The 419569-nt window shown below is 49.5% G+C and carries 361 protein-coding genes, 1 tRNA gene, 2 other RNA genes and 1 pseudogene (1 of these 365 cut by a window edge); 215 read left to right on the forward strand and 150 right to left on the reverse strand.

What is annotated here, in order from left to right; all coding sequences use genetic code 11:
- The 9 genes from H6F72_RS02080 to H6F72_RS02120 form a co-directional block, all read left to right on the forward strand.
- Positions 1-1702, forward strand: the 3' portion of a protein-coding gene (locus tag H6F72_RS02080; protein ID WP_190431364.1) for an ATP-dependent Clp protease ATP-binding subunit. The gene continues 767 nt to the left of window position 1, outside the view; only the last 1702 of its 2469 coding nucleotides appear in the window; its start codon lies off the left edge, out of view; its stop codon occupies positions 1700-1702.
- 92 nt (positions 1703-1794) lie between these two features.
- Positions 1795-2616, forward strand: coding sequence for an NAD-dependent epimerase/dehydratase family protein (locus tag H6F72_RS02085; protein WP_190431365.1), 822 nt, complete (start codon positions 1795-1797; stop codon positions 2614-2616).
- 105 nt (positions 2617-2721) lie between these two features.
- Complete coding sequence (gene groL, locus H6F72_RS02090; protein WP_190431366.1) at positions 2722-4407, forward strand: chaperonin GroEL; 1686 nt, start codon at positions 2722-2724, stop codon at positions 4405-4407.
- Between the two features lie 221 nt (positions 4408-4628).
- Positions 4629-5840, forward strand: coding sequence for a magnesium/cobalt transporter CorA (gene corA, locus H6F72_RS02095; RefSeq protein ID WP_190431367.1), 1212 nt, complete (start codon positions 4629-4631; stop codon positions 5838-5840).
- Positions 5841-5843: 3 nt separating this feature from the next.
- Positions 5844-6491 carry a hypothetical protein gene (locus H6F72_RS02100; protein WP_190431368.1) on the forward strand — a complete coding sequence of 216 codons (648 nt, stop codon included), beginning with the start codon at positions 5844-5846 and terminating at the stop codon, positions 6489-6491.
- 61 nt (positions 6492-6552) lie between these two features.
- Positions 6553-7010: RNase P RNA component class A (gene rnpB / locus H6F72_RS02105), an RNA gene on the forward strand.
- A 334-nt stretch (positions 7011-7344) separates the two neighbouring features.
- Positions 7345-7935, forward strand: a complete 591-nt coding sequence (locus tag H6F72_RS02110) for a hypothetical protein (protein WP_190431369.1) — start codon at positions 7345-7347, stop codon at positions 7933-7935.
- Positions 7936-8020: 85 nt separating this feature from the next.
- On the forward strand, positions 8021-8755 hold the full coding sequence (rnc, locus tag H6F72_RS02115; protein ID WP_190431974.1) for a ribonuclease III: 735 nt from the start codon (positions 8021-8023) through the stop codon (positions 8753-8755).
- Positions 8756-8791: 36 nt separating this feature from the next.
- Positions 8792-9862: a Gfo/Idh/MocA family protein gene (locus H6F72_RS02120; protein WP_190431370.1), complete on the forward strand. Its 1071-nt coding sequence runs from the start codon at positions 8792-8794 to the stop codon at positions 9860-9862.
- Here the strand turns inward: H6F72_RS02120 and H6F72_RS02125 are convergent.
- The 4 genes from H6F72_RS02125 to H6F72_RS02140 form a co-directional block, all read right to left on the reverse strand.
- Complete coding sequence (locus H6F72_RS02125; RefSeq protein WP_190431371.1) at positions 9831-12023, reverse strand: sensor histidine kinase; 2193 nt, start codon at positions 12021-12023, stop codon at positions 9831-9833. The genes H6F72_RS02120 and H6F72_RS02125 overlap by 32 nt on opposite strands.
- Positions 12024-12335: 312 nt before the next feature.
- Positions 12336-13520, reverse strand: coding sequence for an FAD-binding oxidoreductase (locus H6F72_RS02130; RefSeq protein ID WP_190431372.1), 1185 nt, complete (start codon positions 13518-13520; stop codon positions 12336-12338).
- The gene (locus H6F72_RS02135) at positions 13517-14914 is read right to left on the reverse strand and encodes an AtzE family amidohydrolase (RefSeq protein WP_190431373.1); all 1398 of its coding nucleotides are present in this window, start codon (positions 14912-14914) and stop codon (positions 13517-13519) included. Before H6F72_RS02135 ends, H6F72_RS02130 begins: the two co-directional genes overlap by 4 nt.
- Positions 14911-15099, reverse strand: a complete 189-nt coding sequence (locus H6F72_RS02140; RefSeq protein ID WP_190431374.1) for a DUF4089 domain-containing protein — start codon at positions 15097-15099, stop codon at positions 14911-14913. Before H6F72_RS02140 ends, H6F72_RS02135 begins: the two co-directional genes overlap by 4 nt.
- Before the next feature lie 477 nt (positions 15100-15576).
- Between H6F72_RS02140 and H6F72_RS02145 the strand changes: the two genes are divergently transcribed.
- Positions 15577-15834, forward strand: coding sequence for a hypothetical protein (locus H6F72_RS02145; RefSeq protein ID WP_190431375.1), 258 nt, complete (start codon positions 15577-15579; stop codon positions 15832-15834).
- Positions 15835-15927: 93 nt separating this feature from the next.
- Here the strand turns inward: H6F72_RS02145 and H6F72_RS02150 are convergent, their stop codons facing one another.
- The 9 genes from H6F72_RS02150 to H6F72_RS02190 all read right to left on the reverse strand — a co-directional run bounded on the left by H6F72_RS02150 (position 15928) and on the right by H6F72_RS02190 (position 29092).
- Complete coding sequence (locus tag H6F72_RS02150; RefSeq protein ID WP_190431377.1) at positions 15928-18558, reverse strand: GAF domain-containing protein; 2631 nt, start codon at positions 18556-18558, stop codon at positions 15928-15930.
- Between the two features lie 485 nt (positions 18559-19043).
- Entirely contained in the window at positions 19044-20177 is a 1134-nt protein-coding gene (locus H6F72_RS02155) for a glycosyltransferase family 1 protein (RefSeq protein WP_190431379.1), read from the reverse strand.
- A gap of 84 nt (positions 20178-20261) precedes the next feature.
- A complete protein-coding gene (locus H6F72_RS02160) occupies positions 20262-21413 on the reverse strand; it encodes an NAD-dependent epimerase/dehydratase family protein (RefSeq protein WP_190431381.1) in 1152 nt (383 codons plus the stop codon).
- A 183-nt stretch (positions 21414-21596) separates the two neighbouring features.
- Positions 21597-22187 (reverse strand): chromophore lyase CpcT/CpeT, encoded by a 591-nt coding sequence (locus tag H6F72_RS02165; protein WP_190431384.1) that lies wholly within the window; start codon positions 22185-22187, stop codon positions 21597-21599.
- 160 nt (positions 22188-22347) lie between these two features.
- A complete protein-coding gene (locus tag H6F72_RS02170; RefSeq protein ID WP_190431386.1) occupies positions 22348-23922 on the reverse strand; it encodes an alkaline phosphatase in 1575 nt (524 codons plus the stop codon).
- A 183-nt stretch (positions 23923-24105) separates the two neighbouring features.
- Positions 24106-25314 (reverse strand): esterase-like activity of phytase family protein, encoded by a 1209-nt coding sequence (locus H6F72_RS02175; protein ID WP_199298820.1) that lies wholly within the window; start codon positions 25312-25314, stop codon positions 24106-24108.
- A gap of 112 nt (positions 25315-25426) precedes the next feature.
- The gene (locus tag H6F72_RS02180; RefSeq protein WP_190431390.1) at positions 25427-26059 is read right to left on the reverse strand and encodes a heme-copper oxidase subunit III; all 633 of its coding nucleotides are present in this window, start codon (positions 26057-26059) and stop codon (positions 25427-25429) included.
- 49 nt (positions 26060-26108) lie between these two features.
- Positions 26109-27875 (reverse strand): cytochrome c oxidase subunit I, encoded by a 1767-nt coding sequence (gene ctaD / locus H6F72_RS02185; RefSeq protein ID WP_190431392.1) that lies wholly within the window; start codon positions 27873-27875, stop codon positions 26109-26111.
- Positions 27876-27964: 89 nt separating this feature from the next.
- The gene (locus H6F72_RS02190) at positions 27965-29092 is read right to left on the reverse strand and encodes a cytochrome c oxidase subunit II (RefSeq protein ID WP_190431394.1); all 1128 of its coding nucleotides are present in this window, start codon (positions 29090-29092) and stop codon (positions 27965-27967) included.
- A 500-nt stretch (positions 29093-29592) separates the two neighbouring features.
- On the opposite strand from H6F72_RS02190, the gene H6F72_RS02195 reads away from it, so the two are divergent.
- From H6F72_RS02195 to H6F72_RS02215, 5 genes are all read left to right on the forward strand, one after another.
- Positions 29593-30567 (forward strand): heme A synthase, encoded by a 975-nt coding sequence (locus H6F72_RS02195; RefSeq protein WP_190431396.1) that lies wholly within the window; start codon positions 29593-29595, stop codon positions 30565-30567.
- Positions 30568-30677: 110 nt separating this feature from the next.
- Positions 30678-31673 carry a heme o synthase gene (locus H6F72_RS02200; protein WP_190431398.1) on the forward strand — a complete coding sequence of 332 codons (996 nt, stop codon included), beginning with the start codon at positions 30678-30680 and terminating at the stop codon, positions 31671-31673.
- Positions 31674-31731: 58 nt separating this feature from the next.
- Positions 31732-32751 carry an ABC transporter ATP-binding protein gene (locus tag H6F72_RS02205; RefSeq protein ID WP_190431400.1) on the forward strand — a complete coding sequence of 340 codons (1020 nt, stop codon included), beginning with the start codon at positions 31732-31734 and terminating at the stop codon, positions 32749-32751.
- A 40-nt stretch (positions 32752-32791) separates the two neighbouring features.
- The gene (locus H6F72_RS02210) at positions 32792-33709 is read left to right on the forward strand and encodes an ABC transporter permease (RefSeq protein WP_190431402.1); all 918 of its coding nucleotides are present in this window, start codon (positions 32792-32794) and stop codon (positions 33707-33709) included.
- Positions 33710-33890: 181 nt separating this feature from the next.
- The gene (locus H6F72_RS02215; protein WP_190431404.1) at positions 33891-34316 is read left to right on the forward strand and encodes a hypothetical protein; all 426 of its coding nucleotides are present in this window, start codon (positions 33891-33893) and stop codon (positions 34314-34316) included.
- 41 nt (positions 34317-34357) lie between these two features.
- Here the strand turns inward: H6F72_RS02215 and H6F72_RS02220 are convergent, their stop codons facing one another.
- A complete protein-coding gene (locus tag H6F72_RS02220; RefSeq protein ID WP_190431406.1) occupies positions 34358-36670 on the reverse strand; it encodes a bifunctional serine/threonine-protein kinase/ABC transporter substrate-binding protein in 2313 nt (770 codons plus the stop codon).
- A 138-nt stretch (positions 36671-36808) separates the two neighbouring features.
- A complete protein-coding gene (gene hisD, locus H6F72_RS02225; RefSeq protein WP_190431408.1) occupies positions 36809-38125 on the reverse strand; it encodes a histidinol dehydrogenase in 1317 nt (438 codons plus the stop codon).
- A gap of 183 nt (positions 38126-38308) precedes the next feature.
- Between hisD and rpsT the strand changes: the two genes are divergently transcribed.
- From rpsT to H6F72_RS02250, 5 genes are all read left to right on the forward strand, one after another.
- Positions 38309-38614, forward strand: coding sequence for a 30S ribosomal protein S20 (rpsT, locus tag H6F72_RS02230; RefSeq protein WP_190431411.1), 306 nt, complete (start codon positions 38309-38311; stop codon positions 38612-38614).
- A gap of 194 nt (positions 38615-38808) precedes the next feature.
- The gene (locus H6F72_RS02235) at positions 38809-39627 is read left to right on the forward strand and encodes a TatD family hydrolase (RefSeq protein ID WP_190431414.1); all 819 of its coding nucleotides are present in this window, start codon (positions 38809-38811) and stop codon (positions 39625-39627) included.
- 399 nt (positions 39628-40026) lie between these two features.
- Entirely contained in the window at positions 40027-43326 is a 3300-nt protein-coding gene (gene rpoB / locus H6F72_RS02240; RefSeq protein WP_190431415.1) for a DNA-directed RNA polymerase subunit beta, read from the forward strand.
- A gap of 125 nt (positions 43327-43451) precedes the next feature.
- On the forward strand, positions 43452-45326 hold the full coding sequence (locus H6F72_RS02245) for a DNA-directed RNA polymerase subunit gamma (protein WP_190431416.1): 1875 nt from the start codon (positions 43452-43454) through the stop codon (positions 45324-45326).
- Between the two features lie 125 nt (positions 45327-45451).
- Positions 45452-49444 carry a DNA-directed RNA polymerase subunit beta' gene (locus H6F72_RS02250; protein ID WP_190431419.1) on the forward strand — a complete coding sequence of 1331 codons (3993 nt, stop codon included), beginning with the start codon at positions 45452-45454 and terminating at the stop codon, positions 49442-49444.
- Between the two features lie 103 nt (positions 49445-49547).
- Here H6F72_RS02250 and H6F72_RS02255 read toward each other — a convergent pair whose 3' ends face one another.
- Complete coding sequence (locus H6F72_RS02255; RefSeq protein WP_190431421.1) at positions 49548-51290, reverse strand: cellulase family glycosylhydrolase; 1743 nt, start codon at positions 51288-51290, stop codon at positions 49548-49550.
- Positions 51291-51922: 632 nt separating this feature from the next.
- Here H6F72_RS02255 and H6F72_RS02260 point away from each other — a divergent pair.
- A complete protein-coding gene (locus H6F72_RS02260) occupies positions 51923-52750 on the forward strand; it encodes a hypothetical protein (RefSeq protein ID WP_190431423.1) in 828 nt (275 codons plus the stop codon).
- A 95-nt stretch (positions 52751-52845) separates the two neighbouring features.
- Here the strand turns inward: H6F72_RS02260 and H6F72_RS02265 are convergent, their stop codons facing one another.
- Complete coding sequence (locus tag H6F72_RS02265) at positions 52846-53634, reverse strand: hypothetical protein (protein ID WP_190431425.1); 789 nt, start codon at positions 53632-53634, stop codon at positions 52846-52848.
- A 439-nt stretch (positions 53635-54073) separates the two neighbouring features.
- Here H6F72_RS02265 and H6F72_RS02270 point away from each other — a divergent pair, with 439 nt between their 5' ends.
- The 7 genes from H6F72_RS02270 to H6F72_RS02300 all read left to right on the forward strand — a co-directional run bounded on the left by H6F72_RS02270 (position 54074) and on the right by H6F72_RS02300 (position 66936).
- Entirely contained in the window at positions 54074-56887 is a 2814-nt protein-coding gene (locus H6F72_RS02270) for a carbohydrate porin (RefSeq protein WP_190431427.1), read from the forward strand.
- A complete protein-coding gene (locus H6F72_RS02275) occupies positions 56884-59223 on the forward strand; it encodes a tetratricopeptide repeat protein (protein WP_190431429.1) in 2340 nt (779 codons plus the stop codon). The genes H6F72_RS02270 and H6F72_RS02275 overlap by 4 nt, the downstream gene beginning before the upstream one ends.
- A gap of 7 nt (positions 59224-59230) precedes the next feature.
- Complete coding sequence (locus tag H6F72_RS02280) at positions 59231-60610, forward strand: glycosyl hydrolase family 8 (RefSeq protein ID WP_242016732.1); 1380 nt, start codon at positions 59231-59233, stop codon at positions 60608-60610.
- 27 nt (positions 60611-60637) lie between these two features.
- Positions 60638-63211 carry a cellulose biosynthesis cyclic di-GMP-binding regulatory protein BcsB gene (locus H6F72_RS02285; protein ID WP_190431431.1) on the forward strand — a complete coding sequence of 858 codons (2574 nt, stop codon included), beginning with the start codon at positions 60638-60640 and terminating at the stop codon, positions 63209-63211.
- Positions 63212-65803, forward strand: a complete 2592-nt coding sequence (bcsA, locus tag H6F72_RS02290; protein ID WP_190431433.1) for a UDP-forming cellulose synthase catalytic subunit — start codon at positions 63212-63214, stop codon at positions 65801-65803.
- A gap of 170 nt (positions 65804-65973) precedes the next feature.
- Complete coding sequence (locus tag H6F72_RS02295) at positions 65974-66486, forward strand: hypothetical protein (RefSeq protein WP_190431436.1); 513 nt, start codon at positions 65974-65976, stop codon at positions 66484-66486.
- Between the two features lie 54 nt (positions 66487-66540).
- On the forward strand, positions 66541-66936 hold the full coding sequence (locus H6F72_RS02300) for a metal-sensitive transcriptional regulator (protein ID WP_242016733.1): 396 nt from the start codon (positions 66541-66543) through the stop codon (positions 66934-66936).
- Here the strand turns inward: H6F72_RS02300 and H6F72_RS02305 are convergent.
- Together H6F72_RS02305 and H6F72_RS02310 are read right to left on the reverse strand one after the other, a co-directional pair.
- Positions 66904-67731 (reverse strand): glycoside hydrolase family protein, encoded by an 828-nt coding sequence (locus H6F72_RS02305; protein WP_348252007.1) that lies wholly within the window; start codon positions 67729-67731, stop codon positions 66904-66906. The genes H6F72_RS02300 and H6F72_RS02305 overlap by 33 nt on opposite strands.
- Complete coding sequence (locus H6F72_RS02310) at positions 67732-68391, reverse strand: SDR family oxidoreductase (RefSeq protein WP_190431438.1); 660 nt, start codon at positions 68389-68391, stop codon at positions 67732-67734.
- Between the two features lie 591 nt (positions 68392-68982).
- Here H6F72_RS02310 and H6F72_RS02315 point away from each other — a divergent pair.
- Positions 68983-69711, forward strand: coding sequence for a DUF1997 domain-containing protein (locus H6F72_RS02315; protein WP_190431440.1), 729 nt, complete (start codon positions 68983-68985; stop codon positions 69709-69711).
- 103 nt (positions 69712-69814) lie between these two features.
- On the opposite strand, the gene H6F72_RS02320 is transcribed toward H6F72_RS02315, so the two are convergent.
- Positions 69815-70285, reverse strand: coding sequence for a DUF4079 domain-containing protein (locus tag H6F72_RS02320; protein WP_190431441.1), 471 nt, complete (start codon positions 70283-70285; stop codon positions 69815-69817).
- Between the two features lie 188 nt (positions 70286-70473).
- On the opposite strand from H6F72_RS02320, the gene H6F72_RS02325 reads away from it, so the two are divergent.
- The gene (locus tag H6F72_RS02325) at positions 70474-71949 is read left to right on the forward strand and encodes an ankyrin repeat domain-containing protein (RefSeq protein WP_190431443.1); all 1476 of its coding nucleotides are present in this window, start codon (positions 70474-70476) and stop codon (positions 71947-71949) included.
- 67 nt (positions 71950-72016) lie between these two features.
- Here H6F72_RS02325 and purH read toward each other — a convergent pair whose 3' ends face one another.
- Positions 72017-73579, reverse strand: a complete 1563-nt coding sequence (purH, locus tag H6F72_RS02330; protein WP_190431445.1) for a bifunctional phosphoribosylaminoimidazolecarboxamide formyltransferase/IMP cyclohydrolase — start codon at positions 73577-73579, stop codon at positions 72017-72019.
- Between the two features lie 135 nt (positions 73580-73714).
- Here purH and H6F72_RS02335 point away from each other — a divergent pair, with 135 nt between their 5' ends.
- The 41 genes from H6F72_RS02335 (at position 73715) to H6F72_RS02535 (ending at position 102829) form a co-directional block, all read left to right on the forward strand.
- Positions 73715-74380 (forward strand): alpha/beta hydrolase, encoded by a 666-nt coding sequence (locus H6F72_RS02335; protein WP_190431447.1) that lies wholly within the window; start codon positions 73715-73717, stop codon positions 74378-74380.
- A 90-nt stretch (positions 74381-74470) separates the two neighbouring features.
- Positions 74471-74683 (forward strand): DUF2555 domain-containing protein, encoded by a 213-nt coding sequence (locus H6F72_RS02340; protein ID WP_190431449.1) that lies wholly within the window; start codon positions 74471-74473, stop codon positions 74681-74683.
- 99 nt (positions 74684-74782) lie between these two features.
- Complete coding sequence (coaBC, locus tag H6F72_RS02345) at positions 74783-76012, forward strand: bifunctional phosphopantothenoylcysteine decarboxylase/phosphopantothenate--cysteine ligase CoaBC (protein WP_190431451.1); 1230 nt, start codon at positions 74783-74785, stop codon at positions 76010-76012.
- A 108-nt stretch (positions 76013-76120) separates the two neighbouring features.
- Positions 76121-77041, forward strand: coding sequence for a putative selenate ABC transporter substrate-binding protein (locus H6F72_RS02350; RefSeq protein WP_190431453.1), 921 nt, complete (start codon positions 76121-76123; stop codon positions 77039-77041).
- Positions 77038-77799: a phosphonate ABC transporter ATP-binding protein gene (locus H6F72_RS02355; RefSeq protein WP_190431456.1), complete on the forward strand. Its 762-nt coding sequence runs from the start codon at positions 77038-77040 to the stop codon at positions 77797-77799. The genes H6F72_RS02350 and H6F72_RS02355 overlap by 4 nt, the downstream gene beginning before the upstream one ends.
- Entirely contained in the window at positions 77765-79591 is a 1827-nt protein-coding gene (locus tag H6F72_RS02360; RefSeq protein WP_242016734.1) for an ABC transporter permease, read from the forward strand. The genes H6F72_RS02355 and H6F72_RS02360 overlap by 35 nt, the downstream gene beginning before the upstream one ends.
- A gap of 563 nt (positions 79592-80154) precedes the next feature.
- Positions 80155-80796: a 50S ribosomal protein L3 gene (gene rplC, locus H6F72_RS02365; RefSeq protein ID WP_190431458.1), complete on the forward strand. Its 642-nt coding sequence runs from the start codon at positions 80155-80157 to the stop codon at positions 80794-80796.
- An 84-nt stretch (positions 80797-80880) separates the two neighbouring features.
- The gene (gene rplD, locus H6F72_RS02370) at positions 80881-81513 is read left to right on the forward strand and encodes a 50S ribosomal protein L4 (RefSeq protein ID WP_190431460.1); all 633 of its coding nucleotides are present in this window, start codon (positions 80881-80883) and stop codon (positions 81511-81513) included.
- Positions 81506-81808, forward strand: coding sequence for a 50S ribosomal protein L23 (locus tag H6F72_RS02375; RefSeq protein WP_190431462.1), 303 nt, complete (start codon positions 81506-81508; stop codon positions 81806-81808). Before rplD ends, H6F72_RS02375 begins: the two co-directional genes overlap by 8 nt.
- Positions 81809-81903: 95 nt before the next feature.
- Entirely contained in the window at positions 81904-82767 is an 864-nt protein-coding gene (gene rplB / locus H6F72_RS02380) for a 50S ribosomal protein L2 (RefSeq protein ID WP_190431464.1), read from the forward strand.
- 90 nt (positions 82768-82857) lie between these two features.
- On the forward strand, positions 82858-83136 hold the full coding sequence (rpsS, locus tag H6F72_RS02385; protein WP_190431466.1) for a 30S ribosomal protein S19: 279 nt from the start codon (positions 82858-82860) through the stop codon (positions 83134-83136).
- Positions 83137-83234: 98 nt separating this feature from the next.
- On the forward strand, positions 83235-83591 hold the full coding sequence (gene rplV, locus H6F72_RS02390; protein WP_190431468.1) for a 50S ribosomal protein L22: 357 nt from the start codon (positions 83235-83237) through the stop codon (positions 83589-83591).
- Positions 83592-83663: 72 nt separating this feature from the next.
- Positions 83664-84395 (forward strand): 30S ribosomal protein S3, encoded by a 732-nt coding sequence (rpsC, locus tag H6F72_RS02395; protein WP_190431470.1) that lies wholly within the window; start codon positions 83664-83666, stop codon positions 84393-84395.
- Positions 84396-84471: 76 nt separating this feature from the next.
- Positions 84472-84921 (forward strand): 50S ribosomal protein L16, encoded by a 450-nt coding sequence (gene rplP, locus H6F72_RS02400; RefSeq protein ID WP_190431472.1) that lies wholly within the window; start codon positions 84472-84474, stop codon positions 84919-84921.
- A 3-nt stretch (positions 84922-84924) separates the two neighbouring features.
- Positions 84925-85161 carry a 50S ribosomal protein L29 gene (gene rpmC / locus H6F72_RS02405; RefSeq protein WP_190431474.1) on the forward strand — a complete coding sequence of 79 codons (237 nt, stop codon included), beginning with the start codon at positions 84925-84927 and terminating at the stop codon, positions 85159-85161.
- A 6-nt stretch (positions 85162-85167) separates the two neighbouring features.
- Positions 85168-85419: a 30S ribosomal protein S17 gene (gene rpsQ / locus H6F72_RS02410; RefSeq protein WP_190431477.1), complete on the forward strand. Its 252-nt coding sequence runs from the start codon at positions 85168-85170 to the stop codon at positions 85417-85419.
- Positions 85420-85436: 17 nt separating this feature from the next.
- Positions 85437-85802: a 50S ribosomal protein L14 gene (gene rplN, locus H6F72_RS02415; protein ID WP_190431479.1), complete on the forward strand. Its 366-nt coding sequence runs from the start codon at positions 85437-85439 to the stop codon at positions 85800-85802.
- Positions 85802-86155 carry a 50S ribosomal protein L24 gene (gene rplX, locus H6F72_RS02420; protein ID WP_199296068.1) on the forward strand — a complete coding sequence of 118 codons (354 nt, stop codon included), beginning with the start codon at positions 85802-85804 and terminating at the stop codon, positions 86153-86155. The genes rplN and rplX overlap by 1 nt, the downstream gene beginning before the upstream one ends.
- 77 nt (positions 86156-86232) lie before the next feature.
- A complete protein-coding gene (gene rplE / locus H6F72_RS02425) occupies positions 86233-86775 on the forward strand; it encodes a 50S ribosomal protein L5 (protein WP_190431481.1) in 543 nt (180 codons plus the stop codon).
- Between the two features lie 31 nt (positions 86776-86806).
- Entirely contained in the window at positions 86807-87208 is a 402-nt protein-coding gene (gene rpsH, locus H6F72_RS02430) for a 30S ribosomal protein S8 (protein WP_190431483.1), read from the forward strand.
- 83 nt (positions 87209-87291) lie between these two features.
- On the forward strand, positions 87292-87831 hold the full coding sequence (rplF, locus tag H6F72_RS02435; RefSeq protein WP_190431485.1) for a 50S ribosomal protein L6: 540 nt from the start codon (positions 87292-87294) through the stop codon (positions 87829-87831).
- Positions 87832-87833: 2 nt separating this feature from the next.
- Positions 87834-88196: a 50S ribosomal protein L18 gene (gene rplR, locus H6F72_RS02440; RefSeq protein WP_190431487.1), complete on the forward strand. Its 363-nt coding sequence runs from the start codon at positions 87834-87836 to the stop codon at positions 88194-88196.
- Between the two features lie 111 nt (positions 88197-88307).
- Positions 88308-88829, forward strand: coding sequence for a 30S ribosomal protein S5 (gene rpsE, locus H6F72_RS02445; protein ID WP_190431489.1), 522 nt, complete (start codon positions 88308-88310; stop codon positions 88827-88829).
- An 81-nt stretch (positions 88830-88910) separates the two neighbouring features.
- The gene (rplO, locus tag H6F72_RS02450) at positions 88911-89363 is read left to right on the forward strand and encodes a 50S ribosomal protein L15 (RefSeq protein WP_190431491.1); all 453 of its coding nucleotides are present in this window, start codon (positions 88911-88913) and stop codon (positions 89361-89363) included.
- An 80-nt stretch (positions 89364-89443) separates the two neighbouring features.
- On the forward strand, positions 89444-90748 hold the full coding sequence (secY, locus tag H6F72_RS02455) for a preprotein translocase subunit SecY (RefSeq protein WP_190431493.1): 1305 nt from the start codon (positions 89444-89446) through the stop codon (positions 90746-90748).
- Positions 90748-91302, forward strand: a complete 555-nt coding sequence (locus H6F72_RS02460) for an adenylate kinase (protein WP_190431495.1) — start codon at positions 90748-90750, stop codon at positions 91300-91302. The genes secY and H6F72_RS02460 overlap by 1 nt, the downstream gene beginning before the upstream one ends.
- Positions 91303-91539: 237 nt before the next feature.
- Entirely contained in the window at positions 91540-91767 is a 228-nt protein-coding gene (gene infA, locus H6F72_RS02465) for a translation initiation factor IF-1 (RefSeq protein ID WP_009767978.1), read from the forward strand.
- 100 nt (positions 91768-91867) lie between these two features.
- Positions 91868-91981 carry a 50S ribosomal protein L36 gene (rpmJ, locus tag H6F72_RS02470; RefSeq protein WP_071782548.1) on the forward strand — a complete coding sequence of 38 codons (114 nt, stop codon included), beginning with the start codon at positions 91868-91870 and terminating at the stop codon, positions 91979-91981.
- 79 nt (positions 91982-92060) lie between these two features.
- A complete protein-coding gene (gene rpsM / locus H6F72_RS02475; protein WP_190431496.1) occupies positions 92061-92444 on the forward strand; it encodes a 30S ribosomal protein S13 in 384 nt (127 codons plus the stop codon).
- 84 nt (positions 92445-92528) lie between these two features.
- Complete coding sequence (gene rpsK, locus H6F72_RS02480; RefSeq protein WP_190431499.1) at positions 92529-92924, forward strand: 30S ribosomal protein S11; 396 nt, start codon at positions 92529-92531, stop codon at positions 92922-92924.
- 141 nt (positions 92925-93065) lie between these two features.
- Positions 93066-94013 (forward strand): DNA-directed RNA polymerase subunit alpha, encoded by a 948-nt coding sequence (locus H6F72_RS02485; RefSeq protein ID WP_313930014.1) that lies wholly within the window; start codon positions 93066-93068, stop codon positions 94011-94013.
- A gap of 113 nt (positions 94014-94126) precedes the next feature.
- A complete protein-coding gene (gene rplQ, locus H6F72_RS02490) occupies positions 94127-94477 on the forward strand; it encodes a 50S ribosomal protein L17 (RefSeq protein ID WP_190431501.1) in 351 nt (116 codons plus the stop codon).
- A 20-nt stretch (positions 94478-94497) separates the two neighbouring features.
- Positions 94498-95394, forward strand: coding sequence for a tRNA pseudouridine(38-40) synthase TruA (truA, locus tag H6F72_RS02495; protein ID WP_190431503.1), 897 nt, complete (start codon positions 94498-94500; stop codon positions 95392-95394).
- Positions 95395-95450: 56 nt separating this feature from the next.
- Positions 95451-95906: a 50S ribosomal protein L13 gene (gene rplM / locus H6F72_RS02500; protein ID WP_190431505.1), complete on the forward strand. Its 456-nt coding sequence runs from the start codon at positions 95451-95453 to the stop codon at positions 95904-95906.
- The gene (gene rpsI, locus H6F72_RS02505) at positions 95906-96319 is read left to right on the forward strand and encodes a 30S ribosomal protein S9 (protein ID WP_190431507.1); all 414 of its coding nucleotides are present in this window, start codon (positions 95906-95908) and stop codon (positions 96317-96319) included. The genes rplM and rpsI overlap by 1 nt, the downstream gene beginning before the upstream one ends.
- A gap of 118 nt (positions 96320-96437) precedes the next feature.
- Complete coding sequence (rpmE, locus tag H6F72_RS02510; protein ID WP_190431509.1) at positions 96438-96686, forward strand: 50S ribosomal protein L31; 249 nt, start codon at positions 96438-96440, stop codon at positions 96684-96686.
- A gap of 93 nt (positions 96687-96779) precedes the next feature.
- Positions 96780-97883 carry a peptide chain release factor 1 gene (prfA, locus tag H6F72_RS02515; protein ID WP_190431511.1) on the forward strand — a complete coding sequence of 368 codons (1104 nt, stop codon included), beginning with the start codon at positions 96780-96782 and terminating at the stop codon, positions 97881-97883.
- A gap of 286 nt (positions 97884-98169) precedes the next feature.
- A complete protein-coding gene (locus H6F72_RS02520; RefSeq protein WP_190431513.1) occupies positions 98170-99888 on the forward strand; it encodes an ABC-F family ATP-binding cassette domain-containing protein in 1719 nt (572 codons plus the stop codon).
- 98 nt (positions 99889-99986) lie between these two features.
- Positions 99987-101585 carry a 2,3-bisphosphoglycerate-independent phosphoglycerate mutase gene (gene gpmI / locus H6F72_RS02525; RefSeq protein WP_190431986.1) on the forward strand — a complete coding sequence of 533 codons (1599 nt, stop codon included), beginning with the start codon at positions 99987-99989 and terminating at the stop codon, positions 101583-101585.
- Between the two features lie 42 nt (positions 101586-101627).
- Entirely contained in the window at positions 101628-101861 is a 234-nt protein-coding gene (gene secG / locus H6F72_RS02530; RefSeq protein WP_190431516.1) for a preprotein translocase subunit SecG, read from the forward strand.
- Between the two features lie 83 nt (positions 101862-101944).
- Entirely contained in the window at positions 101945-102829 is an 885-nt protein-coding gene (locus tag H6F72_RS02535; protein ID WP_199298821.1) for a peptidase, read from the forward strand.
- Positions 102830-102856: 27 nt separating this feature from the next.
- Here H6F72_RS02535 and H6F72_RS02540 read toward each other — a convergent pair whose 3' ends face one another.
- The 5 genes from H6F72_RS02540 to H6F72_RS02560 form a co-directional block, all read right to left on the reverse strand.
- On the reverse strand, positions 102857-104017 hold the full coding sequence (locus tag H6F72_RS02540; RefSeq protein ID WP_190431518.1) for a glycosyltransferase family 4 protein: 1161 nt from the start codon (positions 104015-104017) through the stop codon (positions 102857-102859).
- Between the two features lie 16 nt (positions 104018-104033).
- Positions 104034-105749, reverse strand: coding sequence for an MFS transporter (locus tag H6F72_RS02545; RefSeq protein WP_190431520.1), 1716 nt, complete (start codon positions 105747-105749; stop codon positions 104034-104036).
- Between the two features lie 11 nt (positions 105750-105760).
- Complete coding sequence (recO, locus tag H6F72_RS02550; protein WP_190431522.1) at positions 105761-106810, reverse strand: DNA repair protein RecO; 1050 nt, start codon at positions 106808-106810, stop codon at positions 105761-105763.
- A gap of 56 nt (positions 106811-106866) precedes the next feature.
- Entirely contained in the window at positions 106867-107571 is a 705-nt protein-coding gene (deoC, locus tag H6F72_RS02555) for a deoxyribose-phosphate aldolase (RefSeq protein WP_190431524.1), read from the reverse strand.
- 176 nt (positions 107572-107747) lie between these two features.
- Positions 107748-108788, reverse strand: coding sequence for a metal ABC transporter substrate-binding protein (locus H6F72_RS02560; protein ID WP_190431526.1), 1041 nt, complete (start codon positions 108786-108788; stop codon positions 107748-107750).
- Positions 108789-108888: 100 nt separating this feature from the next.
- Here H6F72_RS02560 and H6F72_RS02565 point away from each other — a divergent pair, with 100 nt between their 5' ends.
- The gene (locus H6F72_RS02565) at positions 108889-109698 is read left to right on the forward strand and encodes a metal ABC transporter ATP-binding protein (protein ID WP_370527426.1); all 810 of its coding nucleotides are present in this window, start codon (positions 108889-108891) and stop codon (positions 109696-109698) included.
- Complete coding sequence (locus tag H6F72_RS02570) at positions 109698-110594, forward strand: metal ABC transporter permease (RefSeq protein ID WP_190431528.1); 897 nt, start codon at positions 109698-109700, stop codon at positions 110592-110594. Before H6F72_RS02565 ends, H6F72_RS02570 begins: the two co-directional genes overlap by 1 nt.
- A 203-nt stretch (positions 110595-110797) precedes the next feature.
- Here the strand turns inward: H6F72_RS02570 and hpf are convergent, their stop codons facing one another.
- Positions 110798-111457, reverse strand: coding sequence for a ribosome hibernation-promoting factor, HPF/YfiA family (gene hpf / locus H6F72_RS02575; protein WP_190431530.1), 660 nt, complete (start codon positions 111455-111457; stop codon positions 110798-110800).
- 159 nt (positions 111458-111616) lie between these two features.
- Between hpf and lipB the strand changes: the two genes are divergently transcribed.
- The 3 genes from lipB to H6F72_RS02590 all read left to right on the forward strand — a co-directional run bounded on the left by lipB (position 111617) and on the right by H6F72_RS02590 (position 114186).
- Positions 111617-112357: a lipoyl(octanoyl) transferase LipB gene (gene lipB, locus H6F72_RS02580; protein ID WP_190431533.1), complete on the forward strand. Its 741-nt coding sequence runs from the start codon at positions 111617-111619 to the stop codon at positions 112355-112357.
- A 42-nt stretch (positions 112358-112399) separates the two neighbouring features.
- Positions 112400-113305: a lysophospholipid acyltransferase family protein gene (locus tag H6F72_RS02585; RefSeq protein WP_242016736.1), complete on the forward strand. Its 906-nt coding sequence runs from the start codon at positions 112400-112402 to the stop codon at positions 113303-113305.
- Positions 113306-113748: 443 nt separating this feature from the next.
- Positions 113749-114186 (forward strand): hypothetical protein, encoded by a 438-nt coding sequence (locus H6F72_RS02590; RefSeq protein WP_190432060.1) that lies wholly within the window; start codon positions 113749-113751, stop codon positions 114184-114186.
- A 78-nt stretch (positions 114187-114264) separates the two neighbouring features.
- Here H6F72_RS02590 and H6F72_RS02595 read toward each other — a convergent pair whose 3' ends face one another.
- Both H6F72_RS02595 and H6F72_RS02600 read right to left on the reverse strand, forming a co-directional pair.
- Complete coding sequence (locus H6F72_RS02595) at positions 114265-114774, reverse strand: single-stranded DNA-binding protein (RefSeq protein WP_190431536.1); 510 nt, start codon at positions 114772-114774, stop codon at positions 114265-114267.
- Between the two features lie 320 nt (positions 114775-115094).
- Positions 115095-117647 carry a mannose-1-phosphate guanyltransferase gene (locus H6F72_RS02600; protein WP_190431538.1) on the reverse strand — a complete coding sequence of 851 codons (2553 nt, stop codon included), beginning with the start codon at positions 117645-117647 and terminating at the stop codon, positions 115095-115097.
- A gap of 475 nt (positions 117648-118122) precedes the next feature.
- Here H6F72_RS02600 and H6F72_RS02605 point away from each other — a divergent pair, with 475 nt between their 5' ends.
- The 3 genes from H6F72_RS02605 to H6F72_RS02615 are packed head-to-tail and all read left to right on the forward strand — an operon-like array spanning position 118123 to position 120001.
- Positions 118123-118302: a hypothetical protein gene (locus H6F72_RS02605; RefSeq protein WP_190431540.1), complete on the forward strand. Its 180-nt coding sequence runs from the start codon at positions 118123-118125 to the stop codon at positions 118300-118302.
- Positions 118303-118353: 51 nt separating this feature from the next.
- Positions 118354-119103, forward strand: coding sequence for a class I SAM-dependent methyltransferase (locus tag H6F72_RS02610; protein ID WP_190431543.1), 750 nt, complete (start codon positions 118354-118356; stop codon positions 119101-119103).
- Between the two features lie 49 nt (positions 119104-119152).
- Positions 119153-120001, forward strand: a complete 849-nt coding sequence (locus tag H6F72_RS02615; protein WP_190431545.1) for a cobalt-precorrin-6A reductase — start codon at positions 119153-119155, stop codon at positions 119999-120001.
- A 152-nt stretch (positions 120002-120153) separates the two neighbouring features.
- On the opposite strand, the gene H6F72_RS02620 is transcribed toward H6F72_RS02615, so the two are convergent.
- Together H6F72_RS02620 and pheT are read right to left on the reverse strand one after the other, a co-directional pair.
- The gene (locus H6F72_RS02620; protein ID WP_190431547.1) at positions 120154-120423 is read right to left on the reverse strand and encodes a YciI family protein; all 270 of its coding nucleotides are present in this window, start codon (positions 120421-120423) and stop codon (positions 120154-120156) included.
- 6 nt (positions 120424-120429) lie between these two features.
- Positions 120430-122862 (reverse strand): phenylalanine--tRNA ligase subunit beta, encoded by a 2433-nt coding sequence (pheT, locus tag H6F72_RS02625; RefSeq protein WP_190431549.1) that lies wholly within the window; start codon positions 122860-122862, stop codon positions 120430-120432.
- A 503-nt stretch (positions 122863-123365) separates the two neighbouring features.
- Here pheT and H6F72_RS02630 point away from each other — a divergent pair.
- A complete protein-coding gene (locus H6F72_RS02630; RefSeq protein ID WP_190431552.1) occupies positions 123366-124973 on the forward strand; it encodes a serine/threonine-protein kinase in 1608 nt (535 codons plus the stop codon).
- 24 nt (positions 124974-124997) lie between these two features.
- Positions 124998-125558, forward strand: a complete 561-nt coding sequence (locus H6F72_RS02635) for a glutathione S-transferase family protein (protein ID WP_190431554.1) — start codon at positions 124998-125000, stop codon at positions 125556-125558.
- Between the two features lie 140 nt (positions 125559-125698).
- Here H6F72_RS02635 and H6F72_RS02640 read toward each other — a convergent pair whose 3' ends face one another.
- Together H6F72_RS02640 and tgt are read right to left on the reverse strand one after the other, a co-directional pair.
- Positions 125699-125836 carry a photosystem II reaction center protein K gene (locus H6F72_RS02640; protein ID WP_015172773.1) on the reverse strand — a complete coding sequence of 46 codons (138 nt, stop codon included), beginning with the start codon at positions 125834-125836 and terminating at the stop codon, positions 125699-125701.
- Positions 125837-125935: 99 nt separating this feature from the next.
- Positions 125936-127066 (reverse strand): tRNA guanosine(34) transglycosylase Tgt, encoded by a 1131-nt coding sequence (tgt, locus tag H6F72_RS02645; RefSeq protein ID WP_190431556.1) that lies wholly within the window; start codon positions 127064-127066, stop codon positions 125936-125938.
- 246 nt (positions 127067-127312) lie between these two features.
- Here tgt and H6F72_RS02650 point away from each other — a divergent pair, with 246 nt between their 5' ends.
- Positions 127313-128194 (forward strand): tetratricopeptide repeat protein, encoded by an 882-nt coding sequence (locus H6F72_RS02650; RefSeq protein ID WP_190431558.1) that lies wholly within the window; start codon positions 127313-127315, stop codon positions 128192-128194.
- Positions 128195-128493: 299 nt separating this feature from the next.
- On the opposite strand, the gene H6F72_RS02655 is transcribed toward H6F72_RS02650, so the two are convergent.
- Positions 128494-128892 carry a response regulator gene (locus H6F72_RS02655; RefSeq protein WP_190431559.1) on the reverse strand — a complete coding sequence of 133 codons (399 nt, stop codon included), beginning with the start codon at positions 128890-128892 and terminating at the stop codon, positions 128494-128496.
- Between the two features lie 186 nt (positions 128893-129078).
- Between H6F72_RS02655 and gyrA the strand changes: the two genes are divergently transcribed.
- From gyrA to H6F72_RS02675, 4 genes are all read left to right on the forward strand, one after another.
- The gene (gene gyrA / locus H6F72_RS02660) at positions 129079-131601 is read left to right on the forward strand and encodes a DNA gyrase subunit A (RefSeq protein WP_190431560.1); all 2523 of its coding nucleotides are present in this window, start codon (positions 129079-129081) and stop codon (positions 131599-131601) included.
- 317 nt (positions 131602-131918) lie between these two features.
- Positions 131919-133061, forward strand: coding sequence for an ABC transporter ATP-binding protein (locus H6F72_RS02665; protein ID WP_199298856.1), 1143 nt, complete (start codon positions 131919-131921; stop codon positions 133059-133061).
- A 181-nt stretch (positions 133062-133242) separates the two neighbouring features.
- On the forward strand, positions 133243-133422 hold the full coding sequence (locus H6F72_RS02670) for a chlorophyll a/b-binding protein (RefSeq protein WP_190431562.1): 180 nt from the start codon (positions 133243-133245) through the stop codon (positions 133420-133422).
- 192 nt (positions 133423-133614) lie between these two features.
- A complete protein-coding gene (locus H6F72_RS02675; protein ID WP_370527427.1) occupies positions 133615-133797 on the forward strand; it encodes a chlorophyll a/b-binding protein in 183 nt (60 codons plus the stop codon).
- A 161-nt stretch (positions 133798-133958) separates the two neighbouring features.
- Here the strand turns inward: H6F72_RS02675 and rpoD are convergent, their stop codons facing one another.
- The 4 genes from rpoD to H6F72_RS02695 all read right to left on the reverse strand — a co-directional run bounded on the left by rpoD (position 133959) and on the right by H6F72_RS02695 (position 137828).
- The gene (gene rpoD / locus H6F72_RS02680; protein WP_190431563.1) at positions 133959-135101 is read right to left on the reverse strand and encodes an RNA polymerase sigma factor RpoD; all 1143 of its coding nucleotides are present in this window, start codon (positions 135099-135101) and stop codon (positions 133959-133961) included.
- Positions 135102-136078: 977 nt separating this feature from the next.
- A complete protein-coding gene (locus H6F72_RS02685; protein ID WP_190431564.1) occupies positions 136079-136426 on the reverse strand; it encodes a hypothetical protein in 348 nt (115 codons plus the stop codon).
- A gap of 258 nt (positions 136427-136684) precedes the next feature.
- Entirely contained in the window at positions 136685-137383 is a 699-nt protein-coding gene (locus tag H6F72_RS02690) for a polysaccharide deacetylase family protein (protein WP_190431565.1), read from the reverse strand.
- Between the two features lie 49 nt (positions 137384-137432).
- A complete protein-coding gene (locus H6F72_RS02695; protein WP_190431567.1) occupies positions 137433-137828 on the reverse strand; it encodes a two-component system response regulator in 396 nt (131 codons plus the stop codon).
- A 725-nt stretch (positions 137829-138553) separates the two neighbouring features.
- Between H6F72_RS02695 and H6F72_RS02700 the strand changes: the two genes are divergently transcribed.
- Positions 138554-139078, forward strand: coding sequence for a hypothetical protein (locus tag H6F72_RS02700; protein ID WP_199298822.1), 525 nt, complete (start codon positions 138554-138556; stop codon positions 139076-139078).
- Between the two features lie 95 nt (positions 139079-139173).
- Here the strand turns inward: H6F72_RS02700 and H6F72_RS02705 are convergent, their stop codons facing one another.
- Entirely contained in the window at positions 139174-140220 is a 1047-nt protein-coding gene (locus H6F72_RS02705; RefSeq protein WP_190431569.1) for a hypothetical protein, read from the reverse strand.
- Positions 140221-140398: 178 nt separating this feature from the next.
- Positions 140399-141121, reverse strand: coding sequence for an FAD-dependent thymidylate synthase (thyX, locus tag H6F72_RS02710; protein WP_190431571.1), 723 nt, complete (start codon positions 141119-141121; stop codon positions 140399-140401).
- Positions 141122-141298: 177 nt separating this feature from the next.
- On the opposite strand from thyX, the gene H6F72_RS02715 reads away from it, so the two are divergent.
- Positions 141299-141778 carry a CRR6 family NdhI maturation factor gene (locus tag H6F72_RS02715; protein WP_190431573.1) on the forward strand — a complete coding sequence of 160 codons (480 nt, stop codon included), beginning with the start codon at positions 141299-141301 and terminating at the stop codon, positions 141776-141778.
- On the opposite strand, the gene H6F72_RS02720 is transcribed toward H6F72_RS02715, so the two are convergent.
- Together H6F72_RS02720 and H6F72_RS02725 are read right to left on the reverse strand one after the other, a co-directional pair.
- On the reverse strand, positions 141759-142400 hold the full coding sequence (locus H6F72_RS02720) for an HAD-IIIA family hydrolase (protein ID WP_190431576.1): 642 nt from the start codon (positions 142398-142400) through the stop codon (positions 141759-141761). The two genes, H6F72_RS02715 and H6F72_RS02720, sit on opposite strands and share 20 nt — an antisense overlap.
- Positions 142401-142407: 7 nt before the next feature.
- Complete coding sequence (locus H6F72_RS02725) at positions 142408-143382, reverse strand: glycosyltransferase family 9 protein (RefSeq protein WP_190431578.1); 975 nt, start codon at positions 143380-143382, stop codon at positions 142408-142410.
- An 86-nt stretch (positions 143383-143468) separates the two neighbouring features.
- Here H6F72_RS02725 and ispD point away from each other — a divergent pair, with 86 nt between their 5' ends.
- The 3 genes from ispD (at position 143469) to H6F72_RS02740 (ending at position 145555) form a co-directional block, all read left to right on the forward strand.
- Positions 143469-144170, forward strand: coding sequence for a 2-C-methyl-D-erythritol 4-phosphate cytidylyltransferase (ispD, locus tag H6F72_RS02730; RefSeq protein ID WP_190431580.1), 702 nt, complete (start codon positions 143469-143471; stop codon positions 144168-144170).
- Positions 144171-144243: 73 nt separating this feature from the next.
- Positions 144244-144990 carry an SDR family NAD(P)-dependent oxidoreductase gene (locus H6F72_RS02735; RefSeq protein ID WP_190431581.1) on the forward strand — a complete coding sequence of 249 codons (747 nt, stop codon included), beginning with the start codon at positions 144244-144246 and terminating at the stop codon, positions 144988-144990.
- A 229-nt stretch (positions 144991-145219) separates the two neighbouring features.
- The gene (locus H6F72_RS02740; protein ID WP_190431583.1) at positions 145220-145555 is read left to right on the forward strand and encodes a hypothetical protein; all 336 of its coding nucleotides are present in this window, start codon (positions 145220-145222) and stop codon (positions 145553-145555) included.
- Between the two features lie 12 nt (positions 145556-145567).
- On the opposite strand, the gene H6F72_RS02745 is transcribed toward H6F72_RS02740, so the two are convergent.
- Positions 145568-147541 (reverse strand): alpha/beta hydrolase, encoded by a 1974-nt coding sequence (locus H6F72_RS02745; protein ID WP_190431585.1) that lies wholly within the window; start codon positions 147539-147541, stop codon positions 145568-145570.
- A gap of 129 nt (positions 147542-147670) precedes the next feature.
- A complete protein-coding gene (locus H6F72_RS02750; protein ID WP_190431586.1) occupies positions 147671-148789 on the reverse strand; it encodes a two-component regulator propeller domain-containing protein in 1119 nt (372 codons plus the stop codon).
- Between the two features lie 852 nt (positions 148790-149641).
- Here H6F72_RS02750 and H6F72_RS02755 point away from each other — a divergent pair.
- From H6F72_RS02755 to H6F72_RS02785, 7 genes are all read left to right on the forward strand, one after another.
- Positions 149642-151072: a form I ribulose bisphosphate carboxylase large subunit gene (locus tag H6F72_RS02755; protein ID WP_190431588.1), complete on the forward strand. Its 1431-nt coding sequence runs from the start codon at positions 149642-149644 to the stop codon at positions 151070-151072.
- Positions 151073-151156: 84 nt separating this feature from the next.
- Positions 151157-151567 carry a chaperonin family protein RbcX gene (locus H6F72_RS02760; protein WP_190431590.1) on the forward strand — a complete coding sequence of 137 codons (411 nt, stop codon included), beginning with the start codon at positions 151157-151159 and terminating at the stop codon, positions 151565-151567.
- 46 nt (positions 151568-151613) lie between these two features.
- Positions 151614-151949, forward strand: a complete 336-nt coding sequence (locus tag H6F72_RS02765) for a ribulose bisphosphate carboxylase small subunit (protein ID WP_190431591.1) — start codon at positions 151614-151616, stop codon at positions 151947-151949.
- 215 nt (positions 151950-152164) lie between these two features.
- Positions 152165-153490 (forward strand): ribulose bisphosphate carboxylase small subunit, encoded by a 1326-nt coding sequence (locus H6F72_RS02770; RefSeq protein ID WP_190431593.1) that lies wholly within the window; start codon positions 152165-152167, stop codon positions 153488-153490.
- A gap of 54 nt (positions 153491-153544) precedes the next feature.
- An RNA gene (ffs, locus tag H6F72_RS02775) (signal recognition particle sRNA small type) lies at positions 153545-153641 on the forward strand.
- A 253-nt stretch (positions 153642-153894) separates the two neighbouring features.
- Positions 153895-154263 carry a phasin family protein gene (locus H6F72_RS02780; protein WP_190431595.1) on the forward strand — a complete coding sequence of 123 codons (369 nt, stop codon included), beginning with the start codon at positions 153895-153897 and terminating at the stop codon, positions 154261-154263.
- A 180-nt stretch (positions 154264-154443) separates the two neighbouring features.
- Positions 154444-154851 (forward strand): hypothetical protein, encoded by a 408-nt coding sequence (locus tag H6F72_RS02785; protein WP_190431598.1) that lies wholly within the window; start codon positions 154444-154446, stop codon positions 154849-154851.
- Between the two features lie 27 nt (positions 154852-154878).
- On the opposite strand, the gene thiD is transcribed toward H6F72_RS02785, so the two are convergent.
- The 4 genes from thiD to H6F72_RS02805 all read right to left on the reverse strand — a co-directional run bounded on the left by thiD (position 154879) and on the right by H6F72_RS02805 (position 158899).
- The gene (thiD, locus tag H6F72_RS02790) at positions 154879-155697 is read right to left on the reverse strand and encodes a bifunctional hydroxymethylpyrimidine kinase/phosphomethylpyrimidine kinase (RefSeq protein ID WP_190431600.1); all 819 of its coding nucleotides are present in this window, start codon (positions 155695-155697) and stop codon (positions 154879-154881) included.
- Positions 155698-155765: 68 nt separating this feature from the next.
- On the reverse strand, positions 155766-156884 hold the full coding sequence (gene ftsZ / locus H6F72_RS02795) for a cell division protein FtsZ (RefSeq protein WP_242016763.1): 1119 nt from the start codon (positions 156882-156884) through the stop codon (positions 155766-155768).
- Between the two features lie 366 nt (positions 156885-157250).
- Positions 157251-158120, reverse strand: coding sequence for a cell division protein FtsQ/DivIB (locus H6F72_RS02800; RefSeq protein WP_190431603.1), 870 nt, complete (start codon positions 158118-158120; stop codon positions 157251-157253).
- Between the two features lie 359 nt (positions 158121-158479).
- Positions 158480-158899, reverse strand: coding sequence for a hypothetical protein (locus tag H6F72_RS02805; RefSeq protein WP_190431605.1), 420 nt, complete (start codon positions 158897-158899; stop codon positions 158480-158482).
- Positions 158900-159017: 118 nt separating this feature from the next.
- Between H6F72_RS02805 and H6F72_RS02810 the strand changes: the two genes are divergently transcribed.
- Both H6F72_RS02810 and H6F72_RS02815 read left to right on the forward strand, forming a co-directional pair.
- Positions 159018-160799, forward strand: coding sequence for a S8 family peptidase (locus tag H6F72_RS02810; protein WP_190431607.1), 1782 nt, complete (start codon positions 159018-159020; stop codon positions 160797-160799).
- Positions 160796-161020, forward strand: a complete 225-nt coding sequence (locus tag H6F72_RS02815) for a hypothetical protein (protein ID WP_190431609.1) — start codon at positions 160796-160798, stop codon at positions 161018-161020. Before H6F72_RS02810 ends, H6F72_RS02815 begins: the two co-directional genes overlap by 4 nt.
- Here H6F72_RS02815 and H6F72_RS02820 read toward each other — a convergent pair.
- Together H6F72_RS02820 and H6F72_RS02825 are read right to left on the reverse strand one after the other, a co-directional pair.
- The gene (locus tag H6F72_RS02820) at positions 161017-161343 is read right to left on the reverse strand and encodes a thioredoxin family protein (RefSeq protein ID WP_190431610.1); all 327 of its coding nucleotides are present in this window, start codon (positions 161341-161343) and stop codon (positions 161017-161019) included. The two genes, H6F72_RS02815 and H6F72_RS02820, sit on opposite strands and share 4 nt — an antisense overlap.
- A gap of 98 nt (positions 161344-161441) precedes the next feature.
- On the reverse strand, positions 161442-162146 hold the full coding sequence (locus tag H6F72_RS02825) for a hypothetical protein (RefSeq protein WP_190431612.1): 705 nt from the start codon (positions 162144-162146) through the stop codon (positions 161442-161444).
- A gap of 470 nt (positions 162147-162616) precedes the next feature.
- Between H6F72_RS02825 and H6F72_RS02830 the strand changes: the two genes are divergently transcribed.
- The gene (locus H6F72_RS02830) at positions 162617-165721 is read left to right on the forward strand and encodes a CHAT domain-containing protein (RefSeq protein WP_190431613.1); all 3105 of its coding nucleotides are present in this window, start codon (positions 162617-162619) and stop codon (positions 165719-165721) included.
- Between the two features lie 55 nt (positions 165722-165776).
- Here the strand turns inward: H6F72_RS02830 and H6F72_RS02835 are convergent, their stop codons facing one another.
- The 3 genes from H6F72_RS02835 to miaB all read right to left on the reverse strand — a co-directional run bounded on the left by H6F72_RS02835 (position 165777) and on the right by miaB (position 169146).
- The gene (locus H6F72_RS02835) at positions 165777-166448 is read right to left on the reverse strand and encodes a hypothetical protein (protein ID WP_190431615.1); all 672 of its coding nucleotides are present in this window, start codon (positions 166446-166448) and stop codon (positions 165777-165779) included.
- 123 nt (positions 166449-166571) lie between these two features.
- The gene (locus tag H6F72_RS02840; RefSeq protein ID WP_190431617.1) at positions 166572-167639 is read right to left on the reverse strand and encodes a D-alanine--D-alanine ligase family protein; all 1068 of its coding nucleotides are present in this window, start codon (positions 167637-167639) and stop codon (positions 166572-166574) included.
- 148 nt (positions 167640-167787) lie between these two features.
- On the reverse strand, positions 167788-169146 hold the full coding sequence (gene miaB, locus H6F72_RS02845; RefSeq protein WP_190431619.1) for a tRNA (N6-isopentenyl adenosine(37)-C2)-methylthiotransferase MiaB: 1359 nt from the start codon (positions 169144-169146) through the stop codon (positions 167788-167790).
- Between the two features lie 584 nt (positions 169147-169730).
- Between miaB and H6F72_RS02850 the strand changes: the two genes are divergently transcribed.
- A complete protein-coding gene (locus tag H6F72_RS02850; protein WP_206755413.1) occupies positions 169731-171230 on the forward strand; it encodes a glycosyltransferase family 39 protein in 1500 nt (499 codons plus the stop codon).
- A 6-nt stretch (positions 171231-171236) separates the two neighbouring features.
- Here the strand turns inward: H6F72_RS02850 and H6F72_RS02855 are convergent, their stop codons facing one another.
- Positions 171237-173429, reverse strand: a complete 2193-nt coding sequence (locus tag H6F72_RS02855; RefSeq protein WP_190431622.1) for an NACHT domain-containing NTPase — start codon at positions 173427-173429, stop codon at positions 171237-171239.
- Positions 173430-173592: 163 nt separating this feature from the next.
- Here H6F72_RS02855 and H6F72_RS02860 point away from each other — a divergent pair, with 163 nt between their 5' ends.
- Positions 173593-174510: a mechanosensitive ion channel family protein gene (locus tag H6F72_RS02860; protein ID WP_190431625.1), complete on the forward strand. Its 918-nt coding sequence runs from the start codon at positions 173593-173595 to the stop codon at positions 174508-174510.
- 12 nt (positions 174511-174522) lie between these two features.
- On the opposite strand, the gene H6F72_RS02865 is transcribed toward H6F72_RS02860, so the two are convergent.
- On the reverse strand, positions 174523-176052 hold the full coding sequence (locus tag H6F72_RS02865) for an ABC transporter permease subunit (RefSeq protein ID WP_190431627.1): 1530 nt from the start codon (positions 176050-176052) through the stop codon (positions 174523-174525).
- 157 nt (positions 176053-176209) lie between these two features.
- Here H6F72_RS02865 and H6F72_RS02870 point away from each other — a divergent pair, with 157 nt between their 5' ends.
- Positions 176210-176968 carry an amino acid ABC transporter ATP-binding protein gene (locus tag H6F72_RS02870; protein ID WP_190431629.1) on the forward strand — a complete coding sequence of 253 codons (759 nt, stop codon included), beginning with the start codon at positions 176210-176212 and terminating at the stop codon, positions 176966-176968.
- A 176-nt stretch (positions 176969-177144) separates the two neighbouring features.
- Here H6F72_RS02870 and H6F72_RS02875 read toward each other — a convergent pair whose 3' ends face one another.
- The 4 genes from H6F72_RS02875 to H6F72_RS02890 form a co-directional block, all read right to left on the reverse strand.
- On the reverse strand, positions 177145-178353 hold the full coding sequence (locus H6F72_RS02875) for a 4-hydroxy-3-methylbut-2-enyl diphosphate reductase (RefSeq protein ID WP_190431631.1): 1209 nt from the start codon (positions 178351-178353) through the stop codon (positions 177145-177147).
- Between the two features lie 153 nt (positions 178354-178506).
- On the reverse strand, positions 178507-179349 hold the full coding sequence (locus tag H6F72_RS31010) for a GDSL-type esterase/lipase family protein (protein ID WP_190431632.1): 843 nt from the start codon (positions 179347-179349) through the stop codon (positions 178507-178509).
- 69 nt (positions 179350-179418) lie between these two features.
- Positions 179419-180822 carry an ammonium transporter gene (locus tag H6F72_RS02885; protein ID WP_370527428.1) on the reverse strand — a complete coding sequence of 468 codons (1404 nt, stop codon included), beginning with the start codon at positions 180820-180822 and terminating at the stop codon, positions 179419-179421.
- A 313-nt stretch (positions 180823-181135) separates the two neighbouring features.
- Positions 181136-182692 carry an ammonium transporter gene (locus H6F72_RS02890; RefSeq protein ID WP_190431634.1) on the reverse strand — a complete coding sequence of 519 codons (1557 nt, stop codon included), beginning with the start codon at positions 182690-182692 and terminating at the stop codon, positions 181136-181138.
- 541 nt (positions 182693-183233) lie between these two features.
- On the opposite strand from H6F72_RS02890, the gene H6F72_RS02895 reads away from it, so the two are divergent.
- The 3 genes from H6F72_RS02895 to H6F72_RS02905 all read left to right on the forward strand — a co-directional run bounded on the left by H6F72_RS02895 (position 183234) and on the right by H6F72_RS02905 (position 188419).
- Positions 183234-183701, forward strand: a complete 468-nt coding sequence (locus H6F72_RS02895; protein ID WP_190431636.1) for a MarR family winged helix-turn-helix transcriptional regulator — start codon at positions 183234-183236, stop codon at positions 183699-183701.
- 260 nt (positions 183702-183961) lie between these two features.
- Positions 183962-185242, forward strand: a complete 1281-nt coding sequence (locus tag H6F72_RS02900; RefSeq protein ID WP_190431639.1) for an MFS transporter — start codon at positions 183962-183964, stop codon at positions 185240-185242.
- A 1047-nt stretch (positions 185243-186289) separates the two neighbouring features.
- On the forward strand, positions 186290-188419 hold the full coding sequence (locus H6F72_RS02905) for a hypothetical protein (protein ID WP_190431640.1): 2130 nt from the start codon (positions 186290-186292) through the stop codon (positions 188417-188419).
- Positions 188420-188589: 170 nt separating this feature from the next.
- Here the strand turns inward: H6F72_RS02905 and pgeF are convergent, their stop codons facing one another.
- Positions 188590-189396 carry a peptidoglycan editing factor PgeF gene (gene pgeF, locus H6F72_RS02910; protein WP_190431642.1) on the reverse strand — a complete coding sequence of 269 codons (807 nt, stop codon included), beginning with the start codon at positions 189394-189396 and terminating at the stop codon, positions 188590-188592.
- A 90-nt stretch (positions 189397-189486) separates the two neighbouring features.
- On the opposite strand from pgeF, the gene H6F72_RS02915 reads away from it, so the two are divergent.
- Positions 189487-190314 carry a biotin--[acetyl-CoA-carboxylase] ligase gene (locus tag H6F72_RS02915; RefSeq protein WP_190431643.1) on the forward strand — a complete coding sequence of 276 codons (828 nt, stop codon included), beginning with the start codon at positions 189487-189489 and terminating at the stop codon, positions 190312-190314.
- A gap of 137 nt (positions 190315-190451) precedes the next feature.
- A complete protein-coding gene (locus H6F72_RS30940; protein WP_304940943.1) occupies positions 190452-191750 on the forward strand; it encodes a M23 family metallopeptidase in 1299 nt (432 codons plus the stop codon).
- Positions 191751-191843: 93 nt separating this feature from the next.
- Here the strand turns inward: H6F72_RS30940 and ribE are convergent, their stop codons facing one another.
- Complete coding sequence (gene ribE, locus H6F72_RS02925; RefSeq protein ID WP_190432016.1) at positions 191844-192572, reverse strand: riboflavin synthase; 729 nt, start codon at positions 192570-192572, stop codon at positions 191844-191846.
- A 407-nt stretch (positions 192573-192979) separates the two neighbouring features.
- Between ribE and H6F72_RS02930 the strand changes: the two genes are divergently transcribed.
- The 3 genes from H6F72_RS02930 (at position 192980) to H6F72_RS02940 (ending at position 195377) form a co-directional block, all read left to right on the forward strand.
- Positions 192980-193480: a bifunctional nuclease family protein gene (locus tag H6F72_RS02930; RefSeq protein WP_190431645.1), complete on the forward strand. Its 501-nt coding sequence runs from the start codon at positions 192980-192982 to the stop codon at positions 193478-193480.
- Between the two features lie 16 nt (positions 193481-193496).
- Entirely contained in the window at positions 193497-194624 is a 1128-nt protein-coding gene (locus tag H6F72_RS02935) for an aldo/keto reductase (RefSeq protein ID WP_190431646.1), read from the forward strand.
- A 90-nt stretch (positions 194625-194714) separates the two neighbouring features.
- Positions 194715-195377, forward strand: coding sequence for a hypothetical protein (locus tag H6F72_RS02940; protein ID WP_190431648.1), 663 nt, complete (start codon positions 194715-194717; stop codon positions 195375-195377).
- Here H6F72_RS02940 and H6F72_RS02945 read toward each other — a convergent pair.
- Genes H6F72_RS02945 through H6F72_RS31020 form a run of 3 tightly spaced genes read right to left on the reverse strand, consistent with a single transcriptional unit; the run spans position 195366 to position 197247 of the window.
- The gene (locus H6F72_RS02945) at positions 195366-196571 is read right to left on the reverse strand and encodes an extracellular solute-binding protein (protein WP_190431651.1); all 1206 of its coding nucleotides are present in this window, start codon (positions 196569-196571) and stop codon (positions 195366-195368) included. The genes H6F72_RS02940 and H6F72_RS02945 overlap by 12 nt on opposite strands.
- A gap of 16 nt (positions 196572-196587) precedes the next feature.
- Complete coding sequence (locus H6F72_RS31015; RefSeq protein ID WP_348252021.1) at positions 196588-196845, reverse strand: phycobiliprotein lyase; 258 nt, start codon at positions 196843-196845, stop codon at positions 196588-196590.
- Between the two features lie 15 nt (positions 196846-196860).
- Complete coding sequence (locus tag H6F72_RS31020) at positions 196861-197247, reverse strand: phycobiliprotein lyase (RefSeq protein WP_348252009.1); 387 nt, start codon at positions 197245-197247, stop codon at positions 196861-196863.
- A gap of 626 nt (positions 197248-197873) precedes the next feature.
- On the opposite strand from H6F72_RS31020, the gene H6F72_RS02955 reads away from it, so the two are divergent.
- Positions 197874-198251 (forward strand): hypothetical protein, encoded by a 378-nt coding sequence (locus tag H6F72_RS02955; RefSeq protein ID WP_190431653.1) that lies wholly within the window; start codon positions 197874-197876, stop codon positions 198249-198251.
- A 45-nt stretch (positions 198252-198296) separates the two neighbouring features.
- On the opposite strand, the gene cobT is transcribed toward H6F72_RS02955, so the two are convergent.
- The 3 genes from cobT to H6F72_RS02970 all read right to left on the reverse strand — a co-directional run bounded on the left by cobT (position 198297) and on the right by H6F72_RS02970 (position 201025).
- Positions 198297-199442 carry a nicotinate mononucleotide-dependent phosphoribosyltransferase CobT gene (gene cobT, locus H6F72_RS02960; RefSeq protein WP_370527429.1) on the reverse strand — a complete coding sequence of 382 codons (1146 nt, stop codon included), beginning with the start codon at positions 199440-199442 and terminating at the stop codon, positions 198297-198299.
- A complete protein-coding gene (locus tag H6F72_RS02965; RefSeq protein ID WP_190431655.1) occupies positions 199442-200209 on the reverse strand; it encodes a DUF2232 domain-containing protein in 768 nt (255 codons plus the stop codon). The genes cobT and H6F72_RS02965 overlap by 1 nt, the downstream gene beginning before the upstream one ends.
- A 111-nt stretch (positions 200210-200320) precedes the next feature.
- Complete coding sequence (locus H6F72_RS02970; RefSeq protein WP_190431657.1) at positions 200321-201025, reverse strand: Crp/Fnr family transcriptional regulator; 705 nt, start codon at positions 201023-201025, stop codon at positions 200321-200323.
- Between the two features lie 939 nt (positions 201026-201964).
- Here H6F72_RS02970 and H6F72_RS02975 point away from each other — a divergent pair.
- The 8 genes from H6F72_RS02975 (at position 201965) to H6F72_RS03010 (ending at position 211137) form a co-directional block, all read left to right on the forward strand.
- A complete protein-coding gene (locus tag H6F72_RS02975; protein WP_190431659.1) occupies positions 201965-205033 on the forward strand; it encodes a hypothetical protein in 3069 nt (1022 codons plus the stop codon).
- 53 nt (positions 205034-205086) lie between these two features.
- On the forward strand, positions 205087-207204 hold the full coding sequence (locus tag H6F72_RS02980) for a hypothetical protein (protein ID WP_190431661.1): 2118 nt from the start codon (positions 205087-205089) through the stop codon (positions 207202-207204).
- 436 nt (positions 207205-207640) lie between these two features.
- Positions 207641-208324, forward strand: a complete 684-nt coding sequence (locus H6F72_RS02985) for a sugar transferase (RefSeq protein WP_190431663.1) — start codon at positions 207641-207643, stop codon at positions 208322-208324.
- A 147-nt stretch (positions 208325-208471) separates the two neighbouring features.
- Positions 208472-209002 (forward strand): CDP-diacylglycerol--glycerol-3-phosphate 3-phosphatidyltransferase, encoded by a 531-nt coding sequence (gene pgsA / locus H6F72_RS02990; protein ID WP_190431665.1) that lies wholly within the window; start codon positions 208472-208474, stop codon positions 209000-209002.
- Between the two features lie 86 nt (positions 209003-209088).
- Entirely contained in the window at positions 209089-209286 is a 198-nt protein-coding gene (gene rpmI / locus H6F72_RS02995) for a 50S ribosomal protein L35 (RefSeq protein WP_190431667.1), read from the forward strand.
- 22 nt (positions 209287-209308) lie between these two features.
- On the forward strand, positions 209309-209668 hold the full coding sequence (gene rplT / locus H6F72_RS03000; protein WP_190431669.1) for a 50S ribosomal protein L20: 360 nt from the start codon (positions 209309-209311) through the stop codon (positions 209666-209668).
- Between the two features lie 29 nt (positions 209669-209697).
- Positions 209698-210537, forward strand: a complete 840-nt coding sequence (locus tag H6F72_RS03005; protein WP_370527430.1) for a transporter substrate-binding domain-containing protein — start codon at positions 209698-209700, stop codon at positions 210535-210537.
- Positions 210538-210591: 54 nt separating this feature from the next.
- On the forward strand, positions 210592-211137 hold the full coding sequence (locus H6F72_RS03010; protein WP_190431671.1) for a tetratricopeptide repeat protein: 546 nt from the start codon (positions 210592-210594) through the stop codon (positions 211135-211137).
- A 105-nt stretch (positions 211138-211242) separates the two neighbouring features.
- Here the strand turns inward: H6F72_RS03010 and H6F72_RS03015 are convergent, their stop codons facing one another.
- The 3 genes from H6F72_RS03015 to H6F72_RS03025 form a co-directional block, all read right to left on the reverse strand.
- On the reverse strand, positions 211243-213117 hold the full coding sequence (locus H6F72_RS03015) for an iron uptake porin (RefSeq protein WP_190431673.1): 1875 nt from the start codon (positions 213115-213117) through the stop codon (positions 211243-211245).
- A 456-nt stretch (positions 213118-213573) separates the two neighbouring features.
- Complete coding sequence (locus tag H6F72_RS03020; RefSeq protein ID WP_190431675.1) at positions 213574-215310, reverse strand: pentapeptide repeat-containing protein; 1737 nt, start codon at positions 215308-215310, stop codon at positions 213574-213576.
- Between the two features lie 68 nt (positions 215311-215378).
- The gene (locus H6F72_RS03025) at positions 215379-216890 is read right to left on the reverse strand and encodes an Ig-like domain-containing protein (protein ID WP_190431677.1); all 1512 of its coding nucleotides are present in this window, start codon (positions 216888-216890) and stop codon (positions 215379-215381) included.
- Positions 216891-216942: 52 nt separating this feature from the next.
- Here H6F72_RS03025 and H6F72_RS03030 point away from each other — a divergent pair, with 52 nt between their 5' ends.
- A complete protein-coding gene (locus H6F72_RS03030) occupies positions 216943-217527 on the forward strand; it encodes a 2OG-Fe(II) oxygenase (RefSeq protein ID WP_190431678.1) in 585 nt (194 codons plus the stop codon).
- 34 nt (positions 217528-217561) lie between these two features.
- On the opposite strand, the gene H6F72_RS03035 is transcribed toward H6F72_RS03030, so the two are convergent.
- Both H6F72_RS03035 and H6F72_RS03040 read right to left on the reverse strand, forming a co-directional pair.
- The gene (locus H6F72_RS03035) at positions 217562-218368 is read right to left on the reverse strand and encodes a TIGR03943 family protein (RefSeq protein ID WP_190431680.1); all 807 of its coding nucleotides are present in this window, start codon (positions 218366-218368) and stop codon (positions 217562-217564) included.
- Positions 218358-219389 carry a permease gene (locus H6F72_RS03040; RefSeq protein ID WP_190431682.1) on the reverse strand — a complete coding sequence of 344 codons (1032 nt, stop codon included), beginning with the start codon at positions 219387-219389 and terminating at the stop codon, positions 218358-218360. The genes H6F72_RS03035 and H6F72_RS03040 overlap by 11 nt, the downstream gene beginning before the upstream one ends.
- Positions 219390-220030: 641 nt before the next feature.
- Between H6F72_RS03040 and H6F72_RS03045 the strand changes: the two genes are divergently transcribed.
- Positions 220031-220582, forward strand: a complete 552-nt coding sequence (locus H6F72_RS03045) for a hypothetical protein (protein WP_190431684.1) — start codon at positions 220031-220033, stop codon at positions 220580-220582.
- Positions 220583-220599: 17 nt separating this feature from the next.
- Here the strand turns inward: H6F72_RS03045 and H6F72_RS03050 are convergent, their stop codons facing one another.
- On the reverse strand, positions 220600-222657 hold the full coding sequence (locus tag H6F72_RS03050; protein WP_190431686.1) for a GAF domain-containing protein: 2058 nt from the start codon (positions 222655-222657) through the stop codon (positions 220600-220602).
- 606 nt (positions 222658-223263) lie between these two features.
- Between H6F72_RS03050 and H6F72_RS03055 the strand changes: the two genes are divergently transcribed.
- The 3 genes from H6F72_RS03055 (at position 223264) to rdgB (ending at position 227194) form a co-directional block, all read left to right on the forward strand.
- A complete protein-coding gene (locus H6F72_RS03055) occupies positions 223264-225012 on the forward strand; it encodes a diguanylate cyclase (protein ID WP_190431687.1) in 1749 nt (582 codons plus the stop codon).
- An 80-nt stretch (positions 225013-225092) separates the two neighbouring features.
- Positions 225093-226547, forward strand: coding sequence for a phosphoglucomutase/phosphomannomutase family protein (locus H6F72_RS03060; RefSeq protein ID WP_190431688.1), 1455 nt, complete (start codon positions 225093-225095; stop codon positions 226545-226547).
- A 68-nt stretch (positions 226548-226615) separates the two neighbouring features.
- A complete protein-coding gene (rdgB, locus tag H6F72_RS03065; RefSeq protein ID WP_190431689.1) occupies positions 226616-227194 on the forward strand; it encodes an RdgB/HAM1 family non-canonical purine NTP pyrophosphatase in 579 nt (192 codons plus the stop codon).
- Positions 227195-227303: 109 nt separating this feature from the next.
- Here the strand turns inward: rdgB and H6F72_RS03070 are convergent, their stop codons facing one another.
- Both H6F72_RS03070 and H6F72_RS03075 read right to left on the reverse strand, forming a co-directional pair.
- Entirely contained in the window at positions 227304-227642 is a 339-nt protein-coding gene (locus H6F72_RS03070; protein ID WP_190431690.1) for a P-II family nitrogen regulator, read from the reverse strand.
- A gap of 245 nt (positions 227643-227887) precedes the next feature.
- On the reverse strand, positions 227888-228472 hold the full coding sequence (locus H6F72_RS03075; protein ID WP_190431691.1) for a hypothetical protein: 585 nt from the start codon (positions 228470-228472) through the stop codon (positions 227888-227890).
- Between the two features lie 178 nt (positions 228473-228650).
- On the opposite strand from H6F72_RS03075, the gene queF reads away from it, so the two are divergent.
- Positions 228651-229091, forward strand: coding sequence for a preQ(1) synthase (queF, locus tag H6F72_RS03080; protein WP_190431692.1), 441 nt, complete (start codon positions 228651-228653; stop codon positions 229089-229091).
- A gap of 64 nt (positions 229092-229155) precedes the next feature.
- Here the strand turns inward: queF and H6F72_RS03085 are convergent, their stop codons facing one another.
- The 8 genes from H6F72_RS03085 to H6F72_RS03115 form a co-directional block, all read right to left on the reverse strand.
- Complete coding sequence (locus tag H6F72_RS03085) at positions 229156-230571, reverse strand: cytochrome c biogenesis protein (RefSeq protein ID WP_190431693.1); 1416 nt, start codon at positions 230569-230571, stop codon at positions 229156-229158.
- 2 nt (positions 230572-230573) lie between these two features.
- Positions 230574-231317, reverse strand: coding sequence for a cytochrome c biogenesis protein CcdA (locus H6F72_RS03090; RefSeq protein WP_190431695.1), 744 nt, complete (start codon positions 231315-231317; stop codon positions 230574-230576).
- Between the two features lie 110 nt (positions 231318-231427).
- A complete protein-coding gene (locus H6F72_RS03095) occupies positions 231428-232600 on the reverse strand; it encodes an FtsW/RodA/SpoVE family cell cycle protein (protein ID WP_190431696.1) in 1173 nt (390 codons plus the stop codon).
- 152 nt (positions 232601-232752) lie between these two features.
- Positions 232753-232956 (reverse strand): phycobilisome linker polypeptide, encoded by a 204-nt coding sequence (locus H6F72_RS03100; RefSeq protein ID WP_190431698.1) that lies wholly within the window; start codon positions 232954-232956, stop codon positions 232753-232755.
- Between the two features lie 191 nt (positions 232957-233147).
- Complete coding sequence (locus H6F72_RS30690; RefSeq protein WP_255524960.1) at positions 233148-233279, reverse strand: hypothetical protein; 132 nt, start codon at positions 233277-233279, stop codon at positions 233148-233150.
- 149 nt (positions 233280-233428) lie between these two features.
- Complete coding sequence (apcB, locus tag H6F72_RS03105; RefSeq protein WP_190431699.1) at positions 233429-233914, reverse strand: allophycocyanin subunit beta; 486 nt, start codon at positions 233912-233914, stop codon at positions 233429-233431.
- Between the two features lie 66 nt (positions 233915-233980).
- Positions 233981-234466: an allophycocyanin subunit alpha gene (apcA, locus tag H6F72_RS03110; protein WP_190431701.1), complete on the reverse strand. Its 486-nt coding sequence runs from the start codon at positions 234464-234466 to the stop codon at positions 233981-233983.
- A 420-nt stretch (positions 234467-234886) separates the two neighbouring features.
- Positions 234887-238282: a phycobilisome rod-core linker polypeptide gene (locus H6F72_RS03115; protein WP_190431704.1), complete on the reverse strand. Its 3396-nt coding sequence runs from the start codon at positions 238280-238282 to the stop codon at positions 234887-234889.
- A 641-nt stretch (positions 238283-238923) separates the two neighbouring features.
- On the opposite strand from H6F72_RS03115, the gene H6F72_RS03120 reads away from it, so the two are divergent.
- The 9 genes from H6F72_RS03120 to H6F72_RS03160 all read left to right on the forward strand — a co-directional run bounded on the left by H6F72_RS03120 (position 238924) and on the right by H6F72_RS03160 (position 246428).
- The gene (locus tag H6F72_RS03120; RefSeq protein WP_190431706.1) at positions 238924-240138 is read left to right on the forward strand and encodes a bifunctional 2-polyprenyl-6-hydroxyphenol methylase/3-demethylubiquinol 3-O-methyltransferase UbiG; all 1215 of its coding nucleotides are present in this window, start codon (positions 238924-238926) and stop codon (positions 240136-240138) included.
- A gap of 164 nt (positions 240139-240302) precedes the next feature.
- On the forward strand, positions 240303-240746 hold the full coding sequence (locus tag H6F72_RS03125) for an ATP synthase subunit I (RefSeq protein WP_348252011.1): 444 nt from the start codon (positions 240303-240305) through the stop codon (positions 240744-240746).
- Between the two features lie 56 nt (positions 240747-240802).
- Complete coding sequence (atpB, locus tag H6F72_RS03130; protein WP_190432021.1) at positions 240803-241564, forward strand: F0F1 ATP synthase subunit A; 762 nt, start codon at positions 240803-240805, stop codon at positions 241562-241564.
- A 168-nt stretch (positions 241565-241732) separates the two neighbouring features.
- Complete coding sequence (atpE, locus tag H6F72_RS03135; protein ID WP_010994186.1) at positions 241733-241978, forward strand: ATP synthase F0 subunit C; 246 nt, start codon at positions 241733-241735, stop codon at positions 241976-241978.
- A gap of 119 nt (positions 241979-242097) precedes the next feature.
- Positions 242098-242580, forward strand: coding sequence for a F0F1 ATP synthase subunit B' (locus H6F72_RS03140; protein WP_190431710.1), 483 nt, complete (start codon positions 242098-242100; stop codon positions 242578-242580).
- 116 nt (positions 242581-242696) lie between these two features.
- Positions 242697-243260, forward strand: coding sequence for a F0F1 ATP synthase subunit B (locus H6F72_RS03145; RefSeq protein WP_190431712.1), 564 nt, complete (start codon positions 242697-242699; stop codon positions 243258-243260).
- The gene (gene atpH, locus H6F72_RS03150) at positions 243257-243814 is read left to right on the forward strand and encodes an ATP synthase F1 subunit delta (protein WP_190431714.1); all 558 of its coding nucleotides are present in this window, start codon (positions 243257-243259) and stop codon (positions 243812-243814) included. The genes H6F72_RS03145 and atpH overlap by 4 nt, the downstream gene beginning before the upstream one ends.
- A gap of 54 nt (positions 243815-243868) precedes the next feature.
- A complete protein-coding gene (atpA, locus tag H6F72_RS03155; RefSeq protein ID WP_190431716.1) occupies positions 243869-245386 on the forward strand; it encodes a F0F1 ATP synthase subunit alpha in 1518 nt (505 codons plus the stop codon).
- 94 nt (positions 245387-245480) lie between these two features.
- Positions 245481-246428: a F0F1 ATP synthase subunit gamma gene (locus H6F72_RS03160; RefSeq protein ID WP_190431718.1), complete on the forward strand. Its 948-nt coding sequence runs from the start codon at positions 245481-245483 to the stop codon at positions 246426-246428.
- Positions 246429-246531: 103 nt separating this feature from the next.
- Here H6F72_RS03160 and H6F72_RS03165 read toward each other — a convergent pair whose 3' ends face one another.
- Positions 246532-247650 (reverse strand): acyltransferase, encoded by a 1119-nt coding sequence (locus tag H6F72_RS03165; protein ID WP_190431720.1) that lies wholly within the window; start codon positions 247648-247650, stop codon positions 246532-246534.
- A 245-nt stretch (positions 247651-247895) separates the two neighbouring features.
- Between H6F72_RS03165 and H6F72_RS03170 the strand changes: the two genes are divergently transcribed.
- The 4 genes from H6F72_RS03170 (at position 247896) to H6F72_RS03185 (ending at position 250332) form a co-directional block, all read left to right on the forward strand.
- On the forward strand, positions 247896-248225 hold the full coding sequence (locus H6F72_RS03170; RefSeq protein WP_190431721.1) for a 2Fe-2S iron-sulfur cluster-binding protein: 330 nt from the start codon (positions 247896-247898) through the stop codon (positions 248223-248225).
- 121 nt (positions 248226-248346) lie between these two features.
- The gene (locus tag H6F72_RS03175; protein WP_190431723.1) at positions 248347-248550 is read left to right on the forward strand and encodes a hypothetical protein; all 204 of its coding nucleotides are present in this window, start codon (positions 248347-248349) and stop codon (positions 248548-248550) included.
- Positions 248547-249611 carry a DUF3326 domain-containing protein gene (locus tag H6F72_RS03180; protein ID WP_190431725.1) on the forward strand — a complete coding sequence of 355 codons (1065 nt, stop codon included), beginning with the start codon at positions 248547-248549 and terminating at the stop codon, positions 249609-249611. The genes H6F72_RS03175 and H6F72_RS03180 overlap by 4 nt, the downstream gene beginning before the upstream one ends.
- A 118-nt stretch (positions 249612-249729) precedes the next feature.
- Complete coding sequence (locus H6F72_RS03185; protein WP_190431727.1) at positions 249730-250332, forward strand: type II CAAX prenyl endopeptidase Rce1 family protein; 603 nt, start codon at positions 249730-249732, stop codon at positions 250330-250332.
- A 54-nt stretch (positions 250333-250386) separates the two neighbouring features.
- Here H6F72_RS03185 and H6F72_RS03190 read toward each other — a convergent pair whose 3' ends face one another.
- The 3 genes from H6F72_RS03190 to purN form a co-directional block, all read right to left on the reverse strand.
- Positions 250387-250629 carry a hypothetical protein gene (locus tag H6F72_RS03190; RefSeq protein ID WP_190431728.1) on the reverse strand — a complete coding sequence of 81 codons (243 nt, stop codon included), beginning with the start codon at positions 250627-250629 and terminating at the stop codon, positions 250387-250389.
- 236 nt (positions 250630-250865) lie between these two features.
- Positions 250866-254039: an MFS transporter gene (locus tag H6F72_RS03195; RefSeq protein WP_190431729.1), complete on the reverse strand. Its 3174-nt coding sequence runs from the start codon at positions 254037-254039 to the stop codon at positions 250866-250868.
- Positions 254040-254303: 264 nt separating this feature from the next.
- Entirely contained in the window at positions 254304-255029 is a 726-nt protein-coding gene (gene purN / locus H6F72_RS03200; protein WP_190431730.1) for a phosphoribosylglycinamide formyltransferase, read from the reverse strand.
- Between the two features lie 115 nt (positions 255030-255144).
- Between purN and H6F72_RS03205 the strand changes: the two genes are divergently transcribed.
- Both H6F72_RS03205 and H6F72_RS03210 read left to right on the forward strand, forming a co-directional pair.
- On the forward strand, positions 255145-256083 hold the full coding sequence (locus H6F72_RS03205) for a carbohydrate ABC transporter permease (RefSeq protein ID WP_190431731.1): 939 nt from the start codon (positions 255145-255147) through the stop codon (positions 256081-256083).
- Positions 256084-256170: 87 nt separating this feature from the next.
- The gene (locus H6F72_RS03210; RefSeq protein WP_199298825.1) at positions 256171-256740 is read left to right on the forward strand and encodes a DUF981 family protein; all 570 of its coding nucleotides are present in this window, start codon (positions 256171-256173) and stop codon (positions 256738-256740) included.
- A 45-nt stretch (positions 256741-256785) separates the two neighbouring features.
- On the opposite strand, the gene H6F72_RS03215 is transcribed toward H6F72_RS03210, so the two are convergent.
- From H6F72_RS03215 to efp, 4 genes are all read right to left on the reverse strand, one after another.
- Entirely contained in the window at positions 256786-257478 is a 693-nt protein-coding gene (locus H6F72_RS03215; RefSeq protein WP_348252012.1) for a DUF3105 domain-containing protein, read from the reverse strand.
- Positions 257479-257559: 81 nt separating this feature from the next.
- Positions 257560-257958: a four-helix bundle copper-binding protein gene (locus tag H6F72_RS03220; RefSeq protein ID WP_190431732.1), complete on the reverse strand. Its 399-nt coding sequence runs from the start codon at positions 257956-257958 to the stop codon at positions 257560-257562.
- Positions 257959-258347: 389 nt separating this feature from the next.
- Positions 258348-258890, reverse strand: coding sequence for an acetyl-CoA carboxylase biotin carboxyl carrier protein (accB, locus tag H6F72_RS03225; protein WP_190431733.1), 543 nt, complete (start codon positions 258888-258890; stop codon positions 258348-258350).
- 112 nt (positions 258891-259002) lie between these two features.
- Positions 259003-259566, reverse strand: a complete 564-nt coding sequence (gene efp / locus H6F72_RS03230) for an elongation factor P (protein ID WP_190431734.1) — start codon at positions 259564-259566, stop codon at positions 259003-259005.
- 271 nt (positions 259567-259837) lie between these two features.
- On the opposite strand from efp, the gene H6F72_RS03235 reads away from it, so the two are divergent.
- The 3 genes from H6F72_RS03235 (at position 259838) to thiL (ending at position 262477) form a co-directional block, all read left to right on the forward strand.
- Positions 259838-260968, forward strand: coding sequence for a peptidylprolyl isomerase (locus H6F72_RS03235; RefSeq protein WP_190431736.1), 1131 nt, complete (start codon positions 259838-259840; stop codon positions 260966-260968).
- 82 nt (positions 260969-261050) lie between these two features.
- On the forward strand, positions 261051-261356 hold the full coding sequence (locus tag H6F72_RS03240; RefSeq protein ID WP_190431737.1) for a hypothetical protein: 306 nt from the start codon (positions 261051-261053) through the stop codon (positions 261354-261356).
- Positions 261357-261418: 62 nt separating this feature from the next.
- The gene (gene thiL / locus H6F72_RS03245) at positions 261419-262477 is read left to right on the forward strand and encodes a thiamine-phosphate kinase (protein ID WP_190431738.1); all 1059 of its coding nucleotides are present in this window, start codon (positions 261419-261421) and stop codon (positions 262475-262477) included.
- On the opposite strand, the gene H6F72_RS03250 is transcribed toward thiL, so the two are convergent.
- The 3 genes from H6F72_RS03250 to nadD form a co-directional block, all read right to left on the reverse strand.
- Positions 262474-262809: a cupin domain-containing protein gene (locus tag H6F72_RS03250; protein ID WP_190431739.1), complete on the reverse strand. Its 336-nt coding sequence runs from the start codon at positions 262807-262809 to the stop codon at positions 262474-262476. The two genes, thiL and H6F72_RS03250, sit on opposite strands and share 4 nt — an antisense overlap.
- Positions 262810-262994: 185 nt before the next feature.
- Complete coding sequence (locus H6F72_RS03255) at positions 262995-264008, reverse strand: type I glyceraldehyde-3-phosphate dehydrogenase (protein ID WP_190431740.1); 1014 nt, start codon at positions 264006-264008, stop codon at positions 262995-262997.
- A 399-nt stretch (positions 264009-264407) separates the two neighbouring features.
- Complete coding sequence (gene nadD, locus H6F72_RS03260; RefSeq protein WP_190431741.1) at positions 264408-265103, reverse strand: nicotinate (nicotinamide) nucleotide adenylyltransferase; 696 nt, start codon at positions 265101-265103, stop codon at positions 264408-264410.
- Between the two features lie 508 nt (positions 265104-265611).
- On the opposite strand from nadD, the gene murC reads away from it, so the two are divergent.
- The 3 genes from murC (at position 265612) to H6F72_RS03275 (ending at position 269064) form a co-directional block, all read left to right on the forward strand.
- Positions 265612-267183 (forward strand): UDP-N-acetylmuramate--L-alanine ligase, encoded by a 1572-nt coding sequence (murC, locus tag H6F72_RS03265; RefSeq protein ID WP_190431742.1) that lies wholly within the window; start codon positions 265612-265614, stop codon positions 267181-267183.
- Between the two features lie 135 nt (positions 267184-267318).
- Positions 267319-268338, forward strand: coding sequence for a UDP-N-acetylmuramate dehydrogenase (gene murB, locus H6F72_RS03270; RefSeq protein WP_190431743.1), 1020 nt, complete (start codon positions 267319-267321; stop codon positions 268336-268338).
- Positions 268339-268719: 381 nt separating this feature from the next.
- Positions 268720-269064, forward strand: coding sequence for a YbaB/EbfC family nucleoid-associated protein (locus H6F72_RS03275; RefSeq protein ID WP_190431744.1), 345 nt, complete (start codon positions 268720-268722; stop codon positions 269062-269064).
- A gap of 167 nt (positions 269065-269231) precedes the next feature.
- Here H6F72_RS03275 and H6F72_RS03280 read toward each other — a convergent pair whose 3' ends face one another.
- Positions 269232-270602, reverse strand: a complete 1371-nt coding sequence (locus H6F72_RS03280; protein ID WP_190431745.1) for an SGNH/GDSL hydrolase family protein — start codon at positions 270600-270602, stop codon at positions 269232-269234.
- 449 nt (positions 270603-271051) lie between these two features.
- On the opposite strand from H6F72_RS03280, the gene H6F72_RS03285 reads away from it, so the two are divergent.
- Positions 271052-271492, forward strand: a complete 441-nt coding sequence (locus tag H6F72_RS03285; RefSeq protein WP_370527431.1) for a low molecular weight protein-tyrosine-phosphatase — start codon at positions 271052-271054, stop codon at positions 271490-271492.
- Between the two features lie 20 nt (positions 271493-271512).
- Here the strand turns inward: H6F72_RS03285 and H6F72_RS03290 are convergent, their stop codons facing one another.
- Entirely contained in the window at positions 271513-272196 is a 684-nt protein-coding gene (locus H6F72_RS03290; RefSeq protein ID WP_190431747.1) for a response regulator transcription factor, read from the reverse strand.
- 990 nt (positions 272197-273186) lie between these two features.
- On the opposite strand from H6F72_RS03290, the gene purC reads away from it, so the two are divergent.
- The 15 genes from purC (at position 273187) to proC (ending at position 288309) form a co-directional block, all read left to right on the forward strand.
- Complete coding sequence (purC, locus tag H6F72_RS03295; protein WP_190431748.1) at positions 273187-273945, forward strand: phosphoribosylaminoimidazolesuccinocarboxamide synthase; 759 nt, start codon at positions 273187-273189, stop codon at positions 273943-273945.
- A gap of 141 nt (positions 273946-274086) precedes the next feature.
- Positions 274087-276474: a BamA/TamA family outer membrane protein gene (locus H6F72_RS03300; protein WP_190432028.1), complete on the forward strand. Its 2388-nt coding sequence runs from the start codon at positions 274087-274089 to the stop codon at positions 276472-276474.
- 24 nt (positions 276475-276498) lie between these two features.
- Positions 276499-277410, forward strand: coding sequence for a UDP-3-O-acyl-N-acetylglucosamine deacetylase (gene lpxC / locus H6F72_RS03305; RefSeq protein WP_190431750.1), 912 nt, complete (start codon positions 276499-276501; stop codon positions 277408-277410).
- A gap of 189 nt (positions 277411-277599) precedes the next feature.
- The gene (gene fabZ / locus H6F72_RS03310) at positions 277600-278028 is read left to right on the forward strand and encodes a 3-hydroxyacyl-ACP dehydratase FabZ (RefSeq protein WP_370527435.1); all 429 of its coding nucleotides are present in this window, start codon (positions 277600-277602) and stop codon (positions 278026-278028) included.
- A gap of 46 nt (positions 278029-278074) precedes the next feature.
- Entirely contained in the window at positions 278075-278905 is an 831-nt protein-coding gene (lpxA, locus tag H6F72_RS03315) for an acyl-ACP--UDP-N-acetylglucosamine O-acyltransferase (protein ID WP_348252014.1), read from the forward strand.
- A 3-nt stretch (positions 278906-278908) separates the two neighbouring features.
- Positions 278909-280174: a lipid-A-disaccharide synthase gene (gene lpxB, locus H6F72_RS03320; RefSeq protein ID WP_199298827.1), complete on the forward strand. Its 1266-nt coding sequence runs from the start codon at positions 278909-278911 to the stop codon at positions 280172-280174.
- A gap of 139 nt (positions 280175-280313) precedes the next feature.
- The gene (locus tag H6F72_RS03325) at positions 280314-280520 is read left to right on the forward strand and encodes a hypothetical protein (protein WP_190431753.1); all 207 of its coding nucleotides are present in this window, start codon (positions 280314-280316) and stop codon (positions 280518-280520) included.
- Positions 280521-280693: 173 nt separating this feature from the next.
- Complete coding sequence (gene der / locus H6F72_RS03330; RefSeq protein WP_190431754.1) at positions 280694-282055, forward strand: ribosome biogenesis GTPase Der; 1362 nt, start codon at positions 280694-280696, stop codon at positions 282053-282055.
- Positions 282056-282091: 36 nt separating this feature from the next.
- Positions 282092-283117, forward strand: coding sequence for an energy-coupling factor transporter transmembrane protein EcfT (locus H6F72_RS03335; RefSeq protein ID WP_190431755.1), 1026 nt, complete (start codon positions 282092-282094; stop codon positions 283115-283117).
- Positions 283118-283129: 12 nt separating this feature from the next.
- Positions 283130-284635, forward strand: coding sequence for an anthranilate synthase component I (locus H6F72_RS03340; protein ID WP_190431757.1), 1506 nt, complete (start codon positions 283130-283132; stop codon positions 284633-284635).
- Positions 284636-284746: 111 nt separating this feature from the next.
- Positions 284747-285169, forward strand: a complete 423-nt coding sequence (acpS, locus tag H6F72_RS03345; protein ID WP_190431759.1) for a holo-ACP synthase — start codon at positions 284747-284749, stop codon at positions 285167-285169.
- Positions 285170-285365: 196 nt separating this feature from the next.
- The gene (pipX, locus tag H6F72_RS03350) at positions 285366-285635 is read left to right on the forward strand and encodes a transcriptional coactivator PipX (RefSeq protein ID WP_190431760.1); all 270 of its coding nucleotides are present in this window, start codon (positions 285366-285368) and stop codon (positions 285633-285635) included.
- A 36-nt stretch (positions 285636-285671) separates the two neighbouring features.
- Positions 285672-286355, forward strand: coding sequence for a YggS family pyridoxal phosphate-dependent enzyme (locus H6F72_RS03355; RefSeq protein ID WP_190431761.1), 684 nt, complete (start codon positions 285672-285674; stop codon positions 286353-286355).
- A 409-nt stretch (positions 286356-286764) separates the two neighbouring features.
- Positions 286765-287346, forward strand: coding sequence for a cell division protein SepF (locus H6F72_RS03360; protein WP_190431762.1), 582 nt, complete (start codon positions 286765-286767; stop codon positions 287344-287346).
- A gap of 150 nt (positions 287347-287496) precedes the next feature.
- Complete coding sequence (proC, locus tag H6F72_RS03365; protein WP_190431763.1) at positions 287497-288309, forward strand: pyrroline-5-carboxylate reductase; 813 nt, start codon at positions 287497-287499, stop codon at positions 288307-288309.
- Here the strand turns inward: proC and H6F72_RS03370 are convergent.
- Entirely contained in the window at positions 288306-289694 is a 1389-nt protein-coding gene (locus H6F72_RS03370) for a (Fe-S)-binding protein (RefSeq protein ID WP_190431764.1), read from the reverse strand. The two genes, proC and H6F72_RS03370, sit on opposite strands and share 4 nt — an antisense overlap.
- 5 nt (positions 289695-289699) lie before the next feature.
- Positions 289700-291055: an FAD-binding oxidoreductase gene (locus H6F72_RS03375; RefSeq protein ID WP_190431765.1), complete on the reverse strand. Its 1356-nt coding sequence runs from the start codon at positions 291053-291055 to the stop codon at positions 289700-289702.
- A 344-nt stretch (positions 291056-291399) separates the two neighbouring features.
- Between H6F72_RS03375 and H6F72_RS03380 the strand changes: the two genes are divergently transcribed.
- Genes H6F72_RS03380 through H6F72_RS03390 form a run of 3 tightly spaced genes read left to right on the forward strand, consistent with a single transcriptional unit; the run spans position 291400 to position 296179 of the window.
- Positions 291400-293907, forward strand: a complete 2508-nt coding sequence (locus H6F72_RS03380) for a PAS domain-containing protein (RefSeq protein WP_190431767.1) — start codon at positions 291400-291402, stop codon at positions 293905-293907.
- A gap of 15 nt (positions 293908-293922) precedes the next feature.
- Positions 293923-295068: an ATP-binding protein gene (locus H6F72_RS03385; RefSeq protein WP_190431769.1), complete on the forward strand. Its 1146-nt coding sequence runs from the start codon at positions 293923-293925 to the stop codon at positions 295066-295068.
- Positions 295061-296179 (forward strand): response regulator, encoded by a 1119-nt coding sequence (locus H6F72_RS03390; RefSeq protein ID WP_190431771.1) that lies wholly within the window; start codon positions 295061-295063, stop codon positions 296177-296179. Before H6F72_RS03385 ends, H6F72_RS03390 begins: the two co-directional genes overlap by 8 nt.
- On the opposite strand, the gene glcD is transcribed toward H6F72_RS03390, so the two are convergent.
- On the reverse strand, positions 296159-297628 hold the full coding sequence (gene glcD / locus H6F72_RS03395) for a glycolate oxidase subunit GlcD (RefSeq protein ID WP_190431773.1): 1470 nt from the start codon (positions 297626-297628) through the stop codon (positions 296159-296161). The two genes, H6F72_RS03390 and glcD, sit on opposite strands and share 21 nt — an antisense overlap.
- Positions 297629-297820: 192 nt before the next feature.
- Between glcD and H6F72_RS03400 the strand changes: the two genes are divergently transcribed.
- Entirely contained in the window at positions 297821-298072 is a 252-nt protein-coding gene (locus H6F72_RS03400; RefSeq protein WP_190431775.1) for a hypothetical protein, read from the forward strand.
- Positions 298073-298172: 100 nt separating this feature from the next.
- Here the strand turns inward: H6F72_RS03400 and H6F72_RS03405 are convergent, their stop codons facing one another.
- Positions 298173-298658 (reverse strand): Coq4 family protein, encoded by a 486-nt coding sequence (locus H6F72_RS03405; RefSeq protein ID WP_190431776.1) that lies wholly within the window; start codon positions 298656-298658, stop codon positions 298173-298175.
- 492 nt (positions 298659-299150) lie between these two features.
- Here H6F72_RS03405 and H6F72_RS03410 point away from each other — a divergent pair, with 492 nt between their 5' ends.
- Together H6F72_RS03410 and H6F72_RS03415 are read left to right on the forward strand one after the other, a co-directional pair.
- Positions 299151-299345: a hypothetical protein gene (locus tag H6F72_RS03410; RefSeq protein ID WP_190431778.1), complete on the forward strand. Its 195-nt coding sequence runs from the start codon at positions 299151-299153 to the stop codon at positions 299343-299345.
- Between the two features lie 88 nt (positions 299346-299433).
- Entirely contained in the window at positions 299434-300633 is a 1200-nt protein-coding gene (locus H6F72_RS03415; protein WP_190431780.1) for a homocysteine biosynthesis protein, read from the forward strand.
- Between the two features lie 73 nt (positions 300634-300706).
- Here H6F72_RS03415 and H6F72_RS03420 read toward each other — a convergent pair whose 3' ends face one another.
- Positions 300707-301828 carry a hypothetical protein gene (locus tag H6F72_RS03420; RefSeq protein WP_190431782.1) on the reverse strand — a complete coding sequence of 374 codons (1122 nt, stop codon included), beginning with the start codon at positions 301826-301828 and terminating at the stop codon, positions 300707-300709.
- A gap of 487 nt (positions 301829-302315) precedes the next feature.
- Here H6F72_RS03420 and H6F72_RS03425 point away from each other — a divergent pair, with 487 nt between their 5' ends.
- On the forward strand, positions 302316-303212 hold the full coding sequence (locus H6F72_RS03425; RefSeq protein WP_190431784.1) for a tetratricopeptide repeat protein: 897 nt from the start codon (positions 302316-302318) through the stop codon (positions 303210-303212).
- Between the two features lie 146 nt (positions 303213-303358).
- Here H6F72_RS03425 and H6F72_RS03430 read toward each other — a convergent pair whose 3' ends face one another.
- The 3 genes from H6F72_RS03430 to H6F72_RS03440 all read right to left on the reverse strand — a co-directional run bounded on the left by H6F72_RS03430 (position 303359) and on the right by H6F72_RS03440 (position 306672).
- A complete protein-coding gene (locus tag H6F72_RS03430) occupies positions 303359-303979 on the reverse strand; it encodes a TMEM165/GDT1 family protein (RefSeq protein ID WP_190431786.1) in 621 nt (206 codons plus the stop codon).
- A 251-nt stretch (positions 303980-304230) separates the two neighbouring features.
- Complete coding sequence (locus H6F72_RS03435; protein WP_190431789.1) at positions 304231-305355, reverse strand: alpha/beta fold hydrolase; 1125 nt, start codon at positions 305353-305355, stop codon at positions 304231-304233.
- 294 nt (positions 305356-305649) lie between these two features.
- Positions 305650-306672 carry a S1 RNA-binding domain-containing protein gene (locus H6F72_RS03440; RefSeq protein WP_370527432.1) on the reverse strand — a complete coding sequence of 341 codons (1023 nt, stop codon included), beginning with the start codon at positions 306670-306672 and terminating at the stop codon, positions 305650-305652.
- Between the two features lie 118 nt (positions 306673-306790).
- Between H6F72_RS03440 and H6F72_RS03445 the strand changes: the two genes are divergently transcribed.
- A complete protein-coding gene (locus H6F72_RS03445) occupies positions 306791-309058 on the forward strand; it encodes a recombinase family protein (RefSeq protein WP_190431791.1) in 2268 nt (755 codons plus the stop codon).
- Here the strand turns inward: H6F72_RS03445 and H6F72_RS03450 are convergent.
- Entirely contained in the window at positions 309033-310379 is a 1347-nt protein-coding gene (locus H6F72_RS03450; RefSeq protein WP_190431793.1) for a serine/threonine-protein kinase, read from the reverse strand. The genes H6F72_RS03445 and H6F72_RS03450 overlap by 26 nt on opposite strands.
- A gap of 118 nt (positions 310380-310497) precedes the next feature.
- Here H6F72_RS03450 and H6F72_RS03455 point away from each other — a divergent pair, with 118 nt between their 5' ends.
- On the forward strand, positions 310498-311097 hold the full coding sequence (locus H6F72_RS03455) for a VWA domain-containing protein (RefSeq protein ID WP_190431795.1): 600 nt from the start codon (positions 310498-310500) through the stop codon (positions 311095-311097).
- 49 nt (positions 311098-311146) lie between these two features.
- On the opposite strand, the gene H6F72_RS03460 is transcribed toward H6F72_RS03455, so the two are convergent.
- The 3 genes from H6F72_RS03460 to H6F72_RS03470 all read right to left on the reverse strand — a co-directional run bounded on the left by H6F72_RS03460 (position 311147) and on the right by H6F72_RS03470 (position 313680).
- Entirely contained in the window at positions 311147-312550 is a 1404-nt protein-coding gene (locus H6F72_RS03460; protein WP_190431796.1) for a serine/threonine-protein kinase, read from the reverse strand.
- A gap of 82 nt (positions 312551-312632) precedes the next feature.
- Complete coding sequence (locus H6F72_RS03465; protein ID WP_190431798.1) at positions 312633-313382, reverse strand: dienelactone hydrolase family protein; 750 nt, start codon at positions 313380-313382, stop codon at positions 312633-312635.
- A gap of 94 nt (positions 313383-313476) precedes the next feature.
- A complete protein-coding gene (locus H6F72_RS03470) occupies positions 313477-313680 on the reverse strand; it encodes a hypothetical protein (protein ID WP_190431800.1) in 204 nt (67 codons plus the stop codon).
- On the opposite strand from H6F72_RS03470, the gene H6F72_RS03475 reads away from it, so the two are divergent.
- The 4 genes from H6F72_RS03475 (at position 313666) to H6F72_RS03490 (ending at position 317885) form a co-directional block, all read left to right on the forward strand.
- On the forward strand, positions 313666-314649 hold the full coding sequence (locus H6F72_RS03475; protein ID WP_190431801.1) for a GntR family transcriptional regulator: 984 nt from the start codon (positions 313666-313668) through the stop codon (positions 314647-314649). The two genes, H6F72_RS03470 and H6F72_RS03475, sit on opposite strands and share 15 nt — an antisense overlap.
- Before the next feature lie 224 nt (positions 314650-314873).
- The gene (locus H6F72_RS03480; RefSeq protein WP_190431802.1) at positions 314874-315185 is read left to right on the forward strand and encodes a hypothetical protein; all 312 of its coding nucleotides are present in this window, start codon (positions 314874-314876) and stop codon (positions 315183-315185) included.
- Between the two features lie 190 nt (positions 315186-315375).
- The gene (locus H6F72_RS03485) at positions 315376-317103 is read left to right on the forward strand and encodes a succinate dehydrogenase/fumarate reductase flavoprotein subunit (RefSeq protein WP_190431803.1); all 1728 of its coding nucleotides are present in this window, start codon (positions 315376-315378) and stop codon (positions 317101-317103) included.
- A 140-nt stretch (positions 317104-317243) separates the two neighbouring features.
- Positions 317244-317885 carry a pentapeptide repeat-containing protein gene (locus tag H6F72_RS03490; RefSeq protein ID WP_190431804.1) on the forward strand — a complete coding sequence of 214 codons (642 nt, stop codon included), beginning with the start codon at positions 317244-317246 and terminating at the stop codon, positions 317883-317885.
- Between the two features lie 46 nt (positions 317886-317931).
- On the opposite strand, the gene H6F72_RS03495 is transcribed toward H6F72_RS03490, so the two are convergent.
- The 7 genes from H6F72_RS03495 to H6F72_RS03525 all read right to left on the reverse strand — a co-directional run bounded on the left by H6F72_RS03495 (position 317932) and on the right by H6F72_RS03525 (position 328001).
- The gene (locus H6F72_RS03495) at positions 317932-318354 is read right to left on the reverse strand and encodes an ATP-binding protein (protein ID WP_199298828.1); all 423 of its coding nucleotides are present in this window, start codon (positions 318352-318354) and stop codon (positions 317932-317934) included.
- A 325-nt stretch (positions 318355-318679) separates the two neighbouring features.
- Positions 318680-319000 carry an STAS domain-containing protein gene (locus H6F72_RS03500; protein WP_190431805.1) on the reverse strand — a complete coding sequence of 107 codons (321 nt, stop codon included), beginning with the start codon at positions 318998-319000 and terminating at the stop codon, positions 318680-318682.
- A gap of 81 nt (positions 319001-319081) precedes the next feature.
- Positions 319082-321058 carry a glycosyltransferase gene (locus H6F72_RS03505; protein ID WP_190431806.1) on the reverse strand — a complete coding sequence of 659 codons (1977 nt, stop codon included), beginning with the start codon at positions 321056-321058 and terminating at the stop codon, positions 319082-319084.
- 63 nt (positions 321059-321121) lie between these two features.
- A complete protein-coding gene (locus H6F72_RS03510; protein ID WP_190431807.1) occupies positions 321122-324064 on the reverse strand; it encodes a DUF3131 domain-containing protein in 2943 nt (980 codons plus the stop codon).
- Between the two features lie 39 nt (positions 324065-324103).
- A complete protein-coding gene (locus tag H6F72_RS03515; RefSeq protein ID WP_190431808.1) occupies positions 324104-325570 on the reverse strand; it encodes a DUF3131 domain-containing protein in 1467 nt (488 codons plus the stop codon).
- A 163-nt stretch (positions 325571-325733) separates the two neighbouring features.
- On the reverse strand, positions 325734-327281 hold the full coding sequence (locus H6F72_RS03520; RefSeq protein ID WP_190431810.1) for a hypothetical protein: 1548 nt from the start codon (positions 327279-327281) through the stop codon (positions 325734-325736).
- Between the two features lie 75 nt (positions 327282-327356).
- The gene (locus H6F72_RS03525; RefSeq protein ID WP_190431812.1) at positions 327357-328001 is read right to left on the reverse strand and encodes a pentapeptide repeat-containing protein; all 645 of its coding nucleotides are present in this window, start codon (positions 327999-328001) and stop codon (positions 327357-327359) included.
- Positions 328002-328424: 423 nt separating this feature from the next.
- On the opposite strand from H6F72_RS03525, the gene opgC reads away from it, so the two are divergent.
- On the forward strand, positions 328425-329606 hold the full coding sequence (opgC, locus tag H6F72_RS03530) for an OpgC domain-containing protein (protein ID WP_190431813.1): 1182 nt from the start codon (positions 328425-328427) through the stop codon (positions 329604-329606).
- 41 nt (positions 329607-329647) lie between these two features.
- Positions 329648-330973, forward strand: a complete 1326-nt coding sequence (locus tag H6F72_RS03535; RefSeq protein ID WP_190431815.1) for a DUF3131 domain-containing protein — start codon at positions 329648-329650, stop codon at positions 330971-330973.
- On the opposite strand, the gene H6F72_RS03540 is transcribed toward H6F72_RS03535, so the two are convergent.
- Complete coding sequence (locus H6F72_RS03540; protein WP_190431817.1) at positions 330951-331607, reverse strand: hypothetical protein; 657 nt, start codon at positions 331605-331607, stop codon at positions 330951-330953. The genes H6F72_RS03535 and H6F72_RS03540 overlap by 23 nt on opposite strands.
- A 180-nt stretch (positions 331608-331787) precedes the next feature.
- On the opposite strand from H6F72_RS03540, the gene H6F72_RS03545 reads away from it, so the two are divergent.
- From H6F72_RS03545 to H6F72_RS03570, 6 genes are all read left to right on the forward strand, one after another.
- Positions 331788-331928, forward strand: a complete 141-nt coding sequence (locus H6F72_RS03545) for a hypothetical protein (protein ID WP_190431819.1) — start codon at positions 331788-331790, stop codon at positions 331926-331928.
- On the forward strand, positions 331907-332773 hold the full coding sequence (locus tag H6F72_RS03550; RefSeq protein ID WP_190431821.1) for a Tab2/Atab2 family RNA-binding protein: 867 nt from the start codon (positions 331907-331909) through the stop codon (positions 332771-332773). The genes H6F72_RS03545 and H6F72_RS03550 overlap by 22 nt, the downstream gene beginning before the upstream one ends.
- 111 nt (positions 332774-332884) lie before the next feature.
- Positions 332885-334219: a TldD/PmbA family protein gene (locus tag H6F72_RS03555; protein ID WP_190431823.1), complete on the forward strand. Its 1335-nt coding sequence runs from the start codon at positions 332885-332887 to the stop codon at positions 334217-334219.
- 299 nt (positions 334220-334518) lie between these two features.
- Positions 334519-337137 carry a chloride channel protein gene (locus tag H6F72_RS03560; RefSeq protein WP_190431825.1) on the forward strand — a complete coding sequence of 873 codons (2619 nt, stop codon included), beginning with the start codon at positions 334519-334521 and terminating at the stop codon, positions 337135-337137.
- A gap of 226 nt (positions 337138-337363) precedes the next feature.
- On the forward strand, positions 337364-339406 hold the full coding sequence (locus H6F72_RS03565; protein ID WP_348252015.1) for an adenylate/guanylate cyclase domain-containing protein: 2043 nt from the start codon (positions 337364-337366) through the stop codon (positions 339404-339406).
- Between the two features lie 82 nt (positions 339407-339488).
- Positions 339489-340289: a DUF928 domain-containing protein gene (locus tag H6F72_RS03570; RefSeq protein ID WP_190431827.1), complete on the forward strand. Its 801-nt coding sequence runs from the start codon at positions 339489-339491 to the stop codon at positions 340287-340289.
- A gap of 107 nt (positions 340290-340396) precedes the next feature.
- Here the strand turns inward: H6F72_RS03570 and H6F72_RS03575 are convergent, their stop codons facing one another.
- Entirely contained in the window at positions 340397-342223 is a 1827-nt protein-coding gene (locus H6F72_RS03575; protein ID WP_348252016.1) for a ShlB/FhaC/HecB family hemolysin secretion/activation protein, read from the reverse strand.
- 251 nt (positions 342224-342474) lie between these two features.
- On the opposite strand from H6F72_RS03575, the gene H6F72_RS03580 reads away from it, so the two are divergent.
- Positions 342475-343320 (forward strand): DUF928 domain-containing protein, encoded by an 846-nt coding sequence (locus H6F72_RS03580; RefSeq protein WP_206755414.1) that lies wholly within the window; start codon positions 342475-342477, stop codon positions 343318-343320.
- Positions 343321-343371: 51 nt separating this feature from the next.
- Here H6F72_RS03580 and H6F72_RS03585 read toward each other — a convergent pair whose 3' ends face one another.
- The 5 genes from H6F72_RS03585 to H6F72_RS03605 form a co-directional block, all read right to left on the reverse strand.
- Positions 343372-344553 carry an RtcB family protein gene (locus tag H6F72_RS03585; RefSeq protein WP_190431831.1) on the reverse strand — a complete coding sequence of 394 codons (1182 nt, stop codon included), beginning with the start codon at positions 344551-344553 and terminating at the stop codon, positions 343372-343374.
- Positions 344554-344730: 177 nt separating this feature from the next.
- Complete coding sequence (locus H6F72_RS03590) at positions 344731-345897, reverse strand: DNA double-strand break repair nuclease NurA (RefSeq protein WP_190431833.1); 1167 nt, start codon at positions 345895-345897, stop codon at positions 344731-344733.
- A gap of 53 nt (positions 345898-345950) precedes the next feature.
- Entirely contained in the window at positions 345951-346709 is a 759-nt protein-coding gene (locus H6F72_RS03595) for an HAD-IA family hydrolase (protein ID WP_190431835.1), read from the reverse strand.
- Between the two features lie 68 nt (positions 346710-346777).
- Complete coding sequence (locus H6F72_RS03600) at positions 346778-347629, reverse strand: pentapeptide repeat-containing protein (RefSeq protein WP_190431838.1); 852 nt, start codon at positions 347627-347629, stop codon at positions 346778-346780.
- Positions 347630-347830: 201 nt separating this feature from the next.
- Complete coding sequence (locus H6F72_RS03605; protein WP_190431840.1) at positions 347831-349030, reverse strand: NAD(P)/FAD-dependent oxidoreductase; 1200 nt, start codon at positions 349028-349030, stop codon at positions 347831-347833.
- A 117-nt stretch (positions 349031-349147) separates the two neighbouring features.
- Here H6F72_RS03605 and H6F72_RS03610 point away from each other — a divergent pair, with 117 nt between their 5' ends.
- Positions 349148-349825, forward strand: coding sequence for an acetoacetate decarboxylase family protein (locus H6F72_RS03610; RefSeq protein WP_199298829.1), 678 nt, complete (start codon positions 349148-349150; stop codon positions 349823-349825).
- On the opposite strand, the gene H6F72_RS03615 is transcribed toward H6F72_RS03610, so the two are convergent.
- From H6F72_RS03615 to H6F72_RS03625, 3 genes are all read right to left on the reverse strand, one after another.
- Positions 349815-351515: a phospholipase D-like domain-containing protein gene (locus tag H6F72_RS03615; protein ID WP_242016739.1), complete on the reverse strand. Its 1701-nt coding sequence runs from the start codon at positions 351513-351515 to the stop codon at positions 349815-349817. The two genes, H6F72_RS03610 and H6F72_RS03615, sit on opposite strands and share 11 nt — an antisense overlap.
- A gap of 75 nt (positions 351516-351590) precedes the next feature.
- Positions 351591-351800: a hypothetical protein gene (locus H6F72_RS03620; RefSeq protein ID WP_190431843.1), complete on the reverse strand. Its 210-nt coding sequence runs from the start codon at positions 351798-351800 to the stop codon at positions 351591-351593.
- A gap of 178 nt (positions 351801-351978) precedes the next feature.
- Complete coding sequence (locus H6F72_RS03625) at positions 351979-352248, reverse strand: ChaB family protein (RefSeq protein ID WP_242016740.1); 270 nt, start codon at positions 352246-352248, stop codon at positions 351979-351981.
- Between the two features lie 260 nt (positions 352249-352508).
- Between H6F72_RS03625 and H6F72_RS03630 the strand changes: the two genes are divergently transcribed.
- The 3 genes from H6F72_RS03630 (at position 352509) to H6F72_RS03640 (ending at position 355389) form a co-directional block, all read left to right on the forward strand.
- Positions 352509-353678: a cysteine desulfurase family protein gene (locus tag H6F72_RS03630; RefSeq protein WP_190431845.1), complete on the forward strand. Its 1170-nt coding sequence runs from the start codon at positions 352509-352511 to the stop codon at positions 353676-353678.
- Between the two features lie 53 nt (positions 353679-353731).
- Positions 353732-354445 carry a DUF1995 family protein gene (locus tag H6F72_RS03635; protein WP_190431847.1) on the forward strand — a complete coding sequence of 238 codons (714 nt, stop codon included), beginning with the start codon at positions 353732-353734 and terminating at the stop codon, positions 354443-354445.
- Between the two features lie 185 nt (positions 354446-354630).
- Positions 354631-355389: a metallophosphoesterase family protein gene (locus H6F72_RS03640; RefSeq protein WP_190431849.1), complete on the forward strand. Its 759-nt coding sequence runs from the start codon at positions 354631-354633 to the stop codon at positions 355387-355389.
- 56 nt (positions 355390-355445) lie between these two features.
- Here the strand turns inward: H6F72_RS03640 and H6F72_RS03645 are convergent, their stop codons facing one another.
- Positions 355446-356318: a M48 family metallopeptidase gene (locus tag H6F72_RS03645; RefSeq protein WP_190431851.1), complete on the reverse strand. Its 873-nt coding sequence runs from the start codon at positions 356316-356318 to the stop codon at positions 355446-355448.
- Positions 356319-356702: 384 nt separating this feature from the next.
- Here H6F72_RS03645 and H6F72_RS03650 point away from each other — a divergent pair, with 384 nt between their 5' ends.
- Positions 356703-357233, forward strand: a complete 531-nt coding sequence (locus H6F72_RS03650) for a DUF4330 domain-containing protein (protein WP_190431853.1) — start codon at positions 356703-356705, stop codon at positions 357231-357233.
- Here the strand turns inward: H6F72_RS03650 and H6F72_RS03655 are convergent, their stop codons facing one another.
- Positions 357234-358139: an alpha/beta fold hydrolase gene (locus tag H6F72_RS03655; protein WP_190431855.1), complete on the reverse strand. Its 906-nt coding sequence runs from the start codon at positions 358137-358139 to the stop codon at positions 357234-357236.
- A gap of 660 nt (positions 358140-358799) precedes the next feature.
- Here H6F72_RS03655 and H6F72_RS03660 point away from each other — a divergent pair.
- From H6F72_RS03660 to H6F72_RS03690, 7 genes are all read left to right on the forward strand, one after another.
- A complete protein-coding gene (locus H6F72_RS03660) occupies positions 358800-359405 on the forward strand; it encodes a hypothetical protein (RefSeq protein ID WP_199298830.1) in 606 nt (201 codons plus the stop codon).
- Positions 359406-360256: 851 nt separating this feature from the next.
- Positions 360257-365608: a caspase family protein gene (locus tag H6F72_RS03665; RefSeq protein ID WP_190431857.1), complete on the forward strand. Its 5352-nt coding sequence runs from the start codon at positions 360257-360259 to the stop codon at positions 365606-365608.
- Positions 365609-365793: 185 nt separating this feature from the next.
- The gene (locus H6F72_RS03670) at positions 365794-366603 is read left to right on the forward strand and encodes a hypothetical protein (RefSeq protein WP_190431859.1); all 810 of its coding nucleotides are present in this window, start codon (positions 365794-365796) and stop codon (positions 366601-366603) included.
- A 251-nt stretch (positions 366604-366854) separates the two neighbouring features.
- On the forward strand, positions 366855-367316 hold the full coding sequence (locus tag H6F72_RS03675; RefSeq protein ID WP_190431861.1) for a Fur family transcriptional regulator: 462 nt from the start codon (positions 366855-366857) through the stop codon (positions 367314-367316).
- A 66-nt stretch (positions 367317-367382) separates the two neighbouring features.
- The gene (locus H6F72_RS03680) at positions 367383-367553 is read left to right on the forward strand and encodes a hypothetical protein (RefSeq protein ID WP_190431863.1); all 171 of its coding nucleotides are present in this window, start codon (positions 367383-367385) and stop codon (positions 367551-367553) included.
- 519 nt (positions 367554-368072) lie between these two features.
- Complete coding sequence (locus H6F72_RS03685) at positions 368073-370244, forward strand: hypothetical protein (protein ID WP_190431865.1); 2172 nt, start codon at positions 368073-368075, stop codon at positions 370242-370244.
- A gap of 156 nt (positions 370245-370400) precedes the next feature.
- Complete coding sequence (locus H6F72_RS03690; RefSeq protein WP_190431867.1) at positions 370401-372266, forward strand: DUF3685 domain-containing protein; 1866 nt, start codon at positions 370401-370403, stop codon at positions 372264-372266.
- Positions 372267-372276: 10 nt separating this feature from the next.
- Here H6F72_RS03690 and H6F72_RS03695 read toward each other — a convergent pair whose 3' ends face one another.
- From H6F72_RS03695 to H6F72_RS29575, 6 genes and pseudogenes are all read right to left on the reverse strand, one after another.
- On the reverse strand, positions 372277-372735 hold the full coding sequence (locus tag H6F72_RS03695; RefSeq protein ID WP_190431869.1) for a YbhB/YbcL family Raf kinase inhibitor-like protein: 459 nt from the start codon (positions 372733-372735) through the stop codon (positions 372277-372279).
- A 110-nt stretch (positions 372736-372845) separates the two neighbouring features.
- Positions 372846-376454, reverse strand: coding sequence for a methionine synthase (gene metH / locus H6F72_RS03700; protein WP_190431870.1), 3609 nt, complete (start codon positions 376452-376454; stop codon positions 372846-372848).
- 116 nt (positions 376455-376570) lie between these two features.
- Entirely contained in the window at positions 376571-376792 is a 222-nt protein-coding gene (locus H6F72_RS03705; RefSeq protein WP_190431872.1) for a hypothetical protein, read from the reverse strand.
- Positions 376776-376937: pseudogene (locus tag H6F72_RS03710) on the reverse strand (BrnT family toxin); the annotation flags it as partial. The pseudogene H6F72_RS03710 and the gene H6F72_RS03705, both read right to left, overlap by 17 nt.
- 165 nt (positions 376938-377102) lie before the next feature.
- Positions 377103-378725: a DVUA0089 family protein gene (locus H6F72_RS03715; RefSeq protein WP_190431874.1), complete on the reverse strand. Its 1623-nt coding sequence runs from the start codon at positions 378723-378725 to the stop codon at positions 377103-377105.
- Between the two features lie 230 nt (positions 378726-378955).
- The gene (locus tag H6F72_RS29575; protein WP_199298831.1) at positions 378956-379150 is read right to left on the reverse strand and encodes a hypothetical protein; all 195 of its coding nucleotides are present in this window, start codon (positions 379148-379150) and stop codon (positions 378956-378958) included.
- Between the two features lie 381 nt (positions 379151-379531).
- Between H6F72_RS29575 and H6F72_RS03725 the strand changes: the two genes are divergently transcribed.
- A complete protein-coding gene (locus H6F72_RS03725) occupies positions 379532-379753 on the forward strand; it encodes a hypothetical protein (RefSeq protein WP_190431876.1) in 222 nt (73 codons plus the stop codon).
- A gap of 100 nt (positions 379754-379853) precedes the next feature.
- On the opposite strand, the gene H6F72_RS03730 is transcribed toward H6F72_RS03725, so the two are convergent.
- Positions 379854-381503 carry a calcium-binding protein gene (locus tag H6F72_RS03730; RefSeq protein ID WP_190431878.1) on the reverse strand — a complete coding sequence of 550 codons (1650 nt, stop codon included), beginning with the start codon at positions 381501-381503 and terminating at the stop codon, positions 379854-379856.
- A 233-nt stretch (positions 381504-381736) separates the two neighbouring features.
- Positions 381737-383383, reverse strand: coding sequence for a calcium-binding protein (locus H6F72_RS03735; protein WP_190431880.1), 1647 nt, complete (start codon positions 383381-383383; stop codon positions 381737-381739).
- Positions 383384-384138: 755 nt separating this feature from the next.
- Here H6F72_RS03735 and H6F72_RS03740 point away from each other — a divergent pair.
- From H6F72_RS03740 to H6F72_RS03755, 4 genes are all read left to right on the forward strand, one after another.
- Positions 384139-386130, forward strand: a complete 1992-nt coding sequence (locus H6F72_RS03740) for a diguanylate cyclase domain-containing protein (RefSeq protein ID WP_190431887.1) — start codon at positions 384139-384141, stop codon at positions 386128-386130.
- 72 nt (positions 386131-386202) lie between these two features.
- The gene (locus tag H6F72_RS03745; protein WP_190431890.1) at positions 386203-387153 is read left to right on the forward strand and encodes a YihY/virulence factor BrkB family protein; all 951 of its coding nucleotides are present in this window, start codon (positions 386203-386205) and stop codon (positions 387151-387153) included.
- 450 nt (positions 387154-387603) lie between these two features.
- Positions 387604-388170 carry an SRPBCC family protein gene (locus H6F72_RS03750; RefSeq protein WP_190431892.1) on the forward strand — a complete coding sequence of 189 codons (567 nt, stop codon included), beginning with the start codon at positions 387604-387606 and terminating at the stop codon, positions 388168-388170.
- A 61-nt stretch (positions 388171-388231) separates the two neighbouring features.
- Entirely contained in the window at positions 388232-389035 is an 804-nt protein-coding gene (locus tag H6F72_RS03755) for a hypothetical protein (protein WP_190431894.1), read from the forward strand.
- A 59-nt stretch (positions 389036-389094) separates the two neighbouring features.
- On the opposite strand, the gene H6F72_RS03760 is transcribed toward H6F72_RS03755, so the two are convergent.
- Both H6F72_RS03760 and H6F72_RS03765 read right to left on the reverse strand, forming a co-directional pair.
- A complete protein-coding gene (locus H6F72_RS03760; RefSeq protein WP_199298832.1) occupies positions 389095-389415 on the reverse strand; it encodes a hypothetical protein in 321 nt (106 codons plus the stop codon).
- A gap of 105 nt (positions 389416-389520) precedes the next feature.
- Positions 389521-390693 carry a class I SAM-dependent methyltransferase gene (locus tag H6F72_RS03765; protein ID WP_190431897.1) on the reverse strand — a complete coding sequence of 391 codons (1173 nt, stop codon included), beginning with the start codon at positions 390691-390693 and terminating at the stop codon, positions 389521-389523.
- A gap of 470 nt (positions 390694-391163) precedes the next feature.
- Between H6F72_RS03765 and H6F72_RS03770 the strand changes: the two genes are divergently transcribed.
- Entirely contained in the window at positions 391164-392357 is a 1194-nt protein-coding gene (locus H6F72_RS03770) for a site-specific integrase (RefSeq protein WP_190431899.1), read from the forward strand.
- Positions 392358-392792: 435 nt separating this feature from the next.
- On the opposite strand, the gene H6F72_RS03775 is transcribed toward H6F72_RS03770, so the two are convergent.
- Positions 392793-393257: a DNA-binding protein gene (locus H6F72_RS03775; RefSeq protein ID WP_190431901.1), complete on the reverse strand. Its 465-nt coding sequence runs from the start codon at positions 393255-393257 to the stop codon at positions 392793-392795.
- Between the two features lie 102 nt (positions 393258-393359).
- A complete protein-coding gene (locus tag H6F72_RS03780) occupies positions 393360-393563 on the reverse strand; it encodes a hypothetical protein (RefSeq protein WP_190431903.1) in 204 nt (67 codons plus the stop codon).
- 149 nt (positions 393564-393712) lie between these two features.
- Here H6F72_RS03780 and H6F72_RS03785 point away from each other — a divergent pair, with 149 nt between their 5' ends.
- Together H6F72_RS03785 and H6F72_RS03790 are read left to right on the forward strand one after the other, a co-directional pair.
- Positions 393713-394816: a DUF262 domain-containing protein gene (locus tag H6F72_RS03785; protein ID WP_190431905.1), complete on the forward strand. Its 1104-nt coding sequence runs from the start codon at positions 393713-393715 to the stop codon at positions 394814-394816.
- Positions 394813-395469, forward strand: coding sequence for an MAE_28990/MAE_18760 family HEPN-like nuclease (locus H6F72_RS03790; protein WP_190431907.1), 657 nt, complete (start codon positions 394813-394815; stop codon positions 395467-395469). The genes H6F72_RS03785 and H6F72_RS03790 overlap by 4 nt, the downstream gene beginning before the upstream one ends.
- Positions 395470-396061: 592 nt before the next feature.
- Here H6F72_RS03790 and H6F72_RS03795 read toward each other — a convergent pair.
- The 7 genes from H6F72_RS03795 to H6F72_RS03825 form a co-directional block, all read right to left on the reverse strand.
- A tRNA-Phe gene (locus H6F72_RS03795) sits at positions 396062-396134 on the reverse strand.
- Between the two features lie 90 nt (positions 396135-396224).
- Positions 396225-396710 (reverse strand): PPC domain-containing protein, encoded by a 486-nt coding sequence (locus tag H6F72_RS03800; RefSeq protein WP_206755415.1) that lies wholly within the window; start codon positions 396708-396710, stop codon positions 396225-396227.
- 34 nt (positions 396711-396744) lie between these two features.
- Positions 396745-397503, reverse strand: coding sequence for an ABC transporter ATP-binding protein (locus tag H6F72_RS03805; RefSeq protein ID WP_242016742.1), 759 nt, complete (start codon positions 397501-397503; stop codon positions 396745-396747).
- Positions 397500-398309 carry an ABC transporter ATP-binding protein gene (locus H6F72_RS03810; RefSeq protein ID WP_190431909.1) on the reverse strand — a complete coding sequence of 270 codons (810 nt, stop codon included), beginning with the start codon at positions 398307-398309 and terminating at the stop codon, positions 397500-397502. Before H6F72_RS03810 ends, H6F72_RS03805 begins: the two co-directional genes overlap by 4 nt.
- Positions 398310-398421: 112 nt before the next feature.
- Positions 398422-399384: a branched-chain amino acid ABC transporter permease gene (locus H6F72_RS03815; RefSeq protein ID WP_190431911.1), complete on the reverse strand. Its 963-nt coding sequence runs from the start codon at positions 399382-399384 to the stop codon at positions 398422-398424.
- 2 nt (positions 399385-399386) lie between these two features.
- The gene (locus H6F72_RS03820; protein ID WP_190431913.1) at positions 399387-400337 is read right to left on the reverse strand and encodes a branched-chain amino acid ABC transporter permease; all 951 of its coding nucleotides are present in this window, start codon (positions 400335-400337) and stop codon (positions 399387-399389) included.
- A 21-nt stretch (positions 400338-400358) separates the two neighbouring features.
- Complete coding sequence (locus H6F72_RS03825) at positions 400359-401582, reverse strand: ABC transporter substrate-binding protein (RefSeq protein WP_190431915.1); 1224 nt, start codon at positions 401580-401582, stop codon at positions 400359-400361.
- 373 nt (positions 401583-401955) lie between these two features.
- Between H6F72_RS03825 and H6F72_RS03830 the strand changes: the two genes are divergently transcribed.
- Positions 401956-402327, forward strand: a complete 372-nt coding sequence (locus H6F72_RS03830; RefSeq protein WP_190431917.1) for a hypothetical protein — start codon at positions 401956-401958, stop codon at positions 402325-402327.
- Positions 402328-402359: 32 nt separating this feature from the next.
- On the opposite strand, the gene H6F72_RS03835 is transcribed toward H6F72_RS03830, so the two are convergent.
- Positions 402360-403052 (reverse strand): ComF family protein, encoded by a 693-nt coding sequence (locus H6F72_RS03835; RefSeq protein WP_190431919.1) that lies wholly within the window; start codon positions 403050-403052, stop codon positions 402360-402362.
- Positions 403053-403363: 311 nt separating this feature from the next.
- Here H6F72_RS03835 and H6F72_RS03840 point away from each other — a divergent pair, with 311 nt between their 5' ends.
- From H6F72_RS03840 to H6F72_RS03870, 7 genes are all read left to right on the forward strand, one after another.
- Positions 403364-406423, forward strand: coding sequence for an ATP-binding protein (locus tag H6F72_RS03840; RefSeq protein WP_190431921.1), 3060 nt, complete (start codon positions 403364-403366; stop codon positions 406421-406423).
- 9 nt (positions 406424-406432) lie between these two features.
- The gene (locus tag H6F72_RS03845) at positions 406433-408352 is read left to right on the forward strand and encodes a CHASE3 domain-containing protein (RefSeq protein ID WP_199298834.1); all 1920 of its coding nucleotides are present in this window, start codon (positions 406433-406435) and stop codon (positions 408350-408352) included.
- Between the two features lie 41 nt (positions 408353-408393).
- Positions 408394-408849, forward strand: coding sequence for a response regulator (locus tag H6F72_RS03850; protein ID WP_190431923.1), 456 nt, complete (start codon positions 408394-408396; stop codon positions 408847-408849).
- A 126-nt stretch (positions 408850-408975) separates the two neighbouring features.
- Complete coding sequence (locus tag H6F72_RS03855) at positions 408976-412200, forward strand: response regulator (protein ID WP_190431925.1); 3225 nt, start codon at positions 408976-408978, stop codon at positions 412198-412200.
- 120 nt (positions 412201-412320) lie between these two features.
- Positions 412321-414792 carry a putative PEP-binding protein gene (locus H6F72_RS03860; RefSeq protein WP_190431927.1) on the forward strand — a complete coding sequence of 824 codons (2472 nt, stop codon included), beginning with the start codon at positions 412321-412323 and terminating at the stop codon, positions 414790-414792.
- Between the two features lie 98 nt (positions 414793-414890).
- Positions 414891-415232: a DUF3147 family protein gene (locus tag H6F72_RS03865; protein WP_190431928.1), complete on the forward strand. Its 342-nt coding sequence runs from the start codon at positions 414891-414893 to the stop codon at positions 415230-415232.
- A 17-nt stretch (positions 415233-415249) separates the two neighbouring features.
- Complete coding sequence (locus H6F72_RS03870) at positions 415250-415660, forward strand: DUF3147 family protein (RefSeq protein ID WP_190431929.1); 411 nt, start codon at positions 415250-415252, stop codon at positions 415658-415660.
- 186 nt (positions 415661-415846) lie between these two features.
- On the opposite strand, the gene H6F72_RS03875 is transcribed toward H6F72_RS03870, so the two are convergent.
- A complete protein-coding gene (locus tag H6F72_RS03875; protein WP_190431930.1) occupies positions 415847-416083 on the reverse strand; it encodes a hypothetical protein in 237 nt (78 codons plus the stop codon).
- Positions 416084-416251: 168 nt separating this feature from the next.
- Complete coding sequence (locus tag H6F72_RS03880; RefSeq protein ID WP_190431931.1) at positions 416252-417106, reverse strand: hypothetical protein; 855 nt, start codon at positions 417104-417106, stop codon at positions 416252-416254.
- A 132-nt stretch (positions 417107-417238) separates the two neighbouring features.
- Here H6F72_RS03880 and H6F72_RS03885 point away from each other — a divergent pair, with 132 nt between their 5' ends.
- Positions 417239-418186, forward strand: a complete 948-nt coding sequence (locus tag H6F72_RS03885) for an NDP-sugar synthase (RefSeq protein ID WP_370527433.1) — start codon at positions 417239-417241, stop codon at positions 418184-418186.
- A gap of 1 nt (position 418187) precedes the next feature.
- Here H6F72_RS03885 and H6F72_RS03890 read toward each other — a convergent pair whose 3' ends face one another.
- Entirely contained in the window at positions 418188-418853 is a 666-nt protein-coding gene (locus H6F72_RS03890; protein WP_190431932.1) for a DUF1361 domain-containing protein, read from the reverse strand.
- Positions 418854-419569: the final 716 nt, after the last annotated feature.

Below are 419569 nucleotides of genomic sequence, written 5' to 3' on the forward strand. Positions count from 1 at the left end.
TGAAGAACGCTTGAAGAAAATCATGGATGAAATCCGTTCTGCCGGAAATGTCATCCTGGTAATCGATGAAGTTCACACCTTGATTGGTGCAGGGGCGGCTGAAGGCGCGATCGACGCAGCCAACATCCTCAAACCTGCCTTAGCTAGAGGTGAGCTGCAATGTATTGGTGCTACCACCTTGGATGAATACCGCAAGCACATTGAGCGGGATGCTGCGCTAGAGCGTCGCTTCCAGCCTGTGATGGTGGGTGAACCCAGCGTGGATGAAACCATCGAAATCCTACGCGGTTTGCGTGAGCGCTACGAACAGCACCATAAGCTAAAAATTTCTGATGCTGCCTTAGACGCTGCGGCTAAGCTGTCGGATCGCTACATTTCCGATCGCTTCCTGCCTGACAAGGCAATTGACTTGATTGATGAGGCGGGCTCTAGAGTCCGTTTACTTAACTCGCAATTACCTCCTGCTGCTAAAGAACTCGATAAGGAACTTCGTCAAGTTCTGAAAGAGAAAGATGATGCAGTGCGGGCACAGGACTTTGATCGAGCGGGTGAGTTGCGCGATCGCGAAATGGAAATCAAAACTGAAATCCGGTCGATCGCTCAAACCAAGAAGGCTGAACCTGGCAATGAAGATGCTTCTCCAATGGTGGATGAAGAAGACATTGCTCATATCGTGGCTTCTTGGACAGGTGTCCCTGTGAACAAGCTCACCGAGTCTGAGTCTGAAAAGCTGCTCCACATGGAAGACACCTTGCATGGGCGCTTAATTGGACAGGACGAAGCGGTTAAGGCTGTGTCTCGTGCCATTCGTCGAGCACGAGTTGGCTTGAAGAACCCCAACCGCCCGATCGCTAGCTTTATCTTCTCTGGTCCTACCGGGGTTGGTAAGACTGAGTTGACCAAGTCGTTGGCAGCTTACTTCTTTGGTTCCGAAGATGCCATGATCCGTCTTGACATGTCGGAATACATGGAGCGTCATACCGTTTCCAAGCTAATCGGTTCGCCTCCGGGCTACGTTGGCTATAACGAAGGCGGTCAGCTGACCGAAGCAGTCCGTCGTCGGCCTTACACAGTGGTGCTGTTCGATGAAATCGAGAAAGCCCACCCCGACGTGTTTAACATGCTGTTGCAAATCTTGGAAGATGGTCGCCTGACCGATGCCAAGGGCCGCACAGTAGACTTCAAGAACACGCTGCTGATCATGACCTCCAACATCGGTTCCAAGGTGATTGAGAAGGGTGGCGGTGGTCTTGGCTTTGAGTTCTCGGCAGAGAGCCAGGCTGATTCTCAGTACAACCGCATCCGCTCGCTGGTCAACGAAGAACTGAAACAGTACTTCCGTCCAGAATTCCTCAACCGTCTTGACGAGATTATTGTCTTCCGTCAACTGACGAAGGACGAAGTCAAGGAAATCGCGGACATCATGTTGAACGAGGTCTTCCGCCGTCTCGGCGAGCAAGGCATCACGCTGGAAGTCACTGAGCGGTTCAAGGATCGGTTAGTGGAAGAAGGTTACAACCCCAGCTATGGTGCTAGACCGTTACGTCGAGCCATCATGCGGTTGTTGGAAGATAGCCTCGCTGAAGAAATCCTCTCTGGCCGAATACAGGATGGCGACACCGCCGTTATGGATGTAGATGAGGGTCAGGTGAAGGTGCTGAAAGGTGAGAAGCGCGAGCTACTGCCTCAAGCGGCTGAATAGCCTTTAGTTCCGAGAAATAACTAATACTTAAGCGGTAGAGCGTTAAATCCTCTACCGTTTTTTTGTGTTTGCTGAAGAAGAAAGGAGGATCTGTGAAAGTTGCAATTATTGGCTGTGGGTATGTCGGGATGGCAACCGCTCGACATTGGCAGCAAGTGGGCTGGACTGTCACGGCTACCACAACCAGCGTGCCGCGTTTGTCAGAACTGGAGGCGATCGCAGACCATGCCGTTTTAGCCCAAGGCAATGATGAAACCTCACTAGCTGAGGCTTTAACGGATCAACAAGTCGTGCTGCTGAGTGTGGGGGCGCGTAGCCCTAACAGCTATGAAGAAACTTATCTGCACACCGCTAAAACCCTGACTAAAGTTTTGGCCCAAACGCCGAGCGTACAGCAGCTCATTTACACAGGGAGCTATGCCGTTTATGGTGACCAGCAGGGCAATTGGGTAGATGAAACCTCACCCGTTAAACCTGCCAACCGCAACGGTGAAATCCTGGCGGAAACTGAACAGGTATTGCTCAACGCTGCGAATTCTCAACTCAAGGTTTGTGTACTGCGGCTAGGCGGTATTTATGGGCCAGGACGAGAACTCCAGCGAATTTTTGGGCGAGCGGCGGGCACGACTCGACCGGGAACAGGGGCAGAGCCGAGTAATTGGATTCACCTAGATGACATCGTGGGCGCGATCGCCTTTGCCCAAGAGCACCAACTCCAGGGAGTTTATAATCTGGTGCAAGAAGTGACGCTAACCAGTCGAGAACTGATTGAGCAGGTGTGTCAGCGCTACAACCTAGCTCCTGTAAATTGGGACGAATCGCAACCCAGTGCTCGCTCCTACAATGCGAAGGTATCTAACCAAAAGCTCAAAACTGCGGGATACCAATTCATCCATCCTGAATTGCAAGTGTAAGGCGATCGCTGGTTTAACCCTGCTTATTACTACAAAGAGCACGATCGGTTTAGCACTCATTCCGATAGAGTGCTAAATTCTAGTTGGAAGCGTAGGGAACGAAATATGGCAAAAATTGTTGCATTCAGCGAAGAATCTCGGCGAGCGTTAGAACGAGGTGTGAATGCGTTAGCAGATGCCGTTCGGATTACTCTAGGGCCCAAAGGCCGCAACGTGGTGCTAGAGAAAAAGTACGGGGCACCTCAGATCGTCAATGACGGTGTCACGATCGCGAAAGAAATTGAACTCGAAGATCCCCTAGAGCAAACGGGAGCCCAACTAATTCGGGAAGTGGCTTCCAAAACCAAGGATATTGCTGGAGATGGCACCACGACTGCCACAGTGCTAGCCCAAGCTCTGATTCGAGAAGGCTTAAAGAATGTGGCTGCGGGTACTAATCCGGTGAGCCTCCGCCGGGGTATCGAAAAGGTAGTAGCTCTCTTAGCAGAAGAAATCAGAGCGGTCGCGAGACCCGTTGAAGGAGACGCAATCGCTCAAGTCGCCACTGTTTCTTCGGGTGGTGATGAAGAAGTAGGAGCCATGATTGCCGAAGCCATGAACCGGGTGGGCAAAGATGGCGTAATCACCGTAGAAGAATCGAAGTCCTTGTCTACCGAACTCGAAGTCGTAGAAGGGATGCAGTTCGACCGGGGCTATATTTCCCCTTACTTCGTCACCGATGGCGAACGGATGCTGGTGGACTATGAAAACGCCCGCATTTTGATCACAGACAAGAAAATTGGTTCCATCCAAGAGCTAGTGCCTGTTCTGGAGAAAGTTGCACGCTCTGGTCAGCCGCTATTGATTATTGCTGAGGACATTGAGGGAGAAGCCCTCGCTACCTTGGTGGTCAACAAAATGCGGGGTGTCTTGAATGCTGCTGCTGTAAAAGCTCCCAGCTTTGGTGAACGCCGCAAAGCCATGTTGCAAGATATTGCCGTGGTAACGGGTGGTCAGATGGTTTCCGAAGATGTCGGTCTGACCTTAGATGCCGTCTCTCTAGAGATGTTGGGCACAGCTCGGAAAGTAACGATCACCAAGGACAACACCACGATTGTGGCTGAGGTTAGCGATCGCACCAAATCTGACATTGAAAAGCGAGTCAGCCAAATTCGCCAAGAGCTAGAAAGAACCGACTCAGACTACGACAAAGAAAAGCTGCAAGAACGCCTCGCTAAGTTAGCAGGTGGCGTGGCTGTAATCAAAGTTGGGGCAGCTACTGAAACCGAACTGAAAGACCGGAAACTGCGAATCGAAGATGCTTTGAACGCTACCAAAGCAGCCGTAGAAGAAGGCACAGTACCCGGTGGTGGTGCTACCTTAATCCACTTGACTAAAAAGGTGGAAGAAATCAAAGCCCAGTTGAACGATGAAGAGAAGATTGGGGCTGATATCGTGATTAAAGCCTTGGAAGCACCTTTGCGTCAAATTGCTGACAACGCAGGGGTTGAAGGTTCTGTCATCGTAGAAAAAGTGCGTGACATGGACTTCAACATGGGCTACAACGTCATTTCTGAGAAGTTCGAGGACATGATCGCCGCTGGGGTGATTGACCCCGCTAAAGTCGTGCGATCGGCGCTGCTAGATGCGGCTTCTGTCGCTAGTATGGTCTTGACCACAGAAGCTGTGATTGTCGAGCGACCTGAGAAGAACCCTCCTGCTGGTGCTCCCGATATGGGCGGCATGGGTGGCATGGGTGGTATGGGCGGCATGGGTGGTATGGGCGGCATGGGTGGCATGGGGATGATGTAGGCCTGCTGCCACAACGCTAATTTGAACATCTAAACTCATTGGAGCAGTAGCTATTACAAGCTGCTGCTTTTTTAGCTTTAGGAGTACAACTTCATCCCATGAGATTTCTGGGCTTGGGTGGAGTGAGCTTTGCCCAACTAGCAAAATCAACGTGCTGGAATAGTACTCAATCCTGATTGAATTGCTTAAGATGGCGGTGCGCGTCTTGTCCAAAACTCTCTATGTCTAACCGACCGAGTCAACCATTGCGTGGTTTCAATTCCCAAACTCCTAAGAACGCTTTCGACTTGTCTGAAGCAAGTCTTTTAGGAGACGAACCGTCCTATATTGACTATTTCTATGACCAGCCCGGGAGCATGCCCGGAACGCTCAAGATTGAGGTCGATGCGCCACCCCCAGTCATAGTTCTGATCGACTACAGTGATACCAAAGCGACAAAAGTAGAGATTGAAGCACCAGAGGAGTGTGAGCCTTACCTGGATACTGAATCAGTGTCTTGGGTGGATGTGAAAGGGCTAGGCAGTGAGGACATCTTGAAGCGGTTAGGCCATGTATTCAATTTGCATCCGCTCGTCCTAGAAGATATCGTCAATGTGCCGCAGCGACCCAAGGTTGAAGAGTACGAAGACCAACTGTTAATTGTGGCGCGGATGGTAACGCTGCAAGCCAACGGGCAAAGCTTCATTAGTGAGCAAGTGAGCTTTATCTTGGGGCAGCATTATCTGCTGACTGTACAAGAAGAACCAGACCATGACTCTTTCGGGCCAGTCCGAGAGCGAATTCGCTGTAATAAAGGAACGATTCGGAAACAAAAGTCTGATTACCTCACCTATGCCCTCTTAGACTCGATTATTGACGGGTTTTTTCCGGTTTTAGAAGCCTATGGAGAACGGATTGAGGAGTTAGAAGACGAGGTTGTCTCAAACCCTACCAGACAAACCCTCGAAAAAATTCATGGAATCAAGCGAGAACTGTTGACCCTACGCCGCTCTATTTGGCCTCAACGCGATGCCATTAACATGCTAATTCGTGACGGCAGTGACCTGATTAGCCATGACGTGCAGATTTACTTGCGGGACTGCTATGACCATACAGTTCAGGTGCTTGACATGGTAGAAACCTATCGAGAGTTAGCCTCTAGCTTGATGGATGTCTACCTATCCTCGGTCAGCAACCGCATGAACGAGATTATGAAAACTCTCACAGTGATTTCAGCCATTTTTATTCCCCTGACTTTTGTGGCTGGTATTTATGGCATGAATTTCAACACAGAAATCTCTCCTTGGAATATGCCTGAGTTGAACTGGTACTTAGGGTATCCAGCCTGCTTAACCCTGATGGTTCTGATTACAGTGAGCCTCTGTGCTTTTTTCTGGCGGAGGGGCTGGTTTGAAAATATTTCTACGGTCAAATCTACGGCCAAAGATGATTGAGCAATGAATCAGTTTGATCTGCTGATTTTGGCCATTTACATTATTTGCGTCACCTATGTGATCAACGAGGCGATCAAATCGCTGGATGCCCGATTCACCGTGCGGTTTGAGCCGGATGATTTGAAGCAGCAATTGCAAGAACAAAATTTACAAGACACCCTTGGGGTTGGTTTTGGCCTGGCTGCACGCTACACCAAGCCAGATGAGCTGCAAAAGCTGCCTATCATCATTAGCAACCGTTCTAGTCGCTACTCTATCTATGTGGATTGGGACCACAGCTCCTTTGCCGATTTTGATGGGCGATCGCGACGGGTGATCCGGCTGATGCCAGGATTAACCACAGATTTATTTCAACCGCAGGTCTTTAGTGTGATTGCTCCAGGCAAAACTCTCAAGGAGGCTGTAACCGCAGAAGATACTCTGAAGCGCGAATCTGATGCGGGTGCGGTCAAGGTGGGTGCTCCTTTAGTGAACTTAGCGAGTCTAAAGACTGCTATGGACAAAAAAGAATTTTCCTTAAGGCTGGTTTTACGAGTTTTTGATCCGGTCGGGGGCGGCGGGGGCGATCGCTTCCATGTGCTGTCTTGTAAATTTACAGCGAGACGCTTGCCTTGGACGGATGCCCTCCCTTGGAAACACCTGAAAACCTAACCCGACAGTTTTGGCTATAACACTTTGGCTGTTCCACGGCTTGTTAAACTGGATGGTTAGGAAGAGTTGGTGTAGGTGGTTGCGGACTTGGTAGGAGTGAGAAACTCATTCCAGCGCGCTAAGGCATCGCGCTTTAAGCCAGTCTGAGGAAAGTCCGGGCTCCCCAAAGACCAGACTTGCTGGGTAACGCCCAGTGCGGGTGACCGTGAGGATAGTGCCACAGAAACATACCGCCAACGGAGATCTTTTTATTTTTAATGAACTTGTTCATTAAAAATAAAAGAAATCACGGGTAAGGGTGCAAGGGTGCGGTAAGAGCGCACCAGCAGCATCGAGAGGTGCTGGCTCGGTAAACCCCGGTCGGGAGCAAGGTCGCGGGAACAAGGGTTGGTCTTTTTCCTGTTCCTAATGCAAATACCGCTAGAGGCGTTTGGTAACAAACGTCCCAGATAGATAACCGCCTTCTAAGGTGCCTAGCACCGAGGAAAACAGAACCCGGCTTACGTCCAACTCTTCCAACTCCTTAAAATCAAGCTTTCAACTTGGGTCCTGGCTGAAGTTTTATCTATTTCTCATAAAGTTTACGTACTTGTATTGAAGTTGCTCGCCTCAACGCCAGCCAGCCAGTTCTGGGCTTAGAGCTGTTGGCTTGGGAGTTTACGGATTTTTTAGATTCAAGAAGCCATTGTGTAGATTATTAGAAGTCTGGGGTTCATCGCTAGGCAAGGTATTATCCCTGCTCTAAGATGAAGGCATTCTGACTTAGAAAGGTTTGCTTAGATACATAGCTGGTTCAACTGAACCAGGCTTGTGGATGGCGAACCCTAATTTTTAATGAGGTGGATCAAAGCCTGTGCCACACTGCAACCCTATCCTCGCTGTGAGTGAACAGAAAAAATGTGGACTGATCCTCTGCAAAGCCTATCATGCTGATTTTGCTGGGCCTGGGGCAGCGGTAGGGAGCCCGGTTGAGCAAGGCTATAACGTTGTAATTGCCATTGGTTCGCCTGAATTAGTTCCAGTCGAAACCTTTGAAGAACGGCAGAAAGCTTATGGGCGACGAATTCAGTGGATGCGGTGGCTAGAAAGAATTACTAACTATTCTGATCCAGCTCTGAGAGTCGAAAAGTTATTGGCTGGGTTTGAAGCGTTTTTTAGCCGTCAAGTTGTCCTTGAACTGCCTGATGAGGTGTTGGCACTTTTAGTCGGAGTGCTACCGCAGACTGTCAATGCTGTTCGATCGCAACAATACGGCTTCTGGTATACCCATCAAAAAAAGCAAGCTTCGAGCTGGCAGCAGTTATCTCAGCCTGTGCTGGTTCCGCGATCGCAGCGTGAACCTGCCGGATCTACAACCGATTATTGTTTTTTTGACGCTACAAGCTCCTATTTGAGCGTCTACAATTTCAATCAGAGTATTCATCAGCTACCTTGCTCTGCCTAAACTGGTCTGAGGGGCTCATTCTCCCTGAGGCAGAACCCTACGGTTGGCAGTAGCAAGTGGGCTCAAGTCACTGATTGAGTTTGAAATGACAACCTTGGGCTATCCGCATCGTCAGCAGCAACTCCAGAGTCTACTGCGAAAATTGGCTCTACCCGAAACAGCCCCTGTCCAGTGGTCACTTTTGGATTTAGCGCTAACGCATCCCACGATTTCAGCCGAGTCGAATTACGAACAACTAGAATTTGTGGGAGATGCAGTCGTTCGGTTGGCTGCTTCTGAATTGCTGTTTGAAACCTATCCGGATTGTCCTGTAGGGGAGTTTGCCGCGATTCGGTCGATGTTGGTCAGCGATCGCTCCCTGGCTCGCATTGCCCAACACTACGGCTTAGAACGGTATCTGTTGGTTTCTGGCAGCGCTTTGGGTGACAAAGCTGGGGAGGAGTCCCGCTTAGCTGAGGCGCTAGAAGCCTTAGTCGGCGCACTGTACTTGAGTACCCACACCTTGACGTTGATTCGCTCTTGGCTAGACTTTCACTTTAAGGCATTCGCGATCGAGATTCGTACTGATCCGGCGCGGCAAAACTACAAAGCGGCTCTACAAGAATGGACTCAAGCTCAACATAAAAGCTTGCCCACTTATCGCACCCAAGAAATTGGTTTAATGCATGGTGATCCAAATCGCTTTGCGGCTGAGGTTTGGTTACAAGAACAGTTTTTGGGGCGAGGCACTGGACGCTCGATTAAAGCTGCGGAACAGGCAGCCGCGCAAGCAGCCTTCCTCCAACTGACACAGCCTGCATCTCACTCAGAAGATAATTGAGACGCACACAAGCCCTTGGGTAGAAGGACCAATCAAATGACGAATCGAATTGGAATCGCGGTTATCGGTGCGGGGCGTTGGGGAGTGCATTTGGTGCGGAATTTCTTAGAGCACCCTCAAGCTCGTTTAGTCGCAGTGATTGATCCTGATCCGGAGCGTTTAGCCGCCCTACGCCAACGCTTTAATTTCGACGAGCAAGTGATTTTAGCAACTGATTGGTCAGCGTTGCCGCCGCCGCCTGAACTAGCAGCAGTCGCGATCGCCACACCTGCCACCACTCACTATGCTCTGATCACCACTGCCTTGAAGCAGGGCTACCACGTTTTAGCGGAGAAACCCCTCACTCTAGCGTTATCCGAATCGCAACAACTCTGTCGTTTAGCGGCAATGCAACAACGACAATTAGTGGTGGACCATACCTATCTATTTCATCCGGCGGTAGAGCGGGGGCGAGAGGTGGTGCATTCAGGGGTGTTAGGAGAGCTGAAGTATGGGTATGCGGCCCGTACTCATCTAGGTCCCGTGCGCCCCGACGTAGATGCGCTTTGGGATTTAGCCATCCACGACATTGCCATTTTCAATACCTGGTTGGGAGAAACCCCAACTCAAGTGCAAGCTCAAGGTCAGGTCTGGTTACAGACGCGATCGCCCAACCAAGATTACTTCCCCCAGGGTTTAGCAGATTTAGTTTGGGTAACACTGGTTTACCCAAGCGGTTTTCAAGCTTCGCTGCACTTGTGTTGGCTGAACCCAGATAAGCAGCGTCGCTTAGGGGTAGTGGGCAGTCAAGGTACTCTGGTATTTGATGAACTAGCGATTGAAGCTCCACTTACCATTCAACATGGTCAACTACAACCCCTTGCCAGTAATCAACTCAGCCCAGCAGAGCTTGCCCCAACTTACTACACCCCTATAGAGCAGCGTCGCGAAATTCTGAGCCTTGAACCTGGGGAGCCATTACATCAAGTCTGCACTCATTTTTTAGATTGCGTGCGTCATAATATTGCTTCGCCAATCTCTTCTGGGCTGGTGGGGGCTGAGTTGGTGCGGGTGCTAAATGGCCTAACTGAGTCACTTAATCAATCGGGACAACTAGTGCTGCTTTAGGAATACTGCGCCTGTGGCTAGGCTCCTTCAGTTCTGACTTGGATAACTGTGCCCCATCTATCACAGGTAGGGTGATTTCAACCGTTGTCCCTTGGTCTAGCCCAGCACTATCTAAGGTGATGTTGCCACCCATTAGTTCCATAAAATTGCGTGAGATCGCCAAGCCTAAGCCTGTGCCCTCAAACCGCCGGGTGGTAGTGCCATCGGCCATCACGAAAGGACGAAAGAGCTTCGGAACCTGAGTCGGCTCAATGCCAACCCCCGTGTCTCGGACGGCAATGACTACTCGTGCACCTCGATGCCCATTTTGAGTGCCTGTGGTCGGCTCAATCCGGAGTAAAATCTCAATTTTTCCTTGCTCGGTAAACTTAATTGCATTACAAACCACATTGAGCAAAACCTGCTTCAGTTTAGCTGGGTCTGCGTAAACGGCAATCGGTTCTTTCAAGTGAGGAAAATCTAACTCTAGGCCTTTCTGCTGAATCGGCACGCTTTGTAAAGCAATTACATCTTGGAGAATGGTGCGCAAATCGATCGCTTGCAGATCGACTGAGAGGGTCCCCGCCTCGATTTTGGCAATGTCCAGCAAATCGTTGATCACATCGAGTAAGTGAATCGCTGCGTCATCCGCGCGCTGCAAAAATTCGTTTTCTTCTTCGCGATCGTCGCAGCAGCCATCTCGCACCAGACGAATGCAACCAATAATGGCGTTTAAGGGGGTGCGTAATTCGTGAGACGTGTTAGCCAAAAATTCGCTTTTGAGTCGGTTAGCCGCTTCTGCCTCCCGCCAAGTTGCTTCTAGTTCTTCAGCGCGTTCTTCCAGTCGTTCCACCATACTATTGAGCGCTTTAGCCAGTTGATTGAGCTCCCGAATTCTAAAGTTGGTGGGAGCGCGATCGCTAATGCCTAGAGGCTCGGTGATGCTCAATGAAGAACTTCCTTCCGGAAGCGCCGAGTGAAGCGTTGCGTGCTGATTTGTCTGAGCCGAGTTGGTTAGATTGGAATCGGGTGAAGCAGTACTATCAGCCGCGCTCGCCGTGGAACTAGTTTGGGATGAGGTTGCAGTATGACGCTGCTGGATATGTAGAGCATAGTTGCCTAATTGCTCTAACGGTCGCGATAGTTCCCGTGCTACGTATAGGGTGGCCAGTAAGTTCGCCGCTATCAGCCCTAAGGTTAGCACCACTAAAATCTGCTTGATTTCATCGAGACCATAAAGGGCATTGTCAATCCGAGTCACAGCCAGCACGACCCAAGTATGGTTCTCGGATTGGTTAATGGGCACCCGAATTGGACTGTAGCCAGCCAGCCATTCGGCACCGTTGTCTTCAAACCCAAATAGATGCCGCACATCTGAGTTGCCGTCAACAACCGCGTTGTGCAAAATCCCCTCTAAACGGTTAGAATCCGCCTCCTGCCGAATATTTTTGCCAATTCGGACTGGGTCGGGATGCGCCAAGATTGTGCCATCTTGATCGATGACCACTGTGTAGCCAGAGAGCGAACCCGGTTTATCGCCCTCTTTCTGATGCAGCGCGGTCTGAACGCTAAGAGCATACTTGAGCTGCCCCTTGTCGCTGTAAACTGGCACGCTGAGAACTAAACCGAGCTGACCTTGCGGATGGTTAGCCTGGTTAATTTGGCTTGCTGGGGTGACATAGGCAATGGAGCGACCTGGCCTTAACTGCTTCTGATCTGGTGGCCACAACTGATTGACACTGCCAGCATTGGGAGTAGTCGCAAAAGTATCGGGCTGTGGAGTAGAGGGGGCTGTGGCAGAAAGCAGTTGTAGCTGAGTGCCACAGGTACTTAGGGCCAACTTTCTCGTTTGAATCTCGGTCAGCTGAATGCACTGAACTTGCGTGGGGATCGTTTGCTGCAACTGACTTAAAGATTGCCGAGCTTGAGCTAGCGAGCCTGACTGTAGAGCTGAGGTTTCACTAGCGGTAATTAAATTGGCTTGTAAGGCTGTGATGGAATCTTTGATATCATTGCCTTTTCGCACTGCACTTTCGGTTAGATTGCGGCGAGCTGTTTCTAATAAACTGGAGCGCGCCTTCTTGTAGGTCACAACTTCCCCTAACAACAGCACTGGAACGCTGAGTAGCAGAATGCAGGATAACAAAACACGACGGAAAGAAGATTGACCTAGCTTAGCCATAGGAAGTCTTTAACCTAAGGTGCAAGACCCAGCGATGAAGGTGCTTTGCAGGATAGACGCAGATGGAAGTTGACGCTTGCGCTACAAAATGAATTGTGCCGTCAAGACTGACTGAGCAGAAATGACACAATCTAGCCTGGATAAGTACGTACCTAGTATAATCACCCATTCTAAATGAACTCCATTTAAGCTGGGTCTACTGTGTGAGCTATTCTTGGCTTAAACTCAGGCACTTGAGCGTTTTAGAACTCTACCCTGTCTTAAGAAGCCGTCATTGAGCGTTTGATGGACCTAGTTTATCGGTTTAATTGATTAAGTTACAGGCGTAGCGAAGCGAGCTGGCGAGAGTTGCGTCAAAATTGAGTCTGTTTGGCCTGAGGCAGCTTCAGCAAACCGTTCTGCTAAAGGAGGCACGATCGCGAAGGGGTTGCTAAAGCCAGAGAAAACGTATAACCCAGTGGTTTCGGGAACCGCCCCAATTAAGGGGAGGCGATCGCGGCTAAAGGCAACCAAGCATTGCTGCCATTGACCAGGGAGATTTTGCAAACTTGGTAACACCTGGCCAACTGCTGTCCGGATGGCGGCTTCGCTGGCCACAGCATCCACTTGAGCTTGTGGATTACTAAGGACCCGGCTAATTTGCCCCAAGCGGAGACTGCCATTTGCCAGTTGCACGGCACCTGCATCCAGAACGAAAGGCGATAACTCTGTATCCGGTTGCTGCCACTGCTGCTCTTTATCAGTTGTGCTGGCTTGCGCCTCTAACTGAAAACGCTGCATCTCTGCTGTCATTACTAGCGTTCGTAGCTGGACATCAACTGGGGGTGTCTCGATTAGTTCAGCATGGGTAAAGTAGAGGGGCACTGTCAATCCTGCTTCGGCCAACAAAGCTCGGCTCCAGCCACCCGCACAAATCACGACATTGGCGGCTGTATAAATCTGCTGTGTCGCGATCGCCCCGGTAATGCGCTGGTTTTGTCGCTGCAATCCCATCACTGAGTCGATGACAATTTTGCCGCCCGATCGCACAAAGGCTTGCTGATAGGCTTGGGTCATGGCTTCTGGGTCAACCTGACCGTGGCGCACCGTAAAGGCTCCGGCGATCGCCTCAGGATTTAACAAGGGCTCTAACTCGCAGGCTTCAGCCACGCTGAGCAAACGCGGGGGAATCGCATAATCAGTGTAACTAGAAGCGATAGCAGTGGGGTCACGATCGGCAGCCACTGTGAGCAACAAATCTAATTCCCGAAAGTGAATTTCTGCTCCTAGCTCCGCTGCTAAGTTGGGATAGCGCTGCCAACCTGCTTGGCAAAGTTGTCGGGTTAAATCGGTTGTGCCAGACCAATAGGCAATGCCGCCATAGCTTAACCGAGTTGCCCCTTGTAAGGTGGCATGTTGCTCGATGAGGAGCACAGAAAACTGTTTCTGAGCGAGTTCATAACTCAGGGCTGCTCCTGTGACTCCACCTCCGAGCACAATCCAGTCGTATGTACTCATACCTCGATTCGCGGTTGAACAATAGGCGCAGATACGATGCCAGCCGTTTCTAGGAATGCGGCTACACGAAGAATCAAGGCTTCATTATAAGGTGCGGCTATGAGTTGTACGCCTAGAGGCAACTGGCCTGGTCGCTGAATCGGCACTGATAAGACTGGCAGCCCAATAAAGGATAGAGGCTGAGTAAATAACCCTAGGTTGGGTCGAATGAGCATCTCGACTCCATCAAGCACGATGGTTTCTTGGCTGATCAAGGGAGCAGGATAAGGAGTTGTGGGAGCCAAGATCAAGTCCACAGTTTGAAAGATTTCTTGCACCTGATGCTGAAACCAGCGGCGAAAGCGTTGGGCTTGGAGATACCAATGAGCTGGAATTAAAGACCCAGCTAGAAAGCGATCGCGAGTCGCAGGGTCGAAGTCTTGGGGGCGCGATCGTAAGTTGGCCGCATGAAAATTAGCGCCTTCCGCTGCGGTAATGACAAAAGCTGCGGCTCTAGCTCGGTGCGCCTCTGGTATGGTAATGCGCTGAGTTGCGCCTAGAGCGGCTGCGACTTGCTCCACCACCTCTAGCGCTTCTGGGATCGCGCCTTGGGCAAAGTAGTCAGTTGCGATCGCGATTCTCACTCCGTCAAAGCCTTGCTGGAGTTGGGGCAGACATTGTTCAGGCGCGCGCGCGGTACAGACGGGATCGCGGGGGTCGGGGCCTTGCAACACATCAAAAACAGCGGCTAAATCTCGTACTGAATGAGCAAAAGGTCCAATATGGTCAAAGCTACTGGAAAACAAAACGGTGCCAGCGCGGGATAAACGCCCATAAGTAGGTTTGAGGCCAAGCACGCCACATAACGCCGCGGGCACCCGGATAGAGCCATTCGTATCAGACCCTAAGGTCAAGGGAACGCAACCCGCTGCCACTGCCGCTGCTGAACCTCCAGAGGAGCCACCTGCCACCCGATTTAGATCGTGAGGGTTGTGAGTCGGTCCATAATGGCTGTTCTCGGTGACAAAGCCATAGGCATACTCGTCCATGTTGAGCGTACCCAGCAAAACTGCTCCCGCTTGGCGCAACTTGGCTACTGCTGTTGCATCGGTGGTGGCAGGTGCTTGTTCCGCGTTGATCTTGGAGCCTGCTAAGGTGGTCAAACCTTGAACATCAAACAGATTTTTGACCGCAAAGGGCACGCCAGCTAAAGGCCCAGGATCTTGCCCTTGGGCGATCGCATGGTCAATCTGCTCAGCGGTCGCTAAAGCCGTATCTGCTATCACTGCGGTAAAGCAGTTGAGGTGCTGATTTAGTTCCGCAATTTTTGCCAAAGCCGCCGCTGTAACCGCTTTAGCTGTGACTTCGCGATCGCGGATTGCCGCCGCTATGCTTGTAGCATCTGCTGGCCTCATGGGACAAAAATCGGAGCAGCTTCAATCTGGTCGGGGAGCGGAAACTCCAGCACCAGCTCCGCGATCGCCTGAATGCGAGCAAAGTTGGTGACGACACTAGGGACACCTTCTGGGTCAAGGGGCAAATCGATCAAGCTGGCCGCAGCGTGAACGTAATCCGTTGGGTCAATAGTGGCGTTTGACATGGTTTAGTAAGACGTGGCTAAGCCTATAGTAATGAATTTGCGTGATATCTCAGGGCTGGAAAAATAAATCTCGGCGTGGGTAGATGGCTGAATCTTCGCTTCAGAGAGTCAGTATTAAAACCTACAAAAATGCTGTGACGAGCGAATAAGCAACTCTACTTAACTGGATTTCCTTAATCTATTCTTAACTGAAGTAAAACTTGTTATTCTAATGAGTCCTGCTGCGAATCACCGCCTTAAGGCTGCTTTAAAGCTAAGAGAGATATATATGTATTGACTATTACTGGAGTGGGAGCACTTTTTGGTTAAGATCTGGTTAATAAGTAATTAAAGATCCATTAGCTTTTTTTGATCAAACCCTGGCTTCTGAAATCTGTTCAGATCTTCGAGCCAGCGATCGCCGCAGGAACTTGTATCAGGGGCTACAGGGTTAACAACTCAGACAAGATAACAATTTAAAAACTCAGGGAGGAAACTGTGACAGAACGCTCTAACTTTCTCTATCCGCGCAGTCGTTATCATGGCGAGGTGAAGCCAGAAAATTTAGTTTTCAACGCCAACTTGCAAGAGTTCGCTCAACGAGTGAGTTACATCTGTTGCCTAGAGACAGGTGGCAAGCTCACGCCTGAGGAGTCCTACAAACAAGTGAAGGCGCTGTGGAAACAGCTAAAGCGGACCAAGAAGCAGCTAGGAATTGGGCAAAAGCCTTTTCATCAGCAAGACGAGGGCTTTTAACCAAGGTTTTGAGCCAAGTTTGTTGGCAATTGAGCGATCTAAGCAGCGTCCATAGAAGTGAATAGTCTACTTCTGTGGACGCTGTTGACTTGGCTACTTACTTGTCATCGTGTGCACGCCGTCCCAGTCTTCGGGGGGCGGATTCGTGAGGTAGTCTTGAATTCGCCGGAGATGGGCTTCCACCGCTTGATCAGTTTCTCGCAATTTTTGAGCAGCGCTGAAGTGCTTGAGCGCGGCTTGAAATTCCATTTGAGTGTAGGCTGTGCGTCCAGCAATATACAGACCTAAAAAATCTTCGCTTTCGGCTGGCAGAGCCTCCCGGCGATCGCCAATTAGCTCAAAAATGCTGACAGGTCTGTTCTTGCCTTTGACTCGAATTTTGTCGAGTTCTCGCACCCAAATGCGATCGCGGCACAGTTCGTAAGTGAACTCGCTCAGCACAATATCGCAGCCATATTCCTTCGTTACACTTTCTAGGCGAGAGCTGAGATTGACGCCATCGCCGATCACGGTGTAGTCCATGCGCTTCTGGGAGCCGATGTTGCCAGAAACCACTTCTCCAGAACTAATCCCAATCCCGATGTGAATTTGGGGCTGGGCTTCCACCATTCGCGCCTCGTTAAACTCCTTGAGCCGTCGCCGCATATCCAGCGCCGATTGCACTGCCATCCAGGCATGGTTTTCGTTGAGAGGGAGAGGCGCACCAAACACAGCCATGATCGCATCCCCGATGAACTTGTCCAGGGTGCCTTCATAGTTAAAAATCGCTTCCACCATCGTCTCAAAGTACTGATTCAGCAGCTCGACGACTTTGGTCGCTTCCAAGTTTTCCGTCAAAGTGGTGTAGCCACGAATATCCGAGAACAGAATCGTAACTTCTTTACGCTCACCTACCATGAGGCCATCTTCGCCCAAAGCCATGACTCGCTCTGCCACGCCTGGGGTCATGTAGCGATACATGGTTGTCTTCATCCGCTTCTCTTGGCTGATGTCTTCTAGCACTACCAAGCCACCGCGCACGCTACCTTCTGGGTTGGTGAGGGGATTCACCGTGAGGTTAATACTACGCTCAATTTCCCGGATTTGCGCTTTGGTGAAGTAAGTCGGCTCGACTACATAGTTGCCATTGCTGGCTTCATTTGCTGGTTCCGTCGGCAGTTCGTTCCAAGCAACGTAGCGGCTGGGGTCGGTGCGATCGCTAATCGTTAAGGTGTATACGGTGTTGCCGTCATCTTCTACAGTTCCTTCGCTTACAGCACTCGTGGCAATATGCAGCCCCACTGTTAAGCTTTGTTCTGGTACATAGTGTTTAGCCGCAGTTTTTAAGCTATCTTGCAAACGCATTTGCAAGTTCTCAATGGGAATAATGTCCCAGACGTAGCGGCCCACCAGCTTGTCTTGCCAGTGCAATTTATTCACCTTGCCACTGGCTTTGCGGACCGGGCAGCCTAGCAACTCAATGGCCGCATCATTAATAGTGACGATTCTGCCTTGCATGTCGGTGGAGATCACCGCATCCGACAGACTTTGCAGCATGTCTTTCTGATACTGTTTCTCCAGCAGCACGTTCTCAAACAGTTGGGCATTTTCTAAGGCAATCCCCGCCTGAATATTAAAGGCCCGCATGAACTCTTCGTCAGAGTTAGTAAAGCTGCCTTGGTGCTTATTAATTAACTGGGTGACTCCAATCAGCTCGCTGCTGGAGTTAAATACGGGCATACAGAGAATATTGCGAGTGTAATAACCCGTTCTCTTATCAGTGCTGGGATCAAAGCGTGGGTCTTCGTAAGCATTCGGGATGTTTAGGGTTTCACCCGTCGAAGCGACGTACCCAGCAATGCCTTTATTGGCAGGAATGCGGATTTCCAAAATTGTTTTTTCGTCGGCTGCCGCAACTTTGGTCCACAGCTCATTGGTTTCCCGGCTCAATAAGAACAAAGTGCTGCGATCGGCCTGCATCAAGTCACGCGCTTGATTCATCACTGCCCGCAGGGTGGTTTCTAGATCTAAGCTGCGCCCCAACATTTTGGTCGCTTCTAGTAGCGCTGCCACCCCCCGCTGGTTGCGGGCGGCAATGTAGAACGTATTACAACTTTCTAGGATGATGCCAATCGAAGAAGCAAATTCACGGAAGTGTTGCTCATCTGTGGCGTCAAATGGCATCCCTCCCATCTTGTTCAGCAACTGGACGACTGCAACCACCCGCTCATGCTTATTAAAAATAGGCATGCACAAGATATTTTTGGTATGGTAGCCCGTTTGCTTATCAACTTCTTTATTAAAGAGAGGATGACTGTAGGCGTCAGGAATATTTAGGCATTCTCCGGTCGTAGCGACGTGACCTGCAATGCCTTTATCAATGGGGATGCGAATTTCTGGTGACTTGCCGTCATCGCTCTGAGCAATTTTGGCCCAAAGCTGCGCTTTTTCTTCATCTACCAAAAAAATAGTGGTGCGATCGGCCTGAAGAATTTGGCCAATTTTTAAGGTAAATGCCTCTAGAATCTGCTCTAGCAGCGTCTCTAAGGTTTCATTATTAATTAAATCGATCGCCCGTAAAAAGTGCTCAAACTCACGGGTAATCTGCTCCAGCAAATCAATGAATTGCGGAATAGGTAAATCCTTGACGCGATGAGTTAGGTTGCCTTTACGGTTATTGGCTTGAGTCAGGGTAGCCAGCATGCCACCCGCTTGAGGCACAGCGCCAGAATTATGGAGTGTCATAGTCATGACCGATAAATGGGGCGAGGCAGCCCATGCTTGGTAGATGGATTCTGAGCGAGGCGATCGCAGGAGAATTAGATGTTTTTATAGACACTACACTAAAGCTCATTTCCTGTTGATTAGCGTAGCTTGTCTAGTCAAGCTGATACCACCCAGAGCCAGTCAGAAAACTTGATTCAGGTCTGGGGATACCCAACTCGTTCAAGTTCAGATCGGTTCTTATCTATAGTGTCGTGAGGTATTCTCGATTAATCAAGAGATCGCTGCAACTAAAACAGGTTATTGGTTCAGTCAAGGTTAGTATCCCCTCACAAGACTGAGCAATAACAGAACCACTACGAATGTAACTGGTTGTCTACAGTCCAACAAGCAACAACTTATACAGAACTGTAGTTCTGCTGAGCATACCCTCTCCTCCATCCCCTCTCATATGGGAGAGGGGTGCCGTAGGCGGGATGAGGTTTGAATTGTCTGAATCGGTACTTTTAAGCTGCTGAAGGTAAGACTTGAGAGTTAACCACAGCACGGTAATAACTCTGAAGCTGACGAGTGGCAGCGGCCCAACCCCAACGTTCTGCTTCTAGGCGGGCATTTTGGCGCAGAGTTTCGCGCTTCTCAATTTGATTGAGCAAAGCTTGAGTGGCCGCGATCGCCCCTTGCTCATCGGTGGGGTCAAACAGGTAGCCATTGACGCCATCCGTAACAATGTCAGGAATTCCCCCAGAGCGAGCTGCAACCACTGGGCAACCTGCCGCCATCGCTTCTAGGAGTACCAGCCCTAAAGTTTCGGTCCGGGAAGGAAAGACAAAGGCATCAGCAGAAGCAAAGGCACTCGATAGCTCTTTGCCTCCGAGATACCCAACGAAGTGGGTGGGGGTGCCCGCAAAATGCTTTTCGAGTTCCTGCCGAAACGGGCCATCTCCCACTAAAGCCAAGCGAGCGTTGGGAATTGCTTCCAAAACAGGCTTGATCCGATCGATTTCTTTTTCGGCGGAGAGGCGACCCACATAAAGCAATAACGGTGCTTCTGGGTGGCCTTGACTGAGGCGCGATCGCATCTCCTGACTGGCTAAGCTCGGTTGAAATGTTTCTGTATCTACGCCTCGTTGCCAAAGGTCTACGCGCTCAATGCCGTGAGCGGTGAGTTCTTCTACCATCGCGGTAGAGGTGCATAAGTTGAGCTGCGCTTGGTTGTGGCCCGCTTTCAGCAGTTCCCAGAGCAGACCTTCTAACATGCCCAAGCCATAGTGCTCCAAGTACTTAGGGAGGTGAGTGTGGTAGGAAGCAACTAAAGGAATTTTTAGGGTTTTGCTGTAGTACAAACCTGCCAATCCCAACACGGCAGGATTGACGATATGAACTAGGTCTGGGCGAAATCGCTCCAAGGCTTCCCCAATTGAAGGGCGAGGAAAAGCCAGCTTTAGCTCTGGGTACAAGGGCAGAGGAATTCCCGGTACCCCATAAATTTTGGCACCTTTGTACTCAGTTAATCCTCCGTCTGGGGAAAAAACAAGCACTTGATCGCCAGTACGCTGTAAGTGCTCAACGGTATGGCGTAGGCGCGTGACAATTCCATCAACCTTGGGCAAAAAGGTTTCAGTGAATAGAGCAATTCGCATAAAGTCTAGAAATACTTAATTGCTGACAACTTTTTTAGGGTTGAAAAAAAGCAGAGCCCCTAGAAGAAGCTCTGCCTGAGATGGTTATCTACGCCAAGAAACTTTGGGAAGGATTTGATTCTGGTCAACGCGATCCTGGTACTTTACAGCAAAGTTCAGCAAGGAATCGAGCAAGGAATCGGAGAGGAAGTGAGGTTGCAATCCGAGGCTGAGCAGATTGGTATTTTTGGCATTGAAGTAATGCTCTTCTAGCTCGACCCGGGGGTTGTCGATGTGATCAACTTTCACATCTAGGCCCAAGGAAGCACCCGCTTGCTTCACCATCGTGGCTAAGTCGCCAATGCTGAAGAGCTCGGTGAATTGGTTGAAGACTCGGAACTGACCAGCGTCAGCGGGGTTCGCGATCGCCAGCTCCACACAACGCACGGTATCGCGGATATCTAGGAAGCCACGAGTCTGACCGCCCTTCCCATACACCGTGATCGGGTGTCCAGTAGCAGCTTGAATACAGAAGCGGTTCAACGCAGTACCAAAAACGCCGTCGTAGTCTAAGCGGTTGATCAACAGCTCGTCCATTCCGGTTTCTTCGGTGAGGACGCCATAAACCACGCCTTGGTTCAAGTCGGTAGCACGCAGGCCCCAAACCCGACAAGCAAAGTGAATATTGTGGCTGTCGTGGACTTTGCTGAGGTGGTAGAACGAGCCAGGTTGCTTGGGATAGGGCAGGGTATCCTTACGACCGTTGTGCTCGATCGTGATGTAGCCTTCTTCAATATCAATATTAGGTGTGCCATATTCACCCATCGTGCCCAGCTTGACGAGATGGCAGTCAGGGAAGCTTTCACGCATCACGTAGAGCAGGTTCAGCGTTCCAACCACGTTGTTGACCTGGGTGAGGACGGCGTGCTCGCGGTCAATCATGGAGAAGGGGGCAGAACGCTGTTCCCCAAAGTGCACAATTGCTTCTGGCTCGAAGGTATGAAGCGCTTTGTTCAAGAACTCGTAATTGGTAATGTCACCAATAAAGAGGTCTATGGACTTTCCGGTTAAATCTTTCCAACGCTGGAGCCGTTGTTGGATCGGTGCAATGGGGGTCAGGGTTTCGATGCAAAGTTCCGTATCCCAGTGTCGGCGCACCATACTGTCCAGAATGCCGACTTCATAACCTCGATTGGAGAGGTAGAGCGCAGTTGCCCAACCGCAGTAACCATCGCCGCCAATAACCAGGACTTTCATCTTGCTGAATCTTGCACGAGTAGTGTTCGCTGAATCCGTCAGGTCTAGAGTTTTTCCGCCTGGGGACAGACTAGACTAAGTTCTGAGTTCACTATCAGCCCAAGACTGGAATGAACTTTGAGAACCTTTTACACACCGTACCAGGAATGGGGCTCATTGAGACCTCCCCCCGGAACAGAAATTTTAAACTCTCACTTCGTCGCCAAAGTTGGCCCAACGGACGAAATAGAAGGGGCCCGCAACTGCACCCCAGACATGCTCGTCTGTTTCAGGATCTCGACCGCGATCGTGGCTAATAAATTTTTCGCCGTCTATCTCAAACGTGCTGTCGAGATAGGTGGTTTGACCTTTGCGAACCACGATGCATCCTTTCCCAGGTTCTACGTAGCCCTTAAAGCTGTCGCCCGTCCACTCGGCAATCATGTTGCATCCGGGCAATTTTTCTAGATCTTCAACCTTGAGGCTTTTAAGGCGCTCTAGGTCTCGTGAGGCTCCATAAAACCGCGCTTCTTCCCGGACGGTGTAGTTCTCAATTTCAATGCGATCGCCCTGCACCACCAAATTGAGCACTCGCACCCGATAGGGATCATTCAGCTGATAATCATAGGCTTGCTCAACGAGCAGGCTGATGCCAGACAGAATTTTTTGGGGAATGGGACGCATACAAACCCGGATGTGGGCAAAGAAAGGCGGGTTCTCAAAGGCTTGTTCTTGGTTGCTAAAGTCTGCCGCCATCCAGCGGGCTAAGGTGCCAACATCGGTCGAGTGAGTCATGGAAAAATTAAAATCGCATATCTAAAAGTGATCCCCACTATTGTCTAGGATCTAGTGTCTAGGATCTAGCTAGTTTTTAAGGGCCAGCTTTTGAGTGCCAATGTTTAAGGCAGAGTGAGGGCGATCGCTTGATTGATTTTGCTACTGTCGAGGATTCTGGTTAAATTCGTTGGGCTCCAGGTTGCCCATCTTGTACGACAAAACTCGCCAAAGTACTGACGGTCGCCTCGGGAGCCAGAATGGTAGACACAACTCGGAAATCAGTCTGCCATTGCTGGGGTGTGACCTCGCAGCGGACGTAGCCCCGGAAAGCACCATCAAAAAACTTGGTGTGAAGGTTAGCAGGCAGCGCTGCAGTGACAGGAGCAATAAAGGCTTGGGGGAAATCAGACGTAATGGAGGTGCCCACAAATTCAGTGCCGAGGGTGGCCGAATTGGGGTTGTTGAAGTCAGCCTTTAAATCGTGGACCCAGCTAGAGTGAATGTCACCTGTCAGCACAACCGGATTGCTAGGTTGGCGATTTTGAAGAAACTGGAACAGGCGTTGCCGAGCCGCCACATACCCATCCCACTGATCCATATTGAACAGTTCTGAGGTGGGTCGGGGATCAAAGTCGAACTGAGCCAGCATCACCTGCTGAGCCAAGACATTCCAGCGCGATCGCGAACGGGTTAAATTCCGGTAGAGCCACTGCTCCTGCTTGAGGCCTGTGAGGGTTGCTTGAGTTGCAAACGCTTCTGGGCAGCGAGGTTTGAGTTCATCTCCACAAGGCTGATCGGTGCGATATTGCCGAGTGTCTAGCACATTAAATTCCAGCAAGTCCCCAAAGGCGAAGCGACGATAAAACTGCAAATCTGGCCCTTTCGGAAATGCGGTAGGGCGTAAGGGCATGTGCTCGTAGTACGCGCGGTAGGCATTGGCCCGACGGCTGAGAAACGCTTGTTGGCTTTGGTCATCTTCAGGAATGGCATCGGCGTAGTTGTTGTCAACTTCATGGTCATCCCAGGTGACGATCCAAGGAAAGTTGGCGTGAGCCGCCTGAAGGTTAGGGTCAGTTTTGTAGAGAGCGTGGCGGTTGCGGTAATCTTCTAGACTGACAATTTCAGGGCCATTATGTTGTCTGGGTTTGCCTGCTTCGGGGCCGTATTCGTAGATGTAGTCGCCTAAATGGAGAACCAGATCTAGGTCTTCTTCAGCCAAATGTTTATAAGCAGTGTAATAGCCGTTTTGCCAATCTTGGCAAGAGGCAAAGGCAAAGCGCAAACGAGCGAGGCGATCGCCTAAAGCAGGGGCAGTCCGAGTGCGACCAATGGGACTAATTTCTTTACCGACCTGAAATTGATACCAATACCAGCGATCGGGTTGCAAACCTTCCACAACCACACGTACTGAGTGGGCGAGCTCCGGGGTAGCCATTGCTGTGCCCCGCTGGACTACTTGCCGCATGGGGGCATCTGTCGCCACTTGCCATTGGATTGGCACTGGGTTGGGAATCATCCCGCCACCGTTGAGGGGATCAGGTGCGAGTCTGGTCCACAGCACCACGCTGGTAGGCAACGGATCACCGGAGGCGACACCCAGACTGAAGGGATAGTCCGTAAAGCGAGGAGTTGCAATGACTCGGCTGGGTTTCTGGCTCGCGATCGCCAACCCTGCTAACGCTCCTGCCCCAATGATTAGACTACGCCGCTTCATACGAGCGGATAGCAAACGGTCAAATTGCAAGGAATCCATTTCTCTCCTCACCCTAGTTAAAAGCAGGACTTGTTCAGCATTGGCCCGAATCATCACGACCCATAGAGCTGAAAGTGACTGCCCAGCTAGAAATAACCTACCAGTGAGGGATTAACGAGGCTTCAAGATGTCATTAAAGTCAAATTAATCAGTAACGCAGCCGAAGCAAAGGTTTGAGCCAGCTTAGGTAGAATTTTTGAGCCGAAACAAGAGCACTTGAGTTGGTTGTTCGGCTTGTAAGTGGTTATTGCTGACCAGCAGTAGGCTTTGGGAGCCATCTGGCAACTGTGGCCCCAAAGTCATCCCGGCTAAGTCACCCAGCGGAATCCCAAGCTTGTTCAAGTCTAATAGCGATCGCTTGCGGATTGGCTGGATGCCTTCTGCGCCTTGCAGGCTAGCCAAACTAGAAGTGTCTGTAGCGCTGCCCATTGCCAATTGGAAAATTTCGGCAGAAGGGGTGGAGTCATCTAGGGTTTCTTCCAAGCTCAAGAAATGCCCGCCTTGGTCGAGCACCATCAGTTCTGTGAGTTGAGGCGCGATCGCACCAACGGGAGGAGCCTTGATGGGATACACATGCTCGGCAATCAGCACCGGAGGGCCTTCTCCGATCAGATAGTGAAGTAAGCGATTATTGGCGGTTTGGTTCTCTGTTTCCCGATCTTGCACCAAGGCTGATTGAGTGGCAGTGAAGATGCGAAATGGTTCTAAGTTAGCAGGGCTGACACTAGGAGCGCTGATGGTGAGGGCCGAAAATGCTCCGTGTTCTTGAACCCCTACGGGTGCTTCTGGCGTGCCAGTGCTAGGCAAATACCGATTGGGGATGGGCAAGCGATGCCGTAACTTGCCTGTCGCTAGATCAAACTCGCCGACTAAAGGAGTGCTCCCTGCGGCATCTAAGCTGTCACTCGAAATAAAGACAGACTGTTGTGGAGACAGGGCAATGCCAGCGGGAGCGATCGCATTAGGAGCATAGGGTTGACCGTTCTCTTGCGTCAGTAGTGTCACCTGCTCCACTTCTAGCTGCTGAATTTTGGGAGCCTGCGCGTCGCTGGTATCCAGGCTGAGCTTGAAGGTGTAAAACCTGGCTGGCGCTTGCTGACTCGAATCACTAGAAACGGCATAAAAGCGATCGTGCTGTCGATCATAAGTAAGAGCTGACAAAGCTCCGACTGGGGTGTTGTCGTAAGTGGACTGGGATAGTTGATACTCGTCCAAAAACTCTAGGGAGCGGTCTAAAAACAGTCTGGACTCGGCGGAAATCCTCGGTACACCGCAAGCAGTGAGTAAAAGGGGGATGATCAAAATCAGGGCGCTCAAGGCTCGACGGTAAGCCCTAAACGATGGGGCGATCGCTCGTAGAACTGCTGAGGAAAAAGATTGATCCTGTTTCACTGCCCATCCTCGACGCATACACAAAGCATTATCTATATTTGCTAAATTCACTAGCAATTAAAAACCCCCTGGAGAGGGGGTAAGACTGATTAAGTTTAAGTTGCAGCAGTTTCTAGAGTAGATAGAGCAGCAGAAAGAGTAGCACCCAGATTACGTCTACAAAGTGCCAATAGAGTTCAGCCGCTTCTACGCCAAAGTGGTTTTCCTTCGAGTAATGGTTGGGCTTGAGCGATCGCCACAGCACACCCAGCATCAGCACTAAACCGAAGCAAACGTGTAAACCGTGGAAGCCAGTCAAGACATAGAAAGTGCTACCAAACAAGTTTGAGGTGAGGCCAAATTCTAGATGCTTGTACTCATAGATCTGACCGCACAAGAAGACGGCTCCCATCAGAGCGGTGACGGCAAACCAAGTCCGCAACCCTTTCACATCGTCCTTTTTGACTGCTGTATCGGCTTGGTGAATCACAAAGCTGCTAGCAATCAGAATGACTGTGTTGATGCTGGGCAAAAGTAATTCCAGCTTGGGTGTCCCTGCGGGGGGCCAACTCGGAGCCACAGCCCGGAAGGTTAAATAAGCCGTAAATAAGCCCAGGAAGATCATGCCCTCAGCAATCAGGAAGACAATCACGCCTAGTAAGCGATAGTCGTGATGCTCAACACCGTGTGCCGAAACTTCTGACACTTCGGCTTGGTGATGGTAATTTAGCTCAGCTTTTGACGGATCAATCGTGGAACCTTGCATGAATCTCCAATGCCTTTAGCGCAACGACAAGTGCATTTATCTGGGTTGATCAGCGGTTGTGACTTTCGCCTTGGCGATCATCAGGATGAGCTGCAACCGCTGGATCAGGCTCAGCCCTGAGAGCAGAGCTAGGACCCGCTGATAAAGCTGGATCGCGGGCATCTGAGAACGGTACATCTACTTGAGTGGCGCGATTGCCCATCCCATAGTCGTAGGGGCCTGTAGCCAAAACGGGATCACTCTCAAAGTTTTCCACAGGGGGTGGGGAAGTCGTCATCCACTCTAAGGTGAGACCTTGCCAAGGGTTGTCGGGGGCTTTGGGACCCGCTATCCAACTCCAGCAGGCATTCACAATGAAAGGAATCGTAGAGAGCGCCAGCAAATAGGCACCGATCGAACAAATTAGGTTCAGGGTGGCGAACTTGGGATCGTACTCAGCAATGCGTCGGTTCATCCCTTCCATGCCTAGCTTGTGCATGGGCATGAAGGTGATATTGAAGCCGACTAGCATCATGGCAAAGTGAATTTTGCCCCAGGTTTCATTCAGCATCCGCCCCGTCATTTTGGGGAACCAGTGATAGAAGCCAGCGTAGATGCCAAAGACGCTACCACCAAACAGGACGTAGTGTAAGTGGGCGACGACAAAGTAAGTGTCGTGGACGTGAATATCAAAGGGGACAGCCGCCACCATCACGCCGCTGATGCCACCGATCACAAACATGGAGACAAAGCCCATCGCAAACAGCATGGCGCTGTTAAGCCGTAGCTTGCCGCCCCAGATGGTAGCCAGCCAACTGAACACCTTGATCCCCGTGGGGACGGCGATCACCATTGTCGTGATCATGAAAAACATGCGCAGCCAAGCGGGGGTGCCGCTGGTGAACATGTGGTGTGCCCACACGATCAGGCCCAAGAAGCTAATCGCCAAGCTGGAGTAAGCGATCGCCTTATAGCCAAAGATGGGCTTGCGAGCATGGACTGGCAGAATTTCTGAGATCATGCCAAAGAACGGCAAGATCATAATGTAAACGGCGGGGTGCGAATAGAACCAGAACAAATGCTGGTAAACAATCGGGTCACCGCCACCCGTGGGGTTGAAAAATGCCGTTCCCGCCAGCAAATCAAAGGCTAAGAGAATCAGTGCGCCTGCTAGAACTGGAGTCGCAATCAGCGCTAGGGCTGAAGTGGAGAGCATAGCCCAGCAGAACAACGGCATCTGGTTGTAGCCCATGCCAGGGGCCCGCATCTTCACAATCGTGACGATGAAGTTGACCGCTGCCAGGATCGAAGAGGTTCCAAGCAACAGCACACTCATGATCCAGATTGCTTCTCCAGCCTTGCCAGCAGCCATAGTGCTGAGAGGCGGATAAGAGGTCCAACCTGAACCTGGTGCCCCCACCAGAAAGCTACTAAGGAGCAATAAGCCTGCGGGTGGAATAATCCAGAAGGCGATCGCATTCAGGCGGGGGAAGGCCATGTCTCTGGCCCCAATCAGTAGGGGCACCAAGAAGTTGCCAAAGCCACCCGTCCCTGCTGGCACGATCCACAAAAAGATCATGATCGTGGCGTGGACCGTAAATAAGCTGTTGTAAACCTCGCGGCTGACAAAATCAACTTCTGGCGTTGCCAGTTCGGTGCGGACGGCAGTTGCCAGGACACCACCAATTAAATAGAAGATAAACGTAGTGACTAGGTACTGAATCCCAATCACCTTGTGGTCAGTACTAAAGCCAAAATATTCGCGCCAATGGGTCACTTTAGGCTCGGAGCCGTGGGCGGGGATGTTGGCAGTTTCTTGAAGCTGTGCTTGTGTCATAGCCAATTCTCACAACAGAGAGATGCCAAGTGACAGTCTCTAAATTTCTCTGAAAGCAAAACTCAACAGACCTTAAATTTGAGCGTGATTTAGCTAGCAGTACTACCAACAGTATCCGCATGATGCATTTGATGCATGCTATGGGGAAGTTCCTGGAGGGCTGCTGCGCTGATGCCTAAATCTTGGGTGTAAGGCGCTAAAAATTCATCGGTAGATAGCTCGGCTGGGTTAGCCGCGATCGCCTGGGTTAAGTCTGCTGATGCAGTTGCCTTCTGACTTTGAACCCAATTATCAAAGTCTCCAGGGGCCTGAACCAAGACTTTAGTTTTCATCGCACCGTGGTAGGCACCGCAAAGCTCGGCACAAATCAGGGGATATTCGCCAACTCTATTAGGCGTAAAGCGTAGTTCACTCTGCAAGCCAGGCACTGCATCTTGCTTCAAGCGAAATTCTGGTACCCAGAAGGCATGAATCACATCGTTGGCAGAGATGTTGAGCTTAACTTCGCGCCCTGCCGGGACATGCAACTCAGCCGCAACAATACCGCTGTCTGGGTAAGTAAAGATCCAGGCGAATTGCAAGCCTGTGACGTTCACCACCATTTCGGGGGCTTTGCCTTGCTTATCAGGTGTTGCCCCTACCTTGCCTGCGGTAACTCCTTCACTCGGAGCATCCTTGCGCTGAGGAATCGTTTCATTTCTAACCGCAGCTGTCGCCGGATCTTGCAGAGCCTTCTCTTGCTCTAGTTGATTGCGATTTTCTGTGGCGGGTGCATCCGTGAGGGTGGCCGCGATCGCCGCTCCAGGCATTTGAGCGATCCGCTCTGGTTTAGGAGCATGGGCAGCCGCGTGATTCATGGGATCAACCCCCCCTTCCCGCAGATAAACCTCGAAGCTATAGACCGAAATACCCAAAACAATGATGGCGGGGATCGCGGTCCAAAGGATTTCCAGGGGAATGTTGCCGTGGATGGGAGGCCCGTCTGTATCGTCCCCCTCACGCCGTCGGAATCGAATGATGGAAACAATGAGGACTCCCTGAACTAACAAGAAAATGCCAGTTCCGATAGTCATCATCACATTGAAGAGCCCGTCTACGAGAGAAGCTTCTTCAGAAGCTGCAATTGGCAACAAATCATGATTTTGGCCGTACCAAACACTCACGAGTGTCAGTAGGATGCCAGCAATCATGGCTGAAATAGCGCTTGGGATTTTCACGGCTAGTTAGAGAGTCCTATCAAAACTAAGTTTGAGATTAAGTAGCAACTAATTCTTTATTCATGAGTTCGGATCTCATTAAATGAGGAAATTCAACTCAGAGACTTCCCACAAAACTGAATTAATTTGCTAAATGCAAATAGGATCATCAAGCTTTATCAGTGCGATCTACCTACCAAGGTAAAGCAGGGAGTTAGGAAGATCGGTCGTCATTGTATATCTTTAGGAATTTCTTCGGGATCGCACCGAAGAGAGATGAATCAAGCGCTAGAAGTGTTTATCCTAGGTCTGAATTTTACACGGGTTTAACTTTTCAAAGTCAGATGTAACCACTCACGGCTTGCTTCACAATCCGAAGAAATTCCTAAACCTACCTCTATCTCAGGATAGCGTCCTTAAAGTAATAACTAGAGCCCTTCATCCTGAAAATCCAGTGTTAGGGTGAGGATAAGAGATGGCTCAAATCTTTGTAAATTTTGATTTTTGTTAGGGTACCGCTTATGACAGATTCTGTCTTACCTCGCCACCCTGAATCAGCGACAGAGTCATCCCAGCTCATTCAATGGATCTCACGCTTTGTCATGCGGATGGCGATCGCGACGTTGCTGTTGATGGCGATTGGCAGTGCTACCCGAGTCATGAATGCTGGATTAGCCTGCCCCGACTGGCCTTTGTGCTATGGCGAGTTGGTGCCCCGCCAGCAGATGAATCTGCAAGTGTTCCTAGAGTGGTTTCACCGCTTAGATGCCGCCCTTCTAGGTTTGTCTTCGCTCGCTTTATTTGGAGTTACTTGGTGGAATCGCCGCCAATTGCCAGCTTGGTTGCCTTGGTCTGCCACGCTGGTAGTGAGCTTAATTGTGTTTCAAGGAGCGTTGGGAGGGCTGACGGTTACTGAACTCCTCCGCTTCGACATCGTTACGGCTCATTTGGGAACGGCGCTGTTATATTTCACGACGTTGCTCGTGATTCGCATGGCATTGGTGCCTTACCAAGGCACAGGCACCGTTGGCCAACTTCCCTGGGTCAGCTTGAGCGCCGCTGTTTTCGTCTATGCTCAAAGCATTTTAGGCGCGTTAGTTGGCTCTCAGTGGGCATTACACCAATGCTTTGGTGCCGCCCAGCTTTGCCAAGTCATGAACAGCCATATCGCTGGAGTGGTGCCCGCTAGTTTAGCCACCATTGCAACGGTGTGGCTCGCTTGGCGAACCCCTGCGCTCAGCCCCCTGCTGCGCCAATTTGCCAACTGGATTGCAGGTTTGTTGGTGTTGCAAGTTGCCTTGGGGATCGCTACATTTCGCTTACACCTACAAGTTGAACCCCTGACTGTGGCTCACCAAGCAATCGGTGCTGGCTTACTCGGAACGCTGGTAGCGTTTACGGTGCTGGCTCTTCGCGATCGCGCTAGTGCTAAAGCTACTGAGTCAACAACCTCATCAGGGCAATCCTTGCCGAGTGCTCAGTCTGAACCTGCCTAGCTTCTTTTCTGGCAAGACCTGAAAGAACAGAGTCAGGCCATTGATGGCTTACAAATCAGTAGATGTATGGCTCTGCTGTTGTAGCCTGCAAGTTTTATAGGAACTAAATAATGCAAGAAACGCTTTGGACTCAAGCCCCCCGCCGCAACCAAAACTTGGTTCAGGTTATTCAGAGCTACTACCAACTCACCAAACCTCGCATTATCCTGCTGCTGCTAATTACGACTGCGGGTGGCATGTGGATTGCAGCCGAGGGCCAAGTTAATCCGCTGCTCCTGCTCGTGACGCTGACGGGTGGTACTTTGGCAGCGGCTTCAGCGAACACGATCAACTGTTTATACGATCGCGATATTGACTATGTGATGGAGCGGACTCGCCATCGACCCCTACCGTCTGGACGAGTGCAGCCTCGGGATGCGCTGATTTTCGCGCTCGCCCTAGCTTCAATTTCCTTTTCTTTGCTGGTAGTCTTTGCCAATCTACTCAGCGCCCTGCTAGCGATGTCGGGCATTTTGGTCTATGTCTTGGTCTATACCCATTGGCTCAAACGGCACAGCACCCAAAACATTGTGATTGGCGGAGCTGCGGGTGCGATCCCACCCTTAGTGGGTTGGGCGGCTGTGACAGGTGATCTGAGCTGGGCCGCTTGGGTGCTGTTTGCAATTGTCTTTTTCTGGACACCACCGCATTTCTGGGCCTTGGCGCTGATGATCCGTAAAGACTACGCGAGTGTTGGCGTGCCGATGTTGCCCGTGGTTGAAGGAGAAGCAGCAACGGCTCGGCAGATTTTGTGGTACAGCTTGCTCTTGATCCCCGTCACGCTACTGCTGGTTTATCCGCTGCATGTAATGGGCGCTGTGTACGCAGTCGTGGCATTGCTGCTGGGTGGAGTCTTGGTTCAGAAGGCATGGCAACTGATGCAAGCTCCTGAGGATCTAGACCAAGCGCGATCGCTGTTTAAGTATTCCATTCTCTACATGATGCTGCTTTGTGCAGGCATGGTAGTTGATAGTCTACCTGTCACCCATCAACTCTTGAGTTTCTGCACCGAGCATTTGCAAGCTCTCATCAGCGCCATTCCGATGCTGCAAGGTCTAACTGTTTAGAATAAAAGGAGATGCTGCTTAAACTTTAGTTATAAATTGCCAAGGAATATTGATCGCTATGCCTCCCGCTGTTCTGATTCAACACCTCCAGAAGCACTACGGTCAGGTTGAAGCGGTTAAAGACGTTTCTTTTCAGGTGGAGCCAGGAGAGATTTTTGGTCTCCTAGGACCGAATGGTGCGGGTAAAACTACTACGATTCGCTGCCTTTGCACCCTGGCGCAACCGGACGCTGGCCAAGTCGAAGTGTCCGGTGTCTCAGCCACTGAAAACCCCAGAGCGGCTCGACAGTTGCTGGGGTATGTCGCTCAAGAGGTGGCGTTGGATAAGGTTCTGACTGGACGGGAACTGCTGCAACTGCAAGCGGCGCTGTATCATTTGCCCCGTGCGATCGCTAAAGAACAAATTGCTAAGGCGATCGAATTACTGGGTTTGGCAGAGTGGGCCGATAAAAAGACAGGCACCTATTCAGGTGGACTCCGCAAGCGGCTAGATTTGGCGGCAGGTTTGCTGCACCAACCAGATGTCTTGGTTTTGGATGAGCCAACCGTAGGCTTAGATATTGAGAGTCGCGTGGCCGTCTGGAACTTCCTGCGACAGTTGCGGGCAGAAGGCACTGCGGTACTGATCACTAGCCACTATCTAGAAGAAATTGATGCTCTGGCCGATCGCGTCGCCATTATCGATCGCGGTTTGGTGATTGCTACAGGTACTCCTTCTGCCTTGAAAGATCAAGTTGGTGGCGATCGCATTACCCTGAGAATTCGAGAGTTTACACCTCTTGAGGAAGCAGAAGCAGCCAGAGCCATGTTGTCAGCTTTGCCAACTGTGCAAGAAGTGATTATCAACAGTGCTCAAGGTAACTCACTCAACTTAGTGGTCGCGTCCCAAACCGAGGCACTGGGCACTGTGCAGCAAGCCTTGAAAGAAGCTGGGCTACCTACGTTTGGCATTGCCCAAGCCCGCCCCAGTTTAGATGATGTTTACCTCGCTGCTACAGGTCGTACCCTGGTAGATGCAGAACTGGCAGCGGCAGAGAGTCGTGATCCCAAAGCCGAACGTAAACAAAATATGCGCTAATCCCTGAGCCCTAATTCCTAAGCTAACTGAGGACAGTTGAATGAGCCGTAGTGTAACTCCCCCAAAACCCAGCTTGACTTCCGAGAATACAGCCTTACCTAGTCAGGCCGTTGGACTAGCTACAAAACCAGCCTTGCCTCAGACCAGCACTTTGAGCGACTTTATCCAAGAAACATTAGCGCTGACTCGTCGCCTGTTTATCCAGTTGCAGCGTCGTCCCTCCACACTGATTGCTGGCATCATTCAGCCGTTGATGTGGCTGGTGCTATTTGGGGCATTGTTCCAAAACGTGCCGCAGGGCTTGTTTGGGGATAGCCAAAGTTACGGGCAGTTTTTGGGCGCAGGCATTATTGTCTTCACGGCCTTTGGTGGAGCGTTGAATGCGGGCCTTCCGGTCATGTTCGATCGCGAGTTTGGCTTCTTAAATCGTCTGCTGGTAGCACCTCTCGCTTCTCGCTTCTCGATTGTGGTGGCCTCAGCGATTTTCATCACCACGCTCAGCCTGATTCAGACAGCAGTGATTGTCAGCGCGATCGCCTTCTTGGGTGCTGGCTTACCTAATCTTTTAGGCTTGGGTGTCGTGACTTTAATTGTGTTTGCCTTGGTTCTAGGTGTAACTGGTTTGAGCTTAGGGTTGGCCTTCGCCTTACCTGGGCACGTCGAACTGATTGCCGTGATTTTTGTCACAAATTTGCCGCTGTTGTTTGCCAGTACAGCCCTCGCCCCTCTGTCGTTTATGCCCCACTGGTTGCAAGTGGTAGCGACGCTCAATCCCCTGAGTTACGCGATCGAGCCGATTCGCTATCTCTATCTACACAATGACTGGGCTTTGAGCAGTATCGTGATGCAAGCACCTTGGGGATCAGTCAGCCTAGGTGGGGCCTTATTGGTGCTCTTTGCTTTTGACCTCGTCGCTTTGTTGAGTATTCAGCCTCTGCTCCGGCGCACCTTTGCTTAACTGGTCTTGGGGCCGTTGCGAGGTCAGAGCGGCAGGGTTAGACTGTCCTTAGGTTAAGTGAACCTGTCAAACTAGAAAACAACGTAGCCTCATACTCAAGCATGGGAGCTTTTCTGGTTTCCTAGCGTCTTAAAATCTCAGTCAAAGTTTAGTAAATATTGGATTGGAGCCGAAAGGGCTTATGAAGATGCAGCCTCAGACTAAATTAGCTTTTCCTCGCTTCCAGGCTCGACTTGCCCTCGGTCTGCTGCTTGGTGTTGCGCTTGCTCCTTGTCTACTGCCTCAAGCTACCTCGGCTCAAACTGCTGGGGCTGTGCAGCCGCTAGAGGATTTTCAAAATAAGGATGGGGGCACTGATCTCTTTTCTGACCGTTCTGGCAATGGTGCCTCTAGTTTGTTTGACTTGATGCATCGCGCTGCTTTTGGTGGTATGCGGAGCGCGGATGACTACGGGACTGAGCAGCAACAAAATTTAAATGATGCCGCAGCTCAATTTCGGGCAATCCAACTACAACGCCTGAAACAGCAAAAGGGCCCTGCTAGTCGGCCCTCGGCTCCTGCAACGACCCTAGAAATTGCTCCTGCTACTGGCACTTCAGTTAAATAGAAGCTCAGACTAGCTTAAAGAAGTCGCCGTTCAAGCCAGCTTTAGTTGATTGGCTTGAACTGGTAAGCTTGGGACTGCTTTTTAGCCACAGGTGTGACCTGAACTAACTGCACGACTCCTTCGCGATCGCCTGTTGAAGAAAAAGACACAGCCCCTAGAGCACCCGTCGCAGTGAAGTTGGGTGTTTCCAATGTCTGTCTGACTCCACGACGGGAAGGATCACGTCGGATTCCTGCGACTAAAGTCTGGGTTGAGTCATAGGCGAGAGCCGTGCGCCAGTCAATTTCATGCCCCCATAGCTTTTGGGCTTGCTGTTGAAAAGGTAGGCGAGTATTACCCAAAACGTTAGAAGGGACAGCCACGACCATGCCGACTGCTGCCTCCCCTCCCACTTGTAAAGTCTTCTTGGTATAGATGCTGTCTCCGGCGAGAACGGGAAGCCGTCTGCGGTTAATCTGTACAACTTGCAAAGCGCGATCGCTCACCTGACTGGGAGCGGCCAGCATAATAACTTCTGCTTTTTGCTGAATCGCTTTCTCTACACTTTCGTAGGCATTAAAGTCAGGGCCAGCTAGATCGAACTCAGCTACAACCTTGCCCGGAGCACCATAGAACAAAGCATTCTTAAACTCGCTGCTTAGAGATTCACTGTAACTACTATTGGAGCTGAAAAAAATAGCGACTCGTTTCTTTTGCAATCGGGTCAGCATGTAGTTGCAAAGCGCACGGGCGGTGAAGCGATCGCTGGGCATGACCCGAAAAATGTAGCTGCCTAGCGTTGAAAGTTGCACGGCAGAACTAATTGGAGCCACTATTGCCAATTGCCCTGTTTGATAAACCTTCCCAGCCGCTAAGGTAGTATCGCTCGTACCATGTCCTACTACGCCTAAGACATGAGGATGATTAATTAGGTCTGTAGCAATGGCTTGAGCCGTTTCGATTCGGTTATTATCATTGGCGATCGCTACTTTCAGTGGTACTCCATTGATGCCGCCGCCTTGATTCACTTGGGTTTGAGCTTGTGCTACCCCTCGTAAAATTTCTAGGGAAGAATTCAGCGTGTCCCCCAGCGGAACGGCGACGGCGATCGCATGGGCAGGCATAGCTCCAATCCGGGCGTTGTTGAGGTAAATCAAAGTTTCTGGGTCACTGCGCTCCCCTTGGCGAGCTACTTCTAGGGCTGTTACTGCCTGGGAGTAAGCTTTAATTGCCAATGCATCTACCCCCTTTTGTTTGGCAGGTTGGCTGGTTCCTGGTGTCAGAATTTTCTCCCCCCAACTAATGTGATCAGTCGCGATCGCTGTAGCAGGGCTAGGGGTTGGAGTTGATGTTTCGACAGTTACATCGCTGAAAAGTTGAGGTAGGGGTTTTCTGAGCAAAACCGCCATCCCAAAGCTAGCAATTGTGGCAACACCCAGCCCTAATAGAACTGACCGCAGGTGACGAAGTCGGCGATCTGGGGGATTCTCAGGCGTTGCGATCGCAGGAATCATAGGCTCGACAGGATCAGCCCGAGGCAAATCAGTAATATGTTGCAGTGCTTGTAAAACTGCCGTTGCCGATTGGTAACGCTGATTGAAGTGATAGCGCACCATGTTGTCGATGATAGTCGCTAACTGGACACTGACCCGGGCTTGGTCGCGCCAAACTATCTCTCCGCTCTCTGGATCAACGGGAAATTGAGAAGGCCGCATTCCAGTTAAGGCTTGAACCGCGATGACCCCCAACGCATAAATGTCGCTGCTAAATTGAGGCTTGCCTAAACATTGCTCACTCGCTCCATAGCCTGAGGTGTAAATGGGAACGCTTAATTGGGTTTGGCCTATGGTTTCGGCAACCTGGTTAGTAATGGTTTTGACTGCACCAAAATCAATTAAAACTAATTTGCCGTCATGCTGCCGCCGAATTAAATTGTCTGGTTTAATATCTCGATGAATAACTCCTTGGGAGTGAATGTAAGCTAAGACTCCCAAAACATCTTCTAAGATGCCAATGACTTGAGCTTCTGATAACTTAGTCCCCCAAGGCAATTCCACGCTTAAAGGATTACCAGGTATAAACTCTTGCACCAAATAAAACTCTTCTGCTTCCTCGAAATAAGCTAAAAGTTGAGGAATTTGGTCGTGATGTCTACCTAATTTTTCTAAAGTCTCTGCTTCTGCATAAAATAAGCGCCTCACCTGTTGCAATACGTGAGGATGCTGCGTCGCAAAGTTCAGATGTTTGAGCACGCAGGGGGGATTGCCAGGTCGCTGCATGTCCTCTGCAATGAAAGTCTGACCAAACCCGCCTGAGCCTAGAGCTTGAATAACTTTGTAGCGCGCCCCTAACAGTCTTCCTAGCATTGCATTCATAGAATACAGCAGAGTCTACTATCGCTAACCCCAAAATATGCGAGCTACGATATTGGCATTGTATTCGTTGTCAATCACTGCTGAGAAAGTTCAATTCAAGAAGCACTTTCCAGAGTTAGTAAGTTAACTTTGCTTTTTTTAGGATTCCGAGTCTATCTGCTTGGGCTTAGTTCTTAGTCGCACGGAGTCCGCATGAGAACTGAGCCCTTCCGCTGTGGCTAAAACATCCACGGCTTCTGAGACTTTTTGTAGCGCTGTGGGACTGTATTGAATCAAGCTAGAGTGTTTCATAAAAGTTTCTACTCCTAGAGGCGAGGCATAGCGAGCCGAACCAGAAGTAGGCAAGGTGTGGTTGGGACCTGCTAAGTAGTCTCCTACAGCCTCTGGCGTCGAGGACCCCAGGAAGATAGCTCCAGCATGACGAATGTGGTCAATTAAGGCCCACGGGTCTTCAACTTCTAGCTCTAAATGCTCTGGGGCAAATTCATTAGAAAGCTCAGCCGCAGTTTCGAGCGAATCCACAACAATGATTAGGCCGTAGTGAGCGATCGCCTTCTCAGTGAGCGTGCGTCTGGGATGGTCAATTAGTTGTTGCTCTACTTCCGCCACTACTTTGAGAGCCAGAGAAGAGTCTGTGGTAATTAAGATCGCTGCTGCCATTGGGTCATGCTCTGCCTGAGCTAGCAGATCAGCCGCGATAAACACTGGGTTGGCAGTTTCGTCGGCGATTACTAATACTTCTGAAGGGCCGGCTAAGGAGTCAATGCCAACGGTGCCGTAAACCAGTTTCTTGGCCAAAGTGACATAGATGTTTCCCGGTCCCGTAATCACATCTACTTTGGGAATGGTTTCGGTGCCAAATGCCAAAGCTGCGATCGCTTGCGCCCCACCCACTCGATAAATCTCTTGAACGCCTGCTTCTTGCGCGGCCACTAGTACGGCTGGGTTTACAGTTTTTTCTGGTCCTGGTGGGGTCACGATCGCAATTCTGGGTACCTGAGCGACCATCGCTGGAACTGCGTTCATCAAAACCGTACTAGGATAAGCTCCTCGGCCCCCAGGTACATAGAGCCCTGCTCGATCAACGGGTGTATAGCGCTTCCCTAGAACTACATCATCTTCACCAAACTGCACCCAGCTTTTAGGGACTCGTTGCCGATGAAACGCTTCAATCTGTTTATGAGCCAAACGAATCGCATCTAGCAACTCCTTTGATACCTGCTGGTAGGCAGCATCCAACTCTGAGCCACTCACACGTAATTCTTCAGGTTTCAGTTCTTGTTGGTCAAATTCGGCTGTGTAGTGTAGCAGGGCTCGATCGCCTTGGCGCTTCACAGCTTGTAACACTTCCCGAACCGTGGCTTCTTTGTGAAACACTTGGTCGTCGTGAGTGCGATCGCAAATACGCCGTAGCTCGGTCCGTGCCTCAGTTCGCTGAGTAATAATTCGCAGCATGGAGTCAGAATGCAGTCTCTTAGGAATTACCCGTCGGAGAGCGGGTTTGACAAACCCGTACTCGCCTCTCTAGCTTAACCTGGATTTTTGAAGGATCGGAATAGGGTGAGGAGATGCTATATTGGTTTTTCTGGTATTTTATTTCATTGAAAGTAGTTGTAGAGAGTTTCCTTAGGACTGGCTGTGGCGAATATTAAGTCTGCTATTAAACGCGTCAAGATCGCAGAACGCAACCGTTTGCGCAACAAAACCTACAAGTCAGCGGTGAAAACCCTGATGAAGAAGTACTTAGCAGCTGTAGACACCTATACAGCCAATCCTAGCCCTGAGCTAGAGCAAGAAGTACAGCAGCACATGGCCAATGCCTACAGCAAAATTGATAAAGCTGTGAAGCGAGGTGTATTGCACCCTAACACTGGGGCTCGCAAGAAATCGAACCTTGCTAAAGCTCTAAAGCGGCAAGATGCTTCTGTTTCTGCTGCTTCCTAGGCAGTCTGTAAATAGATTGTCAGCAAAAGTAGAGCTAGCTGCGAATAATTCAACTCTGGCATTGTTATAGTCTGGTGTTTAAAACGCCAGGCTGTTTTGCTGAGAAGGCGCTGGCGAAAGTTTAGTGACTGGATTAAGCCAGTCTGCTGGCAGTAAACAGCTTGTTCATCTTAGAAGCCGCAAGCAACTCGCTTATGCAGTTGATTGATACGCACGTCCATATCAACTTTGATACTTTTCAGCCTGACTTAGAGGCTATATCTCAGCGCTGGCGAGAAGCAGGTTTGGTTCATCTGATCCATTCTTGTGTAGAGCCAGCGGAGTTTAGCAGTATGCAAGCGCTGGCTGATCGGTTTCCAGAGCTGTCTTTTGCCGTAGGTCTGCACCCCCTGGATGTGGACAAATGGACCCCTGATTCTCATTGCCAGATCTTGGAGTTGGCTACCTCTGACCCTCGAGTCGTGGCGATTGGGGAAACGGGTTTGGACTTTTACAAGGCGGAGAATCGGCAGCAGCAAACAGCTGTGTTTCAAGCTCAACTTGCGATCGCTCAAGCGTTGAATTTGCCAGTGATCATTCATTGCCGAGATGCTGCACCCGAAATGGCGCAGCTACTCAAGGATTTTTGGCAAAGCCAAGGTCCGGTTCGCGGCGTAATGCATTGCTGGGGAGGGACACCAACCGAAACTGAGTGGTTCCTAGAACTAGGTTTCTACATCAGTTTTAGCGGTACGGTGACTTTCAAAAATGCGGCTCAAATTCAAGCTTCCGCCCGTATGGTGCCTAGCGATCGCCTTTTAGTAGAAACAGACTGCCCCTTCTTAGCTCCTGTCCCCAAGCGGGGTGAGCGCCGGAACGAACCTGCCTATGTACGTTATGTAGCCGAGCAAGTCGCTCATTTGCGATCGGTTTCTCTAGAAGTGCTGGCAGCGCAGACTACACAGAATGCCTGTAAACTTTTTGGTTTGTCTCAGCTACAACTAGAAGCAACTGAAGGACTCGCCATCTCCTGATCAAGCAAAAATCTCAACTGGGTTTGGAAAACTACAGACCACAGTTAGGCTTTGCTTGCGCCATAATGGTAGAAGTGTGAATTACTTAGGTCGCTTCGTAGCTTTAGCCAATCCAATTAGACGGCTGCTGTTTGCAAACTACCTCTGCTGCCCCTGAAGTTTCAGTTCCCTGAAATCTCAGCAAGTCCATACAATTCCCCACTCTTAGTTTAAAAAGTCAAGCTTGCTAGCTAAACAAGCCCCTTGGAGACTACCTTAAATCTCTCAACTGCCCACTTAATTCGCTAGACTACACTTTTGGGTCCTTCTCGTCAGGGTCCAAAATTTTCTATTGACATTTTTGTGCAGATCGCATAACATCTGGGACTCGCGCTGGGCGTGACCCTCCTGAGGAGACGCATGACTAATCAGACTCAAACTGCACTGGCCTTCACCCTTCCAGATTTAGTTGAGATTCAGCGATCCAGTTTTCGCTGGTTCTTAGAAGAGGGACTCATTGAGGAGCTAGAGAGCTTCTCGCCTATTACCGATTACACGGGCAAACTGGAGTTACATTTCCTAGGTAAGAATTACAAACTGAAGCGACCCAAATACGACGTTGATGAAGCGAAGCGACGGGATGGCACTTATGCTGTCCAGATGTACGTTCCTACCCGCTTGATCAATAAAGAGACAGGTGAGATTAAAGAGCAGGAAGTTTTCATCGGTGACCTGCCTTTAATGACCGATCGCGGTACCTTCATTATTAACGGTGCTGAGCGGGTTATCGTCAATCAGATTGTTCGCAGCCCTGGCGTCTACTATAAGTCTGAAACTGACAAAAATGGTCGTCGTACCTATAATGCCAGCTTGATTCCCAACCGAGGCGCTTGGCTCAAGTTTGAGACTGACAAAAACGACTTGGTGTGGGTGCGGATTGACAAAACCCGCAAGCTATCTGCTCAGGTGTTGTTGAAGGCATTAGGTCTCACCGACAACGAAATTTTTGATGCCTTGCGTCACCCAGAGTACTTCCAGAAAACGATTGAGAAGGAAGGCCAGTTTAGCGAAGAAGAAGCTTTGATGGAGCTTTACCGCAAACTGCGTCCTGGTGAACCTCCAACCGTTTCCGGGGGACAACAACTGCTAGATTCCCGCTTCTTTGATCCTAAGCGTTACGACTTGGGTCGGGTGGGTCGCTATAAGCTCAACAAGAAACTCAGACTCAATGTGGCGGATACCGTTCGAGTCTTGACTGCTCAGGATATCTTGGCTGCCATTGATTACCTGATTAACTTGGAATTTGATATTGGCAACATTGATGACATCGATCACCTGGGCAACCGTCGGGTGCGCTCCGTGGGTGAGTTGTTGCAAAACCAAGTTAGAGTCGGCCTCAACCGTTTAGAGCGGATTATTCGAGAAAGGATGACCGTCTCGGATGCAGATTCTCTAACGCCTGCCTCTTTGGTGAACCCTAAGCCTCTCGTGGCTGCGATTAAAGAGTTCTTTGGTTCCAGCCAACTGTCTCAGTTCATGGACCAAACCAATCCTTTAGCCGAGTTGACCCACAAGCGTCGCCTCAGTGCCTTAGGCCCTGGTGGTTTGACGAGAGAGAGAGCAGGCTTTGCGGTACGGGATATTCACCCTAGTCACTACGGGCGGATTTGTCCGATTGAGACTCCAGAAGGTCCGAACGCTGGTTTGATCGGTTCTTTGGCAACTCATGCTCGCGTCAACGCCTACGGGTTCATTGAGACACCGTTTTATCCTGTGGAGACGGGATGCGTTCTGAAGGACCAACCCCCTATCTACATGACCGCAGATGAGGAAGATGATCTGCGGGTTGCTCCGGGTGATATTCCGATGGATGAGGCAGGTTACATTCAAGGTGTGACTGTTCCAGTGCGTTACCGCCAAGACTTCACGACCACTACGCCAGATCAGGTGGACTACGTGGCTGTCTCGCCCGTGCAAATCATTTCGGTGGCAGCTTCGTTGATTCCTTTCCTAGAGCATGATGACGCGAACCGCGCTCTGATGGGTTCTAACATGCAACGGCAAGCAGTTCCTCTGTTGCGGCCAGAGCGGCCTTTGGTGGGGACAGGTTTGGAAGCTCAGGCAGCGCGTGACTCCGGGATGGTTGTGGTCAGCCGAACCGACGGTGAAGTCACTTATGTAGCGGCTGATAAGCTACGAGTGAGAGATCCTCAAGGTCGCGAAATTGAGTATCCCATGCAGAAGTATCAGCGGTCTAACCAAGATACCTGCTTGAATCAACGCCCCATCGTGTTTGTGGGCGATCGCGTCGTGGCAGGTCAAGTCCTAGCTGATGGTTCAGCGACCGAAGGTGGAGAATTGGCTCTAGGACAAAACGTTCTAGTGGCTTACATGCCTTGGGAAGGCTACAACTACGAGGACGCGATCCTGATCAGCGAGCGCCTGGTTTCTGATGACGTCTACACTTCAATTCACGTTGAGAAATACGAGATTGAAGCGCGTCAAACCAAGCTTGGCCCCGAAGAAATCACCCGTGAAATTCCCAACGTCGGTGAAGACTCCCTCCGACAACTCGACGAAAGCGGCATCATTCGGATTGGCGCTTGGGTAGAAGCAGGCGACATTCTGGTTGGTAAAGTGACTCCCAAAGGAGAATCAGATCAGCCACCCGAAGAAAAGCTACTACGAGCGATCTTTGGTGAAAAAGCTAGAGATGTGCGTGATAACTCCCTGCGCGTCCCTAATGGCGAGAAAGGCCGAGTCGTGGATGTGCGAGTCTTTACCCGTGAGCAAGGAGATGAATTGCCGCCGGGTGCCAACATGGTCGTGCGGGTTTATGTAGCCCAGAAGCGCAAGATCCAAGTTGGGGATAAAATGGCAGGTCGTCACGGCAACAAGGGAATTATTTCCCGGATTTTGCCGCTCGAAGACATGCCTTACTTACCGGATGGTCGTCCTGTCGATATCGTGCTCAATCCTTTGGGCGTACCTTCTCGGATGAACGTGGGCCAAGTCTTTGAATGCCTCTTGGCTTGGGCGGGAGAGAACTTGGATGCCCGCTTCAAGGTCGTGCCTTTTGACGAAATGCACGGGGCAGAGAAGTCTCGTGAAACCGTGCACGGCAAGCTTCAGGAAGCGAGCAAGCGGAAGGGCCAACCTTGGTTGTTTGACCCTGACAATGCTGGCAAGACTCAAGTTTTTGACGGTCGGACTGGCGAACCTTTCGATCAACCTGTGACCATCGGTAAAGCTTACATGCTGAAGCTGGTGCACTTGGTGGATGACAAGATTCACGCTCGTTCTACTGGACCTTACTCGCTCGTCACGCAGCAGCCGTTGGGTGGTAAAGCTCAACAAGGCGGTCAGCGCTTTGGGGAAATGGAAGTGTGGGCACTGGAGGCATTTGGTGCCGCCTACACCTTGCAAGAGTTGTTGACTGTGAAGTCGGATGACATGCAGGGTCGGAATGAAGCCCTCAATGCGATCGTCAAAGGGAAAGCCATTCCTCGTCCGGGAACCCCAGAATCATTCAAGGTGTTGATGCGAGAACTCCAGTCTCTCTGTTTGGATATTGCAGTCCACAAGGTAGAGACGAAGGAGGACGGCACCAGCCGAGATGTAGAGGTAGACCTAATGGCGGACGTCAATAGCCGTCGAGCTCCCTCTCGCCCCACCTACGAATCCATTTCCAGAGAAGAACTGGAAGAAGAAGACGCTTAAGTCAATACGAGATGGGTTGCTAGAGCTAATAGTCAGTTCATAGAGCTGGCAGCTAGCAACCTGTCACCCAGAAACTAAGCGCAACATACAGATCTCAACAATAGATACTAAGGAAGCTGCAAGCGATGCCAAAGCTAGAACAGCGATTTGACTACGTCAAAATTGGTCTGGCATCTCCGGATCGAATTCGCCAATGGGGGGAGCGGACTCTACCTAATGGGCAGGTGGTTGGTGAAGTCACAAAACCGGAAACCATCAACTACCGAACCTTGAAGCCAGAGATGGATGGTTTATTCTGTGAGCGGATCTTCGGCCCAGCTAAAGATTGGGAATGCCATTGTGGTAAGTACAAGCGAGTTCGGCATCGTGGGATCGTCTGTGAGCGTTGTGGCGTCGAAGTCACAGAATCTCGGGTGCGACGGCATCGCATGGGCTATATCAAGCTGGCTGCTCCTGTAGCTCACGTTTGGTACCTCAAGGGGATTCCGAGCTACATGGCGATTCTACTCGATATGCCTTTACGGGATGTGGAGCAGATTGTTTACTTTAACGCCTATGTGGTGCTCAATCCAGGTAATGCAGAAAATCTAACTTATAAGCAGCTGCTGACAGAAGACCAGTGGATTGAGATTGAAGACCAAATCTACAGCGAAGACTCCCCCCTAGAAGGGGTTGAAGTTGGCATTGGAGCCGAAGCACTGCAACGGTTGCTGCAAGACATCAACTTAGAAACAGAAGCCGAGCAGCTGCGTGAGGAAATTGCGACCTCCAAGGGTCAGAAGCGAGCCAAGTTGATTAAGCGACTGCGTGTGATTGACAACTTCATTGCAACCGGCGCTCAAGCTGAATGGATGGTGTTGTCGGTAATTCCGGTGATTCCGCCGGATTTGCGGCCAATGGTGCAGTTGGATGGAGGCCGTTTTGCGACCTCTGACTTGAATGACTTATATCGGCGAGTGATCAACCGCAACAACCGTCTAGCCCGTCTACAAGAAATTCTGGCTCCTGAAATTATTGTCCGTAACGAGAAACGGATGCTTCAGGAAGCAGTGGATGCCTTGATCGACAATGGTCGTCGCGGACGAACCGTAGTAGGTGCCAACAACCGTCCTTTGAAGTCGCTGTCAGACATTATTGAAGGTAAGCAAGGTCGCTTCCGCCAGAACCTATTGGGTAAGCGGGTAGATTACTCTGGCCGTTCTGTGATTGTGGTAGGTCCGAAACTCAAGATCCACCAATGCGGACTGCCACGGGAAATGGCGATCGAGCTATTCCAACCTTTCGTGATTCATCGGCTGATTCGCCAAGGCTTAGTCAACAACATCAAGGCTGCGAAGAAGCTAATCCAGCGGGGCGATCCGAGTGTTTGGGATGTGCTGCAAGAAGTGATTGATGGTCACCCAGTGCTGCTAAACCGAGCGCCAACCCTGCACCGCTTAGGGATTCAGGCGTTTGAGCCGATTTTGGTAGAAGGCCGCGCGATTCAATTGCACCCATTGGTTTGTCCCGCGTTTAACGCTGACTTTGATGGTGACCAAATGGCCGTTCACGTGCCACTCTCGCTAGAATCGCAAGCAGAGGCTCGGCTGCTGATGCTGGCTTCTAATAATATCTTGTCGCCAGCGACAGGTCGCCCAATTGTCACTCCGAGTCAAGACATGGTGTTGGGTTGCTATTACTTGACTGCGGAGAATCCTACTCATCAGAAGGGTTCAGGCCGTTATTTTTCTGGCTTAGATGACGCGATCACGGCCTATGAGCAGCAACAGGTTGACCTTCATGCTTACGTTTGGGTGCGCTTTGATGGTGCTATGGAATCCAATGAACCGGATACAGACCCATTAGAAGTCCAAGAGTCTACGGATGGTACGGTCACCAAGGTTTATAAGTTCCGCAGAACCCGTGAAGACGGGGAGGGGAATTTGATCTCGCAGTATATTCGGACGACTCCAGGACGAATTATTTACAACAAGACGATTCAAGACGCCTTGACTGACTAAGCTTCATGAAAGTAGAAGCTTCAATTTCGTGGCGTGAGCCTTTACAGACGTGATGAATAGACGCGACTGGGAAGTCGCGTCTATACGCGTCTCTTCCTGCATCAAAAGAGGGACAGAGAGCAACAATGGCAGAGCAAAATTCAAATCAAAAGCCTGAAGCACCAGTGATTTTTCGGAATCGAGTGGTTGATAAAGGACAGCTTAAGAAACTAATTTCTTGGTCTTTTACCAACTACGGTACGGCTCGGACCGCCCAGGTGGCTGACTTATTGAAGGATCTGGGCTTTCGCTACGCTACGAAGGCAGGGGTTTCAATTAGTGTAGATGACCTACAAATACCTCCAACCAAGCGAGCGCTATTGGACGCAGCGGAAGAAGAAATTCGAGAAACGGAAACCCGTTATACCCGTGGCGAGATTACCGAAGTAGAGCGCTTTCAAAAGGTGATCGATACTTGGAACGGGACGAGCGAAGAACTCAAGGATGAGGTGGTACGCCACTTCAAAACCACCAATCCGTTGAACTCGGTTTACATGATGGCCTTCTCTGGGGCTAGAGGAAATATCTCCCAGGTGCGCCAACTAGTTGGTATGCGCGGACTGATGGCTGATCCGCAAGGTGAAATCATTGACTTGCCGATTAAGACCAATTTCCGAGAAGGTTTGACCGTTACTGAATACATCATTTCCTCCTACGGAGCGCGGAAGGGACTAGTAGACACTGCGCTCAGAACCGCAGACTCTGGATACCTCACCCGTCGTCTGGTGGACGTGGCCCAGGATGTGATTATTCGCGAACTCGACTGTGGCACTCAACGGGGTATCCCAGTGCGTAGCATGACCGACGGCGATCGCGTCTTGATTCCCCTGAAAGACCGCTTGTTTGGTCGAGTGATCGCAGAGGATGTGGTGCATCCGCAAACTGGAGAAGTGGTTGCTGCTCGGAACCAAGACCTCTCGGATGACCTCTGCCACATCATTGGTCAATCAGGCGTAGAAACAGTGATGGTGCGATCGCCTCTAACTTGTGAAGCGACTCGTTCTGTCTGTCAGCATTGCTACGGGTGGAGCTTGGCGCACGCTCACATGGTGGATTTGGGTGAAGCGGTTGGAATTATTGCTGCCCAATCTATTGGTGAGCCTGGAACGCAGCTAACCATGCGGACTTTCCACACTGGAGGGGTATTCACTGGAGAAATGGCGCGTCAGGTGCGGGCTACCTTTGAAGGCACCATCCGCTACGCTAAGCGTTTCCGGACTCGTCCCTACCGGACCCGTCACGGAGATGAAGCTTTAATTGCGGAAAGCAATACTGATCTGATGCTGGAGTCGGGTTCCAAGAAAGAATCCTTTGCGATTCCTCAAGGTTCAACTTTGCTCGTTAAAGATGGTGAGCATGTTAAGAAGGATCAATTCTTGGCAGAAGTCCCGCTGGCGGGCCGAACTCAGCGCACCACTGAAAAGGCTAGTAAAGACGTAGCTTCTGACTTGGCTGGAGAAGTCAAGTTTGCCGACATCGTTCCCGAAGAAAAGAAAGACCGTCAAGGCAACACCACCCGAATTGCTCAAAGAGGTGGCTTGATCTGGATTCTATCGGGTGAAGTTTACAACTTGCCCCCTGGTGCCGAACCGACCGTGAAGAACGGCGATCGCGTGGATTCTAGTAGCGTCCTCGCTGAAACCAAGCTGATCACGGAGCATGGTGGAACCGTGCGCCTACCTCAGCAGGAAGCGGAAGGTAAGGGCGGTCGTGAAGTTGAAATTATTACAGCTTCCGTATTGCTGGATGAAGCGCGAGTGCGGGTTGAGAGCTATCAAGGCCGCGACCACTACTTGGTCGAAACCAACCACAACCAGTCGTTCTCTCTCAAAGCAACGCCTGGAACGAAGGTGACAAACAACCAAGTCGTCGCAGAACTGATCGACGATCGCTACCGGACTCAAACCGGCGGGATAATTCGCTACTCTGGCGTTGAAGTGGCGAAGCGAGGTAAGGCTAAGCAAGGCTACGAAGTGGTTCAAGGCGGAACGCTGCTTTGGATTCCGGAAGAAGCGCACGAAGTGAATAAAGATATTTCTTTGCTCCTCGTTGAGGACGGCCAGTACGTCGAAGCAGGAACAGAAGTCGTTAAAGACATCTTCTGTCAAAGCAATGGTGTGGTCGAAGTCATTCAGAAGAATGACATTCTGCGGGAAATCGTGGTCAAGCCAGGGGACTTGCACATGATTGACAATCCCGAAGAATTTATGGGCAAAGAACCCACTTTGGCTAATCCTGGGCAAGAAGTGCTACCTGGTCTAACCCTTAGCGAACTCCGCTTCCTAGAGTATGTAGAAACACCCGAAGGTCCAGCCGTGCTCCTGCGTCCGGTTACCGAATTTGTGGTGCCAAACGAACCTTCTGTGCCGAGTCAAGCCTCAACTAGTGAAGAGTCTGGCCGTACCATTCAGCTACGTGCGGTACAACGCTTGCCTTACAAGGATGGAGAGCGGGTTAAGTCCGTAGAAGGTCTAGAATTACTTCGCACTCAGCTCGTGTTGGAGATTGATCAAGACGCACCTCAATTAGCTGCTGACATTGAGCTAATTCCGGACGAGACTGATCCAGAGATTATGCGGCTCCAACTCGTGATTCTGGAATCTTTAGTGATTCGTCGCGACATTGCCGCAGACACCACTCAAGGTAGTACTCACACTCGTCTCTTGGTCAAAGATGGCGAGCAGATTGCTCCTGGTGCTGTCGTAGCACGGACGGAAATTCAGTGTAAAGAGTCTGGTGAAGTACGAGGTATTCGCGAAGGAGCCGAAGCGATTCGCCGAATCCTCGTGGTGAGGGATGCTGACCGAGTGGTCATTAGCACTCAAGGCAAGGCTCCCAAAGTGAAAGAAGGTGACTTACTAGTAGCTGGCACAGAAATCGCCTCTGGTACCAAGCTAGAGGAATCTGGCCAAGTCGTTGGGATAGGCGAGGGTGAAGTTACCTTACGCATTGCTCGTCCTTATCGGGTGTCTCCTGGGGCCGTACTCCACATTGATGATGGGGATCTAGTCCAGCGAGGTGACAACTTGGTGCTGCTGGTGTTTGAGCGGACGAAAACTGGAGACATCATCCAAGGTTTGCCCAGAATTGAAGAATTATTGGAAGCTCGCAAACCTAAGGAAGCTTGTGTCCTGTCAGAACGTCCTGGTACCGCGCAAGTCGTCTACAGCGATGATGATGTGGCAGAAGTCAAAGTCATCGAAGCTGATGGCGTGATGACAGATTATCCCCTCGGTCCTGGTCAGAACGTGATTGTGTCAGATGGGCAGGAAGTTGGTGCATCAGAACCTCTCACGGATGGTCCTTCTAACCCCCACGAGATTTTGGAGATCGTCTTCAAGGTCAACCGCGAAACGTTGGGAGTTCATGACGCATCCCTGATTAGTTTGCAGAAGGTACAAACCTTCTTAGTGAACGAAGTGCAGTCTGTATATCAATCCCAAGGGATTGATATTTCCGACAAGCACATTGAAGTGATTGTGCGTCAGATGACTTCCAAGGCTCGCGTCGATGATGGTGGAGACACCACCATGTTGCCGGGTGAATTAGTGGAACTCTACCAAGTTCAGCAAGTAAACGAGGCAATGGCCATTACCGGGGGGGCACCTGCTGAGTACACTCCTGTGTTGTTGGGTATCACCAAGGCATCGCTCAACACGGACAGCTTTATTTCGGCGGCTAGTTTCCAGGAAACCACACGGGTGCTCACAGAAGCGGCGATTGAAGGGAAGTCCGACTGGTTGAGAGGTCTGAAGGAGAACGTGATCATTGGCCGCTTGATTCCAGCGGGTACTGGTTTCAATGCCTATGAAGAAGTGGGCAGTCCCGATATTGACCTTACCTTCGATGGCACCAGTGTCTTTGATGAAGATGCGGACCTCCGAGATGTGGTCTTAGACGATCGCACTGCTCGTAGCTACGGCTTGGATGGTGCATTCGACGATCGCCCCAACTTCAGCTTCGAAAGTTTCACGGCTCCTGTTCCCGGGGATGAAAAACCAACATCCGCCATCTTGGACGATGATGAACTGATTGATGATGAGTTTACCGATGTAGTAGATGATGACGATGAAGAGTAATCTTCTTTAATCGCGCTATCTAACACCGTTAAGGCTTAAGTGAAACCGGAGGCTCAGATATTCCTGAGCCTCCGGTTTTTCTTTGCCACGGTAAATCTAACGACTAGAACACAGACACTTGCTGTGGTCGGTAGTCGGAGCCTGACTTGTTGGCACAAAAACCTAGGTCAACGGTTTGATTGGGTTGTAGGACTCTTGCCCAACTCGGCGGTGTGACTTGGTATTGCGAACCTTGGCGGTTGAAATTTCCGTTCCAGCTATTGTTAATGTTGGCTTGATTCATCCGAAAAGCTAACTGCCAATTCTGCACAGCTTTCTGAGTTGGATTCTGGACTAGGAACCTGACGCAAAAACCACTCGCCCAATCCGACTCGATTGTCATCTTAGTTGTGAGTTGATTTTTGGTCGTTTGAGTTTTGTTAGGTGATAAGGACGTAGGTGAGGTGGCAGGCGATCGCAGAGTTGGCCGTGGAATTGACCCCTGGCTTGCCCCCGCTCGTTGCTGCTTTGCTGGGACAGCCGCACCCGTTGGCCGGAAAGTTGTGAGTGGAGAACGCGCTGTAGGTAAGAGTTGGCTCAAGAGTTTTTGCTTAGCGTCCTCGATGCTGCGCCAATCATCTTGTAAAACGCCTCCGGTATCCTTGCTATTAGGATTCCAGCTCCAGTAAGTAAAACTCAGTTGTTTCTGTTTAATAAACTCAACCAACTGTTGTTGCCAAATGCCTTCTTTGGAATTGCTGTCTACCTGCCGTCCCCCAAATTCTCCAATTAAAACTGGAGCTAGCTTCTGAGTCGCAATGTAGTGAAATCCAGTTTCCCAACGGTTGTAAAGGTTTTTAGGGAAAGTTTTTTCTGAAAACCAGGGTTGGTCGTAAACTCCAGGGCCATACTCATGAGGGGAGTAAACGAGTTGATCCTTAACTGCTAAGCGAACTGGATAACGTTTCACGCCTTCTAAGTTGCCGCCTTGCCAGTGCCTGGATAATTTTTGTCCAGGAACATTATTCTCTACTCCCTCAACGACAATCAGCCAATGAGGATTCGTCTTCAAAATGGCATTACCCGCTCGCTCAGCTGCTAGTCGCCAGTCTGTTGCTGAGTCATTGGTGCCCCAACTCGCTCGACCATGTGGCTCATTTTTTAGGTCAGCTCCAATGACATGAGGCTGATTCTTGTAACGATTTGCTAACATTTTCCAGGTGTCAATCCAATCAGCTTCGGTAAAGCCATCGCCATACCAAAGTTCTGGAATGCGTTGATCATTCAGTTGATGACAGTCCAGTAAAATCAGTAGCCCTTGCTGTCCTGCCTCTTGAATCACGGCGTCCATAATTTCTAGAGGCGATTTACCTTGCAAGGTTTGATTGGCACCAATATTGAAGTCAATGCCACTTGCTGCGGCAGAGCGCAAAGCTTCTAGGGAGAAGGGCAGCCGAATGATGTTGTATCCTAATCCTTTGATTTGTGCCAGCATCTCACGGTAGTCCCGCGTCCAAAGACCGTGAGGGGCATGCAATTCAGTTTCGATGCCAAACCAGTTCACTCCCCGCAATAAAACTGGACGACCGACCCCATCGACAATTTGGGCTCCTCTGGTGGAGAGAGGGAGCGCGATCGCGGCACTCGCGGCTTCTAAACCTGGGTTGAACTGTAATCCCAAACTGAGACATAAACCCGCTAAAGCTAAGGACAACCACTGGAGTAAAGACCGCGATCGCCAAATTGGGGTTTGAGCGCCTAAATGAGGACGATTGGGGTTGAGTGATCGTGCCTGTTTCCAAGCAGGAATTGCTCTTGGGCAATAGCGTCCAAAAGATTTCAAAGCTAGCTGGAACAATTTGCTCATATGTTTAGTCAATAAATGGTTTAGCTATGAGCACTCAATGAGATACCCGAAATAACCTCTTAATCGCTTCTTAACTTCTGTTGAGTTAACTAATAGGTTTCATTGGTTTAACTCGATTGACTCCGCAATAACATGCAACTCGGAAGATTACAGATTTCGACGTTAATTCAAGTCAAAGGTGTCTATTTATTGAAAGATTTACCATTCAACAATCCAGCTTCATCTAAGCTTCTTGTAGTCCTCAGCCCTTGATAAATATAGCTCTATCCTAAGAGGTACTTACCTTTTAGGGATTATTTGTATGGGCAAAATTAAGAATCTAAGCTAAGGGATATAACTTACGCAACTTCTATCAACCAAAGCGCTTAAGTAAAAAGTTCACATCTTCTTCATCACCTTCTCTGGGTGTCTTTATCAGCTCTATACGAAAGATTACCTAGATACCTATTAGTGTTTATAGAGAAGAGAAATTACTCTATGTGCTGCCTTCTAGAGTGAATTTCCTAGTTACCCACTCAGTCGCTGTTTTCGATCCTGCCTGACCTAAGAACTAGGGATATTGAAACAGTAGATATACTTTCCGCTACAAAACCAACGACTTTTGAAACCCATATTTGCTTGGAGTCCCCAAAATGCCTGTATCGTCGCTTAAAAGCTTTTTATTGCCTGCTGTCCTTCTGTCTAGCACGGTGTTTTCCAGCTTGACGTTACCATTAGTTATGTTGGGTTCACAGCCAATTGATATTCGGGTTCAGCAAGAACCTGTTTTCAGTGGCCAATTGAAAGATGTAGCAGCTCCTTACCTTGGTTTTGCAACGGCGCTGAGTTTGGGCGCGGGCATCGCTAGCGTAGCTGTAACTGGATGGCGGCGGTCTTCGCGCAAATCGGCTCAAGTTGAAGAACAGCTATCCAGCCTCCAAGAGAATTTGCAAGTTAAAGAGAGCCAGTTAGAAGAACTAAAGTTATCCGAAGTTCGCCTAGCTGCTACAGGCCTCTCTGAATTTCTGCATGACAAGCCAGTCCAAGTGGTCACGGGAACTACGGTAGATTTAGCTCAGCCTGTCGTGATTGCTCCATCAGCTATCCCCACTGCAACTGCTGAAACAGTTACGACCTCGCAGGCTGCTGTCAAAACTGATCTGTCCCGTCCTGTCTCGGTGCAAGCCGCGGTTTCAGCTCTGCATCCAGCTCAAGCTTTCCTTAGTTTTGCTCAAGCTGGGGCAACTACCGAGGAAACAGAGGTACAAGCACCCGTTGCCCATGCCCAAGTTGATGAGTTGCAAACTCAACTCAAGCAAATCATGGCTCAACTGGAAGTGTTGCAAGGAGCTTTGCACGATGTGCCTCAACTGGATGCTGCTCGTGCTAGCAGCTTCACCAGATTCCATCCCACTATGAGCTATGCTCAGCGCTCCCAAAAGGTAGAGCCAATCCGTGTTCAACAGAAAGTGGCTTCCTGACTCACTCAGTTAGCTCAAGGCTACTTGATTGCCAAATCCAAACTACTGTTTCCTCAACCCTTGATGCCGCTAGATATAACTTGAAGCAAGCGTCGTTAGCGGAGTAACTGATCAGGTGAGAGAGGAGCAGTAGTTTGGCTTGTATTGGCACTAGCGGTTGGCTTGGAGTTCGCTGGGGCTGATTTTTCAGGGGTAGCAATCTGCGAGCGATCGCCCCACCCTCCGTTGATGTCTGCTGTCGTCAGGGTGGGAGGAGTGGTTTTCCCGGTCGGTAAGGGGACGGGTAAAGCTTGACTAATCTGTAGATAACGCTGACCATCAGTAGTGAATCGCGCTAAATTACCTTCTAGTTGAATTCCTTGCTCTTGTACCTTCTGCTGAATCGTAGGCGGTTGTCCCTCTGGCTCAAACGTTGCTAGAAAGACAACATCAGGGGCGGGAGTCGTTGGAATTTTGAGTTCGGACTGGTTAATCTGCCATCCCTCGCGAAATTGGCCATTGGGTGCAACTTGCCAAAGATTGAGGGAGGTCTGCCACTTGCCTTGATTAACCACTACATCTTGCCGACTTAAGACGGTGTAAGTCAACTGAGATTGAAGTTGTGGTGATAAACCCCCAGTTGCTAAGGGTGCTGTTTGACTGGGAGAGAGGTAGCGGATAGCAGAGACAGTGATGCGGCTCTGGTCTGGTAAGTTTGTGTTGCCTGAGACGGAATAAACTCCCGATCGCCCAGCAGGTTCTACTTGGAGGTTCAAATTAACCTCAGGGGGTTTAGCTTGCGAGCAACCAGTGCTAACCAGAAGTAAGCCGCTTAAACAATAGGGTGCCGCTCCATGCCAAATTTGTTTGGCGGGCAAGATGAAATGTAGGAATTGACGTTGCATGGCGATCGCGAGTAAAAATGGGGCTGTAAACGGAATAACAAATCCTATTAGTTAGTGTGAACTGAATTAGAACAGAATCAAATAGTGATTCATGAAGATTTTCTTGATCAGGACAATATTTTAATCTTCTAGTTCTTGTGTAAAAACTTAGTGAATTCACTGGCTTTTTTGACACAATAACTTGGAGATATTGTATTTCCTTAAGTTAGATTGCCTGACGCTAATTCAAGTTAGGGTGCTTAGTAAAGAGTTCGATTCTAATAATATTTAGATTGAACGCATTCAAACACTAGCGATGTATTTGCATACAAGTAAAACTTTATTGTTCCAATGACCGCCGCTTCTGCTAAAGTTTTCAGCAGTCTAAATGTTTTTCGGTAGTCTTAGCTTCCATATTCACTAGACCGCATCAGACAGCACAATAGGTGTGAGCCATATCATGCTTGATTCTCGTTGGTCTATCTTCCGTAGCTATTTACTCTCGCTTAGAGTCCTAGCATCTGGCTCAATCTCATTGCTTCTTTTCATCGGGCTAACTCAGGTAAAGCCTAGCTGGGCAAACTCTCCCCGTCTGTCGGAATCAACGCCTCAACCCAGTTCTCAGAGTCAGGCCCCAGCCACTCAGAGTCCAAGTTCCGAAGCAAAGCTCAGAAATAAAAAGGCCACACCTCAGGCTCGCTCTACGTTGGCTGCGGCAGCGCTCGCCCCTCTTAAGGCTCCCCAAAACCTGTCTAATACTGAAGCGGATCTAGTCCATCAAATCGCTGGTTCTAGGCCAGAAGTGCTGGCTAAGCAGGTGGAAACGGCAATGCCCAGCTTCATCGCTCCGCAGCGATCGCCGTCTTTAGGATCTGACGCTACGACTCCATCTAAGTCGGTTAACCCGCAGCGATCGCGATCGGTTCAATCTTCATCTGTTACGACTAAAAGCACGACCAAAACCTCTGGGGTTAAACCGTCCCAGACAGCCCCCATCAAGACGGCTGACAATTACTGGCAGATGAATGGTGCAGGCTTGGGTGTCCCTGGACAATATAGTCCTGGAATCTGCGCGGGGAACTGTAATGGTTGGCCGCAGCCTGTAGGGCAGCGTAGCGATCCCAACGGACAACCCCTGCTAGTACCAACCCCCTTGCCTACGGTTCGCCCCGAGACGCCAAGTGCTAGTTTTTCGCCTCAGCAGCTACCTTGGATGTCTGGAGGGCCTGTAGCGGCTCCCGGTTGGGGAGGCATCAATGGTAATGCTTACCCTTATCCCTATCCGGTCGGGCAACTACCTCCGGCTCAGCTAGCCCCAATGCCGCCTCCTGGGTGGCATCCTTATGGTTGGAATCCCAATGGTGGTTTCTACCCGATGGGTCAGCCCATGCCTGCTCCCATGCCAACCTTGATGGTTCCAGGGGCGGGTGGTCCTACTGGACCCGATAGCTCCAATAATATTTATTTCTACAATCGGTACGCTCCTTCGCCACAGCCTACTGCCGCACCTGTAGCGCCTGTCTCCGTTCCTAATTTAACTGCGCCATTAACGTATCCAAATTTCTATAATGGTGCACCCAATTCCCCAAACAATTTCTATAATGGTGCGCCGAATTATCCCGGTAATTTCTATAGTCCAAACCCGGTTTACCCCACTAACACTTATAGCTCTCAAGCTCCTAGTTATCCCAACAATTATCCCGGTAATATTTACAACAATGTTCCTGGTTATCCCAGTAATTATTCCAACCCTGCTTTAGGGTATCCCGGTAATTCTTATCCGCCTAATTCTTATCCAACTGCACCTGGGTATCCCAGTAATTCTTATAGTCCTGTACCGAACTATCCCAGTAATTATCCCAACCCTGCTTTAGGGTATCCCGGTAATTCTTATCCGCCTAATTCTTACCCACCTAATTCTTATCCAACTGCATTTCCAACTGCCCCGAATTATCCGAGCAATCCATCTAGTCCTGCGCCGAATTATCCCGGCTATGGTGCTAATCCTACGCCCATGTATCCCGGTAGCGTTTATAACGCTGCACCCAACTACCCTGGAAGTCCATACCCCGGTGCCCCTGCTGCGTCCTACGGTGCTCCTAGCCCTTATGGTGCTGGGTATCCGACGGGGCAGCCGACCGCTTTTCCGCAGTTCCAAAATACGCCCACACCAACAGCTCCTCAAAGCACAACAGCCCCCCCAAGCAATTCACCAGGTAATGTAGCCCCTGCTGCTGCTTTAGAAACTCGACCAGAAACTTCCTCTAAGCCACTTTTGCGGAGTACGGCTTTGAGCGAACCTTCTGTGCAGCTGCAAGGTGTATATCTCTATCAGGCGGATGAATCATCCGCTAGAGCTCGCTTGTCAGCGGCTTATCCTTTAACGCCCAATATTCTGTTTGGTGGGGCGCTGGATTTGACGACAGGGCAGGGGTTGGTCGATTCGCAGCAAGAGGGGCTGAGTTTGAATGAGTTGTTTGTCGCTACTTCTCCGCGAGATTTGCCCAACTTGCGGTTTGTTGTAGGGCAATTAGACCTAACCTCTTATTTCGATCGCAACAGTTTTGCCAAGGATGGCGCGAGCCACTTCTTTAACCCAGTGTTTCAGACTAACTCCGCGCTGACCGCAACTGGGATTGGTTCTCGGCCTGGTGCTTTAGTGAACTGGGCTTTAACTGACAACATCGAAGCTAGATTTGCGGCGTTTTCCTCGGCGCGGAGCATTGGGGATTTCAGCTTAGATGGCTTTGCAGGCGAACTGGGACTCCGTTACGGCAACGCCATCATTCGCGGTACTTACAGCACAGGGCGAGAAACTGGAGCAGGCGATGGCTTCCGAGAAATCTTTCAAGTGAATCGAGGGGATGGGTTGAGTGGACCCCAGCGAGGCGATCGCGAGGAAGGCTTTGGCATCAACGCAGAGGTCTTTATTCCCAGCCTCAACATGGGTTTGTTTGGTCGCTACGGCCAGTACAACAACCGGGGTCTTGACGAACAAGGCAACACCTACAACGTCGGACTTACCGTTTTAGATGTATTTGCCCCTGACGATCGCTTGGGCCTAGCCTATGGTCGCCAACTGTCTAATGCGGCTTTACGAAGACAGCTGGGCGATCGCAACCCAGATGTTCTGGAACTCTATTACGATTTTCGCTTTTTGCCTAACTTGCGGCTAGGCTTTACCTTACAGGAACTAAATGGTTTCTCGGAGACGATCGCAGGATTCCGGCTCAAGACCGAATTTGATGTCACACCGAAGGGCAGGCTGCAATGAACCAACGGCATGACACCTGGAAAAACACCCGCAAAACAGTGAAGTTTAGGCGATTGGGCTGGTCTTGCTTGCTCGCCGTAGGGTTGAGCGGTGGTTTGATGGTAGACCTGTGGCCCTGGGAAATTCCGGCGGTGCAAGCGCAGACGGTGCCTGCTTCGGTTCGACAAGCTTATACCCTGCTAAATCGCGGCTTGGTCAATGATGCGATCGCGGCTTTTCAGCGAGCTATTCGCAGTTACCCACAATCGATAGAAGCCAAGTTGGGATTGGCGATCGCCTATCGGCGGGCAGGACAAGACGCCAATGCCTTCCAGGCTTATGGGCGCGTGTTGGAACAAGACCCAAACAACCGTTTGGCGCTCAAAACGTTGGGGTTTCTAGGAGGCTACCGAGCGGAATGGCAAGACCAAGGCATTATTGCTTTAACCACCTTGCTGAACTTAGAACCCAACGACCTAGAAGCGCGGGGACAGCGGGCGCTCTTACTGGGCTATCGGGGTCGCTTTGCAGAGTCTTTGGCTGACTACCAGATTGTTTTACAAAACAATCCCACCCCTGATGTGATTCTAGGGGCGGCGCAAATTTATACTTACACGGGAAATGCTCAGCAAGGGTTAGAGCTGTTCAACCGCTACCGAGCTTCCGGCAAAACGATCACCGGGAATGCCGCAGTGGCCTATGCTCGGGCCTTGAGGGAAACGGGCAATCCTGCTCAAGCGATCGCCATTTTGCAAGCGCAACTACAATCATCCCGCGAGTTAGACGACACGGCGATTCAAGCTCGCTCGGAACTATCTCAAGCTTATTTGGCTAACCAGCAACCTGCTGAAGCGCTAGCAGTTTTAGATCCACTCCGTGGTCGTCCTGAAGCAGCCTTGCCTTTGGCGAGGGCACTCAATGAGTTAGGGAGCAAAGCCAATGCTCCGACCCTGACCCAAGAGGCAGCAGCCCTCTACCGTCAGGAACTCCAGCGCCAAACCAATCCTACGCCGACGTTGGTGCAAGAAGTGGCCGATGTGCTCAGCGGTATTCCTGCCGAGCAACCTTATGCGCTGCAACTGTATCGCCAACTGACGCAGCAGCAGCCCAACAATCAAATTTTGGCGCTGAAGCAATTGGCCTTGGAGAGCCAGTTGGGCGTGATTTCTAGAGCTGAGCTACGGCAACGACTACAAACGGTTTTGCAGCCTTTACCGAGCAATCCAGTAGAGCTACAACAGTTAGCTCAAGCGCTCTCAGCAGTGGAACCAGAACCAGAACTGTTCCCGGTGTACCAAACGTTGCTGCAAGCGGGCGTCAACGCGCCTTTTCTCAACTTCCGCATCGCCCAACTCTTGATTCAGCAGAACAATCTGCCAGCGGCGAGAAGTGCCTTGGCTGCCTATGCTAATACATCGGCAGGAGCACAGGACCGAGCTTCGGAACTACTTTTGGCTGAGATCGAGCGGCGGGAAGGCAACTTGGAAGCCAGCGCTCAGCGTTATCAAGCAATTCTGGCTAGTAACCCCAGCGATCGCGACATCATCAACAATGCCTTGCAAGGCTTGGCAAGTGTGCGTCAAACGCAGGGACGCACCGATGAATCGTTAGCGATTTATAACCAATTAGTTGCCCTGAATCCGCAAAATTTGGAAATTCAACTGGGTCGAGCAGCTTTAGCTTATCAGGCTCAACGGATTTCTTTAGCTGAGGCGGAAGCGGTGTTGAATACTTGGCTGCAAACCCGCCCCCCCACCGACACGCCGCCGGAATTGGTGACTTTGGTGGGAGTGCTACCCCCGGACCCTCGCCGCGAACCGCTTTACAATGCGCTGCTGCAACTGGACCCGAATAATTCTGCTTTGCAGTTACGCTCGATTCAGGTGATTGCCGCTCGGAGTCCTGCCCAAGCCAGAGCGATCGCCGCCCAATTGGTAGCCCGCAATCCCAATAATCCGAGTGCGTACCAACTGCAAGGGCAGGTAGCCCAGGCATTAGGAGATTTGGACCAAGCCAGTGATGCCTACCAGCGGCTTTTGCAAATCCAACCAAACAATGTTGAAGCACTATCTGCCTTAGGCGGGGTGCGATTCCAGCAACGTCGGTTTGGGGCGGCAGAGCAGTTGTATTCGCAAGTGCTAGCGTTCAATCCGACAGATGTGGGGGCACAGCGATCGCTGGCTGAACTGATGGCGGCTCAAGGCATGCCCCTCACCGCTTTGCAGCAACTGGAACAACTTCAGGTACAGCAAGCGACGACTGGAACCCCGGATAGTAGCTTGTCTCGGAGGGTGCAGCAGATCAAAGAAGACTTGTTGAGACAGCGAGGGTTTCAACCACCGTGGGAGCGTTACTAACTGCTAAATGGATGGTGTTGTCACCATGCGGTTCAATTTTGTGCGTTTAGCTTTACTACCTTGTGCAGGGCCAGTTGAGATGTTACGGTACCCCAAAACTAAGCGACAAACAGGCTCGTGGTCATGGTGGCGTAGGGCAGCAGTGGCAGTTAGTCTGAGTGGCATGATGGGACTACTCGGATGTTCTAAATTTTCTAGCGACGTCAGACAATCTCCACCCGCTACCCCGCCAGCCACTACAGCGCCAACTCCCAGTCCAGACCCGACTGTAATCAGCTCAGCAACAGCAGCGCCAACTCAACAACTGTTGCAGCAAAGTTGGACCGCCTATCGGCAACGTTTTATTCAAGCGGATGGGCGGGTGATTGACCGGGAAGCAGGCGATCGCTCTACGTCCGAAGGGCAAGCCTATGCCATGCTGCGAGCGGTGTTGAGTGATGACCCCAGCACCTTTGCCAAAACCTTGCAGTGGTCAGAAAACAATTTGCAACGCCAAGCTAATGGCAAACGTACCGACCAGCTCTGGGTTTGGAAGTGGGGCCGTAATGAACAAGGCCCAAATGAACCCGCAAGATGGGGAGCGATCGACCCGAATTTTGCCAGTGATGCCGATGTCGATGCCATTACCGCTCTGATTTTGGCATCCCGGCGTTGGCAGAAACCAGAGTATTTGAAGTTGGCCCAAGCCAAATTGCAAGACTTGTGGCGATTCTCTACCGTGGTCGCTGGTGGGCAGCGCTATTTGCTGCCAGGGCCAGCCGCAGCTTTTCAGCAGCAGACCGTGATTCAACTGAATCCGTCCTACTTTGCGCCTTATGCGTTTCGGCTCTTTGCTCAAGTCGATCCCAAGCACGATTGGTTGAGCTTGGTGGACAGTAGTTATCAAGCTCTGGAAAACTCAGCCACGCTATCAGCTGTTGGTTTGCCGAGCGATTGGGTAGCGGTGGACACAACCACAGGAGAATTTCAACCGTTACCGCTCTCTGGGCCGCTGAAAAGCCAATACAGTTTTGACGCTTACCGCGTCTGGTGGCGGGTCGCTTGGGACGCGGAGTTATTCGACTCCGCACCTGCCAAAGCGTATCTGCAAAAGCATTTAGGATTTCTGCAAAAACAATGGCGATCGCAACAAAAAATCCCCGCCACTTTTGATCTTTCAGGTGCACCGACCGTGAGTTACGAAGCCACTGCTCAATATGCCATGTTGTATCCTGCTTGGCGACTGCTCGACCCGGCGATCGCCACCGAGCTTTGGCAGCGAAAGTTGCAGCCCCAGTACCGTAATGGTTTTTGGGATAACAACTCCGCTTATTATGTGCAAAACCTCGCTTGGTTAGGCTTGCTACCGCCCGACACCATTTCTCCCCAACTGTTGCAACCTCGTTAAAGCCCCACCCGCTAAACTTACCCATCCATGCAACGCATCTTCCGGCACTTACTTTCATCTTCCCGCCGCCAGTCTTGCCCAGGGAGCCGCCAACAGCGCCCCGTGATCTGGCTTCTGTTACTCACCTTTGCGGGCACAGCGATTGGGGTGACGGCAAGCTTAGCCGTAGCCCAACAGAACGATCGCGATATTACCCAAGACGAAAACCAGGTGATCGAGGAGCTGACGCTGCCAGAACCGCCGCCGCAAGCTCCGGTGTACCAGCCTGCACCGGAGCCTGCACCTTACGAACCTGCGCCGGAACCTGCACCAGAACCCGCACCTGCGGAAGCTCCAGCTCCCAGAGAACCAGCGGCGATTGAACCTGACCCTGAGCCTGCTGCTCCCCCAGCCGCCACTGCACCAGAACCTGCCAGCTCTCCTACCTCACCAGGAGCCAATCCAAATCCTAGCTCTACCCCCGATGCTGTCGCTGCCCGAGGCCCAACCGTTCCTTACGTCCTAGAATTCAACCGCAGCCCAGTCGTAGGTAATCGCTTGCGGTTACAAGGGGTGTTTGCCGATGCTCGATTAGGATTTACCCGCCCCCGCACTTGGAATTTGCGTTCTGCCAAGGTACTGGTGCGGTTCCAACACTCGCCCGCCCTTTTAGCCAACCGTTCTAACTTAACCGTTCGAGTAAATGGAACGAGCGTTGGCAGTGTACCGCTGAACCGGAAGCAGTCCGAAATCGGTCAGGTTTTGCTGAATGTGCCGCCCAACTTAATTCAAGACTTTAATGAAGTGACGCTGGTGGCACAGCAGAACAACTCAGCGACCTGTACTGATCCTGCCGACCCCACCTTATGGACGGAAGTCTTACCTGATTCCAAGCTGATCTTTAACTATCAGCCCAAACCCGTCAAACTCGACTTTACCCGATACCCCTATCCTTTCTTCGACGACCTCAGCCTGGACCCGAATCGAGTCACTTATCTGTTACCCAACCAAGTCAATAGTGCTTGGTTGACCTCGGCGGCTCGCTTCCAGGCCGCGCTAGGACGCTTGGCAGAGTTTCGACCGCTAGAAACTCGGTTGGTGAAAAACCTCAATCAGGCAAAAGCAGACGAGCGCTTGGTGGTGATTGGTACCCCTGAGGAGCAACCGGCGCTGAAGTCGCTCAAGTTGCCCCTGGCGATCGCTGACAACCAAGTGCTAGACGCTAGCCGCAACCCATTGCCAGCGGAGTCAGGCATTTTGATGCTGGCCACCACCCGCAACAATGGCATTCCGGTTTTGATTGCCACAGGGAATGGTCCAGAAGGCGTTAACAAAGCGGTGCAGTTTTTGGTGCAGTCGAAGGACCGCCAGATTGGTACAGGTTATTACCTAGTTGTGAATAGCGTTACCCCAGTGCCCACACCGCCTCTGAGGCAATGGCCCGGTTATTTGCCCGAGAAAAACTCCTTCAAACTGCGTGAGCTCAATAACGCTGAGAACGAACCTTTTGAAGATGTTACGGTGCGGGGTGCTTATGCGCCGCCTGTAGAAGTAAATTTCCGAGCCTTGCCAGATGACCAGTTCACTCGTGGCAGCTCGATGAACTTGGTGTATAGCTACGGCCCGCAGGTGAACCCTCGACTCTCGACGGTGGAAGTACGACTCGATGGTGCCCCAATTGGCGGTAAGCGCCTGACCTCCGAGCAGGGAGCAGCTAGGGATACGTTAAATGTCAATCTCCCAGCTGAGTTAGTCAAACCGGATTCCAAAATTCAGGTGGCCTTCAACCTCAGCCCGCGTGAACCTGCTAACTGTGGCCGAATCAATGACCAGCAACTCTGGGGGAAAGTCCATGCTGACACCAACTTCAAACTCAAGCGCCAAAATGTCGTCCAAATTCCTGACCTGAAGTTGCTGGCTACGGGGTATCCCTTTGCTGCGCCTCAAGACCTCTCCACGACAGCAATCGTGGTTCCAGAAACACCATCCGTCACCGACTTGAGCACATTGTTAGAGTTTAGTGAGCGCTTAGGTCGCCTCAGCCAAGCCGACACGGTGAAAATAGAGGCTTACACCCAAGACGCTCTCACGACAGAAGTGAAGCAACGACAAAACTTAGTCGGAATTGGTGTGCGATCGCAGTTCCCCTTCCCCGAAGCATTCCAAGAAAATGGCTTTGCTCTAAAAAATGTGTTTTCTCGCAAATGGAATCAAAGCCAGATTCAAGCCTTGCCAGATTCGGAAGGGGTGATCAAAGAAGTGATTTCTCCTTGGAACGACGATCGCGTCCTGCTGGCTTTGAGCGCACAAACAGAGACAGGCTTACAGCAAGTGCAAAATTTGCTGAACCAAGACCCATTGTTCTTCCAGCTCAATGGCGATACGGTGCTGATTAGTGCCAATCAAGCAAGTGCTTCGGGCTACGATCCAGATGCTTACAATTTGGAGTTTCTCCAGCAAAGTTCTCAGCGACGGCTGGACAACAGCAATCCTTTCAGTAAAGTTTCGCGCTTCTTGCAAGACCATTGGTTCGTGCTGCCGACGGGGATCGTTGTATTTGCTTTGGGTCTCTACGGTATCACTCAGCTCTATCTCAAGCGTGTAGAAAAGCAGGATAAATAAATGGCCAATCCCTCTCCCCCGTTACGGCCAGATCCACCGCCCCTAGCGACTGGAGCGACAAGGCGATCGCCTCTAGACACATTAACCGATTGGTTAGTGAACCTAGTTCCCAGTTGGTTCGATCGCGCCTTGCAATCGCTTAACCGCCGCCAACTTTGGTTGTTAGCTTTACTCGTGCTCGTGCTCTCCTTGCCCTTGGTGACTACACCGCTGAAAGTTTGGCAGCAAGGCGTGATTGCAGGGCTACTGGTTCTGATGGGTTGGTTGATTGTACGCATTGAGCAGCAACGCAACAACCCGCAAACTAGCGAATATCTGCATTTGTTCTTGGTGTGGCTCAGTACAGTGACGACGGCTCGCTACCTGTACTATCGCACCGCTTACACTTTCAATTTTGACGGTTGGCTCAACGGCTTTTTTTGCATCCTCCTGTACGGGGCAGAGCTATACGCGATCATCACCCTGTTTTTGGCTTACTTCCAAACTCTGAAAATCAGAGAACGCCAACCCATTGACCTCTCTACTATTCCTAGCGATCGCTTGTTTAAGGTGGATGTTTATATTCCCACCTACAACGAAGATGTAGAGATTGTCCGCAAAACGGTTTTGGGAGCTTTAGCGATCGATTATCCTGCTGACAAAAAGCGGGTCTATATCTTAGATGATGGTCGAGCTGAGAAATATAAGGATAGACGAGAGTCTCTCCGCCAGATGTGTGAGGAACTTGGCTGCACCTTGCTGACTCGTGACAACAACGACCATGCCAAGGCAGGCAACATTAACACGGCCTTTAAGCGTACTGATGGCGACTTGGTCTTGATTTTGGACTGTGACCACATTCCTGCTCGACCTATTCTCCAAACAACGGTGGGCTTCTTTTATGATTCCAAGGTGGCATTTGTCCAGACGCCGCACTGGTTCTATAACCCAGACCCGTTTGAGCGCAACTTGCTGACTCGCGGCAAAGTGCCCGTAGGCAACGAACTCTTTTATAAAGTGCTGCAAAAAGGGAATGACTTTTGGAATGCAGCCTTTTTCTGCGGTTCGGCGGCGGTGATTCGCAAAGACTATGCCCTGCAAATTGGCGGAATTGCCACAGAAACAGTCACGGAAGACTGCCACACCGCTTTCCGGCTCCACTCCTTGGGCTATAAGTCGGTGTACTACGACCAAATCATGGTGGCAGGTTTAGCCCCAGAGAAGTTCTCTTCTTACATTGGTCAGCAAGTGCGCTGGGCTAGAGGCATGGCCCAGATTTTGCGCCTAGAAAATCCTCTGCTCAACCGCAAGCTCAACCTGACTATTCCGCAGCGGATTTGCTATTTTTCGGCGACTTCGCACTTCTTCTTTGGCTTTCCGCGTTTGATGTACGCGATCGCTCCCACCCTTTTCCTGCTATTTGGCATCAATCCGATCCGGGGTTTAGGGCTTGAGACCTTAGCCTACGCCCTGCCACATATTCTCTTGTCGATGTACGCCAACTTCATCACCTACAAGAATGTGCGGTTCTCGTTCTGGAATGAGATTTACGAATTCGCCATGTCGTTCTACGCCGGAGCCGTGACTCTGATGGCGTTGATCAATCCTAGAATGGGGTCTTTCAACGTTACCGACAAAGGGTTATCCGTCACCAAACGAGACTTTGATTGGGAATCCGCCCGTCCCTTGGTAGTAGTGGCGGTTCTGGTTGCTCTGTCGGTGCTATCCGTGCCCTTCTGGTTGATTCTGCGGCCAGAAGATAGCGAAGCTGTGTTGGTGAACATGCTGTGGGGCATCTTCAACCTAGTGTTGATTGTGGCGGCAATCCTGGTTTCATTTGAACAGCCGCAATTACGACGAACCCACCGCCTCAACCGCAAACTAACCGCAGTCATTTATGGCCCCGACCAAACCTGGAGAGGCAAAACTGAAGATGTCAGTGAGTCCGGGGCTAGAATTGTGCTCGATTCTTGGCCAAACTTACCAGACGAGATCGAGTTAGAACTCGTGGGTGACTATGGAGCCCGAGCGTTTCTCAAGGCGCGGATTGTGCGAGGAGTGCCGCTGAATGATGCCCAAACCATTTTAGTCGCTGACTTTATTAACCCTACCCAGTCAGAACTGGATGCCTTAGCGATCGTGCTCTACTCGGATGTGCGCGAGTGGTATTCCCAAAATCGTACCGAAGTAGATGACCCCCTGGATTCTCTCCGCTTTATTGCGACCAGCTTGACTCGCTCTTTCCAAGAAGCCAAGCCCATTCAGGGGCAAAAGGTGCGCAAGCGCATTCAAACTCCCGCCCAGTTATATTGGGAAGGCCATTTTTATACGGCTATGGCGACTGAGATGGGAGTTCGCAGCCTGCGGCTAGAATTTCACGAACCAATTGATGCTTTAGAGCAACTTCGGCAAAGCCAGCCCGTCGTCGGCGTGTTGCTAGAGGATGGTCATCCTTTACCCAAGCGTTTGTTGGCAGTAGTGCAAACAATAGAGCCATTAGCCAATTCTGGTAATGGAGATGCAGCATCAAGTACCGCGATCGAATTGCGCTTCCCAGAGCAATTGCAAGAACGCCAGGAAGGTCGAATCAAGCAACTTTTGGCAACGCTCTAGCCAAGAACCCCTAAAAGGTTTGGGAAAGGCACACCTCCGGAGGGTGTGCCTTTCCCTAAGCTAACTGATCTTTCGTTTCTTTCGTTCTTACGAGAGTCGTACAGGTGAGCGATCGCAAATAGTAAGATGCTTCCGCGTTGGGCTTTACTTCGGGCTTTATCCTGTGAGATATGACGGGGAGAATTAAGGTGATTTTGTCTAGTCAGCAAAACGAGCAGAGCAGCCGGAATCCACTGGCCGCATTACTCAGACAAGCAAAATTTTTAAGTGTGGCGATCGCGCTGAGCTTGGCCGTTTTCCTCTGGGGGTGCGACGACCTGACTGCCGCCAATCTTCCAACACCACCGGAAACGGTTGCCTTTGAGCAAAGCTTAGCTCAGCACCTCCAGCAGACAGGAGCCAAAATGTATGGCGCTTACTGGTGCCCTCATTGTGCTGATCAAAAAGCTTTGTTTGGGCCTGCCGTGGCTACAGTGCCTTATGTAGAATGTGACCCAAAAGGCGAAAAACCCCAGCCAGACTTGTGTCAAGCCAAACAGATTGAAGGTTATCCTACCTGGGAGATTGGCGATCGTCTTTATTCGGGTACGCGATCGCTCTTAGAACTCGCTGCCTTATCAGGTTACAAAGCCCCATCTGTCAATAACCCAAGTGCAGAAGTCAGTTCTCAAACTTCCCCTTGAGATGAGCACCCTAAGTTAGAATGAAGCATACCTCTGCTGTCCTGGTTGAGCGCAATGACTAAATCTGAGCCACATCCAAATGAAATGTTGTCCTCACCAAGGACAAACCATCTAACCTTCGAGGATGTAGCTCATGGCGATCATTCCCACGCTGTGGATGGCGTAGCTGATCATCCTCATGTTCACAGTGAAGAATCACTACGGCGCATTGTCAACCGCCTTTCTCGCATTGAAGGTCATGTTCGTGGCATCAAAGTCATGGTGCAAGAGAGTCGTCCCTGCCCAGATGTATTGGTACAACTGGCCGCAGTTCGGGGAGCAGTAGACCGAGTGGCGCGGATGATTTTAGATGAGCATTTAACTCAGTGTGTTGCCCGTGCTGCTTTAGAAGGCAATATCGAAGTCGAAATTGAAGAGCTAAAAGCTGCCTTGGATCGCTTCTTGCCCTAGCTGTTGGCTTAATAGGTTCCAATCAGACCAATGCATAATCGGTCGGGCTTCCGTATGGCGGGAAGCTCTCTCGGCTTCAAGTTCTTCTTGAAGTACCTTTTGGTAGATCTCTGGGAGCGCCCCTGTCATTTGATTATCCTCGATGCCATAGCCCAAGCTCGTCCAAGTACCTGATAACAATTCTAAAACTGGGTTGATCTCACCCGCCCTTAATAAGGTTGGAATATCGACGCCCCAAGCTTGGGGATCTCGGAGCCAAGCATAAACTACCTCGTCTTGATACTGAGGCTCAAAGCTATAGGTTTCCCAAAACAGGAAGCGCGTGGAATTGGGGTGATATAAACGCGCTTTTTCTGCCCAGGTGGTCGTAAGAAATTGATAGCGACCTGCTGCCGTTGTGCAGTTGCCTTTGTTCGGTCCGTTGACGATCTTAATACAGAGATCGGGATGCCCTGTGAAGTCGGAAATGTGTTGCCCGCCATAGAGCACCGTATAAGGAGAGGCATCGTTCGACTCGCTGGCCGAAATAGTTCGCATCAAGGCCCGAACGTAGGGATCGCCTCCTGGCATGACTAAAGGTGGTAGCTCGCTAGTAATTTGAGACTGCTCTGGCAAAGGCGATCGCGTGGGCCAATGCGAGAGAGCTAGTAAGAGACCCACCAGCGCAAGGCAGCTACCAATAAACCTTTGTAAGGCTTTAGTTCTACGGTTTTGGCGTCTGCTTTGCCGAGTAGAGGCTAGAGCGGGACGACGAGTACGACGTGGCGATCGCCGAATAGTATTACTTTCGTTCAATTAAGCCACACTGGTAAACAGTTCCTCGACGGGTCTGGCTGGAGCCTTTGCCTCAGCAATCACTTCCACAATCTGGTTGTGGGCTGTCGGTTGAAATAGCGCTTCAACACAAACCTGAGCAACTTGAGCCCGGGGAATACTGCCGTCAAACAAAGTATCAGCCTGGCTCAGCATCACTGCATTAGTACCTTCTGCCTCGGTCAAACCGCCGGGTCGCACAATCGTATAAGTGAGACCGCTTTGTTGCAGATACTGCTCTGCCTGCTTTTTCCAAACTAAAATCAGGCCGAACAAGTTCAAGAAGTGGAAGAGCCGTGACACACAGAGGGAAGAAACAAAAACAAAATGCTCAATTCCGTGAGCTTTGGCTGCATTCACCAAATTTCGAGTGCCCTCGTAGTCCACTTTATAAGGACCTGTGACATCAAAACTGGGTCTGGCACCAGTAGCACAGAGCAAGACCGTGCTGTCTCCTAAAGCGGTGGTTAAGGTATCAGGTTTTAAGACATCTCCGACCACTAATTCCACTTCAGGCGGGAAGCTGTCCCGAACGGTTGCAAGATCGCGCACCAATGCCCGGACGGGAATGTTGCGCTTGAGTAGTTCTTCTACAATCCTGCGACCTGTTTTGCCTGTGGCTCCAGCTACAAACGCTTTCATTGCTGTTTCTACTTTCCTGTTAGTACGTAGATTTTCCAGCGACAGACTACCTCCATAGCGCGATCGCTTGAGGCAGACTGCTCAACGAACCTAGACGATTATAGTGGAACTTCTGCAGTCGCTTACCTTTCTATAGAATGAATTGATCCCCACGGTAAAATTGAACTTTTGGTTAGTAATTTGTGAGTAGTTTGTTTGGTAAAAGAGTCAGTTTGTTTTAGGTTGACTAGTCTGGAGTAGCGGTTGCTGGCTGATTGATCGAGATCTCACCCTAGCTGTGATGTCCTGCTTCATTAACTCAGCGTAAAGCTACTAGACTGAAAAAATACTTAATTTCACCCTAATCTGGCGCACAAATCCCGATTTCAATCCGTAACATTAAGCATGTTGAGCCGGAATAGCAGGAGCTATGCTGAGGAAACAATCATTCCGAGATTCACTCATCGCTTCCTCCGTCGAGATTGAGCCTGGAACAAAGTAGGGTTGGTTTTCCATCACTCTAAATTAAGTTCTATATAGAATGTGGGAAATCAATAGCCTGTTGAGAGTCCTAGAGTTGAGCGATGAGCAACTAGTGCAGGAACGTTTGCTATGCAGTCAAATTTCATTGAACATCAACCTGCTGATTCCGCTGAGGCAATTTTGCATCCAATGACAGGGTTTATCGAGCCGACTTATTTGAATTCAGAAGAAACCACTCAGGGCCAGACAGAGACAACTCAATTTCAGAGCCAGTTCATTGACTGCATGGAAATGTTTGCTGAGCGTGCCACCGTTGCCGAGTACATGGATTCTCATCACGGTTGGTTTCGTCGCTGTGCTCATCCTCTAAAAGTTGAAACGTTGGGTCAGAATGGTTACGCGCTCATTCTCGGTCCCTACGGTTCCTTCGGTTATCAGGTAGAGCCGAGAGTCGGCTTAGATTTGCTTCCTCAAGATCAAGGGGTTTACCGAATCAGAACGATCCCGGTGCCCGACTATGTTCCTCAAGGCTATGAAGTAGATTTTCAAGCTGCGTTGCAATTGATAGAAGTGCCAACAGAGCAAGTCGCTGAAATGGCGAAAATCAAGCGCTCAGCGATCGCCAATCTACCCCCAGTAATGACGCAAGTGGAGTGGCAGTTGGATTTGGTGGTGTCGCTACAATTTCCCAAATTTATCCACACCCTACCAAAAAACATGATTCAAAATACGGGCGATCGCTTGCTTTACCAAGTGGTCAAGCAGATCTCTCGTCGCCTCACTTATAAGGTGCAAGAAGATTTTCATAACGAGATTGGGGTTCCGTTTCCAAAACACTTCAAACGGAAATCGGCTTAATCCAAGACCTAATTCAAGCATGCAAAAGGGGCGCAAGTTGCGCCCCTTCTTTTTGGTTTAATGAGCCAAAATTCTGGCTAAGTTCCCAACTAAGTTGCCAAGTCTAGGTAGGATTTAAGATGCGCTGAACAATTTGCATTCCCGTAACGGCTTGCCAGCTAAAAAGTCCTAAGAGTACGAAGTTGATGGCAATGTGGGTGTAGCGAGCCCAGTCCTTGCCCTTCTGCATAAAAGGGGTGAGCGCCGCAGAAACTGCAATCATTCCAGTCATACCTAGCCCTGCTAAAAGGTGAGGTCCGACGAATAGTTTGCCGTTATTAATGTAGGTGACAGCCATACCACTTAGCGTTCCGATTACCATGACAGCCAACAACAGCGAACCAAATTGATGGTGGCGAATGTTGAACCGACCTTTGAGTAGTTCTTTTTTCTCGTCCCCTTCGGCTGTACGAGTCCGTTGCCATTGGAAGCCTAGATAGGTTGCGTAAAAGGCGATCGCTAACAAAACCCACATCATTACAGGATGTAGAAAGTTGAGCCAGAATTTTGTCGATTCGGGGATCTCGAAGCTCATAAGGTGCTCAGGGGGATCAATGATTGGCTAAGGAACTTCATAAAAGTTAGCATAATAGTCAACTCTCTATTGATAGAAAATCCACTACTTCACCAAATTAGATTTACGGGATAGTGTGGGCGGGCGAGCCCCAACCAGCAAAATTAAATGGGTGAACTATTACATTTCGCACGGGGTGATGTCAAAAAATGACCGCTGCTAACAATCTTGCATTTCTTCAGGCGGTTAGACGGGGTGATGTGGGTCAAGTACAGGCTTTACTGGCATCTGGTGCGAGTCCTGATGCTGAAGATAAAGATGGCACCACGGCTTTAATGTTTGCAGCTCAGAGCGGCTACACCGAAATTGTGCGGTTGCTCTTGGAGGCGGGAGCCGAGGTTGATGCTGTCAGAGTGACGTTTGGCATCACGGCCCTCATGCTAGCAGCAGCCAATAACCGAGTTGATAGCGTGCAAATTTTGTTGGCCCACGGGGCAGCGGTGAATGCTCGCAATGATGACGGTAGTACAGCGCTAATGGCAGCAGCGCTGAAAGGCCATATCCATACGGTGCAACTTTTGCTACAAGCGGGTGCAAAGCCAGATGTGCAGGACAAAGATGAGGACACGGCGCTTAATTTAGCTGTGGCTCAAGGGCATACAGCAGTTGTCCGCGCTTTGCTAGAAGTGGGGGCCAATCCCAACCAAACCAGTTATGGTGAAACTGCCCTGACTTTAGCGGCCAGCGAGAATCGGGTAGAAGTTGTCAGAGTGTTGGTTGAGCACGGAGCAGCGATAGACGGTCAAACCCCAGACGGTAGAACTGCTTTGATGCAAGCGGCAGAGCTAGGCTTTGGGGGTGCGGTGCAAGCGCTGTTAGCCAAAGGTGCTAATGTCAATGTTCCAGATGGGGAGGGAGAAACAGCCCTAACTTTGGCAGCGGACCAAGGGCATTTGCCAGTAGTGCAAACTTTGCTGGCGCAAGGTGCAGATGCGAATGCCAAGAACCGAGAAGGTGCTACCGCTTTAATGGCTGTGGCTGCTAGTGGAGAAATAGCGATCGCCACTGCTTTACTCAACGCAGACGCAGATATTAATGCCAAAGATCAAGAGTCCGAAACGGCATTGAATTTAGCCGTGGTTGAGGGTCACACCGCAATGGTGGAGTTGCTGCTGAGTCGCGGCGCAGATTGTCAAACCCGCAACCGTTTAGGCGATACACCCCTAATGGTGGCAGCGATTCACGGCTACTGTGAGATTGCGATCGCGCTGCTGCGTCATGGCGCAGATGCAGCGACGAGAAACTTTGGTGAGACTGCTCTTAGTATTGCCACGATGCGAGGTCGTACGCCAGTGGTACAAGCCTTGCTAGCTTACGGGGCCGATGCTAATACCCAAGGCGATGACGGCAAAACGCCTTTAATGAAAGCTTGCGATCGCGATTACATCGATATTATGCAGGAGTTGCTGCAACAGAGAGCGGATGTCAATCTGCAAGACCAGGCGGGAGCTACAGCGCTAATGTGGGCAGCGCACCGAGGGCGAGTTGAGGCAGTTCAGATGCTACTTAAGGCGGGAGCTGATGTCAACTTGAAGAATCGAGGTGGCTATACGGCGTTAATGCTGGCTGAATTTAATGGGTTTGATCAGGTAGCGCGATTGCTGAAACAAGCGGGAGCAGAGTGAAGAACCTAACCCCTAACTCCTTCCCTGACAGGGAAGGGGAAATAGAGGCAGCCTTAGAGGTGGGTGCTTAATGGAGGAAGTGGCGCACGCCTGTCAGTACCATGATGAGACCTAGCTCGTTGGCTGCTTGAATTGAGTCTTGGTCGCGCATGCTGCCACCCGGTTGAGCGATCGCCACAATGCCAGCCGCCGCAGCGGTTCGCACCGAGTCATCGAAGGGGAAGAAACCGTCACTGGCTAGGGTAGCTCCTTGCACTTTTTCGCCTGCTTGCTCTAAGGCGATTTTGACGGAACCAACGCGGTTCATTTGGCCTGCCCCCACTCCTAATGTGGTGCGATCGCGTGTCACCACAATTGCATTGGACTTGACATGCTTACAGACCTTCCAGGCAAACAGCAATTCTTCTAGCTGCTCATCGGTGGGTTTGCGTTCTGTCACCACTTGCCATTGGGCAGGATCTTCAACCGCATCATCGGATGCTTGCACCAGGAAGCCTCCGGCGATCGCTTTGACATTATCTTTGGCACCGCTCCGCAGGTCAGGCAAGGTCAAAACCCGAACTTTCGATTTAGCTCCCAGAATTTCTTGAGCTTCAGCATCGCAACCTGGAGCAACCACACATTCCAAGAAGGTTTTGGTGAGTTCAGTCGCCGTTGCCGCATCAATTAGGCGGTTGAGAGCCACGATGCCACCAAACGCCGAAGTGGAATCGGCATTGAAGGCTTTCTGGTACGCTTCCACTAGGCTATTGCCTAAGGCAGTACCACAAGGATTGTTGTGTTTAATGATGGTGGCGGCAGCAGGACTTTGGGGATCACTAAATTCAGCAATAATCCGCCGTGCCGCTTCGAGGTCCACCAAGTTGTTGTAGCTCAGCTCTTTGCCTTGGAGCTTAGTCGCTGCGGCCCATCCAGTTGCTGTGGCTCCACTTTGGTACCAAGCCGCAGGTTGGTGCGGGTTCTCGCCATAACGTAGCGGTTGCAATTGCTGACCAGAGAGAGAGAATTGCTTGGGCAACTCGGTTGACTCACCTTGAACGGAACTGACTTGACCTAGATAAGTGGCGATCGCTTGGTCATAGGCAGCCGTATGTTGGAAAGTCTGTAAGGCGCAAGCCCGACGGAATTCTAGAGACGCTGCGCCGTTGTTTTGCCGTAACTCTTGCAAATAAGTATTGTATTGAGTGGGATCGCACAGTACGGTCAGGTGAGCGTGGTTTTTTGCCGAGGCTCGCAACATCGCTGGCCCACCAATATCGATCTGCTCAATCGCTTCGGCTAAAGTTACGCCTGGTTTAACAATCGTTTGCTCGAAGGGGTAGAGATTCACCACAACTAGATCGATGGGGCGAATCTGGTGCGCTTCCAAATCCGCTAAATCTTGGGGCACATCTCGCCGGGCCAAAATGCCGCCATGAATCCGAGGCTGCAAGGTCTTGACGCGACCTCCCAAAATTTCGGGAAACCCCGTATAATCAGACACTTTAGTTACAGGTAGCCCAGCGTCTTTTAGTGCTTGGGCGGTGCCACCACTGCTGATCAGGTCAAACTCAAATTCTTCGACTAAGCTGCGAGCGAGGTCAATGAGACCTGTTTTATCCGATGTACTCAGCAGTGCTAGACGCGCCATGACGCCGAAATCTCCCCTAGTGCACAAACAGTCAGAAAACTTGCCTTACTCAGGATAAATGGAATTTGCACCGATGCGAAATTATGATTATCCAGGCAGCGATCGCTATTTGTCGCAATTCTGAAAGGAGTCACTTTGAGTCTACAGGCTATCTCAATTCCACCCGCAACAGGTCAAGCTCCCGAAGGACTAATCGTGGTCTTACATGGTTGGGGTGCAAATGCTCAAGATGTAGCATCGTTACTGCCCCTGCTGAGTTTGTCGAATTGTCAATTTCTCTGCCCAGACGGGCCGTTGCCTCATCCTTACAACCCACCTTCTGGGCGCATGTGGTACAGCTTTGGTCAGACGCCAACCTTCCCCGTTGCCGACGGAACAGGTCTAGAAGAAAGCCGCCAACTGCTCACCGATTGGCTCCAATCTCTAGAAGGGCAGACAGGAGTGCCACTATCGAGAACGGTTCTGGCTGGTTTCTCCCAAGGCGGCGCGATGACGTTGGATGTGGGTCTCAACTTATCGTTGGCAGGTTTGGTTTCTTTGAGCGGTTACTGGCATCAATCATCCCAACCCAAAAGCGACGCCTTTCCACCTGTGTTTATGGCGCATGGTCTGCAAGATAACGTTGTGCCTCTCAGTGCAGCGCGAGATGCGAGGGATCGACTGTTGGCGTTAGGGGTGTCAGTGCAGTATCAAGAATTTCAGATGGGGCACGATGTTCGGCCAGAAGTGTTGCAGCTCATGCGGACGTTTGTGCTTCAAGTACTGTCACAGAATCGTGCAAAAACTTCTTATAAAGTTTGACGGGTATACTGACTGAACTCAGTAGTATAGAGGGGTACTTGGATCAAGCTATCCACTACATGCTGGTGCTGCTGACGGGAGGTGCGGGCGATGACTACGTTGAGTATTTCGAGCCGACAGATTGAAGCGTTGACTGAGTCTGATGTTGCGGATTTAGCCACACGTCTAGAGCAGGATAGCTATACCAATCCGTTTGATGGATTGAATGATTGGCATCTCCTCCGGGCGATCGCCTTTCAACGTCCTGAACTGATTGAGCCTTATATGCACCTACTAGACTTAGAAGCCTACGACGAAGCCTAGAGTTGTGATTTAGCTAAAATCAAACCTCACCCCGCCTCCGGCACCCCTCTCCTGCTAGGGGAGGGGATGGGGGAGGGGTCAATTCCAGTCAATCAATTCATGCTTCAAGGTAAACGAGTTTTAATCGGCATCAGTGGGGGCATTGCTGCCTACAAAATTTGTGAGGTAGTTTCCAACCTCGCCAAAGCAGGTGCCGAAGTCAGAGTGATTCTGACGCAGTCGGCGCAGGCATTTGTTACTCCCCTGACTTTTGCTACGCTGTCTCGTCATCCTGCTTATACCGATCAAGATTTTTGGCAGTCAGTCCACGGTCGTCCCCTCCATATAGAGTTAGGGGAATGGGCTGAAGTATTGTTGTTGGCTCCCCTCACCGCCAACACTCTAGCCAAGTTGGTCTACGGTTTAGCAGACAACTTAATGACGAGCACGGTTCTGGCTTCTACCTGCCCCGTCCTACTAGCTCCAGCGATGAACACAGATATGTGGGAGCAGCAGGCAGTACAACGAAACTGGCAGCAACTTCAAGCTGACTCGCGCTATCACACCGTTGGGCCAGGGGCAGGCATCTTAGCTTGCGATCGCGTTGGGGCAGGTCGGATGGCAGAACCAGAAGAAATCTTGCCGCACTTGCTTTCCTTGTTGCACACGCGAGGCCAACGAGATTTAGCTGGCAGGCAAATTTTAATTAGTGCCGGGGGGACTCGTGAGCATCTCGACCCGGTGCGCTTTATTGGCAATCCTTCTACAGGCAAGATGGGCTTAGCTCTGGCGCAAGCAGCTTTGCATCGAGGTGCTGCTGTGACGCTTGTACATGCTCCTCTAATTGGCGTAGGGGCGAATGGCTGTTCGCTCTTAAAAGGAGTGCGATCGCTGCCTGTAATCAGTGCCGAAGAAATGCGCCAAGCGTTGTTAGAGTGCTTACCCAATGCTGATTGGATTGTCATGTCAGCAGCGGTAGCCGATGTTAAACCTGCTGAATACCACGCCGAAAAACTGCCAAAGCGATCGCTTCCTACTACCCTACCGTTGGCTTCGGTGCCTGATATTGCTGCCGAAATTGGTACGCTCAAGCAACCCCACCAGCGTTTGATCGGTTTTGCAGCCCAGACAGGGGATATTGTCACCCCTGCCTTAGATAAACTGCGGCGAAAGAAACTAGATGCGATCGCAGCCAATCCAGTCGATCAACCCGATAGCGGCTTTGGCACGGATACCAATCAAGCAGTTCTGCTTGATGCTCACGGTCGTCAAGTTCCTGTGCCTCAGTGCAGCAAGCTGGAAATGGCTCACCGTTTGTTTGACTTTGTGCAAACCCTACCGTCTGGTTAATAGGACTCTAGGTAACGATCAACACTTTGGCTTGAGTACTAGGTTGTTCTCAAATTTGGATTATCATCTCTTCTGGTTTAGTGATATCTGGCAGAGATACAAGCCCGTATGAAAAAAACTAGTTTGGTCGGTTTATTGCTGTTGTTACTTCCCCTTGCCGCTTGCTCACCACGACCTAACTCAACGACATCAGCACCAAATGCGAGTGGTCAGGTGCAACCATTGGTAGCGGGAGCCATTCCAGACCAAGATCCAGAGAAGTTGCAGCGCTTATATGGCAAGTTGGCAGACTACTTAACCAGAGAGTTAGGGGTGCCAGTCCAGTACAAACCTGTGACCGACTACACCGCTGCTGTGACTGCTTTTAAGGTTGGCGATTTAGACTTGGTTTGGTTTGGTGGCTTGACAGGGGTACAAGCTCGTTTGCAAGTACCAGGTGCAGAAGCGATCGCCCAACGGGATATTGATGAGAAGTTTCACAGCGTCTTTATTGCTAACAAGTCTAGCGGTCTCACTCCCATTCAAGACCTGAAGAGCTTGACAGCCTTGAAGGGGCGCACATTTACCTTTGGTAGCGAGTCTTCAACTTCGGGCCGTCTCATGCCGCAGTATTTTCTCCAACAAGCAGGCATGAGTCTGAACGACTTCAAGGGCCAACCTGGGTTTTCTAGTTCTCACGATGCCACGATCAAGTTAGTAGAAGCGGGAACTTACGACGCTGGCGTGCTGAATCAGCAAGTTTGGCGCGATCGCGTCAAGGCTGGGGAAGTCAATCTAGACAAGGTTGTGGTGTTGTGGCAAACGCCTGCTTATTATGACTATCACTGGGTAGTCAATCCCCAAGTCAAGCAGCGCTACAGTGAGGACTTTCCGCAGAAGTTACAAGCAGCTTTACTAAAGCTAGACCCCAAGGTGCCAGAGCAAAAGGAAATTCTAGATTTGTTCGGGGCGCAGAAGTTTATCCCCACTCAGAATGGTAACTACGCCAAAATTGAAGCCGTAGGTCGCGAGATTGGCAAGATTAAATGAGTGCGGCTGGCCCGATTTTGGAGTTGAAACAGGTTGGTCAATGGTTTGGCTCGTTCCCCGCCTTGGCCGAGATTAACTTGCAAATTCAAGCGGGAGAACGGGTAGCTTTGGTTGGCCCTAGTGGGGCGGGAAAAAGTACATTAATCAGCTTGCTCAATGGCACCTTGTTTCCTACCCAAGGAGAGGTTTGGGCCATTGGTCGCAATTTGTCGATGCTTTCCCCTCGGACGTTGCGACGAGTACAGCAACAGATTGGTACTATCTACCAGCGGTTCCACCTGGTCGATAATCTACGAGTGGTGCATAACGTCAACGCGGGGCACTTGGGGCGCTGGTCTTGGTTCAAGTCAGCCCTTTCCCTCCTTTGGCCTCTGGAAGTGGAAGTTGCAGCCAAAGCCCTAACTCAAGTGGGCATCCCCGAAAAGCTTTACGATCGCACCGATCAACTTTCGGGCGGGCAACAACAACGGGTCGCTTTAGCGCGAGTATTGGTGCAAAATCCGACGGTGATTTTGGCAGATGAACCGATTGCTAGCCTCGACCCAGAGCGCAGTCGAGAAATCATGGATCTGTTGCGTAACCTAAGTCAAAGCACAGGCAAGACCTTAGTGATGAGCTTGCACTCCATTGAACTGGCACAAAGCCACTGCGATCGCATCATTGGCTTAAGGCAAGGACAAATCCTCTTTGATGTGCCTTCGACTGCGATCTCACCTGAAATGATTGCAGCGCTCTACCGAATTGATCACGAATATTAGATTTGCTGTGTGGCCGACTCGCGATCGCTCCTCTTCTAAAATCTCTACCAACCTACCTCCTCGCCCTTCACTGCTGAATCAACGAACCCTGTGGGGTGTTGTTTGTTTAGTCGCGATCGCTTGGTCTGTACAACAAACTGGCATTTTTAGCCGTAGCCTCTTCAATCCAGGGGGTTGGAGCTTAGTCGGGCGCTTTCTCGAAGCTAGTCTGCACCCCGATTTCAGCCCGGATTTTCTTTGGCTCACTTCGCACTCCACGCTCACAACGTTCGCCTACGCTGTATGCGGAACTAGTCTTAGTGTTTCAATCGGTGTAATTGGCAGTGTCCTAGCCTCGGAAGTTTGGTGGCAATCCGTTTTCCCAAGCAAACGTCAGACGGCTAGGTTCTATTTCTGGCGCAAAAAGTTCCAACGCTGGTCATTTCCCAATCGCGATCGTTGGCCTTGGCTCAGTATTAGAGCGGTGTTGTCGGTGCCACGTGCGATTCATGAAATTATCTGGGGATTGTTTTTCGTCAACATTTTCGGGTTAGACCCACTCACAGCCGTATTGGCGATCGCCCTTCCCTTCGGCGCAATTACAGCCAAAGTCTTCTCCGAAATTCTGGATGAAACTCCTCGCCAGCCTTTGCTAGCACTGCTAAATAGCGGCGTGTCACCACTGCAAGCATTGACTTATGGCTTAATTCCTCAAGCTTTTCCCAATCTACTCTCTTACACGTTCTACCGATTTGAATGCTCAATTCGTTCGGCGGCTGTCCTAGGAATCATTGGAGCTGGTGGCTTAGGCTATCAAATCTTACTGAGTCTGCAATCTCTACGCTACGAGCAGATGTGGACGCTGTTCTTGGCGCTATTTCTTCTCAACGGCTCCGTTGACTTTTGGAGCGCTCTCTTGCGTCATCGCCTGGGTTTACCGAATCGGCTGGATCTCAATACTCTCAATTTGACTCAGTGCCCCTCTCTGTTTTATCAGCGCGATCCGGTGGTGATTGGTTCTTGGCTGGGGGTGGTGCTATTGCTCCCGTTTTCGTTCTGGTATGTCCAAGCAGATGTCAGCAAGCTTTGGCAACCTCGGACTCTACAGCTCTTGAGCGAAGTATTTCAAACTGCTTGGTCGCCTCATTTAACTGGCATTTCCAGCAGTCAACTTTGGGAATTAGCGACGCAAACCCTGGCGATGTCAATCTTGGCAATGGCGATCGCTGGAGTCGGTGGTGTCCTACTTTCCTTTCCTGCCGCCCACAACTTTTTTTTGCCAGGTGGCCTACTGAACCCAACGAAAACTAATCAAGCTGCCAAATTCTGGAGTACAGCGGGTTTATTACTCACTCGCTTCTGGTTGCTTGTCAGTCGAGCCATTCCAGCCCCCATTTGGGCTTTGATGTGGCTATTCATCTTGTTTCCTGGCATTCTTCCAGGTGCGATCGCTCTTGGCTTGCATAACTTAGGTATCTTAGGTCGCTTGATGGCTGAAGTGAACGAAAATTTAGATGAGCGGCCCTTAAAAGCCCTCAAAGCTCAAGGTGCACCAGGAGCCCAAGTCTTTCTATATGGCGTCTTGCCTCCCACATTTCCCCGCTTCATCGCTTACATCCTTTACCGTTGGGAAGTGTGTATTCGAGAAACCGTGATTGTGGGGTTAGTCGGTGCGGGCGGCCTCGGTCGATTACTGACAGAACAACTCAGCAGCTTTGACTATCCAGGATTACTAGTCACGTTGAGTTGCTTTATTGGTTTAACATTCGTAGTGGATCTCATTAGCACGACTCTTCGCAAAGCCCTGCGATAGCTTGATTTTGACTATTAAAGAGTCTTCGTCCTGATGCGGCTTTGCAGGCCAAGCTTAATAAACTGAATCGTTAGATGAACTAATTTTGCAAATTGACTAGACAAGTTCAAACAAATTGTCTAAGATGTTTTACTGTCGCCAAAAAACCGGGCTAACAAATTCTCCCCAGAATTTCAGCAAAGTAAAAGCTTTGTTGCCTTTGTCCCAGAGTTGATAACTCAGGCAAAGAGAAATGCTTCTGGGTCCGTTAATTGAGAGTTAAGGTCAGGCTGAGATTGAGTGAACCAAAGCGTGTTAGCATTGGCTTCCGATCAATAGCTTGGCTTGTGCCCTAAGGATACTGAGCGGTTTTGCTTAAGTCCCGGCGAAAGTAGGCAGCGTCAAACCATATTGGTTTGGCATTCATCGAAAAAGCTAGCCTCAAGTATTGCAGGACTTCCAAGAGAAAGATTCTGGTGATTCAGGTCTTACTCTTGGCTGGTCTCTGACAAGGTTCATCGGAGTTATGAATCATTTTTTGGTTCAGCTCCTTTGTAGTGTGTACAAAAGGGAGACCAGTTGCTGTGTCTGTGGGTATTCTCGGCACCAAACTTGGCATGACTCAGATCTTCGACGAAACAGGGAAAGCAATTCCTGTGACTGTCGTTCAAGCGGGTCCATGCGCTATTACGCAGATTAAAACAGCATCAACCGATGGCTACTCTGCCATTCAGGTTGGCTTTGGCGAAACAAGCCAAAAGGCGCTGAATAAACCTGAACTAGGCCACCTGGCCAAATCAAATGCTACGCCGCTACGCCATCTACAGGAATATCGGCTAGATAATACCAGCGAGTTTGAGCTAGGTCAGCAAATCAAAGCAGACATCTTTTCTGCTGGTCAAATCATCGATGTCATCGGTACTAGTATCGGTCGCGGCTTCGCTGGTTATCAAAAACGTCATAATTTCGCTCGTGGTCCTATGGCCCACGGTTCTAAAAACCACCGTGCCCCGGGTTCGACGGGAGCTGGTACTACGCCAGGACGCGTTTATCCAGGAAAGCGGATGGCTGGTCGTTTGGGTGGCTCGCAAGTCACGATTCGTAAATTGACAGTGGTTCGCGTAGATGCTGAGCGCAATCTATTGCTGATCAAAGGGGCGGTTCCTGGTAAGCCGGGTGCGTTGCTGAGCATCGTTCCTGCTAAACAAGTAGGTCGTTCAAAGTAAAAGCTCTGTAGGCGTTATGCTGGCTGATCTTGGCTCGCAGGCCATCGCAGACAAGAGGCTACAGGACAGGGATTAAAGAGAGATATGGTTAACTGTGTAGTTCGAGACTGGGAAGGAAAGGAAGTCGGAGAGGCTCCCCTAGACCTCCGCGTTGCAAAAGAAGGGACGGCTTCTCACGTTGTTCACCGAGCATTGGTTCGTCAATTGGCGAATGCTCGTCAAGGAACTGCGAGTACCAAGACCCGTGCAGAAGTGAGTGGAGGGGGTCGTAAGCCCTGGCGGCAGAAGGGTACAGGACGTGCCCGTGCTGGTTCCAATCGTTCTCCCCTGTGGCGGGGTGGTGGTGTCATCTTTGGCCCGAAGCCAAGAGATTACACGATCAAGATGAACCGGAAAGAGCGTCGTTTAGCTTTGAGAACTGCTCTGCAAAGTCGGTTCGAAGATTTGGTGGTTGTGCAGGATTTTGCTGATCAACTGCCTCGGCCGAAAACCAAAGAATTGGTATCCGCGATCGCTCGTTGGGGAATTGAGCCAACAGCTAAAATCCTGTTGATCATGCCTGAGCGTGCCGAAACTGTTTACCTCTCAGCTCGCAACATCCCTAACCTGAGACTCATCTCTGCGTCCAATTTGAATGTCTTCGACATCCTTGCTGCGGATCAGATTTTGACCACAGCATCTGCTCTTACGAAAATCCAGGAGGTCTACGGTGACTAAGGCTAATCCTCGCTCTTTAGCAGATTTGATTCGCCGCCCTCTGGTGACTGAGAAAGCAACTCGATTGCTAGAAGACAACAAATACACCTTTGAAGTTGCTCCTCAAGCAACTAAGCCACAAATCAAGGCGGCGATCGAGGAACTATTTGAAGTTAAAGTCGTGGGTGTCAACACTCAAAGACCTCCCCTCAAGCAGCGTCGAGTTGGTAAGTTTATGGGTCATCGCCCCCAGTACAAGCGGGCGGTCGTAACTTTGGCAGCAGGAGATTCTATTACTCTGTTCCCTGAAGTTTAGGGTTTTCCCTTGTACTGTCGGTAGGGGCGTATTTTGATATGCCCGTACTAGCAACATTGTTGAATGGTCTACTAGTGCAACCAAGAGTTTGAGTTATGGGCATCCGTTCTTATCGGCCATATACCCCTGGAACTCGTCAGCGTACCGTCTCAGACTTCGATGAGATTACACGTAGCGAGCCAGAAAAGTCTTTAACAATTTCAGTTCACCGCGCCAAAGGTCGGAATAACCGGGGTGTAATTACCACTCGCCATCGGGGTGGTGGTCACAAACGCCTCTACCGTATCATCGACTTTCGTCGTGACAAGCGCAGCATTCCAGCGCGGGTTGTATCGATTGAGTACGATCCCAACCGTAATGCTCGCATCACCCTGTTGCATTACCGTGATGGTGAGAAGCGTTATATTCTCCATCCTTTAGGTCTTAAGGTCGGCACCCTAGTGGTCGCTGGTCCTGACTCACCCATTGAGATTGGTAATGCTCTACCCCTGAGCAATATTCCTCTAGGTACCGGCGTACATAACGTTGAATTGGTGCCAGGAAAAGGTGGGCAAATTGTCCGGGCTGCTGGAGCTATCGCTCAGGTGGTTGCTAAAGAAGGAGCTTATGTCACGCTGAAGCTGCCCTCTGGTGAAGTTCGCCTGATTCGCCGCGAGTGCTATGCCACGATTGGTCAGGTCGGTAATACCGAAGCTAGAAATATCAGCTTGGGTAAAGCAGGCCGCAAGCGCCACTTGGGCCGTAGACCCGAGGTTCGGGGCAGCGTTATGAACCCAGTGGACCACCCCCACGGTGGTGGTGAGGGCCGCGCTCCTATCGGTAGAAGCGGGCCTGTCACTCCTTGGGGTAAGCCAGCTCTAGGCTACAAGACTCGTAAGAAGCGGAAACTGAGCGATGCCTTGATCGTCCGTCGCCGTCGTAAGTCTTCCAAGCGGGGTCGTGGCGGTCGGGAGTCCTAAATCTCTTGGCTTCTGATGTAGGCCCTTAAATAGGGTCTGCATTGACTCTTGATTAGAACGATTTGTAATCACCGATAGGTTGACTGAGCTATGTCTCGTTCCTTAAAAAAAGGCCCTTTTGTCGCTGACCACTTAATGAGCAAGATTGAAGCGTTGAATGCTAGAGGCGAAAAGCAAGTCATTAAGACTTGGTCTAGAGCTTCCACCATTCTGCCGCAGATGATTGGTCATACGGTGGCGGTTCATAATGGTCGTCAACATGTTCCTGTATATTTGACCGAGCAAATGGTGGGTCACAAACTAGGAGAATTTGCTCCGACTCGCACATTTCGTGGTCACTCTAAGAGTGACAAGAAGGCTCGTCGGTAATAAAGATGTGAGGGTTTAGCCGTTTGCTTCAGCCTGTGAGTTGGAGATTGTAAACCCATTTTGCAGGCTGCTAGCCAGAGGGATAGAAGGGTAAATTTATGGCTGTTGATACTACTGAAGTAAAAGCGATCGCACGCTACATCCGCATGTCCCCCCACAAGGTTCGGCGGGTTCTAGACCAAATCCGGGGTCGGTCTTATCGAGAAGCGCTGATTATTCTGGAATTTATGCCCTATCGGGCTTGTGAGCCTGTACTTAAAGTTTTACGCTCTGCTGTGGCCAATGCTGAGCATAACGCTGGACTTGATCCAGCCACCTTGGTGGTTAGCCAAGCCTTTGCTGACCAAGGTGCTACCTTAAAGCGCTTTAGACCTCGGGCTCAAGGTCGCGCCTATCAAATTCGTAAACCTACCTGCCACATTACTGTAGCGGTTGCGCCTCAAGGGGATGCATAGATAGGACGCTTCTTGGTATCTCTATCCCCTTAACTTAGCTAGCCCTTTACTGCTTTTATCGAGGACGTATTCGTGGGACAGAAAATTCATCCAGTTGGTTTTCGTTTGGGTACAACCCAAGAACACCGCTCCCGCTGGTTCGCTGAACCTAGTCGCTATCCAGAGCTTTTGCAGGAAGACTACAAAATCCGTCAGTTTGTTCAGAAAAACCTGAGCAATGCTGGTATCTCTGAAATTAGAGTTGAACGCAAAGCTGATCAAATCGATCTAGAAATTCGTACCGCTCGCCCTGGCGTAGTCGTGGGACGCGGTGGTACAGGAATCGAATCTCTACGCGCTGGACTGCAAGCTGAATTGGGCAGCAGCGATCGCCAAATCCGCATTAACGTCGTAGAAGTTGCTCGGGTGGATGCAGACGCAGCCTTGATTGCTGAATACATTGGTCAGCAACTAGAGCGCCGAGTTTCCTTCCGTCGAGTGGTACGTCAAGCGATTCAAAGAGCCCAACGAGCCGGGATCGAGGGCATCAGAATCCAAGTGAGTGGTCGCTTGAACGGAGCAGAAATCGCTCGACCAGAATGGACTCGTGAAGGTAGAGTCCCCCTTCATACTTTGCGTGCTGATATTGATTACTCCTATCGCACTGCTCAGACCATTTATGGTGTTTTAGGAATCAAAGTTTGGGTGTTCAAGGGTGAGATTATTCCTGGTCAGGAAGAACCAGCACCCGCAGGCAATACTCAGCCTCGTCGTCGCCAGCAACGCCGCCGTCAGCAATTTGAAGACCGCTCTAACGAAGGTTGATTTGCGAAGTCTGAGTATAGACACAGGATTGCTAAACATCAGCTTTGAGTGATCGCCTACAGATTGGAATCGAACTATGTTAAGTCCAAGAAGAACTAAGTTTAGAAAGCAACAGCGCGGTCGGATGCGCGGTTTGGCGACTAAAGGGAGTGCGCTGAATTTCGGTGATTTTGGGTTGCAGGCACTAGAGCCAGCCTGGATTACTTCCCGCCAAATTGAGGCTAGCCGTCGAGCTATGACTCGCTACATTCGTCGGGGCGGCAAAATCTGGATTCGAATTTTCCCAGACAAGCCTGTAACGATGCGTCCTGCTGAAACCCGGATGGGTTCTGGTAAAGGAAATCCTGAGTTTTGGGTGGCAGTCGTCAAACCCGGTCGCATCATGTTTGAAATTGGTGGGGTAACTGAAGAGACCGCTCGTGAGGCAATGCGTTTAGCTGCCTTCAAACTACCCATCAAAACTAAAGTAGTTGTCCGTCAAGTAGAAGCGGCAGTAGAAGCAGAAGCGCCTGCTGAGGAGTCGTAGAACATGTCTCTTCCCAAGATTGATGAGGTGAAAAACCTCAGTGATGAAGAACTTAACGAAAGAATTTTGGCTGTAAAGCGTCAGTTGTTTGAATTGCGAATGCAGAAAGCAACTCGACAGTTAGAAAAGTCACATCAGTTTAAGCATGCTCGGCACCAGCTGGCTCAACTCATGACAGTGGAAAGAGCGCGCCAGATAGCTGCATCCTCAACCACGCAGTCAGCTACAGAACAGGAGTAGGCGATCATGGCAGTTAAAGAAAGAGTTGGCTTGGTTGTCAGCGACAAAATGGACAAGACAGTAGTTGTGGCGGTAGAGAACAGAGCGCCTCACCCCAAGTACGGCAAAATCATGGTACGCACCAAGCGTTACAAAGCCCATGATGAAGAAAATAAGTGTCATGTGGGCGATCGCGTCCGCATTCGTGAAACTCGACCTCTCAGCCGCACCAAGCGCTGGATTGTCAGTGACATCCTTAACAGTGCTTCACAAGTCTAGAACCAGGGAGACCAGACGTGATTCAACAAGAGTCTTACCTCAATGTGGCTGACAATAGCGGTGCGCGCAAACTGATGTGTATCCGCGTTTTAGGGGGAAACCGCCGTTACGGTGGTGTTGGCGATGTCATTATTGCTGTCGTTAAGGATGCAATTCCTAACATGGCAGTCAAAAAGTCTGATGTGGTCCGCGCTGTGATCGTTCGTACTAAGAAAGGCTTGAGACGTGATAGCGGCATGAGCATTCGCTTTGATGATAATGCTGCTGTCATCATCAACGCCGATGGCAACCCCAGGGGAACTCGCGTATTTGGCCCTGTAGCCCGTGAATTACGCGACAAAAACTTCACCAAAATTGTTTCTCTGGCTCCGGAGGTGCTGTAATGGCAGGCAAAAATCAAGCAACGACGCCAGTTCGTCACAGAATGCATGTGAAGAAAGGCGACACAGTTCAAATCATTGCTGGCAAAGACAAAGGGACGATCGGTGAGGTCTTGAAGACCTATCCTAAGCTCAGCAAAGTAGTGGTTCAAGGGGTTAACGTTAAGACCAAACACGTTAAACCTCAGCAAGAAGGCGAATCAGGCCGCATTGTGACGACTGAAGCGCCAGTTCACAGCTCCAACGTCATGCTGTATTCGACCAAGCAAAAAGTGGCTAGCCGCATTTGCTACACCTTTGACGACAGTGGTCGCAAGGTGCGGATGCTCAAGAAAACTGGCGAGATTATTGACTAGACAAAGTCAAATCTTAATTCCAGGTAAATCACTAGGCTTCATTTCCCTGACAAAGCCCAGGGTAAAAGGACGAAATTATGGCGGGAAAGCTAAAAACAACTTATCAAGAACAAATCGTACCGAAGCTGATGGATCAGTTTGGCTACACCAACATCCATCAAGTGCCAAAACTGGTCAAAGTGACCATCAACCGTGGTCTGGGAGAAGCTTCTCAGAACGCAAAAGCTCTTGAGGCTTCTGTGAATGAAGTCGCAGTCATCACAGGTCAAAAGCCCGTTGTGACTAGAGCTAAGAAGGCGATCGCTGGCTTCAAGATCCGTCAAGGAATGCCTGTCGGTGTCATGGTCACCCTGCGGGGCGATCGCATGTATTCCTTCCTAGAGCGACTAATCAACTTGTCGCTGCCCCGAATTCGTGACTTTCGTGGTATCAGTCCCAAAAGCTTTGATGGCCGTGGTAACTACACTTTGGGTGTGCGAGAGCAACTCATTTTTCCAGAAATTAGTTACGACAGCATCGACCAAATCCGTGGGATGGACATCTCAATCATTACAACTGCAAACAATGACGAGGAGGGCCGCGCCTTACTGAAAGAGATGGGTATGCCCTTTCGGGAGTAATTAAGGCAGACGGTTTCATAAAGAGGGAACTATGGCGGCTAACGACACAATTGCAGACATGCTGACGCGTATTCGTAATGCAAATCTAGCGCGGCATCAGACTACAGAAGTACCAGCAACTAGAATGACTCAAAGTATTGCCAGAGTCCTCAAAGACGAAGGTTTTATCTCTGACTTTGAGGAAGTTGGTGACGGGGTGAAGCGACATTTAGTCATTGCCCTGAAATATAAAGGAAAAAATCGTCGACCTATTATTACAAACTTAAGACGGGTTAGTAAGCCAGGTTTACGTGTTTACTCCAATCGCAGAGAACTACCGCGTGTATTAGGCGGCATTGGCATTGCGATCATTTCTACTTCAAGCGGCATTATGACGGATCGTGAGGCACGTCGTAGTGGTGTTGGCGGTGAAGTGCTTTGCTATGTTTGGTAAGCCAATTTACCAAGCAGAATCTTGTCGAGATGCACAGGAAATCCTAGGTCCTGTTCATCTACATCAACCAGGAGTATTCAGTCATGTCTCGCATTGGTAAGCGTCCCATTAGTATTCCTCAGAAAGTGACTGTCACAATTGAGGGGCAGCAGGTTGCGGTTAAAGGACCTAAAGGTGAACTTTCTAGGATTCTACCGAATGAAGTAATTGTAGAGCAGGAAGGTGAAACCCTGCTGGTGAAGCGCCGGGATGAATCTCGTGCCGCTCGCCAACGGCATGGTTTGTGCCGCACCTTAGTTTCCAACATGGTAGAAGGTGTTTCTCAAGGATTCCAGCGTCGCCTAGAAATCCAAGGAGTTGGTTACCGAGCCCAAGTTCAAGGGCGTAATTTAGTACTGAGTGTCGGTTATAGTCACCCAGTACAAATTGAACCCCCTGAAGGTGTGCAGATGGCCGTCGAAAATAACACCAACGTCCTTGTTAGTGGCATCGACAAAGAAATCGTTGGCAACATCGCAGCACGCATTCGAGCTGTTCGTCCACCAGAACCCTACAAGGGCAAAGGTATTCGCTACGCAGGTGAGTTCGTCAGACGCAAGGCTGGCAAAGCAGGGAAGAAGTAGATATGAAACTTAGTCGTAAAGAATCAACCCGTCGTCGGCATCGTCGGATTCGGCGGGATGTAGTGGGTACAGCAGAACGTCCTCGGCTATCCGTTTTTCGCTCACATCAACATATCTATGCTCAGGTTATTGATGATACTAAGCAACGTACCTTAGCATCTGCTTCAACCTTGGAATCAGACTTAAAGTCAAAGTCAGCGTCTGGCTCTACCTGTGATGCCTCGGTTGAAGTCGGTAGGTTAATTGCTCAGCGATCGCTGGAGCAAGGTATTAAGCAGGTTGTCTTTGATCGAGGTGGCAATCTCTACCACGGTCGGGTTAAAGCTCTGGCAGATGCAGCTCGTGAAGGTGGGCTAGATTTCTAGGCATCCTGTCATTGTCACTGCTCTTTAGAGTTCAGCAAGAGTTTGCTGAGTTACGAGCAAAAAGCTCAGAATTAGATATCGCTTCAGGTTATCAAAACTCAGGACAGAAACATGGCGAATCGTCGTAAAAGCAACCGCACTCGTGAAAAAGAGGCCGACTGGCAAGAGCGAGTTGTGCAAATTCGCCGCGTGACCAAGGTGGTCAAAGGCGGTAAAAAGCTCAGTTTTCGTGCGATCGTTGTTGTTGGTAACGAACGAGGCCAAGTTGGTGTTGGTGTCGGTAAAGCCAGTGACGTGATCGGTGCAGTAAAGAAGGGTGTCGCTGATGGTAAGAAGCATATTGTTGATGTGCCTCTAACTAAAGCCAATTCTATCCCTCACCCTGCAACGGGTGGTGGTGGTGGAGCTAAAGTGATGATGCGCCCTGCTGCACCTGGTACAGGGGTAATTGCCGGGGGTGCTGTCCGTACAGTTCTAGAGTTGGCAGGCGTTCGTAACATCTTAGCCAAACAACTCGGCTCCGGTAATCCGCTAAGCAATGCTAGAGCTGCGGTTGAAGCCTTGGGGACTTTACGAACATTCTCAGAAGTAGCTGAAGAACGCGGCATTCCTATCGAAAATCTCTACGCTTAAACCGTTTTCAACTGACGGTTTGGCTGCTGTAAAGCACACGGCGCGATCGCGTTTGTACAAGTTGTTAACGGACTTAGAATCATGAGACTAGAAGATGCTCATCCCCAACCGGGCTCTAAGAAGCGCGGTCGTCGCGTTGGGAGAGGAATTGCTGCTGGACAAGGCGCTAGCTGTGGCTTTGGTATGCGTGGTCAAAAATCAAGATCAGGAAGTGGCACACGTCCTGGCTTTGAAGGGGGACAAATTCCTCTCTATCGCCGCTTGCCCAAGTTAAAGCACTTTACTGTAATCAATCGTGAGCAATACACCACGATTAATGTCAGTAAACTAGCCTCTTTACCAGCAAATACGGAAGTTACTTTAACCTCCTTATTAGAACTAGGTTTACTGACGTCTGATGATGGTCCCCTAAAAGTACTAGGGGATGGTGAACTGAATGTTTCTCTGAAAGTTCAGGCAGCAGCCTTTACTAAATCTGCTAGAGCAAAGATTGAAGCTGCAGGCGGTAGCTGCGAAGCAGCAGAGGCTGAATAAGGTTTAGCATGAGTGCAGGAGTGATCTTGATTAGGATTGCTTCTGCAACACTGCATTTAGCTTTGTAGAGGGAGCCCTTCATGGTTGTTAGCCGGGACAAAACTCCAAGCGCCCAAGAAACTTTCGCCCAAATGGCTCAAGCTGCTGGTCTAAGAAGCCGGCTGCTTTTAACTATTGGCTTGTTAATCTTAGTTCGCTTGGGCATTTTTATTCCTGTACCAGGAATTGACCGAGTCGCATTTGCTCAAAATATTCAGAATAACCAAGCGTTAGGCTTCCTGGATTTATTTGCCGGAGGCGGACTAATGGCGCTTGGTATCTTTGCGTTAGGTATTCTACCTTTCATTAATGCTTCTATTATTCTGCAATTGCTGACCGCAGCAATTCCTGCGCTAGAAGATTTACAAAAAAATGAAGGAGAGGCTGGGCGACGCAAAATCTCCCAGGTTACCCGTTACGTTGCTTTGGGTTGGGCCATTATTCAAAGTGTTGGGATTACAGTCGGTCTGATTAAACCGTTTGCCGAAAACTGGGGTCCCTTCTTTGTGGTTCAGACAGTTCTGGCTTTGACCGCAGGCTCAATGTTTGTCATGTGGGCGGGCGAAGTGATCACCGAACGGGGCATTGGTAATGGTGCTTCTCTCCTGATTTTTCTAAACATTGTTTCTGGCTTGCCTAGATCTCTAGGGCAGACGATCGAGCTGGCTCAAGGTGGCGATCGCAACATTGTGGGCGGTGTCATTATTCTGCTCTTAGTCTTCCTGGCAATGATTGTGGGAATTGTGTTTGTCCAAGAAGGCACACGCCGCATTCCCATCATTTCAGCTCGTCGTCAAGTGGGACGACGCATGTACTTAGAGAAGAGCAGCTACTTGCCTTTGCGGCTCAATCAAGGCGGCGTTATGCCGATCATTTTTGCGTCTGCTGTGCTAACTTTGCCAGCTTTCTTGACACAGGTTATTAAGAATCAAGCGTTTAGTCAGTTTATCAGCACCTATCTCAGTCCTACTTCTTGGCTGCATGTGGTGTTGTATCTCGTACTCATCGTATTCTTCAGCTATTTCTACTCTTCCTTAATTGTGAATCCTGTAGACATGGCTCAAAACCTGAAGAAGATGGGAGCTAGCATTCCCGGTATTCGTCCTGGTAGAGCTACTAGCGAATATGTGGAGCGAGTCATCAATAGATTGACTTTTCTGGGCGCTATTTTCTTGGGTTTAGTAGCCACGATTCCAACTGCTGTCGAAAGTGCGACTCGAGTGCCTACATTCCGTGGCTTAGGAGCAACTTCTCTGCTGATCCTAGTAGGCGTAGCGATTGACACAGCGAAACAGATTCAAACTTATGTGATATCTCAGCGATACGAAGGAATGGTGAAGCAATAGTGACGCGATTGATCTTCCTGGGACCACCGGGAGCGGGTAAGGGAACTCAAGCACAGGTCTTGGCAAATCTCTTGAATATTCCCCATATTTCTACGGGTGATATCCTGCGAGATAATGTCGTTCGCCAGAGCGATTTAGGGCTTAAAGCCCAGTCTTATATGGACCAAGGGGAGCTGGTTCCCGACCAGTTAATTCTGGATATGATCCAGGCAAGATTGAGCCAAGGGGATACAGCGACTGGCTGGATTCTTGATGGCTTTCCTCGTAATGTTGCACAGGCTGGATTTCTAGATGAGCTGCTTACGAAGATTAATTCTTCCTACGATCACGTAATTAGCCTAGAAGTTCCAGATGAGGTTTTAGTAGAGCGCTTGCTGAAGCGGTTACGCAAAGATGATACGGAAGAGGTGATTCGGCATCGCTTAGCCGTTTACCACGCGCAAACAGCTCCACTAATTAGCTTCTACCGCGATCGCCAGCAACTCGTGTCCGTCAACGGTAATCAACCTATGGAAGCAGTTACTAATGCCTTGCAAGCAGCCGTAAAAGTGTGATTTTTACGTTTTCGGTTCACTCAATAACTGCCGAATAACTATAGTGATTGCAACAGATATCAATCGCTGTGATCAGAATGAGTGGGCTTTTTAATTACCGACAGCCGCGTTCTAGATTTGATAGCCTGTTAATGAAGGGTTAATTATCTATACTCAGAATGTCTTGATTCTGAGATAGACAATTAACCTGTCTTTGTGTCTTTGAACCTAAACAACCCAATTTTGAGGAGAAGTGAATTGTCTAAACAAGATCTGATCGAAATGGAAGGGACCGTTACAGAGTCTTTGCCTAATGCTATGTTTCGCGTTGACTTAGACAACGGATTTAACGTTCTCGCCCATATCTCTGGGAAGATTCGTCGCAATTACATCAAGATTTTGCCTGGCGATCGCGTCAAAGTAGAATTGACTCCCTACGACCTCACCAAAGGTCGCATCACCTACCGTTTGCGCAATAAAAAATAAGGGGCATAACTTTAGCAAAAGTTATTGTCAAGAAAATTGTTTGACGCAAATTATAAGAATTTGATATAATATCACTTTTGTAGTGCTGCCGAGACAAGGCATGAAAGTTCGAGCATCTGTCCGGAAAATTTGTGAGAAGTGCCGCGTGATTCGCCGTCGCGGTCGGGTGATGGTGATCTGCTCCAATCCAAAACACAAGCAGCGCCAAGGTTAACTCACCCATCTTATGTAGATGCTAACCAGCATCGTTGTTGAAGACCACAGCAGGAAAGCAAAACTAGGGAGTAGAAGACGTGGCACGGATTGCCGGGGTAGACCTTCCTCGCGACAAACGCGTTGAGATTGGTCTGACTTACATTTATGGGATTGGACTAACGCGATCCAAGGAAGTCTTGGCTGCAACAGGTGTGAACCCTGACACGCGAGTCAAGGATTTAAGCGACGCTGATGTTGCTGCCCTCAGAGAGACCGTAGAAACCAACTACGAGATTGAGGGTGACCTAAGACGCCTGGAGGCGATGAACATCAAGCGGTTGATGGACATTGGTACTTACAGAGGGCGTCGCCACCGCATGGGCTTACCAGTGCGTGGCCAAAGAACTCGTACGAATGCTCGTACTCGTCGTGGTGGTCGTCGCACCGTTGCCGGTAAAAAGAAGGCTCCTAGCAAGAAATAATTACCCCATGAAGTGCGTAGCTACGCACTTCTGGCATTGTCGTAATTCATTAAGCAAGTCAACACTTCAATCTAAGAAACTCATATGGCGCGACAACCGACCAAAAAATCTGGACCCCGTAAACAAAAGCGGAATGTACCCAGTGGTGTGGCTCATATCCAATCAACGTTCAACAACACCATTGTTACCATCACTGACACAATCGGTGAGGTAATTTCTTGGGCATCTTCAGGCTCAAGTGGCTTCAAAGGAGCTAAGAAAGGAACACCCTTCGCAGCCCAGACTGCGGCAGAAAGTGCAGCTCGACGAGCTACTGATCAAGGCATGCGCCAAATTGAGGTCATGGTTAGTGGTCCTGGAGCTGGCCGCGAAACCGCCATCCGAGCCCTTCAAGCTGTTGGATTGGAAATTACTCTAATTCGAGATGTAACTCCAATTCCTCATAACGGTTGCCGTCCGCCTAAGCGTCGCCGTGTTTAACTTTGATTTGAGTCGCTAAGGAACTTCAGCTCTCAGTTAAGCTGAAACGTTTTGGCTCCGTACTGATGACTGAGCATTTGTGCAGGGTTTTGGATTAGGAAGGCTATGCCTTCCGGGGATATGGAGAAGGGAGGTCGCTCCGTGGCGCAGTTTCAGGTTGAGTGTGTAGAGTCTAATACTGAAAACGATCAGAGTCAGTACAGTAGGTTCGTTTTGGAACCCCTTGAGCGTGGTCAAGGAACTACGGTTGGGAATGCTCTTAGACGAGTTTTGCTATCTAACTTAGAAGGATCGGCAGTTACATCTGTTCGGATTGCAGGCGTAAATCACGAATTCGCAACTATTCCAGGTGTTCGGGAAGATGTGTTGGATATTCTGCTCAACATGAAGCAGATTGTTCTTAAGAGCTATTCTTCTCAGCCTCAATTGGGTAGATTGTTGGTGCATGGTCCTGCAACCGTTACAGCTGCTCAGTTTGATCTACCGTCTGAAGTAGAGTTGGTAAACCCCGATCAGTATGTTGCTACGCTTTCTACAGGGGCAACCCTGGAAATGGAGTTTAGAGCTGAGCGTGGCAAAGGGTACCGAGCTGTTGATCGTGGACGTGATGAGGCGGCTGCGCTAGATTTCCTCCACATTGATGCAGTTTTCATGCCTGTTCGGAAGGTGAACTATAGCGTTGAAGACGCTCGCGTAGGTGGTTCACTCGAAAAAGACCGACTGATTATGGAGGTCTGGACAGATGGAAGCTTAACGCCGCAGGAAGCGCTGAGCCAAGCTGCAAATATTTTGGTCGACCTGTTCAATCCTCTTAAGGACATCACCTTTGAGCCAATGGACAAAGATGAGTTCCCGGATGAGGATCCGATTGGTCAGGTCGCTATTGAAGAATTGCAGCTTTCAGTACGAGCTTATAACTGTCTGAAGCGGGCTCAGATTAACACTGTTGCAGACCTGCTGGATTACAGCCAGGAAGATTTGCTAGAAATCAAGAACTTTGGCCAAAAATCTGCCGAAGAAGTGATTGAAGCGCTGCAACAACGGATGGGTATTACCCTGCCGCAAGAAAAGTCTGCAAAGACTAGTTAAGAGGCCAGTCTGGTCTTTCGCGGTCAATTTGACCTATCCTTGCAATTCAGACTTTGGTATTCACAAAACTGAAGTCTGAAATTAATTAGGCTGTTTACTTCCTACAGAATGTCATGCGTCACCGTTGTCGTGTTCATCAACTTGGCAAGCCTGCCGATCAACGTCGAGCGCTATTAAGAGCGCTTGCAACTGAAGTTATCCGTAATGGTCGGATTACAACCACTAAAACTCGAGCTAAAGCAGTTCGGTCTGAAGTGGAGCATATGATTACTTTAGCTAAAGATGGTTCCCTAGCAGCTCGTCGCCGAGCTCTAGGTTATCTCTATGACAAGCAGTTGGTTCATGCCCTGTTTGAGCAAGCGAGTACTCGGTATGGCAATCGCCAGGGTGGCTATACCCGGATTTTGCGTACCGTTTCGCGCCGAGGAGATAATGCTGATATGGCGATTATCGAGCTGACTTGATCAAGCCACTTTGAGATCTCATGTCCTCTGCACTGCCTCTGTCACCCGATACTTTGGATTCGGTCGCTGGGCTAAAGCCAAAAACATTCCAGCGAGTTGCCTTGGTAATTCAATACCTGGGCACTCATTTTCATGGTTGGCAGCGTCAAGCTCGACATCGGACAGTGCAAGAAGAGATTGAAAAGGCTCTGGAGTCGGTGCTAGAGCGTCCAGTTGCCCTCTTTGGAGCAGGTAGGACTGATTCTGGAGTTCATGCTGCTGCTCAAGTGGCTCATTTCGATGTCCATGATTCAGCGATCCCAGCCTGCCGTTGGGCTTCTATTCTCAACTCGCGTCTGCCAAAAGACATCTTGATTCGGGCCTCGGTGGCAGTGGATGCAGACTGGCACGCTCGATTTTCAGCTTCCTGGCGACGCTATCGTTACACCCTGTATACCGATTCGGTGCCTAACCTGTTTGTGCAGTCATTTGCCTGGCATTATTACTATGCGCCCCTGGATGACTTGCTGATGCAGGAAGCCCTCAATCCTCTGCTAGGCCGACATCACTTAGCTGCTTTTCACCGCGCTGGATCTAAGCGGGCTCACTCTTGGGTTGAAGTTCAAGATGTGACTTGTCAGCGCCAAGGACCGATGGTTCATATGGAGATTCAAGCAAGTGGTTTCTTATATGGCATGGTGCGTTTACTGATGGGCTTATTGGTAGAAGTTGGTAGGGGAACGCGATCGCCAGAGGAATTTACAGAGCTTTGGCAGGCTGAGCGTCGAGACCAGGTCAAGTATGCTGCACCTCCTCAAGGGCTTTGCCTCCTGAGAGTGGGATATCCTCAATCTCCTTTTTCACCCGATATTTGGTTTGATACTCAACCAAAATTGGTTTTGCCAACAACGGCTGTTTCAAAACACTGCTTAATTTGAGCGCCGCTGAAGGCTTTCTGTAGACTCATCCCTTTGTCAAGGATACAAAGACCTCTATGAACAAAACCTATCTTCCTCCTCAGGATACTTTAGACCGCAAATGGTACGTTGTAGATGCTGCTGATAAGCGTCTAGGCCGCCTTGCTAGCGAAATTGCGATGGTGTTACGGGGTAAGAACAAACCAACCTACACCCCATCCATGGACACAGGCGACTTTGTGATTGTGGTGAATGCAGACAAAGTTGCTGTGACTGGTAAAAAGCGGAGCCAGAAGCTATATCGCCGCCATTCTGGCCGTCCGGGGGGCATGAAGACCGAAACTTTTGCTAAGTTGCAAGCTCGCGTACCAGAGAGAATTGTTGAGCAGGCTGTGCGGGGCATGTTGCCAAAGAATACTTTGGGTCGTCAGCTATTTACAAAGCTCAAAGTCTATGCAGGACCGGAGCACCCCCATGCGGCTCAGCAGCCTGAAGTATTAAATATTCAAACCATTCCTGGAGGAGAGAAGTAATGCAAGCAATTGAACAGAGCGATCGCGTTGTTTACTGGGGCACAGGCCGTCGTAAATCTGCTGTGGCGCGAGTCCGTTTGGTTCCAGGTAATGGCCAGCTAGTGATTAATGGTAAGCCTGGAGACTTGTACCTGCAATTCAATCCAGCCTACTTGTCTGTTGCCAAGGCTCCCTTGGAGACATTGGGTTTGGAAAATGAATATGACATTCTTGTCAACGCTGAAGGTGGTGGTTTGACAGGTCAAGCCGACTCTATTCGCTTAGGCGTAGCGCGTGCTTTGTGCCAGCTCGATCCAGAGAATCGGAAGCCTCTGAAGATTGAAGGGTATCTCACCCGTGATCCCCGGGCTAAAGAGCGGAAGAAATACGGTCTGCGCAAAGCTCGGAAAGCACCTCAGTTCTCCAAGCGTTAACCATTTTCTCAGCATTCCTGGTCCGGGAATGTTTTTCATCCCTAGCTTCAGCCTCTACCAGCGAGAAGCTAGAAGCTAAAATTTGTATAGAGCATAGCCAAGTTAGAGAGAAAGAGTCATGCCTAAGTCAGAGATTCATCCTGAGTGGTACCCAGAGGCTAAAGTGTACTGCAATGGGGAAGTAGTAATGACCGTGGGATCTACTAAGCCAGAGTTGCATGTTGATGTTTGGTCTGGTAACCACCCGTTCTACACCGGTACCCAAAAGATTATTGATACTGAGGGTCGGGTAGAGCGCTTCCTGCGTAAGTACGGCATGATGGATGGCCAAGCAGACCAAGACACAGCTCAAACGAAGAAGAAATAGATAGGTGCTTAGTTGGTATCGCCCTGGATGAGCTGCTAGGGCGTTTAACTTTTTTCTAAACACCTCTCTTTTGTGTGAAGCGGAAGCTGTTCTATGGCCGAAACCTACCTGTTAGATAAATTAAGATCCGTTGAGCAAACCTTCAATGAGTTAACTCGTCGGCTGGCTGACCCGGATGTTGCAACTGACCCCAATGAGTTTCAGCGGGTAGCAAAAGCACGTTCATCCATGGAAGAAGTGGTCAACACCTATGATGATTGGAAGGCAACTCAGGAAGAGCTGGTAGGAGCTCGTCAGGTTTGGAAGGAAACAGCGAGTGATCCTGAGCTGCAAGAAATGGCGGCTTTGGAGGTGGAAGAACTAGAAGCAAAAACCGAACAGCTAGAGCGCCGCCTCAAGATTCTGTTGCTACCTCGCGATCCCAATGATGACAAGAACATCATGCTGGAGATCCGAGCCGGAACTGGTGGGGACGAAGCCAGCATCTGGGCAGGTGATTTGGTGCGGATGTACTCACGTTATGCTGAAGGCCAGAACTGGCGAGTCAAGCTAGTGAGTGAGTCTACGGCAGACATGGGAGGCTTCAAGGAAGCTGTTCTGGAGATCCAAGGTGAACAAGTTTACAGCAAGCTAAAGTTTGAAGCAGGAGTGCACCGAGTTCAGCGGGTGCCTTTGACAGAAGCTTCGGGCCGTGTACATACCTCAACTGCAACGGTGGCAATTATGCCAGAAGTTGACGAAGTGGAAGTTCACATTGATCCCAAAGAGATTGAGCTGACGACAGCGCGATCGGGTGGAGCAGGTGGGCAGAACGTCAACAAGGTAGAGACAGCGGTTGACTTGTTTCACAAACCGACGGGAATTCGCATTTTTTGTACTGAGGAGCGATCGCAGCTACAAAACCGCGAGCGAGCCATGCAAATTCTGCGCGCGAAGTTGTATGAGATGAAGTTGCGAGAACAGCAAGAGGCAGTAACCTCTATGCGACGCTCTCAAGTAGGAACTGGCTCTCGGTCTGAAAAAATTCGCACTTACAACTACAAAGACAACCGAGTTACAGACCATCGTCTTGGTCAAAACTTTACCTTATCGCCGCTCCTAGAAGGGGATTTAGAGTTGTTAATTCAGACCTGTATTGGTCAGGATCAGCAGGAACGTTTAGAAGAGTTGGCAGCTTCAACTTCTACATCTGCCTAAGTTGGTTAGAGTTGAGAAAAGCACGAGTGGCTCAGTCACGCCTGTACTGTTAGTAATGAAACGGTACAGGCGTTTAGCTTTTTCGGTTGTTAGAGAAATTGAATAGAGCGTGACTGTTAAATTCTGATGATTTAGTTTTATGGGGATCGAACTTACGGATGTAAAGGATCGTTGACCGCCAACTATAATTAAATTTTGTTGCAGATTTTGCCTGAGCGATCGCTGGGAAAACTGCACTCCTGCCTCATACCCAATCTTCCCACCCTACCTGCCTTGGAGGCTCTGAATGCTACGGTTAGAGCGTATTAGCAAAATTTACCCCACTGGCGAAGTTCTAAAGGATGTTAGCTGGGAGGTCAAACCGGGCGATCGCATTGGTTTAGTTGGGGTAAACGGGGCAGGAAAATCGACCCAGTTAAAGATTATTGCAGGGGAGATGGAGCCGACAACGGGTGAGATTATCCGACCTTCTAGCTTGCGGATTGCTCATCTCACCCAAGAGTTTGATGTGAATCCATCTCGGACTGTCCGAGAAGAGATGTGGCAAGCTTTTGAAGAGGCGAACCAAGCTCATACGGCATTGTCAGAAATCCATCGGCAAATGGAAACTGCCACTCCAGAAGAACTAGATGTACTGATCCGCAAGATGGATCGGTTCCAACGGCAGTTTGAAGCCCTGGATGGCTACGGTTTAGAAGCGCAAATCGAGAAAATTTTACCAGAGATCGGTTTTGAACCCGAAGATGGCGATCGCTTAGTCAGCGCCTTTAGCGGGGGTTGGCAGATGCGGATGAGTTTGGGCAAAATCTTGCTCCAGTCGCCTGATCTCTTGCTACTAGACGAGCCGACGAACCACCTAGATCTAGAAACGATTGAGTGGTTGGAAACTTACCTTAAAGGGCTGACCACGCCGCTGGTGATTGTTTCGCATGACCGAGAGTTTTTAGATCGCCTCTGCACTCAGATTGTAGAAACGGAGCGCGGAGTTTCTACCACCTACTTGGGAAACTACTCCGCTTATTTACAGCAGAAATCTGAGCTGCGCGATGCTCAACTCAGTGCCTACGAGCGTCAGCAAAAAGAGCTTGATAAGCAGCAAACTTTTGTGGATCGTTTCCGTGCTAGTGCAACTCGTAGCACTCAGGCTAAGAGCCGTGAAAAGCAATTAGAAAAAATAGAGCGGATCGAAGCTCCCACTGGGGATGTGCGAACCCTCCATTTCCGGTTCCCCCCTGCTCCCCGCAGTGGTCGAGAAGTAGTGATGATTGAAGATTTAGTCCATACCTATGACGAGAAGATCCTCTTTCTAGGGGCAGAACTGCTGATCGAACGGGGCGATCGCGTAGCTTTCCTGGGGCCAAATGGAGCTGGCAAATCGACAGTTCTCCGCATCATTATGGGCATGGAGCAGGCGACTGAGGGTAGCGTTAAGTTAGGGGATCATAACGTTATTCCCAGCTACTTTGAGCAAAATCAAGCTGAAGCACTAGACCTTAATAAGACTGTCATGGAAACCATTCATGACGAGGTTCCTGACTGGAAAAATGAGGAAGTTCGGACATTATTAGGGCGATTTCTATTTAGTGGAGACACCGTTTATAAGCGAGTAGAAGCATTGAGCGGAGGCGAGAAAGCCCGTCTAGCTCTGGCTAAGATGCTTTTGCGTCCTGCTAATCTGCTGATTTTAGATGAGCCTACCAATCACCTCGATATTCCAGCTAAAGAAATGCTAGAAGAGGCGCTGCAAAACTATGATGGGACGGCAATTATTGTCTCGCACGATCGCTATTTCATCTCCCAAGTCGCCAACAAAATTGTGGAAATTCGAGACGGAGAATTTCGAGTTTATTTAGGAGATTATCACTACTATTTAGATAAGGTTGCTGAAGAAAAAGAAAAGGATCAGCTCGCTGCCATTGAAGCTGAAAAAGCGGCCAAAGTAGCAGCAAAACGGGAAAAGCAAAAAGAGAAAGAGAAGGCTAAAAAAACGCAGGCTCAAGCTTAATCCAGAACTACATCAGATTCTTGTGGCATCAGCAATTTTAGATTCAAAACTCGATGGTATGATTGCGGAGAAATCACTGAATGAAAGGGCAACTTAGTATGGCGCAAGCACCTGTTTCTCCGGTGGTGCTAGTCATCTTAGACGGTTGGGGATACCGGGAAGAAACTGATGGCAATGCCATTGCCGCTGCCAAAACACCCGTGATGAACAGCTTGTGGGCTGCTTACCCCAGAACTTTGATTCGTACGTCTGGGAAAGATGTCGGCCTGCCGGAAGGCCAAATGGGCAACTCCGAGGTTGGTCATCTCAATATTGGTGCGGGTCGCATTGTCCCTCAGGAGTTGGTGCGGATCTCAGATGCGGTTGAAGATGGCACTCTACTCAGCAACCCAGCTTTATTGAAGGCTTGTCAAGCGGTGAAGCAAGGGGGCAGCAAGCTGCATTTGGTAGGGCTGTGCTCCGAAGGGGGAGTGCACTCTCATCTCAACCATCTGTTTGGCTTGTTAGACCTAGCCAAGGAGCAAGGCATCGCTGATGTCTGTATCCATGCTATTACTGACGGTCGCGATACACAGCCGATGGATGGGAAAGGGGCAATCCAAAGTCTCCAAGCCTACATCCAGCGTACGGGTACGGGTCGCATTGTTACGATTAGCGGTCGCTACTACAGCATGGATCGCGATCATCGTTGGGATCGAGTCCAGCGCGTTTATGACGTGATGACGAATGATGGTCCTGGAGACGGGCGTTCGGCACTAGAAGTGCTACTAGCTGCTTACGCAGAAGGCACAACGGACGAGTTTTTATTACCCACTCGGATTGCGCCAGGAGCGATCGCGCCGGGAGATGGAGTTATCTTCTTCAACTTCCGTCCCGATCGGGCACGTCAACTCACTCAAGCCTTTGTTGATCCCAACTTCAAAGGATTCGAGCGGGAGCAGATTCAACCGCTCACCTTTGCGACCTTTACTCAATACGACTCAAGTCTGCAAGTGCTCGTAGCGTTTGAGCCGCAGAACCTTAGCAATATCTTGGGCGAAGTGATTGCCAGTCACGGCTTGCATCAGTTCCGCACTGCTGAAACTGAAAAGTATGCTCACGTCACCTACTTCTTCAATGGGGGCATTGAGGAGCCATTTGCTGGCGAAGACCGAGAATTGGTGCCCAGCCCAATGGTGCCAACTTATGATCGCGCCCCCGCCATGTCTGCTGAAGAAGTCACTAATGTAGCGATCGCCGCGATTGAAAAGCGGATTTATTCGTTAGTAGTGATCAATTATGCTAACCCTGACATGGTCGGTCATACAGGCCAGATTGAAGCGACAGTCCAAGCGTTGCAAACAGTGGACCGATGTTTGGGCCGTTTGCTAGAGAGTATCGGCCAAGCGGGAGGCACCGCGCTGATTACGGCTGACCACGGCAACGCTGAGTATATGCGAGATGAGCAGGGCAGCGCTTGGACCGCTCACACAACAAATCCAGTTCCCTTTATTGTGGTAGAAGGGGAGGGACTAAAAATTCCAGGTCATGGGACAGAAGTTTCCCTGCGATCAGATGGTCGCTTAGCGGACATTGCCCCAACCATTTTGGATATTTTGAAGCTGCCACAGCCACCCGAAATGACAGGTCGTTCGATGATTCAGCCAGCCACGATTGATGTGCGAGCGAACCGAACTCCTGTGCGAGTGTCTTTATAGAATTTCTGTTTCGTTAAACTTATTGCAATTGAGCTGGCTGCGATGACACTAACTTACATCATTCAGGCAATCTGGGCCTTGTCGGCGCTCGGCCTCATTATTTTGGTTCTCCTCCACAGTCCCAAAGGCGATGGGTTGGGAGGAATTGGTGGACAAGCTCAACTCTTTACCAGTACTAAAAGTGCTGAAACTACCTTAAACCGGGTTACCTGGACCTTAGTCGTGGTCTTTATGGCCTTAACAGTGGGTCTGAGTGCGGGATGGTTTAATCGGTAGCATCATTTGAGAGCACATTGAGCGTTATGTATGGGTTACAAAGGCGATTGGTTCTACTGTTACGTAGAGGCCAATCGCTTTTTTTGCAGAGGGGTTCCGTGCATTCGGGCGATCGCCAACTCAAGCAATTTAGCCAAGGCGTCTGGCTGGGCTTAGGAACCATTGTGCTTATCGTACTCAGTACCTCCTGGCTTGGTCCCATTGCCGCCCTTGAGTCAGCCCAGCCGCCTCTAGTGCAGATAATTCCATCTGGGCATCTACTAGCTCAGCCAACAACTCCGTCTCCGCCCCTGCCGCCCCTACAAGTGCATTCCTTGCCAAGCACATTGGCGAGTTGGCGCGATCGCTCCAACCAGGGTGACTATTTTGACCAAATTCAGCCGTTACCCATCGGCGCTTTAATTTGGTCTCAGTTTCCGATCAAGGTTTACGTTGAGTCGCCAGTAACTACCATATCAACTGGGGCAACCGCAAAACCAGAATCTCCAGCTCAAGTCTGGACGCGGGTAGTGACCCAAGCAGTCACGGAATGGCAAGCTTATCTACCGTTGCAGCTAATCGATCGCCCAGAGCAAGCTGATATTACTATTTGGCGATCGCCGCCTCCTTTAACCAAAGGGGGGCCGAAACCGAGCGATCGCAATTACCGAGTCCGCTCCGCCGAAACCCGCTACGAACTTTATGCCCAGCAAACTGGTAACACCTCACCTGTGCTGTCTCATCGTTGCAAGATTTGGTTGCGTCCGAGCCAAACAGCTCAATACATCCAAGCAGCAGCCCGTCACGAACTAGGCCATGCTTTGGGGCTGTGGGGACATAGCCCGTTGCAAACCGATGCCCTTTATTTTTCGCAGGTGCGTCAGCCAGCAGCTATTTCTCCTAGAGATATCAGCACCTTGAAGCGAGTTTACCAGCAGCCCACCCGGCTAGGTTGGCGTCTACCTGCTGCCGCAGCACCCCTTAGCTGAGCGCCAACTCCTCAGTACGCTGGCTGGCTAAACTCGGCTACCAACTTGGACCCGCCCTCGCTGTAATACCTGGGCGTAAAGCTCTTCTATTTGCGTGATATTGCCATTGAGGGTGTAGCGTTCTAGCACGCGTTGGCGAGCTTTTTGGCCTAGCAAAGCCGCCAGTTCCGGTAAGTTACGGAACATGGGCAAAATGTGGCGTAATTGTCCATGCACGCCTTGAGGCTTCAAAATGACACCCGCATCCCCACTCACTCCATTTCCCGCTAAAACTTCCCCGTCTGCCCCAGCATCCGTAGCGATACAAGCAACGCCACAGGCCATTGCCTCTAGCAGGGACAGCGACAACCCTTCTACAAAAGAAGGCAGAATAAATACATCTGAACCGCGCAAAATCTCGATGCGACGTTGCTCATCGGCTTCAAACCCCAACCATATGATGCCTGCATCTGGACCGTAGAATGGTTCTAGTGACGGTCTTAGGGGTCCGTCTCCCACAATGACTAGCTTGCACTCAGGCCCCATATTCGCCTGTTTCCAGCCGCGCAATAAAGACTCGACGTTCTTCTCTAGAGCAATGCGGCCTTGATAAACGTAAATTTGCTGGGCCTTTAGCTCTGCTTTCAGACGGGAAGGACCGGGGGAGTATTTTTGAACGTCAACTCCATTCGGAATCACTGCCACTCTGTCGGGAGAAACGCCCAAGCGCACCAACAAATCTCGTTGAATATCAGAGAAGACAATGACGCTATCGTAGTTAGCTAGGAAAGGCGCGTAGAGCTGGTAGGTCAAGTGCTGAGTACTGGAAGTTAGTCTACGCCTGCGATCGAAAGCGGGATGAAAAGTAGCCACCAACGGCAAATCTAGCTCAGCACAAATCTCTGGCAGTAAAAAATCGAGAGGCGATAGCGTTAAGGAAGCATGGACTAGGTCAGGCTTGAGTTCCCGGAGCGCCTGCGCCAGAACTTTGCTGGATTTGAGGGTGGGAATGGTGTAAACCTGAGACTTATAAAGAAAGGGAATAGAGACTTCCTGATAGTCTGACCAGGCTGCTGGAGTGTCTTCTTCCTGTGCAAAGTGCAGAAAGCTGACCTGGTATCCCCGATCTAGCAGATTATTGGTAACTTCCCGACTATAAGTAACGTTGCCGCAGAAGGGCGATTTTTTTCCAAGCCAAGCAATGTGCATTCAGATGAGTGTCAACCTATGATTTGTCAGTGTTGGCTAACGGATTTGATCCTGTACGGGAAATATACCAGGTCAGGAGCCCTCCTGCGATCGCCAACAGTGCCAAGCTGACAAATACAGCCCGCAGACCCAAAAATGTCTCCGCCACCCCAGCTAAGGCAAGCGGTAAAGTCAAGGCAATATTAATTGCATTATTTTGCAAGCCAAAAATCTTGCCACGCATTTCTTCAGGCGTTTCTTCTTGAATCGTGGTTTGCATCGGCACCCCTACAATGGCAGCAAAACCACCCAGTGAGGTAAGTAGTACCAAGACTGGCCAAAGCTGATGGGTAAATAGAGCTAAGCCGAGCAGGGAAGCTGCCATGCCAATCGAACCAATCAAACTCAACTGATTGTGAGAGAAGCGTTGCCCAAACTGCCCTAAAATTGTGGCTCCACCTGCCATGCCGACACCGCCAGCAGCGAGTAGGAAACCAAACTGGGAAGATTTAATCCCTGGAATCACTTCTGCTAAACGGACTGCCAACACGGCTAGAGCCGCAAAAATTGAGAATAGAATGACTAGTTGAATGAGAGCGCTGCGGACACGGGTTTGCTGCCTTAAGTAATCTAGTCCCTCACGCACGTCTTGCCAAATGTGGGGAGATGCTTGCTCGGGAACAGTAATTTTTTCACCTGTTCGCAGCATCAGCAAAATGATCCCGGCGATCGCATAGCCGCCACCGACGACAAGTTCTTTGCCAATATTTAGGCCCCCGCTAATTTGAGCCGTAAGATGATCCGCGATCGCCAACAGCGGCTCTCCCACAGCAAAGCCAATAATCACAGAGGCCATCATGGTGGTGGTATAGAGGGAATTGGCGGATAACAAATGTCGCCGCTCCACCATCAAGGGAATCACTGACTGCTCAGCCGGAGCAAAAAACTGGGTCAAGGTGGAAACGAGAAAGGTGACCCCTAATAAAATGCCAAAACCGATAGGAAAGCCTCCAAGGGGTGCCCAACCTTGAGAAATCCATAGGAGCGGGGGCAACGTTAAGACCAATCCTCCCCGAAGCAAATTGGTGATTACCAGCACAGGCTTCTTAGGCCAGCGATCGACTAAGGCTCCGGCGACAGACCCAAACAAGACGGCTGGGATGGTAAAGGCAATCATAATCGAAGACACCCAACCACTGATGGTTTGATCTTCAGCTTGAAAGCGGCTAGCAATCAACGCAATCATCAGCACTAGGTAAACTTTGTCGGCCAATTGCGAAAAAACTTGGCCGCTCCACAACGCTAGAAAATTACGATTTTTGAGCACTGGTAAAAATCCCTGCTCAAAATCCTCTGATAGCTCGGTAGAAGATTCAGGGTTGGGAGAAGTGCCATTGCTAGTTGAGCCATTACTAGTGGGCAAGGAGCTGACCCCTGGAAGAGGCGCTAATCCTGCGAGCGTATTAGGCCCCTCAAGACCGCCAGCAGATGTGTTTGGTTCAACGCCTTGGTCAAGTTCAACATCTTTGCACTGCTCTGTCTTGGTGATTTCTGCCAGCTCCTCTTGAGAGAGGCGATTGTGAGCTGAATGGTATTTCGCGGGACCCATTTCCGGATCGGCATCGCGATCGCCATTTTGCTGAGAATGATAGCGGTTACTAGCTTCCATTTCAGAATGGGCCATCCCAGAATTGGCATGGTTGAGGGATGGCAAAGCCAGCAGTTGCAAATCAGAATCCGACAATCGCATCATAATTGAGGCAGTTAGGGAGCAGTTGGCACAGACAGGAAACAGGTATCAATCAAGGCGGCGGAGCGAATCGGGCGATCGAAATGATACTGAGCGCACTGGCGTAAAATCCGCTCAACTTTCAGCCAGGCAGCTTGATAAGCCGAGGTGTTAAAGGCATTTTGCTCTAACTCTAGAGAGAATGCATCTAACTGAAGGAGTTCAGGTTGAGCCAGGTGTTGCAGGAGAGATAGTTCGACTGCGTTGAGCTGGAGACTGGGAACGGAAGATTTTTGCTGATGATTGACAACGTGGTAGTTGGCAGCGGCAGGAGCGATCGCCTGACCTGTAGATGGAGCCATCGCAGTTACAGTAGACGTGTGGCGATCGCGCAGGATTGGTTTTGAGGTGTTGCCCTGAGTGCCTTTAGCAGTCTGAAATCCAGCGTTTTTAGTGCGAGACGGTACTCTAGCACCTTCGCCTAAATGCTCTAGTTCTGCCAAATCAATTGCGCCACCCGCAGCCATGTTGAAGCCAATCCGCCAGTTATCGTCGTTTAGGTCTGGAGTGAGAGGACGTTGAGTCACGCAGCAGGTTTGTACCTGGGGTGCGACCCCTGCCAAAGCGAGTAAATGAAAGACCGCTTGAGCTAGGTGGGCCAACACACCAAACGATGCTAAACCGTTGCCTGCACTGCTACTGGATAAACTTTCTAAGCGACAAAGGTGTTCGTTGAATAGGCAAAATAACTCTTCTTGAGGTTGATCGCTCAAGGCCTGACAGAGAACCAGCTCTGCTAAGTACTGACTGGCAGTTAACTTAGCTAGGTCTTGGCTTAAACCTGGATAGGATTCCAAGGTTTCTGCTTGTGTAATTTTATCGAGCGATCGCCCCTTTGAAATCAGTAATTCGTTCACGACAAACAAGCCGCTGCGCCCCCCCAGTTTGGAGTGGTGCTTGCGTGCCCCTGGTGCCACAACCCGAATCAACCCATGTTCCCGTGTCAAGACAGTGAGCAAGCGATCGGACTCGCCGAGAGGAGCACCCTTGAGATTAATTCCAATGGCTTTATAAGTTCGACTCATACAGAAGTCAAGGCAAGGGTTACAAGCAAGAGAGCGGCAACAAAAAGCCAGGGTCGCTAACCGTCAGCTTCCTGCCCCTTACCTCTTACTCCCTCTAGGGTATCGCGCTGACGCAGGAGATCGATGCTGCGAGACGTACCTAAGCGAGTTGCCCCTGCCACAATTAAATCCAAAGCTTGCTGGGCGGTGCGGATGCCACCCGATGCCTTAATTCCCACTCGGTCGCGGGTCATTTCCTTTAATTGGCGGACATCCTCAACAGTTGCCCCCCCATGCCATCCCGTACTGGTCTTGAGAAAGGCTACTCCAGCATCCATACAAATCTCGGTTGCCGTCTGCTTTTCGGGAGGAGTGAGGAGGGTGGTTTCTAGGATGGCTTTAATTGTTTGGTCGGTCGCTTCACGGATAGCGGCAATTTCTTGAAACAATTCGTTGGTTTTGCCAGTTTTGAGCCAGCCTAAATTCAGCACCACATCTAATTCAGTGGCTCCGTTGTCTACAGCCTCTTGAGCTTCGTAAAGCTTGACAGCAGAGGTGGTAGCACCTGTAGGAAAACCAATCACTGTACAAACTTTTGGCCGCTTGTTGTGCAGGAGATGGGTAGCTTGGCGCACAAAGATGGGGTAAACGCAAACTGCTGCAAAATTAAAGCGTATTGCCTCATCACACCACTGCTCGACCTGTTCTGGTGTAGCGATTGGACTGAGCAGGGTATGGTCAATAAACGGCGCAAGGTCAATATCTATCTCAGATGCAGCCATTACTGGTTCTTCACTAGAAGCTTATCTTCCACTTGTATCAGAAAGTTAAGACATTCGCTCAGGTTTAACGCCTAATCGTAAAAAGTTTGGCGATCGCCCATAGAGATAACTACGATCGGTTGCTGATCCATATTGAGGCAAAGCTAGCAAAGTAAGAGATCTCAGGTTAATTGCCGTTACTTTTGCGAGGCACTTGGAGGGGTGCGTTGCGGTTGAAAGGGGGTGACCTTGCCACCTAACGCTTCAACAATAGTCTGAGTATTGACCACCATCATTTTGATGTAGGAGTCGCCATCACTCTCCGCAGCACCAATAGAATCTGAGTAAAGCGATCGCGGGGCGAGTTGTACGCCTGCCTCTTGAGCTACGGTTTTGATCAAAGCTGGATTAATCGTGGTTTCGGCAAAGATGGCTGGTACTTGAGCCGACTTCACTGATTCAACTAGGCGTTGCACAGTTTGGGCGCTAGGTTGTTCTTCGGTGCTAATGCCAATTAGGGTGCCAATAATGTCGAGATTGTAGGCGCGAGCATAATACTGAAAGGCATCATGAGTGGTGACTAAGCGCCGTTTTTCTGGAGGAATGGTTTGGATTTGTTGAGTAATCCATTGGTCCAACTCTTCTAGCTGCGCAGTGAGCTGAGCGGCATTCTGGGTAAAGCGATCGCGATCGTCGGGTGAAAGCTCAATTAAGGCATCGCGAATGGCCGTGACCATCTGCATGACATTTTTGACATTGCCCCAAACGTGGGGATCGGGGACAGTTTCTCTCTGGCCTTTCTGAAGCTGCAACGGTGGCACAACTTCGCCCACGGCAACTTTTTGGGCCCGCCCCCCAGCGGCATTCATCAGCTTAATTAGACCTGGCTCCAGGTTGTAGCCGTTGTAAAAAATTAAATCTGCTTTTTCTAAGTCTCGGCTGTCTGCTGGCACTGGTTCATAAACGTGTGGATCGGTTCCAGGTTCGAGGATGCCGATTAGTTGCACTTCATCTGCGGCAATCTGAGCGGTTAAGTCGGCCAGGATAGTGCTGGTAGAAACTACGCTGGGCTTAGCCGCTCCGTTGGCAGCAGATTGGTTAGGGGCAGGCTGAGAACCGATATTGCAGCCACTTAACCAGACACTGAGCAAGAGGCCCGCGATCGCCTGTCCGTAACTATGAATCTTATAGCCGCTTTGGGGGTAACCGCTTTGGGGGCGATGTGGAGCAGTAATCATATGAGAAGTCAATATTTATTTTCATATTCCTTTCATTTTTTAAGTTACCCTATTTTCATATTCCTTTCATTTTTTGCTTAGGCTGAGTGGAGACGCTGCCATGAAGACTCAACCCCCGCCTTTTGATACAGGTTCAACCCAGTGTCCAGATGCACAAATAGTCTATATGAATGGCAGTCATAAGATTTCGGTGCGCCAGTTGGCGGTGCAGTACCGAGCGGTACAGGCTCTCAGAGATATTAATTTCGTAATTCACCCTGGGCGGGTAGTTGGGATTATTGGCCCCAATGGCGCGGGTAAAAGCACTCTGCTACAAGCCATGCTGGGATTGGTACCAGCCAATCATGGTACGGTTTTACTCGGTGATCAACCTCTAGCCGATCAACTAGCGCGAGTAGCTTATGTGCCGCAGCGATCGCAGATTGACTGGACTTACCCTGCCACCGTTTGGGATGTAGTGATGCTAGGGCGGGTGCGTAAGACAGGGTGGTTCCGTCGCTTTTCTACCACCAGTCGGCATTTAGCCGCAGCCGCTTTGGATCGCGTAGGCATGAGTGCTTATCGGCATCGTCCCATTGGGCAACTTTCTGGAGGGCAGCAGCAGCGAGTGTTTTTGGCGCGATCGCTCGCCCAAGAAGCCGATATTTATTGCTTCGATGAACCCTTCGTCGGCATTGACCAAAAAACCCAGGATGTGATTTTTCAGATTTTTCATGAGCTGGCCGCCGCAGGCAAAGTGGTGGTGGTGATTAATCACGACCTGGGCGAGTCAATCACCCACTTTGACGACTTGATTTTGCTCAACACAGAATTGATTGCGAGTGGTCCACGTGAACAGGTGCTCAGCACTGAAAACCTCTATCGTGCCTATGGCGGCAAAGTGGTATTTCATGCGGGAGAAGCAGCCTGATGTTGCAGGCACTGCTAGAGCCGTTGCAGTACGAATTTATGCAGCGATCGCTGGTGATTGCGGTCTTGGTGGGGCTGATTTGTGCGGTTGTGGGCAGTTACTTGATGGTGCAGCGCTTAGCTTTATTAGGAGACGCGATTAGCCATTCGGTTCTGCCCGGTTTAGCGATCGCGTTTATGGTAGGAGCCAATATTTTTGTCGGGGCATTCATTGCGGGTGTGCTCAGCACAATGGCGATTGCCTGGATTCGGGCGCGATCGCCCATTAAAGAAGATGCTGCGATGGGGATTGTGTTCTCGGCCTTTTTTGCCCTTGGCGTAACGCTGATTACGCTGATTCAAAAGGACAACAAGATTGACCTAAATCACTTTCTGTTTGGCAATATTTTGGGTGTGACGCAGCAGGAAGTCTTAGATACAGCCTTGATCTCGGCCTTTGTCTTGCTGGTAGTTGTCCTGCTTTATAAAGAATTGCTCTTCTACACGTTCGACCCCTTGGGAGCCCAAGCCGCAGGCTTACCCGTGAACCTGTTGAACTTCGGTTTGATGGTGCTGATTGCCCTGACGATCGTAGCCAGCATGAAAACCGTAGGCGTAATTTTAGTGCTGGCGCTCTTAATTACCCCAGGCGCTACAGCTTATTTGCTGGTGCAGCGGCTACACAACGTCATGTGGTTAGGAGCAGGCATTGGGATTGTGGCAAGTGTCAGCGGCATGTATCTCAGTTATTTCTACAACGTGCCTTCTGGCCCTGCCATTGTTTTGGTGGTGTCGGGGCTATTTTTGTTAGCGCTTTTGTTTAGCCCGACGCAAGGAGTTTTTACATATCCCGCAGCTCAACGAGGCGAACCCTTGTTATGGCGGGAGTTGAAGGGGCTATTGCGCGGCTCGGGTTAGCTATCTGTGACTAAGTCGCGATCGCCTAACAAAATGTTTTATAAATTGTTAAGTTACATTGCCGAAGTGATCGCGATCGCCTCTTGTGCGTCTTGGCTCCAATCAGCGGCAACCCAAAAAGTATAAAAACGAGAAAGGAGGAAAGATGGTAGTTTCATCCTTCCTCCTAGGTTCTGGTATGGAACTGGTTGGCTAAAAGCTGGTTATAGCTTCGCAGAATCGAGTTTTTCCGTCACAGCCTGATCACTATGGGCGGTTTTGCCATTTTTGCCATTCGTGGAGATCTGGCCGTTCGTATTGCGAGGCTGAAGCACACCGTAGCCCCCGTGATTCCGTTCGTAAACTACGTTGATTTCACCCGTTTCAGCATTTCGGAACATATAGAAGTCGTGATCGACTAGCTCTAGCTGCTCCAAAGCTTCATGGATGGTCATCGGCGGCATGGCGAAATACTTGGTCCGAACTACGTCTTCCGGTAGTTCTGGGGTGCGATCGCCAATCAAAGTTTCCACTGGCAGTTGATCGACCACTACACCTGTACGAATTTGCGTGTGGTTTTTGTCTTGCCGCTTCTCTTTGAACTTGCGAAGTTGGCGAGCAATTTTGTCGGCAACTAAGTCAATGCTTGCATAGAGGTTCTCACTGCTCTCTTCGGCGCGGATGACTGTACCGTTGGCGTAAATCGTAACTTCTGCGGTTTGCTTAGTGGGGTTTATCCGGGGGTTGCGGGCCACAGACAGATGCACGTCAACTTCGGTCATTAGATTCTGAAAGTGGTTAACCGCCTTTTCAATCTTCTGATGCACATACTCATGAATCGCATCGGTGATTTCGATATTTTTGCCCTGGATAACAAGCTTCATAGAGCTTCCTCCCCTTGGAATTTGGGTGTTAGTCTCACCCTAGCACTTTGTATTCTGGAGAACAGGGGCCTTTAAAATCTTTTGCATCTGTTGATAATTCTTGATTTCGCCGCTTTACACAAACTCTAAAATTGCGTTAAATTTCGCTTGCTTTTGCTAATGGAATTAAGTACATCCCCATCCAGCGTCTCCGTACCAAGCTTGCCTTACCAAGATTGCTGGCTTTACACACCCGGTTTGGTGCCCTATGAGATGGCTTGGGCTTGGCAGCGATCCCTAGTGGCCCAACGGCGCGAAGATCCAGAACTCAGCGATGTGTTGCTCCTGTTACAACATCCCCCCGTTTATACCCTTGGCCAAGGTGCCAGCTTGGATTTTCTTAAGTTCGATCCCACTCAAACTGACTTGCAGTTGTGCCGAGTGGAGCGCGGAGGAGAGGTCACTTATCACTGTCCAGGCCAAATGGTGGGTTATCCCATTTTGAACCTGAATCGCTATCGCAAAGACCTGCATTGGTATTTACGACAGCTAGAAGAAGTATTGATTCAAGTGTTGGCAGCGTATGGATTGCAGGGAGAGCGCTACGCAGGTTTGACAGGAGTTTGGGTAGAAGGACGCAAGGTAGCGGCGATCGGGATTAAAGTCAGCCGTTGGATTACGATGCATGGCTTTGCGCTCAACGTTTGCCCAGATCTAACAGGGTTTCAAAATATCGTGCCTTGCGGCATTACTGATAAGCCTGTGGGCAGCTTGGCTGAGTTTGTACCTGACGTAAATCTGGCGCAAGTGCAACAACAAGTGGCGATCGCCTTTGCTCAGGTGTTTGGGGTCAAGCTAGTGCAATCTGTGACCCATGACCTCACCCCTTGGGATTTGGCAACAGGTGAAGCTCTAGACTAGGCTAAAGAACGCAATTTGATTGAATAAAGCAGTTAGAAGCCATTGTTTCCCGATCTAAACCCCTTTCTTTACCGTTCCGCTAGCGATCGCCCTGATGCTACTCATCGCTTTGATGGTTGGTCCTTAGAAGACCGCGATCCTCAAGCCATTCAAGCCTGGATGCCAATTTGGGGTTGGCTGTATCACCATTATTTTCGAGTGCGGACAGATGGTTGGCACCACCTGCCTCAGCAAGGCCCAATGCTGATTGTCGGCTCCCACAATGGCGGGTTGGCTGCTCCTGACATGTTTATGTTTTTGTATGACTGGGTGCAGCGCTTTGGCCCAGAGCGCTTAGCTTATGGCTTGATGCATCCGAGTGTTTGGCGGGCACCTGTTCCTTTAATCGCGCCCGCTGCGGCTCAGATTGGGGCCGTGATCGCCCATCCACAAATGGCGATCGCTGCCTTCCGGCGCAACGCAGCAGTATTGGTTTATCCGGGAGGTCCAGAAGATGTGTTTCGGCCTCACAATCAGCGGCACAAAATAGAATTTGCAGGACGACGAGGCTTTATCAAATTAGCGTTGCGCGAAGGTGTACCGATTGTCCCCGTGATCTCCGAGGGAGCACACGACACCTTTTTCGTCCTAGGAGATTTTTATGAGCAAGCTCGGCAATTACACGAGTGGGGCATGCCTTGGTTACTAGGGATCGACCCAGTAGTGTTTCCTCTGTACTTAGGATTGCCTTGGGGACTCGGCATTGGGCCTTTACCAAATATTCCGCTCCCTGTACAAATTCATACTCGCGTCTGTACCCCGATTGTTTTTGAGCGCTCTGGTCGAGCGGCTGCTAGCGATCGCGCTTACGTAGAGGTCTGCTATCAGCAAGTCTGCGCTCAAATGCAGGCTGATCTAGACCGATTGGTGGCAGAAGTCGCAGCAGCTAAGCGATCGCCCCAGCGGTAGCTCTACCTTAGACAGAGTTCGCAGCCCTCGGTTCTCTATTAAGCTTTAGTCTTGATGCTTTTGCCGTAGCCTCAGCAAATTCATCCAGTAGGATTACTACATGTTTAGTAACAATATGAGCAATGAGAATACGTGAAAAAACGTAACTTTTGGTTGCTCATTCCCTGGTGGGGGGATGTAAGGTTGAGGACAGGGAAAGTACAAAATCAATCAGGTCATCACAGCGCTAAACCTGTATAACTGCTTGAACTGCTTGAGCAAATTTTGGGTGTGAGATTCATCAAGCCGCTGTAAGAGCTAATCAGGCTTTGCATCTACTGAAAAAACGCAACATGGCTGCACCTACTTCTAAGTCTGGTGCCTCGACCTTGTAAGCCATGCTTCAGTGAATTTTCCTCCGCTCGACTGCGTGACTGCATTGAGGCGGTTATTTGGTGCACTCCATGTTTAATCCTTCACCCACGGACGATGCCACCTCGTTTCCGGCAGAGTTGAATCTCTTACGCACTCAAGCGGCCCGTTCTACCCCCGCTCGACGGCTAAACGCAGTTAAATCGAGATACGGAGCCAACCCGTCAGTTCCATCCTCGACCCCAGAGCGAATAGGGCCGCTAGGAATTGTCCCTACTCAAACCTCTGACGCAGGGAGTTGGCGATCGCCTCAGCCTGAAGCAGAATACGAGGGGTTTTCTAGCCTGCTCGATAGCTACGCGGCTCCTCTAGCCCCCATGCGAGAACGGGATTTAACGGCTCTGGGTGGTCTATTTGAGCGAGAAGATATTCACGATGTTGAGACAGATATCATCCGCAATCTGCTCACCCGTTGGCCAGAACCCTGCTGGGATGATGATCCGTTTGAGTTTCTGCAAGACTTTCTTTGAGCAAACAAAGCAAAATAAGCACCAGAAGTACAACTGATGCTCTGACAGAGATGCCCTAGATGGTGCTAGCGCTTGGAGCTAGAAGGGGATGTCGTCGTAGTCTGGTTCCGCAACCGGAGGAGCTGGAGGCTTAGATTTTGTGGCCGCTCTAGGGGCAGCGTCAGGAGTACTCACGGCGGGCGCAGCTCGGTTAGCCGTAGTGGCAGCGGGTGTGCGAGCAGCGGCGGGTGCAGGTGCGACTCTAGCGGTTGTGGTTGCGGCAGGAACAGCAGCACTACTAGAACTACCATCTAAGCTGTGGATGCGCTGCACCGTTAACTCAGCACGTTTTTCCTTGAAGCCTTCGGGCCGCTCGATTGTATTCATGTTCAACCGACCCTCAATCACCACGCGATCGCCTTGGTGATAACGCTCTTGAATTTCCTGAGCCAGGTTGCCCCATCCCACGACTTTAAGCGTGGCTGGGGGGTCATCTGCCCGCAACCCGGAAAACTGCACTATCATTTCCGTGATCGGAGTTTGAGTATCAGATGTGTAGCGCAGCTGCGGGTCTTGGATAATCTCTGCCATCAAGATACAGCTATTCATAGATCAAAATTCTCCTAATCCCAGGGAGTTCAGTTTAGGGCGACAGGAACTGTTATATCAATCGTGACTCATGCTTTACCCTAATAGATCACATCCTAAGAGTTAAGTGATTTTTTGGGGCTTGAAAACAGCTTTTCCTCAATCTCAGCTACCAGTTCTCTAATCTTGATTTTAGTACATTCGTACTTAGATTGGAGGTTGAATTAGGAAATTGCAGTACTCATTAGGACAGCGATCGCAGGTCTTGAGATAAGTTAGCGTCTCAACAGGCAGCAAACTCAGGCTAGACAAAGCTTTTGCCATCTGATAACCTCCACCTGCTACATCTGCAAAAGGCTGTAAGATTCAGTTTTGGAATCTTCCCTCCCTTCCTCGCGATCGACAAAGTCTTGGACTCGTCCACGATATTCGCGCAGAATTTCGTCTACCCAACCACGGTCATCGCTGTTGGCAAAAATATGGACTAACGGTTCTCCTGCATCCGGTAAAATCAGAACCCAGCTTTCGTGCTGATTGTTGAAAATTTTCACGCCGTCGACCAGCTCTAAGTTCTCCGCTGAATGGATTTCTACCAAGTGCCGCATCAAAGCTCCCTTCGCCGTCCAAGGGCAACGAACGGTATAAGTGCGATGGCAAACCCGTGGTAAGTCGGCCCGAATTTGACTAATGGAGCGCTCCTGTAAGGTTAGCAGCTCAATCATCTTGGCAATGCAGAACATGGCGTCAAAACCAGGATGCAGTTGCGGGAAGATAAAGCCCATTTCGCCACTGCCACCCAGGATGACATGAGAGTTGGTATGGCAGGCTTCCATGAGAGCGGTCGGGTTAGCCTTGGTGCGAATGACTTTGCCATCATGACGACGCGCAATTTGCTCAACAGCGCTAGAGGCATGGACTGGCACTACCACGGTGCTGCGTGGATGGCTGGTCAGCATCATGTCTACCATCAAGGCAGTCAACATTTCTCCGCGAATCGGAATGCCTGCTTCATCCACCAAAATCATCTGCTCGCCATTGGCAGAAACTTGGACGCCAAAGGTGGCCCGTAACGCTTCCACTACGTGCCCTAACTGGTTTAACAAGCCCTCGCGATCGGCTGTGGTGGGAGAATTCTGGCTGAGGCTGGCGTTCAAAACCACCGCGTCGCAACCAAACTTGCCCAACAACTGTGGTAGGACTGCGCCAGAAACCGCGTATACGTAATCGATCACAACTTTGGAGCTGCTGTGCCGCACGGCCTCAATGTTAATGTGCTTCTCAAAGGCAGTGCTGTAAATGTCAATAATTTGGCTGGGGTAGACGACATTGCCAATTTCGTGAATTAAGGCACGCCGAAAATCTTCTTTAAAATAAGCCCCTTCAATTTTCTTCTCCTGCGCCTTAGAAATGTTGATGCCTTTTTGATCAAAGAACTCAATCAAAATGTGGTCGGCTCGCTCTGGATGCACTCGCACGTGAATGCCGCCCCGCACCGATAACGTGGGTACTGCCGTCCGAGCCACGGGAATCGCCGTTGCTTCTAAGTTTTGGACATTCACGCCGACCGACATCAAGCCAGCAATCAGCGATCGCGACACCATCCGAGAAATGCTGCGCTGATCGCGAGAAACCGTAACTTGTGCGCCTGGTTTCAAGGTAGAACCATAAGCTGCACCCAGCTTCACTGCAAACTCTGGCGTAATATCGACGTTGGCTAATCCAGAGACACCCCGCTGCCCAAACAAATTGCGTTGAGCGGCATGGCCCCAAATCAAGTTGATGTTGAGCGTCGCTCCGGACTCAACTTTCTTGCTGGGCCAGATGCGGACGTTGGGGCTAACTTGAGCTTCTTCCCCAATGATGGAGAGTGAACCAATCACGGCGCCTTCCAGCACATGGGCGCGACGATCTACTCTGGTGCCACGGCCAATGCAGCAAGCCCGTAGATGAGCTTCTTCTCCAACGATCGCCCCGTTCCAAATAATGGGCCGCTTCAAGTCAGCGTCGGCCCCTACCGTGACATTGTCGCCAATGACGGAGCCAGCACTGATCTGGACTCTCGACCCAATTCGGCAGTTATGCCCAATTAGCACTGGCGCTTCAATTTTGGCAGTGGAGTCGATGTGGGTATTTTGACCAATCCAGATACCGGGCGATCGCTCTTCATAGGCGTAATCCAGCTTGACCCGTTGTTGCAACCCATCGTATTGAGCGTCTCGATAAGCTTCCAAATGGCCAACATCGCACCAATATCCCTCAGCGATATAGCCATACATTGGCTCGTCTTTTTCGAGGAGTAAAGGAAAGAGATCTTTAGAGAAGTCAGACTCCTGATTGTTGGGTAGGTAGCCTAAAACTTCTGGCTCCAAAATGTAGATGCCAGTATTAACAGTGTCTGAGAAAATTTCGCTAGTTGAAGGTTTTTCTAAAAAGCGTCGAATACGATCTTTTTCATCAGTAATGACAACTCCAAACTCAATTGGGTTGGGCACACGGGTCAATACTAAAGTTGCTTTTGATCGCTTTTGTTTATGAAATTCAATGGCGGCAGTTAAATCAAAGTCGGTGATACTATCACCACTAATTACTAAAAATGTTTGATCAAGTAATTCAGAAATATTTTTAACGCAACCTGCCGTTCCTAAAGGCTGGTCTTCCTCTACGGCATAAGTCATTTGTACGCCAAAATCACTGCCGTCTTGGAAGTAATCTCGCATTACATCAGGTAAATAATGCAGTGTCGCAATAATCTCAATAATACGATGCCGCTTTAATAAATTAACAATGTGCTCGGCGATCGGTCGATTTAGAATCGGGACCATGGGTTTAGGAAGATCACAGGTTAGCGGTCTGAGCCGCGTCCCTGAGCCTCCGGCCATCAGCACTGCTCGCATAAATCCTCCTTCCTAGTTTTTATTTGCGTGCTGTACTCAGTCGTCAAATGACTCGTGTTCTCTAGTCTCCTATGGCAGTAAGACTGTGGGTATCCTCCAGAAGGTAAGCTTCATGGGGATTAGCGCCATCTTCCTTGACAAAGCAAACCAACCGGATCGCGGAGTCACTCCCTCTGGTCAACCATCTTGTAGATTGCAATGGTTGACTATCTCAAGCGCTAGAAACTAACGAATAGCAGAGAAAAAAGTAATCTAGGTTCTGCTTACGATTGAAGTGAAATTTTTAGACCGTATCCATGCTCTTACAGAATACTGAAATCTCCGATTTGCTGCATAAAGTTCTTAATTCATTAAGTTTTCTGGCGATCGCCAAGTCAGGTCAAGACCAAACATACGTTTCCAGCAAATCGAAGCTACATTGAGTGTAGAGTAGGCGCTCAGCTAAAGTTGATGTGTGAATGGGAGAGAGAGATACATGACTACACTGCTTAGCCTGTTGTTACTAGGTGCTTATGCAGGTGGAGCCTGGAAGTTCTGGAGCGGTTTTCGGCGGACAAACTTTAGCCAAGGACGAATCTACTTAGGGCTGCTTTGGCCAGTGCTGATCGTGAATAAGTCCTATCGCCAAAACTTTACCAAAGCACTGAAGGGTTAAAAACAAGCGTAGTGTTTTACAGAAATTTAGCTTCGTTAGAGGAATTAGGCGATGTCTGAGAAACGTAGTAGCCGTTCCTCGAAAGCGTTTTCATCAGGCGACCTGCTCTCTAATGTGTTAAGTCCCTCTAGCGGCAACTGGCAAGCTCAGATTGCTGGGGTTGCCCAGCGCTTCGATCGCGAATATCGCCGAGAAGCCTTTGAGCTGCCAGAAGCTGTAGAAGCGATGCCTATTTTTCAAGAATGGACCGCAGGAACCCTGCAAACGAAAACTGCCTCTCCGTTTTGGAAGATGGCTCAACCCCAAAAAAATCAGCGCTGCTTAGATTTGGGCTGTGGTGTGAGCTTTTTGATTTATCCCTGGCGCGACTGGGGCGCTTTATTTTATGGGCAAGAGATGAGCACCTTTGCCCGTGATACGCTCATTGCTCGTGGCCCCCAACTCAACTCCAAGCTATTCAAAGGGGTAGAACTGGCTCCCGCTCATCAACTCAAATACGAGCCTGCTTTCTTTGACCTGGCGATCGCGACTGGCTTTAGTTGCTACTACCCATTGGAGTACTGGCAAGCCGTCATGACCGCAGTCAAGCGAGTCCTGAAGCCAGGAGCATCCTTTGTCTTTGACGTATTGAATCCAGACACACCTCTAGCAGAAAACTGGGCCATTCTAGAAACTTACTTAGGTGCAGAAGTATTCTTAGAATCGTTAGAGGATTGGAAAAAAACAATTCAAGCGGCAGGTGGAAAAATTGTCAAAACCCAAGCTGGCGAGTTATTTCAACTCTATAAAGTGCAGTTTTGAACGTGCGGTTTTGAACCCTCAATCCAATTGCAAAAGATAAGCAAGTTGAGTGAAAACAAAAGGACGCATTTGGTTAATTGGCGGCACACAAGAAAGTGCTCAATTAGCCGCTGCGATCGCTGAAGCTCAACTTGCTTGTACCGTCTCAGTCACCACAGAAATCGCCAAACAGCTCTATGTCTCCTCTATTGAGAGGGCAGAGAACTATGCACCCTTGCGAGTTTGGGTCGGACGATTAACCTCAGAGACAGCCGCATTCTTCCTACAACAGCAAGAAATTGTGGCAGTGTTGGATGCCTCCCATCCCTATGCGGTAGAGATTTCACAACTTGCGATCGCCATCACCACCCAGTTAGGCATTCCCTATCTTCGGTTTGAGCGGCCAGATTGGAAGGATGAAGGAGGAGGAATGAAGGATGAAAGGGAAAAGGGACAGAAGAAGGGATTAGTTTTTCAGAGTTTTGCTGAACTTGTGGCGACGGATATTCTTCAGGGGCAGCGGGTGTTGTTGATTGTGGGGTATCGACCTCTGGCCCTCTTTCAGCCTTGGCAAGATCGTGCCACCTTATTTGCTCGGCTCTTACCCTCCGTTACCGCCATTGAAGCCGCGATCGCCGCAGGCTTTACTCCCGACCGCCTGTTCGCTATGCGTCCTCCCATCTCCCCCGACCTAGAGAAAGCGTTGTGGCAACATTGGCAAATCTCTGTAGTCGTGACCAAATCCTCTGGCATTGCTGGTGGAGAAGACGTAAAGCGACAAGTCGCTGCTGAATTAGGGATACCCTTAGTCGCGATTGCCCGTCCCCCAATCACCTACCCACAACAAACCAGCAACCTGACCACAGCCCTAGCATTCTGCCAAGAGCACCTAAGCCCAGCAAATAAACCAAAAACTTAATTTTAGACCCCAGCGCCCTTTGGAGGAGGCTTGGAGGACGGTTGCGTCCTCCAACAAGGGGGTTTGGGGGATATCCCCCAAGGTTCGGATTTCAAGAGAAACACTATGACCAGCGATTCAAGACCAGCGATCCAAACAGTTAGCGCTAAACCTTAAACCGCCTGAATCCACTCATAGACGTTGTATTCCGTCCAGATCCCATTTTGCCAATAAGGATCAGCCTCAACCAACTGCCGAACCGTCTGCTCATCTTCCGCCTCATAAATGCCGAAGCACTGAGCCAAATCCTTCGTGGGGCCAATCGTAACCAAAGTCCCAGCCGCCTTTTGAGCCGCAAGACCATCTAAGTGAGCTTGGCGAAAAGGAGCGCGTTTCTCTAAGACATTCTCACAGTAACGTCCCTGCATCACATATTTAGGCATAAACGATTAACTTCTCAGCTCAACACGGAACTTTTCTACTAAAGCCTCGCGCACCTTCTGGTGTACAGGCTCAATATCTGCGTCCGTCAAAGTGCGATCGCTAGCTCGATACACCAAACGGAAAGCCAAGCTGCGTTGCCCAGTCGGTACAGTCTCACCCCGGTACTCATCGAATAACTCAACCCGATCCAGGAGATCTCCCGCCGCCTTAATAATCGTGCGTTGCAATTCAGCTACAGAGACTTGTACGGAGGCAAAGAAAGCAATATCGCGATCAGACGGTGGATAAGTTGAGAAAGGACGGAAAGCAGGGGTAATATTTTCGTCTTGGTCTAACTCATTTAAGAGTACATCTAGCACCAACTCAAACACATACACAGACTCAGGTAAGCCTCGTTCTTGCCGCAGTTGCGGATGCAGTTGACCAAATGTTCCTAAACGGTTGCCCTTGATCCATAGAGAAGCAGTACGGCCAGGATGGAGACGAGAGTCCCGACGATCTGGCTGATATTCCACCGCAATATCTAGGCGCTGAAAAACGCTGTCCAGAATTCCTTTGGCTTCAAACCAGGACAGTGGTACATCCCGACCACTTTGGAGCCACTTGCCTTCTTTAGGGTCGCCGCCAAGAATACCGCCCAGCGCATCGGCCTCCGCTAATCCATCCTCCTCTTTCCAGAAGATGCGGCCAATTTCAAAACCATTCAGGGGACCGTTGCCTTGCTCCAAATTGTACTGGAACGCATCAATCAAACCAGCGATCAGATCGGTGCGGAGAGCTGAATACTCCACAAACAAAGGGTTGGCGATCGCAACCTGCCGATCCTCACCGGGCTTCACCAGAGAATATTGAATGAGTTCAGTTAAACCAGCAGCCCGTAAGCATTCGCGGATTCTGCGAGTCAAAACTTGGTCAACGGAGAGATATCCAGGTTCCGTTTTGTTGGGTAGCGTATCGCAGAACTTGTTGTAGCCGTAGAGCCGCGCAATTTCTTCAATCAGGTCAATTTCTCGCTCTAAGTCGCGGTAGCGATAGGGTGGCACCGTAACCGTCCAAACCCCTGGCTGAGAAGTGGGGGCCAAGCTACATCCCAAGCTCGTTAAAGTCCGCTCTACCTCAGCAGCAGGCAAGTCACCCACATCATCCCCGACCTCAATCGGACCTAGGATTTGGTTGACGCGATCCAAACGCAGCTCAATCGAACGGGTCCAAGATTGATCTGCGCGGGTTTCTGTCTCTTGAGCAACGACTGTACCTTGGGCTAACTCTGTGAGTAATTGCAAGGCGCGACGGCAAGCAACCGTTAGCTCGGCTTGGTTGACTCCTCGCTCATAACGAGCCGAAGCTTCGGTACGTAAACCCTGGCTTCGAGCCGATCGCCGGATAGCTCCTGGATCAAATAGCGCTGCTTCTAGCACTAAGTTTTGGGTGCCTTCATGGACTTCAGTTTCTTCTCCGCCCATTACCCCTGCTAAAGCAACGGGGCGATCGTTGGCTGTAATTAACAGTGTTTGTTCTTGGAGCGTGCGGGACTGACCATCTAGGGTCTTAAGCGATTCTCCTGTTTGCGCGAATCGCACCCCAAGGGTGAGGTTAGAACCTCCAGCTACAGCTTGTAGGCGATCGCGATCGAAGGCATGCAGAGGCTGACCCCACTCCAACAAGACGTAGTTAGTGATATCGACCACGTTGTTAATCGGTCGCACACCAGACGATTGGAGTCGCTGCTGCAACCAAGCTGGAGATGGAGCAATCTTGACCTGCTCAATCACCGTACCAATGTAGGTCGGACAAGCTTGTGGTTCAGAGATTTTTAAGGTCAAGCTAGCAGAACTCGTCTGAACTGCAACATCGGCAGGCTCAGGTAAGCGCAGTGTGGCTCCCGTAAAGGCGGCAACTTCCCGCGCAATCCCAACCAGGCTGAGGGCATCGGCTCGATTGGCCGTCGAAGTGACATCCAAAATCACATCTTCTAAACCTAGGAGGGGCCGCACATCACTACCAGGCTTTAAGTCTGCTTGGGTAAAGATGTGAATGCCTTCTGATTCTTTGGCTAAACCTAATTCCGTCAGCGAACAAATCATCCCTGCTGAGGGCACGCCTCGCAATTTGGCTGGACGAATTTTTAGGTCAATGTTTGGTAGATAGGTGCCTAAGGTTGCTACGGGTACATAAGCGTCGGCTCGGACATTCGCCGCCCCGCAGACAATATTGGCAGGTTCATCTGCACCAATATCGACTTGGCAAACCCGCAACTTGTCAGCGTTGGGGTGAGGTTGGCACTCTAAAACTTTTCCGACCACCACCCCATTCGCCCAAGTCCGGCGGTCTTCAATATCTTCAACCTCAAACCCAGCCATCGTCAGGGCTTCAGCCAGTTCCTCTGGGGTCATTGTAATGTCCACCAGTTCCCGCAGCCAGTTCAGAGAAATACGCATTGCCCTGCTTAAATACTTATGTCAACCGATGTCAGCCAAATTATTGTAGCGCTCAAGGATCCCAATGCCTGGAGTTGCGATTGTCAGTTTAGAAGAAATCGTGACAAAATCTGTTAGAACTGACTCAAGCCTGAAGAGTTCGGTCAAAATTAAGTTATTCATTGGCTGATACGGCTAGAAGCGATCGCACTTTCTAGGCAGGGCTGCGCCAGATAGCTAACACCAAAAGGTTAAACCACTGCAAAATCAACTAATTACGTGAGTTATTAGTGGTTTGCAGACAAATTCAGGGCATTCTTTCTACAGAATGTATGGTTGAAGTAACGACGATGACCGTAGATACTTGGGGATTTACAGATGCTTTAAGGAATCTCCACGTAACTTTAGCAAGTCTTCAAGGGTTTTCCCGCATGACCTACACTACGCTTCGTCGTTTCTAGCCAGATAATTAAGGTGGAATAGGAATATTCCCAAGTGAGCGAAGTTGTAGTGGGTGATGCTGAATGAGCTACTGCATAAATCCAGCCTGTCCTAATCCTGAGAACATAACCCACACTGAATTATGTCAGGCCTGTGGCTCTAAGCTATTGCTTCGCGATCGCTATCGAATTAGCCAAGCGCTAGGACAAGGTGGATTTGGAGCCACCTTTCTGGCAATTGATGAATCGTTGCCAGGAGAACCCAACTGTGTCCTCAAGCAGTTGCGGCCTACCTCAACCGCGCCCCACGTCCTGCAAATGGCGCGGGATTTGTTTCGTCGAGAAGCAAAAACTTTGGGCAAAATTGGTAGCCATCCCCAAGTGCCGCGTTTGCTCGATTATTTTGAAGCAAACCAAGAATTCTATCTAGTTCAGGAATACGTTGGTGGTGCCACTCTACAACAAGAGATCAAGCGAGGTGGCCCCTTAAGCGAAGCAGGAATTAAGCAATTCCTCAGCGAAATTCTGCCTGTTTTGCAATACGTCCACAGCCAACAAGTCATTCACCGCGACATTAAGCCTGCCAACATTATTCGCCGCACTCAAGATGCCAAGCTGGTACTGATTGACTTCGGTGCCGTGAAAGATCAGGTCAGCCAAACCTCCATGAGTGTGTCGGAGCAAACGGCATTAACTGCCTACGCGATTGGGACACCTGGCTATGCACCGCCAGAGCAGATGGCGATGCGTCCTGTATATGCCAGTGACATATATGCCGTCGGCGTGACTTGCATTTATCTCCTAACCGGAAAATCTCCTAAAGATTTAGACTACGACCCAGCCACAGGGGAACTCATGTGGGAGAAGCATGTGCATGTTACGGAGCACTTTGCGAGTGTGCTGCGGAAAATGCTAGAAGTTTCGGTACGTCACCGCTTTCAGTCTGCGGCTGAAATTCTCCGAGCCTTAGATCTAGAGCCTTATCTAGACAGTCTGGCTAAGAGTATGTCAACTCAGAACCAGGGTAATCCTCAGAACCCGACTCGTCGTCAGTCAGGCGATCGCACAGATGAGACCGGTAGCCCTGTCACCGCTTCTCCCGCCGCACGGGTAGCAATGGCAATTCGAGCTCGACAGGCAAAATCAGACTCCACGAGTTTGCAGTCAGGCATGTCTCGTAATCGAGTGTTAGCTGCGAAACCCTCCTCACTGACTGCTCTACGCAGTAAAGGGTCTACCACTGGGCAGCCAAAAGTACCACCAAAAATTGATGCCCAAGCTTTACAACTGGCTTACTCTAAAGGCCGACGTGATTTTGCAGCCTATGACTTGAGTCTCTTGAGTCTGCAACGCGCCAGTCTATCCGGAGCAATTTTTCACCAATCCAAACTGAACAACGCCAACCTCCAAGGTGCGAATCTCTTCAATGCTGATTTTGGGCGAGCCAGCTTAAACGGCATTAATCTTCGAGATGCCAACTTGTCTAGAGCTTATTTAAGCCATGCGGACTTGGAAGGGGCTGACTTACGCGGCGCGGATCTGAGCCATGCTTATCTTGCGAATGCCAACTTGCGGGGTGCAAATCTGTGTGGCGCTAATTTGACAGGTGCTAAAGTAACGGACGAACAGTTATCTGCGGCTCGCACCAACTGGGCAACGGTGCGTCCGGGTGGTAAAAAAGGACTTTGGTAAGTTATTTAGCCGAGGAGTCCATTCATGCTCAAGCTCTATGGTGGAGCCCGTAGTCGAGCATCTATTGTGCAGTGGTATCTGGAAGAAATTGGCCTTCCCTACGAGTTTGTCTTGCTAGATATGCAGGCGGGGGCGCACTTACAGCCTGAGTTTCTGGCGATCAACCCAATGGGGAAAGTGCCTGCGATCGCGGATGGAAACTATCACCTTTGGGAATCAGGCGCGATCTTGCTGTACTTGGCTGAGAAATATGGCCAGACCTCTACTTCATCTGAGCAGCGAGGTGAGATTGCTCAGTGGGTTTTGTTTGCTAATGCGACGCTGGGGCCAGGAATTTTTGTTGAGGCGAGTCGAGAACGGGAATCCGCCCGCCTATTTCCTGCGCTGAACCAAATTTTTGAGCAACAACCTTATTTGCTTGGCCCTGAATTTAGTGTCGCAGATGTGGCAGTGGGGTCAATGCTAGCCTATATGCCCTTGATGCTGAAATTAGATTTCAGTGCTTATCCTGGCCTCCTAGCTTACTTAAAGCAAGTTACAGAACGGCCAGCCTATCAAAAGGTAATGTCTGCACGTGCGACCTAATCTCTGCTGAGACTACTTGCGACCCAGGCTGTTCTCATTAAGAGCCAAAAAAAAACTAAAAAAGGATGGCTACTCATAAACAGAATAGCCATCCTTTTTTAATCAGGTATCTTATCGGTGATTTAGACAGGTTTATCAGCTTATCTAAAACCCACAGCAGCTTGCCAAACAAAGGCGAGCAGCAAGAAAAAGACTGGAATGATGGGTAAAACGTCCACTAGGGGATCGAAGATTGCGTAAGCTTCAGGCAGTTTTGCCAACAGCAGTGCTGCTTCCATGAATGACTCTACCTCTCCAACACAGATTTCAGAATTGGTACGTATCTTAACACGCTTTGCTGGGCGGCGCTGAGGTTACAACGATTTTGACTGGCGCTTCTAGGGGACGGAGGCAGGGGGTGAAGTAGGTGCTAACCAGCGAGCAAAATCCTCTGCAAAGGAGCCTTGTAAGATCGAAGCTCGAATCTCTTGAGTAAATCGAACTAGTTCAGTGATGTTGTGAATGGATAGCAGGGTGTAAGCCAGAATTTCCCGCGATCGCAACAAGTGACTGACATATGCCCGCGTAAATTTCTGGCAGGTATAGCAGGGGCAAGTGGCATCCAGGGGCGTAAAGTCTTCCCGAAACCGCGCATTCTTAAGGTTCCAGCGATCGCCTCGAACTAAAGCGTTGCCATGCCGCGCCAGCCGAGTGGGAATGACACAGTCAAACAAATCCATGCCCGCCGCGATCGCTTGAGCCATTTCGCGGTAAGTGCCTACACCCATGAGATAGCGGGGTTTGTCTACGGGCAGCAAAGGTGTCGTCGCTTTAACAATTTGTTCGATCAGTTCGGGTGGCTCGCCCACACTCACACCGCCGATTGCGTATCCAGGCAGGTCAAGCGCCGCCAGAGAGCGAGCAGCTTCAGCTCGTAAGTCTAAGTGAACCCCTCCTTGCACAATGCCAAACAAAGCTTGATCGGGTCGCTGATGAGCCGCAATGCAACGCTCTAACCAGCGATAGGTCCGGGCTGTGGCTTCGGCGATCGCTTCTCTTGTCGCGGGGTAGGGAGGGCATTCGTCGAACGCCATAATCACGTCAGCACCCAGTTGATTTTGAATCTGAATCGACCGCTCTGGGGTCAGGTGAATGATTTGCCCGTCTTTAGGAGAGCGAAACTTCACGCCTGTCTCGTCGATTTGGCGCATTTCACTCAGGCTAAACACCTGAAAGCCGCCCGAATCAGTCAGCATTGGGCCAGACCAACCCATAAATTGATGCAGCCCGCCTGCCTGGGCCACAATCTCCTCGCCTGGTTGGAGATGTAGATGGTAGGTATTGGCGAGTACCATTTGGGCACCAGTGGCTTGGAGTTGGTCTGGTGTAATGGTCTTAACATTCGCCAAAGTGCCCACTGGCATGAATCGAGGCGTTTCGACCACACCATGTGGTGTTGTAAACAGACCTGCTCTAGCTTGAGTACGACAACACTGGGCCTGACATTGAAAAGTAAACTGAGCGCTCAAGACAAATTCAACCTAGAAAGTGAACAACTGCTCTCTGGCAAGCAAGGTAGAGGCTAATAACAGACAAAGGCGAGAAACTTTACAGCATAGACGATGAATTACACTGGAAGGGCTACAGATGCCAATCTCCCTCATAAATCAGCTATCTTTATCTCGGCTGACTTTTGCTTCAGGGTGTTGCCATGATTGGGGTGAGATGGTCTAAGCTAACTGAAAACTCGTGTTCTTTATCTTTAGGACTGTACTGTGCCTAACCGCTCTCCTCTGCTTCCTCTCCTAATCGCCCTCGGTTTGTGGAGTGTGGCTCAACCCGCCTCGGCGCAAGCAATGATTCCCCACACGCTGCAATTGAACTCGAATCAATTAGAGCAGCAGGGCCTCAGTTTAGCACAGGAAGCAGCTCAGCTGGCTCAGTTCCAGCAGTACGAATTAGCACTGTCCAGAGCGCAATTAGCGTCTCAGTTGGCTCCTAATAATTCCCAAGTTTGGTCATTGCTTGGCAGCTTATATTTGCAAGAGACTGAGCTAGATAAGGGCATTAGGGCTTTGGAGCGGGCGCGATCGCTAGACTCCAAAAATACTGCCATTCTGTTTGCCCTGGGTTCAGCACATTTTCAAAAAGCCCAGTACGCCAAAGCGGCTGATTATCTGCAAGCAGGCTTGAAGCTAAAGCCAGATACAGCTGGAGCTTTATTTGATCTAGGCAATGCCTACTACATGCTGGAGCGCTATCAAGAAGCGATCGCTCAGTACGAAACTGCAGTAAAACAAGACCCCAAGTTTTGGCCTGCGGTCAACAACATTGGCTTGATTCGATATGAGCAAGGCTCGGTAGATGCAGCGATTAAGCAATGGCGGACTGCGGTCTCAATGGATGCCAAAGCGGCTGAGCCTCAATTAGCGCTGGCGGTGGCACTTTATAACAAAGGCGATCGCAACCAAGGATTAGTTTTGGGCGAAAAAGCGGTTGAGTTAGATAGTCGATATGGTGATTTGAAGTTCCTCAAGGAGAATCTCTGGGGCGATCGCTTACTCACAGATGCCAAGAAGCTGCTAAATACACCGAGAATCCAAGCGACCCTAGCTCGGAGCCAGCCGCAACCAACCCCTCAGCAACCTCCCCAGTAGCTACAAGCAGGAGCAAAGCCTAGGGTGCCGCTATCAATAGGAGCTAGGAGAACTCAGCTTCAGATAGCTCCTTGGTCTCATTCGTTGCTTACCTAAGTTAGGCTTACCTTGCTATAAACATATAAATCAGGAATCGATCAGCCAAGTAGAGACTCCTAGACAGCCTAAAACTATTGTCAGTAAGACTTGCTACAATTTCTCTAGTAGTACATTTGTATAAGACTAGAAAAACCTGCTGTATGGTCCAAGCTAAACAGCTTCCATCAATTCAGAAATCTGGAAGGATATTTGAATTGGATCTAGTCTTGAGGCAATAGAGCGGTAATTTGATCGACAAACTGCTGATGATCAACGACAGGCTTGGAAATATAGCCGTCAGCTCCGCTCTGCTTCAGAAAAGTCTCGCGATCGCCCTGCATGGCATGGGCTGTAACTAGGATGATGGGAAGTTGAGCTGTCTGCGGATCTGCTTTCAGCATTTGCGTAATTTTGATGCCATCAACCGACTTGCCTTGATAAACACTTCGAGCCAAAGAAACATCCATCAGAATAATATCGGCTTCACCAGAGCGAGCAATCTGTATCACCTCTTCGACATTTTCTGTGTGCTTCACGGCTAAACCCCCACGTTTTGTCAGAATTTTGCCAAAAACGCGAGCGTTTACCAAATCATCCTCCACAATTAAAACGGTTTTCATCTTGATTTCCTTACTCATGGCCCCACAATGCAGTAGTTTACCCTTCGGTATGCCTATGCCACATCCCTCCCGTTTGATCCTACTGTGAGGAATGCTGTAAACAGGGTCATTTGAGGTATGCTGTGCCTCACTGTTGGCAAGTTATCAAAAGATTGGTTTGAAGTCAGGAATTAAGGAATAAAGCTCATGGCGAAACAGTTGAACCTGATCCAAAACGGACAGGTCATCCCCACTGCCCTGCACACAGAGATGCAACAGTCCTACCTGGAATACGCCATGAGTGTGATTGTGGGGCGGGCGTTGCCAGATGTCCGGGATGGCCTCAAGCCAGTGCATCGGCGCATTGTGTATGCCATGCATGAACTTGGCCTCACTCCCGATCGTCCCTATCGCAAATGTGCCCGTGTGGTGGGAGATGTATTGGGGAAATATCACCCCCACGGCGACCAAGCGGTTTACGACGCTTTAGTCAGGCTGGTGCAAGACTTTTCCAGTCGCTATCCGCTCTTGGCAGGGCATGGCAACTTTGGCTCGGTGGATGATGACCCTCCCGCCGCCATGCGTTATACCGAAACTCGGCTAGCGCAGATTGGCAATGAAGGCTTGCTGAGCGAGATTGGCGAAGCCACAGTTAATTTTATTGGTAACTTTGACAACTCCCAGCAAGAACCTACCGTTCTACCTGCTCAATTGCCATTCTTGATCCTCAACGGCAGTTCTGGCATTGCTGTGGGAATGGCGACTAATATACCTCCACACAATTTAGGCGAAGTCGTCGATGGCTTGATCGCTTTAATCGATCGCCCGCAGCTATCCGATGAGCAACTGCTAGAAATTATTCCTGGCCCCGATTTCCCGACCGGAGGAGAGATCGTGGGCAAAGAGGGAATTCGGGATGCCTACACCACAGGGCGAGGCAGCATTCCCATGCGGGGGATTGCTCAAGTAGAAGAAGTGCCTGTGGGCAAAGGACGACAGCGCCGTACGGCAATTGTGATTACGGAGTTGCCCTATCAAGTCAATAAAGCGGGCTTGATTGAGAAGATGGCTGACCTGGTCAACCAAGGCCGCATTGAAGGGATTGCCGACATCCGCGATGAAAGCGATCGCGATGGCATGCGGATCGTGATTGAACTGAAACGAGATGTAAATCCGCAACTGGTGCTGCACCATCTCTACAAGCAAACCCCACTGCAGACCAACTTTGGAGCCATTCTACTGGCCTTAGTGGATGGTCAACCTCGCCAGCTAACCCTCAAGCAACTGCTACAACATTTTCTCGACTTCCGCGAAGTCACCTTGACCCGGCAATATATCAATGAGCTGAGTCAAGCCCAGAGTCGCGCCCACTTGGTAGAAGGGCTGTTAACGGCTTTATCTCACCTAGACCCTGTAATCGAGATTTTGCGTCACGCCCCAGATGGCACTACTGCCAAAATCAGCTTACAAAACGAGTTGAACCTGAGCGATCGCCAAGCCGATGCTATTTTGTCCATGCCGATGCGGCGTTTAACGGGGCTAGAGCGACAAAACTTGCAGACAGAATATGACGAACTAACCAGCCGGATGCAAAACCTGCAACGGTTGTTGGGCGATCGCCATGAACTCCTAAAAGCTTTGAAAAAAGATTTCCGGGCTTTGAAGAAAAAGCATGGAGATGTTCGCCGGACCCGCATTGCTGGCAGTAGCTCAGTGACAACCACCCCGGAAGAAGAACTGCTAGCTGAGACACCCAGCACCGAAGAGGAAACAGTCCTAGAGCTGACGCAACGCGGTTATGTCCGGCGATTATCAGTGAAAGCCTTTCAGCGGCAGAATCGCGGCAAACCTGATTCATCGGTATCTACGAAACCGGAGGAAAGCAGCGATGCCGTTAACCAGACCCTCTGGACTAACACTGCCCAAGAACTGCTGGTTGTTACCCGGAGCGGCAAAGCGTACACGATTAAGGTCGGAGATATTCCGGTTAGTGCAGGGCGCAATGCCAAGGGAACTCCTCTCGTCACGCTATTGCCCAACGCGGCTCAAGGTGATCCGGAAACGATTAGTGCCCAACTTTTAATTCCAGAACATGTTGAAGAGTTGAGTTTGGTCATGCTGACCCAACAAGGCCGAGCCAAGCGCGTACCACTCTCAGAATTTACCAACCTCACGAGTCGCGGGTTGACCGCTTTAAAGCTGAAAGATGATGATGAACTAGTGTACGCTTGTCCAGCTTTTATTGGTCAGCAAATTGTTCTAGCAACTTCTGGCGGGCGATTGCTACGCTTTGAGGTAGACGAAGACCAACTCCCGTTGATGGGACGCGCTGCCCAAGGCAACCAAGCTTTACGTCTCCGCAGGCAAGAAAGACTGGTGGGTTGTGCCGTCTTGGAAGCAGACAACCATCTACTGCTGGTATCAGAACGAGGCTATGCGAAACGGATGCCTGTCACAGCTTTGCGGCTGACTAACCGGGGTGAAATTGGTATCCAAGCGATTCAATTTACTGCCAAAACTGATAACTTGGCAGCTATGAGCGCCGCTCTGCCTAAGACTGAAGTGCTGTTGTGGACCAATCAAAACCGTTTAGCTCGCTTGACAGTCGAGACAGTGGCGATTCGGGGTAAAGATAGTCCAGGCGATCGCCTCTTCCCGCTCAATTCTGGGGAGAAAATTGCCACGATTACAGTGCTAGAAACTTCAACTAGTTCCTTAGAGACGGATTGACAACAGATTAGCGACAGATTCATCCAGCTACGAGGGCTAGCGACAGTGCAATCTGGCGATAAAGTCCAGTAAGCTAAATTTCAACGCTTTGGATCGCAACTATCGTGGCGCAGGTTGTTCTAGAAAATATCTATAAAAGCTTTGCCAGTCGGCGAGGGGAAGGGACGAGTGTTCCTGCTCCAGCGGAGCCTTTACTCGCCAACGGTATTGCGCCTGTGAGTGAGGTAGAAGCTACACCAGCCGAGCCTACAACATCGCCAACGCCTAATGTGAGCGTGTTGCGGCGCATCAACCTGACCGTGAATGACGGCGAGTTTATGGTACTGGTGGGGCCATCGGGTTGCGGAAAAAGCACCTTACTTCGGTTGATTGCTGGGCTAGAGGAGTTAACTGGAGGCAATATTTGGGTGGGCGATCGCTTAGTCAACGAGTTACCTCCCAAAGCGCGAGATATCGCGATGGTGTTTCAGAGCTATGCGCTCTACCCGCACATGAGCGTCTACGATAATCTTGCCTTTGGCCTCAGGCGCACTAAACTAGGCAACCCAGAATTAGGCAATCCAGAATCAACCAGAACCCGGAGAAATAGCAGACAGCAAAGATTACCCGTTTGGGCTGAGAATTTGTTGGTTAGTTCTACGCGATCGCTACCTAAAGGGCTGCGTTACTGGTCGGAGCGAGAACGCGCTGTAGATGAACGAGTGCGAACCGTGGCCCAGATGCTCCAGATTGAGCCACTCTTGCACCGCTTACCCAAACAACTGTCCGGTGGACAGAAGCAGCGAGTCGCTTTGGGACGGGCGATGGCTCGCAATCCTCAGGTTTTCTTGATGGATGAGCCCTTGTCCAACCTGGATGCCAAGCTCCGCACTGAAACTCGTGCCCAAATTGTGAAACTACAACGACAACTGGGCACCACCACCATTTACGTTACCCACGACCAAGTGGAAGCGATGACGATGGGCGATCGCATTGCCGTGATGAATGCGGGCCAGATTCAACAGATCGCCTCACCGCTAGAGCTGTATAACCGACCTGTAAACCGCTTTGTGGCAGAGTTCATCGGCTCCCCTACCATGAACTTCCTGTCAGTTCAGGTCAAAGCTCCCCTACTAATTACCCATCCCCAATTTCGCCTCACCTTACCCGAAGTCTGGGCTGCAACCTTGCAAAAATATGATGGGCGATCGCTCCTGCTTGGAATTCGACCAGAACATGTAAGCGTCAGTGTACCAGCACCCAAGAATTTACCCGTCCGGGTAGAGCGAGTCGAAGCACTGGGCAATGAAACCCAAGTGCTCGTGCGTCTAGTAGGCGCTGAGACCTCAGAATCAACCTTACAAGCCCGGATTAGCCCTGACCAAGCGGTGCAGTTGGGTGAGGAGATGTGGCTTGCGATCGCCACTGACAAAATTCACCTGTTTGAACCTGAAACAGGTCATGCTGTTTTTTCTAGGTAGAGATGTATACAGAGTGAGTTGGAGCTAAGGTCCAGAAGCTAGGGGAGATATAGTTTCTGACTTTTGTGAAACTAATATCTCATCCTTATGAGAGAGGCGCTCTAATCTCAGTTAAATTTACATTTATTTGCAAAGCTTAACAGGCTACCTAAAAAACCAACGACCCCAGGAAGAGAAACTGATGCAAAACTCTACGAAAGTAACTCCTCCCACAATGGATGATCGCAATGCTTGGCGGGTCGGTTTTACGCCTCAAGCTGAGATTTGGAATGGTCGTCTTGCCATGTTGGGATTTGTGGCAGCCGCTTTAATTGAATTGGCTTCGGGGCAAGGATTTCTACATTTCTGGGGCTTGATGTAGCCTGAACGAGGCTATCCTAAATTTCCCTGACGATAGATGGAGCGATCGCGAAAATTCACATTGCATGTAGCAAGATTATTGGTTACATTAGTTCACATAAGTTTATAAAAACTTCGTACCAACTTTCTTGCTTAGCCAAACCTAAGTTGTTCGCTGAGTGATCTCTATTTATCTCACACCTTTGGAGAGAAAATGATGCAAGACATCAACAAGACCAACACTCCTGTCATGGACGATCGCAACGCTTGGCGTTTTGGTTTTACTCCCCAAGCCGAAATCTGGAATGGTCGCCTCGCAATGCTAGGCTTCCTAGCCGCTACTTTAATTGAGCTGTTTTCCAATGAAGGGTTTTTGCACTTTTGGGGCTTAGTGTAATCGTTCTAGTTCAAACGTCTTGTCAACCTCAAATTACTAGGACACTGGAAGTTTCATAATAAGCTTCCAGTTTTTTCATTTCTGCTTTCTAAACAATAAAGAAGGCTCAATAGCAGTATGCTACGAGCCTCTTCTGAAAACTGTACTAAATCAAAAATCGCTTAGCGAATATACTCTTTGAGTACGCTGTTGCGGTTGGGGTGACGCAGTTTACGCAACGCTTTCGCTTCAATCTGACGAATCCGTTCGCGGGTGACGTTGAAGATTTGGCCAATTTCTTCCAGAGTCTTCATCCGTCCATCGTCTAGGCCGTAGCGCAACCGGAGAACATCGCGCTCACGAGGGCTGAGGGTACCCAAAACACTTTCCAAATCTTCCCGCAGCAAGTTCTTGGAGACTTGATCTTCAGGTGTTTCGCCATCGGATTCAATAAAGTCGCCCAAGCGAGAGTCTTCTTCTTTACCAATGGGAGTTTCCAGAGAAATTGGTAATTGAGCAGACTTGGCAATAAACCGCAGCTTCTCGATGGTCATTTCCATGCGAGTCGCAATCTCTTCTTCTGTGGGTTTGCGGCCCATTTCTTGAGAAAGCAGCTTTGTGGTTTTCTTGATCCGAGAAATAGTTTCGTACAGGTGAACTGGTAGACGAATTGTCCGAGATTGATCTGCGATCGCCCGCGTAATTGCCTGACGAATCCACCAAGTTGCGTAGGTAGAGAACTTGTAACCCTTTTCGTGGTCAAACTTTTCAGCAGCCCGAATCAAACCAAGGCTACCTTCCTGAATCAAGTCTTGGAACGATAGACCCCGATTCATGTACTTCTTGGCGATGGAGACAACTAGACGCAGGTTAGACTGCACCATTTTCTCTTTAGCCCGCCGACCGAGGTGGAGGCGAGAGCGGAAAGCTTGCAGCCCCATATTGACTTCGCTTGCCCACTCGCCATCATGGGGTTCACGCTCTAGTTTATCGGAGAGCCTTTCGCGAATACGTTCTAGTTCTAATAAGTCAGCGATCTTCCGTGCTAGTTCAATTTCTTCATCAGCGCGAAGGAGTCGAATTCGACCAATTTCTTGAAGATAAAGCCGAATTGAGTCTTCGGTGTAATGCTTCTTTTTAGCTTGAGCCCGTCGTCGGGTAGTGCGACCCTTGCCAGGCTTACCATCTTCTTCATCCGGCTGCACATCTAGAGAGTCATCATCTTCTTCTTCAACTAAGAAGTCATCCAGCTCACCATCCGGCTGTTCGTCAGAAGCGTCGCGAAGCGATTCGATGGTTTCGAGTACGTTATGGGCCTGGGTCATGCCGCGTTCCTCATGCTCCTTATATGTAGAGAGTCAAAAAAGTTAAGACCATTAAAGATCTAGATTGAAAAACTTGTTTGGCGAAATCTCAAACAAGTTGTTTAGGTGATCATGCCGTCGAGCACGCGACGCTCATCTAGCCTTAGTATCGCTATCCCTACAACAGCATTCACCTCAACAAGCTAACAGAGATTTAAAGATCCCTATCCATCATTGGTAGCATGCTTTTTCAGAAGATAACCCCCTGAAGTTAGAGAATTTGGTCATAAACTTTGCGAAATACTCCAACCGCTAATTGTTAGCAACGCAAAAATCGACCACATTCCCAAACATACAACGCTTGGTTGAGGCTTTGCCAAGGTATAGGTGAATACTGAAATTTTGAATGTCTCTCCGATTGTAGCTTTTCTCACAAAAGTTGCATCCTTTTGCCTGCAGTAACTTCCAAAGGAAAGTTGACAGGATATGCACACTCAGCATGATGCAGCCAAGAGGGAGTTTGATTTTCATCAACTACACTCGTTAGAAATCCGTGAGCTTCTGATGATAGCGTAAACATCACGAAGAAGTGGAACTCAGGCAAACATTTCATGCAATAACGGGTTGCCAACAACCGTAGCAAGCTAAGAATGTGATTTCCAGTCCAGTAAAGCTGTAAAAGTCAGTAATTTTGACAGGTTAATTTAGCTTTCTAAACTAGAACGATGAGGTTTTCATCAAGGGAAGTCACAAAACTGGGCGATTTTCGGAGAGCCTTAAAGCGTGCGGCTTTAGGACCGCCAACGGCATCATGGAGTTTAGTTGGAAAGGCAATCGCCCTTGCCGTAGGTTAGCTCAAAAGTCGCCAGCGGTTGATTCAACTTACCCACCCTAGCTCCGTGAACTTACAGTTAAAGCATGATTATTTTGGAGAAGAGATTAAGAGATCTAAATTGCTCCACTCGGATAATTAAGTTTTTCCATTAAAGCCTAGGCAGCTAATAGCTGGTTTCTTCAGCTTGAGGTGGGTCAGAAGCTTCTACTAAGGAGAACGGCGGCACCTTAGGTAAGTCTAAAGTTCCTGAATCTGCCAACATCGTTTTAAGCGCAGGATCGCGCAAGCTAATCCAGAGACTGCAAGTGTTGAGGCTGGAACTAATGACGACTGAGGTGCCTTGTTGGGCAAGCTTGCAACCGAAGTGATAGAGCTGAGGACGGTACTGTAGCTCTAAAGTTTGCAGTCGGCAAAATAATTCTCCTTGATAGGACAAGCCGTCTTGAACGCTATCACCAAACCAAAACTTAAAAATAAGAATTTTTCTCTCATCTACAACAAAAGGTAACACTTGATGTACCTGCCAGAGAGTTGCTTGATTTTAGATTCAGTCGCCTTCCGTTATAAATGAGGGAATTGCTAGGACTGCATAAGAGTCTTGCTCCCCAGCCTCTCAACGGAGAGGGTGAAAAATCAGTAGATTGTTAAGTTATTTAATTTTGAGCTGAATTGAAATTGTGCAGCTTACTATTGCACCCTAGAACCTAGCCTAGGAATGAAAATTAAACCCAAAAGGTTTACAACCAGTCAAATCATGCAACCCTGATGATTATTTATTGTAGTGTTGGCTTTGCATCTGCCAAAGTTGATCGACCGTAACAAAGTGATAACCGAGTTGTAGAAGTAGAGGAATCAGCTCAGCTACTGTGGCTGCCACGTCAACTCCCCCAAAATAGCCATCGTGCAGAACAATCAGCGAACCCTGTTGCACTTGTTTAAGTACTCGCTGCGTCACGATGGAAATGCCAGGTCGTTCCCAATCTTCTGGAACTACACTCCACATCACAGGGCGATAACCCCAATTTTTTAGCAGGTTTAAGGTTTGAGGGGTAAAAAAGCCATTAGGTGGCCGCACATCGGTCACATGCTGCTGTACATAAGCTAGATCCAAATGACAAGCTTGGGCGATCGCGTTTTGAGTTTGCTCCAAGCTTTGCTTTAGGGCTGCTGGGGTCAGTTTGGGAAAAGCTCGATGATTGTAACCGTGTAAGCCAATCCAGTAGCCTTGTTCGTAAACACTTTGAGCCACAGCGGGCGCTTGATCGACACAAGCACCGAGCCAAAAAAAACTCGCTGGAATATTGTAGGTATTGAGGACTTCTAAAAGCTGAGGGGTGTACTCCGGGTGAGGTCCATCATCAAACGTAAGGGCGATCGCGGGTGAGCTACAATGACCACTCCAGAGACAACCTGGAAAAGCAGGCTTGAGGAGCTGATATAAGACTGGATAGAGAGGAGCAAGCTGCATGAGTGATGTGGCTTAAGTTAGAAGCAAATTGCCTCGATCCTAACGAAGTTCAACTCTTTACCAAACAACTGCGTCGAACTTTAGCTGATTGCACTAACGAGGAAAGGATATCGCCACTGATCGGTTTGACTAAAAAGCCATCAAATCCTGGATTTTCTTCCTGTGGTAGCCAGCTAGGAGCATGACAATCGGTAAGGGCCACAATTGTCGTGTTACAAGTCCGAGTCATGCTGCGCAAATGATGAACCAAGCCTCGTGACCATCGGTGGCGATCGCCTGACAAAATTACTAGATAAGGTGGTTCTCGATTGGCTTGAGCTACGGCCTGTGCTTCTGAGCTAGCCACACTGACAGCACAACACAGTCGGTCTAGTAGAGACTTTAAGACATCTAAATCATCTGATTGTTGGCTCAGAACCAACACATAACTCGAAATTGATTGCATAAATAACCCAGCACGCTACAAAACAATATATCTACAAAAAACTGTTCTTTGGATGGTCTTTAAACTGCTGAAATCTCTTGCCTTAATTATCTTCTGGTTGTGTAGAAGCTAAATCCAGCTTTTTACTTTCTTTAGCTTTGAGGTGTTAGACAGGAGCTATTTATATTGCCGAAGATTAACGCCTGCTTAAATAAATATATTTTTTGCAGCATGATCATTGATGAAAATCAGTTTAAGTAAAGAATGTTAAGGTTCATATCGACCTATCTTTTAATATGTCTACTGTGCCTCCAAGCCTTTTCATACTTGTTTTTATGATCGGTGAAACTCCTTACAGATGGTGCTTCTCAATTAAGGTTCAAGTTGAAGAAAGGACATCTTAAGCGAAAGCAATAAAGTTGAAGACTTTGGAAGAAGGTGAGAGTTGGTTTAAATAGTTATTGCGCTGAGTCTTAGTTTTTTGATGCCAATGAATCATTAAGAAATAGTTTTAATGTGGAAAGGTAGATATAGATTTATAAGCTTCTAACTCTGGCGCAAGAAAAATTTTGGCTAAAAAGTAAAGATTTTGTTGAGAAATGCCAATCTATCTTTGTTACCCTGCTTAAGAGCAAAGCTAAACTAGCGATCGGCTTAAAAATTAATTATTTCTATATTTGTTCTCTAAGAAACTAGCTTTTTGTTAAGGAATAAACAAAAAATTAGAATTTTGATGGGGAGGGTTTATGACTTACAGTGTGGGTGCTTCTGTGAGGCTTTTGAGGCTTTGCATGGGAGCTAGTTTGGCGATCGCGCTGGCAGGGTGTGAAACTCTAACCACCAGTCAATATGAAGCGACTGCCCGCACCACCTATACCTGGCGGGTAGAATACTCTACCAATCCAGGCCGTGATCAAGCAACTCGTACCGAAGCCTTCGCGACGACTTCTCTGTTGAATCGCAACGGCAATCGGCCTGAAGGTGCGGTTACAGGACCAGACGATCGGGGAGTATGGTGGCCTGCTTTACCGCCTCGGCCAACTGTAGATGCAATGGAGCAGCGGCAACGCACCTATGAAAAAATTAGTACTCCCCAGATCCTCAAAACTGTGGAGTATGAAATTACTTATCAGAGTGGTGATCGCGCAACCACCGCCTCAACTAACCATGACGTGTACCGAACCGTGGTGAAAGCCCTACCGAACAACACGTCCCTAGAGCTGACCTTGGGAGTAGATGAGCGATCTGTCACCAAAGCAGAACCTCGGTAGATGCCAATAAAAAAGTAGAAAGTTGTGAAGTCAACTCTCTACCAAGGTTCCTACTGAGACGCAATTCAGAGGTTAAGTGAGTGATGGTTGTAGGCTTACTTGCTGTAGTCTTTTTTCGCCTTTTTGCCTTTTTCTTCCTTCACCTTTACTTTGGAGCTGGACTTGTATTCGTAGTCGCTGGTGCTGGTAATGCTGCCTTCGCTCACCCCTACCTCTTTGTAGTTGAGGATGAGGTTGCTGGCTTCGTAAGTTGAGACATTGGTGTCGCTCACATCAATCACTTGTACGACTTGACCAGGGGGCGCAGTGATTGCAGAAGCCAGATTGGAACTGAAGACTTGGACTGTGCGGCTAGCAACAGCGAAGCTACCGTTACTAAGTGAGTTAGTGTAAACGCAGTTTTTGGGAGGGGTAGGCAGACCCGCAATTTGAAAACTGCTGGTGTTAACTGTCTGGGAACTGCTGAGGAAAGTAGCTCGCTGCTCACTATAGCTAGAGCCTGTAACTTGCGTAAAGTAATCGTAGGTGTTGGTTCTGGTGTCAATCAGCCCATCCTGGTTGGCATCAATGCCATAAACAGTCCGCACCACACCGTACTGGCTAGGTTGATCAGGCAGAATTAAGGTAATGGCAGCATTATCAGACAGCAAATCGCACTCGGTGTAACCGATGAGCTGGTTTTGTTGGTTGAACAAGCGGATCACAACGCGATCGCCTTCGTTCAAGCCTCGAATAAACTTCGCTTTAGATTTCAGCTTGTACTTGCCGTCTTTTTCTTTAATCTTGCCTTTCAACTTGTAGCGAAAATCTCCGATCAAGCGCTCTGCTAGGTAGCTGTTAGAACGCTTGGCCTTGAGGGAAACGCGAGCGGTGACGTAGGAAAGTGTGCCTTGAGGTTGAAGAACGGTCAAACCAAAGTGCCCCCGATGAGCATCCAACTTTTTGGCAATCTGCACGGTTTGGCTAAGCTGCATGTCAGATGCTATAGCTGTTTCAGCTTCGCTAGTGCTGATTTGGGTAAAGGCGTTCGCCCGCTGCACATCATAGTTTCCCAAAATCATCGTTGAGGCTACTACTACAACTGAAGCCCGCTGCCAGAGGGGACGGCTCTGCTTAGAAGTACCATGCACAGTATTCTTCATAGGTTGGTGGAAGTAAGTGAAAGGGCACAGACTAGTAAACTTTTACGCTCGCCTTTTAAAGAGCGATCGTATTTCCACCCACTTGACTGCTGAGAAAATTAGGAGGTTCCTCTAGCAGAGAAATATGTTTTAACGGTAAAAAATTCTTTTACCGCTTGACTCTGACACTCATAAAAGGCTATGGCGCTAAGCGAGCTTTCTTTAAACGGTTGGTTTCATACCACTCTGCGATCGCCGGAACCCAAGCCTGGAAGTGAGGCCAAATGAGTTCACAGAGCTTTTGGGCTTCTAGTTGGGCATCTGCTTTCCAACGGAGGTCGATCAGATGCATCAGCGATCGCACGTTGGCCGACATCACCCAATGTTGCCGCACATCAAAGGGAATTAGGCTGCGGGCATGTTCCTCAGAGAAACCTTGGTCGATCCGCAGTTTGTAGCGTTCGCAACCTGCAAAGCACCACTCCAAATCTTGCTTTCTCAGTTCTTCTGTGTATTCGTAGCGCTTGCCTTGGCGATCGGTGTAAAAGCCTAGGGGACGTAGATAGAAAACATCCTCAACATCTCGTTTGCCCTCTACAACATCGATAATTCGCTGGCCTGTATAACGGAAGGATTGAACATCAAAAGAGACGCCCACGCGATGAGTACGAATTTGCTGCATGGTGGAGTGAGGGAACCAGCCGCAGTTGAGGATAATTTGCGGATGCTCTAGGGGGCCGTAGTGACCCCGATTTCCGGCTAGTAAGTTTTTGGTGATTAGCTCGCCACATTTGGCTTCATCAGGCCAGCGATCGCGCTCTCCGTAGACCCAGGCTTCGCTGTAGTCCTGGTGCATGGCTAAATAAATCGCCTGTTGAGGATTTGAGGTTGCCCTCAGGACTTCAACCTGGAATCTCTGCATGTCCGCCCATCTCTAAAAATCACGGGAACTCATCATAACTTCTTTTCTGGCTTCCTTAGCGCTCCTTTATCGCCTTTAGAAATTGGCAAGAATGCATTATTGCGGTTGAATTCAGAGAAGATGAAATCATTCCTGGCAGACTTGCTGCCGCAACAATTTCTTAAGTCTGGAAGGTCAATGACAATCACAATTTCGCTCAAGCCTGAACATTTCAATAGCCTAGATGTATCGCCCGTGCAAACTGTGATTGAGAAACTCATTCGAGAGGGGGCGATCGCGACTTCAGAACAGCAGATCACCTTTGAAATTGAATATCCACGTGAGCCTGAAGATCCCAGGGAGTTGCCCGAAATTCCTGAAATTCGCCTGTGGTTTGTGCGATTGGATGCGGCTTATCCTTGGTTGCCCTTTTTGCTCGACTGGAAGGCGGGAGAACTGGCTCGCTATACCGCCATGCTAGTGCCTCACCAATTTCATCGCGTCGAGGGCATCCAGTACAACCCAGAGGCTTTGGAGTTGTTTGTGATGAAAAAGGTGTTTACCTTGGCGGATTGGCTGAAGCAGTATGGCATCCCCAGCAAAGCCCGCGTCAAATCGATGGCTCAGATGTTTGGTTATGAGCTAGATGACGAATTTTTTAATTTAGTGGCTGTGTAGCTAGCTGTTTGAGAATCCATTCAGCAGCAGCAGGGAGATCGGCGGCAATGTAATCGGGGCGGGTGTGATGTTGGTACTCGCCAACTAAGACGCGATCGCCAAACCCAGTCTGGACGAGAATGCCCGTACAGCCAGCATTATGGGCCATATCAATGTCTGTCGCTTTATCTCCGACCATGAAACTACGGCTGATGTCGAGGTTATGCTCCCATGCTGCCGCAATCAGCATGCCTGTATTGGGCTTACGCCAGGTGCTCCAGCTCGCTAAATCTGGATTTATCCCACCTTCCGGGAGGCTTAAGGTAGGACAAAAATACAAGGCATCTAAGCGGGCCCCCGACTCTTGGTGCAAGAGAGTGCAGAGCCGTTGGTGTAAAGCCTCGACATGGCTAATTGGGTAGTAGTTGCGGGCTGGCCCCGATTGATTGGACACCAAGCAGCAAAATAAGCCTTGGTTATTCAACCGCCGCACTGCTTCGGCCGCACCTGGGACCAGATGCAAATCTTCGACATTGTGAATGTAGCCAGCCTCAACATTGAGGACACCATCACGGTCCAAAAAAACCGCAACCCTATCTCCTGCTCCTTCATCCCACCCTACGGGAACGCCAAAGGCGTACATCCTGCCTCTAACTGCCCCAAACTTTCTTGAGGACCGTTTCTGGTGTGATGTCTGCCATCTTGCCAGTAGGAGATTTGATGCCCACGAAGCGAGTTTCTCCCGAACCGTTGGTTTGAGGGAGGAGTTTGTCAGGGTTGGTAGGCCCAAACAGCGCTAGCGTGAAGGTTTTGACGGCAACCGCGAGATGCATCGGGGCGCTGTCGGTGCAGAGCATCAGGTTAGCCGCCGCAATCATGGCTGCCAGTTTGCCAATATCACTCGGTTTGGTCACTTTTACATCTGAGACTGCTGCCTGTAGCTCAGTGACAAACTCCGCATCATCTGGCCCTTGCACCACCACAATAGGGAGATTGGGTTGCCGTTTTCGGAAATCTTGAATAATCTTTTGCCAGTTTTTCACCGGGTAAATTTTATCAATACCTTTAGCTTTAGACAGTTTGCTGGATCCACCGTGAATCAGGACATAACCACTTTCCTGAATACCTAAGCGCTTTTGCTCCGCTTCGGCCCACTCAATATCTTTTTTAGGAACATTAATGGTGATTTCGGAAGATGCCCCAGAGATGTTAAGACCTTGCAAGAGGTCATGGTACATCTGAGCGGCATACTGCTCTTGCTTCAGCGACACTGGGTTAGTTAAGAAACGAGCCCCACCCGCTGCGTAACCAACCCGCGTGGGAATGCCAGTAAGCCAAAGCAACAGCCCGATCGCCCAACGCTGACCGAGTGACAAGGCAATATCGTACTCGCGATCGCGAATGATACCGAGCAGGTTGCCCCAGTCTGCCAAACTATTGTTTTGTTTGAAGTCGAAAGGAATGATGTCGTGAACAGACTTACAGACTCTGTAAGCATCTTTGGCGCGGGGTTCCACGACAATATCAATCTGGGCATCGGGGTATGCCCGTTTTAGGTCATCGAGGGTCGGGAAGAACAGAAGTTGATCGCCGATCCCGCCAGGGACAAGGGCCAGTACTCGCATTATTAGAAGAGTTTAAGTTGACTGACGCTCCCTATTTTAGGTGAAGATATACCTAGCAAAACAATCATTCCTAACTAGTCAGTCTTGTGTACTTATTAATTCCAGCCGCCGGAATGGGTCGTCGCATGGGTAGCGATCGCAATAAATTGCTCCTGACCCTCTTAGAAAAACCTTTGCTCGCTTGGACTTTGCTGGCGGCGGAAGCGTCTCGTCACATCCAATGGATCGGCATTGTCGGCCAGCCAGAAGATTGGCCTGACTTCAAAGAAATTATTGCTAGCGTCTCGCTCACCAAGCCTGTAGAGCTGATTCAAGGCGGATCGACTCGCCAGGAATCGGTGTACAACGGCCTGCAAGCATTACCCCCAGAAGCCGATCGCGTCTTAATTCATGATGGTGCCCGCTGTTTAGCGACTCCAGAATTGCTCGATCGCTGTGCTGAAGCATTGTTAGAATGCTCCGGGTTGATTGCTGCCATCCCCGTCAAAGACACAATCAAAGTTGTGGAACCACAAACCCACTGGATCAACAGCACCCCCGAGCGCCAATTTTTGTGGGCTGCTCAGACCCCTCAAGGCTTTGATGTCGCTCAACTGAAGCAATGTCACGAAACAGGGCGATCGCAAGGTTGGGAAGTCACCGATGATGCCGCCTTGTTTGAGAAGTGCAACCTGCCTGTGCGGATTGTGCCCGGAGAAGAAACCAATTTGAAAGTGACTACTCCAGTAGATTTGGCAATCGCAGAGTTTATTCTGCGCCAACGCTTAAGCTCCTCAATTCCCACTTAAAATTTATTGCCGCTTTACTTCCAGAAAGCTGAATCCCTAAAATAACGCCAGCTTAAGGAATAGGGACGCTGTTATGAGTAAAAGATTGGCAGGTAAAGTGGCTGTGGTGACGGGTGGCTCTAAAGGTTTGGGGCAAGCCTTTGCCAAGCGACTGGCCGAAGATGGAGCTGATGTCGCGATCGCCGCCACCTCACTCGCCACCGAGACCGAAGAAATAGTTAAAGCAACAGGACAACGGGCGATCGCGCAAATTTGTGACGTTACTGATCCTGAATCTGTCGCTGAGTTTGCAGCGGTAGTGCAAGCGCAACTGGGAAAATGCGACATTCTGGTCAACAACGCAGGCATTTATCCCTTTCATGCTTTTGATGAGATGAGCTTTGAAGATTGGCGCAAAGTGCTAGCTGTAAGCTTGGATGGCACATTCCTCATGTGCAAAGCCTTTATTCCAGGCATGAAAGAGCGTCAGTTTGGCCGCATTATTAACCTCACTTCCACCGCTAATTGGCTAGTGATTCCCAACCTGGCTCACTACAACGCCGCCAAAATGGGTGTGATCGGCTTAACCAGAGCCTTAGCCACCGAAATGGGAGAATTTGGCATTACCGTCAACGCAGTTGCTCCAGGCTTAGTCCGCACAGGCACCACAGAAGCAGGACCACAACTGCATATGTTTGACCCGATCGCCCAGATGCAAGCAATCAAACGAACTGCTGTCCCCGACGAGATCGTTGGTGCTGTCTCATTTCTCGCCTGCCAGGATGCCGCCTTGATCACCGGACAAACCCTAGCGATCGATGGTGGCTTAGTGCGGTTGTGAATTTAAGGATGAAAGGTGAGGAGTGAGAAGTCAGAGAAAAAAGACTCGAAACACTCACCGTCAGCTTCGTTTGGAGGGGGTCTGGGGGACGCAACCGTCCCTCAGCGGGAGTTTGAGGGCAGGTGCCCTCAAGGGATCGGATTTACCAAATTGAGCTTTACTCAAAATCCAAGCGATCGCCAACAGACATGCTAGAACTGACTGGACGACCTAGCTGTGCAATTGACTCATGCGCCTCCTGAATAAACTGATTGGTCTGGCTCTAGTTTTAGTTGGAGTCTACTTCCTCGGTCAAAACATCATTTTCACCACCCGGATATCACCTTACTGGTGGCGAGACATTCCAGCCGCAGGTTCAGTAATTTCCATAGCCAGCGGTATCGGCATATTAGTTTTGGGAAGTCGCAGTATTCGCCAGACAGGATGGTTGTTCGTGGGTCTAGGGATTCTTCTAGTATTTATGAGCGGCGGAGTAGTGTTGCGGCCTACCAGCCTGTGGACACTATTTTTATGCTTGCTCTGTTTAGGTGGGGGTTCTAAATTAATCACCACAGGCCGAATTTAGCGATCGCCCAACTCAAGTTCCAGTTGCGGTTGAGTCAGCAGTTGACGTTGGCATCACCCAAGACTCACTCGGCAAAAACTTAATCGGAGTCCCCGCAATCATCGCTTCGATTTCACCCTTAATCACCTCATCCGCCAAAAAGTTGGCCGTGAGTAAGAACTTGAGAATTTGAAACGATCGCGTGTTGGTTTGAAAATAACCGCCATGCACATCCAGCTTTTTGATGCTAAACAAAAATAGTGTTGTGTTGATCAGGTCAATCAGCAGACCATTAAACCGATTCAGCGAAAAAGCTACCGCATTCACGCCACCCGTTCCTTGGTCACCCCGCATCTCCGAGCAATCTAGATAGTTGAACTTGCGGAACAGCTCATAAGACGAAGTTGGTTGCACCGCCCGTTCCGAATGCACCATGATGCGAATGTAAGGCCGATACTGGATACTGCCGCTGACCCGAATCGGCTTCAGGTACAGATTGCCCAACCGCATCCCCGCCATCTGAATACTCGGCTCACTAAACCAGTTGCTCACCGTAGACAGATAGCGCAACACAATATCGCGATCGCTCGACATCAAATAAATTCGCCGACAGCGCCGCATCGCCGATCGCACATAATTGTTGCGGCCCTCTCGCATAAATTCCAAGGGAATATCTGGTGAGGCCAAAATCAACGTGTCTAAGCGCAGATGCTCGCCAATGCTGTCGGCTTCCTCACCCACTGGGCTGCTGGGGTCAGGCAGTAAGCTACCTTGGTCATCTTTGCCAAAGCGATCGGACAAAATTCGCAGCACAGTGACCACCAAAAGCCCACCCATGCTGTGACCGATGAGATTGAGGCTGAGTTGGCGATCGCTTGTGGTTGGTGCATTTGTCTCTATTGCCTGAGGCGAATTAGATGCGCTCTTGGCGAGGTTGCTTAAGGCTCGGTCCAACCGCCAGAAAAACTCAGCTAAATCTGGCGCGCCATAGTGAATCGCTCGATAGCGATCGCGCAAGTATACTACAACTCGCAAGAGCAGAAATACAATCGTCCACAACAGAAATATGGTGGGCACAATCCAGTACCACTGCACCGCCAAATCGACGGTGTCCACAAAATCGGTCCACTCCCATACTTGAGCAACGCCAGGTAGCAACCCCAGCAACTTCAGTACTGGAATGCCGAACAGCTTCAAAAAAATGTAGAGCAGCGTGCCAAAAATTCCCGCAATCCCGCTCACCACAAATAAAAACTTGAAAACAATGCCGAGATGGCTGCGGTAGTCAGCCCACAAACCAGGACTAGTCACAGGCTGTTCGCTCGGCCATTGGTAGCCGATGTAAAAGTGGTCGTCCTGTAGCGTTCGGGCGTGGGTCGCGGGGTCAGGACGGTTTAGCTCGTCGGCTTCATTGGTAAACGATTCGTAAAAACCTGAAGCAGGGCTGGAATAGCCATGAGTTCTAAGGCTAATCCGCTTAGCATCACGCTCCTGAACGATCCGAGCGAATTCATCGACGTTGAACAGAGGCCGAAATCGGTGTGAAGGAGGCAGTTGGCGATCGACCTCTAGCGAAACCGGAGCGGTACTCGTCACCAAAAAAGTATTAGGATGCTCAAGATCGGCGTAAACCTCAAAGTTGCGGCTAATTGCTTGAGAAAACTGGCGCAACTTCCAACAGTTGAGCGTTTCCGTCACAAACTCAACATTCACTTTGCGATGAAAGTCAGGATACTTCTCTGGGCTGCATAAGCTCTGCAAAACTTCGGCGATCGCTGTTTCCGAGCCTAACCCCGCATAAGTTGGCAAGTGCTCTGCTGTCGTGGCTGGCGGATGGGGAGGTGTAGGATAAGCCAGCTGAACAATCCGCGCTTTAGTCCACCAGTCAGAAAATGGGGCCGCATTGCGCGTAATGGATTCTAGCCAACAACAATCATTCTGAATGGTTTCAGCAGATTTTCCTTCCCACGAGAACGGTAGACTGTCGAAAAAGCGCCGAGTAACCATAAGCAATTTCAAACTGAGGATCAGTAAACAGGTCGAAGGTCAATAAATCCGAGTGAATTGGCAAATTCTAAACTTCGGACTTGACTTAACGCCTGAAAATAACTAATCCTTCACAGTTCTCAATTCCGGTTAGGGCTGTTGAGCTTGATTTTGAGATTCAGCATCTTGACGAGTAAAAGCTAAGTGCGATTTAGATTCGCCAGTCGTCAAGCTGACCCAGCCCAAGCCTTCACTAGTGCCTACCCACACTTTGTTGCCCGTGTCAGGAGAGAGGGCCAAAATTTCATCAGAAGGCAAGTTAGGGATTTGACCCGCGATCGCTCCGTTGTAAGGATTGACCCGCACCAAACCCTTAGTGGTGCCAACCCAAAGACTCCCCACTTTATCGAACTGTACCGATATGACATTGCGACCCCGTAGCTGAGTCACCGATCGCAGTACTTGGCCAGTCCTAGGGTCAACTTCGAGCAGCGCATTAGGAGTGCCAGCCCACAAAGTTCCTCTAGGACCCAGCGTCAAAGCTTGAACTGTGGTTCCGGGCACATCCGGCTGTTGTCTGAGGATAAAGCCATTGGCAGTATTGATCTGCACCAAACCTTCTAAAGTGCCCACCCACAGTTGCCCTTGCGGGTCGAGGCTTAAAGCATTGGCACTCACCCCTGGCAAATCTTTCACGGTGGTCATCAGCAGCCCTTGGTCAGGGCTAATCAGTGCCAAACCGCGATCGGTCCCCACCCACAAATAACCCCGGCGATCGGTTAGCAGCGACAAGACCCGGTTAGAAGGTAGGGAGAAATTTTGGGCGGTCGTTTCATTGCTCCGGGGGTCAACGCGCAACAGACCTGTATAAGTTCCTACCCAAATCCGTCCCACTTTGTCTTGGGCCAAGGCTCCAATGGTGTAGTTTGGCAGTTTAATTCGCGCCAAAATGTTGCCTGTGTTGGGGTTAATCCGGGCTAAACCCTGCCAAGACCCCACCCACAAACTGCCTGTAGAGCCTGCCTGTAAGGCAGGCACCCGGAAATCTGCTCCCAGGGTTTCAGTTTCTTGTGATTGACGATCGCTAGGTAGCGGCCTCACGCGGAGGGGTGGCGCTTCTCTGGGGTAAACGGGCGCGCTACCTCCAACTGCTGATTGAGCCAAGGTACGGCTAGCTAGCCCGTTAAATTGACCAATTACCCCCGGCAAACCTAGCCATAGCAATGTGGCACCAAAAATCACACCAATATGAGTTCGCAAAGCTGCCATGACAAAGCTCCTACCGTGGGAAGTAAGCAGTGAAATAATAGACGTTAAATGAGAGGCTCTTAACCCAGTAAGTGTATGAGTTTTAGAGCGCGATCGCGCCTTAATTATCTAGGAATAGAGAATTTCGACCCACCCTACTATAAGCCTTAGGGACAGCCGAGTTGAGTCCCTAGAACTAGAACAGTTGAGGCTGAATAGCATCTTGTGCATCAGCATACCCCGCTAGTTCCTGAATCAGTCAGGAATTCGGCAAAAAATGTTCCGAATTTAGAGCGATCGCCAGCTACGAGATGCAAATAAATTCAGAGTTAAAAATTGCTTGGCCGTGAAAAAAACATAGGCTTGATGAGTAGGCGATCGTAAGTCCCCCTCCTCTGGATACGACTTGATGAATTTATCTAATACTTCCCTGAGATTCTTGATCCCCAATTTATTTTCAATTGAACTCTACATGCATAAAATGGCAAGTTTTCAAATGAACTTAATTTAAGAAAACGACGAATTTATGCGGTTCTACTCCTGTTTGAATTGAGATCCATCAAGAAAAATATGTAACTTTTACTTTTAAGATCTTTCTATAAGTAAAAAATATAAGTGAGTAAAGAATGTTTAAGGTTTAGCTTATTGAATTCCTGATATATTTTGTTTGAGCTTACCGATGGGCACAGAGTGAACCAGGTAAAAGGTGGGGTCGCACCAGCTTAGTGAAGCTTTGGCAATGTCAAGTTCATAGGCAAAGGTACCTACGCACAGTATTCAGACTTGGTTAGAGAAGTATCTTTATAGTCTCAATTTGGTCTGGATGCACTCAGTTAATCGATGTAAGTTGAGTGATTCCTAGGAAGGGAAAGTATGTCATATTCGCAAAGTAAGACTCAGACAAAAACTGGGTATCAGGCTGGTGTTAAAGATTATCGCCTGACCTATTACACCCCAGACTACACACCCAAAGATACAGACGTGTTGGCTGCTTTCCGGGTAACTCCTCAGCCTGGCGTTCCTCCCGAAGAAGCTGGCGCGGCTGTAGCTGCTGAGTCTTCCACAGGTACTTGGACCACTGTATGGACCGACTTGCTGACCGACCTCGATCGCTACAAGGGTCGTTGCTACGATATCGAGCCCGTTCCTGGTGAAGACAACCAGTACTTCTGCTACGTCGCTTACCCTCTCGACCTGTTCGAAGAAGGTTCTGTGACCAACATGTTGACCTCGATTGTAGGTAACGTGTTTGGTTTCAAAGCACTCCGGGCTCTGCGTCTTGAAGACATGCGGATTCCTGTTGCTTACTTGAAGACCTTCCAAGGTCCTCCCCACGGGATTCAAGTTGAGCGCGACAAACTGAACAAGTACGGTCGTCCTCTGTTGGGTTGCACCATCAAGCCTAAGCTTGGTTTGTCTGCTAAGAACTACGGTCGTGCCGTTTACGAGTGTCTACGTGGTGGTCTCGACTTCACCAAAGACGACGAAAACATCAACTCTCAGCCTTTCATGCGCTGGCGCGATCGCTTCCTGTTCGTTCAAGAAGCAATTGAAAAAGCTCAAGCTGAAACTGGCGAGATCAAGGGTCACTACCTCAACGTGACTGCTCCTACCTGTGAGCAAATGATGCAGCGGGCTGAATTCGCCAAAGAAATCGGCACCCCCATCATCATGCATGACTACCTCACTGGTGGTTTCACTGCAAACACCACCCTGGCTCGCTGGTGCCGTGATAATGGAGTTCTGCTCCATATTCACCGTGCTATGCACGCGGTTATTGACCGTCAGAAGAACCACGGTATTCACTTCCGCGTTTTGGCGAAGTGCTTACGGATGTCCGGTGGTGACCACCTGCACTCCGGTACCGTTGTAGGTAAGCTCGAAGGTGAAAAAGCGATCACCATGGGCTTCGTTGACCTGATGCGTGAGAACTACGTGGAGCAAGACCGCTCTCGTGGTATTTTCTTCACCCAAGACTGGGCTTCCATGCCTGGTGTAATGCCTGTGGCTTCTGGTGGTATCCATATTTGGCACATGCCAGCGCTGGTAGAAATCTTTGGTGATGACTCCTGCTTGCAGTTCGGTGGTGGTACCCTCGGTCACCCCTGGGGTAACGCACCTGGTGCAACCGCTAACCGCGTGGCTTTGGAAGCTTGTATCCAAGCTCGTAACGAAGGTCGCAACTTGATGCGTGAAGGCGGCGACGTCATCCGTGAAGCTTGCAAGTGGAGCCCTGAATTGGCGACCGCCTGCGAACTCTGGAAAGAAATCAAGTTCGAATTCGAGGCAATGGACACTCTCTAAGGCTGAAGGAAATACAAAGGATGAAGGCAAACTTCATCCTTCATCCCTCATCCTTCATCTGTTTCCATTGGCTGGGGTCGTTGCATGGATATCAAAAGAATTGCCAAAGATACAACGAAGGTGCTAGTTAGCTACCTGACTTACCAGGCAATGCGAACAGTCCTAGCTCAATTAAGTGAAACGAATCCGCCATTAGCCCTTTGGTTGCATCGCTTCTCTGGTCAAGGCACCATCCAAGACGGAGAACTATACCTCAAAGCGCTCCTGAAAGAAAATCAGGAACTGGCATTTCGCATCATGACCGTAAGAGAGCATCTAGCGGAGTCAGTAACCGAATTTCTACCCGAAATGGCGCGTGCTGACATTAAGCAGGCCAACGTTGAGCACCGGCGTCAACAGCTGGAGCGAATGAGCCAGCTCACCACGACTGATGCTCCCCCCCAGCCTGAACCTGTCCAAGATTCTGAATCTAATCTGGATAACCTCCCGGGTTAGCAGTGAGATTTAGTCCACGTAAACGTAAGAAATAGCAACAGGACCCATGAGAACTCTACCCAAAGAGCGTCGTTACGAAACCTTATCCTATCTTCCCCCTCTGTCTGACGCTCAAATCACCAGACAACTCCAGTACATCCTCGACCAAGGCTACATTCCCGCTGTAGAGTTCAGCGAAGATTCCGATCCTGAGCAGCACTACTGGACTTTGTGGAAGTTGCCTCTGTTTGGTGCATCTAGCACTCAAGAAGTTCTCAGTGAAGTACGCGCTTGCCGCTCTGAGTACTCTAATTCCTACATCCGTGTTGTGGGTTTCGACAACATCAAGCAGTGCCAAGTGCTAAGCTTCATCGTTCACAAGCCCAACACCAACCGCTACTAAGCTTGTATCTACCAAGTAAGCCAGGACGTTTGTTTACCTGTGCTTAATATCAACCTAGTGCAATCACTCTCCTAGGTGAAAGTCTGGAGGGGTAGAAGACTCTACCTCTCCTTATTTTTTGGATTATTTAAGATTCTTTGCGCCATTTAGCGATCGCGTTTGTCAGAAAAACTTAACATTAGTTTTAGGCCCAGCAGTTTACCTCCCCCAACGTCATGAGCTACTACATCTCGCCTCGCTTCCTGGATAAGCTAGCTGTTCATATCACAAAAAACTTTCTCGATTTACCCAACGTCCGAGTTCCCTTGCTTTTAGGCATCCACGGTCGTAAAGGCGAAGGGAAATCTTTTCAGTGCGAGTTAGTTTTCGAGCGCCTGGGAGTCGAAGTTGTCCATATGTCGGCGGGCGAGTTAGAGAGTCCAGATGCGGGAGATCCGGCTCGCCTAATCCGCCTGAGATACCGAGAAGCTGCCGAGTTGGTGCGGACGCGAGGCAAAATGACCGTGCTGATGATCAACGACTTAGACGCTGGAGCTGGGCGACTTGATCAAGGGACGCAGTACACCGTAAACACCCAGTTGGTGAACGGCACCTTAATGAATATTGCCGACAACCCTACCAACGTCCAACTACCTGGCAGTTACGACTCGACCCCATTGCACCGTGTGCCGATCATTATCACAGGAAATGACTTGTCAACTTTATACGCCCCCCTGATCCGGGACGGGCGGATGGATAAGTTCTATTGGGAGCCGAATCGAGACGACAAAATTGGCATTGTCCGTGGCATTTTTGAAGCAGATGCGATTCAGCAGCAAAACATTGAACAGCTGGTTGATCACTTTATTAATCAATCCGTCGATTTCTTTGGAGCGCTTCGGTCTCGGCTCTACGATGAACAGGTGTTGAACTTCATTAAAGATGTCGGGTACGATCGCGTCTCCCTCAGGGTGGTTAATAGCGGCGATCGCCCCCCCGAATTCCACAGACCTGACTTTAGCTTGCCGCATCTAATTGAAGTCGGTGAATTTATGGTGCAGGAGCAGCAACGGGTGCAGCAAATGCGCTTGTCAGAAGAATACAATCGCAACTTGCGGCTAGGATTCCATCGGGCCAATGAAGAGGAATCTCGCCCGGCTCCCCAACCTCGCCCTGAACAGCAGAGCGCTCCTCCTCAGCCTGCCAATGGCAACCGTTCCAAAAGCGTTAACCAGGAATCTAACCAACGTCCACAGCCTATGGCACAGCAAACCCACTCTACGAGCGCCAAGTTAAATGTTGAGGCGGCAGACCAGGTACAGCAAATTTTGGCTCAAGGCTACCGCTTGGGCATTGAATTTGTGGATGAGCGTCGCTTCCGTACTAACTCCTGGCAATCCTACCCTGCGATTCAAGGCCATGAGTCAGAGGCGATCGCAGCGTTAGAAGCCTGTTTAGCAGAGCATAGTAATGACTACGTTCGGGTAGTTGGCATTGATCCCAAAGCCAAGCGCCGCATGATGGAAACGGTAGTTCAACGCCCAAATGGCAAATCGAGTTAATAATTTGAGTTGCTAGATAGAAAAATTGACGTAACTCGGGCTATAATGATGATCGACTCGGACCCACGCGGCCATAACGCCCAAATCTTGTCAGGACCGGAAGGTAGCAGCAATACGGGATGCTTATAGCAGGCGTGGTCTCCGGGTCTCCTTTGTTTTAAAGGGTACTTACAAACTGCCAGGGGCGATCGCTACATATTACGCTTACCTGAGCTTATAGAGTTTTTCATTTAACAAGCTAAGCTAGCAAGCCAGGCCGTATAGCTATGGGCAGTGATTTCGATTTCTGCTTATCCTAGAAGCATCTGCTTCCAGAGTCTGGATGCTAGAAGTGAAATATAGCAAAACTTCTGGCATGGCTCACTACAATTAAACTCTTAAACTGCTAAGGAGCTGTGGTTGATATGGCTGGATTTGGTGATCTTGTCCAAAAAGCGTTTTACCTAGGAGTCGGACTGGCCTCCTATGCAGGCGAGAAAGCAGGCGGCAAGCTAGGGGAACTACGGGTACAAGCCCAAAAACTAGCAGATGAACTCGTGGCTAAGGGCGAGATGAGCACAGAAGAAGCCCGTCGATTTGTTGACGATATGGTGAATCGAGCCCAGCAACCTGGAGCAACTCCCGCTCCAGAGCCAACAAGCTCGGAACCGCGACGGATCGAAATTCTCTCAGATGATGAAGAGCCAACTAAGGCTGAAACGCAAAATGTAGACAATTTGCGCCAGCAAGTGATGGATTTGCAAGAGGAACTACGGCGGCTAGAGCGAGAGTAGTTGCTGTGTGTAAACAGAATGCTACGGAGTCATCTATCTAAGTTATGATTTTTGATCAGTCTCCCTCACCAATTGCTAAAGCTGAAGTTGGTAGATGGGGGTTTCATCCAGTATGTTGGCGCTGACTACAGACAAGCTCGGCGCAGTCCCCGCTCTCGCTTGCAGATAAGCAACAAATTTATGGAAGATTGGTCAAAAGATTTCTTTACTAGCTTCGAATTAGTAGCTGATGAAGTAGAGCTGTTTTTTTTAGAGGTAAAGCGAGATATTGATGATGCGATTGATATCTTTGCCAAGCTCTCAGAGGAAATCGTAGAACAAGTACAAGGCACGATTTTTAGTGAAGTTGACCAGCGACTTGATGAGCTGACCAGCTCGTTCCTAGAGCTATATTTTGGGTTGGAGAGTTCCGACATAGAATCGATGGAGCCTTTGTTCTACAACGTAGAGCCAATTATCACTAAACATCCTGCTTGCATGGGATGTAGCCATTATCATGGACAAATTTATGGCGGTAATCCCCTAGTCTGTGGCATGCATCCATATGGAGTAGAGACAGAGAAATGCTCTGACTGGGAATCGTTCTAGGGGTTCACTATCTCTACAGCTGAAATCTCAGCGGGATAATAAAGGGAAAAAGTGCCCTACAGGGCCTTGCCCTTGCCCAATATTTAGGGAATGAGTCAAGGCTGTAGTGACGTAATCTTTAGCCATCTTGGTAGCAGATAGTAAATCTTTGCCGTCTGCTAGATTGGCGGCGATCGCAGCTGAGAGAGTGCAGCCAGTGCCGTGGGTGTTTTTTGTGTCAACACTAGAAGTGGTCAAAGTTTCTAGATGCTGGCCATCAAACCAGACATCAACCCCTCGCAGTTCGCCAGCCATGCCCCCGCCTTTGACCAATACTGCTTTAGCTCCTAGCTGATAAATCCGTTGAGCCGCTGCTTGCATGTCATCGAGTGTGACGATTGTCAGACCGCTTAAAAGTTGAGCCTCGTAGCGATTGGGGGTGACGATCACAGCTTGGGGAATTAAGGCATCTCTTAAGGTGGCGATCGCCGAGTCATCGATCAACTGTGCTCCAGTCCGAGACACCATGACTGGATCGACGACCAAATTCTGCAGTCGCAAAAGCTGCACCTGCTGTGCCACCGCTGCGATAATTTCTTGGTTCAGCAGCATCCCCGTCTTAGTCGCTTGCACCCTGATGTCTTGCACCACCGCTTCTATCTGAGCCACGACAGCCGCAGCAGGCAACGCATCAACGCGATTGACTCCTAAAGTATTTTGGGCCGTGATACAAGTGAGCGCACTAGTGCCATGCACTTGATGAAAGGCAAAAGTGCGTAAGTCAGCCTGAATTCCTGCCCCACCACCGCTATCAGAACCCGCGATCGTCAGTGCCACAGGAATCCGTGAATTCCCTGTCAGGGTCATATTAAATCAATCCAAAGTGACGAACTGAAATATCACTGCCTAAGGGCACTCAACTCTTGAGCGAGTCTTTAACGAGTTGGGGGTCTCTCTCTTCTTCTTTGAAGAAACTCAGGAATGTCTGGTTCACCAGGTCTATTTCTCGGTTCGTTGACTGGCGTTTGAGGAGCCTGAGGCGTAATCGGAGGGGTGACACCTCGGCGCAGTGGCGCGACTCTAGCGGGTTGAGCTGCGGGTTGAGCCTCACCCGTAAAACCTGTGGCAATGACCGTGATCCGAATTTCTCCCTGCATGCGCTCGTCGATGACTGCCCCAAAGATGATATTGGCATTGGGATCAACGACTTCATAGATGATTTCGGCAGCAGCATTGACTTCATGGAGCGTTAAGTCAGTGCCGCCCGTGATATTGAAGACTACCCCTTTAGCTCCATCAATGGAGGATTCCAGAAGGGGTGATGAAATAGCTGCCATCGCGGCTTCTCTCGCCCGTGACTTGCCAGAACCAATGCCGATTCCCATCAATGCAGAGCCTGCATCAGCCATCACGGCTCGTACGTCTGCAAAATCCACGTTAACCAAACCAGGGATGGTAATGATGTCCGAAATTCCCTGCACCCCTTGGCGCAAAATATCATCGGCGACTCGGAATGCCTCTTGAACCGGAGTCTGCTCGGAGATCACTGACAATAATTTGTCGTTGGGAATAACGATCAGGGTGTCTACTCGGCTTTGTAGGGCTGCGATGCCTTCATCTGCTTGGCTGGTGCGTCGTCGGCCTTCAAAGGTAAACGGACGAGTGACGACTCCTACCGTTAAAGCGCCAACTTCCTTAGCAATCTCAGCCACAATCGGAGCTGCGCCAGTTCCGGTGCCCCCGCCCATGCCAGCGGTGATGAACACTAAGTCAGAATTTTCTAGGGCTGCTGCAATTTCATCGCGGGACTCTTCCGCTGCTTTCTGCCCGATCGCTGGATTACCACCTGCACCTAGACCACGAGTCAATTTTTGGCCAACTTGTAAATGCTTGGGAGCCATTGCCTGAGCTAGAGCTTGAGCATCCGTATTAACGGACCAAAACTCAACTCCTGATACGTCGCTGGCAATCATGCGATTGACTGCGTTGCCACCCCCTCCACCAACGCCAATTACTTTGATTTTGGCAACACTACTGGGGACAATCCCATCCATCCGAGATTCTTCTAGCACAACTTTTGCGTCGCGAGATTGATTAAACCGAACTGTAGAGTTGCTAAACGGGTTTTTGGCAGTATCTGCCACTGAGAAAGAGGATTGCTCTTCTGCGTGGGAGCCTTCGGTGATAGAGCCCAATTTACTATTAGATGTACTATTAGATGTCATTGGATCGGGGATGGCTTATAAACAACTTTTTAATTCTGGGCAGCGCTGGGCAACTCTAGTTAACTATAGGGTAAGTCGATTGAAAAACCAATGATAGCATTAGGCTCCCACCCATCTTTAATCTGATTTGATCTGACTGATCAGCAGCATTCCTAAAGATAGTTATCGCTGACTTATTACCTACAGGTGGCAAGCTCAATCAGTACTATCCGTATTAGATTTTACCGAGTTATTGGCCTTCTGCATTTGAATTGAGGGAGCATCTGGATTTTGTAGATCAACATAAGCAACTTGCTTGGGATTCAGCTTGTCTGAGAGTTTTCGTAGCTGATCCATCGCTTGGATTTGCTCAGCAAATCTAGAACTATAAGAGCCGAAATGAAAGATTCCTAACTCAGTTTTAAGGACTATATTGCTTGGGTCACGCCAGTCAATTTCTGTGACTTTAACAGGGCTTTGGCTAACTGATTGATACAGCTCAGCCCACTGCGATCGCTTCTGTTCTTGATAGCCAACAATTTTGAGAGTTGGCAACTGGAACGATTGATCAAAGGAAGTATAGCTCTCAATGGGAATCCAGACACCATTCGCATCCAGAAATCCCACATTTGAGAGACCTATTGCTGGTTTTGTCTCTTTGTCTTTAACAGCTTCAGCGTTAGGGAGATCGGAGATCATGGCGACGGGATAGCGTTCTTTGACCTGCACAATCAGTCTGGGGGGGAATAGCTGACGTGCTACAGTGGCGTCCTCGATCGGCGCTTTTGATTCTAGCTGGGCTGCGATCGCTTGAGGTTCAAGTTGCAGCAACGATTGAGGATAAGCCATTGGCAATAAAGACTGAATGGCTTGAGACGAGAGAAACCGATTACCTGCGATCGCAACTTGTTCGGGTTGGCGAATCACCCAACCTGGCAAGGTGATCACCCAAGCGAGTCCTCCCGCCAGACCGCTGACTGCTATAGTGCGCCAACTGGTTTGCAAGGCTTTCAAGCGTCGTTCTTGGCGGAGCTTCTGGCGTCTTTGCGCGAGTTCGTTTTGAGAGACTGCTGAAATACTAGTCATCGGCACCTCTCAATTCGCAAAATGAAGAGTATGTAGGGACGGGGGAAGATGCATAAGTTTGCGAGTGCAGCGAGGAATGGGCAATTGGGTGAAGAGCGGACTGGTTACCAAACCATCAACTGAATTGACGAGGAATTGACTGTGATTGCAACCAACCCTGTAGAAGTTTAATCGCTACTGGCTTAATTTGCGATCGCTAGAGCCAAATCTAAGAGGGGATCGCTCCTAGTAGAGGAGGAATTGGCCACTCGTTGCCCTAGGTTGCCAGATTTAGCATGCAGCGCGGCAAATTCCAAGAATTTTACTAGCTTTTATAAAATACGTTGGGGCGATCGCCGGAGTCGCGAGGCGCTAAACAGCTAGGAGTAGCTAGCAAGTTCTTGTTGCAGATGTCTACCCCAATTCGCTGCTAATGTGACATCCGTGAAAGGGATGCGAATGGGCTGGGCTGGGTTAGGTAAAGAAAATTCTAGAAAAATACTACGACCTTTTTGTGGCAATGCGTTTAAGTCTACTGCTTGGTCGTCCACTAGTAGGCGAATGGCTTGAACTTCCTTAAGTGAAAAAGCAGCTAAATTAATCGGGCCGCGACGGGTGGGTTGCCCCCAAGTGAGGTCACTGCCCTGCTGTCCTAGAACGGCGTAAATATCGTATTTAGCTCGCTCAAATTGCTCAGCCCAGCGGCGGTAAGCTTCTACTTTTTGATACTCGTTCCAGCCTGCCCAAGCGAGCCAAATAAAGACGCCTAGCAAGGGTAGCCACAAAAGACCTCTTTCCATAATCGAATTTAGAGATAATCCAGAAAAATTATCAGTCCGTAACTATCCTGCAATATTACCGCTACCCCCTAGTGCGTGAGCTATGGTTGAAGGCAACGAGCTGTAGTGATGAGTTTCTATGAGAAGGCTGGGGCTGGTGGGCTTGTTTTTGGCGGGGCTAATGTTAGCGATCGCCAGCTTTAAAGGATTGGCAGCAAACGGAACCTACGAATCGATTGTGCTGGATTTTCGCGAGGATATTCCAGCGGTGCAAATTCAACAACAGTTGGATGCGATCGCGCAGCAGTATCAAGTGAAGCCTCGGTTAAATAGCGAGTTTTCCGAGGGCGATCATCTTTATATTGTGGAAGGAAATTCTCGACTTCTACAAGCGCTACAGAAATCTAAACTGGCTAAGTCTACCGAAGCGATCGAGCCGAACTATATTTATCGAGCCTTTTTCACCCCTGACGACCCCGAATACAGCAAGCAATGGAACCTCAGAAGCATTAATGCGGAAGCTGCTTGGGATGAAACTAAGGGCAGTGGGGTCACCGTCGCCGTAATTGATACGGGAGTTAGCCGGGTACCTGACCTCAAAGATACCCAGTTTGTGGAAGGCTACGACTTTGTCAGCGACCGCAGTGATGCTAGTGATGACAACGGTCATGGTACTCACGTCGCAGGCACGATCGCTCAATCCACTAACAATGGTTATGGTGTAGCGGGAGTTGCTTATGAAGCAAACCTGATGCCTTTGAAGGTTTTGAGTGCAGCGGGTGGCGGCACAGTGGCCGATATTGCCGAAGCAATTAAGTTTGCCGCAGACCACGATGCTGATGTGATCAATATGAGCTTGGGGGGTGGCGGCGAAAGTGAAGTCATGCAAGAAGCGATCGCCTATGCGCATGACAAAGGCGTGGTGATCATCGCTGCCGCAGGCAACGCCAATCAAAACTCAGCTTCTTACCCCGCTCGCTACCCACATGTGATTGGAGTTTCCGCTTTAGGCCCGACAGGTGAAAAAGCCATCTACTCCAACTATGGGGCAGGTGTAGATATCGCAGCCCCCGGTGGCCAAACCCAAGGTGAAGACAGCACAGGCGGCATTCTGCAAAATACCATTGATGCAGAAACGGGCGAACCGATCTTTGCGGCTTTCCAAGGCACTAGTATGGCTGCTCCTCATGTGGCTGGTGTAGCAGCGCTGATCAAAGCGTCTGGGGTACAAGAACCCGATGCCATTCGGAATGTACTTTTGGAGTCGGCCCGCGCCGTCACAGATGACGGTCTCAACTACTATGGGGCAGGTCACTTAGATGCTGCCAATGCTGTGAAACTGGCAATGCGAGGGCAAATCACCTTCCGCGATTTCTTCCGCTGGCTGCGGGATAATGGCTATCTCAACCCCCGTTTTTGGATTGATGGCGGTGCCGTGGCCCTACTACCTAAGGTCGCAATGGTGCTGGGGTCTTACTTGCTGGCTTGGTTCCTCCGCAACTACTTACCTTTCTGGAGTTGGCCGCTCACTAGTGGGTTAGTTGCTGGAAGCGCGGGGTTATTTGTCTTTCGCGGCTTCTATATTCTGGATTTGCCCCAGTGGCCCTTCCGGGTGATGGGTAGCTCAATCCCCGAATTAGGCACGGCGCTTCAAGGGACAAATGCACTGAATCCTATCTTTGCCAGCGTTTTGATTCCCTTCCTCTTGCTGGCCTTGTTTCTCGGCCATGCGGAATGGAAGTGGTTTGCCGTTGGCACAACTTTGGGAGTCGCCTCTTGCTTAGCCATTAGTGCGTTTATGTCTCCACACCTGCTTTGGCTCGGTACAGGCGCGATCGCCCAAGCTTACTTAGCCGTAAACGCCCTGTTGTGTTTCGGGTTAGCCTATCTGGTAACGAGAGGAGAAGGAGAAGCCGCATGAGTATTAAAGTCACGGGCAAGATCGAACGTAAAGGAATCGGGCCTGGTACTTGGGCGCTAGTCGGTGAAGATGGCCAATCTTACGAACTGCACAATGCTCCTGGGGACTTAAAAAAGTCTGGCATCCAAGTCACGGTGGAAGGCCAAGTCCGGGAGGATGTGATGACATTCGCCATGATTGGCCCTGTTTTAGAAGTCACCAAATTTGAAGTGAAAGATTAACCTTCGCCAGCCGGAACTGTTTCTAGAACCGCCTGTAACCGACTTCTAAATTCACCTTTGGGGTGGCCGCCTTTGACTTCTCCAAGAATCTTAAATTCTGCATCAGGAGAGTCACAAACAATATAAGTGGGCCACCCCATCCCTTCTTTGTCAGGATATTGGGCCAGCAAAATCTTGCGATACTGGCGGTAAGTGACCGTATCTTGCATCATGCAGTTGATGAAGCGGAGACCGAGTTCTTCAGCCACTTTTTGGTCGTAGAAGGACATTTTGTGGCAAGTCCCACAGTCTTCTGAAGAAAACTTAATAACAGCTCGATCCATAAAATTTCCTTGCCTTCGTTGAGCAAAACTAGAATGAGCGAAACTAGAAGCAACCCTGCGATCGCGGCTCACAAGCTGACGCTAGGGTTTAATTTCGATCATAGGTGCTGATGCGCGTTTACAGAGGTGGGTTGACGATATCGCTGAAGCGATCGCAAAACTTCTTGCTGACAGACCAGCCACCAGTACAAAGTCAAATTCACCAGTCCCAAAAGCTTTGTGCCATCTTCTAGCAGCATTCTGGCAGGTGCCCCTGGAGCCGCAATTCTGAGCAAATCGACCACCCTGGAAATGACAACTAGACTAATCGCTGCTAAGAGCAAGGCGTAGGGTGTGGAGTGAATCCGTTTCCGAAAGCTGAAGATATAGCCCAAGGCAGCTACGCCATAAAGGCTGGCAATTAGTACTTTAGAAACGCCAAACCAAGTTACCAAACTAATCGTAATCCGGTAGACCTCATCAATCAAAATGATCGAAATTCCAGTGGCAGAGAGCAGGAGAAAACGGTCCAACCTACCCTGAGGGTGGATCTGCTTCATCAAGCCTAAGCTAAAGGCACAATAGGCCACTGGTAAGCCCCACAGCACATTGGAGATCAGGGTAAGAAAGCCTAGATGCGGCTGTTTGGTGGGGTCTGCTTTATGAAATAAAAACTCAATTTCCTGGGGGCTACCCCAAACTTTGGCATGCGTGAGCAAAACCAGGAAAAGTACCAAGGTTAAGCCATTGATCCACAGCACAGAACGATTGCCCAAAAGCTGTTGACAAATATTCTTCGTAATCGTGGATAAAGCGGATGCCATCTGTGAAACCAGGGGCTAGCTGCTTTCCGACCATAGCATTGAGCTTATGAAGCCGCAATCAAGGCAGTTGAGCGATCGCATCAAGCTCTAGTGAAGATCTAGGCCTTGAGCCAGCCCACAAAAGAAATCCCCCGACTGCCCGAAGGAGCCAGGGGATTAAAATCAGGGTGCATCTACCAAACTACTTTTCTAGCGCCCTGCCTTGAGATCCGGAAGTTTGTCTGTACAAATGGACAATTTCTCTGATTAAGTGGCAAATGACTGGTAACTTTTTGCCTAACTTCACCGTCATTCCCTGAAGAGCGAAGGATGTTGTGCTCTCTGTAACTACTCCGCTCGATCTAGCTCATTTCAAGCTTTTTGGGCAGGATTGTCATTAGAGTAGAGTGAGAGCCGATTTGGCATCAGTGGTGGATGGAAGCTCTCAAAAAAGAGCTTGAGAGCAGGAGTGCATTTGTAGGTTAATGGTCTTGCGGAGTGTAGCTGTGACGCAGGAATTTCATCTTTCTGTTACCCCAGTTGGGGAAGATGAGTATTTAATACGGACGGAGCGAGTTGCCCCAGGGGTACCTCTAGCCGAAGAACAAGTGGTTTGGCCCGTTGAAGAGTGGCTAAATCAGGCGCGCCAATTGATGAATGACCCGCTGCTGGGATTGTTGCAGGAAGATGCTTTTAATCCTGGGATAGATAAACTGCATAACCCAGGCGATCGCGAACTGGACTTGGTGCTCGGAGGCAGCGAGCCGAACCAAAATCTACCGCCACGTCATTTAGTAGCGTTAGGACAGCAGCTTTATAATGCTTTGTTCCAGGGTACGATCCGCGATAGCTGGATGACCGCACAAGGGATTGCCCAGCATCGACGAGAAGTTTTGCGTTTACGTTTAGGCTTAAAAGGAGCCCGCTTAGTTCGCTTGCCGTGGGAGGTATTGCACACCGGAGAGCGGCATCGCGTGGGTGGCGCTTCTCGGCCCTTAGCGACGGGCACAGATGTTTTATTTTCTCGCTATCAACCTAGCCCAGGGTTAGTGGGGGCAACGACAGCTCTGAGAGAGTTGATGCGTGAGTCGCAACAACCGCTCAAGATTTTGATGGCGATCGCAGCTCCAACGGATCAAGAGCAACTGGAGCTGAAACGTGAAGCCCTACACCTTCAAGAAGAATTGCGTAGCCGTCATGGAGCTGCCTCAGAATCAGGTGGCGGCACAGCAGAAATTCAGTTGACGATCTTAGACCAACCCGATCGCGAGCAATTGACTCAAGCTTTAGAGCAAGGCCAGTTTCAGGTTTTGCACTATGCGGGCCACAGCAACTTAGGGGCCGCAGGAGGCAACCTCTACTTGGTGAATGGCAAAACTGGGCTAACCGAGGTGCTGAGCGGAGATGACTTGGCGGGGCTTTTGGTCAACAATGGCATTCGCATGGTGGTGTTTAACTCCTGCCGTAGTGCCTATACCGCCACTTCAGATTTGGAGCATGAGATTGGCGAACAGAATCTCGCTGAAGCTTTGGTGCAGCGGGGAATTCCTGGCGTATTGGCAATGGCTGAGCGGATTCCAGATGATGTGGCACTGACGTTAACCCGTTTGTTTTATCGCAATCTGAAGCAAGGGTATCCAGTGGATCTCAGCTTGAGTCGGGCACGTCAGGGGTTGATCTCGGCCTATGGCTCTCACCAGTTGTACTGGGCTTTGCCCATTCTCTATCTGCATCCCGAATTTGATGGGCAGTTGATCACTGGGAACGTACCAGACCTTTACAGTGCGGCTCAAGAAATGGCGACTGCACGTTGGCGGAGTCCTAGCGATCGCCCTACCAATCACTTAACTTCCCTAGGAGAGGCTCGGCATTCTGGTTTGGTTGACGAAGACGTCTTTCCAGCCTCTGCTCAGTCCCTCAATGGCATAGCAGCAGATTTAGAGGACGAGCCCTACGACTACGGTGACGAAGACCTGGGTGAGTTAGATGATCTGGAGTTTGATGATGGGTTCGGGTCCGAAGCCGACTCGGCTTTAGTGGCTGAGTTGATTGAGCAGTTGTCAAAAAATCCTGCCGATCCCCAACTGGCCGCAGAAGAACCATTTTTGTCTGCTCCTGCGGCTGAAAATCTCCGATCAGATCCTCAGCGCTCCCCTTATCTGGATTTGCCAGGCTCATCCAAACCCCAACCTACCCCACTTAAGTCCACGCCTCCTCGCAACCCGCCACCCCAAACGCCGCCTACCAACCCAGCGATCGATCCACGCTTAAGCCAAGTCTTCTCGGATTTAGAACAAGGATTAGCTGCCCCTACCAATGCTAGTACCGCGATCGCCACGGCTCGAAGAGCAATTCAAGCAAATCCCAATGATGTTGATGCCTATAACCAGCTAGGATTAGCCCTCTATCAACAAGGTAACTTTGCGGATGCGATCGCTGCCTACCAAGCAGCCCTGAAAATTAACCCCAGCTTGGCTGAGGTGTATAGTAACTTGGCTTTAGCGCTATACAAGCAAGGCAAGGTTGCAGAAGCTAAAACAGCGTATCAACAAGCGGTGAGCCTAGCGGCACTGCCTGATGGTACGAACTCAACCGCAGGTAGAAACTCAGCGTTACAGCCTGAATATCCTCGTCGAAGTTCTAGCGGCTGGGGTGCTTGGTTGCAGCAGCCTCGTAGACGCTCTAAGCTGTGGCTGATCTTGGCGGCGGCAGGAGTTACGGCGATCGCTTTGCTAGGTTTTTGGTGGTTCCAGCGAAACCGAAGTCCTCAGGTTTCGATTCCAGCCTTGCCCGAATCTATTTCCAACAACTCCAACAATTCTTTTGCCATTGATCCGCAAACCAACCGAACTACATTAGACCTGAAAGCAACTAATACGGCTACAGTCACAGCCGCTGCTATTGACTACCTAAGTCGGAAACAACTGGTCGCAGGGCAACAAGCGATCGCAGAACTGCTGGATCGTGGAGCCTTGCCTCAAGCCAGTGCTGCCTTGGTTGCTGTTCCTAATACTGTGATTGATGATCCAGCCGTGAGTTTTCTACGCGGTCGCTTGGCTTGGCAGTCCATGCAAACAGGCAACCAAGACTATAGCGTTGATGATGCCCGCCGCTACTGGGAAACTGCGGTTCGCCAACAAGCTGAAGCTGAACAGACGGATGCAGCATCCCTAGCGCTGTATCAAAATGCCTTAGGCTTCGCTTACTACGCTGAGCAGAATTGGGACCGAGCCAATCGGGCTTGGTTCCAAGCACTCTACTTGCAAGAAGAAGCGCAAACGACTACGCCATCTGAGTCAGGTGTTATTGCTTCCACTCCAACGGTAGCAACCGCGCCAGCCGCAACTGCAAAGCCAGGGAACCAAGAGAATCTGATGGCTTATGCTGGCCTAGCCCTAGTGCTGGCCAAGTCTGCCCAAAGTCAACCTGCCGAGCAACGCGCTAACCTGCAAAATGAAGCGCTCAAGCTTTATCAAAAAGTGATGACTGAGAATCCAGTGGCCTTCCAGCCTGATGCCTTAAGCAAAAACTGGATGTGGACCGAATCTACGATCAAGGACTGGGGAGCGATCGCTAAACTCCAGCCGCAAACCTAGGATGCAATTTTTCTTGAGCTGCACTAAGCTCAATGGCAAGTTTCTGGCCGTAGAGCTAAAGCAAAGAGGAAAGGGGTTTTTGTTTGCGAAGGTCCATCATCTCTGCTAGGCTCGCCTCGCCCCAGTCTAAAGGATGGCTTTCGTTCTCTGGAACCACAGTGACGACTGGTTCTATGATCACAGGGCTTGGTGAGTAGCCCCTTTGACTCGTGCGCACAGGCTCAGCGTGGAGAACAGTGGCCGCTGAAGCATTGGCTCGTTTGGCTGAAACCGCTACTGCTTTTTTGCGGCGCATAGGTGAGCTGGGCCGACGAGTCGCTGTTGCAGGCTGACGTTTTTGAGCCGCTTTCATTTGAAAGGGCATGGCTCGTTGCTTTGACTTTGGCTGTGCTTGCTGGGGCTTCGGCTCCATTCGTTCAATGCGCCGAGAAATGAAAATAGAACCGGCTGCACATCCCAAAGCAACAGCACTGAATAACCATAAATTGAGGTTTTGCTCCTGAAGCTCAGGAGATGGAACTTTGGCGGGCGCTGTGGCTACTTTTGGTTCAACAGGCTCAACAGGCTCAACAGGACCAGGATAAATTAACCCTTTGAGGGCAAATCCTCCCAGCAGTAAAACCAAGACTAAAGACGCTCCCCAAAGGATAAAAGGATGCTTTTGTATCAGTTGTGAAGTCGTACCCAAAAGCTGTGGCTGCCGATGGGGATGAGTCTGGTTAACCATAGCTACTTTCATCTTGGCTAGGGAGTCCAAAGGGTTTAGAAATGGGGATTTTAGCTAGAATTCCCTGTTGTCTCTAGATTGTACTGAAGCGATCGCCTTCTCGCCAAAAATTGTGATTTGGTTTTAGGAATGTCGCTCCAGAGCAAACTGAATGAGTTGATCAACCAAGGTTGGGAAGGCAACCCCACTAGCAGCCCACAGTTGAGGATACATGCTAGTCGCGGTAAAGCCAGGTAATGTATTGATTTCGTTAATCAACACTTCCCCCGTAGACTCCACATAAAAGAAGTCAATTCGCGCTAATCCCGCTGCATCGACCGCAGCAAATGCCTGCAAGGCCAGTGTTTGCACTTGAGCGGCGATCGCCTCTGGTAGGAGAGCAGGAATATGTAGATCGGCTCGCCCTTCCGTGTACTTCGTTTCATAGTCGTAGAAATCACTGTTATAAGTGATCTCTCCTACGATAGAAGCTTGCGCTTGGTCATTCCCTAAAACTGCGCATTCCACTTCTCTAGCCACGACTCCAGCTTCCACAATCAAGCGGCGATCGTAACTCGCGGCACTGTCTAAGGCTGCTTCGAGCTGAGCACGCGATCGCACCTTAGCAATGCCAACAGAGGAACCTAAGTTAGCAGGCTTAACAAAGCAGGGATAGCCCAAGGTTGCTTCGATTTCGTCACAGAGTTTGGGATACACGCAGGGGTTCGACCAAACTTGGGAGCGGTTGACCGTCATATATTTGACTTGCGCCAAGCCAGCCTGAGCAAAAGCGCTCTTCATGGCAATCTTGTCCATGCCTACTGAGGAAGCCAGTACGCCTGACCCGACATAAGGTACTTGCATTAACTGCAACAAACCCTGAATCGTGCCATCTTCGCCGTTGGGTCCATGTAGAATCGGGAACCACACATCAATTTCGGCGGCTAGAGGTGGGAATTGCCAAAGATGAGTGCGGGTAGTGGGTGAGCCTGTTTCTTCAGAAGGCAGCGGCACGCCAGACTCTAGAACTGACTGGGCAATGTCTGGGGATTGCCAACGGCCATCTTTTTGGATGTAGAAAGGCAGCACTTCGTACTTGCTAGGGTTTGGGTCTGTGTTTAAGGCGTTGGCGATCGCCCGTGCCGAACGAATCGAAACTTCATGCTCCCCCGAGCAACCGCCAAACAGCAACCCCACCCGCAGCTTCGTCATGACTGATCCTTCTGGCACAATCTATCGCAGCTAGCGTATCACACCCGCTTCGTCTTGCCAGAGGCAATTGTTAACAATTTTTTGGGATTGCTGGATGAGCGATCGCTAGCTGGATAACCAACTGTGCTACGGCTTTGGCAGGAAAACCCTAAGCGCAAATCGCTGGAACGACGGGTTGACCTGTCAAGCTAAAGGCTCGCACTTCCGTAATCTTGGCCTGAACCACTTGGCCTTTAAGTTCGTTGATGTCGCCGGGGAAGAAGGTGAGACGATTGCCACGGGTGCGACCCATGACTTGGCTGGGGTCTTTGCTGTTTTGGTCTTCCACCAAGACTTCCTCGATGCGGCCTAAATAACGCTGCGACCGCTCGGCGGCTTTGGTGTTGACCAGATGATTGAGGCGTTGCAGGCGATCGCTCTTGACTTCTTCACTGAGTTGGTTTTCCCACAGGGCAGCGGGAGTGCCAGGGCGCGGGGAGTAAGCGGCTGTATTGAGTAAGTCAAAACCAATTTCATCGACGAGCTTCAGGGTGTTCTCGAATTGGGATTCGGTTTCACCAGGGAAGCCAACGATCGCATCGGCACTGATGGAGGCATCGGGCATATAGCTGCGAATCGTGTCGATGATGCGGCGGTATTTTTCTTGGGTGTAACCGCGGGACATGGCTTTGAGAACTTCGTTATCGCCAGATTGAAAGGGGATATGGAAGTGCTCGCAAACCTTGGGGAGTTCGGCACAAGCTTTGATTAAGCGCTCGGTGAAGTAACGGGGGTGGCTTGTGGCAAAGCGAATTCGCTCGATGCTAGGAACATCGTGCACATAGTAAAGGAGATCGGTGAGGGTGTGCTGGTGCCGACCTTCGGGAGTCACGCCTGGGAGATCGCGCCCGTAAGCGTCAATGTTTTGGCCCAACAGCGTAATTTCTTTGTAGCCCTGTCGTCCCAGTTCTTCAATTTCAGCTCGGATAGCTTCGGGTGTGCGTGACTGCTCCACCCCCCGAACTCCGGGAACCACGCAGTAGGTGCAGCGCTCGTTGCAGCCGTAGATGACGTTGACCCAAGCGGTGACTTTGCTATCCCGACGCGGCTTGGTGATGTCTTCAAAAATGTGGACTGCTTCAGTCGCCACCACTTGGTTGCCGCTGAAGACTTGCTCTAGGAGATCCTGAAGGCGATTGGCATGCTGCGGTCCCATCACCAGATCCAGTTCTGGCACTCGCCGTAACAGAGCTTCGCCTTCTTGCTGAGCTACACAGCCTGCCACTACCAAAGTTAGGTCCGGTTCTTCATGCTTCCGCTTGGCTTGCCGACCAAGGTAGGAATAAACTTTTTGCTCTGCATTATCCCGAATGGTGCACGTGTTGTAGAGAATGACGTTGGCCTCATTCGGGTCTTCTGACCATTGAAAACCCATGTCTTCTAGAATGCCAGCCATGCGTTCGGAGTCAGCTTTGTTCATCTGACAGCCAAAAGTAGTGATGTGATAGCGGCGAGAAGAAGTGGTCATGGTGAGCTACAGGCCAAGTAGAACAAGTGTCAAACCTTCATTATAAATTTTTGTCGGCACTCTGCCTGGAGATAGAAATTAATTCGGTGCGATCGCTGGGCTGCTCTCAGTATTTCTACTCATTCAAACTTACCCACTAGTGATTCAAGGAAATGGCCCTGGGTTCGAGACCATAACTTTGCTGATAGTTCCTAGATTTTGGCTACTTGAGGAGAAAGCAGAGCAGTTCATCTTTGTAATCATGGTTGGCAGAACAACAGCTTTAAGCTTGCAAAAGTCAAGAATTTTTGTCTGATTGAATTGTAAAAAATGACACATTTGAAAATATTCAAGATGTAATTCTAGCTAGAACTTTTATGATGAAACCCTCGTATTTAAAGGTGTTTAAGTAATGGTAGATACTGTGATTTACGAGTTTACTAATTAATCTGCTGGAGGTTGCTTTCACAATTATCTCTTTAGAGGAATAGGTTGCCCCCATGCCTATCCGGGAAGCTGCTTCAAGTCCTACTTCTACGTATTTAAGAAAAGGAAAGGGCCAAGTTCGATCTTGGCAAAGTTTATCAACCACGTTTGAGCTGTTGTTGAACTACCGGGTTGCTGGTAGTTTTTTTGTGCTTTTGTGTGCTTGCTACTTCGTATTTTTTTGGCATCTTGATGCTCTCTCTCTGCGCACCTATGACGAGGCTAGGCGGGCAGTGAATGCTTTAGAGATGTCACTCAATGGCAATTTCATTGTCAGCTATTTTGATGGGCAGCCCGATTTGTGGGGAACCAAACCACCATTGTTGCTTTGGTTGATTGTTGCCTGCATGAAAGTGTTTGGCTACAACGAATTTGCGGTGCGTCTGCCTTCTGCGATCGCCGCCACCACAACTGTCCTAACTTTGTTTCTATTTTCTACCTTTTACTTGCAAAGCTTGGTGGTCGGAATTACCAGTGCTTTTGTCTTAATGACTAGCTATGGGTATGTAGCAGAGCATGTGGCGAGAACGGGAGATTATGATGCCCTGCTAACTTTATGGATTACCGTTTATTCCCTCACTTATTTTGTCTATATCCATGCTAGCAGTTCCAAAAAGCCTTGGTATCTATGGCTAACCGCGATCGCAATTATGTTGGCAATGTGGACAAAAGGAATTGCTGCCTTGATTCCATTGTTAGGTCTTTTTGTTTACACAATCTATCAAAAACGGTTGGGTCAATTATTGCGATCGCCATCATTCTATAGCTCGGCAATTTTCGTGATTGGAGCTGGGCTAAGCTACTACTTGCTGCGGGAGTATTACAACCCAGGCTACCTAGAAGCAATGTTAAGTAATGAGGTAGGGCGCTACTCAGAGTCGGTAGAGGGACATACAGGTGACTTTTGGTTTTATCTGCAACAGATGCAGCGTACATTTATTCCCTGGCTGTATCTACTTTTGCCTAGTTTAGTCGTCGCTCAAATCAGTCAAAAGCGATTAATTAAAGCTTTAGGAGCCTTCTGTGGTTTTTACTTGATTTGTCACTTTCTAGTTGTTTCTAGTTCTCAAACTAAATTGGCTTGGTACAACGCCCCACAATATCCGATCGCGGCATTGCTAATTGGGCTAGGAGTTTCTGAAGCTTGTCACTGGTTAATCAAATACTTGCGGATAAACCCACGTTCTAAACAACAGCTAATTGCAGGTTTGTTTGTATGCGCTTTGCTGTTTTTACCTTCTCTGAGAATGGCTCGTAAAGTGAGTGGCACTTATGTCTATTCTCGCCCTCACGACCCACCAGAAGTACAGTTGGGATATTACTTGCGTCGCTTGCAAAAAACTCAACCAGAATTAACCACATTTCAGGTGGTGGATATGGCAAAAGGGACAGTAGGAGGACGCAGAGCCCATACGCTTTTTTATGTTAAAGCGGCTGATTTAGATCCTAAATATGCGATCGCGCTCTCTACTCCTGAGCAAACTGTGCCGAACAATCAAGTCGTTGTGACTTGTATTCCGGCGATCAAAACGCAACTGGTGGCGCAATACCAACTGAGTACGATTGATACGAAGGGAGCTTGTAGCGCGTTGATAGTGAAACAAGCGAAAGCTAGTTAGGGAGGCTCAGCAGCCCGCTACAAATAGCATTTGCGTTTCAATTTCTTCCCAAGTTTTGGCGGAAACTCTCACGGCTGCTTGCTTGCAACGGACGAGTAGGCAGTTGGCGTAGAGATAGTGTTCTAGGGCCTGTAACTCTGCAGCGGACAAATCCACCAGAGCAGCATCTAGCTTCAGAGCGTGGAGCCAGACTTGAGAGAGGCGATCGCGAAAGGCTTGCTGCACTTCGTAGGGTTGGCTGGTATCTGGGGCTTTTGTTTTGAGGGCATCCAGCCGGGCAATTAATGGGTGAAAGTTAACGCTGTTAAACAGTTGGCTCTTGCTGAACTCTTGGGCCAAAGAGTTGGTGACAGCACGAGCTAAAGTTCGGGCAGGAATTCGGTTGAGGCTGCGAGTACGAGCACGGGCACGAGCGGGGACACAATCTAGATCCAAGTTGCGGGCTAATTCCATCGCACGAGCTAAATCGATCGCCTGCACCGGAGCGGGGGCACAAACCAGATCCAGAGTTCGCACCAGATCCAAAACGCGAGCGGTGTTGGGATGGAGTACCCGGACGAGATCCAAGGCGCGATCGCGGGCTAAAGCGAGAAACAAAGCCGAGGCGCGTTTCACTACAGGTTTCACGGTCGTGCCTGGCCCCTCTGTAATCTGATGCGCCCACTGCAACAAAGCTTGCAACTTGGGAGTGGTGATGTAGCGACGAGTTTTGCGCGCCATGCGAACTAGCAGTTCATCAGCACCATGCCGCATCAGCCCTGCTACCAGCAGAAATACTTCTTGCCAGCGGGGGTCCGTGAGGTGATCGGCGACTAAGCGAGCGACTTGATGATTGTCAGCAATGTACTGGGCGGTGAGATATTCTTGCAATGTCAAATGGGAGAAGGAAAATACATCTTCTGCCCGTTCGACCAAAATGCCTTGCTGAATGGCGATCGCATCCAACACTGCCTCTCCATTTAAGTGCTTAGGCGCGTTTAAGTTGTCAGTTAAAAAAGTCTTGATTTGGCTGACAATTTCACCTTGAGAGAAGAAAAGTCGGTCTGATTTGAACGCGCTATAAGCAATTTCTGACAATAAAATTTCTTCTAACTCTGTGCTTAAACCTTGGTAGATTTCATCGCGTAAAATGCGCTTTTCCGAAGCCCATTCTTCTAGCAAGACTCGGAGAGCTTTACGATAAAGCACGCTGCGATTGTTGGGGAAATTCTGGGAGCGATCGTAGACCAAGCAAAGCAACGTTAGCAGTAGCGGCGAGTGAGCTAGTTCCTTGGCAGCAGCATTTTCTGGCTTCAGCAGTAACTCCCAACACTTCTGCCCCGTACCTGCCTGTTGGTCTGCGTCGGAGCGAAACCAGTTGTGAATGAACTGCTTAATCTGAGAAGCATCAAAGTCAGCCATTGCCACATCAGTAAAGCGCCGGAAGTTATGGCGATAGGCGGCGAGACGGCAAGAGGCGATAAAACGGTTTTGGTCGTACTGATCGACAAAGTTTTGAATTTGGCAAATCGCTTCATTCAGATTTTTGCCAGGAACTTCATCTAAACCATCTAATAAAATTAAGAGTTTGCCTTGCTCTAACAGTTGAGTCGTGGCTTCATCGGAGTGGGGAAAGCCACAAATCTTGAATTCCTGGGCGATCGCTTTCTCGATGTTGATCTTGCTGCTGGTAAAACTCTTTAGCTCAATCAGAACCGGGATACATTCATGCTCATAGCCACCTTGGGTTCCCTTGAGTGCTTCCAAACCCAACTTGCGGAGAAATGTAGATTTACCAGCCCCCGGACCACCCAGCACCATCAAATATTGTTTTTCATTGGCAACTCTCAGGCCATCTTGACGACTAGATTCGCGTGGTTGAAAGCTGCGCGATCGCGTTTGACGATAGGCTTTTTCTAAAGTTTCAATCGACTCAAAGCGCCGCAAATCCCACTTGTCTAGCAATTGCACCGTCGTATAGACCGACTCTAAAGGCGCAGGTTCACGCATGCCCAAAACCTTCAGGATGCCGTGACGCTCGCCATAGTTTTGGATGTACTGAACGGAAGCTTCTGCGACCGCTTGTTTGGTTTTTTCATCTAGGCTTTTTTTGCCCATCCAACCGAGCAGCTTGCCGCCTCCCTCCCAAACCACACGGCTGAAAATGCTAGCCAAACCCATACTGGCTGCTTGAAGGGCGATTTTTTCCAGTCCAATCATAGGAAGGTGGGAGGAGAGTTTAGAACAAGTTTGTCATATAGATGAGCGGTTGCACTAACTCAATCGTGTTAGTTAAACCCCACACTTTCTATCTTTTCGTAGTTGTTGAGCGATCGCTGAGTGTGAGAAGGTCCTAGCGGAGAAATGTGAGTCAGCCTTGCTTATGAGTGCGCTAGTTCAAGAAGTTCGCTCCAGTTTATTGAATCTTATCGGTCAGGCAGTGGAGGCATTTCCAGGGCTGGTTCTGGCTCTGATTGTGCTCTTGTTAACTCGCTATGCTGCCAACGTGTTGCAAAACCTCACGGCTGCCACAATGGGGCGCATGGTACGGAGCCCATCTCTGCGATCGCTGCTGATGCAAATGAGCTATGTCGCCACTTGGGTGGTGGGAGTGGTGGTCGCCAGTGTGATGGCGTTTCCCGATTTAGGCGTGGGCGACATTATTGGCTTGTTGGGGTTAAGCTCAGTTGCGATCGGCTTTGCCTTTCAAGACATCTTCAAGAATTTTCTGGCGGGCGTCTTGCTGTTGCTAAATGAACCCTTCCGCCTCAATGACCAGATCATCGTGAACGACTTTGAAGGCACTGTAGAAGAAATCACGATTCGCTCCACTCAAATTCGTACTTATCAAGGCGAGCGGGTCGTAATTCCCAACTCGATTGTCTTTACCAGCCCGATCCAAGTTTTGACTGCAATGCCCCACCGCCGCACTGATCTAGCCATTGGGGTTGATTACAATACCCCTTTGCCCCAAACAATTCAAACTTTGCTACAGACGGTGAACCAAATAGACGGAGTATTAGTCAAGCCAGCGGCAGAAGTAGATATTGTGGGCTTTGGTGAAAGTTCCATTGACTTGATGGTGCGTTATTGGACGCTGCCACCGAAAGCAACCGTCCGTCGGACCCAAACAAACGTGATGATTGCCTTGAAAGCAGCTTGCGATCGCGACGGTATCTCCATTCCTTATCCAATTCGTACCGTTTACTTTTACGACCAGCAGCAGTCTAAAGCAGCGTCAGTCGATGGCTTATCTAACTCGGCGATAGAGGCTAAACGCAGCGATGCTCGGCGCAGCTAACTAGATAGAAATTTAGTCGGAACTACTGGATTGTCGCGATCGCTTGTTTGGGTTCATCCGGGCTTCTAGGAAGCTAAAGGCTTGAGAGGAAAGTAGATTTAGCACTAAGTAGACCAGGGCTACAGCGGCATAAATTTCAAAGGCGCGGTAGTTGTCGGCCACAATCAATTGCCCGCGGCGGAGGAGTTCCTCAAACCCAATCACAGAAACCAAACTCGTATCTTTTAGCAGAGTGATGAACTCGTTGCCTAAAGGTGGCAACATGCGCCGAAACGCCTGCGGAAAAACCACATAACGCAGTGTTTGTCCTGGCCCTAAACCGAGGGATTGCGCCGCTTCTACTTGCCCTACCTCAATGGATTGAATCCCCGCCCGCACGATTTCAGCTAGATACGCTGTGCTATTCAGGCTAAGAGCCAACACCGCTGCACCCAAACGGTTAAATGTAAAGGTAAAACCTAGCCCCTGAACCAAAGCTGGAATGCCAAAGTAGATCATCAAGATCTGCACCAACAACGGCGTACCGCGAAAAAAGTCAATGTAGGCTCTCGCGAACCAGCGTAAAGGCCGAGAAGCAGAGAGCCGCGCCAACCCCATGAGCGTGCCACCGATTAATCCCAGCAAAACTGAGAGCGCAGTCAATTGCAGCGTGATTAAAGCGCCTTGTAGCAGAATGGGTAGGGCTCGCGTGATGACTGCACCGGAAGTAGCGAGGGGAGCGGTTTCAGATTGAGGCGTTGAACCAGGCACCGTAGCTGTGGCAAGAGAAGGAGCCTGCGCGTTAAACCATTTGCGGTAGATCTGGTCATAGGTGCCATTGCTGAGGATGCGAGTCAGGCCAGCGTTGATTCTGTCTAAGTTTGGCGAATTTTTGGGCATGGCAACGCCGTAGAACTCCTCCGTTAGCAATTGGCTCGTGACCTTAATCCCGGTGAGGTTGTTGGCTTTGATCGCATACAACGTCACAGGCGCATCATTAATCACCGCACTCACATTGCCGTTGAGCAGTGCTTGCAACGCCAAGGGAGCCGAATCAAACGTGCGAATAGTGGCACCAGGAATTTTGCGGGCGGTTTCTGCGCCTGTAGTGCCAATCTGGACACCGATCGTCTGGTTCTGCAAACTAGCCAGGTCAGTCGTGTTGGTGTTATTGGCCCGAACTGCGATCGCCAACCCCGCCTTGAAATATGGCCGCGAGAAATCCACCGTTTGCTGCCGCTCAGCCGTGATCGTCATCGAACTAATCGCCGCATCGACGGTTCTGGCTTGCAAGGCAGGAATCAAGCCATCAAACGGTAAACTCTGGAACTCCACCCGCAACCCTTCCGCTTGCGCGATCGCCTGCATCAAATCAATATCAAACCCTTGCAGCCCGCCCCCCGGTGCTTGAAACTCAAACGGTGGAAAAGCAGGTTCGGTGCCAACTCTCAAAACATTTTGGCTCTGAGCAATAGAAGTTGAGTGACCCAGCAGAATCAGCAGCAAACAACTGCAACCGAACACAAAGCGTTGCAGCCAACGTGACCTTAAAAAATTCGGCATATGTTTAGAGCTTCCACTCCCCTCCGCCGTAGTTGAAAAGCAGGATGATGGCGATCGCTAAGGCTGTGCCAATCAAGAGATTGCGTCAATCTTACAAGCTGAACCGCAGAGTGTCGCTAGAATCAGCATTAAATGATCTGTTCCTTCTTCTGGCCCTATGGACAGCACAACCCCAGCTATCTTGTTCGAGCAGGTAGAAAAAAGCTTTGGTGACTTAAAAGTTTTACAGGGAGTCAGCGGTGCCGTCCAGCCAGGAGAAGTCGTTGCCGTGATTGGCCCCTCTGGGTGTGGCAAAAGCACTCTACTCCGCTGCTTCAACCGTCTCGAAACCATCAATAGTGGGCGCTTACTCGTCAACGGCATGGATCTATCAGCACCCCGACTGAAAATGCACCAATTGCGCCACCTGCGATCGCAAGTCGGCATGGTCTTCCAACAGTTCAACCTGTTCCCTCACCTCAGCGTCCTCGAAAACCTCACCCTTGCTCCCCAAAAAGCCCTCGGCAAATCTCGCCCAGAGAGCATAGAACTCGCCCAGACCTACTTAGCCAAAGTTGGTTTAGCCCACAAAGCCACCGCCTACCCAGACCAACTCTCCGGCGGCCAAAAACAGCGAGTTGCGATTGCCCGTAGCCTCTGTATGAACCCCAAAATCATCCTCTTCGACGAACCCACCAGCGCCCTCGACCCCGAACTCGTCGGCGAAGTCCTCCAAGTCATGCAACAACTTGCCGAAGACGGCATGACCATGATCGTCGTCACCCACGAAATGCAATTCGCCCGCGAAGTCGCTCACCGCGTCCTCTTCCTCCACCAAGGCCAAATCGAAGAAACCGGCGCTGCCCGAGAGGTGCTAACTCAACCACAGAGCGATCGCCTGAGAGCCTTCTTGAGCCGAATGGGACGAGGAGAGTGAAAAGAGGAAGGATGAAAAATGAGGAAGCAGGAGACAGAAGTCAGAAATTAGAAAACAGAAGACAAAAGTGAGCCACCAGAGACCCCAGAGTTACCTCTGGAGGGGGTCTGGGGGACGCAGCCGTCCCTCAGCGGGAGTTTGAGGGCAGGTGCCCTCAAGTCTTGGTTTTGCAATAATTAACTAACCGCAACAGATGCCTTCAGCGAAAAAATCCGCTCAATCACATCCTCCACCACCTTATCCGGCGTAGAAGCCCCCGAAGTCACCCCAATCACCAACGGCCCATCCGGCAGCCAACCCTCCGCCACCTCAATCTCTTGGTGTAAAGGTTTATGCTCAATGCGATCGCGCGACAAAATCCGCTCCACACAATCAATGTGATAAGACGGAATGCCCCGCGCCACCGCAATCTCTTGTAAATGAGTTGTGTTGGAAGAATTGTAGCCACCGATGACCATCATCAGGTCTACCTGCTCATCCACCAGCTTAAACATGGCATCTTGCCGCTCTTGAGTCGCGTCACAGATGGTATTGAAGCTGAGGAAATGCTGATTTAATTCCGCAGGGCCATACTTCTTCAGCATCGTATGCTCAAACATCTTGCCAATCTGCTCAGTTTCACCCTTGAGCATCGTCGTTTGGTTGGCAATACCAATCCGCTCCAAATCCTTGTCTGGATCAAAGCCCTCCGAACAAGCCTTGCGGAACTTCGCTAAAAACTCCTCGCGATCGCCGCCATGCAAGATGTAATTGCTCACATACTCAGCCTCAGCCAAGTTCAGCACGACCAAGTAGACACCTGCAAACGAACTCGTTGCGATCGTCTCCTCATGGTTGTATTTGCCATGAATAATCGAGGTGTAGGTGCCTTTCTTGTGCTTCTCCACCGTGTTCCACACCTTCGACACCCAAGGACAAGTCGTGTCCACAATGGTGCAGCCTCGCTCGTTCAGCAATTGCATTTCCTGCACACTGGCCCCAAACGCAGGCAAAATCACCACATCGCCTTGCCCCACGCCAGAAAAATCTTTTTGCCCCTGATTGACTTCAATAAACTCCACCTGCATTTCCCGCAGACGTTGATTCACTGAAGGGTTATGAATAATTTCGTTCGTAATCCAAATCCGTTCGGTGGGGAAGTGCTGGCGGGTTTCATAAGCCATTGCCACCGCTCGCTCTACTCCCCAACAAAAGCCAAACGCCTCTGCCAGTCGAATCTTTACATCACCACGCTGTAGCGTATAGTTGTTGTCTCGGATTAGCTGAATCAAACCGCTCTGGTATTCCGACTCCAAAAGGCTGGCAACTTCGGCTTCATGCCCGAACCCCTTGCGATGATAATTCTCAGAACTGTTGAGTGATCGTTTGAAGGCTTTAGTATCCATTCAGCTTTATCCCTGAAGTGATGGCGCTACACCGTTTTTAATTCCCCTTGATCATAGAACGCGGTGGGAAGGATGCAGGGGTGTTGAGGGGAAGTTCTTCGCAAGGAGGAGGGAGGAAGGATGAAAAGGGGAGTCGGGAGTCAGAATATAAAGTTAGGGTTGGGCGGCTACGGGTTCTAGTTCCATTTGGCGGAAGAGTTGCAAGGCCGATCGCCAGACTAAGTAACCTTGAGAACTTAAGTGCAAACCATCGGTCGTGAATTCAGACCGTAAATTGCCTTGGGCATCTGTAAACAGCGGATGTAAGTCGAGAAAATGCACCCCTGACTCCTCAGCGATCTCCTTTAGCTCCTGATTTAGCTCCCGAATGCGATCGTTGGAAATCGCCTTCAGACGGTCTTTACCTTGCCAGGTGGCGCGATCGCCTGCGTGCGGCAATATAGACTGCAAGACAATTTGGGCTTGGGGATGCACCTGTTGTAAGTCGTAAATAATCTGCCGCTGATTTTCGAGTAATTCGGCATCGCCAACCCCTCGAATCAGGTCATTAATGCCAATGAGAACAAAAATAGTTTCTGGCTGAGCTTCATCAAATAACTCTAGACGGCGGAGTAGCCCAGCGGAGGTCTCTCCAGAAATACCTTGGTTGAGCCAGTTTTGCTGAGCTGGCAACAAATCGGGTGGAAACCAGAGGCTCAAAGAATCTCCAGCCAGAATATTCAGGCGCTTGGGGTGGTCTGCTGCTGCCGCATTAGCCTCTTGTTGCAAGAGAGCCAGCCATTGCTCATAGGTGAGTTGATGACGCGCTCCTAACTCTGGCGGTGCAGAAGCCGTGGGACGCGGTGGCTGGCTTTGGGTTGCAGCAGCACTAGCTTTCGCCAGCGACGGCAAGCGGTGGCCTCGAAGCAGCAGCAGCACAGTCAATAGCAGAAGGCTATTCGCTGCGAGTGACAACAAGGCCCAAGCAGGAACGATTTTTCGAGAGCGAGTAGGCACTGAAGCAAACTCAACGTCGTTTTGAATCAGATTGTAGTCGCAATCTGGTATTCGTCCAAAAAATTGGGACTACTCCCTGTTGTAGCTGAGTCCAGAGGCAAATTCTTGGCCGTAGCCTTCTTCCCCATGTTCATTGACGTCCAAACCTTGGTCTTCCACTACAGGCTTAACCCGTAGATCCATGACCAAGCTGAGGAGTTTCAAGATCACAAAGGTACCGACTCCCGCAAAGATGTAGGTGACGACCACTCCCACAATCTGCTCCCACAACTGAACAGGATTGCCGAAGAACAAGCCATTGTCACCCAGTTCGTTAACGGCTTTAGTAGCAAAGAAGCCTGTCAGAATTGCTCCAATGGTGCCACCTAAACCGTGGATGGGGAAAGTGTCTAAGGAGTCGTCGAACTGAAGCTTGGCGCGGAGGCTAACCGCGAAGAAGCAGCAAACAGCAGTAATGGAACCAATCAAAAGTGCACCGATGGGAGTAACAAACCCTGCTGCTGGAGTTACACCGACTAAACCTGCCAAGAAACCACTAGCGATACCAATGGCAGTCGGTTTGCCACGGAGTAGCCATTCGATAATCACCCAAGTCAGTCCACCAGCGGCGCTGGAGACCATCGTTGCCACAAAAGCGACCGTTGCTAAAGCACCAGCACCTAGGGCGCTACCCGCATTGAACCCAAACCAACCGAACCACAGTAGACCAATACCTAGCAGCACGTAGGGCACGTTGTGAGGAGCGGCAGGCTGCACAGGGTAAGTTTTCCGAGGACCGAGCACCCAAACCGCGACAAGCGCAGAGACACCAGAGCTGATGTGGACGACCGTGCCACCAGCGAAGTCAAGTGCTCCCATCGCACCAATCCAACCCTTACCCCAGACCCAGTGAGCGAGGGGCGAGTAGATCAGGGTAGACCACAGCGTCACGAACCAGAAGTAAGCTTTGAAGCTCATCCGCTCCACGATCGCGCCTGAAATCAGGGCTGGCGTGATGATGGCGAACATCATCTGGTAGGCCATGAAGAGTTGGTGCGGAATGGTTGTCGCATAGCCCACAGGGTCGGGGTCCGTGCCAACGCCGTTCAAAAATAGCCAATTCAGGCTACCAATGATGGGATTTGCTGTAAATGCAGGCTCAGCTCCAGGGGTGATGGAGGTAGGAGCAAAGGCAAGGCTGTAGCCCCACAATACCCAGGTGACGCCGACAACGCCCATGAGGATCAAGCTCATCATCATGGTGTTGAGCACGTTGCGCGATCGCACCAATCCTCCGTAGAAGAAGGCTAAGCCTGGAGTCATCAATAATACTAATGCTGACGAAACGAGCACGAAGGCTGTGTCGCCTGTATCAATCGGATTTGCGTCCACTTCCTGGGCTAGAGCCGTTCCCATTAAGGGACCACTCAGAAGCCACAGAGCGATCGCTCCGATCATCAAACCTTTCTTCAACACTTGTGTTAGCCCTTCCACGTCAAGAGAAATGAATTTGATTGCACCAATTTTTGATGAGTTGATTCTGTATCAAGATATACAAAAATCTTCTACGGCAAATAACTAGTGAAAATTCAGTAGCAATTTATATCGTGGTGACAATTTACTCCTGACATTCAAAAGCTGTCCACCTCTGTTTCTTGAAGATCGCGAGCGCAGTATTTTTCATCAAGAGAACTCCATAGAAAAGAGCTGCTAAGGCTCACCTTTAGCAGCTCTAAGCTCTTGACCAGAAGGTATAACTAAGCTGATTTAGCAACCGATAGGTTAGCTAAATTTAGAAAACTCAATCTCAGCGAATGGTGCTACCAGTCATGCCGCCTGCATCTTTGAGGAATCCACTGTACGCTTCCATACCGTGCTCACCAATATCCAGACCCTTGAGTTCTTCTTCTGGCGAGACGCGAATGCCTAAGGTTGCCTTGAGGGCGAACCAGAAGATAGCGGAGAGAATTCCGATAGTCAAAGCAATAGCCGCGGTGCCTAAGAGTTGCAGGCCTAGTTGATTCAGCCCGCCGCCCAGTAAGAAACCTGTGCTAGGACCAGCAGTGTAGAGGATATCTTGACCCACTTTGACGTTAGGACCAACGGCAAACAGACCGACGGCGATCGTGCCCCAAACGCCATTAACTAAGTGAACCGAGATTGCGCCTACAGGGTCATCAATTTTTAGACGGTCGATCCAGAGAACGGCAAAGACAACCATCACTCCACCGATCGTGCCAATGATGGCAGATGCCCAAACTGGGACGAAGGCACAGGAGGCTGTGACCGCAACTAATCCTGCTAGGATGCCGTTGATCACCATTGAGAGATCAGGCTTGCCTAAGATGATCCAGGCGGTGATGGTCGCAGCCAAACCACCAAAGGCAGCAGCAAGATTGGTGGTCATGGCAATGTGACCGATTTGCCAAGTGATGCTCATGGTGGAGCCTGGGTTAAAGCCAAACCAGCCTAGCCAGAGAATTAAACAACCCAGGGTGGCGATCGCAATATTGTGTCCTGGCATGGCATTGGAACTGCCATCTTCGTTGTACTTGCCAATGCGGGGTCCCAAGATCGCCGCACCCAGCAGTGCAGCCCAACCACCCACAGCATGAACTACCGTTGAGCCTGCGAAGTCCCAGAAACCGAGGTCGGCGAGCCAGCCACCGCCCCAAATCCAGTGTCCTGTCAGTGGGTAAGCAACGCCGACTAGCAACAAGCTGAAGATTAGAAAATCAACAAACTTGATTCGTTCTGCCACCGCACCGGAAACGATGGTCGCAGCAGTACCCGCAAAGGCAAGTTGGAAGAAGAACTTTGCCAGCAGCGGGACACCTGCCCAGTTCAGTGAACCATAGGCTCCTTGGTAGGCATCCAGGGTGGCTGGGCTGTTGTCAACACCAGAGAGGAAAAAGACGCCATCGGTACCAATAAACTCGCTACCACCGCCAAACATCAAGCCGAAGCCCGCGACCCAAAAAGCAATGGTAGACATAGCGAAAACGATTAAGTTTTTAGCCAAAACGTTAACCGCATTTTTCTGGCGACAGAAGCCAGTTTCTAGCATGCAGAAGCCAGCATTCATAAAGAACACCAGCATTGCGGCTACCATTACCCACATGGTGTCTAAGCCCACTTTTAGGTCAGACGTCGCCTTAGCTACATCTGTCAAGTTAGGAGCGGTTTGAGCGACACCCGCGTAGCCCCAAGCCAGCACGATGACGAGGGCTAAAGGAATGCAGGCTTGCCAGCTTGGTGAGAGCATTTTGGCGTACCAGTTGGGAGAAAACCACTTGGCCGCTTTCGGTAAGGACAGCTGTCTATGTCTGCCCCGCGACTTCTTGGTGAGCATTAGTTTTGACATTGCCAGTGAATGATTCCTTTGTGAACTAAGGCAGTGAACTCGCACAGAAAACTACAGCCTGACTGCAAGCAAAGCCACCCTCAACTTTGCTACGAGCAGACTGCTAGAAATAATCGACAATTGCGCCACTCCGAGAGCCGAACGCCTAACTAGAAAGACTTAAAGATCTTGGTTAGCAAGTAAAAATGATTGCACCAATTTCAGGGCAGTTCGTTCTGTATCCCTTGTAACAATTTCGTACTTGGTTCACCTTTTGGGGTGGTTAATTTTGCAGTTAAGCTCTCTACAGGCGATCGCACTGATTCAGACTGCTTGTTTCAGCTAAGCCAAAACTATAAATCTAGGAATTCGCTGAGACAGTTGACAAAATGCTAGATTATCAATACATTTGTACTAAGTGTTACCTCATCACTCCTTTAGGAGCTGGCCCCCAACGACCTCTGGGGGCTATTTTTTTAGAGATATGTGCTGCTGAATACTCAAAATAGAACTCACTCCATTAAAATAGTAAGCGTGCTAAGTAATGCCACTTGGAGCTGCAATGACCTCTTCCCCTGCCAAGCAAAAGTTACCTAAGGAATGGCAGGAAGTATTGGCTCCCCACGGCTTGGGTTATCGCATCAAGCTACTCTCTCAGCTCTTGAGCCGTAAGTTTCAAGAACGCCTAGAACCTCTGGGACTGACTCCCTTTCACTGGGTAGTGCTGTGTTGTCTTTGGGAAGAAGATGGCTTGGCAACTTCCAGCATCAGCGAGAAACTGCAACAAGTGGGTGGAACTTTAACTGGCGTTCTAGACCGCATGGAAGAGCGAGGGCTAATCCGGCGAGAACGAGACTCTCAGGATCGGCGAATCTGGCGAATTTGGTTGACAGATGCAGGCAAACAGTTGCATGAAGTGTTGCCTCCGATCGCAGTGGAAATTCGCGACAGTGCCTTGGTTGGAATTTCGTCATCAGAGCGCCAGCAGTTCTCAGACTTACTGGACCAAATGATTGCCAATATTTCCTAGATAATGAATATTTTCTAGATAAAACAATGGGCTGAGTGCCAGGACCTCTACCAAATTGGTCCAACAGATTCTGGTCAAAGTTAGATTCAATTCACGCAGCATTTCAGGATATGAGTCTTGTTTGTGATTGGAAGTCTGTTGAAGCGACGGTTGATTTCCACTTGAGTTTGCTGTGAACTGGGCTGTAGGTAGAGTTCTGGCGAACAACCAGTTAGTAGCTTGAGTAAAGCAGTCAGCGTTAGAGACTAGGACAATCAAGCATGAGGCTGGACACCAGAAGACTCAACTCGATCTTTCGAGCTTTAGAGTCAAGAAACTACCGTCTATTTTTTGCAGGTCAGGGTTTGTCTTTAATTGGCACCTGGATGACCCAGACCGCGACAATTTGGCTGGTGTATGACCTGACTAATTCTGCTTTGCTATTGGGGGTCGTGGGTTTTGCTCAACAAATTCCTAACTTTTTGTTGACTCCCTTTGCTGGTGTATTTGTCGATCGCTGGAATCGGCATCGCACGCTGTTGATTACTCAAGTTTTGGCAATGATCCAGTCGCTGGCGTTAGCAACTTTAGCCTTGACTGGCACCATTCAGATTTGGCAGATTATTGCCTTGAGTGTATTTCAAGGGTTTATCAATGCCTTTGATATGCCAACTCGCCAAGCATTTGTAGTAGAGATTGTGGAGAAAAAAGAAAACCTGGGTAACGCGATCGCCTTGAATTCTTCTGTGTTTAGTGGGGCACGGTTGATTGGTCCTGCGATCGCTGGCTTTGTGATTGCCGCCGTAGGCACTGGGGCTTGCTTTCTAATTGATGGCATTAGCTATATCGCTGTAATCACGGGATTGTTGGCGATGCGATTACCAGCCAGATCACTCAAGCTGAAGGCAAGCAAAGAACCTATCTGGCAAAAGCTAACCGAGGGCTTCACCTACGCCTTTGGATTTCCACCTATCCGCTCCCTGTTGTTGCTTATTGCTTTAGTCAGCTTCATGGGCATGCCCTACACTGTTCTAGCCCCTATTTTTGCAACTGAAATTCTACAGGGTGGCCCTCAAACGTTAGGATTTCTCATGGCCGCTTCTGGATTGGGGGCGTTGATGGGAGCCATTTACCTAAGTTCGCGGCAAACCATCATTGGTCTTGGCAAAATCATTGCTACTGCCCCTGCTGTGTTTGGCTTAGCGCTGATTGTTTTTGCTCTGTCTCACGTACTGTGGTTGTCCTTGCTGGCGCTGCTGTTTGTAGGCGCAAGCTTAATTTTACAAGCGACCTCTAGCAATACGATTCTGCAAACGATTGTGGATGAAGATAAGCGAGGTCGTGTAATGAGTTTCTATACCGTTGCCTTCATTAGTATGGTGACGTTTGGCAACTTAGCAGCAGGTAGCTTGGCCAGTCAGATTGGAGCTGCCAATACATTAGTAATTGGTGGGTTGTTCTGTATTCTGGGATCTTTGTTGTTTACCAGACAGCTACCCGCGTTACGAAAATTAGTTCGACCAATTTACCTACGCATGGGTGTGCTTTCTAAAGCTCATTAGCGATCGCGGATTTCTCGGAGGATTTTGGTAGCTAAAATCCTTAAAAATTAAGTACCTGTACTGAAACGCTCAATAAATTAGTTGATTGCATTGATTAAAAACATAAACTTGAGCGATCGCTACTTACGTATTTTCTTAACACTGGTACTTGTGGGTTACACCACTACTGAGAGCATGCGTCAGTACCGTATTTACTATTAAATTTCTTGCTTCTGCTGCATCAAGATAGATGATCTTCAAGCCACTTCTAGCAACCTGAATCGATAGAAAACTGGTTAGTAGTCTGCATAATCTGATTGCAGTATTTTGTTTCAAAATGTTGCTCAATCAGCAATGCAGCAATATTTGAATTTATCCAGCAGTTGATACTGACAGTACACCAGCTAACGATTAGAGCAATTTTTCTAAGTCAGCTCAGATGGGTAAATGGTCAACTTAAAAACTCTTGCTAGGTGCAAAGTTTTAGTAAAGATCTAAAAACTATGATTGCACCCGTCTAGTCTGTGAGTAGTCTAGAACTGGAAGTTAAGCTTTGTATGTCGCAAAGATGAGTGGTAGAACCAATTCTCTAGCGTTACTCTTAGTTCGAGGTAGCAAAGGTATAAGCGATCGCGCTTTTAAGGTCAGGCATCTATCACGACTGTGGAGTTAATGGCAAACATTGACAGGGCTGTTGATGATTTCGGAGCTAGGTCTGTACTCTCTTCATCTAATACAATTTTGTTACTCAAAAATAAAACAGCCCAGTCGGGAACTTCTACTCTCAAGTAGCGTTCTAAATGTATACGGGTATCCAGTTAGACCAGTAAAGCTAAAGGCGCTTAACTTTTGTAATCAGCTTGAGCGAAGCGTTTTTAGAAAAACACGGTTGCTAATACCCTCTAAACCTTGTTTCTTTTTAGACATCTACTGATTCTATTACTTACTCTCTAGCAAGACTCAGCTCAGGATGACTGGACTAAAAATTTTTGGACTTAGTTGAATTCCCTGCTGCTGGAGTCGCGTTTTCTGTCCATTGTTTGTTCACCGTTCAGTGAGGATTCTTCTGTGATTAATCAATCAACCCGGTATGTTGTTTGTTTGGGTCTTTTAGCTGGAAGCTTGGCGATCTCAACGACCGCTCGGGCTGAAATTTCAGTAACTGGCGGTCGGACAAGTGGCGATGCAGCGTTTTTTGTGCCTGATGCCGCAACTACAACCACAACTACAACCACAACAAGCGGCTGTGGTTGTGACCAGACCAGCACTACTTCCGCTACCTCTACTCCCGCTCCCGGTGGCGACACAGTTCTATTCGATGCTAGAACTCGTCAACTGAGATTAGAAACGTCAGCGGGTGTAACGGTTAACTCTCGCTTTACCCCCACTGCTGGTCGTCTAGATGCCACTACGGGTGTGCCCAAGGGCGGTGAAACTGGACAACTTCAAGGTTTGCTCTCTGGTCGTGCTTTTACAGCCACAGGCAACCCAGTATTCTTTCAGAATGTAAAAACAACTCTGGATTTCAAACTCAACTCTTTTGCACCTGACAGTTTGATCGGCGGTACATTGATTACCCCGCTAACAAGTGCGGGTAGCTCCAGTAATACCTCCAGTAATACCTCTAACAACACTTCAACCAATACTTCGACCAATACCTCAACTAATACTTCGACCAACACCTCCAGCAATAGCTCAACAGACAGTTCTGCACCCCCCATCTTCTTGCCTATCACTGGGGTAACTCTGTCTCAAGAGTCCGCTAGTTCGTTCCAAGCGCAAGATGGTCAGCTCTACGTAGGTCAGTTTGAGGCCAATCTCCCTGGTGGTGCGATCGCTCTACCCTCTGACTATCGCTTCACTACCGCTAGTACTCAGCCAAATTTGCCTCCTAGCAATCCCATTGGCAGTGGCGACACCAAATTTAAGTTTGAAGGTAAAGGCAACGGTACAACTACCTTTGTAAGCACTACTGGCACCAACAGCACTGTTGACTTCGATAGTGCTAGCAGCAAGACAGACTTCAAAATTGAGGGCACAAACTTCAAGATCGACGGTCGGAGTGATGGTCCCACAGATTTCAAACTTGGTGGTATCACTAGCACCGGCGTAACTGGCAACATTGCTTTCAAGGGTGACACCCAGTTCAAGATTGAAGGTCAGGGGATTGGTAATACTCAGCTTGATACTGCAACAGGTGAAGTTGGTTACAAGAGCACCAACAGCAACACCAAGTTCAAGATTGAAGTAGGTGCCAACAAGTTAGAAGGCAGCAGTGTTGGTGAAGCAGAAATCAATGTAGGTGGTATTGGCATCAGTTCTACTGGTAGCACCACAACCACTGGTGGCACAACCACAGGTAGCACAACGGGTGGTGCTACAGGTGGTACAACCACAGGCAGTACGACTGGCAGCACAACTACAACAACGGGTGGTGCATCCAGCGGTACAGCTAGCGGCAGCTTCACAGCCCAAACCACTTACATTCAACTCTTCACCGTTGACTCGCTCTCAACTAGCCAAGTTGCATACGTTGTCTCTCCGTCTAACAGTGATGACGACGGTGACGATGATGATGATAACGAGCTTGAGGTCCGCCGTAGTGAACGTAATGAAGGCCGTGGTCGTGGTCGTCGGGTAGCGCGTGGTCGCCAAGGACAGACAACTTATGTCCTCGTTGGTCCTTCCAGCCGTGTCTTCCCCGGTTTGGTTGGTTTGAGACAACTACCACCCGCATCCAGCACCTCTACCAGTACCACTGAAGAATCGACTACCACTGAGTCCACCACTGGTACCACTGACTTTACTACTCCAACAACTGAGTCCACCACTGGTACTACCGAAGAGTCGACCACCACGACTGAGTCCGGTGCAACTGAGTCCACCACAACTGAGTCTGGTGCAGCCGAATCCACCACCACAACTGAGTCCGGTGTAACTGAATCCACCACTACGACTGAGTCTGGTGCAACTGAGGCTACCACAACTGAGTCTAGTGCAACTGAGTCCACCACGACTGAATCCAGCCCAAGTACGACTGATACCACAACCGAGGCTACCCCGACTGAGTCTGGCTCTACCACCCCAACGACCAGCCCTACCACTGGCACGAGTGATGACTCAACAACCATCAACTTCTCTAGCCCAGCGGGTACTGGAACGGTTCAGTTCACTCCTGCTCCCAGCACCAACCCATAGTTGGCAACTCCCCAGTTTATGACCTTGGTTAGCCGTGTAACTAAGGACAGACTAGGAAAGTTCTAAAAAGTTGTGAGGCGATCGCCCTAGGCTAATTCCTGGGGCGATTTTTATTCAAGATTCATCTACAAAGTTTTAAGATGCACTCCAACGGCGATCGCTTGAATCAATCAAGCAACTGCTTGGCTGACAATACCAGACCATTGCACTCGTTTTAAGCCATCACGACGGTAGGAGAAAAAGTGTTCTGGCTGTTGATAGGTGCAGTGGGGGGCGATCGCGACTTGTTCCGGACTAAGGCCAAGCTGTTCTAACTGCAAAGCATTGACTCGCCGCACATCAACTCGGATGCGATCGGGTTCTGCATCAGCAAGTACAGGTGGCTCAGGCAGCGCGTGAAGTTGCTCAATGACGACCTTGGTAGCAGTATCAGCCACTGGAGTAATGGTTGCGCCCAGAACTGCTGCTACATCCAGCGAGACTTGATATACATCTCCGGCGATCGCGGGTCCCATCGCCACTCGGAGATTGTGCAGTTGGCTGCCTTGGGCTTGTAGACGAGCGATCGCTTGCGGCACAATTTTAGCGGCAGTCCCACGCCAGCCTGCATGCACAGCCGCAACCTGACCTGTTGTCGCATCCGCAATTAGTACGGGCGTGCAGTCAGCACTACAGACCCAAACTGCTTGCTCCGCTCGTTCGGTTAGTAAACCATCAGCAGGTGGCAAATCTGGTTCGGGAGCACTCGTGTCATTGCCAGAAGTACGACTGAGTTCAATTTCTGAAGGGGCTAAAACTACGTTGCCGTGTACCTGCCTGACTCTATAAACCTGAGCCTCTGACTGTAAGGCGCTAACTAAATGACTTGGCGTTTGGGGCCAAAAATGTTGCGTAAAAAAGCCATGAGACCATCTCTCTAAAAGGCTACAGGTAAGATAAGGCCGTCCGTCCCAAGTTTGCCAATGCCAAGTGTGCATGAAGAAGGTTCAGAGCTTTACAAAACGAAATCAGTCAAAAAGCAATGAGTCCATGCTAGCCTAAGCGACGATCTCTCCAGACTTTTGCCCGTGGGATTTGAGCATCAACGGTTTGAGCTAGCGCTACAGCAAGTACGCCACCATCTATCTACCGTCTTTCAACCACCCCATATCTCCAATGCTTTGCCCCTGTCGTTGCAGGTATTCGAGACTTTAGCTTCTACGAATCAAACCCTGTGGGAGTTGGTCAGTCAGGGCGCGATCGCGGGTACTGCTGTTTTAGCTTTGCAGCAAGAGTCAGGGCGCGGACAGTGGGGCCGCCAGTGGCAGTCTCCTTTAGGGGGCTTGTACCTCTCGGTCGCGCTCAGTCCTGCTTTACCAGTTGCCAATAGTGCTCAACTGACTTTGTGTAGTGCTTGGGGAATTGCGACAGCGCTACGCAGCTATAACTTACCTGTGCAGTTGAAGTGGCCAAATGATTTAGTGCTCAACGGGCGCAAGTTGGGAGGCATTTTGACTGAAACTCGAATTCGTCAAGGTCAAGTGACCAAAGCCGTGGTGGGCGTCGGTATTAACTGGACGAATCCAGTTCCTCCTACGGGAATCAACTTGGCAGCGGCCTTAGCAGAACAGACGCAACCTGCGATTGATTCCTTAGAAATGTTGGCTGCGATCGCGCTACAAGGAATTGCGTCCGGATATGCAGCTTGGCGACAAGAAGGGATAGAAAACCTCTTGCCTGCTTACCTAAGCTTGTTGACGAGTTTAGGCCGCTCGATTGTGCTTGACGGTGTCACGGGGACTATTGTAGGAGTCTCGGCAAATGGGGAATTACAGATCCGTTCAGCATCCAACAGCCCGTCTTCTAGGGAAATTCTGCTAAAGCCCGGTACAATCAGTCTGGGTTATGATGTCTAGTTCCAAAAACAATCAAAAAAGCGCCCTTAATCTGAAGCTCATCCCCCCGTGGGATGACAGCCGAGGAACAAATTAAGTAAATAAAACGACTGATACTGCTAGCTTGAGCGACTTAAATGCGTAATAAGGGGACTGAAATGAACCAGCAGACTCGTTCTGCCCAACCTACGCTCAAAACCTCCCGTCAGCGTCCGCTTTGGATGCAAAGCCTTGCCTGTCTGGGTGGAATTGGACTTTTGAGTGCAGGGACGCTAGGAGCCCAAACCGCTCCGGTGGATTCTGTTGTAGTACCTGCAATTTCTGAGCCTCAATCAGCGCTGGAAGCCACTCCTATAGAAGCCGCTCCCGTTGATGCTCCTGCTGTAGTCGCTGAGCCAGAACAATTTGCGCCAGAAGCATCAGCAGAATTTGCGCCAGAACTCGCTCCAGAGCCCGCGATCGCAGCGCAAGAAGAGCCTGTTCCTAGTTTGGCTGTCCCAACTCAAGAGGAGCCAATTGCAGCCCCGCCAGCAGCCAATTCACCTGACGCGGTCGCAGCAGGGTCTGAGCCGCCGAACTACAACAACGCTTATATTGACCCGACCCGTTACAACCTGGGAGCCACCGACCCTTACGAGCAGCCTAGCTCGGTAGTCTTATCGGAACGCTCAACAGGGTGTCAAGCGGTTCTATCGGGAGGCCAAGGCTTATCCGGTGGCATTTGTGGCACTGCCCCAGAGCCTGCTTCGGCTCAATCTGCGCCTTGGCGTCCTGGCTCTGTAGAGAATACTTGGGCGAGCACATCAGGTGGCAGTCAAAGCGGCAGTCAATGGGTTGCCGCCTCAAACTCACCAGCAGTGCAGTTAGGCCCAATCAACATCAGTGCTAGAGGGATTGGCATTGGCCAAACGACTGCTTCTGGCCGCTCGTTTTACTACCAGACCGCTCGCCCCACAGGCCGCTTGGGGAATGGCAACCTCAGATTGATCTTCCCCCTGTCACTTCCTGCTCCCATTACTTCCATCTTTGGTTGGCGCATTCACCCGATTAGCGGAGATAGCCGTTTCCATTCTGGTACCGACCTGGGTGCCCCAATGGGAACGCCAGTTGTGGCAGCTTATGCGGGTAAAGTCGCGATCGCAGATTTCCTGGGTGGCTATGGCCTAACCGTGACAATCGATCACAACAAAGGCAAGCAAGAGACCTTATATGCTCACCTTTCGGAGATCTTCGTCAAACCAGGCGAGGTGGTGAAGCAAGGAGCTGTAATCGGTCGGGTTGGCAGCACAGGTAACTCCACTGGCCCCCACTTACACTTTGAATTGCGCCAACAAACGGCGAATGGTTGGGTGACGCTAGATCCTGGTTCACAGCTAGAGCTAGCCGCCGCTGACCTCATTAAGTCTCTACAAACTGCCCAGACAGCCGCTAAGCTAGTTCCTCAACCTCAAGGTTAGGAGCCACACAGCTACATAGCGATCGCTAAAGTAAGGGAGAGCAGTCCCAACTCTCCCTTAACAGTTTTAGGCAGTTTTAGGCGGTGAGTCCGCTTATAAATAGCCGTGTTCGGTCAAGAAGGTGGGAGTAATCACCTCAGAGTTTGGGTGGGTTGACTCCGAATCATTGGATAGCTCGTTATAGCTGGCTGAGTTGAGGGTGTGTTCTAGCGCTTGCCCAGAGCCGAAACGGAGAAACTTTTCTACATACTTGCCCAGAACATCGCCCTCCAAGTTTACCCAACTGTCTGGCTGCAAATAATGCAGATTGGTTTCAGCGTAGGTGTGAGGAATCACGGCCACCTTAAACCAAGTGCCAGTGGTGTTGCACTCCGCTACAGTCAAGCTGACACCGTTGACAGCAATACTGCCTTTCGGCACGATATAGCGGGCGATCGCTGGATCAGCCACCGTAAAACTCATTTCCCAAGAATTACCCGTTTCCTCTGCTGCCTGGAGGCACCCAATCCCATCTACGTGACCTGTCACAAAGTGACCTCCAAGCTTACTGCCCACCCGCAGCGATGCCTCCAGGTTGACGTAACCTGCTTCTAGTTGTTTTTCTAGTGTGGTGCGACGGATGGTTTCGGGGGAAACGGCGGCTAGAAACCCTTGAGGCAAGATTTGTGTAACTGTGAGACAGACTCCATCCACCGCCACACTGTCACCCAGCGCTAAATCTTGCAAAATAAAATGGTAGGTACCAGAGGTACAGGTGACTTGGAGTTCATCTTCTCCCAAGCGTCTGATGGTTCCGAGTGCTTGCACAAGTCCTGTAAACACGGTTTTTAAATCACTCAAAACTGCTGAACTAAACTCTGATCAAAGGAAGCTCTGACTTTGGCTGGCTCTGTGCCTGAGTGACCCGCTGCTTCGCTAGACTTTAGAAACATACTCATGGATTCAGGTCAGGGATCAGGGCATACTGAAGGTCAACCAATCAATTAAGCTTAATGACAACCAAGCTGAACTGTGATTTTGTGCTCCACCTTCTATGGTAGAGATAGCCTGGTTGGATTACTGTAAGTTTATTTATCCCAGTCATACTTTCATACGTCTGAATTGCGTTAACTAAGAGTGTATAGAGAACTAGGTGTATATAGAGGTAATGCGAGCTTGCTTCCAGGTCCAACCAGTCCAAGTGTATTCTCGACTCACAACTCTCTTTGCCAAGGATTGAGGCCAAACCAATGATTGAGATGAAAGTTGCTGGAATTGCGCTGGATGCAGCAACCCGCCACCCAATCGTACTCTTGAGGGATGCTTCTGAGCGTCGGGCTTTGCCAATCTATATTGGTCAGGACCAGGCCAGGGCAATTATCAATGCACTCGAAAACCAAGCGCCACCTCGGCCCCTTACCCACGACTTGATGATTAACATCCTGGAAGAGTGGGATATGGTTTTGGAGCGAATCATTATTCACTCCTTGCAGGACAACACTTTTTACGCGATCTTAACGGTTCGGCAAGGGGAGGTCAAAAAAGAGATTGACGCTCGCCCCAGTGATGCGATCGCCCTGGCTCTGCGGACGAATTGCTCAATTTGGGTGATGGAGGAAGTGGTAGCAGATGCCTCGATCCCAGTCGATCGAGATGCTGATGAAGCCGAGCGGCAGGCCTTCCGGAGTTTTTTAGAAAATCTCCGCCCAGAGGACTTTACTCAACGACGGGAATTCGGCAACGACTCCTAAAAATCTAACTGTAAGCATGCGCTATCGTCGGTTTGGTAAAACTAACCTGTTGCTGTCTGTCTTTTCTCTCGGAACGATGCGCTATTTGGCTTCTGAGGAAATGGCAGCCCAAACAGTCAGCCGAGCGATCGCTTTAGGCATTAACCATCTAGAAACAGCCAAGGGCTACGGTAAGAGCGAGCAGTACTTGGGCTATGCTTTGGCGCAATTGGCGATCCCGCGCTCGCAGCTTTACATCACCACTAAAATTTCTCCCACGCCTGATTCTGCCTCTATGGCTCGGCAGATTGATGAGTCTTTGGCTCGCCTAGGCATAGATTATGTGGATTGCTTGGCAGTACATGGCCTCAACACCGAGGAGCACCTGAGTTGGATTGAGGCGAAAAACGGCTGTATGCAGGCAGTGCAACAGGCTGTTACGGATGGCAGAGTCCGACATGTAGGTTTCTCCACCCACGGGCCGCTAGAGCTGATTCTGGCCGCGATCGCGACTGATTTATTTCAGTTCGTGAGTCTGCACTACTACTACTTTTTTCAGCGCAACGCGCCTGCGGTGGCATTGGCAGCGGCAAAAGACATGGGTGTGTTTATTATCTCGCCTGCTGATAAGGGAGGGCAGCTTTACACCCCGCCGCCGAAGCTGCAAGAGTTATGTGCGCCCTTATCCCCTTTACATTTCAACTATCGGTTTCTGCTTAGTGACTCCCGCATCACTACGCTGAGTGTCGGAGCAGCCAACCCAACTGAGCTAGACTGGCCTTTGAGCATAGCGGACTCTGATGGCACCTTGAACCCTACAGAAACAGAGATTCTGCAACGTCTGCAAGCTCATCAAGCCTCCGTACTAGGGCCAGATCAGTGCAGCCAGTGCTATGCTTGCCTGCCTTGTCCAGAAGCGATTCAGATTCCAGAAGTATTACGGCTACGGAACTTAGCGATCGCCTACGACATGACCAATTTCGGCCAATATCGCTACCGTATGTTTGAAAATGCAGGTCACTGGTTTCCGGGGATGAAAGCAAATCGCTGTAACGACTGTGGCGACTGCTTACCAAAGTGTCCAGAACAACTGAATATTCCTGCTTTGCTTCAAGATGCTCATGAGCGCTTAAATGGCCCAGTGGGTCGGCGGCTTTGGAGCTAATCCAATCCCAGAGTTTGCGGTGAGTGGGATACTAACTCTATCCGAGTTCGTCATTAATTTCGTGAAGTGCTGGGCTGGGAGGCTAGAGCTGTGCAAGCAAGAATTGTGCAAGCCAAAACTGTGCAGATCAAAGGGCAGCGAGGAGTAAAATTACCATTTGGTAGGGCGAGAATAGCGCGATCGCTGGAACTGCTAGGTTTTGCGGGAGCGATCGTAGTAGGTTTGAGCCAACCGCTCCTCGCTCAAGTGCCTTTAGAGCCTATTCCTGACCCTCTAGACACTGAGTTGGTTGAGCAACAGCAAGAAAGTGCGCCATTGCTGACTCCTGGTGCTTGTACCGTAGGTGATGCGGTGATCACTTCCAATACCATTTGCCAGAGCAATATTACAATTCCGAGTTTGTGGTGGCTAGAGGAGCAATATCGGCAACTGAATGGCAAGCTAGTCAACACTTGGTTAGCTTACCCAGAGGCTAGCGGCAGTTCTCGGCGGGTAGATTTAGTGGTGAATCAACAGGTCTGGAGCTTGCTCGATTACTTGGAGCGCTACAAATTTACGGACTGGTTTGGCACAACCGCTAGAGATTACGGCTTTAGCACCAGAGTTTTTAATAGTCAGGGCCGCTTGTTAGCTGCTTATACCTGCGCTTTTTCGCCTGCAAGCCCATCTGCTCAGGCAACACCGACCTGCCGCCTCTTTGTAGATGCTTTAGGGAAAAACGGCTTGGGTAGACCGATTCAGTCATCCCCTTGAGGAAGTTGGGCGCACTGCAAGCCATAAAGCTTGATATTGCTCGATCGCCTTTGCCGATAGGGGGTAGAGAAACTCACTCTTCTCAATCACCGATGGCTCAGGTAGCAAGACTGGCTGCTTCTGTAAAGCGTTGGGTAAAGTGGCGCGATCGCGGCCTACTAATGTTGGCGAAGCAGCTTGGCTCAAAATTGAAAGCTGAATCGCGGTTTGGGGTTGTAAACAGAAATCTAGCCACTGTTCTGACAAACTTAGTTGGCCGTTATTGCTGGCTGCGGTTGGGGTGGCTACCGCAGGACGTACCCAAAGCTCTGACCAAAGCTTTGTGCCTGAGCGCGGAACAACAGCAGCAATTTGGCGATTATTTTTCATCAAGCTTAGAACATCAGTGGACCAACCCACCGCCAGCCAAGTGTCCCCTAAAATCAAGGGTTGCAGATAACTGGTGGAGCTATAGAACTTAACTTGTTGGTGGAGCGCCTGCAATTCTGACCTGAGAGCAGCTACCTTGGTCAAATCTTCTGTGTTGTAAGAATGATTTAATTTCTTCAGCGTTAGGCCAATGACTTCCCTGGGTTGATCTAATAGCGAGATGCGATCGCGCAGTTCAGGTCGCCACAAGTCGCTCCAATCGGTAGGCACAGCCCAGTCTTGCTCAGCAAATTTGTCAGCACGGTAAGCAATCACAGTCGTACCCCAACGGTAGGGCATGCCCCAAACTTGACCCTGCTCCGCCACTTGTCCTTGGCGATCGCGAGTCACGAGCTTTTGCCAAGCAGGGGGCACTTGGGCCCAAGCGGCCACCTGTTGGGGATTGAGAGGTTGAATCAAGTTTTGTTGAATTGCTTGAGCCAACCAATAATCTCCTAGAGTTACCAAATCGGGTACTCCTGTAGCAGCACCTTGCCGATTCCGAGAAACGAATGGCCAGGAGGTCTGGGGTTGGGGCTGCGTGGAGGCTGCTGGACGCTGCCAATTCTGTAGAAGCTGAAACAACTGACCGAGTTGAGGCTCTGGGGCAAAGTCAAGTCGAGCGGGCTGCTGGAGACTCCGACGAAATTTGTCCAAAATCTGTGGTGGAATCGAGCTTTTGAGTAAGCGAACCCTCAAAGCTTCGCGGGCTGAACCGTTACACCCTGCTAGCGCTTGGCTCAGCCCTAAAACGCCAACTCCTTGAAGAAAAGACCGTCGATCCATTGAACTGCTGCGACTCCTACGCCGACTGTTTGTGCTCAACCCCAAAGCCAATTAGATCAATCACGCTCGGAATTTCGTGGGGTTGAGGCCGCTGATACGTCACGATGGTGCGGAGGCGTACGTTTGGTGCAATTAAACGCATTTGATCAACCGCTACAGAACGATTGTAGAACGTTGTCATTTCCAACGTTTGACGAGTGGGCTGATAGGTAAAGCGACCCGCGATCGTACCCGCTTCTGAATAACCTGCATTAGGTAGGTAAAACCCCTGAATAGTTTCTCCTGCTGGTTAGGTCGAGATCTGGGCTGCGATCGGCAACAACGGCGCGTTGCCAGTGGTATTGGAAGCTACAACTAAGCTATCCGCAACAAATAAGGCTTGCAGGCTCATTGCCACGGTTTCTCCAGTCTCGGAGCGAGTATTAAAAGCGATCGCAAATCCTGGCAAATTGTCTTGATCCTCAATCAAAGCTGAGAAGTCATTTTTTGTTGCTTGTGATTGTAATGTTGCGGTCTCAGAGGGAAGCAAAATCTGCTTTTTGTCTGCCGCAGTCAGGGGTTGAACTTGGTATTCCGTATAAGAACGCTCGATCCTACTTTCAGCAACAAAATAGTAAGTTCTCTCAGTTGTCCATGTCCCGGCACAAGCAATGAAAAAGCCCTTAAGGCTCAGCATTTCTTTGCACAATGACGGTTGGACTTCTTTTGAGTAACTCTTTAGCCAATTAGACAGTTAGCTTTAATTAGCAATAAGTAGTACAGAAGTTTAATTAGTTGTTAGGGCTGGCGCTTATTTCATCTAGATAGCAGCATGAGTATACATCCTGAGTCGAGTCGAGAGATTAAGCATGCCACAGAGCTACAACTAGTTTGGCTACGCGCGATCGCCTGAAAACTTGAAAAAGCTGCTCAGATTAGGCCTACTGTAGCTGTTCTAGACGCTGAGACTACCAGGGAGCTGGATAGCAGCTGTTTTTTTGAAGCTGAGATACCTTCCTAAACCTAAGCTTAAGAATCGAGTTTGTTACAGTTTGAATGATTGTGATGGCAACTACCAAAACTCTTGCTGTTCTAGGAGTACAGTCTAGAATTAGGCAGGATTTAGATAAATTCAATAATGAGATTTTGTATTGAGTTTGATTAATTTTTGGAGAGATTAAATGGTTTGATTGTTGGCTCAAATTTATTAAAAAGCTGATGAATTGCTACTTTGTCGAAAGGTTAAATTATTCAGCACTAGTCGTCACATTTGGGAATCCTTTCTTAGGATAAAGAGAATTCATTAGGCTACTAGGGCACCCCATGGATCCAATTCAAGAACAAGTCATTGCCTTAAATACAAAAGTTGATGGACTTCAGAAGCAGATGATTGAGCATTTCAACCATCGACTTTCAGAAGCTGTAGCTGAAATGAAGCTATTGGTGATGCAGGGAGCACCATCGACTCAGCCAGAAGCTCACGGCAGACGCTATCTCTACTCAACTCATAGCAGTCGTGAAATGGGGATGGATCACAAGGATGTATTGACTGATACCAGCTACCCCAGCATGGAAGATCAAAGTAGCGAGCGCGATCTAGCGCCCGAGATCCAAATTCGTCGGCTGACAGTGCAATTGACTGCGGCTTACAATCGCATTGCGGCTCTAGAAGAGCAATTGCTATCTCAGAGAGTTCACTAACGAACGCAATCCTGCAATTCGAGTGCAATTGAGTTCATAACTAGCTTAAGAGTGATTGAGAAGCAAATTTTGCCTTGAGTCAGCTTGACAGTAGCGTTCTGCCAACGCCTCGATCGCTTGCAGCAATTGCGCTTGACTCCAGTTTTGATAAAGAGAAGCTGCGATCGCACAACCGCCAGCCCCTACGCCTTCTTTCACATATCCTTGCTCATAAGCTTGGAGCTGTGAGTAGCGAGCTGCTGTAAATTGCAGCTGGGTAGCCAAAAGCGGGACCGTGCCAATCAGATTGGCTAAGCCTACTGTGTCTCCTGTCGCATCTTCAGCAACCCAGCGAGTTGTGCCTACGACAATCTGCTCTGGTTGCCATGACAAAGTGTAAGTAGTCGCGATCGCTCGTAACAAAGCATAAACCGCCAACATCTGGGTGCCTCCGGCTAGCATAACGCCACAACTTCGACTAGCCGCGATCGCCATGCCCGCAACCACAATTTGCATCGGATCGCCTACTGCGGCTACCAACTGAAGCGGGTCAACCTCGGAGTTAACCAAACCCGCTTGCCGTAAACCTGCCTGGACAACTTCCCACTTTTGGCTATGGTTGCAGGTAGGATGACTGCTGTTGACTTTGCCAACCGCTGCAAGGCCGAGACCTGTCAAAATGGCTAAAGCTGTGGTTGTGCCACCCACAACGCATTCTCCCAAAATTAAGTAGCCTTGGGGAACTTGAGCCGCGAGCTGCTGGCCCCAAGCTAATCCTTGCTCCAGCAGATGTTGAACGACTGGTCGGCTTAAGGCTTGGCCTTGGCTTAAGCATGCCGCAGCAGTCCCCCCCAAATCAACGCAAGGAACTGGGGGGGGGACGGGTAAACCAGCATTAAATAAGTAAAGTGGAATTGCTTGGGCCTCCACGACAGCCCGTGAAATTAAAACCGGGGATGCACCAGCCTGGAGGGGCGGCAAAGCATATTGAGAAGCAGCTTGAGGTCCCTGGTAGAGGAATTCGGCATCAGCGATCGCGGTATAGCGCCGATCTTGTGGGGTAGCACCCGCTGCAGAAATGCCTGGAATTAGACCCGTGGCTGTAAACCCAAGTACACAGGCGAATAAAGGGCGATGCCGTTGGTAGCGCTGGACCCATTGCTGTCCCAACTGCGCTTGCGTATAAACCCGAATCATCTCGGCTAGAGACATTAATCAGCCTCGTAATCCAGAATCACCTGTACCCACTTAGGAGGCGCTGGGATCGGGTTGCCTAAACGCTCTAAAAGCAACCAAGCCGCTAGATGGACAACAAAAAGATAAACAATATTGTTGATCACAATCATGATCGCCGCGATCGCTTGAACCAACGCTAGTTCAGGCTGGATCAACAGCCCTAGCTTCACAAAACCCCATTCCACCAATTCTGTAATTTGAGTGGTGATATAAGCCCACAGATCGTCACCCAGCAAAATCGAAACTAGCCAAATCCGGAAAAAGAAGCCAAAAGTGCCAATAATTGTGCCGATACTGATGGAAACAAACCAGTTTGCTCGCCGCCGCCAAAGCGCTCCTAATTGAACTCCCAACAGCCCAAAAGGCATTAAAAACAGAATGCTGCGGGTTGGCCCCATGAGGACTGATAGCAGCAACCCAGACACTAGGGCTGACATCCAAGCAGCGCGGTGTCCCCAGCGCAAGTAGGTCAGGGCAATGGGGACCGGGAAAAAAATCCGTAACAAAGGCCCCATCGGGAAGTAATAGTTGACCAGCCAAATCAGGCTCGCTGTACTGGCTAAGAAAGCAGTCTCCACCATAGCTAGAGGAGCTGCACTCGTGACTTGCGGTTCAGCTAGAGCCGTTGAAGTATGGAGGTCAGTGGGCCTAGTGGAGCTTGATTCAGGAGATGCAGATTGAGTAGGACCCGGCTGAGAATCAGGCGGTCTTTCTGAGTGGCGGTCTTCGGAAGAATCACTCATGCACAATTAGGTAAGCTAGCAGATCTACTCTATACCTAAACTCTAGACCCCATCCGCTAGTTCGGGTCAGTCTCGGCAGGAGCTAAATTTCCGCGATCGCCCCTGCCTCACTTAAACCAACAGGCGCTCCAGAGCGTGCATGTCCGGAATGCAGAGAATGTCGCGATCGCGAACAATCAGTTCCTTTTTTTCCAGCTTATTCAAGACCCGCGTCACAGTTTCACGCGCTAAACCACTCAAGCTGCTCAGTTCCCGGTGCGGCAAGTTAGGAATCTCAACTCCCTTTTGGCTCCGTTTTCCCTGCCCCTCAGCTAGAAACAACAAAATATCCGCCACGCGAGAGGTACTGTCAGACTCTCGCAACCGCAACCGTCGATTCACTTGGCGTAGCCGTCGTGCCATCAGCTGAGCTAGACGAATTCCTGCCGTTGGCTCTGTATGAATTAACTGGACAAAATCTTGGGCTGGCATATTGCCAATCACAGTAGGAGCCAAGGTAATGACATCTGTAGATCTAGGTACTTCATCTAGCGGAGCCATTTCTCCAAATAATTCACCCTTACCAAGAATGTTGAGGGTGACCTCTTTGCCATCTAAGTTATAAGTCCGAATCTTGACCCAACCGTCCAAAATAAAGTAGACAGAACTACCCCAGTCATTTTCTAATAAAATTACTTGGCCAGAAGGATGGCTACGCATGACAACATGGGCCGTAGCCTTTTCGACCGTAGCCTCTGGTAAGCCTTCAAAGAAAGGAGCAGAGCGAATTAGTGCAGGGCTAGACTGAGGTTCACGAGGGCTATACCGATCTTCCATGGGGCCATTGCATTGTAATTTCTATAAAGTCAGTCAGACTAAGTGGCCTAGCAATCTAGAACCTATTAATGTCGATAATGCTTACCCTAAGGGTAGTCAGCCAGGCAAAGTGGCATTACTCCTATGGCTGAAGTTGACTCTCAATCTTGAAGCTAGCCCCGCAACTCCCTAGCCCACCAACTTGACCCATCTGACTCAACTCAGATGAAGCATCTAAAAATAGGACACATTTGAAAGTCTAAGATACTTAAGCTGATATGAGAAATATCATTGCCACCAATCCGCCCTAGTAGCAAGGAAATCCACAGCAATAATAGCTTAAAGTTTTCCCACTTTTAGACAGAAGTGTTCGCCGAGCTACCAGATTAGTTAGACTGGCCTGATCTACCGCTTGGATTCAGGGACGAGAGGAGAACAATCTTTCATTGACACTAAGTGTGACTCCCAATGGTGAGATATAACCCAATTTGACTGGTGGGCAGCTCAGCAGGTCCTTTAAAGCGAGATAAATTTCGCCAAGTCGTAGAACTTTTAGCCTGTTCTGGCGTAAACTTTGTCCAACTGTTGGCCTGCTGGTCATCTGAAATCTTCAAAATTATTTCAGTTGGCAAAAATCTAGCAGTGCTTGATAGTGCTTGAAGTTAAATTAATTCTGGCGATCGCAAAACGACGACTAATATGAAGATTAATAACCAGAGCTTCGTTGATTTTTGATTAGCTTCAAACTAGCTTCTACACTGTAGCCTTAACCCACCTCTGGAAATTGCTTAACCCTCACTTTTAGACCAAGTTCTAGATGAAGGGGGCAAATGATCGAAAAGCTCACTTTAGACTGGAGGAAAATTAGCTCCTCTGGCTGGGCAAACTAATCTTTGAAGCATCCAGAGCCGTGATCGCTTTATACCTGTCACCTGTCAAGTTCTAGTCAGGGGTTCCATCGTGACTTCTCAGAAGGACCAAGTCCAAACACTAATTGCTGAAATCGATAAAGTTCTCCAGAAACCTAGTACCCGCTTACCTTGGGTCATGTCTGGAGAGACGACTCAGCAGCGCCGAGTGTTAGAGCGAGTTCGCAGCTATCTAGTCTCTGTACAACAGCGGATGGTTGCCGATGAACTCTCTCAGACTAGAACCAAATCTAATTTATCGACCTACGATATCCAGTATCAACCCACTCAGGATCCTGAGTACGTTAGAGCCCCGATCGCGCCAGTTGGCAATAGCCAAGACGAAGCAGCACGGCAGATTCTCCAGGTTGTAGCTCAAGAAATGGATCATCTGCGCTCCAGCCTAACGCAGCCCCTACAGGCAGATTTGGAGGCATTACGGCAACAGCGCGAGGCTTTAGTTCAGGAAATTAGACAGTTAGAGTCGCAACGGCATCACTACTCTCTAGCGCAGCAGCAAGCAAATCAGCAGAAAATCATCGGCGAGTTTCTACAAGTGCTGATGGGGCGTCTGCAAGATAGCTTGACTCAGCAGGTTGCCCAAACTTTATCGAGTCTACAGTCTCAATCAGTTTATGAAAGTCAGTCTACTGAGGCGATCGCTTTAGGTGGCCGCACGGCTGCTAATCAACCTCTGCTAAACCCAGGCCAACGAGTAGAACAACTGCAAGTGTTGCAAGCCCGCTCCGATCAGTTGTTGATGAACCTGGATTCAACTCTGAGCGTGGTGTTTGAAGCCTTACAAAGGAATGTCCAAAGCTATGAGGAGTCGCTTTCCACGGGGTTAGAGCGCATGCATGACCTAGGCCAACAAGGGGAAGTCATGTTCACCGCTTTGGTCAGTCACTTAGCTCAACAATTAGGTCGAGAAGCATCTTCGTTCCTGTACACTATGCCAACCCCAGAGTTGGAGTCGGGTGATGTCACTAGTCCTGAAACTGCGACGGCTCCATTAACCTCGATTTCCCCGGCTGCTGAGTCTAGCGCTACACCCACTGCTGTATCCCCTAATGAGTCACGCACTCAAGTTCCGCAGGGAATTAAACTTGATCCAACCGCTTTAGAGCTACCTTATGCCGGCGCTGAGCTACGACGCGAAAGCCAGCAGCCGTTAGAGCTACCATTGCTGCCAGAGCTGGAGGATGACGATTCTCTGAAAGACTTAAACCTAGAGGGCCTTAATCTAGCGGATATTGAGTTGGAGGACGATCTAGACAAGCTGCTGGATGTAAACCTCGATAGCATAGGACTGAATCAAGCTGCTACTCCAACCAATGATTTGCCTGATAACTTAACGCCATCAACTCCTCAGCCTACTCTCCAAAGTTCTGCGGCTCCTTCAGCGAGTCCTGCAAACGTGGTCCCTACCGCTTCGGAGCTAGAGTTTTTGGCACAGCTTGATATTGCTTTGCACGACCAAGATGCTGAAGCGGATGTAGCGGATGCCTTGGAGCCAACCACAGGGTTAGAAGATTTAGTTGGAGCAACTTCTAACGCAGAAGCTTTGAGCGCTGAAACTGCGGAGTCCAGCCTGGCAGATGATGACCTTTATGACAGTTTGTTTGGTTCTGATGATTTAGTTTCTGGCTTGGAACCACAGGCGGAAATACCAGGCTTGACTTCTGCTGCATCAACACCTGCGGCGGCTCTGTCAGATACTCCTGAGACCGCTGATCCAAACGTTGCCTTAGCTGAATCTACGGCAGAATTGCAAGCGCGAACGTCACCAGACAGCTCTCTGTCCTCCCCGGCAACTAGTGATTTGTTCGACGGGCTTGAAGAGGTGGCATCAGAGCCAAGTCCAACTCCTCAGTCTGCGATCGCAGAGGATCTCCCAGCAGACTTATTTTCTGCTGCCCCTGAGCCTGATGAAACAGTGACCACCCTAGAAGATTTCTTGTTTGCAGATGCAGTTGAACCAGTCCCTAGTGACGAGAATCCTGATCTGCTCAGCTTTGATCTGCCGCCCACGCAGGCGATCGCTCCCAGTGCAGTAGCAAGCTCAGTGACAAGTTCAGCAGCTACAAGTCCAGCGGCTATAGACTCTGGAGCACTCGATTCGGAAGCACTAAATTTAGAGGAATTTGGCTCCAGCTTTGCAGATGAGTTGGATGACGCTGATCCGTTAGCTGAATTGGCAGAGTTGCTGGGTGGGGCTGAGGTCGTGGACGAGCAACCGACTTCTACTCCTCCTATGGGTTCTACTCCGCCTACGGCTCCACCTAGCTCAGTAACATTTGAGGCTGAAGATGAGCTACTGCTGTCAGAGCGATCGCTACAGGATATCCCATCGCTGAGTGGACCTGATGCTCATGCTCTGGATGATACCTACATACCAGCAGCGCCGGAAGAATCGCTCATCGCAATTGACGATGACTTAGGCGATGAAACAGCTGATGGCTTGTGGCTGGATGAGAATGTGGTTCAGCAGTTGAATGAAGACTTGTTTAGCTTAGAGGATTCCAACCTTTTTCCTGACTATTCAGGGACGGAGGCTATGGAGATAGAGACTAGCAACGTGGGTGATCAACCCCTGCCATCCAGCGACTCATTGACAGCAAAGAACCCAAACCAGTCGCCTGCGTGGGATACTGCTCAGTTTCCTGAGCCTCAGGACTGGGATCGTCTCACCTTAGAAGACTTTGCAGAAACCCTACCGGAAACATTGCCTCCCGTGGAGCCTGAAGCGTCTGTGGAGACGGAAGAGACGGAAGAGGTAGAAGCTCTGTCGAATGACCTCTTAGCTCTTTGGGAGGACGCAGATTTAGAACTACCTGCCGATCCAACGACTGATTTAACCTTGGATGGGTTTGATTTGTTAGCAGATTCCCCTGCGATCGCTCCTCCTACCTCGTCAGATGTTGCAGTTAAGCCGACGGCTTCTGTGCAGCCTATCGATCACCCACCTACAGAACTGGATACGCAGAACTTAACCATAGATGATGCGTTTATGGATTTTCTGGAAGCTGCGAATTCTCCCATGGCAGAAAGTAGCGATCGCACTCTAACGCCTCCTGAAACGTCGAATCTCCAGTCTGACGAAAAAAAAAAGATCCAGTAGAGACACCCACATCTGACGGGGTGCTAGAGGATCACAACCATTCAGATGAGCTGTTGAACCAAGTATCTCAACCTGCGGGTTTTAATACCGCAGCAGAAGCTTTCTCTGAAACCGTCCCATTTACTACGCCACCTGTCGTTGAGCCCACCGGATCTGACGATCAAACTTTGCCAGCCCAGCCTCCAGTCTCAGAAGCTGTAGGAGGGGTGAAGCGGAGTTGGTATTTGGGTATTGATTGCGGTACCACTGGTTTCTCGGCTGTCTTGCTCGATCGCGTTAGTCAAAAGCTGTATCCGATTTACTGGCGAGAGCGAGCAGGCCTTGAAGCCGAAACTAAATCCTATCGTTTGCCGACCGCCGTCTATTTGCCATCTCAGTCATTGACGTCTCATGGATTGTCGGAGACTAGGGTTGCGGTGGGTTCGCAAGCAATAGCGCTGGCTTTACGCGATCGCGACACCATAGCCGTTGATACCTTAGCCTTGCCAGGAGCAACTGAGCTCACACCAGAGTTATTCATCCAAAACATTAAACCGTATCTGAAAGTTGGCATTCCCCATTACGCTACAGCCACCGATAGTTGGGAACCTGTAATTCAATGGTCTGACTACCGCCAAATTCCTCTCAGTTGGTTACAGCAGGCCTTGCAATCATTGTTGCAAACCCTGAATCCAGTTACTAGCAACTCCGATGTCGTTTGTGGTGTCAATGGTCTAGATGCCCCCGCTCTCAAGTCCGCTTTGGCTCAGTTAGAAGGGGTAATTCTTGGCTACCCGGCTAATTGGCCAGATACCTATAACTTTAATTTGCGAGAAGCAGTCCTAGAAGCCAAATTAGTCTCTCGCCCAGAGCAAATTTTCTTTGTCGAAGATGCGATCGCTGCTGTCTTGTCGGAGCTGCGTAATCCTAACCGCTCCCAGTGGAAAGGTGGCACCCTGGTGATCAATGCAGGAGCAACCACCAGTGAAATGGTCCTAGTGAATCTACCCGACCATCTCCCTGACTTGACCTATAGTGACTTCAGTCTGCGTAGCCTACCCTATGCAGGCAATGTGATTGACCAAGATATTATTTGCCAACTACTGCATCCCCAGTGGTTTCGGCAATCTCGCACAGCCAACCGGAGCAATGTCGTAGAGACTCAATGGCACTGGCAGGCAGAAAACTCAGCGTTGGATGGTCTATCTTGGGATAGCTTAGGGTTAGATACTATACCACTGCCCATTCCCGGCGAACCCGACCTAGAAACTCGTCATCGCCTACAACAACGCTTAGAGAGCTCACCCTTAGGCCAAGGGTTGTTGGAAGCCGCTAGGCATCTGAAGCTGATCTTGCAACACGAAGAGCAATTCACGTTTGAGTTGGGTGATCAGCGTTGGATGATTATGCGACGGCAATTAGAAAGCCAAGTATTTCTCCCCTTTATCCAGCGTCTGAACCGAGAATTAAATGTTTTGCTAAGCCAGACAGGGCTGCCGATGCAAGCAATTAATCAGGCAATTTGTACTGGAGGCACTGCTTCTTTGCCTGCGATCGCGCGTTGGCTACGCCAGAAGTTGCCTAATGCCACGATTATTCAAGATACTTACCAAGGCGATCGCAGCTTGAATATAGGCGATAAAACTGCTCATTCAGAAGACATTGACGATGTCACAACTTCTAGAGCCGCCGAACCTAAAACCGCTATTCTGGGCGATCGCTTGGTTTCTTGTAGCCGTGTTGCTTACGGATTAGCAGCGCTGCCGTTGTATCCTCAAGTGCTAGACTTGCCTCGCCAGCAGTATGGCGATTATTTCTTGCTTTTAGAGTTATTGCGAGCTTTTCCCTCTCAGCCTGTTTCGATTGCTGGAATTATGCAGCTTTTGGAGCGCCGGGGCATTAACACTCATGCTTGTCAGTTACATATTCTGGCGCTGCTGGAGGGGCATTTACCACCAGGTCTAGTGCCCTTAGAGCAAGATAGAAATTGCCTCACAGAATCGTCGAAACAATATCTGGACGGACATGCTCTAACTGCCGCTCCCCTCTTTTTGAAGGAGGGTAATCAAGTCTATCGCCCGAATCTAGAGCAATGTCGGCGTTTACAAGAGTACCTGTCTCAAGTGATGGCCAATACCAAACAAACTTTGGAAGAGCCATTTGCAGTTAATTTGAGCTTGGCTGTTGAATAGGCGGGCGATCGCTTCTACAGGGTCTCTGCCTAAATGCTCTGCCTCTTTCCGGTTCCTTTAGGCTGCTACTGGCCTGTTCACTATCAGTGTTTGCTGTTATGTGCAGTTGAGCTTAACCGTTGATTTGCATAAGGGCCTTCAGTATTCCTATACAAGCTATGTTGTTTCAGGGCTTTTGCTGAAGCCGCTTACTCTGGAGCAGGGGCTTTCATACTCGTACACCGCATTACCACAGCGGTAGCACGAGGTAAAGTTCTTGGAACTCTTCAGAGTCGCACTTTAACTGAGTTTTTTACTGCAACAACCACATCGGAATTTTATATAACCAGTCATAAGTTCAAAGATTGGACGAACCTCCCTTGTTTTCCTTTCGGTTTGTAAAGGTGCCTTCGTATAGTTGCAAGTGAGGACCCTTAGAGCAACTCACCTATCAGCTGTGATTACAACTTCTGATTTCTCTTCTACTAACTTCACCACCAGTGGTTTCACCAAATTTGGTTGTGCTGCTGATGTACACCCATCAGTCAATCATAAAATCAAGCGCTTCCTAGATATTCTCGGTGCATTAGTAGGATTGGTCATGACTGCCGTGATCGCTATTCCAGTTGCGATCGCAATCCAGCTAGATAATCCAGGCCCTATTCTCTACAGCCAGATGCGCTGCGGCTGCCAAGGTCATCCCTTTCGCATTTGGAAGTTTCGTTCGATGGTGGCAAATGCGGAGCAACTGAAGCATTTGGTCACCAATGAAGCTAAAGGCCATATCTTCAAAAACCAAGCCGATCCTCGCGTGACTCGCGTGGGTCGCTTCCTGCGGCGAACCAGTTTAGATGAATTACCCCAGTTTTGGAATGTCTTAATGGGAGACATGAGCCTGGTTGGAACTCGTCCGCCTACCATAGACGAAGTCAAACGCTACAACAAGCGTCACTGGCAACGCCTCAATGTGAAGCCTGGTATGACGGGTGAGTGGCAAGTACATGGTCGGTCCACTGTAAAAGATTTTGAACAGATTATTAGCTTGGACCTCCGCTACCAACGCCGCTGGTCTATTGCTTACGACCTCTACCTGATCATTAAAACGATTGGAGTTGTTCTTAATAAGGACGGAGCTTGCTAGATTAATTCCTCAACATTTCTATAACCTAAGGTGAAGATCTGCTGTGCGGCGTCTTCACCTTAACCCTGTTTATTCATTCCAGCGAGGAACATCAGTCGGTACGATGGCAGATAGCTAGCTTGGCTCATATTACCGACTTTATCCTTTATGACTGTTCCTACCTGGATTACCCTATCTCGTTTACTAGGCGTGCCTTTGCTGCTTTACGGTCTGCACGAGCCTACTCCAGAAGCTCGCTGGTTTTGTGTGGCCATTTTCCTCATTGCCGCAGGAACAGATTGGTTAGATGGTTATTTAGCCCGTAAGCTCAATCAAGTCACAGATTTAGGCAAGTTTCTTGATCCCCTAGTCGATAAACTGCTAGTGCTAGCGCCGTTGCTGTCTTTAATTGAGCTAGGTCAAGTGCCTGCTTGGGGAGTGTTTTTGATTCTGGGACGGGAGTTGGCGATCGCAGGCTGGCGAGTCAACCCAGCCATGACAGGCGGCACCATTACAGGAGCTAATATCTGGGGAAAGCTCAAAACAGTAAGTCAAATTTTAGCGATCGCCCTCCTAATTGCGCCTTTGCCGGCTATCTGGAGTACGCCTAGTCTGATAGCATTTTGGGTTGCGGTCGGCCTCACTTGGGTCTCGGGTGCAATCTATTTGTGGCCCCAGCAGTCTCAATCTGTGTCTTGATGACAAGCAGCAATTCTTCACCATCGCTTGCTATCAAGACACAACTAGCGATAAAATTGGAGACCGTGTCGAATTAAAGCCAGTCCATGCCAAAACTGAAGACTCGTAAGGCTGCTGCTAAGCGTTTTAGAGCCAGCGGCAGCGGTAAAATCCTGCGCCGTAAAGCTTTCAAGAACCACTTGCTAGAGCACAAAAGTGCTAAGCGCAGAAACCAGCTCTCCCATGTAGCGGTTGTGCACGAAAGAGACGAAGAAAACGTGCGGTTGATGCTTCCTTATCTATAAAAGTTACTAGGACAATAAATCAATGACACGAGTAAAACGCGGCAATGTCGCTCGTAAGCGCCGCAAAAAGATTCTAAAGCTGGCGAAGGGTTTCCGGGGGTCTCACTCTCGCCTCTTCCGTACTGCTAACCAACAAGTGATGAAGGCATTGCGGAACGCCTACCGCGATCGCCGTAAACGGAAGAGAGACTTTCGTCGCCTGTGGATTGCTCGCATTAACGCAGCATCTCGTCAGCATGGCATGAGCTACAGTCAGTTAATTGGCAACCTCAAAAAAGCTGACATTCAACTCAACCGTAAAATGTTGGCGCAACTGGCGGTTCTAGATCCGGCGGGCTTCGGTAGAGTTCTAGAATTGGCGAGTCAAGCAAAGTCAGCCTAAGTGAAAAACTAGGTAAGGCAGCATCAAAGGTGTTTGAGCCGCTGAATTTCTTCAGCAAAGTATCTAGTCTTTGTTTGGTAATTGGGCTGAGTTTAGCAGGTCAATCAGGTAGTGCTGAAACGTTGAAGTCGATTCAACAACGGGGCTACCTGATTGTTGCTGTTAAAGAAAACCTATATCCGCTAGCGTTCAAAAATTCAGCGCAGCAGTTACAAGGATTTGAAATTGATGTGGCTCGTCGCTTAGCTCAAGAGCTGCTAGGTCAGGCAGATGCCATCCAACTTCAGCCTGTTGCTAACCAAGATCGCCTTCCATCTGTTTTGGCAGGTCGAGCAGACTTCGCGATTGCGAGAGTGACTGCAACTGAGCCCCGATCCCGTTTAGTGAGCTTTAGTCTTCCCTATTATCTAGATGGCACTGCCTTAGTAACTAAAGCGGCAACAGTCAAGCGACTAGCTGATTTAAACCAGCGTCCAGTGGCCGCGCTGAATGGTTCTAGTACGATCGCCACAGTGCGCTATCTGGTTCCTGGCGCTAAATTGGTAGGGGTAGACTCCTACGCAGCGGCATACTCTCTCCTAGAGTCAGGTAAAGTCGTTGCTTTTGCGGCGGATGTCAGTGTTTTGAGCGGGTGGGTGCAGGAATATCCTCAATATCATGTGCTGCCGACTTTGTTATCTGCGGAGCCTTTGTGTGTAGTGCTACCTAAAGGCCTGCAGTACGACGACTTGCGACGTCAAGTTAATAGTGCGATCGCTCGTTGGCACTCTGATGGTTGGCTGCAACAACGAGCCGTCTATTGGGGTCTGCCGTGGGCTAACTTATTGAAAGATAGGGATACAAAACCTACAGAGATGTTGCGTCCCTAATCAGGTAAATTCTATTTAAACCAGATTGCTTAGCGGTGCTCACGCATAACAAATATGGATAGCTTGCTTCCCATCGTCTATTTGTCAATCTTGCTGACTTTGTTGGCAAGCGCAGGCTGGGCGATTCTTCGCCAAGTGCTGAAAACTCGCAAGATTGAAACTTCGATTTCGCGCTTGCAGAATAAGTTGAATAAAGAAAAAGGTACAGCCGAAGAATACTATGAACTTGGCAGTATCTACTTAGAGAAAAATTTGTTTTCTCAGGCAGTCATACAACTGCAAAAAGCCCTTAAATCACCTGATTTAGAAGGAGAGGAGAACACAGCGCTAATCTACAACGCGCTTGGTTATGCCTACTTTGCTCAAGAGCAGTATGATTTGTCCATTCGTCATTACAAAGAAGCTCTAAAACTAAGCCCTAATTATGTGACGGCTCTCAATAATATTGGGCACGCTTATGAGCGCAAGCAGCTCATGTCTCAAGCTCTAGAATCCTATGAAGAAGCCCTCAAGCTGGACCCCCAAAGCTTAACGGCTAAGCGTCGAGCTGAGTCTTTGAAGAAGCGCTTGGTTTCAACCACAGCAAGTGCTGAAAAATAAAGATTGACAAGAGCTTGCTCTGACATGCAATATCAAAGCGATCGCCCTGGCTTGAAGATAGCTGGGGCGATCGCTTTTTGCCTAGGCTTTTGAACAAGTTAGAGACTAGAAGGTGAATGTGGTTCGCAAGGCACCAATTCCTACTGTGTCGCTTTCAGGTGCATTACCTGGGTTGAAGAGCACAATCACACCTGGTGTAATCGTGATGTTGTCAGAGACGCGATAACGGTAGAACACTTCTAAGTGCGTTGTTGTACCGGGTTGATCTCCTTCAGTTCCTGCTCCGCCTGCTAGCAAGTTAGGAATATTCTGACCTGCTGGTAAGTCGCTTTCGGTGATTTTAGGCGGCTGGCCTACATAAATTCCGCCCAAATTACCTTCGCCGAACAAGTCGGGGAAGTTGAGGAACGCCATCCAGTTGGTGGTCTCCACATTGCCATCGCGATTAGGAATTCGCGAATTAGTAAAGCCACCCCAACCGCCTACAGTAATCCCTGGGGTAGCGCGCCAAGCTACAGTGGCACCAAAGGCATCCGTTTTTAGACCAGAGCCAATGGTAACTTGGTCATCACCAATTCCTAAGCCTAAACTGCCAGCAAAGTTAGACCCAGAAGGGTTATAGGAGTTGAGGTAATGGAGCGCTAGGTCAATCGTATCCGTGGGAGAAACCGTCAATTGAGCTCCAGCAGTAGTGGCGCTACGGCGACTGCCAAATAAACCAGCGTCATTGGGGTCAGCAGGGTCACTAGCCGAATAAACACCCTGCAAGCTGATGCGGGGGCTGACTTGCCAGTCGAAGCCAGCACCACCGGTGCCATTACCAATGCTAATGATGGGGTTCCGCTGGGCAAAAGCCGAAATTGGGCCTTGACCAGAACTTTCAACTCGGTTAGCTCCGCGGAAAACGTTGACTGCGTTAACGCCAACAGGACCTGCAACCACAGCAAGGTTACTGCCAATTAAATGCCGAAAACTCAAGTCACTGATGAGGAATTGGTTATCGCTGTCTAGCTCATAGCCCAGCCTAGTATCGTTACTGAGGCGGGGAGCTGTGCTGCCATTGCCAGCGGCTAGCCCAGTTAGCAAGATGCTGCGATTGCTCAGTTGTGTGAACAAGCTCAGCTGAACGTTGTTGATGAAGTTAATGTTTGTGGCTGGGTCTTCTGTATCTTTAACGCCATCGACTGGGAAGAAGTCAGCAGTATTGTCAGTACGGCCTTGGATGCCAAAGATAGCTTGGCCAAACAACTTGGTTGTGGTGGAGAACTGATTCGCTTCCAGTTCAGCCGTGCGAGCTTCTAGCGAATCGACTCGGCCTCTGATGGTTGCGAGTTCAGCAGAGAATTCTTCCTGCAACCGTTGTAATGTTGCTAAGTCTTCTTTCTGCACCAGCTCATCAGTGCCCGCCTGAATCAACTCATTGATCCGGTCTAGGCACGAATTAACCCCAGCCGCGAATTCATAGCGAGTTAACGCTCTGTTGCCTCGGTAGGTACCATCTGGATAACCCGCGATACAGCCATACCGTTCTACTAAAGACTGTAGCGATTGAAAAGCCCAATCGGTTGGTTGCACATCAGAGAGTTGGGAAACCGAGGTGACTTGAGCCATGCCATCACTGGCAGCTTCTGGGTTTTCCGGGTCTAAAGTGGCAACATCAATCATGCCTGGGCTGTCGTCAGACGGGCTCAAAGCTTGAGCTTGCAGGGTCGCGTCTGCGATCGCTGGGGTGGCGGAGGTCGTAGTGGCTGCATCAGCTGCTAAAGCAGTTATTTGAGTGGTGCGATCGCTAGGCTCACTCTCCTTGACAGACGCCTCAGGAGCCAAGACCTCAAGAGCCAATAAGCGGTTGGCCGCAGCCGCATCTGTACTATCGTTAGTGGCGGCTACAGCTGGAGAGACATTTGCTGTAAACAAGCCTAAAACTGTACACAACAGGGCTAAAGAGACGTTCTTTTCTAAGCCCACTGGGGATTTCATTGTTTTATTCACTCCTTCGAACACCATAAGTGACCAAGCTCTATACTTCATCGTTATCGCCGGTAGAGACTTAGACACACCTCTGCATAAATTTTTTGCCGCTAGAGCCAACAATCAAAAGGCTGCACTCAGTGACGACTCAGTTTTTCAGGAAGTTGATCACTAACCATTTGGAGCATTCCCATCTCGCAAAAAGAATCAAACATTAAACAGAGATGAGATAATCCGCAAACACTTCTTTGAAAAAACTGAGCCAAAACGGCATCAGCTCAGTTGGGGTTGATATAGATTGAACAATCTGCAACCCTCTGTTGCTTTTAGCACCCTAAGTCTTTTCTATCTCTTAGTAATTATCAGTCATGATGTTGACAGTCAGGCAATCTTGACAAAAAAGGATGCTTAAACTGAGTCAAATTTAAGACAAATTTTATTTATGCAAGCAATAATTGGATGGCGTTAGGTCCAAAGCAAGGCGATCGCCAACCGTACCGCTTCTCCTACAGATGACAATCGGGCTGATTCGTTAGCTGTTTGTTCCCAGCGCTTTAAGTGCTCTAGGAAAGCTTTATCTTGCTGAGCCCGCTTGACGATGACCTGACTAATCAGTTTCTTTTGAATTTCTTCTGTAGAAATGCCTTGATGCCTGAGGTAATCTAACAGGTGCTCGACACTGCCCACGAACTGACTGGGAGCCTGTGAAACTAAAATATGCTGAATCTGGCGCACCACCTCTTGGTAGAGCCGCAAGCGTTTGTCTTTGTCCGTTGCGACAAATGTGGGTGGCTGTGCTTGAGGCTGAGAGGTGAGCACGGCAGCCTCTAAAGTGCTAGGTCGAGCAGTTATACCCAACAACCCTAAAATTTCCGAGCGCCGAGACAGTACACGTGGCAAAAGCTCAGGATAAAGTTGCAAAATTCGTTGAGCTAAGATTTTGCCGTTTACCGAGCGATCGGTTGTGAGCTTCAGTAAATAGCCGTTGTCTGTTAAGTCGTAGGACTGAATCGTTAAGCGCAGATCAAGGCACTCTAGTTCTACCTGAGCTAGGGTGAAAATTAAGGCTTCCCAATGCGGTAGTTCCTGCCAAACCACTTCGACAATGGCGTCGCCTCCTTGATACTGACGAGCTAATTCGCCGGGTTCAAAGTCGCGGTTGGTAGGATAACGCTCGGTTGGGCTTTTGGTGGTGTAGTTAAACTGGGTAAAAATGTAGCGGCACTCCACCTTGGCTAGATCTGACTCTGCAATGTGCCAGTTATAGATGCAGCACCCTGTGAGTTGAGCTCCGTCTAAGTTAGCTCGAATTAGATGGCTTTCTAATAAGTAGGCATCGCTTAAGTCTGCTTCACTCAGAGTCGCCTCATTCAAGTAGGCTCCACTGAGATCAGCACGACGCAGGTCAGCACCTCGTAAGTTTGCCTCGGTTAAATCAGCTTGTAAAAGATAGACATCTTGTAAGCTAGCCCGCAGCAAATAGGTTTTCTTGCAACTGGTTTTGAGGAGATAAGCACCACTGAGGTTAGCTCGACTGAGATCCGCACTGTTTAGTACCGCTTCGCTCAAGTCAGCGCCAACGAGGGTAACGCGGTGCATATCTGCCTGACTCAAATCTGCCTGCCGCAAACAAGCACCACTCAGGTTAGCTTCAATTAAGTTGGTGCCAACTAATTTAGCCTCCCGCAGATTGGCTTCCTCTAAATGGGCTTCTCGGAGATTGGCTTGGCTGAGGTTGGCACTAATTAAGCTAGCCCGCCGCAGGTTGGCTTCCATTAATTCGGCTGCCACAAACTGAGTGCCATTTAATTTAGCTTTTTCAAGATTAATTTGATCGAGCTTGGCCCGACTCAAATCAGCCCCGCTCAAATCACCTTCTTGCAAGGTTGCCCAATTCAGATCAGCGGCTTGAAGCTGGGCCAGCCGTAAGTCAACCTTGCTTAGGTTAGCTCCGCTCAAAACTGCCTCAGTTAAGGTGCTGCTGCTTAGGCCTGCACTCCTAAGGTCTGCGCGTCGTAAACAAGCTCCAGTCAGGTTTGCTCGGTTTAATAAGGCCCAACTCAGGTTTGCGCCTGCAAGATTGGCTCCCGTTAAATCTACGTCTTGGAGGTTAATACCACTCAGCGTGGCACCACTAAGGTCAACGTGGGCGAAGTCACGCTCTCCTTGTTGATATCGACTGATGAGCTCCTGTACTTGCATGTACTTGCGCTGACTTTCACTCCATCATTACAGATTAGGAAGCGGGGCCAAACTAATGGCATGTTTAGTTATGGCAGCCAACGGGGGTGAAGTCCAGCCAAGGGGAGTTGTTCCGGTTGCATTTGCGCTGGAGCTTCAGTTGGACTAGGAGGGGTGACAGGCAGTAACCAGAGCCGACTCGTCGCGATCGCTTTGCCGTCATCAGTGCGGAGAGAATTGGTTTCAGCGTTGGTTTCCTTAGCGGCTGCAATGGTTTGGTCGAATAGGAAGCCCAAGCCATCAGGAGATAAGTTCATTTGGATGTCTCGTTGGTCATCGGGCAATCGCAACAAAGGTTTTGCCTCAGCAGTTTTTAGGTTGATCGCCACCAAAAAAGGCCGTTCTCGGTATTCGTTACCTGGGATTAGTTCCGTAATCAGGCTGTAGAGGACTTGCTTGGTGGGATCAAACTGAGCGCTCAAAATAGACCCTTCAGTTTTTAGCACCTCTTTTTGAATGCCTTGGTTGGTGACTAAAAAGAGTGATTTGGTGTAGTTGGTGTTGAATTTCACCATTGCCGCCGCCGAACCGTCCTGAGTAAAGCTCAAGACCATGCCGAATTTGGGTAGAAAATCCAAAGGATCGGCTTGGGGTTGTAACGGTAGAATCGCTAATCCCTGTCCTTGCGCAAAAGCTAAAGCACTACTATCCGGTGTGATTAAGAAGTCACCACCGGGCTGAGTTTTGAGCGGTTGAGGGGCTGCTCCTTCCTTGAGAAGCCAGAGCCCAAAGTCACCAGGATTGCGTTGGTTGACTCGCTGAATCACGATGCTTTGGCCGTCTGGGGAGAGGTCAAACTTAAGGTTCTGGTACTCCTTGCTGTCGAGAACAAGCTGGAGCTGACCTGCTTTGGCGGGTTCTCGGCTCGGTTTACCAGGAGAGGCGAAATGCATCCCCGTCGTGACGGTATACAGTTTTTGATCGAGGGTACCTTGACGATTTGCCTGTCGCTCAGTTGCTGCAAATAAAATCCGATCGCCTTCTGGATAAGCTTTGAAGTCCATCACTACCAGATTTTTCGAGGTCAGGACTCGCTTTTGCTGTTGCGATAGGTTGTAGAGAATCAACCGTCCTTCCTCTTCTCCTTCCACGCCGATGTAAGCAAAGGCGCGATCGCGAGTCCGAAACTGGCCTAAAAATGGTTGAATTGACGCTCGATTTGTACCTTCTGCGGTAAAACGGTCTTGAGCATCCTGCAACTGAACTTGGTACTTGGTGCCGTAAGGGGCTGGCATGGTTAAGGTGTAGGCCATGCGGCGACCTGCCCAACTAATTTTGCCAGGGAGGGGTGGCTCTAGTTTCAAGTTCTTTTCTACGCTAGCCTGCTCCATGGGGCGGCTGAAGGTGAGAATAAAAGCTGTATCCTCTGCCCCAATTTGCTTGTTTTGCCAATTAAACTCCCGAATTTTGGGGGCGGAGCGATCGCCACTCCACAGGAGTAAGCCGATCAGGACTGCCAGCACGAGCATCAGCACGATCGCCACGCGGTCTAGAGGTTGGGGAAATGGCTTGAGAGGTGCGGTGGAGTTCGCCTTCTGCATAAAAGCTCGTTGCTAAAATGTAGCGATCGCGTCGATTGCGGGATAGTGATTCGTGGATTACACTTTAACACCCTTAGGAGCCGACATCTTTGTCGTCCGGGGCTTGCTGGATGCCAGCATCTGCAAACACATTTTAGAGGTGGTGAACTGCCATCAGTTTCAAGCGGCAGGAATCGAAGTGGCAACGGTGAATGCCCAGATTCGCAGTAATGATCTGCTGTCCCTAGATAGCCCTGATTCGTTGTTGCACTCTACTCATCAACTTTTGCTGGCTCGAATCGCTGTAGTGCAACAGCTATTACTGCAACATTATGATGTTGCCTTCCCTCACGCGGAAGCTTGCTCAATTTTGCGCTATCAACCGGGTCAGTACTACAAGCGCCATGTCGATAACTTATTGCTGAGCGATCGCTTTGAGGAAGTAGCTCAAGGCGTGCCAACTCGCGATATCAGTATTGTGGGCTATCTTAATGAGGACTTTGAAGGCGGAGAAACGTTTTTCGATCGCCAAAACTTAAAAGTAAAACCTGAAACTGGCAACGTTTTGGTATTTCCGTCTTACTACACGCATCCCCATCAGTCCTTGCCAGTCACACTAGGAGAAAAATATTCCTTCACGACTTGGCTATTCCACTAGCTCAGGCTGAAATCCAGCTTGTACTGATTTTTGTTTAGTAGTCGTACGGATTCTTAGGTTCTGGGATTTTCTTAATCGATTTAGGCTGAATCGTCAGTTGACGCTTTCCAGCAAGATCTTCTGTGATCATCTGCCCTTCGATTTCTAGCCAGGTGTCCACTGGGTAATCTTTGCGGCTTTCTTTTAGCTTCACTGGCAAACTGACTGGATACGCATCGGCGGCACAGCAGGTGATGACAAAGCGAGACAGCAGAAAATACTGCTCTGGCAGTTCCGGCGCATGGATGACAAAGCCTTGGACTTTCACCTTTTGGCCCGTATAAGCATCTGGTTCCGGATACACGTTGAGCGTGCGCACCCACTCAATCAGCGATCGCGATTCGGAGTTACTAGAGGCTCGAAAAGCCTGAGGTTGAGCCCTGGTTAAAGTAATTGCATCCCCGACTCCGCGTTGGATAGCAGTCTGGCTGGCGAAAGCGCGGGGCGTGACCACAAAGCCTAAGATAGCGGTGAACAGCAACAAGGTACTACTCCAGCCCGGTGGAAAGAGCGACAGGTGCTGAGTGGTTTGGACTGGAAGCCCTGCATTGCGTCGCTGAAATGATTGAGGTAAAAGCGTCAGGGCTTTGCCGCCGCCAATCAACAGCAAACCAATGCCACCAGCGATCGCTAGCCAAGTGTAGTTGGGATGAATTAGCAGACTGAGTTTTCCAGTGAGCCAGTACTTGAGCAGCAAAATGCCCCAAGCACTAATCGCCACTACGTCGAGCCAGGGTAAAAATAAGCGGCGACGTTGCTCACCACTGCGGGGACGGCGGCCAGAAGTAGACTCAACTGACATGCAAGTTAATGAAGAGGGTAAACAAAAAGGTTAACTGCGCGGCTAAAGCAAATAGATAGATGACAGCTCTAGCCTGAAAAATAGACAGCATCAGACCCAAACCTTTCAGGTCAATCATGGGTCCAAAAACCAGAAAGGCTAGCAAAGAGCCACTAGTAAAGGCAGAAGCAAAGGACAGAGCGAAAAACGAATCCACCGTAGAGCAAATGGAGACCAAACCCGCCATCAGCATCATGGCAATAATTGAGGTAACTGGACCTTGGCCTAATCCCAAGACCACCTCTCGCGGCACAAATACTTGGATAAGAGCTGCGATCGCACTGCCTAGAATTAAGACTCCGCCTAACTCTCGCAGTTCTTGCACCGTATTTTCCAACAACAAATACAAGCGATCTGGTAAAGGCTTACGCATGGTAGCTGCTGCGACCATTGATGCCTGCAACTCGGTGGTATCCATGCGAATCGGTTGACCAATTTGACCCAACAGAAAAGTCCCGGATTGTAACAAAGGCGAAACCCCGCTCTCCGCCTGGCTTTCTTTGGGCTCGCGCGGCATTGGCATAGCCCTGGCTACCGCAGGTTGTAATAAAGGCCGCAGATCGGCTTGAGCGCTAAAGACCCAGCCAATGATGGTCGCGATCGCCAAGGATAGACCTACTCGCAAAAACACAATCTCTGGTTGGTCGCGAAAAGCAATCCAAGTTGACCAAAACACGATGGGGTTAATCGTCGGAGCTGCGAGCAAAAAACCGATCGCCACTGGAGCAGGAGCCCCCTGCATAAGTAAGCGTCGAGCGACTGGGACGTTGCCGCACTCGCAAACTGGAAACAAGAAGCCTACACAACTGCCCGCAAAAGCTCCCAGTAGAGGATTTTTAGGCAAAACTTTGATCAGTTTGCGCTCATCCACAAAGAACAACAGCAAGCCAGAGAATAGTACTCCCAATATCAGGAAGGGAATCGCCTCGACTAACAAGCTTAAGAACAGCGTGAAAGCACTGTTCAATTGGTTTAGATCCATGCGCCTCATTCACTCCTCAGATTGAAGAGCGTGATCCCAGTCATTTTATCGGAATCGTTTGGGAATTGAGTTGAGTATCTCACGATCAGTAAATGCACAGGTGCTAAAAGAGGATCGGGAAGAAACGAGCTTTAAAGCAGCCATTTAGACAATCTGTCAATTGTCACACTAGAAAAGGCAGCAGGCTGGGAATAGTAAGAGAAGTAAGCACAAAAATGTCTTGCTTAGATCCGGTGCCGCTAACGATCGCCAAAAGCTATGTCCTAAGTAAGACTGAAGTAGCTACTTTACCACTTGTGAAAGATTGTCAAAGTTTATGAAAAAAGAAAAGCTAGTAAGAAGCATGTGGTAGTAATAAGTCAGAGAAATAGCTACTTGAATTTTGATCAGAAATAATACTTATTTTCAGGGTGTATTAGGGTAACGAATTTAACTTAGTTGAGTTAAATATTTATTGAATCAAGCGATTCCAGTAGCGATCTAACTAATTCCAAAACTACCTTGCTACCGTTGAGCCGTCACGGAAAGCGTGTCTTTGTCAGACCAATCAAGGAACTGACACAGCTTGCCTAGCCTGCTTACGGAATTCTCCGTAAGTTAACTGTAGAGCCCAGGTAGTGCATCAAAAATTTAAAATACTTATGTTCTCCTTCCTGAAGTCACACACCGAGTTGTCTCAGCCCCTTGCACCACCTACAAGTAGACATCATTTAGTTCGGGCTACCGCTGCTGAAGTTACCCCTTTAAGATTAGGACCAACGCAACTTGATTTTGAAGATTTAGTGGAGTTTGAGCGCGTAGAAAATCAGTATTTTACTTTAGGAGTTCAGTTTTGGGGTGCGATCGCGATTCGGCCCTCTAATCCGATCTTTGTACCCAGTTCTGGCTGCTTAGTTTTGATGCCTTCCACGTTTCAGGCTGGCATTCAGGCTCAGTTTTGCCGACCTGTCGCAATCGTGCAAGCTTTGGTCAGCGGCACTCGGCCAGTTACCCTTACGGCTCTAGATAGTAACGGTGTCGTTTTGGAACGTGTGAGTATTGGCTCTTACCGATACTTGTGGGCTGATGGCCAAGCAGAGCTAGCGCCCCTCCCCCAACAGCCGCTGCAATTACAAACCCCAGGAATTGCGAGCATCCTGTTTGAATCTGATGCCCCTTTCACGTTGGACAATTTTTTCTTTAGTCAGCTTTAACTCCAAGGTAGTTAAGGCTAGTCAGTAGCCGTAGGCTGGCAAGCAGAAACAGGTAATACTATTCGAAATTCGGCACCCGCTCCAGGTTGACTGCAACATTGCAGACGACCCTTGTGCCCTTTAACCACAATTTGATAGCAAATTGATAGTCCTAATCCTGTTCCTTTGCCCACTTCTTTAGTCGTGAAGAAGGGGTCAAAGATGCGCTCCTGTAACTCTAGAGGAATTCCTGGTCCGTCATCTCGAATTGAGACAACTACGCGATCGCCTTCATGCCAAGTCTGAATTGTGATATTTGCTTTTTCCCCAGCGGCATCTAAAGCATTGGCCAAGAGATTGAGGAAGACTTGATTAATTTGTCCTGCATGGCACTCTACCGAGGGAAGCTCGCCATAGAGCTTGTCAATTTTGACGCCTGTTTTAACCCGATGCTGCAAGATTAGCAGAGTGCTTTCAATACCTTCATGCAGGTCAACAGACTTGCGCTCTGCTTCATCTAATCTAGAAAAATTGCGCAGAGTTAAAACAATCTCTCGGATGCGCTTGGTACCTTCCTCCATAGAATTAATTAGCTTGGGAAAGTCCTCCCGCACATAGCTAAGTTCTTGCTCAGCAATCAACTCTGCGATCGCTTCTGGAGGATTAGGACAACAGTCTTCGTAAAGGGCGATCGCTTGATTTAAGGCAGTGGTATAGCGTTGGGCATAGGGCAGATTGGCATGAATAAAGGTGATGGCGTTGTTAATTTCATGAGCAACTCCCGCCACCATTTGTCCTAAGCTAGATAGCTTTTCACTCTGAAGCAACTGCATTTGTGTGGTTTGCAGTTCTTCTAGCGTCGCTTTGAGCGTTTCGGCCTGAGCTTGAGACTGAACTGCTGCTGTTTGCACCTGGGTATACAGTTGAGCTTGCTGAATTGCAATTGCAGCTTGGTCGGCCAACTTCTGTAATAATTCGGTTTCCCACGCCTGCCAAACCCGAGGCGCACTACACTCGTGAGCGACTAACAGCCCCCATAACTTTGAGCGGATAATGATGGGGACAATCAAATTGGCCTTGACCTGTAATTGCTCTAAGAAGTTGACATGGCAAGGGTCTAAACCAGCTTGAAAAATGTTGTGGATAGCACGAACGCGGCCTCCCTGATATTGCTGGGCATACTTGGCCGAGAAGCAGTTGTCCTGGCTCATTTGACCCAGCGCTGACCTCCAAGGGCTAATAACTTCCTCTACAACGACTTCACCTTGCCAGTTGGCATCCAAAAACTGGTAGATTACCACCCGATCGGTGTCGAGTAAGTGCCGCACTTCTCGCACTACTGTCTGCAAGATGGTCTGTAAGTCCAAAGTGCTGCGAATTTGATTCGTGACTAAGCGCAGGAGAGATTCCTGCTCCACCTGTCGCCGGGTTTCACTATATAGCCAAGCTTGATTGATGGCGATCGCCAACTGACTGCCGACGCCCTCTAGCAGTTCCATTTCCCAAGGGGTCCATTCCCGTTCGCGATCGCACTGATGCAGCCCAATAATGCCGTTGACCTTGCCTTGGTAACGAGTTGCCAAAGCCATCATGGAGCGAATTTGTAAGCCCTGAGCCACTTCCCTAATTTGCTCGGTTAAGCCCGGAAACTCTAAAAAGCGAGTGACTGCTAAGGCTCTAGGCTGGGCAATCAAGGCCTGTAAGTGAGGATTATCTCTGAAGGGGATTTTGCTGCCGAGTTGAGAGGGATAGTCGCCTTGGTTATACTCCCCCATCGTTGTCAGACTATCTTCCTCATCTGGCTCCACGACTAAAATACTAGCTCTGCTACATTTCAGGGCTTGGCCTAGTAAACGACAAGCAGAATTTAAGATTTCTTCTAAATCTAAAGTGCTGCGAATTTCATTACTAATTTGATTAATCAGCTTAGAGAGTTGAACTTGCTGCTGTAGTTGTTGCGTTAAGTTTTGATGGCGCTGACGTTTATATAGTTCTAGCTCCAATAGCTCACCTTCAGCAGGATGTGTCCCATTATTCTCCAGAGAAAATGCTTGACAATGTGAATGAAGAGGAGAGCTATTGACTTCAGAGGACATAAATTCTCAACTGCTTTTGCGGCTTTAGGTCTTGTAAATAACGAATGAATAAATTGACTAAAAGCAGGCTTTTAAGGAATTAAATGTTTTACTAGTTCTTCTAAACAAAGCAATAGACGCTGAAATAGCGTATTGGTTGCTCAAATTATTAAAATTAGATCAATCTAATCAAAATAAATTTTCGTCCTACATCTGTCTTAGGACAGAAGAGGTCTGTGGTGTTCAAAGTCACAAGAGGCGATCGCTGCTTGTGCTAGATCTCTGTATTTTTACTTAAGTAAATTGAAGCGATGTCTAGTGGAGATGCTGGTGGAGATGCATAAAGAACAGATTCACTCTTACAAAGAGCTTGCCTTTATCCAGTCTAGCTAGTTCATCGGCAAATTAGACGCACCCGAGATCTAAAACCAATCGCTAAATGGGATAACCGGAAAACTAAAGAGTCTGCCCTATGGAAAAAATTCTATCGCTTTTGCTTAAGTTTTGGGAATTTATAAGGATCTAAAAGTAATTACTTTTTAGGCTTTAATCAAGAATTTTTTTTTAGATATTCCAATCCTTAAGCTAGTTCCTAAGAACGGGTTCCAGTTCTTAAGATAGAAGTTTATGGGTGCTGCAACGGTACAAGTTAGTGATCCTCAAATGCTTCAATCAAGATTCAGGCAGCCTAATTGGAAATCCATCTACCCTTTGGTAGAAGCAGCAGTCATTAATCTCGCCTCAGCAAACTCCCTATTACAACAGATTGTAGAAGCGATCGCCGCTGAGTATCAAGTTGAGTGCCTACTCTGGACGGGGTTTGACCCTGAAGTGGCTGAGGGCATTCAAGTTTATGGCACGGCTCGAGCTTTGCAAAGCCTGAAACAGGAGCTGAGTTTAATTCCCACTCTAGCCGAGACTCCCGGATTAATTTTAACTGCTCCGCCAGCCCAGGAGTCGAAAATTCAGATTTGCTATCTATCCAAGTCACCTCAATGGTTGTTAGACCAACAGCACCTCTCACACGCCGCTAGACTGTTTGGGGAAACCTTGATTGTGCCTGCTTGGAATGGCGATCGCCTCCGCTTTGTCCTGCAATTGCAGCGCCACCTACCGCAAGCTGCTACACATTTACCCGCTCTAGAGACAAGGCGTAAGCCATTTCTGCGCTCTTACTTTAACCCTAAAGTACCTACGCCTCAGCCTACAGTTGCAGCCGCTCAAGCTTGGATGGTCGAGGAAGTTGAAACGCTAGAAGTGATTTGTAGCCAGGTAGTATTGGCGCTGAATGCGCTGCACTGGCGGGAGCGCCTCGAACAATCGCGGCAACAGGCAGCCCTAGTCGGTCGAATTGTGCGGTTGCTGAACTCCAGCCTCAACCCCAATGAGATTGTGGAATGCATTGTGGCGGAGTTGGGCCAAGGGTTGAACAGCGATCGCTGCATTTTAGTAGATCTGCGAGGCGATCCAGTCCATATCTTGGCTGCTTGGGACCATCCAGAGCGGTGCTTTCAGCCGCTAGAGAATCGCCATATCGCCCGTGATCTCTGGCAGGACACAGTTGAGATGTTTCTCCAGGGTGCGGCTTCCTATCTGGAGTTAGAACTGAGCCAACAGGAGTCTGACCCGCTGTTAAATTGGTTGCGTGAAATTCAAGCTTTTGCTGCTTTAATTGTGCCGCTGTTTGTCCAAGATGAGTTTTTTGGCGCAGTCCTGCTGTTGTCTTACGAAAAGGAACGAGTTTACGAGCTAGATGAACTCCAGACGATTCGGCAGGTCGCAGACCAGGCTGCGGTAGCTTTGACCAATGCCCAGCACTATCAAAGCCTTTGGTTCAAGCAAGAAACTCTACGCTTGCAAAATAATTCCTTACAACTGGAAGTGATTCATGATGAGTTGACGCAATTGCTAAATCGGCGATCGCTAGAGCGGGAGCTGGCTCAACTCAGTGCTCCTGCCCAGTGGAACTTGCAGCCGCCCTTCAGTGTGATTGTGTGTGATATCGACTACTTCAAGCTGATCAACGACTCTTATGGTCACTTAGTGGGGGATGAAGTGTTGTACAGCTTGGCCCAACGACTGCAAAAACAGCTACGGTTTGGTACATCCGCTTATCGGTATGGTGGTGAAGAGTTTGTCATTCTACTAATGGATGTGACGCTAGACAGAGCCTTTGAAGTCGCTGAGCGGTTGCGGCTGGCGATTCGCTCCACCGCCTTCGAGACCACGATTGGACCGTTGGAAATTAGTGCTAGTTTTGGCGTGGCACAACAGGATCCAACTAGCGATCAAGATGCTTGGGATACGGTACAGCGAGCTGACCGAGCTTTGTATGAGGCGAAGCGTCAAGGTCGCGATCGCGCGATCGTGCTTTAGACATCCGTAAGTGCAAATGCTAGAGTTGAGCAGTTTAAAGAAAAGCGATCGCGAGAGTGTCTTTGGAGGCGAATTTGAGCATGGTTCACCCTTCCTCTGTGCCAGCAACCGACTCAATTAAATTTGGTACAGATGGTTGGCGAGGTGTAATTGCCGCAGACTTTACATTTGAGCGTTTGGCATTGGTGGCACCGATTGCAGCTCAAGTTCTGGCTCAAGTGTATGGGGCGACAGGTAGTCGCACGATTATTGTGGGGCACGATCGCCGCTTCTTATCGGAAGAGTTTGCCCGTACGACTGCCGAAGCAGTGCAAGCCGCAGGCTTCGATGTCTTGCTAACCAGTACCTACGCACCTACGCCTGCTTTTAGTTGGGCTGCCAAGCAAGAAAATGCTTTGGGAGCCTTGGTAATTACAGCCAGCCATAATCCGGGTAGTTACTCGGGCTTAAAAGTTAAAGGAGCGTTTGGAGGCTCAGTATCTCCAGAAGTCACTAAGCAAATTGAAGCCTTGCTAGCAACGCCACCCGCTGCAACTACTAATTCGCCTGGCACCATCCAAAGCTTTGATCCTTGGCCGAGCTACTGTGAAGCGATTCGCCAAAAAGTCGATATTGCTCTGATTCAAAATGCGATCGCCCAAGGCAACCTAACTGTTTTTGCGGACGTGATGCATGGAGCCGCAGCGGGTGGCTTGGCCCAGATTTTGGGCATGCCGATTCACGAACTCAACAGCGATCGCGATCCGTTATTTGAAGGCGGCGCACCCGAACCGCTACCGCGCTACCTCGACAAGCTTTTTCAACAAATCAAAACTCACCGAGCTGCTAATTCCAATCTGGCGGTTGGATTGGTTTTTGATGGAGATAGCGATCGCATTGCTGCGGTTGATGGCCAAGGCAACTTCCTCAGCTCTCAAGTGCTGATTCCGATTTTGATTGATCATCTGACTGCTCGTCGGGGCTTCAAAGGCGAAATCGTCAAAACAGTCAGCGGTTCCGACCTCATCCCCAAAGTGGCGGCTCTGTATAACCTGCCTGTATTTGAAACAGCGGTGGGCTACAAATACATTGCCGACCGCATGATGGAAGCACAAGTGCTGCTAGGCGGCGAAGAATCCGGCGGCATTGGCTACGGGCATCACATCCCTGAGCGAGATGCCCTCCTATCTGCTCTGTACGTTCTAGAGGCGATCGCTCAGTCTGGGTTAGATCTGGCAGATTTCTACCGCCAGTTACAGGAAAAAACTAACTTTACCTCTGCCTACGATCGCATTGATCTGCCCTTGGCGAGTATGGCTGTGCGATCGCAGTTGCTAGAGCAGCTACAAAAGCATCCCTTGACTGAAATTGCCGGACAAGCCGTGATTGATTGCAATACTGCCGACGGCTACAAATTTCGCTTAGCTGATCAGCGATGGTTAATGATTCGCTTTAGCGGCACCGAACCTGTCCTCCGCCTCTACTGCGAAGCCGCAACCCTCACCCAAGTTCATGAAACTCTTGCTTGGGCTAAGAACTGGGCCAACTCCTTTTAATGACCTAACCCCCAACCCCTTCCCTATTAGGGAAGGGGAGAATTGTTGTTTCTGCCTGACTTATTATCATGAGACCCCTGATTGTTGCTACTGGCAATCCTGGCAAGTTGCGGGAAATGCAAGAATATCTGGCTGGTTCTAATTGGGATTTGCAGCTCAAACCAGCCGAACTCGACGTGGAAGAAACTGGGGACACTTTTCTTGCCAACGCTTCTCTGAAAGCAGCGCAAATTGCTCAAGCTACGGGAGAATGGGCGATCGCGGATGACTCCGGTTTAGAAGTAGAAGCCCTAGAAGGTGCACCCGGCGTTTACTCTGCCCGCTATGGCCAGACCGATCCAGAACGTATAGAGCGGTTGCTGATTGAACTCGGCAGTGAGCTGAATCGCCAAGCTCAGTTTGTTTGTGTCGTTGTCGTCGCTCGCCCAGATGGTTCGATCGCCCTGCAATCAGAAGGGGTGTGTCGGGGAGAAATTCTGCATGCTCCTCGCGGTACGGGTGGATTTGGCTATGATCCAGTGTTCTATGTGCCAGAAAAGCACCTCACCTTTGCGGAAATGACCCCAGAGGTGAAGCGATCACTCAGCCATCGAGGTCAAGCGATCGCGGCTTTAATTCCACAACTGCGATCGCTGAAAGTAGACTGAATTGCCAAGAGCAATAAACTGTTTCTAAATGTTAGAGAAAAAATAAGGTTCACCTCCTGAGGTGAACCTTATTTTTTAATGCCCTGAGGAAACCGATTGCCAGCTGTGCTCAGATTGCTTCGAGGTTCTTTTCCCCAGTCCGAATGCGGATGATTTGTTCCACTGGCGAAATAAAGATTTTGCCGTCCCCAATTTCACCCGTCCGAGCAGCGGTGATGATCTTCTCGACCACCATGTCAACCTGGTCGTCCTCAATCACAATTTCCACTTTGAGCTTTTGCAAAAACTCAACAGTGTACTCGGAACCACGATAGCGCTCAGTTTGCCCCTTCTGGCGTCCAAAGCCTCTGACTTCAGAGACAGTCATGCCAACAATGCCAGCATTCACTAAAGCAATTTTGACTTCGTCCAGCTTAAAGGGCCGAATAATAGCTTCAACTTTTTTCAAGTGCTTAACTCCTCAGACCGTTTTTCTACCAATTGACCAGCATGACACTTTCTATCACCGCTCAAACCCAGACTTTTGTATCAAAAAATACATTTGTTTGGGCATGCATCGCAGTACTTAGCTGTACTTTATAAGACTTGACGTTGTCAACAAATTTTATCGTCTACCTAGAGAATTAGTCAGACCTATTTATCACTGAGGCGAATTGAAGCGGCTGCAATACATAGCTACCTACCACCATCTAGTTAACGGCTAGGTAAAAAAGGACGCACAATCAAGAAGCCTGCCCCAAATGCTGAGACAACAATCAGAAAGATAACTGCTGCTAACCAAAAACCACCTAACTCAGGTGATTGCTCCCCTTGGGGATTACGACGAGGCCGTGTTTCTGCTTGCTCAGTAAATAGCTTTTCTGAAACCACCGTAGGTTCGGCTGGCTCTGGCCGAGGATTAAAACTACGGGGCATGGATCGAGCAGGTTCAGGGGTGAAATAACTCGGCTCAACCACAATATCGGGTCTTGTATACGCTACTTCAGCCATAACACTGCGGCTGAGAGGTTGCTGGGAACCCGCTACCTTTTGTAACTGCAAAGCGGACTGAACAACTTTGTCAACTTCTGTCCGTAGTTGTTGATTTTGCTTGGCTAAATTTTGATTCTGATTGTTGAGAGAATCGAGCATGGCGCGGGTGGCTTGCAGCTCGGCAGCCAACTCGCGGTATACCGAAATAGGCACCGAGGGAGCATAACCATTAGCTGTAGCTTGCCCAGTGTAACTAGAGGCCGTAACGTTGCGCATTGGTGGCTTAGTATTGAGATGGGATGTCATAGGGTTGAGCTGAAATCCTACAGGGCAGCATTGGTCAATTAGTCGATTGATCTATGCCCCAGAATAGATGAAATTAGAGCAATCTAACAGCGATTCGTCAAGGAATTCGCTACAAATCTGCAAATTCAGCCCGCAAACTCAGATCCATCCATTCGTCAACGTTTGTCTTTGCATGACTATGAATCACTCTCCAGCCTCTCCAGATATGGTATCTGAGCCTGATGCGATCGCTGAATCTGCGTCACAGGTGAAGTACGGAGAACGGCAAATCGCTGAAGGACAACTGATCACTTTTCCCAATCCTCGGCTGGGACGACGTTACGATGTCAGCATCACCTTGCCAGAATTTACCTGCAAGTGTCCGTTTTCGGGATATCCTGATTTCGCTACGATTCACATTACCTATGTACCTGATCAGCGCGTGGTAGAGCTAAAAGCGCTGAAGCTGTATATCAATAGCTATCGCGATCGCTATATTTCCCACGAAGAATCGATCAACCAAATTTTGGATGATTTCGTCGCCGCTGCTGACCCTCTAGAGATCAGAGTTAAAGGTGACTTTAATCCTCGCGGTAATGTCCACACCGTAGTGGAAGTGCATCACCAGAAGGATCATTGAAGGTTAGACAATGAGGGCAACCACAAGAGTTGCCCCTACCGCATATCAACTAATGCCCGAATTTCTAGCGGGCTGATGGGGTGAGGGCTTCAGCAGCGATCGCAGGCTCAGCAGGGGAAGAGGTAGGTTGACTCAGGCGATCGAGAATTTCTAGCAACTCCCGCTCGAACGCAACTTGCGCCCGATTAGTTCTGCCACCGATATAGAAGCGTCCCTCTTTCTGCAAAGCCCAAACTTGCGAGTGAGAGACATAGCTCATCATGACGCTCAACATTAGGAGCCCAAACCCAGCGTAGACCGCCGGTATCCCTGGGTCCGCCTTGATTTGCAAACCTGTACTGCCAATTAAATCCACCACAGACAGCGTGACGCCATTCACATCGACCGCCATCCCCGAACGTACAGTGGCAACAAGCTTGCCTTGAATGTCGTAGATCAGCAGCATGCCTTGTAGATCTTTAGCTACAAGGGACACGCCAGCGCTTAGATCTGGTTTAGTAGGCACCCAGGTTCCCCAAATTCGGCCTGCCCCGCCTGTTTCTAGCTGTCCCATAGGTAAGCGAAACACGGGACTTTTGTTGAGTCGGACTTGAGCAGCGGCGATCGCCCAATCCGCCTGATACAAAGTCACGCCTTTGTGCCGCAATGGCTCGTTCACATGAATCGTCTTACGCTTAATTTCCTGTCCTTGACTATCCAGCACCGACAAGTCTGAATAAAACTGATCAATCGCGCCCTCAGGCGTATAGTCAATCCAGAAACGATTCACCCGAACTGACCAATCTTTCGGCACCTGTGCCCCCACCCAAGGCCCCGCATCCACAATGTTTTGAATCTTAAACGTGGCTCCACTGGGAATCATTTCTTGGGCCATAAAACCAGTCATGGCTCCCCAAATGGCCCCTGCCAGAATGAGCAACATGCTGGCATGTACCACAATCGGGCCAATCCGCCCTACCAATCCTTTGCGGGCATATAGCTTTTCTCCTTCTTGAAAAACTTTGTAGCGTTGCTTTTCCAAAAGAGGAACTAAAGCTTCTAGAGAACCTGTTTCCAACTCCGCACTCAGAGCTAGCTTTTGGAACTGGCGAGGCTGCTCATAAAACTTCCATTGTCGCGCTGCTTTAAGTGCCGGAAATTGGCGAGTAAACGTACAAGCGGTCAGACTGCCCCCAAACAAAATAAGGATCGCCAAAAACCACCAAGTCCGGTAGACATGATCCAACCCTACCGTTAACAGCACTTTCCAAGAGAGAAAGCCAAACAAAGCTGGGTCTTCGGGATAGTTCGCTTGATAAAAAGCGCTCGATTGGCCTTGCTCAATTACGGTACCGGAAATACTCGCCACCGCGATTGCTAAGAGCAGCATAATGGCCAACCGCAAATCTGCTAGCAGCGGCAGCAATTCTTTTTGAAAAAAGCGTTGAGGACCAGTCCTTAAATCCAAAATTTGGGATAGAAATGTATTGTCTGTAGTCATTTCTAGAAGGTTGCGGTGGGCAGAAAACGGAATAGCAGCGAAAAAACTCCAAATCCAACCAGTAAGGCTCCACTGGCAGGGGTAATCCAACTAGACCAGCGGCGGAGTTCCAGTAACTTTTTGATTGAAGCTGTAAAGGTGCCTGCCAAAATTAGCGGGGCTGAGTAACCTACTGTATAAGCCAAGAGCAGCACGCCCCCCATCACGGGGTTGTGGGTAGTAGATACCCATCCTAGTAAAGTAGCGAGGACTGGAGTGCTACAAGGAGAAGCTACCAAACCAAAGGTTAAGCCCAAGAGATAGGCGCGGACACCGGGCGGTAGATCTGAAGGAATTAGTGCAAATCCATCAAATGAAGGTAGTTGAAGCGGCAGGGCTTCTAGAAGATTCAGCCCCATAACGATGGCGATCGCACTGACAACAATAGGTAAGCCAAGACCAATTTGGCCATAAACTTGACCGAGAGCGGTTGCGGCAATGCCCAAACCTGCCAACGTGGTAGCTAATCCTAGGGAAAACCAAGTCGATTGCAGAGCTGCCTGCCAACGGCTTTTGGCTTCGTAACCTCCGATGTACCCAATGGTAATCGGCAACATCGACAGCATGCAGGGAGTCAAACTAGTCAGGAGTCCAGCCAGAAAAATGACTACAACACTCGTTAGCGTCAGATGGGTCAACTGCGTCGAAACGAGACAGTTGGCAAATTGTTCTAGTTGGTACAGTTGGGTCCGCAATAATTCAATCATGCTGAAGCTGGCTCAGTTCGCTCAAACGCTATCCTCATGATCTTATTATCGAGGTTTCCTTGAGCTAAAGGCCAGAGATTATGTGAGTGATGGCTCAATGCACTGTTCAATTAGCTTCTAGCCGAAAGTCGCTGTTCTGGCAGCGAGACAACTTCCGCCTCACTACTTTCACGCGCTACCCGAATTAATAACCCCGCCGCTAATAGGCTAGCGATCATAGAACTACCGCCGTAGCTAAACAACGGAAACGGTAATCCTGTCGTGGGTAGAGCGCCCGTTGCCACCCCGATGTTTAAGAGGGATTGCCCCACCATTAAAATCACCGCTCCGATCGCAACCAGTTGATGGACAATCTTGCGGGCTTTCAGGGCAACAAACAGACCTAACGTGCCGTAGATTGCCAGAAGCAACAACAACAGCAAGCTACCCATAAAGCCAAATTCCTCAGCAAACACTGCAAAAATAAAATCTGTGTACTGAATCGGTAAGTAAAAGAGTTTCTGCTGCGACAGCCCAAAGCCTGTTCCCCAAACTCCCCCAGAACCAACGGCCAGTAAACTTTGAATTAACTGATAACCATCCTGAGCAGGGTCAGCCCAAGGATTCAAGAAAGAAATGACTCGTCGCCGTTGATACTCTTTAATGCTGATACTCAGTGTGGCTAAAAGCAGTCCTCCTAACGCAGTCCCTCCCAAGTAAGCGTAGGGAATGCCCGCTGCCATCGCGATTAACCAAAGGGTAATGCCACACAGCGCTGTCGTGCTCAAATTAGGTTGCAACAAAATGCCCGCCAATATAGCGGCAAAAATAGCTAGCCAGCTCCATCGGTAAGTTGGGCTAAAACGGTTCCATTGCCCAAACAACCGAGCACTTTGCAGAACCAGAAATGGCTTCATTAACTCTGATGGTTGTATCGGCACAGGCCCCAAGGCCAGCCATCGCGTTGCACCATTTACGGTTGTGCCTAAACCCGGTACTAAAGTGGCAAAAATGAGGCCCAATATCAACACGACAAACCAATGTGCCATACCCAAGGCATAGCGCAGTGGAGAATGCACCAGTAGGTTAAATCCTACCAAGCCAACTAAAATCCAAAGAATCTGGCGTTTAAAGTAGTAAAGCCCATCGCCAAAATCTGCATCTGCAACCGGGTAAGAAGCAGAAAATAAAGCTGCTAGCCCAACCATCAACCATAGGAAAGTTAGCCACCGCAGGAGACGAGCCTCTAAGCTCCAACTCTGTGCAGACGTGTCAAAAAATGGGATTAGATAGCGAAGATTCACAGCAACCGTGGGTGTGCAATCAAAGAGTATCTGTCAAGAGTAGCGCAGGCGGTAGAAGAAATATAGACAATAAAAAAGAGGCCATCACGGCCTCAAGGCTTGTATTCCGAGTCGATAAAGAGTGAGAGCCTTTGTAGGCGTTGCTGAATGATTTAGAGGAGGCCAGTGTTGGTTCCGGGTCTGCCAGTTGCCAACTCAACTTTAACGATCTTGCCGCCCATTTTCATGATGCGTTGTTGCTCACGAAACCAGTTCTCGTAGGGAACTAGCTTCGTAAAATAGGTGTTCTGTAGCTCCCGCTGGGTACGAATCCGGGTTTGGCTAGGAACACAAGCCGTAACCTTGAACATGCGCATGGGTTATTTCTCCTGACTAGGTGCAGAGTTAAAGTTTGGAGATCAAAGAATTTCAAGTTCAGAATCTTAGAGATGTAGCACCAACTTCTGAGAAACCAAAGTGTTGCTGTGAAGGTGGCATCTAAGAGTCTGCTGAGGTCCGAAGAATGCTTACTGAGTCAGTTGCGACGTTGCTAGAGGCGCTATAGCAGCTAAAACGTGATGCGATCGCTTAAATCACGAATGTAATAGCGAATAAAAATCAAAGCTTCTCGATATAGAGGGGCGATCGCAAGACCCCAAAAATCCTCTAAATATGCTGAAGGCTGGGAGTCGAGAGTCAATACTAGACCGCTAAAACCAATCTACTTATGAGTTAGACAAGTCTTTAACAAGCTAGCACTCACTCTAGACTTCCCAGACCTTACAGAAGGGGTTGAGCTTTGAGTTTGAATTAAAGCTAACTCAGCACTCAGAACTCAGAATCTAGCGATTAGCTCAAGCCAGAGGAGATGTAGTCGAGGTAAACACCCATTTCCTTACCAGCATCTGCACCAACCAAGCTAGCAGTCACTTCTTTGATTGCTTGGATAGCTTGTACAGTAGCAGCGATGGGTACACCCAAGGAGTTGTAGGTTTCCTTCAAACCGTTGAGCACGCGCTCATCGAGGATGGAAGGATCGCCAGCTAGCATTGCGTAGGTTGCATAGCGGAGGTAGTAGTCCAAGTCGCGGATGCAAGCAGCATAGCGACGAGTGGTGTACATGTTACCACCGGGACGAGTGATGTCAGAGTACAACAAAGACTTAGCAACAGCTTCCTTCACGATCGCAGCTGCGTTAGCGCTGATGGTGGTAGCTGCACGAACGCGCAGTTCACCAGATTGGAAGTAGCCCTTGAGCTTTTCCAAAGAAGCGGTGTCTAGGTACTTACCTTGAACGTCAGAAGAGTTAATAACAGCAGTAATTGCGTCTTGCATGGTTTTGCTTCCTTAAATCACGTAATCTCGAAAAGTATTTGACTGTGCGTAGGCAAGGTCAAAACCTTACTGCATTGCACCGATCACGTAGTCGAAGTAGGAGCCAGCTTCAGCAGCGTCTTCACCAGACAACAGAGAAGTAGCAACGTTCTTCAGGCCGCGGATACCTTCAGCAACGCCATCCACGGGAGTACCCAGAGACTTGTACATCTCACGAACACCAACGATACCGATTTCTTCGATGGGAGTCACATCGCCAGAAACGATTCCGTAGGTTACTAGACGGAGGTAGTAGTCGAGGTCACGCAGGCAGGTAGCGGTTAGCTCTTCGCCGTAAGCGTTTCCACCAGGAGAAACAACATCAGGGCGCTTTTGGAACAGTTGGTCGCCAGCTTGCTTAACGATGCGCTCACGAGAATCGGTCAAAACTTGAGCGATGCGGAGACGACGCTCACCAGAGGTCACAAAGCTCTTGATCCGATCTAGTTCGCCAGGGCTGAGGTAGCGAGCTTCAGCATCAGCATTCACGATGGATTTCGTGACAATACTCATTGATGGATTCCTCCAAAAGAAAAAGTAACCAGACGTGTCTAAACTGGCATTTGTAATTCAAGACGGCTGAGTGCTTACTTGCAAAGTTGCCCTAGCAGGATTTGGCAATCAGCAAATTTTTGCAACTCAACAATCTGCCTTCCGCAAATATTTTGCGGCATCAGGTTCACATTCTAAGGTTGTTCGTAATAGTTTGTAATATTACCCTCAGCTTTCCCCTTAGGAATATTACGCAGCCTATCAACCATCTCTCACAGATACACAGCAGAAATAGCGAGCCATTGGGATCGAGAAATCGCCAATGCCCGCTAGGTAGATCTATGAATCGTTATTCAGTAAATGAGAGCTTCTAACCTACCCATTTGTATGTGAGTAGGTTAGAAAAATTGCCGGAGTGTACCTACCGACTCGCTAGAGCGACTAAACGTTGCGAGAACGTCCGCCTAGGTAGGAAGGAGATAAATCAGACCAGGATTGCTTCACCAAGTCAGCATCTGCTTTGATGCTACCCAAGTAGTTACCAGCGGGCAGAGTCGGGAAGCGCTTGTAGGGAACTACGTCCTCACCGAAGTAGCGTGCGTATTCTGGGCTATCTACCATTGCTTCTACCGCACCCTTGAGACCTTGATCAGCCAACAACTTGTTGTACTGACGAATCTCTGCTTGAGTCGCTGGGGCGCGTCCCAGGATGTGACGGAAGAGGAACTCAATCACCTTCGTATTGGGATAGGGCGTGTAGAAACGACGACGGTAGATGTCAGAGCTAGCTAAAGCTCGAACAAACTCCCGCACAGGAATTTCGCTGTTCCGCAGTTTGCTTTCTAACTCAGAGCGGCGGAATTCTGCCGGAACTTGGCCGCTAAAGACATCCAACACCTGGCAGTAGATGGCATTAATGACGTTGGCTGTTTCCGTTTGGTCCATACCAGGATTCATGCGATAAATCCGGGCGGGTTTGCGGCGAGACGTACCCACGCCTACTTCTACAGATTGGCCCGATCCATTAGTAAAGGAGCGACCCAGCTCTAGGAAGAGAGGCTGCGTCTTGTCCATCTGACGAGCTTTGGTAGCCAAATCAGCCATGCTCTTAGACATCAACGGCATTTTGGTGATGTCCATGCGGGACTTGACTGGCTCAAAGCTGGGTACAACCAAGTCATCGTTTTGCTTTGTGAGTTGGTTATAGAGCTTTTCAGTGTTGGGGAAGTTAGCAGCAGGCAAAGTGGGAAAGCGGCGGTAGGGCACCGTGTCTTCACCAAAGAGCTGCCCATACTCAGCGCTGTTGACCATTGCCCCAACAAAGCCCCGGATGCCTTCAGATGCCAAGAGCTGGTTATACTTCCGAATTTCGGCTTGGTCCTTAGGGGCACGGCCTAAGAAGTGCTTCGTTCCTAACTCAATTACCTTGGTGTTGGGGTAGGGAGTGTAGAACTCTTTGATATACAGTCTAGAACCACCTAAGGCTTCAATAAATTCCTTGAGGTTGATCTCGCCGTTACCAAGTTTGCTTTCTAGAGCGGTGAATTCGTTCTGTAGAATGTACGGCTCGATGTCACGCTCGAAAATTTGCCGATAAGCAGCACGAATCACAACTGGCAAAGCTGTTTTATCCGTGGTGGTAGTGAGCTTAAAGACTTTCGTCTGTTCGCGTTGCTTATTGACGCCTTGGTTAATGCGGAATTGCAGATCGGGTTCTGTCCGTACTTGTTTAACTTCGCCCAGCTCCACAAATCTTGGCGCTTCATCAGTCTGAACTCTCGCGCCAGTTTCACCAATGCTGCCAACCCGCACAGAACGAAGAGCTAAGCCACCAGGGGTAACATAGCGCTCATAAGGAATGGTATCTTCCCCAAAAGCTTCGCTGTACTCTGGGCTGTCGAGGATGGCATCGACCAGAGCATAAAAACCTTTCTTGGCGCAGATATCGAAGTACTTGTTGGTTTCTTGACGACCGTAAGTAGGACGACCTAGCAAGCGGCGATGAATGTACTCGATCGCCTTGGTGACATAGAGTGAGGTCCAGTAAAGCTTCCGGAAGAGATCAGACTTCGCCAACTGACGGACAAACTCCCGGACTGTAATCTCGCCATTTTCCAGCTTGATTTCCGAGACTTTGAGGCGTTGGCCTTCGTACACATCGCGACCAAAGACTTGTAAGTAAGCAGCGCGAATGACTTTCTGAGTGGAGCTTTCAGCAAACTTGATGCTGGCGTTTTTGTCGTAGCGCTTGCCACTAAAGCTGGGCAGCTGATCTAGCTTGAATACCTTGGGCCCTAAAGTTCCAGGAGCAATTCCTCTGGCGGCTGGGTTGCTGAGCTGGTTGTTGATGCCAGGACCACGGTTGATTAAGATCCGGCGAGTATCTTTACCGAAAGGAGCGGGACTAGCGCTGGGGTTGCGAGTCTCTTTCGGGAAGATGGCACCGAATTGGATTTCGAGGGGATCGTTACCAGAGCCGTAAGGGTGTTGGTCAGGTAGTGGGCGATCGTACCCTGCAAAGGTTGTAAGGAACTGAGGCACCTTGCGGAAGGGAGCGCTGTAGTTAAACAGGTCTTGCTGGGGTCCCCAGTTACGACACTCTTGAGCTTCCTGACCCAAACCGCGTAGGTAGGGTACGGTTTCTTCCCCAAAGTAGTCAGAGTACTCCTGAGAGTCTACTAAGGCATCGACGAGAGCCGACAAACCACCCTTGGAAACGATAGAGAAGTAATTCTGTACTTCTTCGCGACTGCTAGGACCCCGACCGAGGAAGTGGCGGAATGCTAGTTCTAGAGCGCGGCTATTGATATAGGGTTCAAAAAAGTTTTTGCGATATAGAGGTGATTTACCCAAGCGGCGAACAAATTCCCTCATGGAAATGTCGCCATTCTTAACCTTGGACTCTAGGTCAGAAATGGATAACGAGTAAGCGCGGGTAATATCACGCTCAAATACTTGGCGATAAGCTGCTTTAACAATTTCTTGTTTCTCAGAAGCAGAAAGACCCGGCTTCATTGCATACTTGGGTCTACGCTCAGCAGCATTGAAGTAGATCTGAGGCAGTTGTAGCCCTTGCAAATCACCAGATTGGCGTTGACGGATTTTGTCAGAGGGGCTAGGAGCCTTAAATTCGTTGATTAAGACATCGAAGTACTGACTGACAACATTGGTTCCGTTCTCATCTTTGCGGAAGTAACCCAGGGCTGCTTGGCGCATTTCTTGCAACGCCACAATGGTTGCTTCACCAGAGCAAGCATTCTCGATGATTTCTCGCAAGCCACGGGTGTTGACTGCAATGATGTTGGGGTCGCCAGCGACGATCGCGTAGGTCACATAGCGTAGGAACCAGCTCAAGTCTCTGAGAGACTTTTGCATGTTGCTAGGGCCATAACGGGCGACGTTAATGGGCCTAAAGTTTGCTGGGGCTGGGCCACCACCAGAAGCGCTAAATAGCGATCGCAATCCCTCTAAGAAGCCACCACCGCTAGATACATAAGTCGCGGTACCCAGCTTCATAGCTTCTCGAACATCACCAACTTCCATGCCGCCAGCAGTCGCCATCGCGGTTTCCCTAGGCTTCTCCAGGTAAGCCATCGGTGAACCACCGACGAAAATGCGGTTAGCGGCACGAGAAACGATAATTTCTGAATTTTGAGTTAACGTTTCTGCAATTTCGAGGCGTTTGAGTCCAGAGTTGAAATAGCTTGTTAGCTCGCCCAACTCGGTCGTGCCTAAAAAGCGGTCTTGCTGTTCAGCTTGCGAAATTGTTGCAACTGGTACGGTTTGATAAAGTTGCGGGCGCGCAACCGAGCTTCCACCACTTGCCTTAACACTCATTGGATTTCAAAAGCTCCCTTCAGATCATTAATGCGTTGAACCTGACCAGAGTGCCACTTGGCAACCATCCACAAGCCGATTCTCTACGAGGTTCATTCAACAAAAGAACAAGGCTTCTGGAAAAAGTTAATAAAACGACTGCCTAGGGTCAACCAGCTCAGTTTTTAGATTAAAACGTTTCGGACGCTCCACAGGGCTTTATTAAAAAGTGTGTAGAGTCCTGTTGATAGGTTTACGGTGCGATCATACGAGATCTAGGTAAGACACCTGAGAAAAAAGATAAGTTTTGTTACTTTGGTTTTAGTCACTCGTGACAAATTCCTCTGACCCCATAAGGCATTCAACCGTTTTGCGATTTTGGAAATATGAGAGGCGATCGCAACTGAATTGAAAACAGCTATCTCAGCAATTAGAAGGGGAAACTTAATGTTTCTTTACGTGACAGAGGGCGATATATAGAAGGCGAGAGTTAGGAGTCAGGAGTTAGAAAAACTGGTTTTTGTTTTTTAGCTTTTTTGGCTCTCAACTTCTAACTTCTAAAATTCTGGCTCCTGACTTCTGACTACTCACCTCTAACTCCTCACCCCTGTAACAACGCCAAGACATTCGCTAAACTCAATCTTGCTGCGATTTTGCTCATCATGTCAGATTCTCAAACGGTTAGCGCTGCGGTTGCCAAACTCTACGATACTTACCCATTTCCCCCAGAACCACTGCTGGATGAACCACCTCCGGGCTACAACTGGCGCTGGAACTGGGTGGCAGCCTACAACTTTTGTACTGGGCAAAAACCTCAAAAGCAAAATGTACGGATTTTGGACGCAGGCTGTGGCTCTGGCGTAGGCACCGAATATTTAGTGCATTTGAATCCACAAGCTCAAGTGGTTGGGATTGATCTCAGCGCTGGGACGCTAGCCGTTGCCAAAGAACGCTGTCAGCGATCTGGAGCCGATCGCGTGGAATTTCATCACCTCAGCATTTATGACGTGGCTCAAGTTCTAGGAGAATTTGACCTGATCAACTGTGTGGGCGTACTGCACCATTTGCCTGACCCGATTCGTGGCATTCAAGCATTGGCTCCTAAACTCGCTCCCGGCGGTTTGATGCATATATTCGTCTACGCTGAATTGGGACGTTGGGAAATTCAACTAATGCAAAAAGCGATCGCGCTGCTGCAAGGCGATCGCCGAGGCGACTACAAAGATGGCGTGCAAGTAGGACGACAGATTTTTGCGGCGCTACCCGAAAACAATCGGCTGGTGAAGCGAGAAAAAGAGCGCTGGTCTCTAGAAAACCAAAAAGATGAGTGCTTTGCGGATATGTACGTGCATCCGCAAGAGGTGGACTACAACATCGAAACTTTGTTTGAGCTGATTGATGCTTCTGGATTGGAATTTTTGGGCTTCTCCAATCCTCGGCAATGGCAGCTAGAGCGATTACTCGGCAAAGCGCCAGACTTAGTTGAACGAGCTGAAGGACTGAGCGATCGCGAAAAGTATCGCCTGATCGAACTGCTCGATCCTGAATCAGTCACCCACTACGAATTTTTCTTGGCGCGACCCCCCCTACCGAAAGCGGATTGGTCACAGGATGCCGCTCTACTAGCTGCCATTCCAGAACGTAGCCCCTGTATGGATGGCTGGCCCAGCCAATGCTTGTTTAACTACGACTATCAAATTACGAATTTATCGGCAGCAGAGTTCGAATTTATTCAAGCTTGCGATGCCAATGCAAGCCAGCAGCGGACCGTTCAAGAGATTTTGGCCGAGCTAACATTAAAAGTGGACCAAGTGCGATCGCTAGTTGACCAGCAATTGATTTTGCTCACTCCAGGTCAATCGATAGCGCAGTCATAAGCATTTGGCCATTTCGGCTCGAATGAGCGTCAGTCAGGCAGATTATCTAGAATTCCTCATCTTAGTGCTCGATTTTCAGCATTAAGTATTGTTACCACCCCGTGATATGATCTGTCCTGGCTGATCCCAGTCAAGTTAAATATCTGGACTCGTTTCAGAGTTTTGTGACCTTGTCAGACCCAACGCTGGAACCAACACCTGTAAGCGGAGATTTGCAACCTAGCGATTCTCCAGCGACAGAACCTAACACCTCCATGCAGGAGTATTATCGGCTACAGCAAGAACTGCTAGTCATAACACTGGTTGCAACGGCAGTGATCTTCGGTTTTGTCTGTTTTTTTTATTCTCTGAACATTGCCCTCAACTATTTGATTGGGGCGTGCACAGGTGTGGTTTACTTAAGACTGTTGGCTAAAAACGTTGAGCAGCTTGGCAATAGCAAGAAGCGTGTGGGCAACACCCGGCTCGCTCTTTTTATTGGGTTGATTGTAATAGCAACTCAGCTAAATCAACTGCAAATTATCCCAATCTTTTTGGGATTTCTGACCTATAAAGTGGCGCTCCTCGTTTACGTGTTGCGAATTACATTCATCCCTGACCCCAAGTAGGTTGGGCGATTCTTAGAATTCTCCACTCTAATCTCTGGGGAACCTCCTGAATGGACATGCTGTATTTTGATGCCTTTAACTCCTTCCGCCTAGCTGAGTTGGAAGTAGGACGACATCTTTACTGGCACCTCGGCAACCTCAAGTTGCACGGGCAGGTATTTATTACCTCCTGGTTTGTGATTGGACTTCTCGTTCTGTTTTCCTTAGCAGCAACCCGTAATGTCCAAAGAGTGCCGTCAGGACTGCAAAACCTGATGGAATATGCTTTGGAATACATTCGCGATATTGCTAAGACTCAAATTGGTGAGAAAGACTATCGCCGCTGGGTGCCGTTTGTTGGCACATTATTTCTCTTTATCTTCCTGTCAAACTGGTCGGGTGCACTTGTTCCTTGGAAGCTGATTAAGCTATCAGAGGGTGAGTTGGGCGCACCGACTGCTGACATCAACACGACAGTGGCATTTGCCTTGCTGACCTCCTTGGCATATTTCTACGCAGGGATTAGCAAGAAGGGCTTGGGTTACTTTGCTCACTATGTTGAGCCTGTACCCATCATGTTGCCTTTCAAGATTTTGGAAGATTTCACCAGGCCGCTCTCCCTAAGCTTCCGTCTCTTTGGCAACATTCTGGCTGATGAACTAGTTGTAGGAGTTCTCGTACTCTTAGTTCCTCTGTTCGTGCCGTTGCCAGTGATGGTGCTGGGTCTGTTTACCAGTGCGATTCAGGCGTTGATTTTTGCAACCCTAGCCGCCGCTTACATTGGTGAAGCTGTGGAAGAGCATGGGCATGGTGGTGAAGAGCATGGGGGACACGCTTAAATCCCTCAGTTGAGGCGTAGCCTATTACGCCTATCTATAGCCCGGTACTATCGCAGAAATTGCTTGGTTTAAGTAGTTGCGATCGGTGATTTAGGGCAGCGTGAAAATCACGTATCTGCTAGTTAACGTACACCTGTTATTTCTGCATTCAAGATAAGGACACTCATCATGGATCCATTAGTTTCTGCTGCTTCTGTTTTGGCTGCTGCTCTAGCTGTTGGTCTAGCTGCAATTGGCCCTGGTATCGGTCAAGGTAATGCTGCAGGTCAAGCAGTCGAAGGTATTGCTCGTCAGCCCGAAGCAGAAGGTAAGATTCGCGGTACTCTCCTGCTCAGCTTGGCGTTCATGGAAGCGCTCACCATCTACGGTCTGGTAGTTGCTCTCGTTCTATTGTTCGCTAACCCCTTCGCTTAAGGCTTTTGGTTACTGATTCCGTAGAGATGTGGTCAGCGATCGCATCTCTACACCTAACTATTTTCTAGTTCTAGCCCAATTCAAGCTTGACCCTGCTTGGCAACGGGAAACACGTAATTATGATGCATTCGACAATTTTACTGGCTGCGGAAACTGCTAAACAGGGTGGGTTATTCGATCTCGATGCCACGCTACCGTTAATGGCGTTGCAGTTTCTGGCTCTAGCCACCGTCTTAAACGCGATTTTTTACAAGCCTCTGAGTAACGCGATTGACGGTCGGAACGAGTATATTCGTACCAACCAAGCGGAGGCCAAAGAACGCTTGGCTAAAGCAGAGCACCTCACCAAGCAGTATGAGCAAGAGCTAGGGGAAGCCCGCCGGAAGGCTCAAGCGATTATTGCTGAGGCTCAAGCTGATGCTCAAAAAATTGCGGCTCAGATGATCGCGGCAGCACAACAAGAAGCCCAAGCTCAACGAGAACAGGCTCAGCAAGAGCTCGATCAGCAAAAGCAAGTAGCGATGCAATCGTTAGAGCAGCAGGTTGATGCTCTCAGTCGCCAGATTTTAGAAAAGCTACTCGGCCCTCAGTTGGTTAAGTAGATCTAGCTCAAGCGTTGGGAGATGGAATCGGGGAATCGCGGCAGCTTCAGTCGTGGTTTGTAGCTCTGGTTAGCGACCAGACTTTGGCATGAGCAGCGCAGTTATGGATGAGTATCATGGGGACTTTTTTATTACTAGCAACGGCAGGTAGTGCAGCTGCCTCCGAATTGGTAGAGGCAACTGAGGAAGGTGGGTTTGGTTTAAATTTCGATATTTTAGAAACCAACCTAATCAACCTCGCCATCATTATTTTTGTGCTGTTCTATTTCGGGCGGAAGTTCTTGGGCGGTATCCTGACAGAGCGTCGCTCGGCAATTGAAACAGCGATTCAGGATGCAGAGAAACGCCAGCGAGAAGCTGCGTCCGCTCTGGCAGGACAACAGCAAAAGCTAGCTCAAGCGCAAGCTGAGGCAGAACGCATCCGGGCGACAGCGGAGCAAAACGCTCAAACCGCCAAGGAAGCAATTCTGGCTCAAGCAGCACAAGACGTGGAGGTGATACAGGTCACTGGGGTTCAAGGAACGAATGCTGACCAAGAGCGGGCGATCGCAGAACTGCGTCAACGAGCAGCAGCTTTGGCGGTGCAGCGGGTTGAATCTCAGATTGGTAACTACTTAAACGACGGTGCCCAACAACAGTTGATTGATCGCAGCATTGCGCTGTTAGGAGGCAACTCATGAGAGACAGCATTGTAGTGGGTCAAATCGTCGAGCCCTATGCTCAGGCTCTGATGTCAGTTGCCCAATCCAACAACATTGTTGACCGCGTGGGTGAAGACGTTAGCGCTTTACTAGAGCTGCTGACCAGCTCGGAAGATTTGCGTAATTTTCTGGCGAATCCTCTAACCAAGGCTGACGTAAAAAAGTCAGTTTTACAGCAGGTGACTGGCGATCAATTGCATCCTTACACTCGCAACTTCCTCAGCCTGTTAGTTGATCGAGGCCGCATTCTCTTCATTGAGGGCATTTGTAAGCAGTACCAGGCTTTGTTGCGTAAGCAAAACCAAACTGTTCTGGCTGAAGTGATTTCTACTGTAGAGCTCAATGAAGAGCAACAGCGATCTGTGCGAGAGAAAGTGACAGCGATGACCAATGCTCGCCAGGTTGAGCTTGCAACCAAGATTGACCCAGACCTAATCGGTGGCGTCATCATTAAGGTGGGTTCACAAGTGGTTGATGCAAGTATCCGGGGTCAGCTACGACGTATTTCTCTCCGTTTGAGTAGTGCCGCCTAGGCTCAAACAACGACCTATCCTTCATCCCTCATCCTTAGTAAAAGAGCAATTCTCATGGTAAGCATCAGACCTGACGAAATTAGCAATATTATTCGGCAGCAGATTGAGCAGTACGACCAAGAAGTTAAAGTCTCCAACGTTGGTACAGTATTGCAGGTTGGAGACGGCATTGCCCGGATCTACGGTCTAGAACAGGTAATGGCAAGCGAGTTGCTAGAGTTCCAAGACGGGAGTGTCGGCATCGCCTTCAACCTAGAAGAAGATAACGTCGGTGCCGTGCTGATGAGCGATGGCCGCGACATTCAAGAAGGTAGTTCTGTTACTTCTACTGGGAAAATTGCTCAGATCCCAGTGGGTGATGCGATGATTGGTCGCGTCGTCGATGCTCTGGCTCGCCCTCTTGATGGCAAAGGTGATATCCAGACCAGCGAAACTCGTCTGCTAGAGTCTCCTGCACCTGGCATCATTGAGCGGAAATCTGTGTATGAGCCGATGCAAACTGGGATTACCGCGATCGATGCGATGATTCCCATCGGTCGGGGCCAGCGGGAGTTGATCATTGGTGACCGCCAAACCGGTAAGACTGCGGTTGCGCTTGACACCATCCTGAACCAGAAGGGCGAAGATGTAATCTGCGTTTACGTTGCGATCGGTCAGAAAGCTTCTACCGTTGCCAACGTGGTGAACGTGCTGCGTGAGCGTGGCGCTCTCGACTACACCATTGTGGTTGCTGCAAACGCGAACGACCCCGCTACCCTCCAGTGGTTGGCTCCTTACACCGGAGCAACCTTGGCTGAGTACTTTATGTACAAAGGCAAAGCAACCTTGGTGGTCTACGATGACTTGTCCAAGCATGCTCAAGCGTATCGCCAAATGTCTTTGCTGCTGCGTCGCCCACCCGGACGGGAAGCTTACCCCGGAGACGTATTCTACTTACACTCCCGCTTGCTAGAGCGTGCAGCTAAGCTCAGCCCTGAGTTAGGTGAAGGTAGCATGACCGCGCTGCCCATCATCGAAACCCAAGCAGGTGACGTATCTGCTTACATTCCTACCAACGTAATCTCGATTACCGATGGTCAGATCTTCTTGTCTTCTGACTTGTTCAACGCAGGTTTACGCCCCGCTGTAAACGCAGGTATTTCGGTATCTCGTGTGGGTTCTGCGGCTCAAATCAAAGCCATGAAGCAAGTGGCTGGTAAGGTGAAGCTGGAACTAGCTCAGTTTGCTGACCTAGAAGCATTTGCTCAGTTTGCATCTGACTTGGATAAAGCAACTCAAGACCAGTTGTCCAGAGGACAGCGTTTGCGTGAACTGCTGAAGCAGCCGCAAAACTCCCCCATTCCTGTGAACGAGCAAGTTGCTCTGATTTATGCAGGGATTAACGGTCATCTAGATGATGTACCTGTTGATAAAGTTACCAGCTACGTAAAGAGCCTGCGGGAATATCTCAGAACCAGCAAGCCTCAGTATGCTGAAATCATTCGCAACCAAAAGACGCTGAACGCTGAAGCGGAGCAAATTCTGAAGGAAGCGATCGCTGAATCGAAGCAAGCATTCATGGCAGCTGCGTAGGAGATGAGCCATTAGCGGTTAGCCAGTGGTGGCTTAGTCTTCAAACACTAGTAGCTCATGGCTAATCGCTGATCGCTAATGGAGGGAAATAACTATGGCAAATCTCAAAGTCATTCGCGATCGCATTCAGTCGGTCAAAAATACCAAAAAAATCACGGAAGCAATGCGCCTTGTGGCTGCTGCTAAAGTGCGTCGAGCTCAAGAGCAGGTAATCGCAACCCGTCCCTTTGCTGATCGCTTGGCACAGGTGCTGTACGGTTTGCAAACTCGCCTACGGTTTGAAGATGTAGACCTACCTCTGCTGAGAAAGCGCGAAGTCCGTACTGTGGGTCTGTTAGTGATTTCGGGCGATCGCGGTCTCTGTGGAGCTTATAACTCCAACGTAATCCGCCGAGCTGAAAATCGGGCCAAAGAGCTGAAAGCAGAAGGCCTAGATTACAAGTTCATCATGGTTGGCCGCAAATCCTCGCAGTACTTTCAGCGCCGGGACCAACCGATCAGCGCTAGCTACACAGGTTTAGAGCAAGTGCCCACGGCTCAAGAAGCCTCGGAAATTGCAGATGAAATCTTGTCGCTGTTTCTCTCAGAGACTGTCGATCGTATTGAGTTGGTTTACACCCGCTTTGTGTCTTTGATTAGCTCTCGGCCTGTGATTCAGACGCTGTTGCCTCTTGATCCTCAGGGTTTAGAGACACCCGATGATGAGATCTTCCGGTTGACCAGTCGCGGTGGACAGTTCCAAGTAGAACGCTCCAGAGTTAGCGCTGAAGCCAGAGCGCTGCCTCGCGACATGATCTTCGAGCAAGATCCAGTACAAATCTTGGATGCTCTCTTGCCTCTGTATCTGAACAATCAGTTACTACGGGCTTTGCAAGAGTCGGCGGCTAGTGAACTGGCAGCTCGAATGACGGCCATGAACAATGCTAGTGAAAACGCTAGTGAGTTGATTAGTGGTTTGACTTTGTCCTACAACAAAGCGCGTCAGGCTGCGATCACTCAGGAAATTCTAGAGGTAGTTGGTGGAGCTGAAGCTCTTGGCTAAACACTAATAGAAACCCTACTTGAAAAGGAATTAAAAATGCGTCTGAGCTAACTCAGGCGCATTTTTAATGAGGGAATAACCTTCCTAATCCGCTGGATCAGTCTCAAAGCTTGGTCAAAGGACGTATCAACTTAGTGTTAAATAATGAACTTATCTTAAAATCTCTTAAATTTAGAGATGGCTTTTCAATCCAGCGATAGCTAGGAATAGCCAGCAAAGTAGTTAACCCCAAGGAAAGAAGAAAATAGACGGAGAATCCGTATTTGTTAACCTTAAAGAAGGCAAGAATTTGTTGTATAGGAAACGCATAAATATATAACCCGTAAGAAAAGTCTCCATATCGATCAAAATGACTAAAAGGGAGTTCACAGGCAAGCCAAAAAATCACGTAAGAGAGTGATGGACCTAGTAGAAGTGCAAAGATAGGCTGATGAATGCCACAAATTATACTTATTAGTGTTAATACAGCAGAAAAAATAAAGATACGCGTACTAAAAATTATATCTTTTGAATATAAAAATAAAACAGAGCCGGAAAAGAAATACATCATCATTCTTAAACCTTCTTTGTCCGCTAGTAAATTAGAAAATTTGGCTCCTGTACCAGGGATTAGACTTTCTAATGTGTATCCTCCCCATAAAAATATAAATATTCCAATCACAAAGACTCTAGCTGACTTTAGAATATGCAATCTGCCTAGAATGCCGATTGCTAGGTAGCACTTAAATTCATATATCAATGTCCACAGAGAGCCGTTGAAGGCGGAAGGAAACGGAATATTATTCAAGAGACCAGCAACGCCATATTGGTTCATTCTGAGAAGGAAATTTACCTTGATGTAGTTAATAGGATTGTCTATTTTAGACTGGAAATAGTTATTCAGATTGCCATGTGTAGCAAGATAGACAATAGGAGCAAAAAATAGAATGGTTATTAACAAACACACCCAAAAACCTGGAAATATCCTGAGAAATCGATGCCATAAAAAACGTGAGATCGATACAGATCTAATATAGCTACGTGTGATTAAGAAGCCGCTGATAATGAAGAAGCAATCAACTGCAAGTTCTCCGTAGCTTCCTTGAAATACTTTAAATATCCTTTCAGAACCAAAGCCTCCTAAAACAAATGAATGTGAGAACACAACCAGGGCTGCGAACAAAAATCTTAAAAACCCTAAGCTATTCTTTTTAGATTCAAAAACTTGGCTTAAATTGCGCATAGACTTTGATTGTTCATAGTGATTTTAGTGGAGTACAGAAATCCTTGGTATGAGAAGTAATTTAGCAAATTTTAATGCCTGACGTTAGTCACTCCAAGCTGATAAAGGGCCTAGGATTTTTTTGTGCTCTAGCTCTAAAATGGGAAGTACTTAAGTATGAAAAATGCAATACCCGATTCGTCTCGTGAAATAATAGACAAGAGTAGTTGTTTTGTTGAGGTATATTTACCTCGCATTATTGGTTTATGTCCCAAACTTACAAAGTTCAAATTCAGCATCAGGGCAACAGCCATGCTTTAGAAGTGCCAGCCGATCGCACCGTTCTGGAGGTAGCTACAGAAGCAGGCGTGGAACTGCCCAGTTCTTGCAATGCTGGAGTCTGCACTACCTGTGCTGCGCAGATTACAGAAGGTAACGTTGAGCAGGGTGATGGCATGGGAATTAGTCAAGAGCTACAGCAACAAGGTTATGCACTTTTATGCGTAGCTTATCCTCGCTCTGACCTCAAGATTGAAACTGAGAAAGAAGACGTTGTATATCATCTGCAATTTGGGCAATTCCAAGAGCGCAAGTAATTTCTTATTCTGAGATAAAAGCTTGCTTCAGGTTAGAAGTAGCCAGTTGCTAACTTCTCCAAAGTTAACCGTACTCAGCGGCAATGTGGCATAAACTAATACAGCGTTGGAATCAGCAACTATGACGACCCACTTTATTACGGCTGAAATCGATCTGCAAGAGTGCCCAGTAGCGATGCATCAAGCGATTGAGGCAGAACTGCAAAAGCGAGGTCAACCCTTGCGTTGGGCAGTTACCGATGTAAATGTAGAGCAACAAAAAGCCTATATTGATGCGATCGTAACCTCTGATGCAGCTACGTCTGAGACTGTAATCACGGCTTGATTCAGCGTCCCTACACTGTTTTACTAATTGTTCCAACCGGGATTGGAGCGGCGATCGGGGGTTATGCAGGCGATGCTCTGCCTGTAGCCCGAGCGATCGCCCAAGTTGCGGATTGCCTGATCACCCACCCCAACGTGCTCAATGGCGCTCAGCTTTATTGGCCCTTACCGAATGTACTGTATGTCGAGGGGTACGGGCTTGATCAGTTTGCCTCAGGACAATGGGGCTTGCGATCGGTGCATCAAAACCGAGTCGGGTTGGTTCTTGATCAAGGCATTGAACCAGAGTTGCGAGTGCGACAGCTACAAGCCGCCGATGCCACTCGCGCTACCTTAGGTTTGAACTTAACTGATTATGTCGTGACTGATGCTCCTTTAGGGGTGGAGTTACGCACTGCGGATTCGGGAGCTACTTGGGGCACAATTCAGAACCCGGATAGTTTGCTACGAGCGGTTGAACGACTGATTACGCAGGCACGAGCTGAGGCGATCGCAGTCGTGGCTCGGTTTCCGGATGATGTCGATAGCGAAGCGCTGCAACAGTACCGTCATGGGCAAGGCGTTGATCCCTTGGCAGGTGCAGAAGCGGTGATCAGTCACTTGGTAGTCCGAACCTTTCAAATTCCCTGTGCTCATGCGCCTGCTTTGGCACCGCTACCCCTAGATCCAGAAATTTCTCCCCGTTCTGCTGCGGAAGAGTTGGGCTACACCTTTTTACCTTGTGTGTTGGCAGGACTCAGCCGAGCGCCGCAATTTACAACTCAGTGTTCTCCCCACATCAAGGATGAAAGTGAAATCTGGTGCGATCGCGTGGACGCAGTCGTCATCCCTGAAACAGCCTGTGGTGGTAGCGCTGTGTTAAGTTTCAGCCACTCTCAAGCTCAAATCATTACGGTGCGTGAGAATCAAACTAAAATGCGGGTGCCGCCATCTCGGTTGGGCATCAAAGCCATCCAAGTGAGCTCTTATTTAGAGGCTCTTGGCGTGTTGGTAGCGCATCGAGCTGGCATTAGTCCGACTATGCTTCAGCCTCACGTTGCACCCATTCGTCACTTGGCCTGAAATCTAGTCTGAAACAGGTGTAACTGAATTTAGGTTTTCGTTAAGCTGTAACGGATCGACTATTTCTAGACCCTGTTGGTGTAGTAGTTGAGTTGTAACTTAGCCTTTCCCTAGTTTTGTGGCAAATCAGCTTCCTCAAACTCCCGAAACCGAAACTCTAACCCGCGTCCAAGTTTTAATTGCGATGGGCGTCACAGCTTTATTTTTGTTGATGGTTGCCAAGATTTGGCAGCGAGTGGGTGGGGTTCCTCTGCTACCACTGGATTGGATGGGAAATGCTCCCTTCTGGGGGATCGGACTTGGCTTAGGAATTTCTGCAACCAGCGCAATCATTTATCGCCTTTGGCCTGCTTATCGCCAAAGTGCAAATCTTTATCTAGACCTCGTGATTAAGCCTTTGGCTTGGCCTGATTTGGTTTGGTTGGGCCTTTTGCCTGGACTAAGCGAGGAACTGCTGTTTCGTGGCGTGATGCTACCCGCGTTGGGATTTGATCTGACAGGTTTAGCTCTTTCCAGCTTATGTTTTGGGGTACTACACCTCAGTAGTCCTAAAAATTGGCCCTATATGCTCTGGGCTATGGCCATTGGGGCGGTATTAGGGCTTAGTGCTCTCATTACAGGCAATTTGCTTGTGCCTTTAGCGGCTCATATTGTGACTAATTTGATTTCTGGCTGTGTCTGGAAGTGGCACAGTGATCAGAAGCCTAATCCTTCCGTTTGAGCTTAGCTATTACTTAAAGGGAAAACCTAGAACAGCGGCAGCAAATGGCTGCGCCTAAAATCTGAGTCCTGCTAAACCACTAGCGTTTTCTCGATGAATGCAACCATCAGCGATCGCATCGCGCAGAATGGCTACCAAAGACCGATCGCGATCGCTCAGGCTGCCTCGCTCTAACAAACGATGAATTTGAGTTTCAGCAGCAGGTGAGAGAACTCCGGAGGAGAGCGCGTTGCGAACAAAAAATTCAACGCTATCGGTCCTCAAACTGTTATCAGTGGCACTGCTTAAATTCAACATAATTTGATTAAACGAGAACCGAGGGAATGGCGGACAAAAACTTAGCTTCACTTCCACTTCCCTATATTCCTGAATGATTCTCTAAGCTTGCACCCTGCGAATGGGCGATTTCGTGAAGATTGTATGAAAAACAATAGTTGTAAGAATAAAGATTAGGAAGCAAGACAAGCATGAAAAAACCTCTCCTTTATGGGGAGAGGTGTAGTCTGGAGTGAAATTTAAATCAGAGAAATCAATTAACCGACAGCGATCGCCCCAGCAGCAGCAGAAGCCAATGCGGAGACAGCAGCGGTACCGAATAACCACCAGGCAGCAGTAGCAGCGGCTTTACGGGTTTCTTCAGCTTGATGCTGCGCTTGTCGCTTCAGGTCATCCAGGCGGCGTTGAGCTTCGTGTTGGATGCGTTCAGCCCGCTGGAGGACACTGTTTCTGGCCCCTTCAATTTGGTCGATGATGCGATTGGCATCTGCTTCCGAGATGTCTTCGCGGGAACTGAGCAGCGCCACCAAAGTACCGCGATCGAACTGACCGAGACGTGACCGCAGCGCATCAAATCCAGCTTGTGGATCATCGAACACGGTGCGTAGATCGCGCTTGATGCCTTCGTAGTTCAGTTCTGGACGGTCCAAGGCATTCAAGTAGTTGCGGATGCGACCAAAGATGCCGTCGATCACCGATTGAATCTGGTTCTGGATGTTCTGGATTTGCGCTTGCACTTGCTCCCGAACGGAGAGGACTTGATCAACGATGCGGCTGGCTTCTGCCTCAGTCATGTCAGAGCGCTGAGACAACAGAGCCACGATGGTCGAGCGATCTACATGGGAGAGGCGATCGCCTAGGCTACCCAACCCAGCGCGGGGGTCGCTGAGCAGCAATTGTAAGTCACGCTTAATCCCTTCTGGATTGAGTTCTTCTTTGTCGGTATTACGCAGGTAGTTTTCCAGGGTGGCTTGGAAGTCACGCACACGCTCTTGAGTCCGAGCAGCCAAACGACGCGGCGCTCTGACAATGCTGCGGATCGCTTCTTGGGTTTGATCTACCAGGCGATTGGCTTGCTCTTCGCTGATGTCTGGGCGTTGGCTCAGCAATCGCACCAACGTTTCGCGATCGACTTGAGACAAGCGTCTTCTCAGCGCCAGAGTACCTTCTTTGGGATCGTGCAACAGAGTTTGCAGATCGCGCTGGATGCCTACTGGATCGAGTTCTTGCAGGTTAGTGTTCCGCAGGTAGTCGGCGATCGCAGTGGTGGTTTTGTCGTATTGCTCTTTGGTCTTGCCTACAACAATCTGGGGCGCATGGGTAATGTTGTTCCAGTTGCTTTCGACTTGATCAAAGATACGATTGGCTTCTTCCTCACTAATGTCGGGACGTTGAGCCAACAGTTTGACAAAGGTATCGCGATCAACGGCGGAGAAACGCCAACGTAAGGCTCTGAAGCCAGCTTGGGGATCATCCAGTAAAGTTTGCAGATCGCGCTTGATGCCTTCAGGGTTGAGTTCGGAGCGACCTGTGTTTTGCAGGTATGACTCCAGACGTTGCCGCAACTCAGTCGCTTTTGATTCCGCTTGGTCTTGCACAGACTGAGCGTTGCCCAAAACGCGATCGCGAGTGCTTTCGAGTTGGCTAACAATGTGATCAGCTTCTTCCTGACTCAGGTCTTGGCGCTGAGCCAGCAACTGGACCAAGGTATCGTGGTCAAAGTGGTTCAGGCGATCGCGCAATTCTTCATAACCCGCTTCAGGATCTTCTAGCAGAGTTTGGAAGTCTCGCTCAATGCCTTCGGGGCTGAGTTCAGCTTTGCCAGTAGAGCTCAGATAATTCTCGACTCGACTGCGAAGATCCTGCGATTCCTCTTGATCCGCAGCAATCGTGGCAGTGGTGAGAACTTCTTGGCGAATGCTTTCCAGTTCGTCGGCAATATCTCCCACTCGAGCAGGAGAGAGATCGCCCCGCTGAGTCAACAGATCCACAAAGTAGCTGCGGTTCAACTGTTCTAGTTGCCGCTTCACCACACCAGGATCGGCTTGCGGATCGTAGATAACGTTGCGGAATTCGTACTTAATTGTTTCTCGATTCAAATGCCAAGCATAGGAATTGAGGATGTAGTTTTCGATATCCGCTCGGATAGGGTTGAAAGGGAGGGCAGGCGCTTTTTCAGCGACTTGGCTACCTACTTTATTAGCTTGCTCGCCCAGCTTATCTTTGAAGCCTTGTAACTGACCCATCACCTTCTCAACATCAAGGTCAGAAAGGTCAGTGCGGCTCAGGACAGTGCCAGAGAGGGCAGTCATACCAAACTGAGCAGCTCGCCCAATCAAGCCAGGAGGTTGCTGCTGTTGGCTGCCACCTTGATTAGAACGGCGGATCTCCGCAATCAGTTGATCAAGTTTGTTGCTGAACTCGTTGGAACGTAGGTTTTCTGGCTGAGCCGAAGAGAGATAATCTCGCAATTGGCCCATCAGATCTTGCTGACCTTGCTGGCTCAGCACTTGCTGCCATACGCCTTCTAACTGATCCACGATGCGGTTGATATCGCGCTTGGAAAGATCGGTGCGGCTGCTAACTAAGTTGACAAAGGTTTGGCGGTCGATGTGACTGAGGCGATCGCGTAGAGATTCCCCCACACCACCAGCACTCTGAGCCAAAGACTTTAGCTCTGGGGTGTTCACTAAGTTTTCAAACTCGCCCCGAATCCGCGAAATATCCAATTCAGACGGCTTCAAGCGATCGAGATAGTCTTCAATGGTTTCGCGAATGCTGACTGGGTCCATACCGACGGTAAGTTCCCGGCGCACGGCTGCGGCTGCGGCTTCTGCGGTTGCTACCACTTGGTCACTCGCAGATTTACCCGCGATCGCGGCAGTTGCAGTGCCCAGCACCGCTTGGAACCCTGAGGTGGCCGTGTTAACCACCGAACCAATTAAGGAACCGACCGTTGAGGAGCTCACCCACACTAGCAGCGTGAAGTAAGCAGCCCAAATGACCAGACCAACAATTGCGCCTAAAACAGCATTTTCAATCAAGCTCAGCTTAACGGCGAGTAAGCAAGCAATGAATAAGGTAATGGTGACCGTGATCAGAGTCCATAGGCCCACAGCAGTACCGATTTTGCGGATCGTGCCGCCCAAACTGCCTGAATCTTTGTGGCTGGAATGGCTAGAGTGGCTGGATTGATTGTCGTCAGATTGGTGGCCTAAATAAGAAATTCCTGCGGCTACAGAAAGGTTGGTTAAAACTAATTGAATGGCAAAGGCTAAGACTAGCCCTGCGATCAAAGCTACAAAAAATTGGGGACCTGAAAAGACAAGTGCGGCTTCTTCAGGAGTGGTGACTGATCCATCCACTGGCACTTGCGCAATCCAGAATTGCCCCTGGAATAATTCCCGTGCAATTCCTATATTGTGAAACATGATTTTCCCTCGTTAAGGCTAAGATCCACGCAAATCTGAGCTTGCCTGCATCCCAGCGCTATATTTCTGCAAAACTAATAACCCTCACGCTCAGAATCTCCGACTCAGAGGGTACAAAGCATCTCTCCGAAGTCTGAAATGAACTCTATAGGCGGATAAAGTTATGCAGCGAGGATTTCTAAGGACGTATTTCTTACGGAAGGCGAACCAGGGGATCAGAATTTGCTGCTAGTTCAAGACTTTTTTACTAACCAAACTATGTCGTCACGAAACCTTGTGATTCGCTAGAGGCGAGAAAAATGTGGTGGGGTCTACACCTGCTTTCTGTGCTGCTGCTAGAGCGATCGCGGGAGGAAAAATCCGATGTTCTTGCACTTGAATCCGAGCTTGCAGCGTCGCTGGAGTATCTTCCGCCAAAATTGGCACTGCTGCCTGCATCACAATCGGACCGCTATCCACTTCTAGATGTACATAGTGCACGGTACAGCCTGAAATCTTTACCCCCGACTGCAACGCTTGCTCTACCGCGCGAATGCCGGGAAAACTGGGCAATAAGCTGGGATGAATATTTAGCATTTGGTCGGGAAATGCATCAATCAGCACCTGCGTCACCCGCCGCATCCAACCTGCCATGATCACCCATTCCACCCCGTGCTGCTTCAGGGTCTCTGCAATTTGGCGATCGAGATCTTCACGCGACGCAAAAGTGCGGTGATCTAATAAAACAGAAGGAATGCCCCAGCGCTCTGCGCGTTCCAAAGCTTTTGCATTGCGATTGTTGCAGATCAAAACTGGGATTTTGGCATGCAGCTGGCCATCAGCAATAGCTTGAGCGATCGCCTCAAAGTTGCTGCCCGAACCAGAAGCCATCACGCCTAACCTTAAAGGAGTTGCCGCAGGTGTGGCGAATGTAGAAGCAACCAAAATCGGTGAAACGAGACTAGGGATAGAATCCGGGCTGGAAGTAGGCACCGCAGAGTGAGAAGTCATGAAATCAGGAAAAGATCGCTCGAAAATTGCGCTAGCGTAGTCGCTGACTAAGCGCTAGTCTCAGAATTGTAACAGCAGGGTTCTTGCATCCCACGCTTGTCAGTAGAAACTTGCTATGTCTTTGTGGTCGTCTCGTCGCCAAGTGTCTCATCAGGACAGCCCAACTGCGCCTCAGGCAGATTCCCAAACCTGGGTAGATAAAAATGAAGAAGGCGCGATCGCGGCTTGGTTATTCTTAGCGCCTGCTCTATTACTCCTGAGCATTTTTGTCTTGGGGCCGATCGCTTATTTGGTCTACCTCAGCTTCACGGCGGGGAGCTTTACTCGCACTGGTACTCATTGGATTGGCTTCAGCAACTACTGGCGCTTGTTGCTCAATCCCGATTTTTGGCAGGTGTTGGGAAATACGCTTTATTTCACAGTGGCGACGGTGATTCCGAGTTTAGTTCTGGCTTTGGGGTTGGCGGTACTACTAAACCGAACCTTTGCTTTACAAGGATTGCTCCGAGCTGCCTATTTTATTCCGTCTATTACTTCGCTGGTAGCGGTGGGGTTAGGTTTCCGGTGGCTGTTTCAAACCGAAGGACCGATCAACACTTTACTCGGCGCGATCGGGTTAGAACCGATTGCTTGGCTGGGTAGCACGACTTGGGCGATGCCTGTGCTGATTCTGCTGAGTATCTGGAAGCAACTCGGCTTCAATATGGTGGTGTTTTTGGCGGGGTTACAAACCATTCCAGTCAATCGCTACGAAGCGGCGGAACTGGATGGAGCTGATGCTTGGCAGCAGTTTTGGCACATTACGCTACCAGGATTGAGACCCACCTTAATTTTTGCGGCGATTACGACAGTGATTTTCACGCTGCGGAGCTTTGAGCAGGTGTATGTGATCACTGAAGGAGGACCACTCAACTCCACCAACTTGTTGGTCTACTACATCTATGAGCAAGCGTTTGCTCAATTTGATTTTGGCTATGCCGCCGCTGCTGCCACCGTGCTGCTAGGTGCTACGTCAGTACTGGTTTATTTGCAGTTGCAGACTTGGGGCGAATAGCCCGCTGGCCTTGAACCCGTTAACAATACTTGGCCGCTGCATTGAGATTCTCTACAATCAACCCATCCCTACAGGAGGAACTGCATCTTGATTAACTACATCACATTGATGCTGATTAACCTGACGGCAGGGCTAGTTTTATTGGCTAGCTTTGTTTATGAAGGTTTTGAGCATCCTAACCCGAAACGTTGGGTTCCTGGTTTCGGTATGGTGGGAGCGATCGCCCTTTCTACCGGATTCCATATGATTTGGCATTGGCCGATTCGAGGCAGCTACAACATTGCCTTTGGTGAGACGACGGTTTTATTCGGCATTTTGTTTGTGGGTGCGTCTCTGGCCTTAGCCCTAGGCTGGGATCTGCTGACTGTCGCGATTTACGCCTTCTTTGCTGGTGTAACCGCGATCGTGATTGGTGTCCGGATCATCGACTTAGAAATGACTCGTCGCCCATTAATTTCTGGTCTAGGCTTTATCTTGACTGGCTTGGGTGGGGTGTGTGCTGCCCCTGCGCTGTATTGGCGGGCCAACCGAGCGTTTCGCTTAGCGGGGGTCGGAGTACTGGCGATCGCCGCGGCAATTTGGGCGTTTACAGGTTATATGGCTTATTGGGGCCACTTGGAGGGTTCTAGTAACTGGGTGCCTCCTGGAATGCAGTAAGTCTTGCATGGGATAGCGCTCTTCGGCTCCGCTTCAATCAGACTGTTAGTTGGGACATAAGCCGTTCTGACACTCTGGCCCCCGGGCGATATGGGCATTATAAAAAGCTGTGACGGCTAATGGGTCGTAGCGATCGAGCTTCTGCAAATAGCCCCAGGCAGTCAGCGCGATCGCTGTATCCAGATTTGGGCGAGGGGTCAAAATAATTCGGGGATTGTTTTTGCTGAGGTCTCGGACCTGAGCTTTGATTTGCTTTAGCACTTGGCCTTGGATCTGGTCGGGTTTGTAGCTAATAATGACGCCACCATGCTCTAAATTGTGAACCAACCTTTCGTCCAATGGCGCTTTAGTATGGATGCCCCACTGCGCCCAAATGGCATAGTGGGGACCAGAAGTGGGAGGGTTAGAGTTGTACTTAACTTTCTTAGTTTCAGGAACGTGATCTTGGCCTAACTTTGGTAAGGCAGTACCAGGCAATTTAGTAGCGGCGGATAGGGGTGGCAAAGGTGAGCCAGGGGTTTCTATCTTAAAGAATTCATCTCCAGTAGATGCCTGAGCCTTTTGCTGACTCATGGGCTTGGTCTCTATCTGCTTAGAACCTGTATCTGATGATTGTTGCGTGCAACCTACTGCCACTAATGCCCCAACTATCCCAACAGAGAGGAGGACTTGGCGGCTGGCTAGAAACTTATTCTGCCATGTGCGGCTACGTCGCCGTGATTCTGGGTATTTGCTCACCTTGTTTCACCTAGTCTTGGCCCGTCTTGTCGCTGTTTTGCCTGAAGCAAGGCGCAGCTACTCTCATGCTAGATGAAATCACTAATTTCCTAGAGCGGCAGCAAAGCAGCGACTAGAATTTTGGCGACTAGGTGACACCTTACTTTTTTCTTGTAGAAATAAGAAGCCAGCAATTTGCCGATATTCAAAAACCACTTGTTCACAGGCGATTGCACATTTTTGCAGGCGATCGTCTAGGTATTTTTCGCATTCTCTAGCGCAGACATCCGCCAAATCAGCACAGGCTTGAGCAATTAAAGCCACAAAGCGCGGTCCCCGATTCATCAAAGTGGCGGCACAGATCCAACAAAGATCGGCACAGTCTCGACAAAGGCTAGCGTACTCTATTAAGTCAGTTGACTGAGTTTCAGCAGAAGCTTGGCATTCTAAAGCGCAATGATTAATGGCATCTAAAAAAGATTGATATTGATGATAAGTCATTTAAAGAACAATTAAATTCTTCTAGTTTGCTTATCGGCTGAAATAGAAAAACTTTCATCGCTCCTAAGCAAGACTTCTGAAGTTAGAGATTAGCAAACTGCATCTGTATTGCATTTATGCAAATAGAGGTATGGAGTGCGAAACCCCTATCAATACGCTATCTGCGACATGCCCTATTGATTAAAATCAGAAAATTCCTAAGCATGTATGGGAATAATTTAGCTTTATTAGATAAAAAAAGGTGCTCGTTTGCACCTGTAAGTTGTTCAAATTGTCAGCTAAAAATCCTTAAGCCACATCCCTATGCTTTAGAAATGAAGTTCATAAAAAATTAGAGCGTGGAGAAAATTAGGTCGAAAACATCTAACTTCTACGAACTATTGAGTCTCTTAGCCAGGATTAACTCGCATTAATACTTGGCCGTACTCGACTGGTTCGCCATTCTGAACCAAGACTTCCATCACCTCTCCGCTCACCTCAGCCTCTAACTCATTCATCAGCTTCATGGCCTCAATAATGCAGACAGTCTGGCCATTCCGAATGCGATCGCCAACATCCACAAAAGGCGGCTCATCGGGTGCTGGGGCTCTGTAGAATGTGCCAACCATCGGTGAAGTGACATCCAACCACTTGCTTTTATCTACCGAGGCAACCGTAGGACTTGCCGCAGGAGTAGTGGCTCCCATGCTGGGACGAGACTCAGGAGCCACTGAGGATGGTGTAGGGTTTATTACAATGGGTGGGGCCAACTCAACACTAGGAACACCACCACTACCAGCAGCCGTGGACTCGATCGCTGTTGTTTGACTACTGACTTGCACACCCTTGCGCACCGTAAGCTCAAAGTCAGCACTTTTGATGGTCAACTCGCCAATATCAGTCTGGCCCAGAGTGACTAGTAGGTTGCGGAGTTCTTCAAAATTCAATTGCACAGTGTTTATGACCCCAATCCAATGAGCTGTCTTCAATCAGCTCGTCTTTACTTAATTACACATTGTCAACAGTGCAATTTAGCACAGTGCCAACAAAGTACTGATCCCAGCTCTAGTCTTTTTCCCGACCTAGGTAGGTATCGCTGCGAGTATCAACCTTAATGCGCTCTCCAATCGTAATAAAGAGAGGCACCATGACTTGAGCACCTGTTTCTACGATCGCAGGCTTAGTGCCACCTGTAGCGGTATCACCCTTGAGACCTGGATCGGTTTGAGTAACTTCTAAAACCACTGAGTTAGGCAGTTCAACTTCCAGAACTTGGGCACCCCAACGAACGACGTTGACTTCCATCCCTTCTTTGAGGTACTTCACGCGATCGCCAATCTGAGAAGCGCTTAAGCGTCCTTCTTCGTAAGTCTCCATGTCCATAAAGACAAAGTCTTCGCCGTCTTTATAGGTATGTTGCATCGTGCTCTTTTCCAAATTGGCCTGAGGCACAACCTCTCCAGCCCGGAAGGTTCTTTCTACAACGTTGCCATTTTGGGCGTTCTTTAGTTTGGTGCGAACGAAGGCAGATCCTTTACCGGGTTTAACGTGGAGAAATTCCACAACTCGCCACACGTTGCCATCCAATTCAATAGTGACGCCGGGTCGAAAGTCATTACTGGAGATCATGAATCTTGTGTCTGGGCAGAACAATTGGCATCCTATTGTACCGCTGAGCGGGTACTTCCCAGTACCCCCCTTCCAGAAGTTGTGCAAACTGTTGATCTATTCAAAAATCAGAATCAAAAATCAATACCAGCTTGGCAGCGCTCCAGATTGTGATCTACCTCTGAATCTCTCTGGAGCTTCTAGGCGAAACACTGTGGCAAGATTAAAAATGGAATTTCCATGACTAGATTAATCGCACCGGAACCAGTACAAGGCACACGGGGATGAGTTTATGCTTCATTTAAATCGTTCGCGGCTCACTTCACACCAGAGCTGGCTAAAGCTAGGCCTCTTAGCGTTCCTGCTGATGACGCTTGCTGTCAGCTTTAGTCCAGCAGCATGGGCCGCCGATCGCGTGAGCCGATTGCCTGCTGGGAACGCAATTACAGATGGTAAGGCGTTATTGCGCTATGCCTTGCCCATCAATAACAAAGATATTAGAAACGTCCAAACCAGCCTGGAAGACATTACTACCCAACTGCGAGCCAATCGCCGTTGGGGAGCTATTTCTAGGGATGCGAATAAAGCAGCTTCCATTCTCCAGAAAAATCAAGCCGCTTTACTCGCCAGTATTCCTCCCGACCGCCAGCAGCAAGCCGAGGCTCTGATCGCGGAAATGCAGCAAGAAGCTGTTGATTTACAAGCAGCGGCTGAGTCTAAAGATAAAGAGCAAATTCGCCAGAAACAAGCCGAACTACTCAATCATGTGAGCGAGTTAGAGGAGGCGATGGTACAGGAATTCCCCTTTGAAGTGCCAGCAGAGTACAGTAACTTGCCTCAACTAAAAGGGCGAGCCACAGTAGTTGTGGAAACGAGCAAAGGCCCCCTAACGGTAGTTGTGGACGGCTATAGCGCTCCTGTGACCGCTGGAAATTTTGTTGATCTAGTACAACGGGGCTTCTACGATGGCTTAGAGTTCACCCGTGCTGAAGATTCTTATGTGCTGCAAATTGGAGATCCACCCGGACCAGCGGAAGGTTTTATTGATCCCGCGACTGGCAAGTACCGCGCGGTGCCTCTCGAAGTCTTGGTTCAAGGAGATGATGCCCCCACTTACGGCATTACCTTAGAAGATGCAGGCCGCTATAAAGATTTGCCAGTACTACCCTTCTCAGCTTTTGGGGCTTTAGCTTTAGCTCGCCCCGGTGATGATCCCAATGGCGGATCGTCCCAGTTCTTCTTCTTCCTGTTTGAGCCAGAACTCACACCCGCTGGCTTGAATTTGTTGGATGGTCGGTACTCAATTTTTGGTTACGTGACCGAAGGCAAGGATGTTTTAGACGAACTGAAAGCTGGAGACAAAATCACCTCGGCCAAAGTGATGAAGGGAGCAGAGAATCTGGTCCAGCCTAAGTCTGCTTGAGGACTAGTTATGCTGTGGGTAGAAGAGTTGAGTGAAACAACTTTTCTACCTGTTGCTTGTGTAGCCCTTAGGAACTGCATTTATGGTTCTCATCGAGTTGGTGTTTGCGATCGCTCTGGGTGTTTTTGTGGTGCTCCTGCTGGTCAACTCAATGCAGCGTGAGCAGCAACAGCAACGGCTGAGAAATGCTTTCTACCAACAACTGGGAGCAGGAAACGGCTATATTTCACTGATTCAACTGGTGGCAGCGGCCAAAGTAGATCCAGAATTGGCTCGACAATTTCTAGAGCACCAAGCGCAGGTATTGACCGCTACCCCAGAAGTAGATGCTGACGGTGATACTTTCTATCGCTTTCCCAAACTTCGTCCGAGTGATGCAGCACGCTAATTACTTGCGTCCTTCGTGAAACATCAATTGCTAAACCAGACCCTAGTGCTAGACAACGACCTGTGAGCAACGATTTATCCAGGTTAAAAGTCCAAGATTTAGGAGAACAAGCATTACTGCAACGTTTGCAGCGCTTTTGTCCTGAAGGAATTGTCGGTGATGATGCTGCTGTGCTCCAGACGCACCCACAACTCGATCTGGTGATTACAACGGATGTATTAGTAGACGCGGTACATTTTAGCGTTGGTCTTGCATCTCCAGGTGTTTATACAACTTCTCCAACAGATGTCGGTTGGCGAGCCGCCGCCGCAAATCTCTCAGATTTAGCCGCAATGGGAGCAGCACCGCTGGGCATTACAGTGGGTTTGAGTGCTCCGGGAGAGACGCCTGTCGTCTGGATTGAACAAATTTACCAAGGCTTAACCGCTTGTCTACAGCAATTTAATACTCCAATTGTGGGTGGAGACGTTACGCGATCGCCTATCCTCACCTTAGCTATTACTGCTTTCGGTCAAGTAGCACCGCATCAAGTGATCCGCCGCTCTACCGCACAACCTGGAGATGCGATCGTCGCGACAGGTTGGCATGGTGCTTCTAGAGCAGGTCTAGAACTGCTACTACATCCTGAGGTAGGTCAGGAGCTTAGTGAGAGCGATCGCACCTATCTCATTCAAGCTCACCAACGCCCCAACCCTCGCCTCGACATTCTGCCTTACCTTCTTCCTTCCTCCCCCATTTCTCATCCCTCATCTTTGCTTTCTCCTCCTTCCAGAATCGCTGGCATGGATAGCAGTGATGGTCTTGCCGACGCGATCGTGCAAATTTGTCGGATGAGTAGGGTGGGTGCCAGGGTTGAGCGGAGCCAAATTCCCATTCCGCCCGCTTTAACTCGTTGGGTTAGCTCTGAACAAGCGATGCAATGGGCGTTATATGGGGGAGAAGATTTTGAATTGGTTTTGTGTCTAGAGCAAGCAGTAGCCCAAGCTTTGGTTGAGCAGTTAGAGCTAGGAGCCGCGATTGTGGGGACGATAACTAAGGAGCCTGAAGTTTTACTGATTGACGCTGCGGGGCATGAGCCTGATGAGACACTGGCTCTACAAAAGGGCTTCCAACATTTCTAGGCGCCTAAGCCGAAGTAAGTCAAGACTAAGTTGATAGAGCCGTTGTTTACAATTTCGTGCACTTCCCCAGGTTCCACGGCAATACAAGTGCCTGGTTGCAGCAGATGTTCCTGCCCATCAATTTGAATCACACCTGAGCCAGCTTCGACAAAAAAAACTTCACACATATCCTCATGGGAATGCGCTGTAGCAACTTGCCCCGGAGCAAAGTAGGCCTGAGCAAAGTTGATCAAGTGCGGCAGGTCGTTCAACCGCAGCATTACTTTCTTCTTAATGGCCGGGTTATGAGAAACCTGTTCTTCAGGCAGGTGGTCGAGAGTGGTCAGTTTCATACAGGTTTAATTACTAGTTGCTACAAAAAAGGACGCTCTTGTCGAACGTCCCAGATTTGAATGTAGATAACAGTTGCTTCAGCAGATGGAGTTGCAATCGCTTGGCGAATCGCTGCACCTCTAAACTCTAATTTTAGGTGAGAGCGATCGCGCCAAGTACTGGGCTAGAACGCATCAGCGTCTGTCTAGCCTTGCCATTTTTCACCTACAGTTTCAGCTAGGTCAACCACACGTTGGCTGTAACCCCACTCGTTGTCGTACCAAGCAACAACCTTCACCATGTTGCCGCCCATCACCATCGTCAGCTCAGCATCCACGATGGAAGAAGCATCGGTACCACGGTAGTCAGTGGAAACCAAAGGCAGATCGCTATAAGCCAAAATACCTTTTAGCGCACCCTCAGAGGCAGCCTTCATCACTTCATTGACTTGCTCAGCGATCGTGTTCTTCTCAACTTCTACGACCAAGTCCACAATGGAAACGTTGGGGGTAGGGACACGCAGAGCAATACCGTTGAGTTTACCTTTGAGTTCGGGTAGAACCAGCGCTACCGCTTTAGCCGCACCAGTGGTGGTTGGCACAATGTTCATTGCAGCAGCCCGTGCGCGACGTAGATCCCGGTGGCTAGCATCCAACAACCGCTGGTCCCCAGTGTAGCTGTGGGTGGTGGTCATGGTGCCTTTGACAATGCCGAAGTTCTCATGCAAAACCTTGGCAACAGGGGCTAAACAGTTAGTGGTGCAGCTCGCGTTACTGATAATGACATGCTTGACAGGGTCGTAGTCTTTGTCGTTTACACCCACGACGAAGGTGCCATCATCTCCTTTGCCAGGAGCTGTAATCAATACTTTCTTTGCACCAGCTTTCAAGTGCTTAGAAGCTCCGTCACGGCTAGTAAAGACGCCAGTGGATTCAATAACCAAATCAATATCCCAGGCTGCCCAAGGCAGGTTTTCTGGGTTACGGTCAGATACACACTTGACAATTTTGCCATTAACAGTGATGGAGTTGTCATCCGCGCTGATATCAGCGTCGAATTTGCCCAACATGGTGTCATATCTGAGCAGGTGGGCATTGGTTTTTGGGTCAGAGGTATCGTTAATAGCGACTACTTCAATGTGGCTATTTTCTCTGCCGATCCAGCATCGCATGAAGTTACGTCCGATGCGTCCAAAGCCGTTGATCGCTACTCTAATCACTGCGTCTTGCCCTCTGTATTACTAAAGTCGGATAGCGAGTAATGACCCAGATCATATCGCAAAGGATGCCTATTTCGAACTCCCAATCCGTTCCCCAGCACCCGCTAAAAATTTTAATAAATGAGTGAATTCAAGAAATTTTCCGGATTTAACTGAGAATTTACCAATTTCCATTCCCAGTCGTTTCTTTGCCAAGCTTTCTTGAATTTCAGACAACGTTGATTCAGGATCTCAACCTATTTTGTGCTTGTAGAGATCTCAGGGACAAAAGCGGCAAAATTGGCTTGATCACTGAGACTGCTAGAAACAAGTGGCGAAGCCATGACCTAAAAAACCGTTGTCTTGCACAACAAAACCCGACCAAGCAATAAGCTTTGAATTTTGATTCGGCGATCGCCCTTAGTCATGGTTCTGATAAAGCTGATAGCCAGTGATGTAAGCTCTAACTGCTTCTGGCACTAGATAGCGAATAGAGCGTTGCTCTCGGCAGTATTGGCGAATCAAGCTCGAAGAGATACCCATAACAGGCATAGGGAGACGCTGCCAGCGGATGGCAATAGATTGCTGAGCCATGACCGCAATAACTTGCTCACAGCTAGCGATCATTTCCGTAGTCCAACCCAATTCAGTCGTTGGAGTCGTTAAATCATTGGCTGAACCACAGGAATCTGGACTACAGGAATTAGAAGGTTGAGAGCGAGGGGCAACTAACCACTCACAGGTCGCAGCTAATTTGGCGTGGTCATACCAGCGTGGCAAAGTTCGGAAGGCATCTAAACCAATAATCCAGTACCACTGAACTTGCAGATGAAGTTCTTGTAAAGCTTGCAGAGTTGTGATGGCAAAAGAAGGCCCCACCCGATTAGCCTCAATCTGGGTGACAGTAAAAGTGGGGTGATCGGCGATCGCTTGTTGCACCATTTGCAGTCGATGCTCAAAACTCAATCCGAGTTGCTGAGCTTTGTGCGGTGCTAAGCGGGTTGGCACCCAAATCACTTGGTCAAGAGCGGCTTGCTGCAATGCTGCCTCAGCCATGACCAAATGCCCCCAATGAATTGGGTCAAACGTTCCACCCAAAATTGCCACTTTCTGCATGCTAAACTGGCTGCTTTTCTCAGCATCAATTCGCTTGGATCTCAAACTCAGTCACCGTTCTGTAACACTACGTTGCCGGAATTGTGATGCCAGCTCAATGCAGTGACTGATCTCCGTACAAACCCTAGTTGCAACTATAAAGGCTAGATGTAGGATGCAGAAGATTTGATGAAAAATTGTGGAATTCCTAGAAATTACTGAAGAATTCTTATGGCGAATCATCTTGATCGAGATCAACTCGCTATCAACCTGGAAAGTTGATTCTCACGATGTTTTTTCAGGAGATTTCCGGATCTATAACGCCCTAGGCGAGTAAAGATAAAAACAGTCCCAGGACAAAAAAATCCCTTAAATGGGAGCAATCGGAACAACTAATTTAGAGTGATAAAGTTTCGAAAAGACGTTCTTTCTCTAAAGAAGTAAATGCTTGGCGGACTGTATCGCTAAAAAGCAATTCTTGATATGATATCGCGTGTTATTGGTGTGGTGTGGTGTGTAAGGAGCTAAAATGCTGAATTCTGTTGATTTCAGCGGGAGGCCATTTCATTTCATTGGAATCGGTGGAATTGGAATGTCGGCCCTCGCTTACGTTCTGGCAAAGCGTAGGCTACCTGTTTCTGGCTCGGATATTCGGTTAAATCACATTACTCAGCGCTTACAAGATTTAGGAGCGCACATTTTCTGGAGCCAAGATGCCACGAATTTAGAGTTTTTTCGACAAGCTGAATCATCTAAAAGTGACGCATTGCCAGCAGCAGCTGTAGCGATCGCAGCGAATGGGAAAAATGGGGGGGGAGCGAAAGAAACCCTGTCCACCACTAGCAAAGTATCTAGTAATGCCGATACTGCCCTGTTGCCTCAGGTAATTTGTTCTACAGCAATTAACCCAGCGAATGCAGAGTACCGTGCTGCTCTAGAGTTAGGTTGTCCAATTTTTCATCGCTCTGATCTCCTAGCGGCCTTAATCCAGGATTACCAAAGTATTTCCGTTGCTGGAACTCATGGTAAAACCACGACCAGCAGTATGATTGGTCATTTGTTGCTGGAAACAGGCTTGGACCCCACGATTGTAGTGGGAGGAGAGGTGAAAGCTTGGGAGGGTAATGCCCGTTTAGGAGAAGGACCCTACTTAGTCGCTGAGGCGGATGAGTCGGATGGCTCTCTCGTGAAATTCTCGTCTCAGATTGGCATTGTCACTAATATTGAACTGGATCACCCGGATCACTACAGCACGTTAGACGAGGTGATTTCAACATTCAAAACCTTTGCTAGCCACTGCAAAACTTTAATCGGTTGCATCGATTGTGCCACCGTTCGAGATGCGCTCCAACCAGCCATTACCTACAGCTTGCATCGAGAATCGGGTGCTGACTACACGGTAGACTGCGTCACCTATCAGGCAAATGGGACCAAGGCTCAAGTCTGGGAACGGGGTGAATTACTGGGAGAACTCAGCCTCAAACTGTTGGGCCAGCACAACCTGAGTAATGCGTTGGCAGCGGTTGCTGTGGGCCGACTTCTAAACCTAGACTTTGCCCAGATAGCTCCAGCGATCGCGACTTTTGAAGGGGCACGTCGTCGCTTTGAATATCGCGGTGAATACAACGAGGTTTTATTTGTCGATGACTACGCCCATCATCCGAGCGAAATTCGAGCCACTCTAGCAGCCGCTCATTTACAGGCGACCGAATTGCCCACTGCCCATCAGAGGCGAGTCGTTGCTGTATTTCAACCGCACCGTTACAGCCGCACTCAAACTTTTTTGGCAGAGTTTGCTGAATCTTTTCAGGATGCGGATGTAGTTGTAGTGACAGACATCTACGCTGCCGGAGAAGCCCAACCAGATAATCTGACGGGCCAACAGGTCGTAGATGCGATCGCGGCCCACCATGCTCACGTGGTTTTTCAACCTTCGTTGGCAGCAGTCCAAAGCTTTTTGGAACAAACGCTGCAACCAAGAGACTTAGCTTTATTTCTGGGGGCTGGTAACTTAAACCAAATTATCCCGGAATTAATGGCCTTTCAGGAGCGTGCCGCAAAAAGCATATCTCAAGAAAGGTGCGACCAAACCTCTTTCTGATGTTCACTATGAACCATCACCGCATAGCAGTTTCACGATGAATGAAAGATTGCTGTACCAGGGTTGGCCACAACCTGGAGAAGCGGAAACCAGTCTTTCATCTTAGGCCCGTAGGCATGGAGCAGTTGGACCATCATGACTCTTTCCCAAGATCCGCCTAGCATTCTGAAGCCTTCCACCTTTATCACACCAAACATCCCACCCAAAACTGAGGCTGCTCCCCCCAAGCCTGATCCCTTGAAATACTCACCGATTCGCTTGCCCGCTACCGAGTGTCTGATTAAACCTCAAGTCTCCTTAGCACCCTTCACTTCTTTTCGAGTGGGAGGACCCGCAGAATGGTTTGTTTCCCCGAGGCGAGCAGAGGAAATGCAAGCCAGCATCGATTGGGCTAACCAAGAGGGGTTGCCTGTTACCTTGCTGGGAGCAGGGTCCAACTTGTTGGTCAGCGATCGCGGTTTACCCGGTTTGGTCATTTGCACCAGGCATTTTCGCCACGCTCACTTTGATGCCGAAACAGGTCAAATCACGGCTGGGGCCGGAGAACCACTAGTCCGTCTAGCTTGGCAAGCTGCAGAGCGGGGTTGGGAAGGTCTGGAATGGGCGGTGGGAATTCCAGGCACTCTAGGCGGTGCAGTGGTGATGAACGCAGGAGCACACGGAGATTGCACGGCTGATGTTTTAGTCAATGCTCATGTGCTTTTACCCAATGGCACGACAGAAATCCTTTTACCTGGCGATTTGGGTTTCAACTACCGCACCTCAGCGCTGCAAGGCGATCGCCGCTTAGTCACCCAAGCAACGCTGCAATTAAAACCAGGAGCTGATCCCGCTCAGGTAATGGCAGCTACAACCACTCACTTAAAGCAGCGCCAGACTAGTCAGCCTTATCACCTGCCTAGTTGTGGAAGTGTATTTCGCAATCCTGGACCCCAAACTGCTGGTTGGCTAATTGAACAAGCAGGGTTGAAGGGACATCGGATTGGGGGAGCGCAAGTTGCTCAGCGCCATGCCAACTTCATTCTCAACTGTGGTGGCGCGACTGCCTACGACATTTTTCAGCTGATTCGCTATGTGCAGCAACAAGTAGAACAGCATTGGTCATTGCGTTTAGAGCCAGAAGTGAAAATGCTGGGAGAGTTTCAACTCGCCTAAACTGGCTGATGGCTGGATATGGCTACAAGGCTACTGTTCAGATTGATGCTTCTGCTTAGTCGTCTGCTGAAGACTTCAGAAAATTGCAGCTCTAACAAAGTTGCTTCTAAGGAGTCATGAAAATCCAGCGGCTGTAATGTTAACTTAGGTGAAGGCTTTAAGAGGTACAGTCACCAGCACTCGCCATGCAATCCTGAGGTGGCTAAGCTGATTCACAGCCTTACCCTAGGTTGGCTTCTGTGGCTTGAAAGTTTTCTAGAAAGAATCAAGCTTCAGGCTGGGTTAGGCAAAAGTCTGCCAAAGAGACAGTGAGAGTGGCAGAATAGCAGAGACTAGGAACAACCTAATTTAGACAAACAACTCGTACCCAATCTAAACGTTATGAGCAAAGGACAGGGATTTGGCTTCGGTCTGGGCAAAATGAAAGAGCTGACCGAAGCATTCAAGAAGGCACAACAAGTACAAGAGGGTGCCAAACAACTCCAAGAAGATTTGGAGAAAATGGAAATTGAAGGACAAGCGGGTGGGGGCATGGTGAAGGTGGTCCTCAGTGGCAACCAAGAGCCCCGGCGAGTAGAAATTTCAGCCGATGTGCTAGGGGAAGGCGCTGAGGTGGTTTCTGACTTGGTGACTGCTGCCATGAAGGATGCTTACAACAAGTCCACAGCCACCATGCGCGAGAAAATGGAAGAGTTGACAGGTGGTTTGAACCTACCTGGCCTCTAAATCAACAGCATTTAAGAGTCCAACTCAATCCGGGCAAGCAGTTTATGTCTGCTCTTTGCCCGGTTTTGTTGTTTTGACTTTATAAATGTGCGATCGCCCTTATCGATGCTCTTGTCAACGCTAAGTCTGTGACTGCTCAGTCTCTCTTGAATGACAAGCCTGCAAATTTAGTAAGGAGAAGGGTTGGGTTGAACGGGGACGTTGAGTAACTTAGCGATCGTGCCATAGAGCCGTTTGGCGAGAACGGTGTTGGCTTCATCGGTAAGATGAACTGTATCTACGAAAGCTTGACTGGGGAAGTTGTTATAAAGGTTGTACAGGTTCAGCGTGGTGACAGTTTTGGGAAATTCTTTCTGAACTTGTAGTGCTGCTTGCTCGATCTCGGTGTAACCTGCTTTGACCCGTTGGCTGTAGGTAGCTCCTAGAGCCTGCTGAATTTTGGCTTCTTCTGAAGAGCGGTTTTTGCCAGTCCGACTGGTGACTTCTGGTTGAACTGCCACAATTAAAGGGATTTTGGCAGCGGTTGCGAGTCGGGCCATTTGCTGGAGATGGCTGCGGTAACGCTCAGCTCGCCGCTCCACCTCTGTTGGCTCACTGGGGAGTTGTTCAACTAAGGGAGCATTATTGTTAGCAGCTACCAAGCTGAGTTCATCTACTGAAGGCTGAGGCTTAATCAACCAGTACTGAATTCCTTTAACTAAATAAGACTGAGTAAACAAATTACTCAACTGCTGAGTGAGGTGCGTATAAAAGTGACGTGGCGCATCTTCTAGTAGTGCTTCGGCTCCAGGGATGGTCACTCCTTCTTCAGTGCTGGGCAGCAGCAAGTCTCGGTATCCGTCCACAACCACAATGATGTCGGGTTGATACGTTAGAACTTGCATTGCTAGCTGAGCTACTTCGTTACCGGAAGCATAACCAGGGACAGCGGCATTAATCACGCGATATTGCCCGTCGCGAATCCGGGGCGGCAACGTTAGAGCTTTGTCAACTTCTTCTTTGTAGTACGGTAAAACGTCTGGGCGGAATTTTTCTGGGTTGCGTTTTTGCTGCGCGACTTGCTGATTGAGGCTGGCTTCTAACTTGTGGGCAAATGTAGTTTGGTTAGTCGAGCTCATTTGTCCAAAGGCAGTAGAGCCACCTAACAGAAAAATTCGTGTCTCACCTTTGGGCTTGGCAACAGGTACAGGGCGATCGCTGCGAAACCCTTGCTCGTTAATCCGCCAAAACTGACTTTGCTGTTTACCGACAAGTTTGTAGCCCGTCGCTAAACTAGGCTTTGCTGCTAGCTGTCCTGCGATGGGCAAACCATCATAAGGCTGCTGACTCGCATCCAGAAACCTAAGGCCGTAGGCTGTGGCTTTGGTTGGTTTACCCTGATAAGCTGCCAATTCATTACTTTGTCCTGTCACACCGACAAAGGTGCGGACCAAAAACTCTAGGACAATGAGCACAAGAGGCAGTGTGAGTAAGGTGATCAGGGGCCAAGAGAGCCGACGTTGTTTCCGGTAAGCAGATCTACGGCTAGGCCTAAACATCAAGTACTTTCCTCGTAATACCAATAGTAGTGACCCGTGCTTGCCTGGTGGAGCGAATTGCTATCAGCAAACACTGTAGTCCGAAATTGCACATTCAAGAAGAGTTACACCCCTAGGGCCAGAAGGTCAAGGTTTGATCTAAGTTCCCGGCAGTTATCCATACCTCTGCAAGGGTTGCTGCTCTGAAACCGGAAAGACCCAGTAGGAATCACAGGCGCAAGCATGAATTGGAGTCTTGATCGCCAAGGCAATGAGGAACGACCGATAGTAGCACCCCGAATCAACTTTTTCGAACAGGCGCTACGGTTCTGATAAGCTATTGAGGCTGATGGCGGCTATCGATTACGCTGACAGCGATCGCCCAACCAACCTCGACTACAGACATGCCTTACAAACTGCTCTTCGTTTGTCTGGGTAACATCTGCCGCTCGCCCTCGGCAGAAAAAATCATGAACCACCTAATTGAGCAAGCAGGGTTGGGACATGAAATTATTTGTGACTCTGCTGGAACTTCGAGTTATCACATTGGCAGTGTCCCCGATCGCCGCATGACCGCGGCCGCTAAGCAGCGAGGGATTGCCCTTGCAGGTCAAGCTCGACAATTTCAAAAATCAGATTTCGAAGCGTTTGACTTGATCTTGGCGATGGATCAAGAAAACTATCAGGATATTCTGGCGCTTGATTCAACTGGAATGTATCGCGATCGCGTGCGCTTGATGTGTGACTTTTGCACGCAGTATCCAGAGCGGGAAGTTCCCGATCCCTACTACGGGGGCACGGAAGGTTTTAATCACGTGATCGATCTGCTATTGGATGCTTGTGGCGGCTTGTTGCAGCATCTGGTGACAACCCAAAAATTGGCTGCTCCCACCTCTAAACTCCAACCCTAGGAGAAAAAGTTTAGAGAGTTTCAGTGCATCAACCCGTGTTCCATCACAAACCGAACTAACTCCGCCCGGTTATTAGTTTCAGTTTTGCGTAATAAGCTGCTGACATGTTTTTCCACCGTACGAGGGCTGAGGTGGAGGCGATGACCAATTTGAATATTCGACAGACCATCCGCCAAGAGTTGCAGCACTTCTTGCTCTCGCTCCGTCAAGCTCACCGTTGAGAGCGCTGGCGTGGGGGTAAACTTAGCAGTTGCATTGGTCTTTTCGGCTGAAAGCTCTGCTTCTTGATGTCGCGATCGCCACTCAGCATGAATCATTTCCGCTTGAATCATCTGCGATCGTTCTAGCAAGTTGCGAACGACGGCTCCCAATTCATCCAAGTCGAAGGGTTTGGGTAAGTACAGATCGCACCCTAGCTGATAGCCCCGAATGCGTTCTTGAATATCAGTGCGAGCAGTGAGAAAAATAACGGGCAACAGTCGAAACTCTACCTTTTGTCGAACTCGTCTGACTAGCTCGTAGCCATCCATCCGAGGCATGGTAATATCGGTCACAATCAGATGAGGCTGGTACTCATCAACCAGCGCTAGCGCCTCCTGACCATTCTCAGCCGCAACGACTGAATAACCAGAGAGTTCGAGATAATCGCTGATGGACAGGCGAGTACCGATATCATCATCAGCAACAAGAATCATCAAAGGCATGGGTAGCTAGCACATGAACGCTTAGGTTTAGGACAAATACAGCTCTTTAAAGATGGGCCTACGATACTAAAAAATAATCACAGAGGGTGAGTTTAAAGCAATCAAAGTGGTTTTCCTACTATTAAGGATACTGAGTGGAAGCTGATTATGCCGAAATGAGACTGAGCCCTTAGATGCAGTTTCCTGAACTCCAGCGATCGCTCTCCCAGAGAGCACTTAACCAATCCGTATCTCAAATTACAAACCACAACTACCTGAATTGTATCTCTTTGTCTTGAATGATTTGGGTCGTCTTTGCAGAGATTGTATCAAGCTTGCCCTTTATCGCTTTCAGCCTTAGGCATTCCGAGTTCTGTTTGCCTGTGGAGGGCCGTTGTGATCAGTCAAGAGCAACGGAACAACATGAGACTCAAGGCGATTCGTTACTTTATCTTAGCCTTTGATCCCAGAAATCTTAGCTGAGCTTTAGCCTTTGCATCGGGTTTGGCTCTGGCTGTCCAGTGAGCACAGGTCAAAGTAAATTTTGACGCAAACGCCACATTCTGGCTTCATCTTTAAGGGTGACTACCTGCAACTCCAACACTTTTCGCTGCTGTTCTGGGCCAATCTTGTACAAAAGAGATTTTAGTCAAAAATTCTTAGGATGTATCCTTGCTTAGCACTGAATAAAACTTAGTGCCGTGGGATATAGAGCAGTTTTGTGATGGGTCAGAGAATGGTCTTTGGTCCTAAATTAAGTAGAGGTGGGCGCTGGCTGAAACCCAGACTAGTTAAACTATGTTGCACTACGTTAAAAGTTTAATCGGTTCAATAAATACCAAAAAATACTAACAAACTGGAGTATTGATTACTCCAGGAAAAGAGATGCACTTTTGCAGTTTAGATAGATATAAACTGGATTTTGAACTATCAGCGTGGAAAATAACCACTCAAAGATAGAATGGTGAAGCTTGCTTCTAGCAAGTATTGATTTTCAACCTGATTCTGCTCATGTTTGCGCGCCAAAAGCTCTACGAAGGCAAAGCTAAAATTGTCTACGCCACCGATGATCCCGATGTTTTTCTCACCCACTTTAAGAACGACGCGACGGCATTTAATGCCCAAAAGCGGGGACAAATTGCTGGTAAAGGTGAAATTAACGCTGCTATCTCTGGTCATCTGTTTCAGCTGCTAGAAGCCAACAGTATCCCTACCCACTTTATCGATCGCCCCACCGCTGAAGATATGCGAGTCAAGGCGGTAAAAATTATTCCTCTGGAAGTGGTAGTCAGGAACATTGCAGCCGGGAGCCTCTGTCAACAAACTGGGTTGGAATTGGGTGCGGTTTTGAAGCAGCCCCTTGTGGAGTTCTACTACAAGAACGATGCTCTAGGGGATCCACTGCTGACTCGCGATCGCCTTTTGTTGCTAGAACTGGCTACGCCGGAACAGCTAGACCAGCTCCAACAAATGGCGCTGCGGATTAACGAGCTACTATCAGCTTTTTTTCAGCAGTGTGGCATTACTCTGGTGGACTTCAAGTTGGAGTTTGGCTTAGACCGCAATCAGCAAATTCTCTTGGCTGACGAAATTAGCCCAGATACTTGTCGGCTTTGGGACCAAGGGGAAACTGATCCAGACCGTCGGGTGATGGATAAAGACCGCTTCCGGCGTGACTTAGGCGATGTGGAAGGTGCTTACCAAAGGGTGCTAGAACGGGTGCTTAACCAGCCAGTTCAGCCACTAGTTCAAGAACCAGTGCAAGAGTGAGAGTCACGAATGGGGTAAAATTTCCCCATTTGCTTGGTTTAGCGGGATTCCCTTCTCAACCCAATTCCCTAATGTCTTTAACAACTTAGGCCAGCCTAAGTTAGAGCCTGGTGTGTGGAAATGCCAAATCACGTGAACACAATGCGCTTATCTCCGGTCTTAGTAGCAATTATTGCCGCTTCAGCAACCTTGAACCTGTCTACTCCTGCCAGAGGGCAAACCTCTGCACCTACGAAAGCAGGGGTCGAGTCCTCTAAGGATGTCAAGGTTGTTGCTACCAGCCCAACTGCGGCAGCAGACGTCTTGAAGCCAGCTTCGTTACCCGCGATCGCGATTAGTTTGGAGACGGCAAAGCCAGGGGCTGTATTGGCTAGTAATAGCGTTGTAGTGCCAACCGTTAGTGAACCGGAAGTTTTTCCAGCCGAGTTTCGGGCTCAAGCTCCTACCTCGTCGCCGACTTCACCTACTGAAACGCCTACCGAGACCACACCAACTGAGATTGCGCCCACCGAAATTACGCCAACTAACATAGAGTTGGACTCCACTCAAGAAACGCCCCCTGCACCAGGTGGGCCACCCCCAGGAACGGCGACTCCAGAGCAAGAAACGCCCAACGAAATTCAACTGGATGGAACACCAGCGCCTGGTCCAAGTATTGATTTCAACCTTCCTCCCCAAACTCCGACAACTCCGACCACCCCAGCCAATGGAGCTGAGGATGGCACCAACGGAGAAACTCAAGCTGCCCCTGAGCAAGCAGAACCCCGCGTTTTAGTCGCCGAAGTGGTGGTTCAAGGTGTCACCGGAGAACTAGAGGACGAAGTTTACAACGCGATTCGGACTCGCCCGGGACGGACAACCACGCGATCGCAATTGCAAGAAGACATTAATGCTGTGTTCGCTACCGGATTCTTCTCTAGCGTGCGAGCCAATCCCTCAGATACACCGCTAGGGGTTCGTGTCACCTTTGATGTCCAAGCGAATCCAGTTCTGAATTCTGTACGGGTAGAGGGCAATCAAGTTCTGCCCCAAAGCGTCGTCGATGACATTTTTAAGGAGCAGTACGGTAGTATTCTCAACTTGCGTCGCTTCCAAGAAGGCGTCAAAGAAGTCAATAAGTGGTACCAAGACAAAGGTTATGTCCTGGCCCAAGTGATTGATACGCCCCAGGTGGCGGAAAACGGCACGGTGACTCTAGCCGTGGCTGAAGGCGTGGTTGAAGATGTTCAGGTTAAGTTCCTGAACAAAGACGGTGAGGAAACCAACGATGAGGGTGAGCCCGTTCGAGGCCGTACTCGCGACTTTATCATCACCCGTGAGTTTGCCCTCAAGCCAGGAGATGTGTTTAACCGGACTCAGGCTGAGAAGGACTTACAGCGCGTCTATGGCCTAGGGATTTTTGAAGATGTGCGGCTGTCTCTCAATCCGGGGCAAGACCCCCGCAAAGTAGTCGTGGTTGCCAATGTCACTGAGCGCAGCACGGGCTCTGCTGGAGCGGCCCTAGGTATTAGTTCTGCCAGTGGCTTATTTGGTAGTGTGAGCTACCAACAGCAAAACTTGGGTGGCAATAACCAAAAATTCAATGCTGAAGTGCAGGTAGGCCAGCGGGAGTTGCTGTTTGATGTCAGCTTTACGGACCCTTGGATTGCGGGTGATCCTTACCGAACTTCCTACACGCTCAATGTTTTCAACCGCCGATCGCTCTCTTTAATCTTTGACGGGGGCGAACCGGAAGTGGAATTGCCTAACGGCGATCGCCCCCGGATTGACCGTTTGGGCGGTGGTATTACCTTTACCCGTCCACTCAGCCGTGATGTTTTTGCCGATTCTGAATGGACCGCTTCAGCTGGTTTGCAATACCAGCGCGTCTCAGTTCGTGACTCGGATCGAGAGATCACCCCATTCGATGAACTAGGGAATCAACTCAGCTTTAGTGATGACGGATCAGATAATTTGCTCACGGCTCAACTGGGCTTAGTCCGCGATCGCCGGAACAATCGACTGCGGCCTACCAGCGGTTCTCTTTTACGGTTTGGCACTGAGCAATCGATCCCGATTGGTGGCATTTTCTTCAATCGCCTCCGGGGTAGCTACAGCTACTACATTCCAGTCGATTACACCAAGTTTGCGGCAGGTCCAGAAGCGCTGGCTTTTAACGTCCAAGCAGGTACAGTCATTGGCGATTTACCTCCTTATGAGGCGTTCGCTTTAGGCGGTAGTAACTCGGTGCGAGGCTTTGATGAAGGCGATGTCGGGAGTGGTCGTAGCTTTATTCAAGCCACCGCTGAGTATCGCTTCCCGCTTTTCTCCATTCTAGGTGGGGCACTATTTCTAGACTACGCTACTGATCTAGGTTCTGGCTCCAGCGTTCCTGGAGATCCGGCGGGCGTTCGGGGTAAACCTGGTAGTGGTTTAGGATATGGTGTAGGCGTCAGAATTCAATCACCTTTAGGCCCAATCCGAATTGATTACGGCTTTAATGATGACGGCAACAGTCGTCTGCACTTCGGTATTGGAGAACGGTTCTAAAGTTACCATCCATTCAAGGTCACGATGCTTTCAGAGCCTAAAAACGTCCCGCTATCAGCATCACCGAGTCCGCTATCGGCCCCTGTAGCGCTAACTTCTGGACAACAGCAGACCTTGAAAAATGAGTTTGTTTGTTCTGGAGTAGGTTTGCACCTGGGGCTAAAAACTCAGGTGCGAGTGTTGCCTGCTGCTGAAAATCAAGGTCGCGTCTTTGTCCGGGTCGATTTAGCAAACGCCCCTGAGGTTGCTGCATCTGTGACATCGGTGCATGAAACAACGCTGTCTACAGAACTGGCCCAGGGAGAAGCTAAAGTCAGAACGGTAGAGCATCTGCTAGCAGCTTTGGCGGGTCTGGGAGTTGATAATGTCCGGATTGAAATTGATGGTCCTGAAGTTCCCCTACTCGATGGCTCCGCTCAGAGCTGGGTAGAAGCGATCGCCCAAGCAGGCATTGTTGCTCAAACAGCAGCTAGGCAAACCTACACTTTGAGCGAACCCATTTGGGTTTACCAGGGCGATGCGTTTGTGGCAGCATTGCCAGCCCCAGCGTTGCGATTTACTTATGGCATTGACTTTGATTTACCTGCCATTGGCAATCAATGGCACAGCTGGTCTCCGGACCAGGAAAATTTCGCTGAGGCGATCGCAGCGGCTCGTACCTTTGGCTTGGCGCACCAAATTGAACACTTACAAGCCAATGGTTTAATTAAAGGTGGCACCCTAGAAAATGCCTTAGTTTGTGGAACTGAAGGATGGCTTAACCCTCCCTTAAGATTTTCAAATGAGCCAGCGCGTCATAAACTTTTAGATTTAGTAGGGGATTTAAGTTTGTTAAATTTATTTCCCCAGGCTCACATTTTGGCTTACAAAGCTAGCCATCACTTACACACCCAACTGGCACAGTTGATAGCTCAAAGGATGAGAGATGAAGGATGAATCTGGTGATTTTGTCTGGAATCTTGTATCTCGATCCAAATAGCTGCCTGACTGGAAAGCGCATCACATCCTTCACTACTGGCAAAACTACCCATGTCCACCTTGACTGATCTCAACACCACTGATGCCCCTAGCCATGTGGAGGCACAGGCCAATGGGAGCACCAAATCCTCTGACTCAACCAAGCCCATTTTGGCAATTGAGGACATTCACAAGCTCCTGCCTCATCGTTATCCCTTCTCCCTGGTCGATCGCATTATCGAGTATGTACCAGGTGAGCGAGCTGTTGGGATCAAAAATGTCACCTTTAACGAACCCCACTTTCAGGGGCACTTTCCTGGAAGACCGATCATGCCTGGTGTCTTGATCGTAGAAGCAATGGCCCAGGTAGGCGGTGTGGTCCTGACTCAAATGTCGGACGTACAGGGCGGATTGTTCCTGTTTGCAGGCATCGATAAAGTTCGTTTCCGTCGTCCTGTAACTCCAGGAGACCAGTTGATCTTGACAGTGGAACTGCTGTGCGTGAAGCGACGTCGTTTTGGTAAGATGCAGGGCCGAGCTGAAGTAGATGGTCAGCTAGTAGCCGAAGGCGAACTCATGTTTTCCTTGGTGGACTAATGCTCTGTACTCTTAAACTTTTGGGATGGTGCCTGGAGGCGCGCCCTTGACTACAACACTGATTCATCCAACAGCAGTTATTCATCCAGATGCTCAATTGCACTCGACTGTGCAAGTAGGGCCTTATGCCGTGATTGGGCCACAAGTCAAAGTCGGCCCTGATACCGTCATTGGTCCGCATGTGGTCCTAGATGGTCGGACGGAGATTGGGGCTCGCAATCACATTTTTCCGGGAGCCGCGATCGGTCTAGAGCCCCAAGACCTGAAATATGACGGCTCCGTGAGCTTAGTGCAAATTGGTGATGACAACCGCATTCGTGAGTTCGTCACCATTAATCGAGCGACACGGGCCGACGAAGTCACAGTGATTGGAAGTGGCAATCTGCTGATGGCCTATGTTCACGTTGGGCACAACTGCATGGTTGAAGACAACGTGATTATTTCCAATGCTGTCTCTCTGGGGGGACATGTCCACATTGAGTCACGGGCAGTGATTGGCGGTGTGGGTGGTATTCACCAGTTTGTGCATGTAGGGCGGCTAGCCATGGTCGGTGGCATGAGCCGAGTCACTAGAGATATCCCTCCCTATATGCTGGTGGAGGGCAACCCCATCCGTGTCAGAACCCTCAACCAAGTGGGCTTAAAACGGGCTGGCATCGTAGATTTAGCCGATGGGCAAGTGTTTCAGTCTTTAAAAAAGGCGTTTCGCTTACTCTATCGTTCTGGCTTAACTCTAGAGCAGGCATTAGAAAAATTAGAGCTGTTGCCTGAGAATGAGCACCTACAGCATCTCTGTCGATTTCTGCAACTCTCGCAGTTAGAAGGGCGGCGTGGTCCCACTCCGGGGCGGCGCAAAGGTACGAGGAGCGAAGACTGACGCATGGGTGAACCAACCAATCAGGGGAGCGCGATCGCAGAGACTCCTGCTGCTTCCCGGAATATTCGCCTGTTTATTAGCACAGGTGAAGTTTCTGGCGATCTTCAGGGGGCGCTGCTGGTCACGGCCTTGAAGCGGCAAGCGCAAGCTTTGGGGATTGAGTTAGAAATTTTGGCCCTTGGCGGCGATCGCATGGCGCAAGCGGGGGCGACGCTTTTAGGCAACACCACAGCCATTGGGTCTGTGGGCCTCTTAGAATCATTGCCCTATATTTGGCCGACGCTACAAATTCAGCGACGAGCTAAACAGTACTTGCGCCAATATCCCCCTGATTTAGTGGTCTTGATTGACTACCTCGGCCCCAACGTGGCGATTGGTAGCTATGTACGGCAGCATTTGCCCCAAGTGCCGATCGCTTACTTCATTGCGCCTCAAGAGTGGGTTTGGTCGCTCAGCCCGCGCAATACGGCGCGAATTGTCAATATCACCGATCGCCTCTTAGCAATCTTTCCAGAAGAAGCCCGCTATTTTGCCGAGCATGGAGCCAACGTGAGCTGGGTGGGGCATCCCTTGGTGGATCGGATGCAAGCTGCGCCCGATCGCGCCAGTGCTAGGCAAGCCTTAGGAATTCCAGATGAGCAAATTGCGATCGCCCTGCTCCCTGCCTCCCGTCGTCAAGAACTGAAGTATTTGATGCCCGTGATTTTCCAGGCAGCTCAACAAATTCAAGCGCAACTGCCTCAAGCTCATTTTTGGATTCCCGTTTCTTTGGAAGCTTACCGTTCGCCCATCGAACAGGCAATTCAACAGTATGGACTGCGGGCTACTGTATTGGCAGGACAAACCAGTAATTCTAAATTTGAGGAATCCATCACATTGCGAGCGATCGCGGCAGCCGATCTAGCTATTGGAAAATCGGGTACGGTTAACCTGGAAATTGCCCTCCTGAATGTCCCCCAGGTTGTCCTCTATCGAGTCGGTGCTGTCACCGCTTGGATTGCTCGCCATATTCTCAAGTTTTCCATCCCGTTCATGTCACCGCCTAACTTGGTAGAAATGCGGTCTGTAGTCCCAGAGTTTCTGCAAGACCAGGCCACACCAGACAATATTGCTCAAGCAGGTTTGGAGTTATTGCTCAATCCGGTGCGGCGGCAACAGACTTTGGATAACTACCAAGCCATGCGCCAAGCGGTTGGGGAAGTCGGAGTCTGCGATCGCGCTGCCCAAGAGATTCTGCAACTCTTGCCCGCCAATTCATTACTCTCCTGACTGCTAGCAGCGGAATCTATGGAGCGGACTAAATTGCTAGTGGGAAAATATCCGTGATCGCTCGGTGCCAAATGTAACCACCACGAGGCACTCTGGAATCGTCATCTAATGTTGGCAATTCAACGTTTGCCTAGCCGCTATGCAGTCTTTAGTGCTTTCCCAAGCGTCTGATTTAGAAGAATTGATTGGCAGTATTTTCTTGTGTGGTAGCTTGACTGCAACAGAGTATCGATGGCTGATTACTCTGTCTACGGCCAGAGCGGCTCAAGAATCGGACAAAGTCTTAATTGATCGCGTCTTGTATGGGATTCGCCACGGCCTCTTGCAAATCGCAGAGGTGGCTTAAAAATTTGACTTTCTAAAAACTTGGCTTCAGAGGGTTCAGCTAATACATTCAACCTGCTCAGCTAAGTGAGCCCGTTACCGCGTAGGGCAACATATCACAGATAGAGCAACAATGGGTCGCAGCCCTTAGAATAGAAGTTTAGACTCCACAAATTATTTGAGTGCGATCGCCTTATGTCCTTGCCTATTGTTGCTATTCTTGGTCGTCCGAACGTGGGCAAGTCAACGATTGTGAACCGTTTGGCCGAAACGAAGGGCGCGATTGTTTTTGACGAGCCCGGTGTCACACGCGATCGCACCTACCAACCCGCTTACTGGCGCGATCGCGAATTTTTGGTGGTCGATACAGGTGGCTTAATCTTTGATGACGACACTGAATTTTTGCCGCTAATTCGGCAACAAGCGATGGCGGCTTTAGCCGAAGCCAGTGTGGCGATTTTTGTGGTAGATGGTCAAGAAGGCCCTACTACAGCTGATGAGGAAATTGCTACCTGGTTGCGGCAACAGTCTGTACCTGTGTTGCTGACTGTCAATAAGTGTGAGTCTCCAGAGCAAGGAATGGCGCAAGCCGCTCAGTTTTGGAGTTTAGGTTTGGGTGAGCCTTATCCTGTTTCTGGGATTCACGGCAACGGTACTGGCGACCTCTTAGATGAAGCGCTGAAGCATTTGCCCCCGCAGGAGGAATTGCCAGAAACCTCAGAGATCAAAGTGGCGATCGTGGGACGGCCTAATGTGGGTAAGTCAAGCTTACTCAATGCCTTCGTCGGTGAAAATCGCGCCATCGTCAGCCCGATCTCCGGTACCACCCGCGACAGCATTGACACAGTCGTGGAACGAGAAGGCCAAACCTATCGCTTAATTGATACGGCTGGCATTCGCAAGAAAAAGCATATTGAGTACGGCCCAGAATTTTTCAGCATTAACCGCGCTTTCAAAGCCATTCGTCGAGCTGATGTCGTCTTGATGGTGCTTGATGCCCTAGATGGCGTGACTGAGCAAGACCAGAAACTAGCAGGTCGAATTGCAGATGAAGGGCGAGCTTGCATTATTGTGGTTAACAAATGGGATGCAGTCGAAAAAGACGCTTACACCATTTATGACTACGGGGAGCAAGTTAAAAGCCGCTTGCAGTTTACCGAATGGGCACCGTTGATCTTTGTCAGTGCTGAGACAGGGCAGCGAGTTGAGAAGATTCTAGAACTGGTGAATACAGCCGCTGAGCAGCATAAACGGCGGGTGACGACCTCAGTGATTAATGAGGTTTTGGAGGAGGCTGGGAATTGGCATTCGCCCCCAACCACGCGCCAAGGCCGTCAGGGCAGAATTTATTACGGCACTCAAGTTAGTACGCAGCCACCTACGATCGCGCTGTTTGTGAATGAAGCTAAGTTGTTCAATGACAACTATCGCCGTTATATTGAGCGACAATTTCGTGAGAGTTTGGGATTCACCGGTACGCCAATCCGCATGATTTGGCGAAGCAAGAAGGTGCGAGAAATGGAGCGGGGTAGCGCTAACCGGGCCACTCGTGTTTAACAATGAAGTGATTGAGAGTTTCATCCCCTAAATCGAATGGATCTGCTGCGATCGCTGCCATTAGGACTGTACCTAGAACAACCGCAAACTTGGCTTCATAAGCTTGATCCCCGCGTCAAGCTAGCTTGGTTGATGAGTTTTTTGCTGGCCCCTCTCCTAGCAAATCCCCTCTGGCGCTTGTTCTTGGTCGTGGTATTAGTCCTGCTCACCTTGATAGCGATGATTCCGTTTCGGGTTTGGCGGCAGCAAATGGCTTGGTTATTGATGCTGGGCTTCTTCGTCTTTTTGCTGACCGCGATCGCCCCAGATGGGTTGAGTGCGGAGCAGCAACCTCGCCTACCCGCCAATGAGCTAGCCTTTGCCCAGCAACCTGCGACTCCAGCAACAGCGCAACGCCCTATCTGGCTCGATCCTCGCCGCTGGCTGACCAGAGACTCGGTTGATGCCAACGGTGAACGTCAATCTGAGCAACAGCCTAATCAGCAGGCTCTGACTGAATCTTTACCCCAGCCTACGGCTTATAACTATGTGCTGTTTAAGCAAAAGCCATTTTTGGTAACGCGGCGATCGCTGGACTTAGGAGTTCGGGTCAGCACTTTGCTGTTTACCTTGATTTACAGCACGAATCTATTCCTGCTTACTACCGCGCCTGAGGAAATTACCGCCGGTCTAGAAACTTTGATGCGACCGCTGCGCCGCTTGAACTGGCCTGTCACCGAGATTGTGTTAACCCTAACTTTGTCACTCCGGTTTATTCCGTTGGTGCTGGAAGAAGTGCAAAATTTGATTCGCTCTGTGCGGACTCGGGCGATTAACTGGAAAAAGTTAGGGTTTCGTGGGGCAATTCAAGTTTGGATGCTAATCGCGGAGCGGCTACTAGAAAATTTGTTGCTACGGGCAGAGCAGATTGCTAGTGCGATGAAAGTGCGCGGCTTTACTAGCCCTAACCAACATCGGGTACAGTGGCATCAACTACGACTGTGCCGTGGCGATTGGTTAGCTTTATTAGCGCTGTTAGGCTTGTGGGGAGCCCGTCTGATTTGGGGATCGGAAGTTTCATAGTCGTACCTCACTATGCATCCAATTCAACCTTGGTATTGGCGATCGCTCCCTTTGGCAGACCGCACTGGTTCGCAAATCTTCGCTGCCTTATTCCATCAGCCCACCACTCAAGCCACTTCTGAATCTGCGATCGCCACCCTCTTAGAAAGCCCTTACCCATTGAGTAATCTAGGTGCTCCTAGTGCTTTGCAGCAAGCTCAAGCCCGTTACTCGATTTGTGCTGGGGCTCCCCGTGTGCTAGATGGCCAATTGCAGCTTTGGACGCCTGAAGTGGGCAATATTTTGCCGTTTCTGGAGCAACTGCTACAACGCCAGAACTTTGGTTCAGCGGATGAGCGATCGCGCCCAGACGCTTTGCCGTTTACGGGAGGCTGGTTGGGTTGGTTGGGTTACGACTTAGCTTGGGAAATTGAGCATTTGCCCCAGCTCAAATCAGATTCGCTGCCGTTTCCCGTGGCTTATTGGTATGAGCCAGACTGCTTTGCAGTTTTAGACCATTGGGAGCAAACTCTTTGGTTAGCTGCAACTCAGGAGCCGCAGCTGGATCAATTGGAGGAGCAATTGGCCCTCAAGCAGGAGGCTGGGAACTACAAATCGCTAAGCCTGAGTCAAAATGCGCCTCTAACAGCTCCCTCCCTCCTGCCTAAATTTCATACGGCTCAAGCTGATTACGAAGCCGCCGTTCTCAAAGCCAAGAGCTACATTACGGCTGGAGACATCTTTCAGACTAATCTTTCGGTCCGCTTTGAAGCAGACTTAACGGGCGATAGTTGGTCGCTTTACCGCGCATTGCAGCAAGTAAACCCTTCTCCTTTTGCCAGCTATTGGCAGACTCCTTGGGGAGATGTTGTCAGTTGTTCTCCAGAGCGACTCGTGCAATTGCAGGGGCGACAAGCTCAAACGCGACCGATCGCCGGGACGCGATCGCGGGGCACAACGCCCGAACAAGACCAAGCGCAGCAGCAAGAACTACTAGCCAGCGCCAAGGAACAAGCGGAACACATCATGCTGGTTGATTTGGAGCGCAATGATTTAGGCCGAGTTTGCGAATGGGGTTCGGTGGCGGTGAATGAACTGCTCACGATTGAGTACTACAGCCACGTCATGCATTTGGTGAGTAACGTGATTGGTACTCTCCAGCATGGATACAACAGCATCGATTTGATTCGGGGAGTGTTTCCTGGCGGCACAATTACGGGCTGTCCTAAAGTTCGCTGTATGGAAATCATTGAAGAGTTGGAACCTGTGCGGCGCAGCTTGTTCTATGGCTCCTGTGGCTACTTAGATTGGCGTGGTCACCTCGACCTGAATATCTTGATTCGGACCTTGTTAGTCACCAAAAGCGATCGCCCTCCACAAAGTAACCCACCTCAAAGTTTTAAGGTCTGGGGTCAAGTGGGAGCGGGAATTGTAGCTGATAGCGATCCGGAACGAGAGTGGTATGAGTCGCTGCACAAAGCGCAAGCTCAGTTAGCAGCCTTACGACTTGTAGAATTACAGGCTGAAACCAGCTCCTAAACCTGAAATCTGTGGCAAAACTCTGCTAACCAATAGCAGCCCAATTTTCGGTAGCAAAAAGCCACAGTTTCTCCTAAAGTGATGAAATCTGGTCGTTAAAGATAGGTTGGCTTGAATATTCGCCTTGGGACAGATATTGTCTACATTCCTCGCATTCAAGCGGCACTGGACCGTTTTGGGGAGCGGTTTCTGCAACGAGTTTACACGCCCGCCGAGCAGCAGGACGCTGGGGCTTTGATTCAAGTCCCTGTTCCGGTTGGTCTTCGCGACAAGCAAACCGATGTTTCAGCAAGTCGTTTAGCAGGACGCTGGGCTGCCAAGGAGGCTGTTGCGAAAGCCTTAGGTACTGGCTGGCGAGGTCTGCGCTACACCGATATTGAAGTTCAACGGCAGCCCAGTGGACAGCCAAAAGTTTGTCTCTATGGAGCCGCGGCGATCGCGGTGTCTACGTGGGGAGATTATCATTGGCAAGTAAGCCTGAGTCATGATGGTGATTATGCGATCGCGACGGCAATTGCTTTTTGCCGCGACTAGATAGTGAATTGCCTTAAATCTTGCATAGGATTCTATGGAATTCTATTGGACTAATTTGAACTAATGAGTCACGCTTAGAGCGATACTGAAACAGACTCCACGATTTAATAATATTGTTGGCGATCGCAACTACCAAATTTGGCTTGTAATTTACACCTTAATTTTGACCTAGCTATTGCTGCCAGCTTGAAGCTGAATGAGTACTGAAACTTATCTGAATCACCCCACCTTTGGTTTACTCTTCAGGATTTGTCTTGTTGAGGAAACCCAAGAACTGTTTGCGACTTTGTATGCTCAACGGCTCTTTTTTATGGTGCATAGTGGACCCAATGGCTTAAAGTTTGAACCTATTGGTCGAACAGATGCCCGGATCTTAGTCGAGAATCGGCTGCGGCTGCTACGGCGGGCAGGGCAGGCTAAAGAGCAAGAGCAGCTACAGGCCATCTACAAACAAACTTTCCAATAAGGCTCCCATCGCGCTGTCGCCTTTATCTTCGACGCAATGACTTTATCCCACCCAAGCATCTATCGCGATCGCATTGCCACCATTCAGCAGGGCTTACCTCCTGCGGTAAAGTTGATTGCTGTGACTAAGCAGGTGCCAGTGGCAGCAATGCGAGTTGCTTACGCGGCAGGTGTGCGAGATTTTGGCGAGAGTCGAATTCAAGAAGCCGAAGCTAAGCAAGCTGAACTGCAAGATTTGCCGGATATCACCTGGCACTTGATTGGACGCTTGCAAAGTAACAAAGCCCAAAAAGCTTTGGAGCTATTTCAATGGATTCATTCGGTAGATTGCTTGAAATTAGCCCAACGTCTCGATCGCTTGGCCGAGCCGTTGCTAGTGAAGCCGCAAGTTTGTTTGCAAGTCAAACTTTTGCCTGATCCCAACAAAACGGGTTGGACAGTAGATGAGCTGTGGTCCGACTTGCCACAACTCGATCTCTACCACAACCTGAAAATTCAAGGATTGATGACAATTCCACCGCTAGGGCTGAGCGAATCGGACACCTTAACCGTGTTTCAGCAGACGCAAGAATTAGCAGAGAAAATTCGGCAGCAGAGTTGGGCTAATATCCAGATGGCTCAGCTTTCAATGGGTATGTCCAATGACTATCGGCTGGCTGTGCAAGCAGGGGCGACAATGATCCGCTTGGGCACAATTTTATTTGGAGAACGGGGTATCTAACCTCTTGCCTAAATTCCTAGACCCAGGTAGTATGTGCATGCTTTATTTATTAGGCAGTATTAGTAACAAGAGCTTGCAATCCCTCCATGAAGTCTGGCTTCTGTTGTGTTGTGTTAATTGCCACCACGCTCTTGCGCCTGTAAATCAACACTGCACTTCTGGCTTTTTCTGAGATTACAAGTAAGAAATCGATGTATACTGTGGAGTCAATTCAGGAAAGTCAGCCAGGGTGTTCGCAAGCTTCATTATGGATTGGGCTCTTAATTTTTTATTAAAGTCCGACCGTAAGCTTCAACTAGGAGGCACGCTTTTCAAGGGCTTAAGTCAATTTAGGTCTACTAGCGTTGTTTCCTCCTTATTAATGAAGTTGTTTACTGAAGGTAACTATTGTTGTGATGGAGCGTGAACCGTGAACAATATTTTCACGAAGTTACGGGATTTTGTTGGTTTTAACGATCCCGTCGATTATGAGTATGAGTATGACGAGACGGATGGGGAAGAATATCAAAATCTCTATCGAGAAGAGAACCCCCAACCCGCGCCAGAGGAAGATGCCCGGAATCGCCGTCGCATTCGTGAGCGCGTATCAATGTCCACTGAAACAGGAATTGGTTCAACCATGAATAACGTAATTGGCATGCCGGGAGCCATCAATGGCCTCTCTGAAGTGGTGGTAATGGAGCCTCGTTCTTTTGAGGAAATGCCTCAAGCCATCCAAGCCTTGCGCGAACGGAAGTCAGTGGTTTTGAACCTGACGATCATGGACCCCGACCAAGCTCAACGAGCCGTTGATTTTGTGGCAGGTGGTACCTACGCGATCGATGGTCATCAAGAGCGGATTGGCGAAAGCATTTTCCTCTTCACCCCCAACTGCGTGCAAGTTACGACTCAAGCAGGTGTGGTTCAAGAAGCGCCTCAGCCTCAAGCGCGCCCCAGCCGTCCTGCTGCTCCTACGCCCGCTTGGACTGCTGAGCAAGCTCGCATGGCTTAGTAGCTCACTAGCTACAGCTTATGTTCGCTTTGTTGTCTATCAATCAAGCCAAGTCTGTGAGTGGATCGAAGTTTCGATATCACTCATAAAAGATTTGGCACAGAGACTCCTGTTAAATCGCACTAATTTATATAGGAGACAGCAAACAGGTTGTCTGCAAAATTTGGTTTAATTGGCGGCGGGGTAATGGGGGAAGCTCTGTTATCCCGCCTCGTCGCTCAAAAAATTTATCAGCCTTCAGAAGTCATTGTCAGTGAGCCACACCCACCGCGACGTGATTTTTTGGCACAACAATATGGTGTTGCTGTGACTTCAGAGAATGAAGTCGCTTTCGAGGCAACTGAAATTGTGTTGCTGGCGGTTAAACCGCAGGTGTTTGATGCTGTTGCGGTTAAGCTAGCTCCCAAACTGACAGGACGCGATCGCCTCCCGATTGTGCTTTCTATCTTGGCGGGGGTGCCGCTGCACAAGTTAGAAGCTGCTTTCCCTGCATGCCCAGTCGTGCGCGCCATGCCTAATACACCTGCCACTGTGGGAGCGGGAATGACCGCGATCGCCCCTGGGAAATTAGCTCAGCCTGTTCACTTAGAACAAGCTCGAACTATTTTTGGGTCTGTGGGCGAAGTGGTAGAGGTGCCAGAAAATTTGATCGATGCGGTAACGGGGCTCTCTGGTTCTGGACCCGGTTACGTGGCGATTGCGATAGAAGCCCTGACTGACGGTGGGGTAGCGGCAGGATTACCACGGGCGATTGCAGCGAAGTTAGCTTTGCAAACGGTCTTAGGTACAGCGCAGCTTCTACATGAATCGGGAATGCATCCAGCAGAGCTGAAGGATCGTGTCACCAGTCCAGGAGGCACAACGATCGCTGGGATTGCTCAATTGGAGCAAGCAGGATTTCGCTCGGCTTTGATTCAAGCTGTGACCAAAGCCTGCGATCGCGCCAAGGAGCTAGGCAGCTAAAGCTGCACACCTCGAATTGAGTAATCGAGTAGTTCAATCGGGTGCATGATCGCTAAGTCCTTACCCGCATCTGGCATATGCTTCTTGATTTGTAAGCTACAGCCAGGATTGGGTGAGGCGATCATTTGTGCGCCTGTAGCGAGCAAGTTTTGAGCTTTCTGCTGACCGAGTTCGGCAGCCACTTCAGGTTGCAGCATGTTGTAGACTCCAGCGCTGCCACAACATAGAGCTCCATCAATAGGCTCGCGCAACTGCACTCCAGGAATTTGTTGTAAAAGTTGGCGCGGCGGCACGCTGATTTTTTGCCCATGCAAGAGATGGCAAGCATCGTGGTAAACCAAGGTTAGAGGTTGCTCCTGCAACGGAGAAAGTGTAGCTGTTAAGCCAACCGTGACGAGAAACTCCTGCACATCTCTAACTTTGCTAGCAAAAGCTTTGGCTTTCTCGCGGTAAAGCGGGTCATCTTGCAAAATGTGACCGTATTCCTTCAAGGTATGGCCGCAGCCTGCTGCGTTAATAATGATGAAATCAACATTCGTGCCCTCGAAGCTATCGATCATTTGCCGAGCGATCGCTTGAGCTTGCTGTTCTTGACCTTGGTGAGCAGGAAGCGCGGAGCAACAACCTTGCGTGGGGGGCACGACAACTTCGCACCCATTGGCTGTGAGCACTCGCACCGTGGCTTCGTTGACATCGGGGAAGAACAAACGCTGGACACAGCCGAGAATCATGCCGACTCGGTAGCGCTGTTGTCCTTGAGCGGGAATCAAAGTCGGGATCGAGTTCTGAAATGACTTGAGGGAAACTTGGGGCAGCAACGACTCCATTGCCGCCAGTTGAGGCGAGATCTGTTTCAGCCAGCCTAAGGAGCGCACGAGTTTTTGTAGCCCAGATTTTTGGTAGATTCCCAAGGGGCCTAGCAGTAACCGCAGGCGTTCTGGGTAAGGGAATAGCGAGAAAATCAAGTGTCGCAGTAAGCGGTCAGGTAGCGATCGCGAATAGTTACGCTCAATTTGGGGCCGCATCGCCGCGATCAGTTTGTCGTACTGCACGCCCGAGGGACAGGCTGTGGTGCAAGCAAGGCAACCCAAGCAAGTATCAAAGTGCTGCACCGAAGCTTCAGATAATGGTGCTTTGCCCTCCTCGATCGCATCCATTAGATAGATACGGCCTCTGGGCGAGTCCATTTCTGTTCCCAAAACTCGATAACTAGGGCAAGTGGTCAAGCAGAAACCACAATGTACGCAAGCGTCAATCAGTTTGGGATCAGGCGGATGATGCTCATCAAAGCCCTGAAAGTCGGCTAGAGTGGCAGGCCTTTGGTTGCTGGGGGGGGCGCTGGATGAATGGTTTGACTGAGGAACAAGAGAGTCTGAAGTTTGCATGCTCACTAGATACCGCCGACAAAACGATGGGGGCTTAAAAGATTTTTGGGGTCAAACTGATGTTTCAGCCGCCGCATGAGATCAAGCCCATTACCAGCGTAGCCCCAAACCTCGAACTCCTGCTTGACGGCGATAGGCGCTTGCAGCACTGAAAGGAAACCCCCGTGAGCTTGATACAAGGTCCGTAGTTCTAGCAAGGTAGCGGGAGAGGTGGCTTGGCTGTCCAAATACAACTTCCCTAGCCCGCTGCTGGCATGAATTAGCCCTGCGGCTGTCTGGGAGGTGATGGCCTCGGTTTGTGCTAAGACCGCGATCGCCTCGGCAGGTTTGACCCCAATTTTGCAAACAATGGGTTCTGAGGAATCTGCGGACGTGGATGCTGCCAAGCGCTGCCAAAGCTGTTGTTCATCAGTATCGGCATATAAGTGACTGGATAAACTCAACGTTTGCCCCAGTTCTAGTACCCGATCTATTTGAGCTTTGACACTGCTGGCCATGCTCTGGAAACGCGCCACCAAGCCCATGCCTTTGCCAATTTGCAGATTGGTGACCGTAGCAGTGGAGAGAACATCCAGGGCAGTGGGAGTTAAGGCGGAATGGAGGAGGGTTTGGATGGCCTGAGCGATCGCCTCTGCCTCTCCGGTCAAAATCACCGTTCCCGAATTTGTCTGCAAGGGATACAGGCGGAACGTGACTTGGGTGAGGATGCCCAAAGTACCATAGGAGCCGCTGATCAGCTTCATCAGGTCATATCCTGCCACATTTTTCACCACGCGCCCACCAGCTTTGGCGATCGCTCCATCAGCCCGCACCAAAGAAAGACCCAGCAGCATATCTCGCACACCACCGTAGCGTTGCCGCAGTGAACCAGCATCACTAGTGGCGACGATACCCCCCAACGTTGCTGTTTCCGGATAAGCCGGATCAAGGGCTAGAAACTGGCCTGCCTTGGCTAGGAGGGCTTGTAGGTCAGCGAACTTCGTGCCCGCTTCAGCGGTAACGGTTAGATCTCCCACTGCATGCTCGATCACTTTGCTGAGCCGTTGAGTGCTGACCACCAAGGTAATGTCTGACCCCAGTCCTCCCCAGCCGAGCTTGCTGCCGTTCCCACAAGGTAAAATGCCCCATTGGTGTTCAGCAGCTTGACGCACAACTTCGGCTAGCTCTGCTGAAGTGCCGGGATAAACCACACCGCTAATCTGCGTTCCGGGAGCGACGGCTTGGGCGATCGCTTGCTGCCATGGTTCAGACAGTTCTCCATAAGAGCGGATGTTTTCTGCTCCCACAATAGAAGTGAGTTCCTCGATCGGAGCATCGAGACGAGGTGCATTTGCATAATCTTCCGTAGGAATTGCTGCCATCCACTTTTCTACTACTTCTTAAATGCTGCAACTTAAGGTGACAGCGCTGCTCCTAGGAGACGTGCTGCTCTGGATTCAGAGACCTATTGGCTTAATTTACCAAGAGTTTTGCTCGCTTGTGTGCAACTTAGAGAGATTGGCATCCTAGGGTGAGTTACTTAAGTTTTGGATCTTCCCCTGAGAAACCTCCGTATAAAATCCCATGAATCGCAGAGTTGTCACGGGCCACAATAAAGAGAAGCAGCATCCTTGAAGACTTATGCCGAGTCTCAGCACTAAGAAGCGCATGCTGAAGAGACTGTAAATTTTTACTGCTGCAACAGTTACCCAGTGACGGATTGATTATGCCGCTCAACCCCCAAGCCCTCCCCGTCAATCCTCTAGAGCTTGTAATCGATCGCTGTCCTCTGAGGGTGACGCCTCAAACTCCGGTGTTGGAGGTGGCAAGGTTGATGAGTGTGAGCGATCGCTTGCTGTCTAGCCCTGCCTTACCTGAGCCTTGCGCCCTAGTCATGGAATCAGGCCGACTGGTTGGACTTGTGACTGCTCAGCAGATCCTGTGTTTGATGGTGAGTGATATGAGTCTGCCAGGACTTTGTGTCGCCGAAGTCATGGGCGAGCCACCGCTGGTACTTCAGGAAGCAGAAGCCACCGCTTGGACCACTGTAGGGGCTTTATTGCCACAACCGCAGACTCAATATTTGGTGATCACAGATGAGCGAGAGCAGATTATAGGAGTGGCTACCCTGGAGCGTCTCTGCTTAGCTCTGCTGTCCTACCCGCAAGAAAACCAATGTCTAGAGCAGAAATGGGCAACCGTCATGGCCCAGGTACGAGATGGACAACCGCGGCCTACTCAAGGAGCGCCTCAACCTCTAGAAACCGCGTTACAGATTGCTAGGGCAGAACTAGAAAATCAATTTGAGGAGCGAACCGCAGCGCTAAGACAGGCCAGTGATGAACTGATTGCTGAAATTGTCCATCATCGTCGCACAGAAGTTCAGTTGTCTCGTAGAACTTTTGAGCTAAAAACAATTTTTCAAGCCTTTCCTGACCTCTACTTTCAAGTTGATGTCGATGGCACCATTCTGGATTACCACGCGAACGATCATGATGACTTGTATGTGCCGCCAAAAGAATTTCTTGGCAAAAGAATGCGAGATGTTTTGCCCGCTTCTGTCACCAAGGAAGTACAAGCTGCGATTGATCGGGTAGTAGTTACTCGCACTTTAGTTGCAGTCGAGTATTCTCTGCCCTGGCAAGATACCCATAGACATTTCGAGGCGAGAATTCTGCCTTTTCTTGATCAAAAAATGCTGGTGATTGTCCGTGACATCAGCGATCGCATTCGAGCAGAAGCCGCATTACGTAAAAGTGAGGCTACAACGCGAGCTTTGCTAGCAGCAATTCCAGACTTGATGATTCGCATGAATAGTGCTGGAGACTACCTCGACTTTCTGCCTGCTAAAAATTTCAAAACCGTTGTATCGAGTACAGGTTGGCAGAAGAAAAATGTTTATGAAGTCATGCCACCTGCGATCGCTCAAGAGCGGATGTTTTATGTTGAGCGAGCTTTGCAAACAGGGATGACTCAAGTTTATGAATTTGAGTTGTGCTTAGAAGGAGAAACATTTACAGAAGAAGCTCGGATTGCCGTGAGCGGAGAGGATGAGGTTCTAGTCATTGTACGAGACATTACCGATCGCAAGCAGGCAGAAGCCGCCTTAAAAGCGCAAAAAGAATTTCTTTGCCATGTGATTGATACGGTGCCTAACTTGATTTTCGTCAAGGACTGGCAAGGACGATTTACGCTGGTTAATCAAACATTAGCCAATATGTATGGTACTAACGTAGAAGATCTGCTGGGCAAAACCGACGCTGACTTTAACCCGAACTCAACAGAGGTAGCGCAATTTCTGCAAGCTGATCGAGAAGTGATTCTTCGCATGCAGGATAAAGTTATCCCAGAAGAAACAGTAACTGATGCTAACGGACGAACTTTTTGGTTCCAAACTATTAAGAAGCCATTGTTGTCACCGGATGGCAAAGCTTACCAAGTGCTAGGAGTAGCCACAGATATTACAGCTCACAAACAAGCAGAAGTAGATCTACAGCTATTAAATGAAGCTTTGGAGCTAAAAGTTCAGAAGCGGACTAATGCTTTGCAAGCAGTTAATGAGCAACTGTTAACGGAAATCACTGAGCGTCAGCGAGCAGAAGAGCAAATAAAGCTATCTTTGCGAGAAAAAGAAGTTCTACTCAAAGAGATTCACCATCGGGTCAAAAATAACCTACAAGTAATTTCTAGCTTGCTTAAGCTACAGGCTGGCTCTATTAAAGAGTATCATGTTCTAGAAATTCTCAAGGAAAGCCAAAACCGTGTCAGAGCAATGGCTTTGCTGCATGAAAAACTTTACCAATCTGAAGATTTGGCTAAGGTTAACTTTGCTGAATACGTGCATAGTTTAGTCGCTAACTTATTTCGGTCTTATGGCGTTAAATCGCAAACCATTACGGCGAAAATTAATGTTCAAGATGTTTTGTTCGATATTGATGCCGTAATTCCTTGTGGTCTCATTATCAATGAGTTGATTTCCAACTCCTTGAAATATGCTTTCCCTGAAAACCAAAAGGGTGAGGTCAGTGTTGAGTTGGTGTCAACTGAGGCTGGAGAATGCCAAATAGTCGTGAGTGATAATGGAGTGGGTTTACCAAAAGAGCTAGACTTTTATCATACGGAGTCTTTAGGCTTGCAACTAGTCTGCATGCTCACTGAGCAATTGGAAGGCAGAATTGAGCTCGATCGCAGCTCTGGGGCAGTTTTTAGGATTAGCTTAAAGCCAATAAAATAAAAATACTAAAATCAAATGTCTACCAAAATTCTAGTAGTTGAAGACGAAAAAATAATCGCTTTTGATATTCAGAAAAGTTTAGAGAGTTCAGGATATAGCGTTCCTGCGATCGTTAGTTCTGGAGAGCAGGTGATTGAGAAAATTCCTGAGGTTGAACCGGATCTAGTTCTAATGGATATTATTCTCAAAGGTGATCTTGATGGAGTTAAAACCGCAGAAATTGTTCGCGATCGCTTTGATATACCCGTAGTTTACTTAACCGCTCATGCTGACGAAACTACCCTTAAAAGAGCAAAAATATCAGATCCCTTTGGCTACATTTTGAAACCTTTTGAAGATCGAGAACTAGTTACTACGATTGAAATCGCCTTGTCTCGGCATCGGGCAGAGTCAGCAACTCGTAAGGCTTTACAACAAGAAAAAGAACTTAGCGAACTCAGATCGCGATTTGTTTCTGTGGTTTCTCACGAGTTTCGCAATCCACTCAGCACAATTTTGTTTTCCACAGAGCTATTGGAAAAATATCAAAGTAGACTTAGCGAAGCGAAAAGATTAACTTATTTACAGCGAATTCAAGCAGCTGTAAAGCGTATGAGTCAGTTACTAGATAATGTTTTAGCCATTGGCGCAACAGATGCCGGAAAACTTATCTGTAACCCTACTCCCTCAGATCTCAATCAATTTTGTCTTGATCTAATTGAAGAACTGCAATTTAGTACTAATACTAATTGTGTGATTAGCTTTAACAATCACGATTTTCCAGAACCATTCACCGCTGGTACGCATCTGCCTTGCTTAGACACGAAGTTACTCCAGCATATTTTAATTAACTTGCTGTCAAACGCGATCAAGTATTCTCCTACAGGAAGCAAAATAAACTTCGACTTATACTATCAACCAGAAGCGGCTATCTTGCGGATTCAAGATCATGGCATGGGTATTCCAGTCGCAGATCAAGCGCAGCTTTTCAGCCCCTTTCACCGTGGTACTAATGTGAGTAACATCGCAGGGACTGGACTTGGGTTATCTATTGTTAAACAGTGTGTTGAGTCTCATGGTGGTACGGTCCAAGTTGTCAGCGAGGTAGGGATGGGGACCTTATTCACAGTCACGCTTCCGTTGAGTTATTCCCTCGCTCATTCATCAGCTCCCTATGCGTAAGATTTTAGTGATTGAAGATGAGCAACCGTTTCGTGAGGCGGTTTTAGAGCTTTTGGAGGTGGAGGGTTTCCAAGCCATTGGGGCAGAAAATGGTCAAATTGGCGTGCGCTTGGCCCAAGAAAATTTACCTGATTTGGTCCTTTGCGATATCCAAATGCCTGATATCGATGGATACAGTGTTTTAAGGGAGCTTCGACAGAATAGCCTCACGGCGACTCTCCCTTTCATTTTTCTCACAGCTAGGGGAGGCAGAGACGAACTGCGTCAAGGTATGAACTTGGGAGCAGATGACTACCTGATTAAACCTTGTACCTCAGCGCAGTTGCTCAATGCGATCGCGACTCGGCTAAACAAGCAAGAGGCTCTGAAGCAACAAGCCCAAACTCAATTAGACGATCTCCGAAACAACATCACCGTAGCCCTGCCCCACGAACTGCACACTCCTTTAAATGGAATTTTGGGCCTCTCACAAGTGCTGATCGATGAGTATCAGGGAATCGAACGTGGGGAGATTTTAGAAATTGCCAAAGATATTTACCTCTCTGCGGAGCGTCTATATCAACTCACTCAAAAGTTCTTGCTGTATGCCGAACTAGAACTAATTGCCACCAATCCAGCCCGCTTGCAAGAGTTGCAAAAGGATGTAACGCCTTGCTCTAAGGCGGCGATCGCCAGCGCTGCAATGCAGGTGGTAGAGCAAGCGGGTCGGCAAACGGATCTTCAGTTAGACCTAGAAGAACTGTCAGTGTGGATGGCAGAGTTCAGACTGAAAAAAGTTGTCGAAGAGTTGGTAGACAACGCTTGCAAATTTTCCCTTGCCGGAACTCCGATACGTCTAAGTACAACTCATGGAATGACAACGCAGAACCAGCAAGCCGTTGTATTGAGCGTTAGCGATCAAGGGCGTGGAATACCGTCTGAGGAGATCGCCAACTTAGGTGGATATATGCAGTTTGAGCGTAAAATTTACGAACAGCAGGGAGCAGGCTTGGGTTTAGCGATCGCTAAACGCTTGGTTGAGTTACACCAAGGCGAACTGGCGATCGAGAGTATTCTGGGCAAACAAACAACAGTTCGAGTTGTTTTACCGCTAGAAAAGCTCAATCCCTGAGAATTGTTTGCTCGTTTCTACTCGCGCTGCCTCTCCACAGGTGCGAGGGGTTGGAAAAATTTTGTCCGGGTTGGCGATGCGTTGCGGATCAAACACTTCACGCACCCACATCATCGTTTCTAAATCGGTAGGGGTAAACATATTAGGCATGTAGCAGCGTTTATCGGCCCCAATGCCGTGCTCTCCGGAAATGCTGCCCCCCACTTCCACGCAAAGCTTGAGAATATCCCCGCCTAATTCTTCAACCCGCTCCAGCTCGCCAGGGATGGAGTTGTCGTAGAGAATCAAAGGATGTAAATTTCCGTCTCCAGCATGGAATACATTGGCGACTTTGTAGCCATGTTTTTGACTGAGCGCTTCAATTTCTTGCAAGACGAAGGGAAGCTTGGTGCGGGGAATGACGCCATCTTGAACATAATAATCTGGGCTAAGCTTACCCGCCGCTGCAAATGCCGCTTTACGCCCTTTCCACAATTTCAGGCGTTGTTCTGGGTCAGTAGCGATCGTGACGCTGCGTGCTCCATTGTGGCGACAAATCGCTTCCACTCGTTGGCTACTCGCCGCCGCTTCCACTTCTAAACCATCCACTTCGACTAAAAGAATAGCCACTGCATCACGAGGGTAGCAACCTGTCGCCACCACATCCTCCACCGCATTGATGCTGAGGTTATCCATGATCTCCATACCACCAGGGATAATGCCAGCACTAATAATGTCAGAAACGGCGGCACCTGCCGCCTCGACATTGGTGAAGTCTGCCAGCAAAACCCGGACAGCTTCTGGTTGTTTCAAAATTCTTAGCGTAATCTCTGTGGCAATGCCTAAGGTACCTTCGGAACCTACAAACAGCCCCGTCAAGTCGTAACCGGGAGTCTCGGCCACCTCTCCACCGACTTCAACAATCGAGCCATCGGGCAAGACCAACTTGAGACCGAGAACGTGATTGGTCGTCACACCATATTTGAGGCAATGAACTCCTCCAGAGTTCTCAGCTACGTTGCCGCCTACAGAACAGACGATTTGGCTGGAGGGATCGGGGGCATAATAAAATCCTGCACCGCTGACGGCTTGCGTCACCCAGCTATTGATGACTCCGGGCTGAACCACAATCCGCTGATTGGCTAAGTCAACTCGCAAAATTTTTCGCATCAGCGCCGTGACGATGAGGACACAATTCTCGGTGGGTAAAGCGCCACCCGATAACCCTGTACCTGCGCCTCTAGTAACAAAAGGCAAGCGCTGGCGATCGCAAATCTTAACGATGGCGGCAACTTCTTCTGTAGTCCGAGGTAAGACCACTATGGCTGGACGTTGCCGATAGCTGGTGAGGCCATCACATTCGTAAACCAGCAACTCTTCGGGTCTACGAACAACACCGTTTTTACCCACTACGGCTTCAAACTGTTTGATCACCATTGACCAGTCCTGAGTTTTGTCACGGGTGATCATGTAAGTTGCTCCTTTCTTTAGGCTCTCATCAGGTCATGAACCTGCCCTCATGCCTATTGTGACAGGAATCTTTCGTCTCTGAACCTAGAAACTAATGATGAGGCTTCCGTAGTCCCTGGGTAGCAGTGGAGAGGCAAGTTGCTTTAAACTATCAAGCCTGAGTTCTTGACTAAAGGGGAGAAGCAATAAGGTATGTTGAGAAAATCAGCTTTGATTTCCTTGGCCGTTTCACTCTTTTTAGCTAGTTGCAATGGGGCCTCCAAGCCAATCAGCCAATCAGAAACTTACGCTTGGAGCGTCCAAGGGGTAGACGGTGAAAAAACTAATTTCGTTTGTAAGAAAATAGATATTGTCATTTATGCCAGTAAAAAGGCGGGTTCTAACATGAACTCTATTGTGGTGGATGACAAATATTGTGCTAAGTTGCCGAAGCCCAGTGCCTGATTAGCTTGAATTAGAAAAGCGATCGTTCTCACTTGGAAAAGTAATTCCAGAGGAGCGATCGCTTTTCTCGTCTGTTTTTATGTCTATGGCAACTGTGAGCTTACTTCATTGAATAAGCCGTTAAGGGCACAATGCCGAGCTTCTGTCGCACCAACTCTAGAGGGGTTTCCCAGTCAGACTCAATATCCCACTCAACAATATGTTTAGCTAACCGACCTGTTTTGATGCTTTGGGCCACCTCTTTCAAGTTGCATTTACGGGTCAGTAAACCAGCAATGACCAAGATCGCGCTAGAAGGCCGAAACACTTGACTGCGAACAAACGCTTGCAGCACGAACTCATCATGTTCTGAAGCAGATAACCCTGTGAGCACATGCCAAATATCGTGGGTGCGTTGAATCCAATCTCCTGAATTGAGGGGATCAAACCCATTTTGATCGAGAAACTGAGCAACTTCTCGGCCTAAGGTGCCATCGGGTAATTGACGCAAGAACTCTATGTCTAGCAAAAATTTTTCGCTAGCGCGAATTTGGGGGTTGATAATTTGGGCCAATTTTAAGACCACTTCTGTGCGTAAATCTTGCATAGTGACGATTCCGTAACTGTCTATCAGGCTCTCTGCGTATTTCTACAGGCTTTGATTGAGGAGTTACGGATGAAGATTAAACTTTTTCTTGAAAAGAGATTCTACGAAAAAGGAATTTATTCCTTGGAATGTCCTGTAGATAGGCTTTTTAGGAGTTACGTAGCTCTAGGCCAATAAAAAAGATGGGCGCTTGACCCTACGTATTAATACTAGGTGTCTCCAACATAAACCTAAGGAATTACTGAAGCGAATTTCTTAGTCTCAAGGAGAAGTAGCGGCTAAAGCTACAAAACTAAAGCCAGAGATTACGGTCTATGACTCCTATATCCGTCCCGATAAACTCGCTTTGGAGCAAAACAGAAGCTGTTTTTGACCTTGCTGAGTTTTCTCAAGACCAATCAACATTGGCTCAAAAGTGTTTAACTAAATCCAAGCGCGGATCTGGCATCAGGACAGATTTGGCAATTATGTTTTGTTGAGCGAGCCAACTGTATGGGCACTAATCTTGGCTTTGTCGTGAAAGTAATGGTGATTTCTGCATTGGTCGCGATCGCCATCCGATTTGTAGGACGCACGTTAGTCGTGCAAGCCACTCCTGAAACTGTACTATTCGTCGTATTGTTTCCCAGCTTTGCTTTGGCAATGGCTTTAGGTTGGCGAGCTTGGCAGCAGCGATCGCTGTCCTGAAATTCAAATTCATTTGATTGCTGACCTTAAACGGTAGTTGTGCTCTGTAGATCCTGGTTTTGGTAAATTCTGGCTAGACAATCCTTTTATGCGAACGATTGCTGAAATTAATGACAAAATTAGCCGACAAGCTGCTGTGGTTTGCACAGCGGAAGAAATCAAAGCCAGAGTCGCAGAAGTTGGTGTGGCACAAACGGCGAAAACCGTGGATGTCGTCACAACAGGTACGTTTGAGCCAATGGAGTCATCCGGGGCCATCCTTAACCTGGGCCATACTGATCCCCCGATCAAAATTAGGCAATGCTGGCTAGATGGAGTCTTGGCTTATTCAGGATTTGGCGCAGTTGACCTCTATTTAGGCGCTACGCAAGTCGTCGATTACCCTGGCATGTCAGAAGCCGCCGACGGAGAAGAAAACCGTGAAAGAGGTGGAGGACACGTCATTGAAGATTTGATTGCGGGTAAACCTGTGCAACTGAGAGCCTTAGGACAAGTCACAGATTGTTATCCACGGGCTGCTTTTGAGACGACGATTACTCGTGACACCATCAACCAGTTTTACTTATTCAATCCTCGCAACCTATACCAGAACTTTATTGTGGGGGTGAATGGAGGCGATCGCCCGCTCTTTACGTATCTAGGCCCTTTGCAGCCTCGGCTAGGAAATGCAGTTTATTCGAACCCAGGAGCCATTTCACCGCTTCTGAATGACCCAGATTTACAACTGATTGGCATTGGTTCTCGGATTTTTCTAGGGGGTGGCACTGGCTATATTGCTTGGGAAGGCACACAACACTTTCCTTTGCAAAAGCGCTTGCCTAACCGGGCTCCCATCGGTCCTGCGGCCACATTAGCTTTGATTGGGGATGCCAAACAAATGGATTCGCGCTGGGTCAGAGGTTGCTACTTTAAGAACTACGGCCCCTCGCTCATGATAGGAGTTGGCGTGCCCTTGCCTGTCCTGCATGAAGAAGTTATTGCCCGCTGTGCTGTCCAGGATAAAGATTTAGTCGCGCCCATCGTCGATTTCTCAATTCCTCGTCGAGTCCGTCCCACCTTTGGCTTAATCAGCTATGCCCAACTCAAATCGGGGCGGATTACGATTGATGGCAAGCCTGTCCGAGTGGCTTCCTTGGCCAGCATCTTTTTGTCGCGTCAGGTCGCTGTCGAGCTGAAGCAATGGATTGAGGCGGGCAAATTCTTGCTCAGTGAGTCAGTGGCTCCCATTCCGCAAGACCGTGCTTTTATGCCCCAAAATTTGTGGGGTTCTCAGGTAAGCCTGGATTAACTGGGATCAGCTCACAAATAAACAAGGGGAGACATTGTCCCCCCTTTCAACCTACTGTTGCAAAAAACTAACTTTATTCAGGTTGTGCGTCTGAACTGTCCTTCCGCTTTACCGGCTTAGGCAAGGGTGCCTTTCTGACGGGGGCTGCTCCGGCGCTACCTCCAGCATTAGCGACAGGCCGAGTGCTCGGACGGCTCGGACGCTGCCCATCTCTGGGTCTTCTGCCACCCACACCGCCTGCTCTGGGCCGCTCGTGCGCTTGGCGTTTGCGCGGAGGCAACAGACCAATAGAGGTGCCATCACGGATCACTAAAACATCGCCTTGACGATAGGCATTTAAATCCCAGAAGTGGCCAACTGCCTTACCCGTTAAATTACCCTGAAGTAATAGCTTAAAAGTTTTCTCCTCATCTGCATCTTTGCGGGGAGACTGTCTAATTTTGACAATAATTCGCTCCTCATCGAGAGCTTGATAAATTACTTCACCCCGAATAGAAAAATAACCATCTTCGTGATCAGAAGAAGCCGCGCCTTCTGGGAGACTCGCCTCGGTTAGTTCCTCGGTAGTAGGTTGAGGGATGCCTTCATCAGCCTGATTTAGTTTTTCTGGCTCCCAAACTCCTACAATTTGGGCGTGTAAGTTTGCCTCTTTTTCCCTTGTACGTGGATACACAACCCAGAGGTGCTCTTGCTCTAGATCTAAATGCTTTCTCACCAAGCTCATCACCCGACCTAACAACACAGCATCAATAGCGGTGCCATCAGAGGTGACTAGATTGCCGCGAGTAAAGTGGTCTGGCGATGCAACGTATCGTCCTCGAATTAAGCCAATGGCCCGGTACTGCTTGGGTTCGCTTGGGGGAGGGATGGGTTGTTGCCGCATAACTGATGCCTGCTCGGATAGTTCGTCACCCTCGCTACGGGAGACTGGGTCTTCAGAACTTTTGATCCCAAGGGCTACAGGAGTAGTCGGTGGAGTCAGTTCTGCTGCATTCACAGTTGAAGCTAATTCTGACGTCATTTCAGATAGTTGATCTGCTGGAGTCTGTAAAGGGGTGGGAGCAGGAGATGAACTTGAAGTCTGCTCATGGGCAAAGTCTGAACCCAAGTTGGAGGTTGGGTCAGAAGCAGGCGAAGCCTGATGAGATGATACAGACTCAGGGGGCTTATGGGGCCGCTTGGGAGAGGAACTCATAGATGTTGTTTGCAGACAGGAGGCATGATTGCATCAGTCTGCTTATTTTACTGAATGCAATCACTCTACGGACCGATCCGCAAAGTTTCTGCAATCTTTAATTGTAATTAGTGATTTAAGCCACCCGTGCGTAAATTCTCGCAGTCTGTAGAAACGTATTGCACATAACTTTTGCTCTAAAAGTCGATTGAGGGAGCATGTAGAGTATGAGTTCGATTCTGTCAAGGTGTTTTTCTAGGATAAAAGAAAATCTTAAAGCTTAATATTTGATGCGATCGCTTTATCTACCGAGTTAGCCAGTGGAGATTAAGCAAGATTATTTCTGAACTGCAATGAACTCAGCAATGCGTGCGATCAGGGTGGGAACCCCAGCTATTGAGAACCGCTCTGCACTAAAGTAAATAGCTTAGGGGTCGGGCTACGCTGGCTGAAAGCAGAGGTCTGACCCGGAGACCGTTAAAATGTTCGTAGAGTTCAAGGCAGTTGTGTGACTGAGAAGCGGCGTCGCTGGATCGTTAATGTTGTGCTAATTCTGGCAGTCGTTGCCTTTGTCGGCTTTTCTCTGTTCCCGCTCCTAGGGGATGCTTTTAAGGCCGAGCAATCTGGTGGTGAGCCAACTCCCTCCTCGGCTCAAGCCACGCCTACCGCGAAGCAAGAGGAATTGAAAGCTCAGGCGAAAGGGTATGAACTCGTTTTGCAGCGAGAGCCAGACAACCAAACCGCTCTCCGGGGTTTAGTGGAGGCACGACTACAACTGCAAGATATTAAAGGCGTGGTTGAGCCTTTAGAAAAGCTGGCCAAGCTGAATCCTGACCAAACCCGCTATGGGGTGTTGCTGGCTCAAGCGAAGCAGTACGCGGGCGATCGCGAAGGTGCGGCAGAATCCTATCGCACTATTTTGACCGCGAAACCGGGAGATATGATAGCGCTGCAAGGCTTGGTGGGTTTGCTAATTGAGCAAAAACGGCCCGAAGCTGCCGTAGGCTTACTGCAAGACACTCTCAAAACAGCCAATGAAACCAACCAAGTGAAGCCAGGTAGCGTAGATGTGCCCTCTGTCCAGTTGTTACTGGGCCAGGTATACGCAGAGCAGAAGCGCTACGACGAGGCGATCACAATCTATGACGAAGCGATTAAGAGTAGCAGCAAGGATTTTCGTCCAGTTTTAGCTAAAGCCCTTGTTTTCAAGCAGCAAGGTAAGGATGAGGCCGCTAAACCCCTGTTTAACTCCGCGATCAGCCTAGCTCCCGCTGAGTACAAAGACCAAATTAACCAATTGGCAAGCGGTAAACCACCAACGCCACCCACAACCGCCCCGACCACTGCTCCAAGTCAAGTACCTGCTAGCCCACCAGCAGATCAACCTTCGCCAGCGGCACCTTAGGCCGCTAAGGATGAGGGATGAAGGGTGTCAGGAATGAGGAGTCAGGAATGAGGAGCCAGAAATTAGCAGTCAAGAAAGTGAGCCTCTCGTAAATGCCTTACGTCGGACTCTCTGGCTTCTGACTCCTCACGTCTGACTTCTCATTCCTAATGGCTACCTTCTAACCAAGCCACTCCTGCGAAAATCAGGAATAGCAAACCACCTATTGCGGTCATGACTCGCTCGGAGATCCGCTGACAGACCAGGCGGCCACTAAATACAGCGATCGCCGCGCAAATGGCGTGACCCAGAATTGCCCCTAAAGTGATCCCAATGGGGTTGTTGGCGGCAGATAGAAAGATAGTGGCAAATTGCGTGCGATCGCCCCACTCTGCCACGAAAGTCAGTGTGAATGCTTCAATGCAGATCGCTAACCAAGTTTGGTGTTGAGGTGACTTTGCTTCCGCTTCTTCAACCACATTCATGGCTTCTTTCGCTTCATCTCCGGTGTTCTCGGCAGGCATTTGCTGCGCGTCATACAGCAGCTTCAGCCCAAAGGCAGCAAGTAAAACGACTTCCAAGTAGTGCATCAGCGCCTTAGGAAATAGGGAAACCGTTTGCCCCAACAGCACAGATAAAACAGTCATGAGGGCGAGCGCTAAAACTGCACCCGTAAAGACCCACCGACGGGGGTGACGCATCGCTAAGATTGCGGCGATGAAGAAAGTTTTGTCTCCTAATTCGGAAACCGTAATTAGCGATAACCCAGCAGTAAAGGCTGTCAGCACTGACTCAAGCTCCTCAAACGTCTCTAGCCTTGAGGTGGCTTAAGTAGAGCAAAAGACCCCACCAAGCTCACCTCAGATGTGAACTTAGTGAAGGTCTCGCTTCCAAGTAATCTAAAAACTTGTCACCTGAACCAGGCTCATCGCCAGTATGTTGATTCAGATGGGCTAGCTGTTCTGCGCTAGCAGCTACTCCCCTTCAAACTATGAGTAATTATACATGGATTTACGAGTTTTGCGATCGCCCTCTCAAACTATGCCAAGCCCTTGAAGCAGGAACAAGCAGTTGTAAACGAGCTGACCGCTGCGGAAAATTGTTCGTTACGTTCCATCAACCCCATATGCCCAGCGGGACGGAGGAACTTTAATTCGGCGTTGGGAATGTGGCTGCTCATATATTCATGAGCGGCGGGAACGGTGGCGATGTCTGCATGACCCGCAATCACTAGCGTCGGCACAGCAACGGTGGGTAGCGTGGCTCTCTCGTCGTAGCGCAACATTGCTAGCACCCCTCTGGCCAAAATACCTGGTTGAGCAATCAGTCCCAAAATGGTAGAGAAGTTGAGTTGACCGCGTGTTTCTCGTCCGGTAAAGCCAGAAATTTCAGTAGTAAGGTGCATGGAACCGTTGAGGTAGCTCAAACCACTGATTAACCAAAACAGTGGTGATAACCAAATAGTCAGGTGCAACAGTGGCTCTATTAACGGTTTCTGGAGTGCTTGTAACAGGCGACTCAGGATTGCGGTCTTGAGAGGGTTTGTATAGGTCGTATCTACTAGGACAAGGCCAGCAACGCGATCGCGCAACCGCTCAGAAAATAAGCGGCAATAGGTGAGGATAATCATGCCACCCATGCTGTGTCCTAGGAGAATGGCTGGCTTGTCTCCCGCCACTGCCAACACTGCCTCCAAATCACTGGCATATTTTTCGATGGAGTAATCTTCGTTTTGCGGCTTTTTGGATTTGCCTAAACCAGGTAAGTCCCAAATAATTAAGCGAAAGCGATCGCCCAATTGTCGCTTAGCGTAGTACCAAACGGTGCTGTTCGGTCCCCAACCGTGGGTGAAGATAATCGGTTGAGCATCGGCTGGGCCGTAAAACTCGACATGAATTTCGCTGCCATCTGGTCGGGGAAGCTTGCGAACCTCTTTACTACGAATGGCTTTAGGTTCATCCTTGCCAGAGCGACGGAAAAGCATGAGTGGCAGGAAACCCACAAAAGACCAAAGCGTCATGACCCAGCCAGAGATTAACCAAGCCCGTGAGATTAAATCTCCTTCATACCATTCGTGCAGGATGTAGATGCCGCCGCCTAGCAACGCGATCGAAAATATTCCTGCCAGCCACCGAAACACAAAATCGAGGGGCGTGAATAGCATAGTTAACCTCTTAGCTCCGGCTCCTAAACCCATGTCTTACGACATTGAGAAGTAGGTTAGAAGCAACGCCTCATGCTAAGCAACCACCAGAGGTTAGAACTCTCCACCAAAGCTCGGTAGGGTGCGTTGCAACGCACCGATTAAATTCATGAGTTTGGTGCACAAGGTCAGCGAGCGCCCTGATTGATTTCAAGTGGAAAATCTTGGGAGTTGGTACGTTATGAACGCCCCTACATAAGAAAATAAGGTGAGCATGGCCCACCTTAAAATTTCAAATTATGAACTGCCAATTAGTTAAGCGCTGTCTCGCTCGCGCTTCTTGTTAGCTTTTTCGGCGCGGGCTTCGGCTTCGGCCATGACGGTTGCCATTTGTTCCACCATTTCTCCAGGGTGGTTTTCTAGAACTTTGGTGGAGAGAGACACACGGCCTTGAGTCGCATCCAGGTCTACGATCATGGCTTGGATGGGTTGCCCTACCTCGAATAGAGAGGGCAGGGACTCGATGAAGCGGTTGCTGACTTGGTTGATGTGGAGTAGACCCGTGGTGCCGCTGAAATCCACAAACACACCAAACGGCTTGATGCTGGTAACTTTGCCTTCAATCAGTTGACCTACTTCCAGGTTGCTCATGCTAGCTGCACGAGTCGCCATCCGGTTAGAGAGAATGAGTTTGTTGCGGTTGGGGTCAACTTCTAGGAAGCTCGCGGTGAGAGTTTGGCCTTTGAGGGCTTCCAGGTCGTTGCGCTCTACTAAATGCGATCGCGGAATAAAGCCACGCAACCCGCGCACATCCACCGTGACGCCACCCTTGTTGGTGCCTGTGACCCGCACCTGCACCGATTGGCTGCTATTTTGCAGATCAGCGACTTCTTCCCAAATTCGATTCATCTCCAAGCGGCGACGAGATAACGTAACTTGGCCGTCGGCATCTTGGTCGCGAATAATAACAAATTCTTGCTCTTCATTGAGCGGCAAAACTGCGGATAAATCTGTAACCCGTCTCAAGGCAGCTTCTTCAGTCGGCACAAAGGCGAGAGATTTACCACCAATGTCCACATAAGCGCCATTCGCTTCATAGTTGAACACTTTTCCTCGCACAACTTGACCGGATTGAAACCCATAGTCGTGTTGTTCTAAGGCTCTCGCAAAATCATCCATCGAGAAGGACGGAGTAGCTTGAGAACGGGGCGATTTTGAAGTCATATGAGATTGAACAGTGAAAATAATGAGATGAACTGAGGCGATAATTCTCAGTACCACATGCTCTAAGGTATCGTGCTCAGATGCAACTGAAGGCTTTCCGTCAGGACTCTTCATGAAGCAACGTCAACGGCAGAGGCAGAGTGGGTTTCCTCACTATAGTCAATTCCTATGCAGTTCAGGACGGTTGAGAAAAAGTCTATCCTAGGGGTGATAGGCGCTTGAGGCATTTCCGGTGGCTGCTGACTCAGTTTGGATCGTGGGGCCAACCCGTAGCGGTAAAACGACTTACTTGGTGAATCAGTTCAAGGCTTGGGTGCAAGCGGGGCTAGGAGAAAATCGCGATCGCCCACCCGTCCCCATGAAAGAAGGGCGACCCGTTTCAGAACGATTGCAGCAACTGATGGTAGAGCGATCGCAACGCTCCCAGATGCAGCAAACCGCTTCCGCAATTTTGGTTTTTGCCGCCACTGGGGACAACCGTTTAGAGTTGGTCGATCGCCTCACTTCGGTCACTCAGGGGGAATGCCCAATTCAGTCGGCCACGCCAATCGGTTTCTTTCAAGATGAAGTGTTGCTGTTTTGGCCGCTGTTGGTAGAGCAGTTGCAGCTGAAGGCGCAATTTCCGGTGCGGCTGCGACCCGAAAATGAGCAAGAATTGGCTACGAGATTGTGGCGATCGCAACTCACGCCTGAAGTGTTGCAACGCTCCGGTGTAGGTGAGTATCGGCTGGTGCGGCGACTGTTGGACTGGTTGCAACTGGCTGCTCTGGCGGGTACTGCCACCGAGGATATTCCTGGCATTGTAGAAGTGGGGTTATCTGGGCAAGATTCGGCTTTGTTTGGGGAGTTGTTGTGTCAGTGGCGCAGTTGGTGCTTGGAGCGTGGCTTGCTCACCTACGGTTTGCTCTGCGAACTGTACTGGCGCTATCTTTTGCCCAACCCCACCTATCAGCAGCACCTGAGTCGGCGTTATCAAGCAGTTCTAGCCGATGATGTGGATAATTACCCTGCGATCGCGCGGCAGTTGTTTGAATGCTTGCTGGATCACGGTGCGGTAGGCGCGTTTACCTACAACCCTAGTGGTGGCATTCGTTTGGGTTTGGGTGCTGATCCACAGCATTTAGGTGATTTGGCAACGCGGTGTCGAGTCATGGAGTTGTCTGCAAACGTCAATCCTGGCTTGGCGAATCAGGTGGGGTTGTCTGTCGTGGAAGTCGTCACCGATCCTTTATTTCTCACCCAGCTACCAGAGGCAGTGCAATCGCTACAAACGACTTCTCGCGCGCAGTTATTGCGGCAGACCGCTCAAGCGATCGTGGAAGCGGTGGAGTCAGGGCAAGCGCAACCCCACGAAATTGCCGTAATTGGCCCTGGTGTAGACGCGATCGCCCGTTATACCCTGCGAGAAATCCTGGGCAAACATGGCATCGCTGTCGAGTCGATTAATGACCAGCGGCCCCTAGCCAGTTCTGCAATGGTGCGAGCTTTACTGACGCTGCTCACGCTGGTCTACCCGAATTTAGGCCGCCTGATCAACCGAGATGCTGTTGCGGAAATGCTAGTCGTCCTCAGCCAAACTCCCCACCCTGAAGGGCAAGATTCGGCATCTACCAACTCCAAAACGTCATCCCACCCTACGGGAACGCCAAAGGCGAACATCCTTCATCCATCCATCGACCCCGTCCGTGCTGGCCTCCTAGCCGATCACTGTTTTGAACCGCACCCGGATTCCCCCCGATTACTTCCTACTACCGAATTTCCTCGTTGGGATCGCTTGGGTTATGAAGCAACTAAGGCTTATGACGAGATTGTGCAGTGGATCGAAACTCAGAAGTTACAGCAAGAACAACACTTAGTTCCAGGGGCGATCGCGATTCTGGACCGCGCCATGCAAAAGTTCTTGTGGAATGGTAGTCACCTGCCCTTCGACCAACTAGCGACTCTCCGAGAACTCATGGAGACCGCCCAGCATTATTGGGAAGTGGATGCGCGACTACGGCAAAGCGAGAATGCCGATACGCCCGCTTCTGTCACGGTTAGCAACTTTATTCAACTATTGCGCGGTGGTACGATCACAGCCGACCCTTATCCGGTACGGACTGGGAGGACTGCCAATCAAGCAGTGACTTTGGCGACGATTTTTCAGTACTGCTCCAACCGTTTATCTCATCGTTGGCAATTTTGGCTCGATGCAGGTTCACCGCGCTGGCTCACAGGCTCTGAAACTTTGTTTGGCGCACCTCTATTTTTGCGAAGCTGGTCGGGCACACCTTGGACAGAAGCCGATTCGATGGCCGCTTTAGAGCGACGGTTGCAACGGATTTTGCTGGACTTGTTGGGTCGAGCGGGCGATCGCGTGTTTCTCTGCCATAGCGACTTGGCAACCAACGGTCAGGAGCAAATCGGCACACTGCTGTCGTTGGTGAATGCTTCGGTGCCGATGGTGACAGAACCGATGGCGACAGAGGATGCCCTTATGGCAAGTTCAACCAGCCCTTGATTTCCTGCACCAACCACGAACACTCAGCTCGGCTCAAACCTTCACCAAAAGAATATTCACGCATCCCTGCCTGAATCGTGATTCTGCGGCGAACTTCTGATCCAGAGGAGATTTTAGACTCGGTGCTATCTTCAAACACATCTTCGATTTCGCCGATACCACCATCCGGTTTTTCCGGGATATAGCCCAGGATTTTTCTGTAAATGACGAAGCAGTGTTTGTCGAAGTAAACGCGGGTTGGGCAAGCGGACGTATAAGTCAAAAACGAGACTGTGAGCGACAGAATTAGGTAGCCAAACGCCCAGTCCCAATAGCCTCGGCTTAGCGCAATCAGAAATGAACAGACAAAAAAGAACAAACCTAATGACAAGAAGGGCAATGTAAGCCCTGTCCCTCTCGCAGGAATCTCGATTTGCATCTCAGTTTCGGCTTGCCTTAGCTTGACCTGAGTTCCCTCTGGCGCTTTTGCTAGAGGAGCAGTCGGATGCTGGCGCGATCGCTCCTTCGCTCCTTGCAACCCAGATTCCAGCGCAGCCAAAGCTTCACGAGCGGTACTGAAACGGTTGTCGGGAGCAGGCTCCGTTAAGCGGTCAATCCAGTCGAGCAGATGAGGATTGAGACTAACGCGATCGCGCCATTCCAACCGCAAATCTTTCTGGGGTAAATCGGCGGGAGCAACGCCTGTGACTAAGTGAATCAAAGTGGCTCCCAAGGCATAAAGATCGGAAGCAGGAACTGCACGACCCCCAAACTGCTCTAGAGGCGTGTAACCGTAAGTTCCCACCACGGTAAACGTAGAGCCTTCCGTCGCCGCTCGATCTTGCACCGCCCCAAAATCTACTAGATAAATCTCACCATCATCGCCCCAAATAATATTGCTGGGCTTGATGTCTCGGTGCAGCACCGGAGGGCTAAGTTCGTGCAGGTAAATCAACGTTTCCAAAATTGCTGTGGCAATATCGCGAATTTCTAACTCGGTAAACTTCTCACCTTGCACCAACAACTCTTTAAGAGATGCGCCAGGAATATACTCCTCTACCAGGCCAAACCACAGCGGCTTCTCCTCCAGACAAAAGTAATCGTAGTACTGAGGAATGCGGGCATGGTCTAACTGTTTGAGGACTTGGGCTTCCCGCTCAAACAGCCTCACATGCTCCCATTGGGTACTCCCTTCAACTGTAAGTAGTTTGATAATGACCTGGTTGGCAGCATCCTCGGGCTCTGCTAAGTCATCTGCTAACCAAGTCTGCCGTACAGGATGATCGTTGAATTGGACTTGGAGTTGATAGCGATCGCAAATCACCTGTCCTGGCTCAAGCATCCTCTTCGAGTACCTGTTGGTTTTCTTCCACTGTGCCACCTGTTCTTAAGGAATTGCAAATTCTGGTGTGTTTCTCTAGCTAGCCTTACTAGGATGAACAAAAATCCTCTACAGATCTATGAAAGACCGCGACTACACACTCATCATCGATAAGAGCGGTAGCATGTCTACTCCAGACCAACGGGGCGGGCGAACCCGGTGGGCAGAAGTCCAAGAATCTACCCTGGCACTAGCGAGAAAGTGTGAGCAATTTGATCCAGATGGCATCACCGTTTATCTGTTCTCCAGCCGTTTCAAGCGTTACGACAACGTCACCTCGGCAAAGGTTGATCAGTTGTTTCTAGAGAACGATCCGTCTGGTACAACCAATCTTGCTTCTGTGTTGCACGATGCCACCAACAGCTATCTCCAACGCAAGCAGGCCAAACAGACAAAGCAGGGAGAGACGATTTTGGTGATTACCGACGGTGAACCAGACGATCGCCGAGCGGTAATGGAAGTGATTGTGAACGCCTCACGTCAGCTTGATCGAGACGAAGAATTAGCGATTTCCTTCATCCAGGTGGGCAATGACTCCCAAGCTAGTAAATTTCTCAAATCCTTAGACAATCAAATGCAAGATATTGGGGCAAAATTTGACATTTGCGACACGATTACATTTGATGACATGGCAGATATGAGCCTTGCCGAAGTGCTGACGAACGCCATCCACGATTAAGCAACCTAGGTGAGCTGCACCGGAAGCTTCAACTTTAGCGAAATGCAGCTCACTGACGCTCCAAGGCCAACCAGCTCCTAATTTCCTGGGCAATCCAAAGACACTCCATCGCACTTAAACCAAGCCCAAAAGAATAGCACTGAGTCGATGTCTGGATGGTAATTATTTCCTTCCCTACTCTGTCATCCCTTGCAACTTGTACGCTTTGGAACACGTCTAGAATGTCTTTAGAAGAGCCTTGACGTTGCCCAATACAGTCATTTAACACAAATATCTGAACCGAAAATTGGTTTTGGTTAATTACAATGCGCTGGTGAGTGTACACCCTTATTAGGTAAAAACAGAAGAATGCAGCATAAACAAAACTAATAGAGACAGCAAAAAAACTAAAGCCAATAGAGGCAGGAAAAAAACTAGAACCAAAGACAGCCAACAAAGAAACTAGACTGAAACCTATAAAAATGATTGCGAAATCTTGAGCTTCCGCTCTTGGAGCTTTCCAAAAAGGTTGTTTCTTTGGAGGAATTGTAATCACAAGTTCATGTCTAGACCTCTGAACCTTTACACGAGTCCCTACAGGTGGATGGCTCTTCGAGTTCGCTATGTGGCTTAGAGTGCTTGAATGGCTCTTCAAGTTCGCTGTGTGGGTTAGAGTGCCTGATTCGAGAGCCTCTAGTGCTTGTTGGGCTTGACTAAAGCGCCGCTTGAGAGATGGTTCTACTAGTTTTTCAATCCAACTGACTAAATGAGAACTAGCGTTGGTGCGATCGCGGAACTCAATTGTCAGATCAGACTGAGGTAAATCCGCAGGAGCCACGCTAGTTAACAAATGAACTAAAGTTGCACCTAAGGCGTATAAGTCGGAAGCAGGGACAGTACGACCACCAAACTGCTCCATTGGGGCATAGCCATAGGTGCCCACAACAGTAAATGTTGCCCCCTCCGCTGCGGCTCGATCTTGCACCGCGCCAAAGTCTACTAAATAAATGTTTTGATCTTCGCCCCAAATTAAGTTGCTGGGCTTGATGTCGCGATGCAGAACCGGGGGATTGAGTTTGTGCAGGTGAATCAGAATTTGTAAAACTGAAACCGCGATTTTACGAACTTCGGTCTCGGTAAATTTTTTGCCTTGCGTTAAGAGATCCTTGAGCGAGCCACCCGGAATGTAGCTCTGAACCAACCCAAACCAAAGCGTGCGATCGTCAATGGAAAAAGAATCTCGGTACTTGGGGATGCGGGGGTGATTGAGTTGCTTGAGGACTTGGGCTTCGCGTTCAAACAGCTTCAAGTCATCCCACTGCATATCCCCGCCGAAGGTGAGGAGCTTGATAATCACAGGCTCTGGAGGCGCTACTTGTAAATCTTCAGCCAGCCAGGTTTGCCGTCCTGCGTTCTGCCTTAGTTTTTGTTTGAGTTGGTAGCGCTCCTGAAGCACTTGGTCTGCTTGCAACATCTGACGGCGACTGTACTTGAGAAATTAGCATTTCCAATCTAGCCGTAGATTTGCTGAGTCCCTGAAATGTGAAGGTTTCGTACTAGCCAGCAGTTAAGGTGGTCTCAAACAGGCGCAATACCTTCTGCCAAGCGTCTTGGGCAGCATCTGAGTTGTAGCTGGCTCGCTGATCGCAGAAGAAGCCGTGTTCAGCTTCAGGGTAACGGAAGACTTGATGCGGAATTTGATGCAACTTGAGGGCGGCTTCGATCTTTTGCACTTGCTCTGGAGGAATGCTGGCATCTTGATCGCCAAAGAAGGCATACAGGCTACCTTGAATTTCGCCAGTGCGACTGACTGTGGCTAAGCCGCCGCCCGGAGTCATGGTCGCGATCCCCGCGCCGTAGAAAGAAGCAGTCGCTTTGATGTCGGGTAAAGTTGCTGCTAGGTAAGCTACATGACCGCCGAAGCAGAAACCAATACAACCAATGCGATCGCCCGCTACATTGGGCAAGTTTTTCAGATAGTTAATCGCAGCTTGAATATCTCCTAAAAGCTCACTGGCTTTGGTTTTGTCTTTGTACTCTCTTCCCACTTGAATGTCTTCTGGCTGGTATCCAGTTTCAAATCCCGGCACTTGGCGTTGGTACAAAGCAGGGGCGATCGCGACATATCCTTGTTTTGCGATTCGCTCAGTCACGTCCCGAATATGCGAGTTGATGCCAAAAATCTCTTGCAGCACCACAACGCCAGGAAATGTCCCTGCGGCGCTAGGCTGGGCTAAATAAGCTGCGATCTCTAGACCTCCGCTAGAAACCTGAATCTGTTGAGTTTGAATTGCTTGGTCTGCCATATGCCGTTCAAGTTGAGTGAAGTCGCCCTTCAAATTCTAGAGGAAGAAATTTATTTGGCTGAACTCAGCCTAGAAATCTGTGACGATGACAAGCTCATACCATCAGGTGAACCAATATAAGGAAGCGCTGAGGGGCGATCGCAGTCCATACTGGAATGGTTTTGTCAGCACTGGCAAGCAAAACACTTTTTTTCTGAAAATTACGAGCTAGGGCTTGATAAGCTTCGATCATCACTAGCTGTAGACCATCAATTCCTGTATCGGGGCCGCTGGAGGCATTGGCATGATCCAATTTCATATTCAACCGGATAGTGAAATTCCGGCGTCTACCCAACTCTTCAATCAAATTCGCTTCGCGATCGCCTCGCGGCAGTTTCCCCCAGGGCATCGTTTGCCGAGTACCCGTCAGCTCGCTATGCAGACTGGATTGCATCGCAACACGATCAGTAAGGTCTATCGCCAACTGGAAGAAGCGGGATTTGTGGAGTCTATTGCTGGCTCTGGCATTTATGTGCGGATTCAAGGAGATGAAGGCTCGTCCAAACAGCGATCGCCCCTGCTAGAGCAATATCCTCAAGCCCACAAGCTGATTCGGCAAAGTTTGGATGAGCTGCTGAAGCAAGGTAGTTCTTTGAATGAGGCGCGAGAGCTGTTTTTGGCGGAAGTAGATTGGCGGCTGCGGTGTAGCGCCCGCGTTTTAGTCACGGCTCCGACTCAAGATATTGGGGCAGGAGAACTGATGGTGCGCCAACTAGAGCAAGAGCTGCAAATGCCAGTGCAATTAGTCCCGATGGAGGAACTGGAGCGGACGCTGGCTCAAACTCGCTCTGGAACGGTCGTGACTAGTCGCTACTTTATTGGCGAAGCAGAGGCGATCGCAGGCCCTAAATCGGTGCGGGTGATCCCTGTAGATATCTACGACTACGCCCAAGAAATTCAAGTCATTCAGAAGCTCTCGAAGGATAGTTGCCTCGGCTTAATTAGTCTCAGTTCGGGCATTATCCGCGCCGCTGAAGTCATTATTCACAGTTTGCGAGGAGATGATGTGCTAGTCATGACTTCGCAACTCGAAGACACTTATAAGCTCAATGCGATCGTGCGGAGTGCCCAAATTATCATCAGTGACCAAGCCAGTTTTTCGATCGTGAAGGCGACAGTTGCGGCAGCGAGAGAGGATATTATTCGGCCTCCTCAAGTGATCTGTTGTGAAAACTACATCAATACCAAGTCAATTAACTTACTCAAGCGAGAATTGGGCTTGGAATAGTTCATCTTAAAAATTTGTTGGTATTTCTAGCTTGAGAGGGAAGATATTTTTTAATACCAATCAGGGTGATCGCAGGTTAAATCGCAAAAAGTGACTGCTTATGTAACGTCAAAGTGACTGCTTTGTAACGACATATTGCATCCTTTGTCGAAAGATTGAGAAGTTGTCCAAAAATTGAACCACGAATTAACTTAAGAATTTAAAGGAACACCTAGAGAGACACCATGAATAACATACAGAAATATCGTTTTATCTGTACTCTGACCTTTGGGGATATTTATGGTCAAATTATTGTTTGGTTGATTGTAATTTTCTTAAGTTTGGCCGCAGCTCTGGCTTTGATGGGAGCAAGTCGTCCCGTTTATGCCTTAGCAACGGTAGGTTTAATCCTGGTGTTGTCGTTGCCATTTTTGCTATTTGCTTTCGTCACTACGCTGTTTAATCACATTGAAGTCACGGCTACAGATGCAGCAACCAAACCAGAAACAGCTCCCAACAACATCCCAGCGCAGAGACCCGCTCAGGCTGCTAGCTAAGCCGCCCTTCTTAGAAACTCTTTAGAAAGTTTGTGTCAGCATCACGCTTCTCAGTAGAGAGGTGTGATGCTTTGTTGTGTCTACCTAGCAGCTCTCAATCAAAGATTTCTAAAGAAGTTCTCACCTGCTGGCTAGGAAACTTTGAGTTGCGTCACCATAGTAGAACAAGCGTTTTCCAGCTGGTTCGAGCATGATTGATCATGATGTGATTATTGTTGGGGGCGGTTTGGCTGGCTGTCGAGCTGCCCTCGAAATTATCCGCACTGACCCTAACCTCAGTGTGGCTCTGGTGGCTAAGACCCATCCCATTCGTTCCCACTCGGTAGCGGCTCAAGGTGGCATTGCCGCAACCCTCAAAAATGTGGATAGCAGTGATACTTGGGAAGCTCACGCCTTCGACACAGTCAAGGGTTCCGACTATCTGGCCGATCAGGATGCGGTAGAAATTCTGACTAAAGAAGCGCCAGGAGTCGTGATTGATTTAGAGCATATGGGAGTGTTGTTCTCCCGTTTACCCGATGGTCGGATTGCTCAGCGAGCCTTTGGGGGGCATTCTCACAATCGCACTTGCTATGCTGCCGACAAAACGGGTCATGCGATTTTGCATGAACTGGTGACTAATTTGATGCGCTACGGCGTGTACCTTTACGAAGAGTGGTATGTGACTCGCCTGATTTTGGAGGAGGGGCAGGCCAAAGGTGTGGTGATGTACCGCATTGAAGATGGGCACCTGGAGGTGCTGCGGGCCAAAGCGGTGATGTTCGCCACCGGGGGCTATGGCCGCGTCTACAATACCACCTCCAACGATTTTGCCTCTACCGGAGATGGCTTGGCGATGACGGCGATCGCGGGTCTGCCGTTAGAAGATATGGAGTTTGTCCAATTTCACCCCACTGGGTTGTATCCGGTGGGCGTGTTGATCTCAGAAGCAGTCCGGGGCGAAGGCGCTTACCTGATCAACAGTGAAGGGGAGCGGTTTATGGCTACCTATGCGCCGAGCCGCATGGAACTGGCTCCACGGGATATTACCTCACGGGCGATCGCCCGTGAAATCCAAGCAGGGCGAGGCGTTCATCGCGATGGCAGTGCGGGGGGGCCGTTTGTCTATCTCGACCTACGTCATATGGGTCAAGAAAAGATTATGAGCCGCATTCCTTTTTGCTGGGAAGAAGCGCATCGCCTGATTGGCATTGACGCAGTTCATGAACCCATGCCTGTGCGGCCTACGATTCACTACTCGATGGGTGGTATTCCCGTCAACACAGAAGGTCAGGTCCGCAGTAGTACTGAGGGCTTGGTGGAAAGTTTCTTTGCCGCCGGGGAAACCGCTTGTGTCTCAGTGCATGGCGCTAACCGCTTAGGCAGTAACTCGCTGCTAGAGTGTGTGGTTTTTGGGCGCAAAACTGGAGCAACGATCGCTCAGTATGTGCAAAACCGGAAGCTGCCGGATGTGGAGGAGTCGCGTTACCTCACGGATACCCAAAATCAAATCCAGTCTTTGCTTGATCAACCCGGCGAGTACCGCATTAACCAAATTCGAGAAGCCTTTCAAGACTGCATGACCGACTACTGTGGGGTATTTCGCACCGAGGCTCGGATGCGCGAAGGTCTAGAAAAAGTGCGATCGCTGCAACAACAGTACGGCCAAATTTATTTAGATGACAAAGGCAAACTCTGGAATACCGAAATTCTAGAAGCCCTAGAACTCCGCAGCGTCATGACCGTGGGAGAAATGATCATCACATCAGCCCTGTGGCGGCAAGAAAGCCGAGGCGCCCATTCGCGAGAAGATTACCCCGAACGAGATGATGCTAACTTCTTGAAGCACACGTTGTCTTACTACTCACCGGCAGGCGTTGATGTGCGCGATCGCCCTGTGACCATCACAATGTTCCAACCGCAAGAGCGTAAATATTGAGTTTTTGAAACGAGTTTTCTTAAAAACTTCCTACGTAAGGCGCTACTGTAGCTAGCGAGTTCAATAATACAATTGTTGAACTTCACTCACAGTTGTGAGTTAACTGTGCGATCGCCAGAGAATGATTAGGTTAGTCTGATATGCAAAACGAAGAATATTTATCCTTATTGCGGCAAGGTGTTTCGCAGTGGAATCAGTGGCGAAGAGAAAACCCTGAGATTCAGGTAGATTTAAGCAAGTTAGACCTAAGAGAAATTAGTTTGGTTCAAGCTAATCTCAGCTTTGCTAATCTCCAAGGCGCAATTCTAGAAGGAGTCAATTTAAGTGGAGCTATTTTACTCAATAGTGACCTGCGACAAGCGGATTGCAAACAAGCTAATCTCAACGGTAGCAATCTAGTAAGCGCCAATGCTCAGGGCGCTATTTTTACCCAGGCAAAATTTATGGGGGGAACCCTAGTAGACGCAGATTTCACAGGAGCTAGCCTGGAAGAAACCGATTTTAGCGGCGCTGATCTCTCTGGTGCAATTCTGAAGTCTGCTAACTTAAACAAAGCGATTCTTTGTGAAGCTAAATTGCTCAGAACGAATTTAGTGAAGGCTTGTTTAACTAAGACAGATTTTAGCTTGACCGACTTAAGAGAAGCTGATCTTAGAGGTGCTGCTGTCAGTCAAGCTGACTTTAGTGATGCCAATTGTCACGGAGCCGATCTGAGTGAAATTGATTTGAATTCCGCTAACTTTAGTAGAGCTATTTTGCCAGATCCAACCTGTCATCTCTAAGCTCAAACCTTAATACCCGCGATCGCTCGTCTTGATTGCTTCAATCTTAGGATGCTTGGTAGTACTTAATCATTGATAAGCAATTACGCTGCTCATCAGTACGAACATAGCTAATTTGATCAGCAATCCGAGCGATTAGCTGTAGCCCTCTACCACTAGAGGCAGTAGGATCAAAGGTTTGCTCTCGACTTTTGAGATTTTGAATTAAATCAAAAGGTGGACCAAAATCCCAGACATAAATTTCTAGTTGTTGAGGTGTAATAGTTACATCAATCTCGACAATTGTGTCAGGTGGTAAGTTGCTATGAGCATGCTTGACCGCATTGGTAAATCCTTCAGCTAAGGCTGTCTGACACTGAATCCAGGTTTTTCTAGGAATCGTTGGCTGATGTAACTGCTCGAACCAAAGCAGTACTTGATTGAGTTCTGCAAGATTTGTCGTTACCTGAAGGCGATTTTGTGAAGTCACCTGGAACCTAATCTAAATAACTATTACTATAGTGAGCTAAGAAATTAAATTTCCCTTGAAAGTCTCAAGAAAAATTTAACTCATGCAGTCCCACCGTTTCTTAGCTTTGTCTTACTCAAAGGATGATAAAGCAAAATTCTCAGAGTGGAAACTCAGGTTCATTATATTTTTGATGTACCAGAGTTGTTGTCAGATTGAAGGTAACTAAAGCTTACCCCACCCCTGATTCCTAAAAGTTGCTTCAGAGAAAACAGGGATGGAATAAAAAGATGCTACTGCATGAAGCTGCGCTGATGAAAATATCAGCTTCTTCTCCAAATCTAAGCTAGCTGGCGACCTTTTGCTCGAATGCTTCTCGGTTGGGAAAAATCTCGAACAAACTGTCCATACTGGTTAACTGAAGAATCATTTCAATCTGATCAATGATGGAGCAAAGTGCGAGCCTACCGCCTGCTTCTCGCACGGTTTTGAGGATCATGACTAAAGCCCCTAACCCAGAACTGTCCATAAAGGTAGCTTTTTCACAGTCAATTAAAATTGTTTTTGCACCGGAGGCGATCGCATCACTCACATCTCGCCGGAGCTGATTGCCACTAATGCTATCAATTGATCCAGAAGCTTGAATTACTGTAACTTGAGAGTCCATGATCATCTATCCATTCACGAATCTAGGTTTAAGTGATATTGCTCTCGCTGCTCGAAAGTAGTTAAAGCAATGCTTTAGGGCTTATTCAGGCTGCCAAACGGCTGCACGAATAATGACGAGTAACAGCGCTAGGTTATAAACTGACCACGCTGCGTTAATTAGGTGAACCGCGGGGTCCTCTAATGTGCCCGTTACTAAGCGGTACAGACTCCAAACTATACCAAGTATGGTCAGTACAAAAACAGTTAATTGCGGAATAACGAGCCCTAAATAAATGCCTGCTTGCCGCTGTTTAGGAGTAACTTGAAATCTAATCGGACGGTTGGTGAAGACACTAACCACCGCTTGAATAAACAATGGAAAGAGAGCGATCGCGTACTGTTCAGACCGCCAAATTTCTCTAGCGGGCACGCCCCAACCCGCCACCATAAAGGTGAGGCGATTCAAAATAAATGCTGGGAAGAAGTGTATGGCAAAATCAGGGCCAAAGGATGTCACCGGAATAATGCCTGTGAAAAAGTAGATAATTGGGCAGGCAATAAATATTACAGTCGCAAAACCTGATAGATAGCTATACATAGTTTGGAAATACTGCAATCGCTGCCAGAATGTCAGCCCTGGCTTCGTGAAAGGATTTTCCCGCACCATGACTTGCATGGTTCCTTGAGCCCAACGCAATCGTTGTTTTAACGTGGAACTTAGGTCATCAGGTGCTAATCCTTCTGCCAAAACTTCGTTATGGTAGATCGACTTCCACCCATTGGCATGCAAGCGCATTGCCGTATTCATGTCTTCGGTGATGCTGTTGCTAGACATACCACCGACCAAGTCGAAATCGCTTAACTGGCGCTCATTTTTGCTGTACTCGTTGAAGAAATGCCGCAGGCCTACATTTACCAGCGCTTCGCGTCGGAGGATGGCATTAGTGCCTGTGTAGAAGGCAGAGTTGAGGCCATCTTTACCTTGCTGGATGGGGCCATAAAATAGATTGGCTCGATGTCCGAAGGGGTCACCTGGTGGGATGTTGTAGAAATCCTGAGGCGTTTGAACGAAGGCAATGCGGTTACTGTCGTAACGGCCTGTAGCTACGTTGTAAGTGTAGAAGTAGGAGAGTACCCGCTTCAGGAAATGGGGTTTGGGAATGTGGTCTGCATCTAAGGTAAGAATGAACTCCCCAGCAGTGCCACCCGCAAAGATAGCGTAGTTAATGTTACCCGCTTTGGCGTAGTGGGGTTTTCCAGCAGGCTTTGGCCGAGCAATGTAGCGGCACCGTAGGACTTCGCTCAGTTCTAGTTCTTTGTGATGCAGCGATTGCTCGGTTTGCTTTTCTTCGGCGGACAGGCGATCGCGCAGGCTGGAATGTCCTGGATTCAGCATCAGCGCTAGCTTCTGAAGACTTTGTAACCACCCAAATACTAAGTTGCCCTGATTAATGGTAGATGGATCTTCGAGGAAGGCTTCGGCGGCTTGCGTGTCGGGTTCTAGTTGTTTCAGTTCTTCTAGGCGAGTAGCTAGCTGGACTCGCTCACGACTGAGGCGGGCGACTTCTTCTTGAAGTTGAGGTAGCTGTAAGTCCTCTAGAGCCAGCCGTTCAGCCATCGCTCGGATCTCTGAAGAGTTGCCATCATCCAGAATGTAAACCCGCAACTTAGTAACGGGATAGTCCATTGCTAGGGCAGCACGAGTAGTTCGCTCTACAATGTCTACCGATTCGTTGTAGCAGGTGACAAACACATCTAGGGTGGGCCAACTGGATGCAGGCATCGCCGGAGTCAACTGATCGAGTGACTTTACCTGACGGCTCAGGGGCCGCCAAAGCCCGATCGTAAACATGAGTCCGCCGATGTAGCTGTATATCTCAGCAAGTAGTAGTGGAATCGACAGCCACAGCACATCGAAATTGATCGAGTTGTTGACCCGCCAATACAAGTACCAGGCTCCTAAAATCAGATTGATTTCAGCCAAGTACCGAAACAGAAGGGTTCTCTGCTTTAAGCGAGAACGGGTGTTACCAGAAAAGTTGGGACTGCCTTCAACGATAGAGATGGGGCTGATCATACGAAACGACTTAGAGATTCCAGGGATGAATGACACCACAGATGGGGCGAGGAAATCGCAGAGCTAGAGATTGGGTTGGCGAGACTGAACCGCAGTATTGTTTGGCGCTGATGCCCAATAGGTTCCAGCTCTATCCCTCACCAGTTGGATTGCTTGCGTCGCTCTCTCAGGTAGGCCTCGCCCGGAGTCTCCTGCCGCGATCGCCTCCCACCAAGGAGATTTCGCTGATTGGGTGGGACGAATGAGCGGTTGTTGCTTGGTACTGACGTAGAGCAACGATTGCAAAATCAAGCTATTGGTACCACTGCTAAAGGCCGCGATCGTCGGTTTCCCGGTTTGCTCATAAAACCCTTCGTAGTAGCCCAGCAGCGGACTATACAAGTCTGTGACTTGCTCCCCTAGCTGACGAGCGTACTTGTTTTCTGGCAGCAAGGCGCGGAACGCAAAGGCGATCGCGGTGCTAACAATCCGCAACTCTGGAATGGCTGAACCATCATCTGCCAGCGTGGCCCAAGGCTGTTGTTTGCCTACGAGCGTGCTATGAACAATGTAGGGTTTACGGTTGATTAAAGTGGTTCCAGCGGCGGTGAAGGTGCCAGTCCGACGATAGCGTTCGGCTTGGGCTTGCAGCATGGGTTGCACCAGTTCCTTCATTTGCGGATCTAGGCCAAACTCCAAGGCATACAACACGAAGGGATCGGCGACAGTGTAAGCAGGTCTTTCTGTTTTGTTGCCAGCTTGCAACCGCTGTGTAGGCACTGGAGCACCATCTACAGTAGCGGTTTCGTATCGACCTCCTACCGCTGAGCGATCGACCTCAAAGCCCCACAACTGAAAGCCGCGAGCAGCATATTCTTCATATCCCAGATAGTTAACGGGCTTGATTCGGGTTAACCAACGTGCAGCTCTCTGGGGTTGCTGATCTCGTGTGGTGATGGCACTAAATATCTTGCCATCTCGAATTACGCGCAGAAATGACCAATCTAGAACGGTTTGATCGACCGCCTCTGTATATTCGGGATGATAGCTTTTTAGGTTGTGTAGAGCTGCTAGAAGTCGCCCTACATCGGTTCCAGACCAGCCATTCCCTTCTGTGATTGGGTTGCCCCCATAATCTACAGGTTGCAAGGTTTTTGTGTCGTAACCTCGATAAGGAAGTTCTCCGCCAAAGAGGGAGACTTGCCTTAATGCGCCTAACAACAACCGTACTCGTTGGTCGAACTCAGAAGCAGAAACAATATCTAGCGATCGCGCTGCATTCAGAGCTGCCAAATAATTACCCATGCCCCAGAGGGAAGCAGTTTTGAGGTCACTGCGATCGCTAACTAAGCCTGTATCTGGGTTGTAGTTGGACTTGAAATAGTTCCAAGCCGCTTCTGCATAGCGACGCTCTGCGACGGTTAGTGGTTTGACCGTTAAAGGAGGCTTGGATAGCCGAGAACCTACACTGCCGATAGCTGCAACCTTAACCGGAGGAGCAACCGCACGAGCAGTCGTAGCTGGAGGGGGAGTTTGAGCTTGAGTCGCCGGTTGCTGTGGGGTAGGTGGAGCAGCAGTTGGTTGTGGAGTGGATGGAGCAGCAGTTGGTTGTGGAGCCGCAGGGCTGGCAGCAGCAGTAGGTGGCTCTGAAGGAGTTGGTGCTGAGGGATTTGGTGCAGACTGTGCTGCTGTAGCACCACCACGGGGAGAGGCAAACGTTACATTACTGGAACCAATTAACGGACGGTTGCCACGAGCTTTGTAATACAGGATTTCTAAAATCAGCCCATTCGTATTGCCCGTCAAGACTTTATTGGGCTGCTTGGTGGTTTCATACAGACCTGCATAGAAGCCTGCATTCTCTGGATCTTTTAAGGTTTTGACCGCATCAAAGACTTTTTGAGCGTAAGCATTATCGGGGTACAGATAACGCCAGCCAAACGCGGCTTTGGTACTGATGTTGCGGAACTGAGGGAAAGCCTCATTCTTTTCGTTGATCGCAGCCCAAGGTACGCCGTTGGAATAGACGGTGTTGTAGATAAAGTAGGGAGCTTGGTCGAGATTATCCTCGGAAACGGCTGTTAGTTGACCTGTAGAGTCATAGCGACGTTTTTGAGCTTCTAGCACCCTAGCCGCATAGTCCCCTAAGACTCCTCCTAGACCAAATTCAATGCCGTCAAGGATATATGATTCACTCACGACATAGTTGTTGGCATTGGAACTTTGATAGTCACGGGTATCGACTGGAATTTGGACGCCATTGACATCAACAAACTTAAAAGGTTCTATCTCTAGAGCTTTAGCGGGCTTCAGATTCCAAAGCTCGTAGCCTCTGGCAGCATATTCCTCATACCCTAATCGTCCTTCTTGTACAGGAAGAGTTTTGCCATCCTCTAGGACTGCGGCTCCATACATCTGTTCATCTTTTATGGAGCGAGCCAACTGCCACTTAGACAGAACACCTTTTGTCCAGTCGGCGTATTGAGGATGGCAAGTCCGAATAATGTGCATGGCGGCGAGCAAACGCCCAATGTCAAGGGCAGACCAGCCAATACCCCGTTCTATGGGGTTATTACCATAGTCTACTAAAGCCCCAGTAGCAGTGTTGTAGACTTTGTTGGGTAAGGTGTCTTCAAATAGTCTTAAGCTAGCGAGCGTCGTCAAGAACTTATTCAGACGGGTATCAAATTCTTTTTGGTCAATCAAATTCAACCAACGAGCCGAATTCAGAGCCGTCAAGTAGTTCCCCATATCCCACAAGGTGCTAGAGGGATAATTGCCGACAGAATTCACCAATCCCGTGGCGGGCTGATAGTTCTTGACGAAGTATTGCCAAGCTGTAGTGGCGTAGGCTTGCTCTTCTGGCGTTAGAGGCACTGTGATTTCGGCACAAGCGCCACCTGTGGCAACGGGTTGCTGAGCAACTACTGGTTTGGAAAGATAAGTATTGAGCAGGAATTGAAAGCAGACCCCCACTAAAAATAGGGCGATCGCTCTAATCCATTTAGGCTGAAAAGTTCTCCGCATGCTGAAAACCAAATTAGGGACGGATATGATTGCTGTGATTTATGGCGTAGCTTGCACTCCTGCCCATACCGTGAGGGGTTTGCCCACTTTTCGATACAACAAACTCTCTAGTACTACCCCGTTGTTGTTGGCTGTAAGCGCTGCATTCGGTTCATTGAGCAACTCATAAAAGCCGTTGTACCAACCTTTTTCGGCTTTCATATTGGTGTTGACAAAATCGAATAGCTTTTGGGTGTAGTCGTTGTTGTAGAGGACATGCCAGCCCACTGCCGCTTTGGTGCTAAGGAAGCGGAGATGGTATTGTGATTTCTGCTCAGGGGTAATGGTTGACCAGGGTTCCCCGTTCACAAATAAGGTGCTGTAGACAAAGTAGGGAGCGCGATCAAGGTTGTCTTCAGTGACAGCAGTGAGTTTCTTGGTGGCACGATAACGAGCCGCCTGAGCTTCAAGAACTCGATCTGCAAAAGGCTTTGGTAATGATTGAAAGCCTGTTTCAATACCATCTAGAATGAAAGGCTCACTGAGGACATAGTTGTTGGCTTGGCTATTGGAGTAGTCTCGGCGATCGTAGGGGACTCCTTGCCCGTAGAGGTTAACGTAGGCAACTTTGGATTGATAGTCCAAGGCTTTATCAACTTTCATGCCCCAAAGTTTTAGCCCGAAAGCGGCATAATTTTCATATCCTAAACGGCCTTCCTGATTGACCTGTTCTTTGCCTTTAACTACTGCGGTGCCGTACATATCACCATCTTTGGTGAGTCGGTCAACCTTCCAGTGTTTCCAGACTGCTTCGGTCTGCTCTTGAAACTCAGGATATTTAGCGCCAATGATTTTCAGCCATATAGCCATACGTCCGATGTCTAGGGCCGACCAGCCAATCTCCTGCCGCTTGTCTAACTGCCCATAGCCCACAGGAAGCAGCGTCTTAGCGTTGTAGACCTTGTTTGGTAGTTCGCCTTTGTAGAGAGGCATTGTTGCCAAGGTTTTCAAGCTAACGCTCATTTTGGCGTTAAATTCCGTTTCTGCAACGATGCCAAGCTCCTTAGCACTGACTAATGCCGCTAGTGCTGCGGCTTGGTCCCACATCGTGATTGAAGCAAAACCATCTACCGCATTGACTAGTCCCGTCTTTTCATTCCAGTTGGCCTCAAAATATTTCCAGGCTGTCTGAGCGATCGCCTGTTCTTCGGGAGTCAGGCTACCTGCTCCTGCCCCTGCCGCTACATAAGGCGTTTTGACTGCTTGAAGTTGTTGCTGAGAAACAGGTGTGCCTTGCAAACTCCAGGATTTTGAATCTAGCTTTGCGATCTCTGTAGCTTCAGGTGGCAAACCCGGAGGGAGAGACGGTAACGGTTTGGCAATCGGTTTAGGGGAGGTCACAACTTGTGGAGCTTGCCGAGAGTTACGGGACAGTGTTTCTAATCCAGCGATCGCGATGGCAGCTGTGAGAACTCCACCTACTATTGCTAGTAACGATAATCTTTTAGAAGGAGGTTCAAAATCCATTGAGTCAAGAAGTTCAACTACAAGAATGACGTTTGTTTAAGGAATACAGAGATTAAGGTCGTGTAAGCGTACTATGTAATCTTCAATACTTTTTATACTTGAGGAACCTCCGCTTGGAATATACCCTATAGGAGATTTACTTAGGCTTTTAGGCTGAATCAAGTCAAAATTTGACCCGAAGTTGGCTGACTACCGCATCACTTTGAGCACCGCTTTCTCCTGTTTCTCGAGTAAAAATATTGCTAACGGTATAGCCAAGATCTATCTCAATAGAGGGTGATAACTCAGCTGTGCAAAGACCTTGATAGCTGTAACCGTTGGTACTGGTATCTTTTAAGCGCTGGCCTCCCAAATTGGCAGTTAACCGACAGGTGAGAAAGTCAAAAGGCTTACCCTGCCACCCTACTTCTCCGTTGTAAACAAGAAAATTTGGGGGTGAGAAGTAGCCGCTCTGCGCTTGCATATCCTTTCTCACATTCCAAGAGAACAAGTTGGCCGCAACATGAAATTGGCCAAATTTTCGTTCTAATCGGCTAAAGGACTGTGTCTCACTGTTGCCGTCGTTATAAAGTCCTACCCGGAATGACGAAAAAAGAGTTGTTTTGCGATCGATTTGCCAAAACAAATTAGGCCCAAATCTCCAAGCAGTGATTTGGTTTTCTAACGTTCTGGCATTGGCTTTATAAGGGCCTTGTTCTAAAACTCCCGTTACTGTCAGGGAAGGCGTGAGAGGCACACTAGCTTGAGCATCTAGATTGAGGGCCGCAGGCAAACGGTTGAAGAAGTCTACACCCGCTGCCACTTGTAAAGTTGATTTGCCGACCTTTGTCTGCCAGCCAATTTGAATGGGGATATTGGTGATGGTTTCAGTTTCTGGCTCCTCAAACGTGTTGAATCCCGTTTTGACTAGAAGGCGATCACCCTTATTACCCAGTTGAAATTGAGCGGTTGGCTCTATCCACTGATTATGTTGCCCAGATTGATCTTGGTTATCACGAAAATTGATTTGCAGATTTTCTAATTTAAAGGGATTAGACTTCTGGGAAGCTGTAACCGGTTCCGGCTCCTGTGGTGTCTCTAATGGCGCTGGTGCTGGAGGGGGTAGGGCGGGGGGTGGCAGTGGTGGAGGTGGCGGTGGCGGCGGGGGTACTCGTAATTCAGGGTTAAAGTTTTCTGGTCCTGAAGTGGCAATGTAGGTTGTCGTTGCCACGCCAGTAATAGTTTCTGGCTCAACTGCAACAGTGGGGAAGAGTAGAGCAACAGAACTAGCTAGCTGCTTGTCAGACTCTGCCAGTGCTTGATTTTCTGTCGCAGACATGATTGCCGTTTCAGAACTTAAAGCTTGCGAGTTAGGAAGACCTAAAGATTCAGGCTCTAAAGAGTTGGGTTTTTCTGGGGCGATCGCGGCATTCTCTAAGCTGGTGCTTGGGGTAGTGGCTGGCTCTAAAGATAGTGCTGAGGCAGATGAGTGCTGTGCTGGAAGTGAAGATGCCGTCTGGATGTCTGTTTCTGTAGCGGTATGGGTAGCTATTTCTGAAGTAGATTGCTCTGAGCGAGGCTGTAGTTCGGCCAAAATTGCGGAAGCTGCGGGATCTAAGGAGCTAGAAGTTGTAGCGATCGCTTGAACTCCAGTTCCTCCTAATATCCAGATTCCTAGACTCCAAAAAGGTAATGAGGGCGATCGCAGATGTCGTGAACTTGGGAAAAACATGGTAATCCTATCCTGCAAACTCACTTGGAAGCCTTCCTTACAGGTTTTCTAGACATCTGCATGACGCGATTGTAATTATGTTATTGAGGACTCTGATCGTTTGACGCCAAACACATTGGCTGTCTCTAAATTCGTTTCGGTGAGGTCTGCTTCCAGCAGGTTTGCTTCACGCAAATTGGCTCCATCAAAGTTGGCTCGGCGTAGATTAGCTCCGCTCAAATTGGCTTCACTCAAATTTGCTCCTACTAAGTTAGCGGCTGTTAAATTGGCCCCGCTTAAAACTGCACCACTTAAGTTAGCTCCACTGAAGTCTACCCGAACTAAATCGGCTCCTATCAGCAGCACTGCTCCCTTCAAGATAGTTTTTTGAAAGTTGGCTTCTGTCAGATTAGCCATACAAAGATTGGCCCCTGTCAAGTTGGCCTCCCTACAATGCGATCGCGTTAAGTTAGCTTGACTAACATTGGCTCCATCCAAATTAGCCCCTACAAGATTGGCCCCTGTGAGGTTGGCTCCCACGAGTTTAGTGACGATCAGATTAGCCTTGGACAAGTCTGTACCCATCAAATTGGCATTGCTGAGGTTAGCCGCCATCAAGTTTGCTCCGCTCAAATTGGCTCCAGCTAAATTCGCACCCGTTAAATTAGCGCCTACCAAATTAATCTGACTAAAATCTCGTTGTCCGGAGTCATATTGTTTCTGGAGCGTTGCAGTATCCATAAATCCTATAATTGGCTGATTAATTGATGACTAACAAACTAGGCTGGTTGGGAAAAGAGTGGCAGCTAAATCCCGCTTCGCTTTCCACGTAGGGGCGATGGCCACTGGTAAAATTTGAAACCCAGTTCTAGCGCTAAGATATCTTCTTTTGTTTCGCCCTTCATTGCTCCTTAAGACGGGATGTTATCAAGCTCGAAGGATGATGCATCGCTCTGCTCTAGCTGTAATGTCTTCAGATTCTTTGTCGTAGGACGGGCTGTGGTCCAAAGCTATTTTCCTCTCCGATACCAGTAGTGGTAGCAAATTCAGCAAGAGTTCAGCCATTTGATGGACGCGGAGAGACGACGGTAACCTGGATAACAAAATAGGCCTGCCTCGATCTGCATGCCTGCTCGTTCCTGGTAATTCTTCCTCCTACACTCAATGTCTGATTCAGAGCTAAAGCCGATCATGGCTGATACGGCAACTCCTAATACCTACGTGTTTTCCCGCAAGCAGTGGGTTTATGACCCTAGCGTGGATGCCAAGCGAGATCTCCGCCTAGATTTTCTGCGAGGCTTAGCGATCGCATCAATGGTGATCAATCACTTGGAGAGCCGTTCTTACTTCAACAACATCACTCAGGGGCACATCTACGCCAGTTCTGCGGAAGGATTCGTTTTTCTATCGGGCATGGTTTTGGGGTTGGTGACACGCCAGCGAATTCAAAAAATTGGCTTACCCGAAGCCATGAAAAAGCTATTAGAGCGAGCTTGGACACTGTATAAAACTAGCTTTATCCTGATGGCGACCTTAGGGCTGTTGTCAATCTTCTTTCCAGGCTGGACTCGCCCTGCTTTTGAAGCCGCTCCCGGAAGTTGGTGGCAAATTCTCTTAGCTGCTGCCACATTGCATTTAGCTCCTCCAGTAATTGACATCTTGCAGCTCTACGTCTTGTGCCTAGTTGCCTCTCCCGGTATGTTTTGGCTGTTACGCAGAGGGCTGTGGGCACCACTTCTGGCCATTTCCTGGTCTGTGTGGAGTTTGCAGCAGTTGCATCCTTACGCACTCAGCTTCCATCCGCTCGATCGCGATCATCCTTATTTCTCCTTTGCTTCTTGGCAGATCTTGTATGTGCATGGTTTGGCCGCAGGCTACTACCGATCGCAGTTGCAACAACTCTGGGCGCGGATTCCTAAACTGCCACTGGTCACAGTTCTAGTCACGATTGTGATTGCGGCGATGGTAGCGGCTCAGTACGACATGCAATTGGGCGTTTGGCCTGCGAATGTCTCTCAGCGAGTTCAGTGGTTGCAGTGGACTGACCGCAGTATCAACGGTCCCATTCGGTTAGTGACTTTATTGGGTTTGTTTCCTTTGCTGTACATGGTAGTCAACACATTTTGGCTCCCCCTTAATAAAGCACTAGGCAAACTTTTGATCCCTCTAGGGCAAAACTCCCTTTATGTCTATGTAATGCATGTGCCCCTGACGGTGTTGTGGTTTATGGTTCCGGGGCTCACCACAGGGGACGCCCTAGTGACAACCCTGTTGCAGGCGATCGCGATCGGATTCTTCTGGTTCCTCATCAAAAAACAATTTCTGTTCAATGTGGTTCCTCGTTAAACGACCTATCCCTCGCTAGCCTCATTATTAAAAAAGTTGTTATGGAAACATCCGATCGCCGCTTCAATCTGATTCAGCAGGTTGCTCTGTGCAGTGCTATCTTTTTGGTTGCCTTTGGCGTCCACAAAGCATTAGCCTGGCGCGAAACCTCGGTTTTGCCTGTTCCCGTCACCCGACAGATTCCCCTGAGTGGCGAAGATAAAAACCTGGCTCGCAATGCTTGGCGCTATTTTGAATTAAACCGTTCCCAGACTGGACTCGTCACTTCAGCCGCAGGCTTCCCCGCGACGACGATGTGGGATGTTGCCAATCAGTTAGCAGGGATGGTGGCAGCGCGAGAACTGGGTCTGATTTCTCTGCAAGAGTTTGATCCCTGGATGACTCAGGTTCTAGCCACCCTCCAAAAGTTGCCGCTGTATCGTAACGAGCTACCCAATAAAGCCTATAACGCTACGACTTTGGTGCCGATTGATTACGGACAACCAGAAAAACGGCAGGAGGTTGGGTTTTCGGCAGTAGAGCTGGGCAGATTGGCTCGCTGGCTAGACATCGTGGCAGTGCGCTATCCCCAACATGCAGCCGCTAGCCGAGCAGTAACCAGTCGTTGGAAGTTGGACCGACTGGTGAAGGATGGCCAGATCATGGCAGCAACCACTGCCTCTGGTAAGGAAGTTTGGCAGCCGGAAGGAACTTTGGGCTACGAGCAATATGCAGCATACGGTTTAAGCAAGCTGGGGCTGAAACCAACTCAAGCTCTAGATGTAAAGACGCAAACTCAACTCGTCGATGTGATGAATGTGGAGGTGCCAACCGATAAACAGGGGACGAAGCCCAACTGTGTCGTGAGTGAACCTTATGTCTTGGATGGCCTAGAAAGCGGCTTTAAAGCGCTGCCCGTAGAATATGCCGCTCGTTTACTCCAAGCTCAACAGCATCGATATCTAGCGACAAATCAACTGACGGCTTGGTCGGAAACAAACTTAGATCAGGCTCCTTGGCAGGTCCATAACTGTGTAGTGGCTGATGGTCGTCCTTGGCAAACCGTGACACCTGGGGGAGAGGACGCGACTGCTTTTCGAGGTAGTAGTACCAAGATTGCGATCGCCTGGAATGTCTTGTTCCGTAACCGCTACACCGAGCGAACCTACAAGGGAATGCGCTGGCTGGCTGATCCCCAACAGGGAGTATTCGCTGGCTTCTACGAAGAGAGTCAACAGCCCAACCGAGCGTTGACCCTAAACACCAATGCCATTGTTTTGGAAGCATTGCTGTATAACCAGACGGCACAACCTATAGAGGAATGGGCTAGCAACTCACAAGTTGTTTCTCGGTCAACAGGTGGTTTTAGCCTGACCGACGAAAATTAGAAGATTCTATGCTCGACTTTATCGTCATGTTAGATAACTTAGTCCGTGATGATAATCTCAACTCTTCAGCCAGTAGACTCACGATTTCGTCCACTTGACTAGTGAGGGTTTGAAAGACGAAATCATGATGGATCTTCCATTCCTCATGAGGTGCTTCTTTCCGAATTAAAGTGGCAAGTCTAATATCTAATCCCATGAGTGAATCTGTACAAAAGATCAGCAGAGTTTGATAGATTTCATTTGAAGTTAGGCGCGATGCTTTACTAATCTCAGGGCGGATTTTGCCGAAATACATCCAAGCCTTTTCAGCGTATTCTTCGACCGCAGCTTCGTACCTTGCTTGATCGTGATTAACTTTGTGATAGGACACGGATAGGACAAGCAGATGAAACTCCCACAATAGCTGTACTAAGGTATCTAAAAGTTGTGCTTGTGCTTCAATAACTTTGTTTTGTCGTGTCAACTCAGCTTCAAATTCTTTCTGTTCTCTGAGTTTGCGATCGTCAATAATTTTCTGCTCTTTTAGTTTGCGCTCATCTACCTTTTTAAGAATGTAGGGCACAAGAAAGCCACTCAGGCTGGCAGTTAAAACTAGAAGAATGGCACTCTCTCGAAAATTTTGACTTAAAAGCATGAAGGGTTCCTTGATTTAGGAGCTAAAGGAATCTAAGCAGTTTGATTCTGGATAGGCGTAATAGGCGTAAAGTTCTCATGCCGAAGTGTTTTGTCTACACGGTAGAATGCCGCCCCTGTTGTCTACAGTTCCCCAAAACCTGCGGCCTGTAATTTTCTCAAGCTAAAAACTGCGTGATAGATGGGCCATAACTACGCTCTCTCCACAGTCGTCGTGTCTCTAGGAGCCAGCGTCACCGATACTGGTAATGGGGTAGATAGTTTGGTTCTGCTCTGGCTCAATGATTTGCGTGTGGCTGTATGGGTATCGTCTGGGAATTAGATTTTTATTCACGTCCGATTTTGGACGAAAGTGGCAAAAAACTGTGGGAAGTGCTGGTCTGTGAAAGCCCCTTGGAGGCAGGCCAAAAGCCCGAAACCCTCTTTCGCTATGCCCAGTATTGCCCCAGCACCCAGGTAAACTCCCTGTGGTTGCAGGAAGCATTGCAAAACGCGATCGCTCAAGCGCCTCAACCCCCGGCTGAGATTCGCTTTTTTCGTCGCCAGATGACGAACATGATCAACAAAGCCTGCGAAGACTTAGGCATTGCTTGTGAAGTCAGCCGCCGCACCTTTGCGCTCAATCATTGGTTGCAAGAGCGAGAGCAACTTGTCTATCCCGATCAACCAGGATTCCAACCAGGAGCGAATCCGTCAGTTAGTTACGAAACCACCACTCCGCAACCGCTACCCGATGCTTTGATCGGCCAGCAGTGGGCTTTTGTTACCCTCGAAGCTAGTGCCTTTGCAGAAATGGCAGAGTGGGAAATTGCCTTTACAAGGGCTTTTCCTCTAGAAATTCTGAAACTAGCCCCTGATACCAAAATTCCAGGACTGATCATTTTTTCGCATAGAGCCTTAGCTTTGGCGGGTTGGATGTCTGGTTTAGAGTTGGCCTTCCTTAAAATGGATACCAGCGTTACCAAACCAAGATTGTTGCTCGAAACAGGTTTAAGCGATCGCTGGATTTTAGCCAATCTCACCACGCCACAACTGCAAGCGGAAGCGCAAGGATTCGAGCAAGCCAAACAAGCCGCGCAGCAAGTGCATTTTGTGGCGGTGCAGTCTGATCCGGAAGCCGAATCTTTTGCGGGATTTTGGTTATTGCAGGAACTAAATCTGGCTTAAATTGGGTTCCAAACTAGCGTAAAGTGATCCCAGGTGGATGAAGTGACGCGATTAATTGAGTCATGTAATCTCCGCCTGCTTCCCCGTTAGCTTCACTCGTCCACAGATTTTATGGGTCTTGACGAACTACAGCCAGAGATGCCAGCAGAACAACTGTTGGAGCTAGCCGCCCGCGCAGGTGCCGAAGCAGCGGAAGTGTTTCAATCGCGATCGCTTTCCCGTCCTGTTTTCTTTGAAGCCAATCGCCTCAAGCAGCTAGAGAGTACGCAGTCTGAAGGTACGGCATTACGCCTTTGGCAAGATGGCCGTCCTGGTTTAGCGGTCGCCTATGGTCCTGTAGAGCCACAAGCCTTGGTAGACCGAGCCTTGGCGCTCAGCCAACTAAATGAGCCAGAGGCAATCGAGCTAACGACAGGATCTAAAGTGTTTTACCCAGATGTGGGGGAGGCGATCGCCGTTGAGCAGCTCGTGGGTTGGGGCAAGGAAGCGATCGCCTTAGTCCGGGAGGCCTACCCAGAAAGCCTCTGTACCGCTGAGTGGGAGTGCGAAGCTGAGAGCACCCGTTTGCTCAACTCTGAAGGATTGGATTTTAGCTATACCGACACTACCTTAAGTTGTTTTTTGTCGGCGGAGTGGATTCGCGGTGACGATTTTCTTAGCGTCTCAGATGGGCAAATCCAACGTGGCAATTTAGACCCAGTGGCTTTGGCTCAGGAAGTGTTGCAACGCTTGGAGTGGGCGAAAGAAAATGTGCCAACCCCTAGCGGTCGGGTACCAATCCTATTCACCTCCAAAGCCGCCGACATGATTTGGGGTACGGTGCAAGCGGCACTGAGCGGTAAGCAGGTAATTGAGCGGGCCTCTCCTTGGAGCGATCGCTTAGGCGAACAAGTGATTTCCGATGCGCTAACCATTTCTCAGCATCCCAGTCGCGGTCCCTTTAGTTGCCCCTTCGATGATGAAGGCACACCGACTCGGCCTCTGGTTTTCATCCAAGACGGAGTGCTGCAATTGTTCTATACCGATCGCACCAGTGGGCGTTTGCTGGGGAGCGGAACGACAGGCAACGGCTTCCGTCCTGGTTTAGGCAGTTATCCCACACCCGGTTTGTTCAACTTGTTGATCGAACCCAGTGCGATGATGGCTAGCTCCACTGCCACCAAGTCTCTCCTAGATTTAATCGCCAGCCTTGATGAAGGATTGGTGCTCGATCAGATGTTGGGAGGTGGCGCGGGGATTTCTGGGGACTTCTCAGTGAATGTGGATTTAGGCTACCGCGTCAAGCAGGGGCAGATTGTGGGCCGTGTCAAGGACACGATGATTTCTGGCAATGTCTACACAGCCTTGAATCAACTGGTAGATATTGGCAGTGATGCTGACTGGAACGGTGCTTGCTATACCCCTTCGTTGATTGTGGAAGGGCTGTCTGTGACGGGGCGGCACTAGGCCATGAGGCCAGAATCAAGCGATCGCTGCTCTGACTGATGTCGTTCACTCGCTAGTTCAATTTTAAGGATTTGGGAAACTTGGATGCAGTTTGAGTAAAGCGCTGATGCAAGTTGCTCCTAGAGGAATCTGCCGACAGCAATTTTCCGTCCGATACTGAGATCTAGTGATTGCTGGGTTGGCTCTTGGCATCATTCAGGCTTAATTTGCTGTTTACCTATTGCGCATTAGGCAAACATGACATCGCCCCAGCGTGATGTTTATCTGAGTCCAAGTCTTCCTATTGAGCCGTCGGCCTGATGTGGTATCTTTCCCTCCCCCAGCATCTCCGTCAATTTTTGCGGCCTAAGCGTCTGGCTATCTTTGAAGCTTGTGCGATTGGGTTGGTCTCTGCCTTAGCAGCGGTTTTGCTCAAACAGGGGTCTGGGTGGTTGGGTGGCTGGCGCATTACAGCGGGACATACATTTCCAGCTTGGCTGGTTTTACCAACGATTGGTTTGATTGGCGGTAGCTTAACAGGCTGGTTGATTCAGCGCCTAGCCCCGGAAGCTTCTGGAAGTGGCATACCCCAAGTCAAAGCAGCTTTGGCTTATGTGCCGATCGCCCTAAATCTACGGGTGGCATTGGTTAAGCTGGTGACCACTATGTTGTCGCTGGGGTCTGGATTAACCCTGGGGCGGCAGGGGCCGACGGTGCAAGTGGGAGCAGCTTTGGCCGCGCAGTTTAGTCGTTGGGTACCTACCTCTCCCGACTACCAACGCCAGTTACTAGCGGCAGGAGCGGCAGCAGGTTTAGCGGCTGGGTTTAACGCTCCGATCGCGGGGGTGATCTTTGTCGTGGAGGAACTGCTGCAAGATGTGTCTAACTTGACGCTGGGCACAGCAATTCTGGCTTCCTTTGTGGGTGGGGTGGTGTCTCGCTTACTAGGAGGGCATGGGTTGAATATGATCCTGACAACCTCGAATGCCAAATTTTCTCTGGCAGAAATTCCCCTGTTTCTATTGTTGGGGGTCTTAGCAGGGTTGTTGGGCGCATTATTCTGTAAGGGGATTTTTGTCAGCTTAGATCTAAACCGGAAGTTGCTGCGCACAGGTGGGTTACCGCTGCGAATCGGTTTGGCTGGACTGCTGTCGGGTCTGGTTCTAGCTTTTTTGCCCGCTTCTCTGCGCGACAATACTGGGCTGCAAGAGTTTCTGGTAACAGGGGGAGCAGGGTGGCAAATCACGGCCCTGGCGTTTGTAACCAAATTTTTGCTGACTTTAGTGGCTTACGGTTCCGGGGCACCCGGTGGCTTATTTGCACCATCGCTAATTCTTGGCTCAGCCTTGGGGTATTTGGTGAGCCTTGGTGCCGAAGCTCTACAGACGTTGTTAGGAGTCCCACCTGATTTGGCGATCGCGATTGGTTCTCCGACCACCTACGCCTTAACGGGAATGGGGGCTTTCTTTAGTGCCGTGACTCGCGGCCCCATCACCGCGATCGTGATTGTGTTTGAGATGACCACTGACTTCAATTTGGTGCTGCCGCTGATGATGGGGTCGGTGGTGGCTTATTTGGTGGCAGAAGCGATCGCCAGTGGCTCGATTTACAAGCGGCTTTTGGCTTGGAATGGCATTTATTTGGAGCAGGAAGCCCCCATCGAAGGCCGTTTATCTGGTTTGACGGCAGCCGATATTATGCAGAGACGGGTGGAAACGCTGTCGAGTCAGATGATTTTAGAAGAAGTGGTGCAAGCATTTTCGCGATCGCATCACCGGGGCTTCCCAGTGGTGGATCAAGGGAAATTGGTGGGCATCGTCACTCAAACAGATTTGGGCAATATTGCTCAGCAGCAACTATCTGAGACCATGCCGCTCCGCGCCTTGATGACGCCGCAGCCTGTCACCGTCAACCCGAAAGATCCGCTGTCTCATGTGCTGTACTTGCTCAACAGTTACAAAATCAGCCGTTTGCCTGTGACGGAAGGCCGCAAGCTGGTGGGCATTATAACGCGAGCCGATATCATTCGGGCGCAATCGGATCAACTGAGTGGTAAGACGGAGCAGTTGGGGCCGCAACCGGAAGCATCCTATGTGGTGTACCAAACGCGATCGCCCGCTTTGGGTCGGGGTCGCTTATTGCTACCCTTAAGCAATCCTCAAACCGCAGCTTCTTTGATTCGCCTGGCTACTGCCATTGCCCGCGATCGCAACTTAGAAATTGAATGCCTGCAAGTAGTACTCATTCCGCGCAGTAATTCTCCGGCAGAAACCGCTGTCAGTACTGCTAAAAGTCGGCGATTGTTACGGCAGGCAGAAAACTTGGGCCGAGCTTGGCAGATTCCAGTCCATACCCAAATTCGTGTGGCCCATGATGTATCGCAAGCAATTCTGGAAACTATTAAAGACCGTCATATTGACCTAATCTTAATGGGCTGGAAAGGCACCACTGCGACTCCGGGGAGAGTGTTTGGGGGAGCTGTCGATACCGTAATCCGCCAAGCCTCTTGCGATGTCGTCCTAGCCAGACTGCGTGGCACCGAAACTTTTAATCGCTGGCTCGTGCCGATCGCGGGTGGACCGAATGCTCAATATGCGGTGCAACTGCTACCTGCTCTTACGTCTCTCGGAGAAACACCGCTGGTTAAACTTTGTCAAGTGTTTGAGCCAAACCAGCAAGAACCAAATACCTCCATCCTCGACCAAGCGGCGCGATCGCTGGATCGTCGCCTGGCGACTCCCGTTATCGTGACCCCGGTTTGGGGCGCTTCGGTGTCCGAGGCGGTGGTGAAGTTGGCCCAGAAAGAACGGTGCGATGTCATTGCCTTAGGAGCTAGTCGGGAAGGGATGCTGCAACAAGCAATTAAAGGTAACATTCCCGAAGCGATCGCTCGTAATAGCCAATGCACCGTGATTCTGGTGCGCCGCGCGATCGCCTAAATTTAGCCCAGCAGGCTCATGCTCATAGGTGAAGCGGCATGGTTAAAAAATTGACTTACTTAAGTAGATGAAGTCTTTTGCCGATTAAGCCATTGGGGCATGGTTGTTTCAGTGGACTCTGGGTTTACTAAACTATCAGAGTCAGCAGCTCAGGGATGGGTGCAGGTTGTAGCTTGTAGTGTATCAGTACCAATGAGTTGACTTGATTAACTAGCTGAGAACTTCTGTGATCCTCAAATTTCCTCCTGCGCTTCGGATTGAGTGGTCAGATTTAACGGGTGTGCCAGTCGTGGCGATCGCCAGTCTTGTCGTAACTGGATTAGTGCTGAGTGTGCGCCCTATGAGAGGGTTGCAATCTCTAGAACTCGTGGCGTTCGATCGCATGGTGCAGCTCCGTCCCCAAGCCACCCCTGATCAGCGGTTTCTAGTGGTTGCCATTACCGAAGCAGACTTAAAGAAGCAGCAGCGATGGCCGATCTCCGATCAAGTGCTGGCGCAGGCTTTAGCGAATTTGCAAAAAGCCAAACCCCGAGTCATTGGCTTAGATCTGTACCGCAATTTTCCGCATGAACCTGGTTGGAAATTGCTGACTCAGCAGTTTAAAGCGCCCAATCTGATTGCGATTACCAATATTGGTGATACAGAGAGTGGCGGTACGCCGCCTCCGATGGTGGTACCGAGCGATCGCGTGGGCTTCAACGATGTGGTGACTGATGCTGATGGCGTCATTCGCCGCAACTTCATGTTTGGCAATACAGAAACCACAGAGCTGTACTCCTTTTCCCTCCGGGTGGCTCAGCATTACTTGGCATCCCAGAAACAGTGGCCCCAAGCAGCTTGGAAAGACTATGGCGAGGTCCGCTGGGGCCAAGCTATATTCACACCCCTGCAAACGAATGCAGGCGGTTATCAAAACGTGGATGCAGATGCGTATCAAATTCTGTTGAATTATCGTGCCGCTCGCGATGTATCACCACAGGTAACGCTGACGCAGATCCTCGACCAGCAAGTTGACCCCGCCTTAATTAAAGACAAGATTGTCCTAATTGGTACCACCGCGCCTAGCCTTAAAGATGAATTTTTCACGCCTTATAGTTCAGCGGCCTGGGTGAATAATCCCAACATGCCAGGGGTACTAATTCATGCGCAAATGGTAAGCCAGATTTTGGATGCTGTCTCCGGCGATCGCCCGCTGTTTTGGTTTTGGCCAGAGTGGGCAGAAATTTTGTGGATTGCCAGTTGGTCGGTAGTGGGCGGTGCGGTTGCTTGGATTATGCGCCAACCGTTTACTTTAGCTCTGAGCGGCATTCTGCTGCTGGGCGTGCTGACTGGCAGCACCTTTGGCATCTTCCTCCACCAAGGCTGGGTGCCTGTGATGACCCCAACGATCGCAGCTGTCATGACGGTGGGCTTGGTAGTCAGTTACCGCGCGCAGCAAGCCCAACGCCAACAGAAAACAGTAATGACTCTGCTGGGACAAAACACCTCGCCAGAGATTGCTGCTGCGTTGTGGAGTAGCCGCGATCGCCTGCTTAAGTCAGGCAAACTCCCTGGACAACGGCTGACCACGACCGTATTGTTTACTGATATCAAAGACTTCAGCACCGTTTCTGAGCAGATGTCGCCTGAGGCTTTGTTGAACTGGCTGAACGAATATTTGTCTGTGATGACCCAGGAGGTGCAAACCCACCACGGCATTATTAATAAGTTCACTGGGGATGGGCTGATGGCAGTCTTTGGCGTTCCGGTACCGCGCACTAGTGCAGCCGAAATTGCGGAAGATGCCAAGCAAGCGGTGGCTTGTGCTTTGGCTTTTGGCGATCGCCTACGGGAGTTAAATCCGGGTTGGCAAGCACGCGGTCTACCCGTTGTGCAGATGCGAGCAGGCATCTTTACAGGTCCGGTGGTCGTCGGCAGCTTGGGTGGCAAAAACCGTCTAGAGTACGGCGTGATTGGCGATAGCGTCAATATTGCCTCTCGCTTAGAGAGCTGTGAAAAAGATCGCCATGTGGATTTTTGCCGTGTCTTGATTGCCCAGGAAACTTTAGAGCATTTGAATCAGCAATTTGCGGTTGAAGCTTGGGGACCACTGGCTCTCAAAGGCAAACAACAAATGGTTGATGTCTATCGAGTCATTGGTTGGCAGACTCCAGATGCTGAGGCGATCGCCCCTGCTTTGAACAGCCCTACCTTGGTCACTATTGAGATGCCTCAAGAACCCTTTGTCGCCCAGGTAGACACAGAAACCAAAACGGTAGATTCTCATTGAGGTAGCGGATTGAGCAGACGAACTTGCGGATGCCGTATCTTTGCTGGTGAATTTTAAGTTATGCGACCTACGGGTGATCAGTATGCGTCAAAAACAATCTCGGACAACTTTGCTAAAAAATTGCCTAGCTCTCTCTCTAGGGTTATTTGTTTGCAGCTGGCCCACCCTCACTCTGGCTCAGAGCCAGCAGCCATCAACCACTGTCAAGCGTCGTCTGCCAGGTCGTCGGGTCGGTGCGGGAACTCGTGGGCCTTGCACCAATCCGAAGCAGCCTTTAGTCGCCTTGATCCCCGATACTAATCTGGGGCTAACTGCTGAGAAATATCCCACTTTCTTCTGGTTCATTCCGCCCACACCAGCACGCACCGCTGAATTTGTGCTGAACAATGAGAAGAAACAGGAAATCTACAAAACAACTTTTGCGATTACTGGGTCGCCAGGAGTCATCAACGTCACCCTGCCCGCAAATGCGACCCTACCGCCGCTAGAAGTAAACAAGAATTACTCTTGGACGTTTTCTTTAATCTGCAATCCGTCCGATCCTTCCGCCGTTGATTTTGTCCAAGGATGGGTGCAACGGGTGGCCCTCAGCCGCGATGTAGGAAATCAACTGACCAAAGCCGCCCCACGCGATCGCCCCGCCATTTATGCCAAAGAGGGCATCTGGAACGATACGCTCAAGAGCCTGAGCGAGTTACGCCGCGACAACCCTCGCGATCGCGCCTTGACGACAGATTGGGAAACTTTGTTGAAGTCGGTGGGGTTAGACACTGTAGCTAAAGCGCCTTTAGTGCAGTGCTGCTCTCAAACTAACCGAGCTTCAGGAGATACTCGTTCTACCAGTTCCAATTCCAGACCCTCGACTTCAAGCAGTACTCGCTAGCGCTGACTGATTTTATTTGGCCCGCTGGTAGGGCGATCGCGCACTCTTCCATCCTTACTATTGGGCTGCCTTCACAGTGGTCGGCAACCCTTGGTAAAGCGGATGAGTTAGGGACGAACCACAACACTGAAGTAGAAGGCTTCATCTTGGGCGTTCTGGCCGCGATCGCTCAAGTCTACTAGGGGAAAGGCATAATCTAGGCGAATGTTCAGACCTGCGACAGGCCGCCACAACAGTCCTACCCCTGCGCCCGCTAGAAATCGCTCATTGTTGATTTCGTTGGGATTTCTGGCATCGTTCCACACCGCTCCTAAGTCAAAGAAAGGCGCTAGCTGGAGAATCGGCAATCCTGCTTCATTCCGTTGCAAAGCAATCCGATCTTCGAGTGAGAAGCGCACCCCGTTATCTCCAGAGCGGGCGTTCTGGCGGAACCCTCGCACCGACTGCCCGCCCCCAATTACAAACTGCTGTGAGGGCAAGAGACTATCGGGTGTGAGTTGCAAATCTAATTGAGCAATTAGCAAATTATCCGTGCCGAGAGCTTGAACCCGCTGCGCTTGCCCTAACCAGCTAAAGAACCGCCCATCAGGAATCGGATCGGGATTGGCGGTGGCATCAAACACATCCACCCCGACATTAAACTGCGATCGCAAGGCCCAAGCACCCGTTGGATCACGTTTGACGTAATCTTGACCAAACTTGATCACACTGGTACGGCTAACACCATTAGGGCCAGTCCCGATCACAAACGGATTGGGGATGTCGTTGAACAGAAAAGTTTGCCCGTCTTGGAAGGTAAAGCCCAAAGAGAGGGCCAATTCTTCGCGGGGCGATCGCACTAAAGGTTGACGATAGCTAATCTCGTACAACTCCGAGCTGCCGCGAATGCCCAGTTCCGAAAACTCTGGATCGGTAATCTTGTAGTCATTAGGAGCAGCCCGCAACTGAATCGTGCCGTTCATGGCATTAATTGGGACTCGGTAGCTGAAGTCATACAACTCAGCACCCCCCGTGGTAGACACATAGTAAGCCCCCGCGAGTTGATCGCCGAGTCCAGTTAAGTTGCGATGCACGGCACTCACGCCTAGACGCTCAGACCCCACACTCGGTGGGGAATAGTTGTCGGCGCTGAGGTAAAAGTCAAACGGGTTTGCTTCCATAACCCGAACGGTCAAAATGCTTTGGCCAAGCTGTTCACCCGCCCGTAAACTCGCTTCGACGTTCTTAAACAGAGGATCAGTTTTGAGCAGGCGTAATTGGTCTTCTAGATCGTCTTTCCTCAGCGGCGTTTTGGCTCCCAACTGAATGCGATCGCGAATGTAACCTGTATTAACTCGGCGATTGCCTTCGACTTCAATCCGCTCCAAGCTACCTTCAATCACACGAATCCTAACGACCCCATCTGTAATTGTTTGATCCACCAGGATGGCACGAGAGGTGATGTAGCCTCTGTTGAGATAAAGCTGCGTAATGGCATCCGCTACTGTCCGTAGTTCCTCCAGCGTTAAAGAGCGTCCTTCGTAAGGCTGCACGATCGAGTCCAGTTCCCGTGGCTCGAAAATCGTACTGCCAATCACTTCAATCTCTTTAACTGGAATGGTGACATCAGGCTGGGCGGGAGGGGTTTCTGGGGTAGGCGTGGGTAAGATTGGCTGTTCTGCTTCCGTAGGAGCAGGAACTGGCAGGGTTGGTTGGGGTTGCAGGAAGCGGTCCTGATTTGGGTCAGGCTGCGGATTACTAGGCAGCGTAGGCACAGCTTGAGCAACTTGATGATTCAGCCCTGGATCAACGGGGAGTGTAGTTACACTAGCCCAAGCTGAATTGGGGTTGAGCTGAATCGGTACTGCCAAGGTCGAGACTAACAGCCCTAAAACCTGGGTGTTAGAGGCGATCGCTTGTCCCTGCTCAAAAAACTGCCAAAAAATTTTTCTCACACTCTACCCCAATCGTTGCTGCTGCCGCACAATTTGCTGCCCTCTATTCTACGGTCCAAATTTTATTGATCAGTATCATTAAGGCCAGCGAAAAGATTGTATGTCAGCTGCGTTTAATCTTGAATCTTGAGCGAGAGACTTACAATTGTGGCAACCCTCGTCATCAATGAGTGGCAGTTTTTGCTGTGTTTCCCGGTGTGGCTTTGAGTCTACGGGATGCTACTGCTGAATCGATCCACAAGAGTTTTCCTATGCCTCAGGTTAATATTTACAAAACTTTCATCGCTGCTGGCCTAATGATCGGTTTGTTTGGCTGGATGGAAAGCAGCTTCCAGTCAGCCTCAGCACTGCAATTTAGAGCCACTGGTCGCAAACTACCAGGTCGGCGAGTCGGGGCGGGGACCAGAGCATTTGTGTCACCTCGTTTAGAAGCTCCTGGAACGCGCGGACCTGCACCCGCGCCTAGGTTGCCAGGCCGACGGCAAGGAGCAGGCTCACGAGGGAATGAAACAGGCGAATGCTTGCCAGCGAATTCTGGCCCGTTAGTAGCTTTGCTACCCGCTACCAATTTGGGTTTGACGACCGCAGCTTATCCCCAATTTTTCTGGTCTCTGCCAGCGAGCAATGCGTCTTTAGCAGAGTTTGCTCTTTATGACGTAGATGCCAAGCGAGTGAACCGCAACTTGATATACAAAACCACCTTTAGCATTACGGGTGAAGCAGGAATTGCCAGCCTCAGCTTACCAAAAGATGTAAATCTGCCTCCTTTAAAGTCGGGGCAAAACTATCGCTGGTCTGTATCTCTCATTTGCAATCCGGGCGATCGCACCCAAGATGTAACAGTGAATGGCTGGGTACAGCGTGTGACTCCTAGCTCAACTGTGAGCCAACAATTAAAGCAGGCCGACCCTCGCGATCGCCCTGCTGTCTATGCCCAAAATGGCATTTGGTTTAATACGATTGAAACCCTGGTAGACCAACGTTGTGCCCGTCCTAAGGATGCTGCTTTAGCTGGTAGTTGGAGCGAGCTAATGAAGTCGGTGGAACTGGAGGTGATCGCCAATCGACCACTCATCTGTGTAAAGGATGAGGGATGAACGCGCTCCTGATCGGGTTAGAGAGGGCGATCGCTCCCTCATAATCTGGGTTTAGCCTTTGACGCAAACCACTTGCTTCAGCGTGGCTACAACTTCAACCAAGTCTGACTGGTTAGCCATGACTTGCTCGATAGATTTGTAAGCGGCGGGAATTTCATCTAGCACGCCTGCGTCTTTGCGGCACTCGACGCCATCCGTTTGCTGGATTAGGTCATCCAAGGAAAACTGTAACTTGGCTTTATTGCGAGACATGGTGCGTCCTGCACCGTGGCTGCAAGAGCAGTAGCTTTCGGCATTGCCCTTGCCTTTGACAATGAAGGACTTGGCTCCCATAGAACCTGGAATAATGCCGTAGTCCTCACTGCGGGCGCGCACAGCTCCCTTGCGAGTGACGTAGACTTCTTCGCCGAAGTGCAATTCTTTTTCGGCATAGTTGTGGTGGCAATTCACGGATAGCAGCGCCTTAGTGGGTTTGCCACCAGCTAAATGCTTTTCCACCACTCGCTTGAACCGTGCCATCATCACATCTCGGTTGAAGCGAGCGTAACCTTGAGCCCACTGCAAATCGTGCCAATAAGCGGCAAACTCAGGTGTACCAGCGATAAAGTAGGCCAAATCAGGATCAGGCAAGCGATTGTCTGCTAGTTTGGCGAGTTCCTTCGCACTACCGATGTGGTTTTGGGCCAGCATGTTGCCGATGTTGCGAGAGCCAGAATGCAGCATCAGCCATACTTGCTCCTCAGCATCCACACAAACTTCCAGAAAGTGATTACCGCCACCGAGAGAACCCATTTGCTTCATGGCTTTGGTTTCTAGGCGTTGTACCCCAGAATGCAAGTCTTTGAACTCACGCCAGCCTTGCCAGTTGAGCACGGTTTTGTCGGTTTCTTTGTTTTCATGAAAGCCAACCGGAATTGCAGCTTCAATGTCTAGCCGAATTTGCTTAAGTTTGCCTTCTAGCTGGCTGGCAGTAAAGGGAGTTTTGATGGCACACATACCACAGCCGACATCTACTCCCACTGCCGCTGGCACGATCGCCTCTTTAGTTGCAACCACAGACCCCACTAAGGCTCCTTTGCCCAAATGCACATCAGGCATCAGAGCAACATGCTTAAACACAAATGGCAAAGACGCCACGTTCTTAGCCATTTTGGTTTCATCGGCTCCGAGGGAATGGTTAGCCCAAGACAAAACAGGCTTAGGGGTAGAAATTTCTAATTTTTCGTAAGGCATAAACGTTTGCCTCCTGAAGCAAACAGGGCTAACTCCCGAAGCAATGCTGGAGTATCTGTATTATTTATACTACAAATGTAATACAGAATGTCAAGTATTGGAGAATGGCACTCTGTAATTCCTGAATCTTCTCGCTTTAAAGATGGGTGACTAGAGATGAGTGGCGATCGCGCTGTTTCAACGACGGCGGGCTTTACTCACCATCTTGCGAGATAAGCGCAGATTCAATTCTTCCTTTTCTGCCCAGTCTTGGAAAATTCGGTAAAAGATATGGCGATCTTCTGCTTGTAGTACAGCGGTTTGGTCAGCAGTTTCGATCACATAAGGGTAGCCGTTGCCAATGACGACTTCACCCCGTACCCAGTCCAAAACGCGATCGACAATGCCTGCTTCGTACATCCAAACGGGCATTTCTAAGCGAGCGGGATAGCCATCGTGAGTGGTTTTGAGGTAGGTGAAAGCAATCTTGTCAGCATGGGCTTGATATTGACCCAAAATCCCCGATCGCTGACAGAGAAACAGGGGAGTGCGATCGCCCCAACTCATGAACTTGCTGAGCAACTGGGCATCGTGAATTGCATTCGCTTCTGGTAACTTAAAGCCCTGCTGCAACATCACCGTCAAGTCGCGAGCGTAGGAAGTGTCGATGTAAGCGACCAGCGGCACTCGATAATCTTCGCTAGTTTGCAGCAGTTCCAGAAGGCAATCGACATAGAACGCGCGGGTGTCTGGGTCGAAGGCTTCGGCGAACGTCGCAATTAGAGAACCATCAAAAAAGACTAAACAGTCATTGCAGTTTTTGTGTTCCTGCATGTACTGGATCAGTCGCTGCGTCTCCATCTCAAACCGTCGCATATTCACGCGGCGATCGACAGGCTCTCCACTATGGTTTACCTTGAGTTCAGCCGGAGTCATTACATCCAGAGCTACATCCTTCTCGTAGGTGCCGCTGGGCAGATGTAAATTCTCGAACCAACCAATCTGCACAAGAGCAACTGGAATCGAAAAATCCTTAGTGGGAAAAATTTGGGAACCATCCACAGCAAAGGTGGCAATCCCAATCAAGCGATCGCGCACCCAACTCAAACTTTGCTCTCGGTTCTGCCAGACCAAATTTGAAGGAATCACCCAATTCAGAAAATTCCCTACAGGTTCGAGTGGTCTAGCTCCTACTGCGCGAGCAGCGCCTAACATCTGCTCAAGTTCTACTGCTGTTTTCTGAGACGCCTCTGCTAGAGCAGCACGATACTTTTGTAAGGCATGCAAGGCTGTTTGGTCGAAGGTTTTGAAGTCAGCTTGCTTGGCTTGCAGGAGGGCAAGGACTTGAGCAGATTTGAGAGCCATGATTGTCAGTCAGTAAGATCAGAGATAGGCCACAGAAAGAGTAGGAAGTTGGGTTACTGAGTAATCAATTCGCTTAATTCACTTAGGTTGCGAATCGATCGTGGTTGGGGGGCAGGCGTAAGCATGGCAGGTGAAGGGGAGGGGTAACTACGAATTGGAACTGACTTATCACTACGGTTTAACCAAATGCCTTGCAGCCCAACGGCTTGCGCTGCTTCATAGTCCTCTTGATAACTGTCGCCAATATGCCAAGCGGCGATCGCATCACAGTGATGTTTTTCCAAACCCGCCGCAAAAATAGCGGGGCTAGGTTTAGCAGCACCCACCTCCGTAGAGATGGTAATTGAGGTAAAAAATTTTGCTAGGCCGAGTGCGCCTAATACAGAATACAACCGAGAGTCAAAATTAGACAGTATCCCCAACTCAATCTCTTGCGATCGCCATTCTTCTAGAATCAGCGGCACTTCTGGATACACAAACCACGGGCTAGGCGTCTCAAAGTAGGCATAAAGTTCCTTAAAAAAGGTGGCAAAATCTGAGAATTGTTGCAGAACGCCAGCTTGGGCAAAGGTTTCTTGGGCGATCGCCTGCCACCATTCAAACTCTAAAACTGGAATTTCACTCGGCTCGACATTCGGAAAAGCCGCTGGCTCACTCCGTCGAAAACTCTGACCAAAGGCGAGATTCAAATCAGCCTCAGATACTTCTACACCAAATTGCCGGGCGAGTTGGCTGTAAATAGCCCCAACACTCCCCTGGATGCCAAATAAAGTCCCCACGGCATCCAAAAAAATTACTCTAGGTCGCTCCATCACAGGCAAATTAGGGTGTTAGTAACCAATACGCTGCTGACGACCTTAACGCATTGGTTTTACATTCATCAACTATGAATGGTGTTGTTGGGCATGATCGCGCCCCGCAAATCCGTACCCATCAGGTTAGCGGTACTCAAATCTGTTTCACTGAGGTTCGTGCCACGTAGGTTAGCGCCACTGAGCACTGCTCCCGTCAAATTGGTTTTGATCAGCTTGGCCATGGCAAGATCGGCTTTGCTGAGATTCACCTCAGTTAGATCCGCATGTCCTAAATCAGCCCTGCCCAAGTCTGCACCCCGCAGCTTAGCTCCTCTCAAATTCGCTCCCCACAGGTTAGCACTGCTCAAGATGGCTTCGCTTAAAATTGCATCTGCTAAGTTAGCACCCGACAGCACTGCTCCGTTTAAGTTAGCGCCACTCAAGTTTGCGCAACTCAAATCACCACTGACGGTAGCACCACAAAGATAGGCACCTCTGAGGTTGGCACCGCTGAGGTCAATTTCCTGCAAGAGTGCTTCACACAAGTTGGCCCCCCAAAGATTCGCCTCATTGAGATTGGCCCCATTCAAGTTGACACCATTTAAGTTGGCTTTACTCAAAATTGCCTTGCTCAAGTTGCAGCCGCTCAGGTTAGCCCGATTGAGTAAGGCCCAGCGGAGATTAGCGCTACTGAGGTTAGCGCGACTTAAATTAATTCCTTGCAGGTTGGCACCGCTTAAGTCAACCTCATCTAAATTCGCCCCGCTCAGATCTGACTGGGTCAGGTTAAGCCCTTGCAGATTGGCCCCACTCAAATCTGATTTGCTAAAGTTAATGCCGCTAAGGCTGGCCTTGCTTAAATTAATACCCCACAGGTCGGTTTTGCTAAAATCCCGTTCCCCTGCCGCATAACGCCTCAGAAGCTCAGCAGCATTCATATTCGTCTACCTCTCGATACCGTTAGCCATTAAATTCAGCTGGGGCGCTTCAGCAAAAGACCCTGTGTGGGTCAGGGAAACAATTCCTGATTCTGATATTGGCCAGGGAGCACGCCTGATACTAGTCCTAATGTTCCCAAGCTATAGGACAATTTGCTATCCGTGCGATCTCGCAATAGCAGGCACCTTGGGTTGAACTACCTATGAGGATGGGGTTAACCACTCCAAAATTGGACTCGCGATCCAGTTCATGCCCACTTTCAACTGGTGCTCTAGGGTGGGTAAACGGTAGAGGTAAGCTAAGCGACGAGCTAGATGAGCGAAACTTCCTTCTAGTTTAAGGCCCATGCCAGTGAAGGTGGCGTTGTCAGTTCCTAGGGTCATCACTTCGCCTAACTGCTGGTACCGGAAGGGTAGAAGTGGTCGTCCGGTAATCGAGGCCCAAAGGTTCCAACTAGTATAATCAGCTTGCTGAAAAGCAGCTTGAGCCGTGGAAGGAACTTGCTTGCCCTCGGCATCTCGACAATCGGCTAAATCACCCAGAGCAAATATGTTGGCATGATCGACCACTTGCAGCGTCGGAGTTGTGACAAGCTGGCCCCGCTGATTTTGCTTCAGAGGTAGAGATCGCACGACAGGATTAATGCGAGTGCCGACCGTCCACAACACCAACTCGACGGGAAGGGTATCAACTTGCCCTTTGTACTCCAGCGAAATTGTTTCTGGTCCCAATGACTCGACTTTGGTATCTAAATCTAACCAAACGCCTCGTTCTTCCAAAGCTTTCTGAGCAGCTTCTCGGTTGAACTCTGGCGAAGTTCGGAGAATTTGATCGGCTTGTTCTACAAGGCGCAACCGACCGCGATCGCCTAAACGATCAGCCAGTTTGCAAGCCAATTCCACGCCGCTATAGCCTGCCCCCACGATCGCGATCCGAATCCTATCGGCTTCTGAGGTTTCTAGGAGGCGTAATCTTTCTTCGAGTGTGTAAGCATCTGCGAGGGCGCGAAATGGCAAGGCATACTCACCGGCACCAGGTACTAGATCTAAGGGAGTTTCACCGCCTAACGCTACGACTAGATAGTCATAGCTAAGGGTTGGGCCGTCTTGTAGTTGCACCTGCTGCGCTTGTGTATCGATCTCAGCGATCGCGTTTTGGCAGAAGCGAATGTCTGTGTTAGCGAGCAGCTCGGTAAAGGGGGGGGCAATTTCCCAGGTTTGCAGTTCCCCTGTCACGAGTTCGTAGAGGAGGGGGGAAAACAAGAAGCGATCGCGCTGGTCTACCAGAACAATTTCAGGCTTTTCCAGCTTCGTCCAAGGCAACTGACTGAGCTTGAGGGCGGTGTAAAGCCCCCCAAAGCCGCCACCGAGAATACAAATACGGGTTGGTTGTTGGGTCATAGCTGGGAGCGCAGACGATTCTAGCAGAGCAACTTTCTACAGGATAGCAAGCCCAGCCTCTCAAGTAAGTCTGACGCGAGAGAGAGTGATTTGCCCACGGGAATTTTTACAGTGTGATTGGTTTGCCCCTATTCACCTCAGGAGAATAACGCTGTGCCTTATCCCTCTGCGCCTTGGACACTGCGAGGCCACGCTTTGCAGACATTACATTTAGTAGATAGTGCTTCTGTGCGATCGCTGCTGCCGTCGGGTTTAGAAGTGCTGGAGCCCTGGCCTGGCAAAGCAATTGCTAGTGTGTATCTCAGTGCTTATCAGGCGGGGTCAGTCTTGGAGTACAACGAATTGATTGTGGCGACGCTGATCCGTCAGGCTGGCAATATTGGCGGCTGGGTGACCCATATTTATGTCGATCACCCGGATTCGGTTGCAGGAGGTCGAGAAATTTGGGGATTGCCTAAAGAACTAGCAGAGTTTACTTGGGAGGCGGGGCAAACCCAGCAAGTCATGGTGCGCCAAGGCGATCGCCTACTTTGCTCATTACGTTATGACCCCCCCTTCTCTCTCTGGCGGCAACCTTTTTCGGCTACTAGTTTTAGCCTGTTGGACTCAGCTTTACTCTCTTTTGGAGCCCATTTAGACACACGTTTGGGTGTGGTCAAAGGCCATTTGGAAGTCCCTGCAAATAGCCCGCTGGCCCAGATTTATTTCGGACAACCTTGGCTCACAGTGAGTCATGCAGAAATGGAATTGCGAGTGGATGCGCCCCAAAAACGGGTGGCTAACTTTACCAAGTGACGTAAGGCTCTAAGCGATCGAGGAGTTTGGGGCCAACCCCAGACACGCGATCGAGATCGGCAAGCGAAGTAAAAGGTTTTTGCTGACGAGCTTGAATAATGCGCTGGGCCAGCGTAGGACCGACACCGGGCAACGTTTCTAGGTCTTGCAGACTAGCAGTATTGAGGTTTACCACTGAGTTGGGTGTGGTCTGGGGTTGCGAGGTTGTAGTGGCTGATGGAGTGGGCGATCGCTGGCTTTTGAGCTTTGAGGTTGGCTTAGGCTGAGTCTGACTTGACTGGCACTGTTTCGCTTGGGCAGCCATTTTGCGTTGTACTGCTGGAGGCACCCCCAAGATGGCATTGGTATATAGCCGCTCAAATTCTCGCTCGTAGTGAGCCGCAACCATTGGGCTTTCAACCACGACTAATGTTTCGTCATTGCCTGTATTGGCAGCATCAGTCCAGTTATGAGACCCCGTAATCACAGTGGCTTGATCAACAACGCCAAACTTGTTGTGCAATAAATCTCCAGGTGGGAGGCGTGGTGCCCCCACTTTACTAATAGGGTTTTGCCAGGGATGGTTGTTGGATTCGGTTCGGCACTTGTCTTTGAGTTCAACGCCCAGCATGTCTAAGGCTTCGCTATAGGAACGGTAGGCAAAACTAGGATCGATGACAGCCTGTACCTGTACGCCTCGTTCATGATTAGTTTCTAAGACATTCGATAAACGCTGCTCGGAAAATACAAACAACGCCAAATTCACCGATCGCTGAGCTGCACCCAAGGTTTTGCCAATGAGTCCGCTCCCACTTTGACTCCAGGGACGGGAGGGACTGGTAGGCGAGAACTGCACTGTAACTGATGTGCTGCCAAGCACAACTGTTTGGGGAGAACGATAGGGCTTTTGTAGGCCAAACTTGCTATCGGACTTGCCCCCAGGACCATCGCCCCACATAGTGTTGAACTCTTGGGTGAATAAGCTAGCTAATTCGGCGCTGGGAATCCGCAACATGTTGTTAGCGTTGCCTTGACTGGCAGGGCGAGAGAAATCGCCATGAATATCACTAGTAGTGAAATTGGCCGAAGTGATGATTAGGCGTTGTCCATCCACCACGACAAATTTATGGTGCATCAAGTCACTGCCAGCAGAGCCGTTGGCGGTGTCATCAATCCAAGGCACCTGCGCTTGCCGCAACATGACTAAAGTGTCGCCTTGATTAATTTCTTCTGGGGTGAGTTTGCCGTCTTGGTCGAGGTCTGCGAGCTTTTGGTATTCCTCATAGCGGCTGCGCTCTCGTTCGGGCAGCTTCTCTAGTTCAGCTTCGGTGATCGCGCTCCAAGGTTGGCTATAGGTGTTTTCTAAAATCACCCGTACCTTCACGCCTGCTTTTTGGCGATCGATCAAGGCTTGGGCAATCTTGGGCAACCGCAGCTCTTGAACGGCAACATCTACGGTAGATTGCGCTGAGGCGATCGCGTCAATAATTTGCTGCTCTAGGTTATCGCCAGGGCGAGTTTGCTGGCGGTAAGGCTCGGTGTATTTGGCAGCAGGTTCGTGATTGAAGTAAGCCTGAACTAACGGATCTTGGGGCAGTGGTGCAGGTGCAGATTGCTGTGGCTGAGACTGCACTTGTTGGCAAGCACTCAGGCTCAAAACCAGCAACAGGCTCAAGCAAAAACGCGATCGCAGGGAAACCGGAAAAAGCAAAATAGCGCTCCTGACGGCAATGAGGGATGCATGTCTAGAGGTTGCCCTAGCCCATAGCATCATTACCATTAGCCGCTAATGAGGTTTCTTCGCGGCTTCCTGTAACGTCATAATGGCGTCTTCCAGCTCACTGGCTACTCGTTCGTGATTGCCTGCGTTCAGCCAGCGCACTGCTTCATAAAGCTGAAAAATTGCTTTAACGGTAGAGTCTTGCCTCCGCTCCATGTCTTCCAGTTTTAGTAGCAAATTTTGTACACGGATTTCTAGGATCGCGTTGGTTTCCATTATCTCGGCTCCACCTGCAACTTGAGTGGTAATGTCTCGAAATCAATCGTCTTAGTCTCAGACAAGAATCAAAAATAACCCCTAGCACTTTCTGTGAGGGGTTAAGGTAATCTGGCATACTGGAATGAGTTTAACTACGCTTTTTGTAGTCACTCCAGAGCCGCAATTGCCACACTTGTTAGTTACCGCTGACGACCGTTGACTTGTATCTGTGTTCGTCCTCGGGCTTGCGCTGCCACTTACCGTCGCTGCCTTGAATGTAATCATGCTTGACTGTGGTCCAAGCGACATTCATCGCTCCCTCTTGAGACAGACCATCAGATTGAGCACTTCGCATTGCAGCTTGGAAGATCTTTTGGGCTGATTCGGGGAGTTGCTGAGCTTCTTGAGGTAGGTTTTGCTCTTGCTGTTGTTCTGGTGCCATTTGCTTAATAAGCTCCGTTTTCATACTGAGACTTGCGATCATCCTATGCAGCAATAGTTGGAAGTTCCTCAGCCTAGAAGCGAATTAGATACGCTGGTTCGTTCTACCCCAAGGGGCAGCTAACTTTAATTCTTTCTGTCGTTAGGGATACAATTAATTGCTTCAAAGGGCTCCCAATCCTAAACCAAAGGCGGGACATCTTGACTGGATCGGTACGCTTGGGATTGAAAGGTATGCTGGAAGAAAGCAATGCCTTAATTTAAAGCTTTAGAACGCGACTACTCATGCAAATCTATCTGGATTACAGTGCGACAACTCCCCCTCGTGCCGAAGCGATCGCTGCCATGCAGCAGGCTTTGACGGTGCAGTGGGGCAATCCTTCTAGCTTGCATGAGTGGGGTAGTCGGGCCGCGACCTTGGTAGAACGGGCCCGCATTCAAGTGGCTAGCTTGCTCAATGCTCCGCCTGAAGCGATCGTGTTTACGTCGGGCGGTACCGAATCGGATAACTTGGCAATTCTGGGAGTGGTGCGGCAGTACACCACACCTCAACATGTGATTATTTCTAGCGTGGAGCACTCGGCGATCGCAGAGCCTGTGCGCTTATTGGAGCAGTGGGGATGGGAAGTAACTCGCTTACCTGTGGATGCTCAGGGGCGGGTAAATCCTCAGGATTTACGCCATGCCTTGCAAAGTAATACGGTTTTAGTTTCAGTGATCTACGGGCAGAGCGAAATTGGTACCTTGCAGCCCATCCAGGTGCTCGGTGAAATTGCTCGTAATCATGGCGCATTGTTTCATACTGATGCCGTGCAGGTCGCAGGCCGTTTGCAGCTAGATGTGCAGCAGCTTCCGGTAGATTTACTCTCGTTGTCCAGCCACAAGCTGTATGGACCGCAAGGATCTGGGGCTTTGTATGTGCGAACTGGAGTGGAGTTGGTGCCGCTGATCGGTGGTGGTGGGCAAGAGTTTAAGCTGCGTTCTGGGACTCAGGCCGTACCTGCGATCGCAGGGTTTGGCATAGCGGCAGAACAAGCGATCGCGGAACTAGCCACCGAAACGCCCCGCTTGATGCGGCTGCGCGATCGCTTGTTCGATCAATTACTAGCGATTCCAGGCGTAACTGTCACGGGCGATCGCTGGAATCGCTTACCGCACCATGTCAGCGTTTGTCTTCAGGCTACCGATAGCGAAACCCTAAATGGCAAAACCTTGGTGCGCCAAATGAATCTGGCGGGGATTGCGATTAGTGCAGGTTCTGCCTGTCATAGTGGCAAAACAACTCCCAGTCCGATTTTGCTGGCAATGGGATATAGCGATCGCTTGGCGAAAGGCGGCATCCGGTTCACGTTAGGCCGAGAGACTACAGTGGCAGATATTGATTGGACAGCCACCGTGTTCCAGCAGGTTCTAGAGCGACTTATGCCCGTACAATTAGTAGGGAGCCGCTCCTAGCAGGCTAGTGATCTTCCTCGGCACCCATAAGCCCTCAAGAACCTGACTGAACAATGGCTGAACTTCCCAAAAACCTTGAAGACGCGATCGAGCAAGCCAAAACTGCAACCCAGGCAGCCCTAGACGCCGGTGTTTGCCGGATCCAGGTGGAACTCAATTTCCCCGAACTCAAACCTATGCCGATCGCCGAGCAGTTTTTGAGTATTTTTGAAGATTTGGGAGCCAACTTCAAAGTTTTTTTTCCCGATGCTGGTGCGGCGGCTCTGGCACGGCGGGACTGGGGAGAGAAACCTTTTGAGATTCGAGGGATTGGTGAGCTGAAGGGCAAGATGCTACCAGAAGATCAAGCCTTTCTCATGGTTGCCCCGACTTCTGTAGAAGTGGCTGAGGTGCAAAAAATGGCTGATGAAGCCGGAGAACGCCCCTTTATTCTCTTAAATCCGGTTCTGGAAGACATTGCCACAGTTGGCTTAGGCTATGCGGGGCGGCAGCTACGCACTCGGTTCCTTAGCACTTTCGAGGTTTGTTATTATCTCCGCCCTTTGGAAAATGGAGCCTTGCTGCGTTGCTATCCCGGCCCTTGGCAGGTTTGGCTAGAATTAGAGGACGACTACAAACTAATTGCCGAAGTTGACACCAAGCCCGCTGGCGACGAAATCGACCGAATTTTAGCCCAATCTACTGGAAATCCTGAAGATCCTACCCCAGCTCCTAAAACAGGCTTTATGACGGAACTTCAGCGTTTTCTCAGAGCCTTAACGCAGTAACGCTGGCCTTAGGAGAGGTACCATTGGATACAATTACGGTGCGATCGCCAAGGTGAGTCAGGGCATACTATAAGAAGAGTTCAGTGCTTCCCATAGCTCCTCTTTTGCAATCTCAATTTATTGCAAATTGCAGCTATTTAGGCTAGCTCTGAAGCCTTGCTCAAGTTTTTGCATGAGAGGACCGGATGAGCGAATCTACCCGCCGTCGCATTTTCATCGGGGATGTGCATGGTCATTATGATGGCTTGATGATTTTGCTGGAGGCGATCGCTCCTGATGGGGACGACCAAGTTTATTTCCTGGGCGACCTGATTGACCGAGGCCCTCGCAGCGCCCAAGTCGTTGACTTTGTCCAGAAAAGTAACTTCCACTGCTTGCTCGGAAATCATGAGCAACTGATGATTGATGCCTTTCCCAAGGGCCGAGCTTTTGGCCCAGGCTTGCAAGCTTGGCTGTATAGCGGTGGCCAAGCGACGGTAGCCAGCTATAAGAATATGGACTTGCTGGCCGAGCACTTGGAATGGATCAAGACGCTACCAATGTATATGGACTTGGGAGATGTTTGGTTGGTGCATGCGGGCGTGCATCCAGAGATGCCCATTGAAGACCAAAGCTCTCATGAATTTTGCTGGATTCGAGAAGAATTTCACAGCATTGCCAAGCCTTATTTCCCAAACAAATTGATTGTGACGGGGCATACAATCACTTTCACGCTGCCAGGAGTATCACCTGGGGAAGTGGCTCAGGGAAAAGGATGGCTGGATATTGATACGGGAGCCTATCACCAAAAGAGCGGCTGGCTCACCGGAGTAGATATTACCAATCGTCGGGTTTATCAGGTCAATGTTTGGCACCAAGAAGTCCGAACCTTGCCTTTAGATGAAGCGATCGCTCAAGTGGAACCTTCCCAAATTATTGCTCGCCACCAAATGCTTCGTTCTTAGGAATTGCGTTGAGACGCAACCCTAGCCCCTTCCCTGCTAGGGAAGGGGAGACAAATTCAAGAACGACTTAGCAAAGGCTGAATCTTGGCTTTGTATGCTGCACTATCTAAGCCATTTCCAGGGTTAGTATTGCTGCCACTAGTGCTGGTGGAGTTGATACTGCGCTTGAGCGCCTCGATGCGGTCTTTGGTGTTAGGGTGAGTGCTCAGGAATGTAGGAAGTGAGCCGCCTTTAAGCAGCTTCTCCATAAAAGCAACCATTGCTGATGGAGCATAACCTGCCCTGCTTAAAATTCGTAGGCCTCTTTCGTCAGCCTCAAATTCATCCTGGCGACTATTGGGGCGTCTGAGGGCCAGTTCTACACCGATCCCCGCTAAGGTACTGCGATCGAGCCCTGCTGCTGTAGCCACACCACGGGCGATCGCCGTTTGGCGCATTTGCTGCAAGAGATGACGGCCTTCCACATGACCCGTTTCATGGCCTAAGACGCTCGCCAGTTGAGCTTCATTATCGGCAATTTTCATCAAACCTGTGGTGACATAGACGTAACCACCTGCTGTGGCAAAGGCGTTGACACGGTTATCTTCTACCACTTGAAATGTATAGGGGATCCGGGGGCGATCGCTTTTAGCCGCCAGTTGCTGACCAATTTGATCAACATACTCATTGATGGAGCGGTTGCGGTATAGCCGAAATTCACTGTTTATAAGTTGCTGATTGATTTGACGACCGATCGCTACTTCTTCGCGATCAGATACTTTCGAGAGTTGAATAATTTGTACTCCCCGGAAGATCAAGTCAGCCCAAGGTAAGGCTGGGCTAGGGCTGGGAGAACCTACTACCAGTCCAATGGCGATCGCCAAAGAGATAAAAGGATAGAGCCAACGGCGGACAGAACGACGAGACAAAGTAGAAAAGCGGTTAAGCATGATCACTGATGTGCGAGGAGAACGCAAAAAAGCTGAACTTTAAGGGAACTAGAAGTGGCGGACCTAGTCTGAGAGGTTTGTATGCGCTAGAACCTCATCTGTCCTCATAGATGATTCTAGACGTACAGCCCAGACTCAAAGTTGCCACATCGAAAGCAACAAATTTCTTTGCGAGAGTTACAGGAAACGGTTGAAACAGTTGCTCGTTGCTCCCTAAAAATTGCGCCTTGCCCAGTGCCATTAACACCGCCATCTGCCTAAATCTTTGGCGTGCAAGTTATGGTAATCTGACCAGAGTTGCGGCAGCTTTCTGAAGGATTGTCAGAGCCAATTCCCAATCATTTCTTTTATTCGTTTCTTAAGATATCAGCAAGGTAAGCTTGTATGGCTATTTTGGACTCTCAAGGTCGTCTATTCGGCAAAGTTAGCATTCTCGACGTGGGAGCCGCCCTCGTGATCTTGCTGGTGATCATAGGCGTCTTTTTGGTACCTGGGACAGGAACGGTAGCTCAGATCAACAACGCAACCAAACCAATCGAGGTTGACTTAATTGCCAAGGGTTTGAGTGTCAGCAATCCCCAAAGATTTATCCAAGACTTTCAAAGTGCCAAGAAGACCAGCCTGGTGATCCGCAATCAGCCATACGGTGAGGTGGATCTCAAGTCGGTTCAAGTGCTACCTCGCAATGTTCTGATTACCCAACCAGACGGCTCTGTTAAAGTGATCCCTGACCCTCGCTCAGAGCTGTCTTACAGCACCGATTTGCTGATTACGGTTGGTGGTAGAGCCCAAGTTAACAAGGATGGTCCTGTTTTGGGAAATAGCAAGATCAAGATTGGCAGTGTTGTGCAGCTACAAGGTACTTTGTACGACTTCAATGCCAGTGTGGTTGACATCAGACTGAACGACAAGTAGCTATTTAAGGTCAGGATTCTGAAGAAATTGCCGAATTAACCCCACCGTAACGGCGGGTAGTTCTAGCTGTGGTGTCAAGCCCACCTCGTCTAGCTGCTGGAACACCCGAATGGCTTGAGGATTCAAGTCTGCTAAGCGCCGACCAATTTCTGGTCCGGTAAATTGTGACTGGCGACCCCAAACAATTGCGGTGGGAACAGTCAGTTGGGTGATGTATTGGGATAGATCGAAACACAAGTCGCCGCGCACGAAAGCCAGTGCTGCATATTCCGCATTCGCTTGGCTGGCGGATTCTAAGTAGGCTGCGACAATTTCTGGATAAACTCGCTCTGGGCGGGCAAATTGGCGTTGCTCTAAAAAGCTGCGAATCCCTCCACTCGTAGCAACTCCAGCGTTGTAAATTAAGCGATCGATGATGGGAGTGCTGACCAGTTGGGCAAAAAAGCTGCGGGTATAGTCTTCGCCAAAATCGGAAAGTCCAGCAGGGGTTGTTAGAATCAGCGACTTGAATAGTTCTGGGCGAGCGATCGCCACCCGAATCGTAAAAGCTGCCGTGAGTGACGAAGCAATGACAGTCGTGGGGCCAGAACAAGTTTGCTCCAAAAACTCAGTGATGGTGCTGAGATAGTCCTCAATTCGGTAGTTTCGAGCTGGATGCTCTGAACGACCCCAGCCAATCAGGTCTGGAGCCAAAATTTGGTAGTCGCTGGCAAAGGCTGGATAGACTTTGGACCACTCATAGGCGGAAGAACCACCGCCGAAGCCATGCAGGAATACTAATGTTTCGCGATCGCTAGATAGTTCTGCCTCGGCAGTGACCCAAGGTTCTGCTGCCGCAGTGTAGTAAACCATACGGCCTAGCTTGGTCAGAATGGATTGTTGGCGAAAGCCAGGGGGTAGAAACATAACTCAATTAACCTCGTCTTAGAGATGATGTAAATATGAAGATTTTGTCAAGTGCCGACAAAGTTTGTTTATATTTGAGCAAATCTCGGCTCAGACTGCTACGAACCAGCGAAATAGCAGAACCGTACTTTGGGAAACAGCAGATCGGTTAAAGATGAGAGAAATTAAAAGACGTAAACATCCTTTACTCCTGGAATTTCTCGCTTTTCTGAGAAGATTGCGTTACATTTCTTAATAAGGGTGCTTCTAAGTTTCAGATCAGGGTGTGTGGCGTTTTCAGAAGACTGAATAAGTTGATTGGTCTGAACGCAAAAATCAAATAAGGTGCATTGTAAGAATTCGAGTTAGGGTCCAGCTACCAGAAACTGTAAATGTAAGCTGAGCCATCCTAATATCACTGGAACTTGAGTAAGCTAAGAGCTGCTTTAGGGGTGGATTTTCCGAAAACCTGAAAAATCTTCTAAGTATCTCTCAAGGTTTACCCAGTCGAGTGAAGTCGAAATAAGTATTTTTTGGGAACTTGATACCAGTGCGTCTGCTATCGTCCCGTGAACTTCGTCTTTTCGCTCTTAATCGGAGTGGCAGCTTGAGGCAGGTCTTGTTTTGACTTGTGCAGCATGCATCGCATCGTCCGATACATCAGGCAAGCCAAGAGGTGTTATGGCAGAGTCATTGAGTCTTCGAACTGAAAAAAGTAATTCTGGTAGAAATTACCAACGGTTTAATTCTGACCTAGAAGCGACGCCCTTGGTGTCGGAGTTGCTGGATCGCCCCCCCGTGGCAGTGTCTCTGCCGATTCAGCCTTGGTCCGAATCAAGTTTGGCAGTGGCTCGCCCCTGGCAGGTACAGCTTGATTTGGAAAATTTAGCTTGCTTTGAAGTAGTCAACTATCAATTCCAGCATCAGGGAGTGATTTTTGACAACGCGATCGCCCTATGGCCTTCCAATCCCGCCTTTCCTCCCCGCTCTGGCACCACTGTTTTAATGGGAGCACCCAAGACTGGTCTGATAGAAGCTAAATTTCTCCATCCGGTATCTTCTGTAAGTGGGTTTGTCACGAGTCCTCGCTGCACGGTCTTGTCAGCCTACGACCACAATGATCAACTGATTGCTGTGGCGGAACTAACAGAAGGTAATTTAGCGAATTCTAACTCTAGTCTTCCGGCAAACGCTGAACTATTTTTGACTGCTAGTAATATTTATCGGGTTGTTTTCTCTACATTCGGCAGTCACCTGACTTTAGATGACATTAGTTTTAGCCGCTGAATGGTAACGAAAGGCGTAGTTATCCGAAATAGTACCAACGAATATCAGAAAAAATTTAAGTTTTGTAAAAGAACTGACAGACATTTTATTCAATTGATAACTGTTTTAACTCTAGTTTTGTGATTTTAATTCACATTCTGTGTGATTCAGATCCTTGACTGAAGACTACGCAGGAAAACTTCTCTGGTCTCAGCTTGATAGACTGCGATCGCTACAGTTTCTATTTTCAGTATTTCTACGGGAGCCGTTTTTGGGTGAGGTTTTCCTCTCCACGAAGCCACTAGTTTGCCTCCGTAGTTTCACTCTAATAACCAAAACTACCTATCTTTTCTAGGCGCAATTCAAACTGTAAGAAATTAGGGATTTCAGAGGATTGTGCTCTCTCATTTTTGGCTGCCAGCTTTTTTGAGTCAGGCTTCCTCTTTAACTTTAAGTAGTCTGAACTAGGGGTTATCACCCCCTTTTACAAGAACTGTATATTCCGATATTTTGACAGTATTGAAATTTAATAAACGTCTCAAGCTAGTTTTAAGATGAATGAAAAACTGGAAATCTTAACTAGAGAACTCTTAAGTTTTGACTATTTGGTAGTGTTGGTTTTTTAACTGTAAGCCCTGTCAGAAAAACAACATTTCATTCTCTCTATTCAGTCAGCAATGCGCAAGCTTGCAAAAAGATTCAACTGAATTTTAGTTGCTTTTAGTTTGTTCTAGTAGTTAAAAACTCGAGATTAAATTTACAGATTTCCTGCGAATTTATATTTCAATTTCGCTAAGAAACTGCCCATTAAGTTGGGGAAGTTAAGCCAGTTTCTTACCTTTGTATCAAGGTGTTGCCAGGAATAGTAGATCATGTCACGGGATGCCTTAGTTGTTGGAATTAATGCGTATCAATCCTTGCCCAGCCTTAATGCTCCAGCCCGAGATGCTGAGGCGATCGCTCAACAATTGCAAACCTATGGTGAATTCCGAGTTACCCGCTTACCAGAGATAGTGGCGACTGATAATGCGGCTGGTACAGTACAGACCAGAGTGGGTCTCAAAACTCAAGTAACCCTGCGAGAGCTAGAAGCAGCCTTGATTCGGCTCTTTAAGCCAAAAGGAAACAATATCCCTCATACGGCGCTGTTTTACTTTTCTGGACATGGACTACAAAAAGATGCAGGGATTCAGGAAGGTTACTTAGCTTTAAGTGATTCCCAACCAGACGTAGGATTCTACGGTTTGTCTCTCTTTTGGCTGCGGCGACTACTTCAAGAAAGCCCCGTGCGCCAGCGCATCATTTGGTTAGACTGCTGTCACAGCGGTGAACTGTTCAATATGATGGAAGCTGATCCCGGTGCCCATGCGGGTACTGATCGCTTGTTTATGGCAGCTTCGAGAGAATATGAAACAGCCTATGAGTCGTTAAATAGTGCCTACAGTGTATTTACACAGGCTGTCCTAAATGGCCTTGATCCTAAAAGCAATGAAAACGGAGTTGTTACCAATTATTCGCTAACTCATTGGGTGAGTAGTGCGCTAAAAACAGAAGTCCAACAGCCTCTGTTTGAAAACTCTGGTAGCGAAATTATTCTGACTCGTTGCACCCAGCCCCCCTCAACCGTGCTGAGTGTCAAGTCTCAAACAATCTGCCCCTACCGAGGACTGGAATTTTTTGATGAATCCCATGCAGAGTATTTCTTTGGTCGGGAAGATTTAACCGATCAACTGATTGACAAGCTACGGCATGGCAAGTTTGTCGCCGTAGTGGGGGCATCAGGTAGTGGTAAATCATCTTTGCTACGAGCGGGCTTAATTCATGAACTCCGCAAGGGCAATAAGTTTTCAGGTAGCGATCGCTGGCAAATTAAGCTGATTACCCCTGGGGATCATCCGCTCCGTAGCCTGGCTCACGCATTTATCGATCCGCAAGCGACAGGCCTAGAGCGGGCCGAACAGTTGCGCCGCGCTGAAGCATTTCTCAAAGATGGTGGTTCTGGTTTAGCTCAATTAGCTCAAGCAAGTGCGATCGCCAGTCAAAAGACCACAGATGGGCAGAGCACTGCGGGATCGCGCTTAGTGCTGGTGATTGACCAATTTGAGGAAGTCTTTACCCTCTGTCAGGGACAGCAATCCGAACAAGAACGTTACCGATTTTTCAACTGTCTAGTCGGGGCATTACAGGAAGCGGGCCATTACCTCAGCATTGTGATCGGCTTAAGGGCCGACTTTTTTGGCAAATGCTCGCTCTACAACCAACTCGCTCAAAAGATTGAACAAAATTTAGTGACCGTCACACCACTGACCTACGAGCAAATCAAGGCTACGATTGTGCGTCCAGCCCAGAGAGTAGGGCTAGTTTGCGAACCTAACTTGATTTACACCATGTTGCTGGATGTGGTAGGCGCGCCGGGGGAGTTGCCGCTGCTTCAATATACGCTGCTAGAACTTTGGGAGCGGCGGCAGGAAAGCGAAAACGGAGAGCCACCTCGCTTGACCCTGAACGCCTACACCGAGTTAGGGGGCGTGCGAGGCACCTTACAAAAGCGAGCGACAGAAATCTTCTACAGTTTGGCTTCGGAAGAGCAGCGGGTAGCTCAGCGGATTTTTCTGGCTCTCACGCAATTGGGAGAAGGCACAGAAGATACCCGCCGCCGCATTCTAAAAGCAGAATTGGTCAGTCGCCGCTTTCCAGCTGCTTTAGTGGAAAAGGTTTTAGAGAAGTTAGTAGTTGCCAAGCTGGTCGTGACGAATCAAGTCCCTGCTAGTAGCTCTCGCGCTGATGAAACTGACACACCCGTAACGACGCTTCAGCCACCTATCTCGACTGCTCTACACTTTGCCCAAGCGAATCAAGACTTGTCTGGTTCGGTTTGGACTTGGAACTCAAGCACGTCGGCTAGTTCTATCAAGTCATCCTATGGCTTAGGAACTGGGAGAACGAATTTACCTTTGGATCTGGATTTGACCTCAGCTAACGCTTGGTCATCACCCGGTAGCTTGCTCCCCGCTCTCTATTATGAGACGGTCGATGTGGCTCACGAGGCGTTGATTCGTAATTGGTCTTTGTTGCGGAGCTGGCTCGACGAAAACCGCGAAATGCTGCGGCGACAGCGACGCATTGAACAGGCAACACGAGAATGGCAACGTGCTGAACAACCTCTAGAAGCAGAATATCTCCTTCGAGGCGGTCGTTTAGTTGATGCGGAAGACTTTTTACAGAATTATCCAGATGAGCTTTCAGCTTTGGCTCAGCAGTATGTAGCAGTCAGCCAAGAGGAGAGCCGCAAGGCCCACAAGGAGTCCAGGGTGCTGCAAATTGCCGTTCCCTGTGCATTGTTGGTAGCGTTAACGGTTTCGTTTAACCAATACCGCACTGCTGTGAGTAATCAAGCGGAGAAAGACTACCAAATCCAGGTGGCAACATCGCGGCAGCGAGCCGCGATCGCCCAAACTGTTTTGCAAGAATCAGGCGGAGATCCGACTACGGCACTGCTGATTAGCCGCTTAGCTGCGGAAGCAGGAAAACCCACCTATGAGGCGGAAGCAAGCTTAAGAGCAGCTTTGCAAAAACTGCAATTGCAGGTTGAACTAAGAGGCCATCAAGGTGCTGTGCATCAAGTTGCCTTTAGCCCTAGCCAAAACCGACTTGCCACGGCAGGCGCAGACGGAACAATTCGCATTTGGTCCTTGCAATCTCAAACCACCGAACGAGTGCTGCAATGGGATGCCCCAACTCCTGCTCGTTCCAAACAAGCTAAGCAGACTGAAGCTGCACCAGCTTCTCCCCCGTCAGCGATTACAGCGCTCGCTTTTAGTCCAGATGGCAAACAATTAGCAGCGATCGCTAAGGGAACTCGACAAGTCAAGATTTGGGCTGTTGAGTCTGGGGCTCCGGTTTTTCAGCTAGCGGGCTTTACGGGAGAAGCAGTCCAAATTGCCTTTAGCCCTCAAGGGCAATGGTTTGCGGCAGCGAGCGCTGATCACACGGTGCGAATTTGGCAACTAAAAACTGGGCAACTACAAGCCCAAGCAAGCCATCAAGGCCCGATTAACAGCATCCAGTTTAGTCTGAATGGGCGATCGCTCTTGACGGCCAGTACCGATGGTAAAGCTCGAATCTGGCAAGTTGCAACTGGGCGGATTCAGCAGGTGTTACAGCATCCAGGATCTGTAAACCAAGCTACCTTTAGTCGCAGTGGTCAATGGATTGCCACTGCCTGTGATGATGGTCAAGCTCGCCTGTGGAATGCCCAAACTGGAAAACTTCAACAGCTTTTCTCTCATGCAGGTGAAACTACACGAAGCTTAGATCACGAAAATCCATCGCTAGGAAAGCCTTTGGTTAACCCGACTTCGGGGGCTACAGGTCAAAGCGATCGCTTGCTATATCACCGCTCCAAATTGCCCCATCAAACTAAGTCGGCTCCTATCATTCAGGTGATTTTCAGTCCAGACGAGAAGTTGATTGCTACGGCTGATCCCAGCCAGCGAGTCCGACTGTGGAGTCTGCGCTCTGGACAATTGTGGACGCAATTGAGCACTCCCAGAGATTTACCCACCATGATTCGCTACGCAGGACCAGAACCCATTGCCTTTAGTCCTGATGGAGATTACATCCTCACGACCACCCGCAATCAGGTCGGCGATCGCAGCACAGCCTATACTGCTCACCTATGGGAGGTCTATACCGGACGCGAAGTGAGTGTGTTACGGGGGCATCAAGGCGCGATCGAGGCGGCTCAGTTTAGCCCCGACGGTGCCTATATTGCGACTGCGAGCGATGATAGCGTGGTGCGCTTGTGGGCCACGCAACCCGGTGGTGAACTCCCAACCTTGGCTATGGCAAAAGCGCCGATTCAATGGGCTACGTTTTTGCAACCTACTGGGTCGCGATCGCTCAAAAACAGCGCTTTGACGGCTCAATCAGCCCCAAAGGGGTTAGAAGTACTGCTATCCCTGCCTTCACGCTTAAATTCTCGCTTCACAAAAGCGGCTTTTTCAGCCAATTCCTCGTCTCCCTCGGATAGTACGGCTTCCAGTCCTGCATCGGTCGCTTCCAATCTACTGAGCCGCATGGTGACTGCTACTGCCGCTGGCAATCTGCAAGCTTGGCATCTCTCTGGGAACCCAGTCACGGAGAACTTTTCTCAATCAAAGGCTGGTGGGCGGTTTGGGGTGTCAATCACTCAACAAGCAACTGAGGTCGATCTACAGTCAGTTGAGGCTATGTTGAGCCACTCATCCAGTGGCAATCTCAGTGGTGTTGCCCTGAGTCCAGATGGTGCAACGCTAGCAGTCGCCAAGACTGATGGCTCGATGGAGATTTTGCAACTACAGGATGAGCAGAAGCCGAAATTGTTGCGACGATTGCAAAATATACGCGACGTTAAGGCGAAAGCGGTGACCAAGCCCGCGATCGCTACGCCGGTTGTTGTCCGCCAACTGAGTTTTAGCCCGGATGGCCAGAAACTACTAGGGCTAGGAGACGACTTGACGGTACGGCTTTGGCATGTAGCTTCAGGGCAACCGTTACAGAGTTTGCACGGGCATCATGCCACAATTGAGCAGGCACACTTTAGCCCCAACAATCAGCAGGTGATCACAGCCAGTTGGGATCGAACCGCTCGGATTTGGGATGTGGCATCCGGGAAGTTAGTCCGCTTACTAGCGCATCAGGATGTCGTGAGCAGCGCCTTTTTTAGCCCAGACAGTCAACTTGTGGTAACTGCAAGCTGGGATGGTGCCGCTAGAGTATTTGACCCAACGACCGGGGGGTTGCGGGTGGTCTTGGCTGGTCATCGGGGGCCTGTGCTGGATGCTGAGTTTAGTCCAAATGGGCGATCGCTGGTGACGGCTAGCGCAGATGGTACAGCTCGTCTCTGGGATGCCCAAACAGGTACCGAACAAGCGCAATTGCGGCCTTCTAGCCCTAGCCATGAATCGAATCGGGTACGCCGAGCTTTCTTTAGCCCTGATGGTCAATACATCGCCACTCTGGGTGACGATGGCAAAGTGCGTCTTTGGGCTGCGACTTGGGAGGTTCTGCTCAAGTTGGCCCGCGATCGCACCTTACGACAATTGACGACCGAAGAATGCATCCGCTACCTGCGCCTTGCGCCTAATGATTGCCCAGCGTTACCCGCTCAAGGGGCAGAGGCTCAAGATGCTAAGGAGTCCTCTGTAATGGAGGCGATCGCAGTTCAGCAGCCTACAAATTAAATTGGGTGTTTCACTTACTATTAAGGCTCAGGCATTCCAGTAGCAAATTGAGTATCCTAGTAGTAAAAATTAGGATCACAATAGATCTGAATTTTTGATTTAATTTGAAGTTTGAATGCCTCAATCGTGGATTGATCAAACTTCATGCTTCAATTTTGCGTATGGCGGGTAGATAGGTAGGGAACGTGGCACAGGCTTCATCTCGGCGGCGGCAACTCATCAACGAAGTGCAGGCATCTCTGCCAGAGTTTCCAGTTGCAGCATTGAAGCAACTGTTCTGGCTAAGTTCTGGAGATCAAGGGTCTAGAACTTGGTTCTGGGGCATGGCAGTCATGACAGTGCTGCTAATTTGGCACTGGAAGCTACTGTTTGCTCTGGGGATCGGTATTCTGATTCTGTTGCTGACTCATTCATTGCAGGCAGGAACCTGGCAGATCCCTTGGGCAGACTTGCGCCGCCACTTAAAAGGAACTAAGCAGCGCTTTGGCTTAGCAGTAGCCAGTGGAGCGATCGCAGCCCTCAGTACCTATATTTCCCTGGTAATTTGGAGTGAGGCTGAGAGCTTTTGGAGCGCTACAGGAGCTATTCTTCAGGGTTTTGGCACATTAGCTGTGCTCGTCCTATTCATTGGGCATCTTTTGGAGCATCAGGATGAACAGCCGACCGCCCGTTTTGATCAACTCGTGCGCGATTTAACGCATGCGGATGCCTTAAAGCGCCTGATTGCCGTCCATCAGCTCACTCAAGCCGTGACTGTTCCAACTGCCGATCGTGGTCAGCGGCGCTCAGTGGTGGATTATCTTCGGTTGCTGCTGACCCAAGAGTCAGAACCCGTAGTTCGTAACGCTGTGCTTCAAAGTCTACAATCTTTAGAAAAGGCCCATCGAATCACCCAAGCTCAACTGCCTCCGGCTTCTGCGCCAGTGGTGAAGTATACAGCAACGCGAGTGCGGCGGCCTGTGGCTACAGTACCCCTGGCTAAAGTAAAGTTGTAGTGAGTTTGTGTTAGCTCAGATTTAACTTATAATAGAGAAGGAAAATAGTAAGCCAATCTCAGTACTGGCTATTCACCCATCCCTTGGCTCACAGATTTGACGATCGCGATCGCCAATTTTGATTTGGGGTGTTAGATTCGAATAGAATTACTCCGCCTCTTGACAGCGATTGCACATTGAGTACTTGAGGTCGTGAGTAAGCTCAACGAGGGATAGCTGAGTGAGCATCAGATAGGTTAAGGGCATTAAGTATGCAAAATGAAGTGACAGTCTCGAAACCCATCCGCTCCCTAGACGATGCCTTAAACCGTTGCCAGGTTTTGGGGATGCGTCTGAGTCGTCAGCGTCGGTTCATTTTGGAGTTGCTGTGGCAAGCTCATGAGCACTTGTCAGCCAGAGAAATTTATGACCGCCTGAATCGTCAGGGTAAGGCGATCGGCCATACCTCGGTGTACCAAAATCTAGAAGCTCTCTCCGCGCAAGGCATTATTGAATGTATTGAGCGATCGGACGGCCGTCTCTACGGCAATATCAGCGATTCTCACAGCCATGTAAATTGCCTTGACACGAACCAGATTTTAGATATTCATATTGAATTGCCGGAAGACATTATTCGGCAGATTGAAGCGCAAGTCGGAGTCAAAATCACCGATTATCGGATTGACTTTTTTGGCTACCGGGGCGCTGAAGTGGCAGCAACGCAAGCGTCGTAAGCCTAGCAATCTTTTAGAAGTGCTGCAATTCAGCCCTTCGTCCAATCGAAGTCATTTTATTGCTGGATGAGTCACTACACTTTGGTAGGTTTGGCTTCATTTCCGAGTAGCTATGCGATCGCTATGTTTTATTTAGGGATCACTCAAGCGCTTAGTTCCGAAGGTTTCAACAGAGTAGTTGGCGATCGCTCAGCCACAACTGTGACCCTACCACGGCAGGAAGCTGGATCGTCCTAGCTAAGTTTGTCTTAGCCACTGTTGAGTAATCAGTGCGCCTCTCACAACCTACTCGGATGGCTATAGATAAATTAATGATTCGATTTTGGTCACTGTGAGTTTGCAGTGCTTAAAGTTAGAGTTGATAAAGCCTGTTGGATGACCTTCCTACAGCTCGCTCACCTTCAGGGCAGGAAAGCGCTAAAGTTCGTGTATCGTAATATTTCTATGGCTTGTTAGAGTTTTGACTGCAATGATCCGGATACCTGCTATACAACTAGGGTATTGGATTAGGCCAGTCTTGACCGTCATTCTCCGCTCCTCACCAGCACTCTATCCTCGCCCCAGGCACCAATTGCACCTCTAGCAATCGTTAATGTTTACTTTGCAAACGTTAACTCTCCAATTTCGGTCGGGCTAACTAAGCTGTACCTGTGAGTAGGGCTGCAAGTCTTTCTGACAGACACAACTCCTTTAAATTTGGGGAGAGGTCGATGGGTGCCATATGGGTTTCTCTAGGTAATCGCAACAGCCGCAATTATGGCGAGAAGACAATTCTACCGATTTCGTATTCATGCTGGGAACCAGTTTCGACCTTGGCAACTGGGGCGACAATCTAACCCACCGCCAAAAACTGAGTTGGCAGAAATTTTGGCTGAGCCAACTGAGGAGCCAGGGAATGGCACAGTCTCAAACAATGCTGAACGGGAAGCGATCGCTCAGTCGGCTACTTTTGCCGATAGACCCAATGGCACCCAAAAGGTAACCAAGGATGAGGCCGTTCAGCCAGCCGCTAATCTAGCTGATCCTCAGGGGCCAGAGGCCATACCTACAGATTCACCATTGCTAGAACCGCGCCGTAAGCGTGGCTGGAGCTGGTCATTAGTTTGGCTGAGCGTGGTGCTGGTCTGTGGCGGTACTGGAGCAATGGCGTTGGTTTGGCTGACCATGCTGCCACCACCGCCCAATTGCCAGCAAATCTCACCTTTAGCCGCTGATGCAGAACGGCTGTACTGTGCCCAACAAGCAGCTCAGTCCGGTGAACTCAAGCAACTGATTGCCAGCGTGGAGTTGGTGAAACATTGGTCTACTGAGCATCCCTTGTATAGCAGTGCTCAAAGTTCTTTAGCTGAGTGGTCGCGCGGGCTGTTAGCGATCGCCAATCAAAAGATTGGGCAGAATCAGTTGGAAGCTGCTGTAGAGATCGCCCAAAAAATTCCACCCAGCAGTCCTCTCTATCAGGACGCACAAGCAGAGATCTCCGCTTGGCAGCAAGATTGGAACCAAGGCGAAAAGATTTATGGCCAAGCACAAGCCGCGATCAAAGCTCAGAAATGGCAAGAAGCTTGGAAGCAATCTCAAGCATTGGCAGGGCTAACCAACGAGCATTGGCGGCAACGGGTGACAGCCCTCCGGCAGCAAATTGCGGTAGAGCGGTTGGCGTGGCAGCAATTGCAACGGGCTGAGAACTTGGCCCAAGCCAATACGCCAGAAGATTTATCAGCGGCGATCGCTTTATTGCCGAAGATCACGCCTAAAACTCATGCCAAAACCATTGCAGAGACGAAAAAAGTCACCTGGAGCAAGGATTTACTGAAATTAGCGGCGGCTCAACTGAAACAACAACAGTGGGAGTCTGCGATCGCGATCGCTGAGAAAGTGCCTCCTGGGGTTTCGGTCCTGGCTGAAGCTCAAGACCTGATTCGCTTAAGTCGGGCTTACCAAGCGGCGGCGCTCGGCAAAGTTCCAGGCAAACCTTTACATGAACAGCTCTGGAGCTTAGTCACAGCGCTAGAAGTCTTACGCCAAATCGAGCCAGGCCGACCTTTATATAAAACGGCGCAAGCCCAGAGAGAGCGTTGGGAAATGCAGCGCCAAGACTTAGTCAATTTGCAATTTGCCCATACCTTAGCCAACTTGGGACAAGTTCCGGCTTTACGCTTAGCGATTGACCAAGCGAAGTTGGTTGTGCCAGGTCGTCCTCAGCGACTGCAAGCGCAGACCTGGATTGCTCACTGGCAAAAAGAAATTCAACGGGTGGAAGATCGGCCTTATCTAGCGCAGGCTCAACAGTTAGCCAAGGTGGGGACGGTGAGCAGCTTACGGCAGGCGATCGCGGCGGCTAGTCAAATTGCTCAGGGTCGGGCTCTCCGAATTGATGCCCAAACCGCGATCGCGACTTGGAAGCGCCAGATCCAGGTAGTCGAAGACCAACCATTCTTAGACCAAGCTCGGACCTTGGCGAATCAAGGTAACTTAGGCAAAGCGATTGAAGTGGCAGGACAAATTCGCTCAGGTCGGGCTTTGTATCAGGAGGCTCAGGACGCGATTTATGATTGGGCGGCACAAATTCAAATTGCAGAAGATCGCCCTATTCTAAACGAAGCATATGGTTTGGCGAGCCAAGGGAACTTGAGTCAAGCCATTAATGTAGCAGCCCAAATTAGTTATGGCCGAGCGCTCTATGGAGAAGCTCAAGGCGCGATCGCGAATTGGTCTGCCGAGCGGGATGCAATTTTAGCGGCCCGTGAAGCCGAAGCTCGACAAGCTGCCCAAGACCAGCAAGCCGCCCCCGCAGAAACGCCTGCAGAAACGCCTGCAGAGGCTCCAGCGACCGATGACCCTGAGCCTGAGGCTGATCCCTCAGGGGCAGCAGAACCAACTTATTCAGGAGAGCCAGAACCGCCAACGGACTCAGCGCCCAGTGAATAAAGCTAGGTAATTAAGCGAATTCAGAAGGCTTAAGTATGCTAGCGTCAATCTTGGATTCGACCTGAGCTGCAACTTGAAGCAGTTAGCAACCTGAATCATTGCTAGGCTCAGGGAAACTTGATTGCCAGTTATGGAACATTGGGCACTCGAAGCGCAATGACAGAACCGCTAGTAAAGCTGCTATTAATTGATGATGACTTGGTATTCCGGCTAGGATTGCGAACTTGGCTGGAGCAGTTTCCTGACATGCAAGTCGTTGGGGAAGCCGAGACAGAAGCCGCTGCGTTACAGATTTTGGCAGCTTCTCCCGCAACGCTGATCATTCTGAATTTAGATTTGGGCAGGGCAGTTTCAACCTGGACAAGCCGGGATCAGGCGGTGGGGCTACAACTGTGTCAGTTACTGAAGCGGCAATATCCCCAAATTCCGATTTTGCTCTTGAGTGCATCCCCACTTCCAGAAGCGATCGCGGCTGCCCGTCAAGCAGGAGCGGAGGGATATTGCGCCAAAGGCACCAGAGCTACAGAGCTATTAACTGCCATTCGGCAGGTGGCTACGGGGCAAAGTTATTGGTCTGCAAACGCTCCTCGGACGATCGCTCCATCGACTCAGGTAGGTGCAGCTTTGCCAGTCAGCGATCGCCCTCTTGTCGTCTCCCAGCGCCATCCATTGCTTGCCTTGTGGCAAAAGCAACGACTCTCAGGCTTACAGCAAATTGATGCTGCTTTAGCAGCGATTACGGCTCAACTACGACAACCAGGGTTGCCAGTCCTCGATCGCGCTGTGTTGGCGGGTCGGTGGCGAGAACTGCGGGCAGCTCGCTGGGTGGTGAATCAATTGTTAGCTCCGCCTGAGCCTGATGCAGAAGCACTGCGCGATCGCTCGTCCACCCTTTCAGACATCAGTCGATGGGAGGAAAGCGGCTGGGAAGAGAGTGCATGGGAAGAGAGCGATCGCCGCATCTCAGCTTCCGAGCCTAGCTTGCGCATATCTACAGGCTCAGAACTGGTGGCTAGCGTCCCTATAACTTCGCCAGAGCTAGCAGCGCGGCCTTTACAATCTCGCCTATTTGACCGGACAGTGAGTAAGTTGCAATCTCCCCTGCAAAATCTCACCAACACGCCTCTGGAAATTGATATTCTGCGCGAAGAAAAAAAGCGAGAACTGCTCTACATTATTTTGCGTAAATTAGAAGAAACGCTGGATGAGTTGCGATTTGCGCAAGTTCAACCCGCTCAGTTTTTGGAAAAACAACCTGCTGTGATTCGGGATTTGTGGGTCGCAACTACCACAGATTTTTTTGGTAAATACTATACGTTGCAGTTGGGAGCGATGAACTTAGAAGTCGTGAAAGTTTTGCTGCAAGATACCCCAACTGTAGAGAGCGAAATTCTCAATAAAACTCCCCTTAGCTGGGATCTGTTTGCTTACCTCTTATTTCAAATCCCCCTCGTTGTAGACAATGTACCTTATGCTGCTCATACCCCAGAGGCGATCGAGCGAGCAGAATGTTTATTGCAAAACCTACTGCTGCAAGTGGCCAACGCTGTTATCCAACCTCTACTTAATCACTTTGCCGATGTGGAAGTGATTAAGCAAACCTTTTACGATCGCCGTCTCATTTCTACTCGTGAAATTGAGCGATTTAGAAACAGTTTGTCTTGGAAATATCGGCTTGAACGTTATGTAGGTGAGCCCAAAGCGATTTTTGAAAGTCAATATGAATTATTGGTTTTAGATAGTCGAGGCATTGCCAAAACCTCAATTTATTCTCCTCGTAACCAAGAACTGAGAGAATTAGCGGGGCTGCAACTCGCCGTTACTTTGGTATTAGAAACTCGGGATGCGATCGCACCTCGGTTTCGCTCAGCGATCGCGTTTTTGGGCAGTGGCTTCGTTTATGTCCTAACTGAAGTGCTGGGGCGAGGCATTGGGTTAATCGGGCGCGGCATTTTGCAGGGGATTGGCAGTGCTTGGCAAGACACCAAGATTGGTAAAAACGGAGAACGTCCTAAACAGTAACTTCAGGATTTCAGCGGCGTTTAGCGTAGCGACCCACTAATTCTGCTGCCGCTAAGATATGTCCGTTCATTGCTGCTTCCAATTGCGCTTTGGTCGCACCTGATTGCAAAGATAAGGTGCGATCGAGTGCGTAGAGTTTGAAGACATAGTGGTGGGTGCCATTGGGAGGACAAGGACCACCGTACCCTAGATTGCCAAAGTCATTTTTACCGTGGGTGCCGCCTTTTAGGAGCGTGGCTTGGGGAGCGATGCCTTCAGGTAGGTGGAGCGTTTCCGGCGGCAAGTCGTAAACCACCCAATGTACAAAAATGCCGACCGGGGCATCCGGGTCATCTACAATCAGCGCCAAGCTTTCCGTTTCGGCTGGGGGTGCGTCCCAACTTAAAGGTGGCGAAATATTGGCCCCATCGCAGGTGTACTGAGATGGAATTAAACTGTCAGCCTCAAACGCAGAACTTTCAAGTTTCATGGTTTTCATCCAGTGCCTTTTCCTGGATGATAATCGCGATCGCTAAAGCGGCTGATAGAAGATAAAAAGCTTTGCGATCGCGTTTGCTGGTGCCGACCTAGACGCTGAGTTTAAGCGCTAAAGTATTTTGCTTCTGGGTGATAGGCAATCATGGCCGTGGTGGATTGCTCTGGGTAGAGTTGTTCGCTTTCGTCCATGTGTAAGTGGATGCGATCGCTGCCTAACAAGTCCAGCAATTTGTATTGGTCTTGCATGTTGGGGCAGGCGGGGTAGCCGAAGCTGTACCGAGAACCGCGATAGCGCTGCGCCAAGATATCCCGAATGCTCTCCGGGTCTTCATTGCCAAACCCCAGTTCGCGACGAATCCGGGCATGAAGCCACTCGGCCAGAGCTTCCGCCATCTGCACCGCTAACCCGTGGAAGTATAGGTAGTCGGTGTAGTTATGGGCCTCAAACAGTTTTTTGGCGTATTCCGTGGCAATCTCGCCCATTGTCACCGCTTGCATGGGGAACACATCAATCTGGCCTAACTCCTTGGGAGCAAAGAAGTCAGCAATACAGAAGCGACGAAGCGATCGCTGACGAGGGAATTTGAAAGTCGCGATCGGATCTCCCAAAGATGAACCATTCGTGGCTACAGCAGGATTATAGAGATAAAGAGAATTTCCTTCTGCCTGACAAGGGAAATATCCGTAGATTGCTTGAGGATGTAACAGCTTCTCCCCAACAATCTTCTGTTTCCACTGCTCCAGAACTGGATATACCTTCTCTTGTAAGAAGGCATCATACTCTTCCCGCGATTGCTCTCTGGGCTTACGGAACTGCCACTGTCCCGCGATCAGTGCTTGCAGATCGAGATATCCAAATAACTCCTCTACAGGGATATCTTCAGATTGCAAAACTTGGGTGCCCCAGAAAGGAGGGGTGGGTCGAGGGATATCGATCGCGATCGCTTCTGAGCGCTGGGTGTTTTCGGTGAGGGGTGAGGAGTCAGGGGTGAGGAGTGATCCAGATTCATTACTGGCGATCGCGTTATCTCCTTGAGAGCTGAATTCTTGTTCCAACTCCTCTCTCTTCTCTTCTCTCCCCTCACCTAAAAATCCCACGCGATCGTCCCATTCACCTGCATGTTTGGCAGGCATGAGTTTGTCCATGAAATGTAGATCGGAGAAAGCATCTTTGCCGTAGATTACCTGGCCTTTGTAAGCGCGACGGCAATCTTCATTCACAAACTTCGGGGTGAGTGCTGCGCCACCAAGAATCACTGGAACCGTAATTCCTCGCTCGTTAAATATCTCCAAGTTCTCTTTCATGAACGCAGTAGACTTCACCAGTAGACCGCTCATGGCGATACAGTCAGCCTGATGTTTCTCGTAGGCTTCAATGATGTTGTCTACAGGTTGCTTAATACCGATGTTAACGACTTTGTAGCCGTTGTTGGTGAGGATAATATCTACCAAGTTCTTGCCAATATCATGCACATCTCCTTTTACTGTGGCGATCACCACCGTTCCTTTGGCCTGCCCAGATTCTTCCTTCTCCATAAAGGGTTCTAAATGGGCAACTGCGGCTTTCATAGTTTCTGCTGACTGCAACACGAAGGGAAGCTGCATTTGCCCAGAGCCAAACAGTTCCCCGACGACTTTCATGCCATCAAGCAAGAATGTGTTGACGATCTCTAAGGGGGGATACTTCTCCAGTGCTTTGGTGAGTTGTTCTTCTAAGCCGATTCTTTCACCGTCGATGATGTGGCGCTTCAAGCGTTCTTCGACTGGGAGTTTGTCATCTTCCGAGCGATCGCGTTTGGTGGTCTTACCTTCAAACAGCGTAGTGAGTTCGCCTAGTGGATCATAAACACAGACATCTCCTTCAAATTGCCGCTCATCATAAATCAGCTTGCGGCACACTTCTTGGTGTTCTGGCTCGATCTTCGCCAATGGCAGAATCTTGTTGGGGCTCACGATCGCCGCATCCATGCCTGCCTCCATCGCCTCATGCAAGAACATGGAGTTCAGCACAACGCGGGCCGCAGGATTGAGGCCAAAGGAGACATTGGAGACACCCAAGATCATGTGGCAACCAGGCAACTCAGCCCGAATCCGGCGAATTGCTTCAATCGTGGCTTTGCCGTTGGCTCGATCTTCCTCAATCCCGGTTGAAATCGGCAAGGCGAGGGGGTCAAAGAAGATCTCGTGAGCAGGAATGCCGTATTCCACAGCGGCTCGGTAGGCACGCTGGGCGATCGCAAATTTTCTCTCGGCGGTGCGGGCCATCCCCTCTTCATCGATGGTGCCGACAACCACACCCGCCCCATATTCCTTCGCCAGTTCCAGCACTTTGTAGAATCGATCTTCACCGTCTTCATAGTTGGTGGAGTTCAGCAAGCACTTCCCGCCCGCGACTTTCAGCCCTGCCTCCATCTTTTCCCACTCAGTAGAGTCGAGCATCAGCGGCAGCGTCACGTTGGTTACGAGGCGCGACACCAGTTCCCGCATATCCCGCACGCCGTCGCGTCCCACATAATCGACGTTGACATCGAGGATATGAGCACCTTCCCGCACCTGAGCTTTGGCTAGCGACACCAACCCATCCCAATCTTCGGCATTGAGCAAGTCGCGGCACTTCTTAGAACCGCTGGCGTTGAGGCGTTCTCCGACAATCAAGAAAGAATTGTCTTGCTCATAGGGTTGAGCGCTGTAAATCGAGGACGCTGAAGGCACGTAATGGATCGGTGCCCGACCCGTAGCCTCAGTGGAGGGCCGCACCTCGCGAGTCTTAGGCGTGAGAGTTTGAGCGACCTCGGCCAACTGCTGAATATGGTCAGGCCGAGTCCCGCAACAACCACCAATCACCTGCACACCCCAATCTTCGATAAACCGCAGCAGCGACATCCGCAGTTCCATTGGGGTTAGCTTGTAGTGAGCGTGACCGCCAATGTTTTCGGGCAGACCTGCGTTGGGGATACAGGAGACCACAAACGGTGAATATTCACACAAATACTTGATGTGTTCGGCCATGCGATCAGGGCCAGTGGCGCAGTTGAGGCCCAGAATATCGATCGGGTATGGCTCCAGGATCGACAATACGGCACTAATATCAGAACCAACCAGCATCGTGCCCTGGACTTCCATCGTCACCGATACCATCAACGCGCGGCGATCTCCCTTCTTCTGGAACACCGACTCTACCGCATTCAGGGCTGCCTTAATTTGCAGCACGTCTTGGCAGGTTTCGATAATGAACAAATCCACCCCACCATCAAACAAGCCTTCCGCTTGTTCGGCAAAAGCGGCTTTTAGAGTATCGTAGTCGATGTTGCCCAGCGTCGGCAGTTTGGTCCCTGGCCCCATTGAACCCGCCACAAATCGGGGTTTTTCGGGGGTGGAAAACTCAGCCGCTACACTTTTTGCCAGCTCAGCCGCAGCTTTGTTGAGGTAATAAGCCTTGTCCGCCAAGTCGTACTCAGCCAAGACAAACGAGCTAGCGCCAAATGTATCAGTTTCAATTACATCGGCTCCCGCAATCAGGAAGTCGCGATGCACTTTGGCGACGGCTTCTGGCTTGGTATGGATTAGATACTCGTTACACCCTTCGTACTCCGGGCCACCAAAGTCTTCAGCAGTTAGGTTCTGGGTTTGCAGCGAGGTACCCATTGCCCCATCAAACACAAGAACAGGGCGATCGGGACTGTGAAGACGCGCGAGGAAGGGGCTAGTCATAGCAATACTGAGCGAGGTTCTTAAATAATCATGATCCAGTAAGCTCTAGATTACCAATCCTGCTCGGTATCTGGGGAGTTTTTATAAATTGAGGGCGCGATCGCTAATCTGAATAACTAAGCTTTTTGACGCTCAGCAATTTGGATGAGTAACCGTAACGCTTCATTGACCGCTTTAGCCGTTGGGAATGCTTGAGCTACATCAGGATCTAGCAATACCAAATTAGTTCCTGCCTGATAGCGCTCTGCATATTTGCCTCGTACACCTCCCTGAAGCTGAGAAAAATCGTATTCAGAGCGCCATTCATCTTCTGGTTCGTGATCAGTTTCCTTCTTCATAAAATCTCTGCTCTTGGCGTGTCGCGATTCGGGCGCTAATAATACGGGTGCGATCGCCTCGATCGGTATGAGCTACAACCAGCAATCGGCCCAATTGAGATAACCTGATAGTAACGTATCGGCTCTCTCCAGTTATTGCATCCCCAAAACTTAGGTAAGGCGATCGCTAATCTGAAAAAGTATTGGAGCGATTGCGCTTGACCAAAACTTGAAGGAGCGATCGCAATTCTCTGTAAAAAAGGGGGCATTTTGCCCCCAGATGCAGTCAAAAAATTGAGAGAGGAGCTAGTTACTCCTTTTTTTACGTAGTTTAGACAACAATCAGATTGTTCAAGTTACCGCTATATCCTGTAATCTCAACAATTGAATCTTGAGCGGCTGAAAATCCTGCATTGCCGTCGTTAAACGCTATAAAAGTGCGCTGAGTGACAGATCCTTTACCACCACTCTCGATTAGATCAAATGCCACTGCACTATTGCTACCAAATCGGTCTTGCGTTAAAAGCCCTTGCATCGCTTTTTCTTGCAGAGAATAGACTTGGCCGACGTAGGTAACAGCTCCTGTAATGACGTTAGTAGGTGCGTCAATCAGGTCTGTATTCCATCCATAATAATCAAGATCAAGATCTGTAATGCGATCAAACTTTGTGAGCTGAGAATCACCGAGCGTTTCGAAGACAAAGGTGTCTGACTGGTTATAGTACCAAGTGGATGAATTGTTTCCGCCAGTTAGGATATCTGCATCCGCTCCTCCTATGAGCCGATCTGCGCCATCACCGCCGTCTAGTTTGTCACTGCCTGCTCCGGCAAAGATTTCGTCATTTCCGCCAAATCCCCGCAGGATATCACTGCCACCCAAGCCATAAATATATTCACCCTGATCGCTACCAGAGATAGTGTCTGGCCTACTACCACCATTTAAGACCTGTTTGACTTCTAGATAAACCCAACCAATGCTAGTCGCGCCTAGGCTGTCACTGACGGTGTAGCTAAAACTTGCACCTGCAACGCCAGCGTTGGGAGTAAAGGAGATGTTGCCTGTATTTGGATCGATTTGAACTGTGCCGCTGAAGGCATCACTGACACCTGTGATAGTCAGAGGGTTATCTCCGTCAGGATCGAAGTCATTCGCCAATAACTCAGTGCTATTGATAGTGCTGGTTGTATCTCCACGCACTACTTTAAAGTCAGATCCTGTAACAGGTGAAGAATTCAGGACATTCACAAATGCAGTGGCAGTGTCACTACCGCCAGCACCATCAGTTATAGCGTAGTCAAAGGATGCGGTTCCAACAAATCCTGAGCTTGGAGTAAATACGATATAGCCATTTTGGTCGAGTTGAACAGTGCCATTGGTGGCGTTACTCACTTCTGTAACAGAGAGGGGATTTCCGTCAATATCGGAATCATTCCAAAGCAATTCCCCAGAAAAGAAGAATCTTGACTGATCGTGAGTAATAGAGAAATAGTCATCATTAGCAGTTGGTGGCTCGTTGAAGTTGGGACCAACTCCAATCGAGAGTGTATAGCTACCCGTAGAACCAGACGTACCGCTGCTTTCAATGTTGGGGTCGTAGCTAAAGTTTGAATAACCGCTTACACCCACATAATAAGTTCCAGCACTGGGAACAATGAATCTAATAAAGGAGTCAAGACCATCAAAGTCATCATTGCGAGCTATTTCATTACCGTTGGCATCAAATAAGCGCAGGGCTGAATCTAGGAAAGATCCTAAATTTCTTGCATCAATGTCGAGTGTGATTCGATCTCCAGCATTGGCAACCTCAAACTTGAAGAAATCTACATCTTGCCCACTGTAAGAGTTGTCGCCAATGACACCACTATCAATGAAGTTTCCAGAAGCAATCAGACCCGTGTCAACTGCCGTAGCAAGTGTGTCATTCAATAGAAGATTCGTTTCAGTAGCAACCATTCAAGTCCCTTCAATTAAAACTCAATGTCTGGAATGTCTTATGACTATCCCCTGGGGAATACAAAATCAAAATAGACAATTCCAGATAGCGTTGCTCTAATTTTTTTGCAAGAAAAGAACCAAGCCCAACAGAAATAGTTCTCTTTGCCTAAATTGATTGCAGTTTGGGTCAGAAGGTATGTAGATAAAAATGCGATCGCGCTTGACCAATGTTTGAAGGGGCGATCGCTTTATGTTTTGTCGTCTTTTACCCATCTAGGAAGCTGAAGTTCAAACTCCAACACTTTTTTGAAGTCATGAATGATCGATCGCATACTCTCAATACTGGTGATGAGGGTCTGTTGTCCTTTTTTCCAGTCTGTGCGATCGACGGTGCCAATGACGAGGTAATCATTACCAATCAAATTTGGTTTGCCCTGTTGCATACACATTGCTGCTAATAGTTCCTCCAATTCATCTTGATGAAGAATTAGTAGCTCGCAGGAAGGGCAATAACGACAGGTCTTATTGAGTATGAGAGGTTGTATTGGTTCTAAGAACACGAAGAGGGGAAACTTCGTAGTTTGGTTTTAGCCTCGCATTTGGGGCAGGAAGTAAACCGTGCATCTTTGTAAGGATTCAAGAAAAATTTGTGGCGAGGTGTTTGCTTGCCGAAATGTTTCATTTTCCTCCCCTGTTCAGCATTTTAACGTTAGGCTAGCCGATCGCGATCGCCTGATGCCGTTTTTGATGTTTTTTAACTGAACTTACTGGTTACTCCGGTTTAAGCTGACGTTATAGGGAGTTATGTCACGAGAGAGTGCCTTATGTCTGACACAAAAACTCTACCTCGCCTCAGCGAAGCGCAGGTTCATCAACTTGCGACCAAGCAGAGTTTTGAACGGGGCGATCGCTATTACCGCGATGGTGCAATGATCAATCCAACACTTCAAGGATTGGAATTGCGGGCGGATTGTCAAGGTTCAGGGCTCTATGTTCTCTGGGTGCACGTAGATAACATAGCCAAAGCTACTGCCAAAGGCACCTAATACCAATATTGAACTAGATAGTCCAGAGCGATCGCCCTTGTATTCCAATTGCAAAGGCGATCGCTTTTTGTAGTTTTATGGCCTGAACATCATTATCTAGTTAGGCAGACATCACCCAACTCTGGAGATTAGAACTGAATTGAGTGAGGTCTACGTTTTTCACAATGGCAACAGTTTGGGCAGAACTAGTCTGGAACAGAATATCTGCGCCTTGAGGAATCGCTACACTAATGCTGCTACCAGAAGTCACAATCGAGTCGGTGCCAATCTGGAAATCTGTAATGACGTGAGGAGTGCCAGGGATGACGGACTCGTTAATCCAGAACTGGTCTCGGCCTGCTCCTCCTGTCATGGTGCTGCCTCTACTGCCACCAAATAACAAGTCATCACCATCACCACCCAACAGTTGGTCTGCGCCACCGAGTGCGCCTACTCTGCCCTCTGACTTACCATGCTGCATGTAGTGAGCAAATCCACTTGTGAAAACTCCCTGAGCCACTGCTGCTGCAATGTCTGCGTTGCTTCCGAGATAGTAGCTCTCGCTGTAGAAACTGCTGGGATTACGGCCTTCTTTGTGACCGTGCTGACTGAAGTGGTCAAATCCACTGGCGAAGGCTCCTTGAGCTACCGCTGCCGCGACATCTGAGTTGGTAGAGAGGTAGTATCTCTCATTAAACAGTAAGTCGTCGCTACGACCCTCAAATTGTCCATGATTTAGGAAGTGTTCTAATCCGCTGCTGAAGATACCCTGAGCTACCGCTACTGCCACATCCGGATTCTCACCCAGGTAGATTGTTTCATCGAAGGAGTGACTAGCGGCTCGACCTTCATACAGACCGTGGTTCACAAAGTGAACGAGACCACTGCTAAAAACACCCTGATCAACCGCAGCAGCCACATCTGGGTTCTGCTCTAAGTAGAGTGCTTCATCATAGAACTCGCTGGGGTTGCGTCCCTCATAGAGACCGTGTTGAGTAAAATGGTGAAAACCGTTGCGAAATACGCCTTGACCCACTGCTGCTGCGACATCTGAATTCTGCTCTAGATAGAAGGATTCATCAAACAACTGGGTGAGGATGCCTCCATCAGGTGCTCCAGTAAAACGAGCTTGCTGAGCTAGGGTAAAAGTACCATCAGATGCATCCTCAGCGATGAGGGTATCATTCCCTGCTCCTCCAGAGAGGATGTTGCTGCCGCGATTGCCAATGATGATGTTATCGAGGGTATTGCCTGTGCCATTCGTGTTTTGATGACCTGTGAGAGTCAAGTTTTCTAAGTTAGGACCCAAAGTCCAAGCAACACTCGATCGCACAGAATCTACACTGACTGGAATATCACCACCGAAGTCTTCCGATCGAATAGAATCACCAAGGCTATCAACAATAAAAATATTATTACCTGTGCCACCGCCACCATATAGGAAATCATCTCCATTTCCACCATTGAAGACAAAGGTGCTCCCATCCGTTGGCCCTAAATTATAAGTCACAATAGAGTCATTACCTGCCCCACCAAACAGGAAACCACCGCCGTCAGAAGCTTCTATAATGTCATCTCCCTCACCTCCATCCACAATATTGAAACCTTCGTAGGCATATAGAAAATCGCTGCCTGTACCGCCGAGGAGGAGGTTGTCACCAGCTCCATATATTTCATCATCTCCGCCTTGCCCATCTAAAATATCAAAAGAATCCTTATTTCCGGAATCATTCAAATAGTTGTTCTGCTCATCGCCAGCAATGTAAGCCATGTTAGATGTCCTTGAAATTTGTGAGTGTTGAATCTTGTCGGCAAGGCAATTCCTACGGTCTGGTATTACAGTAGAAAGCCTCAAAATTTGTGCTGATATCTATGGGGCAGAGATATCAGAAGCTATCTGAATGCAACATATAGAAGGCTTGGAAAACTCTTTGAGGGGTCGCAGTACGATCAAGCTGACAGGTATCTGGCGAGAAACTAGGCTGGTTATACGGACTAGGCTGGTTACGCAGAAACTAGCCAGTTGTTGGGATTAGAACTGAATTGACCAAAATCTACGTTTTTTACAATGGCAACAGTTTGAGCAGAACTAGTCTGGAACAGAATATCTGCGCCTTGAGGAATCGCTACACTAATGCTGCTACCAGAAGTCACAATCGAGTCGGTGCCAATCTGGAAATCTGTAATGACGTGAGGAGTGCCAGGGATGACAGACTCGTTAATCCAGAACTGATCTCGACCTGCTCCACCCGTCATGGTGCTGCCTCTACTGCCACCAAATAACAAGTCATCACCATCACCACCTAACAGTTGGTCTGCGCCACCGAGTGCGCCTACTCTGCCCTCTGACTTGCCATACTGCATGTAGTGAGCAAATCCACTTGTGAAAACTCCCTGAGTCACTGCTGTTGCGACATCTGAGTTGCTTTCTAGATAGTAGCTTTCACTATAGAAAGTGCTGGGGTTGCGGCCTTCTCGATGGCCATGCTGAGTAAAGTGATCAAAGCCAGTTTGAAAGGCACCCGCAGCGACTGCCGCCGCAACATCTGAGTTGGTAGATAGGTAGTATCTCTCGCTGAACAGCAAGTCATCACTACGACCCTCAAACTGTCCATGAGCCAAAAAATGCTCTAAGCCGCTGCTGATGACACCCTGAGCTACAGCCACAGCTACATCTGGATTCTCACCCAGATAGATTGTTTCATCGAAGGAGTGACTAGCGACTCGACCTTCATACAGACCGTGGTTCACAAAATGAACGAGACCACTGCTAAAAACACCCTGATCAACCGCAGCAGCCACATCTGGGTTCTGCTCTAAGTAGAGTGCTTCATCATAGAACTCGCTGGGGTTGCGTCCCTCATAGAGACCGTGTTGAGTAAAATGGTGAAAACCGTTGCGAAATACGCCTTGACCCACTGCTGCTGCGACATCTGGATTCTGCTCCAGATAGAAGGATTCATCAAACAGCTGAGTGAGGATGCCTCCATCAGGTGCTCCAGTGAAACGAGCTTGCTGAGCGAGGGTGAGAATACCTTCAGAGGTAGACTCAGCGATGAGGGTATCATTCCCTGCTCCTCCAGAGAGGATGTTGCTGCCGCGATTGCCAATGATGATGTTATCGAGGGTATTCCCTGTACCATTCGTGTTTTGATGGCCTGTGAGAGTCAAATTTTCTAAGTCAGGACCCAAAGTCCAAGCAACACTCGATCGCACAGTAGACACACTTGGTATTTGATTGTTGTAGTCCCACTCTCGAACACCATCGCCAACGCTATCGACGATGTAGATATGATTGCCTACACCACCATACATGAAGTCGTCTCCAACCCCACCATTGAGGACGAAGCTGACACCACTCGTATCCGTTACTGATGGAGCATCAGCCAGAATAAAGTCGTCGCCTGCGCCACCAAACAGAAAACCGCTCCCGCCATAAATTTCTATGTTGTCATTTCCTTCACCTCCATCTACGATATTGAAACCGTCAGAGGGATATATGAGATCGTTGCCTGCGCCGCCGAAGATGAGGTTATCGCCAGCTGTATATATCTCATCATTTCCACCTTGTCCATCCAAAATATCAAAGGAATCTTCACTTCCGGAATCATTCAAATAGTTATCCTGTTCGTCGCCAGCAATGTAAGCCATGTTAGATGTCCTTGAAATTTGTGAAGTTGTGAGTGTTGAATCTTGTCGACAAGGCAACTCCAACTGCCTGCGATCGCGGTAGGGAGCCTCGGATTTAGATCTGGTATTTTTGGGGTGTAGATACCAGATGCTATCTGAATGCAGAATGTAGAAGATTTGGAAAGCGTTTAAGAGAGACGATCGCTTCTGTAAGAGAATCTAAGAGACTAGAAAAACATGGATTACATTACTACCGCAGCTGCTATCTGGAGCGTTGTCTACCGTTAACCGAATAGCCGTCGTCGCTGTTACCAAAAATGATGTCATGCTTGATTCCTCCTAGATGCAGCGGGTGTCTATGTATCACCTTGTAGAATTAATGGTAAATTTTGTAACCTTATTTCAGCTTCCTCCAGTAGATTCACCCAGAAGCAGGATTTGGTAGATTTGCGGAGGATTTTTCTCCCAGCTCCCTCAAACCTAGTGATTGTCCTATATTGAGCTGCTCTTTAGGTGGCTGCAACCCAAATTTACTGGGTAGGGCGATCGCATCCAGACGAGCAACACTAGACTCTAACCGACATTAGACAAGCGGCAAACTGGAGGCTGGAGGCGTTAAGTTCAGCGGATTTTTCATCTTCCATCGTCATTAATTCACGCTCTTTAGATGATCACAGTACGATCAAGCTGAGGGGTATTAAAGGCTTGGGTTTTGAAACTTGGTGGATAAAAGCTAAGCTACCTCTCTGTATCAGCTTGCAACTTCTTTGGGTTCTATGTTTTTCCCTTCTGCACTCTGGCTTAGTTCAGCGATCGCTCATGATCACTTGAGTGTTTCGCCTGACCTACCTATGACTGAAGTTGTCAAGCTGATGAGCCAAGCTCATAAAAGCTATGTGTTAGTCGTAGATGCAGATCAGCTAGTTGGCATTTTTACTGAACGAGATGTGGTGAGACTGACAGCAGCCAAAACTTCCTGGTTAGAGGTGGCGATCGCTACGGTGATGACAACTCCTGTCATCACATTACAGGAATCTGAAGCTACGGATGTTTTGGTTCTGTTATCGCGCTTATGGAGATATCGGATTCGTCATTTGCCAATCTTAGATCAGCGAGAACGCATTATCGGTGTCGTGACTCGCCAAAGTATCCGCGAAGCCCTCAAGCCCGCAGCGCTACTCAAGGCGCGGCAGATTCATGAAGTCATGGTTAGCCCCGTGGTGGCTGCCCCCATCACGACCTCTGTGCTGCAACTCAGCCAACTCATGCACCAGCATCAGATTAGTTGCGTGGTTCTGGTACAGCCTGAGGCGACAAATCCAGCGATCGCAAAGCCAATTGGCATCTTGACGGAGCGGGATGTAGTGCGGTTACAGGCGCAAAATTTAGACTTGGCCCAAACCTCCGTAGTGGCAGTAATAAATCGGCCATTGCATGCCATCCAACCGCAAGCTTCTCTTTGGAGCGCCCACGAGCAGATGCAACAGCATCAAATCCGGCGATTAGTAGTAGTAGGAGAAGCGGGGGAGCTGCTAGGTTTGGTAACTCAAAGTAGCATCCTGCAATCGCTCGATCCGTTGGAGTTACATCCAACATTAGATGCGCTGCAACAGGAGGTAGAGGCTCGGACGCAAGAAATGCAGCAGACCAACGAGAAATTGCAGCGAGAAATTGTGGAACGGGTGAAAGTAGAACAAACGCTGCAAAGTCAAATTGCCAAAGAACAATTGATGAGTGCGATCGCCAATCACATGCGGCAGTCGTTGCATCTAGACACCATCTTGAACACAACCGTGGAGGAAGTGAGGCAGTTTCTGCAAGTCGATCGGGTGCTGATTTACCGCTTTGAATCGAATGGCAACAGTACCGTTGCTGTAGAGTCGGTAGCAACCGATCGGATGTCGATCGTGGGGAAGATGATGGAGGCTGCTTACTTTACCAAGCGTTGCCGCCAGTCTTATCAGATGGGGCAGATGCAAGCGATCGCCGACGTGACCCAAGCCAACTTGCCATCGCGTTACCTGCATTTGCTGGCTCTGCTTCAAGCTCGTGCAGCTTTAACTGTGCCCATTCTTCGAGGCGACGAACTTTGGGGGCTACTCAGTGCCTATCAATGTGGCCAACCGCGACAGTGGCAACCCTTAGAAATTGAGCTGCTGCAACAGTTATCGACTCAGGTCGGCATTGCGATTCAACAAGCCCAGCTTTACCAACAACTAGAAGTGGCGAACCAAGAGCTACGGCGGTTAGCAAATTCGGACGGGTTAACTGAGTTAGCCAACCGTCGCTCTTTTGACGAATATTTAGATAAAGAGTGGCGACGCGCCTTGCGACACCGGACGCCCCTAGCGCTGATCATGGGCGATGTTGATTTCTTTAAACGCTATAACGATTGTTATGGGCATCTCAGGGGCGATCGCTGTTTGCAACAAGTGGCGGCGGTGCTGCGTCAAACAGCAAAGCGACCAGCAGACCTAGCGGCTCGCTATGGGGGTGAGGAGTTTGCCATTCTACTACCCAATACAGAAGATCGAGGTGCGACCTTGGTGGCCACAGAAATTCAAACCCGGATTCAGACTTTGCGAATTCCTCATGCTCAGTCCTCGATTGCGGATTATGTCACCTTGAGTTTGGGGATTGCTTGCTTAGTTCCTCGAACTGGCATTGCTCCCACGTTCTTAATTGCCGCTGCTGACAAAGCTCTATATCAAGCAAAAATGGCAGGACGCGATCGCTACTTGATCTATCAGGAGTCAGCTCAAGGCTGAAGTTTCTAATTTATTGGCATTTCTGCATCGAATCTGTCAAAGTAATTCTCAAAGTGCTGTTGCTCCAAGCCCATGCTATCAGCTCGTTTTTTCCGCTTTTTTCAGCACCTAAACTGGAAAACGATTAAAGAAGTCATTGACTCTGCTGGTAAGCAGCGGCTACCAGGGCTCTCCGCAGAAATGGCTTACAACGCCATGTTGGGGCTGTTTCCGGCAATTTTGGCTGTTTTGACGGCGATTGGGCTATTTGAATCCCTGCAAGGAACGCTGCAAAGGCTAGCGTCTCAACTCAGTCAAGTCGCCCCTGAGGAAGTCCAGATTCTTATTCAAAACTTTGTCAGAGGCATCAGCCAAACCCGGAATCGTAGTTTGTTTTCCCTCAGTTTCATTGCAGCAATTTGGGCATCTTCCGGCGCGTTGAGTGCGGCAATGACGGCTTTTGACCACATCCAGCAAGTTCCACCAGAGCAAACTCGTCCGTTTTGGAAAGCTAAATTGGTTTCTGTCGCACTTACGGTCGGCACGATTTTGCTGTTACTGATGGCATCGTTTCTGATGTTTATTAGTGACTTGATCGTCAAGCATGTAGCCAGCCAAAGCGGTTTTTTAGGATCAGGGTTGCTGTCAACTTGGCGGCTACTGAGTTGGCCCTTGGCTCTGGGAATTGTCTCAGCAGCGTTTGCCTTTATTTATCGCTATGGTCCTAGCCAATGGAAGATTGGCACGCCCATTATGCCGGGAGCAGTACTGGCAGCAGTATTTTGGGCGATTCTCTCAAGTTTGTTTCGATATTATGTCTCCCATTTTGGCGACTTTAACCGAGCTTATGGTGCCATTGGTGCGGTGATTGTCTTGTTGCTCTGGCTTTACCTCAGCTCCTTGGTGCTCCTGATTGGCAACCAGTTAAATGTCACGGTGGGTGCAGCCATGCGGCAACAACACCGACAAAACGTGATTCAGGCAATCAAGCTATCGCGCTCGTTGCAGCCCAGCGACAATCCCACTACCGATAGTCAGAAATAAGAGAAACCAGAGGATGGCGCTGGAAAGAAACGATAAAACCCCAAACCCCCTCAAAATCCAAATCACCGTGGTAATGCCCAAGCAAATGAAAAAAAACTTGGTAGTAGGGTGAGAAAATTTCCGAGAGAAGTTATGCATTGCTCTTTACGTCCTCAACTCAGCAAAACGCTGTCAGCGATCGCCCTCATTGTGGCATGAGAAATAGAGCGAGTTAAACCAGTAGGGGCGGCTGAGAAATGTTTAATTAAGTAGAAATTGGTTTACAGATTCTTACAAAATTTTGCGGAATCTTTATTTAGAATCAACCCCTTTTCCTGGAGATCTAGGTAAGGTGGTGAATAAATCAAGTAGAACCTCGGTGGCCAAAATTTCCTAATGCCTGAAAAGGCAAGGTTTTAATCTAGGCTGGTTAGGCGTTTCTATTGGCTTATCAGGAGTTCCTGAGTCTACATGACTGCTGACCTATTTAATGACGATTGTCTGGCATCGATCCCCAACCGCAGTCAGAGCGAACATGAAGCTCTGCTACGAGGCGAGATTCTACTGAGTACAAGAGCCTATTCTGCTTGGGGAGGGGCGGTTACAGCTTCGATGTATTTGCCCCTGTCGCGATCGCTGGCTTGGCAGCAGCTAACCGACTACCCCCGTTGGGTACAGTACTTTCCTGATCTGGTGCGCAGTGAAGTGCTGCAACGAGGCGATAGTCTAGGGTCAGGGGGAAAACGGCTTTACCAGGTGGCAAACAAGGCATTTCTCTTTTTTACTGCTCAAGTTGAGGTTTACCTGCGGGTAGTAGAGACTGTGCATCAAAAAATTCAGTTTCGCCAAGAGCAAGGCAGCTTTACTGATTTTGCCGCTGAATTGACTCTGCAAGATTATCGCACAGGAACGCTTCTGGCCTACTCGGTGCAAGCCACCCCTGCGATTCCGGTGCCGACGCTGTTTGTGCAACAAGCAATCCAGCTAGATTTGCCAACTAACATGCGGCAGATGCGCCAAGTGCTTTGTGTTAAGTAGATTGAAACTTGGCTTGAGCTAGATTGTGATTGATTGTCCACCCTCATTGACTGAGGTTTTTATGACTGCTTGCTTCCAGCTTCAACCGCGCCCTCAAGATGATGCTTTAGCTCCAAAACATGCTCGTTTGGCTCGTCGGAGCAAAATTGGTTGGACAAAAGTGGCGATCGCGGCTTTGAGTTCGGTGATGTCGGTCGGTTTGATGGATGCTGCGACAGCGGCAACACCTGCTTCTTTGGCTGACTCTCCCGCAGCCCAGAAACTCAATAAGATGTTTTCCCCCAAGATCCAGCAAATCCTTAACTCTTGCGCTCAGCAGGGTAGCGTTAACTTGAGCGCGGGCGCTGACAAAGATGGCTCGGTCATTTGCGCCAATGGGACTCGGAACTCCTCGGTGCAGTTTAATGAATATGTCAGTACGGTGTCCGATTTTCTCTCAGCTAGTTTCTTAGTCGGGGTGCGTGCCGCTCTACAATCTTATCCAGGGGCGCAAATGGATATGGTAACCAGTTACCTAGCCACCCCAGATGGCAAAGCTTCCTTGCAAGATGCGCTGACTAATGCCATTACCACCAGTGGCCTAGTGCCGCAAAGTTCTCAGAAGTCTGTCAGTTTTCTAGTGAATCGGGTGATGCAGCGATCGCTACCGATTTTACAAAACACAAATAAATTCAGTAACTTGTTGGGCAGTACAGAGCAGTACCGCAAGGTGGCGAATAACTTCTGCAAACCCCCTGGCATGACGGTAGAGAAAGCTAGAACCTTAGTTCCGCAACTAGATGCGGTGCAAATCTACGCCATCTGTGTGCAGGAATCCGGCTTATCTGATGAAGTCCAAAAGGAGATCCAACAGCCAAACAAGTAGCCATGCAAGAAGAACGGCGGGCGTAATTGCCCAGCTTTGATGCAGTCTGTTAGGAGATGTTAGGCGGGCGATCGCGCTGTTGCTGGCTCTACAGGAGTTTCAGGTGCGATCGCCTCTACGTCTGCTTGCACAATGCGTAAAATTCGAGCAATGTAGACCGCTCGCTGTTGCTCCCGTTCTGCGGCAGCTTGGGGATCTGGCTGGTAAGCGTCAATTTCTGCGTGGGATAGTAAGCCTTTCGCTTGGGCGAGGCGTTCTACTGTGTCAAGGCGATCGCGTAATACAGACACCTCTTCGGCGAGGGCAAGGACCATTGCCAGCAATTTATCGGTTTCTGGATTCTCGAAGTAAAGGGGTCGTTTGCCTTTGGCGATGGCCATCACTGCTCCTAGGCGATTGCGCCTTGGTTATACTTGAGAGATCTATAGCAATCCAGAGCAATCCGAAATGGGTTGTGAAAAGTGCATTTCTCACAACCCTCAACCTTATAAATCATTCTGGATAGGACTGCTATCTTTATGGGCAGCTAAGAGAAACCAGTTGCCCCGACTGCCAAAGCCTCCATCTTTTAACTGGTCTGTTTTTAATTCCATTGCTGCCACCGTTTGAGTGATGTTTTCAGCAGCAAAGCCAGCTTGTAGAGTGAGTGCTTCTAAGTCTAGCTGGCGCATCGCTCCCCACCAAGGTTCATTGTTATTTTGAGTTTCCCAGTCAAACATAAAGGCGCTGAAGGGGTCCATGTTGCGGTAGAGCGGCGCTTCCGCATGTACCATTAATCCACCTGGCTTGAGCAGGCGATTGCATTCACGCAGGATATTGGCGATCGCGTGGGGCGGAGCTTCGTGCAAAAGGATATGAGAAACGATGAGATCAAAGGAGGCATCAAGAAAATCTGTATGTTCAGCGTTCTGTTGGGAAAAATGCACCCGCTTCCCTAATGCTTCAGCCCGTGCATGAGCATAGCGCAGCGTAGGAGCAGCGACATCAATGGCCTGTACTTCTGCATCTGGATAGGCATCTACATAAGGCAGGGTGCTATGCCCGACCGAACATCCTAAGTCTAAAATCTTCTCCGGTTGCCAATCAGGATATTGCAGCTTGAGATAGTTTTGAATGACTGCTTGGCCCATGGCATCATTCAACGGGCCAAGCCGACCCATCGCATAGAGATAGACACCGCGATCGTAGGTGACCCCTGCTGCAATATCCTCGTCGCGATATTCACTGTGATAACCCCCTGGCATACAGTGGATATCCACCGCTGTATGATAAACCGGAACTTCTAACGTGGGATTCAGAGTTAACGAGCCGATCGCCTGAGTCTGGAGTTGTTGCGATCGCGCCATCAGTTCTGGAAGTTGTCGCTCAACACTGAGGTTGACGGATTCCCACAGCATCTCCTGAGCGGTACGCCGTAATGCTCCCCACATACAGTAGTAGGATTCTTGCTGCATTAATTGGCGAATTTCATGCTGCGTTTCGGGCGATCGCTGGTGTTCTTGATCAAATTTCGGTTTGAGTCGTTGCTCATAAATGGTACGGTTGTTCGGTGAGATCTGTGTCGCAATGTGTTGTTTCAGACTATGGACAAATTGTTGACGAGCCAACTCATCATGGGTGGGTTGCGGTAGCATCGCATGTTGTACTTGCTCATCCATGACGGCACCTCCTAGCTCCAAAACTTTTGATTCATGAGCCTACGTGGTGTAGATCCAATCACCTTCGAGGCAGAGGCTCACCCACTAATCTAGCGACTGGATCTGCATCTGCCGCGATCGCGTTGTAAAAATTTGTACGCTGGGGAGCAAGATGGTTTGAGTTTCAATGGAGTGCTAGACACGCTTTTGGGCGTGGCCGATATTTAGTGCAGTAACTACTAAAACAAAGCCCTCTGAAAGTTTAGTTTCAGAGGGCTTTTAGTTTCATCCGGTATGCCAGGAACGAGACTTGAACTCGTGACACGAGGATTTTCAGTCCTAGAATCTATAACTTCTGAAATTCTTGCTATGTAAGGGTTATAGGTTTATCGCGGTTTTATCTCAATTCAATTTATCGCAGTTTTATCGCAGTTATGCTAGGTTTTGCTTGGTGGTACAGCTAATTCAAGCCACTGAGAGCAGAGGATAAAATGCGACCAATCAACCCCAAAAACAACAATGGCAGCATCAAGCTTGAGTTTAGTTATGCGGGTAAGCGGCACTCGTTAGCACCTGGGGGTAAGTTTGACGATCCGATCGCATTGGGTAACGCGCAAAGAATCGCAGCTCAGATTTACAACGATTGCCTTACTGGTAACTTCGATCCAACGCTATCGAAATACAAGCCAGCTACAGCACCGAACTTTAAAGGGAGAAGCGTTCAGGCAGTACAAGAAGATCTAGAAGCTGCTAGGGAAGCGTTGAAACTACGCTGTATCTCTTTAGGGTTATGGGATAAATACGTCGATTACAAACGTCCTAGTGTCTCCCCTAGTACGATCGCGAAGGATTACCAAAAGGTCAAAAACTATCTGCTTAAAGCTCCCAAGATGGGAGGTGCCAAGGAATTAATAAATTCCACAGATTTTCGCGACTGGCTCCTTAAGCAAACAACGCCAGCAGCAACTAAGAAGGTTATCACTCAAGTTTCAGCCTGCTGTGATTGGGCGATCGATGAAAAACTATTGAGAGAAAATCCCTTCTTGGGAATGGCAAAGAAAATCAAGCTGCCTAAATCAGCTAAAGCAAAGAAGCCAGAAGCATTTACGAGGGAGGAACAAGTCAGAATTATTGAAGCGTTCAAAACCAATCAATTTCGCTCTAAAGCTGATAGGTTTGGTCACTCCTGCTACGCTCCCTATGTAGAGTTCCTATTCGCTAGCGGTTGTAGACCATCTGAGGTATTACCCTTGCAGTGGAAGCACATAAACCCCGATCTGAAGGTAATTAGGTTTACTCAAGCATTAGTAGAGGGTGAAGGCGGGCGGGTGTTGAAAGATGGGTTGAAGACGCAATCTGAAAGAGTGGTACCAACAAGTAAACGTATTCAAGCGTTATTGGAATCGATCAAGCCTGAAAACTGCAAGCCTGAACAGCTAGTTTTTCCTGCAATTGAAGGCGGTTATATTGATCATCACAACTTTTGCAATCGCCAGTGGAAGGCTGTTTTAGAAGGGCTGAAGATACCATACAGAAAGCCTTATTCGACTAGACACTCTCTAATTACTGATGCCTTAGACTTAGGTATGGATGCTAAGGACGTATCTGCGTTAGTTGGTAATTCAGCAAAAATGATTTATGAGCATTATGCATCTCAGAAAAAAGGAATAACCCTACCTGAGTAGAGCCAACCGTCGATAACGCCCTAAGTTGTCAAAGAATCAATTTTCCCGACCATGGGGTTAGTCATTTATAGAAGTAAGTTAAACTTCTGAAGTTAAACTAGGTTGGAAATATGGGTAAAGGGTCATAAATCAGCTATGACCCTTTTGTTTTGAAACAGGTTAGATAACTCCACCTTATTGATTTGTCGAGCGTAGTGCTTGAAAACGTCCGATCGGTTTTGTCTATTTAAAGCGTGCTGAACTTAAGTTACCGGGTGGAGTCGGTTCAGAAATTCTGCATGAGACGTGGGGTTAAGGCATTTATCAAACTAAGTTGAACTTCAGAAGTTAATCTTACTTACATAAATGCTTACAGGGTAGCCAATCACCAGCTACCCTTTTTTGTGTCAATACAGACTAGGTAGTTCTACCTTATTAATCTGTCGTGCCTTCTTATTAAGGATTCGGAGCTAAATGAGAGACGATCGATTGAATATTGGGCTTTTCCTTAACAGCTTCCAGGAAAGCGGCTTTTAATTGCTCGTATTTCTTGTCTCGTTCTTCAAGCCTTGCTTTGAGGTCAGTAATTAGCAACATTGCTTCCTCCAGTTCTTTCCCTTGTTTATCTAGCGCTTCATCTTGCGATCGCACTCTGTCATCATTGAATCTGTTCTCTGCAACTAATAAGGCTACATTCCAAAGATTTTCAGCCATCTCTCTGATTGGCTCTGGCAAAGGCTCTCTACGATTTTCGGCCCTTGCTATTTCCTCCTTGTAGTCCTCCCTAAACTCCTTCATATACTTAGTGACAGTGGTAAAAGAACATTTGGTAGCCTTCTGTACCAAGTCAACTGTGGGCCTCTTATTTTCACTTAGGATCATGAGGGCTGCCCCATAGATTTTCTCTTTCGCTCCAGCCATAATAGAAGTGTAGTAAATATGTACTACTACACCTTACTACAGATTGCCTGGGCTATGTAGTGAGGTGTAGTCTTTACTTTTTACTACACTTGTACAGGTGCCCTAAAAGCCTATAAGTTTTTCAATTTTAAGACGTGTAGAAGTTCTAAGAAGAATGGGCATAACAGCTTCAGCGGTTGTATTCTGCGTAAAGCCTATAGGTTTCCCACTTTTGCTATCTGCTTTAAATGCGATTAATTCAGGCTCTCCATTTGTATCGCTCGCGCCTAGCCAAGGTGCAGTACGTGTCTTAGCAGTTGCATTCACGCACAAACCTAAAGGTTTCTGGCTTTTGCTGTACTCTATGAATGAAGCCTGATAATTGAGTCTTTAGATAGCAGTAGAATGGAAACTCCTAGGACTATTCTTTCGCTGTAATGATTTGTCTAGGAAGCCATTGAGATAAACCTTGACCTATGTCTCTGCAAGAAGAAATCGATAAAACAAGAAAAGAAATTCGAACAGATGGTTATTTGATGTCTGTTGGGGAATGGATTAGTCTTTACGAAAAAAATGAAATTGATATTCATCCAGAGTTTCAAAGATTCTTTCGTTGGACAGAACATCAAAAATCAACTTTTATAGAATCAATCCTTCTTGGCATACCAATCCCACCAATTTTTGTAAGTCAGAGAGATGATGGTATTTGGGATGTTGTAGATGGTCTCCAGAGGCTATCTACAATATATGAACTTGTTGGTATTTTTAAAGATGCAGAAGACGTACAAAGACCCCCTCTTGCTCTTCAGAAGACAAAGTATTTACCATCATTGGAAGGGAAGAAATGGGATGATCAAGAACACCCAAACAATTCTTTTACCCAAGCACAGCGCTTATTGATTAAGAGGGCAAAAATCGCAGTTAGTATTATTGAAAAAGAAAGTGATGAAATGGCAAAATATGAGCTATTTCAGAGACTTAATACTGGAGGTTCAGCTGCTACACCTCAAGAAGTCAGAAATTGCATTCTTGTGATGTTGAATAGAGATCTACAACACTGGATGCGCGCACTGGCAGATTATGAACCTTTTCAAAACTGTATTGCTTTAACCGATAGGCTCTATATTGAACAATATGATATGGAATTACTATTGCGATTTATTTCTCTATTTGATACCGATAAAAAGGATCTTAAAGGCTTAGGTGATGTCGGGGCTTTCTTGACAGATAAGATGATTGAAATAGCTCAAAACGGGGATATAGACTATGAGTATTTAGAAAGAGCATTCAAAACGACTTTTGATGTTCTCAATGAAGCTATAGGTGATGATAGTTTCAAGAGATATATACCTGATCAAGATAGATTTATGGGTGGATTCCTATTATCTTCCTATGAAGTGGTCGCTCTAGGAATCGGATACCATCATAGAAACTTACCTCCTATTGAAGAAATACCTACTCGCATAAAAAGTGTTTGGTCATCTAAGTCTTACAAGAATTGGTCTGGCGGAGGTACGAACGCTGCAAGACGTTTACCTCGTCTTATCCCTTTTGGTAGAGAAATATTCGCCCCTTCATGAGTCTTCGAACTGCTGAACAATTAAGCGATAGACTTTCGACTGAATTGGCATGGCGGAAAAAGGAACTTTCTGAATTCAAGTCGTTGGTCGAAGCAAAAAGCACTTCACTTCAAAGGCATACTGTCTTAATTCGAAGTGGGATAGTAATTCTTTATGCTCATTGGGAAGGTTTCGTTAAGTCAGCATCAAACTATTATTTAGAGTTTGTTGCTATGCAGAAGCTTCGTTATGAGCAACTTTCTAGTAACTTTTTAGCTTTAGCCATGAAAACTAAGCTTAATGAAGCAAGGGAAACAAATAAAGCATCGTTATATATACCTGTGTGTGATTTTTTTGTTGGCAACCTCCACCAACGATGCTCTTTGCCCTATAAAGATGTTATTTCTACCGGTTCTAATCTTTCATCGGAAATCATGAAGGAAATAACACACATTCTTGGATTGGATTTTTCACCTTACTCTACTAAATCTGTACTGATTGATACCAAGCTTTTAGGAGCACGAAATAGCATTGCACACGGCAATTATGGGTCAATTGATAGAGAAGAATATATAGAACTACATACAGAAGTTATAGGTATGCTTAATGATTTTCGTAACCAGATAGAAGTTGCTGCTATTAATAAAGACTTTATGCGAACTAAAAAAAACTAAATCAATCGCCTTGTTACCTTCAGATTTAATTGAATCAGGAAGGTTTTTTAATTGCTTATTTATCTTAAGTTTTTGCTTACTCTCAGTTTTTATTTCTTGTTTTACTTCGTATTCATTTCTTTTGCGATCGCTCTAGAAACCTTTCACTCAAAAATGGCGATGCTAGACCAGATGGCTCAGATAGTACAAATAAACTATCTTGGCTATGGACTCGCTATGGACGGTGGTTATTCCCTTTCAACCCAATATTGCTTGAAAAGTAAAACGCGTTCCGTAGGTAAATTGCAATCCTGCCCTAGCAAGCTTTATTTGCTTCTTGAGCACACTTCATGAGCTTTAAGCAGACTATATGCCCCAATTAAGCTCAAAGGCGCTAGAGGTCGAAAACAAGGGTTTGAGTTTGTTCTTACAGTCCAGCCTGAGAGGTTAGGTGCCTCTATAGTTTATAAGTACTATCGAATAAGGGCTTTAGGGGAACTGCGATAAACACTTATCGCAGTTTTATCGCAGATATCGCAGATAAAAAATTGAGTCCTAGTGTTTCCAATTAGAAAAACGACTTAGGACTCACGCTAGATATAGAGTTTTGATATGCCAGGAACGAGACTTGAACTCGTGACACGAGGATTTTCAGTCCTCTGCTCTACCAACTGAGCTATCCCGGCGAGGGGCGCTTTGTTTTCGGCGCTTTATTAAATTAACAAATCTATCTAACTGTGGCAAGAGGTAAAGTCAAAAATTTTCGGATAAGCTCCTCAAGGGATTTGTTGAGCGGGTGAGCGAGTCACCTGGAGTTGGAAAGAGCCGCCTGTAGTTTGCCCAAAATTTTGTACTCGGATTGTATAGCGATCGCTCTGGGGAATTGTAACCGCAAGAGCAGCGTTGGTCGTGCCATCTTCAGCATCATCGTTCTCAGCCAGTGTAGAGCCATCGGGTGAAATCACAGCCAGCATGGGGTCGAAGGTTTCTGAAGTCACGGTGATGGTAATTTGCTCTCTCGCCTTACAGGTGATCACATAATCTCTGGCAAAACCCCCTTGCCCTGTAGGAATATCCCGGTTGGAGAGTTGATCCGAGATAGAGCGATTGAACTGCAAGGCTGGCGGTTTATAGAGCTGACTCCGGGCCTCAACGGCAACGGGAGCGAAAGTACTAGCGAGGACTGCCGAGGCCAGGGATAGGATAAATTTATGCCAGCAAGCAGCAGGACGATTCAACACAAAGAAGTTTAGCGATCGCATGAGACAGAGATGAGAGTAAAGAAAAAGCAACGAGTTAACCTAAGTAAGCTTGCTTGACGCGATCATCTTGCAGCAGGTCTTGAGCAGGTCCGATGAGGGTGATTTGGCCTGCTTCTAACACATAGCCGCGATCGGCAGCTTGCAGGGCGAGGTGGGCGTTTTGCTCCACGAGCAGAATTGTGACACCAGTATTACGCAGATTCTTGATGATATTGAAGATTTCCCGCACGATCGCCGGGGCTAAGCCCAAACTGGGTTCATCTAACAGTAATAACTTGGGGCGGCTCATCAAAGCGCGGGCGATCGCTAGCATTTGTTGCTCCCCACCACTGAGGGTGCCTGCGAGTTGGTAGCGCCGTTCTGCCAAGCGGGGAAAGAGCTGAAATTGCTGCTCGATGTCTTGCTTGACGGCAGCGGCATGGGAGCGGACATAAGCCCCTAGCTCCAAGTTGTCGAGAATAGTTTGCTTGGCTAAAACTCGGCGGCCTTCGGGGGAGTGAGCCATGCCTAGGGCCACTACTTCATGCGCTTTACGACGGGTAATGTCGCGTCCAGCGTAGACAATTTGGCCGTGGCGTGGATTCAAGATGCGAGAGATGGTGCGGAGTGTGGTAGTTTTGCCCGCACCGTTCGCGCCGATCAGCGTCACTACTTCGCCCTGATTCACCACTAAGTTGATTTCTTGCAGGGCTTGAATGCCGCCATAGTTGACGCTGAGACCGCGCACCTCTAGCAGGGGCAAGTCAGTTGCAGGATGCCTTAGCGGTTCCATTTGCTCTTGGGTTGTACTCATACATCGCCCCCTAAGTAAGCTTCGATCACAGCAGGGTTAACTTTCACCTCAGCAGGCTGACCGAGGGCAATCAGTTTGCCAAAATTGAGTACTGCAATGCGATCGCACAGCCCCATCACCAAGGGCACGTGATGTTCGATCAGCAGTACCGTCAAGTTAAATTGGGTGCGAATATCGCGGATAAACTCACTCAATTGTTGTTTTTCGTTGGGGTTCATGCCTGCCGCAGGTTCATCCAGGAGCAGAACTTGCGGTTCCAAGGCTAAGGCCCGGGCAATTTCCAGGCGGCGTTGGTCTCCGTAGGGAAAGTTGCAAGCTTTTTCCGTAGCGCGATCGCTCAACCCTACCAGTTTGAGGAGTTCTAAAGATTTTGCTTGGGTTTGGCGTTCCTCTTGGGGAGCAGGCGGCAAGCCAAACACACCCGTAAACAGGCCACTTTTGGTATGAATGTGCTGCGCGATCATGACGTTTTCTAGCGCCGACAAGTCAGCAAACAGACGAATATTCTGGAACGTTCGAGCAATGCCCTTGGCCGCAATTCGGTGCGGTCGTTGCCGTGAGATGTCAGCACCTTGATGGAGCAACTGGCCGCTAGAGGGGGGAATCAGCCCCGTGATCAAGTTGAATAAGGTGGTTTTGCCTGCGCCATTTGGACCAATCAAGCCAAAGATCTCACCCGGATGAACGGTAAAAGAAACTGTATCTACCGCACACAGCCCTCCAAAACGGCGAGTCAACGCCTTGGCTTCCAAGAGAGGCTGACGCGGTACAGCAGAGCTACTTTCCAGAACAGGCGATTCGGTCATGGGTGCAGGCTAAGATTGGAGAAACTGGTATAGACGCACTCTAAATCATTTATGGTGGTGCTGGAAATGGCAGGTTGAACAGGGCTGCGATCGCCCTAACGCCTGCATAAAATCACTTCCGCGCTCCCGTTGGCATCATCTTTTTAGTGCGATCGCGCCGTTTGAACAAATCGGGTGTGACTAAACCCTGAGGAAAAAAGATCGTGCCGATGACGATCAGCAAGCCGAAGATAATCAAGCGACCGTCTCGCAAGAAGCTAGCCAACCAGAGCGGGAGATTCGGTGTATCCGCGATCGCCCGCAGCACTTCCGGTAAAGCGGTGAAGACCATGCCCCCTAAGACAGGCCCAGCCACGGTTCTAGAACCACCAATCAAGACAAACGTGAGATAAATAATGCTGGCATCAAAGGTGCCTTGCCGAGCATTCCAGGTATTGATGAAGTGGGCACTCACCGCGCCGACGACCCCTGCGAGAATGGCTCCCAGCGTAAAGGCTAAGACTTTGTAGTATGTGGGATTAATCCCCATCGCATCGGCTGCGAGTTCATCTTCCCGGATGGCAATTAGAGCGCGACCAATGCGGATGTTCTCCAGACGGTAGACAAAGAACATACTCAGGAGCAGCAGCGGCACCACAATCCACAGATATCCCAGTGGGGTCTGAAACGGTTGCGGGATGCCAAAGATCCCGACTGCACCTCCGGTAATTTCTAGGTTGAGAGCAAGGACACGCAAAATTTCTACGAAGGCAATGGTAGCGATCGCCAGATAGATGCCGCGTAACCGTAGAGCTGGCACACCAACCAAGACTCCGAGCGCTCCAGACACCGCTCCCGCAATCACCATTTCTAGTAACAACAACGGGATAGAAAAGGTAGCACCCGTAGAAGGGAACACCTTGGTAGACAAGATCGCCGCAATATATCCCCCTAAAGCATAGAACCCAGGACTGGCAAGAGATAGCTGCCCTGCCATTAGTGGTAAATAGAGAGACAGCCCCAACATCGCCCCCAGCAACATAGAGACAATCAGGAAGCCGTAGGTTGCCAGAAAGTCAGAACCATAATTAGACATGATTAAACCTTTTGCACGAAGGTACGACCCAACAGACCTTGCGGTCGCACCAATAGCATCAGAAATAGAATGCCAAAGGCGGCTGCATCTTTGTAAGCCGAGTAGTCAGAGGGGACAAACGCTTCCACTAAGCCAATAACTACCCCCCCTAACACAGCTCCAGGGATACTGCCTAATCCACCCAGCACAATCACTGCTAATCCTTTGAGGCCAAAGCCAATACCAAAGTAAGGCCCCGCAATCCCGACGCTAGAGCCAACTAACGTTCCTGCCAAACCACCTAGAAAGCTACTGACGAAAAAGGTCAAGACAATAAAGCGATCGGTATTGATGCCGAGCAGACTGGCAGTTGTGGGGTCTTCTGCCACAGCTTTCATCGCTTTGCCGAACTTAGTGCGGTTAATCAAAAAGGTTAAAATCCCCAAGATCACCACAGAAACAGCAAAAATGATCACCTGTACGGTGCGAATCATGATCGGTTGGGCGACAGTGCCAAAGTTAATGGCTGCTGGCAAATCGCCATAGGTATTATTGGGGAAGGTATAAATCTCTGCCCCCACTAGATACTGAATCAAGTTCACAATCACCACTGCCACACCCAAGCTGGAAACCACGGTGAGTAGCGGATCAGCGCGGCGTTGGCGCAACGGTTGAAAGGCAATTCGCTCGACAGCTACACCGACCAAACCTGCTAAACCACTGCCCAATACCAAGGCTAAAGCAAACGGCAGTTGCACCGGGAGAGAGGCATTCGCTAGCAAGCCGTTAAAACCAAACGCTCCGCCCATGAGCGTGTAGGTGAAGTAAGCTCCGAGGGTGAAAATAGCACCGTGGGCAAAGTTAATAATGCCTAAGATCGAGAAGACCAGGGTATAGCCCAAAGCAAAAATGGCATAAACACTGCCGATCGATAAGCCATTCAAGAACTGCTGAAAAAACAGAGTAAAACTCATCAATTTCTCTGCGAGCTAAGCCTACTTGAGAAACACAAACTTGCCACTATCACGATCGCCTTCCATTTTGATTTGGGCGACATAGAACTCCTTCTGCACCACTTCACCCTCTGGAGTGAACGCAATCTCGCCTAAGGGAGTCGCATATTGCCCCCGCAAAATCTCCTGATTTAACGCCGTCCGCAGCTCAGCGATCGCTCCTGGATTGGGTTTAGCTTTGTCTCCCATTTTTTGTAAGGCTTCGACAAAAACCTGCACTCCTGCGAAAGCTTGAGCGCTGAATTGAGGTGGCTCCTTCTTGTATTGAGCTTGATAAGCCTTGCGGAAAGCTGCATTCACTTCACCAGGATGCTCTGGGCTATACGCTTGAGCAATTAAAATGCCATCACAGAGCGCCTTGCAAACCGGAAAGATATTAGAGGTGTTCAGGCCATTGCCGCCAATAATTGCACCTTTGTAACCTAGTTCCCGCAGCTGCCGCACCAAGTTACCGCCATCGGCAGCCAACCCAGAAATAATTACCAATTCCGGTTTGAGATTGAGTGTATTTGTGACTTGGGTTTGAAAGTCGGTGTCTGTTGTTTGAAACTTCTGGACTGTAATCAGATCGAGGTTTTGGTCTTTTACCGTCTGCTGAAAGGTTTCAGTTTCCGATTTACTAAAGGCATCGTTTTGAGCGTAAAAAACCGCTACTTTCTTGATGCCAGGATTCAGTTTTAGCGCCGCTTTGACTGCGTTTGGAGCTACCACCGCCACCGGAGCGGAAACTCTGGCAACGTAGTCTCCAATCTGCGGCACACCTTTCGCAGTATTAGAAGGGCCAAGGACAGGAACCTTCGCTCGGTCTGCGACTGGATCGGCTCCAAAGGCTTGCTGAGACAAAGTTGGCCCAACAATGCCGACTACTTTGTCTCTAGTAATCAAAGTTTGAAACGCATTAATCGCTCCTGCTTCATCTCCAGCGGTGTCCTGAAACACGAGTTTGATTGGGGTGCCGTTGATACCACCTTTTTCATTGAAATATTTCTCGGCAATCTTGGCTCCTGCCACTTGCTCTTGCCCTAACAAAGCCACGTTGCTAGTTTGGGCTACGGCAATGCCAATGGAAATCGGTGTACCTGTACTGGATGTGGTGGTATTAGTTGTATTGTTGGTGGCTGTGTTGTTGGAATTGGGACTACAAGCTCCCAGAAATAAAGCTCCAGTAACTAATAGAGAAGATGTATAAGCGGAAAACTTTTTCATGGCTGGACGGCGTGGGAATTTAGCGCTGATGCAAGAGCCAGTTGGGTAAATTGCTTAATTGCAGGCTCAGTATGGACCCAAAGGGTTGGTAATTTCTTTATCATCCCATGAGCGTGTGATCAAGCGGTATCGACCTAGATGCTCGACGAAAACCTCACCACATCCTACTCTGCCAACCGAAACTTGCTTGACTCTGCATTCGCGATCGCCCAGGTGCAGCCGCTTAAATTAATCTGAAAAGAATTAGAATTATTTTTATAAATTAAACCGTGCTTGGTAAAATCTTTGAAATTATCAATTACTTATTAGTTAAGGATTAATTTTAGACAGTGATTCAGAAGAATTTCAACGCTAAAGTCTAGCTGAGGTCTAGATGAATATTTCGGAACAACTCAGCCATCAACGAGTTAAACATATCGTCAATAGTTATCAATTGCATCTTGAGCCAAGCGACTTAATTGATGACTTTGAAGATTACTTAGCAGATCTCCTACGAGTTTATCCAGCCGCTCTGATTGAATTAGCGCTGGTGGAGACGTTAGTAGACAATTGGTTAACTGTCCCTCTCGTTAGAGGATTTCAATTCCTATTGCAGGCGCATCAGAAGCTTAAGACTTGGGAACAACAGCCCATTGTGAGCACGATTACACCAGAGCAATTTCAACAAATTGCTGGCCTAGATCCTAGCCCAATCTTTGGCCCCACTCGGCCCACACGGATGCAACCTACTGTACATCCTTCTTAAAGCACCTTAAATTCACAAATCTCATACGCGGCTTAGTATTGCGCCTGAGCGATCGCGATGATGCCACAAACCTTAATTCCTTGCGATCGCAGGATTTGGGCGGCTGACTGTACTGTTGCTCCAGTCGTGTAAATGTCATCGAGTAGCAACACCGGGCGATCGCGCGTGCCTCGCCATACAGATTGATTCAGCGCAAAAGCCGCTGCCAAGTTCTGCTCTCGAGCGACTTGGGACAAACCAAATTGAGCTTCTGTGGCTCGAATTCGCACTAAACCTTGCCGCTGCAAGGGCAAACCTGTTTGCTCACAAAAGCTCTGGGCTAAGAGTTCGGCTTGGTTATACCCACGTTGTTTTAGTTTGGCGGTGTGGAGTGGAATGGGCACCACGATGGGTAAGGGTGCCGCCGAGGTTGGATGAACGAGATGTTTTGGCCCTTGCTTGAGCCAAGCTTGCCCTAACCATTGCCCTAGAGGCTGCGCGACTTGGGGTTGGTAGTCATACTTCAAGCCCGCTAGCACCCGTTTGAGCGTGCCGCCATATTTGCCCCAAGCAAACACCGGGAGTTGCCCCTGCCACTGCGCCGCTGGAGCTGGCAAAGCAGAGCGTTGGAGCTGGCGATCGCAGTCGAGGCAAAAGGTGGCGGCAGTCGATCGCTGACACAACGGGCAAGGAGACTCCAGGAGTACATTCAGCCAAGCTTTCAACGGATGAGTCCAGTGGCGCATCAACAAACCCAGTGCAGTTATGGAGTAGATCAGTTTGTTCAGTTCTCTCTAGCCAGTTTGCTCTGTTCAGTTCGTAGAGAAACCTTGCTTCCTTAGACTACACAGCTCGTCTCAAGATCTATCTGTAGACAGAGCGGGATCAAGTGGAAAAGGTTCTTGGAGTCGTTGCTGAATTTAGCTCAATCAGTCTTGATAGAAAGGCTATGTCCTTAAACCCAGAATTGGGTTTTGGGCACCCTGCTCTGTGCTGGGTATGCAGGTCTGTTGACGCTGATCTATTTGATTGATCTATTTAGAGTGAAGGCTGGTTGATGACGGTGAGGTACACGGCTCTACAACATTACGGTATCGCTGTATTTACAGTGGCGATCGCCTTGGTCCTCACCTGCTTACTGCAACCCTTACTGAGTCATACCCCAGCCCTACTATTTTTTATTGCGATTGTTATCAACACTTGGTACAGCGGTGTAGGCCCAGGGTTTGCGGCTGGTTTTCTCTCAGCCTTGGCCTTTGAGTTTTTCATCAATCTCCCCTTGTTCCAGTTCAACTTTACTGAAACAGATCTGCTGCGCCTTGGTGCTGGGATTGCCGCAGTGGTGGTGACAAACTTGCTCCACCACAGGCTTTGGGTGGCAAAGCGACAAGCTCATTTGCGAGGTCTGAAGCTCTGGGAAAGCCGAGAACAACTCAGTTTGGCGATCGAAGCCGCCCAAATGGGCAATTGGGATTGGGACATCCGTACAGGTAAAGTTAGCTGGTCACGCCAACAAGAGCGATTATTTGGCCTGCCCGAGGACTCCTTTCCGGGTACCGTGAGCGCCTTTTTAGCTTGTGTGCACCCAGACGATCGCGATCGCCTCGCCCAATCTTTTAAGGTAGCGCAAGCCTCTAGAGCCGACTATAGCGAAGAGTTTCGGATTATTTGGCCCGATGGCACGCTGCATTGGATCGTCAGTCGGGGGCGGTTTCTGCAAAATGAGATTAGTCAACCGATCCGAATGTTCGGGACCGTTCTAGATATTACCGAACGTAAGCAAGCAGAGGAGGTGCTGCGCCAATCTCACGACGAATTGGAACGGTTGGTGGAAGAACGCACTTTAGCGCTCACCCAAGCCAATGTGATTTTGCACCAGGAGATTGCAGAACGCCAGCAGGCCCAGGAAGCTTTGTATCGGCGAGAGCAAGAATCGAAAGCCCTCTTGGATAACACCCCGGATGTAATTATTCGCTGCGATCGCGCCTTTCGCTATGTCTATGTCAATCCAGCCGTAGAGCGCATCACCGGATTCCCTGCCGCTTTCTTCTTGGGCCACACGAGTCAAGAACATGGTTTGCCAGAGTCATTCTGTCAAGCTTGGGACAGCAGCATGGAGCAAATGTTTGCCACAGGAAAAGAGCAGACAGTGGAATTTAAAGCTCCTAGCCTGCAAGGATGGCGCACTTATCAATCACGGGTGGTACCCGAGTTGGATGCTGAAGGAAACGTTCAATATGCCTTGATCGTCAGCCGCGACATCACCGCCCTCAAGCAAGCGGAAGCCGAACGGGTGCAGTTGATCCAAGCCCAAGCTGCACGGGCGGAAGCGGAAGCCGCCCAACAACGCGCCGCTTTTTTAGCTCAAGTGAGTGCTCAACTCGCGACTTCCTTGGAGTCTGAAATGGCCTTGCAAGCGCTCGCTCAGGTTATCGTGCCCAACTTGGCAGACTACTGCCTGATTTATGTCCGAGATGAAAGTTCAGACCTAATTCGTCGCGTGGCTGCGGCTCATGTTGATCCGACGCAGACAGAGCAATTACTAGCCTTCAATCAAAACTATCCTCTGCATCTGCAAGCCCAGGTGCCCGTAGCTGAGGCGATCCGGACCGGAAAAGCGTTTTGTCAGGCGGAGATAGCGGAGACATTTTTCCGGGAATTTCCCACCAGTTCTGGCCATATCACTGCGATCGAAAATTTGGCCACGCGGTCTTTTACGATTCAGCCGCTCCGGGGTAGCGATCGCATTTTGGGCGCTATTTTGCTGGCTACGACTGTCTCCGATCGGCGATATGGACCCGACGAAAGAGTGTTGGTGGAAGAAGTCGCGCACCGAGCTGCGATCGCGCTGGACAACGTGCGGTTATACCAGAAAGCGCAGCAAGCCAGAGCCGCGAGTGAAGCTGCCCGCCGCACCGCCGAAGCCGCCAATCGCATGAAAGATGAGTTTTTGGCTACCCTGTCCCACGAACTTCGCACTCCCCTCAATTCGATTTTGGGCTGGTCTCGCTTACTCACGCAGCGTCAGATGGATGCCGCTACCACCACACGCGCCTTAGAAACCATTGAGCGCAACGCTAAGTTGCAAGCCCAACTCATAGAAGACATTCTGGATGTTTCGCGGATTATTCGGGGCCAGCTGCGGCTTAATCTCTGCCCTACCGATTTAGTGACAGTGATTCAAGCGGCGATCGATGCGGCGCGCCCAGCGGCTGAAGCTAAGTCACTCCAAGTCACCTGTGCTTGTACTTCTCCCCGGTATCGAGTAACGGTTGATCCAGACCGGATTCAGCAAGTGGTATGGAATTTGCTCTCCAATGCCGTCAAGTTTACGCCGTCTGGAGGGCGAGTCGAGGTGCAGATGGAGCAAGTCCAAGCGCTGGGCAACTCCAACCTAGATTGCAATGGATCCCTGGGTGAGGCTCAAGTAGAAATTCGGGTCAGTGATACAGGCTTAGGCGTGGCACCGGAATTTCTGCCCCATGTCTTTGAGCGCTTCCGCCAAGCTGACAGCACCACGACGCGATCGCAAGGCGGGTTAGGGCTTGGTTTGGCGATCGTGCGTCACTTAGTTGAGTTGCATGGAGGCACAGTCCAAGCCACAAGTCCGGGGGAAGGGCAAGGCGCTACTTTTAGCGTGCGGCTCCCGCTGGTTACCAGGCCAGAACCCACTCAAATACCCAGTGCTCAGGAGTTGGGTGCCGTGGCTACAGACCCAGGGCCAACCCTAGAGGGGATGCAGGTTTTGTTGGTGGATGATGAAGTAGATATTAGAGAGTTATTCACGGTTGTTTTAGAAGCCCAAGGCGCTAAAGTCACTGCCGTGGCTGCGGTCGCGGAAGCCCTGGCTGTACTGCAACATTGCCAACCCGATGTGCTCGTCAGTGATATTGCGATGCCAGAGCGGGACGGCCATGAGTTGATTCAACAGGTGCGGGCCGATGCCAGGATTTGTCATATTCCGGCGATCGCCTTAACAGCCTACGCTGGTGAAGCAGAACAACAACGCTCTCTCACGGCTGGATTTCAGGTGCATTTGTCCAAGCCTGTAGAACCGATAGCCCTGACTCACGCGATCGCAACCTTAGTGAAATCTAGTCCTAAGGTCAGCCTCTGACAGTAACCTATGTCCAAGATTTTGCATCGTCGCCTCACGCTCTACTTCGCTTTTGGCCTTGCTGTTTTGGCGATCAATGTGGGAGTGTCGTACTACCATATCCTGCAACTGATCCGAAACAATGCCTCGGTCACTCATTCCCAAGAAGTGATTATCACCTTGGAGAGAATGCTTTCGACCTTGAAAGATGCCGAAACTGGACAACGAGGCTATCTCTTGACCGGGGCAACCCGCTATTTGCAGCCTTATAACAGTGCGATCGCTCAAATAAATCAGCGAGTGGAGCAGTTGCAATCCTTGACTAGGGACAACGCGAACCAGCAAGGTCGCCTCGCCTTCTTAAAACCTGTAATCAACCAGAAGTTAAGCGAACTCGACCAAACGATTCAATTGGGCCAGCAGAACGAGCTAGAGGCGGCTCGGCGGATTGTGTTGTCCAATCGAGGCAAACAACTGATGGATCAAATCCGCCTCACCGTTGCTGATATGCAGCAGGAGGAAGCAGACCTGTTAGCGCTGCGATCGCAGCAGTCCCGCGACAGCATCCGCCAAACCACGCTCGCCCTATCGCTAATTGCCATTCTGACCTTGCTGCTACTGGTAGGGTTTTATGCACTCATCACTCGTGACCTAACACGGCGCAAACGTGCAGAAGCCGCCCTGCAACGCTCGGCTCAACGCTTATCCATCCTGCATGATATTGATCGTGCCATCCTAGAAGCACACTCATCGCTAGAAATTGCTCAATCGGCGATCGCTCGTCTGTGCTATCTAGTACCTTGCCGACAAGCCTTGCTGTTGCGCTACGACTTTGAAGCTGGCGAAGCGCAGGTTTTAGGGAATAGCAGCAACGGAAAAGTTTCTCGGTTGGCAGTTGGCACCCGCCTACCCCTGGCATCCGTTTTACCTAATATCGAGCCATCTTCACCCTTGACTTTATCTAATCCGCCTCATGCCGTTGAGGCGCTAGAAGCAACTTGCCCTACCAATCTCTTGCCTGAGCCTACAGACGAACATGAAACCTGTTTGACGTTGCGGCTCAAAAGCGAAAGTACCTTGGTGGGAGAGCTGAGGTTGCTGGGCGCTCATGTGGCCACACTAACCCCTGAGCAGCGAGAAATCAGTCAGGAAGTCGCCAATCAACTGGCGATCGCGCTGGAGCAAGCCCAATTGCGAGAACAACTCCAGCAAAATGCCACGGAGCTAGAGAATCGGGTTTTAGAGCGCACCGCCCAACTCCAAGCAGCCAACACCGAGTTAGAGGCGTTTGGGTACTCGGTTTCTCATGACCTACGGGCACCCCTGAGAGCCATGCAAGGGTTTACACAAGCCTTGCTGGAAGATTATCAGGAAGCTCTAGATGAAGTTGGCCAGGACTACGCGCATCGCATCAGCAAAGCCGCTCAACGCATGGACACGTTGATTGAAGATTTGCTGGCGTACAGTCGCTTGAGCCGCGCTGAGTTGCAGCTACAACCGATCGATTTAACTGCTTTAGTCAGTGAGATTTTGGCGCAGCTAGACTTAGAAATTCGGCAACGCCACGCCCAAATTACGGTTGTGCCTCCGCTCCTCAGCGTCATGGGTCATCGCGTTACCCTGGTGCAAGTCCTGACCAACTTGCTGATGAATGCACTGAAGTTTGTGGGGGCGGGAGTGCAACCCCAAATTAAAGTTTGGGCGGAGACGCAACCGGATGGCGTGCGGCTGTGGGTGCAAGATAACGGCATCAGCATCGCTCCGCAACATCAAGAACGCATTTTTCGGGTTTTTGAGCGTTTGCACGGCACCGAAGCATATCCTGGCACTGGCATTGGTTTAGCGATTGTGCGTAAGGGGGTAGAACGCATGGGTGGTCGGGTCGGAGTTGAGTCTTGCCCTACCCAAGGCAGTCAGTTTTGGCTAGAGTTACCACAAGCCCAGAGCTAGACCAAGCTAGAGTTACAAGAGACAGAGACGGAGAGAGCGATATGATTTCAAGCACGTCAGGATCAGTTTTATTGGTGGAAGATGATCCAAATGACGTTTTACTCATTCAACGAGCCTTTACTAAAGCGAACCTCCCGGCTCCGATGCAGGTGCTAGACAATGGCGAAGCCGCTGTACTGTATTTGTCTGGCCAAGACCCTTATCGCGATCGCCATCAGCATCCCTTACCCAGTCTCGTGTTGCTCGACTTAAAACTTCCCCGCCGTTCTGGGCATGAAGTGCTAGCGTGGTTACGACAACAGCCTGAGCTAAAGCGTCTCCCCGTGATCGTGCTCACCTCCTCCCAAGAAATGGGCGATGTGAATCGGGCCTACGATTTGGGTGCAAATTCTTACTTGGTCAAGCCAGTGGCCTTCAACGCTTTATTAGACATTGTGAAAACGCTCGATCTCTATTGGATGAATCTCAATCAAGCTCCCACGCTGGCCCACGATTGAGCCTTGATGCCATCCCAGATGCGGTTTAGGATGCAAGTTAAAGCGATCGCGGCAATTGTATCCAGACCCGACTTGCAGTAACTTTTCTCTGGCGCAGCTTGAAGTGGATGTTCAGTTGGCAATCCTATGACAAGGATTTTGATTATCGATGACAACCCTGATGATCGCCTCCTGGTAAAGCGGGAGTTGCACCGGGAGTTCCAGGACGTAGAGCTTCAGGAAGTTGCTACTGCGGCGCAATTTACCCAAGCTCTGGCTACAGATACGTTTGACTTAGTCGTCACTGACTATCAGCTAGGTTGGAACAATGGGGTGGCGATCGCCCAAGCTATTAAAGCCCGTTATCCCGACTGTCCGGTGATTATGTTCACCAACAGCGGTAACGAAGAAGTGGCGGTAGCAGCGATGAAGGCTGGGGTAGAAGACTACATCCTCAAGTCTCCCAAACACACCTTTCGCTTAGCGATCGCCGTCCGCTCTGCTCTAGAACATGCGATCGAGCGACGCAAATCAGCTCAGTTACAACAACAACTCCAATCTTTGCTGGTGCGGCTGAATGTGGGTGTGTTTCGAGCGAGTGCAGATGGACATTTGCTAGAGAGCAATAGCGCCTTTCAAAAAATCCTGAAACTACCGCAGACTACCGCAGACCTAACGCTGAATTGGCAAGAACTGTTTTGCCATAATGACGACTACTTAGAATTTCAACAATGGTTACAAGCCAGTAGCCGCTACTACGAGCGCGAAGTGCAGCTCTGTAGCCAGGGTAGTCGCATTTGGGCTTTGCTCAGCGCCACCTTGAGCCAATCAGCTGATGGTAAAACTTTTATTGATGGCTTGTTAGAAGACATTACTCCCTACAAACAAGCCGCGATCGTTTTAGAAGAAACGAATCAAACCTTACAAGCGCTGATCCAAGCCTCTCCGCTCGGCATTACCATGCTGGACCCCGAAGGCCGCGTCCAGCTTTGGAACCCTGCCGCTGAAAAGATTTTTGGTTGGTCTGCGTCAGAAGTGCTGGATCAACCTCTCCCTAGTATTCCTGTCGATAAACAGGCAGAATTTTTACAAAATTTACAGACGACTTTAGCGGGCCAACTGCTCAGCGGATTTGAAACTTATCGCCAGCGCAAAGATGGAACATCGATCTTTATTGACTTATGGACGGCGGTGCTACGAGACGACAAGGGGCAGCCCAACAGCGTTGTGTCGCTGATGTCAGATGTATCCGAGCGTAAGCGTGCCGAGGTGGAGCGGCTGAAGCTGCTAGAGCGAGAACAAACGGCTCGAGCGGCGGCGGAAGCTGCGGAACAGCGATTTCGCGATTTGGTGAATGGACTCGACGCGATCGTGTGGGAAGCCGAAGCTAAAACTTGGCAGTTTACTTTTGTCAGCCAGCAAGCAGAAACGATGCTGGGCTACCCCATCGATCGCTGGCTGGAAGACGCAACTTTCTGGCCCAGCTTAATTCATCCAGACGATCGCGATCGCGTCTGCCAGATCTGCCAAACAGCGGCGACTACCTGCCAAAACCAAGATTTTGAGTATCGGGCGATCGCGGCGGATGGTCGAGTGATTTGGTTACGGGACATTGTTTACGTCGTCACTGATGCGTCCGGTCAAGCTCAGCAACTCCGGGGCGTGATGGTAGAAACCACCGAGCGCAGGCGGGCGGTGAGCGCTTTGCAGTTTTTGGCCGAAGCCAGCACTGTATTAGTGTCTTCGCTCGACTACGAAGCCACGCTTACCAGTATGGCGCAGCTCACCATTCCTACCTTGGCCGACTTCTGTACCATTGATATGGTGGAGGAGGGAGAAACGCTGCGGCGCTTAGCGATCGCTCACAGAGACCCGGCGCAAGCTCAAATGATGCAAGAACAATTGCAGCAGTACCCGCCCAATCTGACCAAGCCGCACCCTGCTTTCACTGCTTTACGCACTGGTAAGTCTGTGCTGATTCCGGAAATTTCCCCTGGGTTTTTGGCTGAAATTGCCCAGGATGCCCAGCATTTAGCTGTGTTACAGCGCTTAGCAGGCCGCTCTCTCATGTGCGTGCCTCTCGTAGCCCGCGAAAGAGTGTTGGGGGTTATTTCCCTAATTCGAGTGGGCTCCACGCGACCCTACCAATCAGCCGACTTGGACTTAGCAGAAGATTTAGCCCGTCGGGCGAGCGCCGCTGTAGACAATGCCCAACTTTACCAGGCAACCCAAACGGCTAATCGCATGAAGGACGAATTTCTCGCCATCGTGTCTCACGAGTTGCGATCGCCCCTCAATGCCATTCTGGGCTGGTCCCGCCTGTTGCGAAATCGCAATTTTGATCCTGCTACCACCGAGCGCGCCCTAGAAACCATTGAGCGCAATGCCAAGCTGCAAACCCAATTAATTGAAGACTTGCTCGATGTCTCCCGAGTGATGCGGGGCCAGATAAAGCTGCAAATGCGGCAACTCGACTTGGTGCCAGTGGTTGAAGCGGCCTTCGACGCTGCCCGCCCTTTACTCGAAGCCAAGTCGATGCAACTGCAACTCATTTTTGACCAACCCAATAGCTTCATCTTGGGTGATAGCGATCGCTTGCAGCAGGTAATTTGGAATTTGCTGTCCAATGCGATCAAGTTCACGCCTCCAGCAGGGCACATCACGATGCATCTGCGTCACTGCGAAACCACCGTAGAAATTGAAATCGCTGATACGGGGCAAGGCATTAGCCCCATGTTTCTCCCCCATGTCTTTGACCATTTTCGCCAAGCCGACAGTACAACAACTCGCTCTTTCGGTGGTTTGGGGCTAGGACTCGCGATCGTGCGGCATTTAGTCGAGCTACATGGGGGCCAAGTGAAAGCAGCCAGCCCAGGTATAGGCCAAGGCGCTACTTTTACCGTCCGCTTACCTCGTAGCTTGGGTCCTATCCCAGAGACTGTTCTACCTTCAGTCACATTGGCAGAACCCGCCACAACCTTCCCATCTACGTCCAATCTGAATAACTTACGCATTTTGGTGGTGGACGACGATGCTGATACCAGAGAATTTTTGATGACTGCTTTAATGCAGCAAGGGGCTGAGGTAAAAGCCGTTGGCTCCAGCCCAGCGGCCTTAGCCATGCGGCAACAGTGGCAACCTCAAGTGTTAGTCAGCGACATTGGCATGCCTGGTGAAGATGGCTACGTTTTAATCCGACAGTGGCGCGCGGCAGAAGCAACCCAAGGTCGCAATATCCCAGCGATCGCCTTGACTGCCTATGCCCAAGCAGAAGATCGCCAACAAGCTCTAGCCGCCGGATTTCAGCACCACTTATCCAAGCCTGTAAACTTGGCCGAGTTAATTAATTTGATTGTTAGCTTAGTCAGCTAACTGAATGAGTCGGCTAAGTCGGTTAAATAGCAGTCAGGTCTTTAATCATTGCAAGGAAGATCCAGGGAAAGACAGCCACTAGATTAAGATTGAAAGATTATTTTCAGACCAGCGCTGCCTGTGCCTAGCCTGTACTGGTTGAATCAAATTCAACACACGAATCCTTTGTGGTTTGGAAATCAAGCCTTTTATCTCGGTCATCTGCTTCAGAGTGGCTACCCTGTGCTATCCGGTTTAGTGGTACCAGCCCAAACCTTTCAAGAATTTATCGAATCTATTCAGTGGCGAGAGCCTTTTGCTGATCTTCCGAGTTCTTCATTGCATCTGAACGTCGATCATCCTCAACAATTGCAGGCGATCGCCCAGCACATCCGTCATGAGATTACGAACACTCCATTACCAGAGCTGTGGCTAGAAAACTTAAGCGAAGCGGCCTCCCAACTGCAAGCCACTACCCTGATTTTGCAACCTTCACTGGCCCTGAAGCCACCCGCCGATAATCTCTTGGCCCTAGAAGCTGCCGAGATCTTTGAGCCGCAAATTTGCTCTGCTAAACCAGAAGCCTTAGCGGTCGGGTTAAAAAAAGTTTGGGCTGAGTTGTTTCGAGCCAAAAGTTTGCTGTACTGGCAGCGAGCCGAAATTCCTTTAGAGCAAATTTGCTTAGCCGTGTTAATTCACCCAGTCTTGCCCGCGATCGCCGCAGGAGTGGTGAAGGTTGAGGATAATCTTGTTGCGATTCAGTCTACTTGGGGCCTAGAAACCGCGATCGCCTGGGGTGAAGTGACTCCAGACTCTTACGAGGTAGATGCGCTCCAAGGCATTGTGCAAGCTCAAACCTTGGGCAGCAAAACCTGCGCCCATACCTTGCCCCAAGCCCCCGATTTCTTACCGTTTTTAAAGGACATTAGCCAGCCTGCCTTTCAACATCCCGATGGCTGCTTACAGGTTCACCTACTCACAGAAGCGCAGCAAAACCGATACGCCCTGCCTCCAGCCACGCTGCAACAACTGATTCGGATCGCGCAACAACTCAAAGCTGACTTTAGCGCTACCTTCACCTTCAAGTGGATGTGGATGCAGGCAGATATGGAGTCCCCCCCGGAGCTGTATCTCACCCAAGTTAACTTACCAATTTCAGAACTTCAGCAACCAGACCAGATCGCTCCATCATGGCTGCGGAAGACTGTACCGACAGAACCCCAGTTGATTCTCAAAGGATTGGCGGCGGCTAGTGGTCAAGCGATCGCCGAAGCAGTCGTGATTACTGATGCCCACTTACCTGAGCACATCCCACCCGGTCGAATTTTAGTCACCACCACGCTCACACCAGATTGGTTTTCATGCTTGCAGCAAGCCGCTGGTTTGGTGGCTGAGCAAGGCGGCATGACCAGTCACGGCGCTATTTTGGCGCGGGAGTTAGGATTACCGGCAATTGTGGGTGCGGCGCAGGCGACTCGCATTATTCAAGCAGGAGAAACAGTGCTATTGGATGGCACGCAGGGAGAGATTTATCGGATTGCCGATTTCCGAACCACTCATTACCAACGACAACCGCCCCTGACTCAGCCTAAGCCAAAAAACACGCTGCCTGGCGATGCTGACTCGATCAATCGCTCTGGTCAAGATAACCCTGGTTCGTCTCCCGCTCCTCGCTGGAGCGATCGCCCCCTACCCGCGATCGCTACGCAACTGTTGGTCAACCTGAGCCAACTTCGTTTCATCGACCAAGTTAAAACTTTGCCCGTAGATGGCATTGGGTTAATTCGCTCAGAACTGATGCTGTTAGAGGTTCTAGAACACCAACATCCCAATCTATGGTTGCAGCAGGGACGGCAGCAAGAGTTTGTAGATCGAATTGCTAGTCAGGTGAGCCAGTTTGCGAAAGCCTTCGCTCCGCGTCCAGTGTTTTACCGGGCACTCGATTTGCGCTCTCACGAATTCCAAGCGCTAGAAGGCGGCAGATTGCTACCCGTCGAAACCAACCCCATGTTGGGACTGCGGGGCACATTTAGCTATCTTCTCGACTCCGCCTTATTCGAGCTAGAACTCATAGCCCTTGCGGAGGTGCAACAAGCGGGTTACAGCAACGTGCATTTATTACTGCCTTTTGTCCGCACAGTAGAAGAGTTTAGCTTTTGTCGGCAGCGGGTAGAGCAAGCTGGGTTGACGCAGCAAGCAGAGTTTCAACTTTGGATCATGGCAGAGGTGCCGTCGGTACTGTTTTTGCTGCCAGATTATGTGAAAGCTGGGGTCCAAGGCATTTCGATTGGCACCAATGATTTAACCCAACTTTTGCTAGGAGCTGATCGCGACCAACCCGAACTCGCTGCCGCCTTTAATGAACGCCATCCAGCCGTGTTACGAGCGATCGCTCAACTGATTCAGCTGGCTCAAGCCGCCGGGATTCCCTGCTCTATTTGTGGTCAAGCGCCCGCCCAATCTCCGGAATTGATTGCTCACTTAGTTCGTTGGGGCATCAACTCGATCTCTGTCGATGCAGAGGCAGTTGAGCGCACTTATCACGCGATCGCCCGTGCAGAACACAAGGTCCTGTTAGCAGCAGCACGGCGACAACTTGACTTGGCTCCTTAAATAGGGTGACTAGGCCTAAGACTATAGTTTGATGACAGTATCCTAGACTACAAGCTAAAGTATTTTAACCAAAATTTAATCTCAGCTTAAAGTAGTCAATGTCTGAGCTGATTCTGCGATTTTTTATCGGGGGACTATTCGTCTCTGGGTTTGCTGTTATTAGCGATGTGCTACGACCTAAAAGCTTCGCTGGGCTATTTGGTGCGGCTCCTTCTGTGGCTTTAGCAACCTTAAGTATTGCCTTTGCCAACAATGGCATGACTTATGTACAGACAGCAGCGCAAGCCATGATCGCCGGAGCGATCGCCCTGTTCTTCTACAGTCTGTTGGTCACATGGCTGCTACTGAGTCAAAGAATTAAAGCTTGGGTGGCGGCTGTGGCAGCTTGGCTATTGTGGCTAACCGTTGCTTATGGGCTGTGGACAGTCAGCTTTACTTAGGATGACTGAGGAAAAGTATGGGCATCAAGATTGATCTTTCTAAGCTGAAACAAATGCGTTGGTCAGATTATGCCATCCGGTTTATATTTGGCGGGCTAGTTACTATGCTCACCGGAGTTTTGGCCTATCGCTATGGTCCCAGTATTGGCGGATTGTTTATGGCCTTTCCTGCCGTTTTACCTGCGAGCATCACTCTCATTGAAAAGCACGAAAACATAGATGCTGCTGGAGCCGATACCGCAGGTGCAGCTCTAGGCAGCATTGGTCTGGTTACCTTTGCGATCGCTGTTTGGTACTTTGTTGATCGCTGGTCAGCATGGATCGTTTTAATGGCTGCAACACTCATCTGGTTGGTCGTAGCAATTACTCTCTGGCTGGTGTCTACGGCCATTTCCAAATCGTTAAAACCTAAGACTGATCAGCGCTAAAAATTATTTAAAGTGATTGGCTGTAGGGGCGAGCGGCCGTTCGCCCCTACGAATATCTGTAGATAGAATTTAGAGAATTGGTATTATTTAACCAAATATAAAAAACTCCCTACTCGGCAAATGGTGCTAACTAGGGAGATCTTAGTAATTCATCTTATCCAACATTTCCTAGGTCCGGGAATTGTCTTAGCGAACCTCAGTTCCCTGATTCGGGCCACCAATCACTTCCACCGGAGCGCCTGGATCTTCGGGTTCGGCACCGGAGCTAGGATCAGAATCAGAGCGCTGACTGGTCATCCGATACCGCTCATCTAAGGGTGTATCTCCCTCGTCTGTGGTGGGTACGTGAGTTTGGGTGCCCGGATTATCTTCAGGATCAAAGCGATCGTTTTCTGGTCTGTTATCACGAGGATCAGTTGTCATATTTACACTCTCTTAAATAAAGACGTTATGCCACAAGATTAGTCCTTAGCTTTGCAGAGGTTTTCTATCATTGGGTATGAGTGCCCCTATGACTAATTCGAGAGGAAATCCGAACTAAAAATAATCTGTTTTGGTATAACTAATTACAATTCCGCTTCACGGTCAAGATTAGCGAGATTTACCCGAAATATAGCCAGTCTGCCGCAGAAAACGGCGTAATTCGGTAAAGTACTGTTGGCGATCGGGCCCTTTGTAAGCTTTTTGGACTTTTTGCCAGCCATCTTGTCCTTGGCCAAGCAAGTATTTATCAGCTAAGTAGGCAGCCAGCGCCCCTTTCCCATACTCCACACCATCATTCTGGCGTTCGACAAAGGTTTGCCACCAGAAATAGGCATCGTTATGAATGAGCTTGGGGTACTGGCGAGTTACATCCACCATTTTGCCTTGCCGATATTGCCAGATCTGGAGTGGGTAGCCAGAGGCAGCGTAGCTACCAAAAGCATAAGCAAAGGCATCATTGCGCCCGTTAAATTCTGGTACTCCGTTTTTGTCTAGGTCTTGCAACTGGTAACCACCATTGCCCCACTCAAAGCGATCGGCGCTGTATGTCTGGGTTTTGGGGTTGTAACGGTAGATCAGCGTGTAGGTGCAACAGTGCGCCCCACCTGTAAACAGATCGATCAACACTTCTGGCTCTTGGTTGCCATCTAAGTCGCGCACTTGAAAGGCGGCCTGAGCGTTTTCCTTGGCCCAATCTGTCCCTAGGGCCACTAGAGGCCAATTCCCTTCACTATCTGGCAAGGGTTGATCAAGCAGTGTTTTTCCACCACGGGTGATTTTTAGGCGTAGGTCATTAAACTGAGTCAATTCCGTGTTGGCTTTTTGGTAAGCAAGTTCTGCTTTCACGTTGCCTGCTTGAGCCGTTTTGCTGGTAGCCGTGGCGGGAGATGGCAGCAAGATAATGCTGAGCAGAGCTAACCAGACTAATCCTGGACCCACACCAGCATTGAGCAAGTTCTTCATCGTTTTAGTTTTGCCGCCTAATTTGAGTAATCTGCTAGAAGCAGGTAAAATTCTTCACCCTATAGGATTCCCAGGATTCCCAGCTATAGCAATGGACAGCAACTGCCAGCCTCTGCCAGCCTTAGGAGTTTTGTGCTTAGCCGGGAATATCGGGAATATAGAGATGGCGATCGCTCCCACAACTTCAATGACCGCAGATTCAATTCCGCATCTAAACCTATGCCGCAATCTGACTTCATTGCCTTGCCAGCCACCTCCTCACCACCCATCATCGGATTACTTCCTGCGGGCGGTCAGGCAACACGAATTTCACCGCTTCCGCTCAGCAAAGAGTTATACCCGATTGGGTTTCAAGCGGTAGCATCCGGAAGAAGTGTGCGGCCCAAAGTGGTGAGCCAATATTTACTAGAGCGGTTGCAACAAGCAGGAATTGCTCAGGCTTATTTCATTTTGCGGTCTGGTAAGTGGGACATTCCCGCTTATTTTGGTGATGGCTCAATACTACAGATGCACTTGGGCTACTTACTCATGGGGTTGCCCTATGGAGTGCCTTATACCCTGGACCAAGCTTATCCGTTTGTCCAAAACGCGATCGTGGCGCTGGGGTTTCCAGATATTCTGTTTTGGCCTGAAGATGCATTTACTCATTTATTGCGACGGCAGGCCCAAACGCAAGCTGATGTAGTTTTAGGCTTGTTTCCTACCGACCAACCCCAGAAGGCAGGCATGGTTGATTTTGACTCATCCGGGCAAGTGCATTTGATTATTGAGAAACCGAGCCAAACCACTTTGCAATATATGTGGGCGATCGCGGTCTGGAAGCCAACGTTCACTCAGTTTCTCCATGACTACCTCAAGGAAATCGAAGCAGCCAAGGCCCAAAATTTAGGAACCCAATCGCCCCAAGAACTCGCGATCGGCGACGTGATTCAAGCGGGAATTACAGCAGGGTTGCGAGTCGAAGCAGAGGTGTTTGAGGCAGGGGTATACCTCGACATTGGCACCCCCGAAAATCTGGTTAAAGCGGTGCAGGATTACGCCCGGTTAGATCCTGAGATTGGTTTAGCTCCGGAAGTTTGAACTAGCTGGACCCAGGATCAGCTTCAGAGGTCGATTCAAAGGTTCTACGATAGCGCTTCCGCAAAATCAGGCCCAACGTCACCTCCTTCATCAGCCAGTACAAGCCAGTAATAACGATGAATGTGACGAACATTACGAGGGCAGGCCGCTTAGCTACTAAATCATCTACGACTTTGTCTGCCACGGAGTCTAGGCGTGTGACTAAATCCCAACTGTTAAAACGCAAGAATCGCCCTAGGTAGATGCCGAGCGCACTCAACGCATGCAGAACCAATTCTGCCCAAAGCACATAGCGATGCCGTTGTCGTTGGTTCAGGTAGTGGCCCAAGTTGATCAGCGATAGGACATAAGCTTGAAAGCCCGCCAGAATAAACAACATATACTGCGGTACTAGGACGAGAGTGACAATCCACTCGGAAAATCCTTCGCGAATGTCGTAAATCAGATGAATGATGTCAGTCAGAACGTAGGGAGCGTTGGGTAGAAAGGCGACAAACACCAACAAACCCAACCACCAAAGAATGGAGGGTTGCCGACTTCTACGAAATAGCCAAACGCTCAATCCTAACGGGATAAGAGCTAGGAATAAGTTCCAAGCCATCCAATCACTGTTACGGTGTAAAACCTTGCCAGCAAACAGAATCCAGTTGAGCAGTTCTGCTTTCATAAGCATTCAATCAAGAACGAATCAGCAGCGATAACTTGCCCTGAAATGCACCATCAGGGGCGATCGCTTCTTCATACTAGCCGCAGGTTTTCACTCACCGTCAAGATAAAGCCTAAAATGGAAGTAGGTTTGCGTCATCCCACTCAGCTTCAGGGGCAAACGCTTTTAGAACCCGGTCCAAATTAAGCCGCATCGGATAAATTTCAGACATTGGGGAACTAAAAACCTAAAGTTTAACGTCAAGCAAGAAAGCTCCTGATAACGCTACGTAATCGGTGGATGAAGTACTAAGCAAATCCTACCTGTGGTGTCGGGGAGCGGTTGATTTCTAACTCCTAAAAAAATCCCTCAAAAATCGCCCAATTAACGGGTTGGATTCTTGAGGGATTTTCTTTAGAAAGCTTGAAGGGTAACTCTTGAGCAATGAAATACTAAAGCAGGCAGGCCAGCAAATCGAAGCATAGTTTAGGCGATCGCTGGCCTTGCAATCAATATCCAATCCCGGCGTTGCTGAAAGAGTAATGCTGGCTTTGGCACAATGAAGGTATGAAATGTCCTCAATGTCACTCCACTCACACAGCTAAAAACGGTCACCGTCGCGGCAGACAGTGCTATCAGTGCCAGCAGTGTGGTCGCCAATTTCTCGAGTCTTACCGTCCTTGGGCTTACTCCGATGACATCAAGCAACTGTGCATCAAAATGTATCTCAATGGCAT

It is taken from the genome of Trichocoleus sp. FACHB-46 (assembly GCF_014695385.1).
Lineage (GTDB): Bacteria > Cyanobacteriota > Cyanobacteriia > FACHB-46 > FACHB-46 > Trichocoleus.

Coding starts and splice junctions, on each gene's coding strand:
- H6F72_RS02275 (WP_190431429.1), top strand. CDS start 56,884: ATGAACCAACGGCATGACACCTGGAAAAACACCCGCAAAACAGTGAAG.
- H6F72_RS03775 (WP_190431901.1), bottom strand. CDS start 393,257: ATGGCTGGAGCGAAAGAGAAAATCTATGGGGCAGCCCTCATGATCCTA.
- lpxB (WP_199298827.1), top strand. CDS start 278,909: ATGGGTGAACCAACCAATCAGGGGAGCGCGATCGCAGAGACTCCTGCT.
- pipX (WP_190431760.1), top strand. CDS start 285,366: ATGAGTACTGAAACTTATCTGAATCACCCCACCTTTGGTTTACTCTTC.
- H6F72_RS03370 (WP_190431764.1), bottom strand. CDS start 289,694: ATGCAAACTTCAGACTCTCTTGTTCCTCAGTCAAACCATTCATCCAGC.
- gpmI (WP_190431986.1), top strand. CDS start 99,987: ATGGCGCAAGCACCTGTTTCTCCGGTGGTGCTAGTCATCTTAGACGGT.
- H6F72_RS03115 (WP_190431704.1), bottom strand. CDS start 238,282: ATGAGTGTTAAGGCAAGTGGTGGAAGCTCGGTTGCGCGCCCGCAACTT.
- H6F72_RS03205 (WP_190431731.1), top strand. CDS start 255,145: ATGTCTTTGTGGTCGTCTCGTCGCCAAGTGTCTCATCAGGACAGCCCA.
- H6F72_RS03550 (WP_190431821.1), top strand. CDS start 331,907: ATGGGTATCGTCTGGGAATTAGATTTTTATTCACGTCCGATTTTGGAC.
- atpE (WP_010994186.1), top strand. CDS start 241,733: ATGGATCCATTAGTTTCTGCTGCTTCTGTTTTGGCTGCTGCTCTAGCT.
- H6F72_RS03050 (WP_190431686.1), bottom strand. CDS start 222,657: ATGTCCTCTGAAGTCAATAGCTCTCCTCTTCATTCACATTGTCAAGCA.
- pgeF (WP_190431642.1), bottom strand. CDS start 189,396: ATGCACACTTGGCATTGGCAAACTTGGGACGGACGGCCTTATCTTACC.
- H6F72_RS03475 (WP_190431801.1), top strand. CDS start 313,666: ATGATCCAATTTCATATTCAACCGGATAGTGAAATTCCGGCGTCTACC.
- H6F72_RS03090 (WP_190431695.1), bottom strand. CDS start 231,317: ATGATTGAATTATTGCGGACCCAACTGTACCAACTAGAACAATTTGCC.
- H6F72_RS02720 (WP_190431576.1), bottom strand. CDS start 142,400: ATGTACGCCTTTGGCGTTCCCGTAGGGTGGGATGAAGGAGCAGGAGAT.
- H6F72_RS02805 (WP_190431605.1), bottom strand. CDS start 158,899: ATGGAAAGAGGTCTTTTGTGGCTACCCTTGCTAGGCGTCTTTATTTGG.
- ctaD (WP_190431392.1), bottom strand. CDS start 27,875: ATGACACAAGCACAGCTTCAAGAAACTGCCAACATCCCCGCCCACGGC.
- H6F72_RS03605 (WP_190431840.1), bottom strand. CDS start 349,030: ATGACCCAACAACCAACCCGTATTTGTATTCTCGGTGGCGGCTTTGGG.
- rpsI (WP_190431507.1), top strand. CDS start 95,906: ATGCAAGCAATTGAACAGAGCGATCGCGTTGTTTACTGGGGCACAGGC.
- H6F72_RS02565 (WP_370527426.1), top strand. CDS start 108,889: ATGAAGACTCAACCCCCGCCTTTTGATACAGGTTCAACCCAGTGTCCA.
- H6F72_RS03640 (WP_190431849.1), top strand. CDS start 354,631: ATGAGCGAATCTACCCGCCGTCGCATTTTCATCGGGGATGTGCATGGT.
- H6F72_RS02860 (WP_190431625.1), top strand. CDS start 173,593: ATGAGTGCGCTAGTTCAAGAAGTTCGCTCCAGTTTATTGAATCTTATC.
- H6F72_RS03120 (WP_190431706.1), top strand. CDS start 238,924: ATGTCAGATTCTCAAACGGTTAGCGCTGCGGTTGCCAAACTCTACGAT.
- pgsA (WP_190431665.1), top strand. CDS start 208,472: ATGACTGTTCCTACCTGGATTACCCTATCTCGTTTACTAGGCGTGCCT.
- H6F72_RS03420 (WP_190431782.1), bottom strand. CDS start 301,828: ATGAGTTCCTCTCCCAAGCGGCCCCATAAGCCCCCTGAGTCTGTATCA.
- H6F72_RS03835 (WP_190431919.1), bottom strand. CDS start 403,052: ATGCGCCACTGGACTCATCCGTTGAAAGCTTGGCTGAATGTACTCCTG.
- secY (WP_190431493.1), top strand. CDS start 89,444: ATGGTTGTTAGCCGGGACAAAACTCCAAGCGCCCAAGAAACTTTCGCC.
- H6F72_RS02755 (WP_190431588.1), top strand. CDS start 149,642: ATGTCATATTCGCAAAGTAAGACTCAGACAAAAACTGGGTATCAGGCT.
- H6F72_RS03755 (WP_190431894.1), top strand. CDS start 388,232: ATGACTGCTTGCTTCCAGCTTCAACCGCGCCCTCAAGATGATGCTTTA.
- H6F72_RS03790 (WP_190431907.1), top strand. CDS start 394,813: ATGAGTCTTCGAACTGCTGAACAATTAAGCGATAGACTTTCGACTGAA.
- atpH (WP_190431714.1), top strand. CDS start 243,257: ATGAGAGACAGCATTGTAGTGGGTCAAATCGTCGAGCCCTATGCTCAG.
- H6F72_RS03175 (WP_190431723.1), top strand. CDS start 248,347: ATGACGACCCACTTTATTACGGCTGAAATCGATCTGCAAGAGTGCCCA.
- H6F72_RS02965 (WP_190431655.1), bottom strand. CDS start 200,209: ATGAGTGATTCTTCCGAAGACCGCCACTCAGAAAGACCGCCTGATTCT.
- H6F72_RS03715 (WP_190431874.1), bottom strand. CDS start 378,725: ATGGTTGCTACTGAAACGAATCTTCTATTGAATGACACACTTGCTACG.
- H6F72_RS02725 (WP_190431578.1), bottom strand. CDS start 143,382: ATGCGAGTACTGGCCCTTGTCCCTGGCGGGATCGGCGATCAACTTCTG.
- recO (WP_190431522.1), bottom strand. CDS start 106,810: ATGAGTCGAACTTATAAAGCCATTGGAATTAATCTCAAGGGTGCTCCT.
- H6F72_RS02675 (WP_370527427.1), top strand. CDS start 133,615: ATGATGCAAGACATCAACAAGACCAACACTCCTGTCATGGACGATCGC.
- H6F72_RS03375 (WP_190431765.1), bottom strand. CDS start 291,055: ATGGCAGCAATTCCTACGGAAGATTATGCAAATGCACCTCGTCTCGAT.
- rplE (WP_190431481.1), top strand. CDS start 86,233: ATGGCGGGAAAGCTAAAAACAACTTATCAAGAACAAATCGTACCGAAG.
- H6F72_RS03690 (WP_190431867.1), top strand. CDS start 370,401: ATGACAGAACCGCTAGTAAAGCTGCTATTAATTGATGATGACTTGGTA.
- apcB (WP_190431699.1), bottom strand. CDS start 233,914: ATGCAAGACGCAATTACTGCTGTTATTAACTCTTCTGACGTTCAAGGT.
- H6F72_RS02870 (WP_190431629.1), top strand. CDS start 176,210: ATGGACAGCACAACCCCAGCTATCTTGTTCGAGCAGGTAGAAAAAAGC.
- H6F72_RS02970 (WP_190431657.1), bottom strand. CDS start 201,025: ATGGAAGATCGGTATAGCCCTCGTGAACCTCAGTCTAGCCCTGCACTA.
- H6F72_RS03460 (WP_190431796.1), bottom strand. CDS start 312,550: ATGTTGCAAGCAGACCAAGTGCTTCAGGAGCGCTACCAACTCAAACAA.
- truA (WP_190431503.1), top strand. CDS start 94,498: ATGTCCTCTGCACTGCCTCTGTCACCCGATACTTTGGATTCGGTCGCT.
- H6F72_RS03405 (WP_190431776.1), bottom strand. CDS start 298,658: ATGCAAGATTTACGCACAGAAGTGGTCTTAAAATTGGCCCAAATTATC.
- H6F72_RS03695 (WP_190431869.1), bottom strand. CDS start 372,735: ATGAAACTTGAAAGTTCTGCGTTTGAGGCTGACAGTTTAATTCCATCT.
- H6F72_RS02220 (WP_190431406.1), bottom strand. CDS start 36,670: ATGAATGCAATGCTAGGAAGACTGTTAGGGGCGCGCTACAAAGTTATT.
- prfA (WP_190431511.1), top strand. CDS start 96,780: ATGGCCGAAACCTACCTGTTAGATAAATTAAGATCCGTTGAGCAAACC.
- H6F72_RS02840 (WP_190431617.1), bottom strand. CDS start 167,639: ATGACGAAGCTGCGGGTGGGGTTGCTGTTTGGCGGTTGCTCGGGGGAG.
- atpA (WP_190431716.1), top strand. CDS start 243,869: ATGGTAAGCATCAGACCTGACGAAATTAGCAATATTATTCGGCAGCAG.
- H6F72_RS02120 (WP_190431370.1), top strand. CDS start 8,792: ATGACGAATCGAATTGGAATCGCGGTTATCGGTGCGGGGCGTTGGGGA.
- H6F72_RS03520 (WP_190431810.1), bottom strand. CDS start 327,281: ATGTTTTTCCCAAGTTCACGACATCTGCGATCGCCCTCATTACCTTTT.
- H6F72_RS03465 (WP_190431798.1), bottom strand. CDS start 313,382: ATGGCAGACCAAGCAATTCAAACTCAACAGATTCAGGTTTCTAGCGGA.
- H6F72_RS02695 (WP_190431567.1), bottom strand. CDS start 137,828: ATGCAATCAATTTCGAGTTATGTGTTGGTTCTGAGCCAACAATCAGAT.
- H6F72_RS02315 (WP_190431440.1), top strand. CDS start 68,983: ATGCAGTCAAATTTCATTGAACATCAACCTGCTGATTCCGCTGAGGCA.
- H6F72_RS03505 (WP_190431806.1), bottom strand. CDS start 321,058: ATGATCAGCCCCATCTCTATCGTTGAAGGCAGTCCCAACTTTTCTGGT.
- H6F72_RS03020 (WP_190431675.1), bottom strand. CDS start 215,310: ATGCAAGTACAGGAGCTCATCAGTCGATATCAACAAGGAGAGCGTGAC.
- H6F72_RS03515 (WP_190431808.1), bottom strand. CDS start 325,570: ATGGATTTTGAACCTCCTTCTAAAAGATTATCGTTACTAGCAATAGTA.
- H6F72_RS03800 (WP_206755415.1), bottom strand. CDS start 396,710: ATGCGATCGCTAAACTTCTTTGTGTTGAATCGTCCTGCTGCTTGCTGG.
- purC (WP_190431748.1), top strand. CDS start 273,187: ATGTTTGCGCGCCAAAAGCTCTACGAAGGCAAAGCTAAAATTGTCTAC.
- H6F72_RS02235 (WP_190431414.1), top strand. CDS start 38,809: ATGCAGTTGATTGATACGCACGTCCATATCAACTTTGATACTTTTCAG.
- H6F72_RS02605 (WP_190431540.1), top strand. CDS start 118,123: ATGACTACACTGCTTAGCCTGTTGTTACTAGGTGCTTATGCAGGTGGA.
- pheT (WP_190431549.1), bottom strand. CDS start 122,862: ATGCGTATTTCTCTGAACTGGCTGCGGGAACTGGTGGACATTACAATG.
- H6F72_RS02935 (WP_190431646.1), top strand. CDS start 193,497: ATGCGCTATCGTCGGTTTGGTAAAACTAACCTGTTGCTGTCTGTCTTT.
- H6F72_RS02620 (WP_190431547.1), bottom strand. CDS start 120,423: ATGCCTAAATATGTGATGCAGGGACGTTACTGTGAGAATGTCTTAGAG.
- H6F72_RS03600 (WP_190431838.1), bottom strand. CDS start 347,629: ATGAATGCTGCTGAGCTTCTGAGGCGTTATGCGGCAGGGGAACGGGAT.
- bcsA (WP_190431433.1), top strand. CDS start 63,212: ATGGCCAATCCCTCTCCCCCGTTACGGCCAGATCCACCGCCCCTAGCG.
- H6F72_RS02205 (WP_190431400.1), top strand. CDS start 31,732: ATGCCTCCCGCTGTTCTGATTCAACACCTCCAGAAGCACTACGGTCAG.
- H6F72_RS02780 (WP_190431595.1), top strand. CDS start 153,895: ATGGCTGGATTTGGTGATCTTGTCCAAAAAGCGTTTTACCTAGGAGTC.
- gyrA (WP_190431560.1), top strand. CDS start 129,079: ATGGCGAAACAGTTGAACCTGATCCAAAACGGACAGGTCATCCCCACT.
- H6F72_RS02135 (WP_190431373.1), bottom strand. CDS start 14,914: ATGAGGCCAGCAGATGCTACAAGCATAGCGGCGGCAATCCGCGATCGC.
- H6F72_RS02260 (WP_190431423.1), top strand. CDS start 51,923: ATGCCTGTATCGTCGCTTAAAAGCTTTTTATTGCCTGCTGTCCTTCTG.
- H6F72_RS03010 (WP_190431671.1), top strand. CDS start 210,592: ATGGATAGCTTGCTTCCCATCGTCTATTTGTCAATCTTGCTGACTTTG.
- H6F72_RS03055 (WP_190431687.1), top strand. CDS start 223,264: ATGGGTGCTGCAACGGTACAAGTTAGTGATCCTCAAATGCTTCAATCA.
- H6F72_RS02355 (WP_190431456.1), top strand. CDS start 77,038: ATGAGTGCGGCTGGCCCGATTTTGGAGTTGAAACAGGTTGGTCAATGG.
- H6F72_RS02635 (WP_190431554.1), top strand. CDS start 124,998: ATGCTCAAGCTCTATGGTGGAGCCCGTAGTCGAGCATCTATTGTGCAG.
- H6F72_RS02770 (WP_190431593.1), top strand. CDS start 152,165: ATGAGCTACTACATCTCGCCTCGCTTCCTGGATAAGCTAGCTGTTCAT.
- rplM (WP_190431505.1), top strand. CDS start 95,451: ATGAACAAAACCTATCTTCCTCCTCAGGATACTTTAGACCGCAAATGG.
- rnc (WP_190431974.1), top strand. CDS start 8,021: ATGACAACCTTGGGCTATCCGCATCGTCAGCAGCAACTCCAGAGTCTA.
- H6F72_RS02325 (WP_190431443.1), top strand. CDS start 70,474: ATGACCGCTGCTAACAATCTTGCATTTCTTCAGGCGGTTAGACGGGGT.
- rpoB (WP_190431415.1), top strand. CDS start 40,027: ATGACTAATCAGACTCAAACTGCACTGGCCTTCACCCTTCCAGATTTA.
- rpmC (WP_190431474.1), top strand. CDS start 84,925: ATGTCTCTTCCCAAGATTGATGAGGTGAAAAACCTCAGTGATGAAGAA.
- H6F72_RS02600 (WP_190431538.1), bottom strand. CDS start 117,647: ATGCGAGCAGTGCTGATGGCCGGAGGCTCAGGGACGCGGCTCAGACCG.
- H6F72_RS03450 (WP_190431793.1), bottom strand. CDS start 310,379: ATGCTTGAGCCAGGACAGGTGATTTGCGATCGCTATCAACTCCAAGTC.
- H6F72_RS02670 (WP_190431562.1), top strand. CDS start 133,243: ATGCAAAACTCTACGAAAGTAACTCCTCCCACAATGGATGATCGCAAT.
- H6F72_RS03705 (WP_190431872.1), bottom strand. CDS start 376,792: ATGAAGAAGGAAACTGATCACGAACCAGAAGATGAATGGCGCTCTGAA.
- H6F72_RS03510 (WP_190431807.1), bottom strand. CDS start 324,064: ATGCGGAGAACTTTTCAGCCTAAATGGATTAGAGCGATCGCCCTATTT.
- H6F72_RS02250 (WP_190431419.1), top strand. CDS start 45,452: ATGGCAGAGCAAAATTCAAATCAAAAGCCTGAAGCACCAGTGATTTTT.
- H6F72_RS03665 (WP_190431857.1), top strand. CDS start 360,257: ATGTCACGGGATGCCTTAGTTGTTGGAATTAATGCGTATCAATCCTTG.
- H6F72_RS03625 (WP_242016740.1), bottom strand. CDS start 352,248: ATGAAAACGGAGCTTATTAAGCAAATGGCACCAGAACAACAGCAAGAG.
- H6F72_RS03340 (WP_190431757.1), top strand. CDS start 283,130: ATGCATCCAATTCAACCTTGGTATTGGCGATCGCTCCCTTTGGCAGAC.
- H6F72_RS02180 (WP_190431390.1), bottom strand. CDS start 26,059: ATGCAAGGTTCCACGATTGATCCGTCAAAAGCTGAGCTAAATTACCAT.
- H6F72_RS02930 (WP_190431645.1), top strand. CDS start 192,980: ATGATTGAGATGAAAGTTGCTGGAATTGCGCTGGATGCAGCAACCCGC.
- apcA (WP_190431701.1), bottom strand. CDS start 234,466: ATGAGTATTGTCACGAAATCCATCGTGAATGCTGATGCTGAAGCTCGC.
- H6F72_RS03325 (WP_190431753.1), top strand. CDS start 280,314: ATGCAGTCTTTAGTGCTTTCCCAAGCGTCTGATTTAGAAGAATTGATT.
- H6F72_RS03570 (WP_190431827.1), top strand. CDS start 339,489: ATGCGTCAAAAACAATCTCGGACAACTTTGCTAAAAAATTGCCTAGCT.
- H6F72_RS03855 (WP_190431925.1), top strand. CDS start 408,976: ATGACAAGGATTTTGATTATCGATGACAACCCTGATGATCGCCTCCTG.
- murC (WP_190431742.1), top strand. CDS start 265,612: ATGCTGAATTCTGTTGATTTCAGCGGGAGGCCATTTCATTTCATTGGA.
- lipB (WP_190431533.1), top strand. CDS start 111,617: ATGGAATTAAGTACATCCCCATCCAGCGTCTCCGTACCAAGCTTGCCT.
- H6F72_RS02810 (WP_190431607.1), top strand. CDS start 159,018: ATGAGAAGGCTGGGGCTGGTGGGCTTGTTTTTGGCGGGGCTAATGTTA.
- rplQ (WP_190431501.1), top strand. CDS start 94,127: ATGCGTCACCGTTGTCGTGTTCATCAACTTGGCAAGCCTGCCGATCAA.
- H6F72_RS02895 (WP_190431636.1), top strand. CDS start 183,234: ATGACCTCTTCCCCTGCCAAGCAAAAGTTACCTAAGGAATGGCAGGAA.
- H6F72_RS02610 (WP_190431543.1), top strand. CDS start 118,354: ATGTCTGAGAAACGTAGTAGCCGTTCCTCGAAAGCGTTTTCATCAGGC.
- H6F72_RS03435 (WP_190431789.1), bottom strand. CDS start 305,355: ATGCTATTCACGCCCCTCGATTTTGTGTTTCGGTGGCTGGCAGGAATA.
- H6F72_RS02270 (WP_190431427.1), top strand. CDS start 54,074: ATGCTTGATTCTCGTTGGTCTATCTTCCGTAGCTATTTACTCTCGCTT.
- H6F72_RS03410 (WP_190431778.1), top strand. CDS start 299,151: ATGGGCACTAATCTTGGCTTTGTCGTGAAAGTAATGGTGATTTCTGCA.
- rplO (WP_190431491.1), top strand. CDS start 88,911: ATGAGACTAGAAGATGCTCATCCCCAACCGGGCTCTAAGAAGCGCGGT.
- H6F72_RS03635 (WP_190431847.1), top strand. CDS start 353,732: ATGGCTGAACTTCCCAAAAACCTTGAAGACGCGATCGAGCAAGCCAAA.
- H6F72_RS02140 (WP_190431374.1), bottom strand. CDS start 15,099: ATGTCAAACGCCACTATTGACCCAACGGATTACGTTCACGCTGCGGCC.
- cobT (WP_370527429.1), bottom strand. CDS start 199,442: ATGTCTCTAGCCGAGATGATTCGGGTTTATACGCAAGCGCAGTTGGGA.
- corA (WP_190431367.1), top strand. CDS start 4,629: ATGTCTAACCGACCGAGTCAACCATTGCGTGGTTTCAATTCCCAAACT.
- H6F72_RS03400 (WP_190431775.1), top strand. CDS start 297,821: ATGTTGAGAAAATCAGCTTTGATTTCCTTGGCCGTTTCACTCTTTTTA.
- H6F72_RS02835 (WP_190431615.1), bottom strand. CDS start 166,448: ATGGTTAACCAGACTCATCCCCATCGGCAGCCACAGCTTTTGGGTACG.
- H6F72_RS03035 (WP_190431680.1), bottom strand. CDS start 218,368: ATGTCAGTTGAGTCTACTTCTGGCCGCCGTCCCCGCAGTGGTGAGCAA.
- H6F72_RS03195 (WP_190431729.1), bottom strand. CDS start 254,039: ATGTTTCACAATATAGGAATTGCACGGGAATTATTCCAGGGGCAATTC.
- H6F72_RS30940 (WP_304940943.1), top strand. CDS start 190,452: ATGAACCAGCAGACTCGTTCTGCCCAACCTACGCTCAAAACCTCCCGT.
- rpsH (WP_190431483.1), top strand. CDS start 86,807: ATGGCGGCTAACGACACAATTGCAGACATGCTGACGCGTATTCGTAAT.
- H6F72_RS02945 (WP_190431651.1), bottom strand. CDS start 196,571: ATGGATCGACGGTCTTTTCTTCAAGGAGTTGGCGTTTTAGGGCTGAGC.
- H6F72_RS02210 (WP_190431402.1), top strand. CDS start 32,792: ATGAGCCGTAGTGTAACTCCCCCAAAACCCAGCTTGACTTCCGAGAAT.
- H6F72_RS02595 (WP_190431536.1), bottom strand. CDS start 114,774: ATGAATAGCTGTATCTTGATGGCAGAGATTATCCAAGACCCGCAGCTG.
- H6F72_RS02815 (WP_190431609.1), top strand. CDS start 160,796: ATGAGTATTAAAGTCACGGGCAAGATCGAACGTAAAGGAATCGGGCCT.
- H6F72_RS02745 (WP_190431585.1), bottom strand. CDS start 147,541: ATGGTTACTCGGCGCTTTTTCGACAGTCTACCGTTCTCGTGGGAAGGA.
- H6F72_RS03845 (WP_199298834.1), top strand. CDS start 406,433: ATGTCCAAGATTTTGCATCGTCGCCTCACGCTCTACTTCGCTTTTGGC.
- metH (WP_190431870.1), bottom strand. CDS start 376,454: ATGACTAGCCCCTTCCTCGCGCGTCTTCACAGTCCCGATCGCCCTGTT.
- H6F72_RS03355 (WP_190431761.1), top strand. CDS start 285,672: ATGACTTTATCCCACCCAAGCATCTATCGCGATCGCATTGCCACCATT.
- efp (WP_190431734.1), bottom strand. CDS start 259,566: ATGATCTCCAGTAATGACTTTCGACCCGGCGTCACTATTGAATTGGAT.
- H6F72_RS02785 (WP_190431598.1), top strand. CDS start 154,444: ATGGAAGATTGGTCAAAAGATTTCTTTACTAGCTTCGAATTAGTAGCT.
- H6F72_RS03165 (WP_190431720.1), bottom strand. CDS start 247,650: ATGCGCAATTTAAGCCAAGTTTTTGAATCTAAAAAGAATAGCTTAGGG.
- H6F72_RS03250 (WP_190431739.1), bottom strand. CDS start 262,809: ATGAAACTGACCACTCTCGACCACCTGCCTGAAGAACAGGTTTCTCAT.
- H6F72_RS02690 (WP_190431565.1), bottom strand. CDS start 137,383: ATGCAGCTTGCTCCTCTCTATCCAGTCTTATATCAGCTCCTCAAGCCT.
- H6F72_RS02295 (WP_190431436.1), top strand. CDS start 65,974: ATGACGGGGAGAATTAAGGTGATTTTGTCTAGTCAGCAAAACGAGCAG.
- H6F72_RS02640 (WP_015172773.1), bottom strand. CDS start 125,836: ATGGAAGCAGCACTGCTGTTGGCAAAACTGCCTGAAGCTTACGCAATC.
- H6F72_RS02100 (WP_190431368.1), top strand. CDS start 5,844: ATGAATCAGTTTGATCTGCTGATTTTGGCCATTTACATTATTTGCGTC.
- thyX (WP_190431571.1), bottom strand. CDS start 141,121: ATGCAGAGATTCCAGGTTGAAGTCCTGAGGGCAACCTCAAATCCTCAA.
- H6F72_RS03040 (WP_190431682.1), bottom strand. CDS start 219,389: ATGGATCTAAACCAATTGAACAGTGCTTTCACGCTGTTCTTAAGCTTG.
- H6F72_RS03555 (WP_190431823.1), top strand. CDS start 332,885: ATGGGTCTTGACGAACTACAGCCAGAGATGCCAGCAGAACAACTGTTG.
- H6F72_RS03680 (WP_190431863.1), top strand. CDS start 367,383: ATGAGTCACTACACTTTGGTAGGTTTGGCTTCATTTCCGAGTAGCTAT.
- H6F72_RS03190 (WP_190431728.1), bottom strand. CDS start 250,629: ATGTTGAATTTAAGCAGTGCCACTGATAACAGTTTGAGGACCGATAGC.
- H6F72_RS03825 (WP_190431915.1), bottom strand. CDS start 401,582: ATGAAAAAGTTTTCCGCTTATACATCTTCTCTATTAGTTACTGGAGCT.
- H6F72_RS02215 (WP_190431404.1), top strand. CDS start 33,891: ATGAAGATGCAGCCTCAGACTAAATTAGCTTTTCCTCGCTTCCAGGCT.
- H6F72_RS02265 (WP_190431425.1), bottom strand. CDS start 53,634: ATGCAACGTCAATTCCTACATTTCATCTTGCCCGCCAAACAAATTTGG.
- H6F72_RS03580 (WP_206755414.1), top strand. CDS start 342,475: ATGCCTCAGGTTAATATTTACAAAACTTTCATCGCTGCTGGCCTAATG.
- rplV (WP_190431468.1), top strand. CDS start 83,235: ATGGCTGTTGATACTACTGAAGTAAAAGCGATCGCACGCTACATCCGC.
- miaB (WP_190431619.1), bottom strand. CDS start 169,146: ATGACCACTTCTTCTCGCCGCTATCACATCACTACTTTTGGCTGTCAG.
- H6F72_RS02320 (WP_190431441.1), bottom strand. CDS start 70,285: ATGAGCTTCGAGATCCCCGAATCGACAAAATTCTGGCTCAACTTTCTA.
- rpoD (WP_190431563.1), bottom strand. CDS start 135,101: ATGACCCAGGCCCATAACGTACTCGAAACCATCGAATCGCTTCGCGAC.
- H6F72_RS03585 (WP_190431831.1), bottom strand. CDS start 344,553: ATGCCTTACGAAAAATTAGAAATTTCTACCCCTAAGCCTGTTTTGTCT.
- H6F72_RS03660 (WP_199298830.1), top strand. CDS start 358,800: ATGGCAGAGTCATTGAGTCTTCGAACTGAAAAAAGTAATTCTGGTAGA.
- H6F72_RS03500 (WP_190431805.1), bottom strand. CDS start 319,000: ATGGACTCTCAAGTTACAGTAATTCAAGCTTCTGGATCAATTGATAGC.
- H6F72_RS03145 (WP_190431712.1), top strand. CDS start 242,697: ATGGGGACTTTTTTATTACTAGCAACGGCAGGTAGTGCAGCTGCCTCC.
- H6F72_RS03770 (WP_190431899.1), top strand. CDS start 391,164: ATGCGACCAATCAACCCCAAAAACAACAATGGCAGCATCAAGCTTGAG.
- deoC (WP_190431524.1), bottom strand. CDS start 107,571: ATGGCTGCATCTGAGATAGATATTGACCTTGCGCCGTTTATTGACCAT.
- H6F72_RS03765 (WP_190431897.1), bottom strand. CDS start 390,693: ATGGATGAGCAAGTACAACATGCGATGCTACCGCAACCCACCCATGAT.
- H6F72_RS02540 (WP_190431518.1), bottom strand. CDS start 104,017: ATGCACATTGCTTGGCTTGGAAAAAAATCGCCCTTCTGCGGCAACGTT.
- H6F72_RS02715 (WP_190431573.1), top strand. CDS start 141,299: ATGACAATCACAATTTCGCTCAAGCCTGAACATTTCAATAGCCTAGAT.
- rplT (WP_190431669.1), top strand. CDS start 209,309: ATGACACGAGTAAAACGCGGCAATGTCGCTCGTAAGCGCCGCAAAAAG.
- thiD (WP_190431600.1), bottom strand. CDS start 155,697: ATGACCCTGACAGGGAATTCACGGATTCCTGTGGCACTGACGATCGCG.
- H6F72_RS03545 (WP_190431819.1), top strand. CDS start 331,788: ATGGGCCATAACTACGCTCTCTCCACAGTCGTCGTGTCTCTAGGAGCC.
- H6F72_RS03595 (WP_190431835.1), bottom strand. CDS start 346,709: ATGGAGCGACCTAGAGTAATTTTTTTGGATGCCGTGGGGACTTTATTT.
- H6F72_RS03725 (WP_190431876.1), top strand. CDS start 379,532: ATGTCTGACACAAAAACTCTACCTCGCCTCAGCGAAGCGCAGGTTCAT.
- hpf (WP_190431530.1), bottom strand. CDS start 111,457: ATGAAGCTTGTTATCCAGGGCAAAAATATCGAAATCACCGATGCGATT.
- H6F72_RS03560 (WP_190431825.1), top strand. CDS start 334,519: ATGTGGTATCTTTCCCTCCCCCAGCATCTCCGTCAATTTTTGCGGCCT.
- H6F72_RS31020 (WP_348252009.1), bottom strand. CDS start 197,247: ATGCTGAGCCTTAAGGGCTTTTTCATTGCTTGTGCCGGGACATGGACA.
- H6F72_RS02825 (WP_190431612.1), bottom strand. CDS start 162,146: ATGGCATCCGCTTTATCCACGATTACGAAGAATATTTGTCAACAGCTT.
- H6F72_RS02570 (WP_190431528.1), top strand. CDS start 109,698: ATGTTGCAGGCACTGCTAGAGCCGTTGCAGTACGAATTTATGCAGCGA.
- rpsE (WP_190431489.1), top strand. CDS start 88,308: ATGGCGAATCGTCGTAAAAGCAACCGCACTCGTGAAAAAGAGGCCGAC.
- H6F72_RS03045 (WP_190431684.1), top strand. CDS start 220,031: ATGTTCTCCTTCCTGAAGTCACACACCGAGTTGTCTCAGCCCCTTGCA.
- rdgB (WP_190431689.1), top strand. CDS start 226,616: ATGAGACCCCTGATTGTTGCTACTGGCAATCCTGGCAAGTTGCGGGAA.
- rplB (WP_190431464.1), top strand. CDS start 81,904: ATGGGCATCCGTTCTTATCGGCCATATACCCCTGGAACTCGTCAGCGT.
- rpmI (WP_190431667.1), top strand. CDS start 209,089: ATGCCAAAACTGAAGACTCGTAAGGCTGCTGCTAAGCGTTTTAGAGCC.
- H6F72_RS03140 (WP_190431710.1), top strand. CDS start 242,098: ATGATGCATTCGACAATTTTACTGGCTGCGGAAACTGCTAAACAGGGT.
- rpsS (WP_190431466.1), top strand. CDS start 82,858: ATGTCTCGTTCCTTAAAAAAAGGCCCTTTTGTCGCTGACCACTTAATG.
- H6F72_RS02705 (WP_190431569.1), bottom strand. CDS start 140,220: ATGAAGAATACTGTGCATGGTACTTCTAAGCAGAGCCGTCCCCTCTGG.
- H6F72_RS02855 (WP_190431622.1), bottom strand. CDS start 173,429: ATGATTGGACTGGAAAAAATCGCCCTTCAAGCAGCCAGTATGGGTTTG.
- secG (WP_190431516.1), top strand. CDS start 101,628: ATGACACTAACTTACATCATTCAGGCAATCTGGGCCTTGTCGGCGCTC.
- H6F72_RS02560 (WP_190431526.1), bottom strand. CDS start 108,788: ATGATTACTGCTCCACATCGCCCCCAAAGCGGTTACCCCCAAAGCGGC.
- H6F72_RS03745 (WP_190431890.1), top strand. CDS start 386,203: ATGCTATCAGCTCGTTTTTTCCGCTTTTTTCAGCACCTAAACTGGAAA.
- H6F72_RS03760 (WP_199298832.1), bottom strand. CDS start 389,415: ATGGCCATCGCCAAAGGCAAACGACCCCTTTACTTCGAGAATCCAGAA.
- H6F72_RS03540 (WP_190431817.1), bottom strand. CDS start 331,607: ATGCTTTTAAGTCAAAATTTTCGAGAGAGTGCCATTCTTCTAGTTTTA.
- H6F72_RS03060 (WP_190431688.1), top strand. CDS start 225,093: ATGGTTCACCCTTCCTCTGTGCCAGCAACCGACTCAATTAAATTTGGT.
- H6F72_RS02165 (WP_190431384.1), bottom strand. CDS start 22,187: ATGACTCACTCGACCGATGTTGGCACCTTAGCCCGCTGGATGGCGGCA.
- H6F72_RS02955 (WP_190431653.1), top strand. CDS start 197,874: ATGGATCCAATTCAAGAACAAGTCATTGCCTTAAATACAAAAGTTGAT.
- H6F72_RS03220 (WP_190431732.1), bottom strand. CDS start 257,958: ATGACTTATCATCAATATCAATCTTTTTTAGATGCCATTAATCATTGC.
- rplF (WP_190431485.1), top strand. CDS start 87,292: ATGTCTCGCATTGGTAAGCGTCCCATTAGTATTCCTCAGAAAGTGACT.
- rplP (WP_190431472.1), top strand. CDS start 84,472: ATGTTAAGTCCAAGAAGAACTAAGTTTAGAAAGCAACAGCGCGGTCGG.
- H6F72_RS03160 (WP_190431718.1), top strand. CDS start 245,481: ATGGCAAATCTCAAAGTCATTCGCGATCGCATTCAGTCGGTCAAAAAT.
- H6F72_RS03630 (WP_190431845.1), top strand. CDS start 352,509: ATGCAAATCTATCTGGATTACAGTGCGACAACTCCCCCTCGTGCCGAA.
- queF (WP_190431692.1), top strand. CDS start 228,651: ATGAATCACTCTCCAGCCTCTCCAGATATGGTATCTGAGCCTGATGCG.
- H6F72_RS02125 (WP_190431371.1), bottom strand. CDS start 12,023: ATGGCTAAGCTAGGTCAATCTTCTTTCCGTCGTGTTTTGTTATCCTGC.
- H6F72_RS03875 (WP_190431930.1), bottom strand. CDS start 416,083: ATGACAACTGATCCTCGTGATAACAGACCAGAAAACGATCGCTTTGAT.
- H6F72_RS02155 (WP_190431379.1), bottom strand. CDS start 20,177: ATGCGAATTGCTCTATTCACTGAAACCTTTTTGCCCAAGGTTGATGGA.
- H6F72_RS02700 (WP_199298822.1), top strand. CDS start 138,554: ATGACTTACAGTGTGGGTGCTTCTGTGAGGCTTTTGAGGCTTTGCATG.
- rpsQ (WP_190431477.1), top strand. CDS start 85,168: ATGGCAGTTAAAGAAAGAGTTGGCTTGGTTGTCAGCGACAAAATGGAC.
- H6F72_RS02760 (WP_190431590.1), top strand. CDS start 151,157: ATGGATATCAAAAGAATTGCCAAAGATACAACGAAGGTGCTAGTTAGC.
- H6F72_RS02655 (WP_190431559.1), bottom strand. CDS start 128,892: ATGAAAACCGTTTTAATTGTGGAGGATGATTTGGTAAACGCTCGCGTT.
- H6F72_RS03525 (WP_190431812.1), bottom strand. CDS start 328,001: ATGGATACTGCAACGCTCCAGAAACAATATGACTCCGGACAACGAGAT.
- H6F72_RS03890 (WP_190431932.1), bottom strand. CDS start 418,853: ATGAAAGCAGAACTGCTCAACTGGATTCTGTTTGCTGGCAAGGTTTTA.
- H6F72_RS03015 (WP_190431673.1), bottom strand. CDS start 213,117: ATGAAATCCCCAGTGGGCTTAGAAAAGAACGTCTCTTTAGCCCTGTTG.
- lpxC (WP_190431750.1), top strand. CDS start 276,499: ATGCTTTCAGAGCCTAAAAACGTCCCGCTATCAGCATCACCGAGTCCG.
- H6F72_RS02285 (WP_190431431.1), top strand. CDS start 60,638: ATGCAACGCATCTTCCGGCACTTACTTTCATCTTCCCGCCGCCAGTCT.
- H6F72_RS03880 (WP_190431931.1), bottom strand. CDS start 417,106: ATGAAGAACTTGCTCAATGCTGGTGTGGGTCCAGGATTAGTCTGGTTA.
- H6F72_RS03590 (WP_190431833.1), bottom strand. CDS start 345,897: ATGGCTCTCAAATCTGCTCAAGTCCTTGCCCTCCTGCAAGCCAAGCAA.
- H6F72_RS03850 (WP_190431923.1), top strand. CDS start 408,394: ATGATTTCAAGCACGTCAGGATCAGTTTTATTGGTGGAAGATGATCCA.
- murB (WP_190431743.1), top strand. CDS start 267,319: ATGACTCTTTCCCAAGATCCGCCTAGCATTCTGAAGCCTTCCACCTTT.
- H6F72_RS02170 (WP_190431386.1), bottom strand. CDS start 23,922: ATGGATTCCTTGCAATTTGACCGTTTGCTATCCGCTCGTATGAAGCGG.
- H6F72_RS02280 (WP_242016732.1), top strand. CDS start 59,231: ATGGATGGTGTTGTCACCATGCGGTTCAATTTTGTGCGTTTAGCTTTA.
- H6F72_RS03810 (WP_190431909.1), bottom strand. CDS start 398,309: ATGACCGAATCGCCTGTTCTGGAAAGTAGCTCTGCTGTACCGCGTCAG.
- H6F72_RS03805 (WP_242016742.1), bottom strand. CDS start 397,503: ATGAGTACAACCCAAGAGCAAATGGAACCGCTAAGGCATCCTGCAACT.
- H6F72_RS03285 (WP_370527431.1), top strand. CDS start 271,052: ATGAACCACCTAATTGAGCAAGCAGGGTTGGGACATGAAATTATTTGT.
- H6F72_RS29575 (WP_199298831.1), bottom strand. CDS start 379,150: ATGCAACAGGGCAAACCAAATTTGATTGGTAATGATTACCTCGTCATT.
- rplD (WP_190431460.1), top strand. CDS start 80,881: ATGGTTAACTGTGTAGTTCGAGACTGGGAAGGAAAGGAAGTCGGAGAG.
- H6F72_RS02195 (WP_190431396.1), top strand. CDS start 29,593: ATGACAGATTCTGTCTTACCTCGCCACCCTGAATCAGCGACAGAGTCA.
- rpsK (WP_190431499.1), top strand. CDS start 92,529: ATGGCGCGACAACCGACCAAAAAATCTGGACCCCGTAAACAAAAGCGG.
- coaBC (WP_190431451.1), top strand. CDS start 74,783: ATGCTTCAAGGTAAACGAGTTTTAATCGGCATCAGTGGGGGCATTGCT.
- H6F72_RS02665 (WP_199298856.1), top strand. CDS start 131,919: ATGGTACTGGTGGGGCCATCGGGTTGCGGAAAAAGCACCTTACTTCGG.
- H6F72_RS03870 (WP_190431929.1), top strand. CDS start 415,250: ATGGGCATCAAGATTGATCTTTCTAAGCTGAAACAAATGCGTTGGTCA.
- atpB (WP_190432021.1), top strand. CDS start 240,803: ATGCTGTATTTTGATGCCTTTAACTCCTTCCGCCTAGCTGAGTTGGAA.
- H6F72_RS03100 (WP_190431698.1), bottom strand. CDS start 232,956: ATGCGCATGTTCAAGGTTACGGCTTGTGTTCCTAGCCAAACCCGGATT.
- H6F72_RS03470 (WP_190431800.1), bottom strand. CDS start 313,680: ATGAAATTGGATCATGCCAATGCCTCCAGCGGCCCCGATACAGGAATT.
- ftsZ (WP_242016763.1), bottom strand. CDS start 156,884: ATGGATGGGATTGTCCCCAGTAGTGTTGCCAAAATCAAAGTAATTGGC.
- H6F72_RS03085 (WP_190431693.1), bottom strand. CDS start 230,571: ATGACTACAGACAATACATTTCTATCCCAAATTTTGGATTTAAGGACT.
- H6F72_RS03830 (WP_190431917.1), top strand. CDS start 401,956: ATGAATATTTCGGAACAACTCAGCCATCAACGAGTTAAACATATCGTC.
- purH (WP_190431445.1), bottom strand. CDS start 73,579: ATGGCGCGTCTAGCACTGCTGAGTACATCGGATAAAACAGGTCTCATT.
- H6F72_RS02545 (WP_190431520.1), bottom strand. CDS start 105,749: ATGATGCGATTGTCGGATTCTGATTTGCAACTGCTGGCTTTGCCATCC.
- H6F72_RS03415 (WP_190431780.1), top strand. CDS start 299,434: ATGCGAACGATTGCTGAAATTAATGACAAAATTAGCCGACAAGCTGCT.
- H6F72_RS03620 (WP_190431843.1), bottom strand. CDS start 351,800: ATGGAAACCAACGCGATCCTAGAAATCCGTGTACAAAATTTGCTACTA.
- H6F72_RS03820 (WP_190431913.1), bottom strand. CDS start 400,337: ATGAGTTTTACTCTGTTTTTTCAGCAGTTCTTGAATGGCTTATCGATC.
- H6F72_RS03390 (WP_190431771.1), top strand. CDS start 295,061: ATGCGTAAGATTTTAGTGATTGAAGATGAGCAACCGTTTCGTGAGGCG.
- H6F72_RS03675 (WP_190431861.1), top strand. CDS start 366,855: ATGCAAAATGAAGTGACAGTCTCGAAACCCATCCGCTCCCTAGACGAT.
- H6F72_RS03290 (WP_190431747.1), bottom strand. CDS start 272,196: ATGCCTTTGATGATTCTTGTTGCTGATGATGATATCGGTACTCGCCTG.
- H6F72_RS02150 (WP_190431377.1), bottom strand. CDS start 18,558: ATGACACTCCATAATTCTGGCGCTGTGCCTCAAGCGGGTGGCATGCTG.
- H6F72_RS02310 (WP_190431438.1), bottom strand. CDS start 68,391: ATGAAAGCGTTTGTAGCTGGAGCCACAGGCAAAACAGGTCGCAGGATT.
- H6F72_RS03235 (WP_190431736.1), top strand. CDS start 259,838: ATGCTTCATTTAAATCGTTCGCGGCTCACTTCACACCAGAGCTGGCTA.
- H6F72_RS03655 (WP_190431855.1), bottom strand. CDS start 358,139: ATGTTTCTACCCCCTGGCTTTCGCCAACAATCCATTCTGACCAAGCTA.
- H6F72_RS02740 (WP_190431583.1), top strand. CDS start 145,220: ATGCGCCTCCTGAATAAACTGATTGGTCTGGCTCTAGTTTTAGTTGGA.
- H6F72_RS02735 (WP_190431581.1), top strand. CDS start 144,244: ATGAGTAAAAGATTGGCAGGTAAAGTGGCTGTGGTGACGGGTGGCTCT.
- H6F72_RS03385 (WP_190431769.1), top strand. CDS start 293,923: ATGTCTACCAAAATTCTAGTAGTTGAAGACGAAAAAATAATCGCTTTT.
- rpmE (WP_190431509.1), top strand. CDS start 96,438: ATGCCTAAGTCAGAGATTCATCCTGAGTGGTACCCAGAGGCTAAAGTG.
- hisD (WP_190431408.1), bottom strand. CDS start 38,125: ATGCTGCGAATTATTACTCAGCGAACTGAGGCACGGACCGAGCTACGG.
- H6F72_RS03240 (WP_190431737.1), top strand. CDS start 261,051: ATGGTTCTCATCGAGTTGGTGTTTGCGATCGCTCTGGGTGTTTTTGTG.
- purN (WP_190431730.1), bottom strand. CDS start 255,029: ATGACTTCTCACTCTGCGGTGCCTACTTCCAGCCCGGATTCTATCCCT.
- H6F72_RS02590 (WP_190432060.1), top strand. CDS start 113,749: ATGTTTAATCCTTCACCCACGGACGATGCCACCTCGTTTCCGGCAGAG.
- H6F72_RS03380 (WP_190431767.1), top strand. CDS start 291,400: ATGCCGCTCAACCCCCAAGCCCTCCCCGTCAATCCTCTAGAGCTTGTA.
- H6F72_RS02820 (WP_190431610.1), bottom strand. CDS start 161,343: ATGGATCGAGCTGTTATTAAGTTTTCTTCAGAAGACTGTGGGACTTGC.
- H6F72_RS02800 (WP_190431603.1), bottom strand. CDS start 158,120: ATGACTAGTATTTCAGCAGTCTCTCAAAACGAACTCGCGCAAAGACGC.
- H6F72_RS03735 (WP_190431880.1), bottom strand. CDS start 383,383: ATGGCTTACATTGCTGGCGACGAACAGGATAACTATTTGAATGATTCC.
- H6F72_RS03650 (WP_190431853.1), top strand. CDS start 356,703: ATGGCTATTTTGGACTCTCAAGGTCGTCTATTCGGCAAAGTTAGCATT.
- H6F72_RS03025 (WP_190431677.1), bottom strand. CDS start 216,890: ATGCAGAAGGCGAACTCCACCGCACCTCTCAAGCCATTTCCCCAACCT.
- der (WP_190431754.1), top strand. CDS start 280,694: ATGTCCTTGCCTATTGTTGCTATTCTTGGTCGTCCGAACGTGGGCAAG.
- H6F72_RS03740 (WP_190431887.1), top strand. CDS start 384,139: ATGTTTTTCCCTTCTGCACTCTGGCTTAGTTCAGCGATCGCTCATGAT.
- H6F72_RS02160 (WP_190431381.1), bottom strand. CDS start 21,413: ATGAAAGTCCTGGTTATTGGCGGCGATGGTTACTGCGGTTGGGCAACT.
- H6F72_RS03075 (WP_190431691.1), bottom strand. CDS start 228,472: ATGACATCCCATCTCAATACTAAGCCACCAATGCGCAACGTTACGGCC.
- H6F72_RS02890 (WP_190431634.1), bottom strand. CDS start 182,692: ATGTCAAAACTAATGCTCACCAAGAAGTCGCGGGGCAGACATAGACAG.
- H6F72_RS02520 (WP_190431513.1), top strand. CDS start 98,170: ATGCTACGGTTAGAGCGTATTAGCAAAATTTACCCCACTGGCGAAGTT.
- H6F72_RS03170 (WP_190431721.1), top strand. CDS start 247,896: ATGTCCCAAACTTACAAAGTTCAAATTCAGCATCAGGGCAACAGCCAT.
- rpmJ (WP_071782548.1), top strand. CDS start 91,868: ATGAAAGTTCGAGCATCTGTCCGGAAAATTTGTGAGAAGTGCCGCGTG.
- H6F72_RS02255 (WP_190431421.1), bottom strand. CDS start 51,290: ATGAGCAAATTGTTCCAGCTAGCTTTGAAATCTTTTGGACGCTATTGC.
- H6F72_RS03840 (WP_190431921.1), top strand. CDS start 403,364: ATGACGGTGAGGTACACGGCTCTACAACATTACGGTATCGCTGTATTT.
- rplR (WP_190431487.1), top strand. CDS start 87,834: ATGAAACTTAGTCGTAAAGAATCAACCCGTCGTCGGCATCGTCGGATT.
- H6F72_RS02765 (WP_190431591.1), top strand. CDS start 151,614: ATGAGAACTCTACCCAAAGAGCGTCGTTACGAAACCTTATCCTATCTT.
- H6F72_RS02900 (WP_190431639.1), top strand. CDS start 183,962: ATGAGGCTGGACACCAGAAGACTCAACTCGATCTTTCGAGCTTTAGAG.
- H6F72_RS02350 (WP_190431453.1), top strand. CDS start 76,121: ATGAAAAAAACTAGTTTGGTCGGTTTATTGCTGTTGTTACTTCCCCTT.
- H6F72_RS02200 (WP_190431398.1), top strand. CDS start 30,678: ATGCAAGAAACGCTTTGGACTCAAGCCCCCCGCCGCAACCAAAACTTG.
- H6F72_RS03480 (WP_190431802.1), top strand. CDS start 314,874: ATGAATAACATACAGAAATATCGTTTTATCTGTACTCTGACCTTTGGG.
- H6F72_RS03335 (WP_190431755.1), top strand. CDS start 282,092: ATGGATCTGCTGCGATCGCTGCCATTAGGACTGTACCTAGAACAACCG.
- H6F72_RS03275 (WP_190431744.1), top strand. CDS start 268,720: ATGAGCAAAGGACAGGGATTTGGCTTCGGTCTGGGCAAAATGAAAGAG.
- H6F72_RS02130 (WP_190431372.1), bottom strand. CDS start 13,520: ATGAGTACATACGACTGGATTGTGCTCGGAGGTGGAGTCACAGGAGCA.
- nadD (WP_190431741.1), bottom strand. CDS start 265,103: ATGCAGAAAGTGGCAATTTTGGGTGGAACGTTTGACCCAATTCATTGG.
- H6F72_RS02300 (WP_242016733.1), top strand. CDS start 66,541: ATGACTAAATCTGAGCCACATCCAAATGAAATGTTGTCCTCACCAAGG.
- opgC (WP_190431813.1), top strand. CDS start 328,425: ATGTCTGATTCAGAGCTAAAGCCGATCATGGCTGATACGGCAACTCCT.
- H6F72_RS03440 (WP_370527432.1), bottom strand. CDS start 306,672: ATGAAGAGTCCTGACGGAAAGCCTTCAGTTGCATCTGAGCACGATACC.
- H6F72_RS03455 (WP_190431795.1), top strand. CDS start 310,498: ATGAAAGACCGCGACTACACACTCATCATCGATAAGAGCGGTAGCATG.
- H6F72_RS02875 (WP_190431631.1), bottom strand. CDS start 178,353: ATGGATACTAAAGCCTTCAAACGATCACTCAACAGTTCTGAGAATTAT.
- H6F72_RS03750 (WP_190431892.1), top strand. CDS start 387,604: ATGACTGCTGACCTATTTAATGACGATTGTCTGGCATCGATCCCCAAC.
- H6F72_RS02750 (WP_190431586.1), bottom strand. CDS start 148,789: ATGGCAGCTTTGCGAACTCATATTGGTGTGATTTTTGGTGCCACATTG.
- groL (WP_190431366.1), top strand. CDS start 2,722: ATGGCAAAAATTGTTGCATTCAGCGAAGAATCTCGGCGAGCGTTAGAA.
- H6F72_RS02245 (WP_190431416.1), top strand. CDS start 43,452: ATGCCAAAGCTAGAACAGCGATTTGACTACGTCAAAATTGGTCTGGCA.
- H6F72_RS03300 (WP_190432028.1), top strand. CDS start 274,087: ATGCGCTTATCTCCGGTCTTAGTAGCAATTATTGCCGCTTCAGCAACC.
- H6F72_RS02630 (WP_190431552.1), top strand. CDS start 123,366: ATGAGCTACTGCATAAATCCAGCCTGTCCTAATCCTGAGAACATAACC.
- H6F72_RS03280 (WP_190431745.1), bottom strand. CDS start 270,602: ATGTTTAGGCCTAGCCGTAGATCTGCTTACCGGAAACAACGTCGGCTC.
- glcD (WP_190431773.1), bottom strand. CDS start 297,628: ATGATCACCCGTGACAAAACTCAGGACTGGTCAATGGTGATCAAACAG.
- H6F72_RS03730 (WP_190431878.1), bottom strand. CDS start 381,503: ATGGCTTACATTGCTGGCGATGAGCAGAACAACTATTTGAATGATTCC.
- H6F72_RS03685 (WP_190431865.1), top strand. CDS start 368,073: ATGGCGAGAAGACAATTCTACCGATTTCGTATTCATGCTGGGAACCAG.
- H6F72_RS03865 (WP_190431928.1), top strand. CDS start 414,891: ATGTCTGAGCTGATTCTGCGATTTTTTATCGGGGGACTATTCGTCTCT.
- H6F72_RS03490 (WP_190431804.1), top strand. CDS start 317,244: ATGCAAAACGAAGAATATTTATCCTTATTGCGGCAAGGTGTTTCGCAG.
- H6F72_RS03485 (WP_190431803.1), top strand. CDS start 315,376: ATGATTGATCATGATGTGATTATTGTTGGGGGCGGTTTGGCTGGCTGT.
- H6F72_RS03815 (WP_190431911.1), bottom strand. CDS start 399,384: ATGTCTAATTATGGTTCTGACTTTCTGGCAACCTACGGCTTCCTGATT.
- H6F72_RS03535 (WP_190431815.1), top strand. CDS start 329,648: ATGGAAACATCCGATCGCCGCTTCAATCTGATTCAGCAGGTTGCTCTG.
- rplX (WP_199296068.1), top strand. CDS start 85,802: ATGGCAGGCAAAAATCAAGCAACGACGCCAGTTCGTCACAGAATGCAT.
- H6F72_RS03785 (WP_190431905.1), top strand. CDS start 393,713: ATGTCTCTGCAAGAAGAAATCGATAAAACAAGAAAAGAAATTCGAACA.
- H6F72_RS02865 (WP_190431627.1), bottom strand. CDS start 176,052: ATGCCGAATTTTTTAAGGTCACGTTGGCTGCAACGCTTTGTGTTCGGT.
- H6F72_RS03645 (WP_190431851.1), bottom strand. CDS start 356,318: ATGCTTAACCGCTTTTCTACTTTGTCTCGTCGTTCTGTCCGCCGTTGG.
- H6F72_RS02340 (WP_190431449.1), top strand. CDS start 74,471: ATGACTACGTTGAGTATTTCGAGCCGACAGATTGAAGCGTTGACTGAG.